The following is a 453,402-nucleotide window of genomic DNA, read 5'->3' as shown; positions in this document are numbered from 1 at the left end:
GGCAGCCCGATCCGGTCCAGCACCGCGACGTACGGGCTCTTGACCACGCTCGCGTCGTTCCAGGGCAGCAGCGTGACCACGACCGCGATGGAGCCCAGGTAGAACACCAGGATCCGCCACACCACCGAACGCACCGCGGAGCGCACCGCCTGCTCGGGGTGGGCCGACTCGCCCGCGGCGACCGTGGCGATCTCTGCGCCGAAGAAGGAGAAGACCACGACGAGCATCGCGGCGAACACGTGCCCCGGTCCGTTCGGGAAGAAGCCCTGGTGCCCGGTGAGGTTCGACAGGCCCGGCGCGGGGAAGCCGGGCAGCAGTCCCGCGATCGCCACCACGCCGACCAGCAGGAACACCGTGATCGCGGCGACCTTGATGGAGGCGAACCAGAACTCGAACTCGCCGTACGAGCGGACGGAGACCAGGTTGGTGACGGTCAGCGCGACCATGAGCAGGAGCGCCCACCCCCACTGCGGCACCCCGGGCAGCCAGCGGTGCACGATCGCCGCGCCCGCCGTGGCCTCCACGCCGAGCACGACCACCCAGAACCACCAGTACAGCCAACCGATCGAGAAACCGGCCCAAGGGCCGATCGCCCGTTCGGCGTACGCGGAGAACGAGCCGGTGTCGGGGTTGGCGGCCGCCATCTCGCCGAGCATCCGCATGACCAGCACCACGAGCAGGCCGGCGGCGGCATAGGACACCAGAACGCCGGGGCCGGCCTGGCTGATGGCGGCCCCGCTGCCCACGAACAGGCCCGCTCCGATCACGCCGGCGATCGCGATCATGCTGAGGTGGCGTTTGCCGAGGGAGCCGGCCAAGCGGGAGGCCGAACCTGGGGAACCGGTAGTGCGCCCGTCCATTCCTTCTCCTTCCCGAAGAGCTATGACGGAAGGTTCGTGCCGTGTGACGAGCGCGGCCAAGTGCCCTTTTCTGACAAGTTCCTCGACGAAGTTGGCCATTGTGGAGTAGTGCCGGCAGCAGCGGTGACGGCGCCGATCGCTCACCGAACGCACGTTCGCGCTGCCGACGGCGCCCGCACCGACGGCCTGGCCGACGTCATCGGCCCGCTCCCCCGGCGAGAAAGCCGCTTGCTCGCTCGCCGGAGCCGGGCCAGGCCGGGCCAGGCCAGGCCGGGGATCACGCGGGGGCCGGCCATAGACCGGGGCGTCAGGCGGCGGCCAGCCAGAGGTCCGGGCCGAAGACCTCGTACTTGATGTCGCGTGCTGCCACCCCGGCCTTCAGCAGCTGGCCGCGCACATCGCGCATGAACGGCAGCGGCCCGCACAGGTAGGCGATCGCGCCCTCGGGGATCTCGACATCCGACAGGTCCATCAGGCCGTCGCGGTCGGGAGCTGCGGCGCCTCGTTCGTACCAGAAGATGCGATCGTCGGCGAGGTTCGCCATGTCCTCGCGGAGCGCGTGCTCGGCCGGTGAGCGGTCGGCGTGCAGCAGCAGGACGCGGCGGTCCGAGCCGGTGGCGGCCAGGTGCTGGAGCATCGCCACGATCGGCGTGGCGCCGATGCCCGCCGAGGCCAGCACCAGGGGCGCGTCGCCGTCGTCCAGGGTGACGTCGCCGAACGGCGCGGACAGGGTCAGCTCGTCACCCGGGCGTACGGTCTCGTGCAGCAGCGTCGACACCTCGCCGGCGGGGTCGCCGGTCACCCGCTTGACGGTGATCCTGCGCAGCTCGCCCGCGCTGGACAGGGTGTACTGGCGCAGCTGGTGGACGCCGTCGGGCATGCGTACCCGGACGCTGACGTACTGGCCGGGACGCGCGGGCGGAACGGGCGCGTCGCCGAGCGGACGCAGCAGGAAGGAGGCCACGTGCGGCGTCTCCTCCCGGCGGGCGACCACCCGCCACTGCCGCCACGTGTCGCCGTTACGCGCGCCCGCCGCCGCGTAGATCCTGGCCTCCTGGGCGATCAGCGCCCCGGCCATCAGCCAGTACACCTCGTCCCACGCCGCCGCGACCTCCGGGGTGACGGCATCGCCCAATACGTGGGCGATCGCGGCGAACAGGTACTTGTGCACGATCACGTACTGGTCGTCGGTGACGCCCACGGCGGCGTGCTTGTGCGCGATGCGCGAAAGCAGCTCGTCGGGGCGCTCGTCCGGATGATCGAGCAGATGTGTCGCGAACGCGGCGATGGACCCCGCCAGGGCCCTGCGCTGCTCGCCGTTCGCCTGGTTGCCCCGGTTGAACAGGCCGTCGAGCAGCTCCGGCCGTTCGGCGAACATCGTCTCGTAGAAACGCGCGGTGATGGCGTCGAGCGAGGCACCGACGACGGGCAGCGTGGCACGGACGATCGCCGCAGATTCCGCGGACAGCATGAAACCCCCAACGCAGATGGACTACGGAGGCCCGGTGGGCCGGGGTCCAAGCTACGGACGAGGCCGGGCTCGCTCACCAGGCGAACGTCGGTCATCACAGGGTCGAAAGTCCCTAAAGCGGGATCAAGCGGGCCGGACAGCAGTCCCTATAGCGAGATCATGTGCCGGGCAGCGCGGTGGCCAGCAGAACGACGCCGACCGACCCCACCAGCGAGCCCACCGCCATGACCCGCGCCAGTGTGGGCCGCCCCGCCCCGGACGCCCACCCGTGCACCCCGGCCGCGGCCATGACGACGCAGAACAGCAGCAGCTTGGCGGCGAGAATCCGCCCGTAACCGGGCTCGGCCAGCGAAGCCCAGGTGACGCCGTGGTGCCAGGCGATCGCCACGCCCGTGGCCAGCTGAACGGGCAGGAACACGGCGGCGGTGAGCAGCCCGAAACGCCGCCCGACAGCGGTCATGACCTGTCCGCGCCGCTCACCGTCCAGCATGCGGCGCGCCAGCGGCAGCACGACCAGCGACACCGCCAGCTGCCCGCCGACCCAGAGCGCGGCTCCGAGCACGTGCAGAAAACGCACCACCGTCCACCACGTCATGACACGCTCACCTCGGTATGGTGCCCTGGCCTGCCGCCCTGGCCTTGGAGGTGCTCGCGATCGACCATCGGCAGGCCGGGCGGGTCGATGACGACCGCGCCGTACATACCGTTAGCGAAATGCTGGGTGATCGGCATGGTCCCATCATGCAAGGGCCACACTCCGCCCGGCACGGCAGGTCGCTCGTTCGTCCCGCCGTATGACGCCGGTCGGCACCGCCCGGTGCTGGGGTCAGCGGCCGGGGAGGTTCTTGAGGGATTCGGAGCGGCGGGCGAGGAGCTCGGCGTAGGTGCCGTCCCGTTCGGCCCAGCGCAGGGGCAGGGCGCGCTCGACGATGATCTCGTTCGGGGTCGGGTTCTGGGTGAGCAGGCCGACGGCCTCGTCGAGGTAGCCGTCGAGGGGGAGCGCGGCGGGGTTGAGCTTGGCCTGCTGGTCGGAGGTGGCGACGGCGGGCGGGATGAGCTCGGTGACGTGGATGCCGGTGCCGGCGAGCTGGGCGCGCAGGGACTCGGTGTACGAGTGCACGCCGGCCTTGGTGGCGCCGTACGTCGGCATCAGGGGGAACGGCATGAACGCGATGCCGGAGGTGACGGTGATGATGTCCCCTGCGCCGCGGCCGAGGAGGTGCGGGGTGAAGGCGTCGATGACCCGGATGGTGCCGAGGAGGTTGACCGCGATCGTGGTCTCGGCCTGAGCGATGTGGGCCGGGTCGCGGAGGTCCTCGGCGAGCATGACGCCCGCCATGGTGACGAGCACGTCGAGGTCGGGGTGCTTGGCGAGCACCTCGTCGCGGGCGGCGGCGATGGAGGCGGGGTCGGTCACGTCGATCCGTACGGCCTCGACGCCCTCGACCCGGTCGATGTCGCGCCCGCCGACGACGACGGTGCTGCCGGCGTCGATGAAGCGCTGCGCCAGCCCGCGCCCGATCCCGTACGTGCCTCCCGCGATGAAGACGGTACGGCCGCTGATGTCCATGGCTTGACCTCTTTCCTGGTGTCCGATCTGCTTCCCACGGTCGTCGCGGGTGCGCGAGCGCGGAAGGACCCTGGTGTTCCTGGGGTCTGGCAGGGCCCCCTCTCCGCCGGGCGCCGCTCGCTAGCCTGAACGTCATGGACGGGGAGAAGGCCAACCGGCTCGGCGAGTACCTGCGTGCCCGGCGGGCGCTCGTCACGCCGGAGCGGGCCGGCATCCCTGCCGGGCCCAACCGCCGGGTGCCCGGGCTGCGGCGCGAGGAGGTCGCGATGCTGGCCGGGATCAGCGCCGACTACTACATGCGGCTGGAGCGCGGGCGCGACAAGCATCCGTCCGTCCAGGTCCTCACGGCGCTGGCGCGCGTCCTCCATCTCGACGAGGTGGAGCAGCAGTACCTGCTCGACCTGGCCGCGCCGCCGCGGCCGGCGGCCCCGCGGCGCCGGCGGGCCGAACGGGTGCCCGCCCGGCTGCATCACCTGCTCGCCACCATCGGGGTGCCGGCGTTCATCGAGGGCCGCGCGTACGACGTCCTCGCCTCCAACGCGCTCGCCCTCGCCCTGTCACCGCGGTTGAGGCCGGGTGAGAACCGGCTGCGGTCCCTGCTGCTGGATCCCGAGGAGCGCGAGTTCCACGCCGACTGGGAAAGGGCCACCGAGGAGTTCGTGGGGGCGTTCCGCCAGTCGATCGGGGAGGACACCGACGACGCGCGCGTGGTGGAGCTCGTCGGCGAGCTCTCGCTGGCCAGCGCTCGTTTCCGTACGCTGTGGGCCCGCCACGACGTGCGACGCCTCGAAGGCGGCACCGCCGTGGTGAACCATCCGATGGTCGGCACGCTCCATCTGCATCGCGAGAAGCTGCCGGTCGATGGGGTGCTCCTCGTCCTCTACTACGCCGATGAGGGCAGTGAGAGCGCCGAGAAGCTCCACATTCTCGCTTCCCTGGCCGAGTCCAGTGCTTCTGACAGCGGGTCAGGCGGGCGGACCTCTCTCCAGAGTCGTGGGTCTCGGCGGCCGAACTGACGGTCTTTCAGCAAGCGGTCTCTTCGCGGGTGCCAAGTGGACGCCTCGAACGGGCTCCGCCCGGTGGCGGCGGACAGCACGGGGCGGCCGGTGTCATGAGGCGTTGGGGTCGGCGAATAATCGATGGGAACGTCCGGTTGCCGACACTACGATGAGCGCCATGGCAACCACTTCGGGCAGAGCGCGGCGCTGATGGCCGTCAGCATGCACGACGTGGCTCGCGCCGCGGGGGTCTCCCAGCGCACGGTCTCCAACGTGGTCAACAACTACCCCTACGTCCGCCCGGAGACGCGCCAGCGCGTCCTGGCTGCCATGGAGGCGCTCGGCTACGTGCCCAACGCGGCGGCGCGCAGCCTTCGCGCGGCCCGTACGGGGCTGATCGCGCTCGTCGTGCCCGAGTTCCGCGCGCGCTATTTCGCCGAGCTGGCCGAGCAGGTCGTGCGCGCGGCCGAGCCGCTCGGCTACACGGTGCTGATCGAGCTGACCGAGTCCGACCGCGAGCGCGAGCTGAAGGTGCTGAGCGGCGAGCTCAACCAGCTCACCGACGGCGCGATCATGTCGGCCGTGGCGCTGCGGCCGGGCGACGGCCGCCGGCGCCGCCCCGGCTACCCGATCGTGCTGGTGGGCGACGAGGTGCTGGAGGGTCCGATCCACCACGTCGGGATCCCCAACCGGGAGGCCTCGCTCGCGGTGGCCCGGCACCTGGTGGCCGGCGGGCGGCGGCGGCCGATGGTGCTCGGCTACCGGCCGCACGTGCACATCACGGCCCGGATGCGCGTCCAGGGCTTCCTCGACGGGCTCGCCGAGGCGGGCCTGGAGGTGCCGGACGAGCTGCTGGTGGGCGGCGACTGGAGCCGTAAGGTGGGCCTGGCAGGCGGTGGAGGAGCACCTGAGCGCGGGCCTGCCCATGCCGGATGCGATCTTCGCGATGAACGACTCGCTGGCGCTCGGCGCGCTCCGCGCGCTCGCCGAGCGCGGCGTGCGGGTGCCGGAGGACGTCGCGGTGGTCGGCTTCGACGACGTCGAGGAGGCCCGCTACTCGACGCCGTCGCTGACGTCCGTGGCCCCCGACGTGGAGGCGCTGGCCTCCAACGCGGTGGCCATGCTGCACGAGCAGATCACCGGCAAGCCCAGCGGGCTGGGCTCGCGCGTCACGGTCGACTTCAGCCTCCAGGTGCGCGAGTCCAGCCGGTGAGCCGGTCTACTGGCCGCCGAGGCCGGTGGTGGCGATGCCCCTGATGATCTGCCGCTGGAAGAACAGGAACACCACGATGAGCGGCAGCGCGGCCATGACCGCGCCCGCCATGTTCTGCGCGAAGACGACGCCGTAGCCGGTGGTGACGGTCTGCAGGCCGACCGGCAGGGTCATGAGGTCGGGATCGTTCGCCACGATGTACGGCCATAGGAAGTTGTTCCACGCGCCGACGAATGTGAAGATCGACACCGCCGCGATGATCGGCCGCGACAGCGGCAGCACGATGCTGAGGAAGATGCGGACCGACCCGGCCCCGTCGACCCGGGCGGCGTCCTCCAGCTCCCGCGGGATGCTGTCGAAGAAGCGCTTGAGCACGAACACCATGACCGGCGCGACCACCTGCGGCAGGATGATCCCCCAGTACGTGTCCACCATGTTGAAGGCCAGCATCTCGTCGAACAGCGGCACGATGAAGATCGTGCCCGGGATCATGATCGACGCGACGGTGACGCCGAGCAGGAGCTTCCGCCCGGTGAAGTCCAGCCGGGAGAAGGCGTAGCCGGCCATCGTGGAGATCACCAGCGTGATGAGCGTGACGCCGGTCGCCACGATGAGGCTGTTGATCATCCAGGTGGGGATCTCGCCGAGCCGGAAGATGTAGGAGTAGATCTCGAAGGTGTAGCCGTGCTCGGGCAGGATCGTCACGGGCGCGGCGCTCGCGTCGGCCTCCGACTTGAACGAGGTGTTCACCGCCCACAGGAACGGCGTCAGCATCAGGAGGCTGAACAGCGCGAGGACCACGAAGGCCACGACGCGCCCGGCGTTGCTGCTTTTCATGAGTCGGACCTCCGGGCGAACCGCAGCTGGAGCAGCGACAGGACGAGGATGATGGCGAAGAAGACGTACGAGATCGCCGAGGCGTAGCCGAGCCGGTAGCCGGTGAAGCCCGAGTCGAAGATGTACATCAGGATCGAGCGGGTCGAGTCGTCGGGCCCGCCGCCGGTCATCTGGTAGATCTGGTCGAAGACCTTGAGCGAGGCCAGCACCTGGAGCACCAGGATCAGCCCGGTGATGTTGCGCAGCAGCGGCAGCGTGATGGAGAAGAGCTGCCGCCACTTGCCCGCCCCGTCGATCGCGGCCGCCTCGTAGACGGTGGCGGGGATGTTCTGCAGCGCGGCCAGGTAGAGCAGGAAGTTGAAGCCCAGCGTCCACCAGGTCGTGGTGGCCGCGATCGCCGGCATGGCGGTGTCCGGATCCTGCAGCCACGCCTGGTTCTCGAACCCCAGCCGGCCGAGCACGGTGTTGATCAGCCCGAGCTCGGGGTTGTAGAGCCAGCCCCAGAACTTGCTGACCACGGTCGAGGCCAGCAGGTACGGCAGGAAGAACGACATCCGCCACACCCACTGCCCCGGCAGCCCCATGTTGACCAGCAGCGCGGCGGCGAGCGCCACCACCACCAGCGGGATCGTGGTGAGCACGGTGAACAGCACCGTATTGCCGAACGTCTTCCACACCATCGGGTCGGTGAGCGCCTCGGCGTAGTTGGAGAGCCCGACGATGTCCGGCTGCCCGCCCGCGGCGAGGTCCCGGTTCGTGAAGCTCATCCAGAAGCCGTAGACGGTGGGCCAGACCAGGAAGAGCACGAAGAACACGAAGAACGGAGCCACCCAGAGCAGCCCGACCTTGCTCCGCGCGACCTTCGTGGCGGTCTTGGAGGCGTCGGCGACGGCGCCCTTGGGCAAAGTGATCGACGTCATCGCTGCACCGCCTTGGACATGAGGACATTGACGCGCTCGGCGAAGTCGGCGATGGCGTCCTTGACCGAGGTCTGGCCGAGCATCACGTTCTGGAACGAGTTGCCGAACTGGTTCTGGAAGCCGGAGCCGCCTCCGGTGAACGACGACGGCGGGTCGTACTTCAGGTACGACGCGGTCTCGGCGTAGTCGCTGTTGGGCCGCATCGTCTTGAACTCGGGGCTGTTGACGACGGGCAGGTAGGCGGGCGTGTGCCCGGCGCCGCCCCACGGCAGCGATGCCTTGAGGATTCTCGCCACCGCCTCATAGGCCAGCTCGCGTTTGGCCTCGTCGGGCTGCGACTGGTGCGGAAGCACGAACGTGTGCGAGTCGCCCCAGGCCGCCTTGATCCCGGTGCCGAACAGGTTCGGGATCGGCATCGCGCCGAGCTCGAAGTCCGCCTTCTGGAACTGCGGCAGGTCCCACACCCCGGAGAAGATGAGACCGGACTCGCCGTTGATGAAGGAGGAGTTGGCGGTCCCGCCCTCGGCGCTCCTGGAGGCGACCTCGCCGTCCACGAGTTTGCGCATGGTCTCGATGGAGTCGCCGAACGCCTCGGCGTCGTACGTGAAGCGGTCGCCCTGCAGGTCGAACGTGGCGCCGTGCATCGAGTAGAAAGTCCAGAAAAGTCGCCAGAGCTGGCTACCGTCACCGAGATATCCGTACGCGATCCCGTACGGCTTGCCGGTGACCCGCTTGAACTCTTTGCCGAGCCGCTTCAGGTCGTCCAGGCTCTTGATCTCCGGCAGCTTGCCCTGCGAGTCCAGCACGCCGGCCTTCTTCGCCAGGGTGGCGTTGTAGAACGAGATGAACGCGTGCGAATCCAGCGCGATCGCGTAGACCTTGCCGTTGACGATGGAGCTCTGCCAGGCCGAGGCGGTGAACGTCTGCTCGGTGATCCCGTAGCGGGCCAGCCGGTTGAGGTCCCAAGGGTCGAGCAGGCCGCCCGGGGCGAAGCCGGCGAGCCGCGACATGTGCACGATCGCGAGGTCGGGGGCGCGCCCGCCGGCCGCGGCCATGGAGAGTTTGGTGTAGTAGGGAGGCCCCCAGGCGAGGACGACCGGTTTGATGCGGGCGGCGTCCCAGCTGTTGTCGATACCGGTCAGGATCTCGGCCATGCGTTCGCCGTCTCCGCCGCCGAGCAGGTGCCAGAAGACGATTTCCCGGGGATCCCGGCCGGCGATCCCCGTGCCACAGCCGGCCAGAAGTGCGGTAATTCCTGCGGCTTGCAGCATTCTGCGCCGGGAGAGGCGGGAATGGGTCCACTCGTTCATACGTGGTTCCTCGCAGAAATCCGGCCGCCCTCACAGCTCGGGGTGACCGGATGTTGACTCCGGTTGGAGGGAGTGTGGCACACTTTGCTACGTAGCAAAAGACCTCTTTGCTACGTAGTAAAAGGCCTGATCCGCCCGCGTGCCGGGATTGCCGAGGTTGCCAGATGCCGAGTTCCGTTGCCCCCGACGTCCCCCGCGCGGAATACCCGCGCCCGCAGATGGTCCGCCCGGACTGGCTCAATCTGAACGGCCCCTGGCAGTTCGAGATCGACGCCGGCGACACCGGGCTGGAGCGCGGATTGCGCGAGCGCGACCTCGCCGGGACGATCACCGTGCCGTTCGCGCCCGAGTCGGAGCTGTCCGGCATCGGGAACACCGACTTCATGCCCACCGTGTGGTACCGCCGGACGGTGACGATCCCCGCCGAGTGGGCAGGACGCCGCACGCTGCTGCACTTCGGCGCGGTCGACCATGACGCCACGGTGTGGGTGAACGGCGTGGAGGTGGTGCGCCACCGCGGCGGCTTCTCCCCCTTCACCGCCGACCTGTCGGGCGTGGCGCGGCCAGGCGAGGAGGCCACGATCGTCGTGCGCGCCCGCGACTCCCGTCACGGCCCGCAGGCGCGCGGCAAGCAGTCCACCCGCTACCACAACTACGAGTGCCTCTACACCCGCACGACCGGGATCTGGCAGACCGTGTGGCTGGAGCCGGTGCCCGACGTGCACCTGCGCCGCCCCCGGATCACGCCGGACGTCGCCGGCTCGGCGTTCACCGTCGTGGCCCCGCTGTCGGCCAACCGGCCGGGCAACTCCGTGCGCGTCACGGTCTCCGACCCGGACGGCGTGGTCGTCGCCAGCACCGTGCGCGCCGACATCGACCTCTCCCCCACCGTACGGCTGGAGCTGCCCGCCGGCCGGGTACGGCTGTGGGAGCCGGGCGACGGGTTCCTCTACGACGTGAAGATCGAGCTGCTCGACGCCGCCGGCGCGGTCATCGACGCCGTGGACAGCTACGCGGGCCTGCGCTCGGTGTCGATCGACGGCAAGCGGCTGCTCATCAACGGCAAGCCCGTCTTCCAGCGGCTCGTGCTCGACCAGGGCTACTACCCCGACGGCCTCATGACCGCGCCCAGCGACGAGGCCCTGCTGCGCGACATCGAGCTGAGCCTCGCGGCCGGGTTCAACGGCGCGCGACTGCACCAGAAGGTCTTCGAGGAGCGCTTCCTCTACCACGCCGACCGCCTCGGCTACCTGGTGTGGGGCGAGTTCGGCGACTGGGGCTCCCACGCCGAGGGCGAGCACAAGCACACCGCCTCGTTCGTCACCCAGTGGCTCGAAGTGCTGGAGCGCGACGTGTCGCACCCGTCGATCATCGGCTGGTGCCCGCTCAACGAGACCGGCCAGGTGATCCACGACCACCTCACCCACCTCGACGACGTCACGCGCGGCATGTTCCTCGCGACCAAGCTCGCCGACCCCACGCGCCCGGTCATCGACGCCTCCGGCTACAGCCACCGGGTGCCCGAGACCGACGTGTACGACTCCCACAACTACGAGCAGGAGCCCGAGGCGTTCGCCGAGCAGCTCAGCGGCCTGAGCAAGGACCAGCCGTACGTCAACGACATCGAGGGCCGGCCGATCTCGGTGCCGTACCGGGGGCAGCCGTACTTCGTCAGCGAGTACGGCGGCATCTGGTGGAACCCCGAGCTCGCCGGCACCGAGCAGGCCGCCGACCGCTCGACCTCCTGGGGCTACGGCCAGCGGGTGCGGACCGAGGAGGAGTTCCACGAGCGCTTCGCCGGGCTGACCGGGGTGCTGCTCGACGACCCTGACATGTTCGGCTACTGCTACACGCAGCTCACCGACGTGTTCCAGGAGGAGAACGGCATCTACCGGTTCGACCGGTCGACGAAGCTCGACGTGTCGCGCGTGCGCGCGGCGCAGACCCGCGAGGCCGCGTACGAGCGCACGGCTTCCGAAGGCTGACCGGACGCGATCAGCCCTGGGACGGACTCCGCCCCGGGCTGCCCTGGCCGAGTCCAGCGCTTCCGATGGCGTGCCAGGCGGGCGGACCTCTCTCCAGAGGTCGTGGGTCCCGGCCGTCCGAGTAAGCGGGTTTCCAAGGGCTGAGGTGGTGCACCTCAGCCCTTCTTTCTTTTATGCGCCTCTGACGCTGAGCGGTCTAATGTACTAGGACATTAGATGAATGGAGAAAGTCGGCCATCCGCACCACCGGCGTACAGGAGGACATGGCGTGACTTCCGTTCTGCGAGCCCAGGGCCTGGGCAGGAGGTACGGCAGGCGCTGGGCGCTGCGCGACTGCACACTCGACGTCCCCGCCGGACACGTCGTCGGGCTGGTGGGCCCCAACGGGGCCGGCAAGTCCACGCTGCTGAAGCTGGCCTGCGGGCAGCTCGAACCGTCGGCGGGCGCGATCTCGGTGCTCGGCGGCCGGCCGGCGAGCACGCCGGCGCAGCTGGCCAGGGTGGGGTTCGTGGCCCAGGACACCCCGGTCTACGGGGGCCTGACCGTCGAGGATCATCTGCGGCTCGGTGCCAGGCTCAATCCACGCTGGGATCAGGAGCTGGCGCGGGAGCGGGTGGCGCGGCTCGGTCTCGACCCCGCGCATCGGGCGGGCAGGCTGTCGGGCGGCCAGCGCGCGCAGCTCGCGCTCACGTTGGGCCTGGCCAAGCGGCCCGACCTGCTGATCCTGGACGAGCCCGTGGCCGCGCTCGATCCGCTGGCCCGCCGCGAGTTCCTGCAGGGCCTGATGGAGGCCGCGGCCGAGCAGCGGTTCAGCGTGGTGCTCTCCTCGCACCTGGTCTCCGATCTTGAACGCATCTGCGACTACCTGATCGTGCTGGCAGGCTCGCGGGTGCGGGTGGCCGGGGAGGTCGATGAGCTGCTGGCCACCCATTTCCGGATCACCGGGCCGCGCCGCGATCCCGGCCGGCTGCCCGCAGGCCAGGACGTGGTCTCGGCGCGGCACACCGAGCGGCAGAGCACGTACGTGATCCGCACCGAAGACCCGGTCCTCGACCCCGCGTGGACGGTCACCCGGCTCGGCCTGGAGGACCTCGTCCTCGCCTACATGGACGAGCAGGCGAGCGGCCACCGGCCCGCAGCGCTGGAGGTGCGGTGATGATCTGGCTGACCTGGCGGCAACTGCGCGGCTCGGTCGCGGTGACGGCCGCCGCGCTCGCGGTGCTCGCCGCCGTCCTGGTCGCGACCGGCCCCGGCCTGGCCGGCCGCTACGCCTCCGGGATCGCCGAGTGCACCCGTCAGGGCACCTGCGCCGACTTCTACAACGAGTTCTTCGGCTCGTACGAGCTGGAGTTCCTGGCGGTGAGCCTCGTGGTGCTGGTGCTGCCGGCGCTGATCGGGCTGTTCTGGGGTGCGCCGCTGGTGGCCCGCGAGCTGGAGGCGGGCACGCATCTGCTGGTGTGGAACCAGAGCATCACCCGCCGCCGCTGGCTGGCGGTCAAGCTCGGGCTCACCGGCCTGATCGCGGTGGCCGCCGCCGGTCTGTGCGGGCTCATGGTGACCTGGTGGTCGGGTCCTCTGGACGAGTCGGCATCGGAGAACCTGGCGCTGATGGCTCCGCTGGTGTTCGGGGCGCGCGGCATCGCGCCGATGGGGTACGCGGCGTTCGCGTTCGTCCTGGGCACGACGGCCGGCATGATGGCGCGCCGGACGCTGCCCGCCATGGCGCTCACGCTGGCCGTCTTCGCCGCGCTCCAGCTCGGCATGCCGCTGCTGGTCCGCCCGCACCTGATGCCCCCGGCCGTGGCGACCTCGGAGCTCGGCCTGGAGAACGTGGACAGCCTCGCCATCCAGCGCGGGGGCGGCGGGCCCGTGCGGGTCCTGCTGAGGTCGGCCGTGCCGGGGCAGGCGGGCGCCTGGGTGCTGTCGAACGAGCTGATCGACCCGTCGGGACGGACGATCTCCGACGGCGGCGAGGCGGCCGTCCCGGTCTCCACGACCTCGGGGCCCTGCGCGCCGGGGGGATCTCCGGTGGCCGGCACCTGCATGGCCGAGATCAACCGGCTCGGCTACCGGCAGCGGGCGACGTACCAGCCGCTTGAGCGCTTCTGGCCGTTCCAGTGGATCGAGACGGGCATCTACGCCCTGCTCACGCTCGGCCTGACCTGGTGGGCCTTCCGGTGGGTCCGCAGGCGTACGTCATGACCGCCGTCAGAACCGCAACGGCCGGGCTCGCGCTCCTGCTCGCGATGGCCTGCACGACTCCCGCGCCGCCCCGCAGCCACGCGAACGCGGCTTCCGGTACGGTCTGCGCGCCGCCCCAAGGACAGCCGGGGCCGGAGACGGCCACCACGATCGACGTGATCGAGCAGGCGTACTTCTGCATCCTCGGCAACTACTACGCCGGTGCCACCCTGGACGCGCGCACGCTGCTGACCGCCGGGTTCGCCGCGCTGACGCAGGAGATCATCCGGAACGGGCGCGACGTGCCCGACGCCACCATGCCGGCGCTGACCGGCGACAGGAAAGCCGACTGGACCGCCTTCGAGACCACCTACAGAAGGGTCACCGGCCAGGTGCCGGACGACCTCCGCGACCGGCTGGCGGTCGTCACCCTGGAGGCCATCGTGGCCGCGCTCGGGGACGATCACGCCCGCTGGACGCACGGCGTCGAACGTCCGCCCGACGCCTACGACGGCGACGGCTACGGCCTGGGCCTCGAAGCGAACGTCACCCGCCCCCAGGCGACCGGCAGCGCGGAGACCGCCGTGCCCCCGCTGTTCGTCACCGCCGTACTGGGCGGCGCGGCGCGGAAGGCGGGGCTGCGTCCCGGCGACGTCATCGAGTCGGTCAACGACTCGGCGCCCTTCATCGACGGCAAGGCCGGCCCTGCGATCGCCGGGCTGTATCCGCGGTATCCGGACGCGCGGCCGGTCCGGCTGCGGCTGCACCGGCCGAGCACCGGCCGCCGCTGGAGCGTGACGCTCAAGCCCGGCCTGTTCCCGCAGGACCCGGCCGACCTGCAGGTGGTGCGGTCGAAGCTGGTGGACGGCGTCGTCGCCTACGTGCGGATGCGCGGGTTCGCCCCCGACTCCGCCGACCGGGTGCTGCGGGCGATCGCCAGGCTGCGCGAGGGCAGAACGCTGCACGGCGTCGTGCTGGACCTGCGGGGCAACGGCGGCGGCAGCCCCGTGGAGGCGGTCCGGCTGGTGAGCGCGTTCGTGCACGGCAAGGTCACCGCCTACCAGTGCACGGTGGACGGCGCGTGCTCGGCCTCGCGTACCGACGACACCGTGGAGCCGGTCGGGCTGCCGCTTGCGGTGCTCACCGACCGCGGCTGTGCGTCGGCGTGCGAGCACTTCAGCTCAGCGATCAAGGACCTGCGCGCGGGCACGCTGGTCGGCACCAGGACCGCCGGGGCCATCTCCGGCCCTGCGCAGAGCTACCTGCTGCGCGACAACACCACGCTCGCCTTCCCCAGCAGGCATCACCTGGGCCCGAACCGCGAGGTGATCGACAAGGTCGGCGTGGCCCCCGACCACCACGTGCCCCTGACCCCGCAGGACGCGGCCGCCGGGCGCGACCCCGCCCTGGACAAGGCCCTGACCTTGCTGCACGAGTGAGAGGACCTCCCGATGAGACGTCTGCCGGCCGGACCGGCCGTGCTCGCTGTGCTCGCCGTGCTCGCCGTGTCCGCCTGCTCTGGGCCCGCGCCGCCCCGATCCGCCGCCCGGCCGACCGCTCCGAGCGCACCCGCCGAACTGCCCGCCCCCACCGGCGGGCATCCGGTCGGCAGCACGGTCCTGCATCTCAAGGACGCCTCCCGCCCCGACCCGTGGAACCTCGACGCCGAGGCCAGGGAGCTGAAGGTCACCCTGTGGTACCCGGCCGAGCGCGGTGACGGGCGGCGCGCGCCGTACATGACGCGGAAGGAGGCGGAGCTGCTGCTCAAGGGCAGGCGGATCGCGGGCGTGCCGGCGGACCTGCTGAGCGGGACCCGCACCCACGCCATCGAGAACGCCCGGCCCGCGGGCAGGCGGCTGCCGCTGGTCGTGCTCTCCCCCGGCTTCACCAACCCGGTCAGCACGCTCACCTCGCTCGCCGAGGACCTGGCCGCCCGCGGGTACGTGGTGGCCGGCATCGACCACGCGTACGAGAGCCACGCCACGACACTCGCCGACGGGCGCATCGCCGAATGCCTGGCCTGCGACAGCGACACCGACCCCGGCTTCGGCACAGGCGTGGTGGCGGGCCGGGCGGCCGACGTCTCCTTCGTGCTCGACCGGCTCCCCACGGCGTGGAAGGGCGGAGAACGGATCGACCGCTCCAGGATCGCCATGGTCGGGCAGTCGATCGGCGGCGCGAGCGCTCTGGCCGCCATGGCGAAGGACTCCCGGGTACGTGCCGGGATCGACATGGACGGCACCACCTACGCCAGGATCCCCAAGGGCTTCTCCCGGCCGTTCATGTTCCTGGGCTCGCCGCAGCACGCCTCAGGGGGCCGCGACACCTCGTGGGATCGCGACTGGAAGCTGCTGGGCGGGTGGAAGCGGTGGCTCGTGGTGACCGGGGCCGAGCACGCGTCGTTCACGGACGCGCCGCTGCTGGGCGACGCGCTCGGCGTCGAACCCGCCGCCGTCCTGCCCGCCGCCCGCGCCGCCGAGATCACCCGTACGTACGTGGCCGCGTTCCTCGACCGGCACCTGAAGGGGAGACCGCAGCCGCTCCTGGACGAGCCGTCGCCGCGCTTCCCCGAGGTGCGGTTCTGTCCCTCGGCCTGCGGGGGATCCTGAGCCGCTGGGCAATTCTCGGCCTGCGTACGGCGAAGATCCGGGCAAACGCCGGACGCGCCGCCCCTGCCCGTGGCGTGCGGCGGCCTAGCGTCCTGTCCTGACGACCGTGGCGAAGGAGGGGGACGATGTCGGGCAGTGACGTCCGCGGTCTGCTCGCTCCGTTCCTGCTGCTGCTCATCTGCGAGCGGCCGGGTCACGGGTACGACCTGATCGAACGGCTGGCCCGGCTGGGGGCGTCCGACGCCGAGCCCGGCCAGGTCTATCGCGCGCTGCGCTCGCTCGAACGCGCCGGCCACCTGGCCTCCGACTGGGTCGCATCGGAGGCGGGCCCCGCGCGCAGGCGCTACGAGCTGACCACCGGCGGCATGGCCGAGCTGCAGGCGTGGATGCGGCGGCTGACCGAGGTACGCGGGCTGCTGGAGACCTGCCTGGACAGGTGGACGCGGATCAGCGGCGAAGCGGGCGGCCCCGAGCTTTCCGAGCGTTCCCCTGCCGGACGCGAAGAGTGGGAGGAGGCGTCGTGGGCACGGCCCCTGACATGATCGCCATGACCGCCGTGTCCGCCGCGATCGAGCGGCGGACCGCACCGGCCACCGCCCTCGGCGAGGACTCCGAGCGGATCGTCCGCGCCTGCCAGGAGATGGCGGAGCGGTTCCGCGACGGCGGCACGCTGCTGGTGTTCGGCACCGGCGGGTCGGTGGCGGACGCGCAGCACGTCGCCGTCGAGTTCGCGCATCCGGTCGTCGTGGGCAAGCCGGCGCTGCCCGCCGTCTCCCTGGCCACCGACATGGCCGTGACCACGGAGATCGCCCGCACCCGGAGCCTGGACGAGATCTTCGCCGCCCAGCTCAGACTGCTGGCCGGGCCGCGCGACATCGCGCTCGGCCTCTCGGCGGATGGCGACTGCGCCGCCGTACGCGAAGGGCTGGCGGCGGCGCGCGAGCTGGGGCTGCTCACGGTGGCGCTCACCGGCGGGCAGGCGGATCCCGAGGCGGACCACGTGCTCGCCGTACACTCCGACGACCCGCTGATCGTCAAAGAGGTGCACATGACGATCTATCACGTGCTGTGGGAGCTGGTGCACGTCTTCTACGAGCTGGAGGCGGCCCGATGACGGAGCCGGCCGAGCGCACGGGACCGGCCGACCGGCCTCCCGAGCCGACGATGACGGGCCACTGCGGCGACGAGGTCTGCGTCACCTGCTCCGACGTGGCCGTGCCGGTGCGCGTGCTGCGGCTGCTCGGCGACGACCTGGCGCTGGTCGAGACAGAGGCGGGGACCGAGGAGGAGGTCAGCGTGGCGCTGGTGGACGCGCGGCCCGGCGACGTCGTGCTCGTGCACGCCAAGGAGGCCATCGCGAGGAGGCGGCCGTGAGCACGGTCGGCGAGCCCGGCGGGATCGAGGCGCTTTATCCGTTCCTCGCGCCCGCGCCCACCGATCGGGAGGCCGTCGTCGCGGACCTGTGCGCGTCCACGCGGAGAAAGGCCGCCGAGATCGTCGAGCTGCGCAGGTCGCTCATCGATCTGCACGGCGAGCGGCTGGTGGCGTGCGCGCGGGCGATGGCGGCGGCGTTCGAGGCGGGCGGGCGGCTGTTCGCGTTCGGCAACGGCGGCAGCAGCACCGACGCCCAGGCGATCGCGCAGCTCTTCACCGCACCACCGGCACGAAGGCGCGCGGTCGCCGCGATCCCGCTGGCCCAGGACGTCGCGCTGCTCACGGCGCTGTCGAACGACGTCGGGTACGAGCTGGTCTTCGCCCGGCAGCTCGCCGCGCTTGGCCGCCGCGGCGACGTGGCCATGGGGCTGTCCACCAGCGGCGGCTCGGCCAACGTGCTCAACGCGATGGCGCAGGCGTCCAGGCTCGGCATGCTCACCGTCGGCCTGGCCGGGTACGACGGCGGGCCGATGGCGCAGGACGACCGGGTGTCGTACCTGTTCGTGGTGCCGTCGGCGTCCGTGCACCGCATCCAGGAGGCGCAGATCACCCTCTGCCACGTGCTGTGGGAGCTGACCCAGCGGGTGCTGACCGGCGAGACGTGACGGCCGATGTCCGAGGCGAGGACGCGCCGCATCCGGGTGCGGGTCGAGGGGCTGGTACAGGGCGTGGGGTTCCGGCCGTTCGTGTGCGGTCTGGCCGGTACGTACGGGGTGTCGGGGTTCGTCGGCAACGACCCGGGCGGGGTGTTCATCGAGGCCGAGGGCGAGCCCGGCGTGCTGGAGGCGTTCACCGCCGGGCTGACCGGCAAGGCGCCGCCGCTCGCCCAGGTCGAGCGCGTACGAGTGGAGCCCGCCGAGCCCGTCGGAGAGCCGGGTTTCCGCATCGTGCCCAGCCGGCGTGCCCTGTCCGGCGCGGGGCCCGCTGCGGGCGTGGCGCTGGTGTCGCCGGACGCGGGGACGTGCGCCGCCTGCCTGCGCGAGCTGCGCGACCCCGGTGACCGCCGCTACCGGTACGCGTTCGCCAACTGCACCGACTGCGGGCCGCGCTTCACCATCGTCACCGGCGTGCCGTACGACCGGTGCGCGACGACGATGGCCGGCTTCGCGATGTGCGCCGCCTGCGCGCGCGAGTACGCCGACCCCGCCGACCGGCGCTTCCACGCCCAGCCGGTGTGCTGCCCCGCGTGCGGTCCCGCGCTGCGCGCCCTCGACGCGGACGGCCGACCGGTGGACGGCGACCCGATCGAGGTGGCGGCCCGGTGGCTGGAGTCGGGGCGGGTCGTGGCCGTCAAGGGGCTGGGCGGCTACCACCTCGCCGTGCTCGCCGCCGACGAGGCCGCCGTGGCCGCGCTGCGGGCACGCAAGCGCCGCGAGCGGCGGCCGTTCGCGGTGATGGCGGCGGACGTCGCGGCGGCGGGGACGCTGATCCACCTGGACCAGGCGGCCGAGCGGCTGCTCACCGGCACGAGCCGCCCGATCGTGCTGGCTCCGCGCCGCCCCGGCGCGCCGGTGGCCGACGCGGTGGCGCCGGGGGCGCGGGATCTCGGGGTGATGCTGCCGTACACGCCGCTGCACCACCTGCTCTCCGACCGCCTGTCCGCGCCGTACGTGCTGACCAGCGGCAACCTCACCGACGAGCCGATCGCCTACCGCGACGAGGAGGCGCTGCGGCGGCTGGCGGGCGTGGCCGACGGCTTCCTCGTGCACGACCGGCGCATCGAGGCCCCCGCGGACGACTCCCTGGTGCGCGCCTTCCGCGGGCGCGCGCTGACGTTGCGCCGGTCCAGAGGGTACGCGCCCGCCCCCATCGCCGTGCCCTGGCGCTTCCCCCGCCACGTGCTGGCCTGCGGCGCCCAGCTCAAGAACACCTTCTGCGTGGCCAAGGGGAACCAGGCGTTCCTGTCGCAGCACATCGGCGACCTGGAGAGCTACGAGACGCTGCGCTGCTTCACCGAGGGCGTCGAGCGCTTCTGCCGGCTCTTCGGCGTACGCCCCGCCGTGGTCGCCCACGACCTGCACCCGGAGTACCTGTCCACCGCGTACGCCCGCGAGCGCGAGGGCGTGGACCTGGTCGGCGTGCAGCACCATCACGCGCACATCGCCTCCTGCCTGGCCGAGCACGGTCACGGCGGGCCGGTCATCGGGGTGGCGTTCGACGGGCTCGGCCTGGGCACCGACGGCACGCTGTGGGGCGGCGAGCTGCTGGTCGCCGACCTCGCCTCCTTCCGGCGGGCGGGGCATCTGGAGACGGTGCCGATGCCGGGCGGCGCGGCGGCGGTGCGGCAGCCGTGGCGGATGGCGGCGGCCTGGCTCGACCGCGTGCACGGGGATGTCCCGGCGTTGACCGAGCGGCATCGGGACCTGTGGCCGGCGGTTGTCCAGATGGCGCGAACGGGGTTGAACGCGCCGCTCACCTCCAGCGCCGGGCGGCTGTTCGACGCGGTCGCGGCGGTCGCGGGCGTCTGCGACGTGATCGGGTACGAGGGGCAGGCGGCCGCCGAGCTTGAGGCCAGGGTGGACGCCGGGGAGCGGGGCGCGTACCCCGTCCGGCTGGTGGCGGGCGACCCTCTGGTCATCGCGGCGGGCGACCTGGTCGCGGCGGCGGCCGAGGACGCCGCGGCGGGGGTGGACGCGGGGCGGATCGCCGCGCGCTTCCATCGCGGGCTGGCCGATGCGGTGGTGCGCGCGGTCGAGGTGCTGGGCGAGGAGACCGGGCTGCGCACGGTGGCGCTGTCCGGCGGTGTCTTCCAGAACATGGTGCTGCTTGAGGCCATGGTGTCGGGCCTGGAACGCGCGCGCTTCCGGGTGCTGACGCACTCCCGGGTGCCGCCGGGCGACGGCGGCATCGCGCTCGGGCAGGCGGTCGTCGCCGCGGCCGACGACCGCCGTTGATCTTCCCGTACGGCCCAGCGAGTCTTCTTGTACGGCGTCAGCGAGTCTTCTCTTACAGCGTCAGCAGATGCGCGGCAGCGGGTCGCCGACCAGCATGTCCACGATCCTGGTGCCGCCGAAGGCGGTGTTGAGCAGCACCATCCCGGCCGGTCCAGGCTCGATCGAGCCCACCACCGCCGCGCCCTCGCACACCGGGTGAGCATGCAGTGCCGCCACCGCGGCCTCGGCGTGCTCGCCGTCCACCACGGCCACGAACCTGCCCTCGCACGCCACGTACAGCGGGTCAAGGCCGAGCAGCTCGCAGGCGCCGCTCACGATCGGGCGGACGGGAACGGCGCGCTCGTCCACCGTCACGGCCACGCCCGCGCCGCGCGCGACCTCGTTCAGCACGGTCGCGACCCCGCCCCTGGTGGCGTCGCGCACCATCCGCACCGGTACCGCGTCGAGCAGCGCCGCGACGGCGTCGTGCACGGGCGCGGTGTCGGAGGTCAGGTCCGCCTCGATGTCCAGGTCGCCCCTGGCGATCATGACGGTGATGCCGTGCTCGCCGATCGGCCCCGACACGATCACCGCGTCGCCCGGCCTGACCTGCGGCTCGCCCAGCGTGACCGGCCGATCGAGCACGCCGACGCCGGCCGTGGTGACGTAGCAGCCGTCGGCCTTGCCGCGCTGGACCACCTTGGTGTCGCCGGTGACCACCCGCACCCCGGCCCGCTCGGCGGCGGCGGCCATCGAGGCGGCGATCCTGCGCAGGTCGGCGATCGGGAAGCCCTCCTCCAGGACGAACGCCGCCGACAGCGCCATCGGCCTGGCCCCGCAGACCGCCAGGTCGTTGACGGTGCCGTTGACCGCGAGATCGCCGATGTCGCCGCCGGGGAAGAACAGCGGGGAGACCACGTACGCGTCGGTCGTGAACACCAGCCGGCCGGTGCCGAGGTCGAGCGTCGCGCCGTCGTCCAGCGGCCGCAGCGCCGGGTTGCTGAAGGCGTCCACGAAGACGGCCTCGATCAACGTCCTTGACGCCTTGCCGCCCGCGCCGTGCGCCAGCGTCACCCGCTCCTCGGTGATCTTCGGCTTGCGGTTGCGGGCACGTTCGATCCGTTCGAGGACTTGCTCCTCGCGGGAGGCGGGCTCGTGACGGCCGGACTCGGCCAGCGCCCGTTCGGCCCACGCCGCCGTGGTGGGGACCCTGTCGCTCATGTGCGGCTCCCCAGGGTCACCGGCACGGGCTCGCGCCTGCGGGTGAAGCGGCCGAAGTTGTAGTACGCGGCGCAGGCGCCCTCCGACGACACCATGCAGGTGCCGATGGGCGTCTCCGGCGTGCAGGCGGTGCCGAACACCTTGCACTCCCACGGCTTCAGCACGCCCTTCAGCACCTCGCCGCACTGGCACGCCTTGGGGTCGGCCACCCGTACGCCAGGCACGGAGAAACGCGTCTCGGCGTCGTAGCGCGCGTACGCCTCCCGCATCCGCAGCGCGGAGTTCGCGATGAAGCCCAGCCCGCGCCACTCGAAGTGCGGCCGCAGCTCCATCACCCGGGAGATGGCCGACAGCGCCCGCCGGTTGCCGTCCCACGGCACCACCCGCGTGTACTGGTTCTCCACCTCGGCCCGGCCGTCGGCGAGCTGTTGCAGCAGCATGTACACCGACTGCAGCACGTCGAGCGGCTCGAACCCCGCGCACACCAGCGGCCTGCCGTAGTCGCGGGCGATGAACTCGTACGGCCGGCAGCCGATGACCGTGGAGACGTGGCCCGGCCCGATGAAGCCGTCGAGGCGCAGGTCCGGCGAGTCCAGGATGGCCTTGATCGCCGGGATGATCGTCACGTGGTTGCAGAAGACCGCGAAGTTGCCGATGCCCTCGGCCTCGGCGCGCAGCACGGTCATCGCCGTGGACGGCGCGGTGGTCTCGAACCCGATGGCCATGAAGACGACCGTGCGGTCCGGGTTCTGCCGGGCGATCTTGAGCGCGTCCAGCGGCGAGTACACCATGCGGACGTCCGCGCCCGCGGCCTTGGCGTCGAAGAACGAGCCCTGCCCGCCGGGCACCCGCATCATGTCGCCGAACGACGTCATGATCACGCCGGGCTCTCGGGCGATGGCGATCGCGTCGTCCACCCGCCCCATCGGGATGACGCAGACCGGGCAGCCGGGGCCGTGCACCAGCGACACCGACTCGGGCAGGTAGTCCTCTAGCCCGTGCTTGTAGATCGTGTGCGTGTGACCGCCGCACACCTCCATGAAGGTGTAGCGCCGTCCGGGCTCGCACAGGTCCCGGATGCGCGCGGCCAGCCTCCTGGCCTCGCCGGCGTCGCGGTACTCATCGACGAACCGCACTGTCCCGCCTCTCAGGTGATGTCGGATTCCGCGAGCGCTTCGAGCTCATCGGTGTACGCCTGCCCGAGACCGCGCAGGAGCTCCAGCGTGGCCGCCGCCTCCCGCTCGTCGATCTTGGACATGGCGAAGCCGACGTGCACGAGCACCCATTCGCCGGGACGTATGCCGTCCTGGTCGACCAGCCCGACGTTGATGACCCGGCGGACGCCCGCGACCTCGACCTTGGCGAGTTCGGGCTGTCCGGGGATGAGTTCGACGATCTCGCCGGGAATGCCCAGGCACATCGGCCGCCTCGTTTCCTTTCACATCCGTCGCATGGTGATGTAGCGCTTGATGGCGGGCAGTTCCCGCCAGACCATCGTGATGATCGCGGCCCCTGCGAACAGGGCCAGCCACTTGCCTAGCTGCCGCATGTCGGCCTTTCACCTCCTCTCGCGCTAGCTGGGTGAGAGGTTCGGCATGCCCGACACGATCGGGTTCTCCTTGCGTGGGCGTACGCCCGTGGAGCGCCGTGCGTCGGCGGTGCCGTCCTTGCGGTGGCCGCGCTGGCGGCGGTAGTTGCCCGTCGCGTTGCCCTGCCGCACGCCTTTGACGTGCGAGGGCGTGTCGGGCTGCACGTCGGGCTCGCCTACGCGAATGCGTGCCATGTCGTCCTCCTCATCGGTCGGGTACGGCTTCATCGAGTTCCGCGAAGAAGGCCGCGATGCGGTCCCAGAGGCGCTGCCCGCCGGACATGCCCGTCCACTCGCGGCGGACCAGCGCGACGAGCCGGTGGCAGTCGTCGATCGGCACCAGCCAGCGCTCGTCCATGCCGCGCACCATCGCGACCAGGAACGCCTCCACCGCCGGGCGAATCGACGCCAGCTCCGCGTGGCGGCTCGCGAGCCGGTCCCAGGCGTCGGCCTCCACCTCCCAGCGGGTGGCGCCGGCCGGGCTCGGATAGTGCGCGACCACCGTGCCGCCGGAGCCGCGGACGAAGAACGCCAGGCCCACGGGCACGCCCAGCTCGGACGGCGACGGCCCGGCCAGGCGCACCCGCCGATCGGGCACCAGCAGGAACCGCCCCGGCGCGCCCTCTCCATGCTCGAACAGCAGCGCGCAGGCGCGGCAGGCGCACAGCAGCAGGTCCTTGCGCTCCTCCAGCAGGTGGGCGTGCTCGCCGGGCAGCGGCTCGCCGCACAGCTCGCACGGCTCGGCGGCCCGCCTGCGGGCGACCGGCCGCTCCATCACCCGCCCGAGCGCGGTCGCGGGACCGGACGTGCAGCCGGATTGGAGGCCGGGCGCTACGCCGGGCGTGAGGCCGGGAGCGGGACCGCTCATGGGGCCGTCCCTGAGGAGGCGGCGGGGTGGCGGGCGAGCGGGCCTGTCTCAGAGGCGGCGGGGCGGCGGGCGAGCGCGTCGAGCGGGATGAACGCCGTCTCCCGCTCCCCCGCAGAACCCTGACCCACGGTCACCCCGTGCAGCACGAACAGGTGCGCGAGCAGCACGTCATCAGCCAGCGACGCGCCCAGCTCGGGCGAGGCCGCGGTGACCCGGTCCACGACGCGGGCGAGCGCCTCCCCGTACACCCCGGCGAGCGTGGCGATCGCGTCGAGCGCCAGCTCGGCGGTGGGCCCCTGGGCCGACTCCAGCTCGTTCAGCAGCTCCTCGAGCAGCTCCAGCCGCCCGGCGACGGCCCGCTCGTCCAGCCTCTCCGGCCGCTGCTCAGTCATGCCCGCCGCCGAACATCGGCGAGTGCAGCTTGCGCACCGTACGCCCCTTGCCGAGGTACATGTGGACACCGCAGGGCAGGCACGGGTCGAAGCTGCGCACCGCCCGCATGATGTCCACGCCCTTGAAGTTCTCGGGCCCGTTCTCCTCGAAGATCGGCATGTCCTGGACGGCGTCCTCGTACGGGCCCGGCGTGCCGTAGTGGTCGCGCGGGCTGCCGTTCCACGGCGTCGGCGGGTACGGGTGATAGTTGGCGATCTTGCCCTTCTCGATCACCAGGTGGTGCGAGAGCACGCCGCGCACCGCCTCGTGGAAGCCCACGCCGATGGCCTGGTCCGGCACGTCGAAGTCCTGGAACACCTTGGTGTCGCCGCTGCGCACCCGCTGCATCGCCCGCTCGATGAAGTACACGGCCATGGCGGCGGCGTACGCGACGAAATAGACGCGGGCGCGGTTGCGCTCGATGGCGTTGGACCACTGCGGGATCCGCCACTCCAGCGTGACCTCGGGCAGCTCGGGCCCCTTCGGCAGGTTGATCTGCACGCTGGAGCCGGTCGACTTCACATACGGCGTGTCCACCAGCCCGGCCAGCGCGGTGGTGTAGAGCCGCGCGAACGGCCCGCCGCCGGTGTCCAGCGCCAGGTGGTCGCCGGTGCGCTGGTCGAACCAGCGCGGGCTCATCACCCAGCTGTACTTGCCGTCGAAGTCCCGCTTCTGCGGGGCGGGCAGCGTGGTCTGGTTCCACGGGTGGCGCATGTCCACCGGGTTGCCGAGCGGGTCGTGGGTGACGAACGGCTCCTCGTTCACCCAGTCCTCGTAGTAGGAGCTGCCGAGCAGGATGCGGATGCCGAGGTTGATGTCGACGAGGTTGGTCGTGATGAGCTCGCCGTCCACGACGATGCCGGGGGTGACGTACATCGCCTTGCCCCACTCGTTCATCGTGTCGTAGCGGTAGTCGACCACGTCGGGGTCCTGGAAGGCGCCCCAGCAGCCGAGCAGCACCCGGCGCAGGCCGACCTCCTCGTAGCCGGGCAGCGCCTGGTAGAAGAAGTCGAAGACGTCGTCGTTGAGCGCCACGGCCTTCTTGATGAAGTCGATGATGTTCATCAGCCGCGACAGGTAGTCGGTGAAGACTGACGGCGACGGCATCGTGCCGACGCCGCCCGGATAGACCGTCGACGGGTGCACGTGCCTGCCCTCCATCAGGCAGAACATCTCGCGCGTGACGCGGCTGACGGTCAGCGCCTCCTTGTACGCCTCGCCCTCGAACGGGTTGAACGCCCGCATGATGTCGGCGATCGTGCGCCTGCCGTGGATGCCGGCGTTCGGCGCGTCGGTGGTCTCGGCCCGCTGCAGCACGCTCGGGTTGGTGCCCTTGACCATCGCCTCGCAGAAGTCGACGAAGACCAGGTTGTCCTGGAAGAGCGTGTGGTCGAACATGTACTCGGCGGCCTCGCCGAGGTTGATGATCCACTCGGCGAGCTTCGGGGTCTTGATCCCGTACGCCATGTTCTGCGCGTAGACCGAGCACGTCGTGTGGTTGTCGCCGCAGATGCCGCAGATGCGGCTGGTGATGAACCCGGCGTCCCGCGGGTCCTTGCCCTTCATGAACACCGAGTAGCCGCGGAACAGCGAGGACGTGCTGTGGCACTCCACCACGCGCTGGTTCTCGAAGTCGATCTTGGTGTAGATGCCGAGGTTGCCGATGATCCTGGTGATCGGGTCCCAGGACATGTCGACGAGCGTCCCCGGCTTGTGCGCTGCTTTCTCCTGCTGCTCGATGGCCATCGGCCGTGCTTTCCTTCCTCGTGCTCGCCAGCGGCTCTACGGGCGCCAGCGCGGGTTGTATCCGCTGGTCAGCGCCTCACGGTTGTGCCGCCACCGGGGCTCTCTGTTGACGGTGTGGTTGGTGAGGCCGCGCATCCTGCGGACGAACGCCCCGTACGGCTTGATCAGGACCGACGACAGGTGGCCGCCGGGCGGCTCGTCCATGAACGGCATGAACTTGTCCGGGAAGCCCGGCATGGTGCAGGCGATGCAGATGCCGCCCACGTTCGGGCAGCCGCCGATCCCCCGCATCCACCCGCGCTTGGGCACGTTGCAGTTGACCACCGGGCCCCAGCAGCCGATCTTCACCTGGCACTTGGGCGAGTTGTAGTCGCGGGCGAAGTCGGCCTGCTCGTAGTAGGCGGCCCGGTCGCAGCCCTCGTGGACGGTCTTGCCGAACAGCCACTGGGGCCGCAGCATCTCGTCGAGCGGGGGCGGCGGCGCGCTGCCCGCGGCGTGGTAGAGCACCCAGGTCAGGGTCTCCATGAAGTTGTCCGGCTGAACCGGGCAGCCGGGGACGTTCACGATCGGCAGCCCGCCGGTCGAGCGGAAGTCCCAGCCGAGGTAGTCGGCCAGGCCCATGCAGCCCGTCGGGTTGCCGGCCATCGCGTGGATGCCGCCGTACGTGGCGCAGGTGCCGATGGCGACCACCGCCCACGCGCGCGGGGCGAGCCGGTCGATCCAGGTGTTCAGGGTGAGCGGCTGGCCGGTCTCCGGGTCGTTGCCGAACGACGTCCAGTAGCCGTCGCCGTTGATCTTCTCGTTGGGCACCGAGCCCTCGATGACGAGGATGAACGGCTCCAGCTCGCCGCGCGCGGCGGCCCTGAACGGCGCCAGGTAGTCCTCGCCGCCGAGGCTCGGCGACAGCACCTTGTTGTGCAGGTGGACCTTGGGCAGGCCGGGAATGTTGCCGTTGACCACGTCCTCGATCGCGGGCTGCGTCGCCGCGGTGATCGAGACGGTGTCACCGTCGCAGCTCATGCCCTCGGATATCCACAGGATGTGCATCTCGTCGTAGCCGGCGGTCGTGCCGCCCTGCTGCTGCGTCTGTGTCATGCGCGCACCTCGCTGGCGTCCTGCTGGTAGGTGATCGACTCGACGACGACCCCGGCGTCGGCCGCGAGCTCGACGTCCACGCCGCCGCAGCGCGGGCAGGCGACGAGCGCGAGCGCGTCGGTCGCGGGCGTACGCGCGCCGCAGCCGCCGCAGCTCACCGCGGGCGGCTCGGTGATCAGCTCGATCCGCGCGTCCTCGGCCGGCGTACCGGCCGCGGCCACGCGGAAGCCCTGCTCGACCACCTCCGGGTCGGCGCGGTGCCCGGCGAACGAGACGCGGACGCGTGCCGCGGCCACCCGCCGTCCCTCCGCCCTGCGCAGCAGCGCCTGGACGATCTCGTCGCACATTCCCGTCTCATGCATCGGCGCGCTCCCTGTCGGCTGCTGGGTCGGCTGCTGGGTCGGCTGGTGGGTCGGCTCGTCGGTGGGCTTCGTCACACGCCAGTGCCGTCACCGCCGCGACCGCGCCTTCGACGGCGGCGGCGACGGGCTCCGACAGGCCCATGACCTCGTCGATGGTCTGGGGGCGGCAGCCCACCAGCAGCACTCTGGGCACCCGGCCGCCCAGCCTGGCGAGCAGGTCGAGCACCGCCTGGGGATGCATGCCGTGCCCGTTCACGGGCGGCGACGTTTCGGGTACGGGCTCGTCGTCGATCTCCAGGACGGCCACGGTGCCGGGCGGTCCGTCGATCTCGACCGCGTCCACCATGATCAGCGTGTCGTACGCGCCGCCGAGCAGCTCGTAGGCCAGGTGGACGCCGCGGATGCCGTAGTCGGCCACCCGTACCGACGCCGGCACGGCCATGGGATCCATGCGCCGGACCACCTCGACGCCGAACCCGTCGTCGCCCAGGAAGACGTTGCCGATCCCGGCCACCAGCACCCGGTTCATGCGGGCTCACCGTCCAGCGGCTCGGTCTCGTCGGGCGAGAAGTAGCGGTAGCGGCCGTACCACTGGTTCAGCTCGGCCGCCGGGTCGTCCTCCAGCGTCACCGCGAGGTGGGGGGCGCCATCGACGTCCTGCAGCACCGCCTCCACCAGGGCGGTCCTGCCGTCGAGGAACATGTCCTGCGGATCAGAGCCGCGCAGCCTGGGCCGCAGCCGCACCCTGCTGCCCCTGCGCACGACCTTGCCCGCCACTTCGACGGTGTCGCTGTGCGCCTCCGGGTGCCACGAGGGCGCGGGGCTCTGCGGGTCCCTGATCGTGCCGTGCAGGCGGGCCAGGTCCTCCGGGGTCATCGCCTCGACCCGGTCGATGATGGCGGCGGCGCGCGGGTCGGTTGCGCGCGCCTCCCGCTTCTCGGCGTCGGTGAGCGTCAGCGTGCGCAGCGACAGGATCTCGTCGATCTCGGTCGCGTCGTGCAGGTCGCCGGGGCTCTCCGGGGCGACGCGCGGGTTGTCGTAGAGCAGGATCGGCGACGACAGCACCACCTGCTCGCCGCTCAGCACCGGGTACGTCTGCGCGTTCACGCACTTGCCGGCCGCCTCGCACGCCCAGCCGGGCGGGTCGAGCAGCGAGACGAACCGGCCGCCCGGCACGGTGAGCAGCGTGTGGCAGGCGATCAGGGCGTGCGGCAGCGCCTCGTCCCTGGGCGCGTCCCGCGGCGGGCCCAGGGTGGCGTTCTCGGTGCGTACGCGGAGCTTGAACAGGCTCTCCCCCGCGCGCAGCGGCGCGTCCGCGGTCACCTTGCACGGCGTCAGCGAGAGCGTCACCCGGGTGCTCAGCGGCCACTTGCGCCACCGCGTACGCCCTTCGCCGCCGGGCAGCGGGCTGACCGTCTCCGAGCCCGGAATCTTGAGGTTGAGCAGCTTCTCGCCGGCCAGCAGCTCCGCCACGGACGCCGCGACGTCGAGCTCGCGCGGCACCCCCTCGTCGAAGCCCAGCACGTCGCCGACCCGGTCGGCCGCCCGGTGGCCGCCGCCCGGCAGCCGCTCCTCGGGCGTGCGGCGGCGCAGCTGCAGGAACCGGAGCCGGCCCCGTACGGTGGCGCCGGCGGGCGCGACGAGCAGGCACTCCGTCTGCTGCCACCACGACTCCGCCGAACCCGCCACACCGCCGCCCTCAAGGTCGTGCGCCCTCGCCCACGGCTCCGGCAGCAGCACGCCGAACTGCCACCTGACCTGGTTCTTCGGCGATGAACGGCGATAGGGATAGAGCAGGTAGCCCTCGTACAGGACGGAGTCCGCCACCGCCAGCGCGGCCCGGAAACCGGGCACGGCGTCGATGTCGTTCGCCTCCACGGGAGTGGCCCCCTTGCTTCCCCTGGTCGTATGTGACTCTTCTCGGTATAGCCACGCCGACCTGGGACAAGTAGGTGAGCCACTCCCCTAGGTGCAGTCCTCACTTAGCGGTTCTTGGTGATCCATCCGGGCGGGAATCGGGGCTTGCGTTCCGAACGCCCGCTCCACCCCAACAGGATTTGGCCACCGCCTTGCCTCGCGGACCGCCTCACAGCCACGTGCGGAGGTCGTCGATGTCGACGAGCGGCAGGCCCCAGCGCAGCGCGGACGCCTCCAGGTCCGCCGCCCCGGCCATGACGCCGTCCGGGCGCATCACCTCGCAGCACACGCCCACCGGCGGCAGGCCCGCGGCCAGGCACAGGGCGACGGTCGACTCGGTGTGCCCGGCGCGCTCGCGCAGCAGGCCCGGCCTGGACGCGATCGGGATGACGTGGCCCGGCGTGACGAAGTCGGCGGGCGTGGCGTCGGGGCGGGCGAGCTGCCGTACGGTCGCGGCGCGCTCGGCGGCGCTGACCCCGGTGCCGGTGGAGGCGGCCAGGTCCACCGGCGCGTGGAAGGCCGTGCCGTGGCGGTCACCCGGGCCGTCCAGCGCCGGGATCTCCAGCCGTTCCAGCACCTCCGGCGCGCAGGGCACGCACGGGTAGCCGTACACCTCGGTCAGCAGGAACGTGAACGCCGCCGGGCGCAGGCCCGCCCCCGCGAAGATCACGTCGCCCTCGGCCTCGCGGGCGGGGTCCCACACCATGACCGCGCCGCCCGCGGCGATCTGGCGTACCGCCTTCTCCACCCCGACCCGGCCCGACAGGTGCCCGGCCCAGCCCAGCGCGGCGACCGCCTTGGCGACGTGCGCGCTCGCCGTGGCGGGCGCGGCCGCCAGCCTGCCCACCATGTCCGACTCCAGGTTGACCCGGTCGCCCACGGACAGCTCGGCCAGCGTCGTCCCGGCGAGCGTGGACGGGATCAGCGCCACCGAGAAGCGGTCCTTGACGACCTCGGCCACGGTCAGGCTCACGCCGTCCACCACGATCGAGCCCTTCGCCATGACCTTGGCCATGAACCGGTCCGGCGGCCGGATCCACAGCCGCCGCCCCAGCCCGGGATCCTCGTCGGCGCGTACGACCTTGCCGACGCCGTCGACGTGCCCCTGCACCAGATGCCCGTCCAGCGGGTCGCCGACGGTCAGCGGCGTCTCCAGGTTCACCCGCCGCCCGGGCTCCGGCATCTCGTCGAACGTCGTGCGGCGGCGGGTCTCGGTGCTGACCGACATCCTGATCAGCTCGCCCTCGACGTGCTCGGCGGTCAGGCGGATCCCCGCCACGCTCAGCGACCCGCCGGGCGCCAGCCGTCCCGCGCACTTGGGCGCCCTGATGACGACGTCGTTCGCGCCGACGGACTCGATCACGCCGATCTCGTGGATTCTGCCGGTGAACATGCCCTTCCCCTTTCACGCTGGTGTCCGGCCGCGCTCGCGGCCCGATGGCGTCAGGGACCCGATCATCGGAGTCCGAGAAGGGGGCGGGGTATCACCGCATGGCTCCGGAATCACACCGGATCGTTCCTCCGACGGGAGAAACCGGCGGGCTGTCACCGCCACACCTGGCTTTGCACCGCCTTCACGATAACTCCCGCCCCGAGGCCGATGAAGAGGCCACCGCTGCTGCGGAGAGATCGCCAAGGGATGCAGGATGAACCGGACCGGATCTCCCCGGCAGAAGGGCGCAGCTCGTGTCCTCGGGTTATCCGGCCCGCAGGCGGCTGTGGCCGCAAGTGCCCGACGCCATAGCTCTTGGTTATGGCTACAGGTCTTGGACGTGTGCGAGTGTGCGGTCGCATCATCGGGGCCATGATCGCCCGACCGATACCCTCTTTTCCGGCACTCAGGTGGTGGGCGGTGCTGCTGGTTTGCGTACCTCTTCTGATGGTCGCCGCCTGCGGTGCCGGCGCGGCCATCGAGCCATCCCCCACCGTCGCCACGTCCGCCTCTGGGCAGGTGGTGCCGGAGGCGCAGGCGTACGTGGACGCCGTTAACGCCAAGGACCTGGCCGCCCTCGTCGCGTCCTTCGCGCCGGACGGCGAGATCGTGGACGTCTCCCGCAGCATCAAGGGCCACGACGCCATCCGCGCATGGGCCGACCGCGAGGTGATCGGCGGGTCGCTGCGGGTCATCGAGGTCGCCGAGCAGCGGGCCGACGGTCAGAAGCTGCTCGTGTACTGGGCTCCGGCGGGCTCGGACGGCTGGCGCGCCCACTACGACTTCACCGTCGGCGGCGGGCGCATCGTCAAGGCCGACCTGCAGTACGCCTGACCCGCGTCACGCGGAGTCCAGCACCTTCTGGGCATTGGCGTACCGGGTGCGCTGGAGGGTCGCCAGGCGTTCGACCTCCTGCTTGTGCCGCGCGATGACCGCCCGCTGGGCGTCGGCGTACGCGGCGAGCCGGGCGCCGCTGTAATTCACCTGAAGGCGGCAGCGCTCGTCGGCGACGGCCGTGCTGAGCTCGTCCTTCGTCGGCGGCTCGGTGTCACGCCTGCTCGCCCAGCGCGGGTCCGCCTCCGCTTCGGCGGGCATGGCGTAGCGGTGGCCGGCCTTGCGCATGCAGGCGCTCCACGCGGCGTTCGCGGCCTTGATGCGTTCGTCCTGGTACGCGATCTCCGCTGCGTCGTCCATGTAGACGTAGAGCTGCTTGTAGATGTGCGGCTTGGCGGGCGCGACGCCGTCGGGGCCCGGGGCGTCGCCGTTGAGCCTGCGCTGCGCCTCCCCGTCGCACCCCTCGGGCGGCACGGGCTTGCCGCGGAATCTCTTCACCGTTCCGGTCTGCACCGCGTCCTGGCTCGGCGGGATCAGGTAGCCGCGGATTCCGTCCACGGCCGCCGCGACCTCCGCGAGCTGACCGCGCGGGCCGCTGTAGCCGTACGTGCCGACCTGCTTCGCGCCGAGCCAGCCGAGGTAGGAGGCGTTCTTGGGATAGGTGACCGGCCGGGTGTCGTGGGGTTTGAACGGCAGGCCGTAGCGCGACAGGCAGCGCTCGATCAGGTGGTAACGCGCGGTTTGGACGACCGAACGCTCGACCGCGTTCAGGTCGTAGGCGTCCAGCGGGAGGACGAGGTCCTTCGCGCTCGTCACCCGGCGCTCTTGAGGAGGCGCCGGCTCGGTCGAGCAAGCTGCGACGACGACCAGGAGGGCGGCTGAGAGCGTTCGCGGCGGTAAGGGAAGCTTCATGATCAAATTCTCCGGGATCGACGATGGCCGCTGCTCGTGGTCGATGTGAAGGGTCTCCAGCCGGGTGCGGGGGCCGTGGTGATGGTGCCCGCCGGGGTCGGGATACTCGGGCTCAGCGTCGGCTTCTTCTTCGTGCTGACCCCGATGATCAGCGCGGCCGCGCGGGCGCTGCCGCCCGAGCAGGCCGGAGCCGGCCTCGGGATCCTGCAGGGAGCCCAGTTCCTCGGCGCGGGCGCGGGTCCCGCCGTTCTCGGCGTGCTGGTGACGGCGCGGCAGCAGGCCGGTGCGGACGCGCTCAACCCGCTGCACGCCGGGGACGCGGCCGCCGCCTACTCCGATGCCTTCCTGGCCATGGCCGCGATCGCCGTCCTCGCGGTGATCGTCGCGCTCAGGATGCGCCCAGGTCGCGGCGGCGCAGGCCGTACAGACCGAGCACAGTGAGCAGAACGGCGAGCAGCACCAGCCTCGGCTCCCGCGTTACGGCCGGACGATGACCTTGCCCTTCGCGTGGCCCCGGGCGACGTGATCGTACGCCGACGCGGCGTCCGCCAGCGGGACGGTGCGGTCGGCGACGATCTCCGCGCCGTTCCGACCGCAAGCGGCTCGTCCACCCCCGACTGGGCGTCATCGAGCTGGACTGTCTGAGCCTCGCTGAGGGAGGACGGCTCCCAGCGCCGCCTGACGTCCCCAGCGAGCGCAGCGCCTCACCGGCCCGAGACGGCCGTCAGCTCCGCTGGGTCGAGCCGCGTTCCACCAGCGTGGGGGCGATGAGCTGCTTGAGCGGGCGGGCGATGGGCGTACCCGAGATCTCCTCGAGCAGCAGGTCCACCGCGATGGTGCCGATCTCCTCTGCGGGCAGCCGCACCGTGGTCAGCGGCGGCGACAGGAAGGCGGAGAACGGGTGGTCGCCGAACCCGATCACCATCATGTCGTCGGGCACCTTCAGCCCGTGCTCTTCCAGCGCCCGGTAGAGGCCGAGTGCGAAGTAGTCGTTGCCGGCCACGACCGCGTCGGGCAGCCGGGTCCTGCGCAGCATGCGGCGGGCCACCTGGTACGCCTGCTGCGGCTGCCAAGGCAGCGCGGCCTGCTCGTGGCGGCGGGTGGGGACCCGCATGATGCTGCCGCGCGGCACCGGCAGCCCGGCCTCGGCCATGGCGCGGCGGAAGCCGGCGATGCGGTGGTCGATCGTGGTGATCGGCAGATCTTCTTCCAGCACCACGATCGAGCGGGCGCCGCGTTCGATCGCGTGGGAGGTGGCGCGGTAGCCGCCGAGCTCGTTGTCGGTGCCGACGAAGCGGTAGCCGAGGTCGGGCAGATCACGGTTGATCAGCACGGTCGGCACGCCCACGGAGCCGAGCCGCCGCCACGCCTCGGTCCCGGACTGCACGGGCACGACGATCGAGCCGCTCACCGACGAGCGCAGCAGCGACTCGGCGGCGCGCATCTCGTGCTCTTCCGACTCCTCGGTGACCGTGAGCAGCAGCGAGTAGCCGTGGGAGCGGGCGCGGGTCTCGATGGTGGAGATGAGCTGCGCGTAGAAGGGGTTGGACGGGTTGGTGATGGCGAGGCCGAAGGTCATCGCCGAGCCCAGGACGAGCGAGCGCGCCATGGAGTTGGGGACGTAGCCGACCCGCTCGGCCTCGGCCCGTACCCGGGCCCTGGTCTCCTCACCTATGCCGTCCTTGCCGGAGAGGGCACGCGAGACGGTGTTGACGGAAAGGTTCAACGTCGCGGCGATGTCCCGCAAGGTATGACGTCGAGCCCCAGCCATTCGCATGCCCCCTCTGGTCGGTTTCCGCGGTCGCTCTCAGCTCTTGACCGTGAGATAGATGCGCAGTTTGGCGGACGGGTCGGTGCCCGTCACCGTGCCGCGCAACCGCAACCATTGTCCGAAATGATCTACCGGCCATGTCACCAAACCGGGTCCGTTGATGACATGTTCCTTGCCGTCGAGGTCGCACCAGGTCAGGCCGTCCGGCGAGATCTGGGTGACCAGCCGCACCTCGGTGTCCTGGCCGGAGGTGGCGAGCGTGTGGATGAAGAACCGCGCCTCGCCGGCCCAGGCCACTTCGTACGGCTCCGTGGCGAAGTCGGAATCGAACGTCGTGTCCCGTTCGAGGACCGCCGTCTGCACCTGCCGCATTACGTCACCACTCCGTGGAAATGAGTACCGAGTCAAGGAAGAGGAAGTTGCGGACCGTCGAGTGGGTCCGTACTGAGAAGTAGAAATTCAGCAGGTTCTCCAGGGAGTCGTAGCGCTCCTTGTACGGCGGCACCGGAACGTCCGACATGTCCATGATGCGATCGTTGACCTGCAACTCGACGTTACGTCGTGCTTCGGTGTCGATGACCCAGCGCAGGTAATGCCAGTTGACCTTCGTCGGCACCTCGTTGTAGCAGAGCTCCTGCGGTTCACCGAACGGATGCCAGTCTTCGGGGTTGGGCGCGGTGAAGTCGGCGCCGTACTCCAGCTTGATCTTTCCTTCGAGGTGCTCGCGCGGCGTCGGCTCCGGCACGATCGGATACATCCACTGGCGCTTGAGCTTGTTGTCCAGCGACGTGTTCATGTAGCGGGCCACCGTGTGATAGCGCAGGCCGCCGTCGCCGCACAGGTCGGTGGCCACGGTGAAGCAGCCGAACTGCGCCTCCGACGGGTGCAGGTTGCCGTCCCAGGTGACGTCGCCGAACTCGTCGCTCGCGCTGCCGTCGATGGTGGCCTCGGCCTTGTACGTGAAGTACGCCTCGATCTGCAGCAGGCCGCGCCCGCTCATGGTGAGCCGCCTGATGGCGGTGGCGGTGTGCCCCGTGTACGGCCGGGTGGCCAGCTTCAGCGCGTACGAGCCGGTCATCGCGCCGTGGCTGCCGATGTCGAAGAACGTGCAGTTGGACAGCTGCGGGGGCCGGAAGTCCCGCATGTGGTCGTCCACGGTGGACAGGTCGCCGTTGCCGTTGTAGTTGCCCAGCAACTCGGTCCAGCCGTGGGTCCCCGAATTGAAGTCGTCGTACGCGAGAATGCGTCGAAGCGGGGAAAACTTCGACAGTCTCGGGTCTGCCGACAAAATGGCAGTACGAAGTTCTGCGGCCAGGTCGGGCCGCTCCGTCGTGGTCATCGCCGAATGCTCCTGAAAAGGTCTTGGCACAAAAGAGTCGCGAATGCCTACGCCCGACCGATCGACCGGAGTGAGTCATGCGGTCACAGTCGGACGTTAACGTTAATGTTGCGCGGCGGTCAACCCTTGGGTGGCCACCCCACGTGGCCCGAGACCCTCACAGCGTAGCGGTGACGAACTGTTACCACCGCACGTTTGCGCAGGTAGTATGCATCGCCAGAGGCCGTACGCGAGCGCTGGAGCGGCAGAAGACGGGGGACGGACCCTTGACGGTCGGGGCCGGTCATCCTAGCATCAGCCAGCAATCGCATTAACGTTAATGTTCCCGGCAGGAAACACTCCGGCCACACCGCCGGCCGGTGCCCCGCCGCCCCCTCCCCCCGTATTCGTCCCTCTCTCAAGATCGGCCGGCCGCCCGCCGGCCGATCCCCTCAAGCCCCCGAAAATCCCGCCATGCGCCGACGGCGTCATGGCTCTATCTGGAGTTGCCTGTCGATGCTGAAACGGGAAGCCCACCGACAGCGAGCGGGCCGGCCATGACCGCGTACCTCATCCGGCGCTCGCTGTTCGCCGCGTTCGTGCTGTGGGGCGCCGTGACCATCGTGTTCCTGGTGCTGCGGTTGGTTCCCGGCGACCCGGCCCTGCTCATCCTCGGCTCCGACGCCACCCCCGACGAGATCGAGCAGCTGCGCGAGCAGATGGGGCTCAACCAGCCGCTGCTCGTGCAGTACGGGATCTACTTGGCCGACGTGGTGCGGTTCGACTTCGGCGACTCCTACCGCTACCACGCCGACGCGATGGGCCTGGTGCTCGACCGGTTCCCGCTCACCCTGCAGCTCGCCGTCGTCGCGATGGTGATCGGCCTGGTGCTGGGCATCGCGCTCGGCGTGGTCGGCGCGCTGCGGGTCAACCGCCTGGCCGACCGCATCGTCTCGGTGTTCGCGCTGCTCGCGCAGTCGATGCCGTCGTTCTGGATCGGCATCATGTTCATCCTGGTCTTCGCACGGCAGCTGCACATCTTCGCAAGCGGCGGCCACGGCGGGTTCGACCGGCTGATCATGCCGGGCGTCACGCTCGCGCTGCCGCTGATCGCGATCCAGATCCGGCTGACCCGCAGCGGCCTGCTCGACGTCGTGCACGAGAACTACATCCAGACCGCGCGGGCCAAGGGCCTGCCGGAGCGAGTGGTCATCTTCCTGCACGCCATCCGCAACGCGATCATCCCGATCGTGACCGTGGCCGGCCTGGAGTTCGGCAAGCTGCTCGGCGGCGCGGTGATCGTCGAGACGGTGTTCTCCTGGCCCGGCGTCGGGCGGCTGCTCATCGACTCCATCTCGGCCCGCGACTACAACGTCGTGCAGGCCGCGATCCTGCTGATCGCCGGCGGGTTCGTCCTGATCAACCTGATCGTGGACGTCCTGTACGGCTACCTCGACCCGCGCATCCGGCTGGGACGGTGACCATGGACAGGCCAATGGACCAGGTGCTGCCAGGCGAGGCGGTGACCGTGATGGACCCGGCCGAGGCGCAGGCGGCGAACCGAAGCAGAGCAAGACCCGGGTGAAGATCGGGCGGCTGCGCATCATCGTCTCGCTGTCGGTGATCGGCCTCTACGTGCTCGCCGCCATCTTCGGCCCGATCCTGCTGAAGTACGACGCGGTGGCCACCGACCTCGGCTCCCGGCTGAAACCGCCGGGCACCACGCTGGCGAACGGGCAGGTCGCCGTCTTCGGCACCGACCAGGTCGGCCAGGACATCCTCGCCCAGATGATGCAGGGCGCGCGGGTGTCGATCACCGTCGGCGTGGCGACGCTGGTGCTGGCCGGGCTCATCGGCGTGGCCGCCGGCATCGCCGCGGGCTATTTCGGCGGCTGGCTGGACATGGTGCTCATGCGGCTGGCCGACATCCAGCTCACGTTCCCGTCGATCCTGCTCGCCATCTTCATCGCGGCGATACTCGGGCCGAGCGTGGTGAACGTCGTGATCGTGTTGTCCATCTCCAACTGGGTGACGTTCGCCCGGGTGACAAGAAGCCAGGTGCTCGGGCTGAAGAACAGGGACTTCGTCGACGCCACCCGCACGCTCGGCGCGCGCACCTGGCACCTGCTGACGCGCAGCATCCTGCCGTCCATGATCGCGCCGATCCTGGTGGTCGCGACCGTGGAGCTCGGCCACGTGATCCTGGCCGAGGCGTCACTGAGCTTCCTCGGCCTCGGCACCCCGGCCAGCACGCCGAGCTGGGGCATGACCATCGCCAACGGCCGGGACTACCTGTCCAACGCGTGGTGGATCTCCACGATCCCCGGCATCGCCCTCGCCGCCCTGGTGATCAGCTTCGGTGTGCTCGGCGACGCCCTGCGCGACCGGTTCGACCCGCGGCTGAGGAGCATGTGATGGCCGACCCATTGCTGTCGGTGCAGGACCTGACCGTACGCTTCCGCACCCGGGCGGGCACGATCACCGCCGTCGACAAGGTCAGCTTCGACCTCGCCGAGGGCGAGACGCTGGCCATCCTGGGCGAGACCGGCAGCGGCAAGAGCGTCACCGCCCAGGCGTTGATGGGTCTCGTGCCGCGCCCCGCCGGCCAGATCGCCGGAGGCCGCATCCTGTACAAGGGCCGCGACCTGCTGGCGCTGCCGCGCTCGGAGACCCGCAAGCTCAACGGCACCGACCTGGCCATGGTGTTCCAGGACCCGCTGAGCTCGCTCAACCCGGTCTTCCGCGTCGGCGCGCAGATCGGCGAGCTGTTCCGTCGCCGCCAGGGCCTGTCCCGCGCCGAGGCGCGGCGCAAGGCGATCGAGCTGATGGACCGGGTGGGCATCCCGGCCGCCGACCGCAGGGTGGACGACTACCCGCACCAGTTCTCCGGCGGCATGCGGCAGCGCGTGATGATCGCGATGGCGATCGCGCTGAAGCCGCGCGTGCTCATCGCCGACGAGCCCACCACCGCTCTCGACGTCACCGTCCAGGCGCAGGTCATGGCGCTGCTCGCCGAGCTGAAGGCCGAGCACAGGATGGCGATGATCCTCATCAGCCACGACCTCGGCGTGGTGGCCGGCGTCGCCGACCGGGTGCAGCTCATGTACGCCGGGCGGGTGGTGGAGACCGGCGACCTGCGGGAGGTCTACGAGCGCACCGGGCATCCGTACACGCAGGGCCTGATGGCCTCGATCCCCGAGCTGAACGGCCCGCGCGAGCGCCTGACGCCCATCAAGGGGTCGCCGCCCGACCTCACCCGGCTGCCGTCGGGCTGCCCGTTCCGCCCCCGCTGCCGGTACGCCACCGACGTCTGCGCCGCCGAACGTCCCGAGCTGCTGCCGCTGCCCGAGCGTCCCGCCTCTCACCGGGCCGCCTGCCACCACGCGAAGGAGGTCGTCACCGATGTCGTCACCGGCTGAGCCTCTGCTGTCGGTCAAAGACCTGCACACCAGCTTCCCCGTACGCTCCGCGCTGCTGCGTCGCAAGATCGGCGCCGTGCACGCGGTGTCGGGCGTCTCGTTCGACCTGCCCAAGGGCCGCACGCTCGGCCTGGTCGGCGAGTCGGGCTCGGGCAAGACGACGCTGGCGCGCACGATCATCGGGCTCGCGCCCGCCGAGTCGGGCCAGGTGCTCTTCGACGGCCAGGACCTGCTGAAGCTGCCGGGCGACGAGCTGCGGCAGGTGCGCAGGCAGATCCAGATGATCTTCCAGGATCCGTACGCGTCGCTGAACCCCCGGCTCACGGTCGAGCAGATCATCAGCGAGGCGTGGCTGGTCAACCCCGGTGTGCTGCCCCGCGAGAAGTGGGCGTCCGAGGCGCGGGAGCTGCTGGCCAGGGTCGGGCTGAACCCCGACCACGCCGACCGCTACCCGCACCAGTTCTCCGGCGGCCAGCGCCAGCGGGTCGGCATCGCGCGGGCGCTCGCGCTGCGGCCCCGCCTGGTGATCTGCGACGAGGCGGTGTCGGCGCTGGACGTCTCGGTGCAGGCGCAGGTGCTCAACCTGCTCGTCGACCTGCAGGAGGAGATGGGGCTGAGCTACCTGTTCATCGCCCACGACCTGTCGGTGGTGCGGCACATCAGCGACGAGGTCGCGGTGATGTACCTCGGCAAGGTGGTGGAGCAGGGCACCACGGAGCAGATCTTCGAGGCGCCCGAGCACCCGTACACGCAGGCGCTGCTGTCGGCGGTGCCGGTGACCCGGCCGTGGGCGGGGCCACCGCGCGAGCAGATCATCCTCAAGGGCGACATCCCGTCGCCGGTGTCGCCGCCGTCCGGGTGCCGCTTCCGTACGCGGTGCTGGAAGGCGCAGGACCGCTGCGCCACGGAGGAGCCGGCGCTCACCAACCGGCTGGGCGAGCACGTCTCGGCCTGCCACTTCCCCGAGCTGCCCGCGACCCCGGCGGGTGCCCGATGAGCGGCGCGACCAGGCTGATCCTCGTCCGGCACGGCGAGTCGCTGTGGAACGTCGAGGAGCGCTACCAGGGACAGGCCGACTCGGGGCTCACCGCCACCGGGATCGAGCAGGCCGAGACGGCGGCGAAAGTGCTCAAGGCCCGCTTCGGCAGGCCCGACCTGGTCGTCTCCAGCGACCTGCCGCGCGCCTGGGACACCGCGCAGGCGTTCCTGCGCCTCGCCGGCGGCGCGGCCGAGCGGGATCCCCGGCTGCGCGAGGCCGACATCGGCGACTGGGTCGGCCGCACGTTCACGGAGATCGCCGCGGCGTACCCCGACGTGCTCGCCGAGGCCGCGCGGGGCGGCGATCCGCGGCGCGGCGGCGGCGAGACGTTCACCGACATGCGCAGGCGCGTGTGGGCCGCGCTCGTCGACATCGCAGAGCAGGCGGGTCCCGGCAAGAGCGTCATGGTGTTCTGCCACGGCGGGCCGATCCGGGTGGCCGCGGCCGCCGCGCTCGGCCTGCCCGAGCCAGGCCACCTCGCCTTCTCCCCGCCGGTGAACACCTCCGTAACGGTGATCGACTACCGGGGCGAGCGGGGCAACGCGGTGGTCGAGTACAACGCGCCGACCGCGTGGGCGGCGGACGCCACGCGTACCGACTGAATCGGAAGGACCTCTCAGCATGCTGACCGGATCGTTCACCTTCGTTGCGATGACCTACAACCTGTGGGGCGACGCGCACCTGGAGCAGCGAGAACCGGCGATCCGCGACCTGTTCGCCACCCGGCCGCCCGACCTGCTGGCCACGCAGGAGCTGCGCCCCCGCTCGCGCGCCGTGGTGGACGAGATGCTGCCGGGGCACGCGCGCGTGCACGACGACTTTCCCGGGTGGGGCACGCAGAGCAACCTGTGGTGGCGTGAGGAGCTGTTCGAGCTCGTCGAGTACGGCTTCCGCGACGTCGGCATCCTCGCCGAGCACGCCGGGCTGTTCTGGGTGCGGCTGCGGCCGAGGACCGGCGGCGCGCAGCCGCTGGTGTTCTCCACCGCGCACCTGACCTGGCCGGGCCACCCGCAGGAGCGGGCCGACCGCCGCAACCTGCGCGCCGGGCAGGCCGAGCGGGTGGTGGAGGCGCTGAACGAGATCGCCGGTGACGCGGCCTGCCTGTTCACGGTGGACATCAACGACATCGGGCAGCCGCTGTGGGCGCTCGGCAACGGCGGCTTCCTCGACTCGTTCACCGCGCTCGGGCGCACCTCGCCGGTCACCCACCCCGTGTCGCCGCTGCCGTTCACCGCCGAACGCGGAACGCGTCTCTCCCCGCTCATGTCGCCGTCGAAGGCCATCGACTGGATCTTCTCCCGCGGCCCCGTCGTCACCCGGGCCAGCGAGGTCGTCGAGTTCTTCTCGGCGGGGAACGCGCCGTCCGATCACAAGCCCGTGGCGGCGACCTTCACTTTGACACCCCCCCGCGACGGCGTGAGCAGCCGCGGCACCAGCAAGAACGAATGAAGGAGAGAGGCATGATCTCACGATCCCGGGCCATGGGCTGTCTCGTCGCAGCCGCTCTGGTGCTGGGCCTCACGGCCTGCGGCGGCTCCGGCGGATCCGGTGACTCCGGCGGCGGGGAGAAGGTGCTGCGCTACGCGCCGCAGCTCTTCCCCGTCTCGCTGGACGTACAGCAGTACCCGGCCGAGGAGGCGGTGCAGACCACCGTCCAGCAGAGCCTTGAGACGCTCACCGTCATGGTGGACGGTCAGCCGCAGCCGAAGCTGGCCACGTCGTGGGAGAGCCCCGACGACAAGACCTGGGTGTTCCACCTGCGCGAGGGCGTGACGTTCACCGACGGGACGCCGTTCACCGCCAAGGACGTCAAGGGGTCGGTGGAGCGGCTGATCGGCCTCAAGGGGTCGCTCGCCCCGCTGCTCACCGGCATCGAGGAGATCGAGGCCACCGACGACCACACAGTGACGTTCCGCACCTCGTCGCCGCTCGGCACGCTGCCGAGCACGCTGTCGCTGGTCTTCATCGGCAAGGGCGACAAGGTCAACGACGACGCGTACTGGCAGAAGCCGATCGGCACCGGGCCGTTCATGTTCGAGTCGTTCAGCCCCGACGACAAGGTGGTGCTGACCCGCAACGACCAGTACTGGGGCGACAAGGCCAAGGTGGACAAGCTGGAGATCCTCAACATGCCCGAGGTCTCCGCCCGCATCACCGCGCTCAACAACGACGAGGTGGACGTGCTGGCCTCGATCCCGCCGGACCAGGTGGCCGAGGTGAAGGACGTGCCGGGCATCGTCTACGGCACCGGCCCCAGCTACAACTACTACTTCCTGTGGTTCAACCAGAACAACAAGCCGTTCGACGACGTCAAGGTGCGCCAGGCCATGCTGCACGCCATCGACGTCAAGAGCATCGTCGGCGACCTGTTCGGCGACCTCGGCACGGTCGGCCAGGCGCCGGTCACGCAGGCGGTCTTCGGGGCGACCCAGCTTGAGCCGTACGCGTACGACCCTGAGCGGGCGAAGAAGCTGCTGGCCGAGGCCGGCTACCCGCAGGGCATCACCACCACGATCCAGTGGCCGCTGGAGGGCGGGCCGAACATCCGGCCCATGGCGCAGGCGTTCATCTCGGCGTGGGAGAAGGTCGGCATCAAGGTGCAGCCGCAGGAGAAGGAGCGGGCGACCTGGCTGAAGGACCTCAACTCCCTCAACTGGGACATGAACCTGCAGACCAACGCCACCGGCACCGGCGACGCCGACTTCACGATCAACCGCCTCTACAACTGCGACGCCAAGCGGATGGGCTACTGCAACAAGGACCTCGACAAGATCCTCGTCAAGGCCCGCGAGTCGCTGGACCAGAACGAGCGTAAGGACCTGTACGCCCAGGCCGCCAAGATCATTTGGGATGACGCGGTCGGCCTCTACCCGGTGGACCTCAAGAACAACTACGCGGTCCGCGACGACGTCAAGGGACTGGAGATGCCGGCCAGCGGACGTCCGGACTTCTCGAAGGTGTCCGTGGGCTGACCCACCGGATCTCTCCCAGACGCCCGTCGGCCGACTCCCGCCCGACTTCTCCCAGACGCCCGTCGGCCGACTCCCGCCCGACTTCTCCCAGACGTCCGTCGATTGACTACCGCCGGACTTCTCCCAGACGTCCGTCGGCTGAGTTCCGGCGGAATCCTCCCAGGTGTCCGTGGGCCGACCCCGCCTGCGCCCGTCCAGCCACCCCCCAGCATTGGAGAGACTCCATGCCTCGTAACCGTTCCCCGCACCCCGCCCTGGTCGCCGGGCTCGCCGCCGCGGTGACCCTGTCCGGGCAGTTGCTGCTCAGCCCGGCGGCGCAGGCCGCGCTGCCCGAGCCGGCCCGCAGCGCCTGCCGCAACGCCGAGACCGTGCCGGTCGAGACCGGCGCCGCCTTCAACGACCCCGTCGCGGGCACCCCCACCGCGGTCGTCGAGCGCCTCTGCTCGCTGATCAAGCAGGCTCCCTCCGGGTCGTCGATCGAGATCGCCGAGTTCGTCATCTCGGGCGACGCCGGGGCCGACTACGTGGCCGTGCTGCTCGACGCCTACCGCCGCGGCGTCGAGGTGCGCATGGTCATCGACGGCTACCAGATCGACAACCCCGCAGCCCAGCAGCTCATCGGCACGCTCGGCACCGACAAGTCGGCCACGTCGTGGGTGCACGTGTGCAGCCACCTGAGCCCGGAGGGGAACACCTCCTCCTGCCAGGGCACCAAGGGCATGCACAACAAGTTCACGCTGTTCTCGGAGACCGGCGGCAAGCGCGACGTCGTCGTCCAGGCGTCCAACAACATCACCGACGTCAACTCCACCAGCTACTGGAACAACCTGGTCGTGCTGCCCGGCAACCGCGAGCTGTTCCAGGGCTACGCGAAGTACTTCGACGACCTCGCCGCCGAGGTGCAGAACCCCGACTACGACACCACGGTCGTCGCCGGCGGGCCCGCGGGCAAGATCACCGCGCAGTTCTACCCGGTGGCCGACCGCGACCCGATCGCGCAGCGGCTCGCCGAGGTCGGCTGCAAGAGCAAGGGACGCACCCGGGTCGAGATCGGCCAGTCCGAGTGGGACGGCACCCGCCTCGCCATCGTCGACGAGCTGGCGAAGCTGAAGGCCGCGGGCTGCCAGGTGCGCGTGGTGCACGGCCTCGCCGACGACTCGGTGAAGGCCGCGCTGGACGCCGCCGGCATCGAGCGGCGGGCGCTGGACGGCTCGACGCCCGCCGGGCGGATCCACTCGAAGTACATGGTGGTCACCGACTCGACCGGGCCCGGTTCGGGCACGGGGTGGGTGATGACCGGCAGCCACAACTTCAACGCCACCTCGCTGCGACGTAACGACGAGGCGATGGTCGAGCTCTCCGAGCGGGGCGTGGTCGCGGCGTACGCGGCGAACTTCGCCCGGCTCTGGGAGGTCGGGGTCGCGCCGCAGCCCGCCTCCTGACCCGCGCCCTGGCGCTGGTCCTGGCGCCCGGCCCTGGCCCCGGCTCGTTCCGCAGCAAGCCGCATCCTCACCCCGCGTCCTTGCCCCGGCTCCTCCACCGAGCCGGGGCGAGGACGTTCAGCGGCCATAGGCTTCGAGCAGCCGCAGCCACACCTCGCTGACCGTGGGGTACGACGGGTCCCGCGCCGATGACGATGACGTCGTACGCGTCCACGTCACGCCCCCTTGGCGGCGCGGCCGAGCCGCAGGGCGGAGATGAGGAAGAAGATGCCGCCGAGCACGGCGTAGCCGGCGATGTTGGTCAGCATCGGGTTCGGGGCGGAGGCGCCCATGATGAACGAGCCGCCGGCCAGGACGGAGATGCCGCCGCTGAGGATCATGGCCCACTGGCCGCCCATCTTGCGCCGTACGACGGCCACGACGAGCTGGACGAGCCCGGCGACGATGGCCCAGGCGCCCCACACGACGAGGATGCCGGGGACGCCGTTGCCGCTCGCGACGGCCAGGCCGATGGCGGCCAGGGTGCTGATGGCGATGTTGGCGTACAGGCCGTAAGGAGTGCCCCCGGCCTTGGACGAGCGGGCGTCCACGATGGCCGCCGCGACGTCGAACAGCGGGTAGATGACGACGAGCGCGATGCCGAGCGGCCCGAGCTGCGCGGCGGTGGCGAAGATCAGGCCGGCCCAGATGAGCTGGAACGCGAACCGCACGAAGTAGAGCCTGCGCAGCGCCTGCGCGATCCCGCGGGTGGTGGGGGTGTCGACGGTGGTCACGGTGTTCCTTTCAGATGGTGTTTCAGCGCGGGAGGCGGCCGGGCCGAGGGTCCATGGACGGCCCAGCCGCCGGCTTCATGCGACGGTCGCGTCCACCGTGACCGGGATGTTGCCGCGCGTGGCGTTGGAGTAAGGGCAGATGGCGTGGGCGGCCTCGACGAGCTCGTCGGCCGCCTCCTGTGAGACGCCGGACAGCTCGGCGTGCAGGGCGGCGCTGAGCGTGAATCCGCCCTCCGGGGTGGGGTGCACCTGCACCTCGGCGATGACGGCCGAGTCGGTGACGGGCGTCTTGCGCTGGGCGGCCACGGCCTTGAGCGCCGAGTGGAAGCAGGAGGCCCAGCCGGCCGCGAAGAGCTGCTCGGGGTTGGTGGCGCCGCCGGGGCCGCCCATCTCCTTCGGGATGGCCAGGGAAACGTCGAGCAGGCCGTCGCTGGTCCTCGCCTGCCCTCCCGCCCTGCCGTCGCCGGTGGAGGTGGCGATGCCGGTGTACAGAGTCTCGCTCATGACGTTCCTTCAGAGGTAGACCGAACGTTCTATCTTTTGCATCATGCACCTAAGGGTGCTGCACCGTCAAGACCGAACGTTCTACCTAGGGCTGGGAGCAGGGGCCGGCAGGCCGCCGGATAGCGCGCGAAGACAGGTTCATCCGGCCGCCAAATAGCGCTGGAGCAGCGTGAACCCGGGCATCGTGCCGGTGGGAGTGACCCCGACGTCGAACATCTCCGGGTCGTCGAAGACGGGCTCGCCCTTGGGGCGGCGTACGTACGCGACCCTGCCGTAGTCGATGCCGTCGGCGCGGTCGAAGCTCATCCACGTGATGGCCTCATGCTCGCCCTCGCGCAGCGGGCCGCCGCCGAGCGGGCGGACGGCGATCGTGCCGGGCGGCTGGAACAGCCACACCTGCGGCACGGTCAGCACCCAGCGGTCCGCACCGAGCGCGAGCGCCCGCTCGGCCGCCATGACCTCGAACGCCTGCGCCGCACGGACGTCGCGCAGGTAGTCGTAGGCGCTCAGCAGCAGCCTGCCCCTGCCCTCGATGGCGACCATGGCCGGGCACTCCAGGGCCGCGATGTCCGCTTCCAGCCGCTCCACGGCCGCGAACAGCAGATGCGCGGTGGCCTCGTTCATGTCGCCCTCCGGCCGGTTCGTCTCGGGGTTGCCCGGCAGTTGCAGGCTTTCAGACGGCCACCCGGCGGGGTCCGGCACTCCGCGAGCCGTCTACGGTGTGCAATCAGAACGTTGCACTATGTCAACAAGCGTGTCACCAGGAAGGTGTGAAAGGGACAGCCTGCCGCAATGTTTACCGAGGCCGGGCATCACAGACGCTACTCGCGGTAAGGACACCAGCACGAGGCGACGACGCTTTTCCGGGGGGTACCAGTGCCTGACAAGCCGCCTGGACCCGCCTTCGGGAGAAAGACGCTCGAGCGGTGGTGGCGGGCGGGCCCTCCCGGGCCGTTCCGCCCCGGCTTCTGGCGCAGCCCGCTGCGCGGCCCGTGGCTCACAGCGGTCTTCGGCATGGTGCTGCTGGTCGGCCTGGCCGTCGTCGCGATCACCGGGTTGCTGTCGTACGCCGCGTACGAGCCCCGCCTGCCGGGCAACGACACCACGCCGGGCAAGGGGCTGCTGGGCTTCTACCTCTTCGAGTGGCCGGCGGACCCCGCCTGGCTCTACCGGGTCACCCAGGGCGCCCACGTCATTCTGGGGCTGACGCTGGTGCCGGTGCTGCTGGCCAAGCTCTGGTCGGTGATCCCGAAGCTGTTCGACTGGCCGCCTGCGCGGTCGGTCGCGCAGGCCGTGGAGCGGCTCAGCCTGGTGCTGCTGGTGGGCGGGGCGGTCTTCCAGTTCGTCACCGGGATCCTGAACATCCAGCTCTTCTACGTTTTCCCGTTCTCGTTCTATCCGGCGCACTTCTACGGCGCCTGGATCTTCCTGGCGGCGCTCGCCGTGCACGTCGCGCTGAAGCTGCCCAAGGCCGTGCGGGCGCTGCGGTCCAGGGACTTCCTGCGCGAGCTGCGTACCGGACTGGACGGCACGCGGCCTGAGCCGCCCGACCCCGACGGTCTGGTGGCCACACACCCGGCCGCGCCCACGATGTCGCGGCGCGGCCTGCTCGCCTTCGTCGGCGGCGGCTCGGCGCTGATGTTCGGGCTGTCGGTGGGGCAGACGCTGGACGGGCCGCTGCGCCGTACCGCGCTGCTCGCCCCGCGCGGCCGCGACTACGGTCCTGGCCCGAACGACTTCCAGATCAACAAGACGGCGGCCAGCCTCGGCGTGACCGCGGCCGACACCGGTGACGCGTGGCGGCTGACCGTCGCCGGGCCCAGGACGGTGGTGCTGACCAGGGCCGAGCTGCTGGCGATGCCGCCGCACACGTACGCGCTGCCCATCGCCTGCGTGGAGGGCTGGTCCACCGAACAGGAGTGGACGGGCGTACGGCTGGCCGACCTCGCCGCGCTGGCCGGCTACGCGCCGGGCACGGTCGGGGTCACGGCCACGTCTGTGCAGCGGGTGGGCTACTTCGGCGCGGCATCGCTCAACGCCCGGCAGGTGGCCGACCCGCGCTCGCTGCTCGCGCTGCGGGTCAACGGCGCCGACCTGTCGCTCGACCACGGCTTCCCCGCCCGGATCATGGCGCCGAACCTGCCCGGCGTGCACACCACCAAGTGGGTGCACAGGCTCGACTTCTTCCGGGAGCAGCGGTGAGCGGGCCGGGCCTGTGGCGGCGCGCGTACGGCGCGCGCCCCTGGCACCTCCTGGGGCTCGCGGCCTGCTTCGCCGTGGCGGGCTATGCCTTGACGCGGGTGGTGGATGCGGGCATCCTGCTGGGCTTCGCCGTCTGGTTCGTCGGCGCCATCGTCCTGCACGACCTCGTGATGTGGCCGCTCTACACGGCCGCCGACGGCGTGCTGCGCGGCCGCCGCTGGATCAACCACGTACGGGTGCCCGCCGCGCTGTCGCTGCTGCTTCTGCTGGTGTGGTTCCCGCTCATCCTGGGCGGGGCAGAGGCGAACTACCGCTCGGCCGCCGGGCTGAGCACCGCCCCCTACCTGATGCGGTGGCTGCTCGTCACCCTGGTGCTCTTCGCCGCCTCCGGGCTGCTCTACGTGGTGCGGCGGCGGGCCGCGGGACGGCCGGATCGTTGAGCGGTCGGCTGCTACCGGCCGCCGGGCGAGACCGCGAGACCGTGACCACGGGCGAGAACCGCGGAACTGCCGGATCACCGAGCGGCGCACCCCTACCAGCCTGGCCGGGCCGTGGAAAGGGCGTGCCGGCATGATCGGCGCCCTTTACGAGCAGGGCCTGCGCGGCGGATACGTGGAGGTCGAATACGCCGACGGCCGCGTCACGCCGCTCGCCGCCCAGCGGTGGCTGCGGCCCATCGAAGGCGACGAGTGCATCCTGGCCCGCTGCGGCGGCCCCACCCTCGACGTCGGCTCGGGGCCCGGCCGGCTGACCGTGGCGCTCACCCGGCGCGGCATCTTCGCGCTCGGTATCGACGTCACCCCGCTCGCCGTCGAGCTCACCCTGCGAGCCGGCGGCCTGGCCCTGCAACGCTGCGTCTTCGACCCGATCCCGGGTGCAGGACGCTGGGCCGAAGCCCTGCTGACCGACGGCAACATCGGCATCGGCGGCGACCCCGTCGCACTGCTGCGCCGCCTGCGGCAGCTCGTCAAGCCCGGCGGGACCGTACTGACCGAGCTGTGCCCGCCCGGCACCAAGAGCTCCATCGACCGGGTACGGCTGCGCCACGACGGCCGTACCGGTGAATGGTTCAGCTGGGCCACCGTCTCCGCCGACGACATCGAGCCTCTTGCTACGCGGTGCGGGTTTCCGCACGTGGAGCAGTGGAGCGTGGCACGCCGCTGGTTCGCGGCCCTGTCCTGACCACCTGCTGCTTCATGACCGGCTGCCGGCCGCACGCACGGCGGCCCCCGCCAACGCCACACCCGCCGCCACCGCGTACGCCGCCGTACCGTCATCGACCCCGAGGTACGCGGCCGTGCTCGCGACCGGGACGCCCAGCCACTCCCACCGCCCGTCGAGCGCGACCAGCGCCACCAGCAGCAGGGCGTACCAGGGGTAGCCCGGCGTGAACGCAAGGAACGCCGCCCCGGTCACCGTCAGCGCCCCGCGCCACGGCCGTTCGGGGTCGCCGCGGCGGAGCACGAACAGCGCCGTGACCGCGACGGCCGCGAGCGCCACCGGCCCGGCCGCCGCGTCCGGCACGGCCAGGCGCAGCAGCGCGTACCGTCCGCCGCCGGACGCGGCGTACCCCTCCTCGTCGAGGTAGCCGAACAGGTAGCCGAGCACGGAGCCAGCGCCGGTCGCGAGCGCGTACGGCAGATAGGCGATCCCGACGACCAGCGCGGCGGCCCCGAGCACCGCCGCCGCATCCCGCATAGGCGCTCGGCGAGAGAGCAGGCCGGACAGCGCGCCCGGCACCGCGAGCGCGGGCAGGAACTTGACCGCGATCGCCGCGCCGAGCAGCGCCCCGCCGCCCGCCCCGCGCCGGGCGACGACCGTCAGGCCGAGGACGGCGAGCAGCACGGCCAGGACGTCGGCGTGGGCGTTGCTGACCGCTTCCAGCGGCACCGCCGGGCACCACGCCCAGCAGGCCGCCAGGACCGGGCCACGCCTGCTGCGGCGTAGCGCCCGCAGCAGCACCAGCGACGTCGCCAGCGCCAGCAGCGCGCCACCCACCTGGAGCGGCTTGTATCGGCTCTCTTCGGGCGAGAGCAGGTGCACGACCAGGAAGTACGCCTCCGCCAGCGGCGGGTAGATCGTGTGCACGGCCGGGCGGTTGATACGCGTGCACCCCTCGGGGTCGTGGACGGGGTACCGGTACGGGTGATGGCAGGCCGCGCCGGTCGGGAACAGCCAGGGGTCGCGCAGCCCCGCCAGCGCGGGATCGCCGGGGGCGTGCTCGTACGGGGAGACCCCCGCCGCCTGCACCCGGCCGTCCCAGACGTATCGATAGGAGTCGGTGCTGGTCGTCGGGGGCGCGAGCAGCCCGGTCGCCGGCACCGCGACGGCTCCCGCGAGCAGCAGGAACACCGCCTGCCTGTACGGCACCCGCCGTAGCGCCCACACGGCGGCGCCGAACAGCACCCACGACACCGCGTACCAGCGGATCAGCGCCGAGAAGTCCCCGGTGAGCGACCCCGCCGTGACCGTCAGCACCAGCGCGCCGACCAGGCCGGCCAGCAGCACCCACGCGACGGCAGCACACCCGGACACCCGGCCCGGCCGGTGGACGGGCGGCTTCGGACGGTTTCCGTCGCGCGGCGGGGTGGGGGTGAGCATGCTGGTCAGGCCAAGGAGGCGGTGGCGAACTCCTTGATGCCTTCCGCGAAGCCGATGCGCGCCTGGAAGCCCAGCTCGGCCGCCGCACGGCGCGGGCTGGCCACGATGTGGCGGACGTCGCCCAGCCGGTACTCGCCGGTGACGACCGGGGCGGGCCCGCCGCGTTCGGCCGCGAGCGCCTCGGCCAGGTCGCCGACGGTGTGCGGGGTGCCGCTCGCGACGTTGTATGCGGCCAGCGTGCCGGGCGTCCCTGCGGCCAGCGCGAGGGCGTTGGCGTCGGCGACGTCCCGTACGTGCACGAAGTCGCGCGTCTGCCCGCCGTCCTCGAAGACGCGCGGCGCGCGACCCGCCTCCAGCGCCGACCGGAAGATCGCCGCCACCCCCGAGTACGGCGTGTCGCGCGGCATCCCCGGCCCGTACACGTTGTGGTACCGCAAGGCCACCGCCGTGCCGCCGGTCTTGCGGGCCCAGTTGGCGGCCAGGTGCTCCTGGGCGAGCTTGGTCGTCGCGTACGCGTTGCGCGGGTCCAGCGGGGCGTCCTCGCCGATCTCGGCGAGCACCACCTGATCGCCGCACTCCGGGCAGCGCGGCTCGAAGAGCCCCCGCGCCAGATCGTCGGCCGAGCGCGGGCCCGGGCGTACCCGGCCGTGCCTGGCGCAGTCGTAGGCGCCCTCCCCGTAGACCACCATCGACGAGGCCAGCACCAGCCGCTCCACGCCGTGCCTGGCCATCGCGGCGAGCAGGACCGCCGTGCCGTACACGTTGATCGAGGCGTAGTCGGGCAGGTCGGCGACGTCCACGCCGAGCCCCACCTTGGCCGCCTGGTGGACGACCGCGCCGACGCCGGGCAGCACCTGATCGAGCCTGGCGGCGTCGCGCACGTCGTCGCCCGTACGCAGGTCGAAGCCGATCACTTCGTGGCCGCGCGCCTCCAGCGCCGCCACCACGTGACCGCCGATGAACCCGGCCGAGCCGGTCACCAGGATCGCCGTCATCGTCGTGCTCCCGTTCCCGCGAGGGCGGCGGCGTAGCGGGAGCCCGGGGCCAGCCTCGCCACCTCGATCGCGTCCGCCATGGTGTCCACATCGGTCAGGCACGGCATCAGCGCGACGCTCATCCCGGCCTCCTTCAGCCTGCGCAGCTGGATCTCGCCCGTGCTGGGGTCCGACATCGGTACGCCGAGCAGCAGCGCGGTGGCGGGGATGCGCAGCCCGAGCAGCCAGAAGCCGCCGTCGGTCGCGGGGCCGAACACCGCGTCGTACCGGCCGAGCCGGGCCAGCGCGTCGGCCAGCATGCCTGGAGCGACCTGCGGGGTGTCCATGCCGATGAGCACCATGGGGCCGGGCCGCAGCCGGTGCGCGTCCTCGAACGCCGCCGCCAGCCGCTCGTCCAGCCCGTCCCCGCGCTGCGGCAGCACGGTGAACCCGGCGGGCAGCCACGGCCCCGGCGCGCCGTCGAGCGCCAGCACCCGCCCCGCGGCGGGCACCTCGGCGACGGTCCGCAACGTGTCCTCCAGCGCGGCGCCTGCCAGCGCGGCGGCCTCCTCGGGGGTGAGCGGCGGCACAAGCCGGGTCTTCACCCTGCCTGGAACGGGCTCCTTGGCGATCACGATCACCTGTCCGCCGGGTGCGGCGGGGAGCGGCGGGGCGGTCACGCGGCCCGGCCTTGGCGGGTCATGACGCGGCGCATGTCGCCGACCGCGCGCAGCGTGCCGCGTACCGTGCCGGTCACCTTGGATTTGCCCCGGCGCGGCAGGTAGTCGACGTCGATCTCGCCGATGCGCCAGCCCGCCGCCCCGGCGCGCAGCACCATCTCCAGCGGGTAGCCGAAGCGCCGGTCGATCAGTCCCAGTCCGAGCAGCGGTACGCGCCGCGCCGCCCGCATCGGCCCCAGGTCGCGCAGCGGAACCCCGGTACGGCGGCGCAGCACCCCGGCGAGCACGGCGTTGCCGAGCCGGGCGTGCAGTGGCCAGGAGGCGCCGGGCGCCAGGATGCGGCGGCCCAGCATCAGGTCGCGCTCCCCCGCCGTGACCGGATCGGACACCCGGGGTAGCTGGGCGGGGTCGAGCGAGGCGTCGGCGTCCATGAAGCACACGACGTCGGAGGCCGCCGCCTCAAGCCCGGCGTGGCAGGCGGCCCCGAACCCGCGCCTGGGCTCGGTCACCACCGTCGCACCCAGCTCGGCGGCGATCCGCGCGGACCCGTCGGTCGAGCCGTTGTCCACCACGATCGGGTGGAAGCCGTCCGGCATGCGCCCGAGCACCCACGAGAGGGCCGCCGCCTCGTTCAGGCACGGCAGCACCACGTCGATCTTCATGCCGCCGACGCTAGGCCGCCCGCCGCCCGCACCCGGTGCCGGGACAGGGCGGCCTTCCCGAGAAATTACCTGCTATGAGGGCATTCCTGGCCCCCGGGAACGGCCACCGCAGGAGGCCGACGCCCGCTGGCCGCCTGTTCCGACGCCCACGGACCACCGTGGGAGACCGGCGCCCGCGGACCGCCTGCGCCGCCGGCCGCCTGTGCGCGTGGTCTCAGCGCCTCGGCCCCGGGGCCCGTCGTACGTCCTCAGGAATCGCTCTCGGGTCTGGCCAGGGCGTGTGCGAACGCGACCGAGAAGAACAGCGACATCGCGATCGCCAGCCAGGGGTTGTCAACGGTGGCGCCGAAGGCGACGCCGATGGTCAGGCCGGTGGCCAGTCCGAGCGTCCAGTTGGGGGAGGTCTTGTCGCCCTTCGTCATGTCACCATCGTGGCCGCGCGGCCGATCAGCACGGTAGAGGCCGCAATCATGGAAGCCGGATGACAGATGTCATGTCGAGCGGCGGTCGGCACGGGCGGCGGGGCCGTTCGCGTGCTCGCCGCGCATGCCCTGGACGGCCGCCTGAACGTCGGGGCGGATGTCGAGCGCCTGGCCGACGCCGCTGATGCGCAGCACCCGCGCGGGCGCGGCCTGGACGGCGGCCAAGCGGAGCGCGCCGCCCTGGTCGCGGACGGCGGCGTCGAGCCGGAGCAGCAGGTAGAGCCCATGGCTGTCGATGAAGGTCACGCCGCCCACGTCCAGGATCAGGTCGTCGCCGGGGCGGAGGTGCTCGTGGACGTACGACTCAAGGCCGCGCTCGTTGGTGGAGTCGAGTTCGCCCCGCACGGCGATGAGAAGGCCGCCGGGCAGGTCGCGGCGGGTGTAGCTCAGGGGCGACGACATGGCGGTGCGGCATGGGGCGAGGCGGCGGGCCGGGGTCGATGGTGTCGGGGCGGGTTGCGTTCCAGCTCAAGCTCCGTGGTGGTCGGCGTGCGTGCTCGGCGCGGTGCGTCTTCGGTCCACTTTCGTCCCTAGTCAGGGGCCGGTCAGCACGTGGAGCGAAGCGGGGCGGGTCACGGAGCGAAAGCTCAGGCGTTCAGGGTCTCGCTGGGCGCGCAGCCGTACGCGGCCCGGTACGAGGAGGCGAAGCGGCCGGGGTGGAAGAAGCCCCAGCGGGCGGCGACCGCGGCGACGGTGAGGGTGGCGGGGTCGCCGGCGCGCAGCTCGTCGTGGGCCCTGGCGAGGCGCACGCGGCGCAGGTAGCCGAGCGGGGTGGTGTTCAGGTGGCGGCGGAAGGCGTACTGGAGGGCGCGCGGGCTGACGCGGGCGGCGGCGGCGATCTCCGCGATGCCGAGCGGCGCGTCGGCGTGCTCCTCGATGAACGCGACGGCGCGGCGCAGCGTCTGGGTGTGGGCGTCGCGGCGATCGGCGGCGGCCTCGTCGCCGGGCAGGGCGGCGTTGCTGGGCAGGGCGGCGAGCACGGTGGCGGCGAGTAACTGCCCGGCACCGGCGGCGACGAGCGGCTCCGCGGCCAGGTCGGGGTCCGACAGGACGTCGTCGCGTACGTACGCGATCGTGCGGCGCAGGTGCCGCGCGGCCGAGGCCGAGACGGGACGGTGCCCGAGCAGGCGGATCTGCTCGGCCCGGCGGCCGGGCAGCGTGGCCGCCACCTGCTGGAGCAGCCCGGTGTCGAACATGACGATGCTGTAGCCGGCGCGGCGGAGCCGCCCGCTGTAGGGCCGGTCAGGGGGGCTGAGCAGCACCGCGTCGCCCGGCACGAAGACGTCCTCGTCTTCGCCCGCGACCCGGTTGACGATGCTGCCCGACTCGACGAGGAGCAGGCAGACCCTGCCGAGCGGGTTCACCGCGTAGCTCATGTCGTAGTCGAACTCCAGGCGGTCGGCGATCACCGCCCCCATGACGCGGCGCGAGACGCGGGTGCGCGGGCTGGCCACGTCGGATCCGATGCGCATCTTGGCGTACGCCCTGCTGAGGAACTCCTCGGTCTGGCCGAGATCACGGCTTTCGAAGGTCAACGGCTCCATCGGACGCTCCGCTCGTCAGCCCCTCCCGCGATGGTAAGGCGCGCCCTGGTCACGGATCATGCGAGTTCCTGCCACACACCCGCGCCCTCATCCGCTGCCGCCCCTGCCGTCACCCCCCACAGCGCGGCCACACGCCGGGGACCCCAGAGCGAGGACGAGCGGGGGTCCATGGTGGCGAGGTGGCGGGCGGCGGCCCGGCCCAGCGCGCGGTAGGGGCGGGCCTCCGGGTCGTGGGGCGGCCCCGCCGTCACCTCCCGCCGGCGGCGGCGCAGCAGCACGAACGCGGTGTCCGGCGTGTACGCCGCCCGCGCGGGCGCGAGCGCCCCGATCGTCCCGGCCACGGCCACGCCGCCGAACCGCAGTAACGAACGCCTCGAAGGCCGCGACACCCCCCGATTATCACGCAGGCGGGTCAAAGGCCCGCTCTGAGCGGCACGACGTTGCCCGCCGTGCCCTCGCGCGGGATCGCGAACCAGGTGGCCTTGCCGACCAGGTCGGGCCGGGTGGCGTAACGCTGGGGGTGGCAGCCGTAGAAGCCGTCGGAGAGGCGGGCCACGATGCGCAGGCCGCGACCGTGCTCGGCGGCGAGGTCGTGCGGGGCCTGGGCGGGCAGCAGCGGGCTGCCGTCCACGACGGCGCACATGATCTCCTTGGCGTCCACGTGCAGCAGCAGCTCGTACGGGTCGTCTCCGTACATGAGGGCGTTGGTGACCAGCTCGCTCACCATGAGCACGGCGTCGTCAACCAGGTCGGGTGGGAGGGCGAGTTCCGTCAGTCGTTCTCGCATGAGAGCCCGGGCGTGGCCTGCCGTCCGTGCGTCCTCGGGCAGCGGCCAGGCGTACTGCTTACGGCTCCGGCGAGTCGATCGCAGCCTGGTCATGGCGTCTCTTTCCGGTCTTTCCGGTCTGTGCGCTTCCGGTCCTTCCGGTCCTTCCGGTGCTGAAGGGCGGCGCGTTTCGCTCAACAAGAGGACCTGCCTAGGGGTCGACGTACACGGCCGTCGAAACCTGTACGCACGAAAGGCCCGAACGGGTCAAAGATTCGGGGAGAATTCGGCAGGGTTTCGCCCGCCGCCGCGCACGGCCGTACGCGGCCGGGTACGGACACCCGCATGAGCAGTGCAGACCGCAACGCACCCAAGAACGACGCCGCCAAGCGCCGCAAGCGGCCCGAGGCCGAGCACAAGCCCGCCTGCCGGCAGGCGCTGGAGCAGGCGCTGTCGGAGTCGGGCAAGGCCCTGGAGGACCTCACCGGCGGCCCGGCCCCGGCCTGACACCTGAGCCCGGCCCGACCGGACACACGACCCCGGCCCCGGCCTGACATCCATGCTCGGCCGGACCGGACACACGACCCCGGCCGCGGTCTGTCAACCGACGCCTGACCTGGCCTGACGTCTCAAAGCCAGGCCCCGATCTGACATCCGTGCCCGGCCCCGGCTAACATTCCAGGCCGCGCCCGGGCCGGCAGCGCATCCCCCGGGCGCGCGCCCACTACTCGGACGTACCGCGAGCGTCCTGAAGCAGGGACCAGACGGTCTGCGGGGTGAGCGGCACCTGCGTGACCGACCCGGCGATCTCGGGGAGCGCGTCGGCGACCGCGTTGGCGATGGCCGCGGGCGGCCCGATCGTCCCCGCCTCTCCGGCGCCCTTCATGCCGCCCGGCGTCACCGGCGAGGGCGTCTCCAGCATCGTGATCTCGATGTCGGGCACCTCGCGCGTGGTCGGCAGCAGGTACTCGGTGATCGGCTGGCCCTCGTCGGTGTAGACGATCTCCTCGGTGAGCGCCTGCCCGATGCCCTGGGCCACGGCGCCGCGCAGCTGCCCTTCGACGACGGTGGGGTTGACCAGCACGCCGGAGTCGTTGACCACCCAGTAGCCCTCGACCTCGACGGCCCCGGTCTCCGGATCGACGGCCACGGCCGCCGCGTGCGCCCCGTACGCGAACGTGTAGCCGGGCGGGTCGTAGCTGACCCGCTCCTCCAGGCCGGGCTGCATGCCGTCGGGCAGGTCCCAGCCGCGCCACGCCGAGGTGGCCAGCTCCTTCAGCGGCACCGATGCCCGCGGGTCGCCCTTCACCCGCACCGAGCCGTCGGCGATCTCCAGGTCCTCGGCCGCCGCCTCCAGGCGGTGCGCGGCGATGGCGAGCAGCTTGCCGCGCAGCCGGTCGGCCGCCTGCGTGAGCGCGCCGCCGCCGACCGGCAGCGAGCGGCTGGCGACCGACCCGATCGACGAGTACGGGGTCGATGCCGTGTCGCCGAGCACCACGCGTACGGACTCGATGGGCACGCCCATACGGTCGGCGGCGAGCTGGGCGAGCGTCGTCTCGATGCCCTGGCCGATGGAGACGACACCGGATGAGACGACCACGGAGGCGTCCTGCTCCATGCGCAGCACGGCGCTCTCGTAGCCGCCGGCCAGCATGCCGATCGCCTTCATGTCCATCGACGGCCCCATGCCGGTGGACTCGACGTGGCAGGAGTAGCCGATGCCGCGCCTGCGCCCGTCGTCCTTGGCGACCGGGCGGACCATGTCCTTGAGCGTGCGCAGGGCGCGCGGGTAGTCGCCGGAGTCGTACGCCTGGAACACCCGGGTCGTGCAGGGCAGCTCCTCCGGCCGGTACATGTTGCGCAGCCGCAGCTCGATCCGGTCGATGCCGAGCCTGCGCGCCGCCTCGTCGATGAGCCGCTCCCTGGTCAGGGTGGCCTCGGGCTGGCCGAAGCCGCGGTAGGAGCCGGTGGGCGTGGTCGTCGTGACGACACCGCGCACCCGCACGGCGAACCGGTCGAACCGGTACGGGCCCGGCAGCAGCGTGGCGGTCACCGCGAACGTCGAGCAGCCCACGTTCGACGGGTGGGCGCCGAGGTCGCCGAGCACGTCCACGTCCATGGCGAGGAAGCGCCCGTCGCCGTCGAGCGCGAGCCGCGCCCGGTGCACGGCCTGCCGGGCGGGCAGCGTGGCCACCACCCGGTCGCCTGGCTGCTCCGTCCAGGCCACCGGGCGGCCGGTGCGCATCGCGGCCAGGCAGATCAGCGCCTCGTCGGGGTAGACGTGCTCCTTGCCGCCGAACCCGCCGCCGATGTCGCGGCTGATCACCCTGATCCGGTCGTGTGCCATGCCGAACGCGTCGGCCAGGTGCTCGCGTACGTGGTGGGGCGCCTGCGACGAGCAGTGGACGGTCAGCTCATCGCCGTCGTAGGAGGCCACCACGCCGCGCGGCTCCATCGGGTACGGCGAGACCCTGCCCATCCTGAACGTCATCTCGACCACGTGCTCGGCCCCGTCGATGACGGCCGCGCAGTCCGCGTCGCCCACGGTGAAGTCGGCGGCCACGTTCCCGCCGAGCTCCGGATAGATCGCGGGCGCGTCCTCGGCGATGGCGCGTTCGACGCCGACGACGGCGGGCAGCTCGTCGAGGTGCGGATCCAGCAGGTCGGCCGCGTCCCTCGCGGCCTCGGGCGTGCGGGCGACGACGACGGCGAGCGGCTGGCCCGCGTACCTGATCGTGTCGTCGAGCACCGGATAGGAGGTGAGCCGCTGCCCCGGCGACACGCTGACGCAGGGCAGGCGCAGGCCGGCGGCCTCTTCTGGGTGATGACGTCGATCACCCCCTCGACGGCCCTGACCGCCTTGGCGTCGCAGCCGAGGAACCGGCCGTGGGCGATGGGGCTGCGCAGCACGTACGCGTGGAGCGCGCCGGGCAGGCGCACCGTGCCGACGTATCGTCCCTTTCCTGTCAGTAGCCTGGCGTCTTCCCGTCGCGGCGTCCGAGCGCCGACATAGGCGTCTCCCATGGCCTGATTGTGAGCGCCGGGCAGCGGCCGGTCTATACGATCCGCGAGAAGGAGCACGTCAGCGGGGGACGGACCGATGCAAACATTCCTGCCTTATCCGGATTTCGCGGCATCGGCGGCGATCCTCGACCCGCTCCGTCTCGGCAAGCAGCGCGTCGAGGCGCTCCAGGTGCTGCGCGCCCTCACCGTCCCCGGGTACGGCTGGCGGCACCACCCCGTCGTCAAGATGTGGGCCGGTTACGAGGAGGCCCTCGTCCGCTACGGCCTTGAGGTGTGCGTGCGCTGGTGCTCCCTGGACCGCCCCGACACGTGCGCGGGCACGATGACCACGGAGCTGGCCGCGCATCTGGGCAGGCCGGGCGTACGCGATCAGAGCGAGCTCGCGGCGGCCGGCGAGCTGCCGCCCTGGCTCGGCGACGAGGCGCTGCACCTCAGCCACCGCTCGGCGCTGCTGCGCAAGGACCCCGGCTTCTACCGCCCGGTCTTCGGCGACCACGAGCCGGACGACCTCCCGTACGTCTGGCCGCGCTCCGACCGCCTGCCCGACCCGCCGCCATGAACGAACGGGCGAGTCGGCAGTGGCTATCGGGGTAGTTCGTGGTGAAATGGCGAGGGAGGCGACGTGGCCATCATTTCGCGCGGTTTCACCGGCAGACGCAGGAACGACAGCGATCGGCTGCCGCCGGGCCAGTACCTTGTCGAGGACTTCCCGGTGCTGTCGGCGGGCCCGACACCGCGGGTCCCGCTCGACCGGTGGGAGTTCGCCATCGACACCGAGGACGGGCGGACCCACCGCTGGACCTGGGCGGAGTTCATGGCGCTCCCCCAGGAGACGCCCACCGCGGACATCCACTGCGTCACCCGGTGGTCGAAACTGGACACCGAGTGGCAGGGCGTGTCGCTGGACGTGCTCTTCGAGGACGTCGAGTCGGCCGCCGAATACGCCCTCGTCTACTCCTACGGCGGCTACACCACGAACCTGCCGGTCGACGACCTGCTCGACGGCAAGGCGTGGATCGTGCACCGCTACGGCGGCGAGGAGCTGGCGCCCCAGCACGGCGGGCCCGCCCGGCTGCTCGTGCCGCACCTGTACTTCTGGAAGTCCGCCAAGTGGGTACGCGGCATCCGCCTGCTCAGCGAGGACTGGCCGGGCTTCTGGGAGACCGCGGGCTACCACAACTACGGCAACCCCTGGCGCGAGCAGCGCTACGAGGGCGACTGATGCGCCGCAGGCTCACCTGGCGGCCGGCCGAACTGGTCGCCGCCAGGCAGGAGACCCCCACAGCGCGCACGCTGCGCCTGCGGGTGCCCGGCTGGCCAGGGCACCTGGCGGGCCAGCACGTGGACGTGCGCCTGACGGCCGAGGACGGCTACACCGCCCAGCGCAGCTACTCGCTGGCCGCACCGGCCGACGGCGACGTCATCGAGCTGACGGTGGAGAGCGTGCCCGACGGCGAGGTGTCGCCGTACCTGGCCGAGGTCATGGAGGTCGGGGACCAGATCGAGGTGCGCGGCCCGGTGGGCGGCTGGTTCGTCTGGCGTACCGACAGCAAGCCGCCGGTGCTGCTGGTCGGCGGCGGGGCGGGCGTGGTGCCGCTGATGGCGATGATCAGGGCGCGCCGGCAGGCGGGCAGCCGCGTGCCGTTCCGCCTGGTGTACTCGCTGCGCGAGCCCGGCCGCCGCTACTACGCCGACGAGCTGCGCACCCCCGACCCCGGGCTCGACGTCACCTACCTCTACACCCGCTCGGCCCCCGACGGCTCGTCCCGGCCGCCACGCCGCATCATGCTGGACGACCTGGCCGAGGGCGGCTGGCCGGCCGCGTTCGAGCCCGACTGCTTCGTGTGCGGGCCGACCGGGTTCGTGGAGACGGCGGCCGACCTGCTGCTCGCGCTCGGCCACGCCCCCGAGCGCATCAGAACCGAACGATTCGGTCCCACCGGAGGCTGACATGACGGCGGAACACCTCGACGGCAACGCGCTGGCCGGCCCGCTCGGCGAGATCTTCGCGGTGGACGCGGTCTCCGCCACCGGCCGCTGCGCGAGCTGCGGCCTGGAAGGGCCGATCGCCTCGCTGCGCGTCTACGGCCCCGACCCGGGGCTGGTCGGCCGCTGCCCCGGCTGCGACGAAGTGATGCTCAGGCTGGTACGCGGCCCCGGCACGGCCTGGCTCGACCTGCGAGGCACCGTTTCCCTGCGCATGAGCGTGCCCGACTGAGTACACTCTGGCTCTGTTCACCGGCCGAGATCTGTACGGCGAGGCTCTTGGCCACGGGCGCCACCCTCGGCCCCGGTCGTAGGGGGAAGTCACGTGAGCAGGGCTCTTGCCGACGCGCCGCCGTCCGGCCACCGCCTCCCGCCGCGCCGCCACTGGCTGCGCTGGGTGATCATCATCTCCGTGGTCGTCGTGCTCCTCGTCGTCGGCGTCGCCGTGGGCGTGTTCGCCCGGCTGACCGGCAACGTCAAGCACACCGACATCACCGCCGACGACCTCGGCGCCACCCGCCCGCCGAAGGTCGCCACGACCGCGATGAACCTCCTGGTCGTCGGCTCCGACCAGCGCGACGGCAAGAACGCGAAGTACGGCCGCGTCGCGGGCGAGCGCACCGACACGATCATGCTGGTCCACGTGTCGTCGCGGCGCGACAACGCGATGGTGATCAGCTTCCCGCGCGACTCGCTCGTGCAGCTCCCCGACTGCCGGGCCACCGGCTCCTTCCCCGGTCAGCGGGCGCACATCGGCATGATCAACGAGTCGTTCAACTCCGGCGGCATCGGCTGCACGTGGAAGACGATCGAGTCGCTCACCCACATCCACATCGACCACTTCGTGAAGGTCGACTTCACCGGCTTCAAGGGCATCGTCGACGCCGTCGGCGGCGTGGAGGTGTGCCTGCCCGAGCCGATCGACGACAAGAAGGCGCTGCTGCGCCTGCCCGCGGGCCGCCAGACCCTCAACGGCGAGAAGGCGCTCGGCTACGTGCGCGCCCGCTACAGCCTCGGCGACGGCTCCGACATCGGGCGCATCCAGCGGCAGCAGATGTTCATCGCGTCGATGGTGAAGAAGGTGCTGAGCGGCGACACGCTCAGCAACCCCGCCAGGCTGCTCTCCGTCCTCGACGCCGGCACCAAGGCGGTCACCACCGACCGCGGCCTGACCATCGGCGTCATGAAGGATCTCGCCACCAGCCTCCAAGGCATCGACGTCGGCAAGATCCGCTTCATCACCACGCCGTGGCACTACTCATTGACCCACCCTGGCCGGGTGGAGTGGGTGCAGCCCCAGGCGCGGAAGTTGTTCCAGATCGTCGCCAAGGACGAGAGCGTCGAAGGCGTCAAGGGCGGCCAGGAGAAGGTGGCCCGCTCGAAGGTCCAGGTGGAGCTGCGCAACGGCACCTGGCGCACGGGCCTGGCCACCGAGGTGGCCGCCGCACTCGAACAGCGCGGGTATCACATCGCCAAGATCGGCGACACCGCCCGCAAGCCGCAGCAGGCGACCACCGTGCTCTACGGGCCCAACGGCGCGACACGAGTGCCGACGCTCACGAAAGACCTGCTGAAGAGCCGGCCGCGCGAGCTGGCGGCGGCGCGTACCAGCAGGCTGGTGCTGGTCATCGGTGACGACTGGCAGGGGCTCAAGCCCCTGCGGGCGAACGACGCGGAAGCGCTCAAGGGCTTCGACGCCACGCACGACACCTGCGCCACCTGACCGGTGGACGGGGCCCTCATGGGGCCCGCCGGAGCGTGGGGGCCCCGGCGCCCCGCGAGGCCGGCCCGGTCAGCGCCCGCGCTCGGGCTCCTGCTCCGACGTCGTAGGCGGGTAGATCTCCTCGCGTCGCGTGTCGGCGCCCAGCTCCTCGCGAAGCCGGTCGTAGTCGATGTTGTGGTGCGCGTACTTCAGCTGGCGAGCGACCTTCGTCTGCTTCGCCTTGGCTCTTCCTCGGCCCATGGCGCCTCCCTAGTCCCCGCTGTCATGCTATCCAACAACATAGCGACTTGAAGAATTATGCAACTGCGCTGGATTAGTCTGGCAATATGCACGTGGAGGTCTACCAGGCCAAGGCCGACTTCTTCCGGACGCTCGGCCACCCCGCTCGCATCCGAGTGTTGGAGCTACTCCAGAACGGGCCGCTACCCGTCAGGGATCTGCTGGCGCAGATCGACATCGAGGCCTCAAGCCTGTCGCAGCAGCTCGCGGTCCTGCGCAGAGCCGGCATCGTCAGCGCGATCCGCGAGGGCAGCACGGTGGTCTACACGCTGGCCACGCCCGAGCTCGCCGATCTGCTGAACGCCGCGCGGCGCATCCTCACCGACATGCTGGCCGATCAGGGCGAGCTGCTTGCGGAGCTGCGCGCCGAGGTCACCTAGCAGGCATCACTCGGCGTACGCCCGCCGCACGTGGCCGGGGTACCACGCGGTGAAGGCGGCGGGCACCACGAACGACAGCACCTTGATGGCGATGACCAGCGCCGTCGCGTGAAGGGAGGCGCGCAGCACCAGGGTCAGGGCGATGGCGGCGGCGGTGAAGGCCACCGCCCAGACCGCGGTGAGCACCGCGTTGAGCCGGTAGAAGCGCGGGTGGTCCCACACCTCTCTGGGCGCCCTCGTACGCGCGATGCCCAAAGTGAACGGCTTGCGGATGGCCAGCGAGCCCCAGGCGGTGCCGGCCAGCCAGACATTGACCAGCGCGGGCCCGTACGGCGTGAGGGGGGAGTGCGGGTCCGCAAGCGAGAGCGCGGTGAGGCAGGCGAAGAAGACCACCGCGCTGCTTTCGATCACCATCTCATCCCATGCCTTGCCCGATCGCCGGTCGATGACCACGAGGACGACGGCGATGACGAGGCCGGTGATGGCGCCCCAGCGCCACTCGTCGCCGGTCGCGACGAACGCGTAGACGATCCAGGGCAGGAAACCGAGCAGTCCGCGCATGGGTGATGCTCCCGATGACGTTCCAAGAATGACATGTCGAAAGTAGAACTTCCATGTCCGATATGTCAACATAGGAATATGAGTCTTCGACATGCCGTGCTGGGGCTGCTCTCCGAGGGTTCCGCGAGCGGATACGACCTGATGAAGCTGTTCGACCTGTCGCTCGCCAACGTCTGGCCGGCCACGCAGAGCCAGCTCTACTCCGAGCTCGGCAAGCTGGCGGAAGCGGGCCTGGTGGACGTCACGGCCGAGGGCCCGCGCGGGCGCAAGGAGTACACGATCACCGAGAAGGGTCTCGCCGAGCTGCGCCACTGGCTCACCGAGGTCCCGCCGGCGCGGGTGCTGCGCAGCGACATGCTGCTGCGCGTCTTCTTCCTCGGGCGCGTCTCACCCGAAGAGGCCAAGGCGTACCTGAGCGGCCAGGCCGAGCTCGCGCGCAAGCAGCTCGAACACATCGAGAGCATCCGCGGCCTCGTCGAGAACGGCACCGACAACCTCTCCGTGTACGGCCGCCTCGTCCTCGAATACGGCCACCGCCTCGCCCGCAGCCAGCAGGAGTGGGCCGAATGGGCGCAAAAGCAGATCGGTTAGGCTCTCGGCCATGGTCTCCGAGCTGTTCGATCCCAAGGCGTGGCAGCCGGTCGAGGGATTCGACTTCACCGACATCACCTACCACCGGGCCGTCGATCAGGGCACCGTGCGCGTCGCGTTCAACCGCCCCGAGGTCCGCAACGCCTTCAGGCCGCAGACCGTCGACGAGCTCTACCGCGCGCTCGACCACGCCCGGCAGACCACCGACGTCGGCTGCGTGCTGCTCACCGGCAACGGCCCCTCGCCCAAGGACGGCGGCTGGGCCTTCTGCTCCGGCGGCGACCAGCGCATCAGAGGCAAGGACGGCTACCAGTACGCCGACGGCACCCCCTCCACCGGCCGCCTGCACATCCTTGAAGTGCAGCGGCTCATCAGGTTCATGCCGAAGGTCGTCATCTGCGTCGTGCCCGGATGGGCCGCCGGCGGCGGGCACAGCCTGCACGTCGTCGCCGACCTCACCATCGCCAGCGCCGAACACGCCCGCTTCAAGCAGACCGACGCCGACGTGGCGAGCTTCGACGGCGGGTTCGGCTCGGCGTACCTGGCGCGGCAGGTCGGGCAGAAGTTCGCCCGCGAGATCTTCTTCCTCGGCGAGACCTACACCGCGGCCGACGCCCACCGCATGGGCATGGTCAACGCCGTCGTGCCGCACGCCGAGCTGGAGACGACCGCGCTGGAGTGGGCCCGCAAGATCAACGGCAAGTCGCCGACCGCGCAGCGCATGCTCAAGTTCGCCTTCAACGCCGTCGACGACGGGCTCGTGGGGCAGCAGGTGTTCGCCGGTGAGGCGACGCGGCTGGCGTACATGACGGAGGAGGCGGCCGAAGGCCGCGACGCGTTCCTGGAGAAGCGCCTGCCCGACTGGTCCCCCTTCCCCTGGCACTACTGACCCTGGTGCTTTGGCGCCGCCAGGGCACGGCCCAGGCGGCGTCCCGCGCTTCTTGGCAGACAGGAGCGCAGGCCGCGCAGCCGTGACGGACTTCTTGGCAGACTGGGGCCATGAGGATCACGGTGCCCCCGGCCCTGACCGCCTCTCACCTGCGCCACGCGGAGGACGCGGGGCCGGCCTGGGTCGCCGCGCTGCCCGCGCTCGCCGAGCGCTTCCTGGACGAGTGGGGGCTGCGGCCCGACGGTGAGCCGAGCCACGGCATCGTGGCGCTCGTGCTGCCCGTGGTGCGGGCCGACGGCACGCGGGCGGCGCTCAAGCTCCAGCCTGTCACCGAGGAGACCGCGCACGAAGGGCTGGCGCTGCGCACGTGGGCGGGCGACGGCTCCGTACGCCTGCTCGACGCCGACCCCGCCACCGGCACCCTGCTGCTCGAACGCCTGGAGGCGGACCGGTCGCTGGAGGCCGTCCCCGACGTCATGGCCGCCCTCGAGGTCCTGACCGCCCTCCTTCGCCGCCTCTCCGCCCACCCCGCCCCGCAGCCCGCACCCAGCCGTCCCGCGCCCGGCCCAGGCCGCCCCGCGCCCGGCCGTCCCGCACCCAGCCACCCGGCGCCCGGCCGGCCCGCGTCCGGCAGCACCATGCCCACGGACCCGCCTCCCCCGTCCGAGGGCGACGAGGCCGGTTCTGGAAGCGACGCGGGCGTGGCGAACCCCGCACCCCACGGGCTGCGGCGGCTAGAGGACATCGCGCGGCGAATGCTCGCGGAGGCGGACAGGGCCGTGGCGGAGCTGCCGCGCGAGCGCGACCGCCACTGGCTGCGTCGTTGCGCCGCCGCGGTCGCCGAGCTGACCCCCGAGCTGGCGGGCGGCCACCGTGACCGGCTCCTGCACTGGGACCTGCACTACGCGAACGTGCTGGCGGCCGAGCGGGAGCCGTGGCTCGCCATCGACCCGAAGCCGCTGGCCGGCGACCCCGGCTTCGAGCTGCTGCCCGCCCTGTGGAACCGCTGGGACGAGGCCGTGGCCACCGGCGACGCGCGCCGGGCGGTGCTGCGGCGCTTCGACCTGATGACCGACGGGCTCGGCCTCGACCGCCGCAGGGCGGCCGGCTGGACGCTCGGCCGGGTGCTGCAGAACTGCCTCTGGCTGGTCCGCGAAGGCGCGCGCGAACTGGACGACGTCCAGCTCACGATCGCCGAAGCCGTGCACACCCGTTGGTGACCGGCGAGCGACCAGAAGCAGGCACCCGGCCGAAACCGCCCCGCCGACCGCCGGTCCGAGACCCGCCTCACGGGTTCGCGAGCAGTCGCGGGAGGGCGTCAGATGGTCAGGACGACCTTGCCGGCGCCGTGGCGGCCCTCCACCTCGCGGTGCGCCTCCGCGGCCTCCTCCAGCCGGTACGTCCACCGCACCGGCCAGGCGAACTCCCCGGCCGCGTACAGGCGCGCGTACCGGCCGAGCCGCTCGGCTGAGCGTTCGCCGCGCACCAGCCGCACCCCCAGCGCGTCGGCCTTGCCGTGTTCGGCCAGCGTGACGATGCGCTGCCGGTCGGCGACCAGCTCTAGGGAGACGTCCAGAGCGTGCCCGCCGGCCCCGTCGAGTGCGGCGGACACCCCGCCAGGCGCGAGCGCGCGCACCCGGTCGGCGAGGCCGTCGCCGTACGTGACGGGGATGGCCCCCAGCGAGCGCAGGTAGTCGTGGTTGGCCTCGCGGGCGGTGCCGATGACGGTGGCGCCGCGCCGCCTGGCGATCTGCACGGCGGCGGTGCCCACGGCCCCGGCGGCGGCGTGCACCAGCAGCGTGTCTCCCGCGCCCAACCCGATGTCGTCGAGCGCCAGCTCGGCCGTCTGCACGCCCGCGGTGAGCCCGCCGGCCACCTCCCACGGCACCTCGGCGGGCTTGGCGGCGACGTTGGCGGCCGGCACCACGACGTACTCGGCGTAAGAACGCAACGCGCTGAACCCGAGCACCTCGTCACCCGCCGACAGGCCGGTCACCCCGGTCCCCACCTGATCGATCACGCCGGCGAACTCGTTGCCGGGGATGCGCGGATAAGGAACGTACTCCATGTACGCGGGCAGGAACCCCTGCCGGACGGCCGTGTCGAACGGCTGCACTCCGGCGGCCCGCACACGCACCCTGACCTCGCCCGGCCCCGCCTGCGGGGCGGGCAGCTCCATGACCTTCAGCACTTCCGGGCCGCCTGGTTCGCTGAAGGCGGCCGCCCTCATGACCTCGCTCATGCCGACCAGGCTGCAACCTCAAGAGCGCTTGAGGTCAACCCGATCTCGAGTGGGGAACTTTTCCCTTTACTCGTACTTTATGTAGATATAGTCCGACTGGACACACACGGGGGACAGGGCGATACCGAGGCTGCATGACCGACTTCATCCACATCTCGCTGGCTTTTCCGACTGTCATTTTCACTTTCCTTCTCGTGGTGGTCATCGCCTATTGGCTGGCCGTCATCACCGGTCTCTTCGAGCTTGAAGACGACGCCGCATGGCTGGGATTCGGGGGCGTTCCCGCCGGTGTCGCGCTGTCGCTCTTCGTCGCGCTCGCCTGGCTGCTGTGCTTGATCGGCGCCACGGTGACGAGCGGCGGCCTGCTCGTGGCCGTTCCCTTCGCCGCCCTGGCCGTGGCCTGGCTCGCCATACGTACGCTGCTGAAACCCTTGCGAGCGCTCTTCCCGCAAGGGGAGACGCGCTCGCGCAGCGACTTCGTGGGCCAGATGTGCGTGATCCGCACCGGCACCGCCACTCCGGACTTCGGCCAGGCCGAGGTCACCGCCGCCGACGGCTCTTCCGCGGTCGTGCAGGTGCGCACGACCGGCGCCGACCGCCTGTCCCGCGGCGAGCACGCACTGATCTTCGACTACGACAAAGACGGCGAGTTCTTCTTGGTCATGCCGTACGAAAGTGAGCACTGATGGACGTCATCTCCACCGGTTTCGGCGTTTTCCTCGCCGTCATCCTCGTCATCGTGATCGGCCTGCTGCTCGTGATCGGCCGCCTTTTCCGCAAGGTCGAGCAGGGCAAGGCACTCATCGTGTCGAAGATCAATAAGGTCGATGTGACGTTCACCGGCGCGGTGGTCCTTCCGGTCATCCATAAGGCCGAGGTCATGGACATCTCGGTCAAGACCATCGAGATCGAACGCACCGGCCGCGAGGGCCTGATCTGCCGCGACAACATCAGAGCCGACATCAAGATCACATTCTTCGTCCGCGTGAACAAGACCGCCGAAGACGTGATCAAGGTCGCGCAGGCCATCGGCACCGCCCGCGCCAGCGACGAGTCCACGCTGCAGGAGCTGTTCAACGCGAAGTTCTCCGAGGCGCTGAAGACCGCGGGCAAGCAGCTCGACTTCGTCGACCTCTACACCAAGCGCGACGAGTTCCGCGACGAAATCGTCCGGCTGATCGGCACCGACCTCAACGGCTACAGCCTTGAGGACGCCGCGATCGACTACCTGGAGCAGACCGCGCTGCACCAGCTCGACAAGAACAACATCCTCGACGCGCAGGGCATCCGCAAGATCACCGAGCTGACGGCGATCGAGCACGTGCGGACCAACGAGTACCAGCGCAACGAGGAGAAGGAGATCACCCGCCAGAACGTGGACGCCCGCGAGGCGATCCTGGAGCTGGAGCGCCGCCAGGCCGACGCGGAGATGAAGCAGCGCAGGGAGATCGAGACCGTCAAGGCCCGCGAGGAGGCGGAGATCGCCCGCGTCCAGGCCGAGGAGCGGCTGCGCGCCCAGACCGCGCACCTGAAGACCGACGAGCAGCTCGGCATCGCGAACGAGAACCGCGCCCGCGAGATCGCCGTCGCCGAGAAGAACCGCGAGCGGGTCATCGCCATCGAGTCCGAGCGCATCGAGAAGGACCGCATGCTGGAGGTCATCGCCCGCGAGCGGGAGACCGAGCTGTCGCGCATCGCCAAGGACAAGGAGATCGAGACCGAGAAGCGCTCGATCGCCGAGGTCATCCGCGAGCGCATCGCGGTGGACAAGACCGTGGCCGAGCAGGAGGAGGCCATCAAGCGGCTGCGCGTGGTCGAGGAGGCCGAGCGCACCCGCCAGCAGGTCATCATCGCCGCCGAGGCCGAGGCCCAGGAAAACCTGGTCAAGGACATCAAGGCCGCAGAAGCCGCCGAGGCCGCGTCCAAGTTCAAAGCCCGCGAGGAGCTGGTGCTCGCCGAGGCCCGGCAGCAGGCCGCCGACCTGGAGGCGCGCGCCAAGATCCGGCTGGCCGAGGGCCTGCAGGCCGAGGCCGCCGCGGCGGGCCTGGCCGAGGTGCAGGTCAAGGAGCGCGACGCCGAGGCCATCGAGAAGGTGGGCCGCGCCGAGGCGCTGGCGCTGAAGGAGCGGCTGGCCGCCGAGGCCGAGGGCGCCAGGGCGATGGCGCTGGTCGAGGGCGAGCGGCTCAAGGCCCAGGCCGAGGGCGAGCAGGCGATGGCGCATGCCGCCGCCGCTGCCGTGGGCGAGAAGCTGAAGGCCGAGGCCGAGGGTCTGACCGAGAAGGCCGCCGCGATGGCCGCGCTGGACGAGGCGAGCCGCGCCCACGAGGAGTACCGCCTGCGGCTGGAGGCCGACAAGGAGATCCGGCTCAAGCACATCGACGTCACCCGGCAGGTCGCCGAGTCGCAGGCCAGCGTGCTCGCGGCCGGGCTGTCCAAGGCCAACATCGACATCGTCGGCGGCGACACGATGTTCTTCGACAAGGTGGTCGGCTCGATCACCGCGGGCAAGGCCGTGGACGGGTTCGTGAACCACTCCAAGCTGGCCGACGCCATCACCGCGCCGTACGTCAACGGCGAGGCGAGCTTCGCGCAGGACCTGGCGAACGTGATCGGCGGCGTGAGCACGGAAGACCTCAAGAACGTCACCGTCTCGGCCCTGCTCATGCGGCTCATCCAGAACGGCGGCCCGCAGTCGTCGGCCCTGCATGAGCTGCTGGAGACCGCCCGCAGGCTGGGCGTGGCGGACTCGCCGGTCTCGGTGGCGGCCGCCTCGCCGGTGTCCGTGCCGGCCGGCGCCAAGTGAGCTCGCTCGAAACGAGCCTGGAGGCGGGCACCTACGAGGTGCTGAGGAACCGCCTCCAGGCTCAGGCCAAGGCGCTCGCCGAGGCGGCGGCCAGGCTCAACGACGAGCGGCTGAAGGTGTTCGGCGGCACGGAGCTGCGCCTGCTCGGCACCGAGCGCATCCGTACGGAGCACAACTGCGTCCCCAGGGACATCGTCTCCCTGGGCGACGTGATGCTCTTCGGCTACAACGTGTTCATCGGGCTCAAGCCGGAGACGACGGTGTCCGACGTGTTCGCCGTGCACCGCTTCTCCAGGGACGGCGACGCCTTCCGCTTCGACACCGACCGGCTGGCGGCGCTGGAGGACCCGGCGTTCAAGAAGGACTTCGCCGAGCTGTACCGGTACTACAAGGAGACCCGGCTGCAGCAGCTCAGGCGGGTCGAGGGCAAGCTGCTCGCGGTGTTCATGACCGGACCCGGCGACACGCGGGTGCTGCGCTGGGCGGTCGACGAGCACGGAGTACCGAAGTACCTGGACAACCGGGGCGAGCGGGACCACGTGTTCCCGCCGTCCCACGACTTCGAGTGGATCGCCACCACCCGCGACGACCACGTGCTCGGCCGCCACCCGCACATCTCGATCGAGGGCGAGGTGTTCGTCGAGACCGTCGGCGGCGACCTCACCATCAAGATCGAGGACAACACGGAGACCGGGGCGGGCATCTACGCCGAGCCCGTGGCCGAGCCGCTGCAGAGCCTCGGCGACGCCGACGTCGAGTACGCCCGCGTCGGGCCGCTCATCCTCATGCGGATCCGGCCGTACAAGGAGCCCGACTGGCGCTACCTGGTGTTCAACACCCGCACCAAGGCCGTCGAGCGGCTCGACGGCATCGGGCAGGCGTGCCAGCGGCTGCCCGAGGACCAGGGGCTGATCTTCCCCGGCGGCTACTACCTGGCCACCGGGGTCAGCAAGACGTTCGACACCGACGTCACGGACCTGGAGTTCGAGCGCGTGGTGCGCTCACCCAACGGCGAGGACGTCCTGTACGTCTTCCACGCCAGGGGCGACGGGCGCTCGCTGCTGCTGCCGTACAACGTGATCAGGAAGGAGGTGGCCACCCCCATCGTCTGCCACGGGTACTCGCTGTTCGACGACGGCACGATGGTGGTCTTCCGCGCCACCTCCGACGAGCCGACGCGGGTGCACCCCATGCAGGTGTGGCAGACGCCGTACGTGTCCGACACGTACGCCGCCGCCCAGCCCGCCGGCACCGGCCCGCTGGAGCGCATCGGCAACGCCGAGCTGGTGCGCGGCATCTCCGACTGCCTGTCGGTGGCGCGGATGGTCGAGGAGATGGCGCCGTCGGCCTGGCACGTTCGAGGGGCTGATCGCGGCCTGCACACGGGCGTTCGACTCCTACCACTGGCTGGGCGAGCACGGCCTGCTCGGGCCGCTCACCGACGTCCGCGCCACCGCCGAGCAGGTGCTCGACGAGTACGAGAACGTCGAGCAGCTCACCCGCGAGGCCGCGCGCACGCTGGCCGCGGCCGAGGAGGAGACCGGCCGGCTCGTCCGCCGCGCGCAGGCCGACGACCCGGCCACCGCCGACGCCTGGGTGACGCTGCTGGCCACGCTGCGCCGCGCCCAGGGCCACCTGGTGACGCTGCGCGAGACCCGTTACATCGACCTGGCCGCGCTCGACCGGCTGTCGGAGGCCGTCGCCGAGGCGGTGGACGACACCGGTCGGCGGGCCGTCGCGTTCCTGTCCGGTGAGGACGCCTTCACCGAGTACCACGCCGCCGTGGAACGCCTGGCCGCCGAGGCCGCCGCCATCGAGACCGCCGCCGAGGCCGCGCCCGTCGCCGACCGGCTCGCCGAGCAGGCCGAGGGGCTTGAGGTCGTCACCGAGGTCGTCGGGTCGCTGGACATCGCCGACGCGACCGTGCGCACCTCGATCCTGAGCCGCATCGCCGAGGTGCTCGGCGGCGTGAACCGGGCCAGGGCCGTGCTCGACGGCCGCCGTCGCGAGCTGCTCGGCGCGGAGGGCAGGGCCGCGTTCGCCGCCGAGTTCGCGCTGCTCGGGCAGGCCGTCACCGGCGCGCTCGCGATGGCCGACACGCCCGCCAAGTGCGACGAGCAGCTCGGCCGGCTGATGCTGCAGATCGAGAACCTGGAGACGCGCTTCGGCGAGTTCGACGACTTCGCCGCGCAGCTCGCCGCCAAGCGCGAGGACGTCTACGAGGCGTTCTCCGCGCGCAAGCAGACCCAGCTCGACGAGCTGGCCAGGCGCGCCGACCGGGTCTTCGCCTCCGCCGAGCGGGTGCTGTCGGGCGTCAGCAGGCGGCTCGGCTCGCTCGCTTCGCTGGACGAGGTCAACACCTACTTCGCCACCGACCCGATGGTGGCCAAGGTCCGCTCGGCCGCAGCCGAGCTGCGCGAGCTGGGCGACGCCGTACGGGCCGAGGAGCTGGAGGGCCGGGTCAAGGCCGCGCAGCAGGAGGCGGGCCGGGCCCTGCGCGACCGCCTCGACCTGTACGACGACGGCGGCGAGACGCTGCGGCTCGGCCACCACCGCTTCGCGGTCAACACCCAGCCGATCGACCTGACGCTCGTGCCGCACGACGGCTCGATGCACTTCGCGATCACCGGCACCGACTACCGGGCGCCGGTGCCCGACTCGTTCGCCGACACCCGGCCGTTCTGGGAGCAGACGCTGGTGTCGGAGACGCCGGAGGTGTACCGGGCGGAGTACCTCGCGGTCTCCCTGCTCGACGAGGTCACGCCGGGCGCGCCGCTCGCCGACGTCGTCAGGCGCGCCGCCGAGTCGCGCTACGACGAGGGATACGAGCGCGGCGTCCACGACCACGACGCCACGCTCATCCTCGACACGCTGGTCCGGCTCCGCGACGGGGCGGGGCTGCTGCGCTATCCGGCGGACGTACGGGCGGCGGCGCAGCTCTTCTGGGCCTTCGGGACGGACGAGGTTTCACGTAAAACATTGGCCACCCGGGCCGCGTCGCTGGTGCGCGCCAGGGAGCTGTTCGGCCCCTCGGCGGCGGTCGCCGAGCTGGCCGGGGAGCTGGGCGCGGCGATCGCCCGCTTCATCGAGCAGACGGCCCCCTCCTGGCCGTCCGGGCTCGCGCCGCTCGCGGGCGAGTACCTGGTGGAGGAGCTGGGCGGCACTCCCGCCGGCTTCGTCACCGGGAAGGCGGCGCGGGACCTGCTCGAAGGGTTCCGTGACGCGCTCGGCCCGGCCAAGAGCCGCGAGTTCGACGACGATCTGAAGACGCTTCCGCTGCCGGAACGCCTCCAGCTCGCCGACGCCTGGCTGAGCGCGTACCGCAAGGGGCCCGAGCTGCCCGAGGCGGTCGCGGTGCTGCTGTGCGACCTGCCCCGCCACGACTCCAGCGCCACCACGGCCGAGACCGTGCACGGCCTGCTCGGCACCCACCCGCGCATCAAGGACCGCTCGCTCGACCTGCGGCTGGACGAGATCCTGCCGCGCGTGCGGCGGTTCGCGGCCGAGCGGGTGCCGGCCTTCCGCGCCTACCAGCGGCGCAGGAGCGAGCTGGTCGAGGCCGAGCGCCGCCGCCTGCGCCTCGACGAGTACAAGCCGAAGGTGATGAGCGCCTTCGTCCGCAACCGGCTGCTCGACGAGGTCTACCTGCCGCTCATCGGCGACAACCTGGCCAAGCAGCTCGGGGCGGCCGGGGCGGGCAAACGTACGGACCAGAACGGCCTGCTGCTGCTCATCTCGCCGCCCGGCTACGGCAAGACCACGCTGATGGAGTACGTGGCCAGCCGCCTCGGCCTGGTCTTCGTCAAGGTCAACGGCCCCGCGCTGGGCCACGAGGTGACCTCGCTCGACCCGGCCGACGCGCCCGACGCCACGGCCAGGCAGGAGGTCGAGAAGATCTCGTTCGCCTTGGAGACGGGCAACAACACCCTGCTCTACCTGGACGACATCCAGCACACCTCGCCCGAGCTGCTGCAGAAGTTCATCTCGCTGTGCGACGCCCAGCGCCGCATCGAGGGCGTCTGGAACGGGCGCACGAAGACGTACGACCTGCGCGGCAAGCGGTTCGCGGTGGTCATGGCCGGCAATCCGTACACCGAGTCGGGCAAGCGCTTCCAGATCCCCGACATGCTCGCCAACCGGGCCGACGTGTGGAACCTGGGCGACGTGCTGACCGGGCGGGAGGAGCTGTTCGCGCTCAGCTACATCGACAACGCGCTGACCTCCAACCCGGTGCTCACGCCGCTCTCCGGCCGCGACCGGTCCGACGTCGAGCTGCTGGTACGCCTGGCCAAGGGCGACACCACCGTCCAGCCGGACCAGCTCAAGCACCCGTACACCAAGCCCGAGCTGGAACGGATCCTGGACGTGCTGGGCAAGCTGATCCGGGTCCAGGAGGTGGTGCTGGCCAACAACCGGGCCTACATCGCCTCGGCGGCCCAGGCGGACTCGGCGCGTACGGAGCCGCCGTATCGGCTACAGGGGTCGTACCGGAACATGAACAAGATGGCCGAGCGCATCGTGCCCGCGATGAACGATGCCGAGCTGGAAGCGCTGATCGACGATCACTATCTGGGCGAGGCGCAGACGCTGACCGCCGACGCCGAGGCCAACCTGCTCAAGCTGGCCGAGCTGCGCGGCCTGCTGACCCCCGCTCAGGCGGAGCGTTGGGCGGCGGTCAAGGCCGCGTACCTGCGGGACAAGGCGCTGGGCGGGGCCGAGGACGACCCGATGGTGCGCGCGGTCGGCGCGCTCGGCCTGCTCGCCGACCGTGTGGGCGAGGTCGGCTCGGCGATCGAGCGCTCGAACCGCTGAAGGGCCTCGCGCTTCGCGCGGCCAGGCAGGCGGAACGGCCTCACCTCTGTACGGCGTTCGGGGGCGGCGTGGCAGGACCGCCGCCCCCGAACCGGGGAAGCGCCGGATGTCCTCCCCCTGGTGGGAGGCGGCCAGAACCGGAGGGAAAGCCTGTGCCGCCCCCTGGCTGAGGTGGTCAGAGCCGGATGGAGGCGGCGCGGGTGACCGCCTCCTGGCTTGCGGGCACGAGCGGGAGGCGGACGTCCGGCGTCGGGATGAGCCCGCGGGCGTGCAGCACGCCCTTGATGACGGTCGGGTTGGGCTCGGCGAACAGCGCCGCCGACAGCCGGGCCAGCCGCCGCCCGAGGTCGCGGGCCCGTGCCACGTCCCGGGTGTGCCAGGCGGTCACCAGGTCGGCGAAGCTCCTGGTCTCCAGGTGCGCGGAGGCCAGGATGCCGCCCACCGCGCCGAGCGCCAGCATCGGCGAGATGACCGCGTCGTCGCCGCCCAGCACGGCGAAGCCCTCGGGCACGTCGCCCAGCAGATCGACGGCGTCCTGATCGACGCCGCCCGTCGCGTACTTCACCCCCGCGATGTTCGGGTGCGCGGCGAGCCGCCGCAGCGTGGCCGCGCTCACGGCCTGCCCGGTCCGGTACGGGATGTGGTAGATCACCAGCGGCACCGGCGACTCCTCGGCCAGCGCCTCGAAGTGCGCGATGACGCCGCGCTCGCCGGGCCGCAGGAAGTACGGCACGGTCACCAGCGCCGCGCTCACCCCGGAGGGCAGCGCGCGCAGGGCCGCCGCCGTGCCGCGGGTGTCGTTGCCGGTGACGCCCACCGTCAGCGGGACCTCCCGCTCGGCGCAGACCCGCGCGCACGCCTCGATCACCCGCGCCCGCTCGTCCTGGTCGAGCGCCGCGACCTCACCGGTGGTGCCGAGCGCGACCAGCCCGGACGCGCCCTCGTCGAGCACGTGGCGGCCGAGCTTCTCGATGGCGTCCACGGCCACCGCGCCGGCGGCGTCGAAGGGAGTGATCAGCGGTACGTGGATTCCGGTCAGCATGCTTCGAGCGTGCCGCCCCGCCATACGTTAGGTCCAGCACGGATTTCTTCGTTCGAGCTTAAGCTGAACTTATGCTCGATCCTCGCAAGCTGCACCTTCTCCGCGAGCTGGCCAGGCGCGGCACGATCGCCGCCGTCGCCGAGGCGGTCACGTTCACGCCGTCGGCCGTCTCCCAGCAGCTCAGCGCGCTCGAACGGGAGGCGGGGGTGCCGCTGCTCGAGCGCACCGGGCGCACGGTGACGCTGACGCCCGCGGGTCACCTGCTGGTCGAGCATGCGCAGGCCGTGCTTGAGCAGCTCGAACGCGCCTCCGCCGCGCTCGCCGCCGCCCGCGGCGGGCCCCTGGGTCCGCTGCGCATCGGCGCGTTCCCCACGGCGGCCCGTGTGCTGCTGCCGCCCGCGCTCGCCGACCTGACCGGCTCGCACCCGGGCCTTGAGCCGATGGTGTCGGAGATCGACCCCGCCGACGTCTCGGCCGCGCTGCGGGCCGGGGAGCTGGACGTGGCGCTCGTGCACGAGTACGACTTCGTCCCGCCCGTCACCGACGCGTCCATCGAGACGGAGCCGCTGTTCAGCGAGCCGATGTACCTCACCGACCGGCCGTCGATCGCCGCCGCCCGCGACGACCCCTGGATCACCGGCAAGCCCGGCACGCTCTGCCACCTGATGGCGATCAGGGCCTGCCAGGCGGCCGGGTTCGAGCCGATCGTCCGGCATCACATCGACGACTTCGACACCGTGCTCGCCTTCGCCGCCGCGGGTCAGGGGGTCGCGCTCGTGCCGCACCTCGCGGCCACCGCGCCGCCGGAGGGCGTCCGGCTCACCCCTCTGCCGCTCGGCCGCCGCACGCTCGCGGCCTTCAGACGCGGGAACGGCGAGCACCCGGCCATCAGAGCGGCCGTCACCGCCTTCCGCTCCGCCACCGCCCACCTGCCGCTCTGACCCGGCGGGTCGCGCGGAGAGCGGCGGCCGGTCTATCGGCCGAGCACGGCGTCCAGGGCGGCCACCGCGCTGGTGTGCGCGCGGTCGTACTCCCCCGCCGTCATCGCCACCACGAGCCGCTCATCGGGTACGAGGAGCAGCCGCTGACCGCCGTTGCCGACGGCCTGGGCCCGATCGCCGCCGCGTCCCTCGTGATGATCTCGACGATGAGCGCACTCGCGCCGCCGTAGTAGCGCCACCGCGTCACCCGCTCGGCCGGTCCCATGGTCATCCCTTCGCCGAGCCGGACGTCGCCGCGCGCAGCTCGGCCAGTGCCCGCTCCCACGGGTCGCCGTCGCGGTCGAGGACGAAGCGTACGCCGTCGGCCTGCAGGTCGCGGACGCTGCGCCGGTACGCGGTGCGCGACGACAGCGCCTCGTTGACGAACGGCAGCACCACCACCGGCAGGCCCAGCCCAGGCGCCTCTGCCAGCACGCCCAGCGCGTACGTGTCCGCGATGCCCTGCGCGAACTTGTTGATCGTGTTGTACGTGGCGGGCGCCACCACGAACGCGTCGGCCCTGGGCGGCTTGGGTTCGTGCGGCTTGCGGTAACGGCTGCGCACGGGCCGCCCGGTCTGGCGTTCGAGGGCCGGCACGTCGATGAAGTCGAGCGCCGACGGCGTGGCCACGACCTGCACCTCCCAGCCGTCGTCCTGCGCCATGCCGACGAACCTGCCGACCTCGGAGGCCGCGCCCGCGGCGCAGACCACGAGGTAGAGCTCCCCCTTCACGCGCTGCCCTCCCACACCCGGCGAAACCGATGTCCAGCATCCCCTATTTCGCCGGGAAACGGCCACGCGCGACGACACCCCGCTCACACGCCGCCCGCGCCACCGCGCCCGCCGTCGCACGAATCGCACCACCACACCCGCCGTCACACGAACCGCACCACCACACCCGCCGTCACACGAACCGCACCACCACACCCGCCGTGCCGACCATCCCCGCCGTCAGACGGCCTTCGTGGTCTCCGCGGCCGAGAGCGGCGCGGCGATGTCCTCCAGCCCCTTGCGTTCCGCCTTCACGCCCAGGAACAGCTCCACGAGCCCGCCCGCGATCATGATCAGCGCGCCGATGGTGAACGCCAGCGCCGTGTCCCCCGGCACCCCGCTCTCCACCAGCGAGGAGAACACCAGCGGACCGGCGATGCCGCCCGCCGCCGTACCGATGGCGAAGAAGAACGCGATGGCCATGGCCCTGGTCTCCATGGGGAAGATCTCGCTGACCGTCAGGTACGCCGAGCTCGCCCCCGCCGAGGCCACGAACAGCACCACCGACCAGCACGCAGTCAGCGTCACCGCCGTCAGCGCGCCCTCGTTGAACAGCCACGCCGTGCCCAGCAGCAGCACCCCCGACCCGATGTACGTGGCCGAGATCATCGGAATCCTGCCGATCGTGTCGAAGAGGTGGCCGAGCAGCAGCGGGCCGAAGAAGTTGCCGAGCGCGATGACCGCGAAGTAGTAACCCGTGTAGGTGTCGATGCCGAAGAACGTGGACAGGATCTGCGCGTACCCGAAGGTGATGGCGTTGTAGAGGAACGCCTGCCCGATGAAGAGCGACAGCCCCAGCACCGTGCGCTTGGGGTAGAGCGCGACCATGGTGTGCGCGATCCGGACGAACCCGATCGACTTGCGCTGGTGGATGGTCATCGCCTTGTCGGGCTCCGGCAGGTCGTCCCGGCCGATCTGGCGCTCGACGTCGTCGACGAGCTGTTCGGCCTCGCGGTCCCTGCCGTGGATGAACAGCCAGCGCGGGCTCTCCGGCACGTTGCGGCGTACCAGAAGGATGGCCAGACCCAGCACCACGCCCAGACCGAACGCGACCCGCCACCCGATGTTGACCGGCAGGTCGTTGAGCAGCGGCACGGTCAGCAGCGCGCCGCCCGCCGCACCGAGCCAGTAGCTGCCGTTGATGATGATGTCGATGCGACCTCGATGCCGGCTCGGGATCAGTTCGTCGATGGCGGAGTTGATGGCCGCGTACTCGCCGCCGATGCCGAACCCCGTGATGAACCGGAACAGGAAGAACCACCACGCGCTGAAGGAGAGCGCGGTCAGCAGCGTCGCCACCAGATAGACGACCAGCGTGATGATGAACAGCTTCTTGCGGCCGAACCTGTCGGTCAGCCAGCCGAAGAACAACGCTCCCGAGCACGCGCCCGCGACGTAGAGCGCGGCCGCCGTACCCGCCACCTGCGCCTGTGTGATGTCGAGGCCGCTGCCTGGCGTGGCGAGCCGCGCCGAGAGGTTACCGACGATCGTGACCTCGAGCCCGTCGAGGATCCACACGGTGCCGAGGCCGATGACGATCATCCAATGCCAGCGGGACCATGGCAGCCGATCAAGCCGGGCGGGCACCTTCGTGGTGATGGTGCCGGTTTCAACGTCGCTCATAAGGTCACGTCGCTACCCGGTGAGCGGAATTTCTATCCGGTCGGCTTCCTGGCCTCGACGATCGTGGTGGCGAACCAGGGACCGCCGTACCAGTAGCGCCACCCGGCATCGCGCCGCCGCACGTCGATCACGCCGAGGTCGCGCAGCGTCTGCTCGTAGTCGGGGGCGTGCTGGAAGTCGGCGAGCAGCATGAGCCCGCCGGGCCGCAGCACCCGGTACGCCTCGCGCACGGCCTGCGCGCGGCCCTCGGCCGACGGGATGTTGTGCAGCGCCAGGCCGGAGAGCACGACGTCGAAGCCGTCGTCGCGAAAGGGCAGGTCGCGCAGGTCGCCGGTGACCAGGTCCACCCGGTCGGCGACGCCTTCCGCCTCGGCGTTGGCCCTGGCCGCGGCCTCGGTGTTGCCCGTCTGGTCCTTCGAGAGCCACAGGTCGACGCCGGTCGCCCGGCCGCCGTCGGTCAGCCGTCTGGCGGCCGTCAGCAGCACCGCGCCCCGGCCGCAGCCGAGGTCGAGCACCCGTTCGTCGCCGCGCAGCCGCCGCAGCTCCTCGTCCCAGACCGCGAACTTGCCGCGCCTGGTCGTGTAGAGGTAGCTGAACGCGCTGGCCAGCGTGTAAAGCCCGCCGAAGGTGAACGCGACGCCCGCGGCGGCGACGTCGACGACGAACGAGATCACCGCGAGGGCCAGCAACAAGATCGCGCCCAGGAAGAGGCCCACCAGGGGCCACGGCGCGTCGAAACCGTAACGACCGTGTCGCTTGCGCACACTCAAGTTATATCTCAAGTTTCGCTTGACTGGTATTTGAAGCAACTCTTCCCTTTCGCGCCAAGGGCCCGGAGCGGAGCATTACTACCGTTGCTGGGATGGGCCGTCTATGGGGGTTTGACCAGGCATGACGGGAGCAAATCGACGCTTCGGACTCGGCGCGAGCCTCGCGCTGACGGTGGCCTCGACACTGCTGTGGGGCGTCGCCCACCTCGCCGTGGAGCGCCGCAGAACAGGGCTGGCGCTGATGGCCGCGTACGTGCTGATGCTGGCCGGCGTGCTGACCGTGTTCACCGCGTTCAGCACCCACCTGCTCTCGCTGGCCGTGCAGCCCTACTGGCTGTCCTGGCTCACCGCCGGGGTCGCGGTGATCGCCCTGGCCTGGACCGGCGTGATCGTGTGGTCGTGGCTCCTCGTCCGGCCCGAGCGCTCCGACACCGTCGGCCGCTTCTTCAGCACCACGCTGACGGTCGCGCTGTGCGCGCTCATCCTCGCGCCCACCGTGTACGCCACCCGCCTCGCCTACCTGTCCCGCGACGTCGTCAACACGCTCTTCACGCCCAGCAGCACCACCGCGCCCGTGCTCGCCCAGGACCCGTGGAACGGTGCGGAGCGGGTCAACTTCCTGCTGCTCGGCGGTGACGCCGCGCCGGGGCGTCCGGGGGTGCGTACCGACAGCATCACCGTGGCCAGCGTGGACGTGGAGACCGGCGCCACCGTGCTGTTCGGCCTGCCGCGCAACCTGCAGCGGGTGCCGCTGCCCGCCGGCCCGGCCAGGGACCTCTTCCCGTACGGCTTCACCGGCAGCGGCCCAGACACGCCGGGGCTGCTCAACGAGATCTACCAGTACGCCGAGGATCACCCCGAGATGGTGCCCGGCGTGGCGGCGGGCAAGCGCGGATCCACCCTTTTGAAGGCCACTGTCAGCGACATCCTCGGCATCCCGGTGAGCTACTACGCCATGGTGGACATGAAGGGCTTCGCCGAGATCATCGACGCCATGGGCGGCGTGCAGGTCACGATCAAGGCCCCCATCGTGTACGGCAAGTACCGCGAGGGCCTGCTGCCCGCCGGCACCCGCAAGCTCTCCGGCCAGGAGGCGCTCTGGTTCGGCCGCTCGCGCACCGACAGCGACGACTACGTCCGCATGGGCCGCCAGAAGTGCCTGCTCAACGCCGTCGCCAAGCAGGCCGACCCGGTGACGGTGCTGAACAGCTTCGAACGCCTCGCCGCCGCCACCAAGCGCGCCATCTCCACCGACCTCCCCCAGGACCTGCTGCCCGCCGTCATCGACCTGGCCGGCAAGGTCAAGAACGCCAAGATCCGCAGCCTGAGCTTCGTGCCGCCGCTGATCAACACCGCGTACCCGGACTGGTACCTCATCCGCCGCAAGGTCAAGGAAGCGCTCGACCCGCCCGCCTCGACCACGACCGCCCACGCCCCCACCGCCACCACCACCCCCGCCCAGGACGACCCCCTCACCCTGGACACCGCCTGCCAGTAGGCCCTCCCCGATCGCCGATGAGCCCCTGGGGCTCCGGTGAGTCCCGAGCTCCGGCGAGCCCCGGGCCCCGGCGAGCACGGGCCCCGGCGAGCCCCGGGCCGCGGTGAGCGCGCCGGCGAAAGCCCACCACCCCACCGCCACGCGCCTCGCACCAAGAGCGAGTGGGGCCACTGCGCGGCTCAGGCAGGCGAGCGCCTTGGGCCACTGCAAGCTCGGACCGGTGGGCCTCTCCGGCCGGTTGCAGGCTCGGACCGGTGAGCCACTCCGGCCGGTTGCAGGCTCGGACCGGTGAGCGCCTTCGGACGGGCGAGCGCCCCGGCCCGCAGGCGATGGCACAGCGCCGCCAGCGGGCGCCCTCACGCCCCGGCCCCCGATAAGGCGCGCTACCACCGCCGGCGTGGCGCGCCGCACCCGCCGGCGAGACGCGCCGTGCCCGCCAGTGAGACGCGCCGTGCCCGCCGGTGAGACGCGCCGTGCCCGCCGGTGAGCAGCCTGCGTCCGACGACGAGCTGCCCACGTCCGCCGGTGAGCAGCCCGCGCGCCCGCTGGCGAGCAGCACGTCCCCGCCGATAAGCCGCGTACCCCCACAACCCCCAGCGACGCACTCGGCCACTCGCCCGCCACTCGCCCGGCGCAGCCGAAAAAGGGCTCTCAACCTTCACGCGCTGTGGCATGATGATGACCACCGCAACTGGAAACGGTTTTCATCATCATTCTTGGAGCATCCCGTGAGAGTGGCGTTCGTCGGAAAGGGCGGAAGCGGCAAGACGACGATCTCTGCCCTGTTCGCCAGGCACGTGGCAGGTCAGGGCGCCCCGGTGGTCGCCATGGACGCCGACATCAACCAGCACCTCGCCCTGGTGCTCGGCCTGGACCGCCAGCCCGAGCCGCTGGGCGCCCACCTCACCGAGATCAAAGACCGGCTGCGCGGCACCAACCCCCGCATCCCGTCCGCCGACGCCATGGTCAAGACCACCCCTCCGGGCCGCGGCTCCACCCTGCTCGACTTCGAAGACCTGCTCACCGACCCCTACGGCCTGACCACCCCCGACGGCGTGCGCCTGCTCGCCACCGGCCCGTTCAGCGAGGACGACCTGGGCGTGGCCTGCTACCACTCCAAGGTCGGCGCCGTCGAGCTGCTGCTCAACCACCTGATCGATGGCCCCGGCGAGTACGTCGTCGTCGACATGACGGCGGGCGCCGACTCCTTCGCCTCGGGCCTGTTCACCCGCTTCGACCTGACGTTCCTGGTGGCCGAGCCGACCCGGCAGGGCGTCAGCGTCTACCGCCAATACCGCGACTACGCGGCCCAGTACGACGTCGCCCTGGCCGTGGTCGGCAACAAGGTGCACAACGAGTCCGACGTCGAGTTCCTGCGCGAGCACGTAGGTGACGATCTCCTTACCTGGATGGAGCACTCCGCCGCCGTCCGCGCGCTGGAGCAGGGCCGCCACTTCACTCTCGACGACCTCGAGCCGGCCAACGCCGACGCGCTCGCGCTGCTCCGCAAGACCCTCGACGAGCAGCAGAAAGACTGGGCGAAGTTCGGCCGCCAGACCATCGAGTTCCACCTGCGCAACGCCGAGGCGTGGGGCAACGCCCGCACCGGCCGCGACCTGGCCGAGCAGATCGACCCCGACTTCGTCTACGGCCCCACGACCACATGACTGTGCCGGTCAAGGCTCTGGAGCATGCCCGCTCCAGCGATCTAACGTCCGATTTGAGCCCATCCGAGAGGAGACAGCATGTCGCTGACCGTTCCGAACGATCTGCTCGACCAGGCCAAAGCCGGTGAGGTGGACGACGAGGCGTTCCTCGCCTGCGTCCGCGACTCGCTGCCGTACGCGTGGTCGCTGATCAGCGACCTGGTCAAGCAGCGTGAGCAGAGCGGGGCCGAGTTCGCCGACAACCAGGTGCCGCCGCCGTCGGAAGAGGCACGCGGCCAGCTCCTGCGCTGCATGGCGAGCGACTCGATGCGCGGCGCGCTTGAGCGCCACTACGGCGTGCGCCTGGCCTTCCAGAACTGCCACCGGGTCGCCGTCTTCGACCCGACGGCCACGAAGGCGCTGGCCGACTTCGTCACCCCGCGCGCGCAGATCCTCAACCAGAAACCGGAGCTCGTCGACTGCTGAGCTTCCTCCGGCGAGCCGGCTCCCCGGCTCGCCGGTCGGCGGCCCGCGCGCCACACCGCTCGGAAACGAAGCGGCCGGACAGCGGGCGGTGCGAGCCGCACAGAAGCGGAGCGAGCCGCACAGAGGGCGGTGCAAGCCGCGCAAAGGGCGGTGCAAGCCGCACAGAGGCGGAGCGAGCCGCGTCCGCGGTCAATGGTCGCGGAGCAGCGGCAGCACCTCGGCGCCGAACCGGCTGATGTTCTCCAGCGTCCGCCGGTGCTCGCCGAGCCCTTCCACCAGCAGCACGAAGTGCTCGATGCCGGTGCGTTCCGAGGTCCGGCGCAGGGTGTCGGCGCAGTGCTTGGGCGACCCGACCGGGTGGATCTTCGTGAGCAGTTCGACGTAGTCGTCCACGTCGCGGTGCGGCCGTGGCCGATCGTCCACCGGCTCGTATCCGGCGAGGCCGGGCCCCAGCCAGGCCGGCATCGTACGCATGAGCTCGTGCGCCGCCCCGATCGTCGAGTCGGCCACGTACGCCACCCCCGCCGCCACGTGCTCGACCGGCGGCCCGCCGAAGGCGCGGTAGCGCTCGACCATGGCGGCCTTCTCGTCGTCTCCGATGTGCAGCCCGAGCAGCATGGGCAGCCCGCGCTCGGCCGCCAGCCGCACGGTCGGCTCAGAGGTGCAGGCGACGACCGGCCGCATCCGCGCCTGCGGCACCATCGTCACCTCGCGGAAGCGGAAGAACTCGCCGTCCGCCGAGACCCGCCCATCCGACAGGGCGGCGAGCAGCAGGTCGAGCGACTCGCCGAAGCCCCGCTCGAACCGTTCGAGTCCGGTGCCGAACACCTCGAGGTCCACCCACGGCCCGCCCCTGCCGACGCCGAGCGTGAACCGCCCGCCCGACAGGTGGTGCAGCACCGCCGCCTGCTCGGCGAGCGCCACGGGATGCTGCGTGGACAGCACGCTCACGGCCGTGCCCAGCCCGATGCGGCTGGTACGTCCCGCCGCGACGGCGGCCAGCGTGGTGGGCGACGGGCACACGCCGTACGGCATGAAGTGGTGCTCGGCGATCCACGCGTCGTCGAACCCCGCCTCCTCCGCCGCGACGATCCACTCGACGGCGTCGGCCAGCACCCGCCCGGCCTCCCGCCCGGGGAACAGCCCCGCGACGACAAAGATCCCGATCCGCATGCTCGGAATGATGACCGATGCCAGGGCGCGTATGCGGGCCGACATGCGGAGCCCGCCCACACCCGCCCCGCGCAGCGACACCTGCCCACGCCGGGCGAACACCCGGCACGCATCTCACCCCAGCAGGGCGCCTCACACCCGGAGCGGACCCACGCACCGCTAAAACGCTCCGCACACCACGCGCCGCCGGCGCCCGCTCCACCTCACGCGAACGCTCGGCCCACCCCGGGCGAACACTCAGCCGGAGAGCCGGCGCGCGGACCCCTCAGCCGAAGAGGCTGACCTGGCCTTCTCCGACGAGCGGGTCGCGGTGATGCTTCAAATGCCGCCATTGGGGCAGCTCGTCAAGGTATGACCAGGAGAGCCGGTGGTGCTGGGTGGGTCCCAGCCGTGCCAGCGCCTCCTGATGCGCGGGCGAGGGGTAGCCCGCGTTCTCCGCGAAGCCGTACTCGTCGCAGCCGAGCGAGGCCATGTAGGCGTCGCGCCGCACCTTGGCGAGGACGGAGGCCGCGGCGACCGAGATGCTGGCCGCGTCCCCCTTGACCTCGAGCCGCACCGGCCACGGCGCTCCGATGTAGTCGTGCTTGCCGTCGAGGATCACCGCGTCGGGGCGTACCGGCAGGGCCTCGAGCGCCCTGCGCGCCGCCCGGCGCAGCGCCTCGGTCATGCCGAGCGTGTCGATCTCGCGGTGGCTCGCCTCGCCGTAGCCGACGCCGGCGGCCCATTCGGCCAGCTCGGCGGCCAGCGGCCCGCGCTTGGCCTCGGAGATCTGCTTGGAGTCCGTGAGCCCGGCGGGCGGCTCTGACAGGTCGGTGACGACCGCGCAGACCAGGACGGGCCCGGCCCAGGCGCCGCGGCCCACCTCGTCGACGCCCGCGACCGTGCGCGTGCTTGGCTGGGAGAGCAGGAGTCGCTCGATCTCGTACGTAGGCGCCATGGCCGCAGACGCTACCGCGATCGCGCGCCCCAGGCGGACCGAACGATCGAGGGTCACTCGCCGAACTGCCGCCCGGCCACGTGCTTGGCCGAGCTCACGCGGACGTCGAGCCCGTCGAGCGGCGGCTGGTCGGTGCGGGAGCGCTCGGCCAGGCTGACCGGCTCAAGGTCGGCGGCGATCAGGCGGGCGGCCACGTGGATGGCCCGCAGCGTCACCGACACCGACGGCCGGTGCACGCTGGAGCCGCGGGCGACGGCGTGCACGTCGCGGCCCACCGGGTTGCCGGGGAACTGCCGCACGGCCAGCCCCCGCACCCCGGCGGCCAAAGCGAGCGCGGGTACGGCGGCGATGCCGATGCCCTTGGCGACGAGCGACAGGATGGTCCCGAGACCTTCGAACTCCCACGGGCTCGGCCTGGTGCCGCCCACGTCGACGAGCAACCGGTCCACGGCCAGACGCGAGGGCTCACCGTCCGGCGTGGCCATCCACGGCTCATCGCGCAGCTCGCGCAGGTCAACGGGCACGTCGGGGTCGGCCAGGCGGTGCTTGCGCGGCACGACGAGCACGAGCGGGTCGTGCAGCAGCGGGAAGACGCGCAGGCTGTCGCTGTCGCGGACGCGGCCGTACCAGTCGTCCACGAGCGCGATGTCCACCTCGCCCGACTGCACCTCGCGCAGGCCCCGCCCCGACCTGCTCTGACCGAGCCGCAACGTCAACTCGGTGTGGCGGCGCAAGGAGCGGGCGAGCGCGGGCGCGAACGCCACCGCGGCGGTGGGGAAGGCGGTGACGACGACCCGCCCGGCCGGCTTGCCCGCGTGGGCGGACAGGTCGGACTCGGCCTCCTCGACCATCGACAGGATGCGCTCGGCGTGCATGACGAGGCGGCGGCCCGCGTCGGTCAGCTCGGCGCTGCGCGCGGTCCTGTCGATGAGGGCGGTGCCGGTCTCGCGTTCGAGCGCGGCCAGCTGCTGGGAGACGGCCGATGGACTGTAGCCCAGCGACTCCGCCGCCGCCGCGATGCTGCCCTTCCTAGCGAACTCGCAGATCAGGACCAAACGTCTCAATTCGAGCATCAGACTTCCTTATGCCTACCCACGAAAAGCCTCGCTTGTGCTGATGCCTTCATCCAATCACCCTGGGAACGTGACAAACATGACCGTGACCCTGTCCGCCACTCTGGCGGCCAACGAGGACATCGAACGAAGACGGCGCGCCGGGGAACGCGTGCTGCACCTGGCCTTCGGCGAGGCAGGTCTGCCCGTCCACCCGGCGCTGCGCGACAAGCTGGCCGCCGCATCAGAACGCAACGGCTACGGGCCGGTCGCGGGGGCGTCCGGACTGCGCGCCGCGGCGGCGGGCTACTGGACACGACGGGGGCTGACCACCGACTCCGACATGGTCGTCTGCGGCCCCGGCAGCAAGTCGCTACTGTACGGCCTGCTGCTGGCGATCGGCGGTGACATCGTTCTGCCCGTGCCCAGCTGGGTGAGCTACGCCGCGCAGGCCGACCTCGTGGGATCGCGTCCCATCCTGGTGCCCGCACCACCGGGAGAGGGCGGTGTGCCCGATCCCGACGTGGTGGCGGCCGAGGTGCGCAGCGCCAGGTCGCGCGGCAGGACCGTCAGCTCGGTGCTGGTGACGCTGCCCGACAACCCGACCGGCCGGCTGGCCACTCCCGAGACGGTGGCCCGCCTGGCCCAGGTCGCCCGCGAGCTCGACCTGACGATCATCTCCGACGAGATCTACCGCGACCTCGTGCACGAGCCCGGCCTGACCTACACCTCCCCGGCGGAGCTGGCGCCCGAGCGCACGATCATCACGACCGGACTGAGCAAGAGCCTCGCGCTGGGCGGCTGGCGGATCGGCGTGGCCCGGCTGCCGGAGAACGGCGCCCTGCGCAGGAACCTGCTCGCGGTGGCCAGCGAGATCTGGTCCGCCCCCGCTGCGCCGGTCCAGGAGGCCGCGACCTACGCCTTCAGCGACCCGCCCGAGCTGACCGAGCGCATCGCCCGCAGCCGCCGCCTGCACGGCACGCTGGCGAGGGCCGTGCACGAGCGCTTCGCGGAGATCGGCGCCGAGGCGCCCGTCCCGCAGGGCGGCTTCTACCTCTATCCCGACCTCGGCCACCTCAGGCTCGGCGGCTCCGCCGAGATCACCAAGATCCTGCTGGAGAACCACGGCATCGGCGTCCTGCCGGGTCACGCGTTCGGCGACGACCCCTCGGCCGCCCGCGTGCGCGTCGCGGTGAGCCTGCTCTACGGCGACACCGCCGAGCAGCGTGAGGCCGCTCTGCACAGCCCGGACCCGCTCCGGCTGCCGTGGATAGCCGACAATCTCGACTTCCTGTCGACGGGGCTGAAAGAGCTGGCCCTGGTCCGTCACGGCGCGGTGAGCCCGGCCGCATCCGGCGTTCGTCACCGCCCCATGTCACGGTTAGGCGAATCTTTCCCCAAGAGCGGGTTTACCCTCCCCCAAAAGGGGCCTCTGACCTGCGGAAACACCATGGCCGTCACAGCGGCGGAAAGTTCCTGCGCGAAAGCCTGGTCACAGGGGTGCCCACCAGCCTCCATCATGTGCTCATGCCCGCTCTTGTCACCCTGTCCGGGCGCTTCGTGCGCCTGGAGCCTCTCAGCCTCGCGGCGGTCGATGACCTGGTCGCCGCGGCGAGTGAAGACCGTTCCACTTACGCCTTCACTCGCGTCCCGAACGGCAGGGACGAGGTGGTCTCCTACGTGGAGGCGGCCATGGCTGAGCAGGCGGAGGGCCGCTCTTTGCCCTTCGCCATCCGGTGGCTCAACACCGACCGCGTGGTCGGTGCCACCCGTCTCATGAACCTGGAGTACTGGCAGGGCCCCATGCCCTGGCCACCGGGTACGCGAGGTGCGGTGGGCGACATCCCGTCCGTGGCGGACATCGGTTACACCTGGCTGGGCGCGAGCGCCCAGGGCACCGGGGTCAACCGGGAGAGCAAATACCTGCTGCTCTCGCACGCCTTCGACGACTGGAACGTCCACCGCATCACGCTGAAGGCCGACGTACGCAACACCAGATCCCGGGCCGCCATCGAGGCCCTCGGCGCACACTTCGACGGGGTGCGGCGAGCGGACAGCCGGGGCGCCGACAATACGGTCCGAGATACCGCCTTCTACTCGATCCTGAACTCTGAATGGCCGGCCGTGCGCGACCGGCTGCGCACGAGGCTCGGTCTGGTCGAGGCAGCCTGAAACCGTCCACCCATGGCCCCGCCCGAAATTTCCGGGCGGGGCCGGTATTTTTCCGGCCCTGCCCGCACTCTGTAAGACACACGCCCCCGCGATGCGTGCCCGCGTCACCGGTTCTCAGCATTCAGGGGCGAGTTCAACACCTGATTGACGACGGATCAACGGGCGAATGAACGGATCTGTCTGGATCTAGGTGGTCAAAGAACGATGGACTTATCATTTGGCAACAAATCATCTCGCTGGCTGGGAGACGAACGGCATGGCTGGTCAGAGCGGCGATGGCGGGCTGCGGTTCGCCGTGCTCGGTCCTGTCCGCGCCTGGCATGACGGCCAGGAACTCGACCTCGGCACTCCGCTGCAGCGTTCCATCCTCGGCATGCTGCTGCTGCGCGAGGGCCACGCCGTCACCCCTCAGGAGATGATCGACGCCGTCTGGGGCGAGGAGGCCCCGCCGCGCGCACTCGGAGCGCTGCGCACGTACGTCTCACGCCTGCGCACGGTGCTCGAACCAGGCAGGCCCGCCCGCTCCCGCCCCGAGCTGCTGACCTCCATCGGAGGGGGCTACGCGCTGCGCCTGCCGGAGGACTCGCTCGACCTGACCCGCTTCGAGCGCCTGGTCGCGCAGGCCGAGAAGGCGCGCAAGGCGGGCCGGCTCGCCGAGGCCGCCCGCGAGCTGCGCGAGGCGCTCGACCTGTTCGAGGGCGAGCCGCTGGCCGGCACCGTCGGCCCGTACGCCGAGCACCAGCGCGACCGCCTGATCGAGCGGCGCATCAGCGTCATCGAGACCCTCATGGACGTGGACCTGGAGCTGGGCGAGCACGCCAAGATCGTCTCTGAGCTGATCGCGCTGACCGCCGAGCACCCGCTGCGCGAGCGCCTGCGCGCCCAGCTCATGCTCGCCTACTACCGCTGCGGCCGGCAGGGCGACGCGCTCAACGTCTTCACCGAGACCCGCGAGGCGCTCATCGACGAGCTGGGCATCGAGCCCGGCCCTGAGCTGACCTCGCTGCACCAGCGCATACTCGCCGCCGACCCCACACTCGCCGCTCCCGTCAGGCCCGGCGCGGAGGCGGTCACCGCCGAGGAGCCGCCCGCCGCCGAGGACGATCAGCCCGCCGCGCCCGAGCTGCCCAGGCCCGCACAGCTCCCCGCCGCCGTCAACGACTTCACCGGACGCAAGGAGGTCGCGATACGCCTGCGGACGATGCTCTCGGCCCAGTCGGCGGCCGAGGGCGTGCCGGTCGCGGCCATCTCGGGCATCGGCGGCGTCGGCAAGACCACGCTCGCCGTACACGTCGCGCACCTGCTCACCGACGTCTTCCCCGACGGGCAGCTCTACGCCGACCTGCGCGGCTACAGCGACGAGCCGACCGCGCCGGAGTCGGCGCTCGGCGGGTTCCTGCGCGCGCTCGGCATCCCGCCGGACGTCATCCCCGACGGTCTTGCGGAACGTTCCGCGCTCTACCGCTCGATCCTGGCCGAGCGCCGCATCCTCGTGCTGCTCGACAACGCCCGCGACGCCGGCCAGGTCAGCCCGCTGCTGCCGGGCTCGCCGGGCTGCGCGGCCATCGTCACCAGCCGGGGCAAGCTCGCCGACCTGCCCGGCGCCCGGCTCATCGACCTCGACGTCATGGAGCCGGACGAGGCGCTGCAGCTCTTCTCCGCCGTAGCGGGCGCCGAGCGCGTCTCGGCCGAGCACGGCGCCGCCATGGACGTGGTCGCCGCCTGCGGCTTCCTGCCGCTCGCCGTCCGCATCGTGGCCGCCCGCCTGGCCGCGCGCCCCTCGTGGACGGTGGCCTCGCTGGTGCCCAGGCTGGCCGACGAGCAGCGCCGCCTCGACGAGCTGCGGGTGGGCAACCTCGCCGTGGAGGCGACGTTCGCGCTCGGCTACGGGCAGCTCACCCCCGTGCAGGCCCGCGCGTTCCGGCTGCTGTCGCTGTCGAACGGCCCCCACATCTCCGCGGGGGCGGCCGCCGCCGTGCTGGCCTCCGACGCGCTGGAGACGGAGGAGGTGCTCGAATCGCTCGTGGACGCGAGCCTGCTCGAAGCGCCCGCCCCCGGCCGCTACCGCTTCCACGACCTGCTCAAGCTCTTCGCCCGTCGGGAGCTGGAACGCACCGAGCGCCCCGAGGACCGCTCGCTGGCCCTGCGCCGCCTGCTCGGCTTCTACCTGGCCTCGGCGCAGTCGGCGCACGCGCTGGCGTACGAGGGCAGCATGATCTCGGCCAACCTCGTCGTGATCGGCACCGGCCGCACGTTCAGCACCGTGGACGAGGCGGTGGCCTGGCTCATCGCCGAGGGCGACTCGCTGTTCGCCACCATCCACCAGACCGCCGCCTGCGCGCGCACGGAAGAGGACCTGCTGCCCGCCGCCGACCTGCTGGTGGCCATGGAGCCGCTGCTGGAGTCGGGCACCCACACGCGCGAGTTCGACCAGAGCACCCGCGCCGTGCTCGCCGCCGCGCTGAAGAACGGCGACCAGGGCAGCGAGCTGCGCGCCAGGTACGTGCTCGGCCGGGTGCTGTTCGCCGCCAACCGGCTCAAGGAGGCCGAAGAGCACTTCAGGGTCGTCCACGAGCTGTCGGTCGCCCGCAAGGAGAAGATCGTCACCGGCGAGGTGCTCAACGCGCTGGCCGTCGTCGTCGGCAGGCAGCGCCGCCACACCGAGGCGCTGGCGTTCTTCGACGAGGCGATGCGCTTCTACCGCGACAACGACGTACCGGCCGGCGAGGCGCTGGTGCTCAGCTACTCCGCCCGCGATCACCTGGGTCTCGGCCGCCCCGACGACGCGATCGCCGCGGCGGAGAAGGGACTGGCCATCTTCACCGAGATGGGCTCGGGGCCGGCACCGCCCGCGCCCGCTACCACCTCGGCATCGTCCTGTCGCGGGTCGGCCGGCTCACCGAGGCCGTCCATCACCACGCCGAGTGCCTGGCCTTCTTCCGCGCCAGCAAGCAGCGCGTCTGGGAGCAGCGGGTGTGCTCCCGCCTGGCCGAGACGTTCATCGCCGCCGAGCGCTACCCCGAGGCCGTGCGCCACGCGGAGGAGGCCCTGGTGGTCTCCCGTGACATCGGCCACCCGTACGGCGAGGCGCTGTCGCTCACCGTGCTCGGCAAGGCGCTGCGCGGCCTCGGCAACATCCCGCGCAGCCGCGACTGCCTACGCCGAGCCTTCGAGATCTTCACCCGGCTCGGCGCGCCCGAGGCCGGCGACCTGAAGGCCATGCTCGACAGCTTCCCTCCCGATGTCCCCACCGATGTTCCGGACAAGCCCGGCTTCAGGAGCGGCGCCGATTCCGTCGTCGAGTCCTGAGTACAGCTCGTCGTCCAGACGTGTCATCCACACATGGTTGATCAAGGCTGTCCTTAGGGGTGCCACGAAGAAGCTCGTGATCGATGGAGTTCAGCCCGGCCGGCCATCTCCGGCCACCACGCGTCGCTAGGGGGCCCGGTCATCCGGATGCTCCGCGCGACGGCCTGCCGCCTCACTAAGACGACCGGCCGGACCTGACACGGCCCTCGAACCCCCCAGGCCCGTGCCATGCCCCAGAGCCTCCACCCCCGGGGTCAACGTCGAATCAACGCCGGATCAAAGCAGGAAGTACCCCTCGGCGATGAGCGGCCTGAGCGCGTCGGCGTTCAGGATCTCGCCGTCTCCGACCAGCTCGGCGATCACGTTGAGCAGCGGCCCCAGCGCGAGCTCGCCGTCGCACACGCCGGCCAGCGCGGCCTCCACCGTGCCGACCTCCCTGCTGCGGCGCAGCCCCTGCGTCTGGCGCAGCACGATCTTCATCGGGTCCTCCGCGCCCGGCAGGCCGATGCGCTCGTCCAGCAGGCCGTCGGCGGTGCGCAGCTTCGCCGACTCAAGGCCCTGGGCCCGGTGCGCCGACGCGATCGCGTCGATCACCCCGTCCACGTAGTCGCCGACAGGAAGCGCTACCTGGTGCGCCAGGTGCTCGACGCGTACGACGGGGTCGAGCGTGCCGGAGTTGCGCATCGTGATCCAGCCGAACCCGACGCCCTCGACCCGCTGCTCCTCGAACCAGGCGAGCCAGCGGTCGTAGTGCTCGGCGTAGGCGGGGGTGCCCTGCTCGGCCGCGTCGCGCAGCCACAGCTCGACGTACTCGGCCGGGTCCTGCACGTCGCGCTGCACCACCCAGGCGTCGCAGCCGGTCTCGCGCAGCCAGCCGCCCACCCGGTCACACCAGTCCTCGCCCGCGACGTGCAGCCAGTTGGCCAGGAAATGCGCCTGGCCGCCGGGGTTGAGGAAGGCGGGCGTGCGGCGGATGAGGTCGCGGCAGAAGTCGTCGCCGGACGCGCCCGACTCGCGGTAGGTCAGCCGTCCCGCGCGCCGCGGCGCGATCACGAACGGCGGGTTGCTCACCACCAGGTCGAACCGCTCGCCCTCGACCGGCTCGTACATCGAGCCCACCCGCGCGTCCACCTCGGAGATCCCCGACAGCTTCCAGCTCAGCCGGGCCAGCTCGATCGCGCGCGGGTTGACGTCGGTGGCGGTGATGCGCTCCGCCCGCCCGGCGAGGTGCAGCACTTGCACCCCGCAGCCGGTGCCGAGGTCGAGCGCGCTGCCCACCGGGCGGCGGGTGACGAGCTGGGCCAGGTTGGCCGACGCTCCCCCGGCGCCGACCACGTGGTCGGGCCGCAGCGCGGGGTCGCCGGGACGTACCTTCCTGTCGGAGACGAGGTAGCCGCCGGTCTCCCACGGCTGCAGGTGCACGGTCGCGGTGACCTGATCGCCGTCGGCCGCGACCAGCCCCGATTCGAGCACCTCCGGCGCGACGCTCTTGGCCGGCACGGGAACGCCCAGCCACCACAGCCTGATCAGCGTGCCGAGCGGGTCTCCGTCGGCGGTGGCGCGCAGGGCCGGTATCAGCTCCTCGCGGGCGAGTGCCGATGCGGCGGTGTCGCCCAGGCGCTCGCGAACGCCGTCGATCGTGTAACCGGTGTCGAGGAGATGATGGCGCAGTCGTTCCACCTGACCATCCTTTCACCGTGGACACATCCACATGAATCGACACCGACAGTGTTCACACTGTTACTTTGAGGTCAAGCGTTCTGCAAGCGTGGGACAAGGGACTCGCGATATCTCTGGAGAGGCAAGCACTTACCACCCCCTGGAGCAGGCCCATGCTGCTGCCCTGCCTGGCTTGTGATGCGACGTTCCGGCCCGACGAGTACTTCAGCGCCTGCTCCGACTACGACCGCGGCTTGGACCTCGTCTCATGGACCTGCCCGCGCTGCGGCAACCGTGACGACATGCGGGTGCTGCCGGGCGAGCTGGGTTTCGGCTATCCGAGCGGCGGCAGGTTCGACGTGCACGACCGCGTACGCGTGCCAGGGCTGCGCCGGAGGCGGCGCGACATGCGCCTCGACATCACTCTCGACCGCTCGATCTGGCACGTTCCAATACGGCGTCCCGCCTGCACCGCGGCCCCGCCTGCGACGGAGCCGGTACGCCGTACCTGACCCTCACCCGCATGCCGGACCCTTCGCGGCGCGACCCCGCATGGAGCAGGAACGGTTCAGGAGCGCTGGCGGAGGCTCTGCCAGGCCGCCTCGCCCAGGTCCTTGATCTCTTCCTCGGTCGGCGTGTGCGCCCCCGCGAACCACAGCCGGCACATCTCCTGCGCGGGACCGAGCCACAGCACGTAGCACATGGTGGCGTGCACGGGCCGCAGGAGCCCGTTCTTCATGTGCGGCCGCCACCAGTCGGAGACCTGCTTGAAGAACGCGCGCCGCGCCTCGGCCACCTCGGCGCCGCCCGGCTCGTGCTTGCGCGGCGGGCGCTCGCTGATGAGCAGCCGGGCCTTCTCGGGATGCTCGCCGGCCCAGCGCATGTGGAAGGCCACGATCGCCTCGATGCCGGCCTTGGCGTCGTCGTGGCGGACCAGCTCGGCGAGGAATTCCTTCTGGTAAGCGTCGAGGATCTCGCCGTACAGCACGCCGAAGACGTGCTCCTTGCTGGCGAAGTGGTGGTAGAAGCTGCCGACGCTGACGCCGCTTTCCTCGCGGAGGCTGGCCAGGGTGGTGGCGGACACGCCGTCCTGGCTGAAACGGCGGAGGGCGCCCTCGATGATCCTGGTGCGGCCGTCGCGTCCGTTCTTGACACTCTTCACACTGTCAATGGTGTGGCACCAGAACGTTGTTCCGCAAATAGGCCGGGCTGACCGATCATAGCGGTCACTTCGACCGTACCGGATTGTACCCGCATCACGGCGTCCGGCCAGAGGCGGCGGATGAGTCGCAGCACGCGCCGGTTCTCCCCCATGACGTCCATGCCCACCGTACGCGCGCCGCGCAGCGCGGCCCTGGACAGCAGCTCGTCCACGAGCCTGGTGCCGAGCCCGCGGCCCTGCCAGGCGTCGGCGACGACGACGGCGATCTCGACGTCGGCGTACCCGCCGCCGCGGAAGCTCATGGCGTGCGCGACGATCTCGCCGCGGTCGTCGGTGGCGACGAGGGCCTCGCGGTGCTCGTCCGCGGCCAGCAGCGCCCGTACGAGCGCGGCGGACGGGGCCGAGACACCGGTGAAGAAGCGCAGCGTCTGCGTGTGCAGCGAGAGCCCGGCGAGGAACCGCCTGATCCGCTCCTCATCGTCGGGACGCACCGGACGGAGCTGAGTTCGTTGCATAGACTCAGCCTGCCCGTCGAAGCTGAGTCTGTCAATTGAACTCAGGTATACTGCAAAAATGAACATGCCTTATCGCATGGATTTCCGGGTGGACAATTGCTCGATCGAGCGCACCCTGGAGATCGTCGGGGAGAAATGGACCTTCCTGGTGCTGCGCGAGGCGTTCAGCGGCGTACGGCGGTTCGCCGACATGCAGGCCATGACCGGCGCGCCCCGCCAGGTGCTCAGCGCCCGCCTGGCCCGGCTGGTCGGCGAGGGCCTGCTGCGCAAGGTGCCCTACCGCGAGCCCGGTCAGCGGCAGCGCGACGAATACCGGCTCACCGACAAGGGCCGCGACCTCTATCCCTTGCTCGTCGCCCTCATGCATTGGGGCGACAAATACCTGGCCGGCGAGGACGGCCCACCGGTAGTGCTCACCCACCGCGACTGCGGCGCCCCCATCGAGCTGCGCTTCCGCTGCGCCGAGGGCCACGAGGTGGGCGGGCCGCGCGAGGTCACCCCGATCCCGGGCAGGGGCGCCCACCTGGAAACCGCCTGAGTTCGGCACCACTGGTGCCGGTGCCTAGTCTTGAAGGCGTGTACCGGTTCCTGCTGACGCCTCGATGGCTCGTGCTCCACGTCGTGGTGCTGCTGGTCATCCCCGCTTTCGTGCTGCTCGGGCGGTGGCAGTTCGGCAGGTTCGAAGAGCGCTCCGCCAACAGCGAGCGGGTCACCGCCAACATCGAGGCCCCGCCCGTGCCGATCGACCGGCTCGCCGCGCCGGGGCAGCAGGTCAAGCAGGACGACCGGTTCAGGAAGGTGACGGTCACCGGCACGTACGACACCGCGCACGGCCTCGTCGTACGCCGCCGCCCCCAGGAGGGCCGCAACGGCTTCTACGTACTGACCCCGCTGGTCACGGGCCCCGGCACGGCCGTCATCGTCAACCGCGGCTGGGTGCCCGCGGGCGCCACCGCCGACACCGCGCCCGATGTGCCCGCACCGCCCTCCGGGCAGGTCACGGTGACCGGGCGGCTGCGGCCGAGCGAGACCGAGGAGAACAGCGGCATCCGCGACCGCGGCGGGCTGCCGCCGGGCCAGGTGCTGCTGATCAACGCCGACGCCATCGGCAAGGGGCTGCCGTACCGGCTGGTGGGCGGCTACGTCGAGCTGATCGAGCAGCAGCCGGCCCCGGCCACGGCGCCCGCGCCCGTACCGGAGCCCGACGTCGGCTCGGGAGGCGGGCTCAACCTCGCCTACGGCGTCCAGTGGTGGCTGTTCATCGGCATCGCGATCGGTGGCTGGGTGCTGCTGATCCGGCGCGAAGTGGCCGAGCGCCGCGCCAAGCAGCCGGAGGAGTCGCCGGGCGAGCCGACCGGGAAGCCGTCGAACGAGCCGACCACCGAGCCGACCGGGAAGCCGTCGAACGAGCCGACCACCGAGCCGACCGGGAAGCCGTCGAACGAGCCGACCACCGAGCCGACCGGGAAGCCGTCGAACGAGCCGTCCGGCGAGTCATCCGGGAAGCGGCCGGACGAGCCTGCCGGACAAGCGGCGGCCCCTGAGACGAAGACCGGCGCCAACTAGCGGAGCAGTCCCGAAATTTCTTGCCATAGAGAGATACGTCACGCCGGTGCTCCAGCTTTCCCGTCAAGACGGCGGCAGATTTCCGAACTCACGTCCTGACTACGCAGAAAATGCCTGGGTAGAGACGTGCGGTGCCCGCTCGCCACGCCGGACGGGCCTGGTCGGCGGGGGATCGCCCGCCATCCCCGTCCCGGCGCTCCCGGGCCGGCAATTGTGCGCAGAGACCCAACGGATACGTCGCAGCTTGTTCGACGTTATGCCGCCGTCGTACGGTTACGTGCGTGACTACGCCGCTGCTCCCCGACCCTGACCCCAGGCGGCGCGACTACGTGATCATCTCCGCAGACGATCACCTGATCGAGCCGCCCGACCTGTTCGAAGGGCGCCTGCCGGAGAAATACGCCGAAGTCGCGCCCAAGGTCGTGGAGACGGAGTCCGGTCACCAAGTGTGGCGCTACGGCGGCGCCACCTACCCGTGCGCCGGCATCGACGTGGGCGCCGGCCTGCCGCGCGAGCAGTGGACGCTCGACCCGGTGCGGTTCGAGAACATGCGCCCCGGCTGCCACGACATCGAGGCCCGCATCAAGGACATGGACACCGCCGGCATCTGGGCGGCGCTGTGTTTCCCCGGCATGCTCGCCCAGCAGGCCGGCATGCCGTTCGCCAGGACCCGTGACCAGGAGCTCGGCCTCGCCCTGGTCAGGGCGTGGAACGATTGGCACATCGAGGTCTGGGCCGGCACCTACCCCGAGCGCATCATCGGCCTGCAGCTCCCGTGGCTGCCCGACCCCGACATCGCGGCCAAGGAGATCAGGGCCAACGCGGCCAGGGGCTTCAAGGCGGTGGTGTTCCCCGAGTTCCCCACCAGGCTGCGGCTACCGTCGATCCACACCGGCCACTGGGACCCGTTTTTCGCCGCGTGCGAGGAGACCGGCACCGTCGTCTGCCTGCACGCCGGAGACTCCTCCTGGTCGCCTGTGCCGTCGCCCGACACGCCCATCGAGGCCATCACCACGCTCATGCCGACGAGCGCGATGTTCGCCTGCGCCGACTGGCTCTGGTCCGGTCTGCCGCTGCGCTTCCCCGCGCTGCGCATCCTCATCGTCGAAGGCGGCGTGGGCTGGCTGCCGATGCTGGCCGAGCGCGCCGACTACGCCCTCGACCACCCGGTGGCGGGCGAGACGTCATGGGACGGCGGGCTCAAGCCCAGCGAGGTGCTGCGCCGCAACTTCTTCTTCGGCACGCTCGACGACCACGCGCTGTCGGGTGTTCGCCTCGCGGTCGGGCTCGACCACGTGCTCCAGGAGAGCGGCTATCCCCACTCCGACTCCACGTGGCCGGACACGCAGAAGTCGGTGGCCCGCAATCTCGGAACGCTCCCACCGGCCGACATCGCCAGGGTCGCCTACGGCAACGCCGCCCGGTTGTTCGGCCACCCGCTGCCGTCGCGTGCGTGGCTGCGGATGGAGGAGATCTAAGCCTCCTCGACCCGGCCTCAGATGACGTCGTCCGCCATCCGGCCCTGGATGAGGTCCTCCTCGACCTGCCCCTGGATGACGGCGCGCTCGTGCTCGACGTAGCGTCCGCTCTCGCCGAGCAGCGAGGCCATCAGCCACAGGAACACGCCGAAGTCGTCGGCCACCCCGATCAGCATGAGGAAGTCGGGGATGACGTCGACCGGCGAGATGAGGTAGACCACGCCGAGCCCCATCAGGGCGAGCTTGCCCTTGCCCAGGCCGGCGTAGCGCCCCCGCATGACCGCGCCGAGCATCCGCGGGATCGCCCGGACCCTGGTCATCAGTGGCGGCGTGCCCGGCCTGGTCACCTCGCGGTAGGTCCGCCACGCCGCAGCCGCCCGTGCTGCCTTCGCCATCATGTGCAACCCCCTACCCCCGGCTTCTCACGACATAACGCGTCGGAACGGCCAGGGGTTCCTGACCCCCTCACGGCTCAGGGCAGGCAGGGGTGCTCGAACGGCCTGGCCTGCTCGATCTGGGCGGCCACCCGTACGAGGAGGTCCTCGCGGCCGGCGGCGGCCACGAGCTGGACGCCCACCGGCAGCCCCGACGCGGTCCTGTGCAGGGGCAGCGAGATCGCCGGCTGGCCGGTCGCGTTCATCGGCCCGGTGTAGGCGACGACGGACAGGGTGCGGCTTGACGCGGTGGTGAAGTCGTCGGGCGGGATCCAGCCCAGCCTGAACGGCGCCGTCCCCATCGACGGCATGAGCAGCAGGTCGTATCCGGAGCTCCACCAGGAGGCCATCCGGCGGCGGAAGCGGTCCATCCACTGCGCGGACAGCAGGTGATCGGCGGCGCTGCGCTCGCGGGCGGCCGCGACCATGGCGGCGTTGCGCGGTTCCAGCTCGTCCGGCTCGACCGGCCTGCCCCGCCACGCGCCGAGCCCGGCGACGAGCGCGGCCACGTTGTCGGAGACGATCGCGGCGAAGTGCCGGGGGAACTCGGGATCGGCGAGGGCGGCGGGACCGCCCTCCGTGACGTCGTGGCCGAGTGTCTCCAGCAGCGCTGCGGCCCCTGTGACCGCCGCCGTCAGCTCGGGATCCTCGGGTACGTCGCCGCGCGGGTGCGCGGTGAGGAAGCCGACGCGCAGCCGCCCGGGGTCGCGGCCCACCTCGTCGGCGAGCCTGCCGGGCAGCGGCGGGGCGTCGTACGGGTCGCCCGGCTCCATGCCGGAGACGACGTCGAGCGCCGCCGCGGTGTCGCGTACGGTCCTGGTGACGAAGCCGGGGCAGGCGAACCCGTTCCAGCTCTCGCCGAGCGCGGGCCCGTGGCTGACCCGCCCACGCGACGGCTTGAGGCCCACCAGTCCGCACATCGAGGCGGGCACCCTGATCGACCCGCCGCCGTCGCTCGCCGTGGCCAGAGCGACCATCCCGGCCGCCACCGCCGCCGCGGAACCGCCGCTCGACCCGCCCGCCGAGTACGCCGCGTCGTACGGGTTGCGCGTCGGCCCGAACGCCACCGGCTCCGTCGTGATCGTGGTGCCGAACTCGGGCGTGTTCGTCCGCCCGAGCAGCACGAACCCGGCCTCGCGCAGCCGCACCACCCCGTACGCGTCGGGGGCGTCCTCGGCCTCGTCGCGTACGTTCGAGCCCGCGCTGTACGGCTCGCCCGCCTCCCGCCAGCCCAGGTCCTTCAGCAGGATCGGCACCCCGCGGAAGGGCGCGTCCGCCGGGATGGCGTCGATCTCGGCGAGCGCGCGCTCGAAGCGGCGGTGGATGACCGCGTTCAGCTCGCCGTCGGCCTCCTCGATGCGCGCGATCGCGGCCTCGACGAGCTCCCGCGCCGACACCTGGCCGTCCCTGACCGCCTGGGCCTGGCCGACCGCGTCCAGTCGCAGTAACTCCTTCATCCGGCTACGCCTCCGGCGCCAGCTCGCGCACCGCCTGGTCGATGGGCATCGGGCCGGGCAGGGGCGCGAGTACCGGCGTGTCGAGGCCGTTCGCCACGTACTCCTTGATGCGGGCCCGGCAGGTGGCGGCGTCACCGTGCACGATGAGATCGTCCACCACCTCGTCGGGGATGGCCTTGAGCGCGGCCTGCCGGTCGCCCGCTGCCCACGCCTCGTGCATCGGCCGCAGCGCCTCGCCGCGGCCCAGCCAGTCGTGGAAGGCGGCGTACACGGGGACGGTCAGGTAACCCGCGAGCATCCGCTTGGCGGTCTGGCGGACCCGCTCGGCGTCGTCGTCCACGCAGACGAACAGGCGGGCGATCAGCTCGGTGCCCGCGCCGATCTCGGCGCGGACCTTGCGCACGTCATCGGGCGAGAGCCAGTTGGTGATGGCGCCGTCGGCCTCCTCGGCGGCCAGGTGCAGCATGCGGGGGCGCAGCGCGGCCAGCACGATCTTCGGGGGCGTCTTGGGCGCGCGTTCCAGCTTGAAGCCCTTCACCTCGAACGTCTCGTAGCTCTCCGAAACCTTCTCCCCGCCAGCGCCTTCTTCAAAAAGCGCAGCGTGTCGCGGGTGCGCCCGTACGGCTTGGTGAACGTGCCGGCGTTCCACCGCTCGACGATCGCCGGCGACGACGCCCCGATGCCCAGCACGAACCGTCCCGGCGCGAGGTCGGCCAGCGTGGCCGCGGACATGGCGAGCAGCCCTGGGCCGCGCGTCGAGACGGGCACGATGGCGCTGCCCAGCCGCACCTGCGGCGCCCACTGCGCGGCCAGCGCCAGCGGCACGAACCCGTCGGTGCCGTTGACCTCCGCCGACCACACGTCGGTGTAGCCGAGCGCGGGCAGCTCGGCGACGAGGTCCTGGGCCCTGGACAGCGAGCGGTCGTAGAAGGGGATCGTCATGCCCCAGTTCTGCGTCATGCACGGCCTCCCATTCGGCTGACAGGAGGACCATACCAACCGCTCGGTATGTAGCCCTAGGCCCGGAGTTCGTGCACCGCCGCGATGAAGTCCTTGGTGATCCCCCGCAGCCCCGGCAGGTGCGACAGCCCGACCAGCCGGTCCACCAGCGGCACCGTCACCTCGATGAGCCGGTACGTGCGCGCACATCCCGGCGAGGTGTCGTGCACCCAGAACAGCACCATGCCCATCGACAGCAGCCAGAGCAGCTCGGGCAGCTCCTCGCGCAACTCCGCGTTCATCTTGTCGCGCGAACCCTCGACGACCTCCCGGTAAATGGCGATCGACGCCTCACGCGCGGGCGACGACTGCTTGCTGAACGGGCTGAGCGGATTGGTCGGCTCGGCCGCGTGCTTGAAGAACTTCACGGCGAACTCGTGGTACGGCTCGGAAACCCGCACCCACTCCCGCAACACTCCGCTCAACCTGGCCGCGAACGACTCCTCTGTGGCCAGGAACTCCCTGCACGCGGCTTCGTGCTCGGCCTGCGCGCGGTCGTAATAAGCCTGGATCAACGCTTCCTTGCTGTCGAAGTAGTAGTAAGCGTTGCCCACGGACACACCGGCTTCGGCCGCGATGGCCCGCATGGTGGTCGCTTCGAAGCCGCGCTCCCTGAACAGTCGCAAGGCCGTCTCGACGATGACCTCTCGAGTGCTCTCCGCTCCTCTGTTTCGGGCTTCGGACACGTTCGTCACTTTACGTCGTCGTACGCGGTTAGGTCATGGAGCCGCACGGTGATCGCCGCCACAAGGCAAAGTTGCGTCCGCGGCATGAGTTATCTCCAGTGAATGGTGGGATTGTCGTTTCAGGCGGAAGGGCTATTTCCGCGAAAAGGCATCGACATGTGGATACGTGGAACAGTGCGGCTCCTGATAGTCGCGCTCCTCGGCATTCAGATCACCATAATCGCGCTGGCCTCCGCTGCCTCGGCCGCCACCCGCCCCGAATGGGTGCCGGCACCGGGCAGCCTGTACGGGTCCGGCGGATGGGAGCACGGCCCGGCGCTGCTGACGCTCGCGGACGCGTACGAGATCGGTCCGCGCATCGCCGCCAGGTGGGCGCACAAGCGGCTCATCGAGGCCCGCGCCCGGCTCAGTGAGGCCGGCGAGTGGCCGTCGTGGGACGACAGCGCGCAGGACGACTTCTGGGGGTCCTCCTCCGACGCCACCTCCGACGCCGCCCCCGACGCCGCCTCCGACGCCGTGATCCAGGGACGGCCGGCCGCGGTGGACGCGGTCACGACCCGCCCGGCACAGACCAAGGCCCAGCCGGCGCGGACCAAGGCGGAGCCGGCCGCGCCCAAGGCCAAGACGAAGGCGCGTCCCGGGGCCAGGAAAGCGAAGAAGGAGCGCGTACGCTCCCGGGTGGCCGAGATGCCCAGGACGCGCGCGCACGCCGCTCACAGGCACGCTCAGGTCGACCTGGCGCGGGTCCTGCCCAGGAGGGCGGCGGTGACCATGTCGCACACCACCGCCGCGAGCTGGCTCAGGTACGCCGGGCTGCGGACCAAGTCCACCGGCCACTGCACCAGCAAGCACCTGCGTCACTGCACGTCGCTCGACCGCATCAGGACCGGCACCATCGCCAAGATCATCGAGCTGAAGCAGAAGAGCGGCTGCCCGATCCTGGTGACCGGCGGCACCGAGCACGGCCACGCGCCCGGCGTCTACAGCCACGGCAACGGCTACAAGCTCGACATCGCACACAACTCCTGCATCGACCGGCACATTCACCGGCACTACGACAAGGCCGGCATCCGCAGCGACGGAGCGCGGCTCTACAAGGGCGACGGCGCGGTCTTCGCCGACGAGGGCGACCACTGGGACATCCTCTTCCGGTGACAGGGCCACGGCCGTCCAGGGCCGCGTACGCGAGCCCCCGGCCGGCAGAACCACGGCGGACGGAGCCGACCGGCCGACAGACGGAGCGGTTGGCAGCACCACTGACAGCGCGCCACGCCTCGGCAGGCCGCGACCGGCAGGGTCACCCGCACCCCGGCCCCGGCGACGAAGCCGGGGAACACCGCGCACAAAAAGATGTGACGCCGCACGCGAACGTACGGCGCCACACCGAGTCACGTCATCCGACGTGTCAGGTCAGCTCGGCCGCCACCAGCTCGGCGATCTCCGCCGCGTTGAGCGCCGCGCCCTTGCGCAGGTTGTCACCGCAGACGAACAGGTCGAGCGTGTTGGGGAAGTCGATCGCCTGGCGGATGCGGCCGACGTAGGTGGGGTCGGTGCCCACCACGTCGACGGGCGTCGGGAAGACGCCGTTGGCCGGATCGTCCATGACGACCACCGTCGGCGCCGCCTCCAGGACGCGACGCGCATCGGCGACCGTGATCTCGCGCTCGAAGCGCGCGTGCACGGCCAGCGAGTGCGTCGTGACCACCGGGACGCGGACGCAGGTCGCGGAGACCTTCAGGTCGGGGATGCCGAGGATCTTGCGGGACTCGTTGCGGAGCTTCAGCTCCTCGGAGGCCCAGCCGTCGCCCTTGTCGAGCCGGCCCACGGCACCACGTTGAACGCGATGGGCGCGGGGAACGGCGACTCGGCCGGCAGCTTGTTGGCCAGGGCCTTGCGCACGTCGCCCGCGGCCTGCCCGATCGTACGGTCGCCGGCCAGCGCCTCGACCTCGTCGTACAGCCGCGCGGAACCGGCCACGCCGGCCCCGGACACCGCCTGGTAGGAGGCGACGACCAGCTCCTTGAGCGTGAACTCGGCGTGCAGCGCGCCCATGGCGGCCATCATCGACAGCGTCGTGCAGTTGGGGGTCGAGATGATGTTCCGCGGACGCTGCCGCGCGTCCTGCGGGTTGACCTCGGGCACCACCAGCGGCACGTCGGGCTCCATGCGGAACGTGCCCGACTTGTCGATGGCGATCGCGCCGCGCTCGGCCGCGATCGGCACCCACACGGCCGACACCTCGTCGGGGACGTCGAAGATGGCGATGTCGATGCCGTCGAACACCTCGGGCGCGAGCGCCTGCACCACGACGTCCTCGCCGCGCACCTTCAGCACCTTGCCCGCCGAGCGGGCCGAGGCGACGAGACGGATCTCGCCCCAGATGTCCTCACGCGTCGACACGATGTCGCGCATGACGGTGCCCACGGCGCCGGTCGCGCCGATCAGTGCGAGATTGGGCCTCTTGCTCATCGTCCTGTACCTCCGTACACCACGGCTTCGACCTGGTCGGCGTCGAGGTCGAAGGCGCGGTGCGCGGCCGCCACGGCCGCGTCGACACCGTCCTGCCCGACGACCACTGAGATGCGGATCTCCGAGGTGGAGATCATCTCGATGTTGACCCCCGCGTCGGCGAGGGCGGCGAAGAACGTCGCGGTGACGCCGGGGTGCGAGCGCATGCCCGCGCCGACCAGCGACACCTTCCCGATCTGGTCGTCGAACAGCAACGACTCGAAACCGATCTGGGGCTGGATCTTCTTCAGCGCCGCGAGGGCCGTCTGGCTGTCGGCCGTGGGGAGCGTGAAGGAGATGTCGGTGCGGCCCGTGGCCGCGGCCGAGACGTTCTGCACGATCATGTCGATGTTGATCTCGGCGTCGGCCAGCGTTTTGAAGATCGTGGCAGCCTCACCGACCTTGTCGGGCACGCCGACAACAGTGATCTTGGCCTCGCTCCGGTCGTGCGCCACGCCGGAGATGATCGGCTGCTCCATCTCGGTTCCTTCGTTGTAAGGGTCGGCTACGACCCACGTGCCTTCCTTGGTGCTGAACGAGCTGCGTACGTGGATCGGCAGGTTGAAGCGGCGAGCGTACTCGACGCATCGCAGGTGCAGGATCTTCGCGCCGCAGGCCGCCATCTCCATCATCTCGTCGTACGAGATCTTGGGGATCTTGCGCGCCGCGGGGACGATGCGCGGGTCGGCGGTGAAGACACCGTCGACGTCGGTGTAGATCTCGCAGACGTCGGCTTCGAGCGCCGCCGCCAGCGCCACGGCCGTGGTGTCGGAGCCGCCTCTGCCGAGCGTGGTGATGTCCTTGGTGTCCTGCGAGACGCCCTGGAACCCGGCCACGATCGCGATGTGGCCCTGGTCGATCGCCTCCCTGATGCGGCTCGGCGTCACGTCGATGATGCGCGCCTTGCCGTGCGTGGAGTCGGTGATCACGCCTGCCTGCGAGCCGGTGAACGAGCGAGCCTCGTGGCCGAGGTTGGCGATCGCCATCGCCAGCAGCGCCATCGAGATGCGCTCGCCCGAGGTCAGCAGCATGTCGAGCTCGCGTGCCGGAGGCAGCGGCGACACCTGCTCGGCCAGGTCGAGCAGCTCGTCCGTCGTGTCGCCCATGGCGGAGACGATCACGACCACGTCGTTGCCCTTCTTCGTCGCGACGATCCGCTGCGCGACCCGCTTGATGCAGGACGCGTCGGCGACGGACGAACCACCGTACTTTTGCACAACGAGCGCCACGAGAGTCTCCCGGTTTGGACTGTGAGCTGCCAGTCTATCGGGGGCGTCTCGTGGACCGACTGGGTCGTACCAGTATGTGGATGATCAGACCGAAGTCTTCTCCTCTGCCACGTCGAGCCGGGAATGCGCGGCAAGGGCCTGCAATGCCCGCATCGCCGCGCCCGCGTGGTTGCCCCACGTGTTGAAGTAGGAGAACTGCCACCACCACAGCGCCTCGTGCTTGCGGCCGGCGTGGTAGTGGCGCAGCCCGTGAATGAGGTCGGCCGCGACGGCGGTCAGGTCGTCGGAGAGCCGGTACGGCGTGACGGTGGTGTCCTTGTACGGGTCGAACACCTCCACGTAGTCGTCGACCGCCTCAAGCCGCTCCGCCAGGGCCGTGCGCACGCCGTCGATGTCGGGGTCCTCGCTCATCGGCGGCTCATAGTTGCCCGACAGGATCACGTCGCGGTTGGCCCCCAGCTTGGCGCCCGCCAGGCTCACCTGGGCGACCTCCACCAGCAGGATCGACCAGATGGCGTCGCCGCCCTCGCCGCCCGCCACCCTGGTCAGGCCGTCCACGTAGTTCTGCGCGTGCGCGGAGATCTCGTCGGCCAGGTCACTCCACTGGTCAGACATCCAGCAGCCTCCGTCCTTCGAACGCGCGGCCCAAAGTGACCTCGTCGGCGTATTCGAGATCACCGCCCACAGGCAGACCGCTGGCCAGTCGTGTCACTTTGACGCCCATCGGCTTGACCAGACGGGCGAGGTAGGTAGCCGTCGCCTCGCCCTCCAGATTGGGGTCGGTGGCGAGGATGAGCTCGGTCACCCGGCCGTCGGCCAGGCGCGTCATGAGCTCGCGGATGCGCAGGTCGTCGGGGCCGACCCCGTCGATGGGGCTGATCGCACCGCCCAGCACGTGGTAGGTGCCCCGGAACTCGCGCGTCTTCTCGATGGCCACGACGTCCTTCGGCTCCTCGACCACGCAGATGACGTGCGTGTCGCGCCGGGCGTCGCGGCAGATGCGGCACTCCTCCTCCGAGGCCACGTTCCCGCAGACCCGGCAGAAGCGCACCTTCTCCTTGACCTCCAGCAACGCGTGCGCCAGCCGTTTGACGTCGGCTGGATCGGCCGCCAGCAGGTGGAACGCGATCCGCTGCGCGCTCTTGGGACCGACGCCGGGCAGCAGCCCCAGCTCGTCGATCAGGTTCTGGACGACCCCTTCGTACATGCCTAGAACCCTGGCAGCTGTCCGAGACCGCCGCCACCCAGACCTTGGGCCAGCGGGCCGAGCTTCTCCTGCTGCAGGTCGGCGGCCGCGCGTACGGCGTCGCGGACGGCGGCGATCACCAGGTCGGCGATCGTGTCCGCGGTGTCCTGCGGATCGCCCGCGTCGATCACGCTCGGGTCGATCTTGAGTTCCAGCAGCTCGCCCGAGCCGTTGACGACGGCTTTGACCATGCCGCCGCCTGATGAGCCCTCGATCTGCGCGTCGTTGAGCTCCTGCTGGGCGCTCACGAGCTGCTGCTGCATGAGCTGGGCCTGCTCCAGCAGCTGCTGCAGGTTGACATCCCCTGGGTTCACCGTCGTGCGCTCCTCGTGGCTCCGCGTTCGTAACTGCCACGAGCCTACGGTGTTTGAGCGGCGTCATGTACTGGGGTGTCCCCTAGTTTCGTCGCCGGTTATCCGCACGGGACGACCATCTCTTCCCCCGATGCCGCCCATGGCGGGCTTTTGCGCTGCGCGAGCACCGTTCTGACCTGGCCCTCGTACTGCCCTCGTCCCCCGTTTCCGTCGCGTTTCCGGCCGTTGGCCGGACGCCGGCGCGTTATGGCCCCCTTCTTCGGGCGCCGGCGTGTTATGGCCGCTCCTTCGTATGTCGGCGTGTTCTGGCCGGATCTCGGCCCCCCTCCAGCGTCCGAGACCCGGCCACCACGCCGACGGAGCGGCCGCACCACGCCGACGCGTTGGGCAAGGACGCTAACGAGCACAACGTTGCACACACGTTGCGCTCGTTCAATCACTCTCCGCAATCCCCCCTGAACGACTTGCGCTCGCCCGCCCCAAGGCGGATGCTCTTTCTGACTACTTGGAGTGACCGATGAGTTACCCCCATCTCGACGCGTACTCCCGCCTGCTGCGGGGGGCGCACGAGGCCGTCGCGGCGGGCGAGAGCTGTCCCCAGGCGCCCCGCCACCTCATCAAGGCCTCGTGGATGCGCTCCCTCGACGCCGGCATCGGCCTGGAGGGCACCAGCGCCCCTCTCGTCATCGACCCCTCCCGCATCAGGGACGTCCGCGACGACCATCCGCTCCAGCCCCTGCTCCCGCTGCTCGCCCAGACCCTGTCGGGCCTCGCCGAGGAGAGCGGCCACGTCATGATCGTCACCGACGGTGACGGGCGGGTCCTGTGGCGCGAGGGCAACCACACCACCATGTCCCGCGCCGACGGCATCGGGCTCGCCGACGGCCACCAGTGGAGCGAGCAGCGCGTCGGCACCAACGGCATCGGCACCGCGCTCGCCACCGGGCGGCCCGTGCACGTCTTCTCGGAAGAGCACCTCATGCGCGTGCTGCACGTCTGGTCCTGCAGCGCCGCCCCCATCACCGACCCCGACTCCGGCCGCATCATCGGCTGCGTCGACGTCAGCGGCACCGCCCGCAGCCTCCACCCCGCCACCGTCGCCCTCGTCGCCACCACCGCCAAGCTCGCCGAGACCCAGCTCGCCCTGCGCATGCACGAACGCGACGAGCGCCTGCGCCGCCGCTACGAGTCCCTGCGCGGCAAGCCCGGCGTCCTGCTCTCCGCCACCGGCCGCGTCATCTCCGGCGACCCCGCGGGCTCCCTCGGCGAACGCGTCCACCTCGACGGACGCCCCGCCCACTTCGCCAGGCGCATGATCCTGCGCGACGGCCGCGTCGCCCTACTCGAACCCTTCTCGGACGGCTACCTCCTGCGCCCGTCGCCGCCCGCCGCCCCGCCTCTCCTCAGGCTGTCCTTCCTCGGCGAACGCCCGCCCACCGCCGTCTACGGCGACCGCGAGCGCCCCCTGTCACTGCGGCACGCCGAGATCCTCACCCTCCTCGCGCTCCACCCCCACGGCCTCACCGCCGAGCAGCTCTCCTTCCACCTGTACGGCGACTACGGCAACCCCGTCACCATCCGGGCCGAGATCCACCGGCTGCGCTCCCAGCTCGGCAACGCCATCGCGGCCAAGCCGTACCGGCTGACCTGCCCCATCGACGCCGACTTCCTCGCCCTGCGCCGCCTCCTGCCCGCCGGCGACCCCGCCACCCTCGCCCGCTCCTACCCCGGCCCGCTGCTGCCCCGCTCCGAGTCGCCCGAGATCCGCCGCGAACGCGACGAACTCGAAGCGCAGGTCCGCGCCTGCCTGCTGCGTCACGGCACGCCTGATGATCTTTGGGCGTACGCGCAGACGTGCAACGGCCGCGGCGACTACGAGGTCCTCGAACGCCTCGCCGCCCTTCCGTCCACCGACCCCCGCAGCGCCGCCGCCCGCTCCCGCCTCCTCGGCTGACCCCGGTGACGGCCTCCACCGAGCCGTCCGCTCACCCGTTCCCGGCTTGCGCAGCCCCAACAGCCACAGTGCCACCGCCCGCGCGCCTCCGAAGGCGCTCCGCCCCTCGCGATCGCAGACCTCCAGCAGCCGAGTTGTATCCCCCTCGACCGCTTACCGTCGCCGGCCAGGAAGCCGCCCCGGCATGCATGACCCCCGCAGGTGTGCCCCAACAGAGAGCTGACCGCATCAGTCCCGAAGAGCCGCCCGCGTCACCGTCTGGGAGGCAGGAGCACACGCGCGCTTGACCGAAGGAAGGCGTGCCCGCCGGCGTGAGATCCGGCCGCTCGCGCCGCCCGTGCGACCGATCGCGCCACCCGTGCGAGCCGGGCGGGCCAGGTCAGGCGTGGTCGATCTCGCCGATCACCTTGGCGCCCAGCTCGCGTTCCAGCAGAGCCATGCCGGAGATGGCGGACACGTCGGCGTCGGCGTCGTTCAGCGGGTCGACGTCGTCGGAGTCGGCGGGCTTGGGGTCGCGGCCGGGGATCGTGTCGGGCCAGGCGGACGCGCCGCCCCTCGCGGACGGGACGCGGGGGCCCGCCTTGGCCGCGGCCTGGGCGGCCGAGCGGGCGGCGGCCAGCCCGCTGCCCGGGCCCGTGGAGGCGCGCTGCCCGGCCGGTACGGTCTGCGCCAGGTCAGGCCCCGGCGGCGGGCCGAAGTCCGAGTCGTCGTCGGGGGCGTCGGGCCAGGACTCGTCCGTGGTCGGACGGGCGGCACCCCCCGCCGGACGAGCTGCCGCACCCCCCGGACGGGCCGCCGCGTCCCCTGCCGGGCCGGCCGGAGGCTGGTCGGAGTCCTGTCCGCCCCGGTCCTCGTGGGCGGAGGAACCATGCGAGGCCGTACGTCCCTGGGAACCCGTGGGGCCCTGCGCCCCCTGAGCCGCGCCCGCGGACCCCGGCGAACCGGCCGCCCCTTGAACGTCCTGTACGCCGCCACGCCCCTGCGCGCCCGGCCCGTGCCCGCCGTCGGCCGGACCGCCGGACCCGTTCCCGGACGCCGGACCACCGGACCCATTGCCGGACGCCGGACCACCGGAGCCGTTTCCGGACACCGGGCCGCCGCCGGGGGAGTTCGGAGCGCCGCCAGGCGCGGGCACGCCGCCGCTCCCCTGGGGACCGCCCTGAGGACCGCCGTGCGACGGCGGACGGGCGGGGCCACGGGGCGGCTGCGGCGCCGAGGAGCCCCCGACCACCGCCTCGACCCGCCACGTGCCGCCGAGCACGTCGCCCAGCGCGGCGGCCACCACGGCGTCCTTGCCGCCGCCGGTGAAGTTCTTCATCGCGCCGACCTGGGTGAAGCCGAGCGTGACGAGGTTGCCCTCCACGCCGACCACCTGGGCGTTGGTGCTCACGTTGGCCCAGACGACGATGCTGCGCTGCTTGAGCGCGGCCAGTACGGCGGGCCACTGCGACTGAATGGCCCCGGCCCCACCGCCACCACCGGGAGCCGGGGCGGGAGCGCCGGCGGCCGGACGCGTACCGGCGGACGGCCCGGAGGCGGCGGCACTCGACGGAGCGGCCGCAGCGGGCGCCGCGCCCGATCCAGGGCGGACGGGCTCGGGCCAGTCGTCGTTGGAGGAGGCGGCAGGGGCCTGTGCGGGACCAGCGGGCGTGCCCGTCGTGCCCCCGGCCGCTGAGCCACCGGCCGCCGGGCCGCTTGACGTCATCCCCCAGTCGGCGCACCCCCACCGGTCGCCTGAGCCGGGGCACCCGCCCCGGCGGCGCCGGACGTACCGGAAACAGGCTGAGCAGCGGGAACGGCGGGAGCGGGTGGCGCGGCCGGGGCGGCGGCGCGGGCCGCCATCTGGGCGACGGCGCCGCCACGCTCAAGCCGCTCGATACGCGCGAGCAGCGCCGCCTCGCCCTGGTCGGCCCCGGGCAGCAGCACACGCGCGCACATGAGTTCGAGCAGCAGGCGCGGCGAGGTGGCACCGCGCATCTCGGTGAGCCCCGCGTTGAAGACCTCGGCGGCCCGGGTCAGCTCGGCGGGGCCCATGGAGTTGGCCTGCTGGACCAGGCGTTCGAGCTCGTCGGCGGGACGGTCGAGCAGGCCGCTGGTGGCCGCCTCCGGGACGTTCGCCAGGATCACCAGGTCGCGGAAGCGTTCGAGCAGGTCGGAGGCGAAGCGGCGGGGGTCGTGGCCGCCCTCGATGACCCGGTTGACCGTGTGGAAGACCCGGCCGCCGTCGCGGGCCGCGAACGCGTTGACGACCTCGTCGAGCAGGTCGCCGTCGGTGTAGCCGAGCAGGGAGACGGCCTTGGCGTACGTGATGCCGTCGTCGTCGGCCCCGGCGAGGAGCTGGTCGAGGATCGACAGGGAGTCACGCGCGGAGCCCGCACCCGCGCGCACGACGAGGGGCAGCGCGGCGGGCTCGAAGGGGACGTTCTCGGAGGTGAGGATCTCCTCCAGCAGCCCCCTGAGCGTCGCGGGCGGCATGAGCCTGAACGGGTAGTGGTGCGTACGCGACTTGATGGTGCCGATGACCTTTTCCGGCTCCGTCGTCGCGAAGATGAACTTCAGGTGGGGCGGGGGCTCCTCGACGAGCTTGAGCAGCGCGTTGAAACCCTCGCGGGTCACCATGTGCGCCTCGTCGATGATGTAGATCTTGTAGCGCGCGGAGACGGGGGCGAAGAAGGCCCGCTCGCGCAGGTCGCGCGCGTCGTCGACGCCACCGTGCGAGGCGGCGTCGATCTCGATGACGTCGAGGTGGCCTGGGCCGGTGGGAGCGAGCGCGACGCACGATTCGCACTCGCCGCACGGATCGGGGGTCGGGCCCTGCTCGCAGTTGAGCGAACGCGCCAGAATGCGCGCGCTGGAGGTCTTGCCGCACCCTCGGGGGCCGCTGAAGAGATAAGCGTGGTTGATGCGGCCGGTACGCAACGCCTGCCGCAGCGGGTCAGTGACGTGCTCCTGACCCTTGACCTCGGCGAAGGTCCCGGGTCGGTACTTGCGGTAAAGCGCAAGGCTCATGCGACCATCCCGCCTTCGAGGGGGCTCTCAACGAAGAGACCCCCCGCACACCCGCCAGAGCCCGCTTATCCTTGCTGCCTTCCGGCCCTGGGGAGGTTCACAGGATGACGCCGCGCGAGGGGTCCGTGAACAGTCTAGCCGGATGCCGCAGTGCTCGCTCCACCCTGCGGGAACCCGTCCCGCCGAAAAAGGTGGTCTTGGCACCCTCGGAAGTCCGGTAAGCTCGTCGGCGGAGGATTCGCCTAGTGGCCGAGGGCGCACGCTTGGAAAGCGTGTATAGGGCAACCTATCGGGGGTTCAAATCCCCCATCCTCCGCCAGCACAGAGGGGGTGCGCCGTGATCACGGCGCACCCCCTCCGGCGTTTGGGTCTTCCCGGAGGGTCCGTCTCCCCCCTCGCCCGTCGGCGAAGCGCGCCGTCGACCTTCCTGATCGCCATGTTCGGTAGGCCGGACGCCTCAGGAGGACGTGCGGGGGTGGCGCCTGGCGGTGATGTCCGCGGCGATGAGCAGCCCGGCCGGAACGACGGTGAAGAGGAAACCGCTCGGCCCGATCAGGCTGACGGCCATCGCTCCCCAGGCGAGGATCACCCAGCCGACGTACGCGGGCATGCGCTGTCCTTGCCGCCCCGCCCGCGCTACCAGGAGCCCCAGCAGCGCCAGCACCACGACGAAGCCGCCGGGCAGCGCCCAGAAGGTCGCCACCGATGCGCTGTCCGCGGCAGGGCCGCGGAGGTCTCCGGCGAGCCAGCTCGCCCAGGGGGCGAGAGGGACGAATACGGCGGTGTGCAGCAGCGCGATCAGGATCATGGTGCGGCCGGCCCAGATGGTCGAGCCGGCTGGGGGCGCGGACAGTGCTGGTACGTGGGCTTCGGATGTCGTTCTCATGATTGCCAGCTTCTCCGGCCGCGGCCCGGCCGGGTTCCCTCCGCAGGGGGAAGTCGCTCCCCCACCCCGGGGAACGGCCCGCCGGCGAGAGCGTCCCGATCGCGCCCAGCCCCTCGCTCGCTACTCCAGGGGGCGCGAGGACGTCACGATCCGGCCCACTTCCTCGCTCCCCCTACCTCGGGAGCCGCAGCCACCTCCTCGCCGAACCCGTTTCACGGACGCGAACACGAGGAGCGGCAGGCCCGCGAGCTCGCGGCGCACATCATCGACCTGGCCCCACCCGCCTGATCCCCGGAGGCACCTCCGTGCACGACCACGCACCCGCCGATTACCACTGCCCGTTCTGCCACTCACCCCGGACCGCGAGCCCGACGTGGTCTATCGCGACGAGCGGGTGTACGCGATGGTCCGTCCCCAGTGGTGGCCGCGCAACCCGGGACACCTGCTGATCATTCCGGTCGCCCACCGCGAGAACATCTACGACCTCCCCAGCGCCGACGGCCATGCGATCTTCGACGCGACCCGGCTGCTCGCCCGTGCCATGCGCACCGCGTACGAGTGCGCGGGCGTCTCCACCCGCCGGCACAACGAGCCCGCGGGCGGCCAGAGCGTCTGGCACTTCCACCAGCACCTGTTCCCCCGCTACCCGGCGACGACCTCTACCGCACGCCGCCGCAGCCCGAGTGGCTCCCCGCCGAACGCCGCCGCGCCTACGCCGACCGGCTGCGCGCCGTACTCGACGTGTGAAAGCCCTGTCCGTCCTCACCGTCAACGCCGTGGCACGCACCTCCGCGAGATCCGTGAGGAGACGCGGCTGAGGGCGAGCCCGCCATCGAGTGCCTGACCCGTCGTAGCGGTTCCGACGTGCGCTTGCGAACGTGGCCGCTCGGCATCGGCCAGGCCCCCGCCACTCGACGCCTGAGCCGGGGTCAGGGGGTCACGAGGGCCTTGGAGCGGTCGGTGGCCATGGAGACGGCGAAGACGCCGAGCACCGTGCCGGTGAGGTAGCGCTGGATGCGGAGCCAGACCGGGCGGCGGGCCAGGAAGGCGGCGAGGCTGCCGGCGGAGATGACGATCAGGCCGTTGACCAGGGTGCCGATGGCGACCTGTACCGAGCCGAGCGCGAGGCTCTGCAGCAGGACGTGGCCCATCGACGGGTCGACGAACTGCGGCAGCAGCGACATGTACAGGATGGCGATCTTGGGGTTGAGCAGGCAGGTCAGCAGGCCCATCGAGAACAGCCTGCCGGAGCTTTCGGCGGGCAGCTCGCGCGGCTCGAAGGCGGAGACGCCGCCCGGCTTGATGGCGTTCCAGGCCAGCCAGAGCAGGTACGCCGCCCCGGCGATCTTGAGCGCGGTGTACGCGGCGGGCACGTACGCGAAGATGGCCGTCAGCCCCAGGCAGGTGGCGATGAGGTACGTCGTGAACCCGAGGAACACCCCGGTCAGCGAGATCAGCCCTGATCGGCGACCTTGGGTGAGCGAACGTGACACCAGATAGATCATGTTGGGCCCCGGCGTGAGCACCATGCCCAGCGAGACCAGCGCGATGCCGATCAACCCAGCCGTCATAAAGGCAGATTACCCGGACATATCACGGAAGTCCCAGGAATTTTCGTAGCGTAGCGTAATCGTCACGCTACGGGGGAGAACTGCGGTCGGAGGCTTCGATGCAGTTCGACGACGACAAACCGCTCGACCCGTCCCAGGTCGAGGACGCACGAGCGTCGGGCAGGCGCCCCGGCAGAGGCGGCGGGCTCGGCGGGATGCCGGGCGGCTGCATGTTGCCGATCGGCGGCAAGGGCGGCGGCTGCCTGCTGCTGATCCTGGCGGTGGCCGCGATGTTCCTGTTCGGCCTCATCCCGACGCCCTTCACCGGAGACCCGGGCGAGCAGGGCGATCCGGGTGTCCAGGGCGGCGGCCGGCAGCCCAGCGCGCCCGCGACCGGCAACCTGGCCGAACGCTGCAGGACCGGCGCCGACGCCGACCAGTCGGAGGACTGCCGGGTGGTCGGAACGGTCAACAGCATCCAGGACTACTGGAAGGGGCAGATCTCGGGATACCGGCCGGCCAAGACCGTGCTGTTCACCAGAGCGGTCCGGACGGGCTGCGGCGCGGCCGACTCCGCCGTGGGGCCGTTCTACTGCCCGGCCGACCGCAGGGTCTACCTGGACCTGACCTTCTTCGACACGCTCCAGCGCGACTTCGGCGCCGAGGGCGGGCCTTTCGCCCAGGCGTACGTGATCGCCCACGAGTACGGACACCACGTACAGAACCTCCTCGGCACCATGGACAAGGTGGGCCGCGACAACCGCCCGGGCGCCGACAGCCCGTCGGTGCGCCTTGAGCTCCAGGCCGACTGCTACGCCGGCGTCTGGGCGCGCAACGCGGTCAAGACCGGCTTCTACGAGCAGCCGTTCTCCCAGAGCGACATCCAGCAGGCGCTCAGCGCGGCGGCGGCCGTCGGCGACGACAGCATTCAGCGGCGCTCCCAGGGCCGGGTGACGCCCGACGCCTTCACGCACGGCACGTCGGAGCAGCGCGAGCGCTGGTTCAGCACCGGGTACGAGACCGGCGACCCCAACCGCTGCGACACCTTCTCCGGGCGTATCTGACCCCCACTGCGATACGTCTGTCACGGTTCGGGGCAATCTGTCATGCGGGCAATACCCCGAGAAGGGATGTCAGCATGGACTTCAGAGACCAGGCGGATCTCGACGCGTCGCAGGTGGAGGACTACGGGGACGTCGGCGGTGGCGGCTTCTCCGGGTTCTCCGGTTTCCCCGGCGGCATCATCTTCGGGGGCGGCGGCATCGTCGGCCTGATCGTCCTGGTGCTGGTGTTAGTGCTGAACAACGTCGGCGACACACCCGAGCCCGGCCACGGGCGGCCTCCCGCCAACCTGACGGCGCAGTGCCAGACGGGCAGGGACGCCGACCAGTCGGAGAAGTGCCGGGTGGTGGGCGTGGTCAATAGCATCCAGGACTACTGGAAGAGGGAGATTTCGGGATATCGACCGGCGAAGACCGTGCTGTACTCGGGGCGGTTGAGAACCGCCTGCGGCTCGGCCAGCTCGTCCGTCGGCCCCTTCTACTGCCCCGGCGACCAGCGCGTCTACCTCGACCTCGGCTTCTTCGACCAGCTCCGCTCGCAGTTCGGCGCCAAAGGCGGGCCTTTCGCCCAGGCGTACGTGATCGCCCACGAGTACGGACACCACGTACAGAAACTTCTCGGCGCCCTCGACGCCGGCAGCTCCGTCGCCGTCGAGCTCCAGGCCGACTGCTACGCCGGCGTCTGGGCGCGCAACGCGATCGAAACCGGCTTCTACGAGCAGCCCTTCACCTCCGCCGAGATCGCCGAAGCGCTCGACGCCGCGGCCGCGGTCGGCGACGACAGGATCCAGCAACGCACCACCGGAAGAATCGATCCCGAATCGTTCACGCACGGCAGCTCGCGGCAGCGCGTCGCCGCGTTCACGCGCGGATACGAAAACGGATCACCGGCCGACTGCGCCCTCGGAACGCTGGGGTGATGTGGCCGGACAACGCGAGGAATCGGAATCTCTCCTAAAATCGGGGGGGTGATCTTCAAGCAAGTCGGCGACGGACGCCCTTATCCCAACCACGGTCTGACCAACCGCGATTGGGCCCAGATCCCTCCACGGCAGGTCCGGCTCGACTCGTTGATCACCACGAAGGCCATGCTGGACCTGCACTCGCTACTCGCGGCCGACTCCACGTTCTACGGGGACCTCTTCCCGCACGTGGTGCAGTGGCAGGGCGAGCTCTATCTGGAGGACGGCCTGCACCGAGCGTTGCGGGCGGCACTGCACCAACGATCGATCCTGCACGCCAGGGTCCTTGAGCTGCCCAACTGAGAAAGGATTTCAAAGAGGGGAGCCGTGAGATTCGCGCGGCCCCCTCTTTGTTTTTCCGGCCAACATCATTTTTCCGCGATGAACCGCCGGTGAATACGGTTACGGTTGTCGCCGGGCGGCGCGAGCTCCGACAAGCGAACGCAGGCGAACGAGCGAACGCAGGCGGATGGGCGAACGCCGGCGAACATGCGAAAGGGCCCCCGAGATCTCGGAGGCCCTTCGGCGATGGCGGTGGTGGTGGGATTTGAACCCACGGATGAGTTGCCCCATCACACGCTTTCGAGGCGTGCGCCCTCGGCCACTAGGCGACACCACCGCGCATAACCTTACCGGATCCTGCGAGTGGCGAAGAACCGCTTTAGCGCCGCACCGCACTCAGCTGCGAGTACTCCCATGACGACCTCGGGCCGATGGTTGAGCCGGCGGTCGCGGACGACGTCCCAGAGCGATCCCACGGCGCCGCCCTTCTCGTCCGTGGCGCCGTACACGATCCGATCCACCCGGGCCAGCACGGCGGCGCCCGCGCACATCGTGCACGGCTCCAGCGTCACCACGAGCGTGCAGCCGCCCAGCCGCCACTCACCGCGCAGCGCGGCGGCCTTGCGCAGCGCGAGCACCTCGGCGTGCGCCGTGGGGTCGGCGGTGGACTCGCGGTCGTTGCCCGCCGCGGCCAGCACCTCGCCGCGCTCGTCGAGCACGACGGCGCCGACCGGGATCTCACCCCTGGCGGCGGCCGCATCCGCCTCCGCCAGGGCCAGACGCATCGCGTCCTCGTACGTCACCGCAACCGGTCGAGCTCGTCGGCGAAGGACAGCCGCTCGGCGATCACCGACAGGATGTCGGCAGGCAGCATGCCCTCCTCCATGCTCAGCTCGAGCAGCTCGTCGGCGCTCACGCCGAGGTCGCTGAGCAGCTCGAAGTCGCCGGCAGGGCGCACGCCGAGCCCGTTGCCCTCCTTGTCGGGCGCCACCCCCGCGAACTCGGCGAACAGCTCGCCGAGGCGGTCGGAGACGATCGAGTGCACGTCGGAGAGGAACACCCGGGGCTCCTCGATGCCCTGATAGCGGGCGATGGCGAACCATTCGTCCTCGACCTCGACGCACAGCAGGGCGAGCTCGTCGCCGGTGAGACCCAGCGCCTCCGTGACGGCGTCACCGAAGTCGTCGACGATCTCGACGTCCCCGAGATCGACCTCGGCACCGCTCCAGCCGTCGGAGGTCCTGACGAAGGCCGCAGAAAAGGTGTTGGACGCCATGTCCGCGCTCCAGGGGGTCAGCCGAAGACTGATTCGATGGCACGCTCGAACGGCTCAGAGAACCCGAGCCGCGCGGCGATGCTGGACAGCACATCTTCGGGAAGCAGGTCAATGTCGCCGGAGAGGATGCCCAGCTCCATCTCGTCCAACCCGAGATCGGCGAAGATCGACAGATCTCCGGCGGGGAGCACGGTCTCCTCATCCTGCAGGATCTCGTCCAGCTCCTCCTCGTCCGGCACGGGGATGTCGAGGTAGTCGAGAACCTGACGGGCCAGGGGGAAGTCCCACGAGGCGGCGATGTCGGACAGGAACACGTCCACCCGGTCGCCCAGCACCCGCAGCGCCACGAAGAACTCGTCGCCCACGGCGACAAGCCCGATCGTGCCGCTCTCGCTCGGCTGCTGCTTCAGGGCGTGGATGAGCCCCTTCAGATCGGACGTGAGCGAGACCGGCAGGAGCTCGGCCTGCCAGCAGTCGTCCTCGCGGTAAACCACGATGGCGAAGTCGAGAGCGTCTTCGTCTGTCATCGCCATCCCCACCCGACCTCTGACACGACAGATATCACCGGGACCCAATCGTTCCAGACCCGGCCACCGGGCGTGTGGCTCTCCGACCAAATTGTGATCAAAACCAAAGATGTGATCCCCGCGCGTCCCCAATGTCCCGTTCGCACCCCGGCCTTCGGAAGGGGAGCCCCGGCCTTCGCCGGAAGGCAGCCCCGGCCTTCGGGGAGGCAGCGGCATCCGGACCCCCTGCCGCCCCGCTCGCCCCTCACCCGGGCGCGACGGTCCTGGTCCTTGAGGAAGAAGTACGAAGGCGACGCCCGTACGATCCGGCGCCCGCTCACGGCTCGCCGACCACGACCGCCCTGACCCCTGGTGACGGGGAGCGACGCCCGCGCCCCCGGCGCCGGGCTCTGACGCGCCCCACCCGTCTTCAGACCGACCCGTCTTCAATGGAAGAGGGACGGAGGGCGACGCCCGCGCAGCTCGTACACCACCCGTGACGTGATCTTCCAGGGCCGGGCGAGGGGTCGATAGCAGGGTTGTCCAGGAGATACCGTTGGGTGCCATGGAGACCCTCGTCGTCGATCATCCGCTCGTGGCCCACAAGCTCACCACGCTGCGTGATGTCCGCACCGACTCGCCCACTTTCCGCAGGCTCGCGGACGAGCTGGTGACGCTGCTCGCTTACGAGGCCACCCGCGACGTTCGGGTCAGCGAGGTCACCGTGCAGACTCCGGTGGCCCAGGCCAAGGGGGTGCGGATGGCGAAGCCGTACCCGCTGGTCGTGCCCATTCTGCGGGCCGGGCTCGGCATGCTCGACGGCATGACGAGGCTGCTGCCCACGGCCGAGGTCGGGTTCCTCGGCATGATCCGCAACGAGTCGACGCTGCAGGCGGAGACGTACGCGACGCGGCTGCCCGACGACCTGTCGGGGCGGCAGTGCTACGTCGTCGACCCGATGCTGGCCACCGGCGGCACGCTGGCGGCGGCGGTGCAGTTCCTGTTCGACAGGGGCGCGGTCGACGTCACCGCGATCTGCCTGCTGGCGGCGCCCGAGGGGCTGGCGTACATGGACAAGGTGTTCGCCAACTCCGGCAAGCCGATCCGCGTGGTCACGGCGGCGCTGGACGAACGGCTCAACGAGAACGGGTACATCGTGCCGGGGCTCGGTGACGCCGGCGACCGCCTCTACGGCGTCGTCTGACGATCGGCGCCCAAGCCCGGGCCCCACACCATGACGGCTCCCGGGCTCCGGGCTCCGGGCTCCGGGCTCCGGGCTCCGGGCTCCGGGCTCCGGGCTCCGGGCTCCGGGCTCCGACGGAGTATCCGTCGGCCTCGCGATGCCCCGTCTCCGTTCGCGCGCTTCCGGTCCGGCGGCCCGTCCCGGCCGCCCCTCGACGTGCCGGGGCGGGAAAGTTCTCCTCGGAAAAGTCCATGACCCGTCACGACACGTCATCACTTCGTTACATACTGTGGTTGTGTGGGTACGAAGAGAACCGGAAGGCAACTTCCGCATGCGCGTGGGGGCACGATGAGCGATCACACCGAGGCGGACCCGACTCCGTACGCCGACGTGGAGTCGATGTTGTGCGACGAGTTCGCCGGCATACACTCCGCGACCACCGTAACGCGCTGCGTGGAAGCGGCGCACTACGGCGCGCTGGAGGTCACCGGCTACGCACATCCGAGCCTCGTGGAGCGCATCGCACGCAAACACCTACACGTGCTGGCCCTGGTGGCCAGCGAGCGCGGCTAAGCAAGATCAAAATCAACCCGCCAAGTCACCTTTACCCGGGCACCCGGGTGGGTAATGTAGAGGGCGGGTGGAGTGGGTAAGTGGCACGGAGGCGACGGTGCAGGTCAAAAAGGTCCTCACATACGGTGGTATCGCATTTGTCGCGTACTACCTGTTCGCGCGACCAGCTGACGCCGCGGATGCGGTGAAGGGAGCGTTCGACACGGTGTTCAACGCGGCCGACTCGCTGGCCCAATTCGTGAACAGCCTCTCATGAGACTTGTGACCCACGGGGACTCTGCTCCATCGTCGGTCAACCGCTACCTCCTCCCCCAGGAACAATCGGTCATCATGGTGCGGCGGCATCCCGCCATTCTGCTGCGCCCGGTCGCCGAGGTGCTCGGCGGCCTCATCGTCGCCGGGCTCCTCAGCCGGTTCTTCGGCGGCGGCGAGGCGGGCGGCACGGCGCTGGTCGTCGTGTGGTGGCTATGGCTGTTGCTGCTGATCCGCTTCGTTTGGAAAGTCGCCGAGTGGTCGGTCGATTACTTTGTGGTGACGTCCAAACGAATGCTGCTCACCACCGGGCTGATCACGCGCAAGGTCGCGATGATGCCTTTGGGCAAGGTCACCGACATGAGCTTCCAAAGATCTCTACTGGGGCGCATGCTCGGTTACGGTGAGTTCATCCTCGAATCCGCTGGTCAGGACCAGGCTCTGTCAACGGTCGAATACATTCCGTATCCGGAGACTCTCTACCTTGAGGTCTGCCAGATGCTTTTCCCCGGCAAGGACGACGGGGACGATTAATCTCGACGTGGCAAAATTTCACGCGGGGATACCAGATTCGGCTACTTCATGCAATCATTGCGTGTTGTTGACCCTTCCCCGCCTTGAGAGATGAGATGCCGAGTCAGGGAACCATCGGTGACCGCGTCCGCGGATTGCGGCTGAACAGGCGGATGTCTCAGGCCCAGCTGGCCGGACCCGACCTGTCGGACAGTTATGTCTCGCTCATTGAGTCGGGTAAGCGTACGCCGACTCCTGTGGTTGCCCGGCTCCTGGCCGAGCGGCTGGGATGCACGACGGAGTTCCTCCTGCACGGGATCGAGCCCCGCCAGCGCATCGACACCGAGCTCGGGCTCCGTCATGCCGAGCTCGAGCTGCAGCATGGCGACCCGGCCACCGCGGCGGACCGCTTCACGGACATCGTGAAGGCCGCGGACGAGGAGAACGCCATGCTGACCGCGCAGGCGCGGTTCGGCCGGGCGCGCGCTCTCGAGGCGCAGGGCCGTCTGGGTCAGGCTGTTGAGGCGTTCGAACGGCTGCGCAGGGAGGCGGCGGCGCACCCCGAGCGGCTGGCGGACCTGCCGATCACCATCGCGCTGAGCCGCTGCTACCAGCAGGCCGGCGACCGGCTGCGGGCGCGCGACCTGGCGGCCGTGGCGCTGGGGCAGGCCGAGCGGCTGCAGATCACGCAGGGCGAGGTGGCCGTCGAGCTGGCCGCCGCGCTGATCGAGGCGCGCGGCGAGAGCGAGACCGACTCCCCCGCGCTCGCGTACGTCAAGCGGGTGCTCGACACCGCGGGTGTCCCAGAGGTTGTGGACCGTTCCGCCGAGATCAAGGCGTTGTGGCACGCCAGCGCGGCCGCGGCGGCCGGTGAGGACTCGGCGCTCGCCGTCAGCCTCGCCGACGACGCGATCATGGCGGGCAGGGAGAACCGCATCGCGCTGCTGCTGGCCCGCACGGCGATGCACTGGGCCAGGATGGGCGCGGGCCCGATCGAGGAGGCCGAGCGGCTGGCCGGCGAGGCCGTCAGGGCGTTCTCGGTGTTCCCGTCCACCGTACGCGAATACGGCGAGAGCCTGATCGTCCACGCGCGGGTGAAGCTGCGCGCCGGCGACTTCATGGGCGCGGGCGAGCTGGCCGTCAAGGCGTCCGGGCTCGAGCACGACGGCTCGGGCACCACCGCGGCCGAGGCGCACCTGGTGCTGGCCACCGTGGCGTTCGAGCAGGACGGCGACGCGACCGCGCATCTGAGCACCGCGCACGAGCTGCTCGACACGCTCAACCGGCCGGTGTTCGGCTCGGATCGCCAGGCCGCACGGTGCTGGCGTGAGCTGGGCGACCTTTATGGCAGGGGCGAGTCCAAGGCACTGCAGACGGCCGCATATCGTAAAGCCCTTGAAGCTGCCGGAGTTCGCTCCGCCATGGCAGGGGTGACGATTGACGCCACAGTTTCTCGCTGAACCTCCGGGAGCTTCCAGATTGGCCTAGTGAGTCTGGAATAATGAGGGTCTACCAGTCATTGACTCATAGGATGATTGGTTTCCCCGGAGGAGGCGGACTGTGAGTCTGCGTACGGCGCAGCGGGCTTCGCTCGTCGATCAGGTGATCGAGCAGCTGAAAGAGCAGATCACCTCAGGGTCGTGGCCGATGAACGGCAAGATCCCGACCGAGACCGCGCTCGCCGAGCAACTCGGGGTGGGCCGCAACACCGTCCGGGAGGCCGTACGCGCCCTCACACACGCCGGGCTGCTCGAGTGCCGTCAGGGCGACGGCACTTACGTGCGCGCGACGAGCGAGCTGTCCGGCGCGATGCTGCGGCGGCTGCGCCAGGCCGAGCAGCTGGAGATCCTCGAGGTACGCCGTGCGCTCGAGGTCGAGTCGGCCCGCCTGGCCGCCACCCGGCGCACGGATGAGGACATCCGGCGCATCGAGGAGGCGCTGGCCGAGCGGGAGCGGGCCTGGCAGCTCGACGACCCCGACTTCTTCGTCGAGGCCGACCTGGCCTTCCACATGGCGGTCGCGCACGCCACGCACAACCTCGTTCTCATCGACCTGTACGAGGACTTCTCGGCGGCACTGCGGGCCAGCATCACGGCCGCGGGCACGTCGCTGAACAAGAGCTACATCCCGCACGACGCCATCGCCAGGGCCATCGCGGCCGGCGACGCGACGGCGGCCGAGCGGGCCGGGCACGCCTGCATGGAGCACATCCTCATCGCGCTCACCGAGTCCGAATCCGAGTCCTGAGCCGTTCGCACGGGCGGAAGCTGCCGGGCGATGGCGCACATGGACAGAAGCCGGCGTGCGCACGAGGATCCCGATCTCGGGATGCTGGCCGGGCGCACGCTGTTCGCGCTGCAGCGCGCCCTGTTCGCCGAGCTGGCCGTGCAGGGGCATGACAAGCTGCGGCCCCGCCACGGCGCCGTGCTGGCCTATCTCGACGACTCCGGCACCCGGGCGACGGACCTCGCCGCCCGCTCGGGCCGGCACAAGCAGGTCATCGGCACGCTCGTGGACGAGCTGGTCGAGCTCGGTTACGTGGAACGGCGGCGCGACCCCGCCGACCGGCGTGCCAAGCTGATCGTGCCCACCGGCAAGGGGCGCGACCTCATCGCCCGCTCGGACGCCATCCTCGCCGCCATGGAGGCGGCACACGCGCGGGCCGTGGGCGAGGAGGCGTACGCGGAGTTCAAGCGCGTCTTCCGGCTGGTCGCCGCACGTCAGACGGCGACCATGGCCGACGCGGGGACACAGGCCGCTCTCACACCTGACGCAGGGACATGACGAGGTAGCGGAACGCCGGGTTGGCGTCGCCCGGCACGTCCTGGATCAGCGCGGGCCTGGTGGGCGATTCGAGGTTGATGCGGGCCAGCTCGGTCTCGATGCCGGTGAGCCCGTCGAGCAGGAACTGCGACTGGAACGCGATCTGGATGTCGTCGCCGCGCAGCTCGCACGGCACCACCTCGGCGCCGCGCCCGATGTCGCCGCCGCCCGCCTGGACCAGCACCTGCCCCTGGCTGAACGACAGCCGCACCGCGGTGTTGCGCTCGGCCACCAGCGCCACCCGCTTGACCGCGTTGACGAACGGCGCCACCGGGACGTCGGCCCTGATCGACCAGTCGGTGGTCAGCCGGGAGCGGTAGTCGATGAACTGCTCGTCGAGCAGCCGCACGGTGGTGCTGCGCCCGACGCTCTCGAACCCGGCCACCCCGTCGCCCATCGCCACGGAGACCTCGCCGCCGCGCAGCGACTTGGCCACCTCGACCAGCACCCGGGCGGGCACCATCGCCGACACCGCGACGCCGGGGGCTGCGGGACGCCAGGTGAAGTCGCGGGCGGCGATGCGGTAACGGTCGGTCGCCGCCATGGTCACCGACTCACCCTCGATATCGACCCTGATGCCGGTGAGCATGGGCAGCGTGTCGTCGCGGCTCGCGGCCGGAGCCACCTGGCCGACCGCGGAGGCGAACACGCCACCGCCGATCGCGCCGATGGCCGGCGGCATGGCGGGCAGCGACGGGAAGTCTTCGACCGGCATCGTGATGAGGCCGAACTCCGCGCTGCCGCAGGTCAGCACCGCCTCCGTGCCCTCGGTGACCAGCTCGACGTCGTCGGCGGGCAGGCTGCGGGTGATTTCGGCCAGCAGCTTGCCGGGGATGAGCACCCGGCCCGCCTCGGACACGTGGGCGTCGACCTCGGCGCGCGCCGAGACGTCGTAGTCGAACGCGGACAGCGTCAGGAGGTCGTCCGTCGCCTCCAGCAGCAGCCCGGACAGGACGGGCACCACGGGGCGGCTCGGAAGAATGCGGGCCGCCCATGCCACAGCATCTGCCAGAACATCGCGGTTAACCCGGATTTTCACCTCATACCACCTCTTCTTCGCCGCCACCTGCCCTATGAAAATAGCCGGTGCCACCGACAACTCCGCCCGGGTCTGAGTAGCCCCTGAGATACGCGAGCGTGGCGACGACCTGCAGGTCCCAAGGGCTGAGGACCAGAGGGGAAGTGGGGGTGGCGGCCCCCTGCAACCGACAACTCCGCCCCGGTCCGAAGCGGCCCCCGAAGCACACGAGCACAGCGAGGACGTGCAGGTCATCAACAGCTGAGGATCAAGGGGGAAGTAGAGGCGCGCCCGGCCCGAAACGACCCCCGAAGCACACGAGCACAGCGAGGACGTGCAGGTCCGTGCGGGCTGAGGTCGAAGGAGGCGGGAGGCGCGCCGGCTCGTCCCGCCGGCGACTCGGTGCGACGGGATCGGCGGCGGTGGAAGGCGTGCAGGCAGGGTGGTCAGCGGCTGTTGAGGTAGGCCAGTACGGCGAGCACGCGGCGGTTGTCGTCGTCCGACGGGGCCAGGCCGAGCTTGGCGAAGATGGAGGCCGTGTGCTTGGCCACGGCGCTCTCGCTCAGGTAGAGCCGCTGGGAGATCGCCGCATTGGAGCGTCCTTCGGCCATGGCCTCCAGCACTTCGCGCTCGCGCGGCGTGAGGTGGTCGAGCGGCTGCCGCTTGGAGTTCTTGGCCAGCAGCTTGGCGATCACCTCGGGGTCCATGGCGGTGCCGCCGGCGGCGACCCGGCGTACGGCGTCGATGAACTGCTCGGCGTTGAAGACGCGATCCTTCAGCAGATAGCCGATCCCACCGGAGCCGTCGGCGAGGAGCTCGCGGGCGTAGAGCTGCTCGACGTGCTGGGACAGCACGAGGATGGGCAGGCCGGGCACCTGCCGCCGGGCCGCGAGCGCGGCCTGCAGGCCCTCGTCGGTGTGGGTGGGCGGCAGCCGTACGTCGACGATGGAGACGTCTGGACGCAGTTCGAGCAGGCCCTTGAGCAGCTCTGGCCCGCTCTCGACAGCGGCGACGACGGTGAAGCCGTGGGCCTGGAGCAGGTGGACGAGGCCGTCCCTCAGCAGGTAGAGGTCTTCTGCGACGAGAACGCGGTTCATGGAATCCAGGGATTGAGCGGCTTGGAGTAAAGCAGGAAGCGCTGGTTGTCGTGAGCGGCGGGGATGCGAATGGCCATGACGTGCATGACGACACCTAGCACGATCATGCCGATGATCGTCGGCCATTGCCACTGCGGCGGCAGGTAAAGGGCGAGGAACCACGCCTTCTCATCGATGTCGAAGATCTTGAAGATGGCGGCCACCACGCCCTGCGGGAAGGTGGGGCACCAGGCCGTGGCCCAGAGGAGCCCGACGACGATCATCTTCCACCTGGGCATCTTGCGGGTCGCGCTCTCGGGCTCCGGCAGCACGTGGGGCAGGTCCATGGTGACCGTGGTCGGGCCGCCGGGCGGGCTGTGCACGGCGAGCACGCCGTCGAACGCCGCCAGCCGCCGCTCGATGCCGGCCAGGCCGCTGCCCTTGGACGGGTCCGCGCCGCCCATGCCGTCGTCCATGACCGTGACGCGCAGGTGGGGGCCGTGGGCGCTGATGTCCACGGTGGCCTCCTGCGCGCCGCCGTGCCGGGCGGCGTTGGACAGCAGCTCGCTGATCGCGAAGTAGACCGCCGCCTCCACCGGCGGCTCGGCCCGCTTCGGCAGGTCCACGTCGACGGTGACGTGCAGCGGGCTGTCCATGGCGAGCGCGCGTACGGCGTCGGCCAGGCCGCGCTCGGCCAGCACCGGCGGGTGGATGCCGCGGATGACCCGGCGCAGCTCGGTGAGCGTCTCCGACGACGCCTCCCTGGCCTTGGCGAGCAGCGCCTTGGCCGCGGCCGGGTCGGTGTCCACGAGCTGCTCGACCGCGCCCAGCGTCATGCCGATGGCGACCAGCCTGGCCTGCGTGCCGTCGTGCAGGTCGCGCTCGATCCTGCGCATCTCGGCCGCCTGCGAGTCGGCGGCCAGATTGCGGGTGCGCCTGAGGTGGCCGACCTGGGCCGCCAGGCGGCTGGCGGCGGTGGCGCCGAGCAGGAGCCGGCACCAGCGGGCGTACAGACGCAGGCCGCGACCGGGAACCAGCAGCAGCGCCGGCAGCAGCAGCACCTTGACCAGCGGGTCGAGCAGCAGCCAGCTCTGGTCGCGCCACGTGCCGGGGTCGCTGACCAGCCACCGCCACCGGTTGTTCCACGCGGGCACGCGAGGGGTCTTGTAGAGCGTGCGATCGGAGCGGTACATGCCGTCGGCCTGCGGCACCGGAGGCGGGGGCGGCGGCAGGTAGGGCGACTCGACGGCGATGCCGGCATGCCGAGTGACCAGCCGCCGGTGCAGCTCGGCCATCCGCCTGACCATCATCACCTGCGGCGGGAACAGGAAGACCATGCCGAGCGCGAACGACAACAGCAGCAGCACGCCGCTCGCCACGATCATGGGCACCTGCACGGCACCGAGCGCCAGCAGCGCGGCGACGTGGCCGTACCTGTTGAGCATGACATCAGTCTGCGACAGCGGGCGGGGTCGCCACACTGCACCTAGGTACACCCTTGCCGGGCATCTAGCGAGATTCCGCGCGTGAGGTCGCGTTCCTAGCGTCGATGGCATGAAAGTCATCGAGGTCAGGAACCTGCGCAAGCAGTACCCCAACCACCTCGCGGTAGCCGACGTGTCGTTCGAGGTGGCCGAGGGCGAGATCTTCGGCATCCTCGGCCCCAACGGCGCCGGCAAGACCACGACCGTCGAGTGCGTCGCCGGGCTGCGCGAGCGCGACGGCGGCACCGTACGCGTGGCCGGGCTCGACCCGGCGGCCGACCGCGACGAGCTGCGCCGCGTGCTGGGCATGCAGATCCAGAGCGCCGCGCTGCCGGAGAAGATCAAGGTGTGGGAGGCGCTCGACCTGTACGCCTCCTTCTACCCCGACCCGGCCGACTGGCGTGAGCTGCTTGAGCGGGTCGACCTCGGTCCCAAGCGCGACACCGCGTTCAAGAAGCTGTCCGGCGGTCAGCGGCAGCGGCTCTCGGTGGCGCTGGCCCTGGTGGGCCGGCCGCGCGTGGCCGTGCTGGACGAGCTGACGACCGGGCTCGACCCGCAGGCCCGCAGGGACACCTGGGAGCTGATCGAGCAGGTACGCACGTCCGGCGTGACGATCGTGCTGGTCACGCACTTCATGGAGGAGGCCGAACGGCTCTGCGACCGCATCGCGCTCATCGACGCGGGCCGGGTCGTCGCCACCGACACCCCAGCGGGGCTCATCGCGCAGGTGGGCGGCGAGCAGCGGCTGCGGTTCCGGCCGTCCGCGCCGGTCGACGACGCGCTGCTGCTGGCGCTGCCCGAGGTGCGCGAGGTGTCGAGGAGCGGCGAGCAGGTCGTCGTCACCGGCTCGGGCAACCTCGCGCCCGCCGTCACCCTCGCCCTGGCGCACCACCAGGTCGTCCCGGGAGACCTGCGGATCGAGCAGGCCACGCTGGACGACGCGTTCCTCGCGCTGACCGGAAGGAAGCTGTCATGAAGCTGCTCGTCACGGAGACCAAGCTGCACCTGCGCGAGTGGCCGCTGCTGCTGTTCACGGTCCTGCTGCCGCTCGCGCTGCTGGTCGTGCTGGGGCTCAGCATCCCCGACTTCACCCGGGCGGACGCGGGCGGCGAGCGGTTCGTGGACGCCCAGTGGCCGAGCATGATGACGCTGCTGTCGCTGCTCACGCTGTCGTGCAGCGCGCTGCCCGCGACCCTGGTCACCTACCGGGAGCAGGGCGTGCTCAGGCGGATGTCCACCACGCCGGTCGGGCCTGGGCGGCTGCTCGGCGTACAGCTGCTGATCAACCTCGGGATCGGGATCGTCACCACGACACTGCTGATCCTCACGGGGGCGCTGGTGTTCGGCTCGGCGGCGCCGCGCCAGATGGGGTGGTTCGTGCTGGTGTTCCTGCTCGGCACCGCCGCGCTGCTCGCCATGGGGCTGGTCATCGCCTCGCTCGCGCCGAACGCCAAGGTCGCGCCCGGCATCGGGTCGGCCGTGATGTTCCCGCTGATGTTCATCGCCGGGATGTGGGTGCCGCGCGACGTCATGCCGGACGTGCTGCGCATGATCAGCGACTACTCGGTTGCCGGGCCGTTCGCCCAGGCGCTCAGGGACTCCTGGGCGGGACAGGCGCCGCAGCTCCTCCACCTGGTGGTGGTGGCCGCGGGGCTGATCGTCTTCGGGGGCCTGGCCGTACGGCTGTTCCGATGGGAGTGAGCCGCGCACCCGCCGGAGCAGGGGCGCGGCGGGGCGGGTCAGCGTCCGGTGGCCCACACCGGGCGCGCTCCCGTGACGTTGGTCAGCAGCGAGTACAGCGAGGTCGCCGCCGCGATGAACAGGTGGTTGCGCTTGAGCCCGCCGAACACCAGGTTCGCGGCCGGCTCGGGCAGCTTCAACCGGCCGAGCAGGGTGCCGTCGGGGTCGTAGCAGAGCACCGCCTTGCCGGCCGCCGTCCACACGCGGCCCTTGTTGTCGAGCCGCATGCCGTCGTACGAGTCCTGCTCGCCTCCTGCGGCGAACTCCTTGCCGCCGCCGAGCGTGCCGTCGTCCCGCACCTCGAACACGCGGATGTGCCTGCGCCTGGTGTCGGCCACGTACAGCAGCCGCTCGTCCGGCGAGAACGCGAGCCCGTTGGGCCGGTCGAAGTCGTCGGCCACGATCCGCACCTCGCCCGTCACCGGGTCGGCCCGGTAGACGTGGCAGCCGTCGATCTCCGGCTCGGCGGCCACGCCCTCGTAGTCGCTGAGGATGCCGTACGGGGGGTCGGTGAACCAGATGGAGCCGTCGGAGCGTACGACGACGTCGTTGGGGCTGTTGAAGCGCTTGCCCTGCCACCGGTCGGCGATCACCGTGACGGAGCCGTCGTGCTCGGTGCGGGTGACCCTGCGCGGGCCCTGCTCGCAGGAAATCGCCGGCCCTCGCGGTCGAGCGTGTTGCCGTTGACGTAATGGGACGGCCGCCGGAACGGGCCCACCGCGCCGGTCATCTCGTCCCAGCGCAGCATGCGGTCGTTGGGGATGTCGCTCCAGACCAGGAACCGGCCGGCCGGGAAGTAGACCGGCCCCTCGCCCCAGCGGGTGCCCCTGTACAGGATCTCGATAGTCGTGTCGCCGCCGACCGCGGCCATGCGCTCGTCGAGCACCTCGAACTCAGTGGGGATCGTGTCCGTCATGGCGACCACCCTACGGGGGTCCGGCCCGCAGTCCCTGAAGTAATGTCGAGGTATGTCGAAGGTCGCCTGGAACACCAAGGAGCTGACCGTCGGGCAGCTCGCCGAACGTAGCGGCGTCGCGGTCTCCGCCCTGCACTTCTACGAGAGCAAGGGCCTCATCAGCAGCCGCCGCACCGCCGGCAACCAGCGACGTTACACGCGCGACACCCTGCGCAGGGTCGCGTTCATCAGGCTGGCGCAGCGCATCGGCATCCCGCTCAAGGTCATCAAGGACGCGCTCAGCGAGCTTCCCGACGAACGCACCCCCACCCGCGAGGACTGGGCCAGGCTGTCGGCCGCCTGGCGCAGCGAGCTGGACGACCGCATCGAGCAGCTCCAGCGGCTGCGCGACGACCTCACCGACTGCATCGGGTGCGGCTGCCTGTCGCTCGACCGGTGCCCGGTCGCCAACCCGTACGACCGGCTGGGCGACGAGGGGCCCGGCGCGCGGCGCATCGACACCCGGATCTGCCCACCGCCCCAGCGCCGGCCCTGCTGCGACACGGCGTCCTGAGCCTTGGCTTCGGCTACGCCTTCTTGGCGGGCGGAACGATGAGGGTCGGCCGGTGCGCGTGATGCAGCACGTGGTTGGAGACGCTGCCCAGCAGCACCGACCGCACACCGGCCAGACCGCGCGAGCCGGTGACGATCAGCGAGGCGTCGATCTCGTCGGCCACGTCCACGATCGTCTTCCAGATGGAGTCGTGGTCGGCCACCGCCCGGTAGGTGACGTCGGTGAGCCCGGACGCGATGGCCAGCTCGGCGCCCTCCTTGGCGTGGTGCTCCGCCTGGGCGTGCGCCTCGTCCTCGGTGCTGGTGTCGATGGAGCTCACGGCCAGCGGAAACTTCTTGAGCTGAACGAGCAGCGGCTCCCAGACGGTGACGATGACCGTGGGCTCGGCGGTGAGGTGCTTGGCGGCGAACTCGATCGCGGCGCGGGCGTCGGCCGAGCCGTCGTAGGCGACAAGGATGGTCATGGCTTGCTTCCCTTCGCTTCGGTCATCTCGTAGAGCACCGAAGCGATCATCGGCCATTCCTGAGCGGATTGTCTGTTCCGTCACAGAACGCCCGGCGTAAGAAGCGGGCCGCTCGCGTGTGCGCCCCCTTCGCCGCGCTCGAAGCGCGGGCGTCAGTGCTGGGCCATGTCCACGAATCGGCTGTAGTGGCCCTGGAAGGCGACCGTCACCGTGGCCGTGGGACCGTTACGGTGCTTGGCCACGATCAGGTCCGCCTCACCCGCCCGCGGCGACTCCGGCTCGTACGCGTCCTCCCGGTGCAACAGGATGACCATGTCGGCGTCCTGTTCGATCGATCCCGATTCGCGAAGGTCGCTCACCTGTGGGCGCTTGTCGGTGCGCTGCTCGGGGCCTCGGTTGAGCTGGGAGATCGCGATGACCGGCACCTCCAGCTCCTTGGCCAGCAGCTTGATGGCACGCGAGATCTCGGAGACCTCGTTCTGGCGGCTTTCGACCTTCTTCGGCGAGCTCATCAGCTGGAGGTAGTCGATGACCACGAACCGCAGGTCGTTGCGCTGCTTGAGGCGGCGGCACTTGGCGCGGATCTCCATCATCGACATGTTGGGCGAGTCGTCGATGAACAGCGGCGCCTCGGCCACCTCGCTCATCCTGCGGGCCAGGCGGGTCCAGTCTTCGTCGCCCATCATGCCGGAGCGCATGTGGTGGAGCGCGACGCGGGCCTCGGCGGAGAGCAGGCGCATGACGATCTCGTTGCGGGACATCTCCAGCGAGAAGATGACCGTGGTCATGCCGTGCTTGATCGCCGCGGACCTGGCGAAGTCGAGGCCGAGCGTGGAGTTGTGGGTGGGGATCAGCGTACGGCCGGCGAGATAGAGGTGGTCGGCGTTGTCGACCTCCACGCACCGCACCGGCACCGACGGCACCGGGCGGACGCCGGTGATCGTGCGGTGGAGGGTATCGGCGGCGGTGTCGATGTGGACGTTGGCGTCGCTGCGCCGGAACACCTTGTCAGGCGGCGTGAACGTGATCGTGTGGCCGGTGCCTGCCTCGTCTGCGGACACCGAGTAGCCCAGGCCGTGGATCAGCTCGCGGACGTCACCGGCCAGGTCGGCGTCGGCGAGGGTGAGCCGGATCGTGCCGGTGTCGTCGATGGTGGCGGCGGCGTCGAGCAGGCCCGCCAGGAGCGCCCTGCGCTGCTCCTCCGACGCCCGCAGGTACGCCCCGGGAATGCGCCCGCACGGCTCCGCCTGGGCCTGCGCGCCCAGCGAACCGCCGTCCGCGCCACACGCGCCAAACGTGTCACAGGCGCCGAAAACGCCCGGAGCGGTCTCCGCGCCGGAGGCATCCAGAGCGGCCTCCACGCCGGAGGCGCCCGGAGCGATCTTCGCGCCGGAGGCGCCGAAGGCCGTGGCGAGGTGGGTGCCCAGCTCGTACGGGGGCGTCGGCAGGTCGCGATCCGGCAGCTCCAGGGGGCGGGTGTTGGCGACGGAGTGGCCGGTGTGCACGGTGGCGGCGATCTCCTCCGTCGTACGGACCCAGCCGGCCCCCGTCATCGGCGGTGAGCCACTGGTGGAGCGCGTCGGCCACGATCACCGTGCCGTCGCTGAACTCCACCTCGTAACAGGGCCGCCCGTGCAGCACCTCGGTGGCCGCGACGACCGTGGTGGGCCGCCCGTCGGCGCCGATGAGCAGGTCGCCCACCTGGACCTCGCCCATCGTCGTCCAGCCCGACGGGGTGGGCAGCGGCGTGTCGAGCGCGAGGGCCTTGCCGATGGCGGGCCGCGCGGCGACGACGATCATCTGGCCGGGGTGCAGGCCGTTGGTGAGCTGGTCGAGGTCGGCGAAGCCGGTGGGGACACCGACCATCTGGCCGCCGCGGCTGCCGATGGCCTCCAGCTCGTCGAGCGCGCCGGGCATGATCTCCGACAGCGGCGCGTAGTCCTCGGAGGTGCGCCGCTCGGTGACCTTGTAGATCTCCGCCTGGGCACGGTCGACGAGGTCGTCGACCTCTTCGTTCTGGCCGCCGTAGCCGTAGGAGACGATGCGGGTGCCGGCCTCGATGAGGCGGCGCAGGACGGCCTGCTCCCGGACGATCTTGGCGTAGTAGCCGGCGTTGGCGGCCGTGGGGACGACGGCGGTCAGCGTGTGAAGGTAGGCCGCGCCGCCCACTCGGGCCATCTCGCCGCGCTTTTGCAGCTCGTCGAAGACGGTGACGGCGTCGGCGGGCTCGCCCCGGCCGTACAGCTCGGTGATGACGTCGTAGATGATCTGATGAGCCGGACGATAGAAGTCGTCGGAGCGCAGGATCTCCACGACGTCGGCGATGGCGTCCTTCGACAGCAGCATGCCGCCCAGGACCGACTGCTCCGCCTCGATGTTGTGAGGAGGTGTGCGCTCGAATCCAGGACCGCCGACGGCCTCGTCGTCAATGCTCACCGCGCCCCCTCGTGCAACTCGCAGGTGGTCGCACCACCCCCACTTGTAGTCGACCGGTGTGACAGTTTCGCGGAGTCCGGGTCGCTCGGCAACGTGGCCTGTGGACAACCCTGTGGTCAACCTGTGTACGACTGGCCTGAGGATGTGAACGGCCTGTGGACGGGGCTGGGGATAACTGTTTCAGATATCCACCGAAGCCCCTCTGAGCAGGGCGAACGGTGTCCACTGGCTGTGGAGAAAAGAAAGTTGGCCTCACACGCCGTGTAATGTCCATAATGGACAAATGCCCATTACATCCAGAGACCGGGAGATTCTCCGACTCGCCGTGCCCGCGTTCGGCGCGCTCGTCGCCGAACCGCTCTTCCTGCTCGCCGACTATGCCATCGTCGGCCACGGCCTGGGCACCACGGCGGTCGGCGCTCTGGGCGTGGCGGGCACCGTACTGACGACGCTGGTGAACCTGTGCGTCTTCCTCGCCTACGGCACGACCGCGCAGGTGGCGCGGCAGACCGGCGCGGGCGAGCACGCGCGGGCCATGCGCAGCGGTGTGGACGGCATCTGGCTGGCCATCGGCCTCGGCGTGGCGCTGATCGCGGCGTGCTGGCCGCTCGCGCCGGAGATCGTGAGCTGGTTCGGCGCGAGCGGTACGCAGGCCGCGCAGGCGGTGACGTACCTGCGGATCAGCCTGCTCGGCACGCCCGCGATGCTGGTCGTGCTGGCCGGCACCGGCGTGCTGCGCGGCCTGCAGGACACGGTGACGCCGCTGGTGGTGGCCGTGGGGTCGTTCGCCGCGAACGCCGCGCTGAACGCCTGGTTCGTGCTGGGGCTCGGCTGGGGCATCGCGGGGTCGGCGTGGGGCACGGTGATCGCGCAGAGCGGGGGCGCGGCCGTCTACCTCGTCGTCGTCGCGCGCGGCGCGCTGCGGCACCACACCCCGCTCACCCCGTCATTCCAGGGGATCAGGCAGGCGGGCACGGCGGGCGTCGCCCTGTTCATCCGTACCGTATGCCTGCGCATCGTGCTGCTCGCCGCCACCGCGATCGCCACCAGGATGGGCGAGGCCGAGCTGGCCGCGTACGCGCTGGCCACACAGGTCTGGACGCTGCTCGCGTTCGCCCTCGACGCCATCGCGATCGCCGGGCAGGCCATCACCGGACGCTCGCTGGGCGCCGGCGACGTGCCGGCCACCAGGGACGCCACCCGCCGCATGGTCCAGTGGGGCCTGTGGTCGGGCGCGCTGCTCGGCCTGCTGGTGATCGCGGCAAGACCGCTGGTGCCGGGGCTGTTCGACGCCGAGCCCGCGGTGGCCGGGCTGCTGCTCGACCTGCTGTGGCCGGTGGCGCTCTTCCAGCCGATCTGCGGGATCGTGTTCGTGCTCGACGGCGTGCTCATCGGCGCGGGCGACCAGCGCTACCTGGCGTGGGCCGGGGTGTGGACGACGCTGGCGTACCTGCCGGCCGCCCTGCTGGCCTCGGGGATCGGCGTGGTCGCACTGTGGTGTGCGCTCGGCGTGTGGATGGTGGCACGCCTGGTCACCCTCGTACGCCGCGCGGCCGGCACCGCCTGGCTGGTAACCGGCGCGTAACCGGATTGTGCTTGCTGTTACCGAAGGGGTGGAGCAGAGTAGGCGCATTCCCTGAGCGGGGTGTGCTTTGTCCACGATTCTGCGAAGACTGCCGCCTTCTGAGGCCACCGGACTGCGTACGGGCGCCCGGCACAGCCTTGCCGAGGTGTACCGGCCGGCCGACCTGGTCGTGCTCGGACTCGGCGTGATGATCGGCGCGGGCATCTTCAGCATCGCCGGTGAGCAGGCCGCGACCACGGCGGGCCCCGGCGTGATCCTGTCCTTCATGATCGCCGGCATCGCCTGCATGCTGGCCTGCCTGTGCTACGCGGAGCTGGCCTCGACGATGCCGACGTCGGGCAGCGCCTACACGTTCACGTACGTCATCTTCGGCGAGGTCTGGGCGTGGATCATCGGCTGGGCGCTGATCCTGGAGCTACAGCTCGCCGCCGCGCTGGTGGCCAGGGCGTGGGGCGCGATCGCGGTCGGCGCGATCGGCAACTTCGGCATCCGCGTCCCGAACGCCGAGCTGGTCCAGGACATCCTCGTGTTCGTCATCCTCGTGCTGCTCACCGGCATTGTGGCGCTGGGGGCGCGGGTGGGGCTGCGGGCACTGTGGATCATGGTGGCGGCGAAGCTGCTGGCCATCGGCGCGGTCATCGCCGTCGGCCTGCCGCACATCGACCCGGCCAACTTCGGCGGCTTCGTCGTACCGCCCAAGACCCTCGACACCCCGCCCGCCACCGTGCTGGAGACCCTCATCGGGGAGGGGCAGGCGTTCGGCTGGTTCGGCATCTTCGCCGCGGCCTCGGCGATCGCGTTCGCGTACGTCGGGTTCGACATCGTCGCCACCTCGGCCGAGGAGACCGTGAACCCGCGCGAGGCCGTGCCCAAAGGCATGATCCGCAGCCTGGTCATCACCACCGTCATCTACATCGCGGTCGGCCTGGTCATGGTCGGCATGGTGCCGTACACCGAGATCTCCGAGGAGGCGCCGCTGGCCAGCGCGTTCCAGGCGGCGGGGCTCGGCTGGATGGCCCACGTCATCGACGCGGGAGCGGTGCTCGGGCTCACCACCGTGATCCTCGTGCTGATCGTGGGACAGACGCGGGTGCTGTTCTCGATGGCGCGCGACGGGCTGATCCCGCGCGGGCTGGCCAAGGTCAGCCGCCGCTACCACACGCCGTCACGGGTGACGCTGGTCATCGGGCTCATCGCGATCGTGCTGGCGGAGTTCGTCCCCGTGGTGCCGCTGCGCGAGCTCGTGGTGATGGGGACGCTGTTCGCGTTCGCATTCGTGGCGGCCGGCGTGATCGTGATGCGCCGCCGCATGCCGGACCTGGAGCGCGGCTTCCGGGTGCCGCTCGCGCCGCTGCTGCCCGCGCTGTCGCTGTTCGCCACGCTCTGGCTGATGGTCAACCTGCGCCTGCTCACCTGGGCGTGGTTCGTGCTGTGGATGGTCTTCGGCCTGCTCGTCTACCTCGTGTACGGCCGCCGCAACAGCCTCCTCGCCCGCCCGCGCACCGAGCCGTTGAGGCCCGCCCACGGCGGCCGCCACCGCCGCTAGAACCGGCCCGACTCCAGCACGCTGCGCAGGAACTCGCGCGTCCGCGGATGCTCGGGCTCGCTGAAGATCTTCTCCGGCGGGCCCTTCTCCAGGAGCACGCCGCCGTCCAGGAAGCACACGGTGTCGGAGATGTCCCGGCAGAACGACATCTCGTGCGTCGTGAGGATCATCGTCATGCCCGACTCCTTGAGCTCCCTGATGATCCCCAGCACCTCGACCACGAGCTGCGGGTCGAGCGCCGAGGTGACCTCGTCGAGCAGCATCAGCCTGGGCTGCGTGGCCAGCGCCCTGATGATGGCCACACGCTGCTGCTGGCCGCCGGAGAGCTGGTCGGGGTAGGCGCGGGCCTTGTCGGCCAGCCCGAAGCGTTTCAGCAGCTCATGCGCCTGCTCCTCGGCCTGCGCCTTGGCCACGCCGTGCACCTGCCGGGGCGCGAGCGTGACGTTGTCGAGCACGGTCATGTGCGGGAACAGGTTGAACGCCTGGAACACCATGCCGAGCCGCTTGCGCACCTGGTCGGCGTCCACCCGGGGGTCGGTGATCTCGTCGCCGTCGAGGTAGATGGCGCCGTCGTCCACCGTCTCCAGCAGGTTGATGCAGCGCAGCAGCGTGGACTTGCCGGAACCGGACGCGCCGATGAGGCTCACCACCTCGTGCGGCGCCACCTCCAGGTCGATGCCACGCAGCACGCTGTTGCCGCGGAAGTGCTTCCACACGCCCTCGATCGTCAGGACGCTCATGCGCCGCGCCTCCTGCGGGTGCGTGCGGCCAGATGGTCGGTGAACCTGGCCATGGGGATCGTGAGCAGGATGAACAGCAGGGCCGCCACCAGGTAGGGCGTGTAGTTGAAGCTCTGGGCGCTGTGGATCTGCGCCTGCCTGAGCGCCTCCAGCGGCCCGATCGTGGCCACCAGCGCCGAGTCCTTCTGCAACGAGGCGAAGTCGTTGAGCAGCGGCGGGATGACCCGGCGGGTGGCCTGCGGCACGACCACGAACCTCATCGTCTTGGCGTGGCTCAGCCCCAGCGAGCGCGCCGCCGCGATCTGGCTCGGGTGCACCGACTCGATGCCCGCCCTGAACACCTCGGCCACGTACGCGCCGTACGAGAGCGTCAGCGCGATGATGCCCAGCGTCGCGAGGTCCGTCGGGATGCCCTGCAGCCGCAGCGCCGGCAGTCCGAACCCGATCAGGTAGATGACGAGGATCGTCGGCACGCCCCTGAACACGTCGGTGTAGAGCGTGGCCAGCATCCTGATCGGGAAGAACGCGGGCGCGGTGATGCCCCTGGCCAGCGCGACCAGGAGCCCGATCACCAGGACCAGCACCTCGGCGATCAGGAAGATCTTGATGTTGAGCACGAACCCGCTCAGCACGTCGGGTATCGCCGCGACGAACTGCTCACCGTCGAAGAACGTCCTGCGCACGGCCGGCCAGCCGGGCGAGCTGGTGACGCCCCAGACCACCAGCACCAGGAAGACGACCGTCGACGCCGTCGCGATCGAGGCCGAGCGGCGGCCGTGCGACCTGCGGACACGCTCCCGCTCGACCTGCCGCTCAGACTTGACCCACTCGCTCATTTCAGCTCGGGCGCGCCCGCCGCCGAGCCCAGCCACTGCTCCTCGATCTTGGCCAGGTCGCCCTTGGACTTCAGCGCGTCGATGGCCTTGTCCACGCACGGCTTGAGCGCGCTGCCCTTGGCCATGACCAGGCCGAACTCCTCAGGCGTGTCGCCCGACGAGCCGAACTGGCCGACGATCGTGGAGTTCTCCACCTGCGCGGCGGTGACGTAGAACGCCGTCGGCAGGTCCACCACGACCGCGTCCACCTGCTTGTTCTTCAGCGCGTTCACGACGTCGATCTGGTCGTTGTAGACGTTCGGGTCCGCGGACGGCTTGATGACGTTCTTGACCGCGTTGAACGAGGTCGTCCCGACCTGTACGCCGATCTTCGCGTCCTTCAGCTCGGCCAGGCTCTTCGCCTTGGCGAACTTGCCGTCCTCGGCCGCCACCACGGCCTGCTTGACCGTGTAGTAGCCCTTACTGAAGTCGACCGCCTGGGCCCGCTCCGGGGTGATCGAGACCTGGTTGATGTCGAAGTCGAAGGTCTTCTCGCCCGGCGCGTACGCGTTGTCGAACTTGACCGTCGTCCACTGCACCTCGTCGCGGTCGAAGCCCAGCTCCCCCGCCACCGCGAACGCGACCGCGCTCTCGAAGCCCTGCCCGTTGCTCGGGTCGTCGTCCTTGAACCACGGCTCATAGGCGGGCTTGTCGGTGCCGATGGTGAGCTTGCCCGGCGTCTTCAGCGCGAGCTGGTCCTTGGTGCACGCGGTGGAGGTGGTGGGGGCCGCGACGCTCGCCGTGTCGTCGACCGGGGCGCACGCGACGGTCGCCGCCGCCAGTGCTCCGAGTGCGAGCAGCATCGAGGGACGGGCCATGGCCTCTGCCTCCAGGGGGAACGTGCGAAAGATCGAGGCGATTCTACGCTGCTCGTATCGGAAATCCGCCCCCAGGGTGCCGCCCACCACCCCAATCCCGGCACCCCACCGCCTCGCAGCCGACCGGCACAAGACCGGACCCCGCGGCATCGGGGGTGACGCACGGCATCGCGAACGTGACACGCAGGATCGCGGGTGACGTGAGGTGGCGCGAGGTGGCGTGGGCCGGGCCTCAAAGCGGCCGGGCCAGCGCGCGGAGATCGAGCGGCGCGGTAAGACCGGCGCGGGGCCCGAGTGGCGCGGGGCCGAGTGGTGCGGGGGCGAGTGGCGCGGGGGCGAGTGGTGCGGGGCGGGAGCCGTTCGTACGAAGAAGGGTGGGAAGACAGAAGGGCCCCCTGAGAAGGGGGCCCGCTGCTTGCTGAAGGTCAGCCCGCGACGACCTCGACGTCGACCGACGCGGAGACCTCCGGGTGGAGCTTGACCGTCACCCGGTGGGAGCCGACGCTCTTGATCGGGTTGGGGATCTCGATGCGGCGGCGGTCGAGCTCGGGACCGCCGGCGGCCTTGACGGCCTCGACGATGTCGCCCGAGGTGACCGAGCCGAACAGCCGACCCGACTCACCGGCACGGGTGGCCAGGCGCACGCGCAGCGCGCCGAGCTGGCCGGCGACCTCCTTGGCGGTGCCGAGGTCGCGGATCTCGCGCGCGTCGCGCGCCTTGCGGATGGCCTCGATCTGCTTCTCGGCGCCGCGCGTCCAGCGCATGGCGTAGCCGCGCGGGATGAGGTAGTTACGGCCGTAGCCGTCCTTGACCTCCACGACGTCGCCGGGGGTGCCGAGGCCGGAGACCTCGTTGGTGAGGATGAGCTTCATGTCGACGAACCTCCCTTAGCGCGCCGTGCTCGTGTAAGGCAGCAGGGCCACCTCACGGGCATTCTTGATCGCCGTCGCCACGTCGCGCTGGTGCTGGGTGCAGTTGCCCGTCACCCGGCGCGCACGGATCTTGCCGCGGTCGGAGATGAACTTCCGCAGCAGGGCCGTGTCCTTGTAGTCGACGTAGGAGATCTTGTCGTGGCAGAACAGGCAAACCTTCTTCTTCGGCTTGCGCAGTGCCGGCTTAGCCATCGTGGTGCTCCTTTCAGAGCCCCGCCGTCAAAGCGGGAATGGACTCGGGCTTGTGGACAGGTTTAGAAAGGCGGTTCGTCGCTGAAGTCGTTGCCGCCGCCGAAGCCACCGCCGCCCTGCGGGCCGCCGAAGCCGCCGCCACCGCCCTGGTAGCCGCCGCCCTGAGGCGGGGCGGGCGTCGCGGAGGCCCAGGGGTCATCGACCGGACCGCCGCCGAAGCCGCCGCCGCCCTGACGGGAGGTGCGGTTGACCTTGGCGGTCGCGTTACGCAGGGACGGGCCGACCTCGTCGACCTCGACCTCGTAGACCGTGCGCTTCTCGCCTTCCTTGGTCTCGTAGGACCGTTGCTTGAGCCGCCCCTGCACGATGACCCGCATGCCGCGCTGAAGGCTCTCGGCGACGTTCTCCGCCGCCTGCCGCCAGACGTTGCAGGTCAGAAAGAGGCTTTCGCCATCCTTCCACTCGTTGGTCTGCCGATCCATGTACCGCGGAGTGGACGCGATGCGGAATCGAGCCACCGCTTGCCCCGTCGGGGTGAAGCGCAGCTCCGGGTCGTCGACGAGGTTGCCGACGATGGTGATTACGGTGTCGCCTGCTGCCATGGCTAGCGCTCGCCTTCCTGCACGCCTTCGCTTGGGTTACGGCTCAGAGTACGGGGCTTCCCCGACAAAAAACCGGAGGTTAGTGCACGTCCGGACGCAGGACCTTGGTGCGCAGGACACCCTCGTTGAGGTTGAGCTGGCGGTCGAGCTCCTTGACCGTCGCGGGGTTCGCGGACAGGTCGATGACGGCGTAAATGCCCTCGGACTTCTTGTCGATGTCGTACGCGAGCCGGCGGCGACCCCACACGTCGACCTTCTCCACGGTGCCGCCGTCGTTGCGGACCACGGAGAGGAACTGGTCGAGGGACGGAGCGACGGTGCGCTCATCGAGCGAAGGGTCCAGGATGACCATTACTTCGTAACGACGCATGCGGACTCCTACCTCCTCTGGACTTTTGCGGTCACGACGCTCTGCCGTGACAGGAGGACGCTGACGCCTGAGCCCGGCGGGCCCCTTTCGGCACCCCGGGGCGACGAGTCACCCGTCGCAGCGCAGCGTGCCCCAGGTTACCAGCCGCTGCTCGATGGGAAGGCCCTATGGAAACCAAGGGGGTGGTGGCTGTGCCACAAGTGCTTCAGCCCTCCGACAGGGAGCGCTTCAGGTTCACGCTCAACACCGACGGACGTCCGCATCGCGCCGAGAACACCTTCGCGATCATCACGCTCGTGTGCGGCGTGGTGGCATTCGTCGCGACGTTCTGGCCCTCGGCGCACGTGATCTCGTCGTGGTTCGGCACGCTCGGTTTCGGCGTGGGCCTGTACTCGCAGTACATCTCGGCGACCACGCCGCAGCGCTCGCTCAACGTGGTGGGTCTCGTCGGGTCGTTCGTGGGAGCCGCGCTCGGCATCGCTCACGGCGGCTTCCTCCCGAACCCCTGACCCCGCGCGCACGAGCGGACGGCCCCGGGCGTACGCGCTCCGGGGCCGTTCCGTATCTGCTCTGTAGAGAAACGATCTGCTCTGTAGGGAAACGGCCGAGATCAACCGATGTGCAGGTCGATGCCGAGGAGCACCAGGAACCACAGGAAGACCGCGAGCAGCGCCTCGGCGACGTCCCTCAGCAGTCCCGGCGTGATGTAGTCGTGGACCCAGGCGACGTAAAGGCCGACGACGACGTAGACGGCGACGATCAGCGCGCGTAAGCGCCAGCGGCTCATGGGGGACTCCTCGTGTCGGGGGCCTCCCGGCTGCCCTGGGGCACACCGGCCAAACCCGGCCGCCTCCCGCTCGGGCGGCGGATAGCCTTACCGCATGGTGCGAATCGGAGCTCACGTCGATCAGGACGATCCCGCCGCCAGGGGCGCCGAGGTGGGGGCCGAGGTGGTGCAGTTCTTCCTCGGCGACCCGCAGGGCTACGACAAGCCGGTGCTGCCCGCCAAGCCGGTCGAGGGCGTTGACATCTACATCCACGCCCCGTACCTGATCAACGTGGCGACGACCAACAACCGCATCAGGATCCCCAGCCGCAAGCTGCTGGAGCAGCACCTCAAGGCGGCGGCGAGCCTCGGCGCCAAGGGCCTGGTCGTGCACGGCGGCCACGTCAACAAGAACGACGACCCGCAGGCGGGCTTCGACAACTGGCGCAAGGTGTTCGAGCGCATGGAGTGCCCGATCCCCGTGCTGATCGAGAACACCGCGGGCGGCGGCAACGCGATGGCGCGCAAGCTGGAGCGCATCGCGCGGCTGTGGGACGCGCTCGACGGGTTCGACGTGGGCTTCTGCCTCGACACCTGCCACGCGCACGCGGGCGGCGAGGAGCTGGTCGACGTGGTCGAGCGGGTCAAGGCCATCACCGGCCGCATCGACCTCGTCCACTGCAACGACTCGCGCGACGACTTCGGCTCCGGCGCCGACCGCCACGCCAACATCGGCCAGGGCAAGATCGACCCCGAGCTGATCCTCGCGGTGTGCCGGGCGGCGGCCGCGCCGATCGTGGTGGAGACGCCGCGCGAGGGCCAGGCCGAGGACATCGCGTTCCTGAGGAAGAACCTCTAGCGAACGTTCCTGAGGAAAAACCTTCAGCGAATACACACAGGCTGTGGATAACTTCCCTGGATTACCCAGAGAAGAAAGTGGGTAAGAAGATCAGCCCGCCCACGCGCCGCTGAGAAATCTGGCCGTGTTGACCAGCATCAACGGCCCAGAGATCAACACGTAGAGCGCCATCAGCCAGGGGCGGCGGGCCGACACCCGGGCGAGCAGCACCCACAGCGGGAACCACAGCAGCAGCGAGCGCGGGATCGACAGGTAGTACGCCGACGTCATCAGCGCCGCCGCCTGCCCGCCCGCGTACACCGCCTCGCTCCACCTGCGCAGCACGAGCAGCCAGATGAGCGCGGCCACGACCACCACGGCTCCGGCGATCTCCATGCGGAACGCCACCGCGAAGTCGTCGGAGCCCATCGCCGAGCGCCAGGTCGTCCGCCACGCCTCCCACGGCCAGGCGAAGTCGCGCCCCCAGCCGGCCTCCTGCGCGTGCTTCCACGCCAGCCAGTCGCCGGTCCTGCGGTACTGGTAGAACGAGTACGCCGCCAGCGGCAGGAACGGCACCGCCAGCCAGGCGGCCCGGCGCACCGGCTCCCTGCGCACCACGTACTCCACGACGAGCGCCACGGCGAGGAACAACCCGGTGATGCGCACGCACGACGCGCCTGCCGCCAGCAGTGCCGCCGCCGGCCAGCGGCCCTGGCGGGCGGCCAGCCAGGCCGGGATCGCGAAGGCCAGGAAGAGCGACTCGCTGTAGCCGGCGGCCAGGAACACCGCCATGGGGAAGGCCAGCAGTCCCAGCACCGCCATCCACCCAGGGGCGCCCTCGACCTCGGCGAGCCGGGCCAGCGCCACCATGGCGACCGCGCCGGAGACCAGCGAGACCAGCAGCCCGGCCGCCGCCCAGTCGGGCACGACGAGGTGCACCAGCCGCAGCGCCATCGGCAGCCCGGGGAAGAACGCGGGCAGGCCGTCGTCGGGCGGCCTGCCGGGCTCGCCGTCGTAGCCGTACTCGGCGATGGTGACGAACAGCGTGGTGTCCCACTTGCGCCACTTGTCGGCGTATCCGGCCAGGGTGGTGCCGAGCAGGGTGGCCACCAGCAGCCCGGCACGCGAGCCGAACCAGAGCAGCAGCGCGTCCCGTGCGGCAGACCGCGTGATCATCTGACCAGGGACGCCAAGGTGAACCGGTCAGGGGCGCCGTCGAACACGCCGCCCGTCTGGTCGTCGGCTCCCGCCGCGCGCACCACGTCCTTGTCGGGCTTGAGAATGTCGCGCACGACGAACGCCATCATGATGGCGATGGTGATGATCCGCCCCCACACGGCGGTGAAGTACGTGTCGTCGCCGATGCCCAGGTCCTCACGCCCCAGCGGCGGCTGCGAGAGCAGGTAGAGCCAGATCGCCACGAAGTACCACACCTCGGCGAGCTGCCACAGCGCGAGCGGCTTCCAGTTGGGCCTGGCCAGCACCGCGAACGGCACCAGCCACAGCACGAACTGCGGCGACCAGACCTTGTTGGTCATCATGAACGCGGCCAGCGCGAGGAAGCAGATCTGAGCCAGCCGGGCCGGCGCGGCGCGGCCAGCGTCAGCACCGCGATGCCCAGGCACAGAATGGCCAGGGAGAGCATGCCGAGCGTGCTCACGTCGGTATCGCCGAGGATCGGCCAGCCCTTGGTCTGGAAGAACAGCCACGGCGAGCCCCAGTCGACCCCGCGCTCCTGGGAGAAGACGTAGAAGCGGCGCCAGCCGTCCCACGCGAAGATCATGAAGGGCAGGTTGACGAGGAGCCAGGCCGCCGCCGCCGCGCCCAGCGTCTCCAGGAACGGCCGCCATCGGCCGGAGCGCCACGCCAGCAGGAACAGCGCGCCGACGAACATCAGCGGATAGAACTTCGTCGCGATCGCGAGCCCGAGCAGCACGCCGGCGAGCACCTGCCGCTCGCGCTTCCACGCCAGCAGCATGCCCATGGACAGCACGCCGGCGACCAGGTCCCAGTTGATGTACGCGGCCAGCACCACGGCCGGGGAGATCGCGTACCAGAGGGGGTCCCAGCGCCTGAGCGGGCCGGCCACCGCCGCCATGAGCAGCACCCCGCCCACCAGGCAGAGGCCGAGCAGGATCACGGTCAGGTCGTAGAAGCGCACCGCCTGGGTGACCGTGTCGGGGGACAGCGCGCGGGCGATCCAGCTCATGACCTGCATGACCTCGCCCAGCACCACCGGGTATTCGACCTGCTTGTCGAACGGCACCGCGGCGAAGTAGGGGTTCTCCCTGTCGAGGGCGCGGTCGAAGTACAGGGGGTAGATGTCGGTGTAGCAGAAGTTCGTGTACGTGGTGACCTGGTCGTTCCAGCCGCCCGTACGGCACGGCAGGCGCACCACGTACGCGAGGCTCGCCCCCAGGGCCGCGATGAGCCCCAGGGGCAGGTACGGCACGGCACGCGCCACCCACGGGGCGCGTGCCTCGGTCGCTGGCTGCGTCACCGGCCGCGTCACTGGTCCTCGTGCCTGGCGGGTGCGGGCCGGGCGCCGCTCGGCCTGGCGTGCGGCACCGCCCCGCCCCCTGCGGTGTCCACGTCGCTGTCGGGCAGGCCGAGCTGGTCGCTGTCGTCCATCCCGGTGTCGACGTCGCCCTCGGGGAGGGTCGGGCCCTCGTCGACGTCGCAGTTGACCAGGCAGTCCTGGTTCTGGTCGCCGAACGGGTCGCCGGTGTCGAGCGGCTCGTCGTCGGCCTCGGGCGTCGGGGTCGGCGTGGGCGTCGGGCTCGGCACGATGTTCTCCGGCGTGCCGACCTCGGCCCGCTCGGGGAACTTCTCGATCGGCAGGCCCTCGTGGGCGAGCTGCATGAACTTCTGCCAGACGATCGTGGGCGGGCCCGCGCCTTCGAAGCCCAGGGAGACCTCCTTGACCCTGGTGTACGGGTTGTTCGGGCCGTACTTCTTGCTGCCCTTGCGGTAGATCGGGCAGTTGGAGTGCTCGGGCGGGACGACCTTGCCGGTCTTCGTCACGCACTGCTCGCGGTAGAAGCCAACCGCCGTGGAGATCTGCGGCGTGTAGCCGACGAACCAGGCTTCCTTCTCGTCGTTGTTGGTGCCGGTCTTGCCGGCCGCCGGGCGGGCGCCGAGGCCCTTGCCGGCGGCGGTGCCGGACTTGAGCACCTCCTGCATGGCGACCGTCGCGTCCGCGGCGACGTCCTCGTCGATGACCCGCTTGCTCGGGGCCATCTCAGGGTAGACGACCTTGCCGTCGCGGTCCTTGACCTGCTGCACCACGTGGTAGGGGGTGTACTTGCCGCCGTTGGCGAAGATGGAGTAGCCGGCCGCCTGCTCCACCGGCGTCACCAGAGCGCTGCCGATGGCGAACTGGTACTGGTGCTCCTCGACGTCCTGATCCATGCGCTTTTCGTTGAAGCCGGCTTCCTTGACGAGGTTCTTGACGTCGTCGAGCTTGTTGGGCAGCGCGTAGGCCATCGACACGTACGCCGTGTTCACCGACTGCGCCGTGGCCTTGATCACATCGACGGCGGTGCCCACGTTGTGGCTGTTCCTGAAGCCGCCCACTTGCTGGCCCGGCAGTTCCTTGGGCACCGTCTCGTTGCCCGGCACGTAGCTCTTGAGCGAGTAGCCCGCCTGCAGCCAGGCCGCCAGCACGTACGGCTTGAACGCCGACGCGGCCTGCTTGGTCGACTGGAAGGGCTCGTTCCACGGGTCGGTGACGAAGTCGTCGCCACCGTAGAAGGCCAGCACGCGTCCGTTCTTCGGGTTCACCGCGGCCAGGCCGGCGTGGAACTCCGTGGACATGTTGTAGGCCTTCATCGTCTCCTTGACCGCGGTCTTCGCATGCAGCATGAGCTTTCTGTCGAAGGTGGAGATGATCTTGAAGCCACCGCTCCTGACCTTGTCGCGGGTCAGGCCGCGGCCCTCGAGCTCCTTCAGCACCTGCTCGACCATGTAGCCCCTGAGCCCGCCCATCTCGTTGTCGGACACCTTCGCCCGGGTCTTGGGGAACTTCGCGGTCTTCGGCAGGTTCCCGTACTTCTCGGGCCACTGCTCCGCCATGTACTGGATGACGGTCTTCCAGCGCGCCTTGAGCGCGGGCGCGTCGTGGTCCCAGCTCGGCCGCTGGATGCGCGCGGCGAGGTAGGCGCCCTGCTCGGGGGTGAGGTTCTTGGCGTGGACGTTCTTGCCGGGGAAGTACGCCTTCGCGGCGGCCTCGACGCCGTAGGCGCGGCCGAAGTTGATGGTGTTGAGGTAGTTCTGGAGGATCTGTTCCTTGGTCAGCTCCTCGTCGAGCTTGACCGCGACCATGATCTCCATGACCTTACGCTTGATCGACACTTCCTGGCTGAGGCCGTCGTAGTAGTTACGGGCCATCTGCTGGGTGATCGTCGAGGCGCCCTGGAGCTGCTGGCCGCTGACCGTGCTCCACAGCGAGCGGATCATGCCGGTGATGGAGATGCCGGAGTCTTCCCAGAACGTCTTGTTCTCGATCGCGATGGCGGCGTCCTTGACGGTGTCGGCCATCTCGGTGATCGGGACGCTCTCACGCTTGAAGCCGAGCGTGGCGATCGGCCTCTTGCCGTCGCGGTAGTAGATGGTGCTCTGCTCGGCGATCGCCTGGGCCTGAGCCTCGTCGGGCACGGGCGTGTTGGCGTACGCCACCATGATCATGCCGAAGACGCCGGCCGCGAGCACCACGACGCCGGCCACGACCATCTTCCAGCTCGGCAGGAACCTGCGCCAGCCGCCGCGACCGCCGCCGCCTCTTTTGACCGGCGGCTCGGGCGGCTCCGACGGCGGGCCGGAGGAGCCGCGGCGGCGCGAGCGCCGGGGGCCGTCGCTGACGATCGTCTCCTCGTGGCTCGCCGCGCGCGTGTCGTGGCGGGCGCGGGAACGCGCCGGCGGCCGGTCGCCGCGCTCCTGCGCGAAGTCGCCGCGCGCGTGCGCGTAGTCGCCACGCCGTTCGTCACCGCGCGCGTGCGCGTAGTCGCCACGCCGTTCATATCCGCCCCGCTGGGGGCGCTCACCACGCTCACGGGCGTAATCGGCCCTCGCCCGTCTGGGTGGCGGAGGGTCGTCGTCGAACGACGGCGCGGCCATGGCGCCGGTCTGCTCATAGGCGGCTTCAGGACGACGCGGCTGCTGCGCAGCACTCCAACCCGGCTCGCCGGTTTGCGGAGGAGAACCCGGGGGCACAGAACGGGATGAGCTGGAGCGACGGCGCCTTCCCGGGCGTGCCGTCCCCTCATTCATGCTGTTACTCACACGTCCTCGCAACCTTGTTCGGAACAAAACGGCGGTCGGGCGTGAGGCTGCTCGCCGCCCTCGGGTTTCACGCTTGATCGACGAGGTCAGGCGGTCCGTTCCCGAGGACGTACGAAACCGTCAGGTGATTCCAGGAACAACCTTGGCAGACCTCGACAACGTACGCCCGGAACTCATCGTAATCATGGGCCATTGCGGCGAGTTCTGCCGCGACCTTTGCCTGACCGGCATGCCGTCCGAGCGCATCGCCATAGACGAAGGTCACCTCGGTGACGTTCCTGCTCTCGCAGACCGGGCAGGGGCGTTCGGTCGGCTCGCCGAAGTGGCGGGCGGCGCGAAGGAGGTAGGGCTGTGCGTCACAGACGTCGCGGCGCGACGACCGGCCGGCGCGAAGGGAGCGGACCACCGCCCTTTTCGCCAGGCCGTAATCCACCACCCCTCTCTGCGACCGCATGAGCGCCACACTACGGCGTTTCCGAGCTTGATCCCAACGACTTGGCGATTCGCCGATTGCCGCGATATAGCGCCGCGACGTATCCTCGTGATGTATCGGCTCGATACATCGACGCGAGAGGGGGCGGTTCCAGTGGCCAGCGGACAGGGCAGGGTGCTGGAACTGGCCGTGCTCGGGTCGCTGCACGAGACGCCGCTCCACGGCTACGAGCTGCGCAAACGGCTCAACGCCCTGCTGGGGATGTTCCGTGCGTTCTCCTACGGGTCGCTGTACCCCTGTCTGCGATCGCTTCTCGCTCAGGGCCTCATCGCCGAGGAGCAGCCGGCTCCTTCCACGATCGTCGGCGGCAGATCGAAGATCGTCTACAAGCTGACGGCCGAGGGCAAGGAACGGCTGCAGGAGCTGCTCACCCAAGCCGGGCCGTCCGCCTGGGAGGACGAGAGCTTCGGCGTGCACTTCGCGTTCTTCCGGCACACGGAGGCCGAGGTGCGCCTGCGCATTCTCGAAGGCCGTCGCAGCCGTCTTTTGGAGCGACTCGACGCGGTGCGCACCGCGCTGGCACGCACCAGGGAGCGACTCGACAGCTACACGCTCGAGCTGCAACGCCACGGACTCGAGTCCGTCGAGCGCGAGGTGCGCTGGCTGAACGAGCTGATCGCAACTGAGCGTCGGGCCTCGTCGGAAGGCGGGCCCGAGAGAGATACCACGTCAACTGATGAGTAAGGGAGCGAGTGCGATGGGTTCGGTTCGCGTGGCCATTGTCGGCGTCGGCAACTGCGCGTCGTCACTGGTCCAGGGCGTTCACTACTACAAGGACGCGGATCCGGGCACGCGAGTCCCGGGCCTGATGCACGTGAAGTTCGGCGACTACCACGTGGGTGACATCGAGTTCGTCGCCGCGTTCGACGTGGACGCCAAGAAGGTCGGCCGCGACCTGTCCGAGGCGATCGTCGCGAGCGAGAACAACACGATCAAGATCTGTGACGTGCCCCCGACCGGGGTCACCGTGCAGCGCGGTCACACCTTCGACGGCCTTGGCGAGTACTACCGCGAGATCATCGAGGAGTCCGACGAGGACCCGGTGGACGTGGTCCAGGTGTTGCGCGACAACAAGGTCGACGTGCTGGTGTCGTACCTGCCGGTGGGCTCCGAGGAGGCCGACCGCTTCTACGCGCAGTGCGCCATCGACGCCGGGGTGGCCTTCGTCAACGCGCTGCCGGTCTTCATCGCCTCCGACCCCGAGTGGGCGGAGAAGTTCACCGAGGCGGGCGTGCCGATCGTCGGCGACGACATCAAGTCGCAGGTCGGCGCCACCATCACGCACCGCGTGCTGGCCAAGCTCTTCGAGGACCGCGGGGTCGAGCTGCTGCGCACGTACCAGCTCAACTTCGGCGGCAACATGGACTTCATGAACATGCTGGAGCGCACCCGCCTCCAGTCGAAGAAGATCTCCAAGACGCAGTCGGTCACCTCGCAGATCCCGCACGAGATGGCCAAGGCCGACGTCCACATCGGCCCGTCCGACCACGTGCCGTGGCTGGACGACCGCAAGTGGGCCTACGTCCGTCTGGAGGGCCGCTCCTTCGGCGACACGCCGCTCAACCTGGAGTACAAGCTGGAGGTCTGGGACTCCCCGAACTCCGCCGGCATCATCATCGACGCCGTGCGCGCCGCCAAGATCGCCCTCGACCGGGGCATCGGCGGTCCGATCTTGTCGGCGTCCTCCTACTTCATGAAGTCGCCGCCGCAGCAGTACTCCGACGACGAGGCCCGCGAGTACGTCGAGAAGTTCATCAGGGGCGAGGTCGAGCGCTGACCCGTCGCACGCTCCCGACGGCGCCGTGACCCCTCACATCGAGGGGCGCGGCGCCGCTCCATGTACGGCTCCGGCCTGCGGCGCCACCCGGGCATTCAGGCCCGATCGGATTGACTGCCGCGTGCTCAGCCCCTGGCGGCGGGCGGCAGGCCCTCAGGGCTGGCCGGCTGCCAGGCGAGCGGGTCGGCGCCCAGCTCCACCAGCAGCGGCACCTGCTCCCTGCACCACGGCGAGATCGCCAGCAGGCCGTTCTGGGCGCCCTCGGCGAACTCCTTCCACGGCATCCAGCACGTCTCCCCCACCTCGTCGGGGTTCGGCGTGACGGGCGCGTCGACCGTGACACGGTAGACCGGGCAGAGCTCGTGCTCGACGATGCCGTTGGCCATCACCGCCCGGTAGGAGAAGGAGGGCAGCATGAGGTCTGCGCTCTCGACGACCAGGCCCAGCTCGTACGACAGCCGGCGCACCACCGCGCGGTCGAGCGGCTCGCCCGGCAGGGGATGGCCGCAGCAGCTGTTGGTCCAGACGCTGGGCCAGGTCAGCTTGTGATCGGCCCTCCTGGTGAGCAGCACCCGGCCGTCCGAGTCGAAGACGTAGCTGGAGAAGGCAAGATGCAGGGGGGTCTCGCGGCCGTGCACCGACGACTTGGGCGCGGTGCCCAGCGCGTGACCGTCGCGGTCGACCAGCACGACGTGTTCCTCGCTCGTCACGCTTTGAAGCGTACGTGATCATGAGTACCACTTGGAACCCCATAAACCCGGCCGGCAGGCGCGGGCTAGGCTGACGGCGTGTCTTTCGTCGCCGATCTCCGCACGGTTCTGCGGGGCAGGGACTTCAGGCGGCTGTTCGGCACCCGGCTGGTCTCGCAGTTCTCCGACGGCATCTTCCAGTTCGGGGTGACCGGGTTCGCCTTCTTCAGCCCCGAGAACCAGACGACCGCCATCGAGGTGGCGGCCGGGCTGGCGGTGCTGCTGCTGCCGTACAGCGTGCTCGGACCCTTCGTCGGCGTCTTCATCGACCGGTGGTCGCGGCGGCAGATCCTCATGGTGGCGCCGTTCGTGCGCGGCGCGCTGCTGCTCGTCGCCGCCGCCCTGGTGGCCTCCGACGTGCCCGACCCCGCCTTCTACGCGGCCGCGCTGGCCGTGCTCGGAGTCAACCGGTTCTTCCTGGCCGCGCTCGGCGCGTCGCTGCCGCACGTGGTGCCGCCGGAGCGGCTGATCTCGGCCAACGCGGTCGTCCCCACCTCGGGCACGGTCGTCACGTTCGTCGGCGCGGGCGTCGGTTTCCTGCTGCGCGAGATCTTCGGCGGCGATGACAAGGGCGTGGCGCTGCTGCTCGTCACCTCCGGCGTGGTGTTCGCGCTGAGCGCCCTGGTCGCGCGGACGATGGACCGCGACCTGCTCGGCCCGTGGCCCGACCCCGACCGGCCGCAGGCCCGCCAGGAGCTGCGTAACGTCGTCACCGGCCTCATCGACGGCGCCCGCCACCTGCTGCACCACCGGGTGGCCGCCGCGACGCTGGGCGCGATGGCCACACACCGCTTCCTGTTCGGCATGTGCACCGCGCTCGGCATCATCCTCTACCGCTACTACTTCACCGACGGCGACGCCGAGGCCGCGCTGCGCGGGATCAGCCTGGTGGTGGTCGCCGCCGGCGTCGGCACCGCGATCGCGGTCGTCGTCACGCCGTACACGACCGAGTGGTTCGGCATCGAGCGCTGGGTGCAGATCGCGCTGGTCTCGGCCGGGGTGCTGACCGCGGCGCTGGTGCTGCCGTTCCAGGAGTGGGGGCTGCCGATCGCCGGGTTCGTGCTGGGGCTGGCCGGGCAGAGCGTGAAGATCTGCGCCGACACCACCGTCCAGCGCGACGTGGAGGACATCTACAGGGGCCGCGCCTTCTCCATCTACGACATGCTCTTCAACGGCATGTACGTGCTCGCCGCGGCCCTGTCGGCGGCGATCCTGCCGCCGGACGGCAAGTCGTACGCCGCCGTCGCGATCATCTCGCTCGGCTACCCGCTGGCGGCGCTCGCCTACCGGATGGTCACCGCGTCAGCGCGCTCCGAGGTCGGTTGACCGCGCCCACTCCAGCAGCGCCTCGGTGGCGGCCTCCTTGCCGATCACGCCCTTGTCGAGCCTGAGGTCGAGCAGGAACTTGTAGGCCTTGCCCACCACCGGGCCCGGCCCGATGCCGAGCACCCGCTGGATCTCGTTGCCGTCGAGCTCGGGGCGGATCTTGGCCAGCTCCTCCTCCTCGGCCAGCCTGGCGATGCGCTCCTCCAGGTGGTCGTAGGTGCGCGAGAGCGCCGCCGCCTTGCGCTTGTTGCGGGTGGTGCAGTCGGCCCTGGTCAGCTTGTGCAGCCGGGTGAGCAGGTGGCCGGCGTCGCGGACGTAGCGGCGCACGGCGCTGTCGGTCCACTCCCCCGTGCCGTAGCCGTGAAAGCGCAGGTGCAGCTCCACCAGGCGGGAGACGTCGGCGACGACGTCCTTCGGAAAGCGCAGCTCGGTCAGGCGCTTCTTCGTCATCTGCGCCCCGACCACCTCGTGGTGGTGGAACGACACCCGCCCGCCCGGCTCGTGGCGGCGCGTCTTGGGCTTGCCGACGTCGTGCATGAGCGCCGCCCAGCGCAGGATGCGGTCGGGGCCGTCCTCCTCCTGCGCGATGGCCTGGTCGAGCACGGTCAGTGTGTGCTCGTAGACGTCCTTGTGCCGGTGATGCTCGTCGATCTCCAGCCGCAGCTTGGGCAGCTCGGGCAGCACGTGGGCGGCCAGCCCGGTGTCGACCAGCAGGCGCAGGCCGTCGCGCGGGCGGGCGCCGAGAATCAGCTTGTCGAGCTCGTCGCGGATGCGCTCGGCCGAGACGATCTCGATGCGGTCGGCCATCGCGGTCATCGCCGCCACCGCCGCACGATCGACGGTGAAGCCGAGCTGGGAGCTGAACCTGGCCGCGCGCAGCATGCGCAGCGGGTCGTCGCCGAACGACTGCTCCGGGGTGCCCGGCGTGCGCAGCAGGCGCGCCCGCAGGTCGTGCATGCCGCCGAAGGGGTCGACGAACTCGTGCGACGGCAGCCGCACCGCCATCGCGTTGACCGCGAAGTCGCGCCGCTCCAAGTCCCCTTCGAGGGTGTCGCCGTAGATGACGTCGGGCTTGCGCGACTTGGGGTCGTAGGACTCGCTGCGGTACGTCGTGATCTCGATCAGCCGGTTGCCCTTGCGCAGGCCTACCGTGCCGAACTCGATACCGATCGTCCACACGGCGTCGGCCCAGTCTCTGACGATCTCCAGCACCCGCTCAGGGCGCGCGTCGGTGGTCAGGTCGAGGTCGTTGCCGCTGCGCCCGAGCAAAAGGTCGCGTACGGGCCCGCCGACGAGGGCGAGCTCGTGGCCCTGGGCGGCGAACAGGCGGCCGAGCTCGTCGGCCACGGGGGCGATCTTGCGGAACAGGTCGTTCATGGCCTGCTGCTGGCTTTCGGTCAGAGTTGCGTCGGACAAACTGAGATCGGCCTTCTTGTGCGCTTCCGGAACATATCCCCCGAGCCACACCAGGTCCGGGTTACCGTCGGTCTTGGGACCGTCGGGGGCACGTGAACCAGGCAAGGAGGACTATATGAAGGACGCCCTCGCGCTCCACCGCTGGCTCCTCGCACACCAGGTCCATCATGAGATCGTACGCCTTCCGCGTCCCATGACTTGCGCCGAAGAGCTGCCGGAGACGGTCTACGCGGCGGCCGGGCGCTGCCTGATGGTCACCGTGCTCGAGGTCACGACCAGGGTCGGCAGCGAGGTCGTCATCGCCGTCACCACCCCCGTCTCCGCGCCGCCGAGGCCCGGCGTGGTCGGCGGTCTGCTCGGCGCCCGCCAGGTGCGTCCCGCGCCCGCCCACGTGGTCAACGCCGCCACCGACTACGCGCACGGGCTCGTGTGCCCGCTGCTGCTGCCCGCCTCGCTGCCGATGCTCATCGACGACCGGATCCGCGAGGATCGTGAGCTCCTTTACACGCCCACCGGTGAGCGGCATACCGCGCTCGCCATGAGGGCGCTCGACCTGCTGGCCGTCCTGCCGGGAAAGATGGTGGATCTACGGGGCGCGCGCCACCGAGGACCGCGTGCGGCGGTCGCGGGACGGCACTGAGCCCGTACCATTGCGGGCGTGTGTCGTCCTCGTCCCGCCCGGGCCTCGGCGTGATCCGTAAGGCCACGCTACTCGCCGCGCTGTCCGCCGCGTTGCTCTCCCCCACGCTGGCGGTCACGCCCGGTGAGGCTGCCGTGACGCCCGCCGTGACGGAGGTCAGGCGGCAGACCCTCGCCGTGTCCATCGCCTCGATCACGCCCGAGGTGCCCAGGAGCCTGACCGACGTCATCAAGATCACCGGCACCGTGCGCAACGACACCGGCGCGGCGATGTCCGGCTTGCAGGTGCGCCTGCGCTACAGCGCGCAGCGCTTCACCGACCGTGCCTCGCTGGCCGCCTACCAGTCCAGCCAGGACAACGCGACGCTCCCGGTCAACGTCTCCACGCGCAACTCGTTCCAGAACCTCGAGCCGCTCAACGCGGGCGCCACCGCGCGCTGGGAGATCACCGCCACGCCCGCGCAGCTCGGCCTGCGCGAGTTCGGCGTCTACCCCATCGCGGTCGACGTCGCCCAGTGGAGTGTGCCGATCAGCGCGCAGCGCACGTTCCTGACGTACGCGCCGCCCACCGAGCCGCGGCCGCCGCGCAACAAGCTGGCCATCGCGCTGCCCATCATCGACCAGCCGCGCAGAGCCACCGACGAGGATCCGGAGGCGCCCGGCAAGGGTCCGCTCTTTCTCGACGACAAGCTGAACCAGGCGCTGTCGGGCCGTGGCCGCCTGGCCGACCTGCTGCGCATCGCGCAGTCCGTGCCGAGCAGCGTCACCTGGGTGGTCGATCCCGCGCTGCTCGACGATCTCCACGCGATGACCCAGGGCTACGAGGTCAGGACGAAGGGCGGCAAGCGGTCGCAGCCGCCGAGCGCCGCCGCCTCGCAGTGGCTGACAAGCATGCGCACCTCGCTCGCCGCCTCGCCGGTGGTCGCGCTCCCGTACGCCGATCCCGACGTCGCCGCGCTCGCGCACCAGGGGCTCGACGCGCAGACCGCCAGAGCCATCCAGCTCGGCGGGCAGAAGGCACAGCAACTGCTCAGCACCAAGGCCAAGACCAACCTCAACTGGCCGGCCGGCGGCGTGCTCGACCTCGACGCGCTCGACCTGCTCGCGGTCAGCGGCGTCGACACCGTGCTGCTCGACGCCAAGAATCTCCCGCCGCAGCAGGCGGTCGCCATCACGCCCGACGCCGCCGCGACGCTCGACTCGGTCAACGGCCCGGTGAAGGCGCTGGTCGCCGACCCCGGGCTGAGCCGGCTGTTCGAGCCGGCCGCGCCCACGTCGCAGGCGCTGACCAGACAGCGGTTCATCGCCGAGACCGCGGTGATCGCCACCGAGCCGGGCCAGACCAAGCCGAGGTCGCTGGTCATCGCCCCCTCCCGGCGCTGGGACCCCAACCCGTCGCTCGTCACCTCGCTCATCAAGACCGCGGGGCGGCTGCCCTGGCTGCAGCTCACCACGCTGGAGTCGCTCAAGCCGGCCAAGACGTCCGTGCCGCGGGCCGGGCTGACCTACACCGATCAGGACCGCAAGCAGGAGCTGTCCGGCAAGTACCTCGGCTCCGTCAAGAAGTCGTGGCGCATGGCGCAGCTGCTCTCCAGCGTCACCACGGACCGCGCTCCGTCCGCCTACGACTCCGCCGTGCTGCGCCTGACCTCCTCGGCCTGGCGCGACAGGACCCGCACCGCCCGCGGCGCGGCGAAGATGGTCAGCACCGCCGTCACCAAGACCACCGACAAGGTGCAGATCTTCGGCGTGGGCGGGCCGCGCACCCTCGCGGGCAGCAACGGCGTGGTGCCCATCAGCGTCAAGAACGACATGGGCCGCCCCATCGCCCTGTACATCGACGTCAAGTCCGACAATCCCGAGCTGCTGCAGGTCAGCCTCACGCAGGAGACGCGGACGATCGGCAGCGGCCAGAGCACCACGTTCCAGGTGACGATGAACGCCACCCCCGACACCAGCGGAGACGCCACGGTGACGGTGCAGCTCAAGACCGCCGACGGCCAGCCCTACGGCAAGCCGCAGCGGCTGACGATCCGCACCACCGGCTACACCGGCATCGCCCTGGTCATCGTGGGCGCGGCACTGACCGTGATGCTCGCCGCCGTCGTGACGCGGCTGCTGCGGCGCAGGTCCGAACGGAAGCTCGCACGTGCCAAGACCCGGGAGAGTGAGACCGTATGAGCCGCATGCTGCGGGCCGGCGCCATCATGGCGGCGGGCACCATGGTGTCCAGGGTCACCGGTTTCGTACGGACCATGGTGCTGGCCTACGCCATCGGCACCAAGGCGCTGGGCGACGCCTACAACGCCGCGTACGCGATCCCGTACAGCATCCTCGACCTGCTGTTGCTCGGCGTGCTGAGCAGCGTGATCGTGCCGATGATCGTCCGGGCCCAGCAGCACGACGCCGACGGCGGACGGGCCTACGAGCAGCGGCTGCTGACGCTCGCCACCGTCGCGCTGGCCGCGGTCGCCGCGCTGGCCGTGCTGGCCGCGCCGCTGCTCATCGACCTCTACACGGTCTGGGACCCGGGCAGCAGGGAGTTCGAGGTCGCGGTCATGCTGGCCAGGTTCATCCTGCCGCAGCTCGCCTTCTTCGGCGTGGGCGCGGTGGCCGGCGCCATTCTCAACACCCGTGACCGCTTCGGCGCCCCCATGTGGGCCCCGGTCGTCAACAACCTGGTCGTCATCTGCGTGTTCGCGCTCTACGCGGCGGTCGGCTCCGGCGACGACGTCGCGGCCGTCACCAACGCCGACCTGGCGCTGCTCGGCCTCGGCACCACGGCGGGCATCGTCGCCCAGGCGTCGGTGCTGATCGTGGCGCTGCGGCGGGCGGGCTTTCAGTTCGTGCCCCGCTTCGACCTGCGCAACGCGCGGCTCGGCGAGATGGCCAAGGCCGGCGTCTGGACGATCGGCTACGTCGTCGTCACCCAGGCCGGCTTCATGCTGACCACCAACCTGGCCAGCGCCGCCGGTGACGTGGTCGAGGGGCACGGCATCAGCCCGTACACGCTGGCGTTCCAGCTCTTCCAGCTACCGTACGGCGTGATCGGCGTCTCTGTGATCACCGCCATGCTGCCCAGGATGAGCCGGGCCGTGGCCGACGGCCGCTTCGACGACGTGCGGGCCGAGTTCGGGTCGAGCGTGCGGCTGGTCTGCGCGCTGATGGTGCCGGTGTCGCTGCTGCTCATGGTGGTCGGGCCGGCGATCACCGTGCCGATCTACGGCCACGGCGCCAACTCCGTTGCCGACGCCGTCTACATCGGCAACGTGCTGCAGGTCTACGGGCTCGCGCTGATGCCGTTCGCGATCTTCCAGCTGCTTTTGCGGGTCTTCTACAGCTTCGGCGACACCCGCACCCCCGTCTTCATCGGGGCCGGCACGACCGCGACGAACGCGCTGCTCATGGTGATCGCCCACCTGGTGCTGCCGCCCCGGTACGCGGTGATGGGGCTGGCGCTGGCGTACGCGGTGGCGTACGCGCTGGGCGCGGTCCTCGCGTGGTGGCTGGCCGCCCGCCGGGTGCGGGGCCTCGACGGCTGGGCCATCGGCATGGCGATGACCAGGATGTACCTCGCGGCGCTGCCCACCGCCGTGCTGGCGCTCGCGACGGTCTGGGTGATCACGACCGCCTTCGGCGGCCTCGACTTCCTCAACTCCGTGATCGTCCTGGCGGTCGGCGGCGGCCTGGGGCTGTTGCTCTATCTCGGCGTAGCCCACAGAATGCGCATCCCAGAGGTCAACTCGATCGTTGGGATGGTCGCAAGGCGGGTAGGTCGGTAAAGAACGCGGGCGGAATCTCCTCGGCACTACCATGGAGGCCGACACGCGCGAATGGAAGCAGGAGGGGCGTGGGCGGATCCACCCGGCATAGCGTGCCTTCGTGGGACACGACCACGCAGGTGAGTCAGACCATGAGCACGCCCGATCGGCCAAGCGGAGTGAGCCAGTGAGCAGCACGTCGGCCGTCGCACCCGGCACCCGTCTCGCCGAGCGTTTTCGGCTGGAGGACCGCGTCAGCGAGTCCGACGGCGCCACCCTGTGGAAGGCCATCGACGAGATCCTCGCCCGTCCCGTCGCCGTCCACACGTTCGCGCCCGACTTCCCGCGCGTCCACGAGGTCGTCACGGCCGCCCGCGCGGCGAGCCGACTGACCGATCCGCGCCTGACCCAGGTCTTCGACGCGGCCGAGGACGACAAGCACGCCTACGTCGTCAGCGAGTGGGTCACCGGCGAGTCGCTGACCGACCTGCTCGCGGGTGGCCCGCTGGAGCCCGAGCGCGCCGCCGGGCTGGTCGCCGAGGCCGCCGAGGCGCTCGCGCACGCCCACGAGGCGCACCTCTACCACCTGTGCCTGCGCCCGTCCCACCTGGTGTGGACGACCGGCAACACGGTCAAGGTGCTCGGCGTGGCCGTCGACGCCGCCATGTACGGCCTGACCACCGACCAGCCCGCCCTCGACGACGCCGAAGGGCTCGGCCGCCTGCTGTACGCGGGCCTGACCGGCCACTGGCCGGGCGACGAGGAGGAGGGCGGCCTGCCCGCCGCCCCGATGACCGACGGCCACTTCTGCACGCCCCGCCAGGTCACCGCGGGCGTGCCCAGCTACCTCGACACGGTCACCGTGCGCGCCTGCCTGCCGGAGTCGCGCAGGGGCCAGGGCGCGCTCGCCAGCCCCGCCGAGGTGGCCGACGCGCTGGCCGACGTCGCCAGGCCGATGCCGATCCCCATCACCTACCCCTCGACCCCGGCGGTGGCCGCCGCCACCCACACCGAGGGCCTCGACATCGCGCATCGGCAGCAGGCCGCCCCGCCTCCTCCCCTGCCGCCGGTGCCGCAGTACCGCCCGGCGGGCGGTGGCGGCAGCAAGCTCAACCGCGTGCTGATGACGCTCGTGGTGCTGCTCGTGATCGCCGCCGTCGGCGTGGGCGCGTGGACGATCGGCCGCAGCCTGGGCAGCCCGGCGACGTCCCCGACGGCCAGCGCCAGCCCCTCGGCGTCGCCGTCGCAGACCGTGCAGGTGCAGGCGGTCAAGCCGGAGAAGGCGCAGGGCTTCGACCCGCTCGGCGACGGCGACGAGAAGCCCGACCTGGCCAAGCTTGCCATCGACGGCAAGCCGAGCACGTTGTGGAAGACCGAGACCTACACCAGCGCCGACCTGGGCCGCCTCAAGGACGGTGTGGGCCTGTTGCTCGACATGGGCAAGTCCCTGCAGATCAGCGACGTGGTCGCTACGCTGTCCGACGCGCCGGGCGCGACCGTCGAGCTGAAGGTGGGCGACGCGCCCGAGCTCAGTGCGCTCAAGACGGTGGCCACGAAGAAGAACGCCGCAGGTAAGACCACCCTCGCCCCGGAACAACCGGTAACCGGCCAGTACGTTTTGATCTGGTTTACGCGCGTTCCGACGGATGCGGGCACTTTTCATGGCACCATCTATGAGGTAGTGGTGCACTCTCCCGGATCGGCATAATCAGGAATCTCTCTTGTGAACTCCCCACCCGAGACACCCTCAGCAGCGGAGCGGCAGGCGCTCACAGACGCCGAGCTGCTGGCCGCACATATCAACGGGGATCCACGCGCCTTCAGCGAAATCGTCAAGAGACACCGCGACCGCATGTGGGCGGTCGCCCTGCGCACGCTCGGCGACCCCGACGAGGCCGCCGACGCCGTGCAGGACGCCTTCGTCTCTGCCTATCGCAAGGCCGCCACGTTTCGCGGCGAAGCGGCCGTCACCACCTGGCTGCACCGCATCGTGGTCAACGCCTGCCTTGACAGGATGCGCCGTAAATCCGTACGGCCCGTCGCCGACGACGAGCTGATCGAGGCGGCGGAGCGCGAGACCCCGCTGCCCGACCAGACCGTCGAGCGCGAGGTGTCGATGGAGGTTTCGGCCGCGCTGAAACTGCTGCCCGCCGACCAGCGGGCCGCGCTCGTGCTGGTGGACATGATGGGCTACTCAGTCGAAGACGCAGCTCAAGTGCTGCAAGTGCCGAGTGGCACGGTGAAGAGCCGGTGCGCCCGAGGGCGCGCGAAACTTGCCCCAATTCTTTCGCATCTGCGGAACCGAACCACCCTCAATCGCGTCTCATCCGCGAAGGGAGCAGAACTTCGTGACGGGTGATACGCACTACGATCTGGACACTCTCGCCGATTTGGCCGAGGGTCTCCTGGACGCCGACACGGCACGCCAGGTCCGCGGGCATCTCGCGGTCTGCGACCCCTGCGGGGAGCTACTGGCTGACCTGGCGGCGGTTCGCGAGGTGCTGGCCGCGACGCCCACACCGGCCATGCCGATGGGTGTCGCACTGCGCATCGACAAGGCGCTCGCCGCCGAGGCGGAGTCCCGGCGCGCCGGAGGTGTCGGCCTCGCGGAACCACCGGACTGGGATGAGCTCATGCGGGACGCCCCGTGGGAGCGCCCGGCGGAGGTCTCCGAGCCCGTGCGGCTCGTTCCCGAGCCTGCCCGGCTTGAGGAGGTCTCCGAGCCCGTACGGCTGGAGAAGGCTCCTGAGCCCGCGCGGCTCGAGGAGACCGCTGAGCCCGCGCGGGACGAACCCGCCGGTGCCCCTGAGCCGGTCCGGCTCGGCGTGGTCGCCGACGACGGCACGATCGTCCCGGCCAAGAGCCGGTCGATCCGGCGGCGCCGCTGGGCGGTGCCCGCGGTCGCGGCCGCGGCCGCAGCCGTCGTGGCCGGCACGGTGGTGGCGGGCACGAGCCTGCTCGCCGCGGGCGGGCAGACGCCCGCCGAGCCCGCGCCCGTGGCGCTGCCGCCGCAGACGTCCGCCGCGGAGCCCACGCGGAGCGCGATCCGTGCGACCCCGTCGGCTCGGGGCTACGCGCTGACCAACAGCGACCACAACTACAGCGACCCCGAGCTGCGCCTGCCTCTTGAGGGCTTCCTGGCTCCGGCTCCTGCGCTGCACGGCGACTCCAACGACGCCGACAAGGTCAGCAAGTGCGTCGCCGCGGTCTCCAACCGCTCCAAGCTCGACGTCTTCGCCGTGGACCAGGGCCAGTACAACGGCCAGGAGGCGCTGGTGGTCGCGAGCTGGAAGAACCAGGCGACCAAGAGGATCCGCATCGACGTCGTCGATCCGTTCAACTGCAAGAACCTGCGCAAGCCCGCACTGGGCCGCTGGTAGACCTGAGGTCCGGCCGGGCCCCGCTCGCGGGCCCGGCCGCGACACCCGGCGTCGTTTCATCGTCCTGGCCGCGTGACCCCATGTCAGAGCCCGCAGTTCGCGGGCTCTTTCGTTTGCACCGGCGTTGTGGGGTGGGGCGGGAATCACTGCGGCCTAGGATCTGTTGTCGCCGGTGGCATCGACAGACGAGGAAGGCGTGGAGCGTTGAGCGACGTTCGTAACGTGATCATCATTGGTTCCGGCCCTGCCGGTTACACGGCGGCCGTCTACTCCGCTCGTGCCGAGCTCAAGCCGCTTGTCTTCGAGGGCTCCGTCACCGCGGGCGGCGCGCTGATGAACACCACCGATGTGGAGAACTTCCCCGGGTTCCCCGACGGCATCATGGGCCCCGACCTGATGGACAACATGCGCAAGCAGGCCGAGCGGTTCGGTGCTGAGCTGATCGCGGACGACGTCGTCGAGGTCGATCTGCGGGCCAACCCCAAGGTGATCAAGACCCACACCGACACCTACTACGCCAAGTCGGTCATCCTGGCCATGGGCTCCCGCTACCGCGAGCTCGGCCTGGACAGCGAGAAGCGGCTCTCCGGTCACGGCGTGTCCTGGTGTGCGACCTGTGACGGGTTCTTCTTCCGCAACAAGGACATCGTGGTCGTCGGCGGTGGCGACACCGCGATGGAGGAGGCCAACTTCCTGACGAGGTTCGGTCGCATGGTGACGGTGGTGCACCGCCGCGACACGCTGCGGGCCAGCAAGATCATGCAGGACCGCGCGTTCGCCAACGACAAGATCCGCTTCGTCTGGGACTCCGAGGTCTCCGACGTGATCGGCGACGCCAAGGTCGAGGCGGTCAAGCTGCGCAACGTCAAGTCGGGCGAGGAGAGCGAGCTGGCGACCGACGCGCTGTTCATCGCGATCGGCCACGAGCCGCGCACCGAGCTGGTCAAGGGCCAGATCGACCTCGACGAGAACGGCTACATCAAGGTCGCCCACCCCTCCACTGCCACCAACATCGAGGGCGTGTTCGCCGCCGGCGACGTCGTCGACCACACCTACCGCCAGGCCATCACCGCGGCCGGCACCGGCTGTGCCGCCTCGCTCGACTCCGAGCGCTGGCTGGCCAACAACGAGAAGTAAGGAGCGCACCGTGAAGGCTGTCACCGACGCCAACTTCGAGTCCGAGGTCCTCAAGAGCGACAAGCCCGTCCTGGTCGACTTCTGGGCCGAGTGGTGCGGCCCGTGCCGTCAGGTCGCGCCCATCCTCGAGGAGATCTCCAAGGAGCACGGCGACAAGCTGGAGATCGTCAAGCTGAACATCGACGAGAACCCCGAGGTTCCGCGCCAGTTCGGTGTGCTCCAGATCCCCACGATGAACGTCTACAAGAACGGCCAGGTCGTCAAGCAGATCATCGGCGCCAAGCCGAAGGCCATGCTGCTGCGCGAGCTCGAGGGCATCATCAGCCGGCTCTCGGCGGTGGTCCGCCGCTCGGGGGACGCGTTGCGCCCTGCCGAAAGCCCCTCGTGGTCGTCGACCGCGAGGGGCTTTCCCATGCGAGGGCCCGCGTCGGACGTCACGGGGCCGCGTCAGGCGAGGCCAGGACCGAGGACGGTCAACCGCCGCCGGGGGCTTCTGCGGGGCTGTGAGGGCCGTCAGACGGGACGGAGAGCCCGTTCCGGACTCATATGGCCCAGAAGGCGTTCGAGGGCCACCTCGACGTCCTCACGCCACGAGACGGCGGTCTTCAGTTCCAGCCGCAACCGCGGGAAACGCAAATGCGGACGCACCGTCTTAAACCCCACAGAAAGCAAGTAATCCGCTGGAACTACGCAACTAGGCTCTTCCCACTTCAAGTCCCCGAAAGCTTCAATGGCTTTCACCCCGCGCCGCGTCAGGTCTTTGGCCACGCCCTGGATCAGCATGCGGCCGAGCCCGCCACCTGAGAACTCGGGAATGATGTGGGCCGTCATCAGCAGCACCGCGTCGGCGCTGACCGGCGAGGTCGGAAAGGCCACCGAACGCGGGCTGTAAAGGGGCGGGCTGTAGAGGACGAACCCGGCCGGCACCCCGTCGACGTACACGATCTTGCCGCAGCTGCCCCATTCCAGCAGCGTGCTGGACAGCCACGCCTCCTTCTCCAGCGCCGGGTCGCCGGCGTCGAGCGCCCGCTCCCCGTTGACGGGATCCAGCTCCCAGAACACGCACCGCCGGCAGCGGCGAGGCAGATCATCAAGATTGTCCAGGGTTATGTTGACCAGCCGGCGCGACAACTACCGCCCCTATCGTTGACCCGGAAAAGCGCGCGAAAACCGCGTCCACAGGTGGCATCGTAGCCCAGTACAGATGTCGTCAGCGGACACCACGACGGTCCAGCCCGGTCACGGGCGACATGTCCGTCTGGCGTAATCTGGTATTTCAGTCCGATATACGACACTTAGGAGGTGGGCCGTGACAGAAGAGCTGGATCACGGTCAGACACCCGCGACCCAAGGGTCGCGCATCGACGCCTACGTCGATCGGTACGCCGCGCGAGCTACCGGGATGGTCGCCTCCGAGATCCGAGCTCTTTTCGCCGTCGCGTCGAGGCCCGAGGTGGTCTCGCTCGCCGGCGGCATGCCGTACGTCACGGCGCTCCCCCTCGACATGGTCGGCGAGCTGGTCGCCGACCTCGTCACCCGGCGCGGCCCCGTCGCGCTGCAGTACGGCTCCGGCCAGGGTGACCCGCACCTGCGCGAGCAGATCTGCGAGGTCATGAAGCTGGAGGGGATCAACGCCGGGCCGAACGACGTCGTCGTCACCGTCGGGTCGCAGCAGGCCCTCGACCTCATTACCCGGATCTTCATCGACCCTGGCGACGTGGTGCTCGCCGAAGGGCCCTCGTACGTGGGTGCCCTCGGCACGTTCGCCGCGTACCAGGCCAAAGTCGTCCACATCGCTATGGACGATCAGGGCATCGTGCCCGAATCGCTGGCCCAGACGATCTACGCGCTGGAGACCGCGGGCGCGCCCGTCAAGTTCCTGTACACCATCCCGACCTTCCAGAACCCGGCCGGCGTCACGCTCAACATCGCCCGCCGCCAGCAGGTGCTCGACATCTGCCAGCGGGCCGGGATCCTGGTCATCGAGGACAACCCGTACGGACTGCTCGGCTTCGACGGCGAGCCGCTGCGCGCGCTGCGCGCCGACAACCCCGACGGCGTCGTCTACCTCGGCTCGTTCTCCAAGACGCTGGCCCCGGGCTTCCGCGTCGGCTGGGCGCTCGCGCCGCACGCCATACGCGACAAGCTCATCCTCGCGATGGAGTCGGCGGTGCTGTCGCACTCGTCGTTCACGCAGCTCGCGGTCGGCCAATACCTGGCCACGCAGCCGTGGCGCGAGCAGATCAAGTCCTTCCGCGAGCTCTACCGCGAACGCCGCGACGCGATGCTCGACGCGCTCGAATCGCTGATGCCGCCCGAGGTGACGTGGACGCGTCCCGGAGGCGGCTTCTTCGTGTGGGCCACCCTGCCCGAAGGACTCGACTCCAAGGCGATCCTGCCGCGGGCCGTGGCCGAGCGGGTCGCGTTCGTGCCCGGCACCGGGTTCTACTCCGACGGCAGCGGCGCCCGCCACATGCGGCTGTCCTACTGCTACCCCGAGCCCGACCGCATCCGCGAAGGCGTGCGGCGGCTGGCCGGGGTGATCGAGCAGGAGATGCAGCTGCGGGACACGTTCGGCACGGGGTCCACACGTGACCACCAGGGCGTCGACACACCCGGCCCCGACCTGGCCTAGCCCCCTCGCCCGTAGAGGCGCCCGGCTCTCAGGGGCGCCTCTACGGAACCGAGAGAGCACCTGATCCTCAACGCGCATCTCCGGAACCGGGGAAGCACCTGATCCTCAGCGCGCATCTCCGGTGCCGGAGGGCACCGCGCAGGACGCGGCGTGACGGGAGGGCGGGCGGCCCTCCCGTTCTCCTTTCGGCATTCTCATCCCAGCGCCAAGAGATCCCCTTCCGATCGGCTGAGATGGGATGGGATCGCCCCACATAGCACCTCACGTACACACCTGATCCCCAGCGCCGGTACGGTTGGACAGCGTGTCGTCAGCGGAGGAGAAGTGATGAGCGATCTGGGCCACGTGCTCGTGCTGGCCGGAGGTCTCTCCTACGAGCGGGAAGTGTCCCTGCGCTCAGGCCGCCGGGTGAGCGAGGTGCTGCGGGCCACGGGCATCTCCGTGGAGACCCGTGACACCGACGCCTCGCTCGTACCCTCGATCCTGGCCGACCCGCCGGACGCCGTGTTCGTCACCCTCCACGGCGGGGCCGGCGAGGACGGCGCGATCCGTTCCGTGCTGGAGCTGCTCGACGTGCCATACGTCGGCGCCGACCCCGACGCATGCCGGGTGGCCTTCGACAAGCCCACCGCCAAGGCCGTCGTGCGCTCCGTCGGGCTGCGCACTCCCGAGTCCGTCACCCTCCCCAAGGAGACCTTCCACGACCTCGGCGCCACCGTGGTGCTCGGCCGCATCGTGGAGCGTCTCGGACTGCCGCTGTTCGTCAAGCCCGCGCGCGGCGGCTCGGCCCTCGGCGCCTCCTTCGTCCGTACGGCCGAGGAACTGCCCGCCGCCATGGTCGGCTGCTTCGCGTACGGCGACACGGCGCTCATCGAGCGGTACGTCGAGGGCGTCGAGGTGGCGGTCTCCGTCGTCGACCTCGGCGAGGGGCCGGTGGCGCTGCCCGCCGTGGAGATCGTCCCCGACGAAGGCGTCTACGACTACGCCGCCCGCTACACCGCCGGCCACACCGAGTTCTTCGCCCCGGCCCGCCTGTCCGCCCAGGCCGCCGCGGCATGCGCCGAAACCGCGGTGACCGCGCACACGGCACTCGGGCTCCGCGACATCTCCCGTACGGACCTGATCGTGGACGCCGACGGCGTGCCGTACTTCCTTGAGGTGAACGTGGCGCCGGGCATGACGGAGACGTCCCTCCTGCCGATGTCCGCCGAGGCCGCCGGGCAAGACCTGGGCGAGCTCTGCCACACCCTCCTCCGCATCGCCGCCGCCCGCTCGGCCCGCTAGGGCGCGGCCCACCGCTGGGGGGCGGGGGCGGCCCACCGCGCTACTCTGCCGCACCGCCCCCGCTCGCACCGCCGCCTCGCCACGGCCACCTCGCCACGCCCCGTTCGCCGTAACCTGCCGTCGTACCGCCCCCGCTCGCACCGCCGCCCCGCCTCGCCCACCAACGCGCCACACCTCCGCCACCCCGTCACGTTGGCTTGCCAGATCGCCCCGCCATGCTACCCGCACGGCGCCAACGGCCCGCACCGTCGCAACGTCGCGCCCACCGCACCACCCCACCGCGTCCCCCACCACCAATCCACGGAGGAGCGAACTTGCCTGGCGACCCGGCACAGGACGGACCGCCTGACACCACCAGAAGCAGCACGACACACGCCGCCCCCTTCCAAGCGCGCTACAACGTCCAGCAGGACACACGCCCCAACCCGAGCCGCGCTACAGCGTCCAGCGCGACACACGTCCCCGAACCGAACGCGGCGCGACGTCCAGCGGGGCGCACGCCGCTCCCCGAACCGAGCACGATGCAACGTCCAGCACGATGCGCGACTCCGAGCCGACACGACGCCCAACCGGCGACACCGACGCGCCGCACCCCCGAAGCCAGCCGAGAGCAGAACGGGACAGCTCGGTGTGGGCGATACGCGCGCGAGCGTGACAGCACCCGAAACCCGGATCAGTAGCCTTACCGTGTGCTGTTCGATTCCACGTACCCCAAGAGCTTCTCCAGCGACAACCACGCGGGCGTGCATCCGACGATCCTCGAAGCCATGGCCGCCGCGAACGACGGAGACGCACCCGCCTACGGCGACGACAAGTGGACGGCGATATTCGAGGAGAAGATCAAGGAGGTGTTCGGCCCGGACGCGCAGGGCTTCGCCGTCCTCAACGGAGCGGGCGCCAACATGGTCGGCCTGGCTCCCATGCTCGGCCGCTACGACGGCATCATCTGCGCCGACAGCGCCCACATCGCCACCCACGAGACAGGTGCGACGGAACGTCTGCTCGGCGTGAAACTCCTGACGGTCCCGACCGAGGACGGCAAGCTCCGTCCGGCCGACATCGAGTCCCGCCTGGGCGGCGTCGGCAGCCACCACGAGCCGCAGCCCACCGTCGTCTCCATCTCCCAGGTGACAGAACTCGGCACCTGCTACTCCCCCGCCGAGATCGCCGCCCTCGCGGAAAAGGCTCACGAGCACGGCCTGCGCCTCCATGTCGACGGTGCCCGCCTCGCCAACGCCGCCGCGTACCTCGGCTGTGACCTCAAGGCGATCACGACCGATGTGGGCGTGGACGTGTTCAGCTTCGGCGGCACCAAGAATGGCGCGCTCGCGGCTGAGGCCGTGGTGGTGCTCGACTCGTCACTGTCTCACGCCATCCCGTTCCTGCGCCGCCAGTCCCTTCAGCTCGCCTCGAAGATGCGCTACATCTCCGCTCAACTCACGGCGCTCCTTACGGACGACCTGTGGCGCCGGAATGCCGCCCACGCGAACCAGATGGCCGACCGCCTGGCCGCTGGACTGACGGACATCCCCGGTGTCTCGCTGGCGTACCCGGTGCAGAGCAACGCCGTCTTCGCCACCCTTTCGAAGGCAGTCGCGGACACTCTCCAGCAGCGCTACCTGTTCCACTTCTGGGAAGAGACCGCCGGCACGGTCCGCTGGATGACCGCCTTCGACACCACCCCGGAACACGTGGACGACTTCCTGGACGACATCCGCAAGGCGGCCACCGCGTAACCCACGCGCTAACTCTCACACTGCCTCGCCCGCCTACTCCCCCGCAGACGCACTCCCCTGGTTTCACGTGAAACATCGCGCGCCGACCACCGGCGAGCCCGGCAAGGCGCTGGACGGCTAACGCGGCCCAGGCGCCCCTTGCCAACGACCGCTGCGGGCGCGCGGCTGCGACGGGTTTCCGAGTCGCCGAGCGACCAAACGGCCGCCTCCGTGTTTCACGTGAAACACGGAGGCGCACTTCCCTGTCCCGTCCTCTGGAGTGCTGGCCTCCAGCACCCACAGCCTCGCCAGACACTCCGCCGCCGCCAGCGTCTACTCAGCAGCAGGGCGTGGGACCGCATCGCGTCGAGCGCGTCACGTCGAGCGCCATCACGCCCTCCGAGGCGAACGCACCAGTCACCTGACCGAGGACCTCCAGCATCACGACAACGGTTTCACGTGAAACACCCTGTCTAGCGAAGCCTTACCCTCGACGAGGACGCGTACCGCCAAGCCGCCTCCGTACCTCACGCCGCGCCACAGCACCTCACCACGCCGCAGCGCCTCCCCCGCCTCACCGCGCCGCAACACCCCACCGCGCTGCAGCACCTCCCCCGCCTCACCGCGCCGCAACACCCCACCGCGCTACAGCGCCTCCCCCGCCTCACCGCGCCGCAACACCCCACCGCGCTACAGCACCTCGCCGTGTGCGGAGCCTCGCCGTGTGCGGAGCCTCGCCGTGTGCGGAGCCTCGCCGTGTGCGGAGCCTCGCCGTGTGCGGAGCCTCGCCGTGTGCGGAGCCTCGCCGTGTGCGGAGCCTCGCCGTGTGCGGAGCCTCGCCATGGTGCAGCACCTCGCCGCACCTCACCATGGCCACAGCGCCTCGCCGTGCGCTGGGCCTCGCCGTGGCGCAACGCCTCTCCGTGCCTCACCACAGTCGCAGCGCTTCAGCACCTTGTGGGCCCACTACTTGCACCTGCCACCTCGCGTGCCGCCACCTTTTAACGCCTCGTGGCCTTTCGGCACCCCCGCTTCTAATGCCTCATCGTCTTCCGGTTGCCCACCGCTTCCTACGCCTCGCCGCCCTGCTACACCCGCCGCTTCCTACGCCTCGCCGCCTTGCGACGCCCACCCTCACGTACGCATCGACGCCTTCCGGCGCCCGCCGCTTCTCGCGCGTTGCCAGTTCCTCACGCTTGAACGGACGGCCTGCCGCCCGGCATCCGACCGACGAAATCGCCACCGAGCTCCAGCACGAGCGCCACCGCCGTCCTCTGCGAGCTGAGTTGTTTCACGTGAAACATCGAACGCGTAGCCCACGCGCGCAGCGACTCCCAACGGGGACTCGTTCCGCAGGAAACCTCGCGCCGGCAACCCGCGCGTGGACGTAGGCCTACGCGGGCACACAGGGCCCGCCGCTGGCGTGACGTTTCACGTGAAACATCGAAGGCTCGCCCGCCCACTAGCCGCACGCCGATCACCAACCGCACCACCGCGCGTGCCCCCATCCTGCGACTCGAGTCGCCCCCACGCGAGACGCGCGGCCCGAGTCGCTATTACTCGGTCGAGACTTCCCTGAGCCACTTCGGACTCACGTCCCCCACCCGCAGATCCGTTCCTACGCCGCTAGTCCCTTCAGCTCGCCAGAAGATGCCCTACATCTCCGCGTAACTCGCGGCGCTCCCAAGCAAACCAGGAAAAGCGCCGAACTAACACCACGACCGGTCACCCAGTTTCCCCAGCCGATCCCGCATTGGCGCAGCCCGACTTCAATCAGGTAGCCGCCTCGGCCGGCCCGTGCAGAAGGGGCAGTCACAGCACGAGCACCGTCACGGACAGCGAAGCATGACACCACCCCCGCAGCCGGGTCGCTACCAGCCAGCCACGCGATCTCCTCCCCGTAACGCTGCATCAACACTGTCGCGAGCCACAGCGCATCAAGACCGTCACGGGGCGCGCCGCTATCAGTGCCATGAGATCGCCTGCCCCGGAGCGACGCGTCAGCGCCGTCACGGCCGAGCCGCCACCTGCGCCACGAAATCGTCTGGCTCTCGAAACGCCGAACCGCGCCCAACCGCCGCACCTCGACGCCGATCCACCGTCCGCTCCCCCAGCCCGACCGCCGCCGCGCTTGTAGCGAGCATCCGTCACCGGCAACGGTGAGCGACTGGACCAAACGACAGGCGACGGCGGGCGGCTGGACCTGCGCGGCGGACGACCGATCCGAGCGACGGACAGCCGACCCGAGCGACGGACGACCGACCCGAGCAGCGGACGACCGACCCGAGCAGCGGACGACTAGCCCGAGCAGCGGGCGACTAGCCCGAGCAGCGGGCGACTGGTCTGAGCGGCGGACACCTGGGCCTGAGCGGTGGGCGTGGTGAGTGAGCGCCGCCCGTCCACCGTGCCCGGATCCTGGTTCCAGGCTCCTGGTTCCAGGCTCCTGTGCACCACAGCGACCGGGCGGGCGGCACGCTAATCAGGGCGGGCGGCCGGCTGTTCAAGGACGGTCAGCTGCGTCCCTCGGCCGCGCCGACTTCGGCGGGTCGACACCAGCCACCAGACCGTCTGAACGCCCGACCGCGCTAAGTCGCGCCAGCCGTCGTCACCGTGGCGGAACCTCAGCTCACCCGCTGGGTTCTGTCGAAAGACCGAACTTACGGCGCGAAAGACCGGACGGCGCAGCGCGAGAAACCAGACTACGCAGCGCGAGAGACCGGAGCGCGCGGCGCGAGAAACCGAACCACGCGGCGCGAGAGGCTTGGCGGCGCGGGCGAGCGGCCGAGGTGCGGGCGAGCGGCCGAAGCTGAAGCTCAGGCGCGAGAGCTCATCAGCCACGAGAGCTGAGAAGCACGGGAGCAGGGAACCCGGGAACCCGAGAGCCCGGGAACTCGGGAACCCGAGAGCCCGGGAACCCGAGAGCCCGAGAGCTCGAGAACTCGGGAGCTCAGGAGCTCGAGAGCCCGGGAACCCGAGAGCTCGAGAACTCGGGAGTGCGGAAATCAGTCCTCGGCTTCTCGCATCGCCTGGATTGCCTCCGGCGCCATGGTGCCGATGATGCGCTCCAGGTCGTCGATCGTCGCGAACTCCACCACGATCCGTCCCTTCCGCCGCCCCAGGTCCACCTTCACCTTGGTTTCGAAGTGGTCGGAGAGGCGGTCGGCGAGGTGGGTGAGTCCGGGGGCGGTGGGCTTGGGGGCCTTCCGGTCGCGTGGCGCCTTCTTGGCCGCCTTTGAACTGCCCATGGCGACGATCTCCTCGACCGCCCGTACCGATAGCAGCTCCGCCACGATCCGCTTGGCGAGCTGGATCTGCTCCTCCGGGTCGTCGAGTCCGAGGAGCGCCCGCGCATGCCCGGCGCTGATCGTCCCGGCGGCGACCTTCAGCTGTACGTCAGGAGGCAGGTTCAGCAGACGCAAGGTGTTGGTGATGTGAGAGCGCGAGCGGCCGATCTTCTTCGCCAACTGATCGTGCGTCGCCTGAAAATCGTCAAGAAGCTGCTGGTACGCCGCCGCCTCTTCGAGCGGGTTCAGCTGCTCACGCTGAAGGTTTTCGATCAGCGCATCCCGCAACAGGTCGTTGTCCTGGGTGTTGCGTACGATCGCCGGCACCGGGTCAAGGCCGACCTTCTTACACGCACGCCAACGCCGCTCCCCCATGATCAGCTCATACTGACCACCACCGACCGAGCGCACCACAATCGGCTGGAGCAGCCCAACCTCACGGATGGAGGTCGCCAGATCCTCCAGGCGCTCCTCATCGAAGACCTCACGCGGCTGCCGAGGGTTAGGAACGATCGCCTCGAGCGCGATCTCCTTGAAGTACGCCCCCGCAATCGGCTTGGGACCCGTCTCCCCCGTCGACCCGTTGGCCGGGGCCGGCGCCGCCCCCGTGCCGTCAACGATGGGACCGGTCGGGATGAGCGCCCCGAGTCCCTTGCCCAATCCCCGCCGCTGCTGGCTCACTGCGTCTCCTCATCCACCCGGTCGATTCCGGTCACTCCAGGAGAGGTTACCGTTGTGGACCGGACCGAGTGCCCCCTCGCCACACACCGTCCGGTTGGATTTACACCGACACGGTCACAAACCTGCCCAACCCGTGACTGAGCCCCAACCCATCCGCGTTTTGCACCCTGCTTTCAACCCGCCATCCCGGCCCGCCCGGCCTCCGAGCCGCCTCGGCCCGCCCGGCCTCCGAGCCGCCTCGGCCCGCCCGGCCTCTGAGCCGTCTCGGTGCGAGAGAGCCATTCGGTGCCGGCGGTGACCACTGGGTCGGCACGCGACATGGCTACCCTGCGCCTGCTTCGTACGGGTCCTCTACCGCTCAGGGCCGAAGCTTCCAGCGTCGAAGCTCCCGGTGCCGGGTTCGCTTGCCGCGCGGTCCCATCCCTGTGCGGGGCCCATCGCCGCAAGGGCCCATTCTCGTGCGGGACCCATTCTCGTGCAGGGCCCATCCTCGTACGGGACCCATCCCCTCGCAGGACCATCGCCGCATGGGCCCATCGCCGCGCAGGCCGATGGCTACACGGGCCGATGGCTACACGGGCGGCGTGATACGAAAGCTCCGATCTCGGAGTTTGCTCTGCGCGGAGCCACGCCTAGACGGCAAAAGCCCCGCGGCCCTAGGAGGCGCGGCTCGAAGATCCCCGCGCGGAAACCCCGACCCCGCGGAACGACACAATGATTCCACGGCGGGACGCCCCCGGCGCCCGACGCTCCCCGCGCCCGACGCTTCCCGCGGTGGCGCACCCAGCAAGGGCGCCCCCAGCTCAGCCCTGAGCGCAGGCGCTCCTGCACCCCGCGCCGCACGCAAACCGTGATCCCGGGGTAAGTGGTGTCCGGAGCCGAGAAGGGCCCGGAAAAGGCAGAGGAGGTGGTCAGGAGACCGTGGCGCGGTGGGCGATCTCGCGGGCCGCATCCATGTACGCCATCGCCCCGCTCGACCCCGGGTCGTACGTCATCACCGACTGCCCATAGCTGGGCGCCTCCGACAGCCGCACGCTCCTCGGGATCACCGTGTTCAGCACCGTGTCCCCGAAGTGCGCCCGCACTTCCTCGGCCACCTGGGACGCGAGCCGCGTACGCCCGTCGTACATGGTCAGCACGATCGTCGAGAGCCGCAGCGTCGGGTTCAGGTGAGCCTTGATCAGGTCCACGTTCCGCAGCAGCTGCCCGAGGCCCTCCAGCGCGTAGTACTCGCACTGAATCGGGATCAGCACCTCGTCGGCCGCCACCAGCGCGTTGACGGTGAGGAGACCGAGGGAGGGCGGGCAGTCGATCACGATGTAGTCGAACTTGATCGCATCGTACGCCGCCAGCGCCCGCCGCAGCCGCGCCTCCCTGGCTACCAAGGACACCAGCTCGATCTCCGCACCGGCCAGGTCGATGGTGGCGGGAGCGCAATACAGGTTGGGCATGTCGGGCACCTGCTTGACGATCTCCGCCATCGGCAGGTCGTCCACGAGCACCTGGTAAACGTCCGGGACGTCACCACGATGCTCCGTCGCCAGCGCGGTGGAGGCGTTGCCTTGCGGGTCGAGGTCGACCACGAGGACCCGCTGGCCGTGCATCGACAGGGCGGCGGCGATGTTGACCGAGGTGGTCGTCTTGCCCACGCCGCCCTTCTGGTTGGCCACTGCGATCACTCGGGTCTTGGGCGGACGCGGCCAGCCGCTGTCGCCATCGCCAGATGCCTCGCCAGTCTGGGCGGCCGTCGGGGTTGCAGATGTTTCACGTGAAACCACTGAGCTGAGCGCCTCTCGTACCAACGGCGAATCACCGGGGTTCAGGGGGGTCTGGGTCACGATGGCCATCCTTTCAACCACTGGTGTGCCGGTGCCGGGAATTTGCTGTCGCGACACGCCCATTTCGGGCCAGCCAACCCCGGTTGGACTCTGAGACGGAGGGCCGTCCGGCCAGCCAAGACCACTTGACGCGACTGGCACAACCGTCACCTCCTTCGTCGCCGCCTGGCTCGCTCCGGCGGGCGACCCGCTACCACCCGAACCAATGTTGCAGGCGGCTCGACCTTACCGCGCCCGACCGTGACGAGCTCGGCCGTTCGGGCGCCGACGGCGCGCAATTGCTCCTGTGCCTCGGCCAGCTCGCCGGCGGCGCGCTCGCCCTTCATGGCGATCAGCTCGCCGCCCTCGCGGAGCAGCGGCATCGCCCACTTGAGCAGCCGATCGAGCGGCGCCACCGCACGGGCGCTGGCCACGTCGAACACGCGCTTGCCCGCCAGCTCTTCCGCCCGGCCGCGCAGCACCTCGACGTTGTCGAGCTTGAGCGCTTCGACGCACTCCTCAAGGAACACGGTACGGCGCAGCAGCGGCTCCAGCAGCGTCACCGTGATGTCCGGCCGGACGATGGCGAGCACCACACCGGGCAGGCCGGCGCCGGAGCCGATGTCCACCAGCCGCACATCCGGCGGCACCGCCTCGGCTACGACGGCGCAGTTGAGCATGTGGCGATCCCAGATCCGGGGCACCTCCCGCGGACCCAGCAGCCCGCGGACGACACCGGGACCCGCCAGCAGGTCTGCGAACGTGATGGCGCGATCCCAGGCCTCCCCCGCGAAGACGTCCCTCGCTATCTCCGGCGGCTCCGGAAGCTCATCGCTCACTGGTAGGTGGCCTTTCTGGGGCTCGTGGCCCGTGATCGGGGTGATGGTCGCCGGGCGCGCTTAGGCCGCGGCGACGGATCCGGTCTCCACCCAAGGCTACGGGGTGAGATCACAAGGGAAGCCTAGCGGGCCTTGGTGAAGGTGGCCTGTGAGCACGCCGTCAGCGCAACACCGCGCAGGCCGATAAAGGGGGAAATGTCGGTGTACCGGGGGTGGGGACGCGCCCTGAGGAAGCGTACCGGGGAAAAGGACTGCCCCGGGAAGCGGCACTCGGGAAGCGGCATATGGGACCGATGCGTCGGCGGGTCCGGTTCCGATCAAGCTCATCCGCTGGTCCGGGGACAGGTCGGTTGCCGTCGTCCGCGGTCGGCCCGTCGGTTGCCGTCGTCCGCGGTCGGCCCCTGTCGGCAGCCATGGTCCGGTCGGCTGCCGTTGGATGTCGTCGGTCAGGTGGTCAGGTGGTCAGGTAGCGGAAGGACTCGCCGTCTGGTCCTGACAGCCGAACGGGCCGGCCACACCCGCGGCCGACCCGTCAAAGCGGTCCGTCAAAACGGTCCGTGACAGCGATCCATCGAAGTCCACTCCGTCGAAGGTCGATCCGACGGAGTCCGGTTCGTCAAGGTCCGGTTCGTACGGCCGAAGCCGCCGAGGAGGCGACCGAGGTCACCGCCCGAGAGCCGAATCCGCCGCTCAGGCGGGCAGAACCACCACGTACCGGTTCGGCTCCTCGCCCTCCGACTCGCTGCGCAGCCCCGCGGCCGCCACCGCGTCGTGGACGATCTTGCGTTCGAACGGCGTCATCGGCTGCAGCGACTTGGGCTCGCCGCGGTCCTTGACCTGGTTGGCGATCTCGGTGCCCAGCTTGGTCAGCTCGGCCCGCCGCCGCTCGCGGTAGCCGGCGACGTCCAGCATGAGCTTGGAGCGCTCGCCCGTCTGCCGGTGCACGGCCAGGCGGGTCAGCTCCTGCAACGCTTCGAGCACCTCTCCCCCGGGGCCCACGAGTTCGGTGCTCTTGATCCCGACGACGGAGACGAGCGCGCGGTCGCCCTCGACGTCCATGTCGATGTCGCCGTCGATGTCGGCGATGTCGAGAAGGCCCTCGACGTAGTCGGCAGCGATCTCGCCTTCCTGCTCCAGCAGAGTGAGATCAGGAGCCTTCTCCTGCTCGGCCTCGGTCATGGCCGGCCTCTCCTTCGTGTTCACGACTTCTTGCTGCCGGTGCGCTTGCTACGGGGTTGCCTGCTCGGCTGCTGCCTGATGATCTTAGGCTGCGGAGGGGGCGGAGGGGCCTGTTCTTCCGGCGTGGTCTTGCGCAGCTTTGCGATCAGGCCGGGCTTGGGCTGGACCGGGATGGGGTTGCCCTTGGCGTCGTACTGCGGCATGGGGTGCCGGCTGTAGAACCAGTGCTGCTGACCGAGCGTCCACACGTTGGTGGTGACCCAGTAGAGGATCAGACCGAGCGGGAAGTTCAGGCTGAAGAAGGCGAACAGCGGCGAGATGTACATGAGGATCTTCTGCTGCTGCGCCATGGGGTTGTCCGGCATCTGGGCCATGGAGCGGGTGACGCTCTGCCGGACGGTGAGGAAGGTGGTCAGCGAGCTGATCGCCACGAAGCAGCCGATGACGACCTTCTCGCTGATGGCGGGAGCCTCGAAGAACGTGGCGGGCAGCGGCGCGCCGATGATGAGCGCCTGCTTGGCGCTGTCGACCAGCTCCTGCGTCATCCCGAACTTGGCCTCGTCGGCCGCGATCGCGCGGAGCACGGTGAACATGGAGATGAAGATCGGGAACTGCGCCAGGATCGGCAGACAGCCGCCCAGGGGGTTGGCCCCCGCCCCCTGGTAGAGCGCCATGACCTCCTGGTTCAGGCGCTGCTTGTCGTTCTTGTAGCGCTTGCGGAGCTCCTGAACTTTCGGCGCCAGCTCCTGCATCTTCCGCGAAGATCGCATCTGCTTGAGGAACAGCGGGAAGATCAGGATCCTCATGCAGATGGTCAGCGTGATGATGGTCAGCGCCCAGGTCAGACCGCTGTTGGGGTCGAGGAACGTGCTGTACCCGGTATGGATCCAGGTGATGACTTGGGCGACGGCTGTGTACAGCCAGTTGAGCCAGGACAGCTCCACCGAGCTATCTCCCTTGCGTTTCGTGGGACGGGACCGGGCGTGGGGGCACCGGGTCTATACCTCCGGGATGAAATGGATGGCACCGCCCGATGCGCCGGACAGTCAGCCAAATGCCGCGCAGTGCTCCATGTACGGCAATCGCTTCGAGCCCGTATGCGCTGCACGAGGGGTAGAACCGGCAGCGTGGACCGAGCAGCGGGCTGATGAACGCCCGATAGAACCGGATGGGGAGGATGAGTGCGCGAGCGGCGAGGCTCGGCACCGCGACCCCTTGCGGTTGCTCCGTCATTTCCGTCCACCCGTCGAGGACTCGCGCCGCCTGAGCAAACGATCCAGCGCGACGTCGAGTTCGGCGGCCAGTTGCTCGAATCGCGCGGACGCGGCCGGTGGATTGGCGCGTACCACAAGCAGGCTACCTCGCGGCAGCCGGTGGAGTCGGTCCCGCATCAGGTGTCGGAGCCGTCGTTTGACCTTGTTTCGGGTCACCGCGCCCCCGACGGCCTTACTCACCACGAAACCCACAAGGGGTGGCTCTTCCCCAGAAGTGGTGAAATGCACCACCAGGGTGGGGCGCCCAGCGCGCTTGCCGCGCCTGACCGCAGCCTCGAACTCCTCCCCGCGTCGCATGCGGGATTGACGGGACAGCACCGTATACGTCTAACGCCCGCCGGCGTGATGCGCCGGCGGGCTGTCGTCGCGCGGGACGGTCAGGCCGACAGCCTCTCGCGGCCCTTGCGGCGGCGAGCGGCGAGGATGGCGCGACCGGCCCGGGTGCGCATGCGCAGCCGGAAGCCGTGGGTCTTCGCGCGGCGACGGTTGTTCGGCTGGAAAGTACGCTTGCTCACGGGTGGGCTCCAGGCTTGATGGTGCGCCGCACGGGCGCCTAACACACATGGATGGCCTGCCAGGGAAGCGAGGGCACGCGAAATAGCCGTCGCGTGACAAGCCGACCGTCGTACGTTACGAGGGAAGGCGCCCGCAGGTCAAACCGGACGCGGTTATCCACTGATCCACAGGCCACTTTTCCACCGCCGCCCCCACGTCCACAGTATGTGCACTCAGGTGCCACTAGGCTGTGGACAACGTCTTGAACACAGCTGTGCACAAAGCTACTGTCAGCCCTTCCGGGCCGCTCAAAGCCTGTGGACAGCCTGTGGATCTCCTGTGGAGTGCGTGGGCGGGACGCCCGCCGGCCGCGTGTGGACGAAGGAGTCGTCGATCATCGTGATCGGCTGTGGCATGTGGATAACCGATCGCGGGGGGCCGCGACTGAGAGGAGGGGGAACCGCATCGTGAACGGTGTCGACCTCGGCACGGTATGGGCGAGGGCACTGGGCAACTTCCTCAACGAGAACGTGCCCATCCAGCAGCGCACGTGGCTGTCGATGGTGCGCCCGATCGCGCTGGCCAACGACACGATCGTGCTCGGCGTCCCCAACGACTTCCTCAAGGACCTCATCGAGGGCAAGCTGCGCCCGCTGGTGGCCCATGCGCTGTCGCAGGAGCTCGGCCGGACCATGCGGCTGGCCGTGATGATCGACACGACGGCGCCCGAGCAGCCGTCAGGCGACGCTCATCAACAGCCTGGGGGTCAGGGTTATCCCCAGGGTGTGGAGAGCCAGCCGCGTTATGCACAGCCCGCGCAGCCGCAGCACAACCAGCCTTCCGAGCCGCCACAGTACTATTCGCCGCAGCCCGAGCAGCAGCAGATATCCACCGAATATCCACAGCAGAGCTTCGGTTTTGAACAGGGCCAGTCCTACTCGCCGCCCGCGGAGAAGCCCGCGGAGCCGGCGCAGAACCTGACGCAGAACCGCTGGGAGGCGAAGAGCAGCAAACCCAGCGAAACAGCCCGGCTCAACCAGAAGTACACATTCGAGACTTTCGTCATCGGCGCCAGCAACCGTTTCGCACACGCCGCCGCCGTCGCGGTCGCCGAATCGCCGGCGAAGGCGTACAACCCGCTCTTCATCTATGGCGACTCGGGGCTGGGCAAGACGCACCTTCTGCACGCGATCGGCCACTACGCGCAGAGCCTGTACGACGGCGCCCGCGTCAGATACGTGAGCTCCGAGGAGTTCACCAACGACTTCATCAACAGCATCCGCGACCACAAGGCCGACGGGTTCCGCGGCCGCTACCGCGCGATCGACATCCTGCTTGTGGACGACATCCAGTTCCTGGAGGGCAAGGAGCAGACGCAGGAGGAGTTCTTCCACACCTTCAACACGCTCCACAACGCCAACAAGCAGATCGTCATCTCCAGCGACCGCGCGCCGAAGCAGCTCATCACGCTGGAGGACCGGCTGCGCAACCGGTTCGAGTGGGGCCTGATCACCGACGTCCAGCCGCCCGAGCTGGAGACCCGCATCGCGATCCTCAGGAAGAAGGCCATCCAGGAGGGCCTGGCCGCGCCGCCCGAGGTGCTGGAGTACATCGCCAGCCGCATCTCCACCAACATCCGCGAGCTGGAGGGCGCGCTGATCCGGGTCACCGCGTTCGCCAGCCTCAACAGGCAGGGTGTGGACCTTCAGCTCGCCGAGGTCGTGCTGAAGGATCTCATCACGTCGGAGTCCGACAACGAGATCACGATCGCCTCGATCATGAGCGAGACCGCTCAGTACTTCGGCATCAGCATCGACGACCTGTGCGGCACCTCGCGCAGCCGGGCGCTCGTCAACGCCCGGCAGATCGCCATGTACCTCGCCCGCGAGCTGACCGAGCTGTCGCTGCCGAAGATCGGCCAGCAGTTCGGCGGCCGCGACCACACCACGGTGATGCACGCCGAACGCAAGATCCGCTCGCTGATCGCCGAGCGCCGCTCGATGTACAACCAGGTCAACGAGCTCACAATGCGGATCAAGCAGACACAGCGTGGGTCGTGACGTCGTACACAGCCTGTGGAAAACGCTGTGGACCAGCGGAAACGCAAAATCGGGGCGGCCGATTGCCCGCAAATGCTGGGAAAAATCCGTCCACAACGGTTGGGGACAGTGCTGGGGACATCCTGGGGAGAACCTGGGGACTACCAGTGGACAACGTGTGGACAGGCTGTGAACAGTCGATCTGGGGCTCCAGAAGGGGCCTTATTACCCCGTGGATAACCTGTGGAAACCTCGTGGATAACCCCGCCTCAGCCGTGGATGACGGCACCAAGATCTGGGGACGGCCTGTGGGCGAAGTTTCGTCGTCCCCAGGCGCGCGAGTTCTCCCCAGGCGCTGCCCACACCCACGGTGGATAAAAACAAGGGCGCTGACCAGCAAGGACGCCGGTTGTCCCCAGTTTCCACAGCCCCTAATGTGATGACCTCTTATCTCTCTAACTAAGAAACTCAAAGACCCATAGAGGGGTTCTCCCGGAGCGCGAGGCCGGGAGGGTGGATCCTTGAGATCCTTCAATCAACGACGAACCCAGGAGGCTGATCACCGTGATGTTCCGAATCGAGCGAGACGTCCTCGCTGAGGCGGTGGCATGGACGGCACGCAGCCTCCCGGCGCGCCCGTCGGTGCCCGTTCTCGCCGGCATGCGCCTGGAGGTCACCGAGGAGCAGCGGCTGAAGCTGTCCGGCTTCGACTACGAGGTCTCGGCGGAGGTCACGCTCGAACTGCACACCGGCGAGCCGGGCGTCGTCCTGGTCTCCGGCAAGCTGCTCGCCGAGATCACCCGCGCCCTTCCCGCACAGCCTGTGGACTTCGTGGTGGACGGCGCCAAGGCGGTCGTCACCTGCGGCAGCGCCCGGTTCACACTCCTCACCATGCCTGTGGAGGACTACCCCACCCTCCCGTCGATGCCCCCGGCCGCCGGGCGGGTCGGCGCCGACGTGTTCGCCTCCGCCGTCAGCCAGGTCGCCGTCGCCGCCGGCCGCGACGACACGCTGCCGATGCTCACCGGCGTACGCATGGAGATCGAGGGCGACACGGTGACGCTCGCCGCGACCGACCGCTACCGCCTGGCCGTACGCGAGCTGAAGTGGCAGCCGGGACAGCCCGACTTCTCGGCCGTCGCGATGATCCCCGGCAAGACGCTCGCCGACACCGCCAAGGCGCTCGGCGCGACCGGCGCCGAGGTCGAGATCGCGCTCAGCTCCGCGGGCGGCACCGGCGAGGGCATGATCGGCTTCTCCAGCGCCGGCCGCCGCACCACGACCCGCCTGCTCGACCCCGAGTTCCCCAAGTACCGCTCGCTGCTGCCGACCGAGTTCTCCGCGCGCGCCGATCTGTCCACAGGCCCGTTCGTCGAGGCGGTCAAGCGTGTTGCCCTGGTCGCCGAGCGCAACACGCCGGTGCGCCTGGCGTTCAAGAGCGGCGAGGTCGTGCTGGAGGCGGGCAGCGGCGACGAGGCGCAGGCCGTCGAGGCGCTGCCTGTGGACTACGAGGGCGAGGAGATGAACATCGCCTTCAACCACCAGTTCCTGCTGGAGGGCCTCGGCGCCATCGACTCCGATGTGGCCAGGCTGCAGATGACCACGTCCACGAAGCCCGCTATCCTCACCGGGGGCAAGCCTGTGGAGGACGGCGGCGGCACTGACTACCGTTACTTGATCATGCCCATCCGGCTGTCAGGCTGAACCGGCCATCAGGGATGATGGAAGCCTGACAAGGGGGTAGACAACATGCAGATCGGCATGGTCGGACTGGGCAAGATGGGCGGCAACATGGCCGAGCGCCTGCGCCGCGGCGGTCATGAGGTCATCGGCTACGACCGCGACCCGGCCATCAGTGACGTCGGCAGCCTCAAAGAGCTGGTCGAGCGCCTGCAGGCGCCGCGAGCCGTCTGGGTGATGGTGCCGGCGGGCAGGCCCACGCAGTCGACCGTCGACGAGCTCGGCAAGCTGCTCGACGCGGGGGACCTCGTCATCGACGGCGGCAACAGCCACTACGCCGACGACCAGAAGCACGCGGGCGAGCTGGCGGCCAAGGGCATCGGCTTCGTCGACTGCGGCGTCAGCGGCGGCGTCTGGGGCCTGCAGAACGGCTACGCGCTCATGTGCGGCGGCGACAAGGCCCACATCGAGCGGCTCATGCCGATCTTTGACACGCTCAAGCCCGAGGGCGAGGACGGCTTCGTGCACGCCGGCGACGTCGGCGCGGGCCACTTCGCGAAGATGGTCCACAACGGCATCGAGTACGGCATGATGCAGGCGTTCGCCGAGGGCTGGGAGCTGCTCGAGGCGTCCGACGTCGTCAAGGACGTCAAGGGCTCCTTCCGGAGCTGGCGCACCGGCACCGTGATCCGTTCCTGGCTGCTCGACCTGCTGGTGCGGGCGCTTGAGGACGACGAGCACCTGGAGCAGCTGCGCGGTTATGCACAGGACTCCGGCGAGGGCCGGTGGACGGTGCAGGCGGCTGTGGACCACGCCGTCCCGCTGCCGGTCATCACCGCCGCCCTGTACGCCAGGTTCGCCTCCCGCCAGGACGACTCGCCGGCGATGAAGGTGGTCGCGGCGCTGCGCAACCAGTTCGGTGGCCACGCCATCACCTCGGCGGAGGGCAGCACCGGCAAGGGGGCCGACTCCCCCGGCGCCGACGTCGCGCCGCCGCGCGAGACCGATCGCTAACGGTTTTCCACAGGCCGCATGCCGGTGACCCCGGCGGCCGTCGAGGCGCACTACCCTTCGTGGGGTGCATGTCGCCCACCTCTCGCTGACCGACTTCCGGTCCTACGCGTCCGTGGAGCTCGGCCTGGAGCCGGGCGTCACGGCGTTCGTCGGACCCAACGGCCAGGGCAAGACCAACCTGGTCGAGGCGCTCGGCTACGTCGCGACGCAATCCAGCCACCGGGTCGCGAGCGACGCGCCGCTGGTGCGCCAGGGCGCGACGCGGGCGATCGTGCGCTGCGCCATCCAGCGTGACGACCGGCGGGCGCTGGTCGAGCTGGAGATCAATCCCGGGCGGGCCAATCGCGCCAGGCTCAACCGTTCGCCCGTGTCCAGGGCCCGCGACGTCGTGGGCCTGCTGCGCACGGTGCTGTTCGCGCCTGAGGACCTGGCGCTGGCCAAGGGCGACCCGTCCGAGCGCCGCCGCTTCCTCGACGAGCTGCTGGTGGCCAGGACGCCGAGGTTCGCCGGCGTGCGCGCCGACTACGACCGGGTGCTGAAGCAGCGCGGCGCGCTGCTGCGCACCGCCGCGCAGGCCCGCAGGGGCTCGCGGAGCGCCAGGCGGCGGGAGAGCGAGGCCGCGTTCGCAGCGGCCGGCGCCGGCGACGTGCTGAGCACGCTGGAGGTGTGGGACGCCCACCTCGCCAGGCACGGCGCGGAGCTTTTGCGCGGGCGGCTCGAGCTGATCGAGGAGCTGCGGCCGCGGGTGGCGCACGCGTATGCGACGCTGGCCCCGTCGAGCGCACCCGCGACGCTCGCCTACCGCAGCACGTTGTCCACAGGTGGGGATGACGCGGGGGCGTCCGGCGAGGCGGAAGGCCCCGCTGAGCGGGGATCTTTCGATACACAGACGTTATCCACAGACTTGGGGAAAACCCTTGAAGAGCGCCTGCGCGAGCGGCTATTGGAGGTCCGCCAGGCCGAGCTCGAACGCGGGGTCACGCTCGTCGGTCCCCACCGCGACGACCTGATACTCGGGCTCGGCGATCTGCCCGCGCGCGGCTACGCCAGCCATGGAGAGTCGTGGTCGTTCGCGCTCGCGCTCCGGCTCGCGGCCTACGACCTGCTGCGGGCCGACGGCGGCGACCCCGTGCTGATCCTCGACGACGTGTTCGCCGAGCTCGACAGCCAGCGCAGGCGCCGCCTGGCCGAGTTCGTGGCCCCGGCCGAGCAGGTGCTCATCACCGCGGCGGTGCCCGACGACGTGCCCGCGGAGCTTTCTGGCGGCAGATTCGACGTCGCAGAGGGGAGTGTCACACGTGTCCGCTGACCAGCGGCCCCGCGAGAACGGCGAGCGCAGTGAGCGCAGTGAGCGCGGCGAGAACGCCACCGCCAGGGGGGTGGCGCTGGCCAGGGAGAAGCTCGCCCAGGCCAAGGCCGACGCCGCCAAGCGCGGCCAGCTCCCCCGGCGCGAGCCCAGGCGCAAGGCGAAGGGCCCGCGCAGGGAGAGCGGCGACCCTCAGCTTTTCGGACGCGCGATCGCCGAGCTGCTCGCCGATCGCGGCTGGGAGCGCAACGCCGCGGTCGGCGGGGTTTTCGGCCGCTGGCCCGAGATCGTGGGCCCCGACCTGGCCGCGCACACCAAGCCCGAGTCGTTCGACGACGGCGAGGTGGTCATCGTGGCCGACTCCACGGCCTGGGCCACGCAGGTGCGGCTGCTCGCCCGCACGCTCGTACGCAGGCTCAACGAGGAGCTCGGCGACGGCACGGTCACGCGGGTCAAGGTCAAGGGCCCGCAGAACGCTCCGCGTCCTTCAGGTGGATTGCGGGTGACCGGAAGTCGAGGTCCGCGCGACACCTATGGGTGACCTCCAGGCGGGTGCGATCCGGCTGTCCGGGTTGGGCGCCCGGAGCGGCCAGAAAGCCGCAGACGCGATAAGCCCCCTTTCCGGAGGGGGGATGCTTGCCTGGGGCAAAACGAGCTAGAGAGCACCACAGGCGCGTTCATTGCCACCTTGGCCCGCCGGAAGCGGTAGAATGAAAAAGGATTCCGGACACGTCCGCTTGCGTGTCACCCCGGCAGCAAGCCGACTCCCCTGGGTGACCGCGCATCGGGGCACTCACGACGGTGACGGGCACGGCAGGGGCAGCTTCACGAGTTGATCGCCTCCCCCGCCGCGTGTCCGCGGCAGGAGGATTTCGCAGTTGTCCTACGACGCTAGCTCAATCACCGTACTCGAGGGGCTTGAGGCGGTTCGCAAGCGCCCGGGTATGTATATCGGCTCCACCGGTGAGCGCGGCCTGCATCACCTCGTCTACGAGATCGTCGACAACGCGGTGGACGAGGCACTCGCCGGCTACGCCGACAGGATCGACATCACACTGCTTCCCGACAACGGCGTACGCGTGGTCGACAACGGCCGAGGCATCCCCACGGGCATCCACCCCGTCGAGGGGATCTCCGCGGTCGAGCTCGTGCTGACCACGCTGCACGCGGGCGGCAAGTTCGACAGCCAGTCCTACGCGGTCTCCGGCGGTCTGCACGGCGTCGGCTCCGCGGTCGTCAACGCGCTGTCCACGGCCATGGACGTCGAGGTCAAGCAGAACGGCCACTACTGGCGCCAGCGCTACGAGATGGCCAAGCCCCTGGCCCCGCTGGCCAAGGGCGAGGAGACCGACGAGACCGGCACGTCGATCACGTTCTGGCCCGACCCCGACGTCTTCGAGACCACGACCTGGAACTTCGAGACGCTTTCGCGCCGCTTCCAGGAGATGGCCTTCCTCAACAAGGGCCTCAAGATCACCTTCACCGACGAGCGGCCCGACCACATCAACGGCGAGCCCAAGCGGGTGGAGTACTACTACGAGGGCGGTCTGGCCGACTTCGTCAAGCACCTCAACTCCAAGAAGGAGCCGGCGCACGCGTCGATCATCTACTTCGAGGAGGAGGGCGACGGCATCGCGGTCGAGATCGCGATGCAGTGGAACAACTCCTTCACCGAGTCGGTCTACACGTTCGCCAACACCATCAACACCGCCGAGGGCGGCACCCACGAGGAGGGCTTCCGCGCGGCACTGACCTCCATCGTCAACCGCTACGCGCGCGAGCAGAAGTTCCTCAAGGAGGGCAAGGACGACAACCTCACCGGTGAGGACGTCCGCGAGGGCCTGACCGCGATCATCTCGGTCAAGCTGTCCGACCCGCAGTTCGAGGGGCAGACCAAGACCAAGCTCGGCAACACCGAGGCGAAGTCGTTCGTACAGAAGGCGTGCAACGACCACATCCGCGACTGGTTCGAGCGCAACCCCGGTGAGGCCAAGGACATCATCAACAAGTCGCTGCAGGCCTCGCGCGCCCGTATCGCCGCGCGCCAGGCGCGCGACCTGACCAGGCGCAAGTCGCTGCTGGAGCAGGGCAGCGGGCTGCCCGGCAAGCTGGCCGACTGCCAGTGGAACGACCCCGAGAAGTGCGAGCTGTTCATCGTCGAGGGCGACTCGGCCGGCGGCTCGGCCAAGGGCGGCCGCGACTCGCGCTACCAGGCGATCCTGCCCATCCGCGGCAAGATCCTCAACGTCGAGAAGGCGCGGATCGACAAGGTCCTGAAGAACAACGAGGTCCAGGCGCTGATCACGGCGCTGGGCACCGGCGTGCACGACGAGTTCGACATCAGCAAGCTGCGGTACCACAAGGTCATCCTCATGGCCGACGCCGACGTCGACGGCCAGCACATCAACACGCTGCTGCTGACGCTGCTCTTCCGCTTCATGCGGCCGCTGATCGAGGCCGGGCACGTCTACCTGTCCTGCCCGCCGCTCTACAAGATCAAGTGGGACCGCAAGGGCGAGGAGGCCTCCTACGCCTACTCCGACGCCGAGCGGGACGCGATCATCGCCGAGGGCATCGCCAACGGCAAGCCCGACCCCAGGCCGCGGGACAACGTCCAGCGCTTCAAGGGTCTGGGTGAGATGAACGCGGGCCAGCTCTGGGAGACCACGATGAACCCGGAGACCCGGCTGCTGCGTCTCGTCACGCTGGACGACGCGGCCCAGGCCGACGACCTGTTCAGCGTGCTGATGGGCGAGGACGTCGAAGCGCGGCGTGACTTCATCATCCGCAACGCCCGCGACGTGCGCTTCCTCGATGTTTAGTCAGAAGGACCTTTACCTGTGACGGACGTGAATACCACTCCCCCGGCCGATCGCATCGAGCCGGTGGACATCCAGTCCGAGATGCAGCGCAGCTACATGGACTACGCGATGTCTGTCATCGTGTCCAGGGCGCTGCCGGACGTACGCGACGGTCTCAAGCCGGTGCATCGCCGCGTGCTCTACGCGATGTACGACGGCGGCTACCGTCCCGACCGCGGCTACTTCAAGTGCGCCCGCGTCGTCGGCGACGTGATGGGTACCTACCACCCGCACGGCGACACCTCGATCTACGACGCGCTGGTACGCCTGGCGCAGCCGTGGTCGCTGCGCTACCCGCTGGTCGACGGGCAGGGCAACTTCGGCTCGCCGGGCAACGACCCGGCGGCGGCGATGCGCTACACCGAGTGCAAGCTCGCGCCCATCGCCATGGAGATGCTGCGGGACATCGACAAGGAGACCGTCGACTTCCGCCCCAACTACGACGGCAAGTCGCAGGAGCCCGACGTCCTGCCGTCCCGCTTCCCGCAGCTGCTGGTCAACGGCTCGGGCGGCATCGCCGTCGGCATGGCCACCAACATCCCGCCGCACAACCTGCGCGAGGTCGCCGCGGCGGTCAAGTGGGCGCTCGAGCACCCCGAGGCCACCGACGAAGAGCTGCTCGAAGCCGCGATCAAGCTGGTCAAGGGGCCCGACTTCCCGACCGGCGCGCTCATCGTGGGCCGGCGGGGCATCGAAGACGCCTACCGCACCGGCCGCGGCTCCATCACCATGCGGGCCGTGGTCGAGGTCGAGGAGGACAAGGGGCGGCAGGCGCTGGTCGTCACCGAGCTGCCGTACCAGGTCAACCCCGACAACCTGGCGCTGAAGATCGCCGAGCTGGTGCGCGAGGGCAAGCTGACCGGCATCGCCGACGTCCGCGACGAGAGCTCCTCGCGGGTCGGCCAGCGGCTGGTCATCGTGCTCAAGCGCGACGCGGTCGCCAAGGTCGTGCTCAACAACCTGTACAAGCACACCCAGCTCCAGGACACCTTCGGCGCCAACATGCTGGCGCTGGTCGACGGCGTGCCCCGTACGCTGCGCCTCGACCAGTTCATCCGCCACTACGTCGCCCACCAGATCGAGGTCATCGTCCGCCGGACGCGCTACCTGCTGCGCAAGGCCGAGGAGCGGGCCCACATCCTGCGCGCCCTGCTCAAGGCGCTCAACCGGCTCGACGACGTCATCGCCCTCATCCGGGCCTCCGAGTCCGCCTCCGCCGCCCAGCAGGGCCTGATGGAGCTGCTGGAGATCGACGAGGTCCAGGCGCAGGCCATCCTCGACATGCAGCTGCGCAAGCTGGCCGCCCTGGAGCGGCAGGCCATCCAGGACGAGTACGACGCCCTGATGGCGCAGATCGCCGAGTACAACGCGATCCTGGCCAGCGAGACCCGGCAGCGCGAGATCATCAACGAGGAGCTGGCCGAGCTGGTCGGCCGCTACGGCGACGACCGCAAGACCGAGATCATCGCCTACGACGGCGACATGTCGATCGAGGACCTCATCGCCGAGGAAGAGGTCGTCGTCACCATCACCCGGGGCGGCTACGCCAAGCGCACCCGTACCGACATGTACCGCGCGCAGAAGCGCGGCGGTAAGGGCGTGCGCGGCGCTCAGCTGCGCCAGGACGACATCGTCGACCACTTCTTCGTCACCACCACCCACCACTGGCTGCTCTTCTTCACCAACAAGGGCCGGGTGTACCGGGTGAAGGCGTACGAGCTGCCCGACGCCGGCCGCGACGCGCGCGGCATGCACCTGGCGAACCTGCTCGCCATGCAGCCCGACGAGACCGTCATGGAGGTCCTCGACCTGCGTGACTACAACGTCGCGCCGTACCTCGTCCTCGGCACCCGCAGCGGGCTGGTCAAGAAGACCCGCCTGTCCGAGTACGACTCCCCCAGGTCGGGCGGTCTGATCGCGATCAACCTGCGCGAGGACGACGAGGTCATCGGAGCCCTGCTCATCGACGAGACCGACGACCTGCTGCTCGTCTCCAAGGGCGCGCAGTCCATCCGGTTCACCGCCTCCGACGAGACGCTGCGTCCCATGGGACGCGCGACCAGCGGCGTCATCGGCATGAGGTTCCTCGAAGGCGACGAACTTCTCTCCATGAATCGGATCGCCGACGGTCAAGACGTGCTTATCGCCACCGAGGGCGGGTACGCAAAACGGACGCCAGTGGAGCAGTATCCGGTCCAAGGACGTGGCGGTCGAGGCGTGCTTACTGCGAAGATCGTTGCATCTCGTGGCAAGCTGGTCGGAGCCGTCATGGTCAACCCAGAGGACGAGGTCTTCGCGATCACGTCCGCAGGCGGCGTGATCCGGACGAGCGCCGGTGAGATCAAGCAGTCCGGCCGCCAGACCATGGGAGTGCGATTGATGAATCTCGCTGAAGGCGACAGCGTGGTGGCCCTCGCCCGCAACGCGGAGTCCAGGGAGACTTCGGTCGAGAATGAGGAAGACGGGGAGGAGAGTAACCCATGAGCGCCCAGGGTGGCACCGCCAGGACCACGGCGGCTTCGGGTAACGGACAACAGCCGAAGAAGCCCACAGACAACGAGATCTCCCACAGGGCGGACGACGGTAAGGACACCTCGCCCGCGCAGGGCAGGCCCAGGCCGGGCCAGGAGCCCCAGCCGCACGCGGTGGGCTCCATGAGCCCCTCTGCGCCGCCTGCAGGCCCGCAGACGGAGAGCAACGACACCGTGCGCCTGCGCCCGTCGCTGGCCACGGAGGCCCCGCCGGCCCCCGACACGTCCAGCAGCAAGAAGAAGTCGTCCGCCTCCTCGGGCCGGCTTCCTCGTAAGGCCCACCTGGTCCTGCGCCGCATCGAGCCGTGGTCGGCCATGAAGTTCAGCTTCGTGGTCTCCCTGGTCTGCTTCGTGGTGCTCTTCGTGGCGGTCGCCGTGCTGTACGGCGTGCTGTCGGGCCTGGGTGTGTTCGACTCGATCGTCGACCTGGTCAACCAGCTCGGCAAGGGCGAGCAGGGCCAGAGCTCCATCCCGATCGACATCGCCTCCTGGTTCGAGCCCGTACGCATCCTCGGCTACACGGCCCTGATCGGGGCGGTCAACGTCGTCCTGATCACGGCACTGGCCACTCTGGGTGCGGTCATCTACAACATCGCCTCCGACCTGGTGGGCGGTGTCGAGGTGACCTTCAGCGAGGCCGAGTGATTCCGGCTGCTCGCGCCGTGCGGCCCGCCCGTACGGCGCGAGCAGCCCGCCGGACACGGTAAGCTTTACCTCGTCCCGAACGAACGGTTCGCCTCCGGGAGGCGGATGCGATAACGTTCGGGGTGCGAGCGGGGCTATAGCTCAGTCGGTTAGAGCGCTTCCCTGATAAGGAAGAGGTCCCTGGTTCAAGTCCAGGTAGCCCCACCCAGTTCGAAGGCCATTTCCGAGCATCGGAAGTGGCCTTTTCGGTTTTCTGCGTGACTGGCCGGGTGACCACGTTTCCCCGGGTCGAATCTGACGAGCATCACCTGTCGTCCGCCCACGTGCTTCCTTTGCGATCGGCGTTTCTCGATCTGGTGCGGCCGGTGACGGGCGGCGGTTGCTGGAGATCGGCGTGGGCACCGGCCAGGACAGCCTGTACTTCAAGGAGAGCGGCCTGGACGTCGTCGCCGTGGACCTGTCCCCCGCCATGGTGGCGCGGTGCCGTGAGAAGGGCCTTGAGGCGTTTGTCATGGACTTCCTGCACCTCGACTTCGCGCCCGAGTCGTTCGACGCGGTGTACGCGATGAACTGCCTGCTGCACGTGCCCGACAGCGACCTGCCGGCGGTGCTGGAGGCCGTGCGCGGGCTGCTGCGGCCCGGCGGGGTGTTCTTCTTCGGGGTTTACGGCGGGGGCGTATTGCTGGGTGAGGGGCCCTACGACGGGGACGACCATGAGCCGCCCCGGTTCTTCTCGTTCCGGGGTGATGAGGAGCTGCAGGAGTTCGGGCGGCGGTTGTTCGAGGTTGTGGATTTTCACGTGGTGGGGGCGGGTAAGCAGCGATTCCAGTCGTTGACGCTGCGTCGGCCCGCCCGCGTGGGCGCTTAGGGCGGCCGGAGACGCCGCCCCGGGTGCAGGCCCTTGCGGTGGTGGGAGCGTGCGGGTTTTCGGGGCGGTCGTACGTGGGCGGTGGTGCGGAGGCGGTTGTGCTCCGTGCGGGGGGTTGCGCGGCCCCTGGGGGCGGTTGTGCTCCGTGCGGGGGGTGGTTGCGCGGCGCCCGGGGGCGGTTGTGCTCCGTGCGGGGTGGTCGCGCGGCACCCCAGGTTAGCTAGCCGTAGCGGCCGGAGGTGGTGGGGGTGAGGGCGGTGGCCAGGGCGTCGGCCAAGGGCTCCAGGTCCTCCACGTCCAGCGTTGAGACCGTGAGGCGTAGGGCGGGCGGGGTGGCGATGCGGTTGCGGGCGCCGGGGGCGCAGGCCCAGCCGCGGGCCAGCAGCCGGGTGAGGGCGGTGGACTCGTCGGCCACCGGGATCCACACGTTCAGGCCGGTGCGGCCGTGGGCGCGGATGCCGCGCCGGGCGAGCGCGGCGACCAGGCCGTCGCGCCGTCGCCCGTACGAGGCCGCCACCGCCGCCGGGTCCACCGCGCCGGTGCGCCAGAGGTGGGCGACCGTACGCTGCAGCAGGTGGCTCACCCAGCCGGCGGCCAGGCGCTGCCGTCCACGTAGCCGGGCCAGCGTGACGGGGTCGCCGGTGACCAGGGCGAGCCGCAGGTCGGGGCCGAACGCCTTCGCGGTCGACCGGAGGAGCGCCCACCGCGACGTGGCCCCGGCCAGCGGGTGCAGCGGCACGTCCACGAAGCCCGAGCCGTGGTCGTCCTCGATCAGCAGCACCTCAGGGGACGCCCCTAGCACCGCGCGCAGCTCCGCCGCCCGTTCGGCCGTCACGGCGGCGCCCGTCGGGTTCTGTGCTCGCGCGGTGACCACCACCGCGCGTACGCCCGCACGCAACGCCCGCCGCAGCTCGTCGGGCAGCGGCCCGTCGTCGTCCACCCGCACCGGCACCGGCCGCAGCCCGAGCACGGCGACGAGGTCGAGCAGCGCCGTCCAGCCCGGGTCTTCGACGGCGATGGCGTCGCCGGGCCGGAGCTGACCGGCGAGCACGCGTTCGACGGCATCGAGGGTGCCCGAGGTGACGGCCAGCGGTCCCGGCGGCACCCCGTCGGCGCGCAGCCGCTCAGCGGCCAGCGCCATGAGCTCGTCGTCGTCGCCGGTGCCGTACATGGCGGGCCGCTCCTCGTGCGCCCGCGCGGCGGCGGCAAGAGCGTCGTGCAGCGACGGCAGCAGGCGGGCGTCGGGGTTGCCCTGGGACAGGTCGCGCACCCCCGGCGGCACCTCGACGCGGATCTCCTCCCTGAACGTGCTCGCCGGCCGCGCCCTGACCCGGGTGCCGCGCCGACCGGCGGTCTCGATGATGCCGCGCTCGCGCAGCAGGCGGTAAGCGGCCGCCGCCGTGCCGGGGCTGACACCCGCCATGGCCGCCACCTTCGCGCACCGGGGGAGCGTGGCCCCAGGCGGCAGCCGCCCTTCGGACACGGCGACCTCGACCCCGGCCGCTATCTCGCTGGCCGTCGAACCGGCGATCAGATATGTTTCTGGCACAATGCTCATTATGTACTAGTACAAAGAGGTTCGCATGCTGATCCACCCTTGGGACGCGGCCAGGACCGACGACGAGTGGCGCACGTGGCTGCGTACGCGCGATTTCGGGCAGATCGCCGCCAACGGTGTGGACGGCGCGCCCCCGGTGGTGGTGCCGACCCACTTCCTGTACGACGGGCACGATCAGGTGCTGCTCCACCTGGCCCGCCCCAACCCGATCTGGCCCGCCCTTGAGGCCAACCCGGTGGCGGTCGTCAGCGTCTACGACGACTACGCCTACATCCCCACAGGCTGGCGGTCGGACTCCCCCGAGACGGGCGTGCCGACCAGCTATTACGCCTCCGTGCAGCTCATCTGCGAGGCCGAGATCGTGGACGACAAGGAGGGCAAGGCCGACATCCTGCGCCGCCAGCTCGCCCACCACCAGCCCGACGGCGACCACGGGGAGGTGGCGGCCGACTCCGGGCCGTACCACAGGCAGCTCTCCGGCCTGCGTGGCCTGCGGCTGCGGGTGACCGACGTACGGGCCAAGTTCAAGTACGACGACCACAAGCCGGCCGAACTGCGTGATCGGGTGGCCGCCGGCCTGGCCGCCCGTGACCTTCCCGGGGACGCCGCCGTCCTCGCTCAGCAACATCGTCGCCGCACCTCCTGACGGGCATCATGGCCGTCCGCGACCGTCAGGAAGCCGGTGACTCACAAGCTGTGGATAACCAATGACTCTTGTGGATAACCCGTTTTCGCACCCCCGTGCGAGAGCCTCATCCACAGCCCGTCGCGCCCGCGTTCGCCGCCCTTGCCCGCACCCTCGTTCGGCGCCGTCCCCGCCGCCGGTCCCGCAGCCCCGCGCTCACCAGCGGTTATCCACATTTCCCCAGGTCAGGTGTGTGTTCTAGGTCACCGGTACGGCCTCGACCGGACGCCCCAGAGTGCCCAGGACCGGCCATACCACACTGAAAAAGTCGCCGGTACATAACGTTCCAAATCACCCCTTGTGCCCAGGGCGTCCGGGCGGGTTCCGCCGCCGTCCACCGCACCCCTCACCCTGTGGATGAACGTCGCTCCTGTCGCCCCCCTCAAGCCAATGGACGGCGGGCCGAGACCGAGTCCCCGCAGATCGTTCCCGGCCCGCCATCCACACCCCACCGCCCCCAGCTCAGCTCAGTGCCTCCAGCGCCGGCGTTGTGCGCGATGGTGCTCACCGCGCCATACGCTCCCAGCGCCATACGCTCTCCGCGCCATACGCTCTCTGCGGCCGCCACAGCTCGGCATCCGGTGGCCGGCATCCACAGGCAGCCGCTCCCCTGTGTGACGTTCACAGGCGGCCGTCCTTCACCGGAGTCACACCCGACCGTCCCTACGTGTCCACGGCCGGTCGTCCGCCCCCGTGTGCAACGGCCGGCCGGTCGTTCCTGCCCCGGCGTCCACGGCCGGTCGTCCTCGTCTCGATGTGCAACGGCCGGTCGCCCCGGCGTCCACGGCAGGCCGTGCCTACCCGGTGTCCACAGGCGGCCCTGTCCACCTGGTGTCCGCCCCTTGCCGTAGTCGGTGAACAGGCCGGTCAGCCGGGCGCTGGGGGTGGCGCCTCGCGACTGTGGGTGCGAAGTCCGAGCTCGCCCGCGCTGTCTGCGCGGGGTCCGACTTTGTGTGATGTGTACTGGCCGTCTCCCCCCCGGATATCCACAGCCGGCTGTCCCCCGTACAGCGTTCGCAATCGGCTGTGCCCTACCCGGCGTGCACAGGCCGCCGCTTCACGGGCGGCGTCCACAGCCCGGCACGCCGGGTCGTGCTCACGTCACCAGTTCCAGTACGACTTGGCCTCCGAGTTCCACGTCTTCGGGTAGAACTGGTGGATCTTGAACGCCATCCCCTTGCCGCGGGCGATGTACTGATCCCGGTCGAGCTTCCGCTTGATCGGCTTACCGGGGCTGCCGTTGTTGTCCCACCAGGACTCCCACTGCTTGATGCAGGTCTGCTTGCCCAGGTAGCGGTTCGAGCAGGAGGCCGGCGGATACCAGATCTGGGTGTGCCCGAAGTCCACGACCTTGCCCGAGGACTGCTCGGTGATCGTGCCCCACGCCTTCAGGCAGTAGCCGGTGGATGGAATGGTCCACTTGACGTAGTGCTGCGGCCCCGACGTGGCGAAGGTCTTCAGGTTCTTGCAGTTGACGTCGCCGATCTGCTCCTTGGTGACGCGGAGCTTGTAGTACGTTCCATTGTCCCGCCACCCGTCGAGCATCAGCCAGTCGCCCGAACGGACGAACTTCTCCGCGTACGACGGCGGCCACTTCTTCGGGTCGCCCCAGCTGATCTCGGACGTCGTCGACGACAGCGGCTTCCACGCCCACTGCCCGCCGACCTGCCCGCCCGACCAGTGCTGGCCTGCCCGGCGCTTGCCGAACATCGAGTACTGTCCGTAGTTCTCGGCCGCCTGTGCGGGCACCGTGATCCCAGCGAGCCCCGTGGCCGCCGCCGCCCCCACGACGGCGACGGCCCGTGCGCATCTCCTCATGTTCCTCACCGCCAGCACGTTAGCGATGACGGCGCGTGCCGTAGCACAGATCAAAAAACCTCGAACCATGGCAAAGCGGTCGTCTGTTCGGGGCGAGGTGACCTCCGGCTGGGGCTGAAGTAGACGCGAAGACCGGCCGCCGCCTGGACGACAGCCGCGCGTACGTCTTCACCGCCGGGCCCGCCGCGAGCCCGGCGATGCGCGCCCGCACCCCAAGTGAGCTAGCGGACCGGCTTCAGCACGCCGTCGAGGCGTACGACGCCCTCGCCGTACTTGTCGTCGAGCCGCCGCTGCAGCTCCTCGTCGGCCACCAGGACGCCGGCGACGACCTGCTCCTTCACGATGTCCACCGAGGCCGAGACGAAGTCCGAGCCGAGCTCGCCGCTCAGGGAATCCTGGATCTCGCGCAGCTCGGCCTCGCTGCGCCGGGCCTGGCTGACGCAGAGCGCGCCGCCCCAGGTCTGCCTGATCCACGCCTCCCGGCCGGCCAGGTCGCCGGTGAACTTCACGTTCAGCACCAGCTTGGTGGGGTCGTTGGCGTACTTCTGCGCCATGTCGGGATCGCTCTCGTCGTAGCCGGGGATCGCGTCGAGGTAGCTCTGGTCCAGCCACACCCCGCCCACGCCGTCCGCCTCGTTCAGCCGCTGCTGGGTCGTCTCCAGCGCGGCCTGCGTGGCCTTGGCGGGATCGACCGGCCGCCAGCCGCCCTCGGGAGCCGGGCACGGGGAGCCGAAGCGCGGCTCCTCCTTCTGCCCGAGGTCGCCGGTCCCGGCGGTTCGGTGAGCGTGAGCTTGGCGCCGTCCCAGGTGCCGACCACGCGGTACTGGCCCCACGTGGTGCCGCCGTGGCTCTCGTGCCGCACCTTGGACCAGTCCCAGCCGACGACGTCGGGCCCGCTGCACTGGGGCGGCAACGATTCGGCCACCGTGCTGCACAGTTGCGGCCCGTGCTCGGGGCTTTCCAGGACGGTGACGGAGTCGGCCGCGTACGTGACGGGCTCGGCGGTCGTCGTGTCACCCCCGCCGCAGGCGGTCAGCGCGAGCAGGGCGGGGAGGGCGAGTAAGGGAAGGCTCCGCATGACCTCCATCACGTACGCGGACCGGAAAAGGTTCCGCCTCACGTGCCGTGGAAGCCCTCGGCGCGGCACCAGCCGAGGACGTGCTCCCCCAGCGCCCGCCCGGCGCCCTTGCCCTGGTGCGCGGGATCGACGATGAAGGACGCGGTGGCCACGTGCGCTCCCCGGCCAGGCCGGTTGGGGCCCATCTTGGCCGAGCCGACGATCGTGCCGGCGTCGTCGGCCGCGACGACGGTCTTGCCCGGAGGCGGCTCCATCCACCAGGAGCGGGCCTCTTCGAGGGTCTGCCGCTCCGAGTAGGGGTACGTGCGCCCCGCCGCCATGATCTCGGCATAGAAGGGATAGATGTGCGGCCAGTCCTCGGTCGCGGCATCTCTGATGATCAGCGTACGATTCCACCCCCGCGGTACGCCGTCGAGATCGCCGATACAGGGATAAGCCGCGAGCTACCGGGTCACGCACCTGCTTTATCGCGCTGGTCGTAGACGGCGAGCACGACGGGGGCAAGATCGCGGAAGCGCCAGGACAGCCGCCGCCTCCCGCCGAGAGGAGGGCCCCTCGTGGGGGCCCTCCGGCGGGCCGGTCAGGACAGCAGGGACTCGCCGATCCAGCCGCCCTCCGCGCACCCCGGCGGAATCGCGAAGACCGCCGACCCGATCGTGGTGATCCACTCGTTGAGCAGGTCGCCTTCGGCCAGCATCCGCTGGATCGGGACGAACTGCCGGTCGATGTCCGCCTGGTACGACGCGAACAGCAGCCCGGCGTCCGGTTCGCCCTCCGGGCTCAGCCCGTCGTCGTAGTTGTACGGCCGCCGCAGCAGCCGCAGCGCCGGGTCGGCCACGTGAGCGCGCCTGATGTGGGCGTACTCGGAGATGACCGGGAACCCGAGCCGGTTCTTCGCGGCGAAGTCGGGCTCGTCGCGCTCGGCGACGCCGGTGAGCGGGGCGCCGTTGTCGAGCCTGCGGCCGATGGTGAACTCCCTGGCCGTGCGGTCGACGGCGTCCCACGTCTCCAGCGCCATGCGGATCCTGCGCAGCACCAGCGTGGTGCCGCCGGCCAGCGGGCCCTGCCCGATCCAGACGGCTCTGTCGAGGTCGGTGGCGTTGCCGGTGCCCTCGATCTGGCCCATCAGGTTGCGCCGGGTGGCGGAGCGGAAGCCGCGCTGCGTCCACCGTACGCGGGCGAACGACCGCGCGTCCTTGACGATCATCCGTACGGCGTGCGCGACCGTCACGTTGTCGTCCGCGCACACCTGCACGAGCAGGTCTCCCCCGCTCCACCGCTTGTCCAGCCGATCGGTGGCGAAGCGCGGCAGCGGCTGCACCGGAGAGTCCGCCCCGGCCGCGTCGAACAGCCCGGGCCCGAACCCGAACGTGCAGGTCAGGCGGGCCGGGTTCGCGGCCAGCTCGGGCTCGGTGTCGGCGAGCGCCGGCCGCCCCTGGGTGAGGCGGGCGGCGTCGTCGGTGAGCAGCTTGAGCAGCCGTACGAGGGCCTCCTTGCGGGTGCCAGGACGCAGGTCGAAGCCGATGAACACGGCGTGCGCCTGCGGCTCCGTGGCCACCCCCGCCTGGTGGAGGCCGTAGAAGGGCTCGGTGCGCGAGCCCGTCGCGACCTCGCGCACCAGCGAGCCGACGTCGAGAGTACGGGCGGAGGTGTCGCTCGCACAGCCCGCGAGGGCGCCGGCCGCGGTGACGGCGCCCCCGGTGAGCAGCCCGCGCCGGGTGATCACTTGTGCCCCGGCTGGTAGTCCTCCTCGCCGCCGGCGAAGTCCTTGCCGACGGCGGTGAACTCCAGCGGCTCGCCGCCCTGCACCTGCAGCGTGAACGGGATCTGCGCCCCGGGCAGCACCTCCTCGGTGACGTCCATCAGCATGATGTGGTCGCCGCCCGGCTCCAGCTTGTGCGTGCCGTGCGCGGGCACCACGAAGCCGCCCTCCTTGGGCCGCATGACCATCTTGCCGCCGCTCTCCACCACCTCGTGCAGTTCGATCTCCGAGGAGAGCGGCGAGCTGCCGGACACGATGGTGATCGGCTGGTCGGTGTTGTTGACCAGCGTGCCGAACGCGGCGGTCATCCCCTTCTCGGCGGTCTTGACCCAGGGGTCGGTGATGCTCAGCCCGCCGGTCGCCGCCACTGCGGAGTCGGACGGGGACGGGCTCGGTGCGGCGGCGGGCTCCGCCGAGGAGCCGCAGGCGGCCAGCGCCGTCGCGGCGGCCGCGAGCACGAGGGCATGACGGAAGAACATGGCAGTGCCTTTCTCCGCCCGGCATGCCGAAATAGACCCTGCCGGGCGGTGGGTCGTCTGAATGGAGAGGGGAACGTCGTGCCCGACCACGTAGGTCAGGCGGCGACGGCCCGCGGCGGACCCCTCCGGCTGACGACGTGCCGCAGGACGGCCGAGCGCAGGATGGGCGGCTCGGTCGTGCACAGCGGCGTGGAGAAAGGCGTGACCAGCAGCGGCAGCCACAGCACCAGCAGCCGTACGGCCAGGCGGCGCAGCAGCGCCCACAGCGCGGCCTCGCCGCGCGCCAGCCACAACGCGGTCAGCGCGACCGCCCAGCCGTGGGTGATGAGCATGCCGAGGTTCGGCACCAGGCCCGAGTGCAGGTGCGCGGCCATGAGCTGCGGGGCGGCCGGTCCGTCCGGTGCGAGCACCGCGTGAGAGAGCGAGAACATCAGATGCAGCAGCACCTGCAGGCCGGCGAGCAGCGGCAGGATCACGGTCAGTGAACGCTCGCGGCCCGCCAGCGGGTACGCCGCCGCGAACGACAGCCCGAACGCCCACACCCCGGCCGCGGGCGGCACCGATGCGCCGCCGAGCATGTGCGCCGCGACGCCCAGCCCCAGACACACCGCGGCGAACACCGCAGTGCGGGCAAGACGGAACGGCAGCGCCATGTCCCTAGCATTCCACGCGACCCTGGCGGTCCGGATGCCGATCCTCGGTTGTGTGTGGGGTGGGGCTGTCCCGCCGTCGTGGGTGGGGGTTCTTTTGGGTGGGGTGTGTTGGCGGTCCGGGTGTCGATCCTTGGTTGTGTGTGGGGTGGGGCTGTTCCGCCGTCGTGGGTGGGGGCCTTTGGGTGGCCCCAGGGGGCGATTGTGATTCACGTGAAACCAGCCGCCGCGGCCTGCTCGTGCGTTTTGGGGGTTTTGGGAACGGGTGCGGGGGCGTGGGGTGTCGCCGCATAATCGGGAGCGATGCCGAAATTTCAGGAGCTGTCGGAGTTCGCTGAGGCGATCGCCCCGGTCATCAACGCCGCCCACGTCAACGTGCACGCCTCCGCCGTCAGAGCCGTGGCCGGCCTCACCGCGGCATCGGGCTTCACTCCAGGGCTCCTGTCCGACCTGCGGTTCAGCCTTCCGCTGCGCCCGCTGACCCGCAGCGGGCTGGCCGTGCTGTTCCGGTACACCGACCCGGAGCCCGACATCCGGGAGCATCTCCGCCAGGGCACGCTGGCCGAGGACGGCGACGGCGTACTGCGCGTGACGGACACCGGCAGGTCCTTCATCCACCGCCTGTACGAGCTGCACGAGGCCGCCGTCGAACGCGTCTGGGCGGGCGGCGACCTCACCGAGGCCGCCGAGCTGGTGGGCCGCGTGCTGGACACCGCCGACCGGCTGCCCGGCGGGGCGTTCGAGCTGGTGTCACCGCCGTACGAGCCGGAGGGGTCCTCGCCGGGGCTGCTGCTGTTCAACCGGCTGGCCGTGCTGCGTTACCACCGCGCCGACGCGCACGCCGCGGCCTGGCAGGCGGCGGGGCTGTCGGCGGCCGAGATCGTACGCCTGGAGGACGGGCCGCTGCGCGCGGAGATCGAGGCGGACACGAACCGCCGGGCGGGACAGGCGTACCGGACGCTGCCGGAGCGTGAGCGCCACACCCTGTACGAGACCCTGCTGAAGCTCATCTGAAAGCCTTCCGCGAAGCCCTCCGGAAACGTGCACAAATAACACCTAAAGGGCTATAGAGAAAAGTTCCTCTCAAGGCAGGACAAATACCCCGCCTAAAGATCCCGCCTCCCCACCCGCCATGCCGCCGACCTGGGGTCCCATCCGCGTTCCAAAGGAAACTTCGGAGTTCCCAAACTGCCACCTCCCGGTAACCGATGGGTAGGCGCACTATGGTCGTACTTCAACAGGAGGCACCGTGGAACAGGAACTGCCCGGCGGCCCGCGGTTGATCGTTGGGGTCGACGAGTCCCCGGCCGCGCGTTGGGCTCTGGCCTGGGCCATCGGGGCGGCCAGGCTGCACCGGATGGCTCTGGTGGCCGTGCATGTCAGCCGCGCGCCCGTCCATCCTTTTCCTGAGGCGCTGCCCGTGCAGCATGCGGTGCGTCAGGGCGAGGAGGCGCGCTGCTCCGAAGTGATCACATCCGTGTTCGAGGACGTGGCGGGCGGCGTACCCGACGATCTGACGATCGCGACGGTGGGACGGGTGGGCGACCCCGGCTACCACCTTGTCGACCTGGCCCGCGAGGGCGATCTGCTGGTGCTCGGGCGAGGGCGGCGCGGCCTGCTCAGCCGCATCTTCCTCCCCTCGACCAGCATGTACTGCGCCCGGCACGCGAGGACGACAGTGGTGATCGTGCAGCAACCCGCGCCGCCCGACGACTCGGAGATGTCAGGAGAGCGCCACCGCCGCTTCTGGACCCGCCGACATCCGTGACCTGAGCAGCCGCAGGCCCGCGGCCACGGCGTCGGTGGGGATCGCGCCGTAGCCGAGCACCAGGCCGTGCTGCGCCGGTTCCTCCCCGCAGTACGACTCAAGCCGCTCGACCGCGAGCCCGTCCCCCGGCCGTACGCGCACGCCCGGAGCCAGGCGGGCGCACAGGTGCAGCCCCGCCGAGGACGGCACCGGCAGCAGCCGCTCGTCGGCGTCCAGCGCCTCGGCGATCATGGCGTGCCTGGCGGCGTACTCGCGGGTGGCCTTCCTGATGTGCCGCGAGAGCAGCCCCTCGTCGATGAAGCGGGCCAGCGCGGCCTGCGTGGGCAGCGCGCCGTGCCAGTCCGTGAGCTGCCTGGCCGCGCGCAGCGCCGGCGCGAGCGAGGCGGGCGCGACCAGGAAGCCGACCCTGAGCATGGGCAGCAGGGTCTTGGAGAACGAGCCCACATAGATGACCCGGCCGGCCCGGTCGAGGCTCTGGAGGGGTTCGAGCGGGCGGTCGCCGAAGCGGAACTCGCTGTCGTAGTCGTCCTCGATGATCACTGCGCGGCGGCGTTCGGCCCAGGCCAGCAGGGCGGCGCGGCGGGCCAGCGACATGGGGGTGCCGAGCGGGAACTGGTGCGACGGCGTGACGTAGACGATGCGGGCCTGGCGTGGCAGCGCGGTGACGTCGATGCCCTCGCCGTCCACGGGCACGCCGGCCACCTTGGCGCCGAGCGTGCGGAACAGCAGCCGGGCCGGCGGGTAGCCGGGCTCCTCGACGGCCACGACCGTGCCGGGCTCGATCAGCACGCGGCCGATGAGGTCGAGCGCCTGCTGTGCGCCGTTCGTGACGATCACGTCGTCGGGGCCGGCGTGCACGGAGCGGCTGAGCCCGATGTGCCGGGAGATGGCCGCGCGCAGCGGCTCGTGGCCCGCCGGGTCGGCGTAACCGGCGGCGCTCGCCCGCAGCTCGCGGGCCACCAGGCGGCGCCAGGTCTCCATGGGGAACAGGCGGGCGTCGGGGACGCCGACGCGGAAGTCGTAGCGGGCGGGCGGCATGCCGCTCGGGGTGAGGCGCAGGTCCCGCCAGACCGGGCGCGGCCGTACGACGCCCTTGGGCGCGGCCCGCCCCCTGACCGGCTCGGCCGACACGAACGTGCCCGCGCCCGCCCTGCCCACCAGGAACCCGTCCGCGACCAGCCGGTCGTAGGCGAGGGCGACGGTGTTCCTGGAGATCTCCAGCCGCCTGGCCAGCTCCCTGGTCGGAGGGAGGCGTTCGCCGGATCTGAGCCGGCCGTCGAGTATGGCGTCGAGAAGCTGCCGGTACACCTGTGCGGCCAGGTCACGGCGGCCTTCGAGGGTGATGTGCACGTCCATGATTGGCCCAATCAAATCGCCGGAAATCGGAGCTTATCTCGGGACAAGCCAGGCTCCAAGATGGTGGCGTCGGCACGCGAGGCAGGGGGCGTACACCTCATGAGATATCGGCGGATCCTGGCACAGGCGCAGCTTGCGAACTCCATCGGCGACGGTGTCTTCCTGGTCACCTCCGCCTTCTACTTCTCCACCGTCGTCGGGCTCACGCCCACCGAGATCGGCATCGGCCTGACCCTCGGCTGGGGCGTCGGTTCGGTGGCCGGCGTGCCGCTCGGGCACCTCGCCGACCGGCGCGGGCCGCGCGGCGTCGCCGTGCTGCTCGCGCTCGCGACCGCCATCGCGGTCGGGTCGTTCCTGCTGGTACGGACGTTCCCGCTGTTCGTGCTGGCCGCCTGCCTGTACGGCACCGCGCAGACCGGACTGTCGGCCGCCCGCCAGGCGCTGCTCGCCGCCCTGGCGCCGCCCGAGGAGCGGACCGTCGTACGGGCCGTGCTGCAGGCCACGCTCAACGGCGGCCTGGCGCTCGGCGCCGCCATCGGCGGTCTCGCGCTGCACGCGGGCACCCGGGAGGCGTATCTGGCGGTGTTCGGGCTGGACGCGGCGACCTTCCTCATCGCCGCCGTCCTGCTGCTCCGCCTGTCCCCCGTACGTCCGCAGCCCGCTCCTGCCGGGCCCCGCCTGGCCGTGCTCAGGGACCGGCCGTACGCGCTGGTCACGCTGATCTACGCGGTGATGCTCTTCTACATGCCGCTGCTCAGCGTGGTCGTGCCGCTGTGGATCGCCGCCCGTACCGACGCGCCCACCTGGGTCGTCTCGGTGCTGCTGCTGATCAACACCGGCGGCGTGCTGCTCTGCCAGGTGCGGGTGGCCCGCCGGGTCAAGGGGGTGCACGACGCCGCGGCGGCGGTACGGCGGGCGGGGCTGATCATGTTCGCCGCCTGCGCGGTGTTCGCGCTGAGCCCGTCATGGTGGGCGTTCCTGCTGGTCGCCGCGGTTTTGCAGGTGATCGCCGAGCTGTGGCTGGCGGCCGGCTGCTTCGAGATCGGCTTCGGGCTCGCCCCCGACGACCGGCAGGGCCAGTACCAGGCGTTCTTCGGCAGCGGCGTGGCCGTGGCCAGGATGCTCGGGCCCGCCGTGCTCACCACGGTCGTGCTCGGCGGCGGCACGCTCGGCTGGCTGCTGACCGGCGCCGCGTTCGTGGCGGCCGGCGCCTCGATGGCGCCGGCCGCCAGATGGTCGCTGTCACGAGAAGCGGCGCAGCCGCAGGCTGTTGCTGACCACGAAGACGCTGGAGAACGCCATCGCGGCACCCGCGATCATGGGGTTGAGCAGCCCCAGAGCGGCCAGCGGCAGGGCTGCCACGTTGTAGGCGAAGGCCCAGAACAGGTTGCCCTTGATCGTTGCTAGCGTGCGCCGGGCCAGCCGGATGGCGTCGGGCGCCACCCGCAGGTCGCCGCGTACGAGCGTCAGGTCACCGGCCTCGATCGCGGCGTCCGTGCCCGTGCCCATGGCCAGGCCCAGGTCCGCCTGGGCCAGCGCGGCGGCGTCGTTGACGCCGTCGCCCGCCATGGCCACCACCTTGCCCTCGGACTGCAGCCGCTTGACCACGTCGACCTTGCCGGCGGGCAGCACACCGGCGATCACCTCGTCGATGCCCACCTCGGCGGCGACCGTACGCGCCACGGCCTCGTTGTCGCCGGTCAGCAGCACCGGGGTCAGTCCCAGCGCCTTGAGCTCGGCGATGGCCTCCTTGCTCGTCGGCTTGATCACGTCGGCCACCACGAGCACCGCGCGGGCCTTGCCGTCCCAGCCGACCGCCACGGCGGTGCGGCCCTTGGCCTGCTCCTCCTCCATGGCGCGGACGAGGTTGTCCGGCAGGTGCTGCGACCACTCCTCCAGGAGCCGCGGCCGGCCCACGAGCACCGCGTGCCCGTCCACGACGCCCTGGACGCCCAGGCCCTCGATGTTCGTGAAGTCCTCGACGGTGGCCTTCGAGCCGGCCTCGCGGGCGATCGCCCGCGCGATCGGGTGCTCGGAGGCGTGCTCCAGCGCTCCCGCCAGCCGCAGCACCTCGTCGCGGGACTCGCCCTCGGCCAGGTGGACCTCGGTCAGCGTCATCTTGCCCTCGGTGACCGTGCCCGTCTTGTCCAGGACGATCGTGTCGATCCTGCGCGTCGACTCCAGCACCTCGGGGCCCTTGATGAGGATGCCCATCTGGGCGCCCCGGCCCGTACCGACCAGAAGAGCCGTCGGCGTGGCGAGGCCCAGCGCGCACGGGCAGGCGATGATCAGCACCGCGACCGCCGCCGTGAACGCCGCGCTCGCGCCCGCACCGCTGCCCAGCCAGTAGCCGAGCGTGCCGATCGCCAGCGCGATCACCACCGGGACGAAGACGCCCGAGATGCGGTCGGCCAGCCGCTGCACCTGCGCCTTGCCGGTCTGTGCCTCCTCCACCAGCTTCGCCATCTGCGCGAGCTGCGTGTCCGCGCCCACCCGGGTGGCCCTCACCAGCAGCCGGCCGCCCGCGTTGACCGTCGCACCGGTCACCGGGTCGCCCGGCCGCACCTCGACCGGCACCGACTCGCCCGTCAGCATCGAGGCGTCCACGGCCGAGGTGCCCTCCTCGACCACGCCGTCGGTGGCGATCTTCTCGCCCGGCCGGACCACGAACCTGTCGCCGGCCTTGAGCTGCTCGACCGGCACGCGGCGCCCGTCGGCCAGCTCGACGTCCTTGGCGCCCAGCTCCATCAGCGCCCGCAGCGCGGCGCCCGCCCGCCGCTTCGAGCGGGACTCGAAGTAGCGGCCCGCCAGGATGAACGCGGTCACCGCCGCCGCCGTCTCCAGGTAGATCGTGCCCGAGCCGTCGGTGCGCCCGATCGTGAACTCGAACGGGTGCGTCATGCCCGGCACGCCCGCCGTACCGAAGAACAGCGCCCACACCGACCAGCCGAACGCCGCCAGCGTGCCCAGCGAGACCAGCGTGTCCATCGTGGCCGTGCCGTGCCGCAGGTTCGTCCACGCGGCCTTGTGGAACGGCCAGCCCGCGTACGTCACCACCGGCGCGGCCAGCGTCAGCGACAGCCACTGCCAGTACTCGAACTGCAGCGCAGGCACCATCGCCATCGCCACCACCGGGACCGACAGCACGATCGCGGTGATCAGCCGGTCGCGGAGCGGGTCGCGTTCCTTCTTCTGCTCCTGTTGTCCGTCAGGGGCTGGAGTGGGCGGGGGTGGCAGCTCGGCCGTGTAACCCGCCTTCTCCACCTCGGCGATCAGCACCTGCGGGTCGACATCCACGGGGAAGGTGACCTTCGCCTTCTCCGTCGCGTAGTTGACCGTCGCGGTCACGCCGTCCAGCTTGTTGAGCTTGCGCTCGATCCGGTTGGCGCAGGACGCGCACGTCATGCCGCCGATCATCAGTTCGACGGACTTGCCTTCGGTGAGGGAAGACGTCATCGTCACCTCTCCTTCCTCGTGTCCGTCAGTGGGTGTGGCCGTCGCCGCCGTGTCCGGCGGGCGCGCCGCCGGCCGTCGCCGTGAAGCTCGCCGTACGGACCTCGCCCTTGTGCTTGAAGTCCAGGAACAGACGGTAGTCGCCCCGGCTCGGTGCTTCGGCGTAGAACGTGATCTCGGGGCCCGCCGTGTCGCTCTCCTCCGGGTGGACGTGCAGGTAGGCCAGGTCGCCCGCGCGCAGCGCCACGAGGTGGCCGTACGCGCCCAGGTAGGGCTCCAGGTCCTCGACCGGCTTGCCGTCCTTGCTGACCGTGAGGGTGAGCTTGGTCGAGGTGTTCGGAGCCAGGTCGCCGTCCAGGCTGACCGTGTAGCCGTCCACCTTCGCCGTGCGGCTCGCCTCCGGCAGCGGGTCGGGGTCGTAGTCGCCCGCGGCCGTCAGATCGGCGCCCAGCGTCAGCTTCTCGCCGCCCTTGGGGATGAAGTCCGCGAACGCCTTGTACGGGCCGGGCTTCGGCGCCTTCAGGCGTACCGACCAGGTGCCGTCGGGGGAGAGCTTGGGGTGGAGGTGCTGGAAGCTCGTCAGGTCGCGGGAGACGACGATGAAGTGCAGCTTCTTGTCGTGCTCCACCTCGTAGTCGGTCACGGGGGTGCCGTCGGGGCCGATGACCTTGAAGGTGAAGTCGGTGGCCTTCTTCGTCGAGATCGAGTCGATGAGGTCGAGGGTGTAGCCGTCCTGCGACACCTGGAGCCCCCCGGGGGTATGGCCGGTCTGCTGCTCGTGGCCCTTCGCGGGGGTGTTCTCGTGGGCCGCCGAGGTTGCCTCGGCCGATACCCCTTGGCGCTCGCCGGTCGTATGCCCGTGGCTCTTGGGGGCCTGCTGGGCCTGTTGGCCGGGCTCTTGGCTGCTCGGGGCCTTTTCGCTGCTCGCGGCCGCTGTGGAGGAGGGGGCCATCAGCTTGCCCACGCCCAGGGCGCCGCCGAAGACGACGGCGAGGCCCAGGACGTAGGAGCCGAGCTTGGCGGCGGCGTTCATGGGCGATCCACCAGCTCGTCGCCGGCTTCCTTCACCGCGGAGGCGATCAGGTCGCGCGCCACCGGCTCGTCACTGCTGACCGTCAACAGGCCAGTGGCGAGATCCACCTCGACGCCGGTCACACCGGGAACCTCGCTGACCTCCTCTTTGACGGAGCTCACGCAGTGGCCGCAGGTCATGCCGTTGACGGTGTAGGTGGCGGTGCTCATGGCGGGCTCTCCCTCTGCTTCTGTCCTTATATGGTGCGAGTCTAACACCGTACCCCCCTAGGGTATGCCCGAGGTATGGGTCTGGGCATTCCGGTGTGTTACCGGATGAACGTAATATACCCCCAAGGGGTATGTCAACAACGTCCGTACGCCCCCGAACCATGACATACAGCCCCTCCCTACCCACTGGCCTCCCGTGTATGCGGTCACCGCCGGACGGAGGCGAGCCACTCGCGGCCCGAGGCCGGGGAAGCAAGGGGAATGAGACCTGCGCACCTCGGCCGCATATTTGGCATGATCGAGCTGTTGCCCGTTATGGGAGAACGACAGGATGCCGGCCGCATGGGTGGACGTGAACGTAGACGACGAACGGGGAACGTACGGGTCGATGACCGACATCGTCGGCCGCCGTCTTCGCGCACGAGGTGACGGGTTATAGCGGTCTCACCAGGGATTGAACGCCCGTCCTTTGCCTAATCCACCCATCTGGTCCGCGCACAACACAGGGAGCGCAGCCATACCTTGCTAGGCTGCTTGTCAACCGTTGGGTCTCACCCCGGCAGGTGAGGCCGTCGAAGAAGTGGGGTCACACCGTGAAGAAGCTGCTCGTTCTGGCGCTGATCGCCCTTGGGGGGTTGCTGATCTGGCGTAAGGTGCAGGCCGACCGCGCAGAGCTCGATCTCTGGACCGAGGCGACCGGCAGCGAGAACTAACCGACCGGCGAGGCGATGAGTGACATCGTCCCCATCAAGCTGGTGTGCCTTGACCTGGCCGGCACCACGGTCGGTGACATCGCCATGGTCGAGCGCGCCTTCGCTGAGGCGATCGCGACTCAGGGCATAGTGCCCGGGACCGGAGCGTACGCGAGAGCCATGGTTCACGTGCACCGGTCCCGGGGCTGCCCCAAGATCGACGTGTTCCGCGGCATCTTTCCGGGGAACGAGGCGCAAGCGCAGGCGGCGAACCTGACGTTCGAACGCTCCTACGAGGGGGCGATCGAGCGGGCGGGTCTCACTCCCATGCCCGGAGTCCTGGAGGTCCTCGACAAGCTCCGGGGCAACGGCATCAAGCTCGCCCTGATCACCGGCTTCAGCCGCACCACCTTGAGCCGCATCCTCAGCGTCCTGGGCTGGCACGACAAGATCGATCTTGCCATCTCCCCCGAAGACGCCGGCGGCCGCGGCCGCCCCTGGCCCGACATGGTCCTGCACGCCGTACTCCGCCTGGGGGTCGACGACGTACGCCAGGTCGCCGTGCTCGGCGACTCGGAGAGCGACATGCTCTGCGGCAAGCGCGCCGGCGCCTCCATCGTCGCGGGCATCATGACGGGCGTCCACAGCCGCGAACGCCTCCTCAAGGGCGGCGCCACCCACATCCTCGACTCCATCCAGGACTTCCCTGGGTTGGTCCTCAGTGATGATCTCGGTACGACGCAGGTGGCTTCATCGGCCCGGTAAGCTATCTTCGTCGAAGGGGCCTTAGCTCAGTTGGCAGAGCGCCTGCTTTGCAAGCAGGAAGTCAGGAGTTCGAATCTCCTAGGCTCCACCAGGCGAAACGCCCCGCCACCGATCTCGGTGCGGGGCGTTCGTGCCATCCACGTGCCATTAGCTGTCGGCGATCTTCTGCTGTTCGGCCGCGACGCGGGCACTCAGCGCGTCGGCGATCCGCTGGTCCGCGTCGCGCGTGGCGTGCTGGTAGATCAGCGCCGCCCGGTCGCTGTCATGCCCCATCCGCGCCTTGAGGTCGGCAAGGCTCGCGCCGGACTGCGCGGCGAGGGTGTTGCCTGTGTGCCGGAGATCGTGGAAGTGCAAGCCCTGGAGTCCCATCTCCTTCAGCGCCTCCGCCCACCTGGCCTCGCGCCGGAAGTTGCTGCCCCGAAGGAACGCCCCGCGCTTGCCGAGGAAGACGAAGGCGTCGTCGGCCTCATCGACGTACGCGGCGAGGTGTTCGGCGAGGACAGGGATGATGACTGCGGGGATGCTGACCGTGCGCCTGCCGGCGCGTGACTTGGGCGGGCACAGGCGCATTTCGCCGTTGTCGAGTTCGAGAAGCTGTTCGCGGATCGTCACCGTCCGCGCGTCGAGGTCGATCGAGCTACGACGGAGGGCGATCACCTCACCCCAGCGCAGGCTCGCGAAGGTGGCCAGCAGGATGAGGGCCTTGAAGCGCTTGTCGGCCATCCGGTCGGCCAGCTCGAAGACCTGGCGCACGGTGAGGACGGGCCGTTCGGGAGTGTGCTCGTTGTCGGCGCCCTTGATCCTGCACGGGTTGCGCGCGATCAACTGGTCCTCTTCGACGGCCGTCATCAGTATGGCGCGCAGCAGGCGGTACGCCTTGGCCGCAGTCGAGACGGAGACGCCGTTCGCGAGAAGATCGGCGCGCCACGTGCGGATCGCCTGCGCGGACAGCTTGCCGACCGCCACGTCGCCCAGCGTCGGAATGATGTGGCGTTCGAGCAGCCAGGTGTACAGCTCCACCGTCTTGGGGCGCAGGCCCGGACGTTCCTTGATCCAGGCGCGGGCATAGTCGGCGAGCCGGATCTTGCCTCGATCCGGGTCCGTCCACTCGCCCGAGATCATCTGAGCTTCGATGAGCGTCAGCGCCCGGTCGGCGTCGGTCTTCGTTCGGTACGTCGTGGTCCCGGTGCGCAGCCGGCCATCAGGGCCGGGATAGCGGATCTGGAACCGACCGGAGGGCAACTTACGGATGCTGCCGAAACGTCGGCGACCTTCCCTCTTGGCCATCAGGCGGCCCTCCCCGGCGACCGGCGGGTGTCTCCCGCGTTCATGGGGGCGACGGTGCCGGCGGTGACGTAGGCGATCAGGGCCGACTCCCGGATGCGCACCAGCCGGCCGAGCTTGACGAACTCGATCCGCCGTTCAGCGATCAGCCGCCGGACGAAGCGCGGGGTGGTGCTGAGGAGTTCAGCCGCCTCGTCCACGTTCAGGAGCTTGTCCACTACGCCGCCTCCTCTCCGATTGCCGAAAGATCTTGCTCTAGCCGGTTCATGTGGGCTCGCCAGCGTTGGCGTTCGGCGACGGTGCGGAGGAGGCGTACGGCGAGGGGCGGTACGTTCGCGTCGCCGGCCGGGAGGGGCTTCCAGATGTAGCGGTGCGGGTCGGTGGGCTGGTCGGGGTGGCCGAGGGCTTCCAGGACCCAGGTGCGGCGGTCCTGCCTGTGCTCGGCGAGGGTCTTGTTGGACCACTTGCGCGAGACCAGGACGCGGCGTCCGGCGTAGCCGAGGTGTCCGGGCTTGTGGGCCTTGCCACGGCAGCGGCCGGGCTGCATGCCGGGCTTGGCGTTCTTGGGCTGGATGCCGTAGCGGAGCCAGTTGGCGCAGGTGGGTGAGCACGGCTCGAAGCGGAGGGCTTCGACGAGCCGGGCCGCGTGGTCGCGGCGGGCCTGGTCGTCGGTGGCGGCGTCGAGCGGGTCGGCGAGGCTCTTGGTCAGGTACTTGGTGAGGTAGCCGAGCCACTTGCCGGCGGCGGGTGTGCCGGCGAGCACGCTTTGGATGTTGTGCTGTTCGCCGAAGCCGACCACGTGGAGGGGTTGGGCATCATCGTCGGCGTCGAGCTGGTCGAGGGCCTGTTCCCAGGTGGGCAGGACTTCGCCGGTGTCGGGGTCGAGGTAGCCGGTCCCGTCCTGCCAGAGCGGCAGGTGGTCTCCCTCGAAGCGGATGGTGTCGGTGGGTGGCCACCAGACCTGGTGGTAGGTGGCGGCGATGATCTGCTTGAGTTCGGCGCGGGGCAGTGTGCCGCGGATGGCCATGTGCAGGTGCGGGGCGAGGCGTTGCTGTGGCTCGACGGTGGCGAAGTACTGCACGTCGTATCCGGCCACGCGGCGCAGGTTCTGCACGAAGCGGTCGATGAGCTTGGAGAAGTGCAGGGCGTCGCGGGCGGCGCGCCGGTAGTCGTAGGTGTCCGGGTCGAGGGGTACGCCGTCGCGCACCTTGCCGTAGGACGGGAGCGTCAGGGTGTTGCTGAGAGTTATCAAAAACGGGGAGTAGCGGCAGGCCAAAACCCATACCGGTGAGCACTATTGCTGGCCACAAGCGTGCTGCAAGCCGACGAACCCTCTCTGCAAGAGTAACCTCTCCTACCGCATTCCATAGCTTTTCGATACTACCATCGCTCCATAGCTTGACAATTTTCAGTATCTCGACCGAGATCTTTTCAAGATCTGTTCCGCTATAGCTAGCGGCAAGGCCGGTCTTGTGCTTTCGAATCTCATTGGCTAAGCAAACACCGATACGTCGAGTATCCCTGCGAGTTGTTATGTCCCACAACGGAACCCGTCGGACGGCGAACCGTTCCGCTTCGCGGCTCAACCGTTCTAACGTGGCAATAAGAGCCTTGATGTGTTGCGAGTGCAGCCGCTTTCTCTTCTCTTGACACCAATGCGACCAGTATGCGACCTCGAGAAGTCCGAGAATAACTCTATCTAGAGGTCCAGGAGCTGGGTGACGACCCCTTTCTTGACGATATCTAAGGCCTGTGATGATGCCCGTCATCGGGGTTGTTACTATGCACCATAGCGCAAACTGGAAAATTATGGCGGAAGTCCTGTTCATGTCCAGCATGTTGAATAGAGTCCCCGCCATCAATAGTAGAGAGATGAAAAAGAAGAGAAGTAGCATTCCCCAGAAGAAGTACATCGAGGAAGGCTTATCCAGGTCTAGGTGTGATGTGCGGACGTCAACGTAGCGGACATAGGGTGTCAGAATTGCGACGAGTAGCAGCAAAAATCCTGCAAATGCTAGGGAGGTCAATATAAGTGCCTGGACAGTGGACGTCGCGCGAAGAGACGCAATCACTGCGGCTCCTCCCGACCCGAGTAGCAGGATAGTGAAATTCAGAATTATGACAACGCTTGCCGAACCATGGAAGATGAACTGCTTGTAGACGGCACCTCGCATTGCTGCCACGAGCAAGCGACGCCGTATCACTCGGTCGATCGGCTCCGGCAGGCCATCTATGTAGTCGATAATCTTTTTCGCTTCTCTGTGAACTCTGCCACCTACTCGTATATACGTCCAATATTTGGAGTATGCTATCTGACCGTGAAACGCATTTATTATTTTCCGGGTATAGGCATGTTTGAAGATCGTCCGGACTGCTGATCCGATGCGTGACAGGTTCATAGGTTGATGATGCAACACCGGAAGGCGGATTGTATCGGAAGTATGAGAAGGCTCCGGTGAGAGTGCTTTTGGGGCACAGACGCACTATATGCCAGGAACTTACCTAGAAATGTTCTTCTCGCTATTTGCAGGGTTCCGGTCGCCCGTGACGCCTCGCTGGTGTCTACGGAGTCGCCGCGCGATCAACATCGTCGACCCTTATAGGTACCGCCTTCCTGGGGATCGGCAGCTACAGGAGGACCGGGCGGCCAGGAGGAGGGCGCGCGTGCCCCTTGCGTGGGGAGGTCGGGTCGCGCAATCGTCATGCCATTAGCGTTCCATTACGGTCGGTCAGCAGGGGGCACTCACGGTTACTGCGGGCTGCTCTCCACTCATCTCCTGGTGATCAGGCCCGATTTGCAAGCGGGATGTCAGTCACACAGTTCGGTCTCATGATCGCCTGCGAGTCTGGGTCGGCCGAGGCAGCGGCGCCCTTCAGGTCTAGGAGCCACCTTGGGGGCCACCCGGACAGACGATCATGAACTGCATCGGACGGACCTGAACAGCCGCAGCCCCGAGGGAGCAGCCACGATGGACGGCCCTGAACAACCGTGGATGTCGTTTGGGGACCTTGTAAACAGAAGGTGCCGATCGGACTCCTCGTGGGATATACGCGGGATGATCTTCACCTTTTCGGGTTTCATTGCCCACTCAGCAGCAGGTCAGCGGGCGTTTCGATGGAGATGCTGTGTCGAACTCATAATCCGATTGTCCTTTGTCCTCCTCGATGCCCCGAGTATCCCGGACGTGCCCGCCGAGTCAAGGGCGCCTGCGGCGTCGCTGCGCGATCAGCTCCGCTGACCCTTGACACGACGGTCCCCGGCCTAGGGGTCGGCAGCTACGAGGAGGACGGGGCGGACCAGGAGGCGGGGCGCGGGCCCCTTGCTTGGGCAGATCGGGTGGCGTGATCGTCGTGCCATTAGCGTGCCATTGAGAGCGGTCAACAGGGGGTACTCGCGGTCACTAGCGGACTGCTTTCTGCGCAGGTAGGAGCCGTTTTTCCTGGTGATCAGGCCGATTTGCAAGCAGGAAGTCAGGAGTTCGAATCTCCTAGGCTCCACTGCACGTAGAAGGCCACTTCCCATGATCGGGAGGTGGCCTTTTCGATCTTGTACAGCTGCAAAATACAGCTACAGCATCAACTTGCCTCGACACGCTCGCTCTGCTCCTGGGGGATCGGGAAGCCGTAGCGCTGTGAGATCTCCTTGAGAGCCTCGACGCAGGCTGACTGCACTGGCTGGTAGTCCGCGTACCGGAGCTTCACGCTCGCGTACGGCTCGTTCGGACACGGACCCCGTTCCTCAGTCATCCCGTGCCAGCCGCAGAGATCTTTGTATCCTTCTGTGTCCGGGTTGTGGTTTTCTCGCTCGTAGGGCTTCACTCAAATCACGACATGCGCCATGGCCATGACCTTATGAGCGCTTGGTGACAGCAGGATCGGGAATCGCTGCGGTGAGGGACCTAGATTGCGCGAAGGCCACCCCCAGAGGGATGGCCTCAGCAACGATCTTCGGTCTCAACGGTCTAGGTGATCCCCGAGGCGCTTGAGTGCCTTGCGCGTCTCCTCCGAAGACACCTCGCTGTAAATGTTCATGGTCACTGCGATCTGTGAGTGGCGAAGGATCTGCATGGCGACGCGAGGGTGGACGTCGAGGGCGACGAGCAAGGATGCGCAGGTCTTGCGAGTCGCGTGGACGTGAACTTTCCGGACTCCCGCCTTGGCGCAGGCGTTCGCGAAGCTGCGCCGGAAGTTGGACGGCTCGATCGGTCGGCCACTGGCGGTGGTGAAGACGAGCCCCGTGTCCTGCCAGTCGTCTCCAGCCGCTTCTCGGGCGGTGTCGCGTGCTCGTTGACGAGCGCGGAGGGCCGTCGTGACGACCTCTGGGAAGGGCAAAGTGGCGTCGGACGCGTCGGTTTTGGTCTGGCGGTGTAGCAGCTTGCCCCCAACGCGCTGGAGCTGCCAGCCGATCGTCATCTCGGCCCGGTCGAGATCGACGTCTTCCCAGCGCAGCCCCAGCGTTTCACCCAGACGCAGCCCGAGGACGAGCACCAGGACGTAAGCCGGGTACATCGGGTCGTTGTTCGTGCGTGCCGACTCCAGGAAGGCTCGTGCCTCTTCGACGGACCAGGGCTTGACCTTGCGCTTGCGCGGCACCGACATCTTGACGTTGGCGGCGACGTTGCGGGTCAACGTCTCCTCCCGTACGGCGTTGCTCAGGGCGGCCCGCAGCGTCATGTACGCGTCGTGAACCGTCCACTCCGAGGGCAGAGACCGACAGCACTTACCAATGGCGCAGCAGCGCCGACGCCGCTTCGGGTTGCTGTGATGCTCGGGGCGTGCGGCGTCTTTGCCCTGGTCGCAGCAGAGGCAGGAGCGGCGCAGCTTGTTCAGCCAGGTTTGGACGTCCCGAACGGTCAGCTTGTCGAGCCGCTTGGAGCCGAGCGAGGGCGTGGACGCGCCCGTGCTGGCGGCCAGGGTATTGCCGGTGTGCCGGAGATCGTGAACATGGATCTCTGACAGCGAGCCGTGGGTCGGGCATGTGCCGGCCTGGGGCGCAAGAGGGGCTTCACGCGCTGCATCCGACCGGCCAGTGGCGTTGACGAAGCCGTCGGAGCGCATACTTGCGCCATTTGCCCTTGTTGATGCGGCCGGCGTGGTCAGCCTCGTTTCGTTCACGAGGGACTCGTCTTCGTCGCCGGCTCGGCGGGGTCGGTGAGGCCGGCCAGGGGCAGTGCCTGGTCGGGGATACGCCTGGTCGCGGCGGCCGAGGTGGCGCCGGGCTCTTAGACTCGGCGGTCGAGCGCTGATCTGGAAAGGACAGGAGGCCGGGGGTGGAGCCGACAGGTCCGCTGGCGGAGGCCGACTGGCGGTCGCATCGGCCCGCCGTGTTCGGGGCGGCCTACCGCATCCTCGGCAGCGTGGCCGAGGCCGAGGACGTGACGCAGGAGGTCTGGCTGCGCGCCGCCGCCGCCGACTTGTCCGGGGTACGCGACCTGCGGGCCTGGCTGGTGACCCTGGCCGCCCGGGCCTCCTACAACGTGCTCAAGTCGGCGCGCGTCCGGCGGGAGTCCTACGTCGGACCCTGGCTCCCCGAACCGCTGCTGACCGGGCCCGACGCCGCCGCTCAGGTCCTCATGGACGAGTCGGTGAGCACCGCGATGCTCGTGCTCATGGAGACGCTCACCCCAGCCGAGCGCGTCGCGTTCGTGCTGCACGACGTCTTCGACTTCCCGTTCGCCCGGGTCGCCGAGGTGCTCGGCAGCACGCCCGCCGCCAGCCGCAAGCTCGCCTCACGCGCGCGAGCGCGAGTCGCCGCGGTCAAAGAGCGGCCCCGGGCGTCCAAGGCCGAGACCGAACGCCTGCTCAAGGCGTTCAAGGCGGCCGCCGACGCGGGAAACATGACTGAGCTCGTCGAGCTGCTGCACCCCGATGCCGTCTATGTCGCAGACGGCGGCGGCAAGGTCACCGCCGCGCGCAGGCCGGTCCAGGGCGCCGAGCGGATCGCCCTGCTGACGGTCAGGCAGATCGAGATGAGGCGTCCCGACGCGTTCCAGATCATCGAGGTGAACGGGCAGCCGGCCCTGGCGACCTACCACGGTGGCGAACTGATCTGGCTCGACACCGTGGAGATCGCCGACGGGCGGATCACGACGTTGCGGAGACTGGTCAATCCCGAGAAGTTCCCCCACATCGGTCACATCTGAACCCGCTGTCTTGTCTCCCTGTCGCCCCGGATCCCCAGGGGTGAGACTGAGAGAGAGACGAGATGGCACACGTTGTGATCATTGGAGGCGGTTTCGCGGGCGTGTGGAGCGCGGCGGGCGCGGCGCTGGCACGCGAGCGCGCGGACGGAGATGCGGACCTGCGCATCACGCTCATCGCGCCGAACGAGCACCTGGTGCTGCGGCCGCGCCAAGATTCTGCGGGACGCCTTTCACCGAACCGGCCGGCAGGATCAGCGTCCGGTGGCGGTGTTCGATGACGTCGGTGATGCGGGACAGCGGCTGCTCGGGTTCACGGACGGGGGGTGGCGGAAGGCTTCGTCTGCTGGGCCCCGTGCCCGTACGACAGTGCCAGGCCGAGAGACACGGCCATCGCGATGCCCAGGAGAACGTTGGACGATGCCATGCCGACCCCTGTGCCGATGGCCAGGCCGCAAGGGAGGCCGAACTTCCAGTTGGGGAGGGTCTTCATGTTCTTCATGGCTCACATCCTTCCGTGGAGGCCGCGTGCGCAGTAGAGACGGAGATCATCGGTGTCGCATGACATCTGTCAATGGGAGCTCGGACCGGCCCGGAGTACCGTGAGGCCGGTGAGCAACCGTGGGGTGCTCTCAGTAGGGTCCCGTCATGGAGATCCCCGAGCCGGCTGAACTGATCCGGCTCTTCGAGGACGAGCCGGAGAGCGAGTACGAGGACGTTCACTGGCCGGTCGGCCTGCACTCATTTCGCCTGACCCAGGGCTCGGCATCGGTCCTTTGCTCCATCGACCCCCTGGCGAGTGAGGCGTACATCAGCCTCTACGCGGACGGCGAGGAGATCGCCTACCTCGGGCGGCTGCGGCGTCTCGGGAGACTGTCGGTTGAGCGCGAGCGGTCCGGCTATGAAGGGCTGACGCTGTGGTTCCAGGAAGACTTCAGGGAGCCGGTCATGCTCCAGACCAAGCCCACGATCCGGCTGGCATGGGACGTGAAGTCTCTCGGCGAGACGTGAAGCGGCCTCGGGAAGGGTGTGATCAATCGCCGGGCGCGGCCTGGATCGGCTGACGCCGGCATGAACACGTCCGCCTCGTCCTCGGTCTCGACCGTGAACCCGTGCCGTTCGTACTGTCGCCTAACCGGACTACGCCTGCTGCGCGTTCAGCTGGGCAGGCCGTTGCGGGCTTGGGTGGCCGTGCTCGGCTGAACGCTATTCAAGGTCGTACGTCTCCGGCCCCGCGTTCACCGCGGTCCGAAGTCCTTGCAGGCCGCCTTTTGGGCGTCACTGTGGTGCGCGCCAGTGAGCGAGCTGTTTGCTCGTGCTTTTGACCATGCGCGGTTCCGACTCGTCCTGCGGCCAGATCTGGAGGAGATAACGGTCGATGACTTCGTCGGAGGTGTCGGTCTCCGCGGCCTCGTCCATGTTCTTCGCGTGGTAGCGGAGCCGGTACCAGCCCGGCCCGGCGGGCAGCGCGGGGAGTTCGTGGACGTTCTCGCCGCCCCATTCGTGCAGGGACAGCCGCAGGCCTCCGACTCGAGGCTGACTTCCACGATGTCCTCGTAACCTTCGGTGTCCGGCCCCGGGTCGTGGTCGGTCACGGTCACGGTGAAGCCGACCTTTCCGGTGTGCAGGCCCGTGATCAGGAAGGCTCCGCCCTCGTCCACCCGAAGGATCCCGACCGGGTGCTCGGGGTGGTCATCGGGTAAGTCCTCGAAGCCCATGGCGTCGTCGGTGTCGTCGAGAAGGTAGGCCTGGCCGTAGTGAACGCCCAGGTCGAACGACACGGTGTGCGTATCGGTCATGGCAGGGAAGCGTACGATCTCGCACTGACAATTCAGCGCGAGTCGCGTGGCGAGTGGCGCGATCTGCGGTGGCCGGCGGGGCCGGACACTGTGAAGGTTCCCGAGGCGGACGGTTCGAGCCGGTATCGCGCGTAGCGGTCGCCGGGCGGTGTGAACTCCAGGCCGTTCTCGTCGAGGGCGTTGCAGATCGTCGCCTGGCCGTTCGGGAAGCCGAAGCCCAGCGACACGATCGTGCCCTCGACGCCGTCCCTGTTGAGCAGCATCAGCAGTTCCACTGCCGTGCAAGGCTGTCCCACCAGCGCGGTGAGCTCGTCGATCGCGTCGTCTCGCCATTCGAGGTGGAAGTCCTGCCAGTCCAGGCCGCGTTCCGGGTCGATGGTGTTCCAGGTGATGGAGACCTCGTCGAACTTCCAGTGGTTGATCTCGACCTGTTCGCCCTCGAAGTTCAGCAGGATCGGGCAGTTCGTGAACCACTCGTCCGCATCGAGGTCCCACGCGAGGAGGGCGCGGGTCAGCCGGCGTCCTGTGAGGCGGGCCAGGCGCGCTCCATGCGTGGCCGTGATCGCCCGGCGGTCGCTCAGCCACTCCGGCCGGTATCCGGGGACTCCGAAGTCGAACATTCACCGATTGTCGCCCAGTCCATGCCTGCCGCTTGGGGTCTGCGCAGGGTTCACGAGCCTATGCGGCGGGTCGCGGAGTTCCGCGAGGCGGCATACGCGGTGGTGGCCAAGGCCACCACCGCCCCGTTCGTGAGCGCAAGGGCCCGTTCACTGTGACTTCTCGCCGCCGGCCACCGGTACGACCTTGGTCTCCGTCAGGCGGTCGAGGATGCGGCGCCGGTCGCCCCACACGGCCGGGACCCAGTCCACCCACGCGAACGGCCCCAGCAGCAGGCATAGCCTGCGGACGATGCCGGTGATCGGGTGGATGCGCAGCCCGTTCTCGGTGACGACGCGGAGCTTCATCAGGCGCTTGCCCGGCGTCATGCCGGTGCGCGCCTCGATCAGCCCGAGCCCGATGATCGACCAGGCGAGCGCGATGGGGAAGCCGAGCGTGTAGACGAGGCCGGAGTCGTCGTACGCGCCGCACCTCAGGGGTGTGAAGGCGACACAGCCTTCGCCGAACCTGAAGTACGTGGCGGGCGGAAACGACACCGTGAACCCGCTGCCGCCCTCGATGGTCCTGATCAACCCTTGTACGAACAGCGCGATCGAGATCCCGACCAGCGGCAGGTTGTCGATCAGCACGGCGATGAAGCGGATGTCGGTGCGGGCGGGCTTGGCGTTGCGCAGTTCGGCGAAGGAGGCCGCCGCCTCGGCCGGGGTGCCGAGCCGCTCTAACGCCTCGGAGAGCTCGCCGGCCTCCGCCGCCTCCGCCAGGTGATCGCCGAGCTCCGCCCTGGCCTTATCGCGTTCGGCGCCGACGAGGTGGCGGGCGACCTTGTCGGTGTAGTCGTCGATGGTCTGTCGTACGTCGCTCATTCGTGTACCTCGCCCAGGGTGTTGAGTAGCTGGCGCATCGCGTCGACGAGGCCGCTCCACTCCTCGCGCAGCATGGCGAGGTACGCGCGCCCGTCCTCGGTGATGACGTAGTACTTCCGCGGCCTGGACCGCCCCTCGGCCTCCCAGGTCGCGACGATGTGGCCGGAGTCCTCAAGACGGTGCAGCAGCGGGTAGAGCGTGCCTTCCTTGACCTCGAGGACGCCCTCGCCCGCGTCGCGCAGCACCTTCATCAGCTCGTAGCCGTATCGGCGGCGAACGTTGAGCACGGACAGCACGGCCAGCTCGGTCGTGCCCCGCGCGAGCTCCCGGCGGAGCCGTGCGATGGTGGCCGACCCCGGCATCGTCTCGGCATCCTCAGTCATACAAGCACAGTACGACCCGATACCTTGCGCGACAAGGTATCGGGTCGAACATAGCTACCTGCTCTGGCAGATGGCGCCGTCTGACCGTTCGTCCAGGCCCGGGAGGGGCCGCTCACCGCACCGGCTCGTACAGCCGCGACACACGTACGGCCGGCGCCCCTCTGCCGGGGCCGGCCGCGATCCACCTGCCGCCCGACGCGTCCGGCCCGTACGCGGTCAGCGCGGCCCCGGGCACCGCGCGCGGGACCCAGCACCCGCCCTGCCGGCTGCCAGGTGTGCGTCAGCCGTCATGCCTCGCCATCCGCCTCCTGCCGAGCACATCCGGCGGAGCGGCAGAGGCAGCACCGCTGAGGCTGCTCGCACGGGTCAGCGTCGCGGGCCGCGCCGGCTCGGGGTGCCGCGTCCCGCTCGTCGCGGCTCGCTCTCGGGGAAGAGGTTCGAGCTGCGGATGTGCTCGTACACGATGGAGGTGCGTACGTCGGCGACCTCCGGCTTCTCGGTGAGCCGGTCGATGACGAACGCGTACAGGTGATCGTTGGACGGCACCGCCACGTGCAGCAGGAAGTCCTCGTTGCCCGCGGTCACGAACACGCCGATCACCTCGGGCAGCCCGGCCGCCCACTCGCGGAAGCCCTCGATGTTGGCCCGCGTGGGCGGGCGTACACGGACCGCCACGAGCGCCTGCACGGCCCGGCCGATCTTGGCGAGATCGACCTCAAGCCGCGCGCCGGTGATGACGCCGCGGTCGCGCAGCGAGCGAGTGCGGTCGAGCGCCGTGGTCGGTGCGACGCCGACCGCCGCCGCGACGTCACGGTTCGTACGCCGCGCGTCGCGCATGAGCTCCCGCAGGATCGCCGTATCGAGTTCGTCCAGCTCAGCCATACGCCGAGTATCGCCGAACTTCATACGTCCCGTAGGCGATCTTGCGAATATCCAACTACTGCCGCGTGAGTTTCCCGAATAATCGACGTCGAGGACGACGACGGGCGTCGCCGCCCTGCAGCCGCATGAACCTCAGGCCGCCAGCTTGGTGATCAGCGCCGCGGCCTCTCGATCAGGCGGATCGAGGCGGGGTCCTCGGCGAGGTCCCACAGCGGGCCGTGCCGCCCGGGTAGAAGACGGCGTCGTAGTCCTCCACCGAGACCGAGTCCAGGCGTCTGAGCCGGCGGGGCCGGGAGGGTGCCGTCAGGCGAGGCGGAGGATGCGGGACGTCGCGGCGAGGGCGCTGTCGAGCGGCCCGGGATCCCGATGGATCTTCGCCCTGACGCTCGCCCCCACCCACATCTCGTGCAGCGTCTGGGCGACCTCACGCGTTCACGTGCCTTGCACGACGGCGATGACGGCCGTGATCGTGAGAGCCGCCAGAGCCGCGAGCATGGCGATGATGCCCAGGCTGCTCCACCGGTATTTGCGCGAGGCCACTTGGGCGTTCGCCCACACCTGTTCGGCCACGGCCGTGGTGAGCGCGTCGGGATCTCGGATGAGGCCGCCCAGGTCGCCGGCGTACGCATCGGGCCGGTCGCGGTAGCGCTTGGCGATCTGGTGGTAGTAGAGGAGGCCGGCGGTCTTCACGTTCACGCGGCGGGGCAGGAGGCTGAGCCCGGCACAACAGGCGGCACCGATCACCAGCAGCGCGCAGATCGCGACAGCGATCGAGAACAGCGCGCTCGGCCGCACAGTGGTCCTGATCAGCGTGTAAACGAGACCGCCGATGACTCCTGAAGCGGCAAGAGTGAACCCCGCCTTGTTCTCCGCGTGCTTGACCAGATCGACGACGAGCGAGAGGGCCCTCCACGCGTCCTCCACTCCCGCACGCGACCGGTCCGGTTGAGGGGCGGGCACCGGTGCCTGTCGCGCGGTGCGCATCTTGCTCAGGAACATCTCACCGGCCCTTCGAACGACACTGATCGGCTCCGACGATTACGGAGATCGCCGAGAGCCGTGGTGATACCTCTTCACTGAGACGGCGGTGTCTGAATTCCGTATCATCACGAATACCGCTTACATGCGAAGGTGATGGTCATGCCGTGGCCCAGGGGCACGTTTATGGCAGGGCTCGACCAGCAGACTCAGGCGGAGATTCTCGCGCTGGGCGAGCCGCAGCACTTCGATGCGGGTGACGTCCTCCTTCGCCAGGGTGATCCGCGCGTGGATCACGTCTATCTGCTGCGCTCGACGCGAGCGGGAATGTGCGCGTGCGCGAAAGTGACGGCGAACCGGGGAACGGGCGTCGAAACGCTCCTCGGTATCCGGGTCAGCGGCGATCTCATCGGGGAGATGGGCGTGCTGCGCGGCACGGAGCGCTCGGCCACGGTGACGTCCTGCACGCCGACTCTGGCTTTCCGCATCACCGCGAAGTCCTTCACGAATTACCTCAAGCAGCGGCCCCAGGTCGCCACGGCCATCGCCGCCATGCTCGCCAACCGGCTCGACTGGGCGAATCAGCGGCGGCTCGATTTCGCCGCCTTCGACATCCCCGTACGGCTTGCGCGCATCATCGGGGAACTCGCCCGGCGTCACGGGGTGGAGACTCCGGCGGGGATCGAGCTCGGCGTCAATCTGTCCCAGCAGGAGTTGGGGCGGCTCATCGGGGCGCGGGACGCCGCCGTGAGCAAGGCCATGCGATTCCTCAAGGAAACCGGCGTGCTGCGTACGGGTTACCGCCAGTACGTCATCACGGACCCGGCCCGGCTCCACGACCTGGAACGCGCAAGCTGACCGGGCCGGCATTGGCGGCGTTTAGAGCAGAACGTCACATACGCCCCATCTGTCGGAATCGCGGGTGTATTGTGCCGCCGGATTCTTCCTATTAATAGGTAGTCTGCGCGCGCTTAAGCGCTCATACTGATACCCGCGTCAGAGGCAGAGAGGCGGTCTATGGTCGTGGAAAGCACAACTTTCGGGCGTGCTCTCGTGGTTTCGAGCGACCTCAAAGGCTATGGGCGCGGCAATGACAAGCGTCATGAGACCATGCAGGCGGAGTTCGTCCGGATCCAGCAGGCCGCCACGCAGGCGGCAGGTCTCAACCGGGACGCATGGGAGCGCCAGCCGGGTGGTGACGGCGAACTCGCGGTGCTGCCCGCGGGTGAACCTGAGATAAGGGTCATCGACCAGTACGTCAGAGAGTTGGGCAAGCAGCTTCGTGACTATAACGCGGACCTTCCATTGGAGGAGCGGCTGCGGCTGAGGGTGGCGATGGCCTTCGGCACGGCCTATCCCGCCGCCAATGGCTATGCCGGCCAGGCGGTCGTGGAGGCCAGCCGGCTCCTGTCGTGCCGGCCGCTGAAACTCCTGCTGGACAGGAGGCCAGAGGTGGATCTGGCCCTCATACTCTCGCAGCGGGTCTTCGACGAGACGGTGCGGCAAGGGCACACCTCGTACTCGGTCTCGGAGTTTCGGGAAGTGCAGGTCCAGGAGAAGGAGTACGTTTCATCGGCCTGGATCCGCGTGGCCGGTATTGACGTCTCCGACTTGAGCTCGCTTTTCGCGGAAACGGAACCCGAACCGAGCGGGCCGTCGCCGCGCCACGTCGTCGGAGCGATGACCCAGAAAGCCGAAGTCATCACCAATCTCTACGGCGCCGTCGACGCGCGCAACGCTGTTTTCGGCGTGAGCGGGAAGTGACGATGGCGGAAGCATCACCGGCAAAGGAGCCGGCCGATCCCAAGACGCCTGAGGATGGCTCTGCATCCGAGGAGGGGAAGGCGTCGAAGGGGAAGGAGACCGCCGAGCAAAAGGGCGAGCAGAAGGCCGAGGAGAAGAGCGAAGAGAAAGACGAGAAGAAGGACGAGAAGAAGGACGACGAGAAGGGCGAGCAAAAGCCCGAGCAGCAGGACAGGAAGGAAGAAGCCGCCTTCGACGAGGGCGCACTCGGTCAGAGCGCCACCGTCATCAACAACTTCTTCGACGCGGTGGACGCCTCGCAGTCCGTCTTCGGCGTCGCCTCCCGGCGCTCCACGCGTACGATGACGGGCACACTCGGCCCCGCCGACATCGAGCGGGCACTCGACTCTTTCGTGCCTCCCCCTTGCTTCGAAGACGCTCTGGCGAAGTTACGCGAGCATCGCGTGCTCGTGCTCGTCAGCCGTGAGGACACCGGCAAATGGACCAGCGCGGTCGCGCTCCTGAACCGGGTCAAGCGGCCGGACACGAAGATCATCGTGCTGTCACCCGCTCGCGCCCTCGACGACCTGGCGAGCAAGACCGCCTATCGGAACGGCTGGGGCTACGTCATCCAGGGATGGACGCCGGACGACATCGCGCCGGCCCTGCAGCACTTCGAGTTCGAGACGCTCGCTCGCACGCTTGAAGAGGCCGACGCCCACCTGGTGCTCACCGTCCACCGTGACCCGGCGACCGCCGCGCCGGGGCCCTTCCACATGCGCTGGCAGATACCGGAGCCTCTCGCGCTGTTCGACGCCCACCTCGGCGGCATGGCCCTCACCGACGAGCTCGCCGAGGTGCGCGCCCACGCGGCGGAGCTTCGTTCACCCGGCCAGATCGCCGGTCTCGCACGTCAGATCGCCGTAGGCGGGCGATCCCCGGCCGACGTGCTCGCGGAGATCTCCGACAGCGAGGTGACCAAGTGGTTCGAGAGGCAGCCCAAGCGGTCCGAGGTCCTCGTGGTCGCCGCCCTCGCCTTCGCCTACAACCTCCCCGAGCGGATCTTCGAACGCCTGCTGGTCGACTTCGAGCGCATAGCGGAGGACGTCAAGCTGCGCGGCAGGGAACCGGGCGCGCAGAACGATGACGACACCCTGCCGCAGCATCGAGCGCAGTGGAGCGGTGACCACCCGCTGATCACCGTCGACAGCTCGTCGGACCTGCTCGCGGGAGAGCGCAGGATCGTCTTCCGCGCGGCCCGCCATCGTGAGCAGGTCATCACCGAGCTGATGCTGCTCTACAGCTACGACCTGTGGGAGCCGCTGCGGCTGTGGATCCGTGCCCTGGCCGACGACCTGCCGGAGGTACAGGCTCAGGTCGCGGAAGGGCTGTCGCTGCTGGCCGCCGTCAACCCCCAAGAGGTGCGCGAGTCGTTCCTCGAACCGTGGGCCGCGGGCCCGGCGTCGGAGCAGATCATGGCCACGCTGCTGCTGTCGATGATGTGCGCGAATGACACGCTGGCCCCGATAGCCCTCAGAACGGTCTTAGGGTGGGCCGTCGACGCCGCCAGCGCCGTGCCATGACCGCGGCGCTGGCCTTCGCCGGCGGCCTGTCCATCCGCTACCCGGCCGACAGCATCGACTGGCTGTGGTTCCTGTCCTTGCGCGCGATCGACATCCGCGTGGTGGCGATACGTGCGCTCGTCCTGCTGATCCAAGGCGCCGCCGAACGCGAGGAAGGGGCGTCACAGGCACTACGGCTCCTCACCAAGCACATCGAGCTCGAGCTGCACGGCCCCATCGACCCCGGCTACGCCCGCAAGGCCCTCGCCGTGGCTCTGGAGGTCCTCAACGCCGACCGGCTCGATACCGAGGACGATCCTCTGGCGGCCTGGCTGCTGCTGAACGAGCCCGACAGTGCCCGGCCCCTGGGCACTCTCTGGGCGTGGGCCCTGCGCAGCGGTCACTACCGGAGGGACGCGATACAGGCCCTCTACCGCACCTTGCGGGCCCTCTGCGGCAAGGACGGAGCGCGCGCCGCCGCCATGGCCTTGGGGAAGGTCGTGTGGTCGTCGCTGCCGCCCAACACGGTTCCCCTGGTCAAGCGCGCGATCGAGCGCGCGGGCAACACGTTGCGGGAAGGCCGCGAAGACGCCGGCAGGACGCGGGAACTCGTTCTGGCGGTGCTCGCGGCGAGCGCTGGAGGAGGGCTTTCGAGCAGCACACGAACAAGAGGAGTCATGCCGTGAGCACCTCATATCCGATCATCGAGGAACAGGACCTGCCCCCGTCGCAGCGACGTTTCGGGATCTTCGCCCGCCGCGATCCCGCCCAGCTGCCCCAGCCGCGTGCCGGAACGGTCCTGGTCTTCGAAGTTCACGGCGGCCATCACGCGTTCGCGGAGCGCGGGCACCCAAGAGGGACCGAGGAGGCGGTCGTCGAGGCGCGCTCCGTCGCCGTCGTGGACGTGCGGGCCCGCCACGTGTCCGCCGAGGTCGAGCTGCCTTCACGCGACCTCGGCTACAAGTTCACCGTGCGGGCGAACTTCAGATGCCGGGTGACCAACCCGGAGACGGTCGTCGCCGATCACGTGAAGGACGTCGCCGAGATCCTGGCCGGGCATCTCCGCAAAGACTCGACCTTGATGCAGCTCGGAGCGACCCGCCCGATCGAGGACGTCAACGCCCTCGCTCCCGACGTCGTCTCCAGGGTGCAGGCCTTCTTGGAGTTCCATCCGCCGGTGATCGACGGCATGGAGATCGCGCTTGAGAACGTCGAGCTGCTCATGCCGGACGACGTCGCCGTACACGGAAGAGGGCTCAAGCGGATCCAGTGGGGCGGCGAGAGCGCGGAGCTGCGCGCGGCGATCGAGAACCGGGACGTCGAGCGCATCGAGAGCATTCTCCAGCGCGGGGTCGAGGCGGCGACCGCCCTCGGCATCAGCCGGGAGCAGATCATGATGAACGATGTCGTCCAGGCCAGCCGCGCGCTTCACAAGGAACGGCTGCAGCGGCTGCAGAAGGTGCTCGACAGTCTGCCCGAAGGATCGCTGGACTTCCTCCCCATCGACTCCCAGCAGCTGCTCAGCAAGGTGATGAAGGCGATGGCCGGTTTCGAGCCCTTCGACGAGGTGCCGGGGTCAGAGGAACGGCCTGCCCTACCCGACGGGCGCGATCGGGGTGAGACCGACGGTCCACGGTCCATAGGGCTGGAGGATCTGGATGACTGAGTCCGCACAGCACACAGGGCCGTCGCACGTCGGTCGGCGGTCTTGGCTGCGCAAGGTCGATGTGGGCCGGCGCCTGCGGGTGCTCGCCGGCGTCGACGAGGCCCTGCTGGCGCGCGTGCCGCTGGAACGCACCCGCTACACGGGGGTTGGCGGCGTCATTCTGGGCACCGCGGTGATGGCCGGGCTTTCGATGTGGTTCGCGCTGAGCCAGGTGCTCGGAGGTTCCCATCTGCTGCTGGCCGTCCCGGTCCTGATCTGGGCCCTCATTGTGCTCAATCTCGACCGGTGGCTGGTCTCCACCGTCACGGGCATGTGGCAGCGCCGCCTCCTCACGCTCATCCCGCGGCTGCTCGTCGCCGTGGTCCTGGGAGTCGTCATCGCGGAACCGCTGGTGCTGAGGGTGTTCGAGACAGCGGTGGTCCAGCACGTCAAAGACCAGCGCGAGACGCTCAGGAACGTACGCAGAGCCTGGTGGGTGGAGTGCAATCCCCTGCCTCCCGCCACCCCGAAGCGGCAGGACTGCCAGGGGAGCAGCCTCATGGCTTCGACACCGGTGGCGGACCTCACCGCTCTGGCCGATCTGCAAAAAGACGCCGAGAAGCTGCGGAAACGCATCGACACGGCCAACCGCCGCCATGCCAAGCTCGTGGACCAGGCGAGTGACGAGTGCGCCGGCAGGTCGGGCCCGGGGCTGAGCGGAAGAGTGGGCGAAGGGCCCCGGTGCCGCCGCCTGAAGGAGGAGGCCCGGCGCTATCTGGCGAACAGCCGTCTCAAGGAGAACACCGCCGAACTGCGGCAACTGGAAGCGCGGATCGACAAGCTGCGCGAGCCTCTTCCGGTCAAGGGGGAGGCGTACCAGAAGGCCCTCGACGCGGAGATCCAGCGGAGACTCGCCGAGATGCCGTCGCCGGACGACCCCGTCGGTCTGCTCGAACGCCTCAAAGCACTGCACGAACTGACGCGGGACAACACCTACCTCGGGGCGGCGAGCTGGCTTCTCCGGCTGTTCCTGATCCTGATCGACTGCCTGCCCGTGCTTGTCAAGCTCATGGGCGGGACGACGACGTACGACCGCATGGTCGGCGAAGAGAATCGCCGCAGGGAAGAGGTCCACGCACACCAGGTGCGGCTCGCGGCGGAGGCCGAGATCGGCCGGCTCGAACTGAGCGCGTACATGACCGCTGAGGAACGTCGCAGGGCCCGGCAGCAGATCGATGTGGAGCGGAAGGCGACCGACCTGGCCGCACGCAGCAAGATCGAGGAGATGATCAGCAACCGGACGCGTGAGCTGCGCAGGACGATGCTGAACGACGGGCGCAACGGCGCCAACCACCAGTTCAGCTGACCCCACGGCGGGCGCGGGCGCGCTGACGTCTCTTAGTCTGCGGCCATGGCGTTCAGTGAGGAGGAGTACGTCGCGTGCCTGGAGGGTGAGCGGCGCCGGTACGCCTGGGTGATGCGGAGGTACGGCGGGCTCGGTGAGGCCGAGGCGGAGGCGGCGGCCCGGGAGTTCTACGCGTACGAGGCCAGGCGAGCCGTACCGCGGCCTGGTCTTCCACGACGAGGCGTGGCACTGGGCGATGCTCGGGATCTACGGCGAGCGCTACTGGGTCGCCCATCCCGAGCTCGCCGACCCGCCGCCCGAGTACCGTGCTCTCGGATGAGAGCCGCGGCGGCCGCATCTCGTTCGGCGGGATGCGGCCTGTTCGCCGTCGCGCTCTGCCGGGTCAGTCCCGGACGGTCCTCTGGTGCCAGGTGTAGTAGAGGAAGGTGCTGTCGGGCCCGGTCATCGTGCCGTCGATCCGCCACCAGCTGTTGGGTGGCATCGTGTAGCTGAACGCCTTGTCACCGGGCCGGTCGTCTTCGAAGACGACCTTCTCGTCGTCGGTCAGGTCCTTCACGCGGATGGTGAACGTCTCGCCGTCCGGGATGTCGAGGCAGACCTCGTACGTGGTCTTCTCCGGCCCGTTCGCATTCCAGGCCGCGTTGTTGACCCCGTACCGTTCCACGTTGGTGGGCACGTACAGCTCATGAACCTGGTCCCACGGGCCGCTCGCGGCGCAGTCGATCGACGACGTGGCCGCCGAGGCGGGGCCGCCTGCGACGAGTGCGGTGCCGAGGACGCCGGCGGCGGCCAGCCCGGAATAGATGCGCTTCATGCCACTCTCCATCAGTGTCCCCAACCGTGATGGTTGAACGCTCAACTGATTGAGCGCGATCTTCACCTTCAATGCAAGATCGGAAAAAGTCCGGAGTCAGGTGGTCCGGTGCGGAGGCGAGGTCGCCACGGACGTCCCCCGAGTGGCGACAGGCCGCATCCCTGCGGGCGGGATGCGGCCTCAGTGGCCCGGTCGCGTCAGGACAAGGTCCGCTTCTCGTACCAGGTGTAGTAGAGGTATGTGCTGGCCGGCCCGGTCAGCGTGCCGTAGACCTGCCAGAAGCTGTCGGGTGGCAGCGTGTACGTGAAGATCTTGTCGCCCGGCCGGTCGTCGGTGAACGTGCTCCAGGCGCCGTTGTTGTAGATGCGCACCTCGATGGCGAACTTCGAGGCTTCGTCGGGGATGTCGAGGCAGATCTCGTACGTGTACGTGTAGGGGCCGCCGATGTTGTAGCTGCGGCCGTCGATCGCGGGCCGCTCGACGTTGGTGGGGACGTAGCTGTTGCGGACCCACGTGTAGTCGTCACGTGCGGCGCAGTCGACGTCGGAGGTGGCCGCGGATGCGGGGGCGGTGCCTAACAGCGTGGCGCCGAGGACGCCGGCGACGAGAGCGGAGACGGTGCGCTTCATGCCTCTCCTTGTCCAGTCTCTTCAACCGGGATAGTTGAAGTCTCAAGAGATTCTGGCGCGCGTGCCCGCTCTTGTTCAAGGCTCGGCAGCGACGTACGCGTGCGCGACGTGGGGGGTTGTCACGGTTTCGCCCATCCGGCGGACGGTACAGGGGAGCACCGACACTCCCCGATATTCGGGTGAGGCGCGGACAAGGCGGTGGATAGCGTTCCGGTATGCGGCGATGCGGGGAGTGCGGGTGGTGGGAGCCGGCGGGGGCGCCGGACTGCCGGCGGTGCGGGGGCATCGTGGACGAGATCGTCGAGTCCGGGTGGCGGGCGTTCGTCGCGAGCGAGTTCGGGGCGCTGAACGGCCAGGAGGAGCGGGACGTCGCCGCGATGGTGGTCGACGAGCCCGACAAGCACCTGTGGCGGGTGGTGGACGCCGCCTACGACCGGCTCACCTGCGAGGAGTGCGGCGGCAGGCTGAGCAGGGGGCCCGCCGGGTGCGGCACGTGCGATCGGGCCAACGGGTTCCGGTACGTCGCCATCGAGATCGACCGGCCCGGCGTCCCACCGGGCAACGAGCACGCGATACGGGTCAACGTGTCGGTGGTGCGCAGGCCGTACGGGCTTTCATCGAACGAGCTGGTCGCGCGGCGGCTCCTGCTGCCCTACCTCCTCGACGGGCGGCTGCCGACGACCGCGCAGGCCCAGGCCGTCAAGGCGCTGCTCAACAGGGGCGGCACGGCCGATGACCTGGCCGAGCAGCTCGATCTGGCCTGGGGGTGACGGTCCTGCGTCTACACCGCGCGCATCAGCAGGTGGCCGCGGCGGAAGCGTTCGTCCTCCAGGGGCTCGCGCAGCATGCGTCCCACCTCGGTGAAGCCCTCCTTGCCGACCAGGCCGGCCAGCTCGTCGATCGGCCAGCGGTAGGCGGGGGCGACCTTGTGGTCGAATTCCGTCACCGGTCCGCCCTCGGACTCGAAGAACCCGAGCAGGAGGTGGCCGCCGGGGGCCAGCACGCGGCGGAACTCGGTGAGGTACGGCGGCAGCTCCGCAGGCGGGGTGTGGATGACGGAGTACCAGGACAGCACGCCGCCCAGCGCGCCGTCCGGCACGTCGAGCGCGCCCATCGAGCCCAGCTCGAAGCGCAGATCGGGGTGGTCCCTGCGGGCGATCTCGATGAACGCGGGCGAGAGGTCCACGCCGAACGCGTCCAGGCCGAGGTCACGAAGGTGCGCGGTCATGTGGCCGGGTCCGCAGCCGGCCTCGACGACGCGGCGCAGGCCCGAGGCCCGTACGAGCTCCGCGAACGCCCCCACGATCGCCCGGTCCAGCGGCAGGGCGTCGAGGGAGTCCCTGATGAGGTCGGTGTAGAGGTCGGCTACGGCGTCATAAGCGTCCGCCGTGGCGGTCAGATAAGAGGGGGACGGTCCGGCCATGGCGGACGACTGTAGCCCATCCACCCGGCCATCGGCGCAGCGGTCACTCGGCCGGGGCGGGGGCCTTACCCGCCGGTACGACGACCTCCGGCGCGTCCTTGCGCCGCGTCACCCAGACGTACACGATCGCCCCGGCGAACAGCACGAGCGACGTCCACTGGTTGATCCTGAGATCCAGGAACGTCACCGCGTGATCGACCCCGCCCACCGGGTCGATCCGTAGTCCTTCGATCCAGAAGCGGCCGAACGTGTATCCGGCGACGTAAACGGCGAACAACCTCCCGTGATGGAGCTCGAAGCGCCGCCCCGCCCACAGCAGGGCGAGGCCGAGCGCCAGGTCCCACAGCGACTCGTACAGGAAGGTCGGATGGTAGAGGACGCCGGGCTCGCCGCCGTGCGCCTGGTCGATCTCCAGCCCCCACGGGAGCGTCGTGGGGCTGCCGTACAGCTCCTGGTTGAACCAGTTGCCCCAGCGGGCGATGGCCTGGCCGACGGCGAGGCCCGGCGCGATCGTGTCGGCGACGGCGCCCAGGGACAGGCCGCGGCGGCGGCAGGCGAGCCACACCCCGACGCCACCCAGCGCGACCGCGCCCCAGATGCTCATCCCGCCCTCCCAGATGAACAGCACCTGGTAGGGCTCCTTGGTGGCGCGCGGGCCGAAGTAGAGCTGCCAGTCGGTGATGACGTGGTAGAGGCGGGCACCGATCAGGCCGAAGACGACGGCGGGGACGGCGATGTCGGTGATCGTGTCCGGCCGGCCGCCTCGGGCGCGCCAGCGGCGTTCGCTGATCCAGGCGCCCCCGACGATCCCCGCGATGAAGCAGAGCGCGTAGGCCCGGATCGGGATGAATCCGAGATGCCAGACACCCTGGGAGGGGCTGGGAATCGCGGCGAGAGGCATGGAAGCGACGCTAACGGATGCGGAGCTCACCGCCCGGATTCGTGACGCGATTGTGGAATTTGTGCTGCCTGTTCGTCGCTGTACGCCGGTGGAGAAGACCGGCGCCGCCGGCCGATGAGTTCCGTCGGTGGCGCCGGTCAGTATGTGCATGACGACGATGAGCGCTTGTGACGGCGCCGTCCCCCAGGCGAAGCCCCTGACCACCTTCTGACTGACGACCGGGATCGAGGCTCCGTGATCACTTCCCCGCAAGACCACCAGCAGGACGCGCCACCCCATACCGGGAAGGCCGAAAGGCGCACGCCGCCGGTGATCCGGCTGCTGGTGCTGGCCACATTCGTGGTCATACTCAACGAGACCATCATGATCAACGCGATCCCGCGTCTGATGACCGCGCTGAGCATCAGCGAGCAGACCGCGCAGTGGCTGTCGACCGCGTTCATGCTGACGATGGCGGCGGTCATTCCGATCACCGGGTGGTTCCTGCAGCGGGTGTCCACGCGGGCCGCCTATGCCACCGCGATGGGCCTGTTCCTGCTGGGCACCGCGCTGGCCGCCGTGGCGCCGGCCTTCGAGGTGCTGCTGGCCGCCCGCATCATCCAGGCGTCGGGCACGGCCGTGATGATGCCGCTGCTGATGACGACGTTGATGCATGTGGTGCCGGAGAGCAACAGGGGCCGGGTCATGGGCAGCGTCAGCCTGGCGATCTCGGTGGCGCCCGCCATGGGGCCGACGATCTCCGGGTTGATCCTCGGCTTCGGGTCGTGGCGGCTGCTGTTCGCGGTGGTGCTGCCGATCGCGGCGCTGGTCACCTGGCGCGGTCTCGCGCAGCTGCAGAACGTCGGGGAGCCGCGCTTCAGCACGATCGACTGGTTCAGCGTGGTGACGGCGGCGGCCGGGTTCGGCGGCCTGGTCTACGGGCTCAGCAGGTTCGAGAGCGGTGAGGTCGGGGTCGCCGCGGGCATCGTGGCGGCCGGGCTCGCCACCATCGCCGTGTTCGTGGTCCGCCAGCTCGTGCTGCAGCGGCGCGGGGTGCCGCTGGTCGATCTGCGCACGCTGCGGCACCGCACGTACACGATCGCGCTGATCATGATGTCGGTGGCCTTCATGGCGATGCTCGGCTCGATGGTGCTGCTGCCGCTCTACCTGCAGAACGTCCGGTCGTTCAGCCCGCTGGAGACCGGGCTGCTGGTCATGCCGGGCGGCCTGGCGATGGGGCTGCTGGGGCCGGCCGTGGGGCGGTTGTTCGACAAGTTCGGCGGTCGGGTGCTCGTGGTGCCGGGCGCGATCGGCATCATGCTCTCGCTCGCGGGCTTCACCCAGATCACGATGACGATGCCCTACTGGCAGCTTCTCGCGCTGCACGCGCTGCTGTCGATCAGTCTGGCGGCGACCTTCACCCCGGTCTTCACGCTCGGGCTCGGCGCGGTCCCGCCGTCGCTCTACTCCCACGGCAGCTCGATCCTCAGCACGCTGCAGCAGGTCGCGGCGGCCATCGGCACGGCGCTGGTGGTCACGGTGATGAGCGCGCGCAGCGCCGCACTGCGGGCGTCGGGCGTCACCGACCTGCTCGCCGACCTCGGCGGCATGCGCCTTGCGTTCACCATCGGCGCGGTGCTGTCGGTGGCCGTGGTCATCACCGCCGTGCTGCTTCCCTCCAGGGCGGCTCCCGTCAAGGAGTGAGCGCCTTGCGCGGTCGCGGTGGCCGGTGTACAACCTGTCACCATCGACGAGGAAAGGTCATCAGTGACCGCGTTCGGCATTCTCGGTGCGGTGCAGGCTCGTTCGGCGGACGGGCCGGTGCACGTCCCGGGGAAGCAGCGGTCGGTGCTGGGCGTGCTGCTGCTCTACCCCAACACGCCGATCTCGATCGAGCGGCTGATCGACTGCCTGTGGGAGGAGCCGCCCGCCTCGGCGGTGTCCAACATCCACAGTTACGTCACCCGCCTGCGCCGTACGGTGGCGCCCCGCCTCGTCACCCAGGATCACCACTACCTGCTCCCCCTCGACCGCACTGAACTCGACCTGCTCGTCTTCGAGGACACGCTGGCCGAGGCACGCCGCCGCGCCGACGCGGGCGACCTGGGGGCGGCGCACGAGGCGTACCGGTCGGCGCTGTCGCTCTGGCGCGGCAGGCCGGCCGAGGACGCGCAGCTCACCGGCGCCGTGCTGCCGCGCGTCGCCGACCTGGAGGAGCTGGCGCTGTCCGCCCGCTGCGACTGGACGGACCTCCGGTTACGCCTGGGCCTGCACGAGGAGCTGATCGGCGAGCTGCGGGCGCTCGCCCAGGCCAATTCGCTCAACGAGCGCGTCTGGCGGCAGCTCATCCTGGCGCTGCACAGGTCGGGCCGCCGGGCGGAGGCGCTGGAGATGTACGGCCGGGTACGCGCGGTGCTCTCGGCCGAGCTGGGCGTCGAACCCGGCCCCGAGCTGCGTGACCTGCACGCCGCGATCCTCGCGGGCGACGAGACGCTGACCCCGCCCGTACGCGCCGCCGCCCCCCGCATCGTCCCCCGCCAGCTCCCGCCCGCGCTGGGCCGCCTGGTGGGCAGGCGCGCGGAGCTGGAGCGGCTGGAAGCGGTGTCGGCCGCGAAGCTGATCCTGGTGGTCGGGGGTGCGGGCGTCGGCAAGACCACGCTGGCCGTGCACTGGGCGCACCAGGTCGCCGGCCGCTTCCCCGACGGCCAGCTCTTCCTGGACGCGCGCGGTTTCGACCAGACGCCGCCGATGAGCGCGGCCGAGGCGCTGCCACGCCTGCTCCAGACGCTCGGCTGGCCCGCCAAGGACATCCCCGTGGAGCTTGAGGCCCAGATCGGCCTGTACCGGTCGATCCTGGCCGGGCAGCGAGTCCTCGTGGTGCTGGACAACGCCGCCGATCCCGACCTGATCAGGGCGCTGATACCGCCGGGCAGCGGCTCGCGGATGCTGGTCACCAGCCGCGACCGGCTGAGCGGCCTGGTGGCGCTGGAGTCGGCGGCGCCGGTCACCCTGGACGTGCTCGACCTCGACGAGGCGGTGGCACTGCTCGCCGAGACCGCCGGGCCGGAGCGGGTTCGAAGAGAGCCGGAGGCCGCCGCCCGCCTGGCCGAGCTGTGCGCACGCCTGCCGCTGGCGCTGCGGGTGGCCGCGGCGAAGGTGGCGGCGGGCCCGCACAGGACGCTCGCCGAGTACGTGGCCGAGCTGGGCGGCCATGACCTGCTCTCGAAGCTCGAAGTGGCCGGCGACCGGCGTACGGCGGTGCGCGGCGCGGTCGGCAGGTCCCACGAGACGCTCACCCCGCGGGCTCGGCGGCTGTTCCGGCTGGTCGGGCTGGTGCCGAACACCGGCATCACGGTCCCCGCCGCCGCCGCGTTGTCCGGCTACCCGACAGGGGAGGCGGCCGGGCTGCTCGACGACCTGGCGCGGGTCCACCTCATGAACGCGGGACCCGACCGCTACACCTGCCACGACCTGGTGGTGACGTACGCGGCGGAGCGGGCGGCGGCCGAGGACCCGCCCGACGAGCGCGAGAGCGCCGTCACCCGCTATTTCGACTTCTACCTGCGCTCGATCGTGGCCGCGGGCGAGCACGTGGACGTACGCGTCGTCGGTCCCGCGCCGGGCTGCCCCGAGACGGAGGCGACACCGCTCGCCTTCGGTGACCGGGCCGAGGCGGAGAGCTGGCTTGACCGGGAGTGGGACACCATCGCCGCGCTGATCGCCCGCGCGGCCGAGCACGGCCCGTACGCCATGGCCTGGCGGCTCGCCGACGCGCTGAGAGACGTGCTGCCCTGGCGGCGGCCGGTCGCCGAGTCCTTGCGCATCGCCGAGCTGGGGCTGAAGGCCGCCCGCGCCGAGCGCGACAGCCTGGGTCAGGGCGCGACGCTGATGTCCATCGGGTACGTGCGGTGGCGCATCGGCGACCTGGAGGCCGCCATCGACGCCTACCAGGAGGCGCTGCCGTTCCTGCGCCGCGCCCGCTGGCGGGCGGGCGAGTCGGCGGCGCTGCGGGCCGCCGGGGTGGCGCTCGCGCAGGTGGGGGAGCCAGAGCAGGCCGCCGACAGGTTCCGCCGTGCGCTGGCCATCGACAGGAGGCTGGGCAACCGGGCCGGCGAGACGACCAGCCTCGCCAACCTGGCCTCGCTCTCCCTCGACCTCGGCCGGCTGCGCGAGGCCGAGCGCCGCCATCAGGAGACCATCGTCGCGGCCGCCGAGATCGGCAAACGCCATCTCGAAGCCGTCATCCTGGTGAACCTCGGCGTGGTCAGGCGGGAGCTGGGACGGCTGGACGACGCCAGGGCCACGCTCGGCCAGGCGCTGTCGGCCGGGCGGGAGACCGGGTCGCCGTACGTGGAGGCCATGGCGCTGGAGTCGCTCGCCTGCGTGCACCTGGAAGCCGGCGGGAACGAGGAGGCGCTGCCGGTCCTGTCGGACGCGGCAGAGGCGGCGCGCAGCGCCGAGAGCCCCGAGATCGAGGTGCGGGCGCTCATCGGGCTGGCGCTCGCCCACCTGCGGCTCGGGAACGTCGCCGAGTCCGGCGAGCGGCTCGATGCCGCCGCGGCGATCGCGGAGCGGACCGGCCACCGGCCGATCCAGGTGGAGCTGCTGCTCGCCCGCTCTGAGCTGGCCCGCGCCCAGGGCGCGCCCGCCGACGCGCTGGCCTTCGCCGGTCAGGCCAGGCACCTGGCGGGCCGGGGGTACGGGCTGGCGCTGGGCAAGGCGTACGCCGCCGTCGCGGACGCGCAGCTCGACCTGGGCGAGCCGGCCGCCAGCGAGGGGAGCTGCGAGGAGGCGCTGCTGGTCTTCCGCAGGACCGGGCAGCGGCTCGCCCGCGCCAGAACGCTGATCACGCTCGGCCGCGCCCTGCACGCCACGGGACGCCGGGACGCGGCACGGTCGGCCTGGCGGCGCGCGCACGCCATCGCCGCCGAAGCCGGAGCTCCCGAGCGGGGTCAGGCCGCAGCCCTGCTCGCCGGGTCCTGATCACTCCCGCCCGGCGGCCGGGCTTGGTCACGCCTGCTCGGCGGCCGGGCTTGATCACGTCACGGTGGCGCTTGATCACACCTGCTTGACGAACGGTGCGCCCTCGTACCCGGCGCGGCGGGCGGCACGCAGCGCCGTGCCCGGGGTCGGGCCGTGACCGACCACGCTGTCGTCGCCGGCGACGGCCACCCAGGTGCCCGCGGGCATGCCGGCCGCGGACCGCGCGGCGCGCAGCGAGCCGGCCAGCCGCTCGACGCGGCCGGAGGTGTCCACTTCCGACGCCGGCAGGCCGAGCCACTCGTGCGTACGCCGCTCGGCCCCGCGAAGCCGCCGCCAGATCACGTACTGGACGAGGATCGCCGGGCCGAGCACGGTCAGGAACGCCATCCCCGAGCGCAGCACGCCGGTGACGAACCCGATCTCCACCAGCACGATCAGGCCGATGCCGACGGCCGCGCCGATCCAGCCGGCCGCCTTGCCGTACGCCTTCGTCGCCACCAGCGGCCACAGCGCGAGCATCAGGCAGTCGCCGAGGCCCGCCGCCACCGGCGCCGACCCGCCCGTCACCGCCAGCAGCGGCGCGAACGGCTGCCCCACCACCTGGGCGAGAAACCGGTCGGTCAGGTCGCCGAGCCCGGTCGCGAACAGGTCGTACACCGCGAGCACGGTGGCGAACGCCGCCACGTGGCCCGCCTTCATGCCGGTCTGCGCCCACAGGCTGCTCACCCCGATGACGGCGATCACGATGAGCAGCGCGTTCAGCACCAGCACCGCGCCGCCGGACCCGGCGGCGGCCGCGGCCACGTCGGCGGCGACGAGCAGCAGCGAGAGCAGCGTCGCCCACCGCCCGCCGGCCAGCGGCGCGAGCGTCATCTGGGCGCCGGCGAGTAACAGGAGCCCGAAGATGGCGGAGACCGCGGGACCCGGCAGCGAGAGGTACGCGACGGGCATGACGACCACCAGGCAGCTCATGATGAGCACGTCCGAGGCGGTCGAATGCCCGACCGGCGGCCGGGGCAGGGTGAAGCGCCGCACGTAGCCGAGGCCGCCCAGCACGATCCCGGCGATGAGAACGTCGAGCAGGGCGATGTTCTGGAAGGTGAGCATGATGAAGGAGGTCTCCGGCGGCTGGGAAAGCGGCGGCTAGGAAAGCGACGTCTCGAAGCTGTGCTCGTACAGGTCGGCGCGGACCCGGCAGGGCTTGGGCAGGTCGTCCGCGCCGTCCACGAGCAGGATCTTGGAGACCTGGAGCGAGCGGGCGGTCGCCAGCTCCTCGATCCGGCCCAGCGCGCCGGGCGGTGCCACCACGTGCAGGTCAGGCTTGACCGGGTCGCCGGTCAGCGCGTACCTGGTCGGCAGCGGGACCTCGCGCACCCGCTGCAGCACCTCCAGGACGTCGCGGGCGGTCGGTCCTCCGCCGTAGCCGGTGGCCCGCCCGAGCACCTGGGACGTCGCCGGGAGCAGGGCGAGCTCGCAGCCGTACGGCTCGTCGGGCAGGCGGCGCACCAGGTCGCCCGTGCGGTAGCGGATCAGCAGCGTCGTCTCGCGGTACGGCGCGTACGGGGTGGCCACCAGCTCGCCGATCTCGCCAGGGGCGACCGGGGTATCCGCGTCCACGTCGAGGACCTCGAAGTGGGCCTGCTCGGCGGCCAGGTGCAGGTGCTGCTTGCTGCACACCATGCCGGTGGTGGGGACGAGCTCCGTCATGCCGTACACGTCGGACACCGGCACGTCGAACACCTCGCGTACGCGCTCGCGCATCGCGTCGGTGAGGATCTCCGCGCCGGTGAAGATCCGGCGCAGCCCGAAGTCCTTCTTCTGCCAGCCGTCCCGCTCGGCCCGCTGCACGAGCGCTCCCAGGTAGGAGGGGACGGTGTAGAGGTCGGTGACGTACGGGGCCTTGCGGGGCAGGTGCAGCGGCGTGGCCAGCCGGTCGAGCGCGATGCCGGGATCGACCAGCCCCTGCGCGATGAAGCCGGACCCCACCAGGTTCAGCGCCCGCTGCGCCGTGATCAGGCCCACGGTCGCGCGCGAGCTGATGCACGACAGGCCCACGTGGTGCTCGCGCATGTCGCCGACGATCAGGTACGAGATCGCCGACAGCACCGCCGCCAGCTCAAGCTCGTACCGCGAGAACCAGACGATGGTCGGGATGCCCGTGGTGCCGGTGGTCTGCGCCAGCAGGACCGGCTCGCTCTGCTCCGACACGAACGCGGGGCCGGCGCCCCGCAGGGCCGACTTGGGCGTGGACGCCACCTGCGTGATCTCGTCGAGTCCGACCCCGGCCGGGTCGATGCCGTGCTCCCTGAACCACAACCGGTAGTACGCGGTGTTCTCTGCGGCGCGCTTGACCGCCTGCCGCAGCCGGCGGTCCGCCATCGAACGCCGGATCTCCGGATCGTCGACACCGCCGCCCGGCGGCAACTCGCCCGCACCCTCACCCGGCTCGCCCAGCTCGGCCAGCATCAGGCGGAGGTCGGTCACCATCTTCCGTAGTGCGTCCACATCGAAGCGGCCACCGCGAAGGACGGTGGCGGCGTAACGAAGCTGTCGAGCGGCAGTGGCGAGCAATGGCACCTCGATTCATCGTGACGGCGCGATGGGCCAGGCCCGCGAGGGACCGGCAGGCTCTGTCCGATCAGGTGGCGGGGATCTGGAACAGCGCGGTCGTCAAGGTGCTGACGGCGTACCTGGCGTAACGCAGGCCCATACGGATCACAGGTTCCTCCAATCGACGCTCGCCGCGGAGTTCCGCAGCGAGGCAGGTGATCGCCTCCCGGCTACGATCGCTCGGCACTCCACAAAAGCTCCACATGATCACCACATGGGCCTGTCAACCGTGAACGCCCTGCTCAGGGGCTGGGATGCGGGTGAGGGTCAGGCGCGGCGCCTGGCGCGGTAGGCGCTGGCCTTGGCGCGGTTCTGGCAGGACAGGTCGCAGAAGCGGCGCGAGGCGTTGCGGGTGGTGTCGAAGAAGACCAGCGTGCACTTGCCGGCCTGGCACGCGCCCAGCCTGGCGGCCTGGCCGACGCCGATCACCATGGCGAGCGCGGTGCCCATGTCGGCCGCCCAGGCGTCCACGGGGTCGGCGTCGGGGCGGTGGAAGGACAGGCCGAGCGGGTTCGCGGGGGAGCCGTGCAGGTTGGGTACGGCGTGGTGGCGTACAAGGAGGTCGTTGAGCCCGGCGGCGGCGTCGGCGAGGCCGTCGCCCGCGGCGAACACCGGCCGCAGCTCGGCGGCGATCTCGGCCAGCCGGTCGGCGTCCGCGGGGGTGAGCAGGTTCGCGGCCGGATGGACCGTGAGGTGCTGCTGAGCGGCGAGCACGGCGGCCAGCCGGTCGGCTCCCGACGCGGGCGGCGTGACGGCGCGGCCGTGCTGGAACGGCGTGGCCAGGGTGTTGATCAGCCGTACGGCGAGCTCGATCCTGCTCCCGACATAACCGTCTATTTCCGCTTGACCAGTGATTCGCCATGCTTCTACCATCACTGGCATACCTTATCTAGACAGTGAGGATTATTGTGGCCTTCGAGCAACTCGCCCGGCAGATGTGGCACCAGATCGAGCCGGTGCACGCCACGCTCTACTACAGCAAGGAGGCGTACGAGGAGGCCGCGGCGCTGGGCTACGCCGTCGAGCCGCGCTGGCCGAGCTACTTCGCCTGGCGCACGGCGCCCCTGGGCGCCGCCGGTCGCGGGCTGGTCGCCGCCGCGTACTACAGCTTCAGCCCGAAGATGATCGCCGAGTACGTGCCGGCGATCTGGGCGACGGCCGCCCCCGACCAGGTGCTCGAGGCCAGGCTGCGGGCGGTCGATCGGACGGTCCGCGCCCTCACCGGCGATGTCGCGGCGCTCGCGGAGGCGGCCGAGCTGGCGGTCAGGGCGGCGGAGAGCGCCGACGTGGCGCACCGGCCGCTGGCCGCGGCCAACCTGGCGCTGCCCTGGCCCGACGAGCCGCACCTGCGGCTGTGGCAGGCGTACACGGTGCTGCGCGAGCATCGCGGCGACGGGCACCTGACGGCGCTGCAGGCGGCGGGGCTCGACGGGTGCGAGGCGCTGGTGTCGTTCGCCGCCGTCGGGGCCGCGCCCGCCGCCACCTTCGACAGCCGGGGGTGGAGCGAGCAGGAATGGGCGGCGGCCCGCGAACGGCTGGCCGCCCGTGGGCTCGTCGACGCCGACGGCGTGGCCACCGACGAGGGGCGCGCCCTGCGCAACCGGGTCGAGCGCCACACCGACCAGCTCGCCGCCGGACCCTGGCGGGCGCTCGGCGAGGAACGCGCCGCACTGCTGGCCGAGCTGAACCTGCCGCTGCTCGGCGCGGTGTTCGAGTCGGGCATGCTGCCCTCGCAGACCACGCTGGGCATCGGCAAGATCGCCGTCGCGTACTGACCGGGCCGCGTCGGAGGTACGGACCGGAGAAAGAAAAGGGCCCGCCACCGCGAAGGCGCCGGGCCCGAAGCTTCGGCCCGCCATGTCAGCGGGCCGGGAAGAAACCCCTGTGACAGGGCCGGAGGTGGCCCGCCACTCCTTCAGCAGGTGGTGGCGGGCCGGGAGGATCAGGACAGGTCGAACCGGTCGAGGTTCATGACCTTGTCCCAGGCGGCCACGAAGTCCTTGACGAACTTCTCCTGGGCGTCGTCGCAGGCGTACACCTCGGCGAGCGCCCGCAGCTCCGAGTTGGAGCCGAAGACGAGGTCGGCGCGGGTGCCGGTCCACTTGAGCTCGCCGGTGGAGGCGTCGCGGCCCTCGAAGGTGGTGGAGTCTTCGGAGGTCGGCTTCCACGTGGTGTTCAGGTCGAGCAGGTTGACGAAGAAGTCGTTCGTCAGCGTGCCGGGCCTGGTGGTGAAGACGCCGTGCTGCGACTGCTGGTAGTTGGCGCCCAGCACGCGCAGACCGCCGACCAGGACGGTCATCTCGGGGGCGCTGAGGGTCAGCAGGTTGGCGCGGTCGATGAGCAGGTACTCGGCCGGGAGCCGGTTGCCCTTGCCCAGGTAGTTGCGGAAGCCGTCGGCCTTCGGCTCGAGGGCGGCGAAGGACTCGACGTCCGTCTGCTCCTGCGTGGCGTCCACGCGGCCGGGCGTGAACGGCACCTCGATCTCGAAGCCCGCGTCCTTGGCGGCCTTCTCGACGGCCGCGCAACCGGCCAGCACGATCAGGTCGGCCAGCGAGACCTGCTTGCCGCCGGTCTGCTCGCCGTTGAACGCCTTCTGGATGCCCTCAAGGGTGCCGAGCACGTTCGCGAGCCTGTCGGGGTCGTTGACCTCCCAGCCGGCCTGCGGCTGCAGGCGGATGCGGGCACCGTTGGCGCCGCCGCGCTTGTCGCTGCCGCGGAAGGACGAGGCCGATGCCCACGCGGTGGAGACCAGCTCGGAGACCGACAGGCCGGAGGCGAGGACGCGGCTCTTGAGCGTGGCGATGTCGTCGGCGTCGATCAGCTCGTAGGTGCGCTCGGGCAGCGGGTCCTGCCAGAGCAGCACCTCGCTCGGCACCTCGGGGCCGAGGTAGCGGGCCACCGGGCCCATGTCGCGGTGGGTCAGCTTGAACCACGCCCGCGCGAACGCGTCGGCGAACTCCTCGGGGTGGTCGAGCCAGCGCCGCGTGATCTGCTCGTAGATCGGGTCGTAGCGCAGCGACAGGTCCGTGGTGAGCATCGTCGGGTGGACGCGCTTGTTCGGGTCGTGGGCGTCCGGAACGGTGCCCTCGCCCGCGCCGTCCTTCGGCCGCCACTGCCAGGCGCCCGCCGGGCTCTTGTACAGCTCCCACTCGTACTTGTAGAGGGTCTCCAGGAAGCTGTTGTCCCACTTGGTCGGGGTCGGGGTCCAGATGCCCTCAAGGCCCGAGGTGATGGTGTCGGCGCCCTTACCGGTGCCGAAGCTGTTGCGCCAGCCGAGGCCCTGCTCCTCCAGGGGCGCGGACTCGGGGTCGGGGCCGACGTTCTCGGCCGGACCGGCGCCGTGGGTCTTGCCGAACGTGTGACCACCGGCGATCAGCGCGGCCGTCTCCTCGTCGTTCATCGCCATGCGGCGGAACGTCTCGCGGATGTCGCGGGCGGCGGCCAGCGGGTCGGGGTTGCCGTTCGGGCCCTCGGGGTTGACGTAGATGAGGCCCATCTGGACGGCGGCCAGCGGCTCCTCCAGCTCGCGGTCGCCGGTGTAGCGCTCGTCGCCGAGCCACGTGGTCTCGGGGCCCCAGTAGACGTCGTCCTCCGGCTCCCACACGTCCTCGCGGCCACCGGCGAAGCCGAACGTCTTGAAGCCCATCGACTCCAGCGCGACGTTACCGGCGAGGATCAGCAGGTCGGCCCAGGAGAGCTTCCTGCCGTACTTCTTCTTGACCGGCCACAGCAGGCGGCGGGCCTTGTCGAGGTTGGCGTTGTCGGGCCAGCTGTTGAGCGGGGCGAAGCGCTGCTGGCCGGAGCCGGCGCCGCCGCGGCCGTCGCTGATGCGGTACGTGCCCGCGCTGTGCCAGGCCATCCGGATGATGAACGGCCCGTAGTGGCCGAAGTCGGCCGGCCACCAGTCCTGCGACGTGGTGAGCACCTCGGCGATGTCACGCTTGACCGCCGCGAGGTCGAGGGTCTTGAACTCCTCGGCGTAGTTGAAGTCCTCGCCCATGGGGTTGGCCACGGCGGGGTTCTTCGCCAGGATCTTCAGGTTGAGCCGGTCCGGCCACCACTGACGGTTACCGCCGCCCTGGGTGGGGTGGGGTGCGCGGTGGGCTACCGGGCAGCCACCTCCATCCTCCGGCTTCGGGTCCGTGACGATCGCGTCGTGGTTTTCAGACATGGGAATCCCTCCGGACTATCTGACGCAAGATGCTCATGAGCTGGTGGCTGTGGAACAGTCGGGGCACAGACCCCAGTAGATGACCTCGGCCTCGTCGATGGTGAAGCCGTGGTCGTCGGACGCGTGCAGGCAGGGCGCGTGTCCGACCGCGCAGTCCACGTCGGCGACGGCGCCGCAGACGCGGCACACGACGTGGTGGTGGTTGTCGCCGACCCGTCCCTCGTATCTCGCCGGGCTGCCCGCCGGTTCGATGCGGCGGACGAGTCCGGCGGCCGTGAGGGCGTTGAGCGCCTCGTAGACGGCTTGGAGCGAGATGTGGCCGACGCGCTCGCGCACCCCGGCGGCGATGGCTTCGACGTCGAGGTGGTCACCGTCGCGGACGGTCTCGAGCAGCGCGACCCGGGCGGCGGTCACCCGCAGCCCTACGCTGCGCAGCTCCTCGGCGCCGGTCGGCGTCCTGGGTGCGGTCATGGCGACTAACCTACTCACCTAAAGGCGAACGATACAAGTTTATGAACGATGCAATTTCAGTGTCGCTTCAAAGATAACTTGGGGTTCCGCTGGGTTTGCCCTGGTTCGGAGGCGGCCCCGTCGCGTGGTCACGGGGTAAGTGAGCCGAGGAGGGTGCGGGCGAACGCGACGACCGCCTGGCTCGCCGGCGAGTCCTGATCGCCCAGCGCTGAACGCCTGCCGTGTCGCCGTCGCGGCCGGCCGGACCGGGTTACGCTCGGCGGCGTGACGTGGGATCCCGACGCCCCGGGCGTGCTGCGCCTGCCTTCCGGGCGGCTGGTGCGCGGCCGTGGCCTGCGCCATCCGCTCCCGCCGGGCCCCGAGCCCGACTTCGGCCTCTACCTGCTCGGCAAGCAGCCGCCGCCCACCACGTGGGAGCAGCGGTGGGTGCGCTGGCCGGACTTCTGGCTGCCGTCCGATCGGCGTAAGGCCGCCGCCGACCTGCGGGAGGTGTGGGAGCGTGCCGCGTCGGAGCGGGTCGAGGTGGCCTGCGGCGGCGGACGCGGGCGCACCGGCACCGCACTCGCCTGCCTGGCCGTGATCGACGGCGTCCCCGCCGATCAGGCGGTCGCGTACGTGCGGGAGCACTACTCCCGCCACGCCGTCGAGACGCCCTGGCAGCGCCGCTACGTCGCCCGCTTCAGCGCCCAGCCGTCACCCGACCGCCCCTGAGCCCGCGCTCGCGGCCGACCGTCAACCCGACCCCGCAAGCCCGCGCTCGCGGCGAGCCGCCGTCACTCGACCGTCCGTAAGCTGTGCCCGATCGTGGCCGTGCCCGGTGCTCAGCCTGGCGATGATGCGCAGGCGCAGCGGGTTGGCCGGCGCCGCCGGCATCGCGGCCAGGGCGTCACCGGTGGAGCCCGGCGCTGAGGAGGTCATGGCTCGCCGTCGCCTGCCCGGCGGGCGAGGAACGGGGTCGGCGGCCCGAAGGCCAGCCCCACGGCCAGGCAGATCAGCGGGATGGCCGGGATCACGTACCGGACGTCGAAGGCGGCGAGGAACGGCGGCGAGGCGACGAGCGCGAGCGCGGCCAGCGCGGGCAGCAGCGCGTCCCAGCGCCGCCGCAGCGGCGCGGCGACCAGGGTGCCTGCCAGGACCAGCGTGAGCACAGGGAACGGCACGTACCCGAAGCGCTGGTAGGCGCGCAGCCAGCCGGCGTACGGCTCGACCACGCGGGTGGCGGCGGGCCCCATCTCGTACGACTCCGCGACGCCCCGTACCGACTCGCTGATGGGCCGCTCGGACGAGGGGAACTTGTACGGCGTCTTCTCGTCCACGGCCGTCCGCTCCCACCGGAAGAGCTGCCCGAGGTCGGTCAGCACGGCACCGAGGTATTCGCCCGGCTGGGCGAGGATGGCGGCGCGGGCGAACTCACCGGCGAGCCGGTTGCGGTTGGCCGTGCCCGGCACCTTCGGCAGCGGCGAGAAGTCCTCCCACAGCCAGTGGGGCGGGTAGGGCCGCTCCTCGACCGGCATGTCGGGGCAGAGCACCTTCAGCCGCTCGGGCGGCTTGATGACGTCGCAGTCGGCGAAGCTCATGGTGCGCGACCACAGGAAGTTCCCGTCGGCCTCGGTCAGCGCGAAGACGCCCTTCTCGGCCTTCATCCAGGTCGCGTACGCGCCCAGCGGGATCGCCCCGGCGACCAGCAGCGCCACCAGGGGGCGCCAGCCGTAGCGGCGGATGAGCAGGTAGGCGGCGGTGAGGATGAGCAGCGGCAGCCCGACGGTCCTGGTGATGCCGGCCAGGCCGAGCAGCATGCCGCCGGTGGCGGCGGTGGCCGGGGTGACCCGCCGGACGAGCAGCGCGACCGCGGCGGTGACGAGCACGATGAAGACCGCATCGGCCATGATCATGTGCTCGAGCAGGATCATGAACTCGTCGTAGAGCAGCGGGGTGACGAGCAGCGTGGCGCCCCAGCCGGGCAGGCCGCGGCGGCGCAGCAGGGCGTACAGGGCGACCGCGAGCCCCAGCACGAGCAGGTGCTGCAGGACCGTGACCAGCGTGAGGCTGTGGGCGGGGCGCAGCAGCGCGAGCAGCAGGGAGTAGCCGGAGGGCCGCGTCGTGCCGGGGGTCAGCTCCTCGCGCAGGAAGGCGAAGGAGTCGCCGTAGAAGAGGATGGCCGGAGGGAAGCCGAGCACGGCGAGCACGCGCAGCCCTATCGCCGGCAACATGGCGATGACCAGTGCGCGATGGGCCAAGACGAATCCGCTTCCTCGTGAGTCCCGGGACCACACAATAGTGGACAAGCTGGTCAGCGCATCGGGGCCGGGCTTGCCGCGACTATTTCCGAATGACATTCTGAAAATGAGGTCCGGACATGCCGTACGCCGCCGGAGGGATGCATGACCGTCGCCGACCGTCCCGCGATCGACAAGGAAGCCCTCCGCCGGAAATATCGCGAAGAGCGCGACAAGCGGCTGCGCCCCGACGGCAACGACCAGTACATCCGCCTCACCGGCCGCTTCGCCCGCTACCTCAAGGACCCGTACACCCCGGTCACGGCACGCGCCCCCAAGACCGACCACGTGACGGTCGCCTTCATCGGCGGCGGCTTCGCCGGGCTGCTCACCGGCGCGCGCCTCAAGGAGGCCGGCATCGACGACGTGCGCATCGTGGAGAAGGGCGGCGACTTCGGCGGCACCTGGTACTGGAACCGCTACCCCGGCGCGCAGTGCGACACCGCCTCGTACGTCTACATGCCGCTGCTCGAAGAGACCGGCCACATGCCGTCGGAGAAGTACGCGCACGCGCCGGAGATCCTCGAACACTGTCGCCGCATCGGCAAGCACTACGGCCTGTACGACAACGCCCTCTTCCACACCGAGGTCACCGACCTGGAGTGGGACGAGGCCCGCTCCCGCTGGATCGTCCGCACCGACCGGGGCGACGCGTTCACCGCTCGGTTCGTCGCCATGGGCATCGGCCCGCTGCACGTGCCCAAGCTGCCCGGCATCCCCGGCATCGACGACTTCGCCGGGCACTCGTTCCACACCAGCCGCTGGGACTACGCCTACACCGGCGGCGACCCCTCCGGCGCACCTATGGACCGGCTCGGCGACAAGCGGGTGGCGATCATCGGCACCGGCGCGACCGCCGTGCAGTGCGTGCCGCACCTCGCCAGGGCCTGCCGCGAGCTGTACGTCTTCCAGCGCACGCCCTCATCCGTTGACGTACGCGACAACCGGCCGACCGACCCCGAGTGGTTCGCCTCGATCGCCACGCCCGGCTGGCAGCAGCGCTGGCTGGAGAACTTCACCGCCAACCAGACCGGCGTCCTGGCCGACGAGGACCTGGTGATGGACGGCTGGACCGACATCGCCCGCCGCTTCCGCGCGAAGATCAGCGCGCTGCCGCCCGGCCAGATCACCCCGGAGAGCGTGCAGGCCGCGTTCGAGGACGCCGACTTCGAGAAGATGGAGGAGATCAGGGCCCGCGTGGACGCCGTCGTCCGCGACCCGGAGACCGCCGGGAAGCTCAAGGCGTGGTACCGCCAGCTCTGCAAGCGCCCCTGCTTCCACGACGAATACCTCCAGGCGTTCAACCTGCCCGGCGTCCACCTGGTCGACACCGACGGCAAGGGCGTCGAGCGCATCACCGAGCGCGGCGTCGTGGCGGCCGGCCACGAGTACGAGGTGGACTGCGTCATCTACGCCTCCGGCTTCGAGGTCGGCACCGACTACACCCGCCGCGCCGGCTACGAGGCCAGGGGGCGCGGCGGGGTGCGGCTGTCGGAGCGCTGGGCCGACGGGATGCGGACCCTGCACGGCATCCACGTGCACGGCTTCCCCAACGTCTTCATCGTCCAGCCGGCCCAGGGCGCGAACCTCATCTCCAACATCCCGCACAACTTCACCGAGGCCGGCAAGACCATCGCCGCGATCGTCAAGCACGCCATCGAGCACGGCCACACCCAGGTCGAGCCCACGCGGGAGGCCGAGGACGCCTGGATCGAGCTGCTGCTGTCGGGCAAGGGGCGGATCATGGGCTCGCTCGACTGCACGCCCGGCTACTACAACAACGAGGGCCGCGACCTCGGACTGAAGTCCTGGCTGAACGTCGGTCACCCGCAGGGCGCGATGGCCTACTTCGCCTACATCGACCGCTGGCGGAGCTCGGGCGACTTCGAAGGGCTGACGTTCCGCTGAGGAGCGCGTGCGAGGGGCGGGCGTTGCGCTGAGAAGCGCGTCCGAGGGCCTGAGCCTTCGGTGAAAGGGCCTGAGCGTGCGGTGAAAAGCTAGACCCGGCACTACTGACCACGCCTCGCACCAGCGGTTACGGTCGCAGAATGCTCGACAGGACCGCGCTGGAAGCCCTCACCCGACGGCCCTTGCCGTTCCTCGCCTCCGCCTGGCCGTGGCGCGGCGCCGCGTACCTGCTGGCCAGCCTGGTCCCCGGAGCGGCGGCGGGGGTCACGGTTGCGGCGACCGCCGCCGGGTTCGGCTTGACGCCGTATCTCGGCGTCGCGACCGGGCTGGCCGCGCTGGCGCTGTGCGTGCCGCTCGTCGCCGCCTTCGAACGCCTCCGCCTGCGCCTCGTCGACCGGATCGCCGTGCCGAAGCCGCCGGACCGGCGCAAGCGGGAGGCGGGACTCGCGCTCATGACCGTGCTGGCGCTGTGGTGGATCGACCTGATCATGCTCGCGTTCACGGCCGGCGGCCCTGTGCTGCTCATCCTCACGCCGGTCGTGCAGCCCGACGTCAACACCGTGGTCAGCACGGCGTGAGGGGCTGATGGTTCATGGGGGCATATGTCATGACCCGGCGCGCTCAGTATGGTTCGGTGGCATGAACGAGCAGTGGCAGGAAGTCGGCGACCGGGTCTACGTACGGCGCCACCGGTCGTACGACGTGAACACGGGCCTGATCGTGGGCGACGGGCACTGCCTGGTGCTGGACACGCGCGGCTCCCACCGTGAGGGCGCGGACCTGGTCGAGGCCGTCCGGCGGATCACCCCGGCCCCCTGGACGATCGTCAACTCCCACTCCCACTTCGACCACTTCTTCGGCAACGCGGCGTTCGGCCCCGCCGAGATCTGGGGCCACGTCAGGTGCGCCGAGGAGATCGAGCAGTACGGCGAGCAGCAGCGGGCCCACCTGATCGAGAGCCGCCCCGAGCGGCGCGACGAGTGGGAAGAGGTCACGATCGTGCCGCCGGACCACACGTTCGCCGCCGCGGCCAGCCTCGACATCGGCGGGCGCATGGTGCACCTGCGGCACTTCGGGCTCGGCCACAGCAGCAACGACATCGTGGTGCAGGTGCCGGACGCGGGTGTGCTGTTCGCCGGCGACCTGGTGGAGGAGGGCGCGCCGCCCGCGTTCAGCGACTCCTACCCGCTGGACTGGCCGGTCACCACGGCCGCGATGCTCGCCGAGATGCCCGAGCAGGTGATCGTGCCCGGCCACGGCGCGGTGGTGGACCGGGCGTACGTGCAGGGGCAGCAGGAGGAGCTGGCGCTGGTCGCCGACCTGGCCAGAAAGGCCCACGTGGAGGGGCTGCGCGACTCGATCAAGCTCTTCCCCTACCCCGAGCCGATCTCCCGCCAGGCCATCGAGCGCGCCTTCATGCAGCTCGACCAGCTCGACGCCTCGGTCAGCTGAGGTCAGCCGAGCGGTCAGCCCGGGTCAGCAGAGGTCAGCCGAGGTGAGGCCAGCAGAGGTCAGCAGAGGTCAGCCGAGGGGGAAGCGCGCGACGAAGCCGGAGTCGTCGTACACCAGCGAACCGCCGTGCAGGTGCGCGATGTCCCTGGCGATGGGCAGCCCGAGCCCCGCGCCGCCCGCGTCCCTGGCCCGCGCCTCGTCCAGCCGGGTGAACCGGCCGAACACCGCCTCGCGCTGGTCCGGCGGGATGCCGGGGCCGTCGTCGCTCACCACCAGCACCGCCGCGCTGTCCTCGGCGGCGACCCGCACCTTCACGGTCGAGGCGGCATGGCGTACGGCGTTGTCGACCAGGTTCGTCACCAGGCGGTCGAGATGCGCGCTCGACCCTGACATGACCACGTCGGGCGCGACGTCCAGCTCCACCCGCACGCCGGGCCGCCGCCTGGCCCGCAGCGCCGCCTCGGCCGCCACCTGACCCAGGTCCAGCTCGGCGGCGCGCAGCGGCTCGCCCGCGTCCAGCCTGGCCAGCATGAGCAGGTCGGCGGCCAGCGACTGGAGGCGTTCGACGTCGGCCAGCGCCTCGGCGGTCAGCTCGCTCGGCTCGGCCAGCTCCAGCCTGGCCCGCAGCGTCGCGATCGGGCTGCGCAGCTCGTGCGCGGCGTCAGCCACGAACCGCTTGTGCTGCTCGACGGCCGTCTCCAGCCGGTCGAGCGTGCCGTTCACGGTGGTCGCGAGCGCCGCGACCTCGTCCTTGGAGCGCGGTACGGGCACCCGCTGGTGCAGGTCACGGGCCGTGATGTCGGCCACCTTGGCGCGGATCGCGGCCACCGGGCGCAGCGCGCGGCCCACCGAGAGCCAGGTCATCGCCGCCACCACCGCCAGCAGCGCCGGCACGCCGGGCAGCAGCGCCCCGTAGACGGTGCGCAGCGCCTGCTCGACGCCGTCGAGCGGGACCCGCGACAGCAGCGTGGCGGGACCGTCGGCGGTGGTCACCTCGACGGCGGCGACGGCGTACCCGCTGGCCCTGACCAGCTCCGCGGCGCCGTCCTCCTTGGTCACCATCACGTCGGGGTCGGCGAAGCGCACCGCCACGCCCTCCTCCGGGACCGCCGCCCGCTGCGCCCCCTTCACCAGCTTGGGCTCTTCCGCCGGGGCCTTCGCGTCCGGCTCGGCGATGCGCTCTGTGGAGTGCTCGGGGATCTCCAGCGTCCGCGCGTACGGCACCGCCGCCGTGGCCCTCCTCGCCGCCTCCGCGTCGGCGCTGCTGACCAGCGTGCCGCGCAGCGACACCACCAGCACCAGCGCCGCCATGCCGAGCGCGAGCGCCACGACGAGCGTGGCCGCCGCCGTCGCGCGCACCCGCACCGAGGACAGGCCGGGGGAGAGCCGCCGCCAGAGCGCCTTCGGGCCGCGCGCGAGCTTCCCGGACAGGATCGTGATGCGCGGACGCCGCGTGAACCAGGGGGAGTGCCGCGTGAACCAGGGGGAGCGCCGCCCGTTCTCGGGGGAGCGCCGGGCGATCACGCCGCCTCCAGCCGATATCCGGCACCGCGTACGGTGATCAGCGTCGTCTTCCCGAACGGCACGTCGATCTTGCGGCGCAGCGCGCTGATGTAGACCTCCACGATGTTCGGGTCGCCGTCGTAGCTGAAGTCCCACGCCTGGGCCAGCAGGTCGCTCTTGGAGACCACCTCGCCGGCCCGCCGGGCGAGCGCGTGCAGCACGGCGAACTCCTTCGGCGTCAGCGCGATGTCCACCTCGCCCCGGCGGCAGCGCAGCCCCGCCGGGTCGATGACGAGGTCGCCCACGGTGATGCAGACAGGCCGCTCCCGCCCGCCGCGCCGGACCAGCGCGCGCAGCCGGGCCAGCAGCACCACGTACGAGAACGGCTTGGCCAGGTAGTCGTCGGCCCCGTTGTCCAGCGCCTCGGCCTCGTCGTAGACGCCGTCCTTGGCGGTGAGCATCATGATCGGCGTCCAGTTACCGGCTTCGCGCAGCCGGGAGCACACGGCGTAGCCGTTCATCCTGGGCAGCATGACGTCCAGGATGATCACGTCGTAGGTGTTCTCGGTGGCCAGCCACAAGCCGTCGCGCCCGTCGTGGGCGACGTCCACCGCGAAGCCCTCGCCCGCCAGCCCACCCTTGATCAGGTCGGCCAGCCGCTCCTCGTCCTCCACCAGTAAGACTCGCACGCCGTCCAGCCTGCCTCAGCGCACCTAAAGCGAACCTGAAGATCATTTGGGCTCTCTTCAGGATCACTTCAGGTCCGTGCGGCCACCCTCGGAGCCGTCCGATCGTTTCCGAGAGAGGAGAACTTCATGTTCAAGCGGCGTTTCGCGGTGCTCGGCGCGGCGGTCGCGCTGACCGTCGCAGGTCTGACCGGGTCCGCGCTGGCCGGGACCCCGTCCTCGCCGCCCGAGCCCGTCGCGGCCTCGGTGGCCTCCGTCGCCGTCCCAGGGGCCGGCACGCTGACCTGTAAGACCTCCGACGGCAAGGTGATCGAGCTGGCGAGGGTGAAGCCCGCCGACGGCGGCGCGGTCGCCGAGACCCGCCCGGCCCAGCCCGCGGACCCGTCCGGCGTGATCACGCAGCCGCAGCGCGCCGAGTCGGTGGACCCGAACGGCAAGCCGCAGGTCGTGTCCCCGGGCAGTGGTGAGGGCAAGGCCGAGGGGGTGAAGTTCCGTGCCACCAGGGCGGCCGAGAGCGGCGAGCCCACCGCCGACGCCCCGGCCAAGGTCCGCGTCGTGACCCCGTCCGAGACCGCCGAGACCCAGGCCAAGAAGCCCGCCGAGACCATCGAGCTCGTCTGCAAGACGATCGGCGGTGCGGGGCTCGACGACTAAGAGCGCCGCTCACGCCCTGCACGACCGGCCCCGGACCCCAGTGCATGCCGTGCCGCCAGTCCTGCTCCAGGCCGTAGCCGGTACCGACCATGAGGTGCACCGGCGGCAGCGGCGTACAGCACGTCGAACGGCTTGCCGGGCGGCGCGAACGTGATCACAGCCTTGACGACGTCGCGGGTGCCGGGAGCGTAGACCGGACGCCGGCGCCCGTAACGCGAAGCGCGCCCCCGTCGTGTGACGGGGGCGCGCTTCCCAGGACGAACGCGCTCACGATGTCTTGTGCGAGGTCTCGTCCGTCCTGCTGGACACCGTGGCCGCAACCTGGTCCGCGGACTCCGCAGCCCTGTCCGCCTTCTCATTGACCCAACGTGTGGCATCGGAGGCGGAGTCCTTCATGTGCTCGGTCCACTGCTGAGCGTTGCGGCGGTAGAACATGTAACCGATCGTCCCCACCGCGAGGCCGGTCAGCAGCACGAGCGTCGGCCATCGCCGCGATGGCGTCGGCTTGGGGTCGATGCGTTTGGCCGCGGCGGTCAGCATCGAGCTGACCTTGGGAGCGACCTGCTGCTCGAACCCGTGCGCCGCGGACTCCAGCCGCGGCGCCGCCCAGTGACGGGCTTCTTCGATACGCTGCGCCGCGACCACCTTGGCCTGGTCTGCCATCGGCGCGAGGCGCTGGCCGGTTTCAGCGGCCCGGGTCTTCACTTGACCCATCCACGTGGTGGGCACGTCTATGACCACGCGGCGTCTCTTCATTGTCAGGGACACGACAACCTCCCCTGTCGTTGGGGCCCCGAGCCTGACCTTCCCTGGACAAGGCGGCTCAATCATGGCCGTCCATGGGAGGATGGCTCGGTAGGCCGAACGGCCATAGTCCTCAAAACACCACAATCGAACCCTGTTCATAGAGGGGGGCAGCTGTCTCGTGGCTGAGAAGCTGATCGCGAACCTGCAGACCAATCACGGCAATATCAAGGTGGAGCTCTTCCCCACCAAGGCACCCAAGACGGTGCGCAACTTCGTGGAGCTCGCCGAGGGCACCCGTTCCTGGACGCACCCCGGCACCGGCGAGAAGAGCAACGCCCGCTACTACGACGGCACGATCTTCCACCGGGTCATCGCCGGCTTCATGATCCAGGGCGGTGACCCGCTGGGCCAGGGCATCGGCGGCCCCGGCTACGAGTTCGACGACGAGATCCACCCCGAGCTGCGCTTCGACCGCCCGTACCTGCTGGCCATGGCCAACGCGGGCAAGCGCTTCGGCAAGGGCACCAACGGCTCGCAGTTCTTCATCACGGTCGCGCCGACCCCGCACCTCAACGGCAAGCACACCATCTTCGGCGAGGTCATCGAGGGCAACGAGGTCGTGGACGCGATCTCCAAGACCCGCACCGACGGGCGGGACCGCCCGGTCGAGGACGTCATCCTGGAGTCGGTCACCATCGAGCGCCAGGCCGCCTGACATCCGGCCGCAGGGAGGCCCGCAACGCCGGCGTGCAGCGTCAGGGGGCGCGCACACCGGAGGCGGGCCTCGCGGGGCCGGATGGCCGTTCTCAGAGCCCTTCCGGCCGCGCCGGGGCCGCCGGTCCAGGAGGCTCACGCAGCACGCCTCCGTAAGCCTTAGGCTTCGGTCATGACCAGCCAGCCGCCGAGCCAGCCCCCGCAGCCCGAGCAGCCCGCTGAAGCCGTCCCCACGTGCTACCGACACCCCGAGAGGGAGACGTGGGTGCGCTGCCAGCGTTGTGAGCGCCCCATCTGCCCCGACTGCATGCGCGACGCCGCGGTCGGCTTCCAGTGCCCCGAGTGCGTCGCCGAGGGCAACAAGGCCATCCGCCAGGCCAAGACCGCCTTCGGCGGCGGCGTGGTGCGCACCCCGATCGTCACCTACGCCATCCTGGCGCTCAACGTTCTGGTCTTCCTCGCAACGCTCGCCGCCGACTTCCTCCTGGGCGGCTCCTACGTCGTCACCGCGGAGCTGGGGATGTCGCCCATCGGGGTCGCCGTCCTCGACCAGTACTACCGCCTGATCACCGCGGCGTTCCTGCACCAGGACGTCATCCACATCCTGTTCAACGGCTGGGCCATCTGGGTCATCGGCCCCTATCTCGAGCGCGCCTTCGGCCACGCCCGCTTCACCGCCCTCTACCTGATCAGCGCGCTGGGCGGCTCGGTGCTCGGCCTCTGGCTCGACCCGCTCAACACCCTCACGCTGGGCGCGTCGGGTGCGGTGTTCGGCATGTTCGGCGCGGTCTTCGTGGTCGGGCGCAAGCTCAACCTCGACGTACGCGGCATCGGCCTGATCATCGCGCTCAACCTGGCCATCACGTTCGTGCTGCCCGCGATCTCAGGTGTGCGCATCAGCTGGACCGGCCACGTGGGCGGCCTCCTCACCGGCACGCTCCTGGCCCTGGCGCTGGTCTACGCGCCGAAGGCCAACAGGGCGCGGGTGCAGTGGCTGGCGATCGCTGGAGCGCTGGCGCTCATGGTGGTGCTCGTGCTCGTACGCGTCCCAGCGATTGTCAGCATGCTCGGCGGCTGAGCTTCCCCAGGCTGTGGAAAAGACTGTGGAAAGAACTAACGCCAGCGGGTGGAAAGAACCACACCGAAGATGATGAAAACAAACCCGATCAGCAGGTTCCAGTTCTGGAGGTCCCTGAAGAACGGCGCCTGAGGAGCGACGTAATAGGTCGCGATCCACAGGATGCCGATGACCCACGCGGCCACCATCGTGGGGGCGAGCCAGCGCGGGCTGACCTTGACCTGCTGCGACCGCTGCGGCGGGGTGTAGACCGCCTTCTTGCGAGTTTTGGACTTGGGCACTGGATGACTCCTGCTGAGGGCCTGGGCATCCGGATCGTCCGCAGGCTCTTCGGTAAGGGTAGTTGAAGTGAGGCCCAGGATAGTCGCCACGCGCATCGCATGGCGATCCCAGGGGGCCGCATCGCCGCGGATTACCCTGAGCGCATGCGGGCCGCCCTGCGGGCCCTCGGGGAGCTCAGCATCACCGCGGGCCTGATCCTCATGCTGTTCTGCGCGTACCTGCTCTGGGGGACGGGCGCGTACACGCAGCGGCAGCAGCTGCTGCTCCAGCGCGAGCTGGCGGCCAAGGAGAGCGGCGCGCGGCGTCCGCCGCAGCCGGCCATCGGGCAGGCGTTCGCGCTGCTGCGCATCCCCAAGCTGGGCCGCGACTACAAGTACGCGGTGGTCGAGGGCGTCGGCGCTGAGCAGCTCAAGAAGGGGCCAGGACACTACCCCGACAGCGCGATGCCGGGCGAGGTCGGCAACTTCGTGCTGTCGGGCCACCGCACCACGTACGCGGCCCCGTTCAACGAGATCGACGAGCTCGAACGCGACGACGAGATCATCGTGGAGACCCGCGAGGCCCGCCACACCTACCGCGTCACCTCCCAGGACATCGTGCGGCCCGACGAGGTCGAGGTGCTCGCCCCCGTGCCCGGCAAGCCCGACATCCGGCCCATCCGCGCGTTCATCACGCTGTCCACCTGCCACCCCGAGTACTCCGCCGCCGAGCGGCTCATCGTCTACGGCGTGCTCAAACACAGCGAACCGCGAGAGGAGTGACCCGTGTACGCCTGGCTCTGGCGCAAGCTGCCCGGCCGCCCGCCCGTCCGGCTGCTGACGGCCGCCCTGCTGGTGCTGCTCGCGGGGGCCGTACTCTGGTACGTCGTGTTCCCGCTGATGGAGCCGGCGGTGACGCTCGACGAGGTGACGGTGAGGAAATGAGCCGGGTGCTCGTCGTGGACAACCACGACAGCTTCGTCCACACGATCGTGCAGTACCTGCGCGAGCTGGGCGCCGACTGCGACGTCCGGTCCCGCGACGACGTCCGCGTGTACGACGCCGACGGCTTCGCCGGCGTGCTCGTGAGCCCGGGACCCGGCACGCCGGAGGCGGCGGGCGTCAGCGTCCCGCTGGTCCACCACGCGGCCGAGACCGGCCTGCCCCTGCTCGGCGTCTGCCTCGGCCACCAGGCCATCGCGGTCGCCTTCGGCGCCACGGTGGCGCGGGCCCCCGAGCTGTTCCACGGCAGGACGAGCGAGATCGTCCACGACGGCAAGGGCGTGTTCGAGGGCCTGCCGTCGCCCGTGCGCATGACCCGCTACCACTCGCTGGCCGTGCTGCCCGAGACCGTGCCCCCGGAGCTCGACGTGACCGCGCGCACCGAAGACGGCGTCATCATGGGCCTGCGGCACCGTCAGAAGCCCATCGAGGGCATCCAGTTCCACCCCGAATCGGTGCTGTCCGAGCACGGCCACCGGCTGCTGGGAAATTGGTGGCGGAAAGTGGCGGAAAACCGTGTAACAAACGGCTCGCGAAGAGCGACGTACCAGTGAGCGTCCCCGCCGTTGCCCCCGAGCGGCGGGGGCGTTCTCGTGTGCGGACCTCCTGCCGCACGGGGGCTCCCGTGCGCGGGGACCAGGCCGCGCGGCGGATATGAGCAGCGAAAAGCCGCCCCTTCCCGAGCGGAAGGGGCGGCTTTCTCGTCAGTGCCTCGGGCCTCGGTTGTGCAGGCCGCCGCCGAGGCCGTCCTCGATCGGGCTGTCGCCCGGCGGCTCCTCCTCCGACGGGAAGTCGTCGCTCGGCTGCTCGTCGCTCGGGACGTCTTCCGTCGGGAAGTCGTCGGCCGGCGGCGGGGAGTCCTCCTGCTGCTGGGGACCGGTCGACACCGTGATCGTGATCGTGGTGCCGGGCAGCAGCTTGGTGCCCTCACCCGGGTTCTGCTGCACGACGGTGCCCTCGGGCTCCTGCGCGGGCTGCTGCGAGACCTTGACCTTGAAGCCCGCGGACTTCAGCTGGGCGGTCGCGTCCTCCTGGGTCAGCCCGATGACGCTCGGGACCTCGCGCATCTCCTTCGGCACGAAGAGCGTGACGGAGCCGCCCTTCTCCAGCTCGGCACCGGCCTTCGGGTCGGTCGCGATGACCGTGCCCTGCGGCTTGGTGGAGTTGCGGGTCTTGATGACGCCGCGCAGGCCGACCTCTTCGAGCGCCCGCTGCGCGTCCTCCTGGGACATGCCGACCAGGCCGTCGGGCACCTTGATCTTCTCGGGGCCCTTGGACACGACCAGCTTGACCGTGGCGCCCTTCTCGACCTGGGTGTCGGCCGGCGGGTCGGTCTCGATGACCGCGCCCTTCTCGACGTCGGAGCTCGCCTTCAGCTCCACGTCGGGCACCAGCCCGAGCTTCTTCAGCTCGGCCTCGGCGTACGAGCGCTCCTGCGACACCAGCGACGGGATCGTCACCTTGGTGTCGGACGGGGTGTCCTTGCCGCTGAAGACGGTGTAGCCGATCGTGATGAACGCGCCGATGATGAGCAGCGGAATGATGATCCACAGCGCGGTCTTGAGCGCGTTGTTGCCGCCACCTCCGCTCGACGCCCTGCGCCGGCCACCGCCGCCGCGGCCACCGCCGTCGTCGTCGTACTCGTACGGCGGGATCGCGCTGGTGCGCTGGGTGGCCGGGCCGGTGGCCGCCTGGGTCGCGGTCATCATGCGGGTGCCCTGGTGCATGGGACCGGTCATCGCCATCGTCTGGGCGTCGGTCGGCATGCCGGACATCGCCCGCTGGATGTCGGCCCGCATCTCGCCCGCGCTCTGGTAGCGCTGGCTCGGGTCCTTCGCCATGGCCTTGAGCACGATGGCGTCGGCCCACTGCGGGATCTCGGGGTCGATCTGGGACGGCGGGATGGGCTCCTCGCGCACGTGCTGGTAGGCGATCGCCACCGGGGAGTCGCCGGTGAACGGCGGCTGGCCGGTCAGCAGCTCGTACAGCACGCAGCCGGTGGAGTAGATGTCGCTGCGCGCGTCGACCCGCTCGCCGCGCGCCTGCTCGGGCGACAGGTATTGCGCGGTGCCGATCACCTGGGCGGTCTGCGTCATCGTGGCCGCCGAGTCGGCCATCGCGCGGGCGATGCCGAAGTCCATCACCTTGACGTCGCCGGAGCGGGTGATCATGACGTTGGCGGGCTTGATGTCGCGGTGCACGATGCCGCCGCGGTGGCTGTAGTCGAGCGCGCGCAGGATGCCGTCGACCAGCTCCACGGCGCGCTCGGGCAGCAGCCGGCGGTCCTGGCGCAGCAGGTCGCGCAGCGTCCTGCCGTCGACGTACTCCATCACGATGTACGGCACGGGCGTGCCGTCGGTGACGTCTTCGCCGGTGTCGTAGACCGCGACCACGGCCGGGTGGTTCAGTGAGGCCGCCGACTGCGCCTCACGGCGGAACCGGGCCTGGAAGGTATGGTCTCGCGCCAGATCAGACCGGAGGGTCTTGATCGCGACTACGCGGTCCAGCCGGATGTCTCTGGCGCGATACACCTCGGCCATGCCGCCGCGCCCGACGACACCGTCGAGCTCGTAGCGACCTCCGAGTAGCCGAGGCTGAGTCATTTCCTGCACTGTCCCTTACCGTTCATCTTGGGTACCGGCCGGCTCGCGGGGCCGCCGGTGTCCATCATCGACCCCATGGCGCGTCACGTCTCCTCATTGGGCGGGTTTGTCTCACCCGGGTCCGGCGAGGTGCTGGTCGTGGTGGGTGTCGGAGTTGTCGGAGTCCTGGTGGGCGTTGGGGTCGGGGTGGGGGTGGGTGTCCGGGTGGTCGGGGGTGGTTTCGGCGTCGGCTTCTTGGTGGGAGTAGCCGACGTGCTTACCGTAGCCGACCGCGAGGGTATCGGCCTCGGTGTCCTCACCGTAACAACCGGCGGTCGCCGCGTGGTCTTCGTCTTCGACGGCCGCGGCTTTGGCCGGGTCGGCGTCGACTTCACGGTAGGCGATTGTGTCGGTTCGGCCACCTGCGGAGTGGCCTGCGGCCGCTGCGGGTCGGCGAACGTGATGGCGGTCAGCCCCACCGCCGCCGCGCAGCCCGCCGTGGCGACCAGCGCCAGCGTCCGCGCGCCCCTGCGCCGCTTCCTCCCCGTGCCCTCCTGGAGCGTGGCCGGCTGGAGGTCGTCGGTCGCGAGCTCGTCCTCAGGGCCGGCTCGCGGACGCGGAAGCCCGCAGGGTCGGTCAGCATACTGAGCTCGGCCGGGCCCTGAACAGCCCCGGCCAGCGACTCGCGCAGCACGTACGCCCGGTCGGCGACCTCGATCGCCGACCCCGGCCGCTGCTCCGGCTCCTTGGCGAGCAGGCTCATGACCAGCTCGCGCACCGCGGCCGGCACGTCGGCGCCGAGCGGCGGCGGCTGCTCGTTGAGGTGCAGCAGCGCGATCGCCACCTGGCTGTCGGCACGGAACGGCGTGCGCCCGGCCAGGCACTCGTACGCCACCACGCCCAGCGAGTAGAGGTCCGTCGAAGGCGTCAGGGGGAGGCCCTGCGCCTGCTCGGGACTGACGTACTGGGCGGTGCCCAGCACGGTGCCGGTCTGCGTCACCGGCGCGGCCTCCAGCGCTCGCGCGATGCCGAAGTCCGTCACCTTGATCGCCCCCTCGGGGGTGACCAGCAGGTTGCCGGGCTTGATGTCGCGGTGGATGATGCCGGCCGAGTGCGCCGCGTGCAGCGCCTTGGCCGTCTGGTGCACCACGTCGAGCGTCACCTCGGGCCCGAGCGCGCCGTTGCGCCCCAGGATGGCCGACAGCGGCTCGCCGTGCACCAGCTCCATGACGAGGTAGGCCAGGTCGCTCTGCTCGCCGTAGTCGAAGACCTGGGCCACGCCCGGGTCGGCCAGCGCCGCGGTGAGCCGCGCCTCGTTCCTGAACCGCTCGCGGAACGTGGGGTCGGCGTGCATGTGGCTGCGCAGGATCTTCACCGCCACCTCGCGCCCGAGCAGCTCGTCGCGGGCACGCCAGACCTCCCCCATACCGCCCGTGGCGATGCGGGAGACCAGGAGATAGCGGTTACGGAGCCGCATGACCCAGCAGGTTACCGTCACTCACTTGTTCAGCACCGCCTCCATCACGGCTCTGGCGATGGGCGCGGCGGTGTGACCACCGGTGGCCTCGGCCCCGACCTTGGCCGCCCCGGACTCGACGATGACCGCGACGGCCACCTTCGGGTTGTCCGCGGGCGCGAAGCTGATGAACCAAGCGTGCGGGGGCCGGCCGTCGGTGGTCTCCGCGGTGCCCGTCTTCCCCCTACTTCGACGCCTGGAATCTGCGCGAGGTTGGCGGTGCCGTTGGAGACGACGCTCACCATCATCTCGCGCAGCTTGGCCGCCGTCTCGGAGCTGACCGCCTCGCTGAGCTCGTCGGGGTCGGCCTCCTCGATGGTGTCGCCCTTGGAGTCGGTGATCTTGTTGACGAGGTACGGCTTCATCACCGTCCCGTCGTTGGCGATGCCCGCCGCGACCATGGCCATCTGCAGCGGCGTCATGCGGTTGCTGCGCTGCCCGATCGAGGCCATCGCCACGGCCGCCTGGTCCTCCTTAGGCCCGAAGTCGCTCTGCGCGACCGACATCGGCACGCCGATCTGCTCGCCCATGCCGAACTTCTCGGTCTGCTCCCGCATCTTGTCGTAGCCCAGCTCCATGCCGATCGCGCCGAACGGCGTGTTGCACGACCGCTCCAGCGCGTAGGTGAGCGTGACCTGGCCGCTGCCGCACGCCGCGCCGCCGTAGTTGGGCAGGCTGATGTTCGTGTTGGGCAGCGGCAGCCGCTGCGGGGCCTGCACCGTGGTCTCGGGGCCGCGCGAGGAGTCGTCCTCCAGGTACGCCGCCGCCGTCACGACCTTGAACGTCGAGCCCGGCGGGTACGTCTGGGCGATGGCGCGGTTGAGCAGCGGCTGGCTCTTGTCCTTGGCCAGCTCGTCGTACCGCTTGAACACCGTCCCCTTGTCGGTGCCCGACAGCTCGGTCGGGTCGTACGTGGGCAGCGAGACCATCGCGAGTATGCCGCCGGTCTTCGGGTCGAGCGCCACCACGGCACCGCGCTTGCCGCTCTGGCGCAGCGCGTCGTAGGCCGCCTTCTGCGCCTTGGGGTCGATCGTGAGATCGACGTTGGCGCCCTTGGTCGGCTCGCCGGTGAACAGGTCGATGCTCCTGCGCAGCAGCAGGTCGGCGCTGGAGCCGTCGAGCAGCTTGTTCTCGGCCGCCTCGATGGCCGAGGCGCTCTCCGGCGAGAAGAAGCCGGTGACGTGCGCGTAGAGCTTCGCGTCGGGGTACTTCCTGATGAAGCGGAAGTTGTTGTCGCCGGTGTCGACGGACTCCGCCAGCACCTTCCCGCCCGCCGTGATGCGGCCGCGCTCGATCGCGTAACGGTCGAAGAAGTTGCGGCGGTTGCGCGCGTCGGAGACGTACTCGTCGGCCTTGACCGCCTGCAGCCAGTTCACGTTCACCATCAGGAGCGCGAACATGGCGAGGGCGGCCACCGCCACTCGCTTCAGGGTGCCGTTCATCGCTGGAACACCTGCGTCAGTCCCTCGTTCTGGATCGCCTGGGGTGGGGGCGTCTGGCGGCGTCTGACGTTCGTACCAGCAGCGCGATAAGGATCCAGTTAGCCAGCAGCGCCGAGCCGCCCTGCGACATGAACGGCGTGACCAGGCCCGTCAGCGGGATGAGGTTCGTCACACCCCCCACGATGATGAACACCTGCCAGGCGAGGATGAACGACAGGCCGCCCGCGAGCAGCTTCGAGAAGGGGTCGCGAGCCGCGAGCGCGGTGCGCAGGCCGCGTTCGACGATCAGCGCGTAGATCATCAGGATCGCCATCAGGCCGGTCAGGCCGAGCTCCTCGCCGACGGCGTTGAAGATGAAGTCGGAGAACGACAGCGGGATCAGGTCGGGGTGTCCCTGGCCGAGCCCGGTGCCCAGGATGCGGCCCGCGCCGAGCCCGAACAGGCCCTGCATGATCTGGTAGCTGCCGCCGAACTCACGGTCGTAGTACTCGGGGTTGCTCGGGTCGAGCCAGACGTCGAAGCGGTCGCCGACGTGGGAGAAGATCTGCCCGGCGACGAACGCGCCGCCGACGAACAGCAGCAGGCCGATCAGCACCCACGACGTGCGCTGCGTGGCGATGTAGAGCATCACCACGAACCCGCCGAACAGCAGCAGCGACGAGCCCAGGTCCTTCTGCAGCACCAGCACGCCGATGGCGACGGCCCAGGTGATCAGAACCGGGCCGAGGTCGCGGGCCCTGGGCAGGTCGATGAAGAGCAGCCGCCGGCCCGCCAGCGCCAGCACGTCGCGCTTGGCGACCAGGTAGCCGGCGAAGAAGACGACCAGCGCGATCTTGGCGAACTCGGCCGGCTGGATGGTGGCCGAGCCGAACCCGATCCAGATGCGCGCGCCGTTGCGCTCCTGGCCCAGCCCGGGGGTCAGCGGCGAGATCAGCAGGACCACGCCGACCAGCCCCGCCGTGTACGTCAGCCGCTGCAGCATGCGATGGTCGCGCAGCACCAGCAGCGTCACGGAGAACAGCACGACACCGGCGCCGGTCATGACGATCTGAGTGGTGGCGGATGCGCCGGCCATGCCGGCGTTCTCCAGCCGGTAGATCATCACCAGGCCGATGCCGTTGACCAGCGTCACCAGCGGCAGGATCAGCGGGTCGGCCCACGGGGCGAACTTCGCGAGCACGAGGTACGCGGCCAGCATCAGGCCGCCCAGGCTCAGCCCGTACGTCAGCATCCCGGCCGGGATCTGACCGTCCATGGCCAGGCCCACGTTCGCGTAGGCGCCCATGACGATGCCCACGGCGAGCGCGAGCATGAGCAGCTGCGCCACGCGCCGCTTGGCCGGCATCGGGACGGGGGTGACGGCGACTTCGCTCATCTACTGCTGTCTCGTCTTGGACTTGGTGGCGGAGGCGCTCGCGGTGGGAGTGGCGCTCGCCTCCGTCTCGGGCTGCTGATCTTCGGTTTCGGCCTTGTCGGCCTCTTCGTCGTCGGCGAACGACAGACTGTTGATCTTGGTGATGCCTTCGTCGACGGTGGTGACGGGGATGCCGTCCTTGACCAGAGCCTGATCGGCTTCGGAGAGCTGGGAGAGCTTGCGGCCAGTGGGCTTGGAGACGTGGAAGAGCTGGAAGGGACCCACTTCCTTCTTGACCCCCTGGAACACGACCACCTCGCCGCCCCTAGCGCCGACGAAGAACTGGTCCTGGGTCCACTGGTAACCGAAGTAGCCGCCGACGGCCACGCCGACGACGCCTACGCCGAGCACGGTGACCAGCACGGGCCACAACCTGCGACGCTTCCGCGAGCGCCGGGACGTGGCCTCGGCGACCGGCTCATCGAAGTCGTCGCCGGAGAGCACCGGCTGGGGTGCGGTCACCGCGCCTGCTCGCCCCGGCTGGATGTCCTTGGTCGGGTCGAGCCGGTTCATCCCCGCGGCGCCGACGATGGCGGCCTCCGCGGGCAGCTGTTCATCGTCGGCGATCTCCAGCACGTCGGCGAGAACGCACGTGATGTTGTCGGGCCCGCCGCCCCGGTTCGCCAGATCGATGAGCTGACGGACGACCTCTTCAGGATCGTCGATGTTGGTGAGCGTGGCGTGCAGCGTCTCCGCGCTGACCACGCCCGACAGGCCGTCGGAACACAGCAGATAGCGGTCGCCTACCTGCGCCTCGCGCAGCGTGAGATCGGGATCGACCTCACCGCTGCCGTCGAGCGCGCGAAGCAGGATCGACCGCTGCGGATGGGTGGCCGCCTCTTCCGGCGTGATGCGCCCGTCGTCGACGAGCTGCTGCACCAGCGTGTGGTCATGGGTGATCTGGTAGAGCTCACCACGTCTCAGGAGGTAGGCCCGCGAGTCGCCCACATGGACCAGGGCGACCTGGGTGCCGTTCCAGAGCATGGCGGTGAGCGTCGTGCCCATGCCTTTGAGGCTGGGATCCCGCCCCACCATTTCGTGCAGCCTGCGGTTGGCGTCGCGCACCGCTGCCTCGATGGCGTTGAGCAGGTCACCCCCCTGTTGGGCCTCTTCCAGAGAGGCCATGGCGGCGATGGCGACGGAACTCGCCACCTCGCCGTGTGCATGCCCGCCCATGCCGTCGGCGACGGCGAGCAGGCGGCCGCTAGCGTACGCCGAGTCCTCGTTCCCTTCGCGGAGGAGGCCGACGTCCGAGCGGGCGGCGTAGCGGAGTGCGATGGTCATTTGCGCAATTCAATGACTGTCTTGCCGACGCGGATCGGAACACCGAGCGGCACCGGGGTCGGGCGGGTGACTTTCGAACGGTCGAGATACGTGCCGTTGGTGGACCCAAGATCTTCCACGATCCATTGACCGTCCTGAGGAAAGAGCCGGGCGTGCCGGCTGGAAGCGTAGTCGTCGGTGACCACCAGCGTGGCGTCATTGGCCCGGCCAATGGTGATGGGCTGCTCCGTGAGGTTGATGGTGGTGCCCTGGAGAGGCCCACCCGTGACGATGAGCTGGCGTGGCTCGCCCTTCTTGCTCTTGGGCTTCGCCACGGGTTTGGCGGGCTTCATGGCCTTGCGGCCACCCGCCGGCGCGGTGCGTGAACCGAACAAGTCAGTCCGGATCACGCCGACTGCGGCAATGACAAAGAACCACAGCACCGCCAGAAAGGCGAGCCGGATCAGCAGCAGCGTGAGCTCGGACATGGACCGTCTGTCTACCCCTAATCGCGCCGGAACACCAGAGTCGTACGCCCCAGCGTCACTCGCGTGCCGTTTTGGAGCTCGATCCTGCGCACCGGCTGGCCATTGACGAAAGTGCCGTTCGTCGAACCCAGGTCGACGAGGACCACATTCTGGCCCTCGACCCGCAGCTCCGCATGATGCCGCGAGACACCGGGATCGACGAGACGAAGATCGCAGTCGGTGCCCCTGCCGAGCAAGGTCACCGGAGTGGTGAGCTCGTAGGAGCGGTCGCCCTGCGGATCGTCCTGAGTGGAGACGAGCAGCCGCGGCCGCCCGCCGAACGCATGGGGCCTCGACGGAGGCAGGTCGCTCGCCGGCTGGCGAATCTCGTCCTGCTCCACCGTCGCACCGCGGATGACCCCTGACCGGATGCGGAACAAGCCCACAGCCAGATCGCCGGCGGTCTCGAAGCGAACCCGGACCGGTCCCACGAAGGAGTAGCCCTGCTCCTTGGCGTACTCCCTGGCGAGGTTGGCCAGCTCGTGGCTGATGCTGTCGGCGTACACCTCAAGCCGCTCGGCATCGGTCGTGGACAGCTCCACCACGAAATCGTTGGGCACGAGCGTGCGACCTTGAGCGACGATCGCCGCACGCTCATCCATCTCCCGCTGAACCGCGCTGGCGACCTCGACCGGCTGAAGGTCAGATTTGAACGCCCGCGCAAAGGCTCCCTCAACCAGGCCTTCGAGCCTTCGCTCGAAGCGCTGAAGGACTCCCACCGGGTACCTCCCTTCCTCCGTGCATATGATCGCGGCCCCGTAGACGCATCGGCGCCCGGTCTCCGCTCGTTCCACGTGACGGTGTCACAGGCGCTCGTCGGGCGGCCGCGCCCAGCTCCTCCGCTCCCGTGTCTTATGCGATCGTATCCGGGTTCAGTACCAGTGGCTGTTCCGTGCTACTGTTCTTTCCGCACCCACAAGGGCGGGTGGCGGAACGGCAGACGCGCACGGTTCAGGTCCGTGTGTCCGAAAGGACGTGAGGGTTCAAATCCCTCCTCGCCCACTCGGTGACTGGGGGACCCTGGTCGCAAGCCTTGATCGGCTTGCTCCCTTGGGTCCCCTCGTCATGTCTGCCCGGGGGGTAACCCCCGGACCCCCAGGGGGTCGCTGGCGCTCCTGGGGGCTTTGCCCCCAGACCCCCAGCCGACGCTTCGCTTCTGGGGGCTGTCGCCACCAGACCCCCAGTTGATGCTTGCGGGCCTTTTGGGCCGGAGTTCGGGGTTCGGTGCTTGGTCTTCTCTGGTTTTGCTGTGCTCACCCTGGCTTAGGGGTGCTCTCTGCGCAAGGGGAACCGGTCTTCTTTTCTGCTTCACGGTACGACTTGGGGCTTGCAAGGTGCTTGCAAGCCCCAAGTCGTATCCTTTGCCTCTCTTGTGAGCTACGTCACACTTGTGGCCCTTGTGTCCAAGAGTTCGCCCACCAAGTCGGTGAGGCTCACCATTCCGATGATTTTCTGGTCCTGGTTCGTCACCAGGGCCAAATGGGATCGTTGTTCCTGTAGGGCCGTTACCGCCTCCGGCACCTGTGTCGTGCAGGGCAGTGAGGGGAGCTTGCGGAGGAGGTCCTTTGCCTTGCTCCCCGGGTTCAGCAGGGCGTCCCGTACGTGTAGGGCGCCCTCTATGCCGTTAGGGCCTTCCACCAGGAGTCTCAGGTGGGCGCTGCCCGCCGCCGTCTTCTTGATCTCGGCTGCCGTCGCCTCCGACTTGACCTTGACCACCTTCTCCAAGGGGACCATCAGGCGCTCGATGCCCTCGTCCCCCAGGCGCAGGGCCCTGGTCAGAAGGTCGTGTTCCTCCCTGTCCAGCAGGCCCATGCGGCCTGACTCCCCTACCAGGATCGCTAGCTGGCGAGGAGTTCTCGTCGTTGCCAGCTCGTCTCTCGGCTGGACGCCGAAGAGATGGAGAGTGACGTTCGTCAGGGCGTTGAGCGCCGACAGCAGCGGGCGCATCACCGTCGTGAACGCCCTGAACGGGAACGTCAGCAGCAGGGCCGCGCGCTCCGGGTGGGTCAGGGCCCAGCTCTTCGGCGCCATCTCGCCCACCACCATGTGCAGGAACGTCACCAGGGCCAGCGAGAACGTCAGCGCGATCGGCATGCGCATCGCCTCGGGGATGCCCACGGCCGCGAACACCGGCTCCAGGTAGTGCTCGATCGCCGGCTCCGTCACCTGGCCCAGGCCCAGCGTGCACAGGGTGATGCCGAGCTGGGCGCCCGCGAGCATGAGCGAGAGCCTGCGGCTGCCGCCCGCCGCCGAGCGCGCCGCCATCCTGACCAGGCGGTTGCCGCTCGCGCCGATCTCCTCAAGCCGGTGGCGGCGCGAGGAGACGAAGGCGAACTCGGCGGCCACGAAGAGCGCGTTGAAGGCCAGCAGGGCCACGCTGAGGATGATGAGGCTCATCGGGGCGTGGCCTCCGCGTGCTTGTTGAGCGGGGTCAGCCGCACCCACTCGGGCACCCTGCGGTTGAGCGAGATGACCGTCAGCTCTGCGAACTGCTCCTCGGTCTCGTCCGCGAACGGGTCGGTGTCCTGGCTCACCGGCACCGTCACCGTGTCGCCCGGGTCGGGCAGGCGGCCCAGCCTGGCCAGCACCAGGCCCGCCAGGGTGTCGTAGTCGTCGCTCTCAGGCAGCGCGAAGCCCGTCGCCCGCTCCACCTCGTCCAGGCGCAGCCGGCCGGGGACCTCCCAGACGCCGCCCGGGTGCTCGACGGCGCCCTGCGGCTCGGGGTCGTTCTCGTCCACCAGCTCGCCCACCAGCTCCTCGGCCAGGTCCTCGATCGTGATGACGCCGGCCAGGCCGCCGTACTCGTCGATGACGCAGGCGATGTCGTCGCGCGCCGTGCGCATGCGGTCGAGGACGGCGGGCAGCGGCAGCGAGTCGGGCACCAGCAGCGCGGGGCGCGTGATGGCGGCGATCGTGCCGTCCTCCACGCCGGTGGTCAGCAGCTCGCGCACCCCCGTCACGCCCGCCACGTCGCCGTCGTCGGTCACCACCGGATAGCGGGAATGTCCGCCGTCGCGCATGACGTCCAACAGGTCGGAGATGGGCTGTGAGGCGCGCAGCACCACCACGCGGGGGCGCGGCACCATGATCTCCTCGGCGATGCGGTCGCCGAACTCCAGGGCCCGCTCCAGGAGGTCGGAGAGCCGGGCTGGCAGCTCGCCCGCCCGGGTCGACTCCGCGATGATGCGCGACAGCTCCTCGGGGGTCGCGCCGTGCTCCACCTCCTCGACGGGCTCGATGCCGACGCGCCTCAGCAGGCCCGTGGCGGCCGAGTCGAACAGCCTGACCACCGGGCCCACGACCGCGAGGTACGCCAGCGTCGAGCGGGCCAGGAACTTGGCCACCGGCTCCGGCCTGGCGATGCCGAGGTTCTTGGGCGCCAGCTCGCCGAACACCATCTGCACGACCGTGGCCACGAACACGCCTGTGGCCACGGAGACACCGGTGATCGCGGCGTCGGGGAGGCCGAGGCCGCTCAGCCAGGGGCGTACGAGTGCGGCGATCGCCGGCTCGGCGAGGAAGCCCACCAGCAGGGCCGTCACCGTGATGCCGAGCTGGGCGCCCGAGAGCATGAAGGAGAGCCGGGAGGTGACCTGGAGGGCCTTTTCCGCGGAGGTGTCGCCGGCCGCGGCCTGCTCGCGCAGGACGCTGCGGTCGGCGGCGACGAAAGCGAATTCCTGGGCGACGAAGTAGCCGGTCGCCGCGGTCAGAAGCAGGAGGGCCAGCAGCCCGAGATAGGCGCTCACCGTGGTGAGTCCTCAGATGAACCCGTGCCCGAGCACGGGCGGGGACTACACGGGTCCGAGTCGGACACGATCTTCCTTTCGATAGGGGTCGTCCATAACCGTAACGATGGTGGGTGGCATCTATGTTTCCGCGGTGACTCTCTGCTGGTTCCGCGTACTTTTCCGTAGGAAATCCTTGGCGGAAGGTCTTGACTGCCGGGGTTGGGACGTAGCGTTGATGACAAGTGAAGGGAAGAGGCGAAGTGTCTGAGGACGACCGGACGCGGGCAATGCGCTCGCCAGGCGACGGCCGCCCGCTGCCACCACGGCCCGGTGACGGCCGTCTCCGCTCTGGGGGCGCGCCGGCGCACCGGATACCCCCCGCAGGGCCTACTCCGCCTGGTGGGCCGACTCCGCCTGGAGGGCGCATTCCGCCCGGAGGGGCGCCCACACAGAAGCTTCCCGCCCCCGTGCCTCCCGGTCCCGCCGAGGACGAGCCGCGCAGGGCGTCCTCGCGGATTTACGGGCGTGAGCGGTCGGGCAGGAGCCCGATCAGGCCGCTCAGGTCGCGTTCCGGCTCCGACGAGCGGCGGCCCTGGGGGCTGGTGCCGCGCCCGCGGTTCTCCGGCAAGACCGTTTTGGCGATCATCGCCGGTTTGCTTGTGGTGCTGTTGATCGCCGGCATCGGGATGTACTTCTGGATCGACTCGCGGTTGACGGGCATCGAGGGGGTGCTGGACGACTACGAGGGACGGCCCGCCGACACGCCGGGCACCAACTGGCTGCTCGTCGGGTCCGACAGCCGCAAGGGCCTGACCGCCGCCCAGCGCAAGAAGCTGGCGACCGGGCGGGCCGCGGGGCAGCGTACGGACTCGATGATGCTGCTGCACATCCCCGAGACCGACGACCCGCCCACGCTGGTCAGCCTGCCGCGCGACTCCGCCGTCACCATCCCCGGCAGGGGGCGCGACAAGCTCAACGCGGCCTACGCCTTCGGCGGGCCCAAGCTGCTGGTGCGCACCATCGAGAACGCCACCGGCGTGCACATCGACAACTACATGGAGATCGGTTTCGCCGGGTTCGTCGACATCGTCGACGCCGTCGGCGGGGTCGAGATCAACGTACGGGCCGCCGTCAACGACCCCAAGGCCGGGCTCAAGCTGAAGAAGGGCGTGCAGACGCTCAACGGCGCGCAGGCGCTCGGCTACGTGCGCACCCGCAAGGGCGGCGCGCTACCCGACTACGAGCGCACCAAGCGGCAGCGGCAGTTCCTCAGCGCGGTCGTGAAGAAGGCCGCGAGCCCCGGGGTGCTGCTCAACCCGTTCACCGCGATCCCGCTGGCGGCCAGCGCCACCGACGCGGTCGAGGTCGACACGGGCACGGGCGCGTTCGACATGCTCTCGCTCGGGCTGGCCATGGGCGACAGCCCGGTGACCACGGTGGTGCCGTTCGGGGGCAACGAGACCGTGCCCAGCGGCGCGGCGGTGAAGTGGGACCGGCCCAAGGCGCTGGCGTTGTTCAACGCGATCAAGGAAGACCGGCCGGTGCCGAAGGACGTCGTCGACTCCAACTGACCACCTCGCTCAGGTCCGGGACCCCGGGCACCCCCGTCCGGGCTTCGGGGCTGAGGGCGCCGCGCTCAGGTCCCGGACTCAGGGCGCCGCCCTCAACCGCCGAAGCCCGGGGTGCCGTGCTCAGGTTCCGGGGCCGGAGGGCCGTGTGGTCTCTTCGGTTTTCCGCGCGTGCCGGGGCAGCCGTACGGCGTCAAGGTCCCCACCACGTGGACCGACGGTTTTCCGCGCGTGCCGGGGACAGCCCCGGGCGGGACGTACGCTGGGGGCATGCCCGAACTTCCCGAGGTGGAGTCCCTCACTCACTTTCTGCGCGAGCGGGCGGTGGGCCGCGCGATCGCGGGGGTCGATGTGGTGGCCATCCAGGCGCTGAAGACGTTCGATCCGCCGGTCACCGCGCTCAACGGGCTGACCGTGACCGGCGTGGCCAGGCACGGCAAGTTCCTCGACCTCGACTGCGACGGGCTGCACCTGGTCATCCACCTGGCGCGCGCGGGGTGGCTGCGCTGGCGCGACGACCTGTCGGGCGCGAAGCCGGTGCGGCCCGGCAAGGGGCCGCTGGCCGTACGCGTGCGGCTGGCGCCCGACGAGGAGGGCCTGGCGCCGGGGTTCGAGCTGACGGAAGCGGGGACGCAGAAGCGCCTAGCCGTCTATGTCACGAAAAATCCGGACGATGTGCCGGGCATCGCCGCCCTCGGCCCCGACCCGCTCGCCGAGTCGTTCACCGTCGAGGCGCTCAAGCGCATCATCGGCGGCAAGCGCACCCAGATCAAGGGCCTGCTGCGCGACCAGAAGGTGATCGCCGGCATCGGCAACGCCTACTCCGACGAGGTGCTGCACGCGGCGAAGATGTCGCCGTTCAAGATCGCCGCCACGCTGACCGACGCGCAGATCGCCGACCTGCACGAGGCCATCGTGACGACGCTGCGCGACGCGGTCGAGCGGGCTCGCGGCCTTGCGGCCAAGGACCTCAAGGCGGAGAAGAAGTCGGGGCTGCGGGTGCACAACCGTACGGGGCAGTCCTGCGACGTGTGCGGCGACACGATCAGGGAGGTGTCGTTCGCCGACTCCTCGCTGCAGTACTGCCCGACCTGCCAGACCGGCGGCAAACCGCTCGCCGACCGCCGCCTGTCCCGCCTGCTCAAGTAGGCGGGCGTCCGGTGCACCGCCTCGCGCAGGCCATGATGGAGTCATGACCGTTCCTGAGATCGAGGCCAGTGCCGTACCCGCAGACGCTTACCTGCTCGACGTCCGCGAGCAGGAGGAATGGCTGGCGGGCCACGCGCCGCAGGCCGTTCACATCCCGATGACGCAGATCCAGGGGCGCGTGGACGAGGTCCCCGACGACCGCACGATCTACGTCGTGTGCCGGGTGGGCGGCCGTTCCCTGCAGGTCGCGGCCTGGCTCAACCAGCTCGGGCGCGAGGCGGTCAACGTCGGCGGCGGCATGCAGTCGTGGGAGGCGGCGCGGCGGCCGATGGTCAGCGAGACGGGACAGGAGCCTTTTGTGGCATAAGTCGCCCACTATGGCGAATTAGTCGCCATTGAGGCATCATTGGGGCGCAAACTACAGATCGTCGCGGGAGCTCGGGGTCGCCGGGCTGAGAGGGCAGCACAACCATCCGCTGCCGACCGCCTGAACCTGTCCGGGTAATGCCGGCGTAGGGAGTGTGCGATGTCGCACGGCGTCGAAGAAGTGCCGCTGACCCTTGATGGAGAGGCCCCCAAGACCCTGGGCGTGCTCGATCAGGGCGCGCTCTGGGCCAATCTCGGGGTCAGCCTGCTCGGCTTCTCCGGAGCCCTGCTGCTGCTCGATCCGCTGGGCAACGCCCCGCTGACGCTGGCGGCGGCGCTGATCGCCACCGTGGTGGGCAGCCTCATCGGCACCGCCATGGTGGGCCTGTCGGCCGTCCCCGGCACGCGGACGGGCAAGCCCGCGATGGTGCTGCTGCGCGGGCTGTTCGGCGCCCGGATCTCCTACGTGCCCACGGTGCTGAACATCATCCAGATGATCGGCTGGGGCGCCTTCGAGCTCTGGGTGATCGCCAAGGGCGCGGGCGCGATCTTCCCGGCGGTTCCGTACCAGGTGTGGGTGATCGTGGCGGGCGTGCTGACGGCGGCGCTGACCATCTGGCCGCTCGGCTCGATCCGGCTGCTGCGCCGCTACGTCACGGTCGGCGTGATCGTGGCGATGATCTGGTTCACGGTGTTCTTCCTGCGCGAGGCCCCGTCGCCCGAGGGCGGGAGCTGGACGGCCTTCCCCGCCGCCGTGGACTACGTGATCGCGCTGTCGGTGTCGTGGGTGCCGATGGCGGCCGACTTCGCCCGGCACTCGCGCTCGGGCCGGGCCGCGTTCACCGGCGTGGTCGGCGGCTACACGCTGGCCCAGGTGGCCTGCCTGGGGCTGGGCGTCTACGCGGTGGCGCTGGCGGGCGCGGACGGCGTGCTGGCCGACCAGACGACGGTGTTCAACCCGTTCGTCGCGGTGCCGCTCGGCGCGCTGTTCTTCGGCATCCTCGTGCTGCGCGAGACCGACCAGTCGTTCGCCAACGTCTACTCCACCACGATGTCGCTGCAGAACCTCATGCCGCGGGTGGACCGGCGCATCCTGTCGACCGCCATCGGCGTGGTCACGATCGTGATCGCGCTGTTCGCGGACGTGAACTCCTACGGCGTGTTCCTCGGCGTGATCGGCGCGGTGTTCGTGCCGATGTTCGCGGTGCTCGCGGTCGACTACTTCGTGCTGCGCCGCGGCGAGGGCTGGAACACCGCCGAGGACGCCCCCTCGCGGTGGTCGATGCTGGTGCCGTGGGCGCTGGGCTTCGCCGCGTACTGGCTGACCACCTCCACGCCGACCTTCCCCGCCTGGGACGGCTGGTGGGCCGGTGTGCGCGACGCGCTCGGCTTCGTACGGGAGCCGTGGATGAACGGCGCGCTGGGCGGCGCCTTGGTGGCCGCCCTGATCACGCTGCTCATCGGGCTCATCCAGCGATCGCGCGCCGCTCGACGTTGAGCAGATGCTGCTTGGCCGCCGCGCCGCCCGGGTAGTCGCCGAGCTCGCCGTCCTCGCGCAGCACCCGGTGGCAGGGCACGATCACGCAGACGGGGTTGGAGGCCAGCGCGTTGCCGATCGCCCGCAGCGCGCGCGGCCTGCCGATGCTCTCCCCGATCCGCTCGATCGTCGTGGTGGTGCCGTAGGGGACCGCCATGGTCTTCTGCAGCACCGTACGCGCGAACGGCGTGGCCAGGGTCAGGTCCACCGGCGTGGCGAACGCGCGCAGCCGCCCGGAGAAGTACGCGTCGAGCTCCCTGCGCACCGGGTCGAGCCGGCGCAAGTCGGGCCCGATGAACTGGCCCAGATGCCGCGTGACCCGCTCGAACACGTCGTTCTCCGCCTCATAGCTGCACGCCACGATGCCCTTGGCGGTCACCGCCAGCACCAGCCTGCCCACCGCGCCGTCGTAGGTGCCGAACGCGATGTCGGGTGGGGTCTCGCCCCGATAGGTGCTGGAGGTCACTCGCAACAGGGCATCGAGATCGTTGCTCGACATACCCCTCACCCTCCCACCTGCCGGGAATCACCGTGACCGCAGCGTATCGGACGGATCGCCCGACGCACCCACCGCGCCACGTGCACTATGGAGTGGTGGGGGACGAATGGGCCGGTAGTGACGATGAGATCGCTCGTGCGGCGCTCGCCAGCTCGCCCAACGCCATCGTGGCGCTCGACCGCGACCAGAGCGTCCTGGTGTGGAACGCCGCCGCCGAGCGCATGTTCGGCTGGAGCGCCGACGAGCTGCTCGGACGCCGCGCGCCGATCGTGCCTGAGGAGCTGACCGCCGAGCACAACGCGGTGCTCGAGCGCGTACGCACGGGAGAGCCCGTCTCGCTGCGCACCAAGCGCCTGCACGCCGACGGCCGGGTGCTCGACCTGCGGGTGGACATCAGCGCCCTGCGCCTGGGCAGCGCCGTGGCCGGCTACGTGTGCGCCTACCACCCCGCCAGGGCCGACGAGGTGGCCGAGCACCGCATGGCGCGCAGGGCCCGCCTGGTCGCCCGGCTCACCGACGTCGTGGGCGACATCAACTCCGAGCTTGAGCTGCCCGCCGTGCTCGACCGCATCTCGGCCAGCCTGACCGAGCTGACCGGGGCGGACGCGGGCGGGTTCGTCCTCATCGAGGGTGACAAGCTGCGGCTGGTCAGCACGTACCAGCTTCCCGAGGCGATCAGGGGCATCACCACCGACCTGCGGACGAGCCTGGTGGACAAGCTCTTACGCACCGGCAAGACCGTGCTGCTGCAGTCCGAGGGGCTCGACGACCTGGTGTGGGCGCGGCTGAAGGGGCTGCACACGATCGCTTTGGGGCTCGCGGCCGTGGGCGGGCGGCCGTACGGCGCCCTGTACGCCCTGTTCGCCCGGCGCACCCCCGGACACCTGGAGCTGGAGCTGCTGGAGCTGCTGGCCGGGCACGCCGGCATCGCGGTCGGCAACGCGGTCGCCTACCAGGAGGCGGTGCGGCAGCGGGCGCACGAGCGGGCCGTGTTCGACGCGAGCGCCGACGGCATCGCGGTGCTCGACCAGGAGGGCAACGTGGTGCGCTGGAACCCGGCCGCCGCCGAGCTGACAGCGCTGCCCGCGGAGTCCGTCATCGGGGGGCCGCCGCCGTTCCCGCTGCCCAAGGCCGGTGAGAAGGGCACCTTCCAGCTCGACAACGGCCGCTGGCTCGACGTGGTGAGCGCGCAGATCGAGGAGACCGGCGAGGTGGTCGTCGACTTCCGCGACGTGACGGCGGCCAAGGAACTGGAGGAGGCCAAGGACCTGTTCCTGGCCACGACCAGCCACGAGCTGCGCACCCCGATCACCATCGTGCGGGGCTTCGCCAGCACGCTCGACTCTCGCTGGGACGCCATGACCGACCAGGCCCGCCGCTCGGCCGTGCACACGATCGCCGAGCGCGCGAAGTCGCTGGGCGTGCTCATGGACCACCTGCTGCTCGGCGCGCGGGCGGGCGCCGACGAGCTGAAGGTCCGCATCGAGGAGTTCGACCTGCGGGAGCGCATCGTGGCGGCCACGCTGGGGCTGCCCGAGCTGTCGGACCGGCACCGGGTCGAGGTGGACGTCCCCGAAGGACTGCCCCGCGTGCTGGGCGACGCGCTGGCCACGGACATCCTGCTGGGGCAGCTGCTGGAGAACGCCTTCAAGTACTCGCCGAAGGGCGGGCTGATCAGTGTGGCGGCCTGGCCTGAGGACGACAACGTGGTCGTCGTCGTGGACGACGAGGGAGTGGGAATCGCCCCTCCTGACCGCGAACGCATATTTGAACGCTTCGTCCAGGTGGACAGCGGCGACCGGAGACGGTTTGGTGGAGTGGGGCTCGGTCTCTACATCGTCCGCAGCCTCGCTCGTGCACAGGGGGGAGATGTGAGCGCGCATCCGAGACCGGGAGGGGGCACCAGAATGCGGCTCGTTCTGCGGGCCTCTTCCTCTATCGGATCCGACACACCGATGCGGTAACGAGGTGGTCACGGTTGCGCTGATCTATCTTCCAATGTGTACAAGCTGTGATCGAGATGCGGTTTCTGGGATCGAGTAACGGGGCATTTCGGTCGTACCGGGGAGTGTTCCCGCGGGGGGCACAGGGAACGGGGAGGTGGGTGTGTCAAGCGTGGTGCTGCTGCCGTACGCGCCGTCCAGCGTTGCCGTTGCCCGCCAGCGTCTGAGCACTGATCTGCAGGACAGTGGGGTCTTCACCTCGGCCATCGACGATGCCGTGCTCGTGGTGAGCGAGCTGCTGAGCAACGCGCTGCGGCACGCGCATCCGCTGCCGTCGGGCATGGTGCGGGTGGCGTGGCTGTGCAGCGACGATCACATCGAGGTGGCGGTCAGCGACGGCGGCGCGGCCACCGAGCCCCGAGCGGGCCGGCCGACGCTGTCCTCGCTGGGGGGCGGGGGCTCGGCATCGTGGAGTACGTCGCCGAGAGCTGGGGGGTCAGGCACGACGGTGACACCACGACCGTGTGGGCGATCCTGCCCGCACCGAGCAACAAGGTGAACGGGCAGGTCGCGGCGCTCAGAGAGGCCGGCTAGCCAGCACGGCGCGCTCGCCCGTGGCCCACGCCGTGGAGACGAGCAGATAGAGCCCGGCGGCCAGCGGCAGCACGAGCGCGGCCAGCACAGAGCCGTACGGCAGCAGCGGCATGATCCTCCTCAACGGCTCCGGCTGCTCCTCTGTGATCTTGATCTGGCGGGCGGAGAGCCACGCCACCACGATGACCAGCGCGATGACCGATACGAAGACCAAAACCGGTGCGCTGACCAGACCGAAATGAGCGATGACTCCGGCCAGCTGCTCCCCGAGCGGAGCCCCGAACAGGGTGTGCCCGGCGAGCGCCGTGGGATGCGTGGCCACCCGGTACATCAGCCACAGGAACGGCAGCTGGGCGAGCGACGGCAGGATGCCGGCGAACGGCGACGAGCCCTCCTTGGCGTAGAGGGCGGTCATCTCCCTGTGCAGGCGCTCGGGGTCGCGCCGGTGACGCTCGCGCAGCTCGCGGAGCTTGGGGGCGAGGCGTTCGCGGATCTTCGCCGTACGGGCCTGGCGGACGTTGAGCGGCAGCAGCGTCAGGCGTACGGCCAGGGTGAACAGCACGATGCCGAGCGCGGCACTGCCGCCTGAGGCGTCGATGATGAGCGTGACAAGAGAGTCGATCATGAGCCCTGATTCCTTTTGAGCGAAGGGGACCCCGTTGGATGGGTTGCCTTTCGGCAGAAGGGACTCCGTTCGGCGGGTTTCCCATCAGCGAAGAGGGCCCGTTGCAGCGGGGTGATGACGACGGGCTCGCTCGTCATGCCGAGCAAGCCCCGCTCGACGGGGTCGCGGAGCGCGGAGAAGCGCGGAAGGCGCGGAAAGCGCGGAAACGCGGCGAGTAGCGCGGAGAAGCGCCGAAAAGCCGAGAGCGCGGGGAAGCCGAGAAGCGCCGAGAAGCGCTTACATGCGCCGAAAGCGTGGAGAAGCGCCGAAAGCCCCGTCCGACGTGTGCACGTCGAGAAGCGGGGCGCGCCTAAGGGGCGCGGGGACGCGGACGCCCGGCCGCGTCTGGATCGCGCAGCCGCTGGAAGGCCGTGCGGCGCGCGTAGGACAGGGGGAAGCCCAGCGGCTCCCCGTGCAGGGCGGACAGCAGCGCGGCCGCCCACGTGGCCAGCAGCAGGATCACCACCATGGTGATCCCCACCAGCCACGGGTCGAACAGCAGCTGCATCAGGTGGAGCGCGAGGTCTTGCCGACGACGGTGACAGCGACGAACACGATGAGGGCGATCACCCCGATGATCAGCGCGAGCTTGATCAGGCCCACCAGCATCGGCAGGATGAAGGTGAACAGCACGAAGAGACCGAGCAGGGTGCCCAGAACGAGCATCACGACTTTACCCATGCAGTTACGGTACGTCTTCAGGGCATGATCCGCGACCCTTACAAAGCCATGACGTACCCCACTGTTTCCGGCAGGGTGGCCTTACCGTGAAGGCGTGAACACGCGCATCCTGGTGGTGGACGACGATCCCACGGTGTCCGAGGTCGTGGCGCGCTATCTGGAGCGCGACGGCCACGAGGTGGAGTGCGTCGGCGACGGCGCCGAGGCGCTGCGCAGGGCGCTCGCCAACCCGCCCGACCTCATGGTCCTCGACCTCATGCTGCCCAAGATCGACGGTCTCCAGGTGTGCCGGCGGCTCAGGGAGCGCTGGCCGGTCCCCGTGATCATGCTGACCGCGCTCGGCGAGGAGATCGACCGGGTCGTGGGGCTGGAGACCGGCGCCGACGACTACGTCACCAAGCCGTTCAGCCCCCGCGAGCTGGCGCTGCGCGTGCAATCCGTGCTGCGGCGGGCGCGCGGCGCCTCCGTCACCGGCGGCACCGGCGTACTGCGCGACGGCGACCTGGTGGTGGACGTCGGGGCTCACGAGGTACGGCTGCGCGGCCACGAGGTGCTGCTCACCGCCCGCGAGTTCGACCTGCTCGCCTACCTCATGCGCAACCCGCGGCAGGCGTTCAGCCGCGCGGCGCTGCTCAACCAGGTGTGGGGGTGGTCGTTCGGCGACTCGTCCACCGTGACCGTCCACGTACGGCGGCTGCGGGAGAAGATCGAGCCCGACCCGACGGAACCGCGGAGGATCGTCACGGTGTGGGGTGTCGGGTACCGGTACGAGCCTTTGGAGAGTCCCTGATGTCCGGCTACGGGCCCCTGATGCCCCGGCGAGGCGCCGAGCCCGCGATGCCCGGCTGTGAGCCCCTGGAGAGCCCCTGATGCCTCGTCCTGGCGATTTGCCCATGGTCATGGCGGTCACCGCCGGGCTGGGGCTGCTCATCGCGCTGGCGGGCATCTGGCTGATGTGGCGGCTGCGCACCCGGTCGATCGGCGTGATGATGGCCGTCGTCGTGGTGGTCGCGGTGGCGGCCACGCTGGCGGGCGTGGTGGCGATCATCGACATGATGATCATCGAGGGGCCCACCAAGGACTTCGTGCTCAGCGTGGTGGCCGTCGGCGGGCTCGTGGGGCTGGGGGTGGCGTTCGTGCTGGCCCGGCGGGTGGTCCAGGAGAGCAGGCGGCTGGTGGCGGCCGTACGCGACCTGCCCTTCGCCGCGCCGAGCGGGCTGCCCGCCGAACTGCAGACGATCGCCAACACGCTGGAGGAGGCGTACGCGCGGGAGCAGGCACTGGAAGGGGCGCGGCGGGAGCTGGTGGCGTGGGTGAGCCACGACCTGCGTACGCCGCTGGCCGGCATGCGCGCCATGGCCGAGGCCCTTGAGGACGGCGTGGTCACCGACTCCGAGACGATCAGGCGCTACCACCGGCAGATCAAGGTGGAGGTGGAGCGGCTGTCGGCGATGGTGGACGACCTGTTCGAGTTGTCGCGCATCCACGCCGGGGCGCTGCGGCTGTCGCGGTCGCGCATCGGCCTCGCCGACCTGGTCGCCGACACGCTCGCCGTGGCCGAGCCGCTGGCCAGGGCCAAGGGGGTCGTGCTCACCGCCGAGGCCGCGGAGGCCGTGCCCGTGGAGGCCGACGCCGGAGCCCTGGGACGCGCCCTGCGCAACCTCGTGGTCAACGCCATCAGGCACACCCCGTCCGACCGACCCGTGGTGCTGAGGGCGGCGGTCGAGTCGGGGATGGCCTGCCTGTCGGTCAGCGACTGCTGCGGCGGGATCCCCGAGGAGGACCTGGCGCGGGTGTTCGAGGTGGCGTTCCGGGGGAGGCCGCGCGTACGCCCACCGCCGACGGCGGCGCCGGGCTGGGGCTGGCCATCGCGCAGGGGATCGTGGAGGCGCACGACGGGGAGATCGGCGTGGTCAACGACGGACCGGGCTGCCGCTTCGAAATCCGCCTCCCTCTGGTCGGCTGAGCCCTCGACAGGCCGGGACCGCACGGGCGCGTCGGATGCCGCTGCGACCCGCCTGCCGGACGCTCGCCCGGCTCAGGCGTATTCCGAGGCCCGGTCCGGGCGTTCGACCCCGGCTCGGGCATGTCGGGCACCCGGCTTCAGGCGCCGTCCAAGAGGTCGCGGCCGAACGACTCCGACATCGCCCGGAACGTCGGGCAAGGCCAGCGCCACATGCAGCTCCTGCAGCGCAGGATCGGATGCGCGGCGTCGCTCGTGATGCCCCCCGCATCACGCGGCTGATGCAGGTCGAGCAGCCTCAGCCCGAGCTCGGCGAACCTGAGCAGCTCCGTACGCGCCCCGGCCAGGAACTCCAGGTCCTCGACCGCGAGGCGGGCGCGGATGGGGACGTAGCCCTCATGGTTCACCAGGCCGCGCAGGTGCCCTGCTTCCTTCTGCCATGAGGTCGCCTTCTCTGTGGTGATGAGGATGGTCTCCAGGCGTTCGCGGAGGCCCTGACGCTGAGGATCTTCGGGTTCGTCGGCGTTCATCGATCCGGGGCTCGTCGCTGCTGCCCCAGCCCCTCCCTCTCCGTGAAGCGGTGGCGGTTCCGGTGTCACGCTGTCAAGCTTCGCGTACTCTCCGTTTTCATGGAGCCCAAACGGAGGACAAAAACCTGTGCTTGCCCTATCGGCGTGACAACGTGACCGGAAGCCTCAGCGCCGCTAGCCTGCCCATGTGGAGCTCAAGGTCTCGACTCGATCACATGCCGGGTGCGCGCTCGTCGCCGTCACCGGGGAAATCGACCTCTACACGGCGCCCCACCTGCAGTCCGAGTTCACTCGGCTGCTGCAGGAGGGGCCTAGCCGGGTGGTCATCGACATGTCCGCCGTGGATTTCTGCGACTCCACGGGGATGAACGTCCTGCTCTCGGCGCTCAAGCGGATGAAAGAGCAGGGAGGGACGCTCGAGGTCGCCGCGCCGCGTCCCGCCGTACGGAAGATTCTGCAGGTCACCGGGCTCGACTCGGTCTTCACCGTGCACGAAGAGGTGCCGCAGGAGTTCCTCATCACCGAGGGATCATGAGAGAACGCGATCGCGGCTGCGCCGCGTCCGAAGGAGGTGCGGCTCGATGAGCGGTGACACGGCGGTCATCATCCCGGCCGCCGACGAGGCGGACCGCATCGCCGCCACCGTCAAGGCCGCCGCGGCCCTGCCCGGCGTCGATCTCGTCGTGGTCGTCGACGACGGCTCGCGCGACCAGACCGGCAGGATCGCGCGCGCGGCCGGCGCGCGGGTCGTCAGGCACAGCCGCAACCGCGGCAAGGCCGCCGCCATGGAGACGGGGGCCGAGGCCGTACGCCTCCTCGATGAGGACGACTCCCCCCGCCACTTGCTGTTCCTCGACGCCGATCTGGGCGACACCGCTCAGGCCGCCGCGCCGCTCATCGAGCCCGTACGCGCGGGCGAGGCCGACATGACCATCGCCGTCTTCACCACCAGGGTGAAGCTGGGCGGTCACGGGTTAGTCGTCCGCCTGTCCAAGGAGGGCATCCGCCGGGCCACCGGGTTCGACGCCACCCAGCCGCTCAATGGCCAGCGCTGCCTGACCAGGGCGGCCTTCGAGGCGGCGCGCCCGCTGGCGCATGGGTTCGGGGTGGAGACGGCGCTGACGATCGACCTGCTGCGCAAGGGGTTCCGCGTCAAGGAGGTCGAGGTCGACATGGCCCACCGCGCCACCGGCACCGACTGGCGCTCCCAGCTCCACCGGGCACGCCAGCTCCGTGACGTCGCGCGGGCGCTCGCGGTGAGGGAGCCGGTGGTCGTTCAAAATCTGGACAAACTTCGTCCCAAGCGTTGAAATGCGGTCGGCCTGGCGTAACCCCTACACTTGCCGCCCATGACCGACACAGACGAGCACGGCCGTCCCGAACCTCCCCTTGCCGGCGACGAGCTCGGCATGCTGGTGGGCTACCTGGAGTTCCACCGCGCGACCCTCGCCTGGAAGTGCGCCGGCCTCGACTCCGCGGGCCTGAACGCCACCGTGGGGGCGTCGACGATGACGCTCGGGGGGATGCTCAAGCATCTCGCGTACGTGGAGGACCACTGGTTCGCCCGCATGCTGCACGACCGGGAGGGCCAGCCGCTGTGGAGCACGGTCGACTGGAAGGCCGACCGTGACTGGGACTGGAACTCGGCCGCCTCCGACTCCCCTGAGGAACTCCGCAGCCTGTGGGAGGACGCCGTCGAGCGTTCCAGGAAGCTCCTGGACGAGGCGCTGGCCGGTGGCGGCGGGCTCGACCAGCTCGCCCGGCGGAAGTGGCCGGACGGGCGGGCGCCCAGCCTGCGGTGGATTCTGGTGCACATGATCGAGGAGTATTCGCGGCATAACGGGCACGCGGATCTCATCCGGGAGGCTGTGGACGGTCTGACGGGCGAGTAGCCTGCCGCGGGTCCGACCGCCCGTGGTCCGCGCCGCTCGTGTTCGGCGGCACCCCGATCTTGTCGGCGAGCGGCGCACCGCCGTAGCCCTCGTGGTCTCCTGCCGGGGTGGGGGTTGTCCACAGGGTGGGTGTTATCCACAGACGGAGCCGTGCGGGCGGGAGCCGTGCTGCGGGTGTGCTGGAATTTCCCGGTGACTTCGGATGCGCGGCGCAGACAGGGACGAGGCCGGTTGGCCGGGCCGGCCATGGTGGCGATCGCCGCCTCGATCCTGCTGACCATCACCATCGGGCTCCTGGGCCCGTCGGCGATGGTCCCCGCGCTCACCGGCCCTGCCTGGCAGCCGCCCTACTCCCTGGCGGCGGCCCCTGAGCCCCACCTCGTCATCGTCCTGGCGGTGGCGGCCTTGTCGCTGGGCGGCCTGGGGCTTCTGGCGGCCCTGCCGGCGCTTTCGGAAAGCGGCGACTCCCACAGCCCTCCAGCCGCCGGGCACCCATCCACTCCCGCCCCTGGGTCACCGTCCGCTCCCAGCTCCGAGCGTCCGTCCAAGGGGGTGCTTCGATCTCTGGGGGCGTTCCCCAGCCCGAAGACCCTGGTGATCATCGGGTGCGTGGCGGCCGCCGTTCTGGCGTTCCTGCCGCCATCGGGCTCCGGTGACCACCTCAACTACGCCGCTTACGGCCGCATGGTCACCTTGGGGCTCAACCCGTACACACACGGCGCGACGGACCTCCCGGGCGATCCCATAGCGGACGCCGTCGAGGAGCCCTGGAGGGAGGAGCCGAGCGTCTACGGGCCGGTCGCCACGGCTCTCCAGGCGGTGGCGAGCTGGATAGGCGGCGACTCGGTCCGGTTGACGATGTTCGTCCTGGCGCTGTTCAACGCGGCGGCGTTCATCGCGACCGGGCTGCTCATCGACCGCTTCACCCGGCACGACCCCCGCAGGCGGCTGCGAGCGGCGCTGCTGTGGACGGCCAACCCGCTGCTGCTCTACCACCTCGTCGCCGGCATGCACGTCGACACCCTCGCCATCGCGTGCATGGTCGCGGCCCTGCTGGCCAGAGGCCGTCCCGCAAGCTCTGGGGTCCTGCTCGGGCTCGGCGTGGCGATCAAAGTGAACGCAGGTCTCGTCGCGCTCGGCCCCGCCTGGGAGCTCCGCCGCCGCCCCGGCCGCCTGGCGCTCATGGCGGGCTGCGCGGTCGCGGTGGTGGTCATCGGGTACGCCATCGTCGGCCTCGACGCCCTCGCACCGATCACCCGTACGAGCAAGGCGATCTCCCACGCGTCGTTCTGGAAGCTCGTGCAGGGCTGGCTACAGGCCATCGTGGGCACGGGGAGCGCGTATCGGGGGCCCATCCAGGTCGGTTCCCTGCTGGTGCTCGCGCTCATCGCCTGGTCGCTGCTGCGGTTGGCCGTACGTACGGGATGGACGAGCGCCCGTGGTCCGCTTCCACGGCACCTCGCTCCGTCCCCGCCGACCCCTGTTCCGGCCTCGCAAGCCCCTGCTCCGGCCTCCTCCCAAGGCGCCGTTGCCCTTCCCCCGCAGGACGGCCTTGCCGCGCCGCCCTCTCAAGGCGCCGTTGCTCTTCCCCCGCAGGACGGCCTTGCCGCGCCGCCCTCTCAAGGCGCCGTTGCTCTTCCCCCGCAGGACGGCCTTGCCGCGCCGCCCTCTCAAGGCGCCGTTGCTCTTCCCCCGCAGGACGGCCTTGCCGCGCCGCCGTCTCAAGACGCCGCTGCGCTCCCGCAACAGTCTGCTGCGCTTCCGCCGGATCCGGCCTCGTCTCCGCAGGACGGCGTGGTGCCTTCGCAGGTCCCCGCCTCACCGTCGGAGGGTTCTGCTGCGACTTCGCGGCGGCACGGGTCGTTCGCAGGCCGCCTTTCGTTCCCTCGCCTTCTCGGGTGGTCGTCTCGGGCCGCCGGGCCGGAGGTGGTCTCCGCGGGTAGAGGGCTGGAGGCGCCGGTTGTGGCCATGGCGCTGGTGGTGGCGTACCTGTTCGCGACGCCCTACATCCTGCCCTGGTACGACGGGCTGGCGCTCGGGATGCTGGTGCTCGTGGGGGCGTCCGCGCTGGACGGGCTCGTGGTGGCGCACCTGCTGGCGCTGTCGCTGGCGTACCTGCCCGCCAGGGTCGAAGGGCAGCCCGAAGACCTCGAATGGCTGCGCACGGTGGTCAGGCCGCAGATCGGCTGGGCGCTGCTGGCTCTGACGGTGGCGCTGGTGGTGTGGGCGTGGCGAGCTGCAGGGCGCGAACGCAGGCGGCCAGCGTGAGCGGCACGGCGACGGTCAGGGCCATGGCGGGGATGGCGATGCCGGAGTCGTTCATGAGGAAGCCGATCAGCGCGCACGCGAGGGCGCCGAACAGGCCCGCTCTGAGCGTCGGCGCCATCTGGTACGCGAGGCCGAGCGCCGCGACGCCCCAGCGCGAAGGACGGGCCAGCACCAGGAAGAGGAAGGCCAGCGCCACCAGCGAGAGGAGGGTCAGCGACCAGTTGCCGACGGTCACGCCGACCATCGCGGCGAACTTGCGGCCGACGACGGTCCACGCCTCACCGTCGATGATCTGCTGGACGAACGCGCCGAGGTGGGTGCGCTGGGACTCCGGACGCAGCCAGTCGATCACCGACAGCACGCCGACGAGCGCCGCCCCGGCCAGCCCCACGAGCAGGAGCCGCAGCGGCGACACCCGCTTACCGGAGAGCAGGATCAGGAAGACGGCCAGGCCGATCACGAACGCCGGCACGCCGCCGAAGTCCGCACCCCAGGAAGGCCATCCGTCCGCGAACACCGCGAATCCGCCGTACGCGGCGCACAGCGTCACGACCACGGCCCTCGGCATCCTCTTGCCGAGCAGCCAGTGGGCGATCCCGGCCAGGCCGAGGATGGTGCCGGTGGAGTAGATGGCGAAGGCGATGTTGCTGAAGCCGTAGAAGCGTCCGCCGGTCACGGGCTCGTAGCCGCTCACGGCGTTCACCTGGAGCGTCGAGCCGGTCATGACGTCGAGGAGGAGCGCGACGGAGGTGATGGCGGCGACGGTGGTCAGCGGGCCGAGCACGTGAGCGCGCCAGGGGCCGGCGAACGCCACGGCGGTGATGAGCACGGCGATGCCGAGGATCGTGACGATCACCGACAGCATGGGCACCGGCAACGTCCACCAGGGGATGAGCTGGGCCAGGAACGTCGAGACGGCGATCGCTCCGCTGACCACGGCCACGACCTGGACGGACTTCAGGAGTTTCGAGCCGCTTGCCGGGTTGCCGGTGGTGGCCGAGGTTGAGGTCCGCTCGGTCGTGCCGGTGGGTTGTGCTGGTCTTGTCGGTTCGGTCGTGCCGGTGGGTTGTGCTGGTCTTGTCGGTTCGGTCGTGCCGGTGGGTTGTGCTGGTCTTGTCGGTTCGGTCGTGCCGGTGGGTTGTGCCGGTCCTGTCGGTTCGGCCGGAGCTGGTTCGTCCCGGGTGCTGTCTGTGCGCTGGGGGCGGGGGCGCGCCTGGTCGGCCGGGATGCCGGCAGGGGATGGCTGGGCTTTCAGAGAGCCAGGCGACTCCCCAGGGGTGTCGATTTGTGATGCTTCTGCGGGTGAAGGCTGGGCTGGGGCCGGGCTCGGGGGTGTGGGTTCGGGCGCGATCGGGGATCGCTTCGGCCCCTCAAGCCCTGGGCGTGCCTTTGTGGTTCGCGTCGATGCGGGCCTCCTTCGGCGGAGGGTCAGGGCGGCCAGGGCGTAGAAGAGGAGCTGGGCGGTGACCAGGACGGTGAAGAACGGGCCGCGGACCTCGCGGAGCACTTGGCTGGCCAGGTCTTCGCCCGCCAGCTCGGTGACCACCTCGGCGGGGGTTGCGGGGGCGGGGGCGCCGGACTGCCAGGGGCGGCCGACGACCTCGCGGGGGGCGGTCAGGCCCAGGGCCTGGATGGCGGTCGCGGTGAGGTCGCTGATGGTGACGAGGGCGTCCTGGCGGGTGGAGGTGGCGGTGAGGTAGCCGTGGCGGTACGCGGAGCCGTCCGGGGAGGGGCCGGTGGCGATGGCGACGTGGAGGTGGGCGTTCGGGGTGATGTCGGAAATGCCGGCCAGCAGGATCGTGGTGCGGGGAGGGAGCAGGGCGAGCAGGTCGCCGATGCGCCGGTCGGCCTCGGCGGCGGCGGTCTTGCGGGCGGCGACGGGGAGGCCGGTGGGGATGCCGTACTCGTCGCGGGGCTGCTTCGCCCAGGCGGTGGCGAGGTCGGGGACGTCGAAGACGATCAGGCTGTACGGAGCCGGGTCGCCGAGCGCGGAAGGGGTGGGGGCGTATTTGGTGATATTTCCGGACTTGTCGGCGGCGGCCAGTGCGGCGCCCGGCCCGATGGCGGCCACCTTGCCGCCTCCGTCCGCGACGATCTGGCCCAGCGTGCCGATACGGGCGGCGTACCCGGTCTTCGGCTGGTAGGCGACCAGGGCGTTCCAGCCGGGGATCGTGGCGCCCTCGCCGTTCTGCTGCGGGGTGGGCGGGGCAGGGCAGCCCTCGTCCGGCGTACCGGCTCGCTGGCCTGCGGAGACCGTCAGCCAGCCGGCGATGGGGCAGGTGATGCCGCGGCCTGAAGGCGGCACGGTGCGGGTGGAGAGCGACGCCGATGAGCCCTCTGACATCAGGCGCCAGAGGTTGGGGGTCTGGGCCTGGTCGATGTCGCTCCACTCCAGTCCGGGGATGCCTATCAAGGCCACTCGTCCCCGGAGTGCGGTCGCATCTTTGTCGCCGCTGGTGACGGTGGTGGCGGCCAGCGTGCCGGGTGAGGTCGGCGGGGCTGACGGCCGTGCTTCGGCGGGGGTGGTCTCTGTGGTGTCGGTGGGTGCGGTTCCGCTGGTGTCGGTGGGTGCGGCTCCCGTGGTGTCGGCAGGGGCGGGGACTGGCTGTCCGGCGGCGGCCGTCGCCGGTCCTGACGGCACCGGGGCGGTGGCCGGCCTCTCCTGCGCGGCGGCTCGCCCTTCGAAACCGGGTGGGAAGGCGGTGTTCGACGGGGTTTCGGGGGCGGCGGCCGGCCCCTCCAGCGCGGGTGGGGTGGTGGTGCCGGACGCGGGGGTGGTGAGGGCCAAGGGGAATGCGAGGGCCAGGAGGGCCGTGAGGTGGCGGACACGCGCGTTCAGCCGCTTCCCGCGCCGATCCGGGCACGGCGTGGCGTTCGGCATGTACGGACCCCCAGTAGTCTGCCCCTCGATCAAACAACAGCCACGGTAACGTGCCACACCGTGACAAGTGGCGAGGTACGGGTGAGACGGCGGCAGTGGTGGGCGTGGGCGATCGCGGCCCTGCTCGTCGCGGCGGCCGCGGCGCCGCTGGTGTACGAATGGCTCACCAACCCCGACGACCAACGCCTGGTCGACCTGGACGTTTACCGTACCGGCGGGCAGATGCTGCTCGACGGCAAGCCGGTCTACGACTACTTCACCCCGGCCCCGCAACTGCTGCCGTTCACCTACCCGCCCGTCGCCGCCATGCTGGCGGTGGCGCTGGCCGGAATGTCGTGGGAGACCGCGCAGTGGGCGTGGACGGCAGGGATCTTCGTGGCGCTGGGCGTGACCGTGGGGTTCGCGTTCCGGCCGCTGCTGACCCGGGAGACGCTGCGCAAGTACGCGCCGTGGGTGTTCGCCCTGCTCATGGTGATGTGCACGTACCTGATGCCGATCAGGGACCAGGTCAGGTTCGGGCAGGTGGACATCCTGCTGGTCGCGCTGTGCGTCGCCGACTGCGTGGCACGGCGGCCCTGGTGGCCCCGCGGCTTCCTGATCGGCCTCGCGACGGCGGTGAAGCTGACACCGGGCGTCTTCCTCATCTACCTGTTGATCACCAAGCAGTGGCGTACGTTCTTCATGGCCTGCTTCACGGCCGCGCTGCTGACGCTGCTGCCGTTCGCGGTGATCCCGCAGGACGCGGTGGACTTCTGGTTCGGGGCGCTGCTCGACCCCGAGCGTCTCGGCGCGAACGCGGCCACTACCAACCAGTCGATCCGCGGCATGCTGATCCGGCTCTACTGGCCGGACGCGCTGACCTCGGTGCTGTGGGTGCTCATCGTGGCGGCGGTCGGCTGGTACGGGTTCCGCGGCGCGCGTGACGCGTACCGGGCGGGCGATCACATGACCGCGGTCGCGCTGGTCGGGCTGATGGCGGTGCTGCTGTCGCCCGTGGCCTGGATCCACCACCTGGCCTGGGTGGTCGTGGTGCTCGCCGCGATCGTGGGCGACGGGACCGACCCGGTACGACTGCGCGTGGCGGCCGGCGTGTGGCTGTACTACGTGGTGCCGGTGCCGTGGTGGGGGGTGTCGCTCAAGGCGGCGGAGATCCCGGGCGTCAGCCTCGTCCTGGGGAAGATCGTGCAGAACGGGTTCGGGCTCGGCGCGCTGGCACTGGTGTGGCTGCTCGTGCATTGGCTGCCGAAACGGCGGCTCACTTGACTTTGCCGTTACTCTTCGTGGCGTGCTCGTTACCATCTGGGTGATCGTGGGCGTCGTGGCCGGACTCAGCGGCGTGCTGGTCGGCTGCTCGGCGCTGCGGCAGGCCAGGGCCACGGTCGAGGACTGCCGGCGGATGCTCGTCAGGCAGCAGCTCGGCGAGGGCCGGGGCGATCTCAGGGCCATCAGGGACGTCGCCGTCTGCCGGTACGACGCGCTGTCGGAGATGTCGGGGCGGCTGTCGTTCTCGGTGGCGATGATCAACGGGCTGGGTGACGGGATCGTGCTGACGTCCATCAACGGGCGCAGCGAGACCCGTACGTATGTGCGGCCCGTGGTCGGCGGCAAGGGGCAGGAGCCGCTGTCGCCCGAGGAGGAAGAGGCGGTGCGCGCGGCGAGGCTCGGCCTGGGGCCCCTGGTGGCCGCTCCGATCTCCGAGACTCTCTAGCAGGGGCTCTTACCTGCGGATTCGCCTCGGGGTGAAACCGCCGCGGGCGCGTTCGCCTGGGGCTACCCTGGACGCATGCCCAAGCTCGCTTATCTCGGGCCGGAAGGCACCTTCACCGAAGAGGCCCTGCGGCTCCTCGACCCCACGGCCGAACGCCTGCCCTGCGCCAATGTGAGCGCCGCGCTCAACGCCGTCCGCTCCGGCGAGGCCGACGGCGCCGTGGTTCCGCTGGAAAACTCCATCGAAGGTGCCATCACCACGACGCTCGACGAGTTCGCATGGGGCGAGCCGCTGGTGATCAACGCCGAGCTGCTGCTGCCGGTGCAGTTCTCGCTGCTGGCGCGGCCGGGCACCGAGATCCCGCACATCAAGCGGGTCTACACCCATCCCGCGGCCATCACCCAGTGCCGCGCCTTCGTCGCCCGCGAGCTGCCCGACGCGGTCGTGGTGTCCGCCCCTTCGACGGCGGCGGCGGCGCAGGAGGTGGCGCTGCCGGGGTCGCCGTACGACGCGGCCATCGCCGCGCGCATCGCCGGTGAGCACTACGGGCTGGTCGAGCTGGCCTCCGACATCGGCGACAGGTCCGACACGGTGACCAGGTTCGTCAAGGTCGCACGGCCGGGGCCGCTGCCCGAGCCGACCGGGTCCGACCGCACCACGCTGGTGGTCTTCCTGGCCGACGACCACCCGGGCGCGCTGCTGGAGATGCTGACCGAGTTCTCCGTACGCGGGGTCAACCTCACCCGCATCGAGTCCCGGCCCACGGGCGACGGCATCGGGCGCTACTTCTTCCACTTCGACTTCGAGGGCCACATCGCCGACGCGCGGGTCGGTGAGGCCGTCGCCGGCCTGCACCGGATCTGCGGTGAGGTGCGCTTCCTCGGCAGTTATCCGCGGGCCGACGGGCTGAAGCCGCAGATCAAGCGCGGCACCGCCGACTCCGACTTCTCCGAGGCCGCCGAGTGGCTGGCGAAGGTGCGGGCGGGCAAGATCTGACGCCGGCGGTCGCGGGCTCTCCGGCTCGTCGAATGCGCCGGGGCGTGCGGCTTGTCCGGAGTGCTGAGGCGTCCGGCTGGCCGGGGCGTGCGGCTTGTCCGGAGTGCTGAGGCGTCCGGCTGGCCGGGGCATGCGACCTGGCGGGATTTCCGTGTGAACGGGCAGGTGAGCGGGCCGGGGCGAAGGTTTCCTCGGCGTCGGTGGATAAACGGGGGCGGTCAGGCGCCGTACGCCGGTAGCCTTTCCTTGTGATTGACCTGCGTACCCTTCGTGAGGACCCTGACCGGCTACGGGCGTCGCAGCGTGCCCGCGGTGAGGACGACTCGGTCGTCGACACGCTGCTCGACCTCGACGAGCGCCGCCGATCGGCGCTGACCTCGTTCGAGTCTCTGCGCGCAGAGCAGAAGAGCATGGGCAAGTCGGTCTCCAAGGCGCAGGGTGAGGAGAAGGCCGCGCTGCTCCAGCGGGCCAAAGACCTCGCGAGCCAGGTCAAGGCCGCCGAGTCCGAGGCGGAGAAGCTCGGCGCCGAGCTCGACGAGCTGCTCCGTACGATCCCCAACCTCGTCGAGGAGGGCGCGCCGCCCGGCGGCGAGGACGACTACGTCGTGCTGGAGACGCACGGCGAGCCCCGGCAGTTCGACTTCGAGCCGAAGGACCACCTGGCCCTGGGCGAGGCGCTCGACGCCATCGACACCGAGCGCGGTGCCAAGGTGTCGGGCGCGCGGTTCTACTTCCTCAAGGGCGTCGGCGCGCGGCTGCAGCTCGGCCTGCTCAACATGGCGATGCAGCAGGCGATCGAGGCCGGGTTCACGCCGATGATCACGCCGGTGCTGGTCAAGCCGGAGACCATGCAGGGCACGGGCTTCGCCGTGGCCCACGACAGCGAGATCTACCGGCTGCCCGAGGACGACCTCTACCTCGTCGGCACCTCGGAGGTGTCGCTGGCCGGCTACCACGGCCAGGAGATCCTCAGCGCCGACGCTCTGCCGCTGCGTTACGCGGGCTGGTCGTCCTGCTTCCGGCGCGAGGCCGGCTCGTACGGCAAGGACACCAGGGGCATCATCCGGGTGCACCAGTTCGACAAGGTCGAGATGTTCTCCTACGTCCGTCCCGAGGACGCCCACGAGGAGCACCTGCGGCTGCTCGACTGGGAGAAGGAGATGCTGGCCAAGATCGAGGTGCCGTACCGCATCATCGACACGGCCGCGGGCGACCTCGGCATGTCGGCGGCGAGGAAGTTCGACTGCGAGGCCTGGATTCCGACCCAGGGCCGCTACCGCGAGCTGACCTCGACGTCCAATTGCACCGAGTTCCAGGCGCGCAGGCTCGGCATCCGCTACCGCGACAAGGACGGCAAGCCCAAGCACCTGGCCACCCTCAACGGCACGCTGGCCACGACCCGGTGGATCGTGGCCATCCTGGAGAACCACCAGCAGGCCGACGGCTCGGTGGTGGTACCCAAGGCGTTGCGGCCGTACGTGGGGCTCGACGTCCTCGAGCCGCCCAAGTAAGCCTGTGGCTCGAGCCGCTCCGCTACCTGGGTGCGGCTCGCACTGTCCGAGTAACCGTCACGACCCCTGCCCTTCGGTGGGGGTCGTGTCGCGTCGTACGTGAGGGCCCGGCGTCTCGGCGTCCTGAGCGTCGTGCCACGTGAGCGGGTTCGGTTCTCCGGTGGCGGGCTGTACGAGGACGTCGGCGGGGACGGTGTCTCGGGCGGCGCGCCGTACGAGGAGGACGCTCGTGACCAGCACGGCCGAGGCCAGGAGCGCCGCGAGGGCGGTGGCGACCTCGTACGAGGCCAAAGCCCCGCTCGACCAGGCCTGGAACGGCGTCCAGATGGAGGCGAAGACCAAGGGCGCCCCGAGCAGGCCGACGGAGACGGGCAGGGCGCGCGCCCGCCCGCCGGCCGCGAGACCGAGGCAGCTCGCGCCGCCTATCAGGGTCACGTAGAGTCCGCCCATGGCCATGATCATTCCGACCACCTCGTCCGACGGGCCGGACGACGGATCGACCTTGAAGGTGACGAACGCCGCGAACCCGGCGTAGGTCACGGCGGCCACACACAAGTACGAACGGACGAGGCGGCGCAGCCCAGCCCCCACGAACCCGAGCAGCGTGCAGGCCGCCAGCAGCCACGCCCAGAGAAGCTCGGTGGTCAGCGGCACCGCCGGCAGGTCGCCGTCCAGAGGGACGTGCCGCCACGTGCCTGAGGTGTCCCGGACCAGCACCATGTCGGGCCCGCTCGCGGCGACCACGACGTGACCGCCGGGGCGCTCCTGCACGGCCAGGGTGGTGACGAGGTCGGTGCTGTCCTCGTACAGCCGGCGCAGGCGCTTGATGTCGTCCGCGGACGGCCGCCAGGACGGACGCCACGTCGTGCCGCCGTCGTCCGACTGGTCCACGCCGGTGCGATGGTCGGTGACCCGGTAGCAGCGGGTCGCCTGCTTGGGTACGCATTGGGCGCTCTGCCCCTTCTTGCCCTCCTGGGTGAAGGAGTCGAGCGACCACGTGATGCCGCCGTCCTCCGAGACGTACGAGCTGCCTGCCGAGGTCTGGACGAGGAGGCGGCCGCGGTCGTCCACCGTGACGTCGCTTGCGTACGAGTGGACCGGCATGGCGGAGGTCGCGGTCATCGCCACCATGGCCAGCGGCATCGTCACCACGACCCGCCACCGGGCGGCGGGCGGTCTGCGCAGGCTGTGGTTTCGTGCCCACCAGGAAATGACGAGCGCCGGCAGCGCCAGCAGGTCCGTAGGATCGGCCAGGACGCGCGACGGGCCCGCCAGGAAGGTCCACACCTGGGAGGCGGTCTCAGCGCCCGCCTCCGTCGTTTTCACGAGCGTGAAGAGCGTCCCGGTCAGTACGACCGCTGTCACGTCGCTCCGCAGCCACCGCAGCTCGGGCTTCGCGCCCGGCCGCTTGGACCAGAAGGCCGACCGCTTGGACCAGAAGGCCGACCGCTTGGACCAGGAGTCCGGCTGCCTGGACCGGAAAGCCCGGCTACGCCGGTCGGCCTCGGAAGGTCGCCCGGCACTGCGGGCCCGACGCTTCGCGCGGGGGAAGGCGGCTCGGAGGCGGGCGGCCAGGGCCGCCGCCGGGCGGGTGAGCAGGACGGCGACCAGCGCGGGGGCCATCACCAGCCCCGCCACGTCGCTGAGCTTGCCCGTCACGACCCCAGGAAAGGCCGGTTTGAGCAGGTGGTCGTTGATCAGGAGGAGGAGTACCCCGGCAACCGTCACGGGGTGGCACAACCACGCGTACCTCATACCCCCATCGACCGCTGCGCGGTGGGAGCGGTTCAAAGCGCATGTGAGTCGAGTCACAGCCGTGACCAACCCGACACCACCGGAAGACTGCGGACATCAGGGCTGGCGCCTCGGTGTGGGCGGTGGCGTGCTGGTGCGGGCGGCGGGGGCTCCCGGCATCGGTGGGTGCTGGGCGCGAGCGAGGGTGCTGGTCTGGGCGATGGAGTCCTGGTGCGCGCGGCGGTGGCCTCCCGGCGCCGATGGAGGATTCCCGGCGCTAACGGTCGGGTGCTGGTGTGGCCGGCGGGCTCGGCATGTGTGACGTCCCGGCGTGAGCGGAAGTCCCGGCGAGCGGAAGCCCTAGCGTGAGCGGAAGTCCCGGCGAGCGGAAGCCCTAGCGTGAGCGGAAGTCCCGGCGAGCGGAACTCCCGGCGTGAGCGGAAGTCCCGGCGAGCGGAACTCCCGGCGTGAGCGGATGCCCCTGGCATGGGGTGGTGCGATCCCGGCACGGGCGGTGGGCTCTTGGCGTGGGCGGAGGACTCGCGGTGCCGGCGGTGGCGTCCTGGTCCACCGCCGGCATGGTCACCCTGCTCGCCGGCCTCGGCGCATGGAGGCACCCTGGCGTGAGCGGAAACCACGACGGTTCTGGCGTCGGCGGAGGGTTACGGCGCGGTGGTACAGAGGCTCCTGGGCGGGCGGACGAGTGGACAAGCCTCGGAGTGAGCCAGGGAGCTCTGATGCGAGCGGAGGACCGACCTCCAGTACCTCCGACAGCGAGCAGAGAGCGCCCGGCGCACGAGGGCGGAGCCCCGGCACGAACAGGAGCGCTCGGCAGGAGCAGGGACTGGGCGCGTTTGGGCAGCTTGCCGGCCCAGGCGCCGGTCGTGTCGGGAGACGGCGGCTGGCCAGGTGATAGCCGTGCGTCTTGGCCGCGTCCGGGTCGGCGACGCCGTAGCGGCGGGAGTTGCCGGGATCGATCGCGGCGATCTGCGCCGCGCTCTCGGCGGGTGGGCCGATGGTGATGCCCTGCTTGCGCATGCACCTGACGACGAGACGGTTGTGAAGTGCCTGGGCCGAGCGGGAGTGCCTGGGCCGAGCAAGGAGTGTGCTGGGCCGAGCGGGAGTGCCTGGGCCGAGCAAGGAGTGTGCTGGGCTGGGCGGGGAGTGCCTGGGTGAGCAGGGGACGAGCGGGAAGTGCCGGGGACCGGTAGGGAGTGCTCGGGCGGGAGCGGCGTCATCCCCTGGACGAGCGAAAGATTTCCTGGGCAAGCGAAAGGCCGGGGTCCGCTGGAAGCGGACTCCGGCCTGTCTCGCTGCTACAGGTCAGATGGCACGGACCTGAGAGGCCTGCGGCCCCTTCTGGCCCTGCGTGATCTCGAACTCGACCCGCTGGCCGTCTTCAAGGCTGCGGTAGCCGTTGCCGACGATCTCGGAGAAGTGCACGAACACGTCCGGCGCACCGCCGTCCGGGGCGATGAAGCCGAAGCCCTTTTCGGCGTTGAACCACTTGACGGTTCCCTGAGCCATAAAAGCTCTCCCTCAGGATGTGAATCTATGGGACCCACACCTCGTGGGTCCCGGTGTGTCGTACAGCAAGCACCCCGGGGTGGCTCAGACAAAGTCATGCTGGTTTTCACTACGGGATCAGCTAATACAACGCCATCACATCTAACACCATTCTGGAGCGTTGGTGTTCCCGTCCCAACGAAGATTTCTGTCAGCCGGCATCACCGGGCAAACTGGAACCTGTTATGCAGAGCGATCCCTCACCGCGGCTAGTGGCCACCGACCTCGACGGTACCGCGTTGCGTACGGACGGAACCGTGTCTCCCCGCACGGTCGCCGCCTTCGGCAAAGTCGAGGAATCGGGGGCGGTCCTGGCGTTCGTGACGGGGCGTCCGCCGCGGTGGATGGGCGGGGTGGCGAGTGCGGTACGTCACCGTGGGCTGGCCATCTGTGCTAACGGGGCGCTGATCTACGACCTCCATACCGAACGGATAGTGGAATCTCACCTGATCAGCGTCGATGTACTCGAGGAAGTCGTCGCTCAGCTAAGAGCGAACGTGCCTGAACTCGTATTTTCGGTCGAGTATGAAGCCGGTTTTGCGCATGAGTCGGATTTCCTCCCAGGTGGGTTGGACCGGACACGGGACGTGACACGTGTGGATTCGGTCACTTCCCGCCCATGCGCCAAGTTGCTCGCCCTCCACCCCCGTATGGACCCCGACGAGCTGCAGGCGACGGTGCACGAGCTGGTCGGCCATCTGGTGACCGCGACGCACTCAAGTCGCAGGGGTTTGATCGAGATGAGCGCCCGGGGCGTGACCAAGGCGACCGCCCTGGCGGCGCTCGCCGAGCAGCATGAGATCAAGCCGTCGCAGGCGGTGGCGTTCGGGGACATGCCGAACGACCTGCCCATGCTGAGCTGGGCAGGCACGTCGTACGCGGTCGCCAACGCGCACCCGCTCGTGCTGGCGGCGGTCGATCACGTGACCGCCACCAACGACGACGACGGCGTTGCGCAGGTCATCGAGAAGCTTTACGCCTAGACGCCCAAAGCCCACGCCTGACATCTGACGGCCAACGCCCGCGCCTGACGGCCCAACACACGCGCCTGACATCTGACGCTCATCGCCCGCCTGACATCTGACGTCTGTGGGTGGCGCCCCGATCAAAGCGGTGCCCTGGGCAGGCTTGGCGCCTGCGGTGCCCTGGGCAGGCAGCTTCATGTCTGAGGACGGGCTCCCGGTCCCGCAGGCGCCGTGCCTGAGGGCGGCGACCCAATAACGCTTCGTGCCTGCGGGCGGCGCACCAACGAAACTCGGCGCACCAACGAAACTCTGCGCCTGAGAACTGGGCCCCTGTAGGCCCTGAAGCGGGCCTACAGGTAGGGGCCGGAGCCGCCGTGCGGACGCTGTGCCTCCTCGCCCTGGGGCACACCGGTGGGCAGCGCCCTGCGCATCTGCTCGAGCTGGGCGCGGGCGGCCATCTGCTGCGCGAACAGCGTGGTCTGGATGCCGTGGAACAACCCTTCGAGCCAGCCGACGAGCTGGGCGTGCGCGATGCGCAGCTCGGCGTCGCTCGGCGGCGTGCCGTTGTCGTCGGTGAACGGGAGCGACAGCCGCTCCAGCTCGTCGACCAGCTCCGGCGCAAGACCGTCCTCGAGCTCCTTGATGGAGGACTCGTGGATCTCCTTCAGCCGCTTGCGGCTGGCCTCGTCGAGGGGAGCCGCGCGCACCTCCTCAAGGAGCTGGCGGATCATGCTGCCGATGCGCATCACCTTGGCGGGCTGCTCGACCAGGTTGGTCACCGAGCGATCGTCTTCGCCGCCATCGCCGTGACCTTGGAAATCAGGGCCCACCACCACGACGTGGGGGGTGTTGTTGTCCTCAGCATTCATAACACTCACCGTACTAGCAGGATCTTGCCGACGTGCTCTCCCGAATCCAACATTCGGTGGGCTTCGGCGGCTTCGGACATCGGCACCTCCGCGTGCACGACGGGACGCACGGCACCCGCGCCGACCAGGGGCCACACGTTCTCGACGACGCTGCGGACGATGGCCCCCTTCTCGTCGACGGGGCGCGCGCGCAGCGTCGTGGCGTGGACCGTGGCCCGCTTGGCCAGCATCACGCCGAGGTTGATCTCGGCCTTGGTGCCGCCCTGCAGGCCGATGACCACGAGCCGGCCGCCCGTCTTCAGGGAACGGACGTTCCTGTCCAGGTATTTCGCGCCCATGATGTCGAGGATGACGTCGGCCTGGACCTTGTCGGCGAAGTCCTCCTCGCGATAGTTGATCACCTCGTCGGCGCCCAGCTCCCTGACCCGGTCGGCCTTGGCCGCCGAGCCGACGGTGGTGACGACGCGGCTGCCGAGCGCCTTGGCGAGCTGCACCGCGAACGTGCCGATGCCGCTGGCCCCGCCGTGCACGAGCAGCGTCTCGCCCCTGCGCAGCCGCCCGATCATGAAGACGTTGGACCAGACCGTGCACGCCACCTCGGGCAGCCCCGCGGCCTCGCGCAGCGACACGCGTTCGGGCACCGGCATGACCTGCTGCCAGGGCACGGCTACGCGCTCGGCGTAACCGCCGCCGGCGAGCAGCGCGCACACCTCGTCGCCCGGCTTGAACTGCTCGACGTCGGCTCCGACCTCGGCCACCACGCCGGAGACCTCAAGCCCTGGGTACGGCGACGACCCGGGCGGCGGATCGTAAAATCCCTGCCGCTGCAGCACGTCGGCACGGTTGACCGCGGACGCCGTGACGTCGATCAGCACGTCTCCCGGCCCGACGTGCGGCTCCGGCACCTCGCGCCATTCCAGCACCTCTGGCCCGCCTGGCTTGACGATCTCAATGGCTCGCATGCGAACCACGGTAGCCGGGCAAAGAACTTGTGGGTTGCCGGGCTGCATGGGAGCAGGTGGCGTTACCCTGCAATGTGTTTGCTGCCCCTTTAGACCCACCCGAGGGGGAACACGGTGGCAAGACACGATCGAGAAGAATCTCTCGAGGAACAGCTCGCCTGGCTTGACGCGATCAAAGAGACGGAGGAGACCCCTGTCTCCGTCAGCGCGTCGTCAGCTCCGGTGGACGAGCCGGTCGCGTCCCCGTACCCCGCGGACCCGTGGGCGCTGGTGCGGCAGCAGCAGGAGACGACCCCGCCGCCGGTGTTCAGGGCGGCGGTCGACTCGGCGTACCCCGCTGAGGCGTACGGCGGTTCCGCCGCGACCGAGGTGTACGGCGGTTCCGTGACGGCCGACGACATTCCGGCGAGCCGCAGCGGCTCCGGCGAGTGGCCGGCGGGCCCTGCCGTGGACGAATCCCGGGCGAGTGCCGCGCCGAGCGTGGACGATCCGTTCCTGGCGCCGCTCAAGCCGCTGCCGAGGCTCGACGACACCGACACGTACGCGCTGCCGTTCACCCCGCCGCAGCCTGCGGGGAAGACGGAGGACGCCACGTGGCCGCCCGCCTCCGACTGGCCCGGCCCCGACGACGGTCCTTCCGCCAATGACACGGTCCGCGTGGAGCCGCTGCGCGCGGAGCCCGAAGCCGCCGGTACGCGGAGCGACGGCGACCAGGAGCCGGTCAAAGACGCGGGGGCGGCCGACACCCAGCCGCGCACCGAGCCGCCGACGCCGCAGAAGCAGGCGGCGCCCGACCGGGAGAGCGGCGACGAGCCGGCGAAGGCCCGGGAGACGACGGTCGAGAAGCCGGCGAAGGAGACGTCCGAGGAGCCGGAGGAGCAGCCCGCCGCGCGCGACGAACGGCAGGAATGGTCCTCGGACGTGTCCGAAACCCTGCCGCGCACCGAGCGCCCCCGCTGGGACGCCGCCGAGCCGGAGGACGAGCCGGCCGCGCCGAACGCCGACACGCCCGCCACCGGTATCCCGCAGTGGGCGCAGGAGGGCTCCCAGTGGAGCAGGGAGCAGGCGGAGTCGCTCCCGCGCTGGGACCGCACGTCCGGCGCGTCCAGCACGTCCGGCGCGTCTAGCACGTCCGGCGCGTCTAGCACGTCCGGCGCGTCTAGCACGTCCGGCGCATCCAGCCTGTCCGGCGCGTCGGGTGAGTCCGCGAGGGCCGGGAAGGCCGCGCAGGCCGGGAAGGCCGCGCAGGCCGATGACGCCGACGCACCGGCCCGCGAGCCGGCCCGCGAGCCCCAGGAGCGGCAGGAGCAGCCGGCCGCCTGGGCCGACCAGCCGGAGCACTTCGAGTGGGGCAAGGACCCGGCGGCGAAGACCCCGCACTGGGGCAAGGACCGGCCGCAGGGGGCCGAGGAGGGCAAGGGCCCGCGCTGGGGCGCAGACGGTCCCGAAGCGGCCTCGCCGTGGGGCGACGGTTCCAGTGACGAGACCTCGCCGTCGTGGGGCGGGGCGCGCAGCGATGAGGCTTCCCCATGGGGCGGGCCTCAGCGGGACGAAACGTCCACATGGGGTGGAACTCAGCCGGACGAAACATCCCCGTGGGGCGTGAGCCAGCGGGACGAGACCCCGGGCTGGGGCCAGGAGCGGCGTGACGAGGCCGCGTCGTGGAGCCAGGAGCGGCCGGAAGAGCGCCCCCAGTGGGTACGCGACCAGCCGGAAGAGCAGTGGGCCGAGCGGCCAGAAGAACGCCCGAAGTGGGCCGAGCAGCCCGAGTGGCGCCCGGCCGACCGGGAGATCCCGCAGGTGCGGCAGAACCGCCGCCCGGCGCCCGCCCCCGTGTTCAGCGCGCCGCCCAGGCCGCCGGTGACCGGCCGTCCCACGGCCGACAGCCTCGACCCGGAGACGCTGCTGCGCGGGCGGCGCAACGCCCCGTCCAAGGGCTGGCGGCGTCTGGTGTACAAGGCGTCCGGCGGCTGGATCAAGCCGGGCGAGCCGCCGGAGGTACGGCGCCGCCGCGAGCTGATCACCCGCGCCCGCACCCCGGTCACCACCGGGCATCACCGCGTGGCGGTGCTGAGCCTGAAGGGCGGCGTGGGCAAGACCACGACGACGGTGGGGCTGGGCGCGACGCTGGCGCAGGTGCGCGGCGACCGCGTGATCGCGGTGGACGCCAACCCCGACCGCGGCACGCTCTCCGACAAGGTGGAGCTGGAGACCTCGGCCACCGTACGCGACCTGCTGAACGAGCGTGACCAGGTCAAGCGGTACGTCGACATCAGGGCGTTCACCTCGCAGGCGCCGTCGCGGCTCGAGGTGCTGGCCTCAGACCGCGACCCGGCGGTCTCCGAGGCGTTCAGCGGCGAGAACTACCAGGCCGTCGCCCAGGTGCTGGAGAACTTCTACTCGATCTGCATCACCGACTGCGGCACCGGCCTGCTGCACTCGGCGATGGGCGGCGTGCTGGGCATGGCCGACCAGATCGTGCTGGTCAGCTCCCCGTCGGTGGACGGCGCGCGAGCGGCGTCGGCGACGCTCGACTGGCTGGAGGCGCACGAGTACGGCGACCTGGTGAAGAACGCCACCGTGGTGCTGTGCAGCGTGCGGCCGCGGTCGAAGTCGGCGGTGGACATCAAGAAGCTGGAGGCTCACTTCGCCGCGCGCTGCCGCGAGGTGATCAGGGTGCCGTACGACCCGCACCTGGAGGAGGGCGCGGAGATCGACCTGGACCGGCTGCAGGAGGCGACCAGGGACGCCTACCTGCAGCTCGCCGCCAGCGTAGGCGACGGTTTCGCGGGGATCCGCGACTGAGCGGAGGGTGTGGGATTCGAACCCACGAGGCCATCGCTGACCTGGCCGCTTTCAAGGCGGCTGCACTCGTCCACTATGCGAACCCTCCTGTGCGGAAACCACGATAGCGGCTGTGATGGCGGCGGTGTACGTTCAGGTGGTGGCGGATCTCGACGTCGAGGTGCAGCGGGGTGGCCACGACGTGCGCGTGTGCCTCGCCGGCGACCTCGACAAGTCCACCGCGCCGCTGCTCAAGGACACCTTTCTCGCGTTGTTCGCTGAGGGCCGAGTGCGGGTGGTGGTCGATGCCGAGCGTCTGGAGTTCTGCGACTCCAGCGGGTTATGGGTGCTGGTCGAGCACCGGCGCCGGGTCGCGGCCCAGGCGGGGTCGCTGGGCATCGTGGGCGTGCACGGGGTCTTACGGCGGGTGCTCGACGTCACGGGCCTGAAGTCCGCCTTCGACCACGTGACCGTCGCCGAACCATGAACGTTCAGGCGGGCGGCTGCGCCTATGCGGGCAGCCGCGGCGGGACGCTCATGCGGGTAGCTGCGACAGCAGCCACTTGGGCCCGACGGTCTCCGCTCCCAGCTCCGCCACGCGTTCGCGCAACCCCCGATCGGCCGTGACGACGAGCACGCGCTCCCACGGCCTGGCCCGGCGTACGACGCCCACGATCGCGTCGTCGCCGCTTCCCATGGCGGCGACCACCTGAATCCCCGGCACCTCGGGCGCGCTCTTGGCCGCGCCCTCCACGACGGCCACCATGCGCGGATACCACTGCGCCAGCACCGGGTGGCTCAGCCGCAGCCCGGAGACGGCCCGCAGCAGCCGGGTGGCCGCGCCCAGGCGGTCGTTCCACCAGCCGTGCTCCGCCCGCGCGCCGACGATGTTGGCCACGTCGAGCACGAGCGTCTCGGGCTTGATCGCGCCCTGGATCTCGTGCCAGGTGGCGGCGAAGCCGGGATGCAGCTCGCGCCGGGTGACCTCGGGCAGGGCGAGCCAGCGCAGCTCGTCGCTTTCGTTGTTGGCCGGCGCGGCGGCCAACAGCTCGGGCGACTCGGCGATGACGGTCTCGAACGCCCACCCGCCGTGGTCGTCGAGGTAGACGCCTTGGACGCGGAGCCGGTCAAGGCCAAGGGCGGCCTCCTCGCGGGCCTCGCGCAGCGCGGTGGTGAGGGCGTCCTCGTGGCTGTCGCGCGCCCCGCCGGGCAGCCCCCAGGTGCCGCCGTGGTGGCAGCGCAGCGAGCGCTTCTGCAGCAGCACGTACGGAATGCCCCGATCGTCGTGGTGGACGACCAGGAGCCCGGAGGCGCCGTGGACGCCCCAATGCCGGTGGCCCTGGGCGCACTCGGTCCAGCCGTCGCCGTCCTTAGCCGTCATGAGGGGATCCTCTCAGCCTCCGCCCTTGGAGAAGTGCTGGTAGTCCTTGGCGCCCGACCAGTAGCCGCCCCACTCCCAGCCGACCTCGGCGAACGTCTTCACGACCCGATCACCGGGGTTGATGACACCTTTACCCTTCATCGGGCGCTTGGTGAACTTCCTGGCGTTGCGGTGCGCGGTGCTCCCGCTCGCGGTGACGTACGGGTTCTCCAGCGGGTTGACGTCGATGGCCTCCCCGTACGCGTGGTTCGACCAGTTGCTGGACCCGGTCGCCCGGCGGCAGTTGAAGGCCGAGGTGTTGTCGTCGTCGATCGAGTCGTAGTCGTCGGCCTTGTAGGCGTCCACCAGCTTCATCTTGCGGATCGGCCAGCGCCGGTCGTACAGCTTCTTGAAGACCTTCTCGATGTCGCCGGTGACAGTCTTGCGCACGACCAGCTCGCCGGTGTGCGGCTTGCCGTCGAACCCCCAGTACGACAGCGTCACCAGCCGCAGATCGCGGTAGTGGACGGGGCAGCCGGGCCGCCAGGAGTAGGGCAGACGGTCGCGGGAGACCCGTGAGACCTTCGAGGTGAACGGGGGCGGCGCCGTCGGGCTGGGCGTCGCCGTGGAACGATCCGATGCGGTCTGTTCTGCCGTGGCGGTCACGGGCGTGGACGAGCGCGGCCGGTCGGCGGGCGCGGCGGCCTGCTGCCCCGCGCTCGACTCCGCGCACGAAACGGACGCGAGCACCACGAACGCCATGGCGGCAACACGTTTCATCTCGCCACCATATGCGACGTCAGGCCAGGTCAGGGCACTACCAGCACCGTTCGCCTGGCGCGTTTCGCGAGCTTGGCCGCCACCGAGCCCCGCCACGAGGACCGGGAGCGGCCCACCACGATGGCGTCCGCCATGTACGTGTCGGCCAGCGCCTCAAGCTCGCGGGCCGCGTCGCCGCGCACGCTGACGAACTGCCAGGGCACCCCGCAGCCGCGCAGTTCGTCCCTCAGGTCCTCGGTCAGGTCGGCCGCCGAGTCGGGGACGATGGGCGCCCCGGCGAAGAACCACAGCGTGGCCGTGTTGAGCGCTTCGACGAAGGCGATGAGCAGGACCGCGTCGTCCCTGCGGGCGAGCCCGGCCGCGTACGCGAGCGCGTTGCGGCTCGGGCCCGATCCGTCGAAGCCCACGACGAGCAGACCGGCGCCGTCCTTGCCGATCTCGAACTGCCCTTCGGGGAGCCTGCGGGAGGCGGGCTCCCACCGCGGGTCCACATCACTGCCGGACACGGCATGTTCCGGCGTCAGGCGTCCGCGTGCTTGCCGCGCCGGGCCAGCTCGCGCAGGGCGTCGGCCGCGTAGATCACGAGGGACACGAACGAGATCCCGGCGATGACGCCGCCGAGCCACAGGTCGTTGACCGTGGCGTCGACGTACTCGGCGCCGCGCGGCTGGTAGCCGACCGCGAACGGGGCGGCGATGAGCCACAGGCCGCCGAGGAACAGCAGCACGAGGGCGCCCACGCCCAGCTTGGCCTTCATCGGTTCTCCTCCACTCCGACCAGGGAAGCCTTGCCGTTCTGGCGGTGCTCGCCGCCGCTGTTACGGGCGTTCAGGTCCTCGCGCAGCGCCTCCACGAGCGGGGCGAGCAGGGTGGCGAGCTCGGCGGACGACGACTGCGGCGCGGCGACCGGCACGGGCTCGGGCTCCGGCTCGACGCGGCGCGGCTTGGGCACGACCAGGCCGCGTGCCACCAGCTCCTCGTAGATGGCCGACACGAACGCGATCACGGCCACGACGCCCACGACGGCCACGCCCAGGCCGGTGAAGAACTCCGACTTGGTGGCGTTCATCCAGTCGGCGTCCTCCGGCTGGGTGCCGAGGGCGAAGGGCGCGAGCATCAGCCACAGCCCGGCCATGACGGCCAGGGCCGCGGTGACGGCACCCACGAACTTGCGAATCATTGCGTGATTCCTCCTGTGACAAGGTCTTTCTGCGGCGGCGTGGCCTGCGCGATCAGGGCCCGTGAGGTGGGCCGCAGCACGTTCTGCGCGACCGACCTGGCCCGCTCGCGTTCCGTGCGGTCGTCGGGCGGCGCCATCTTGGCGACCGCGGTGAGCAGCGCGGAGTGCTCGCCGTTGGCCCGCTCGATGCGCTGGGCGATGAGCTCGAGCAGCAGGCCCGCCAGTACCAGGTCGTCCTTGCTGAGCGGCTTGGGCTCGGGGGCGGCCGGCGCGGCGGTGCTGCGCAGCGGCAGCTCCTTGAGCAGGAGCGTGGCGAGGAAGCCGAGCAGCGCGATCGGCACGCCCACCAGGAACACCGTCTCCAGGCCCCGCGTGAACGCCTCAAGCACGATGTTCTTGATCGGCCCCGGCAGATGCTGGATGGCGTCGGGGCTGCCGAGCTTGACGTCGCCACCGCCACCGGGCAGCTTGATGCCGGCCTCCCGCACCATCTCGGCCATCTCGTCCTTGAGGCGGTTGGTCAGGATCGCGCCGAACGCGGCCACGCCGACGGCGCCGCCCAGGGAGCGGAAGAACGACACGCCGGACGTGGTCGAGGCCATGTCGCGCAGCTCGGAGCCGTTCTGCGCGGCCAGGATGAGCATCTGCATGGACAGGCCGAGTCCGATGCCGAGCACCGCGACGTCGAAGCCGATGAGCCATTCGCTGGAGTCGACGTGCAGCTTGGACAGCATGAACAGGCCGACGGCCACGATGAGCAGGCCCGCCACCGGGAAGATCTTCCACCGCCCGGTCTGCGTGACGATCTTCCCGGAGATCACGCCGGACAGGAACAGCGCCACGACCATGGGCAGCGTCATCAGGCCCGAGTTGGTCGGGCTGAGCCCCTTGACGATCTGCAGGTACTGCGGCAGGTAGATCATCGCGCCGAACATCGCCATGCCGACGAACAGCGAGGCGGCGCTGGTGAGCACGAACGTCCGGTTGCGGAACAGCCGGGGCGGCAGGATCGGGTTGCCCGCGGTCCGCTCCGACAGCACCGCGAGGGCCAGCATGAGCAGGGCGATCGCGGCGAGGGTGTACGTCCAGGGCGAGTTCCACGCGAACTCGTTGCCGCCCAGCGTCAGCAGCAGCATCAGCGCGCTCGCGCTGGCGGTGATCGTCGTGGCGCCCCAGATGTCGATCGAGGTGTTCCGCTTGACCCGCGGCAGCTTGAGCACCTTCTGGATGACGATGAACGACACCAGGGCGAACGGCACGACCACGTAGAAGCACCAGCGCCAGCCGAGCCATTCGGTGTCGACGATGAAGCCGCCCAGCAACGGCCCCGCGACCGTCGAGATGCCGAAGACGGCGCCCATGTAGCCCGAGTAGCGCCCCCGCTCGCGCGGGGAGACGATGTCACCCAGGATCACCTGCGACAGAGCCGACAACCCACCGACACCGAGGCCCTGGATGGCACGAGCGGCGATCAGCTGTCCCATGTTCTGCGACATGCCGGCCACCATCGAGGCCGCCACGAACAGCGCCAGAGCGGTCTGGAAGAGCAGCTTGCGCCCGAACAGGTCGGACAGCTTGCCCCACAACGGCGTCGAGACCGTCATCGTCAGCATGGTCGCGCTGGCGACCCATGAGTACTGATCCTGACCGCCTAGCTCCCCCACGATCGTCGGCAGCGCGGTGCCCACCACGGAAGTCGAGATCATCGAGGTCAGCATCGCCAGCATGAGCCCGGACAGGACTTCGAGGATCTCGCGGTGGGTGTAGTGCCGCTTCGCGGGGGACGCGGCCGGTGCGTGCGCTACCAAGACAACACCACATCCCCTTCGTACTTTTTATCCACCAGGAGTATACGACTGTTTACTAGCCGGGCGGTAAGTCGGGTGTCCGTTCAGTAGAGTGCGGGCATGAGTCCCCAGGTGACTGAGGCCAGGCCACGCGACCGTGAGGCCACCCGGGAGCGGATCTTGCAGGCGGCCCGTACGCTCTTCGGCGAGCAGGGCTACGAGCAGGTGACCGTACGCATGATCGCGGCGGCGGCCGACGCCAACATCGCACTGGTCGGCCGCTACTTCGGTTCCAAAGCCGGCCTGTTCGGCGCGGTGCTGCAGGGCGAGCCGACGTTCAGCGCGCTGTTCGAGGGCGACGAGAAGGACCTGCCGCGCAAGCTCGCCGAGTACACCGCCGAGCGCATGCACCGGCCGCCGGACAGCCCCATCCTGCGCACTCTCGAACGCTCGGCCGGCCACCCCGAGGTGCACGCGGTGGCCAGGGAGCGCCTGATCACCGCGGTGATCGAGCCGCTGAAAGCCAGGCTGTCCGGGCCCGACGCCCACGCCCGTGCCCGCATGGCCACCGCGGTGCTGCTCGGCGTCGGCGCCACGCGCCGCCGCCTGGGTCCCGAGGAGCCGACGCCGGCCGACGTCGATCGGCTCACCGCCGTCTTCAAAGCGTGCCTGGGCGTCTGAACGCCCCGGCTCGACGCTGAGCGCCGGACCGGCCTCAGCTCCCGACATGGCCTCAGGCCCCGGCTCGGCCTCAAGCGCCGGGCCGGCGCTTTCCGTGCGGCGGTTGAAAGTTTCACCGTCCGCAGCCGCGCCGACCTGCGATGACGGCGTGGGCAGCGATCGGAGGTCTTTGTCCTGACGGGGGCCGCTCCCTACCATCCTGAAAGCCGGTGGGAGCGCTCCCACACGACGGACGGAGATCGTTCATGTCTCGCAGAAAGCCCGCACTGGCGGCGCTCCTCACAGCGATCGCCACGGCCGCGGCGGGGGCGGTCATCGCCGCCTCGTCCTCCACCGCCCAGGCCGCAGACTCCGCTTTCTACGTGGATCCTCAGACCAACGCCGCCAAATGGGTGGCCGCCAACCCCGACGACAGCCGTACGCCGGTGATCAGGGACAGGATCGCCGCCGTGCCGCAGGGCCGCTGGTTCGCCACCTACAACCCGGACACCGTGCGCGCCCAGGTGGACGCGTACGTCGGCGCCGCGGCGGCGGCCGGGAAGATCCCCATCATGGCCGTGTACGCCATGCCCAACCGCGACTGCGGCGGCCCGAGCGCGGGCGGCGCCCCCGACCACGCCGCCTACCGCGCCTGGATCGACCAGATCGCCGCCGGGCTCGGCGGGCGACCGGCCACGATCGTCCTGGAACCCGATGCCCTGGCCATCATGACCAACTGCATGAACGCCTCGGAGCAGGCCGAGGTGAAGGCGTCGATGGCCTACGCCGGTAAGCGGCTCAAGGCCACGTCGTCGCAGGTCAAGGTGTACTTCGACATCGGGCACGACGCCTGGCTGTCGGCGTCGGAGGCGGCCTCCAGGCTGGTCGGCGCGGACATCGCCAACAGCGCCGACGGCATCGCGGTCAACACCTCCAACTACCGCTCGACACCTGGCCTGATCTCGTACGCGAAGAGCGTCATCGCCGCGACCGGCGTGTCCACGCTCAAGGCGGTCATCGACACCAGCCGCAACGGCAACGGCCCGTCCGGCAGCGAGTGGTGCGACCCGCCAGGCCGCGCCACCGGCACCTGGAGCACCACCGAGACGGGCGATTCCGCGATCGACGCCTTCCTGTGGGTCAAGCCGCCGGGCGAGGCCGACGGGTGCATCGCCCAGGCGGGGCAGTTCGTGCCGCAGCGGGCGTACGAGCTGGCCATGGCCGCGCCCGACCCCACGATCACGCCGACCACCGACCCCACCGAAACGCCCACGCCGGGCACCGAGGGCTGCACGGCGGCGTACAAGGTGGCCAGTCAGTGGAACGACGGCCTGCAGGGCGAGATCACGGTCACCAACACCGGCGACGCGCCCATCAGCGGCTGGAAGGTCTCCTGGACGCCGCCAAGCGGCCAGACGATCTCGCAGCTATGGAACGGCACCCTGTCCACAGGCGGAGGCACGGTCAGCGTCACCAACCTGAGCTGGAACGGCGCGCTGGCACCCGGCGCGACGACCTCGTTCGGCTTCATCGCGAGCGGCGGCTCGGGCGACCCGTCGGCGCTCACCTGCACCGCCTCCTAGCGCGCGCCTCCGGCCTGCGCGCGCACCCCGCCGAGCCCCCGCGCGACGCCTGCGGGGGCTCGGCCTCTCGTTACGGGCCGCTCATTGCGGTCATCCATTGCGGCCCCCATAAGCCCCTCTCACAACGGGCCCCTCACTACGGGATGAAATAACCGCGCAGGCGCGGCTGTTGACCACGACCAGGTCGATTCCGCTCTGCGAAAGGCTCGTACTCATGGCTCTGCCGCTGTCCATCCTTGATCTGGCGCACATCGGCGAGGGCGAGACGGCGGCCGACAGCTTCGCCGCCAGCGTGGCCCTCGCCCAGCGGGCCGAGGAGCTCGGTTACAAGCGCATCTGGTACGCCGAGCACCACAACATGGACAGCATCGCCTCCTCCGCCACCAGCGTGCTCATCGCCCACGTGGCCGCTCATACTCGGACGATCCGCCTCGGGGCAGGCGGCGTCATGCTGCCGAACCACTCGCCGCTGACCATCGCCGAGCAGTTCGGCACGCTGGAGACCCTCCACCCCGGCCGCATCGACCTCGGGCTCGGCCGCGCGCCGGGCAGCGACCAGCAGACCATGCGCGCCCTGCGCCGCACCCCGTCGTCGGCGGACTCGTTCCCGCAAGACGTGCTGGAGCTGCAGGGCTACCTGACCGGCGAGACCCGCATCCCCGGCGTGCACGCCACCCCTGGCAGGGGCACGAACGTGCCGCTCTACATCCTCGGGTCGTCGCTGTTCGGCGCGCAGCTCGCCGCCGCGCTCGGCCTGCCGTACGCGTTCGCCTCGCACTTCGCGCCCGCCGCGCTGGAGGAGGCCATCGCGCTCTACCGGCGCGAGTTCAAGCCGTCGGCGCAGCTCGACCGGCCGTACGTGATCGCCGCGCTCAACGTCATCGCCGCCGACACCAGCGAGGAGGCGCAGGAGCAGTTCCTGGCCTCCAAGCGGCTGCGGGTCACCAGGTTCCTCGGGCGCGGGCGCACGTTCACGCCCGAGGAAGCGGACATGATCCTCGAATCCCCGGCGGGGCAGCAGATCGTGCAGATGACCAAATACTCGGCCGTCGGCGACCCCGCAGAGGTCAAGGCGTACGTCGAGCGGTTCGCCGAGCACACCGGGGCCGACGAGCTGATCGTGGCCTTCTCCGCCGTCGACAGGAAGGTGTGGCTGCGCTCGGCCGAACTGCTCGCCGAAGCCTGGTCGCTCTAGCCGGTCCTGCCGCGCCGGTCCCTCAGTCGGCCACCAGCCGGGCGCGGCGGTGGCCGTCGTGCTCGCGCTGGCGGCGCACCACGTACGTGCCGGGCGCGCAGCCTGAGCCGCCGTGCTCGGGATGCAGCAGGTAGACGGGGGCGGAGGCGGAGAACACGCCGATGGCCAGGCCGTCGGCGTCGGTCACGTTCACCGTCCAGCGGCAGGTGCCCGGCTCGGCGACCAGCGTGTGCGGGTTGCCGCCGGCCTCGCCGCGCAGCAGCTCGATGCCTTCCGGCGGTACGGCCTGCCATCGGGGATCGTCGCGGATCTGCACCGCCGCCGACACCAGCCGCAGCGGCACCACGATGAGGTCGCCCTGGGCCTGCGGGCCGTCGAGCACGGGGATCTGGATCTCCTGCTCCAGGTGGTCGAGCACGGTCATCCCGGTCTGGCGGGCCAGCGAAGCCAGCGTCACTGTCATGGACATCACCTCAGGTTCTGCGTAGGAGTTGGGCGTACTGCTCGCCGGACAGCCCGTACGTCCAGCCGGCGGCGGCGAGCGGATCGTCGAAGGAGCCGGGCACGAGGAGGCCGTACTGCCTGCGGTGGCCGTCGCGCTCGACCGAGCCGTTGACCGCGAGCAGCACCCGCGTGGTCCGGCCCCTGTCGATGAAGGCTGTGTCGTAAAGGCGCAGCTCGGAGCCCGCGTTGCCGGGATCGGGCGCGGTGGCGACCAGCCGCAGCCCGGCCTTGGCGATGTAGGCGGGCCAGCCGATGCGTTCGATCGCGCAGCGCCTGACCTCGGCGTTGGGCTCGGCGGAGATGCGTTCTGGGGTCGGATCGTCGATCACCCAGGACGGCACCACGGTGCCGTGCCAGGCGTGCACGGCCCAGCCGTCGGCGTACTGGATGGCCGGGCCGTCGTCGCGGTGCGGGCGGCGCTCGCCGTTCTGCGCCCATGCCTCGGTGTGCAGCTCGGCGGGACGTTCGGAGACGACGCACACGTGCTCGGACGGCCACCACCAGTGGGACGCGGCGGCCACGGCGGTCCACAGGCCGAGCCGTTTCGACAGCTCTGCCGGCAGCTCGACGCCGGCGACCTGGCGCAGCGCGTCGCAGTGGGCGATCCAGGAGACGCACAGCGTGCGGTACCAGACCTCGGTAGGCGAGCCCACGTTGTGTGCGCGGCGGACGGCCGGCAGCAGGCAGCGGCTGGTGGTGCCCAGGAGCGGCTGGCAGACCTCGTCCCGCATCCGCCAGTCCACCTTGTGCTGCCCCCCGCGGATGTGGGCGTGGACCGCGCCGTACAGGCGGTCGCGCAGCTCGATGAAGCGTTTCGCGAGTGGCCATTCGTCCACCCGCTCAAGGAGGCGGCCCGGCGGCAGCCCGGCGGGCACGGTCGCGAACGCGGCGGCAGGCGAGGTGACCCAGTGGAATCGGGGCGGAGACAGACCGATGTGCCGGTAGAGGGCGGAGATGGCGGCCTCGGCGGCCGGGCGGTCCGCGGGCCGTGTCGAGAGCGAGCGGCCCATCCATCGGTCACGGAGCTTGACAGCAGCTTCCCGCTGCAGGACGTAGCTCACCGGGCGCGGGCGGAGGCGCCCTCCTTTCGCATGATCATGAGTGGAATGGTGACAGAAGCGGGCGGCCGATGTCCACCCGTTCGCTCACGTGGCGGGTGACAGAGACGGCACGGCCGGCCGTACGGGTCCTGCGCGTCAGCCCTTCTCGATGAGGGTCGTCGGCGGGAGGTTCCACGCGTCGAGCCGGATCCTGCGGTCCTGCGGCGGCACGCCGTCCCAGGTGGCGCGGAGTACGCGTTCCTCGCCGGGCAGCAGGTCGAAGGCGTTGTCGTCCCAGCGCACCCAGCCGGGCGCGTGCGCGGGCCGGTCGTCGAGCAGACGCAGGAACGGCACCACGGGCCCCGACTCGTGGCGCAGCCGCAGGGTCCACGCGTCCTCGCCGGTCTCCAGCTCGGCGGTGACGCTCGCCTCGGGCAGCGTGAGCAGGTCGGCGAAGCCGGGGCCGCCGGTCAGGACGTACCGGTTGGTGATCGTACGGCCGGTGTCTCCGCGTACGGACAGATCGAGCAGGAAGCTTCCCGCCCCCGGGGCGCACGCGATCTCGCCGATCTCGCCCGGAACGGTGGCGGTCCAGCGCCGCTCGGCGCGCACACCTCCGTCGAGGCCGAGCACCCGCGCCTCGACCTCGGCGGGACCGCCCTCCCACCACGCCCATACGGTCGCGCGCAGCTCGTCCACGCGGGGCGCGGGCAGCGCCGCGCACACGTGTTCCCGCCGGTACGCGCGGCGCACGTAGTGGTAGGCCGCCTTCGGCTCGCCGAAGTAGTCGACGGACGCCGTGCACCAGCCGTTCGGGAACGACTCGTTGAGCTGCCACGGCAGCACCCCGCAGCTCGCGGGGCGGCGGCGGTTGGCCTCGATCGCGTAGCGCAGGCCGTCGGCCTGGAGGAACTGGCTCGCCCGCGACATCGCCCGCAGGTCCTCGATCGCGCCGCCGAACGCGGCCCGCACCAGCGGCTCGTTGTTCCACCAGCGGCCGAGGTGGTCCCAGACCGGGTTGCGGTAGGTCGGCAGGCGGCGCTCCGGCGCGGGCACCACCGACTCGATCGCCCGCAGGTTGCTCATCCCCTCCACGCCGAACTCGCTGAGCAGCAGCGCCCGGCCCTCGTCGTAGAGGCGGTAGTGGTCGTCGAGCCCCTGGTGCTCCCACGGGCCGTGCACGTCGTGGTGCTCGGGGCCGCTGCGCACGCTCTGCAGCGTGTTGCCGAACACCGGCCCCGTCGGTGAGGTCGGCAGCCAGTGGCGGCCGGGGTCGAGCCTGGCCACCACCTCGTGCAGCGCCGCCAGCACCGGCGAGCCGTCGTCGGTCAGCGGCACGCCGTCGGCCCGCTGCAGCTCGTTGCCGCCGCACCAGATCGCCAGGCTCGGATGGTTGCGCCGCGCCGGGACGATGCGTTCGGCCTCGGCGACCATTCTCGCCACGAACGCCGGGTCGTCGCTGGGCAGGCTCCGCATGCCCGAGCTCGACTGGGCGAACTCCTGCCAGACGAGGATGCCGTACTCGTCGCACAGGTCGTAGAACGCCTCGGTCTCGATGAGGCCGCCGCCCCAGACGCGCAGCATGGTCACGCCCGCGTCGCGGGCCAGCGTGAGGAGGTGGCGGAGTTTCCCCTGGTCGATGGCGCCGTAGAGAGCGTCGGCGGGGACCCAGTTCCAGCCCTTGATGGTGACAGGGCGGCCGTCCACGGTGAGGCGGTAGGGCAGCGAGCCCTCGGGGGCGCCCGGGTCGCGGGTGAAGCGCACGTCGCGGAAGCCGATCCGGGTCTCGCGCCGGTCGCTGACCTCGCCCGTCGTGTCGCGCAGGACCGTGGTGAGCGTGTAGAGGTGGGGGTCGCCGTCGCCGTTCAGGTGCCAGCGGCGGGGGTGGTCGACGGTGAGCTCGGCGGTGCCGCTGGGTGGGGCGGTGGCGGTGGCGACGACCTCGCCTTCCGCCGTACGCAGGGTCAGCTCGGCGCTGCCCTGCCCGTCTCCGTCCGTTGTGAGATGGACGGCGACTTTCCCGGTGCTCCCGTGCAGTGTCGGGCGGGCCCACACGTCGGCCAGCCGCAGCGCGCCCGTCGTCCGCAGCCGGACCTCGCCCCACAGGCCCTGGTGCACGAGGCGGGGGCAGAAGTCCCAGCCGTACCCCATGCGCCCTTTGTGGACCTTCACCTTCTCCGTGTAGCCGACCTGCGGCTCGCTCACGGGCGCCGGCTCGATGACCACGGCCAGCGCGTGCTCGCCGCCCAGGCGGCCGGTGACCTCCACGACGAGCGGCACGTACGTGCCCTCGTGCCGCGCGATCCGCTCACCGTCGAGGTAGACGGCCGCCGCGTAGTCGATGCCGTCGAACTCCAGGAACGCCCGCCGCCCGGGTCCCGGCTCCGGTGTGACCAGCCGCGTCCGGTACACCCAGGTCCGCTGCGGCACCCACTCCGACAGCATGCTCTGCCGCCCGACGTACGGGCTCGGCACCTCACCGGCCGCCAGCAGGTCGGCGAGCACGCTCCCCGGCACTCTGGCGGGCACCCAGCCGCCGGTGGCGCCCTCGCGGGCGTGCAACTGCGCGCGGTGCAGCTGCCAGTCGTCCCCGAGGAAACCCCGAAGCTCCCAGCCCTTGTTGAGAACGCGTAGAGATGACGCGGAGGACACGGAGGACATGGCGCCTTTCAACGGGGTTGTGGCATCGTTCCCACAGGATGCTAGGGGCGGTGCCTTCGCGCGGTCAACGGGAACGGCCACCGCCGGACGGACAGTGCTTGTGTGTGGATATGTCACTGCGCGCCCGCATACGGGACGGGGATGCCGAGGCGTTCGAGGCGCTCTACGAGGAGACGGCCAGGCCGGTGTTCGCCCACGCCTTCCGCCTGACCGGCGACTGGTCGGCCGCCGAGGACGTGCTGTCGCTGACGTTTCTCGAAGCCTGGCGGCTGCGGCACCGCATCGACGCCGACGGCGGCAGCCTGCGGCCATGGGTGCTGGGCATCGCGACCAACGTGGCCCGCAACCTCCGCCGTGCGGCCCGCCGGTACGAGGACGCGCTCGCCAGGATGCCGCGAGGCGACCGCATCCCCGACTTCACCGACGAGATCGTCGGCCGCATCGAGGCCGCCGAACGGCTGGCCGCGGTCCGGCGGGCCTTCGGCGCGCTGCGCCGCCACGAGCAGGAGGTGTTCGCGCTGTGCGTCTGGTCGGGGCTCGACCACGCCGAGGCGGCCGAGGCGCTGGGCGTCGCCGTGGGCACCGTCAGGTCCCGGCTGTCGCGGGCGCGCAAGAAGCTGGAGAAACTCGCCGCAGAAGAACGGGAACGCCCCGCCGCGCGGCGACAGGTAACGGGTGACCACGAACACGTGGCCCGGTCCGTACGGGAGGAGAGGCGATGAACGCGGACGAGCGCGACACGCTGGCCGAGCTGCTGCCATTCGAGGCGGAACCGCGGCTTCCCGACGGCCGGCACCATCAACTCAAGGAGTTCGTCATGTCGGAGATCCGCAGGCCCGCCCCAGGCGGCTGCCCCGCCCCGCTCTCCTGGTCCCCGCGCTGGCCCTCGGTCTCGCGGCGGCCGTGGGCGTTCCCCTGGCGCTCGGCGGCGGCACGCCCGCGTACGCGGTGTCGAAGAACCCCGACGGCACCCTCACCATCACCATCCAGCAGGCCAAGGACCCCAAGCCGCTGGAGGCCACGCTCCGGTCCATGGGGGTGAACGCGGTGGTCGACTACATCCCCAGCGGCAAGCGCTGCTCGCCGCAGCCGCGCAGCACCGCCTTCCTGTCCCGCGAGGAGGCGCAGAACCCGGCCGACGGCCGGCCGTTCCTGATCTGGCCGCCCAAGACCGAAGAGCGGGCCTTCCAGATCGACCCGGGCGCGGTCAAGCCGGGACAGACGGCCGTGCTGGAGTTCAGCGTCTCCGATGACGAGCGCGTGGCCGGCATCTGGGCGAACATCTCGAACGGCCCGGTCGAGCCCTGCACGCTCGTGGACAGCGACGAGGCCCCGCTCGGCCCACCGCCGGGCTGGGACGGCTGACCCGGGATATCGTTGCGCGGTGACCGTCCGGTACGCGTGGCCCGACCACTTCTCCGCCCGCCCCCACGGCACGCCGGGCGGCCTGAATCCTCCGGCCGCCGAAGCGGAGGTCCGGGAGCTCGAAGCGCGCCTGGGGGTGGGGCTGCCGCCGGGCTACCGGCAGTTCCTGCTGTTCGCCGACGCTGGCGCGAGGACGACGACTGCTGCCTGCTGCGCGCCGCCGAGGCGGGCTGGCTGCGTGAGATCGATCCCACGCTCGCAGAGAGCTGGGCGGCGCCCAAGCCCGAGCACGGGTGGAGCGTGCCCGACGAGCTCTACTTCGTCTACGGGCCGGAGCAGGACTCCATCCACTTCCGCGGGGAGTACGTGCCCGACACCCTGCTGATCGGGTACTGGGACGACGGAGCCGCCCTGCTCAACCCGCACGTCCGCACCGCCGAGGGCGAGTGGGAGGCGTGGTACCTCGCGCCGTGGAAGCCCGGGGCCGGCCGCTACCGGTCCTTCTGGGACCTCGCCATGGACGAGCTGCGCTTCCTGCGCAACCCGGGCTGACCCGCTCACGCGGCGTCGCGGTGCCGGGCCGAGGCCGCAGAGGTCGCGCGCGCCGGGAGGGGGTCGCGCGCGGCGGGCTGAAGCGTCGGGGATGCGCGCGACGGGGTGGAGGCGTCACAACGTCGCGCGCAGCCGGGCTCAGGCGTCAGGAGGTGGGGTCCGCTTCGTGGGCCGGGCGGGCGCGGCGGGTTTCCGGTGTGGGTGGTCCAGGGGATCAAGGTGACCATCATCGAGCCCGGCGGGTTCGCCACCCGGGACGGCAACAACCCCGACCCGCTCGCCAACGGCCACATGGCGACGACCGACCCGGCGTACGACGGACTGCGGCAGCGGCTCGGGGCCATGACCGGCAAGATGCCCGCGGGCGACCCGGCCGCCGCGGCTCAGGCGCTGCTGAAGCTCGTCGACTCCGCGAACCCGCCGCTGCGGGTGCTGTTCGGCAAGGGGTTCCAGCCATGATCGAGCGGGCGTACGCCGACCGTCTCAAGACCTGGTCCGACTGGCAGGAGCTCGCGATCGAGGCACACGGCGCCCTCGAAGCAAGCTGAGCCGGCGGCCGCGCCGGACGGGCGGCGGGCTTCCCGGGAGATCAGCCGGAGGAGAAATTCGATTGCCCGACGATGCCGGGCGAGCCTAGGGTCCTGCTCTTGATGCGAAATGATCCGGAAGATCCGGCGCGGCTTCGACAGGACGGGCCACGATCGTCAGGGCGCGAGATCCCTGCCGCCCTGATCATGCTGCTCGCCGGCACCACCGTCTCCACACTCGGCGACGGCATGGCGACCCTGTCACTGGTGCTGGAGGCGGCCGACAGCGGCCCGTCGTGGTGGGTCACCGAGGTCTACCTGGCCGAGCTCGTACCGCCGCTGCTGCTCGCCCCGCTGCTCGGCGCGTTCGTGGACCGGACCGACGCGAAGCGCGCCTGGCTGGTGGCGGTGCTCGTCCAGGCGGCGCTGTTCGCCGGGGCCGCCGCCACCCCGTTCTTCCACGCGCGGGTGCTCATGGTGGCGCTGGCGAACGTGCTGGGCGTGATCTCCTCGGCCGCGGGCTTCAAGCTGCTGCCCGCCGTGGCCGGCCGGGCGGGGCTGGAGAAGGCCAACAGCTGGCTCACCGCGGCCACGTCGCTCTCCACGCTGGTGGGTCCCGGCCTGGGCGGCGCGCTGCACACCGCGTACGGGAACGCGTGGCTGCTGGGCTTCAACGCGGTGACGTTCGTGGCGGTCTCGCTCGTCGTCTGGTTCGTGGTGCCCGCGGGCAAGGACCAGCGTCTGTCCGTGGGCGGCGGCTCGATGGCGGGCGCGCTCGACGGCATGAAGGTGATGTGGCGGTCGCCGGTCATCCGCCCGCTCCTGCCGATCCTCGCGGCCGTGGTCTTCTGCACCGCCCTTGAGGGCGTCGCCGGGGTCTTCTACCTGCGCAGTATCACCAGCAGCGACACGCTCTACGGCTTCCTGCTGTCGGCGTGGGCGCTCGGCTCGCTGCCGGGCTCGCTCGTCGCGGGCTGGGGCAGGCTCGGCAGGCAGCACCTCGTCCTGGTGCTGGGCGGCGCGGCGCTCATGGGCGGCGCCTTGCTCGTCGAGGGCCTCGTCCCGGTCGCCCTGGTCATCGCCGTCGTCTTCGTCCTGGGCGGTTTCGGGAACGGCGCCCACAACGTCGGCCTGCGCAACGTCATCCACCACCACGTGCCGCCGGACATGCACGGGCGGGCCTGGGCGTACTGGCGCGTGCTGGCCAACACCTGCGTGACCGTCGGCTATCTGGTCGGCACGCCCGGCGTGATCCTGGAGGCGCGGGCGGCCATCATCAGCTCGGGCGCCCTGACCCTGCTCGCCATGCTGTACGGCGTGTGGCGGCTGAACAGCGCCGGCCTGCTCCGCAACTACCCGGCCGCGCAGCCCGCCGGGTGATCCGCGTCGTCCCACCGCCTGCGCCGCCGCAGCCGGTGAAGTCGGAAAGAGACGCGATGACCTTCCCGGTGAAGGGCTCGCCACGGAAGAAGAGGCGATCACCGGTGGCACTGAGCCCCGGATCGCCCGCCTCCACGGCCACCACGTACACGCCTCTTTTGCAAGCCGGTTCCGCTGGCCGTCGCAGGGCCGACCTCGGCGCGTACCGAGGACCTCGAAGAGATCTCGCGGCGGGTTCGCGCCCCGCACGAGCTCGCCGAGATCTCCCGCCGCTTCGACGGAAGCTTCTGCGTCTTCGGCTCGCTCGACGGCGTTCTGTTCGCCAACGGCCCCGCGATGCAGACACGGCAGGTCTTCCACGCGATGATCGACGGCGTGCGCGTCCTGTGCGACCGGGCCGACGTGCTGAGCGAACTCGGCGGGCTGCCTCTGGACGAGATCGCGCTGGGGCTTCGCCTGGCCCGCGGGCTGCCGTACCCCGCCGACAGGCTGCCCATGTGGCAGGGCGTGAGCGCCGTACCCGGGCCGCAGTACGTGCTCGTTCGGCGTGACGGGCGGGAGGCCGAGCAGCGGACCTGGTGGCGCCGGCCGGAGCCGCGCCTGACGAGAGCGGACGGCGCCGCGCTGCTGCGCGACGCGCTGGAGACCGCCGTCCGGGTTCGTACGGAAACCGAGGCCGATATCGCGTGCGACCTGTCGGGCGGGCTCGACTCGACCCCGCTGTGCTACTTCGCCGCCCGAGGCCCCAAAGGAGTCATCGCCCGGACGTTCTACACCGACGACCCGGGCGGCCGCGAGGACCTCGAATGGGCGCGCCGCGCGCTGCCCGCGATGCCGGGAGTGCACACGCACGACGTGTTCTCCGCCCAGGGCCTGCCCGGCTTCTACGAGGGCCTGTACGACCTGGCCATCCCCATGGACGAGCCCACGCAGGCCGGGGCGGCGATACCGCGGATCAGGCACATGCTCGCCGACGACGTCGAGCGCGGCGTGACGATCCACATCAACGGTCTCGGCGGGGACCACCTGTTACGCGGGGTGAAGGCATGGAACCACACCCTGATGCGCGCCAGGCCGTTCACCGCGTGGTCGCGCTCCCGCGCCGAGGACGCGCCCATGGGGATCGGCCCGCTCTCCACGCTGCGGCAGCTCATGGACCGCCGGACCTACCGGCAGTGGTACCTCGCCACGGTGCGCGACGCGGCACGCGGCGTCGAGCCCCCCGAACTGCCCAGGATCAACGACTGGTCGGTGCCGCTCTCCTTGCCGGACTGGCTCACGGCCGACGCCCGGGCGTCGATGCTCGACCGATTACGGCGGCTCGGAGCCGAGGCCACACCACTCGGCACCGGCCTGGCCGGGCACTTCGATGTCTTCACCGTGCAGCAGGCCGGCCGCCTGGCCAGGAGCATGGGACTCGTCGGCCAGTCGCTCGGCGTCTCGTACGACGCGCCGCTGCTTGACGACCACGTGGTAGAGGCCGTGTTCCAGGTCAGATACGAGGAACGCGACTCGCCGATCGAGTGGAAACCGCTCATGAAGGCCGCGATGACGGGATTACTGCCCGACGACTATCTGCGGCGGACCACGAAGATCGGCGGCGCCCCGACCCGATCGGCGGCTTCGTGACCCTGTGCTGGGTGCTGCCGCTCGGCATCGTCGCGATGCTGCCCATCGGCGTGATCCTCGGCGTCGTGGTGCGGCATCCCCGGCAGCTCAGCTTCGTCTCGTTGCTGCTGATGGGCATGACGGCGATATCCGGGATCTTTTACCCGCTGGCGCTGCAGGCGCCGTACCTGCGGCTCACCGGGCAGCTCTTCCCGCTGTACTGGCTGGGCCTCGGCATGCGGTCGGCGATGCTGCCCGCCGAGCTGGCCGCCACCGAGATCGGCGGGTCGTGGCGGCCGGTGGAGACGGCGGCCGTACTGGGGCTGTGGGCGGCGGCTGCGACCGCGCTGGCGCTGCTCGCCCTGCGCAGGATGTCGCACCGCGCCGCGGGATCGCGGCCGCGGGCGGCCGGGCACGGGAGGGCAGCCCGATCGCCGGCGTCACGGCGACCCGTGATCCGTCCGGGGTGCCGCCGTACGATGGAGGGCGGATGACTGACGCATCAGCCCGCGTGAGCACGAGCGACGATGCCCCGGGCATCGGGCGCCCGCCGGCCGGTGCTTCCGGCACGTGGTTCCAGGAGCGCCCCTGGGTCGTGGAGCTGGTCGTGGTGCTCGCCGTCTTCACCTACAACCTGCCGATTCAGGCGAGTTTCGTCCCCAGCGGGCTGTGGCCGGGCACCGGCGCGGTCGTGTCCGTGGCGCTGTGCGCGCCCTACCTGGCCAGGCGGCGTCATCCGCTCGGCGTGTTCTGCGCCATCCTGCTGACGGCCGTGGTGCAGGTGCTGCTCGGCGTGGGCCTGCTGGTCGCGGACGTGATGCTGCTGTTCGCCCTCTACAACCTCGCGACGAGGCTGCGGTGGACGGTCACCGTCCCGGCCGCCGCGTCGGTGGTGGGGTGGCTGCTGGTCGCGTCCGTGCCGGTGATGCGCCAGGGGTACACGAGCGTCGGCGACATCGGCGTGCTCGTCGTGGTGATCATCTGGGCGTGGACCTGGGGGACGCTGGTCAAGACCCGCCGGGCGTACATCGACAGCCTGCGCGAGCACGCCCGCTGGCTCGAACGCGAGCGCGCGGCCGAGGCGAAGGTCGCGGCGGCCGGGGAGCGGGCGAGGATCGCCAGGGAGATCCACGACATCGTCTCCCACAGCCTGAGCGTCGTCGTGGTCATGGCCGACGGGGCGGCCGCCAAGGCGCACAGCGAGCCGGACCGCGCCCGGCAGGCGATGCTGGCCGTACGCGACACCGGACGTACGGCGCTGGCCGAGATGCGGCGCATGCTCGGCGTGCTTCGCGACGGAGAGCCGGGTTCGCACGCCCCGCAGCCGGGCATCGCGCACCTCGACCACCTGATCGAGGAGTCCAAGGCGGTCGGGCTGCCGGTCGAGCTGGCGGTGCGGGGCCGGCGGGTGGAGGTCTCCGCGGGCCTGGACCTCGCCGTCTACCGGGTGGTTCAGGAGGCGCTGACCAACGTACGCAAACATGCCGGGCCGGAGCTCGGCAAGGTCGAGGTGGAGCTGCACTACGGTGACACGAGCCTGCGCGTCCGGGTCACCGACGACGGCCGCGGCGTTCGGGAGGGCGTCCCAGAGACGGGTCCGGGCGGTCACGGCCTGGTCGGGATGCGCGAGCGGGTCACGGCGTACGGCGGCACGCTGCGCGCGGGACCCCGGCCGGACGGCGGCTTCGAGGTGGTGGCGGAACTTCCGATCGGAGGCGACTGTGACGATCCGCGTCCTGCTGGTCGATGACCAGGAGATGATCCGGATGGGCTTCCGCATGGTGCTGGAGTCGCGTCCGGAGATCGAGGTCGTCGGTGAGGCGGACGACGGCGACACCGCGATCGAGGCGCTGAAGACCGTCGAGGCGGACGTCGTGCTCATGGACGTACGCATGCCGCGCATGAGCGGCGTCGAGGCCACCCGGCGCATCCGGGCCCGCGACGACGCCCCGCGCGTGCTCATCCTCACCACCTTCGACCTCGACGAGTACGCCTACGAGGCGCTCCAGGCCGGGGCGAGCGGCTTCCTGCTCAAGGACACCCCGGTGGAGGAGATCGCCGCCGCGATCGCCCACGTGCACGCCGGGGACGCGGTCGTGGCGCCGAGCACGACCCGCCGCCTGCTCGACCACTTCGTACGCGGCCGGCCGCCCGCCGACCTGCTACGGAAGGGCAGCCGCCTGCCCGGGCTGACGCCCCGCGAACGCGAGGTGCTACTCCTGATCGCCCGAGGGCTGTCGAACGCCGAGATCGCGCGGGAACTCGTGCTCACCGAGGGCACCGTCAAGATCCACGTCGGGCGCATCCTGGCCAAGCTCGGCCTGCGCGACCGCGTCCAGGCCGTGGTGCTGGCGTACGAGACGGGCCTGGTGACGGCCGGCGACCACTGACCGCGTCTATGCCCTGAGGCATACGCGGCACGGCGCCTATCGCCTGAGGCATACGCGAAAGATATGCCTGCGGCGAGACGATCCGCGCCCGCCCTTCCAGGCACGGTTGAGCCATGTCCTACATCGTCGCCACCGAGCAGCTCACCAAGCGGTACGGCAGCCGCACCGTGGTGGACGGCCTGAACCTGCGCATCCCCCCTGGCTGCGTCTACGGCTTCCTCGGCCCGAACGGATCGGGCAAGTCCACGACCATGAAGATGCTGCTGTCCCTCGTCCGGCCGTCCAGCGGCGAGGTGCACATCATGGGACAGCCGATGAACCCCGCCACGCGGCGCGGGCTCCTCGCCTGCATCGGCTCCCTCATCGAGTCGCCGCCCGGCTACGGCCATCTCACCGGCCGGGAGAACATGCGGCTCGTGCAGCGCCTCCTCGGCCTGCCCGACCGGTACGTCGACGAGGCCGTACGCACCGTGCGCATGCAGGACCAGCTCGACAAGAAGGTGCGCGACTACTCGCTGGGCATGAAGCAGCGCCTCGGCATCGCGATGGCCCTGGCCAGGCGGCCGCGCCTGCTGATACTCGACGAGCCCACCAACGGGCTCGACCCGGCCGGCATCGAGGAGATCCGCGACCTGCTCCGCCGCCTGTCCGGCGCGGGGGTGACGGTGATGGTCTCCAGCCACCTGCTCGGCGAGATCGACAAGACCGCCACCATGCTCGGCATCCTGAACGGCGGGCGGCTGATCTTCCAGGGCACCCGCGACGAGCTGCTCGCCGCCTCCACCCCCGACGTGCTCATCGACACCCCGGACCCGGAGTACGCCAACGCGCAGCTCAAGGGCATGGTGGTGAGCCGCCTCGACCGCGGCTCTGTGCGCGTCAGCGGCATCGGCGACCCGGTGACCGCGCGGGTGGTGGCGCACCTCGTCGGGGCCGGGGTGGACATCTACGGCGTGCGGCGGGACGAGCAGTCGCTGGAGGACGTGTTCATGGCCCTCACGAGTGGAGGCGGGCTGTGAACGGGCGCGCCGGGGCGAACGAGGCGCGGGCTGTGGGCGCGCTCGCCAGGGCGGACGGGTGGGGGACCATGGCGAACAGGTGGGCGGCCGTGGCGAACGAGTTCGCCAAGATGCGGCACCTGCGGATGGGCGTGGTCGCGTCCGTCATGGTGATCATCGTGGTCGGCCTGTCGGTCGGCAGCGCCGCCACGAGCCCGGCGTTCGCCGAGGCGGCGGGCCGCTCCTGGGAGGCGCTGCTCGCGGGCATGTCGCTGGCCGTGCCGCTCGCCTCGCCGCTGCTGCTCGCGGTCATGGCCAGCCGGCAGGTGGACATCGAGCACCAGGGCAACGGCTGGCTGCTGTCCCAGACGTCCGGGCTCACGCCGGGCGGCCTGTGCCGGATCAAGCTCCTCGCCGTCGGCATCGTGGTCGCCGCCGCGACCGTCCTGGAGAGCGTCCTGCTGCTCGGCGCCGGGCTGCTGCTGGGCGTGCCCGACCCGGTACCCGCCGGGCTGTGGGCGGGATACACGGCCTCGGTGTCGGTGGCGAACCTGGTCGTACTGGCCCTGCACATCCTGCTGTCGGCCCGCCTCGACAACCAGCTCGTCGGGCTGGGCATCGGCGTGCTCGGCACGATCGTCGCGGTGTTCGCGACCGCGCTGCCGCCCGCCGCGGCGCACGTCACCCCATGGGGCTACTACGCGCTCGCGGCCGCCGCCGGTTACGAGGGGGAACGGCTCGTGGCCATGACGCCGGCGTACGGCAGCATCGCCGCGCTCGGGGTGGTCGCCGCCGCCTTCTTCCTGTTCATCACCGGCCGTTCTGGCTGGAAGGAGGGCTGACATGGGTGCCGTACGCGCGGAGTTCATCAAGCTCAAGCGCTCCCTGAGCTGGACCGTCGTGGTGCTGCTCCCCGTGGCGATGGTGATCGCGGGCGCGGTCAACACGCTCGTCTCCGGCGAGAGCCCCGAGGACGGCTGGCCCACGATGTGGCTGCGGTCGGTCGTGTTCTACGGGCTGTTCCCGCTCGCCATCGGCATCGGCATCCTCGCCTCCCTGGTGTGGCGGGTGGAGCATCGCGGCGGCAACTGGAACGCGCTCATGAGCGGCCCGACGTCCTCGATGCGGATCGTCGCCGCGAAGGCGGTCGTGGTGGCCGTGCTCGCCGCCGCGATGCAGGCGGTCCTGTTCCTCACCGTGACCGTCATCGGCTCGTTCGTCTTCGCCATCCCCGGGCCGCCGCCCGGCCGGTACGCGGCCGTCAGCCTGCTCATCATCATCGCCTGCCTGCCCGTGGCCGTGCTGCAGTCGGGGCTGTCGATGCTCATGCGTTCCTTCGCCGCGCCGATCGCGGTGGCCTTCCTCGGCGCGGGCGCGGCCGTCGTCCTGCTGCTGGCCGGTCTCGACGCGGCGATCTTCGTCGTCCCGTACGCGCTCATCAGCCGGGCCACCCAGCTCGGCACCGGCACCTTCAGCGACACCGGCGCCATCACCGGGGGCGACGTGGTCTCGATCGTGACCGCCGCGCTCGTCCTCACCACGGCCCTGCTCACCGCCACCACGGCGATCCTGGACCGCCGCGACACCCGTACCTGACCTTCCACGAGTGCTGAAGGAGCGACGATGTCATACGAGAACATTCCGGAACCCGCTGGGGAGCTCGGGCGGCGCTCGGCCAGGTTCCATGGCGTCCTGGCGCTCTGCTTGGCGGCCGCGGCCTTCGTGTTCTCGCCGTTCTTGCTGCTGATTCCGCTGCTCGGCTTCCTGCCCGCGCTCATGGCCGCGGCCGGGGTCGCGGTGGCGTGGGCGGGGCTGCGGCGCAGCGACCACGGCACCGGCCTCGCGCTCACGGGGCTCATCGTCTCGGTCGTGGTGTTCGGGCTGACGGCGAGCGTCGCCACGCTGTGGAACTTCCTCATCGTCGACCCGGCCGTCCGCGACTATGAGGAACTGCACGAGGTGATCGACTACATCAGGAGCCTGGTGTTCGGATCCTGAATGCTCTCTCGGTTCGGTCCGCGCTGACGACATCCGTGCTCATGACAGGGGGTTGGCACAATGCTCGTACCGCTTCGCAGACCTGCAGGACCCGTCCACGGCGCGTGTGGCGCCCCGACCCCGGCGCGCTCCCGCCGGCTGGGGGTGAGGGGTGAGCCCGCTCGCGACCTACGGTTACACGCCGAAGCCGGCGGACATCGACCCGGACGCGACTCCCCAGTTCTCCCCGATCATCGCTAGGACGGAGACCTGGCACCAGCCGGTCTGCCCCAGCGCGTACGACTGCGTCCGCCTGGTCGTGCCCCGGTCGGGCTCGGCGATCCTGCTCAGCGAGTTCGGCGAGAAGCCCGTCAAGCCGGGCGACGTCGTACTCCTCGGCTCGAACGTCCTGTGCGGCAGCGACCCCGAGGGGCACTTCACGACGACCACCGTGTACCTCGACACCGACTACCTCGTCGACCAGATCTTCTGGCAGTACGCAGGAGTCCTGCAGGACCGGCTCGACGCCCAGGGCTTCGCCGAGACCGTCTACAGCGAGCCCGCCCAGATCCTGCGGGTCGGCGAGCAGCGTACCGGCATGATGATGCCCTGGCTCGACGAGCTCGTCGCGCTCACCATCGCCGGCGACTACACCTCCACGTTCCACCGGATGCAGGCGCTGTGGTTTTCGATCGTCGACGTCGTCGCGCCGTACATCCGGATCTCTCCTGTACGCCGCACGCCCACGCAGCGGGCCACCACCCGGCCCACGCTGCCGCGCGACCGCCGCTTCGCGCCCCTCAGAGCCGAGGCCGCCCAGGTCCGCGACGCGATGCGGGCCGACATCGCCGAGTCATGGACGCTGCCCAGGCTCGCCGCCATGGTCCACTTATCGCCGAAGCACCTGTGCCGCATCTTCACCGAGACCTTCGGCAAGACGCCGCTCGCGTACCTGACGATGCTGCGGGTCGAGGAGATGGCGCGGCTGCTCCGCGAGACGGACCTCACCGTGGCCGAGGCGGGGCGGCAGGTGGGCTGGCGCAGCCGCAGCCGCGCCAGCGACGCGTTCGTCCAGTGCATCGGCGTCACGCCGCGCCGCTACCGGGCGATGCGCAGCACGTACCCGCGCCACCAGGACCAGCCGACGTCCTGACGGCTCGCTTGTATCGTTGCGACACGATCCACTCCGACTGGTCGGATGTACGCGACAGGCTCGCACGGCCGGCCGAGGTCAGCGGCGCTGCGGGCCAACGGTTGGACGCCCGAGCCGCCCCTGACCCTGGCGAGCTGGCCGCGCTGGAGGCCCGGCTCCGCGTGGAGCTCCCAGGCGAGTACCGGTTCTTCCTGCTGCAAGTTGGGCGCGGCGCTGCGGGGATCTTCCCCGTGCGTCACGTGGACGGACAGTGGCGGTGGGAGGGCGACGGCGCCGGCCTTACGAACCTGGACACGCTGGAACAGCCGGTTCCGTACATCGACGCGTACGACCCGGCCGGCGGCCTGCCCCCGGAGCCCGACAAGGAGGACTACGCGTCCATCGAGGAGTACAACGCGGCCGATGAAGCGTAGGGAGCAGTACCACGCGGTCGTTTACGCCCTCCGGCATTCGACCGGCCTGCTGTATCTCGGCGACCTCGGGTGCGCCCGGTGGGAGGCGCTGGTGGTCAGCGGGCCTGCGCGGGGGCAGATGTGGGGCGACCACATCGCCGACGGCGGCGGCTTTCTTTCCGCTCGTCGACGACGATGGGAGGCGTATGGGGTTCGCGCGGTGGTACCGGCGCTGGCTGGACGAGGCCGAGGAGCAGGTGATGCGCGACGCCCGCTGAGCCGTCGGACGGCCGGCGGGGATACGGGATGCGGCCGTTGAGCCATCTGCTGACGGTTTTCAGGCTACGGACAGGGCGGCGGCTACGTCGGCGGCGTTGAGGCGGGCTGCGGACCTCGGACCTGGCCCCCACCACGCGGACGGGCACACCCATCGAGCCGCGGAACTTCAACCGCGCCTTTGAGAGCCACTGCCGGCGAGCGGGTGTCCCGCGCATCCGCGTCCACGACACCCGCCACACCTGGGCCTCGCTTCTGGCCGCCCTCGACGTTCACCCTCGCGTGGCCATGCGCATCCTGCGCCACTCGCAGATCTCGATGACCATAGACGTCTACACGCAGATTCCCAGTCCTGAAACCCGTAAGGCGCTTGACCGGCTCAACCGGAGCCTCGACCGTTCAAGCGATATGTAACTATCTCTCAGTGCTACCACATAGGCCCTCTGGGGATATCCCAGAGGGCCTATCTGTGTGCACCGGACCCCGTCTTAGCCGAAGAGATATGTCGGACTGGCTACGGTGGTCATTTCGCTATTCGCTGCTTGTGATTCAAAAGAAGAGGGCTTCCAGCGAAGCGCTCAATTCACTGCCTGTCGGATGGGGCGGAGGGCGGATGACGCACCCTGTGATCTGTGAACGGGCCAAGGGGCACAACTGCGCGTGTTCTGAGCTCAGTGGCTGCGCCGTGGCCCGAGAGACGCCCCGTCCTCAAGGTTCTCGTCGTGCGCGCACCCGTTGCCGTAATGAGGCCCCCCGTTGGGGTTGGGTGGCACGATATCCAACGTGCCGAGGCCGTCGTGGTCGGCAAGCCGCAATGGGGCCCGGCCACTGAGGCCGGGGGACAGATGCCGGTGCTGGACGTGCTGCCGCAGGCGTACTGGGTGCCGCAATGAGGCCCGGCTACTGAGGCCGGGTGACACCCGATCCCCAGCGACGCGGAGTTGGTGTGACGCGCCGCAATGAGGCCCGGCTACTGGGGCGTCGCCGGGTTAAGGACAGCTCGATGAAGACCGGGCCCCAGTTTTTTCACTCAGAGCATCCAGATTCTTTAGACGGCATTCTATTCTTCCTTATACGGGAACGTAATTGCGGGGTACCCCAACGAGCGGATGCAGTCGATTGCACATCGGCAATGTTCAATCGTGCCTATGCAAGGCCTCACTCGATTATGGGTCTCGTAAGGATTAGCTCTATCAGTTCTCTCGCAAGTTCCGCAGGCTGCCTTTCTATCCCGTTACGTATCGTCGGCCAACCCTCCTCCTGAGCTCGCCGGCGCAGTCCTATCGCTATTCTTTCGGTAAAATTGCCGAAATGGATAGGGTCACGGTGACCACCCCTTGTGGATCGTATACCGGCTCGACGCAGCCACCAGCTTCATACCATTTGACCCGAGTATCCAGATCGGTGTCAATCAGCACAGTCATTTGCTGGGCTTGAGAAAGCTTGGTTGAGGACGGCATGAGCCCTTGCTGCCAAGTGCTGAACGCCAGTTCCTGCGAAGGGTCCAAGTAACCACAGATCGAAGCTTCTATCGCCAGCCTCACCTGTGTCTTATGCCACCAACTCTCAGCAATGACCACGCCACCGGCGAGCACACTATCTTCCACCTCTGTTTGCAGGAGCGCTAGGCACTGCGTGGCTGCAGCTAGACTGAGCAAGTCCCATCGCGCGCCTATTTCATCGCTTTCAGCGAATAGTCGGCCTACTGTGCGAATCAAAGATGCGTGTGCTTCATCTCCGCGCGGCGAACCACGCAGGACGCGACGAATATCCAATCCGGCATCACGCCCTAGGGTCACCAACTCTGTAGCCACGGCGCTCTTACCTGATCCGTCGGCCCCTTCGAGCACCAGGAACAGCCCCTGATGGTTATGGCTCGTAGTCATGCTCCGCCGTCCTGGCGTGACGAGGTCTGGATACTGGGTATATGGATCAGCAAGTGGCTCCCCTAGCATAACAATCGCGGCATACAGCCTTTTGCTGCCGACCTATAGCGCGAATGAATAGGAAAATACCCATCCACTCACCTCGTCGGCCGCAGCACCTTACGCCAGTATGCCTAGCAGCGTGATTCGCCTTCTCGGCGAGCTCCCATTAAATCGCCCGGCAGAGGCCCGACATGCATGAATGGACTTAGGCCGCCGATGCAGGGCCAGCCGTGCTCGAGACGACCTTCCGTTCCAGGTACAGGTATTCTCTTTGGACGGCTGAACCTTCTATCGCTGGACTGTCTGACTTACATGGGCGCGGCCAAGTCATGGCTACGCAGAAATATCGACCAAACAGTCCTTCCGGCCCAGCGGTTGTTTCACGTCGGGTACCCGTTGCCATACATCCGTTCAATCGCACAGCAGGCTAAAGTACGACAAGTCGGGAGTCGAGAAGGTTGCTCTGCGACGACGAATCCCTTGACCTGTACTACATTCGTAGGTCTTGAGGTGGCGGGTCGCCTCGCTGCCGGTAATGGCTGATCAGAGCACGGGTTTGGTGCTCTTGCCGGAATTGGGACCAGGCCAGGACATGGTCAATCAGGTTGTTGGCGGGGACGACGAGGCGGGCGAAAACGCGGCGGATCTCGGCCAGGGACGGCCGGATCAACCCCAGCGCAGTCAGCCGGCCCTCTCCTGGGGCAGGTGGTCTTTTCCCTGGTCGGCAGGGGATATGGTGGACGTCGCCTGCTCGCTGGGGACAGGCTCCTCGAGCCGGGCGGCGGCTGACGGCCAAGAAGGCCAGGGCGAGCATGACGGTGGTGACGTGCCGGTGCCAGCCGACCCACGTGCGGACCTGGTAGTCGGTCAGACCGAGCAGGTCCTTACCGGCCTCGTTGTTCTCCTCGACCTTCCAGCGCAGCCCGGCCACCGCGATGAGCTCCGGCACCGGCGTGCCGATGCGGGCGTGGGCCAGGAAGAACTCGATGTCCGTAGGATCACTGAGGGTTTTCCAACCTGATCGCGCAGTTCAGCAGGAGCGGTGCCGGGGCCGGTTGGCATGACAAGAGGCTCCCGGTAAGACAGCAGTCGACCAAGATCCGATGCCTCTACCGGAGAGCCTCGTTGCTGTCTTATCGTGCCTCGATTCCGCTGTCCAATCACAGAGCCTTTTTCATCCTGGGTAACGGCCCTCTTCGATGAGCTGCAGCACGAGGATCGCTTGCACGAGCTTGGTCGCGCGATGCGGGCAGCAGCGCAGCTTGGTCAGGACCTTCCATGCCTTCAAGGTCGCGACGGCGCGCTCGCCGATGGCGCGGATGCGAGCATGGGAGCGGTTGACCTCTCGCTGCCCGCGTGACAGCCGGCGACGGTAGCGATGCCGCTTGAACGGCGTGCGGATGGTGCCGCCCGCACCTTGATAGCCCTTGTCAGCGAAGGTCTTGACGCCGGCGCTGGTCAGGGCGTCGATCAGACCGGCCGTACGAGCGGCGGTCACGTCGTGAACGGCACCCGGAAGCGCGGGTGAGGCCCACACCAGCCGGCCTGCCGGATCAGCTAGAACCTGCACGTTCACCCCGTGCCGCTTGTGTTTGCCGCTGTAGTAGGGCCGCTCGTCGGCGACGCGGTCGATCGGGATTAAGGTGCCGTCCAAGATGGCGTAGGCCAACCGGCGTGCTCGTGCCATGGCGGCGTGCACGTCATCGGCCAGGACGGCCACAAGGTCTGCGGCTTCGCGCACGTAGCGCCAAGCGGTGGTGGTGCCGATGGTGAAGCCGGCGGCCAGGCTTGCGTAGGTATCGCCGTTACGCAGATGGGCCAGGACCAGCAGCGCTTGCTGTGCCGGGTCTAACCTCCGCCACCAGCAGCCTCGTTCGGCCCGTTGCGCGCGGATGAGCCCGGCCAAGCGGACCAGGGTGTGATTGGACAGCGGAATCGAGGCACGATAAGACAGCAACGAGGCTCTCCGGTAGAGGCATCGGATCTTGGTCGACTGCTGTCTTACCGGGAGAGCCTCTTCTCATGCCAACCGGCCCCGGCACCGCTTCTGCTGAACTGCGCGGTCAGGTTGGAAAAGCCTCACTGTTCGCCGCTCATCTCCGAGGAGGGCCGGGTGTGCGGTGGCACCCCTTGCGGCTCTTCCGTCCGTACACCTCGGCGAATTGGACCGCGTTGCTCGTCGTCCTGGCCGCGTTGGCTGTCGACGGTCTAGTATTACAACAACACTTCGTTGTTCTTGAGCCAGCGTCTCCAGTAGTGGCTGCTGCGTGCTCGCGTCTGGGAGACGCGTCGGCGTTGGGACCAGGCCAAGGCGTGAGTGAGTGGACGGGCGGTCAGGTGGATCAGATGTGCCAGGAGACGACGGATTTCTGCTGGTGTGAGGCGGACCAGGCCGCTCGGGCTTTTGGGGCGTGAGCAGCGGTGACGACAAGATAGGCGTGGGCGAGCATGGCCAGCGTGATGTGCCGGTACCAGGCTTTGTAGCGCCGTACTTGATAGTGATCCAGGCCGGTCTCGTTCTTGGCTGAGGCGAAGCATTCCTCGATCGCCCAGCGGGCGCCGGCCACCCGGACCAGATCGTCGATGCTGGTGCCGATGGGGCCGTAGCACAGGTAAAAGGCGATGTCGTCGGGATCGGTGAGGCTGCGGCGCAGGAGAACCCAGCGGGCAAAGCCGGGCTCGGCCTCCCAGTGAAGCGTTCCGGCCGCCCAGTCGTACCAGCGCGGCCCCTTGGCTCCCTGACCGGCCGACATGCGCTTCCACGCCTGGCCGGGGATGTCGGCCAGGAGGCTGTCGGCGCGGATATTGCCTCCCAGCCCCAGCCCCACGGATTGGTTACGCGGTACCGCCACCACATAGCCGAGCCGGTGTTGCTCGATCATGCGGCGGAACTTCGAATCCTGGCCGTAGGCTTCATCGGCCGTCACCCACCGGGCCGGCACTCCGGCCGCGAACGCGCGTGCCAGCATCGCCCGGGCCAAGGCCGGCTTGGTGGCGAACTCGACCTCAGGCGGGATCCCGGCACGCGCACACCGGACCGGATCGCAGGTCCACGACTTGGGCAGATACAGCTCGCGGTCGATCAAGGCTCGTCCGCGCGCCGACGCATAGGCCAGGAATACCCCCAGCTGGCAGTTCTCCACCCGGCCGGCCGTGCCGGAGTACTGGCGCTGCACCCCCGCCGATTGGTCGCCCTTCTTGAGGAAGCCGGTCTCATCCACGATCAGCACGCCATCGGGGCCGCCCAGCTGCTCCACCACATACGCCCGCAGGTCATCGCGGACGGCATCAGCGTCCCAGGCGTAGAAGTTGAGCAAGCGCTGCATGCCTTCCGGCCCGTCATCCCCCGCCGCCTCGGCCAGCTGCCAGCCGTTCTTGCGCTCCACCGGAGCCAGCAACCCCAGAAGATAGCCCCGGGCCCGGCGGCGCGGCTCCACCCGCCCGAACCGTCCGGCCACCCGCGCGAACAGCTCATCAAAGCCCGCCAGCCAGACAGACATGCAGATCTTGCGCAGTCACCGACTCCGACATAGCCCACGATCATAATTAACGAAGTGTTGTTGTAATACTAAGCCTGACGGTGACGAACCCCAAACCCTCGATCGAGGTCGCCAGATGGCGTAACCCGTGGGCGCATTCAGCAATCGGAGATGAAGGTTCCGGAGCAGATCCGCGAGCGTCTCCCCCAGGAACTCCGCAAGCGGCTTGGCAAGCGTTCCAAGAAAAGGGCACAGAAGCAGGTCGGAAAATACGCGGTAAATCCGAGTATCCCCTCATGGCAGAGGTCAAGCAGGAGTCACGCGTCGTCCGATAGACGACAGGCAGCGGAAGGTGGCAGGATGTGCCATCACGAGGTCCTCCTTTGTCGTACCTCGCCGATAAGCTTTGCTCCGACGATCCGGCCTCCGGTGGGCGGTCGGCTAGAAACATCGACATCGGAGTAAGGCATGCTCGAAGGCCGGTGGACCACTGTCACCGAGTCTGAGTTCGACCATGAGCGTCGTGGCCTGGAAGCCATCCGGGACAGGCTGCCCGACTCCGAGCCCTGGCGAGCCTGGTCCAACTTCACCTTCACCGCGCAGGCGGGGCACGTCCGCGAGGTCGACCTGCTGGTCGTCGCCCCCGGCGGCGTTCACCTGATCGAACTGAAGGACTGGCACGGCAGCGTCACCACCGAGAACGGCGCATGGGTGCAGACCACACCCAGTGGCCGCCGGGTGCCACACGGCAACCCGTATCACCTGGCCGACAAGAAGGCCAAGGAACTCGCGTCACTCCTGGGCAAGTACGGTAAGCGCGTCTGGGTTGGCGCGGCGGTCTGCTTCACGGACTCGTCCCTGCGAGTGCGTTTGTCCCCGAACGATCAGAACGGCGTCTACACGGTCAACGAGCTCGTGCAGATGCTGAAGGAGCCTGCCCGCTACGAACAGCGAAGGATCACCCTCACCGACTCGCGCGAGATCAAGACCGCGCTGGACAAGGTCGGGATCAGACGGAGCGACGCTGAGTACAAGGTTGGTCCTTTCCTGCTCGAACGTAAGTCCTTCGACACCGGCCCTACCTGGGCGGACTACCTGGCACGCCATAGCGAGCTACCTGAGCTGGCGAGGGTTCGTATCTATCTTCGTGAACGCGGTTCGGACGCATCGATCCGCCAGTCCGTGGAGAACGCGGCGCGACGCGAGGCCGCCGTCCTACGGCGCTTCAAGCACCCAGGGGTCGTCCAGCTGAAGCAGTATGACCCGTCCGGGCACTCGGCTGGCCCGGCTTTGATCTTCGACTATCACCCGCACACGCTGCGCCTGGACGAATACCTCGTCCAGTACGGCGACAAGCTTGACATCCTGGCACGCATGGGTCTCGTGCGGCAGCTCGCGGAGACCATGCGCTCGGCGCATGCCAGTCGCCTTCATCACCGCGCTCTTGCTCCTCACTCCATCCATGTGATTCCCCGCAACCGAGGGCCCGAAGGTCAAGCCATCGGTGAGGAGGCCGCCTGGCTTGCACCTCGACTGGAGATCTCCGACTGGCAGATCGCGCATCGGAGCAGCGGGCAATCACAAGGCGGGACCAGATTCGCGCCCACCGCCCTGTCGACAATGCATGTGGCGGAGAGCTCCGATCCCTACCTAGCCCCCGAACTGACCGCGCAGAAGCCCGACCCCATCGCCCTGGACGTCTACGGGCTCGGCGTGATCACCTACTTGCTGGCCACCGGCCTGCTGCTGGCAGCCAGCCAGGCCGAGGTACTGGCCCAGCTCGAAGTAGGAGAAGGACTACGCCCCAGCGCGGTGGTCGACGGCCTGTCGCAGGACATCGACGAACTGGTGCAGGCGGCCACGGCCTACCGGCCGAGCCAGAGGCTTTCGTCGGTTGACGAGTTTCTGGAGATGCTGGAATGCGTCGAGGATTCGCTGACCGAGCCGGAGCCCGGTCCAACGGACGCCGCTCACCTTCATGCTCAGGAGAAAGACCCGCTGGAAGCTGTCTCAGGTGATGTCCTGGGCGGCCGCTGGGAAGTGCGCAGAAGGCTGGGCACCGGTTCCACTAGCCGCGCTTTTCTCGTACACGACCTCCAGGGCAAAGCTCGCGGCGGCCTAGCCGTGTTGAAAGTGTCCCTGTCGGACAGCCGCGGCGAGGTGCTGATCCGCGAGGCCGAGGTGATGAGACGGCTGCGAGCCGACTCCCGAATCATCCAACTTGTGGAGAAAGAGCCGCTGATCATCGGTGGCCGCATCACGCTCGCCCTGGAATACGTCGGCGACGAACGCGATCCCGGGACCATCTCGGAACCGGGCGGCGCCGTCAGCCGCCGCAGGGAGGAGACCGTCGCGCGGCAACTCCGTGAAGGCGGGAGGCTCCAGATCGACCAGTTGGAGGCCTACGGCGACTACCTCTTCGGCGCCGTCGACTTCCTGGAAGGCGAGGGCGTCTGGCATCGGGACATCAAGCCGGACAACATCGCGATCAGAGTGCGACCGAACCGCACCCGCGAGCTCGTGCTGATCGACTTCTCGCTGGCTGGCTACCCGGTCCAAGAAGTCGAGGCAGGCACTGACGGCTACCTCGACCCATTCATCGGCACGCTGACCCGGTCGGTCTACGACGCCCATGCCGAGCGCTATGCCGTGGCCGTAACCCTTCACGAGATGGCCTCGGGTGAGCTTCCCCAATGGGGGGACGGCAAGGTCTCACCCCGGCAGACCGACGCGCAGGAGCACCCTTACCCGACGATCGCCATCGACGCCTTCGACCCGGCTATACGTGACGGTCTGGCGGCCTTCTTCCGCAAGGCGCTTCATCGCGATGTATCCCAGCGCTTCCCTGAACTCAAGCCGATGCGGGACGCCTGGAAAAAGATCTTTTTGGACTTGGCGGAGGCTGCTCCGGTTCTGCGAGCCTCCAAGCATCCCGCTGCCGCTCGTTCGACGGCGGCGACGATCAACGAAGCCGAGCCGGTATCCGCAGCGGAGCAGCGCGATCGGTTTGCCGCCGCCGCCACTCGCGAGACCCACCTGTCAGCAGCAGGCCTCACCCCGGCAGCTGAACAGTTCCTCTACGGCCTTGGTATCACCACTGTCGGTGAGCTGCTCGACTTCAGCCAGCGAGGCCTCGTCAACGCTCCCGGATTGGGCGCCAAAACCCGCAGTGAGATCCAGCGACGCCAGCGCGAGTGGGGAGAGCGGTTGCGCGTCGCCCCAATCTCCCCCCTGAGCCCAGAAGGCCGCCGTCAGGCCGACGAGGAGCTGCAGCGGCTCAGCCAAGCGGAAGCCGCCCTCATCGACAGCCTGGCCGCAGGCGGAAACGTGGATCTGCTCCCGCAGCGGACCCTCCGCTCGGTCAGCCTCGACACCCTTGCCTCCCTCCTGGTGCCCGAACTGAAGAGGGGGGGCGTCAACGGTAACGAGGTGGAGATGGTGCGGCTGCTGCTGCGCCTCCCCAACGAGCGGGGCGAGCTGCCTTCGGCCGTCGGAGTCTGGCCGAAACAGAAGGACGTCGCCGAGGCGCTGGGACTCAGCGCCGGGCGAATCCCCCAGATGCTGAAAACTCAGCGGCTGCGCTGGAAGAAGCTTCCGGTCATTGCCGCACTCCGCGAGGAAATACTGGAGCTGCTGGCCGATCTTGGGCGTCTCGCCTCGGCCGCGGAGATCGCCGACGCTTTGGTCGTACGGCGGGGCACTCGGCTTCAGGGGCGCGAGCGGCGCCGCGCACTGGCATTGGCCGCCATCCGTGCCGTGGTCGAAGTCGAGCAGCTCGACCCCGCATCCAGCCAGTTCCGGCATCTGCCCAACCGCGCTGCCAAGGACGAGGCGTTGGGCGCCGGCCTGCTGGCACTGGAGGTAGGCGAGGAGGACGGACCCGACACTCCTTCCGCACCAGGTTTGCTCGACTATGCTCAGCGCCTCGGCAAGGCGGCCGATCGGTTGGCCAGGCTCGACACACTCCCGACCGCTGCCCTGGTGTTGAGCGAACTGGGCGCGATCACGCTGCCACCCGGCACTATCGACTGGGATGAACGCCGCATGGTAGCCGTGGCGGCTGGGGCCTCTCGCAATGCCGCCGTCACGCCGCGATTGGAGATCTACCCCCGTGACCTGTCCCTGGTGCGAGCACTACGGCTTACGCAGGCGGGCCTGGTACGTCTCATTCCCGGGGTGCCGGACGGGCGCCAGCCGGGGCTGACGGTAGCGGAGATTCACGACCGGGTCCTCGCACGCTTCCCGGAGATCACCTATCAGGGTAAGCCGGAGCTGCCCACCGGGGGCCGCCTCACAAAGGCACTCCACGACGCTGGTTTCGACCTCGTGCTCTCCACTCGCGAGGACACCAGAACCCTTCGATATCTCCCCGTCCGCACGACACCTGAGTCGAGTTACCAGACGGTCGGCGCCTGGCGGCAGATGACACGGCTGAGCGCGGCCGGCCGTTACGCTGATGACCCCCTTATGGCCAACGCGTTGCGGGCTGAGGAACGGCTGACGGCATCGGCCGGGCGCGATGGGTTCCGCGCTCTCACCGTGCGGGCCGTGTTGAGCCCTCTCGCCAGTGACGAGCTGTCGGGCAGCCGGTTCGGCGCACAGGTGGTGTCAGTAACGAGGTTGTTCCTGGAAGCGATGCACGAGTTGGTTCCGCCGGGGACCAAGCCGACGTGGGAGACGATCCTGCGGGCCGACGTCGCTGAGCCGGGCAGCAGAGCGGCTCTGAAGTTCGCCGAGTACGTCCGCACTGCGTGGGGGCGGGTCGAACCGAGAATCGCTACGATGCTCGACTCTGGCTCCGGGCCGGTGCTGCTCACGGATGCGGCGGTCCTCGCTCGATACGACGCGATGGGCATGCTCGACCGGCTGGCGGCGACGGCCAGGCTCGGCCGGCGAGGGCTGTGGCTGCTGTGCCCGCAGGGGGATCCCGCGCGGGAGCCCAGGCTCGGGTCGGTGGCTGTGCCTTACCAGGCGGGGCTGGGGGAGTGGATCGAGTTGCCCGACTCGTGGGTGCGCAACGCGCACCGGGGAGGGCTTTTGGGAGCGGGAGAGGCGAATTGATCGACAGCGAGCTGCTGCGGGATGACCTCAAGGGCCAGGTCAAGGCGATCGAGGCCGACCTCGCCAGGCAGGTCAAAGTGCTGCCTAAGGTGGGGGCTCGGCTGCGGGCCGAGTACGACCAGGCGCGCAAGCTGGGGCGGACCGCTGCGACGTGGACTTCCTGGCTGGACGAGCGAATCACGCAGGTCGCCGTCGCGTGGGTGCTGGGCACCGTATTCGTGCGCTTTTGCGAGGACAATCTGCTTATTCCCGAGCCCTATGTGACTGCCCCTGATGCTGAGCGGCGGGAGTTCGCGCAGGCGCGGTATGAGGCTTATGTCGAGGAGGACCCCGACCCGACGTATCGCGGGTGGTTGGAGAAGGCATTCGCCGAGTTGGGGGAGGGACAGGCCGGTGCGCTGCTGTTTAACCGCAGGCACAATCCGTTGTTCCAGATCCCAATCTCCCACGACGGTGCCCGGGACCTGGTCGAGTTCTGGCGGCGCAGGGACGAGATGGGCACGCTGGTTCACGACTTCGCCGATCCGCTGAACGAGGACGGCACCGAGGGGTGGAACACCCGCTTCCTCGGTGACCTGTATCAGTGGATGTCTGAGGATGCGCGGAAGAAGTATGCCCTGCTGCAGACTCCCGAGTTCGTCGAGGAGTTCATCCTCGCCCGGACGATGGAGCCCGCGATCCGGGAGTTCGGGTACGAAGAGCTGAAGATGATCGACCCTACCTGTGGGTCTGGGCACTTTGTGCAGGGCGCCTTCCGTCGACTGGTTAAGCTGTACGGCGAGCATCAGGGCGATCGGGATCCCTACGAGCGTGTACGGCTGGCGCTGGAGTCGGTTCACGGGGTGGACCTCAACCCGTTCGCGGTCGCCATCGCCCGGTTCCGGTTGCTGGTCGCGGCGATGGCGGCTGCTGGGATACGGACGATGAGAGAGGCGGCCAGGTACGACTGGCCTATCCATCTGGCAGTAGGCGACTCTCTGATCAAGGAGCGGCAGCTTGCACTCACGTCGGAGGGCGATGTGGCGATCGATTCGCTTGCTGACTTCAGCTACGTCACCGAGGACGTGCACGAGCACCCGCGCATCCTGGAGCCTGGCCGCTATCACGTGGTCGTGGGCAACCCGCCCTACATCACAGTCAAGGACAAGGGCCTCAACAAGCTCTACCGTGAGCTCTATCCGGATGTGTGTGCAGGGAAATATGCACTCTCTGTGCCGTTTGCGCAGCGCTTTTTCGAACTGGCCAAGCACGGCGACGCCGATGGGCGAGGCTACGGGATAGTCGGCCAGATTACGTCAAGCTCGTTCATGAAGCGCGAGTTCGGCACGCGGTTGATCGAGAACTTCTTCGCGCACAAGGTTGAGCTTACTGAGATTATCGACGCCTCCGGGGCATATATTCCCGGCCATGGTACGCCCCCCGTCATCCTGATCGGAACGCGTCGCGCGGGCCGTCTGCGCACGGAGACTGTTCGTACAGTGCGCAGCGTCCAGGGTGAACCTCGAGTGCCGAAAGTGCCGGAGCAGGGATTTGTATGGCGCGCTATCATAAACCAAATAGATAAGCCTGGTTCTGTCAGTCAATGGGTATCGGTCGACGACCTTGAACGTAGCCGCTACTTTGCGAAACAGCCGTGGATTCTCGCCGATGGCGGGCTGGAACTCAACGAACAGATTCAAGCGAACGCAGGTGCCGTTCTCAAGAGCAGGCTGTCGCGTGACATTGGCTTCGCGAGTTTTCCGGGTCAAGATGATGCCTTTATTTACACTCCGGAGGCGCTGCGCCGCAGAGGTGTTCATGACGCGCTGTTCAGACCACTCATCGTTGGCGAAGTAGTCCGTGACTGGGAGACACGCTGCGTCGAAAGCGCTATTGTGCCGTACGATGCCGACCTCAAACCCGTTCCGTACGACGAGACGAGTGCGTGGGGACGTCTGTTGTGGACATGCAGAAGCCACCTCAGATCGACCACGGACTTCGACGGCCAGACCCAGCAAGATCTCGGCAAGCCCTGGTGGACTTGGTATCGATGGGTGGCCGACCGTTATCGGACGCCGTTGTCGATCACATTTCCTGAGGTTGCGACCCACAACCACTTCGTCTTGGATCGAGGTGGAAAAGTGTTCAAGCAGACTGCGCCCATTATCAAGCTCCCCGAGGGAGCTAGCGAAGAGGATCACGTCCGCCTGCTGGGTGTGCTCAATAGTTCGACGGCGGCCTTCTGGCTAAAAATGAATTGTCACAAGAAGGGTGGCAGTCCTGAGTCTGGTGGTGGTGAATCGGACCAGCCGTGGTCCTGGAGCTACCAGTTCAATGGGAGCAATGTCGAAGAACTTCCGCTTCCCGTCGAGTATCCGACCGAGCTAGCCTCCAAGCAGGACGGATACGCGCAGCAACTTGCGTGTGCCTGTCCAGCAGCGGTGGCGGCTGCGGAAGTCCCCACAGGTGCACGGCTCCGAGAAGCTCGGGCCACATGGGAAGCCGTACGGAACCGCATGATTGCATTGCAAGAGGAGCTGGATTGGCAGGTCTACTCGCTCTACAACCTCTATCCCGAAGACCTGCGAGCTCCTAAGGACGCTGTGCCCGAGCTGGCGCTCGGTGAGCGAGCCTTCGAGATCGTGCTCGCTCGTAAGATCGCCAAGGGCGAAGCGTCAGGTGAGTGGTTCAAGCGCCACAACTCCACCCCCATTACCGAGATCCCCGCTCACTGGTCCGAACCGTACAAGCAGATCGTCAAGAAGCGGATCGACGCCATCGAGTCCTCACGTGCGATCGGCATGATCGAACGGCCTGAGTACAAGCGCCGCTGGGCCACCGTGGGCTGGGACGCGCTCCAGGCGAAAGCGCTGCGCTCCTGGCTGCTGGACCGGATGGAAGCTCGGGAGCTTTGGTTCGACGACAACGGCCAGCCGGCCATCATCACCCTGCCCCGCTTCGCCGACACTCTGTCCCGCGACGCGGATTTCGTTTCCGTCGCAGGAATCTACGCCCCACGCCGCGACCTCCTCGCGGTCGTCACCGACCTGATCTCTACCGAGCACGTGCCCTTCCTGGCCGCGCTTCGTTATAAGCCCAGCGGCCTGAAGAAGCGTAAGGATTGGGAGGAGGTCTGGGAGCTGCAGCGTCAGGAGGACGCCGCGCCCGAGTTCTCTGACAACCCCAAGGTCAAGACCAAGAAGCAGATTCGCGACTCCATCCCGGTGCCGCCGAAGTACACTTCCGCCGACTTCCTGCGCTCCTCCTACTGGTCGGCGCGTGGCAAGTTCGATGTGCCGAAGGAGCGTTTCATCTCCTACGGTGACACCAACACCCAGACCCCCGCCCTGTACGGCTGGGCCGGATGGGATCATCGAGAGCAGGCCCAAGCCCTGGCCACCTACTTCACCAATCACCCCATGACGGCCGAGGAGATCACGCCGTTCCTGGCTGGCCTGCTCGAACTCCAACCGTGGCTCTACCAATGGCACAACGAGTTCGACATCGCCTACAGCGGGTCGCCCGCGGAATTCTTCGCCGCCTACCGTCAGCAGGTCCAGCAGGAGCACGGCCTGACCGATGACGACCTGCGCGCATGGGGTCCGGTCGGGCCGGTCCGAGGCGGCCGGACCAGGAAGTGACGGTTGTGGCGCGCATTGTGACGTGAGTCACGGAAGCGTTGTTATCATCTTGCTTTGGAATTATTGATGCTGCGGTAAAGACTGGCTGGGGGCGTGGGAATGAGCGGTTTGGTCTCCTCTCACACTCCGATCCCGGCGTCCGTGATCATCGACAGCCGCAACCTTGCCGGCCAGGCGAAGGAAGTCCTCGGCAAGCCGCGCTACCCCAGCGTTGCCGGCGTGCGCGAAGCGCTGGCCGCGTACGGCTTCGCGGTGGAGAAGGTGATCGCCGCGGTGGCCACCCGGTCGCAGGGCAACGCGGCGCGCAGCCCCCGGGTGAGCAAAGCTCTGCAGATCAACTGTGACTTCGCGGAGCGGATCAGGGCGGACGGAGGCGTCGTCGCTGAGGGCTACCTGCGCGATGACTACGGTCCGATGGAGGAGAAGCAGGTCGACGTCCTGTGCGCCCGCGCGATCGCCGACGAGGCCTACGCGGTCCGGCACGCCGCCTCTCCTGCGCGGGCGATCGTGCTGCTCAGCAAGGACGCCGATCTCATCCCGATGTTCAGCTTCGCGCACGACCTGGGCGTCCCGGTCTACGCCGCGGCCTCCTCCACCGTGCACGACCGCAGGCTCGACCACTGGCTGCTGCTCGGTCAGGCGGCGCTGTGCACTATGACCGGCATGCGCGGGATGGTTGGTCATGGACTTCGGGATAGGGTGGCCGAGTTCGCGCTCCGCCGCTGGGATCGGCACTACTCCTGGACGGTCGTCGGTACGGTACACCGCTCCGGCGTAGAGCTGGTGAGGCTTCTGCATTCCTGCGGCGTTCAGGGCATCGCGTCGCTCGCGGAGTTTGGCGGGCGGGCTCCGGCCCATGGCAGCGTCCATGCCCTGTACCCGGCCGGGATCGACGCCGGTGAGTGGCGTCGTGAGCTGCCTGAGCTCGCGTTGGTCGCGGTTCCGCCGACTCGTCCCTCCCCGAGCTGACGACGGCGGTCGTCATCGGCCGCATCGGTCCGACCAGGGCGGAGATCCGCCTGGCCAACGGGGTGATCGAGCGGTTGGAGATCCCCGTGGACAACATGTGCATCGGGCGGGAGATCCTCGTCCACTGCACCAGACGGAGTGTGCGGCTGGTGGGCGGATTGGACGCGCCGACGCCCGGCGCGTCGCCACTTCTTACGCCCACGCTCGTCGAGGTGACCGGGATTGTCCCCGGGACGGGCGCGGCCAAGGGCCTCCTGCCGGACGGTTCGACCGTGCTGGTCCGGCTGCCCAGGAACGACCGGGGTGGGATCGGGTCACGCTACGTGGCGATGGCGGCGGGCTCCATGCCGGACGGGTTCCCGCTCGTGCAGGCCATCTCCAGCTGGCTCGTACCATGATGGGTCCGAATGCGACTGAGGACGGGCCCTTCGGGCCCGTCCTCAGCTCTGACATAACCACCGGCCCCTACGTCCGGCAAAGAAGTGTTAGCGTCCTCTCGGACGACCTCAGTATTAGTGAGACTCTAGGTCCACGTCAAGCGCAAGCTTGCCGACGACCCTGGTGAAACACCAGGTAGGGGCACTGCCCATCGCGGAAGTGCCTCATGCGGACCTGGTGAGCGGCGACCATTGAATTCGTAAACATCAGCGAGGGAGAGGTCAGCACCCCCATGGCCCAGCAGCCGTTGCTTCGTGATGTGATCGACATCAAGGAGTCGATTTCCACGTCGGACTTCGTGCTGCGATTGGCCGAGGCGGTGACGCCGGAGGGTGCCGAGCATGCGCTGAGGGACTACGTGGTCACCGAGCGCCTCCTGGAGAACTTCGAAGAGGCGCTCGATCTGATCAAATCCGCGCTGGACGGGCACACCTCGAAGGCGGCTTACCTGCACGGCTCTTTCGGCGCCGGTAAGTCCCATTTCATGGCAGTGCTGTACGCGCTGCTCAGCGGCCACCGGACCGCTCGCTCTATGAGCGTTTTTGACAAGGTGTTGACCAAGCACGAGTGGCTGGTCAACGACGACAAAAAATTTCTGCTGGTCCCGTACCACATGCTGGGCGCTAAAGCCATGGAGCAGCGGGTGCTCGGCGGCTACGTCAACCACATCAAGAAGTTGCACCCCGATGCGCCCACGCCGCAGGTTTACCGGACGGACTCCCTTTTCACCGACATCAGGGCCATGCGGGCAAGGATGGGCGACGACGCCGTAATCAACGGCCTGGGCGGTGGCGTCGACGGTGAGGAGGACGAGTGGGGTGAGTCCTTCACCTGGACCTCTGAGCTGCTGAACCAGGCGTTGGCCGCAGAGGAGTCGCACGATGGCGGCGAGCCGCTGAACCTGGTACATCCCACCAGCCCGGCGGAGCTGCGGGCCAAGCTGGTTCATGACGCGAGCACGAACCTACTGCCCGGTTTCACGCAGAACGCGGCCGAAGACGAGCATGGTTTTATCTCCCTGGATGCCGGCCTGTCCGTGATCGCCCAGCATGCCAAGTCTCTCGGCTACGACGGGTTGATTCTCTTCCTGGACGAGCTGATCCTCTGGCTGGCCACGCTCATTCATGATCAGAAGTTCGTCGCCCGCGAAGCGAGCAAGATCACTAATTTCGTCGAGGGCGGCGACGAGCGGCGGGCCATCCCCATCGTCTCCTTCATCGCGCGACAGCGTGACCTGCGGGAGCTGGTAGGCGAAGAGCTGGACGCAGGCGCGGCGGAGGCGTCGATCCAGGACACGCTGAACTTGGCATCCGGACGCTTCGACAAGATCACTCTAGAGGACCGGAACCTCCCGCAGATCGCGCACGCCCGTCTGCTCAAGCCGAACCCGGGCAAGGAGCACCTGATCGATGCGGCGTTCGCGCAGACCAAGAAGATAGGCCCGCAGGTGTGGGACACGCTGCTGGGCTCGGACAAGGGGGCAACAGGGGCGGATGAGGAGTCCTTCCGGCTCACCTATCCCTTCTCGCCTGCCTTCATGGACACCCTGGTTCACATCTCTTCGGCCCTACAGCGCTCCCGCACGGGCCTTAAGCTCATGGGGCAGCTGCTTGCCAACCATAGAGACGACCTCCGGCTGGGTCAGCTGGTTCCTGTGGGGGAGCTCTACCCGGTGATCGCCGACGGCGGTGACAAGCCGTTCGTCGATAGCCTGAAGGTGGTCTTCGAGGCCGCCGACAAGCTGTACAAGACTAAGTTGCGGCCTTACCTGCTGTCGTCCGCCGGCGTCACCGAGGATGACGTCGAGCAGTTTCTGCACCGTCCGGAGACGATCACAGACCCGCAACTTGCTCAGCGTTGCAGGGTGTTCATCGGCGACAACCAGCTCATCTGCACCCTGCTGTTGTCGGCACTGGCGCCCAGCGCGTCGGCGCTAAGCGACCTGACGATCCGCCGCCTCGGCGCGCTCAATCACGGCTCGGTGACGGCACCGATTCCTGGCAGCGAGGTCGGCATCATCGCCAACAAGGTGACGGAGTGGGCGGCCCGATTCCCAGAGATCAAGCAGTCCGGCACCGGGCCCACCGCACGCGTCCGGCTGGAGCTCACGGGCATCGACGTCGACACGGTCATCGCGAATGCGGCGGTCAACAACAACCCCGCCAACCGGATCGCGCTCGCTAAGAGATTGCTCATGGAAGAGCTCGGCATCGACCACGCCGACGGCAGGCTGGGAGCCGACGAATTGCGCTTCGTCTGGCGCGGCTCCAACCGCACGGCCGAGGTCATCTTCGGCAACATCGCCGACGAGGACGAGTTGCTCGATCATGACCTGCAGCCGCAAGTGGACGGTCAGTGGCGAATCGTCGTTGACCTGCCATTTGACGAGAACGGCTACGGGCCCAGAGAGGATGTCAATCGGCTGCGATCTCTCGGCGAGCGGCAACGCGAGCGCACCAGGACCATTGCGTGGATCCCCTCCCATCTGTCGGCCCAACGGATGGACGAGTTCAAGCGCCTGGTGATCATCGACAAAGCACTCACCGACGACAACCGGTTCGCCACGCAGTATGCCGCCCATCTCAGCCCCGACAATCGGGCCAGGGCCAAGGGCTTGCTGGAGAGCCAGCAGGAGGCGCTGCTCAAGAACCTCAGGGGCGCCTTCAGGCAGGCGTATGGCCTGGCCAGGAAGACGGAGGCAGACGTCGAGACAGAGTTTGACGAGCACCTCATGTCTCTGCGCGATGTCGATGGGCTCAAGCTCTCGCTCGGCCAGTCGATGTACGAAGCGCTGAGAGGCATCGCGGGCAAGGCGCTGGCATCGCAGTTCCCCGCTCACCCGGACTTCGACCCGGACGGCAACCGGGTCGCCGTCAAGCCGGTAGACGCCAAGACGGTCTTCACGTATGTCCGGGCCGCTGCGGAAGCCCATGACAACCAGGCCGAAGTCCCCTCCAAGGATCGCAAACTCATGGAGCGGGTGGCTGGTCCCCTGGGCCTTGGGCTGCAGAAGGAGGCGTACTTTGAGCTGTCTCAGCGTTGGGCGGACCACTTCCGGCGCATGGCGCAAACCGAGGGAGTCACGGGAGACCTCAGCCTGATCCACCTCATGGACTGGATGGACAAGCCGGTCCCCATGGGGCTGGAGCCGTTCCTGGTCAATCTGGTGGCCGCCTCCTTCGCCGAGATGGACGACCGGGTGTGGGTGCGCGGCGGCGTACCGCTCGATCTCTCGCCCGAGCTCACGCAGATCAAGCCGGGAGACGCCCTGCGGAGCCAGCCGCTTCCCGGCGAGCAGGACTGGACCACCGCGCGAGAGCGGTTTGCCGCAATCTTCGGGGAGAAGGCACCGACGCTGCGCCGTGGGCGGATGGTGCACCAGTTCGCGAGGCAGATCCTGGTGGCTGCCCGCAACTACCAGGAGGCGGCTGCCACCCTGGTCGAGCAGCTGGAACAGCATGCCACCTTCCTCGGTTTGGACGAGGCGGACGAGTCCGGGCGTCTGGTGATCGCCCGGAAGTCGCTCGACCTGCTGAAGGCCCTAGTGGCCACGGGACAGACAGGTGCGGGGGCCGCATCGGCCAAGAAGACGATCGAGACGCTGGCCCGCGTCAACCTCGGACCCGTGAGCCCGGATCGGTACGGGACTTCCGTCAAGAAGGCTCACGCGGTGGCCCAGGCGTTGGCCGGGGCCTCCTGGGACACGCTGGACCTTGCCTCGGGGCAGGGCACGGAAGGCCACGCTTTGCTCGAGTCCCTGCGCGGCGTCGCCCGTGCGGATCAGCGCACGGCCGACCTGATCGAGGCGTTGGACCGCACCCGGCGCGAGATCACCGCGTTGATCAAGCGCAACCAGATCGAGTCCTCGCCGCCCCCCAAGCCGCAGCCGCCGGTGCCCGGACCGGACAACGTTGACCTGACCGGGGGCAGCAGCCACCCGCCGGTGCCGGTCGAGGTTCCCAAGCGCAGATCCGGCGGCCGGCGCACCACGGCGGCCAGGGCGGTGGCCGACCTCCGGGAGGAACTGGCCGCACTGCCGCCGGGCACGGCCATCGAGATCACCTGGCGGGTCGTGGACTGATGAGCGTCCATGGCAGTGCGACGCCGGGAACGGTACGGCTGACCCCCTCGACCGTCGCCCAGTACTTGACCTCACAGACCTCCCTGCCCGCTGCGCTGGAGCGCGGGCGGCGAGTCGTGGTGCTGCGCTCCGCCCCGCAATGGGAGGGACCTGCCGAGGTGATCTGGGGGCTGGGGCAGCGGGCCCGAGTGGCAACCGCGGTCTCGCCGCTTGCCGTACACGAGCTGGTTTTGGACCACTTGGGCGCAGGCGAGCAGGCTCCTGAGTTGCTCGTGGTGCTGACCGATCGCGAACAGGCCGAGCTCGATCCGGCGATCCTTGCCCGCGTGCACAAGCAGCGGGTCGAGGCCGTGGATCGATGGAACGTCGTGCAGCAGGCGTTCGGCGCGGAGGGCATCGACCCCCGGCTGCGAGAGGCGAACTGGGCGGCGGAAGCGCTCCTGGATGCCGCGCCACCCGGGGGCTGGCCCCAGGTGGCCGGAGGCCTGCTCGCCCGCCGGGTCGCGCTCTCCGAACTCGCGGCACGCCGGCTCCGGTTCGGGCGTTACGGCACAGACGGTGATCAGCTGTTCGGCGACAACTTGGACATCTACGCTCTGTTGTCGTGGTCGCTCAGCCCCGGAGGCCCTGAAAGACTGCTTGCCCTGCGCGGGCCGGAACGGGACGGGCTGGCCGCCTTCCTCGGTGAGGACGATCAGGCGGGGGCACCGGGAAGAGCGCTGCTAGCCCTGGTGGTCGAGGAGCATGGTGCCGACGCCGTACCGTTCGGGTTGGTCTGCGCTGCCCTCTGGCAGCATGCGGAAGCCGACGCACACACCTACCGGGTGCGCGGGCGGGCCGAAAGATGGTTCGGCGAGCATCCACCCGCCGAGGGCGAGGCATTGGACGCGCTCGTGACGGCGTTCGGGCGCGCGTGCGAAGAATTCGTCACGGTGCTGCTCGGCATCAGCCGCACCGACCCGGACGAGGAACAGGCACGCCGCGCGCGGCGGATCTCCACCATGGTGCTGGACCAGGCCGAGGCACTGAGCCGCCGACTCGGGACGGACGCACAGGCGGCGGCCAGCCCCATCCTGGGGTCGGGGCTCAAGGCGCGCTTCGCAAAGGCAGGCCAGGCACTAGCAGAGGGGGATGCGGGAGCGCTCGCGAGATCGGTGCAGGAACTGCAGGATCACCTGCTGGCAGCGGATGCGGACGCGCGCGTACGGATCGATCGCATCCGAATGGCACAGCGACTGACGCAATGGCTGGCCACGGGCCCCGTTGTGGAGACCGAGACCGTTGCCGCCGGGGTGCAGCGACACGTCGCCGAAACCGGATGGGTGGATCAGGCGCTGGAGCACGTCGAATCCGGAGGGGACCCCGATCCTTCAGTGAAGGCCGCCTACGACACGTTGAGCGTGAGCGTGCGCAAGCGCCGGCGCGCGATCGACCGCTCATTCGCGATGGCCTTGGCGGCCTGGACCTCGGCCGGCACCGACCCCGGCACCATGCTGACCGTCGAGACCTTCCTGCACCGGGTCGTTCGGCCGTTGGTGGCCGCGAAAACCGGGCGCCGGGTTCTCCTTTTGGTGCTGGACGGCATGAGCGCGGCCATTGCCTGCGAACTGGGCGAGCAAATGCGCCGGCATTGGGCCGAGTACGACCCCCTCGCCGGTGCACAGGACAAGCCGCGACGCCGAGCCATGGCGGCGGCACTCCCCACACTGACGGCCGTGTCACGCACGTCCCTGTTCGCAGGCAAGCTCATGAGAGGGACGCAGGCGGACGAGGAGCGCCTGTTCCCCACCCATCGGTTTTGGGGCGGGGCACCGGCTGCCGTCTTCCACAAAAACGACCTGCGTGGCGGCACCGCAGGCGACCCCTTCGGACCCGAGCTAGCCGAAGCGCTCGCGGACCCGCACACCCATGTCGCCGTGGTGCTGAACACCATCGACGACCGGCTGGCCAAGGAGCAGAAGCTGGGCGACGGCGCTTGGCGGCTCGACCAGATCGGGATGCTGCGTGAACTGCTCCGTGCCGCGGCCGACCAAGGCATGGCGGTGATCATGACAAGCGATCACGGGCATGTCGTGGATCGTTACGGTGCCAGGGCTGCGGGCGAAGGCATCGCCTCAGCCCGGCATCGGGTGCCGGGTGGCGATCTGCTGGATGTGGAGGTTTTGCTGTCCGGGCCGCGGGTGGTGTGGCCGGAAACCGATGGCGAGATCGTGGCTCTATGGGACGCCGACTCCCACTACACCTCGCAGAAGGCCGGCTACCACGGCGGTGCATCGCTGGCCGAGGTCACCATTCCGGTTCTCGCCTTCCTGCCGTTCGGCGCCGAACCTCCTAAGGGGTGGCGCGAACTTGGCGACCAGCACCCAAGCTGGTGGTCGTTGCAGCCACCGGCGGCGATTGCACCGAAGGTGACCCCACCGGCGGCTCCCGAGCCGAAGAAGCAGGCCAAGCGGACGAAGGCCGCGCCGCCGAGCCATGACGCGTTGTTCGATGTGGTGTTGGAATTGGGCGAGCAGGATGCGTTGCTCACCCCCCAGCCCCGGTCGGCCGACGACATCCTGGTCGAAGCCCTGCTCGCATCAGAGATCTTCAACGAACAGGTCAATCTGTTGGCCCGTAAGCCGCCCATGGACAAGGTGGAATCGGCGATTCGCGTCCTGCTCGACTCTGGCACGTTGCCGTCCACCGCGCTCGCCCAGCGGGTCGGCTACCCGCCCGCACGCGCCGACGGCTTCGCAGCCGTGTTGCGTCAGCTACTGAACTATGAGGGCGTGCAGGTGCTGGAGACGCTGCCGGACGGGCGGACCCTGCGGCTGAACATCGGATTGCTGCGTGAGCAATTTGAGCTGGCACGATACTGAGGGGATGGGTAGGAGTCGGTTGGTACAGGTGAGCGCGGCGCGGCGGCGCGCGGTGATCGACGCGCTCCGGCGCGGTGCCGTACCCGAGAGCGGCCTGGACCTACTCGCTACCGGGCTGGCGCGATTCGAACCGGCTCTCGATGCCGAGCTCGACGCCGCCGCTTCCGGAGCCTCGGTGTTCAAAGCCGTCCGGGGCGAGTACGGCTCGGGCAAGACGTTCTTCGCGCGGTGGCTGGGAGAGCGGGCGAAACGGCGCAACTTCGCCGTCACGGAGATCCAGATCTCGGAAACCGAGACGCCCTTGCACCGGCTGGAGACCGTTTATCGCCGGCTGACTGAGCGGATTTCCACCGTCAGCTTCCCGCCCAGCGCCCTGCGATCGCTGGTGGACGCCTGGTTCTACGCACTCGAAGAGGACGCACTGGCGGCGGGTACCAGTGAGGATGCTCTGTCCGAAGAGGTAGAGAAGCTGCTCGAGGCCAGGCTGGTCGAGGTGTCGAGGCAGACGCCGTCCTTCGCGACGGCTCTGCGCGGCTACCGAATGGCGAAGGCGGCGAATGACGAAGCGACCGCGGCCGCGATCCTGGCCTGGCTGGGCGGGCAACCGCATGTCGCCGCAGCGGCCCGCCGTACGGCCGGAGTGCGGGGTGACCTTGACCATTTTGGGGCGCTCGGTTTCCTGCAGGGCCTGCTCACCGTGCTGAGAGACAGTGGGCACCCTGGGCTGCTCGTCGTGCTCGACGAAGTGGAGACTCTGCAACGGGTACGGTCCGACGCGCGCGACAAGGCGCTCAACGCGCTCCGGCAGCTCATCGACGAGGTGCACTCCGGCCGGTTCCCGGGCCTGTACCTGCTGATCACGGGCACTCCGGCGTTTTACGACGGTCAGCAGGGCGTCCAGCGGCTTGCTCCGCTCGCCCAGCGGCTGGCGACCGACTTCACCACTGATCCACGCTTCGACAACCCGCGCGCGGTCCAGCTCAGATTGCCCGGATTCACCCTGGAGTCTCTGGTCGACCTCGGCATCACCATCCGGGATCTGTACGCCGCGGGCAGCTCGGATCGGATCAAGGCCGTAGCCGACGACGCCTACATCGCCGACCTGGCGTCCGCGGTCAGCGGAGCGCTCGGAGGCAAGGTCGGGGTGGCGCCTCGCCTGTTCCTGAAAAAGCTCGTGGGGGATGTGCTCGACCGCATCGACCAGTTCGACGACTTCGACCCGCGCAAGCACTACCGACTCACGCTTTCCAAAGCCGAGCTGACGGAAACGGAACGCAACTTCGTGGCCACCGCGGACAACATCGACCTGGACGTCGAATGACAGACATGTCGGATCGGCTCCACCCGGTCGTCCTGCACCATATTGTCAACACCCTCGGCTGGTCGGACCTGCGCCCCTTGCAGCGTGCCGCGATCACGCCACTGATGGACGGCGAGGACACCGTCCTGCTCGCCCCGACAGCCGGAGGCAAGACGGAGGCCGCGTGCTTCCCTCTGCTGTCGGCGATGGAGCGGGACGGGTGGACCGGTGTGTCAATGCTCTACCTGTGTCCCCTGAAAGCGCTGCTCAACAATCTGGTCATGCGGATCGGCTCCTACGCCGAGTGGCTGGGACGTCGGGCCGCCGTCTGGCATGGAGACGTCAGGCAGGCCCATCGACAGCGCATTAGGACGGACCCGCCAGACATCCTGCTGACAACTCCGGAGTCGCTCGAAGCGATGCTGATCGGGGTGAAGACCGACCACGCGCAGTTGCTCGGCCGCGTCCGGGCCGTGGTCGTGGATGAGGTCCACGCTTTCGCCGGGGACGACCGGGGTTGGCATCTCCTGGCTGTATTGGAACGCCTGGAACGGGTGGCGGGCCACCGAATTCAGCGGATTGGTCTGTCGGCCACGGTGGGCAATCCGGAACAGCTCCTGACTTGGCTGCAGGGAGCAGGCGCCGGCAAACGTACCGGCCGGGTTGTGGCGCCCAAGGTGACGGCATCGGGCAATCCCGCAGGGGAGGTCGAACTCGACTATGTCGGCTCCTTGGAGAACGCAGCCAAGTTGATTGCGACACTGCATAGGGGCGAGAAACGACTGGTGTTCTGCGACTCGCGGCGGCAGGTGGAGCAGCTCGGGGCGGCACTCCGTGACCGAGAGGTCACGGTGTTCCTGTCTCACGCCTCCCTGTCGGCCGAGGAACGCGCGCGTTCGGAGCAGGCCTTCGCCGATGCCCGCGACTGCGTGATCGTCTCCACCTCGACCCTTGAACTCGGGATCGACGTCGGCGACCTGGACCGGGTCATCCAGATCGACGCGCCCGCCAGCGTCGCCTCCTTCTTGCAGCGCATCGGCCGCACTGGGCGGCGCGCTGGCACTGTGCGCAACTGTCTGTTCCTAGCGACCAGCAAGAACGCCTTCCTCCAAGCCGCTGGCTTGCTGCTCCTATGGGGGCGCGGCTGGGTGGAACCCGTGAGCCCGCCGCCCGAACCGCGTCACCTCGTCGCGCAGCAGCTTCTCGCCGTCGCTCTGCAGCAGCACCGGATCGGGGACCGGCTGTGGGAGGAGGAATGGAACGGGCTGGCGCCCTTCGATCAGTCGGCTGCGCCCATCCTGCGCCACATGGTGGATGCCGGTTTCCTTGACCGGGACGGTGGGATGCTCTTCGTCGGGCCTGAAGCCGAGCGGAGGTTCGGACGACGGCATTTCATCGAGCTGACCGCGTCGTTCACCGCGCCTCCTCAGTTCACCGTACTCGCTGGACGCCGGGAGATCGGCCGAACCGACGTCTCGGTACTCACTGAAGAACGGCAAGGGCCGCGGCTGCTGCTGCTCGGCGGCCAGAACTGGCGGGTGACTTTCATCGACTGGCCCAGCAAACGAGCCTTCGTCGAACCGGCCCACCGAGGTGGGGTGGCTAAATGGACCAGCAACGGCATCGCAGGGCTGTCATTTGCCCTGACCCGCGCGATGCGGGATGTGTTGCTCGGGGCCGATCCTCCTGTGTCACTCACCCGCCGAGCCCAAGCGTGCCTTGCAGACTGGCGCGAAGAGGCCCCGGCCCTCGTGAACCCCGGCGGGACTCTGGTCATCAGGAGTGGTGCGGACGTGCGCTGGTGGACCTGGGCCGGCTATCGCGCCAACGCGACCCTGGCCGCCACGCTGCCTTCGATCGCCGACCCGGTGCAACGGCCGACCGATTTCGCGGTACGACTCCGCCACGATCTCACCCTGACTGCATGGGAGACGGCGAGAAAAGGCACCGGCAATGGAGAACTCCTCGTTCTTCCTGACGTCGACCGTCGGGCAGTCACCGGACTAAAGTTCGCGACCGTACTCCCCGAACGGCTGGCGACGGCCACCGTCGCGGCCCGTCTGGCGGACTTCGAGGGCGCAAAGACAGTTTTGATGGAACCCGTCCGCCATCTGCACCTCGGTAGCCATTGATCATTGCGCCCAACGTCCGTGGACGTGACCCAAGTTCACCCACACTCCGGGCCTGATTGTCGTGTGCGCCAAGGAGGTTGTCACTTCAGGAAGTGATACCCCCGCGCCAAGAGGCCGATGTTGTCGTGAGGGGTTGGCGGGGGGTCTGTACGGTCTTCGGCTCTGCCAAGATTCCTGTGGTAACTAACCGTCGTGCTTCTGGGCGAGGAGTATCCGTTTTCGGAGCAGCGATAACCCGGCCTTGCCGTACGTCTGCCGCTTGAGGAGCTTGATCTTGTTGACGACGCCCTCGGTGGGCCCGTTGCTGTAAGGCAGGGCGAGTGCGGCGGCTACGGCGTCGTGGTCGATGAGCAGGCCTTCGGCGAAGGAGCGCAGGGCGGGGACCTGCTGATCGGCGCGTACCTTGTCGATCCAGGCGTCCAGGCGTGCGGTGTGCTCGTCGAGGTTGCCGTCGTGGTCGGCGGTGAGCAGGGCGGCGAAGGAGCGTACGTGGCCGGCGACGGCCTGCAGGTCGGGGCAGCGTTTGAGGGCGTGTTCCAGGCGGGTCTGCTGGGAGGCGCTGAGGTTGTCCGGGTTGGTGGTGATCCAGCGCGTGAGACGGCGGGGCGAAGGTGGCGGGTGCTCGCCGTCGGCACGGCCCTGCCCCAGGTAGCGGTAGAGCAGGGTGGAACCGCCCTGGTACCCCATCGCCTTGATCTCGCCGAGCAGGGTCCAGGTGGTCACGCTGGGCTCGATGGTGCGGCGTTTGCGCAGGTAGTCGCGGAACGGGTCGACCAGGGTGGTGGAGTATTTCGGCCCGTGGATCAGTTGCTCGGCGTGCTTGGCGGCGGCGTACTTCTTGACGGTGTTGCGAGACAGGTGCAGCTTGCGCATGATCTGTCCGTGCGAGGCGCCCTGGGCGAGCAGGGCGTGCACCGCCGCGTGCCGGGATCGGGTGCGCTGCGCGGAGGGGCCCTCGCTGCGGGCGGCGCCGTGATCGGGGTCGCTGTAGCAGGCACGATGCGCGATGGAGGCCTTCTCCACTGCCTCGATCAGGTTCTTCCACACGTGCCATCTGTCGGCGATTTGCACCGCCTGCGGGGCACCGTCTCGAGCGCCGGCCGCGTACGCTGTCGAGCGGTCCCGGCAGATCAGCTTCACCTCCGGGTGGGCCTTCAGCCAGGCTTCCAGCGTCACCGCGAGCCGGCCGTCCAGCACGTCGAGACGCTCATGGGTGTCCGCGTCGATGATGACGGTGGCGTAGCGGTCGTTGCGCTTGAGCGCGAAGTCGTCCACCCCGATCGCCTCCGGGGCACGGACGGTGGGGTCGGGCAATGCCATCAGCGCGGTCAGCACCGTGGTGCGGCTGAGCAGGACTCCGGCCGTGGCCAGCAAGGCTGATCCGGCGCGCCCGGCCAGGGCGACCGCTGCCGCGGCGACCAGCGTGGCCAGTGGCGGGGTGCGGCGGGCGTATCGCTCGGCCAGCCCGGGCACCTGCTCATTGAAGGTCTGGCGCGCGCAATCCAGGTTGATGCACACGAGGCGCCGCAGGACCAGCTCGAGCACCACCGGTGCCCCACCGGCCGGACTGTCGGCCAGGCGCCGCCGGTAGTAGCCGTGCACCTTACCCGTCGCCGCCCCGCACGACGGGCACGGCATCGGCTCCCCACGGGAACGAGCGATCACACGTAACGCATCACCTTCACGCTCGACACGCTCGACCAGCACCGAGTCCAGATGAGGGAAGACAACAGCCACCACGTCAGCGTCACACACGACCGACGGTGACACCCAGACGCCAGCTCTGTAGCCAATAACACACTTTCAGTTACCACAGAAATCTTGGCAGAGCCGTCTACTGGACAGCCCCCCACCTGGTCATACGTGATCAGAGTCCGCGACCCCGAGACAGGCGAGAGCAAGCCGAAGTGGGTAGGCGGCTTCGCCACCGAGGACGACGCCAAGGAGGCCCGCGATGAAGCCAGTGTGAAAGCCCGGCGTGGTGAGTACGTGGACCGCAACACCATCACCGTCGGCGAATACCTCGATGAGTGGATCGAGGCTCACGCCGTCGAGATCAAGCCCAAAACCCTCGCCGACTACCGGCACATCATCGAGCGCTACATCAAGCCCAACATCGGCGCTCTGCGGTTGCAGGCTGTTCGGGCTTCCACGATCACAAAGCTGTACCGGGATCTGAGGGTCGGCGGTGGTAAGAACGGGCGGCCGCTCTCCGCCCGGACGGTCGACTACGTCCACGCGGTGCTTCGGAAGGCGTTCCGCGACGCTGTGCACGTCGACGAGATCTTGTCGTCCAGCCCGGTCGATAAGGCCAAGCGCCCTCGACGGGAGATCAGCGAACCTGGCACGGTGTGGACCACGCAGCAGCTCAGGACCTTCCTACGCGCTGCTCGCGATCACCGGCTCTGGCCCTTCTTTCACGTCGCCGCTTATACCGGTGCCCGGCGCGGTGAGCTGCTGCACCTGCGCTGGTCGGATGTGGACCTGGAGGGCAAGCAGATGACCATCCGCGGTTCGGCCTCGTTCATCAGCGGTGAGCGGGTCGAGGGCACCACCAAGAGCGGTCGTAAGCGCGTGGTGAGCCTGGACGCGCTGACAGTCCAGGTCTTCCGCGCGCAGCGTGCACAGCAAGCCAGGGAAAAGCTCCAGCTCGGCCCGGAGTGGCGAGGCGGCGACGACTACGTGTTCACCACGGGATGGGGCGAGCCCGTTCATCCCGACACGCTCAGCTCGCTCTTCCCGATCCTGATCAAGCGGTACAACAAGGCGAACCCACGTACGCCGCTACCTCACGCTCGCCTTCATGACCTGCGCCACATCCACGCCACGACCCTGCTCCTGGCCGGCGTCCCCGTCCATGTCGTCGCGGCCCGCCTCGGTCACGCCGACCCCTCAGTCACTCTTCGGGTGTACGCCCACGTGATCCGGTTGCGTCCACGGGAGTGGTGTACGAGTTTGACCTGGTCAGCTGGCGTGGTGCCGTGAAATGGTGACGGCCATCGCGTGATCCTTCGAGTAGCTAGTCCAAGATCGAAGGAGGACACGTGATGGCCGCGGACAACAGTGTGACGCCCGAGCAGTGGCTGGCGCAGCAGATCCAGTCCGGCGACCCCGACATGTTGCGATCCATGGTGAAGACCATGGCCGAGGCGTTGATGTCGGCCGAGGCCGACACCCTGTGCGGAGCCGGCTGACGGCCGGCGCAGTACCGAGCGGACCAACCGGCGCAACGGCTACCGGGCGCGTGAGTGGGACACCCGGGCCGGCACGATCGAGCTGGCCATCCCCAAACTGCGGTCGGGCTCCTACTTTCCGGACTGGCTGCTGGAACGCAGGCGGCGGGCCGAGCAGGCGCTGATCAGCGTCGTGGCCACCAGCTACCTGCTGGGCGTCTCCACCCGCCGTGTCGACAAGCTGATCGAGCAGCTCGGCATCACGCACATCTCCAAAAGCCAGGTCTCGCAGATGGCCAAGACGCTCGATGAGCAGGTCGACGCCTTCCGCACCCGCGCACTGGATGCCGGGCCGTACACGTTCGTCTGGCTGGACGCTTTGACGCAGAAGGTGCGCGAGGGCGGGCGGATCGTCAACGTCCACGTGCTGGTCGCCACCGGGGTGAACGCCGACGGACGGCGCGAGATCCTCGGCCTGGACGTCACTTCGGCTGAAGACGGCGCGGGCTGGCCGGCCTTCCTGCGCGGCCTGGTCGCCCGCGGCCTGTCCGGAGTGCAGCTGGTCATCTCCGACTGCCACGCCGGGCTGGTGGCCGCAATCGGCGCCACGTTGGCCGGGGCGTCCTGGCAGCGCTGCCGCACCCACTACCTGCGCAACCTGCTCACCTGCGTGAACAAATCCGCGCAGCCGTTCGTGGCCACGCTGGTGCGCACCATCTTCGACCAGCCGGATGCCGCCTCGGTGCGCGCCCAGCACGCCTGGGTCGTGCAAACGCTGGAAGCCAAGCATCCGCACGCCGCCGAGCACCTGGACGCCGCCCGGGACGATCTGCTGGCCTTCGCCGCCTTCCCCCGCGAGATCTGGCCGCAGATCTGGTCGAACAACCCGCAGGAACGGCTGAACAAGGAGATCCGCCGCCGCACCGACGTGGTCGGCATCTTCCCCGACCGCACGGCGATCATCCGCCTCATCGGCGCCGTACTGGCCGAGCAGACCGACGAATGGGTCGAAGCCCGCCGCTACATGGGCCTGGACATCCTCGCCAAAGCCCGCATCCGCGTCGTTGCCGGCGACACACCCGCCCAGAACCCACTCCCACAGACACTTACCGCTTAACCTGCAGAAACAGGATCACGTGAAGATCGGTTCTTACACCACGTCCGTGGACGTGACCCGTGATCCGCGCCGCCGAAGCCTCAGCGGCCGACATCTTCGCCGAATCGGTCGGCGAGGAGGAAGAAGGAGCTTGTCAGCAGAGGTGTTAGCAAGATCACGACATTGTGCTGACAAACACTAAGGCCCGCTCCCCAGGAACCCCTGGTAGCGGGCCTTTCGTATGTGCGCGGCCGAGAGGACTCGAACCCCTAACCTTCTGATCCGTAGTCAGATGCTCTATCCATTGAGCTACGGCCGCTTGGCGCTGCCGCTTTGACCTGCCCGGCCTCAGCGACAAGAAGACTCTACCAGAGTCGCACAGTGCTTTTAGCCGTCTGAGCGCCGTCCCGGGGATCCGGCGGACGTTCGGCGTCTCTCCCACCCCCGTACGGCGCGCGTGCCCCCGGGCTTCGGGCTGTGGATACATCGAAGGGTGTATTCACAGGCGGACCTTCGCAGGAGGTCAGGGGCGGTGGGAGGTGGTGGGATGGAAGGCATGTGGCGAGTGGTGTTGGGGGCTGTGGTGGCCTTCGCGACCGGCGTGTTGCTGATCGTGGGCAATGCCTACCTGCCCCGTGGCGTGCCCTCGTGGGTGCTGGTGGTGCCGCTGGCGTTCACCTGTGCGGGGGTGCTGGTGCGGCAGCGGGCGCCGCTCGCCTCGCTGGCGCTGGGCGTGGTGGGGGTGACGATCGACGGGTTCGTGGGGCCGTCCCTGGGGACGGTGCTGGTGTTCACCGACAACCTGTACGCCGCCGCGCTCTACGGTCCCGCCCGCTTCGCCCGCGTGCTGCTGGGCATCTGTTCCGTGCTGGCGGTCGTGGCGGGGGCGCTGGCCGGGATCCTCGACTCTGACTGGCGGACGCTGGCCGTCATGGGCATCCAGGCGGGGCTCGTGCTCATCACGCCGGTCACGACGGCGCTGGTGCTGCGCGAGCACCGTGACCGGGCGGCGGCGGAACGGGCGCGGGCCGAGCAGGTCGCCCGCCTCGCCGAGCTGGACCGGCAGGCGGCCGTCACGTCGGAGCGTACGCGGATGGCCCGCGAGCTCCACGACCTGATCGCCAACCACTTCAGCGCCATCGCCATCCAGTCCACGGCCGCGCTGTCCCGCAAGGATCTCGACGCCAAGACGGTGCGATCGATCATGGAGTCCGTACGCGAGAACAGCGTCAAGGGCATGGCCGAGATGCGGGCCATGATCGGGCTGCTGCGGCAGGAGGGCGACGACGGGGAGGGCGAGGCCACGCGTCCCCGGCTGGCCGACGCCCAGACCCTCATCGACCGGGCGCGTCAGGCGGGGATGTCGGTGGACGCGCGGGTCGAGGGGGAGCCGCGGGAGCTGCCCGCCGCCGTTGACCTGGCCGGCTACCGCATCCTCCAGGAGGCACTCACCAACGCCATGAAGCATGGGGAGTCGCCGGTGCGGGTGCTGATCTCGTACGAGGGCGGCAACGGGGGCGGGCAGGTCGCCTTGCGCGTGGAGAACCGGATCGGCGGCGAAGGCCGGGCGAGAGGGGTAGAGGGCCTGCTCGGTGTCGGAGCCGGGCTGGTCGGGATGCGGGAACGGGCCTCGCTGGTGGGCGGGTCCTTCGAGGCCGGTCCTGTTACGGGGCCGGCGGCGGCCGGGTCTGCCACGGGTCCGTCGGCGGGTCCGTCGGAAGGGGCGGCTGAGGGGGCGGTTTCCGAGTCCGCTGTGGGCTCGGCGGCGAATCCTGCGGTCGGCCCGGGGGCGGGGCCGGTGACAGGCCATCTGGAGGGCCGGACGGCGGGCTCAGCAGGGTCGGTGACGGGTGCGGCCGGCTGCAGCGGAGGGTTCGGCCGCGGGCGGTGCGGCGGCGGGCGATGCGGCGGCGGCTGCTGCGAACAGCGCCGGCGGGCAGTGGTGGCGGGTGATGGCCGTGCTGCCTGCTGATCCGGACGCCGAGGTCGGGGCGGCTTCCGGTGGCGGGATTCGGTGATGGGGTTCCTTCGACTTGCGGTGGAGGTGGATGGTGGCTGTACGGGTGCTGGTCGCTGACGATCACGCGGCGGTCAGGGTCGGCATCGTGCTGATCCTGGAGGGAGCCGAGGACATCGAGGTCGTGGGCGAGGCCGCCGACGGGGTGGAGGCCGTGGCCATGGCCAAGGAGCTGCGGCCCGACGTCGTGTTGATGGACATACGGATGCCGCGTCTCGACGGCATCTCCGCCACCCGCGAGCTCGCCGGGGTCTGTGACGTGCTGATCCTCACCACGTTCGATGTGGACGAGTACGTGTTCGGGGCGTTGCGGGCGGGCGCGGCCGGGTTCCTGCTGAAGAACACGGACGCCGATTCCCTGGTGGAGGCCGTACGCGTGGTGGCGCGTGGTGACGGGCTCATCTCGCCCGGGGTGACGCGGAAGCTGATCGCCGCATTCGCCGAGCAGGCGCCGGCACCGGCGCGCAAGCCCGAGGGCGGTGCGGACCTGGCCGCGCTGACCCCGCGCGAACGCGAGGTGCTCGCCTGCATCGGCCGGGGGCTGTCCAACGCTGAGATCGCCCGGGAGCTCGACATGGCGGAGGCCACCACGAAGACGCATGTGAGCCGGGTGCTCAACAAGCTGGGGCTGAAGAGCCGCGTTCAGGCGGCGATCTATTACTCGGAGGGTGCGTAACGGGGCAAGTGGACTGTTGGGCCGTAGGGTGTGCGGGGTGAGCGTTTTGTCGTTGCTGTCCTGGTCGTCGTCGGCGCCCGGCTTCATGCGGTACGGGCTCGCCGCCGTCGTGAGCGGGCGGTGAAGGCGTTGACCGGACGTCGCTTGCGGATGCCGGGTCCGATCATGGCGATTGGTCTGATCGTGACGACTAGGGGGGTGGACCGAGCCGATGACCACGACACCGCCGCCGGGGCCTGACGAGGAGCCCGAGCAGCCGGGGCAGGGGGATGCCGAGCCGGCGCAGCGTGACATGCCGCCGCGCGACATGCAGCCGCCCGGACAGCCGGGCCAAGAGGGCATGTCGGGCGGTCAGCCGGGTGAGGGCGTGTCGGGCGGTCAGCCGGGTGAGGACGGGGTGCCTGCTGAGCAGCCGCAGTTCCTGCCTCCGCCGGACGGGTCGGTGATCAAGCCGCCTCCCAGTGCCGAGCCGCCCGGTGGGCAGCCGGTGCCGCCGGCTCCAAGCGGCCGGCCGATCATGATGCCGCCGCCCACCGGTACGCCCGCCGCCATCCCGCCTCCGTCCGGTGTCCCGAGGCCGATGCCGCTGCCGGACGAAGACACGTGGGGTGTGGGTAAGCCGCGCGCGAGTGCAGCCGAGGCTGGGGAGTCGCGCCAGGGGGCGCAGGGCGGTGAGACGCCGGGCGACGGGGACCGGCAGCCCGAGGCGTCGGGTGAAGGGGAGGCGGGTCACGAAGAGCCTGGGCAGTCGTCGGAGGCGTTCTCGGGCGCCGGGCGGTCGTCGGACGTGCCCGCGGGGGCTGGGCGGCCGACGTTCGTGCCGCCCGACAACGCCTACCCGCTGCGCCCCGAGCCGCCGCAGGGCCGCAGCGGTCCGCAGTACGAGGGCGGGTTCGCCGGGCAGCCGCCGTACGGGCCTGGAGGCGGTTATGCGCAGCCTGGGGCAACCGGCCCCGGGCAGCCGCCGTACGGGCCTGAAAGCGGTCATGCGCAGACCGGCCAGGGGCAGCCGCCCTACGGCGGCCGGCAGCCGTACGGAGCCACGCCGCCCGGCCAGTCACCGCACGAAGGCCAGCCGCAGTACGGCGGCCCCACGCCCTCAGGCCAGCCGTACAACCCGCAAGGCCAGGGCCCGTACGGAGGCCCGCCGCCGGGCGGGCAGTTCCCGCCGCCCACCTTCGGCCCCCCGCCACCCCCGCCCACGGCGAGCAACAAGGCGGGCGTCGTGGTGGCCTTCTTCTTCGCCGGCCTGGCCATCTACAGCGTCCTCAACGCGGTCATCGGCTTCTTCGTCTTCTTCGCCGCCCTGAACGCCGAGGGCAACTCCAACCCGTACGTGATCGCCGGCACCGTGATCCTGGCCGCCGTCGGCCTGGTGGCGGGCATCGGGCTGTGCTTCGTGCGCAGGCCGTGGGCGCGGGGCCTGGGCCTGGGGCTGATGGTCGGGTGGGCGCTGTGGTCGATCATGTCGGCGGGCTTCTGCACGGGCCTCAATCCGGACCTGTACACCTGACATGCCGTACCACGAGATCTTCGTCGGCCTCGGGGTGCTGGTGGCCGGGATCGTGTTCGTACGCGAGGCGCGCAGCAGGGGCGCCCTCAACGAGCAGTCCCTTGTGGCGGTGGCCGGGGCGCTGGTGGGCGGCGCGATCGGGATGCGGCTCGCGGGCTGGATGGAGACCCTGAATGTGAAGGACCTGTGGCTGTACGGCTCGCGCAGCATCCTGGGCGGTCTGACCGGCGCGTACGCCGGCGTGCTGGTGGCCAAGCGGATCATCGGCTACAAGCAGCGCACGGGTGACCTGTTCGCCCCGGCGGTGGCGCTCGGGATGGCGGTGGGCCGCATCGGTTGCCATCTGACGGAGGCGCCGGGCCGGCCGACGGACCTTCCGTGGGGCGTGCACGCGCCGCCGACGACGCCGGAATGCCCGGGATGCCTGACCGGCGAGGCGATGCACCCGTCGTTCATCTACGAGATCATCTTCCAGCTCGCCGCGTTCGTGGCGTTGCGCTGGGCGCGTCACAGGATCACGCAGCCGGGGGAGCTGTTCACGCTCTACCTGGCGGGTTACGCGGTCTTCCGCTTCTTCGTGGAGTTCACCAGGGCGAACGAGACCGTGTGGCTCGATCTCACCAGGCCCCAGTGGTTCCTCATCCCGGGCATGGTGCTGCTCGGGGTGCGGCTCGCGTACGGCTGGCGGCGCGGTTACTACGATGCCCTTTTCAGGCGGGAGGTCATGACATGAGTGCTGGTATGGGGCTTCGTGGCGATCGCATCCTGCGGTACGTGAACGCGTTCTGTCCGAGCTGTCACGGCCGCGACCTGGCGGAGGTCGAGCGGCTGAGCGGGTACCTGGCCGAGCGGGACGGCAAGGTCTGGCTCGAACGCGGCTGCCGCGAGCACGGCTTCATCCGCACCCTGTACGACGAGGACCCGGAGATCCTCGCGTACCTGGAGGAATGGACCGCCCCCACCAAGCAGCACATCCCCGACACGCCGGGGAACTTCCTGCCCATCCCCTCCGCCTACCTCCAGGGCCTGCCGGAGATGCAGACGCAGCACACCTGCATCCTCCTGGAGGACATCGCCGAGACCTGCAACCTGCGCTGCCCCACCTGCTTCGCCGACAGCTCGCCCGACCTGACCGGCGTCGTCCCCGTCGCGGACGTGCTGGCCAACGTCGACCAGCGTCTTGCGCGCGAGAACGGCAAGCTCGACGTCCTCATGCTCAGCGGCGGCGAGCCCACGCTGCACCCCGAGCTCAAGACGCTGCTCGCCGAGCTGACCGCCCGCCCGATCACCCGCATCCTCGTCAACACCAACGGCGTGCTCATCGCCAGGGACGACGCGCTGCTCGACCTGCTCACCGAGCACAGGGAGCGGGTGGAGGTCTATCTCCAGTACGACGGCACGTCGGCCGAGGCGTCCCGGCACCACCGCGGCGGCGACCTGACCAGGATCAAGGCGGACGCCGTACGCCGGCTGTCGGAGCGCGAGATTTTCACCACGCTCGTCATGACCGCCGCGCTCGGCGTGAACGACGGGGAGATCGGCGACGTCGTACGCATGGCGCTGGACACCCCGTACGTCGGGGGCGTCTCGCTGCAACCCCAGTTCGGCTCCGGCAGGTCGGGCGCCATCGACCCCAACGACCGGCTCACCCACACCGGCGTGCTCAAGCGCCTTGGCCCGCAGACCGGCGGGCTGGTGACCTGGCGCGACCTCACCGCGCTGCCCTGCTCCCACCCGCACTGCTGCTCGGTCGGCTACATGCTGCGCGACGACGCGGGTGAGTGGCGCTCGCTGACCGCGCTGATCGGACACGACCGGCTCAAGGCGAACCTCGGCCTGGTCTCCAACCGCATCGCCGACACCGAGATCCCGCGCGAGCTGCGCCTGGCCGTACAGGAGTCGCTGCTCGGGCTGCTGTCGGAGCAGTCGTCGCTGTCGCATCCGCAGATCGGCGACCTGTGGCGGACCATCTGCGAGAACTGCGACCTCGGCATCTCCACCCTGCTCACGCTGGCCTCGTCGGCGCTGCCGGGACGGCGCAAGAAGCTGCGCAGGATGCTGGGCGAGCGGGTGGTGCGGATCACGATCAAGCCGTTCATGGACCTGTCGACGATGATCGAGGAACGGCTCACGCAGTGCTGCGTGCATGTGGGGACGCGCGGCGAGCAGGACCAGTGCGCGCCGTTCTGCGCGGTGCAGGCCTGGCCGCAGCTTTCGCGTCAGCGGCTGTCGGCGGTGGCGCGGATGCCCGAGGGCCGGCGCCTGCCGGTGGTGGCGCCGGTGACCGAGCCACAGGGGACGCCGCGGTGAACGGGGCGCAGGGCCCGGCGGGGGTGCAAGGGTCGGCGGGTGCGCAGGGATCGGGGGGTGCGCGGGGGTCGGGGGCGCAGCCGTACGATCCGCTGCGCCTGTGCGTGTACGCGACCGTCGCCCTCCTGGCCTGGCTGCTCGGCCCCTGGGCGGTGCTGGGCTTCGCGGCGCTGGGGTTCGCCGGCGATTGGCGGGCCAGGCGAGCGGGGCTGTCCAGGAGCAAGTGCTTCCTCCGGGACACCCGGCTCGTGCTGGCCTACCTCGGGCTCATCGGCCTGGTCGCGCTGGCGGCCATCGTCGTGGGATTCCTATGACTCCGCGGGGACGTACAGGCTGAGGGTCTCGGCGACGCAGGCGGGCCGCTTCTCGCCCTCGATCTCGATCGTCATCTTCAAGCTGGCCAGGTAGCCGGCCGGGGTGCCCTTGACGTCGGTCAGCTCGCCGACCGCGCGCACGCGTGCGCCGACCGGCACGTGGCGGGGGAAACGTACCTTGTTGAGGCCGAAGTTGACGCCCATCTGGATGCCCTCCACCTTGACCATGGAGAACATGAACGAGGGCAGCAGCGACAGCGTCAGGTAGCCGTGGGCGATGGTGCCGCCGAACGGCCCCTCCTTGGCCCGCTCCACGTCGACGTGGATCCACTGGTGGTCGTCGGTGGCGTCGGCGAAGGTGTTGACCTGCTCCTGGGTGATGGTGCGCCACTCGGTCGGGCCGAACGTCTCGCCGACGGCCGCCTTGAGTTCCTGTACGTTCGCGAAGGTCCGCATGGCCACGAACGCTATTGCGCGGGCGGTACGGCTGCCAACTCCCCGTACGCCGCCGGGAGGGCGCGACGCGCCGGAAACGGGGCCGGATAACCCGGGGCTCCGGGTGTTCCCAAGATCTTTACTCGAAACCATCGCATCTGTGTTCGAGTCCGCGCTACAGTCTTGGGTATCGCAATCGAACAGAGGTTCGGCCTGGTGAGAGGGGATGTGTCCGATGACGGTGTGCGCGCCCGCCCCTGCTCGGACACGCCGTAGCACTTTCTTCCCAAATCTAAGACGGCCGCTATATCCGGCAATAAAGTCCGAGAGCGTGGACCCTGTGCGAAACCCCTACGCTCCCGGCGCCGGGCAGCGACCGCCGGAGCTCGCCGGGCGCGATCGCGAGCTGCAGCAGTTCGAGGTCGTGCTGGAGCGGGTGGCCCGTGGCCGTCCCGAGCGCAGCATGGTCGTGACCGGCCTGCGGGGAGTCGGCAAGACCGTCCTGCTCAACACGTTCAAGTCCATGGCCATGCAGCGGCTGTGGGGCACGGGCAAGATCGAGGCCCGGCCCGACCAGTCGATCAGGCGGCCGGTGGCCGCCGCCCTCCACATGGCCATCCGCGAGCTGGCGCCGCGTCACCGCGCGCCCGAGCGCATCGAGGAGTTCCTCGGCGTGCTCAAGGCGTTCGCGATGCGCGACCCGTCCGCGGCCAAGGGCACCTCGCACTGGTCGCCCGGCATCGAGGTGCCCGCCAGCCGCGGGCGCGCCGACTCCGGTGACCTTGAGATCGACCTCACCGAGCTCTTCGTCGACGCGGCGAGCGTGGCCACCGACCTGGGGGTGGGCATCGCGCTGTTCATCGACGAGATGCAAGACGTCCAGCCCGCCGACGTCTCCGCGCTCTGCGCCGCCTGCCACGAGCTGTCGCAGTCGGGCGGGCCGCTGATCGTGGTTGGCGCCGGGCTGCCGCACCTGCCGAGCGTGCTGTCGGCGAGCAAGAGCTACTCCGAGCGGCTCTTCCGGTACGCGCGCATCGACAAGCTCGACCGCGAGGCGGCCGATCTCGCGCTGATCCTGCCGGCCCGCGAGGAGGGAGTGGAGTTCACCCCCGAGGCGCTCGACGCTCTCTACGAGGCCGCCGACGGCTACCCCTACTTCGTGCAGGCGTACGGCAAGGTCGCCTGGGACCTCGCGCCGCGCAGCCCGATCACCCTCGAAGACGTCAAGGTCTCCGCCCCCGAGGCCGAGGAGGAGCTGGCGGTCGGCTTCTTCGGCAGCCGCTACGAGCGGGCCACCCCGGCCGAGCGCGACTACATGCACGCCATGGCGCAGATCGGCGACGAGCCGGTCGCGACCGCGGAGGTGGCAGAGGCGCTGGGGCGCAAGCCGTCCAGCCTCTCGCCCGCCCGTGACAGCCTCATCAAGAAAGGGCTCATCTACAGCGCCGAGCGCGGCCAGATCGCGTTCACGGTGCCGCACTTCGGCAAGTTCCTGCGCGCCCAGCCCATCTGAGCGCGCCCCTAGACCTCTATTGGGCTGTCTAGTGGGGAAGCTAGACAGCCCAATAGAGTCATATCGCCATGCCTGTCGAGCGGAATCTAACGCTTTCTAGCGTCAGGCCGATACCGTCGTATATTCCGTAAGAGGCTCGCTGCCCTCCGCGCTGACCACGGCCATCCGCACCGCAGGCCGCCGCCCGCTGAGATAGACCGCGAAGACCACGTCGTCGCCGTCGTGGTTGCGGAAGGCGAAGAACCGCCAGCACAGCTCCCGCCACGAGTCGTACGGCTCGGCCGACGTCAGCGTCTCCTTGTTGGCCCGCCATACGCCGCTCGACCTGAGCCGCGACAGCGTGACCGACTCGGCGGGGCCGCGGCGCTGCTCGCAGGGGGCGCGGAAGCGTACGCGGTCGATCAGCTCCTCGATCTCGGGCGACAGCAGCACGAGCAGGGCCACACCGGCGGCGGCGTACCAGGACAGCTGGAAGGCCGCCACCCAGCCCGTCACCGGCGACCATACCGACATCAACGCCATGCCGGTCAGCACCACCGTGCGGCCGATCGAGCGCAGCCCCACCGGCGCCGAGCTGACCTCGCCGAAGCAGCCGCAGCCCGCGTCCGGCCGCCTCCTGCGCAGCTCAAGGAGCACGTACGTGGACAGCGCGAAGAACGCCACCGTGCCCCACCGGAACAGCGGATGCGTGGTCACCAGCAGCCCTGCGGCCAGCACCAGCTCGCCCACCGCGCACAGCAGCAACGCCGGGACCTGCATGCGCCCCGGCACCAGCACCGCCGGCCCAGCCTCGACAGCGACCCGGGCTCGCGGCCCGAGGTCACGGTGCCCACCTTCGCCACCGTGCCCAGCAGGAGCATGACGATCAGGAGCGGAAGCTGTGATTCAAGCACCAACGTCACCCCAATCCGATCTGCGCATTGAAGCACCCTTTGACCAGGTCGCCGCCGAGCTCGACGTACGAGGTGGGTGAAAGCTCCGCGATCCGCCCGCGCGGCGAGGTGTCGCACTCGACACACCGGTCGCAGAACCGCCCCGCCACGCACCCGCACGCCACCACTGGCACGTTGGCCGAACGGTTGGTGCACACGTTACGCACCCGCAGCAGGGAGCCGAGCGACAGGTACGGCAGGCCCGCGCACGACACCCCCGCCTGCGGGCAGCCCGCGTCGGAGCGCTCCAGCATGGGGTAGGCGGCGCCGCGCTCCTCCTCGTCGAACGTGTCGGACCAGGTGGCCGTGCCCGCGATGCGCGACTGCGCGCCCGCGTACGCCGGGGGCGGAGGCGGCACCGCCCGCGCCGGGTAAGGCGGCTGCGAGGTGGCGGGCAGCAGCGCGAGGCCCGCGCCGTCCTGCCGGATGCCGATCGCGTCGAACAGGTAGCCGGGCTCGAACCTGGGATGGCGCACCTGGAGCCGGCCGGAGGCGCGGTAGGGGATGACGACCGTACGGTGTCCGCGGTGCGGGCCGCAGTCGAGCTCGACGGTGAGGTCTCTGCGGCCTTCGATGGACAGGATGGTCCCCGTGATGCGGGTGGTGTCGACCCAGATGCGCTCGACCACGCGCCCGTCGCGCATCGCCCGCATGAGCACCATGGAGCCCACGGGCACGTCGGCGGGCGCCACCTCCGCGCCGTGCCAGGCGGTGGCCCAGGGCGCGATCACCAGGCGCTCTTCGCCGCCGCCGGGGGTCTCGATGGTGATCAGGTGCGGGCTGACGTCGAGCACCTCGCCGACCACGGCCCGAAGCGGCTCGCCGGTGCCCGCCTCGGGGCCGGGAACGCCTCCCTCACGGCCGAGCGCCGCCGCGGCGAGCACCCTGCGGCGCTCAACGCTCGGATAGCCCATCCGCCCTCCCTCGCCTCGGGTACTAGGGTCACACGATTCCAAGGCTGGTCACGCCGTGGAGGCTGGATGAGAGCAAAATACGCATCCCAGGGGAAGTGCCTTCACCTACGGCGTCGTACAAACCGCCACCAACCTTGACCTACCTTTGTCTGCGGTGGGCCGAAACCTGAATTGCGGTTCGGGCACAAAAGGGCATCAGGCTGCGATTCTGGCCACGATGCAGACCACCGGCTGGGAAGACGAGTTCCGCGAGTACGTGAGGGCGCGCGGTCCCGCTCTGCTGCGCCAGGCGCACCAGCTCACCGGGCACCCGCTCGACGCGGAGGACCTGCTGCAGAACGCGCTCACCAAGACGTACTTCGCATGGGACCGCATCGAGGACAGGGGCGCGCTGGACGGCTACGTGCGGCGGGCCATGGTCAACATCAACATCTCGCAGTGGCGGCGGCGCAGGCTGGAGGAGTACCCCTCCGCCGAGCTGCCCGAGGTCGTCGTCCACCACCAGCACCACGAGCAGGGCGGTGAGCTGCACGAGGCGCTCGAACAGGCGCTGCGCGAGCTGCCCGAACGCATGCGCGCCGCGATCGTGCTGCGCTACTACGAGGACATGACCGAGCCGGAGATCGCCAAGACGCTCGGGATCAGCGTGGGGACGGTCAAGAGCACGGTGTCGCGCGCGATGGCCAAGCTGAGGAACGCGCTGACGGGCTAGGCGGGTTCGCTTCGCCTGGGGGCGGGTGCGGCGGGCTCGGGCCGAATGGCGACGGCTCAGGAGCGGCTCCGCATGGCGGAGGCTCAGGAGTGGACCGACGAGCCGGCGTCAGCGGTGCCTGCCGGGATGCCGGCGGTGGCGCACGGCCGTACGACCTGCCGGATCTTGCGCAGACTGCCCAGGAACGCCTCCAGCTCCTCCTTGCCGAGCAGCCCGGTGAAGGAGTCCTCGATGTCCTGTACGTGCTTGGGCAGCACGTTCTCCAGCCGCTCGCGTCCGGCGTCGGTGAGCGCGGCGTACGAGGCCCGGCGGTCGGTGGCGCAGGCCTCCCTGCGGACCAGGCCCTCGCGTTCGAGGCGATCGACGACCCTGGTCACCCCGCTGGTGGACAGCCCGGTCTGAGCGGCCAGGTCGGACATGCGCAGCCGTTCGCCGGAGGAGCGCGCCAGGCGGATCAGTGTCTCGAAGTCGACGTCCGACAACCCCGCGGCATTGATCACTGGCGCGAAGCGCTCCATCAAGCCCTCGTGCACTTCGTGCAGCAGTCCGATCGCCGTCACCCGAGGGTCGTCCACGTTCATCACACTCATACCTTAGCCGACGATAGTTGACGAGAGGAATATTCCTCAGGTAGACAATCGTTGCCGCAGTAATCCACGCAGCAACTTTCCATCCAAGGAGATCCGATGACCACCCGTACCTGGGAGTCCCTGACCATCCCCGCCGCCGGTACCTACACCATTGACGTAGCCCACACGACCATCGGTTTCGTGGTCAAGCACATGATGGTCAGCAAGGTCCGCGGCCACTTCGGCAAGTTCAGCGGTTCTGTCACGATCGCCGAGAACCCGCTCGAGTCCTCCGCCGAGCTGACCATTGAGGCCGCCAGCATCCACACCGGCGTCGCCGACCGCGACGGCCACCTGCGCGGTGACGACTTCCTGTCGGTTGAGAAGTACCCGAACATCACGTTCCGCAGCACCCGCGTGACCGGCCACTCGGGCGACGAGTTCACCGTCGTGGGCGACCTCACCATCCGCGACGTCACCCGCGAGGTGGAGCTCAAGGTCGAGTACGGCGGCGCGGGCACCAACCCGTGGGGCCAGGCCGTGTGGGGCTTCTCCATCACCACGGAGTTCGACCGCGAGGACTTCGGCCTGACCTGGAACCAGACGCTGGAGACCGGCGGCGTGCTGGTGGGCAAGAAGGTCAAGGTGGAGATCGAGGGCGAGGCCAACCCGGCCGCCTGACCTTCTTTGGGCGTACGGGGGCGTTGAACCCCCGGGGGATCCCTGTGGAAAACTCAGTTATCCACAGCCCTGAAGCCCGCCTCAACACTGGGCGGGCTTCATCCACAGGCAGTTACCCACAGCCTGTTGATAACTTGTGATGGAGGCCCGCGGAGCAATCGCTTTGCCGCCTCGCCGGAAGGCCGGTACGCTGTGCTGAGCCGCACTGGCTTCCAGGAGGATTCGCCTAGTCAGGTCTATGGCGCCGCACTGCTAATGCGGTTTGGGCTTACCGCCCATCGAGGGTTCAAATCCCTCATCCTCCGCACGTGAGAGGCCCTTCCCCGGGCAGCCGGGGAAGGGCCTCTTTGATCTTTGCGAGCATCAGAGGTGCCGTTGTCCTCAGGACGATCCCCAGAGCGCGGCGCCCATCCGCTCACCGGCGTCCTTCATCTGGAGGGGTCGCCACTCCGTGCGCTCGATCAGGCCGCCGAGCTTCGTTGCGAAGACCAGATCGTGATCTGTCCACTTGTCCCCAGTTCTGAGCCGTTCGGCCGCCTGGACCTTCCTGTGGGCCCGTAGGAGAGCCAGGAGCGCGGGAGGGAGCCGGCCGGGGGACGGGCATGCTCGCGAGCGTGAACCGGGTGATTCTGCGTGCGAGGGCGTGGGAGCATGCGTGCCATGGTGGCGCTACCGACGCGCGCGGAGGTCGAAGCCCGGTTCGAGGGGCTGCTCCGGGGTGACATGACCCGGGAAGAAGTGGACCGGTGGGCGGCGCGGTTCGTGGCCGCCGACATGGCCGAGGGGGACGACGAGCCGGTGTGGGAGGCGTTGATGCATCTCTGCGGCGTCGACTTGCGCTCCGGCCCCGATGGGGATTACTTGCACGACGACGAGCAGGTGGCCGGGTGGCTCGGTGAGTTCCGCCGGCGGGTCCGGACGGAACGCCGCCGCGATTGAATGCTGCGTCTGAATGCTGCGTCCGCCGACCGCGATTGAACGCTGCGTCCGCCGACACCGACCTGAGGATCTTCTCCTGAGGGCCGCTCGGCTGTGCTCCGCCGACGTACGGGCCGAGTTCGGTGCCGGTGTGGGCGATGTGCTCGATCACCTGGAGCACGACGAATGGGAGATGGCTCTTGTCCTGCTCCAAGAGCTGGTGACGTCCCATACGTGCCCGCCTGCGTTCTGGACGCTACCGGCGGATGTCGCTTGCCCGTGGCGATGGCTTTCTAGTCGCGTTGGGCGTCATCGAGCCCCCTCGTCGGAGCGGCTGAGCCCCAGTCCCAGAGGGCTTGCAGGACGGGGCCGAGGCGGCGGCCGCATGGATGTTCCCATTTCCCGCCGCGACTTCTTCGACGGGATCGCCGTCGGCTGCGTGGCCGCGAACGCCGCCCCGTCCGCCGCCGCGCCCGCGCGGGCGGCCCAGGAGCCCTCAGGGCCGTCTGCGCTCCGTACGCCGCTCGGGGTGCCGATCACGGTTCGGCCGCGCCACGTCTACGCCACGGGGGTCGACAACCCCTTCGGAGTAGCCCGTACGTCAGTGGCCTCCTGAGTCAGCGGGGTCGCCGGTACCGCAGGTCGACGATCCCGCTCTCAGACGGTGTGCTGGAGATCAGCTCCAGCTCGTACGACTTCGGGACGCCGTTGAAGAGGCGGGTGCCTTCGCCCGCGACGTACGGGAACAGGCTCACGTGCAGCTCGTCGAGCAGGTCCCGCTGCATGAGGGAGTGCCAGAGGCGGACGCCGCCCCAGACGATGATGTAGCCGTCGCCGCCCTGCCGCAGCTTGTCGATCTCTTCTGTGGTGTCGCCGGCGACGATCGTGGTGTTCGCCCAGTCGGCCGTCTGCATCGTCCTGGAGAAGACGACCTTGCGGCCGCTGGTCAGGAGGTCGGAGAAGGGGTGGTCGGGGGAGGTCATCATGGCCTTGGACGTGCCCTCGTACGTGGTGCGGCCCATGACGTGGGCGTAGGCGCCGCGCAGGAACTCGAGGTGGGCCTGACCGTCGGGCCGGAGGTTCTCCGGCAGGCCGAAGCAGAACTCCCAGAAGTCGGTGTCCTGGTCGGCGAGCAGGCCGTCGAGGGAGTAGTTGAAGACCGTCGCTATCAGTTTCCGCATGATCGGGACTCCCGGGGTCGCTGGCTGTCGAGCGACCTTCGTGTCGCTCGTGCTTATGACGGCGCTTCCGTCCGGGAATCATCGGTGAACGTGAACATGCGCCGCCCCGGCACGAGGGGAAGGGGGTCGGCTTTGAAGCGGTGGACGCCGACGCCGAAGCCGGCCTCCGGGGGCGACACCCACGCGCGTTCGAAGCCGCGTTCCTCGAACCAGCGGCAGATCAGCGGCACCCGGTCGGGGGCCTTCCGGTGCCGGGTCCAGATGACCACGCCGTCGGTGGCGCACAGCTGGGGGCAGGTGTCGATGGTGCGCTCTATGTCCTCGTCCGTGATGTTGCCGAACACGCCGCAGACGAGGACGATCTCGGCGGGCGTCAGGTCCTGGTAGCGGTCGGTGAGTGCGGCGTCGGCCGTCAGCACCTCGACCTGGCCGAGTCCGTACGATGCGATCGCCTCCGAGGCGATGGCGGTGTTGCGCGGGTCCAGTTCGACCAGGCGGGCTCGGACGTCGTCGCGGCGCGGGTGCTCGGCGAGCACCTCCAGCACGTCGCGGCCCTGGCCGGAGCAGAGGCTGATGAGCCGCAGCGGGCCGGGCGGGGAGGTGTCGAGCGCGAGGCGGATGCGCTCTTGGACGACTTGTAAGCGCCGCGCCAGGTTGGAGCCGGGGACGTCGTACTGGTCGTGCCACGTCAGCCAATCCATGATCGAAGCCTACGAGGACACCCGGTGGTGTTCCACGCTTCGATTCGATGATCTGCACGTAGTCGCCGTCCGGGTCGATGGCGGTGGCGAGGAGGCTGGGAGCGGTTCGTCATCGGACGGTCCCCGCATGTGGACACCCCTACATGTGCCGATCTCTGCGTGCTCCCGTGCGGGCCAGAAAATCCGGCTGTACGCGGCATTCGGGTCGTTATGCTCGGTGGCGTGGCCGGTCCTGTGTTGCTGATCGAGTTACCGGAACCGGTGCCGGACGCGGCGCTGGCGGACCTGCGCCGAATGCTGTTCCACATGTCCGGTCGTTTCGAGGAAAGGCGTCCCGGCGCGTACGACCTCACTGTCTGCGCCAGGCATCTCGGGATCGTCGAGGACGAGACGCCGGGGGCACATCGGCCGTTCCTGGTCACCGTCCATGGGCCGGGTATCGGCGAGGAGGAGTGGTTCGAGGCCGAGCACCTGGAGTCGCCGGATTTTCCGGCGTACATCGGCTTCGAACCGACGCAGTCCGTCAACGTGGCCGCGATGAGCAACGGTCAGATAGACCACGTCGCCAATGCCCTCCTGACCGCCGCCATCATGGACGTGGTCGGGGGCGTCGCCAACGTCGAGGTGGACGACCGGCATGTACCGGCGGTCGCCGATCTTGAGGGTCTCATCGCGCTGGTGCCGGAGCACTCGACGGCCTTCGGCACGCCGGCGTTTCTGCGCGCATGGGCCGCGCATCCCGAGTTCTGCCTGGTCAAATGACGGTGCGATCGGGAACCCGGTGATGGCCGGGCCGAGCCGGGCGGAGTTCGCAGGCAGGCCGGGGCGGACGCCGCCGGTGACGGTTCCGCGGTGCTCTGACGCATCGCCGGAGGACGCCGGACCGGAGCAGAGCAACGACAGGCGGCGCGACGGCACCTGCCTCCGCGTCGCCGATCCGTGAGCGCACCGGAGTCAGTGGGGCTGGTTGAGCTGGATGATCTGGACGTAGTTGCCGTCCGGGTCGATGGCGGTGGCGAGGAGGCTGCCGTCGCGGTCCTCCAGGCCGGCCAGCCACTGGGTGCCGGCCTGCTCCATGCGGGCGACGACCGCGCGGGCGTCGGGCACGTCGAAGTTCAGGATCACCCGGCCGGGCTCGGGGTTCGTGTCGGCGATGTCCCCGCGGCCGTCGATGAACAGGTAGAAGCCGCCGAACCTGAGCACCCGGTATCCGTTGACCTCGGTGTTCTCCGACGGGTCGAGCGCGGTGGCGTACCAGGTGCGCAGCCGTTCCGGGTCGGTGCTGGACAGAAGGATGCTGCCGAGTGCGGGGCGCTGCATCGCCAAGAGGTCCCTTCTCGCTGACGTCGGCAGTACAGACCCGCGGGCCGTGTGAAAGTCATCGCGGTGGTGCCGCAGGGGGCGAGCGGCCGTCCGGCGCGATGGGCGGGGACGGGCCCGATGAGTCGGGGTGGCTTGATGAGCGGGGACGGGCCCGATGAGCCGGGGGCGGCTTGATGGGCGGGGGCAGGCGCGAAAAGGGCGGCGCGCCCCCGTGGGGACGCGCCGCGTTTTATCCGCGTAGGCAGCGGAGGATCAACCGGTGACGAGGGTGAGCCCGTACACGCTCAGGGCCTCGTTGACCGGCTGGTGGTAGGTGGTGCCGCCGTAGGTGCAGTTGCCGGACCCGCCGGAGGTCATGCCCTGCGCCTGGTTGCCGGAGATGAACGAGCCGCCGGAGTCACCGGGCTCGGCGCACGCGCTGGTCCTGGTCAGGCCGGTGACCGTGCCCTGCGGGTAGGTGACGCTGGCGTTGTGCTGCTGGATGGTGCCGCAGCGCCAGCCCGTGGTGGAGCCGGAGCGGCAGATCGACGAGCCGACCGAGGCCTGCGTGGAGCCGCGGACGGTCACGTAGGCGCCGCCGGACCCGCGGACGTACGGGGTCACGGTGTTGCCGGGGGCGGCGACCCAGGCGTAGTCGTTGCCCGGGAAGGACGAGCCCTGGAAGGTGCCCGACGGGTTGCTCGTGGTCTGGCCGGCCCGGCCGCAGTGGCCCGCGGTGACGAAGCCGGGCGTGCTGCCACGGGTGACGGCGAAGCCGACGCTGCACCGGCTGGAGCCGATGTAGTACGGGCTGCCGCCGATGATGTTGATGAGCGGCTTCGGCTGCTCGGTCGTCGCGGAGACGTTGACGGCGCTCTTGTCGACGCCCGCGGCGTCGGCGAGGGCCTGGGCCGCCTCGACGGTGGGCGCCTGGACGGAGACGGTGTTGGTCTTCACGTCCACGTACCAGAGCGCCGCGCCCGCCCTGGCCTTCTCCGGGGCCTGGTCGAGCTTGGCCATGATGCCGTTCAGTTCGGCGAGCGAACGCTTGACGACGACGGGCTTGGCGCCGCGCGCCTCGATGGCGGAAACCTCCGCCGGGTCGGTGGTGGCGACGTTCAGCTGGGTCGCGTCGTCGTTGAGCCAGGCGCCGCCGAAGGAGTCGTTGCCCAGTTCGGAGCTGAGGCTCTTCTCGGTGGCGGCGGCGCGCTCTTCGTTCGCCAGGCGGGTCATGACTTGATCTTCGGAGAGACCGAGGTCGCGTTCGAGCGCGTCGATCATCTCCGGTGGTGCGGACGGGGAGGCGGTTTGAGGTGCCGGGTCAGCTAAGGCCGGGCTCATGGGGGTTGCCAGGCAGACGGCGAGGAACAGCCCGCCTGCCAGCGCACAGCGCTTACTCAACATGTGCACTCCTCGGGTGGGGGTGCTGTCAAGTTAACGGCTGTTGCGCCCCGATGTTCAGATACCGAAAGGGCACTATTTCGGTGTTATGGCTCCCATTGCGGACCTATCTCACAGCGCATAAATGTCGTCCGAAAAGACGTGGCCGGAGCCGGTTCTCGGCTCCGGCCACCGATGGCGCTGCTCAGGCCGCTATCGGGGAGCGCGGGCGGTGAGCAGGGCGATGATCAGGTACGGAAGGGTGAGCAGCGCGAACGTCGTCCCATTGGACCCGTAAGTTGACAGAGCCCCGTAAGCCCCGTACGTCCCCAGGGTCACGACGTTCGTGCCGAGACCGGCCACCGAGGTGACCGTGGCCCGGGCGGGCCCGCTGATGCGGTTCTGCAGCCGTACGTCGGCCAGCACCCCGGCGAGCTGGAACGCCCCGAACGCCAGCGCGATCAGCACGAACCCGGCGACGTGCCGGCTGAGTGCCCCCGCCACCAGGGCGAGCGCGGCCAGACCGAGCAGCAGCCCGTACGCGCGGGGCGGCAGCCGCTCCGCGGGCCCGGCGAGCATGCTGCCGCCCGCGACGCCCAGCGTGACGAGCAGGACCAGCAGCGGCACCGCGGCCTTGGGCACCCCGGCTTCGAGCGCGAGGTACGGGATGTACTCCTCAAGAGCGCCCCAGACCGCGACCACGAAGGCGACCAGCAGCACCGCGTGCGTGACGCGCCGATCGGCCCGCGTCTGCGCGATGCCCTCGCGCAGCACGGCCAGGTACGACGGCGCCTCTTGGCGCACCCGGTGCTCGGGCAGCGTCAGCGCCGTGGCCGCGCACAGGACGCAGGCCGCCACGCTGGCCGTCGCGACGGCGGGATGGCCCCCGACGGCGAACACCGGCACGGCCAGCGCCATGGCGGCCGCGGTGGCGATCATGCCCGCCGCGGTGGCCCGGCCGATGACCGTGGCGTAGCGGCCGGCCTCGCCGCGGTGGTCGAGCTCCTCGTACGCGAGCGCCTCGTACGAGCCGGACACGAGCGTTTCGCCCGTCCCCCAGAGCACGAAGCCGACGGCGAAGGCCCAGTACGAGGGGAACAGCACCCACAGGGCGAACCCGAGCCCGCTCAGCAGCGGGCCGAGGCAGAGCAGCAGGCGGCGGGAGACCGCGTCGGCCCAGGCGCCGGACGGGATCTCCAGCAGCAGGCCGGTGATGGACCAGATGGCGAACAGGCTGGAGACCTGGGCCAGAGAGAGACCGGTATCGGTGAACAGCAGCGCGTATACCGGGTAGAGCAGGATGAATTCGCTGAGGAACGCGTACGCGTACAACGATGCGACGAGCATGAGGCCTTCCAGGGGCGGATCGAATGGGGCTCCGAGTGCTCGTCGACTCGGAGGCCCGCGCGCCCCGCGCCGGCCTCTGGTGATGGATCCGCAGGTTATGGATCAATGTCGCCAGGTCATGCCGTCGATTCTAGGCGACGGATTCGCGCACGCCAGGCGCGTTGCGCTACCGGCGTACGCAACGCAAAAGCCGCAGAAGCGGGCGACGGCCGCGAAAGTCGCGTGAGGTGCTAAGTCCACGACGGCTGCGAAAGTCGCGTGGGGTGCGAAGTCCGCGAGGGCCGGACGGCCCGCAGGAGTCACAGGACGCGGGTCAGGCGGAGGCGGCTTCGGGCAGCGGGATCCACTTGTGCGCCCACGTGACCAGTTCGTCCACGACAGGGCGCAGCTCCTGCCCCATTTCGGTCAGGTGGTATTCGACGCGTACGGGCGAGGTGGCGAGCACCCGGCGCTCGATGATGCCGGCGGACTCCAGCTCGCGCAGGCGCCTGGCCAGCATCGTGTCGTTGATGCCGGGGATGGCGGCCTTGATGTCGGCGTATCGATGGGCGCCTTTGAAGATGATGCTGATCACCGCCCCTGACCAGCGGGCGCCGATGAGTTCCAGGGCGATGTGGAAGCGCGTGCACACGGACGGGGGGCTCATGTTTCCAGTGTAGCGTTTGCTAAGGAATATGTAGCTCCTCAATTATGTTGAGCAGTCAAATCCCGCTCACCTGGAGTAACCATGGAAGTCAAGCCTGTCCTGCAGATCATCGTCGGCAGCACCAGACCGGGCCGCGCGGGCCGTCCCGTGGCCGAGTGGTTCCGCGACAAAGCCGCCGCGTCCGGCCTGTTCGACGTGGAGCTGATCGACCTGGCCGAGGTGGCGCTGCCGCTGCTCGACGAGCCCAACCACCCCAAGCTGCGCCAGTACGTGAACGCCCACACCAAGGAGTGGAGCGCCACCGTGGAGCGGGCCGACGCGTACGTGTTCGTGACGCCCGAGTACAACCACAGCTTCCCCGCGACGATCAAGAACGCACTCGACTACCTGTGCATCGAGTGGCAGCACAAGCCGGTCGGTTTCGTCAGCTACGGCGGCGTCTCCGGCGGCACCCGCGCCGTCACCGGCCTGCGCCACGTCGTCAGCTCGATGAAGATGGTGCCGGTGCTCGAAGGCGTCATCATCCCCTTCGTCGCCCAGCGCCTGACCGAGGACAAGAAGCTGCGGCCCACCCCCGAGATGGAGCAGGGGGCCGACGCCATGCTGGCCGAGCTGGCCAAGCTCACCGAGCCGCTGCGCGCGATGCGGCTCGCCCACGCCTGAGCTACGCTGCCGGACGTGGCGCTGGCAGTCTGTGTGGTGGTCCGATATCGCAAGGCGGTGACGTACGGGGTGCACGCCCTGCTCGCCGCCCTGGAGACCGCGAAGGTCGAACACGAGCTGCGGCTCGGCACCACCCCAGAGGAGACCGCCGAACACATCAAGGCCACGACGGCCGACCGAGTGATCACGCTCTGGTCGTTCTACTCTCCCGACGCCGAGGCCATGGCCGCCGAGCTCGCCACGGTCAAGCAGCTCAGCGACGGCCGCGGCCTGCACATCGCGGGCGGCGTACACGCCACCGCCGAGCCCCAGCAGGTCATCGACGCCGGGTGGGACCTCGCCGGCATCGGTGAGGGCGAGTCCACGATCATCTCGCTCGTCCGCGCGCTGCAGGACGACGCGCCGCTCACGAGCGTGCCCGGCCTCGCCATCAGAGACTCCGACGGCGTCGCGCTGCGCACCAGGCCGGCGCCGCAGCTTCCGCTCGACGCGTTCCCGTCCTTCGTGGGCAGGCACGGGCCGATCGAGATCACCCGCGGCTGCCGCTACACGTGCCGCTTCTGCCAGACGCCGTTCATGTTCGGCGGCCAGTTCCGGCACCGGTCGGTGGCGAGCGTGCGCGAGCACGTGCGCTCGATGGTCGACAGAGGGCTGCGGGACGTACGGTTCATCACGCCCACCTCGCTCTCCTACGGCTCGCCCGGGCCCGACCCCGACCTCGACAAGGTGGAGGAGCTGCTGGCCGGGGTGAAGGAGGAGCTGCCGCCGCACGGCCGGGTGTTCTTCGGCAGCTTCCCGTCCGAGGTGCGGCCCGAGCACGTCACCCCTGAGGCGATGCGGCTGCTCAAGCGGTACGTCGCCAACGACAACATCATCATCGGCGCCCAGTCCGGCTCCGACAAGGTGCTGGCCGCCTCGGGGCGCGGCCACGGCACCTCGCCCGTACGCGATGCCGTCAGGATCGCGGTCGAGCACGGCTTCCGGCCGAACGTCGACTTCATCTTCGGCATGCCGGGGGAGTCGCCCGAGGACCAGGCGCAGTCGCTGGCCCTGGCCGGTGAGCTGGCCGACATGGGCGCCCGCATCCACACCCACACGTTCATGCCGCTGCCCGGCACGCCGTGGCGCGACGCCGAGCCCGCGTTCATCCCGCTGAGCACGATGAGCGAGCTGGACCGGCTGGCGCAGCGCGGCGACGCGTACGGGCACTGGCGCAAGCAGGCCGAGCACGCCGCCCGCCTGGCCGAGACCGCCAGGGCCTACCCGCGCAGGACCAAACGCCGCCGCACGAGCTGACGGTCACTCGCCGCGCCGGTCGGCCTCCTCGCCCTGCTCACCGCGCTCGCCCTGCTCGATCATCGCCTGGCCGACGTGTTCCTCCAGCGACGTGAGCACCCGTTCGAACGCGTCGCCGATCGGGCGCAGCGCGTGGGTGACGGCGTTGACGAGCGGTCCGAAGATATCGCTCACCTCGGTCATGAGGTCGGGGCGCTTGCTCTCGGGCGGCGCCCAGCGCATGGCGTCGGCGCTCAGCGTCTCCCACTCCTCGACGACGCCGTCGATGGCGTCGACCACATGGTCAGGATCGCTTGGCATGGCCGGTTCTCCGTATGACCAGAGGGCTTATACCTCCACGGTACGTCAGGCGGGAATCGACACCCCCACGCCGCCCCTGGTCCGCGCACCGTAGCGCCGTATGTCGGCGTCGAGGTCGAGGGGACGCACCCGCGTCCGCCCCGCCAGCGTCTCCTCGGTGAGCAGCGCGGCGGGCACCAGCCAGGACACCTCGAACTCCAGCCCGTCGGGGTCGCGCGCGTACAGCGCCTTGGTGGTGCTGTGGTCGGACGCGCCGACCAGCGCACCCAGCTCGGCCAGCTTGGCGCGGACGCGTTCCAGCTCCTCCAGCGTGTCGACCTCCCAGGCCAGGTGGTAGAGCCCGACGGAGGTGCGTCCCGCGGGCGACGGCGCGGCGTCCGGGCCGATCTGGAACAGGCCGAGGTCGTGATCGTTGGACGAGCCTGGGGCCTGGAGGAAGGCGGCGCCCGGCATGCTCATCACCACGTCGAATCCGAGGGCCTCGCGGTAGAAGGCGACGCTCGCCTCCACGTCGCGTACGTACAGGACGGCGTGGTTGAGCCGCTGGACCGGCATGGTTCGCCCCTCTCGACGGGTCCCGGGATCGAGTATATGAGCGTGCAACTAAATTGGGAGGGTGACCAGATGGCTGGATGATGATGAGCAGCGTACGTGGCGCAACTTCCTGGCCGCGACGCGGCTTGTCCACGAGGCGCTTGAGCGGCAGATGCAGCGCGACGCCGGCATGCCGCACACGTACTACGTGATCCTCGCGGTGCTGTCGGAGCAGCCCGGGCGCACGATGCGGATGTCCGATCTCGCGGTCAAGGCGGGGTGCTCGCAAAGCCGCCTGTCGCACGCCGTGCGCCGCTTGGAAGAGCACGGGTGGGTGCGCCGCGAGCAGGACAGCTCCGACCGCCGCAGCCACTTCGCCGTGCTCACCGACGAGGGGTATGCGGTGCTCGAATCCGCCGCTCCCGGCCACGTCGAGGAGGTGCGGCGCAGCCTGTTCGACGTGCTCACGCCGGAGCAGGTGCGCCGGCTGGACGAGATTTGCTCGGCCGTCAGGAACACGTTGGAGGGCTAGCGAGAAAACTGTCGGGCGGAGGCCGTAGCGTTGCCGGGTACCCGACCGAGGAGAGGCCGATGCACGACACCGAAGAGGCACTGTTCAGGGCGGTTCACGGGATCGCGGGCCGGTTCGCCGGCCAGCCCGTCCCCGTGGTGATGGACGCTTTGCTGCGCCATCTGCCCAAGGCTCCCGGCCTCGAGGTGGCGGAGATCCGGAAGATCGCCGAGGAGATCAGCGTGGGGCGCGATCCCTCCGGTCTCTGAGCCGCGGGGCGCCCGGCGGCGGGCCCTGGGATCGCGCGATCGCGTTCGGCATGGTTGTGCACGACCGGCTGCCAGGGGAGCATCGAACCATGGACGAGCCACCCCCTGACGGCTGGTTCACGTTCGGTCTGTGGACGGCCGGTTCGCGGACGGCTGGTCTGTGGATGGCCGGTCTGTGGATGGTCGGTTCGCGGACGGCTGGTCTGTGGATGGCCGGTCTGTGGATGGTCGGTTCGCGGACGGCTGGTCCGTGGACGGCCTGGCGGGCGTGCGATCCGTTCGGGGGCGCCGTACGGGCGCCCCTCGGCCCCGCCCAGAGCGTGCACCGCCCGGCCGGACCAGGGGCCTACGGCGCTTTCATCCGCGACGTGCGGCGCAGAGCCGCCCGGGGCATCGGCCCCGCGCCCGATCGCGGCGAGACGCAGACTGGTCTTGTGGGCGACGACATCGTTATCGAGGCAGCCGCCGTCCGCGGATACCATTTCACGCATCTCACCCAGCTTGCGCTGGACCACTTGTTAGGAGTTCGTGGGTGACGCTGGTCGCAGGGGTCGATTCCTCCACGCAGAGTTGCAAGGTCGTCATTCGAGACGCGGACACCGGTGAGCTGGTGCGGCAGGGCCGGGCCTCCCACCCCGCCGGCACGGAAGTACATCCGTCCCACTGGTGGACGGCGCTGTTGCAGGCCATCGACAAGGCCGGCGGGCTGGACGGCGTGTCCGCCATCAGCGTGGGCGGGCAGCAGCACGGCATGGTCTGCCTCGACGAGTCGGGGCAGGTCGTGCGCGAGGCGCTGCTGTGGAACGACACCCGCTCCGCGCAGGCCGCCACCGATCTGATCGCCGAGCTGGGCGGGCCGCAGGCGTGGGCCGATGCGGTCGGGTCCGTGCCCGTGGCCTCGTTCACCGTCACCAAGCTGCGCTGGCTGGCCCAGAACGAGCCGGACAGCGTCGCGCGCACCGCCGCCGTGTGCCTGCCGCACGACTGGCTCACCTGGCGGCTCATCGGGGCGCTGGAGAGCGGGCCGTTCTCGGTCTCGGCCTGGGCCGACGCGCCCACGCCTTCGCTCGACAGGCTCGTCACCGACCGGGGCGACGCCTCCGGCACCGGCTACTGGTCGCCCGCGACGGGGGCGTACCGTACCGACCTGCTCAAGACCGCGCTCGGCACGGTGCCCAAGCTGCCTCGCGTGCTCGGGCCGGCCGAGGCCGCCAACGAGGGCCCGATCCTGGTCGGTCCCGGCACCGGTGACAACATGGCGGCCGCGCTGGGCGTCGGCGCGCGCTCCGGCGACGTCGTGGTCTCGCTGGGCACCTCCGGCACGGTGTTCGCGGTCGCGGAGTCGCCGAGCGCCGACCCGGAGGGGCTGGTCGCCGGGTTCGCGGACGCGACCGGTCGGTTCCTGCCGCTGGTCTGCACGCTCAACGCCGCCCGCGTCCTGGACGCCGCCGCCCGCATCGCCGGCGTGGGGCTCGAGGAGCTGAGCGAGCTCGCGCTCCAGGCGCCGCCGGGTGCCGACGGGCTGACGCTGGTGCCGTACCTGGAGGGCGAGCGCACGCCCAACAGGCCCACCGCCACCGGCTCCATTCACGGGCTCACGCTCGCCACCTCCACCCCCGCGCACCTGGCACGGGCGGCCGTCGAGGGCATGCTGTGCGGGCTCGCCGACGCCCTCGACGCGCTCGCCATGCAGCCGGAGCGCGTGCTGCTCATCGGCGGCGCGGCCCGCTCCGAGGCGGTGCGCCGCATCGCCCCGACGGTCTTCGGCCTGCCGATCGCCGTGCCGCCGCCGGCCGAGTACGTCGCCAACGGCGCCGCATACCAGGCGGCCACGCTCGTCACGGAGCCGCCGGACTGGAGCACGGGGGAGGCGGAGACGTACACCGGCGACCCCGTTCCCTCGCTGCGTGCGCGCTACCACCGCGCCACCGGCCACATCCTGGACTGATCGCGATTTTCCGCGCCCCCGCCGGCACGCGACGCCGGCGGGGCGTCGTATTTTCCGGGCGCGGGACCGGGATTTTCGATGATCGGATTTTTCCACCCTCGCAAATGATCATTCAGGGGGGTTCAGGGGTGTCCTCTAGGGGTCGGGTCAGGGGTGGATAGGGGGAAAGGCCCGATGTGTACGGCCCCGCACTGGCGGAAGAGTTGGGCGCATGACCGCAGCAGTGACGAGGCTCAGCCCCTGGATCGCCTGTGCCGCGATCCTGTTCTCGGTGGTGGCCGTGGTGGCGGGGCAGCTCGTCCCCGATCCGCAGCTCGACCCCGTGAACGTCACGGTCAGCGAGTACGCCGTGGCCGACCGCGGGGGCGTCACGGAGACCGCGATGGCGGTGCTGGGCATCGGGTCGCTCGCGCTGCTGCTGGGCCTGCGGGCGTCGGGGGCGCCCGTGCGGGGATGGCCCGAGCGGTTGCTGATGGTGTGGTCGGGCGCCCTGGTGGTGGCCGCGGCCGTCCCGACCACACCCATCGGCCAGAACCTCGACCTCGCGGCGCAGATCCACCGGTACACGTCCGTGGCGGCGTTCGTGAGTCTCCCGGCCGCGGGCGCGCTGCTGGTGCCCAGACTGGCCTCAGACGCCGCCTGGAAGCCTGTGGCGCGGGCGGTGGAGTGGGTGTCGCTGGCCGGGGGGTTCGGGCTGCTGGCGATCACCTACGTGGCGCTGCCGGGCGAGCGGGTCATGATCGGTCTCGTGGAGCGGTTGCTGCTGGGTGCGGAGGTGGCGCTGCTCGCCGTACTGGCCTGGCCTGGTGGTGCTGACGTGGCAGCGGAGCACCCGCAAGGCGATAAATTTCCCGACATATCACAGATTTATCGCTAGTCGATCTTAAAACCATGTGTTTCGATGCTATTCTCTCCCGCGATCTTCTATCCGGGAGCAGGTGTCATGGCATCGGGCAGATCCATCCGATTCAAGATCTCGACGCTGCTCGTCATCCCCTTGGTCTCCCTGGTAGCGCTATGGGGCTTCGCCGCGAGCACCACGCTGGGTGAGGCGCTCAACCTGCTCAAGGTCGAGACCATCTGGACGGGTGTGATCAACCACGCGGACTGGCTGATCGCCGACCTCCAGACCGAGCGGCTGGAGACGGCCGAGCGCCTGGCCGGATCGGGCGGCGACGAGGACGCCATCGCCAAGGCCCGCGCCAAGGTGGACGAGCGCGTCAAGAACTTCCGCCAGGCCGCCACGTCCGACGACACCCAGTCGGCGCTGACGGAGGACATGAAGACCCAGCTCTCGACCGTCTTCGAGGCGATCGACCGGCTGCCTGACATCCGCCGCAAGGCCGACGATCGCCGCTTCACCCCGAGCGCCCTGGTCACCGAGTACGCCAGGATCTCCGACGAGATCCACCTGCTCTACTCCCGCCTGACCGTCAGCACCGACCTGGAGCTCGCGCTCCAGGCCCAGGGCCTGATCGCCGCCGACCAGGCCCGCGAGCTGCTGTCCAGGGAGCACGCCCTGGTCATCGCCTCCAAAGGCAAGGCGGGCATGCACGACGTGCACATGCTGGCCAGCCTCGACGGCGCCAGGAGGTACGAGTTCCCCAAGGCCCTGGCCAACCTCGACACCGAGCTGCGGGCGCCGTTCGAGAAGCTCTACTACAGCTCCCGCTACGTCACCATGGAGAACCTCCTGGAGGCGTACATCAGCGGCCAGCCCATGGACCTCGACCTGTGGCGGGGCATCTCCGACCAGGTGCGCACGGAGTACCGCCAGGCGATCTCCACCACCGGCAACAAGCTGCTGGCCCGCATGGAACCCGCGGGCACGGCGGTCGTGGTGCGGGCCGGCGTCGCGGGCGCGCTCGGCCTGATCGCGGTCATCTTCTCCGTCGTCATCTCGGTGCGGGTCGGCCGCCGGCTCACCCGCGAGCTGGGCGCGCTGCGCCGTACCGCGCTCGACCTCGCGGAGATCAGGCTCCCGGACGTCGTCGCCAAGCTCCGCAAGGGCGACAAGGTCGACATCGCGACCGAGGCCCCGCCGATCACCGTCGGCGAGAAGGCGACCAGCGAGGTCAAGGACCTCGCGGCGGCCTTCGACAGCGTGCAGAGCACCGCCGTGGACGCCGCCGTCGAGCAGGCCAGGCTGCGCGAGGGCATCGCCGAGGCGCTGCGCAACCTGGCCAGGCGCAGCCAGTCGCTGCTGCAGCGCCAGCTCAAGCTGCTGGACGAGATGCAGCGCCAGACCGAGGAGCCCGAGGCCCTTGAGCGGCTGTTCCGGCTCGACCACCTCACCACCCGCATGCGCCGCCACGCCGAGGGCCTGGTGCTGCTGTCGGGCGGCTCCGCGGGCCGCAGGTGGCGCGGCCCCATCCCGATCGAGGACGTGCTCAGCGGCGCCGCCGCCCAGGTGGAGGAGTACACCCGGGTCCGCGTCTACCCGATGCCGGAGTGCGGCGTCTCCGGCGCGGCCGTGGCCGACCTCATGCACCTGTTCGCCGAGCTGATCGAGAACGCCACCTCCTTCTCCTCCCCGAACAACGAGGTCTCGGTGCACGGCGAGATGGTCGGCAGGGGCTTCGCCGTCGAGATCGAAGACCGCGGCCTGGGCATGGACGAGGAGACCCGCAGGGCCATCAACGCCCGCCTGGCCAGCCCGCCGGAGTTCGACCCGTCGCAGACCGAGCGGCTCGGCTTCGCCGTCGTGGGCATGCTGGCGGCCAGGCACGGGGTGAAGGTCACGCTCAAGCCGTCACCGTACGGAGGCACCACCGCGATCGTGCTCGTGCCGGCCTCGCTGGTGGAGCCCATCGCGCCGCCCGCACCGCCGGAGCCCGAGCCGGTCCCGGTGTCGGTGGTCAGGTCGGAGCCCACGGGGCCGGGCGGGCTGCCGCGCCGCATCCGTACGAGCAAGCGCAACAACGCCGGGGCGGTGCTGCCGAGGCAGGCGCCGCCCCAGGACGACCCGCCACCCCAGCAGCTGCCGCGCCGTGAGCGGACCACAGGGCTGCCGCAGCGGCAGCGGCTGAGGCGGGCTCCTGAGCCCGGCAACGGTCAGACACGGGCTCAGGGACCGGCTCAGGGGCCGGCTCCGGCCGCTGAGGAGCGCTCGCCTGAGGAGGCCAGGGCGCTGCTCTCCTCGCTCCAGTCGGGCTGGCAGCGCGGCCGGCAGGAAAGCGAGCAGGATGGGGGATCTCGATCGTGAGCCGCGAGCACGAGTGGGTTGACGAGGAGGCGGGGCCCGTCGTGCGGCCGTACGCGGTCGCGCGCGGACGCACCAGGCCCGCCTCCGCCGAGGTCGACTTGCTGGCGACCGTCGTGCTGACGGGGGCGTCCGCCCCGGCCAAGGCCGAGTTGAGCGCCCAGCACCGGCGGCTGCTGAGCTGCGTGTCGGGTCACAACAAGCCGGTCGCCGAGATCGCCTCGGATCTCGGCCTGCCCGTCGGTGTCGTTCGGGTGCTGATCGGCGACCTGCTCGAACACAACCTGGTCACGGTGCGCCCGCCGCGCGACAGGGCCGCCACCCCGTCGGAGAGCCTGCTCCGCGAGGTGATCAACGGCCTGCGTGCCCTGTAGCGGGTCCGGGGCGCGCAGGCCGCTAGTTGGCCGAGGTGAGCTGCCGCAAGGAGTGCTCGACCAGCGTGATCATGACCTCCTTGGCCGACGAGCGCCGCCGCACGTCGCAGAGCATGATGGGCACGTCGTCGTCCAGGTCGAGCGCGATGCGCACGTCGTCCACGCTGTGCCGCTGGGCGCCGTCGAAGCAGTTGACGGCCACCACGAACGGCGTGCCGCGCTGCTCGAAGTAGTCGACGGACGGGAAGCAGTCGGTCAGCCGCCGGGTGTCGGCGATCACGACGGCGCCCAGCGCGCCGTAGGACAGCTCGTCCCACATGAACCAGAACCGCTCCTGCCCGGGGGTGCCGAACAGGTAGACGACCAGCCCTTCGCGGATCGTGATGCGGCCGAAGTCCATCGCGACGGTCGTGGTGTTCTTGCCTTCGACGCCGTCGAGGTCGTCGATGCCGATCCCGCGGTCGGAGAGCACCTCTTCCGTGCGCAGCGGCTTGATCTCGCTGATCGACCCCACCAGGGTGGTCTTGCCGACGCCGAACCCGCCCGCGATCAATATCTTGAGCGCGACGGGGTCCTCAGAGAGCACGGAGTCCATTGATCACTTCCTTGAGAATGCGCTCATTCGACCGCGCGCCTCCGGCGGAGGGCGACGTCACCGAGATGAGGCCGTTGTCACGCATGTCACCCAGCATGACCCGGATGACACCGACGGGCAGATCGAGCTCGACGGCGAGATCGGCCACCGAGATCGGGTTTCGCGCTGCCCGCAGGATGTGGCGCTGTTCGGGGCCGATGTCGTCGCCGGGCTCCGCCTCGGGGTCGCCGAGCGTGCGCACGGTGGCCACGAGGTCGAACATGTCGCCCGACGACCGTGTTCTGCCGCGAATCAGAGCATAGGGGCGGACGACGGGTCCCGCCTCCTCATCGAACCACTGCGGGCCGTCGCTCATGACGCTCCAGCGCGCGGATTGGTCGTGATGTGCTGGCCCACCCGCTTGACCAGCATCGCCATCTCGTACGCGATCTGGCCCACGTCCACGTTCGCCTCGGCGATCACGGCCAGGCAGGTGCCCTGGCCGGCCGCCGTGACGAACAGGAACGCCGACTCCATCTCCACGATGGTCTGGCGCACGTCACCGCCGCCGAAATGCCGTCCGGTGCCCCTGGCGAGGCTCTGGAAACCGGCGGCCACGGCGGACAAGTGCTCGGCGTCCTCACGGGTCAAACCCTTCGAGTGGCCGACGGCGAGCCCGTCGGTCGACAGGATCACCGCCTGGCGCACCGCTGCGACCCTGGTGGCAAGGTCGTCGAGCAGCCAGTTGAGCTCACCGGTGTTGGCGGTCGGCACAGTCATGCATCCCCCTTAGTCATGGCCCCTCCTCAGGAGCTTCTTCTCGGGCGCGTTGGGCTCCCCGCTGGAAGGCGGAGAACAGGTCGCGTACCTCGTCGGGAGAGCGTTCTGCCTGCCGCTCCTGCTCCGGCGGTGGTTCTTTGAGCTGCGGTGCGAGGCTGGCCTGGCGGACGCGTCGCGGCAGCCCGTTGTGGGTGCCGGAGGTCACGACGGCCAGCGCCTTCTTCCGCGTACGGCTGGGCAGCTCGGCCTTGCCGCCGCCGCCCGCCGCCTCCAGGGCGCTCTGCTCGGTGACGACCGAGCGCGGCACCAGCACGATCGCGGTCGTGCCGCCGAAGGGGGAGCGGCGCAGCAGCACGTTGATCCCGTGCCGCTGGGCCAGCGTGGCCACCACGAGCAGGCCGAGCCTGTCGCTGTCCGCCAGGTCGAACTCCGGCGGCTTGGACAGCAGCGCGTTGTAGCGCGCGTAATCGGTGGCCGACAGCCCCAGCCCCCGGTCCTCGACCTCGATGGCGTAGCCGTTGCTGACGAGGTCGCCGCGCACCTCGACGGTGGTGTCGGGCGGCGAGTAGATGGTGGCGTTCTCGATCAGCTCGGCGACGAGGTGGGTCAGGTCGGCGGCGACGGTGCCCTCGACGGCCCCGGCCGGCATGGTCTCGACCGAGACACGGGTGTAGTCCTCGACCTCGGCGATCGCGGCTCTGACGATGTCGATCACCGGCACCGGCTTGCGCCAGGCCCGTCCGGGCGCGGCGCCGGAGAGCACGATGAGGCTCTCGGCGTGCCGCCGCATGCGGGTGGTCAGGTGGTCGAGGCGGAACAGCTCTTCGAGCCTGTCGGGGTCGTGCGTACGCCGCTGCATGCCGTCGAGCAGCGCGAGCTGGCGGTGCAGCAGGCCCTGCTTGCGGCGGGCGAGGTTGAGGAAGACCTGGCCGATCCCGCGCCGCAGCGCGGCCTGGCCGACCGCCGCGTCGACGGCGGTGCGCTGCACGGAACCGAAGGCCCTGGCCACGTCGGTGATCTCAGCGGATCCGCTCACCTTGATCGGCTTGGCCTCCTTCCGTACGTCGACGTCCTCACCCTTGCGCAGCCGTGCCACGATCGCGGGCAGCCGCTGCTGCGCCAGCTCGACCGCGGCGGCACGCAGCCCGGCCAGCTCTCCTGCGAGGCGACGACCGAAGCGTACAGAGATGATGATCGACGCGAGCACGGCGATCAACCCGAGGCCGCCCGCGATGGAGATCTTGACGAGGGTGGCGATGGCGGCGCCGGAGGCGCGTTCGGCCAGGGTGGCGGTGGAGGAGGCGTTGAGGTCGTCGAGGCGGGAGGCGAGCCGGTCCATGGTCTCGTGCCAGGCGGCGATGTCATGCGGCGGCGCCCCGGTCTTGATCACGCGGTCTTCGAGCGAGACGAAGCTCAGGTAGGGCTCGGTGGCGAAGACCTGCTCGTACGGCCGCCGCAGCGCCACGTCGAGACCGGCGAGGCCACGCGAGTACAGGAACTTCCTGGAGGCGGCGTACTCGGTGAAGGCGGTCGCCTCGGCCTCGCTGAGCCGCTGCCCCGCGCGCCTGCCGACGATGAGCGCGTTCTCCCTGGCGATGTACTCCCTGGCGTGGCCCATGGCCTGCAGCGAGGACGCCTGCTGGGAGAGCGTGAGGTCGGGGAGGGTGACGATGTGGTCGTAGACGGCGAAGAGGGCGTCGAGTATGCGGTTGTAGGCGTTGAGCCCCGACAGCCGTGAGGCGGAGCCGTTGTCGATGTTGGCCCGGATGGCGGTGAGGTTGTCGAGCGCCTTGTCGAGGGCCTGGATCGGGCGGCGCAGGCTGCCGTCGACGGCGCCGCCCGCCTCGGTGACGGCCTTGCGGAAGTCGGCGACCGAGCGGTCGGTGCGGGCTCGCTGGGCGCGCACCACGTCGGAGAGTTGACGCGTTGTGACCGTCTCCGCGGAGCGCACGCGTTCGGCCTGGAGCTGAGTTCCCAGGTCCATGGAGGTGACGCCGATGGTGGAGTAAAGGGTGTTCGCACGAAGCAGTGACTGTGCGTCGCCCATGGTGAGGTTGAGGACGAAACCCCACAGCGCGCTCAGAGACAGGAGGGGTAGCAGCAGCAATAAGAAGATCTTGAACCGAATAGACCGGTTTCGCGAGCCCATGTCCCAACCTCGAGTCGGGGGCATTTCCACACCTTGTGTAAATACACCTCCGGAAGATCGCACAGGAGACTAGCACCGATTATGCTTCCGGCGCAGTGGGGGGAACACGTTCATTCTCGTGATTATTGGGACAAGATCTCCCTCTCGCGGCGTCCTCCGGACACCACACCCCACAGCCACACGAGCGCCACCAGCGAGATCACGATGAGTCCCGCCCAGTTCACCAGCGTGTACACGTGCACCTGCCACGCCGACACGTCCGGCACCCGGCCGATGCGCAGCAGCTCGAACTGCCACGGCCGCCCGGTCAGCACGAGCGTGATCGCGATGGCGATGGCGCTCATCGAGTCCCAGAGCGCGTGCAGCAGCGAGACCCCGAGGTAGGTCAGCAGGACCGGTGCGGAGAGCCGGCCGCGCGCGGCGAACAGCACGCCGCCGGTGATCGCCGTCCACAGGCCGTGGCCGACGGGGGTGAGGATGCCGCGCAGCACCTCGGTCTCCACGAGCTGGGTCAGCGACAGCCCGTCGGCGGTGAACAGGGCGTTGAAGGCGTACCCGGCGCTCTCGAACGCGGCGAAGCCGAAGCCCACGGTCGCGCCGAGCACCACGCCGTCCCTGGTGAAGCGCCTGGCCACGTGACGGGTGACGAACACCAGCGCGGCCAGCTTGACGCCCTCCTCGATGAGGCCGACCAGCACGTACATCAGCAGCGACGGGCGGATCAGCCAGTTCTCCAGCAGCGAGGCCCCGAGCACCCCGAGCACGCCGCCGATCACGAACGCCTTGAACAGCAGCTCGACGGTCACTACCGGCGAGCGGCCCCGCCCGTACGCCCACACCACGAACGTCACGGGGACCAGGAAACTGCCGAACAGCACCACGGTCGGCACGAGGTTGGGGTTCTCCGTCCAGGCGGTGACCACGACGGTCGCCAGCCACAGGACGAGACCGGTCAGGAAGATCCGCGGCCACAGTCTCTTCATCTCGTCAGCTCCTCGACGGCGAGCACGGCGGCGCCGTCGCCCGCGTCGGAGCCCGCGATCGCGATCCGGCCGAAGCGCCCGCGCGCCGCGTCCGCAGGGGACGGTCCGTCCGGATGAGACTCGTGCCACGGTCGCCGATATTCCGGGGGAATCGCGTGTCCCCAGCGGTGCACGGTGATCGCCGCGATGCCGCGCCCCGGGTCGAAGCCGGCCGGGCCGAGCAGCCTGGCGAGCTGATCGCGCACGGTGTGCTCGAAGACCTCGTAGGGCGTCCTGAACAGCTCGCGCCGCCCCGCCGCCGAGCCCGCGTCGGGACCCAGCTCCGAACGGCACGGCGTGGCCAGCAGCTGCACCCGGTCGGGCGGCGCGAACTCGGCGGCGCACCAGTACGCCCCCGTCCACCGCACCCTGCGCACGCCCAGCCGCCGCCACGCCTCGGGGTCGCTCAGGCGCACCTCGGCGCGCAGCAGCGGCACGCGTACGGCCCTGGACAGCGCCCGCCGCCGCTCCTCGGGCAGATCGGGCACGAGGTACGGGACGGCCGCGCTCGGGCAGGCCAGGATGACGGCTCCCGCCTCGACGGTGCGCACCCGGTGCCCGTCGAAGTAGCCGACGGTCGCCGTACGCGCGCCGTCCCGCACGGACACCACGGGACTCGACCATCGCACGGGTGCGTCCTGCGGGGCGGGCGTTTCCCGCGCGGCCCCGTGCCACTCGGCCCGTACGGTCGCCGAGTTGTACCGGGACGGCCTCGACCGGTCGAGCCCCAGCCCGTCGAAGCCCGGATAGCCGGTGCCCCAGGCGTCGATCGCGCCGAACGCCCGCGTGTCGTAGCCCCACTCGGGCGCGGACATGGTGCGGCAGAACCGCTCGGCGTCCGGGTGCGCGCCGCACACCTCGCGCAGGAACGCCGAGTACGTCAGCCCCGCAAGCCGCTCCTCCTTGGCCTCCCGCGACAGGCCGGGCAGCCAGTCGGGCGGGTCGTCGTACAGGGTGCGCAGGTCCTTGCGCGCCTGCCCGTCGATCGGCAGCCGGTCGATCCAGCCGGGGCCGGAGAGCGTGACGAGCGTGTCCGCGCCGAAGCTCTCCCTGTCGCACATCACGGCGTCGAACGCCACACCCCGGCGCAGCGGCTCGCGCCCTGCCCCGCCCTCGGGATGGTTGTCCAGGACCAGCACGCGGTCGCGCGGGCGGCGGCGCGACCACTCGGCCGCCGCCTCCAGCCCGCTGCGGCCCGCGCCCACGACCACCAGCCCGTAGTGCTCGCCCGTCGGCACGGGGGTGCCCGCGTGCTCCCAGAACCGCCCGTCCCGCAGCGCGTGCGGGACGCTGAGCGCCTCACCGGTGTCGCCGAGCACCGTGAACGGCGTACGGAGCGCGGACGGCCCTGAGGGCTCCTGGGCCGCCCGCGCGGGCGCGGCGGCGTACGGGGCGGCGGTCGCGGCCACGCAGCCGACGGCGATCCCGTCGAAGAAGTCGCGGCGGGAAATGGGAACATCCATGCCGAGATCGCGCGGGGTCAGGCTCATGCCGCGATCATCGGCAGCGCCCGGGAAAAGCCGCACAGGGGCGCGCAGCACATCGGCGAACATTTTGCCCGCCCCATTACAGCTGATGCCGTTTTGTGGGTGCATCCACCGAGGTGGAGCCCGTTACGCAGGGCGAACGGTAAATGGCTCCCGAAGCCGCTTAATCCCGCGGATAGCGACGTTGCGCGGCCCCTCGTGCGCTGCTTCCTCTAACGTTTCCACAATGCCGCTGGAGTGAAATGGAGAACCCATGCGTCAAGCAGTTTCCGGCATATTTCTGAGCACACTCGTACTCGCCGGATGTTCCGCCGCCGACAAGCCGTCCGCCCCGGCCGCCACCGCCCCGTCCGCGCCGTCGGCCGCCGAGGCCGACCGGCTGCGCGCCGCCCTGCTGCCGGTGCCCAAGGGCATGCAGGTCGCCTACGGCCCCGAGACCGGCGCGTTCGGCTCGCTCAAGTCCACCCAGCAGGGCCTGGAGGCCGTACGCCAGGCCAAGCTGCAGCACCCCGAGTGCGCGGGCGCGGCCCAGCTCGACGCGGCCAAGGCCGAGGTCGCCCAGTCGCCCGCCGCCGTGATCGCCTTCTCCGCCGAGCGCGGCTCGATCAGCCAGGCCGTCGTGTCGCTGCCCAAGCCCGACTTCCCCGCCGCGCTGCCCGAGAAGTGCACCTCGTACACGGCCGACGTCGGGGGCACGCCGGTCACGTACACCACGCGGACGCTCGACATGCCCACCAAGGGCGACCAGTCGCGCGCCTACCTGACGACCGCGAAGGGCGGCGACCAGAACGCGCAGATCGGCTCCGTCATGATCAGGCGCGGCACTACGGTCATGTCCATGCTCGTCGTCGGCCGCCAGGTCAAGCCCAAGGGCCTGTACGAGCTGGCCGACCTCGCCGACCAGAACCTCGCCAGGGCGAGCAGGTAGCTCACCAGCCCGCGAAGAGGTCCACCACCACCGAGGCGCGGGGAGTGCGCTCGACGTAGATCTCCCGCCCGTCGCGCCGCCGGGAGATCAGCCCGGCCGACTCCAGCCGGTTGCAGTGGTAGCTGACCGCGTTGGGCGCGTAGCCGACGCGCCTTGCCAGCGCGCCCATGGTCAGCGGGCGCTCCAGCGCGGTCAGGATGGCCGCGCGCACGTCCCCGACGAGCAGGCGCAGGCGGTCCTCGTGCCGGCGCGGCGGCAGGTCGGCGCCCGGCAGCGGGTAGCCGAGCCAGACGGCCTCGGGACCGTCGAGGCGCGAGATGAGCGCCTCGGGGCCGGCCAGCATGGGCATGAGCACCAGGCCGCGTGAGCCGATCGTGAAGTGCTCGGGCTCGAAGTCGGGGAAGCTGAGCGTGTCGTCGCGGTAGCGGCAGTTGGGGTGCAGGCTGTTGAGCAGGACGTCGAGCGAGCGGCGCGCGGCGGCCACCGCCACCCGCTCCACCTCGCGCTCCAGCAGCGGCCGCGCCCGCTCCCAGACCGGCCGCATCGCCGACCAGACCTCCTCCAGGAGGGCGGCGTAGCCGTGCAGCCAGCGGTGCGGGTGCGTGAGCGCGGGCCGCCAGTGCTCGGGCGGGCGTCCGCCGACGATCGTCTCCACCTCCTCGACCAGCGCGTCACCCGGCAGGTCGCGCAGCATGTCGAGCTGGTCGGGCACGTCGAGGTCGCGGGTGAACTCACCGGGCAGCACCAGGTCGGGCAGCACGCTGAAGCCGGGGCTGGCGAGCGAGCGCACCACCGTCGGGTCGGGCCGGCGCGCCGCCGAGCGCACCAGCCGCCGCCATGCCTCGGGCGCGCCCCGCGCGCGGCCCGCCAGGGCGTCGGTGATCAAAGCGAGCATCGACAGGCCGGGCGTCAGGGTGACCGTCACCGGCACGCGGTCGATGCGTTCGATGAGCAGGCTCGTATGCACGAACGCGCCCCTTCACCCACTTACGGCACACTTTCCGCTTCGTCATCATATGTAGACGAATGTAACGCTGCGTCACGTGACGTCTCAGATGAGCACGTGGTCGTCCGGGCGGCCGACGAAGGAGAACTGGGCGTTGCGGGTCAGCTTGATGTGGTCGGCCTGCCAGGTGTGCATCTTCGTGTCGGCGCTGCGCCAGTACACGAAGTTGAACCGGTCCGCCGAGTAGATCTTGACCCGGTCCTCCTTGAGCCGGCGTACGAGGTGCGTGTCCTCACCCCGGGTGATGTCCGCGAACTGGTACTTGCGGAACAAGTCGGCCTTGCCGAGGAAGGTGCCGCCCTGCACCAGCCACGAGTACCGGTGCTCCAGGCCGGGCAGCCGCAGCATCGTGGTGTTGATGCCCTCGAAGTACGCGTAGTGCGCGCCCTTGCCGACCAGCTCGGCGTCGGAGTAGTCGAAGGCCCTGACCAGGTCCGACAGGTAATGCTCGCCGTAGAGGTTGTCGTCGTCCATCTTGGCGATCAGTTCGCCTTCGGCGGCGGCGATGCCGAGGTTGAGGCAGGCGCCGAGGGTGAGCGAGGGGTCGGCGGGCAGGACGACGACGTCGGTGACGCCGGCCATCCTGGCCTTGTCGGCCACGACGACGGGGTCGATGTCGAGGCCGTGCAGCACCATGACGAGCTGGAGCGGCCGGTGCCGCTGTTTGGCCACCGAGGAGATCGCGTGCTCGATCTGCGAGGCGCGGTTGGTGGGCAGCACGACGCTGATGGAGCGCGAGCGCGGCGTCACCTTGTGGCCGAGGTTCTGCAGGATCTGGTCCACGCGGTGCGAGAACAGGTGCTTGTCGAAGACCTCGCGCATCGCGAGGTGCCCGAGCCGGGCCCGCAGCTCGGGGCTGTTGATCAGGTGCAGCACCTGGTTGTACGCCTCGACCGGCTCGCGCGCGATCGGGATGAGGTCGCCGAACGTCTCCTCGATGGCCCGCGACCACCCGGACACCACGGGGGTGGCGCAGGCGGACAGCTCGAAGACGCGCCGCGCGCACATGGTGGGCGAGTCGAGCACGGAGTTGACGTTGAGGAAGACCTTGTACATCCGGTACGCGGCCAGCATCTGGTCGTAGGGCAGCTCGCCCACGATGTGCGGCCGGTACTTCTCCGGCCAGGCGTACTTCTCGTCCACCTCGCCGTTGCGGGCGAAGATGTGCAGGCCGAGCTCCCTGACCGGGTCGAGCACGATCTCCATCTGCTCGCGCCGCTCGGGGTGCTTGTCGCGGAAGTACATCCCGGCGAAGACCACGTCGTGCAGGCGGCCCTTGTTCTGCTGGATGGGGTTGTGCACGCGCGGCTGGGCGGCGAACTGCAGCACGTCGACCCGGTCGTGCCCGAGGACCTCCCGGTACTTCGGGATCATGTCACCGTCGCAGGTGAACACGTAGTCGAAGAGCTTGGCCGTGTCGATGAAGAAGTCGAAGTTCGGCGGGTCCTCCTTGTTCCAGAAGACCGTGGGGATGCCCTCCTGCTTGCACCAGGCGACCAGCTCGCGCAGCGGTTCCTTGGGGGCGTTGGTGCCGGTCATCTGGTAGCGCCAGCGGCCCTGGTTGCCGTGCCAGGCCGACTCGCAGAACAGCAGGTCGGGCCGCTTCTCGGCGAAGATGTCCTTCCAGTCCTTGAGCCCGAACTCGATCTGGTCCCACTCGTAGCGGAAGGCCATGCGCGAAAAGTCGTCGAGGATCACCGCGACCTTCAGGTCGGGCCGGTTGATCGGGCCCTTCGGCCACTTGACCGGCGGCACCTCGACGAGCGGCGGCCGGTTCTCGGCCTGCTGGATGGCCTCGCTGACCGGGATCGGCGGCTTGGGCGCGCGCTCCCGCGAGCGTACGGCCTCGACGATCTTCCTGGGCTTCTTCGAACCCAGGGCCTCGCCCAGCTTGTACGTCCGCTTGGCCTGCGTGGCCTCCAGCTTCCAGGTGGCGTACGCGGCCTTGGCCTCGGCGATCTCCAGCCGCTTGCGCAGCTCCCTGACCTCCGCCTCGTAACGCTCGACGAGCTTGCGCTCCTCGGGCAGCCAGTTGACGGGCCCGAGCCGTTGGAACGTGGGCTGTTCGGGGGTTTCGGCCATGGTGGTACGCCTATCGCTCAGCGGAGGTGTTTCATACTACGGCGGGGTTTGCCGCTATTCGGGGCGTTTGGCCTGAGAGGCCGGCGCGAGGTTGTCCCCCTTCAGCCAGGCGGCGATCACCGTGGCGATCCGCGGGCCCGCCTTGCCGTCCCACAGCACCGGCAGTTCGCCCGCCGGGGTGGCGGCGCCGTCGGCCAGCGCCTTCTCCGCCGCGACCGGCAGCAGCGCGGGCGTGACCAGGCGGTTGGTGCCGTGCGTGATCGTGATCGGCCGCTCGGTGTTGGGCCGGACCGTCAGGCAGGGGACGCCCAGCATGGTCGTCTCCTCCTGTACGCCGCCGGAGTCGGTGACGACGAGCGCGGCGCCGCGTACGAGTGAGAGAAAGTCCACATACCCGAGAGGGTCGATGACCTTGACGGTCTCGCCGTCCACGAGACCGGCCTCGGCCAGCCGCGCCTTGCCGCGCGGGTGCACCGGCACCACGACCGGGACCTGACGCGAGACCTCCAGCACCGCGTCCACGAGCTCCTTGGCGGCCTCGGCGGTGTCGACGTTGGCCGGGCGGTGCAGGGTGGCCACCGCGTACCGGCCGGGCAGGCCGAGCCTGGCCTTGATCGGCGCGGGGTCGAGCTTGGGCAGCGCAGAGAAGAGGCTGTCGATCATCGGGTTGCCCACGAGGTGCACCTTGTGCGCCTGGCACGCCCTCGGATGCCAGGTACGACAGCGCCTCAGGCGAGGTCGCGAACAGCACGTCGGCCAGCGCGTCGGTGACGACCCTGTTGACCTCCTCGGGCATGCTGCGGTCGTAGGAGCGCAGCCCCGCCTCCACGTGCGCCGTGGGCACCCCCAGCTTGGCGCAGACGAGGATGGCGGCCAGCGTCGAGTTCACATCGCCGTACACCACGACCAGGTCCGGGTCCTGCTCCTGCACGACCTCTTCGAGACCGACGAGCAGCGCCGCCGTCTGCTTGGCGTGGCTGCCGGATCCGACGCCCAGATTGGCCACCGGCTCGGGCAGCCCGAGGTCGGCGAAGAAGACGTCCGACATGAGCGCGTCGTAGTGCTGACCGGTGTGGATGATGCCCTGCCGCACGTCGAGCTCGCCGAGTGCCCGCACCACCGGGGCCGCTTTCACGAAATTGGGGCGAGCGCCCAATACGTGCAGGACCAGGGGGTTCTCCCTCATTGACCTCGCCTTTCATAGCGGAAGGGAAAAAACGCTGCCTATGGTACGGTCCCACCGTGGCATCCGACGCCAGTCGTCAAGACTCCTCCCGTACGAACGACCGGGTCTCCGCGAAGTCCGCCCGTGCCGGCGTCGGTGGGCTTCTGAGGGGGTTCGTCAACCACCCCGTCATCGTCTCCCGCGTGGTGTGGACGAAGGTCAGGACCGACCCGGTCCGCGTGGCACAGGCCGCGGCCGAGACGCTTCCGCCGAAGCTGCGTCCCGTCGTGGGCAGCGTCGCCTGGCCGGCCGCCCGCAAGGCCCGCCGCATGGTACGCAAGTTCGGCATGCGCGTGGTCAAGGGCCCGTGGAACGAGGCCAAGGAGCACTGGGACGCCGGGCGGGTGAGCGAGGCCGCCGCGGTGCTCGAGGCCCACACCAAGTACCCGTTCGTCAAGCGCAGGGCCGCCTACTACCGCGGCGAGCTGGCCGCGATCAGCCCCGACCCGATCCCGCCGGGCCCGAAGGTGGCCATCCTGGAGCGGGTCCGCAACCGGGTGCTCCACGTCGTCACGAACGCGCTGCCGTACACGCAGGCCGGCTACACCGTGCGCACCCACCGCATCGTCACCGCCCAGAAGGCCGCGGGCATCGACCCGCACGTGGTCACGAGCTGGGGCTGGCCGATGCTGCAGGGCCACGCCGACGCGGCGCCGTACGACGAGATCGACGGCATCCCCTACCACCGGCTGCTGCCCGAGCCGGGCATCGAGATGCCGTTCGAGACGCAGGGCCGCATCATCAGGGGCGCCGACCGGGTCACCAAGCTCGTGACCGAGCTGCGCCCGCAGATCCTGCACGCGGCCACCGACCACCGCAACGGCTCGGTCGCCCACGCCGTGCGCGACCGCACGGGCACGCCGTTCGTGTACGAGGTCCGCGGCTTCCTGGAGGAGACCTGGGCCTCCCGCAACCCGATCAGGGTCGGCAGCCAGCGTCACGTGCTCCAGCGCGAGCGCGAGGCGTTCCTGATGCGCGAGGCCGACGCGGTCGTCACGCTGGCCGAGACCATGGCTCAGGAGATCGTCGAGCGCGGCGTCCCGAGGGAGAAGATCCACCTCGCGCCCAACGCCGTGGACGACTCGCTGCTGACGGCGCAGTACGACGGCGCCTCGTTCCGCAGGGCGTACGGCATCGCCGACAGCGAGATCGTCGTCGGCTCGGTGTCGAGCATCGTGGCCTATGAGGGATTCGCCACACTGCTGCGGGCGGCGGCGCTGCTGCGCGACGAGGGCTCTCCCGTACGCGTGCTGCTCGTCGGCGACGGCACCGAGCGCGAGAACCTGCTCCAGCTGGTCGAGGAGCTGGGGCTGAAGGACGCGATCCTGCCCGGCCGGGTCGGCCCCGACGAGGCGCTGCAGGCCCAGGACGCGATCGACATCTTCGCCTGCCCGCGCGAGGACCTCCGGGTCTGCCGACTTGTTACGCCATTGAAACCCGTCGAGGCGATGGCGCTCGGCAAGCCGGTCGTGCTGAGCGATCTGCCCGCGCTGGCCGAGCTGGTCGGCTCCGACGGTGCCGGGATGCTCGTGCCCGCAGGCGATCCGGAGGCGCTGGCCAAGGCCATCGCCGGGCTGCGCGACGACCCCGCCAAGCGCAGGGAGATGGGCGAGGCGGGCAAGGCCGAGGTCGCGGCCAAGCGCACGTGGAGCCGCGTTGCCGAGACTTATCAAGCTCTATACCGTTCACTTACCGAACGTTGACCGTACAGATGGCTGTCTCTTGTGACTGGTTCGCTCGCATTAGGCGTGAGCTAGGTGGACTTGAGATAACCTTTGCCACCATGAAGTGTTGTTTCCGGCTCCCAAAGGCACAGCTGTGACAGAAATCGACTTGGCTGTCATCGGTCTGGGCTACGTCGGCATGCCTCTCGCCAAGGAGGCGGTGAGCGCCGGCCTCCGGGTCGTCGGCCTCGACGTGGACCCGGCGAAGGTCGACTCGCTCAACGCCGGGCGGTCGTACATCGATGACCTGACCGACGCCGACCTCGAGCACATGCTGGCCAACGGGTTCAGCGCCACGCTCGATGAGACCGTGCTGGCCAGAAGCAACACGATCGTCATCTGCGTGCCCACCCCGCTGGACGAGGACCATCGACCCGACCTGTCCGCCGTGGAGGGCGCGACCAAGGCCGTCGCCCGCAACCTCACCAAGGGCACGCTCGTCGTGCTCGAGTCCACCACCTGGCCGGGCACCACCGACGAGGTCGCAAGACCGCTGCTCGAAGCGTCCGGGCTCGTCGCGGGCGAGGACTTCCACCTCGCCTTCTCGCCCGAGCGCATCGACCCGGGCAACCCCAAGTTCGGCCTGCGCAACACGCCCAAGGTGGTCGGCGGCTACACCCCGACCTGCCGTGACCGGGCCATGGCGTTCTACGGGCGGTTCGTCGAGCGGGTCGTGCCGGTCAGCGGCACCCGCGAGGCCGAGATGGCCAAGCTGCTCGAGAACACCTACCGGCACGTCAACATCGCGCTCGTCAACGAGATGGCGATCTTCTGCGACGAGCTGGACATCGACCTGTGGGAGGCCATCGAGGCCGCCTCCACCAAGCCGTTCGGCTTCCACAAGTTCCTGCCGGGGCCCGGCGTCGGCGGTCACTGCATCCCCGTCGACCCGTCGTACCTGTCGTACACGGTGCGCAAGCTCGGCTACCCGTTCCGGTTCGTCGAGCTGGCGCAGGAGATCAACGAGCGGATGCCGTCGTACGTGGTCGCCCGCGCGCAGCGCCTGCTCAACCGGCACAAGAAGGCCGTCAACGGCTCCAAGGTCGTGCTGCTCGGCGTCACGTACAAGCCGGACATCGCCGACGAACGCGAGACCCCGGCGCTGCCGGTGGCGCGGGCGCTCCTGGAGCTGGGCGCCGAGCTGTCGTTCGCGGACCCCTATGTGAAGGAGTGGTCGGTCGACGGCACCCCGGTCAAGCGTGAGGAGGATCTGGCGGAGGCCGTGACGAACGCGGACGTGACGCTGCTGCTGCAGCAGCATTCCGCGTTCGATCTCGACATGGTCGAGGCGAAGGCCAAGCTCGTGCTGGATACCCGCGGCGTGCTCGCCGAGGGTGAACGCGTCGAGCGGCTGTAGCGACGGAGGGCTGCGCGCAGTGCACGTGCTCGTCATGACGGTGGTGCATAACCCCGAGGACGCGAGGATCCTGCATCGGCAGATCCGCGCTCTCGTGGACGCCGGTCATGAGGTCACGTACGCCGCCTCCTACACCGCGCACGGCGTCGTCCCCAGGCCCTGGGTCAACGGCGTCGACCTGCCGCGGGCGGCCCAGCGCAAGCGCATCGCCGCCGTGCTCGCGGCGCGGCGGCTGTTCAAGCGCATGCGCGACAAGGTCGACCTCGTGCTCATCCACGACCCCGAGCTGCTGTTCGCCGTGTGGGGCGTGCGCAACAGGCCGCCGGTGGTGTGGGACGTCCACGAGGACACCCCCGCCACGCTCTCGCTCAAGCCGTGGCTGCCCGCGATGCTGCGCCCGCCCGTACGCTTCCTCGCCCGCCTGCTCGAGGGCACCGCCGAGCGGCACCTGCACCTGCTGCTCGCCGAGACGGCGTACGCGGGCCGGTTCAAGCACGCCCACCTCATCGTGCCCAACGAGACGTGGGTGCCCGACACGGTGACGCCGCCCGGCGACGACCGGGTGGTCTACCTCGGGTGGCTGTCGCGGGCGCGCGGCGTGTGCGAGGCGGTCGAGGTGGCCAAGCTGCTCCAGCCGTACCAGGTGGCGGTCGAGCTCATCGGGTACGCCGACCCGCAGAGCCGCCCGATACTCAACAAGGCCGTCACCGAGGGCCTGCTGGAGTGGCGCGACTTCATGCCCAACGACGAGGCGCTCAAGCGGCTCGACGGCGCGCTCGCCGGCCTGTCGCTGCTGCACGACGAGCCCAACTACCGGCACTCGATGCCGACGAAGATCGTCGAGTACATGGCGCACGGCATCCCGGTCATCACCACGCCGTCGCCGCGCGCGGTCGAGCTGGTCGAGCGCTACGACAGCGGCGTCGTGGTGCCGTGGGAGGACCCGAAGGCGGTCGCGCAGGCGGTGCTGACGCTGCGCGACGACGAGGAGGAGCGGCGGCGGCAGGGCGCACGCGGTTATGCGGCGGCCCGCGCCAACCACCACTGGCCCAACTCCGCCAAGCGGTTCGTGGCGCAGCTGGAGGCCTGGGCCGGGGTCAAGCCGTAACCAACGAGGGGCGGGTAGGTTCCTGAACGTGCGCTGGCTCTTACTGGTCGCGGGCGCAGCCATTCTCGCGGTGATCGCCGCGGTGGTGATCGTGCTGCCGTTCGGCGACTCCGAGCCGACGGCCGCGAGGTCCCCGGTGGCCAAGCCGTCGAGCACGCTCCCGACGCCGAAGGTGAGCGAGTTCACCGACCCCTGTGGAACGTTCGACACCGGCGAGATCGCCCCGTACGCGGTGACCGGCTACTGGATCACCCCCAAGTCGAACCCCTGCACCTGGCGCAAGCAGCTCCAGGAGATCCACCGCGTCGGCGGCGACACGATCATCAGAATCGGCTACGGCCTGCAGTTCCGTACGGTCACCGCCTCCGGCCAGGTGCGCACCAAGGACGGCGAAATCGACTCGCTGTACAAGGCGTGCGTCGAGGACGGCATGAGCTGCCACGACGCGGCCGAGCGCGACCTGAAGCGGGCCAACCCCAAGAACCGCATCGGCCGCGTGTACGTCTACAGGACCGACGAGGCGTTCGGCTCCGGCCTGTACCGCTGCCCGGAGATGGAGCACTCCATCGAGGCGGGCAAGCGCATCTACTACCGCCTCATCACCCAGGCCGACGGCTCCGACGACGCCACCTGCGACTTCAGCAGCAAGGCGCAGGCGTACGACATGATCCTGGTGGCCGGCTCGCCGTCCGACAGCCTGAGCGAGCTGCTCAACCTCGGAGATCAGTTCGGCATGCGGATCTTCCCCGCGCTGCCGCTGGCCCCGCGCGACCACAAGACGCCGATCAGGGCGGAGAAGCGCCACCTCGGCACGCTCACCACCCTGACCAGGCGCATCCTGCAGGACTACGGCCAGCGCTTCGCCGACCGCGAGTCGCTCGGCGGCGTCTACCAGCCGTTCGAGGTGCAGATGTCGGCGACGCTCGCCGACAACCCGACGCTTGAGGTCTACGCCGACCAGCACCGCATCGTGCAGCAGGAACTGCCGGGCAAGCCGATCCTCATCAGCCCCTACATGGACGCGCGCAAGCGGGTGGCGTTCGGGCAGACGCCGCAGCAGGTGGCCGAGGGCTTCAAGGCGCTCGCGCGCACCGGTGTCGGCATCATCGCGCCGCAGGACAGCCGCGGCACCGGCAAGGTCGGGCTGTTCTGGCCGGACGAGCGCGACACCGAGGTGGACGAGCGGCTGCGGCCGGTGGTGGGGGAGTCGACGTACGGGACCGCCTACCACGGCTCCACCCGCGACTACTACCGCGCGATGTCCGAGGCGCGCGACCAGATGATCGACGAGGGCCACCACGTGCAGCTCTGGGCCAACGTCGAGGTCTTCGAGCCGTCCGGCGACAAGCCGTGCGCGCCCACCGGCACCCGCGGCAAGACCGACAAGGAGCGCCTCGACCAGGCGGTCGCGATGGCCGGCCGGTACGTCCAGAAGATCGTCTCCTACATGTGGAGCGACTTCATGACGTGCGGCAAGCCGTCCATCGAAGAGGAGATCATCAAGGACTGGCAGCGCCCGATCGCCGTGGACGCCATCAGACGGCCCCGCGAGGCCGACGACGGCGTGGAGGTCCGCGGCTACAACCTCGACCTCGGCACCGTCACCATCCAGTGGTCCGGCGGCACCGAGGAACGGGACATCGCGAGCACCGGCTACCTCGACCGCGACCCGATCGAGGAGGAGCTGCCCGAGGGCATGGCGGCGGCATGGGTGCCGTTCGACTGGACGCAGGTGCCGCCGGGCGAATGGGTGCGCATCGGGGTCAGGCTGCCGTCGGGCCAGGCCACGACCGAGGAGCTGCACGTCCGCATCGCGGCACCGGCATGACGTAAAGGATGACGTGCGGCATGACGTACGGTTCGCTGCGTTCGTACGACTGCGTGTAACGTGCCGGGCATGGTCCCGCGCATCCCGGTCAGTGTCGACCTGGTCGTGCTCACCGTGCGCAACCAGGCATTGAGCGCTCTCGTGTGGCGCCGCGACAACCCGCCGTTCCTGCGCCGCTGGTCGCTGCCCGGCGGCTTCATTCAGCTCGACGAGGACCTGCCGGCCGCCGCCCACCGCATCCTGTCCGAGCGTGCCGGGCTGCCCGGCGCGCCCGTGCATTTGGAGCAGCTCCAGACCTACGGCTACCCCGACCGCGACCCGCGCCAGCGCGTGCTCAGCGTCGCCTACCTCGGCCTCGCCCCCGACCTGCCGGCCTCGGAGAAGGCCCACATGAGCTGGCAGCCGGTCGATTCGCTGACCGTGATGGCCTTCGACCACCGGCGCATCATGCTCGACGGCGTCGAACGCGCGCGCGGCAAGCTCGAATACACCTCGCTGGGCGCGGCGTTCTGCCCGCCCGAGTTCACCGTGGCCGACCTGCGGCGGGTCTACGAGATCGTCTGGGGCCGCACGCTCGACCCGCGCAACTTCCACCGCAAGGTCACCAAGGCCGAGGGCTTCCTCGTCGAGACCGGCGGCACCACCGCCCGCGACGGCGGGCGGCCCGCCAAGCTCTACCGCCGCGGCCCCGCCGAGCTGCTCCACCCGCCCATGCTCCGCAGCCTCAAAGAATGAGCCTCGAAGATCGAAGGGCAACCGGGTGATGTCCCACCCGGCCGTTCCTCTTAAGGTGATGCCATGCCTCGTTTCCGCCAGATTCTGGACACCATGGCCCCCTACACCCCGGGCAAGGCGGTCGTCGCGCCCGACGGGCGGTCGTACAAGCTGTCGTCCAACGAGTCCCCGTACGAGCCGCTGCCCTCCGTGGCAGAGGCCATCGCCGAGGGCGCGAGGACCATCCACCGCTACCCCGACGCCGGCGCGGTCAAGCTGACCGAGGCCATCGCGGAGCGGTTCTCCGTGCCGGCCGAGCACATCGCGCTGGGCGCCGGGTCCGTGACCGTGGCGCAGCAGCTCTTCGAGGCGGTGAGCGAGCCGGGCGCCGAGGTGGTCTACGCCTGGCGGTCGTTCGAGGCGTACCCGCTGCTCGCCGACCTGGCGGGGGCGACGTCCGTACGGGTGCCGCTGGCGGGCGAGGACCACGACCTCGACGCCATGGCGGAGGCGATCACCGACAGGACCCGCATGGTGTTCGTGTGCAACCCGAACAACCCGACCAGCACCGCCATCCGCAGGGCCGAGCTGGAGTCGTTCCTCGACCGGGTGCCGCAGGACGTGCTGGTCGTGCTCGACGAGGCCTACCGCGAGTACGTGCGCGACGAGGACGTGCCCGACGGCCTGACCCTCTACCGCGACCGGCCCAACGTGGCCGTGCTGCGCACCTTCTCCAAGGCGTACGGCCTGGCCGGGCTGCGCGTCGGCTACATGATCGCGCACGAGCCGGTGGCCACGGCCGTCCGCAAGACGATGATGCCGTTCGCGGTCAACCACCTCGCCCAGGTCGCCGCCATCGCCTCGCTGGCCGCCGAGGACGAGCTGCTCGACCGGGTCGAGCAGGTGGTCAAGGAGCGCACCCGCGTCCGCGAGGCGCTGATCGGTCAGGGCTGGACGGTGCCGCCGAGCGAGGCCAACTTCGTCTGGCTGCGGCTCGGTGATCGTACCCAGGACTTCGCCGCCGCCTGCGCCGCGGAGGGCGTGGCGGTGCGGCCGTTCCACCCCGAAGGCGTGCGGGTGTCGATCGGCTCGCCCGAGGCCAACGACGCCTTCCTCGCCGTCGCCGCGCGCTTCCCCCGCTGATCAGGCCTGCTGCGGGGCCGTATCGACCTCGCCGGCCTGGGCGGGTGCCGGTGTCCTCTTCGCGCGTCGCTCTGTCGAGACCACCAGGGCGACGCCGATGAGGATCACCACGCCGCCGAGCACGATCTGCGCCGTCACGTGCTCGTTCACGACGAGCACGCCCAGGACGACGGCGACGGCCGGGTTGACGTAGGCGTACGTGGAGACCAGCGAGATCGGCGCGTTGCCGAGCAGCCACGTGTACGCGGTGAAGCCGACCAGCGAGCCCACCAGCACCAGGTAGGCGAGCGCCGCCCACGACCGCCCGGAGACCGCGGCCAGATCGACGTGCTCGCCGATCGAGGTGCTGACGATCGCCAGCCCGGCGCCGCCGGCCAGCATCTCGACCGCGCTGGCCGTCCACACGTTGGGCGGCATCGGGATGCGGCTGGAGATGAACGAGCCGATCGACCACGACAGCGAGGCCAGCAGGATCACCACGATCCCGGTCGTACCGGCCTCCTCGCCGCCGCCGTTGAGCGACAGCGCGGCCACACCCCCGAAGCCGACGAGCACACCCGCCACCGTCAGCAGCGCGGGCCTGTCGCGCGCGATGATCCGGAACACGACCAGCCACAGCGGCACGCTGGCCACGAGCAGCGCGGCCAGCCCGCTGGAGATGTGCTGCTCGGCCACGGCCACCATGCCGTTGCCACCGGTCAGCAGCAGCAGGCCGACCAGCGCGGCGCCGCCGAACTGGCGCGGCGTCATCGTGAACGCGGCCGTGCCCTTCTTGATGAGCAGGAACCCCGCCAGCAGGAGTGAGGCGGTGACAAAGCGCGTGGCGCCGTGCAGCAGCGGCGGCAGCGTCTCGATCGCGATTCTGATGCCGAGGTACGTCGAGCCCCACACGACGTAAACGATCGCCAGCGCGCCCCAGATGAGGAGCGGGGATCGGCTGACAGGAGCGTTTGCACTCATGGCTCATGACTGTACAGCCCGGGTACGACAGATCACCTGCGAATATCAGCCCTTGAACCCCCAAGGCCGACCCATCGGGCACTCAGGTCATTTCTGACGTCCGCGCGGCCATCCGCACACGCCCGCGCACCTCCCGTTCGTGCGCCTCGCGCGGCCTGCGCAGCTCCCGTTCGTGCGCCTCGCGCGGCCTGCGCAGCTCCCGTTCGTGCGCCCCGCGCGGGCCTGCCCGCACTGGCCGCGTGCCCCACCCGCCCCGCCGCACGCGTGGGCCGTGTCCGGGCGCGCGGCGGTCACTCGACGGGACGTAACCGGGTGGGTCGGCGGGAGCGCTTACAGGGCCGGTTCTGGGCGCCGTTCAGGATGGCCGAATCCCGAGAGCCGCCCCTACGGCGGCGGGCGCTCACAGCGCCGTACAGGCCCGCACAGCCCCTATTCCGCCGCCCACCCCGGCCGTCATTTCCTCAACAAACCCGAGAAAGCCCCAGAAAAGGCGCAAAAGGGTACGAAAACGTACGTTGCGCAGGCGGAGCGTCACACCGGATCGTCGACGATGGTGAGGATTTGGTGCCCCCGTCCGAATCCCGTCGATCGGGGCGTGGGAGAACATACCCGCATCTCCACGGGTCAACCAATCCGTTCACAAAAGTGCGCCCGCAATGTTCCTGAAGCCGACACGCTCCGGTCAACGTCCGGACCAAGAAAGAGGCCGGCACGCTCCAGTCAAGGTCCGGACCAAGAAGAAAGGCCGGCCCGCGCAGAGCGGACCGGCCTCGTCGTCCCGGCTCAGCGGGGTCCGAGCTTCTCCACGATCAGCCGGTAGAGCTGCCGTGGACGCCCAGGCTGCGGCGTGCGGTTCGGCGGAAGCGGCCACGCGAGTCCCTCGTCAACCAACGTGCGCAGCAACCGCCGTGCCGTACGCGGCGTCACCCCGAGCATCTTGCCCGCCCCTTCGGCGTCGACCACCGTGTCGCCGCCTTCGAGCTTGGCCGCCAGCCGGGCCAGTACCTCCACTCCTTTCGGTTTCAATGCGGTGGCCCCGGTCGGCGGCATCCGCGGAGCCGGGATCAGCGCCCGCCCCTCGCGGTCCACCGCGAAGCCCTGTGCCTGCTTGCCCGCCTGCGTGCGCGCCAGCGCGGCGCGGGCGTGCGACTCGGCGTCGTGCGTCGTGCGGCCCATGCCCACGCCGACCTCGACCGCCAGCCCCAGCTCGTCCCTGATCCTGGCGGCGAAAGGCAACACCCTGAACCCGTCCGTGGCCGCCGCGATCGAGCCTCTGGTGGCGGTCACCAGGTAGCTGTGATCGTCGATGGGCCAGACGGTGGCGTTGATGCGGTTCGCCTCCTGGACCAGCAGCCGGTGCAGCGACAGCCGCAGCTCGTCGCGCCAGTAGCGGGGCGCCGCACGCCGCACGGGCTCGCGCAGCGTCGGCACCTCCACCAGCACGACGGTGAGCTGCGACTCCTCCAGGCGGTGGTGTGCTCCGAGCAGCGCCGCGGTGTGCAGCGCCGTACGGACCGCCGCCGAGGTCGGCTTGATCCTGATGACGGGCACGCCCGCCGTCTGCAGGCGTTCGGCCACCGCGGGCAGGCACGTGAGCGCGCCCGTGGTGGCCCCCTGCCGGGCGAGGCGTTCGTGGTAGGCCGCGATGGTGCCGGTGGCGCCCGGCTCGTCGCGGCTGTGCACGTCCGTCGCGGGGATGCCGAGGTCGGTGTACGCCTCCTCGACGTCGGCCCTGGTGACCACGTCGATGCTGACCCGTTTCGGGTCGATGCGGGTGTCGAGCGCCGCCTTGGCGAGCGCCGCCACCAGTGCCGCTCCGCCGAGCTGCACGTACGTCGCGGGCATCGTCAGCACGCCTGAACGCCGGGCCAGGTCGTAGGGGACCGGGCTGGCGAACAGGCACGCGTCGACACCGGGACCGAGCCGCGTCACCTTGTCGGGCGCCTCCTGCTCGTCGCGGTAGGCCGCGGCGACCAGGCGACACGGCAGCGGCGCCGCGGCGTGACCCATCAGCATGACTCGCTCGACCAGGTCGTGGGGTCCGACCACGCCGATGGTGAGGTCCGGTGTCATAGCGCCCGGGCGTGACACTCGGGGAGTTTCTTCGGCCCTCTCGACCAATGTTCGTCCCATCCTGCCGTCCGTTGCAGTGCTCTCTTTTGGAACGATCGCTCGCGGGGGCCGTAATGTCACGCCCGACTTTTCCGGAAAGCCGTTCTGCTGGACCGTCCGACTACGTGTTTTGGCAGCTCAACGCCACTTTTCTGGCGTTTTTAGCGCTCAGAAATCTCTCGTGTAATGTCCGCTCCGAGAGCACGCATTCGCGCCGCGAGATGTGCGTGGCCGCGGTCGATCAGGTAACCGGAGTCGATCACCGTCTCGCCCTCGGCGGCCAGCCCGGCCAGCACGAGCGCGATGCCCGATCGCAGATCGTGAGCGGTCACGTGCGTTCCGGTGAGCGGCGTACGGCCACGGACGATGGCCCTGCTGCCCTCCACCTCGACGTTGGCGCCCATCTTGTTGAGCTCGCCGGCCAGCGCGAAGCGGCCGTCGAAGATGCGCTCGTGGATGTAGCTGGTGCCGTCGGCGAGCGCCGCGACGGTCATCATCGGCGACTGCAGGTCGGTGGCGAAGCCCGGGTAGGTGTCGGTGATGATGTTGATCGGGCGCAGCGGGCCGTCGCAGCGTACGTGCAGGACGGCGCCCTGCCGGTGGAACTCGACGCCCATCTGCTCCAGCTTGTAGCGCACGACGCCGAGGTCGAGGCCGGTGCCGACGAGGCTCAGCTCGCCCTGGGTGATCGCCGCCGCCATGGCGAAGACGCCGGCGTCGAGGCGGTCGGGCATGACGGTGTGCTCGACGGCGTGCAGCTCGTCGACGCCCTCGACGGTGATGAAGCCCGTGCCGCCGCCGCTGATGCGCGCGCCCATCTTGCCGAGCATGTCGATGACGTCGAGCACCTCGGGCTCAAGGGCGGCGTTCTCGATCACCGTGGTGCCCTTGGCTAGGCAGGCGGCCATGATGAGGTTCTCGGTGCCGGTGTGGGACGGGGTGTCGAGGTAGAGGGTGGCGCCGGTCAGGCCGGCCGCCTTGACGTGGATGACGGTCTCGCCCTCGTCGACGACCGCGCCCAGGCGCTTGTAGCCGAGGTAGTGGAAGTCGAGGTTGCGGCTGCCGAGGTTGCAGCCGCCGACGCCCTCCACGACGGCTTCGCCGAGGCGGTGCAGCAGTGCGGGGGTGAACAGCACCGACCCGCGGAAGCGCCGGGCGATCTCGGCGGGCAGGACGGGGCTGCTGACCTTGGAGGCGTCGATGACCAGCGTGCGCTCGGCTTCGTGCAGTTCGACGTACGCGCCGACCGCTTCGGCCAGCTCGACCGCGCGGCGCACGTCCTCGATGATCGGCACGTTGCGCAGGACGGTGCGGCCCTTGGCGGCGAGCAGGGCCGCACCGATCATGGGAAGCACGGCGTTCTTCGCGCCCTGGATGAACGCGGTTCCACGCAGTGCGTTGCCACCGCGCACGCGGTAACGGACCATTTCGTGCGGCTCCTTGATTTCCGGTGAGGCTCGGACGGGCCAACAGTAGTCGCTCACACCACTTGGCCCAGCCGAATCATCCGCTAAAGGGAGCCCCCGTGATGCGCTCATACGCTTCTAGGTATCGCTGCCGGGTGCGCTCGACGATGTGGTCCGGAAGGCGCGGTGGGGGGTTTCCGGTGGATTTGTCCCATCCGGATTCGGGCGATAGCAGCCAATCGCGTACAAATTGCTTGTCAAAAGAAGTCTGACTGCGGCCGGGCTGCCACTCGTCGGCAGGCCAGAACCGCGACGAGTCGGGAGTGAGCACCTCGTCGCCCAGCGTGAGCACGCCGTCGGAGTCCCAGCCCAGCTCGATCTTCGTGTCGGCCACGATGATGCCGCGCTCGGCCGCGATCTCCGCGCCGCGCTCGTAGACGGCCAGCGTGATCCGGCGCAGCTCCTCGGCGGTCTCCGCGCCGACCTCCGCCACGACTCGCTCGTACGAGATCGGCTCGTCGTGCTGACCCTGCGGCGCCTTGGTCGACGGCGTGAAGATGGGCTCGGGCAGCCTGGAGCCGTCCTCCAGCCCCGGCGGCAGCGGCACTCCCGACACCGTGCCCGTGGCGCGGTATTCGCTCAGCCCGCCACCCGTCAGATAGCCCCTGGCCACGCACTCGACCGCGACCATCTTCAGCGGCCTGCACACCACGCTGCGGGCGTCGTCGCCACGCTTGACGACGTGGTTGGGCACGACGTCCTTGAGCTGGTCGAACCACCACAGCGAGAGCTGGGTGAGAATGGCCCCCTTGTCGGGGATGTCGGGCTCAAGAATGTGGTCGAAGGCCGAGATCCGGTCGGACGCGACCATCACCAGCAGGCCGTCGTCCGTCTCGTAGAGATCGCGGACCTTGCCAGAGTGCACATGCTTCACGGGTCAAGTCTGCCACCGGCCGCCCGACCCGGCGGGCGAGGGGGCACGTCCGGCGGGCCCGGCGGGCGAAGGGCCATGCGGCCCCTCGCCCGCGGCGTCACATCACTTCACGGTCGCGAAGTCCATGCGGTGGTCACTTCACGGTCGCGAAGTTCATGCGGTGGTCACTTCACGGTCGCGAAGTTCATGCGGTGGTCACTTCACGGTCGCGAAGTTCATGCGGTGGTCACTTCACGGTGGCGATGTCCGTACGGTGGTGCGAGCCGCGCATCTCGATGCGGCCGACCAGCTCGTACGCCGCCCGCCGCGCGCTCTCCTGGTCGGGCCCGTGGCCGATGACGTTGAGCACCCGGCCGCCGGCCGAGACGATCTCGCCGTCCTTCCACGCCGTACCGGCGTGCAGCACGTACGCGTTGTCGGTGGACTGCAGGCCGCGGATCACGTCGCCCTTCACCGGCGAGTCGGGGTAGCCCTCGGACGCCACCACCACGCACACCGCCGAGCCGGCCTTGAAGACCGGGTCGAGCCCCAGCTCACCGGTGGCGCAGGCCATGAGCAGCCCGCCGAGCGGCGTCTCCAGCCGGTCGAGCAGCACCTGGGTCTCGGGGTCGCCGAAGCGGGCGTTGAACTCCACCACTTTCGGGCCCTTCGAGGTCAGTGCCAGCCCGACGTACAGCACGCCCTGGTACGGCAGCCCGCGCCGGGTCAGCTCGCCGATCGTCGGATGCACGATCTCCCGCATGACCTGCTCGGTCAGCCCGTCGGGTGCCCACGGCAGCGGCGTGTACGAGCCCATGCCGCCGGTGTTGGGGCCCTGGTCGCGGTCGTAGGCGCGCTTGAAGTCCTGGGCGAGCTGCAGCGGCACCGCCGTGCTGCCGTCGCACAGCGCGAACAGCGACACCTCGGGCCCGTCGAGGTACTCCTCGATCACCACCCGCTCGCAGGCCCGCGCGTGGGCGAGCGCCTTGTCGCGGTCCTCGGTCACGACGACGCCCTTGCCCGCCGCGAGCCCGTCGTCCTTGACGACGTACGGGGCGCCGAACTCGTCGAGCGCCGCCGCCGCCTCGGCCTCGGTCGTGCAGGTGCGCGAGCGCGCGGTCGGCACGTCGGCGGCCGTCATGATCTCCTTGGCGAACGACTTGGAGCCCTCGATCATGGCCGCGTCGCGCGAGGGACCGAAGCAGGCGAAGCCCGCCTCGCGTACGGCGTCGCTCACCCCGGCCACGAGCGGCGCCTCCGGCCCGATCACCACCAGATCGACCCGCAGTCTGGTCGCCAGCCCCGCCACCTGCTCGGGGTCGAGCGGATCGACGGGATGGACGGTGGCGACCTCCTCGATGCCAGGATTGCCTGGCGCACAGTGAAGCTCGCTGACCTGCGGATCGAGCTTGAGTGAACGGCACAGGGCGTGCTCACGCCCTCCGGAACCAATGACTAGAACGCGCACGCGCCCCATTCTCGCAGGCCCACCACCACCCACGAGTCCCCCGCCCACCCGCCGAGACGCGGCTCTTCGGCGGGGCGGGGTGCGTCCTTCGGTGGGGTCGGGGCTGCTGATCTTCGCTTCGGAGGGGTGTTGCCCCGGCTTCGCCGGGTCTGTCCCGCCGGCGGTGTGTCCGGCGGACTTCGCCGTGGTCGGGTGGGGCCGTCCGGCTGACCCTGCGCTCCGGCGCTCCCGCCGTACTTCGGTGCTGTCCTTCGGGAAGAGGAGGAGGTGGCAGCCGCTGCGTCGGGCCGTCCACGGCCGGGCGCTCGCGGTGGTCGGCGAGGGCCGTTTCGCCGACCCGCCGTCGCGACGCTCCCGCCGTATTTCGGTGCTGTCCTTCGGGAGACGGGGGCGGCAGGGGGAGCCGTGCGGCTCGGTCGCTTCGGTGCTGCCCGGTGTGCCGGGTTCCGGCCTCGGAGGGGCGCCGCCCTGGCTTCCGCCGGGCCGCCGAGCCGCCGGGTCGGCTCCGTGCTCGGCGGACTTCGCCGGATGGGCCCCGAAGGACAGTACCGAAGTGCGGACAGGCCCTCGCAACGGCGGGCCCCGGGGTACGGCGGCGGGGATGGCGGAATAGGCAAGAAACTTTGTGGAGTTCTACATCGGCGGGGGCCTGGGGGCGAGTATCGTCAGATGGGTTCTTCCCGCCTGTGGTAGGTTAGGGCGGCTCTACGGCGTCTCGTGTGATTGGAGGTGGTCCGGGATGAATCCTGGTGATCCCAGCAGTACGTGCTCGCACACGTACACCGTGCATACCCCCGACCACTCCAATTCGGCAGCCTGATCGTGCCTCCACGCATGTGTGTTTGATTGAGGTGACTTCGTCGCGCGTGGAGCGTGCCTGGTCGGGCGGAAAGGGACTGCCATGCGCTCGTCCACCCTTTTCCGTCGCATCAACCGACACTCGTCCGTACCTACGCGTGCCAAGCATCAGCACGTGAAGCCCCCGGCACCGGTACGCGTGCCGCCGGGCGACTCCGTCGTCGAGTTCGGCGCCTACGTCCAGGGCAAGAAGATGCCCGCGCCCGGCATCGTCGAGGCGCTGGAGCTCGTACGCGAGCACAACGCGACCTCCGACGGCGCGAACGCCTTCGTCTGGGTCGGCCTGCACGAGCCCGCCGCTCCCGAGGTGGAGTGGCTGGCCGGCGTGTTCGGCCTGCACCCGCTGGCCGTCGAGGACGCGGTCAAGGCCCACCAGCGCCCCAAGGTCGAGCGGTACGGCGACTCGCTGTTCATGGTGCTCAAGACCGTCGCCTACCTCGACCACGAGCAGCCGGGCGACGGCAGCGAGATCATCGCCACCGGCGAGATCATGATGTTCCTCGGCGCGGACTTCGTGGTGACGGTGCGCCACGGCCGCCACTGTCCGCTCGGCGGGGTGCGCGAGCGCCTTGAGGACAAGCCGGAGCTGCTCAGCCGCGGCCCCTCCGGTGTGCTGCACGCGATCGCCGACCACGTGGTGGACCAGTACCTCCAGGTGGCCGACCTGATGCAGCTGGAGCTGGAGGAGGTCGAGGCGACCGTGTTCGCCGACGTCAGCTCCCGCGACATCAACCGCATCTACCAGCTCAAGCGCGAGATGCTGGAGATGAAGCGGGCGGTCACGCCGCTCCAGGCGCCGCTGCAGGCGCTGCCCCAGCGCCGCGTCATCCCGTCGGAGATGCGCGAGTACTTCCGCGACGTCGGCGACCACCTGTCCCGGGTGTGCGAGCAGGTGGAGTCGTCGAACGAGCTGTGCAACTCGATACTGCAGGCCGCGCTGGCGCGCTCCAACGCGCTCGCCAACGAGGACATGCGCAAGATCTCGTCGTGGGTGGCCATCCTGGCCGTGCCCACGATGATCGCCGGCATCTACGGCATGAACTTCGACTTCATGCCCGAGACCAACCAGGTGTGGGGTTATCCGGCGGTGCTGGGCGTCATGGTGACGGTCTGCGTGCTGCTGCACCGGGGCTTCCGTCGTAACGGCTGGCTCTGAAGCCTGAGCCACGCCCCGGTGCGGCTCACACGCCGACCGGCTTGAGCGGGCCGACCGGTTCGGGAAGCTCGAGCCCCCGCTCCCGCCACAGCTCCCGCATCCGGTCGGGGTAGTCGGTGACGATCCCGGCCGCGCCCAGATCCAGCATCCGCGCCGCCAGGGCGGTGTCGTTGACGGTCCACACCGCGACGTCGAGCCCGGCGGCCCGCGACTGCGCCATCAGCGTCTCGTCGACCATGATGTGCTCGGGCGAGAGCGTGGTGGCGCCCGCATCGCGCGCCGCCGCAGGCACATCGTCGCCGACGCCCTCGTTCCAGTGCAGGGTGTCGAGCTCGATCAGCGCGAAGCGCCGCGTGCCGGGCGCGAGCTTCTCGGCGTGGCTGATGATCCGCCAGTCGAAGCTGAGTATGGCCGCGTTGTCGAGCCTGCGGTGCCGTTCGAGCTCTTCGAGCACGAGCTCGGTGAACATGTGCGGGTCCGACGTCAGGTGCGGCCGCGTCGGGTCCGACTTCAGCTCGACGTGCACCCGTACGCCATCGGCCTCGTAGGCGTTGATCAGCCCCAGCACCGCGCCGAGCGTCGGCATGCGGGTCTCGGGCATGGGGACCTGAGTCATGGCGAACGGGTCGTTGGGGTGACGCGGCACGCGTACGCCCACGTCGAGCGTGCGCAGCTGTGCCAGCGTCAGGGAGTTGATGGGCTTGCCGACGTAGGGGTAGAGGGGATCGCCGGGATAGGCCGGACGCCGGTCGGCGCTGGTGACGGCCGACACCGTCAGGTCGTGCGTGAGCACGAGGCGGCGGTCGGCGGTGAGCGCGACATCGAGCTCCAGCGCGTGGACGCCCAGCTCCATCGTGCGGCTCATCCCGGGCAGGGTGTTCTCCGGCCAGAGGCCGCGAGCCCCCCGGTGACCATGTATCTCAACGCGCACACCCGGGACCCTACCTGGCCGGAGGCTCTTGAAGGCAGAGCCACGCCGTGTCCTTTTCATCCTGATACGCCCGGTCGGGTGAATCAGGCCAGACAATAGGCTGTTCGTCATGACGGAGGTTCTCAAGTCAGCCCATTTCCCGACAGTACGGGCGTGGGTTGACGGCTGGGTCATCTCCCGCAAAGCCCCCCGGCCCGTACGCGAACCGTGGGGCCTGCGCGTGGACGTCGGGCTGCCCGGCCACGTGGCCCGCCACATCGTCTCGGCGCCGACGCCCGAGATCCTCCGCCGCCTGACGGCCACCATCCGCACCCCGGGCACCTGGCTCAAGCTCTGCGCCCCGCCCGAGGCCGTGGCCCCGCTGCTGCCCGAGCCCTGGGCCGTACAGGACCCGGAGTTCATGATGACCGCCCGCCTGGTCCGCGACCCCGTGCCCGCGCCCGACGGCTACACGCTGGCCGTCACCACCCGCGCCGGCGTCACCGTCGCCAGGGTGCTGACCGCGGCGGGCGAGGTCGCGGCGCGCGGCCAGTTCGCCATCGCGGGCGAGACCGCCGTCATCGACCAGGTGGAGACCGCCGCGAACCACCGCCGCCGCGGCCTCGGCACCGTCGTGATGAAGACGATCGCGACCGCGGCCACCTCGATGGGCGCCACCAACGGCGTCCTGGTGGCCACCGCCCAGGGGCGCGCGCTCTACTCCACGCTCGGGTGGACCCTGCACACCCCCATGACGGCGGCCGTCCTCACGGGGTAGCGGCTCAGACCAGCGGGCGCACCACGATCGTCTGGTCGCGGCCGGGGCCCACGCCGATGGCCGAGATCGGCGCGCCGCTCATCTCCTCGATGGCGCGCACGTACGCCTGCGCGTTCGGCGGCAGGTCCTCGAACGACTTGGCGCTGGAGATGTCCTCCTGCCAGCCGGGCAGCTCCTCGTAGACCGGCACCGCGTGGTGGAAGTCGGTCTGCGTCATCGGGATCTCCTCGTGCCGCACGCCGTCCACGTCGTACGCCACGCACACCGGGATCCGCTCAAGCCCCGACAGCACGTCCAGCTTGGTCAGGAAGTAGTCGGTGATGCCGTTGATCCGGGTCGCGTACCGGGCGATCACCGCGTCGAACCAGCCGCAGCGGCGGTTGCGGCCGGTGGTCACGCCGTACTCGCCGCCGGTCGTGCGCAGCCACTCGCCCATCTCGTCCTCCAGCTCCGTCGGGAACGGGCCGGAGCCGACGCGCGTGGTGTACGCCTTCAGAATGCCGATGATCTTCGTCAGCCGGTTCGGCGGGATGCCCGCACCCGCGCACGCACCACCCGAGGTGGGCGAGGAGGAGGTGACGAACGGGTACGTGCCGTGGTCGATGTCCAGCAGCGTGCCCTGACCGCCCTCCAGCAGCACGAACTTGTCCTCGTCCAGCGCCTTCGACAGCACCAGCGAGGTGTCGGCGATGTGCGGCTTGAGCCGCTCGGCGTAGGCGAGGTACTCGTCCAGCACCGCCGCCGGGTCGATGCCGCGGCGGTTGTAGACCTTGGTCAGCACCTGGTTCTTCTCGGTCAGCGCGACCTCGATCTTCTTCGCCAGGATGCCCGGGTCGAGCAGGTCCTGGACGCGCACGCCCATCCGGGCGATCTTGTCGCCGTACGCGGGCCCGATGCCGCGCCCGGTGGTGCCGATCCTGGCCTTGCCCAGGTAGCGCTCGGTCACCTTGTCCAGGGCCTTGTGGTGCGGCATGATCAGGTGCGCGTTCGCCGAGATCAGCAGCCGCTCGGCGGAGATGCCCCGCTCGGCCAGCCCGTCGATCTCGCCGAGCAGCACACCCGGGTCTATCACCACGCCGTTGCCGATCACCGGTACGACGTCCGGTGACAGAATCCCCGTGGGGAGCAGGTGCAGCGCGTACTTCTGATCACCGATGACCACGGTGTGACCCGCGTTGTTGCCCCCCTGATAGCGGACGACATAGTCGACGTCGCCACCGAGCAGGTCGGTGGCCTTGCCCTTGCCCTCATCGCCCCATTGGGCACCCACGAGTACGGCAGCCGGCATGGTTCAGTCTCCCGAGCACAAAACGAAAACCCCTGGCGCAAGCGCGACAGGGGCTCTTGCGTAGAGAGACTACCCGAACGTGCCTATTCGTCCCAAGGGTCAGCCCTTGGTCAGCGCGTCGTATCCGCTCTCCGTGCTGTCCTTGAGGAACTGCAGGCAGCGTTCGGCCTCGTCCTTCTCGCCGATCGCCTGAGCGGCGCGGTGCAGCGCGTACAGGCAGCGCAGGAAGCCGCGGTTGGGCTCATGCTCCCAGGGGATCGGGCCGTGTCCCTTCCAGCCGTTACGGCGCAACTGGTCGAGCCCGCGATGGTAGCCCGTACGGGCGAAGGCGTAGGAGGTCACGGCGTGGCCCTGGGCGAAGTATTCCTCCGCCAGCGCGGCCCACGCAGCCGGGTAGGCGGGGAAACGCGCGGCCACGTCGGCCGCCTTGGCACCGGATTCCAGTGCCTGCCTGGCCTCGGGCAGGTCCGGCAGCTTGGTCGGGGGCGGCCCGGCGAGAAGGTTTTCCATAGGACAAGTCATACCCGCAGGGCCGCCCACATGACTAGGAGATCTTCGTCCCAGCGCTCTTGAGGTGCTGGCACGCCTCGACCACGCGGGCGGCCATGCCGGCCTCGGCGGCCTTGCCGTACGAGCGGGGGTCGTAGGTCTTCTTGTTGCCGACCTCGCCGTCCACCTTCAGCACGCCGTCGTAGTTGCGGAACATGTGGTCGGCGATCGGGCGGGTGAAGGCGTACTGGGTGTCGGTGTCGACGTTCATCTTCACCACGCCGTACGAGATGGCCTCGTGGATCTCCTCCAGCAGCGAGCCGGAGCCGCCGTGGAAGACCAGGTCGAACGGCTTCTCCTTGCCGTACTTGGCGCCCACCGCCTCCTGGATCTCCTTCAGCACGCTCGGCCGCAGCTTGACGTGGCCCGGCTTGTAGACGCCGTGCACGTTGCCGAACGTGGCCGCCAGCATGTAGCGGCCCTTCTCGCCCAGGCCGACGGCCTCGGCGGTGGCCAGCGCGTCCTCGGGAGTGGTGTAGAGCTTCTCGTTGATCTCGCCGACGATGCCGTCCTCCTCACCGCCGACGACGCCGATCTCCATCTCCATGATCACGCGCGCCTTGGCGCACTTGTCCAGGAGCTCCTTGGCGATCTCCAGGTTCTCCTCGAGCGGTACGGCCGAGCCGTCCCACATGTGCGACTGGAACAGCGGGTCGAGACCCTTGTTGACCCGCTCGATCGAGATGTCGAGCAGCGGCCGCATGTAGCCGTCGAGCTTGTCCTTCGGGCAGTGGTCGGTGTGCAGCGCCACCGTGACCGGGTACTTCGCGGCCACCACCCGGGCGTACTCCGCGAGCGCCGTCGCGCCCGTGACCATGTCCTTGACCGTGCTGCCCGAGAGGTACTCGGCGCCGCCCGTGGAGACCTGGATGATGCCGTCACTCTCGGCCTCGGCGAAGCCACGCAGGGCGGCGTTCAGCGTCTGGGAGGAGGTGACGTTGATCGCCGGGTAGGCGAATCCGCCGGCCTTGGCCCGGTCGAGCATCTCAGCGTAGACCTCTGGAGTCGCAATAGGCATGATTCATCTCCCTGAGAAGTTGCGGCTTCGCGCCAGGGCCCAGTATCCCGGCTCACTACCCGCTGTGGTAGAGACAACGCGCGCTTCATGGTCTGTAGTGGAGACAACACGTCTTTGACGGCAGATGACGGGGACAGCATCCTTGAAGGTCATCTGCCGCATCCCGGCTACAGGTAGGCTCTCCGCCGTGGACTGGCTCTTGAATCTCCTTGACCCGACATGGTGGCTGACCATTCTGGGCGCTTTCGCCACCATCGGCGTTCTCGCCATCATCTTCGCCGAAACGGGTCTGCTCCTAGGGTTCTTCCTGCCCGGCGACTCGCTCCTGGTGGCCGCGGGGATTTTCAGCTCGGCCTCGGTCGCGCAGGGCATGGGCATCGAACCGCTCTCCTTCCCCGTCCTGGTGATCGGCACACCGCTGTGCGCCATCGCGGGCGCTCAGCTCGGACATTTCCTCGGCATGCGTTTCGGCCGCAAGATGTTCGACAAACCCGATTCCCGGCTGTTCAAGCGCGAACACGTCGTCAGGGCCGAGGAGTTCTTCGAGAAGTTCGGTCCCGCCAGGGCGGTGATTCTGGCGAGGTTCGTGCCGATCGTCCGCACGTTCATGAATCCCGTCGCCGGCGTGCTGCAGATGAGCAGCAAGCGATTCTTCATCTGGAACGTCGTCGGCGGCGTCATCTGGGTCGAGGGCCTCATCCTGCTCGGCAACTTCCTCGGCGCCCAGGTCGATCCCAAGCAGATCGACAAGTACATCCTGCCGGGCGTCTTCCTGATCGTGTTCATCTCGCTGATCCCGATCATCGTCGAGGCCATCAAGCACCGCCGCGCCGGCAAGCGGCTCCCCGAGCCCAGCGGCAAGCACCACCGCGTGCCCTCGAGCTTCGACGGCCAATACTGACCGCTCGTGAGCCGGGCGGGGCGGATCGTCTCCAGGTACGCTGCCCCCTGTGGGACGCCACAGGTCTGAACCGATGGGCCTCGCCCGATTAGCGCTCCTCGTCGTGACCGCGCTGGCCGTCGTGGCACTCCTCTTCGTCGGCGGCCGCGCCCTGCTCGGCATGCTCGGCGACGCGGCCGGTGAGACCGCACGCGAACGCTCCTCCCCGGCGCCCGACGGGGGCACGGAGGCGGACACGCAGGCGGACACGCAGGCGGACACGGAGACGGGCGCTGAGACCCCCTCTGCCAGTGCGCGGGTGCCCACCGTACGCATCGAATGCATCGCCGAGACCTGCCCCCTCGTCACAGTCCGCGTACCGGGTGGGGACGTGCTTCTGTACCGGGACATGGCGCGGGGCGAGGAGGTCAGCTACTTCGAGCCGGAGCTGGACGTGGTGCTGAGCGACGCCGCCACGGTCCGCGTCACGGAGAACGGCGAACTCCGCCCCCAGGGCGCCCCGGGCAAACGCGAAGCCTTCACCGCCACCGCCCCCGACTGACCCGAACCGCTGCGTCGGCCGCGTCTGGCGGTCTCGGCCGTTGTGCGCTCAGGGCCCGAGATCGGGCCCAGGTCGGCCTCGGCAGCGGTGTGATCAGAGACCGAGATCGGCCCCGGCCGGGAGCGGTGTGCTTAGAGTCTGAGATCGGCCCTGGCCCGAAGTGGTGTGCTCAAAGTCCGAGATCGGCCAGCGTGTACGCCGAGCGGTATTCGAGCCCCTCGGCCGCGATCCGCTCGGTGGCGCCACGGTCGACGATCGTCGCGACCGCCACCACCTCGGCGCCCGCCTCACGCAGCGCTTCCACGGCCGTCAGCGGGGACGAGCCGGTGGTCGAGGTGTCCTCGACGACCAGCACCCGCCGTCCCTTGACCTCGGGCCCCTCGATGCGCTTCTGCAGGCCGTGCGCCTTCTGCGCCTTGCGCACCACGAACGCGTCGAGCGTACGGCCCCGCGCCGCCGCCGCGTGCAGCATCGCGACCGCCACAGGATCGGCCCCCATCGTGAGCCCGCCGACGGCGTCGTAGTCGAGGTCGGCGGTCAGGTCGAGCATCACGCGGCCGACGATCGGCGCCGCCACGCCGTCGAGCGTGATGCGCCGCAGGTCGAGGTAGAAGTCGGCCTCCTTGCCCGAGGACAGGATGACCTTGCCGTGCACGATGGCCTTCTTCGTGATCTCGGCCAGGAGGGTGTCGCGATCCGTCATGCGTCCAAGCTTAGGCTCCTGATCAAAACGGCCCTCCGCCGGTACGCCGCAGGCGCACCGCCCCCTGCTTCCGTCTGCTCGCCCCCGGTCGGTGACGCCCTCACGCCGCAGGCGCGGATCGCCCGCCCTCGCGGGTGCCCGCCGCCCGCACTCGCTGAGGTGCGCCGCCCGCGTTACGTGCCGCCCGTGCTGCGCGCCACTGCGCTTCGCGGTGGCCCGCTGCTCGCGCTTCTCGCCTTGCTCGGGCAATGGCCCTCGCACTTACCGGTGCCGCACAGCCACGCCTCACCTGCGCCTTCCGCTCACGTTGGCTGGTGTGCGCGGTGGGCGTGCGGTGGGGCGGCTTGTGTCAGCTCGTGTCGGTTCGTGGCGGCTGGCGTGCGCTGCGGGGGCGCGGCTCGCTTGTTCGCGCCGAGGCACGCGCGGCCGCCACGCTGCCTTGCTCGTCGGCGCACGTCCTCGCCACGGCGTGCGCCGGTGTTCGTGCTCGCCGGCGCATGCCCTCGCCACGGCGTGCGCCGGTGCTCGTGCTCGCCGCCCTGCCCGCGCCGCTCTCCCGTGGCCGCCGGTCCGCGGCTCGCCGATAGCAAGGCTGCGGTCGCGCGGAGTAAAGGGCCGTGCGCGGTTTAGTCAACAGGGGGAGTGCGGAATGATTGCGCGGGCAACCCCGCGTAATCGTGAGGTCACTATGGGTACCGTATCGGCACAGAGCGACGCAGAGCTCCTTCAGGCGGTCAGAGAGGGCAATGCCGCTGCTTACGGGCAGCTCTACGAGCGCCACGTGGTGGCGGCGCGTGCCATGGCCCGGCAGCTCGTCAGGAGTGCCGAGGCCGAGGACGTGGTGGCGGAGGCGTTCACGAAGATCCTCGACCTGGTGGGCAGGGGCGGCGGGCCCGACACGGCCTTCCGCACCTACCTGCTGACCGTCGTGCGCCGCACGGTCCACGACCGCTCCCGCGTGGAGAGCCGCCAGGTGAGCTCGGGCGAGGTCGAGCAGTACGACCCCGGGGTGCCGTTCATCGATCCCGCGCTGGCGGGGCTGGAGAAGTCGCTGATCGCCAGGGCGTACCTGTCGCTGCCCGAACGGTGGCGGGCCGTGCTGTGGCACACGGAGGTCGAGCGGCTCAAGCCGGCGGATGTGGCGCCGCTGCTGGGCCTGTCGGCCAACGGTGTGGCGGCGCTGGCGTACCGGGCCAGGGAAGGGCTGCGGCAGGCGTACCTGCAGCTGCACCTGGGCGCGCCGCCGCAGCGCGAGTGCCGTCCTGTGCTGAGCAAGATGGGGGCGTACGTACGCGGCGGTTTGGCCAGGCGCGAGTCCAAGGCGGTGGACGAGCACGTCAAGTCGTGCGAGGAATGCAATGGGGTGCTGCTCGAGCTGACCGACGTCAACCGCGGGCTGCGCGTCATGGTGGGCCCGCTGATCGCCGGGCCGATGTTCGGCGGCTACGCGGCGGCGCTGGCCAAGGCCACGGCGACCGGCGGCGCGGGCGGTCTGCTCGGCATGCTGCGGCGGCTGCGGCGGACGCCCAGGCAGCAGCAGGCCATGATGGCGGGCGGCACGGCCGTGCTGGTGGCCACGGCGGCCGGGCTGCTGCTGGTCTCCGACGAACGTCCGCTGCAGGCCGCGCATCCGGCGGCCACGCCGGTCGCGCAGTCGCCGGTCACGCCCGATCCGGTGCCGGTGCCGGTCGATGCGCCATCCGATGCCGAGACCCCCGTGCCGGTACGGGCGCCGAGCCCGAGCGAGGCGCCGGCCAGGGTGCCGCCGCCCGTCAAGACGGCCAAGCCCGGCCCCGCCCGGCTGCGGGTCACGATCGAGCCGCTGGGCGCGCTCGTCCGGGCCGAGACCGGCCTGATCGCGCTGCGCCTGCGCAACTACGGCGGTTCCGCGAGCGCGAGCCTGTCCGCCGACGTACGCCTGCCCTCCGGCGTGACCCTCATCCCCGCCCCGGCGGCCCGCCCCGGCTTCGCGGTCCCGGCGGCTCACCCCTTCACGGGCTCCTCCGGTCCGCGGGCGTCGGGAGTTCCGTCTGCTCAGGGGGCCGCTGTCACGGCTCGTGGCGGGGGCGGGGCGGCGGTTGCTGAGGCGGTCGAGCGGGCGGCCGGGCGGAGGTCCGATGAGGCGGCCGGGGCAAAGTCCGACGGGTCCTCCGGTCCGAAGAGCACGATGGACGGGTGGACCTGCCGGCCGTCCTCCGGCGGGGCCACGTGCACGAGGAGGCCGCTGGCGGCGGGGCAGGGGACGGCGGTGTTCCTGCGGGTCCTGGTGGCCGAGAGCGCGCCCGAGGGCGGTGGCCCCTCGGTCCGGGTCGCGGCCGGGTCGCTGCGTGTGCGGGCCAAGGCCAAGCACGGCGTACGCGCGTCCGGCGCGCCCGCCAGGTTCGCCACCGACGGCCCTGTGACGGTACGCGCGATCGGCAACACCCTGCTGACCTGCCCGCGCGAGGTCGCGAGCTGCGCCGAGGCACGCAGGCGGGCGGGCGCCCAGCGCGACAACGACCTGTGGCCGATGATGGCGCTCGATCTCGACGACCGTTCCGAGACCAAGTCATCAAGCGGCGCGAAGCTGACGCTGCCGAAGGGCGGCAAGGTGGTGTGGGCGGGCCTGTACTGGTCGGCGACCGGCGACGAGGCAGGCCCGATCAAGCTGCGGCCCCCGGGGCGGCGGCGCTACGTGACGGTCAAGCCCGCCGACGTGGCGGTGCGCGAGCTGCCGCTCGGCCCGGTCTACCAGGCGTTCGCCGACGTCACCCACCTGGTCGGCAAGAGCGGCACCTACTGGGCGGGCGACGCCCCCATGGAGGAGGGCCCCGCCCGCCACGCGGGTTGGAGCCTGGTGATGATCGTCAGCGACCCGGACGAGCCGTACGGCCAGGCCATGGTGCTCGACACCGCCACCGTGATCGGCGGCGCGTCACGGCGCGTACGCTTCCCGCTCGGCGGACTCACGCCCGCCGCCGCGCCGGCCAGGGCGGAGCTGGTCACCTGGGAGGGCGACGTGGACCTGCGGGGCGACAAGGTCTCGCTGGGCACGGGCGCGCTTACCCCGGTGGGCGGCGACCGTGACCGCTCGAACGTCTTCGACGGCTCATCGCGCGGCGTGCCGGAGCTGACGTTCGGGGTGGACGTCGACACGGTCACCGCCGAGCTGGGCGCCGATCCCGGGCTGACGATCGTCACGGACAAGGACGTGGTGCTGTTCGGAGTGGCCGCGGTGAGCGTATGGGCGAGGCAGTGACCGTGAACGGGACAAACTGGTACGGTTCGGCTGATTGCTCTGGTGAGACGGCGAGTGCTATTCGAATCGTGGTGATTAAGCCTCGCGCGATCACCTGCTTTCATTACCCTGAGAGAGGGCCGCCGAGTCCGGTCTCTGACGGTGCAGAGCCAGCAAGGTCGGACCACCAGGAAAGGGGCGGTGTCAGTGGATCGCTGCGCGCTGTTCGTGGACGCTGGCTATCTGCTGGCTGATGGCGCGATGGCCGTGCACGGCACGCGTCATCGTGAAGCGGTCGCCTGGGATTACCCAGGGCTGCTCCAGCTGATGACCAGTCTGTCGCGTGAGCGCACCGGCCTGCCGCTGCTGCGCTGCTACTGGTACGAGGCGACGGTCGAAGGCCGCCGCACTCCAGAGCACGACGCGCTGGCCGACATCCCCGGGCTCAAGCTGCGGCTGTCGCGCATCAGGCCGGGCCGTCGCGAGGGCGTGGACGCTCAGGTCCATCGCGACCTGATGACGCTCGCCCGCAACAACGCCATCTGCGACGCGGTCGTGGTGAGCGGCGATGAGGACCTGGCGCAGGTCGTGTGCGACGCCCAGGACCTCGGCATCAGGGTCACCGTCATCCACATCGCCGCCGAGGGCGGCTGGGCCGTCTCGCGCTCGCTGCGCCAGGAGTGCGACGACCTCGTGGAGCTGGGAGCGGTCCATCTGCGGCCGTACGTCACGCTCGTCTCCGGTGCCACCGAGGCGTCCAACGGCCACCAGCCGCTCAGCAACGGGCAGGCCGCCCACTCGCTGCCGCCCGCCCAACCGGCTCAGGCCCAGGCTCAGCCCCAGCCCGCTCAGCCGGCGCAGCAGCCGTCGCTGCCGGCGTCGTCCTCGCTGCCGCCCATGCCGCAGGCCCCGCAGCCCCAGCAGTCCCAGCAGGGCCAGCAGCTTCAGCAGGGCCAGCAGCAGCCTCAGCAGGCCCAGCAGCCTCAGCAGACGCCGCAGCCCACCGGCAGCCACGCCGCGGGATCGCAGTCGGGCTCCTCGTCCACCGGCAGCCACGCGGCCTCCAACGGGCCGTCGTCGGGCCAGCAGCAGTCGCAGCCCGTGCTGCCGGCGTACGCGAACTATCAGCCCGAGCAGCCGGCGCAGACGCCGCCGCCCGCGCCCGCCAACCCGACCGCCACCGCGCCGGTCCAGGCGCAGCCGCAGTCGTCGCAGAGCGGCAACGGCAGCACCGGCCAGTTCCCGGCCCAGCCGAGCACCTCCTACCAGCAACAGCAGCCGGCGCAGTCGAGCGGCTCCTACCAGCAACAGCAGCCCGCCCAGTCGAACAGCACCTACCAGCCCGCGCAGCTCGGCCCCTACACCGGGCCGCAGCCCGCCCCGATCAACCCGCCCCCCGCCGCCACGGCCGGTGCCACCACGCTGGCCGACGCCGTCAAGTCCGCGCACCGGGAGGGCCACGACTTCGGCGAGTCCGTCGCCCGCGACGCGCCCGCACTCTGGCTGGAGGCCGTGCTGGCACGCAAGCCCCGCATGCCCTCCGACCTGGAGGCCCGCCTGCTCCAGGGCTCGTCGCTGCCGATCGACTTCCTGCTGCACGACGAGGTACGCCACGCCCTGCGGCGCGGCTTCTGGGACGCTTTGGAACGCGCCCGCCACTGACCCTTTCCGGCCAGGGCCGTGGCGAGCGGTGGAGGTCAGGAGAGGGCGTCGAAGCCCGCGCGCAGCCGGGCGACGCGGTCGGCGAGATCGGCGAGCGGCACCGCCAGCGCCGGGTCCTGAGACTTGCGGGCCAGCTCGCGCACCCTGGCCAGCTCGTCCTCGACGGCCGTCAGCCGCCGCGACAGCTCGGGCAGCACCGACGCCTGGTCGCCCGCGCCGGGCGGCAGCTCGCCGCTGAGCCGGTCGCGCAGCATGCTGGCCTGCTCGGCGAGCCGCTTGTTCATGTTGTACAGCTCGGTGAACACCGACACCTTCGCCCGCAGCACCCACGGGTCGAAGGGCTTGGTGAGGTAGTCGACGGCGCCCGCCGCGTAGCCGCGGAAGGCGTAGTCGGGCGCGCTGTCGACCACGGTCAGGAAGATGATCGGGATGTTGCGGGTACGCTCGCGCCGCTTGATGTGGGCGGCCGTCTCGAAGCCATCCATGCCGGGCATGCGAACGTCCAGCAGGATCAGCGCGAACTCGGTGTTGAGCAGCGCTTTCAGCGCCTCCTCGCCCGATCTGGCGCGTACCGGCACCAGGTCGAGCGAGCTGAGGATGGCCTCAAGGGCGATCAGGTTCTCCTCGCGGTCATCGACGAGGAGGATCTTGGCACGCTCCGGCATCGATCACGACCCTTCGGATGGCGGTGCGGACGTGTCGGCCGAGCCGCCGCTTCCCCGGCTGAGCCAGCCGCGCAGGCGCTCGAGCAGGCGGTCGACATCGACGGGCTTGGGAACGTAGTCGGACGCACCCGACGCGATGGACTTCTCCCTGTCGCCGCGCATGACCTTGGCGGTCAGCGCGATGATCGGCAGGTCGGCGAACTGCGGCATGCGGCGGATGGCCGAGGTCGTGGCCCAGCCGTCCATCTCCGGCATCATGATGTCCATCAGCACGAGCGCGACGTCCTCGTTCCGTTCGAGCTGTTCGATGCCTTCCCGCCCGTTCTCAGCGTAGACCACGGTGGAGCCGTGGCGTTCGAGCACGCTGGTCAGCGCGAAGACGTTACGGATGTCGTCGTCGACGATGAGGATCTTCGCGCCGTTGAGCGGGTCGTCGCCCTGCCACTTGCTGGGCGTTTCGACGGGCGGCTCGACCAGCTCGGGCATGGGCAGGTCGAGCGGCAGCGGCGGCTCGGGCACGGTGGTGGCGGCGGTGGTCGTCGCGGCGGTGGCGGTGCCGGTCACCTCCTCCGGCGGCGGCGTCATGAGCTGGCGCCGCGAGGCGGAGCTTCCGTCGGTGGCGGCCAGCGGGCCGGTGTAGGAGGCGGGCAGGTAGAGGGTGAACGTGCTGCCCTTGCCCAGCTCGCTGTCCACGTGGATCTCGCCGCCGAGCAGCCGCGCGATGTCGCGGCAGATGGCGAGGCCGAGGCCGGTGCCGCCGTACTTGCGGCTGGTGGTGCCGTCGGCCTGGCGGAACGCCTCGAAGATGACGTCGCGCTTGTCGGGCGCGATGCCGATGCCGGTGTCGATCACCTGGAACGCCAGCAGGTCCTCGGCGTCGTGCAGCGAGTCGTCGTCGTACTGCACGCCGGGCGGCGCGGTGGAGACGCGCAGCTTGACCTCGCCGCGCGGGGTGAACTTGACCGCGTTGGACAGCAGGTTGCGCAGCACCTGCTGGAGCCGCTGCTCGTCGGCGCGCAGTTCCTGCGGCACGTCGGGCTCGATCTCCACGCTGAAGGCCAGGCCCTTGTCCTGGGCCACCGGCGCGAAGGCGGCCTCGAGCAGCTCGACCATCTTCGGCAGCGACACCTGGATGGGGTGGATGTCCATCCGGCCGGCCTCGACCTTCGACAGGTCGAGCATGTCGTTGATGAGCTGCAGCAGCGCCGAGCCCGCGCTGTGGATGGTCCGCGCGAACTCCACCTGCTGCGATGTGAGGTTGCCCTCGGCGTTCTCGGTGAGCAGCTTGGCCAGCACCAGCAGGCTGTTGAGCGGCGTGCGCAGCTCGTGCGACATGTTCGCGAGGAACTCGGACTTGTAGCGCGAGGACACCGCGAGCTGCTCGGCGCGCTCCTCCAGCGTGCGGCGGGCCTGCTCGATCTGGAAGTTCTGGATCTCGATGGCACGGTTCTGCTTGGCGAGCAGCGCCGCCTTGTCCTCCAGCTCGGCGTTGGACCTGCGCAGCTCCTCCTGCTGGCGCTGCAGCTCGTCGGAGCGCTCCTGCAGCTCGCGGGTGAGCCGCTGCGACTCCTTCAGCAGGTCCTCGGTGCGGGAGTTGGCGATGATGGTGTTCATCGTGACACCGATGGTCTCGACGAGCTGCGTCAGGAAGTCGAGATGCACCTCGCCGAACGGCGTGAACGAGGCCAGCTCCAGCACGCCGAGCACGCGGTTCTCGAACAGGATGGGCAGCACCACGATCTGGGCGGGCGTGGAGCGGCTGAGCCCGCTGTCGATGGTGATGAACTCGGGCGGCACGTCGTCGAGCACGATGTGCCGGCCCTCGGCGGCGGCCTGGCCGACGATGCCCTCGCCGATGGCGAAGCGCCGGCGCGGACCCCGGTCGGGGCGTACGCCGTAGCCGCCGATGAGGATCAGCTCGTTGTCGGCGTCGGGGTCGATGCTGTAGAAGGCGCCGTAGCGGGCCGAGACCAGCGGGGTCAGCTCGCTCATCGTGAGCTTGGCGACTTCGAGCAGGTCGCGGTGGCCCTGCATGAGCCGGGAGATGCGGGCCAGGTTGGACTTGAGCCAGTCCTGCTCCTGGTTGGCCTGCGTGGTCTCGCGCAGGCTGGCCACCATGGAGTTGATGTTGTCCTTCAGCTCGGCCAGCTCGCCCTGCGCCTCAATGGAGATGGAGCGGGTGAGGTCGCCGCGGGCGACGGCGCTGGTCACGGTGGCGATGGCGCGGATCTGCGTGGTGAGGCTGCTCGCCAGCTCGTTGACGCTCTCGGTGAGCCGCTTCCACGTGCCCTCGACGCCTTCGACGCGGGCCTGGCCGCCGAGCTGGCCTTCGGTGCCGACCTCGCGGGCGACGCGGGTGACCTCGGAGGCGAACGACGAGAGCTGGTCCACCATCCGGTTGACGGTGGTCTTGAGCGCGAGGATCTCGCCCTGGGCGTCCACGTCGATCTTGCGGGTGAGGTCGCCGTTGGCGACCGCGGTGGTCACCTCGGCGATGTTGCGCACCTGGTACGTCAGGTTGTTGGCCATCGAGTTGACGTTGTCGGTGAGGTCCTTCCAGACGCCCGACACGCCCTTCACCCGCGCCTGGCCGCCGAGCTGGCCTTCGGTGCCGACCTCGCGGGCGACGCGGGTGACCTCGTCGGCGAAGGACGACAGCTGGTCCACCATCGTGTTGAGGGTGTCCTTCAGCTGGAGCATCTCGCCCTGCGCGTCAACGGTGATCTTCTTCGACAGGTTGCCCTGCGCCACCGCGGAGGACACGGCCGCGATCTGCCGCACCTGCGAGGTGAGGTTGTTGGCCATGGAGTTGACGTTGTCGGTGAGGTCCTTCCAGACGCCCGACACGCCTCTTACCTGCGCCTGGCCGCCGAGCTGGCCTTCGGTGCCCACCTCACGGGCGACGCGGGTCACCTCGGAGGCGAACGACGACAGCTGCTCGACCATCGTGTTCATCGTGGACTTCAGCTCGAGGATCTCGCCCTGGGCGTCCACGTCGATCTTGCGGGTGAGGTCGCCGTTGGCGACCGCGGTGGTGACCTGCGCGATGTTGCGCACCTGGTACGTCAGGTTGGCCGCCATGGAGTTGACGTTGTCGGTGAGGTCCTTCCAGACGCCCGACACGCCCTTGACCTCGGCACGGCCGCCCAGCTTGCCCTCGGTGCCGACCTCGCGGGCGACGCGGGTGACCTCGTCGGCGAAGGACGACAGCTGGTCCACCATCGTGTTGAGGGTGTCCTTCAGCTGCAGGATCTCGCCCTGCGCATCGACGGTGATCTTCTTCGACAGGTCGCCCTTGGCCACGGCCGTCGCCACCGTCGCGATGCTGCGCACCTGCGAGGTGAGGTTGTTGGCCATGGAGTTGACGTTGTCGGTGAGGTCCTTCCAGACGCCGGACACGCCGGTCACCCGCGCCTGGCCGCCGAGCTGGCCTTCGGTGCCGACCTCGCGGGCGACGCGGGTGACCTCGTCGGCGAAGCCGGAGAGCTGGTCCACCATCGTGTTGACGGTGTTCTTCAGCTCGAACATCTCGCCCACGGCGTCGACCGTCACCTTGCGGCTCAGGTCGCCCTTCGCCACGGCGGTGGTCACCACGGCGATGTCGCGCACCTGCGCCGCCACGCGCGAGGACATCGTGTTGACCGCCTCTGTCAGGTCGCGCCAGCTCCCTGACATGCCGCGCAGGTTGGCGCTGCCGCCCAGCCGGCCCTCGGTGCCCGCCTCGCGGGCGACCCGCAGGACCTCGGAGTTGAACAGCGCGAGCTGGTCGACCATGCCGTTGATGGCCTTGCCGAGCCTGCGCACCTCGCCGCGCGCCGACCTGTCGAGGTCGATGCGCCGCGACAGATCGCCCTTGGCGACCGCGTCGATGACGTCGGCCGCGCCGCTCACCGGGCTGACCAGGGCGTCGATGAGCTGGTTGACGGACTCGACGCTCTCCGCCCACGCGCCGACGCCGGGCCCGGGCGTCAGACGCTCGCTGAAGCGACCTTCCTTGACCACTTCTTTACGTACGCGCGTCAGCTCTTTGGCCAGGTGCTCGCGACGGTCGGCGATGTCGTTGAGCACCATCCGCACTTCGCTGAGTATGCCGGGAGGAGCATGAGGAACCCGACGCCGGAAGTCGCCGTCACGCCAAGAGTAGAGAGTCTCCAGGATGGGTACGAGATCCGACTCCGTGTACGTCCTCTCCTTTGGACTTGGCGCAACTTTGGCCGTGGTCATGGGGCCTCCTTCACTCGCGGCTGGCTCCAGCGAGTGATTCAAGTCTGTCACGATGAGTAGCTCGTAGTCCTGTCCTTGGATTTACCCCAAGTCAGCGGGAAGTGTGGTAGGCACGTGAGGATGACTGCTTCTCCCCATGCGGTGCTCGCTGCGACGTTCGCGCCGGGCGAGTCCGCTGCGACGGCTGCGATGAGGTTCACGCGCGAGGTGATGACCGCGTGGGCCACCGGCGGCATGCTCCATACCGCCGAGCAGGTCGCCGGAGATCTCACCGCGCAGGCCGCCGATGAGCCGTTCGAGGTGATCTGGAAGCATTTCGGGGACGCAGTCCAGGTCGAGCTGCGGCAGCGAAACCTCTCCCAAGGTGATCTGAAGGCTCCTTCCGTGCACGTCGAGGAGTGGGGAGTCACCTTCTCGGGCGACTCCCGTGTCCACTGGGCCAGACTCACGCTACCCGGCTCCCCGGACACCATGGCCGCCGAATGGACGGAGGAGAGCAACAGAGGCCCCCACTGGCTGGGCTTCCTCGCCGACGCGAGCGACCTGCTCGCGGGCACGCTCGACCCCGACATGGTGCCGGCCATCATCGCCCAGGTCGTGGTGCCGCGCCTGGCGAGCTGGTGCGCCGTCTACACCTCCGACCACAGCGCGCCGCCGCGGCTGGTCTACCTCTGGCACGCCGACGAGGCGCGCATCGACGGCCTGCGCGAACAGCTCGGCGAGATGGACGTCGCCGCCGCGGCCGACACCCAGGTCACCTCCACCATTCACCTCGCCGAGTGGCAGGTGCTCGCGGTGCCGCTGATCGCCCGCGGCCGCACGCTCGGCATGATGTGCCTGGGCCGCTCCGACCGCTTCCCTGACGAGGTCATCCAGTTCGCCGACGACATCGGCAGGCGCGCGGCGCTGGCCATGGACAACGCCAGGCTCTACGCCCAGCAGGCCGCCGCCAACCGGGCGCTGCAGCGCAGCCTCCTGCCGCCCAACGAGCCCGAGGTGCCCGGCCTCGACTACGGCGTCATCTACGAGCCCGCCGGCGAGGCCAACGAGGTCGGCGGCGACTTCTACGACCTGTTCAAGGCCGGCGACGACTCCTGGCGCTTCGCGATCGGCGACGTGTGCGGCACGGGCCCTGAGGCCGCCGCCGTCACCGGCCTGGCCCGCCACACGCTGCGGCTGCTGGCCAGGGAGGGTTACGGCGTGGCCGCCGTGCTCGGCCGGCTCAACCAGGCGATCCTGGAGGAGGGCGAGCGGGCGAGGTTCCTCACCCTGCTGCACGGCGACATCACGCCGATGCCCGAAGGGGGTCTGGAGGTGCGGCTGGTCTCGGCGGGCCACCCCGAGGCGCTGCGGCTCAAGCCGAGCGGCAAGGTCGAGGCGGTCACCACCCCGCAGTCGCTGCTCGGGGTCTTCCATGAGGTGACGTTCGAGGCCGACACCGTCAGGCTCGACCCCGGCGACGTGCTGCTCGCCGTCACCGACGGGGTGACCGAGCGCCGCTCCGGCGGGCGGCTGCTCGACGACGACGGCGGGCTGGCCAAGATGCTGGCCGAGTGCGCGGGCCTGTCGGCCAGGGCGGTGGCCGAGCGCATCCGCAGGGGCGCGGCCGAGTTCGCCTCCGAGCCCAGCGCCGACGACCTGGCGATCGTGGTGCTGCGCGCCCGCTAGGGCTCGTCCGATCATGGCGGGCTCGTGTTGTCGCTGCTCACGTACGTTCTTTCCGGGTGGGTACGGGGTGCCGTGATGCTGACACGCCGGATGACCGAAGGTCAAGCCCTTGGTAAGAAAGCGCGATCAGATGGGCCCGGCGTGCTTGCGCGCGAAGTCGAGCTGGATGGCCGTCTGCGCGATGCGCTCGGAGACCACCAGCGAGCCGCGGATCGCGTCGTAGGTGTAGACCTCGTGCTCGACGCCGTGCTCGGCCAGCCGCGCCACGTACTTCTCGATCTGCCGCAGCGGGCAGCGGGTGTCGTTCTCGCCGGCCAGGATCAGCAGCGGGGCCTTGATCCGGTCGACGTACGTGATCGGGGAGCTGGCCGCATACCGCTCGGGCTGCTCGTCGGGTGAGCCGCCGAACAGCGCCCGGTGGTAGGCGCGCAGGCTCTCGGCCTCGTCCTCGTACGACGTCTGGTGGCAGGCGATCGGTACCGCGGCGATGCCGCAGGCCCACAGGTCGGGCTGGGTGCCGAGGCCGAGCAGCGTGAGGTAGCCGCCCCACGAGGTGCCGGCGAGCACCGTCCGCGAGCCGTCCACGATGCCGTGCTCGACCACCTGCTCGCGCACGGCCGCGACGTCTGCCAGCTCGATGTGGCCGACGTCGCCGTGCAGCGCGTCGCGCCAGGCCGAGCCGTAGCCGGTGGAGCCGCGGTAGTTGACCCGCACGACCGCGAACCCGGCGTCCACCCAGGCCGCGACCTCCGGCGAGAACTCGTCGCGGTCGTGGCTGGACGGCCCGCCGTGCAGCAGGAACACCGCAGGGTAGGGGGCGGTGCCGACCTCCGGCCGCGACACCAGCGCGTGGATGCGCCCGCCCGCGCCCTCGACGTCGATGTCCTCGACCGGCACACTCGGCGGCGCGGGCGGCCCGAGCGAGTTGAGCACGACCTGGCCGCTGGTCGAGCGGATGACCGGCGGGCGCGACGCGCTCGACCACAGGTATTCGACGTGGCCGCCGGGCCTGGGCGCGGCCTCCTCGATCACGCCGTGCGGGGTCTCGATGGGGGTCAGGCCGCCGCCCCTGAGGTCGTAGCGGTGCAGGTACGTGCGGGCGCGGTGGTCGCGCAGGATGAGCAGGCCGCGGCCGTCGTCGTACCACTCGGCGGCGAGGTCGCCGGAGTCGCGCAGCCAGATCTCGCGCTGCTCGCCGGTCACCGGGTCCCACACCAGCGGCTCGCTGCGCTGCCTGCGCTCGTGCAGGGCGAGCAGGCGGCGGTCGCCGGCGACGGGCGCGAAGCTCAGGCCGGTCACGCCCTTGCGCGGGCCGTCGTACAGCTCGCCGACCGTGCGGCCGTTGTGGCGGACCACGCGCAGCGCCGGGTGGCGGAAGTCGCCGTACTCGCCGTGGTTGATGGCGATGAGCGAGCCGTCGAGCGACATGGCGGCCACCCAGGCGGCCTCGGTGTGCTCGTACAGGGTCTCGGTGGGCTCGCCGGGGCGTACGAGGTGCACGCGGAACTTGTCGCCGCCGGCCAGGCTGATGGCGGCGGAGCCGGTGATGGACAGGCCGATGCCGCTGGGCTGTCCCGGCTCCAGGTCGGTCGCGATGGGCTCGCTCGCACCGCCGGTGAACGGCTGGCGCCACCATCCGCCGAGCTCGTCGCCGTCGGTGTCGGCGAACCAGTAGATCCACTGGCCGGTGGGGTCGATGGCCGCGTACCTGGTGCCCTTGGGCTGGTCGGTGACCTGACGGACGGAGCCGGTGACGCGGTCCCAGGCGTAGACCTCCCACTTGCCGGTGGCGTTGGAGCGGTAGATGGAGCGGTTGGGGGCCTGTCGCGCCCAGGACGGCAGCGTCATGCGCGACGCACGGAACCTGGCCTGCCAGCGTTCCTCCGCCTTCATCCGGTGCGCCCCCTCCCATAGATGTCCCGCGCTCCGGGGCGTGGGATGTCGTCCAGTATTGCGCCTGCGCCGGGGAAATTCTCCGAGAATGTGGGGGAATTTCGGACTAAATGCCCCATCAGTAACACCGGTCGCACCTGCCCGTCAAGAAACGGTGCTTGAACGGGGTGCCGGTTCGAAGATGGACAGATGGAATGCCGCACGGGTAACTACACCGTGTTTTCCTGCGGCGACATTTCTTGCCACAAATGCGGCAATTCGCTCATCGAGCGTGGCCGGGTCGTTATGCCATGCATTCGGTCCCATACCGACGACCTGGGTGATGTCCCCATGCCCCAGCTCCATCTCGAAATCGATCGAGCGCCGGTCGATCTCCACGAAACCGTCGAGGCTGCGTGCCACCCTGCGCTCCTTCTCCTCGTCCACCGAGAGCAGCCCCAGCTCCTCGACCAGCGGACTCAGGTGATGCGGCGCCGGAGTGACGACCACGGCAGCGCCGCCGGGACGCAGGATGCGCCGGAATTCGGGCCCGTTTCTGGGCGCGAACACGTCGATCACCACATCGGCCACCCCGCTCCTGATCGGAAGCGGGCGCCACACGTCGGCCACGAACGCCCCTGCCCTGGGATGCACCCGCGCCGCCCGGCGTACAGCGTGCTTCGACACATCGAACGCCATCCCGATGCCATCGTTCATCGCATTGAGCACGGCCGCCAGATAATGTCCGGTGCCCGTGCCCGCGTCGACGACCACCGGCGAGATCCTGCCCTTCACGCCACGGTCATCGACGGTGTCCGGTTTCCGCCCGGAATCACCAAATCCCGGGCCGTCGCCGGCCTCCACTCCCGCCCCACGGTACGCCCTCAACTCCGCGCCGTCATTCGTTTCGGTAGAGGACTCATGTTCTGCCGCATCGATCCTGGTCAGGACGGCCTCGGCGAGCGCATTCGCGAGCGGCGCGTAGTGACCCTTGTCGAGAAACGCGGCCCTCGCCGCCACCATGGCGGCGGTGTCGGCGGTGCCCGGCGGTCGCGAGCCGACCAGCAGGCTGACGTATCCCTGCCGCGCCACGTCGAAGGAGTGCCCGGCGGCGCAGCGCAGGGCGCCGGCGTCGAGCCGCAGCCCGGCCTGGCGATCGACCCCGCAGACGGGACAGATGAGATGTTCGACGATGTCGGCCAGCATGCGGCCATTCTGGTGCACGCACAGGTGGGGTGCCGGATCAGGCCGCCGCGGCGGCGTCCATGAGAAAGGCGGCGTTGGACGGCGTCGAGCGCAGCCGCTCCACCAGTACCTCCATCTTGCGCGCCGGCTCCATCGCCGACAGCGAGCGGCGCAGCCGCCAGACGATCCGCCGCTCCTGCTCGTGCAGCAGGATCTCCTCGCGGCGGGTGCCGGAGGCGTCGAGATCGACGGCGGGAAACAGCCGCCGCTCCGCCAGCTCGCGGGTCAGGTGCACCTCCATGTTGCCGGTGCCCTTGAACTCCTCGTACAGGTTGTTGTCCATCCGCGAGCCCGTGTCCACCAGCGCGGTGGCGAGGATGGTGAGCGAGCCGCCGCCCTCGACGTTGCGCGCGGCCCCGAAGAAGCGCTTCGGCGGATACAGCGCGCGGGCGTCGATGCCGCCCGTCAGCACGCGCCCGCCGCCGGGCGCCACGTTGTTGTACGCCCGCCCCAGCCGCGTCAGCGAGTCCAGCAGCACCACCACGTCGCGGCCGGACTCGACGAGCCGCTTGGCCCGCTCGATGACCAGCTCGGCGAGCGCCGTGTGGTCGCGGTCGGGGTGGTCGAAGGTGGATGCGTACACCTCGCCGCCGATGCGGGCCCGCATGTCGGTGACCTCCTCGGGCCGCTCGCCGACGAGCAGCACCATGAGGTGGACTTCGGGGTGGTTACGGCTGATGCCGGCGGCCAGCGCCTGCATGACCATGGTCTTGCCGGCCTTGGGCGGGGCCACGATGAGGCCGCGCTGCCCCTTGCCGATGGGAGCGAACAGGTCGATGACGCGGGTGCTGAGCGACTCGGTCTCGATGCGCAGCCGCTCTGTGGGGTGTACGGGGGTGAGCGCGGCGAAGGCGGGCCGCTCGCGCCAGTCGGACAGGCCGTTGACCGCGTCGACGGCGATGAGCTTGTTGCCGGTGAAGCGCGCGGTGACGTGGTCGCCGGGGCGCAGGTCGTACTGACGGATCTTCTCCGGCGGGACGCGGACGTCGCCGGGTCCCGGCAGGTGGCCCGCCCGGATGAAGGCGGACTTGTCGCGTACGTCCAGCAGGCCGCGCTTCATCGAGCGGGCCTGGGCGGACGTGCGCTGCGCGGGAATGGTGTGCGCGGACGTTTCGAGCATGGTGAGCCCCTTGAGGGAGATACGCCTGATCGTGCCAAGGCGATCGGCTGGTGATGAAGAGAACGAAAAGAGCAGGGCCGCGCGCCGTACGGAAGACAAGCAGTCCGGAAGAGAAGGGCGGAGCCCGAGGTGAGAGCCAAGCGGAGCTGAAGCTCAACGCTTAGTCGGAAGATACCACACGATCTGGCTCATACAACGCCTAGCCCTGATGGGCTATTCCCGGGCTGTTCTCATGTCTTCGCACGCGCGCGAGTGTCTTGAGGGTGACAATGTTCTTGCGACACCGGCTCGCGAAGAAAATGACCGCAGCAGGTGTTCTCAACGACACAGAACCCACATCGGGCCCGGATCGGGGCCCCATCAGCGTGCCGCCATCGTGTTCAAGCGGCATGCAGGGACCCTGCAACCCGATGAGGGTTTGTATGACATAGGAAGAAAGACTCCTCAGGAGAGCACCCATGAAGACCGTCAACCGCTGCCCGCGGTGCCACCACGAGCTCGACGAGGGCCCGATCATCTACCGTTGCGCGCACTGCCGGCGCGCCGTCTACGCCGCCGACATCGAGAACGAGTACGTTCCGCGGGAGCCCGTCGCCGCCTAGGCTGGTCGGGTGCCACACCCTCCGATCAGCACCACCTCCGGCGTCGAGGTGACACCCCTCTGCGACGCCGTGGGACCCATGGGGCCGTCCATCGCCCGCCCGCCGGCCGAGTTGTTCCCCGGCTCCGGGCTGCCAGACGAGCCCTGGGTCCTCCACTTCCACTGCTATCTGATCCGCGACGCCGCGGGCCGGCTGACCCTGGTCGACACCGGCATCGGCGCCGCGGACTCCCCGGCGTCGAGCTGGGCCCCGGTTCCCGGCACGCTGCCCCGTGAGCTGGCCGCCGCCGGCGTCACGCCCGCCGAGATCGACACGGTCATCCTCACTCACCTGCACAGCGACCACGCCTCAGGCGCGGTCGCCGACGGCAGGCCGGTGTTCGAGAACGCGCGCCACGTGCTCCAGCGGGCCGAGCTCGACGCCGCGGGCGGCCGGATGCTCGACGAGATCGTCACCCCGCTCAAGGGACAGCTCCACGTCGTCGACGGCGACGCCGAGGTCGCGCCCGGCATCCACGTGCACGCCACGCCGGGACACACCCCCGGGCACCAGATCGCCCGCGCGGGAGAGCTGGCCATGACCGGCGACCTGGTCCTCCACCCCGTGCAGCTCGCCGACCCGGCCATCCGCTACCTCTACGACCAGGACCAGGAGACCGCCGCGCGCACCCGCGCCGAGATGCTCGCCGAGCTGAGGGCCGAGCGCGCGATCCTCGCCACCGCGCACTTCAGCGAGCCGTTCCACCGGCTCTGACACCGGCTCTGTCACCGGCCTGCTCGCAGGCCGGCTTCCACGTCGACGCCGGGCCCTCTGGTCGAAGGGTCCGGCGATCAGTTGTGCCCGGCCAGGGCGGGCTGGTCGGCGAGCAGCGACGACGGCAGCGCGACCCTGGCGGTCAGCCCGCCGTACGGCGAGGACACCAGCATGACCTTGATGCCGTGCCTGGCCGCCAGCCTGGAGACCACGAACAGGCCGAGCCGGTCGCTCTGCGCCAGGTCGAACTCGGGCGTGTTGGCCAGCCGGTCGTTCAGCTCGTCCAGCTCGGTCCTGGGCAGCCCGAGCCCGCGGTCCTCCACCTCGACCACCATGCCGTGCGGGCTGAGCGCGCTGCGCACGTCCACCCGGGTCTGCGGCGGTGAGAAGAGGGTGGCGTTCTCGATCAGCTCCGCCATCAGGTGGGCGACGTCGGTCACGGCCGAGCCGACCAGGAAGACGGGTGGCGGCGAGAGCACCTCCACCCGCTCGTACTCCTCCACCTCGGCGACGGCGGCGCGCAGCACGTCGAGCACCGGCACCGGCTTGCGCCAGGCCCGGCCGGGCGCCTGATCGGACAGGATGATGAGGCTTTCCGCGTGGCGGCGCATGCGGGTGGTGAGGTGGTCGAGCTTGAACAGGTCGGCCAGCGTCTCCGGCGCCTCGGTCTCCCGCTCCATGCTGTCGAGCTGCATGAGCTGGCGGTGCAGCAGCGACTGGTTGCGCCTGGCCAGGTTCACGAAGACCTGGCTGACGCCGTGCCGCAGCCGCGCCTGGTCCACCGCCGCCTCCACGGCCGTGGCCTGCACGTCGTTGAACGCCTTGACGATGTCGCGGATCTCCGTGGTGGTCGCCTCGACCTCAAGCGGCGTGATCTCGGCGGACGTGGGCGGCTCGGTGTTCGTCCGCAGCCGCTTGACCAGCCCGGCCAGCCGTACCTCGGCCAGCTCGGTGGCGGCGTCGCGCAGCGCGGCCAGCTCGCGTACCAGCCGCTTGCGGAAGCGCAGTGAGAACAGGATCGAGGCGACGACCGCGATGAGGCCGGCGCCGGCCGCCACGCCGATCTTGACGAGCATGCCGACCGCGGTCGGCCGCACCCGCTCGGCCAGCGCCCGCGTGCTCTCGGCCTGGTTGCGCTGCACCGCGGCCCACAGGTTCTCGCCGTCGATGGGCCAGGTGGCCGCCGCCGCGGGCAGGCCGTCGTTCGGCGACTGGTCCTTGACCGCGTCCTCGGTCGTCATCCACTCCTTGTAGACCGGCGAGCCCGACAGCCGCTCGTACGGCCCGCGCAGCCCGCCGTCCAGGTACGACATCGCCTGCGCGAACAGCAGCCGCCTGGTGGCCACCATGCCGGTGAACGCCTCGCGCTCGCGCCCGTCGAGGCGGCCCCTGGCCAGCACGGCCGCGATCACCGCGCGCTCCCTGGAGAGCACCTCGGTGGCCTCGCCCATCATGATCATCGCTCGTGCCTGCTGGTAGAGCGACTGCTCCGGCACCATGATCATGGCGTCGTACAGGCGGAACGAGGCGTCGGCGATCTGGTTGTAGTCGTCGATGACGTCGATGGGCTCGACGACGTTGACGTCCACCTGGCGGCGGATCTCGGAAAGCTGGTCGAGCTTGACGTTCAGCGCCTGGAGCTGGGTGGTCATCTCCGGCGGCAGGTCGCGCACGCCGCCCGCCGACGCGCGGAAGCGCTTGATCGCCTCGTCGGTCTTGCCGCGCTCCTTCTTCACCTCGGCGGCGTCGCGGTGGCCCATCATGTACTCGACAGAGGCCAGCCGTTCGTCCTGCAGCGCGACGTTGACCTGCGTGGACGGTCCTGTCAGGTGCTCCGCCATCTCGTTGGCCTCCAGCAGGCGCAGGCCGTCGCCGCCGGTCAGGCCGGCCGCGAACGCCCACAGACCCACCAGGGACAGCAGCGGAACGAGCAGGAGGACGAGCAGCTTGACGGTGATGGGGCGGCCACGCGTGGGGGGCATGCGACCTCCGGGTGCATGATGAGACCGCCTCGCAGATTACACCCCCCTTTGAGAGGATTTCCGTGCGTCTTCCGCGTTCTTTCTCCGGCTGGACCATAGGCGTCTTCGGCGTCCTCGCCTTCGCGCTGGGTCTGCTGGGCCTGATCTCGCCGGGCACGCTGCTCGCCATGCTCGGCTTCGAGGTGCCGGACGTGCGGCCCGCCGGCGACTACACGCTGGTCTACCTCGCCGCCTCATCGATGGCGGCGGTCAACATGGGCGCCTACTACGTCTTCGCCGCCGCGCACGACTACGCGCCGTTCTTCCGGTGGACGGTGCCGTTCCGGCTGGTCACGTTCACGGTCTTCACCACGCTGGTGGTGACGGGGGCAGCGCCGGGCGAGTTCTTCGGCGTCGGGCTGTGGGAAGGGCTCGGGGCCGTGATCACCGGGGTCGCGCTGTGGCGCGAGGGCAGGCTGCTGCCCCCGCGCCACGAAGCCACCGCCTGACTACCGGCGGTCCTCGGCGCGGCCGGCCACCAGGTGGTCGCCGTCGCCCGCGCGCTCGCGTTCGAGCCGCCGTTCCAGCTCGCGCTTCTCGTCCTCCAGCCGGGCGACCCGGTCGGAGGCCTCGGCCCGCGCGCTGCGCAGCCGGCGCCGCTGCCTGGCCGTCCTGCGCGAACCCGAGCCCATCAGCCAGAGGCCCACCAGCAGGAGCGCCGCCGCGGCGGCCCCCGTGAGGAACATCTCGACGTAGCCGAGCTCGAAGGTCTGGCCGAACAGGACGTACCTGGAGCTCTGCTCGACGAGCACCAGGGCGAAGGCGGCACCGGCGAGCAGGATCATGAGCAGTCCCAGCACGATCATCCAACTCACCCCTTGTCGGAAAGAGAGGCTTCCCACTGCCCGGAGATCGGCGGGATATGCGCGAGGATGGCGCTATGAGACCAGCGCCTGGGGAGGTTCTGCACTTCTCGGAAGACCCGACGATCACGCATTTCGCGCCGCACGTGGCGCCGACCAGCCGGCACAGCGAGGCGTACGTGTGGGCGGTCGGCCCCGACCGCTGCCCCGACTTCTGGTTTCCGCGCGCCTGCCCGCGGGCGATGGCCTGGGTGGGACCGCGCACCACCGAGCACGACGCGGCCCGCGTCCTCGGCGCCGGCTGCGGCCCGCGCGTGCACGCCATCGAGTACGGCTGGCTCAAGCCGATCATGAACGTCCGCCTGTACGCCTACCGGCTGCCCGCCGGCACCTTCAAGCCCATCGGCGACCCGCCGACGGCCATGGTCTCCACGGTGCCGGTGACGCCGCTCGGCCCGCCTGAGCCGGTGGGCGACCTGCTGGCGCTGCACGAGGAGGCGGGCATCCAGCTCAGGGTGCTGGACAACCTCTGGCCGTTCTGGGACGAGGTGATCACCAGCACCCTGGAGTTCAGCGGGATCAGGCTGCGGAACGCGCGTCGATGAGCGCGCGCACCTGATCAGGGGTCATCGAGCCGGGGGCGAGCCGCTCGCGGGCGACCCTGTTGGCCTCGCGCCGCAGCGTCTCGTTGACCGGCGTCGGCACGCCGTGCTGCCGGCCGATGAGCACGATCTCGCCGTTGAGGTAGTCGGACTCGATCGAGCCGCTGCCCCTGGCCAGGCTCTGCCAGGACGATCCGCCGGCGCGCTCGACGCCCTCGATGGGCCTCGCGTCCACCTTGTGGCCGCGGACCTCGGCCTCCTCCTCGGGCGTGTTGTAGGCGATGCCGGCCCGGTCGAGCACGGTGCGCGCCTCGGCCCTGGCCAGCTCGGCGAGGTCGGACATGCCGGGCACGTGGCCGACCAGCGCCTCCACGGCGTTGGCCAGGTTGCCGAGCAGCTTGCCGTACTTCCAGCGCATCACGTCGGGCGAGGTGCGCCCGACCAGGCCGTGCTTGCCGAGGTCGGTGGCGATCTGCTCGGCGAGGTCGTCCACGCCCTGGGGATAGCGTCCGACGTGCAGCATCCCCGAGTACGGGTACCCGTGCGCCGCCACGGTGCCCGGTGCGGGGATCTGGGCCGGCAGCCACACGCACATGCCGTAGACGCGCTCGAAGCGCCGCAGCGCGATGCGCTCGTTGGCGACGCCGTTCTGGGCGCACACCACGGGCAGGTCGGGCGACCACGGGGCCAGCGCGGTGATCGTGTCCTGCGTCTTGGTGGCCACGACGAGCACGTCGTCGTCGCGGGTGGGGATCGGGCCGTCGGCGGCGGGGATGGGCAGGGTCTCGGTGGAGTCGGGGGTGATCAGGCGCAGGCCGTCACGCTTGAGAGCCTCGTAGTGTGCCCCGCGCGCGATCAGGACGACCTCGTGCCCGCCTTGGAACAGGCGGCCCCCGATCGTGCCCCCGACCGCTCCTGCTCCGATCACTATGTAGCGCATTGTTCGAGGATGTCACTCCTCATTTCGCCAGCGCCACCTGGGTCCTGCCCGTCACGGCGGCCCCGCGCGACCGCTCGCGCCAGATGGTCCGCAGCACCCGCCAGCCGTCGCGTACGGCGTGCAGGTTGCTGGCGCCGTGGATGCGGGAGCGCTCGCGGCTTGGGACCTCGCGGATGACCAGGCCGGCCTGGGCGGCGCGGACGTTCATCAGCGTCTCGATCTCGAAGCCGTCGCAGTCGAGGTCGAGCACCTCCAGGTGGCGCCGCCAGAAGGCGTTGTAGCCGTAGCAGAGGTCGGTGTAGCGGGTGCCGTAGAGCAGGTTGGTGACCGCGGTGAGGAACCTGTTGCCGAGCGAGCGGATCGGGCTGAGGTCGTCCGAGCCGCCACCAGGGGCGTACCTGGAGCCCTTGGCGAAGTCGGCGCCGTTGATGAGGGTGGCGACGAAGGAGCGGATCTCCCTGCCGTCGGTCGAGCCGTCGGCGTCGATCATGACGATGATGTCGCCGCGGGCGGCCTGGAAGCCCTCGATGAGCGCGTTGCCCTTGCCGCGCCGGCTCTGGGTGACGACCCGGAGGTCAGGGCGCAGCCTGCGCGCGACGGCGACGGTGTCGTCGGTCGAGTTGCCGTCGACGAGGATGACCTCGTCGATCCAGTCGGGCAGCGTGGCGAAGACGTGAGGAAGGTTCTCGGCCTCGTTCATCGCGGGGACGATGACACTGACGCTCGCGGCGAAAGGCGGCTTGTTCATGCCACAAAGCTTTCCCCGTGCACATGCAAGCCGCTTGATGATTTCTTGCAGCGGCGGTGGTTATTCCGGCGCGCCCGCTATTTGCGCCTCTCCGGCCCTGGAAATGATCTCGTCGATGGTCTCGTCCGGCGTTTGGCGCGAGGTGTCGAGCCACAGGCCGATGCGCGGCGTCTCCTCCCTGAGTGCGGCGTCTAGCTGGGAGATCGTCCATCCGCTGCCGTAGCCGGTCTTGGCGCGGGCGGTCTCGCGGCGCTCAACGGTGGCGGGGTCGGGAGCCAGTACGATCACATAAAGCGGCCGTGATCGTATTATTTCTGTAAATAGCTGTAAATCGCGGCCAAGAACGACATCTTGAACGATTGCCGTAAATCCGGCATCGCAATAGGTATCGGCCGTTGCGGCCGCCAGGCGATAACGCATATGAAGCTGGCGCACCGCCTCGGCATCCGCCTCCGGCGTCATCTCGGCGCGCCCGCCGACCACCATCCGGCGGAACACGTCGCCCCGCACGTGCGCCGATCGCGGCAGCCGCTCGGCCAGGCGCTGCGCCACCGTGGACTTGCCGGCCGCCGAGATGCCGGTGATGAGGATGACTCCCCTCATGCACCCACCAGCTTGCGCACCCGGTCGGCGCCCACCGCCATGAGCAGCGTGGGCAGCCTGGGGCCGGTGTCGCGGCCGACCAGCAGCTTGTACAGCAGCGCGAAGAAGGCCCGCTGCGCCGCCTTCAGCTCGGGCGTGGCCTTCGCGTCCGGCGGCAGGCCCGCCTGGATCTTGGGCACGCCGTACACGAGGTCGGTCAGGCCGTCGAGCGTCCAATTGTCGAGGCCGTCGGCCAGTAGCCGCAGCGCCTCGCGCTCCTCGTCGCCGAGCGAGCCGAGCAGCTCGTGGTCGGGCGACTCGCGCACCCGCGTGCGCTGGTCGGCGGGCAGGTGTTCGGCCACCCAGCGCTGCGCCCTGTCGAGCCGGGGGCGCGCCGCGTCGAGCGACTCAACGCCGTCGAGGTCGCGCAGGATGCGCAGGGTCTGCTCGGCGTGGCCGGTGGTGATGTCGAGCACCGAGGCGAGCGTGCGGTAGGCCACCGGATGCGGCGTCATCGGCAGCGGGCCCGCGGCGGTGGACACGGCCCTGGTATAGGCCGCCAGCTCGGCGGGCTGCGCCCGGCCGCTGTCGACCTTGCGGCCGAGCGCGTCCCACTCGTCGTACAGCCGCTGGATCTCGTGGTCGAAAGCGATCTTGAACGACTGGGCGGGCTTGCGGCGGGCGTACAGCCAGCGCAGCACCGGCGCCTCCATGATGCGCAGCGCGTCGGACGGCGTCGGCACGTCGCCCTTGGAGCTGCTCATCTTGGCCATGCCGGTGATGCCGACGAACGCGTACATCGGCCCGATGGGCTGCTCGCCGCCGAACACCTCGCGGACGATCTGCCCGCCCGCGACCCACGCCGACCCCGGCGAGTGGTGATCGACGCCCGACGGCTCGAAGATCACCCCCTCGTAGGCCCAGCGCATCGGCCAGTCGACCTTCCAGACCAGCTTGCCCTTGTCGTGCTCGGCCAGGCGCACGGTCTCGCCGAAGCCGCACTCGCAGGTGTAGGCGAGCTCGGTGGTCTCGTCGTCGTACGCGGTGACCGTGGTCAGGTCGCGCCCGCACAGCTCGCAGTACGGCTTGTACGGGAAATACTCGCCCTCCCGCGCCGGCTCGCCCTGCTGCTTGGTGCGGTAGCGGGAGAGCACGGCGTCGATCTTCGCCCGCTCGCGCACCGCCAGCAGGATCTGCTCGCGGTAGGCCCCCGACGTGTACTGCTCGGTCTGGCTGATGGCGTGGACCTCGACGCCCAGCTCGGCCAGCGCCTCCAGAAACGGTGCCTTGAAGTGCTCGGCCCAGGTGGCGTAGGGGCTGCCCGGCGGAGCCGGCACCGCGCTCAGCGGCTTGCCGATGTGCTCGGCCCACGACGGGTCGATGCCCGCGGGCACCCTGCGGAAGCGGTCGTAGTCGTCCCACGACAGCAGGTGGACGCACTCGTGGCCGCGCCGCCTGATCTCGTCGGCGACCAGGTGGGGCGTCATGATCTCGCGCAGGTTGCCCAGGTGGATCGGGCCCGACGGGCTCAGCCCTGAGGCGCAGACGATCGGCCGGCCGGGCGCGCGCCGCTCCGCCTCGGAGATCACCTCGTCTGCGAACCTGGAGACCCAGTCGGTCTCCCTACTGTCAGCCATCGCAGCATTGTCGCGGCTCCGCGAGCCGTAAGCCAACGCAATACGGCTCATGAGGAGTCATCGGGCTCGATGCGGGGGTCGGCGAAGACCTCGGCCAGCTCGTGGCTGACCCGCCGCGCGGCCTCGTCGGTGACCCTCAGGACGTGGCGTCCGGGGGCGACGGGCACGAGCCCGAAGCCGGCGTCGGCGTCGTCGTCGGACAGGCCGAGCAGGCGCAGCGCGTCGCCCAGGGTGGCGTCCGGCGGCAGGCGTACCTGGATCATCGCCATCTCAGGCAGCGCGGGTGCGGTTCTGCCTGGCGAGCGCGGCGAGCACGGCGGGCGGATCGATGACGCCGAAGCCGTAGTCGTAGTCGAAGCCGACCGTGCTGCGGTCGTCGGCGGTGCGGTGGAGCAGCGTACGGAGCTGGGCGGGCGACAGATCGGCGGCCGAGCGGCGCGTCCTGACGGCGGCCACCACGCCGGCCGCGACCGGGCAGGACGCCGAGGTGCCGGTGTCGGCAGGACCGACCGCGCCGGAGCCGGCGAAGTGCGTGTAGGCGCACAGGTCGGGCTTGCGCTCCGACAGCCTGCCGGGCCCCTGCGAGGAGTAGCCGACCCGCTCGCCCCGCGTGTCGACGCCGCCGACGGACAGCACGGCGGGGTGCGAGTTGGCGCCCACGATCGTCCTGTCGGGGTAGCCGCAGCGCCCGTCGGGGCACTCGCGGCCGCAGTTTCCCGCCGAGAACAGGATGTCGGCGCCCGTGCCCTCCAGGCTGCCCACGATCACGTTGAACGGGTGCGCCGGGTTGTCGGAGTAGTTGCCCGGGTGACCGGGCGGGAAGTCCATGTCGGGCGAGAACAGCCCCCAGCTGTTGCTCACCACCAGCGCTCTGGACTCGGCCGGCATGGCCCGCAGCACGCGGTCGAGGTGGGCGTAGGCGGCCAGCGCGTCCGACAGCAGGCCGTCGGCGAGCGAACCGCCCTCGCGCCTGCTGAGCAGCACGGGGATGTCGAGCAGGGTCGCCTTGGGCGCGGCGAGCAGCACGTCGAACGCGCACATCGTGCCGTGGTCCACCGGGTGGCGGCCGGGCCGCGCGGGCACGCCCGGCGGGCTCCAGCTCCGCTGGGCGTCGAGCGTCACCTCGTGGCCGATGCGGGCGGCGACGTGATCGGCATTGACGCCGCCGTCGACGATCGCGACCGTGACGCCCTCGCCGTCGTGGCCCGCCGACCACAGCTCCTCGGCGTGCAGCAGCCGCCTGACCTCCTGCCAGTCGCCCACGGGGCCGTCGCCGCCGCAGACGGGATGGGGCTGGATGTGGGGGTCGGCGAAGACGCCCGCGACCTCGCGTACGGAGGAGGTCAGCAGCGCCGACCTGGTGGCCAGGTCGCCGTCGGCGATCTCGCCTCTGACGAGCACCGAGGCGTCTTCCGGCGCCATTGAGAACTGCATGCGCTGATAAGGCGAGAGCGAGACCGGGCGGGGCACCGCGACGGGCTCGAACGCCTCGTCGATGGCGACTCCCGGCAGGTCGCCCGCGACGTCGCCCGCCGCGCTGGCGGCGCCGGTGTCCATCACCGACGCGACGACGTCGGGGGCCGGCCGGAGCTGGATCATGACACGCATGGGCATCCCCTTGAGCTTTCGGTTACCGCATGATTACCCATCGTAATCATCGAGGATGCCTGTGTGACCGGACCCGGCATCGGGCCCGGTCACACGCGATCTTCTTTACAGGGTGGCGGCGTACGGGTCCCAGTCCTCCGGCAGCGGCGCCGGAGCCTCGGGAGCGGAGTCGATGTCGCGGAACTCGGACCGCTCGCCCGACTCCGTGATCGCCGACATCAGTTCGAGCACGTGGTAGGTCAGCTCGCCGGACGCGCGGTGCGGCACGCCTGCGCGGATCGACCTCGCCATGTCGAGCACGCCGATGCCCCGCCCCGCCGTCGTGCCGGTGACCGGCAGCTCACGCCAGTCGGCGTCGGCCGGCCCGCGCACCAGCAGCGGCCCCTCGAACGTGTTGGGATCGGGCAGCGAGAGCGCGCCCTCGGTGCCGATCACCTCGATCATCCGCTTGCTGATCGGCGAGTCGAAGCTGAACGTGGCCGACGCCGTCGCCGTGCCGGGGAAGTCCAGCAGGGCGTTGACGTGGGTGGGCACGTCCACCGGGAAGAGCTTGCCCGCCTTCGGCCCCGAGCCGACCACCCGCTGGTCGCGGGCCTTGCGCGTGCCGGCCGCCACCCGGACGGCGGGACCGAGCAGCGCGACCAGCGCCGTCAGGTAGTAGGGACCGAGGTCGAACAGCGGGCCGCCGCCCGGCTGGTAGAAGAACTCCGGGTTGGGGTGCCACGACTCCGGCCCGAGGCTCTGCGTGGCCGCGGTGACGGCCACCGGCTTGCCGATCGTGCCGGAGGCGAGCGCCCGCAGCGCCGACTGCAGGCCCGCGCCGAGGAACGTGTCGGGCGCGCCGCCCACCCGCAGCCCGCGGTTCGCCGCCTCGGACATGACCTTGGAGGCCTCGCCGGTGGTCATCGCCATCGGCTTCTCGCCGTACACGTGCTTGCCGGCGCGCAGGCTCTCCAGCGCGACGGCCGCGTGCGCGGACGGGACGGTGAGGTTGACGACGATCTCCACCTCGGGCACGGCGAGGGCGTCGGCGAGCGTGCCGGACACCTCCACGCCGTGCTCGCGGGCCACGGACGCGGCCCTGCCGGTGTCGATGTCGGCGACGGCGAGCACGCGCACGTCGGGGAAGGAGGTGAGGTTGCTGAGGTACTGGCCGCTGATCACACCGGCGCCGACGATCGCGACGCCGACCGGGCCGTTGCTCAAGAGCCCTCCAAGGAGGTGAGATACGTGTGGCTGTCCGCCAGGGCGGCGAAGACGTCCGTCGCGCACTCGTCGAGCTCGACCACGCGCCGGGCGCCGGGGGCGGCGGCCAGGATCGCCGGCACCGGCATGGCGCCCGCGCCGACCGCCGTGTGCGGCTCGCCCTTGACCACCGGGCCGTCCTTGACGTGCAGCGCCTCCACCCGGCCCGCCAGGCGGCCGAGCAGGGCGGGCACGTCGGCGCCGCCCACGGCCGCCCAGTAGGTGTCGATCTCCAGGAACACCTCGGGCGCCAGCAGGTCGGCGAGCACCTCGATGGCGTGCCTGCCGTCCACCTGCGGCTCGATCTCCCACCAGTGGTTGTGGTAGCCGAGCCGCACGCCGTGCCGGGCCGCCTGCTCGGCCAGGCCGTTGAGCAGGTCGGCGGCCCGGCCGAGGCCGTCGCGGGTGGTGAACTCCTCCTCCGCGATCCCGGCCGGGACGATCACCTTGTCGGTGCCGATGGCGGCGGCCGCGTCGAACACCTCGGCGGGTTCGCGCTGCAGCAGCGCGATCGCGTGCGTGCCCGACACGCTCAGCCCCAGATCGTCGGCGACCGCGCGGAAGCCCTTCGGGTCGTTCAGCGGGTCGAAGGGCTCGACGGCGCGGTAGCCGGCCTCGGCGACGCGGCGCAGCGTGGCGTCGCGGTCTTCGGCCAGCGCCTCGCGGACGGTGTAGAGCTGGACGCTGAGCGGCCTGCTCATCCGCGCACCCCGAGCAGGTGCTCGAGGGCGAGCTGGTTGAGCCGGGTGAAGTGGAAGCCGCGGGCGGCCGCCTCGTCCACGTCGAAGTCGTCCTTGGCGAGGTCCTGCCAGGTCTCGCCCTCGGCGAGCGTGGGCTTGCCCAGCTCGTCCACGCGCGAGGCCTTGAGCGCCTCCTGCACCTCGGGGTCGGCGCGGAAGGCGCGCGACTTCTCCTTGAGGATCAGGTACGTGCGCATGTTCGCCGCGGCGGAGTCCCACACGTCCTGCTTGTCCTCGGTGCGCAGCGGCTTGTAGTCGAAGTGGCGCGGGCCGTCGTAGCCGCCGTTCTCCAGCAGGTCCACCAGGAAGAACGCGCTCTTCAGGTCACCGTGGCCGAAGATGAGGTCCTGGTCGTACTTCGGGCCGTGCTGGCCGTTGAGGTCGATGTGGAAGAGCTTGCCGTGCCACAGCGCCTGGGCGATGCCGTGGACGAAGTTGAGCCCGGCCATCTGCTCGTGGCCGACCTCCGGGTTGAGGCCCACCATCTCGGGGTGCTCCAGCTCGTTGATCAGCGCCAGGGCGTGGCCGATCGTGGGCAGGAGGATGTCGCCGCGCGGCTCGTTCGGCTTCGGCTCGATGGCGAAGCGGATGTCGTAGCCCTTGTCGATGACGTACTGGCACAGGAGGTCCAGGCCCTCCTTGTAGCGGTCCAGCGCGGCCTTGACGTCCTTGGCGGCGTCGGACTCGGCGCCCTCGCGGCCGCCCCAGCACACGTACGTCTTCGCGCCGAGCGAGGCGGCGAGGTCGAGGTTCCGCATGACCTTGCGCAGCGCGTAGCGGCGGACGTCGCGGTCGTTGCTGGTGAACGCACCGTCCTTGAACACCGGGTGGGTGAACAGGTTGGTGGTGGCCATCGGCACCTTCATGCCGGTCTCGTCGAGCGCCTTCTTGAAGGCGGCGATGGCCTTCTCGCGGTCGGGCTCGACGGCGAGCAGGTCGTCGTCGTGGAACGTGACGCCGTACGCGCCGAGCTCGGAGAGGCGGTGGACGGTCTCCACCGGGTCGAGCGGCGGGCGGGAGGCGTCGCCGAACGGGTCGCGGGCCTGCCAGCCCACGGTCCACAGGCCGAAGGTGAAACGGTCCTCGGGAGTCGGCGTGAAGGAAGCGGTCATTTCGGGCCCCTGTAACTTTTAGTCCATAATCTGTACTTATCCTGAGGAGGTGGGCACCGTGTCGTCAAGAGGGGTCAGGCACGATTCCATGCGTGCCCGTAACCTGGCCGTAGTGCTGGCGACCATCCACCGATCAGGACCTCACACCCGCGCGGCGCTGGCCGAGCGGACCGGGCTCACCAAGACCACCGTATCCAGCCTGGTCGCCGACCTCCTGGAGGCGGGCGCGGTGACCGAGACCGGCGCCGTGCGCGCGGGCGAGCGCGGGCGGCCCGGCGTGGCGGTCAGCCTCAGCGGGCACCGGGTGGCCGCGCTCGGGCTGGAGATCAACATCGACTACCTCGCCGCCTGCGTCGTCGATCTCACCCGTACGGTCCGGGTGCGGCACATCATCCCCGCCGACAACCGCAACTCCGACCCCGCCGTCATCCTGGAACGCCTGCGCGGCCTGGCCAAGGAGATCACCGCCGAGGCCGCCGCCGAGGGGCTGCGCGTCATCGGGGCGGCGCTGGCCGTGCCCGGCCTGGTCGAGGGCGGCATGCTGCGCAGCGCCCCGCACCTCGGCTGGCGCGACGTACGCGTGGCCGATCTAGTGGACGTGCCCCTGGAGATCGACAACGAGGCCAACCTGGCGGCGCTCGGCGAGCTGTGGTTCGGCCCGCGCGAGAGCGACTTCCTCTACGTCTCCGGCGAGATCGGCATCGGCGCGGGCCTCGTCGTGCAGGGCGGCGTGTTCAGGGGCACGTACGGGCTGGCCGGCGAGCTCGGCCACGTCGTGGTCGTGCCCGACGGGCCCGGCTGCCGCTGCGGCGGGCGCGGCTGCCTGGAGGTGTACGCGGGCCAGGACGCGCTCCTCGGCGACCTCGGCTCGGTGACCGAGCTGGTGCGCGTGCTGGAGTCGGGCGACGAAGCGGCACTTGAGGCGTGCCGGCGGGCGGGTCACGCGCTCGGCGTCGCGCTCACCTCGGCCGTGCACCTGCTCGACCCCGGCACGATCGTGCTCGGCGGCATCTTCGCGCCGCTGTTCCCCTGGCTGTCGGAGCCGGTCTCCGCCGGCCTGGAGACCAGGCTCGGGCAGATGCGCGGCGCGCCGCCCGCGCTCGCCGTCTCGTCCACCGGCTCCGACGCCGCCGTGCTGGGGGCGGCCGGGCTGGTCATCCAGCAGATCATCGCCGAGCCCGCCAAGCTGCTCGGCCTCTGACCGGCCTATGAACGCCCGGCCGCGCTTGCTTCAGCCGCGTGCGGTGAGCGCGAAGACCTTCAGGTTGGGCACCGCCGTGCTGGTGAACGAGACCGCCTCGCGGGAGGCGTCCACCGGCACCGAGACCCGCCAGATCGTCACCTTGCGGCCGTCGGCCGTGCCATTGACGTTGTAGCGGGTGTCTGCGGTCAGCGCGGGCTCCTCGCCGAAGTGCGCCGACGAGGCCGCCCAGTCCGTCACCTTCAGCGGTGCCGTGGAGGTGGTGCCGTCCGCGTACGCGATCGTCAGCTCCGTCTGCTGGTCCCCGTTGACCGCCGTGACCAGCAGGTCGAGCGCGCTGTAGCGGCCGGGCGTGAGGTAGGTGCGCTGCCCGCGCAGGCTGTGGAAGTTGCCCGCCGTCCCCTTGGTCTCGGGGATGAGGAAGCCGTCGCGCACGCCGGGCTCGGGAAGCTGCTCGGCGGGGAAGCTCCAGCCCTTGCCGTCCAGGTCGCCCTGGTCGCGCGCGTCGGTGGTGGCGACGCCGTCCACGTCGTACTGCAGCCGCTGCGCGCAGCCGTCGCCGACCGGCTCGCACGCCTCGGGCAGGTTCGGGATCGGCTCCCGCGCCGGCTCCACGTGGTCAACGGGCAGGTCGGACTCCGCGGTCGCCCACTCCTTGTTCGGCGTCGTGCCCACGTTCACCGTCACCTCGCCGCCCTTGAGCAGCAGCGACTCGGGCAGCCACGACTTGCCGTACGGCTTGCCGTTCAGCCTGACGCTCTGCACGTAGATCGCGTCGGGCCGGCCTGCGGCGCGTTCACCGTGATCGTGCGGCCGTCGCCGCGCTTGATGCGCGCCTTCGGGAACATCGGGCTGGACAGCAGCATCTCGGCCCTGCTGGGCGTCTGCGGATACATGCCGAGCGCGGCGAAGACGTACCAGGCCGACATCGTGCCGAGGTCGTCATTGCCCGGCAGGCCGCTCGGGCCGGTCTTGTAGACCAGCGACGCCATCGCGCGCACGGTCTCCTGGGTCTTCCACGGCTGCCCGAGCGCGTTGTACAGCCACGGCACGTGGATGCCGGGCTCGTTGGTCGGGTCGTAGCGGAAGCCGTCGCCGCCCGTCGCCCACGAGCCGTCGGGCTTGTGGAAGAACGCATCCAGCCGCGCGGCCGCCGCCTGCCTGCCGCCCATCGCGGCGGCCAGTCCTGACACGTCGTGCTGCACCATCCACGTGTACGTCGCGCTCGTGCCCTGCGCGAACCCGGTCTCCGAGGTCGGTGAGAACGGCCACACCCAGCTTCCGTCGGCCTTGCGCGCCTGCTGGTAGCCGCCCTCGGCCCCGGCCGACGGGTTGAACGTGCTGCGCCACCAGCTCGCCCTCGGCAGCAGCACGTCGCGCTCCTTGCGGCGGCCGAGCCGGGCGGCCCAGTCGGCGAGCGCGAAGTCGGCGGTCGCGTCCTCCAGCGTCTCCGCCGCGCCGCCCCAGCAGTGGCAGGTGTCCTGCGGGGCGTAGTGCAGGCGCAGGTACTCGGCCAGGTTCGGCCGCTGGCCCTCGCACTGTCCCGGGCAGCCCTTGTCCGACAGGCCCGACTCGTGCGGCACCGTCGCCTGCTTGTACAGCGAGTCGAACGCGCCGCGCACGTCGAAGTTGCGCACGCCGAGCGCGTAGAACCCGGCCAGCGCGGGCGCCGACGGGTCGCCGGTCATGACGTGCGTGGGGCCGTTGATGTGCACCCAGCGGTCCCAGACGCCGCCGTTCTGCCTGGCCAGGTTGTACAGCGACTGGGCGTAGTCGCCGGCCACCTGCGGTTCGAGCAGGGCGAGGAGCTGGGTGTGCGCGCGGTACTGGTCCCAGCCGGAGAAGTTGCCGTACTGGACCTTCTGGCCCTTGGCCAGGCGGTGCACCTCGCCGTCGCTGCCCAGGTAGGTGCCGCCCACGTCGCTGGTGACGTTCGGCTGCAGGTAGGCGTGGTACATCGCGGTGTAGAACGTGGTCAGCAGGTCGGGCGTGCCGCCCGTCACCTCGATCGAGCGCAGCGCGTCGTTCCAGGCGCGGCGCGCCCTGGCGGCCACCGCGTCCACGTCGTCGCGGCGCGAGATCTCCGCGTCCAGGTTGCGGTGGGCGGCGTCGAGGCTCGTGTACGAGATGCCGATCCGCATCCGCACGCCGGCGTCCGTTGAGGTGTCGAAGCTGACGTACCCGCCGGAGCCACGGCCCGCACGGTCGGCGCCCGTCGCGTAGCCCTCGCCGCCCGAGGCGGTCTTCGCGCCCTTGCGCAGCTCGCCGTTCACCCACGTGCCCTGGCCGGAGAACGCGCGGTCGAACGCGGCCACGAAATGCAGGCGGTAGTAGCTCTTGCGGTTGTTCTCGCCGCCGTTGGCGCGGCGGCCGCAGAAGGCGCCGGTGAGGACCGAGCCGGTCACCGTACGCGCCTTCGGGTCGATCGTGATCTCGGCGTCCTCGCTGCCGTTCAGCGAGTTGGACACCCGGAACAGCAGGTTCGCCGGCGAGCCCTTCGGGAAGGTGAACTCGCCGATCCCGGCCCGGGTGGTGACCGCGAGGTCGGTCTTCACACCGGAGTCGAGCGTGACCGTGTACCGGCCGGGCACGGCCTTCTCGTCGGCGTGGTCGAACGAGCTCGCGTAGACCGCGTCGGTCGTGTCGGCCGTCGGCGACGAGGTCACCTCGCCGGCGAACGGCATGATCGGCACGTCGCCCGCCGCCCCGGGGTGGCAGCCCGCGCCGTTGACGTGCGTCAGCGCGAACCCGCGTACGCGCGGCGTGTTGTAGGAGTAGCCGTTGGAGCCGGCGGCGTTCGTCTGGTCGCCCGCCGTGTTGGTCGGGCTCCACGAGATCATCCCGAACGGCACGACGGCCCCGGGATAGGTGTTGCCGCCCCCGGCCGAGCCGATCAGCGGATCGACGTACGCGACGGGGTCGGTGACCTTCGGAGGCTGGGAGGGGGTGCTTGCTGCGTCGGCCGGCACGGCGAGCCCGGTGGCCAGGACGGCACCTGCTAACGCCGTGGCGAGCCACGAACGGGGAGAGAACACCTCGTGATCACACTGCTCCACCTTAACCACACGGTGAACGCCCTTGTAAGACCGGAGAAATCTTCAACTTCGGGGCGTTATCTGGCATCTTCCGAGTCTTAGATCCGCATTAC

General features: G+C 70.1%; 414 protein-coding genes, 8 tRNA genes, 1 other RNA gene, 18 pseudogenes and 1 riboswitch (1 of these 442 only partly in view). Of the genes and pseudogenes, 217 read left to right on the top strand and 224 right to left on the bottom strand.

Annotation, left to right across the window (positions count from 1 at the left end; all coding sequences use genetic code 11):
• The 5 genes from WBK31_RS36905 to WBK31_RS36885 all read right to left on the bottom strand — a co-directional run.
• Positions 1–860 carry the 5' portion of an amino acid permease gene (locus tag WBK31_RS36905; protein ID WP_364064166.1) on the bottom strand. 580 nt of this gene lie to the left of the window's left edge, so 860 of the gene's 1,440 nt are visible here — the first part of the coding sequence; its start codon is at positions 858–860; its stop codon lies off the left edge, out of view.
• Between the two features lie 307 nt (positions 861–1,167).
• A complete protein-coding gene (locus tag WBK31_RS36900) occupies positions 1,168–2,331 on the bottom strand; it encodes a globin domain-containing protein (protein WP_378785785.1) in 1,164 nt (387 codons plus the stop codon).
• 157 nt (positions 2,332–2,488) lie between these two features.
• Positions 2,489–2,926 carry a hypothetical protein gene (locus WBK31_RS36895; protein ID WP_364064172.1) on the bottom strand — a complete coding sequence of 146 codons (438 nt, stop codon included), beginning with the start codon at positions 2,924–2,926 and terminating at the stop codon, positions 2,489–2,491.
• Positions 2,923–3,063, bottom strand: a complete 141-nt coding sequence (locus WBK31_RS36890; RefSeq protein WP_364064175.1) for a hypothetical protein — start codon at positions 3,061–3,063, stop codon at positions 2,923–2,925. Before WBK31_RS36890 ends, WBK31_RS36895 begins: the two co-directional genes overlap by 4 nt.
• A gap of 94 nt (positions 3,064–3,157) precedes the next feature.
• Positions 3,158–3,901, bottom strand: coding sequence for an SDR family NAD(P)-dependent oxidoreductase (locus WBK31_RS36885; protein ID WP_364064177.1), 744 nt, complete (start codon positions 3,899–3,901; stop codon positions 3,158–3,160).
• Positions 3,902–4,035: 134 nt separating this feature from the next.
• Here WBK31_RS36885 and WBK31_RS36880 point away from each other — a divergent pair, with 134 nt between their 5' ends.
• The 3 genes and pseudogenes from WBK31_RS36880 to WBK31_RS36870 all read left to right on the top strand — a co-directional run.
• Entirely contained in the window at positions 4,036–4,917 is an 882-nt protein-coding gene (locus WBK31_RS36880; protein WP_364064180.1) for a helix-turn-helix transcriptional regulator, read from the top strand.
• Positions 4,918–5,040: 123 nt separating this feature from the next.
• Positions 5,041–5,709: pseudogene (locus tag WBK31_RS36875) on the top strand (LacI family DNA-binding transcriptional regulator); the annotation flags it as partial.
• Between the two features lie 61 nt (positions 5,710–5,770).
• Positions 5,771–6,112: pseudogene (locus WBK31_RS36870) on the top strand (substrate-binding domain-containing protein); the annotation flags it as partial.
• Between the two features lie 6 nt (positions 6,113–6,118).
• Here WBK31_RS36870 and WBK31_RS36865 read toward each other — a convergent pair.
• From WBK31_RS36865 to WBK31_RS36855, 3 genes are read right to left on the bottom strand one after another with little or no spacing between them, the layout of a single operon-like run.
• Complete coding sequence (locus tag WBK31_RS36865; RefSeq protein ID WP_364064186.1) at positions 6,119–6,949, bottom strand: carbohydrate ABC transporter permease; 831 nt, start codon at positions 6,947–6,949, stop codon at positions 6,119–6,121.
• Positions 6,946–7,869, bottom strand: coding sequence for a carbohydrate ABC transporter permease (locus WBK31_RS36860; RefSeq protein WP_378785787.1), 924 nt, complete (start codon positions 7,867–7,869; stop codon positions 6,946–6,948). Before WBK31_RS36860 ends, WBK31_RS36865 begins: the two co-directional genes overlap by 4 nt.
• Complete coding sequence (locus WBK31_RS36855; protein ID WP_364064192.1) at positions 7,866–9,023, bottom strand: extracellular solute-binding protein; 1,158 nt, start codon at positions 9,021–9,023, stop codon at positions 7,866–7,868. The genes WBK31_RS36860 and WBK31_RS36855 overlap by 4 nt, the downstream gene beginning before the upstream one ends.
• A gap of 320 nt (positions 9,024–9,343) precedes the next feature.
• Between WBK31_RS36855 and WBK31_RS36850 the strand changes: the two genes are divergently transcribed.
• The 10 genes from WBK31_RS36850 to hypF all read left to right on the top strand — a co-directional run bounded on the left by WBK31_RS36850 (position 9,344) and on the right by hypF (position 20,282).
• Positions 9,344–11,164, top strand: a complete 1,821-nt coding sequence (locus WBK31_RS36850) for a glycoside hydrolase family 2 protein (protein WP_406673905.1) — start codon at positions 9,344–9,346, stop codon at positions 11,162–11,164.
• 268 nt (positions 11,165–11,432) lie between these two features.
• Positions 11,433–12,320 (top strand): ABC transporter ATP-binding protein, encoded by an 888-nt coding sequence (locus WBK31_RS36845; protein ID WP_378785789.1) that lies wholly within the window; start codon positions 11,433–11,435, stop codon positions 12,318–12,320.
• The gene (locus tag WBK31_RS36840) at positions 12,320–13,366 is read left to right on the top strand and encodes an ABC transporter permease (protein ID WP_364064202.1); all 1,047 of its coding nucleotides are present in this window, start codon (positions 12,320–12,322) and stop codon (positions 13,364–13,366) included. Before WBK31_RS36845 ends, WBK31_RS36840 begins: the two co-directional genes overlap by 1 nt.
• On the top strand, positions 13,363–14,784 hold the full coding sequence (locus tag WBK31_RS36835) for a S41 family peptidase (protein ID WP_364064204.1): 1,422 nt from the start codon (positions 13,363–13,365) through the stop codon (positions 14,782–14,784). Before WBK31_RS36840 ends, WBK31_RS36835 begins: the two co-directional genes overlap by 4 nt.
• A 12-nt stretch (positions 14,785–14,796) precedes the next feature.
• Complete coding sequence (locus tag WBK31_RS36830) at positions 14,797–15,954, top strand: alpha/beta hydrolase (RefSeq protein ID WP_364064206.1); 1,158 nt, start codon at positions 14,797–14,799, stop codon at positions 15,952–15,954.
• Between the two features lie 125 nt (positions 15,955–16,079).
• Complete coding sequence (locus tag WBK31_RS36825; RefSeq protein ID WP_364064209.1) at positions 16,080–16,496, top strand: helix-turn-helix transcriptional regulator; 417 nt, start codon at positions 16,080–16,082, stop codon at positions 16,494–16,496.
• Complete coding sequence (locus WBK31_RS36820) at positions 16,475–17,068, top strand: SIS domain-containing protein (RefSeq protein WP_364064211.1); 594 nt, start codon at positions 16,475–16,477, stop codon at positions 17,066–17,068. The genes WBK31_RS36825 and WBK31_RS36820 overlap by 22 nt, the downstream gene beginning before the upstream one ends.
• Complete coding sequence (locus tag WBK31_RS36815) at positions 17,065–17,328, top strand: HypC/HybG/HupF family hydrogenase formation chaperone (RefSeq protein ID WP_364064214.1); 264 nt, start codon at positions 17,065–17,067, stop codon at positions 17,326–17,328. The genes WBK31_RS36820 and WBK31_RS36815 overlap by 4 nt, the downstream gene beginning before the upstream one ends.
• A complete protein-coding gene (locus WBK31_RS36810; protein WP_378785791.1) occupies positions 17,325–17,993 on the top strand; it encodes an SIS domain-containing protein in 669 nt (222 codons plus the stop codon). The genes WBK31_RS36815 and WBK31_RS36810 overlap by 4 nt, the downstream gene beginning before the upstream one ends.
• Before the next feature lie 6 nt (positions 17,994–17,999).
• Positions 18,000–20,282, top strand: a complete 2,283-nt coding sequence (gene hypF / locus WBK31_RS36805; protein WP_406673904.1) for a carbamoyltransferase HypF — start codon at positions 18,000–18,002, stop codon at positions 20,280–20,282.
• A gap of 60 nt (positions 20,283–20,342) precedes the next feature.
• Here hypF and hypE read toward each other — a convergent pair whose 3' ends face one another.
• The 13 genes from hypE to WBK31_RS36740 all read right to left on the bottom strand — a co-directional run bounded on the left by hypE (position 20,343) and on the right by WBK31_RS36740 (position 30,883).
• On the bottom strand, positions 20,343–21,482 hold the full coding sequence (hypE, locus tag WBK31_RS36800; protein ID WP_364064223.1) for a hydrogenase expression/formation protein HypE: 1,140 nt from the start codon (positions 21,480–21,482) through the stop codon (positions 20,343–20,345).
• Positions 21,479–22,618: a hydrogenase formation protein HypD gene (gene hypD / locus WBK31_RS36795; RefSeq protein WP_364064226.1), complete on the bottom strand. Its 1,140-nt coding sequence runs from the start codon at positions 22,616–22,618 to the stop codon at positions 21,479–21,481. The genes hypE and hypD overlap by 4 nt, the downstream gene beginning before the upstream one ends.
• 11 nt (positions 22,619–22,629) lie before the next feature.
• Positions 22,630–22,902, bottom strand: coding sequence for a HypC/HybG/HupF family hydrogenase formation chaperone (locus WBK31_RS36790; protein WP_364064228.1), 273 nt, complete (start codon positions 22,900–22,902; stop codon positions 22,630–22,632).
• Positions 22,903–22,920: 18 nt separating this feature from the next.
• Positions 22,921–23,031, bottom strand: a complete 111-nt coding sequence (locus tag WBK31_RS36785) for a DUF6893 family small protein (protein WP_378785793.1) — start codon at positions 23,029–23,031, stop codon at positions 22,921–22,923.
• A gap of 24 nt (positions 23,032–23,055) precedes the next feature.
• Complete coding sequence (locus WBK31_RS36780; protein WP_364064231.1) at positions 23,056–23,265, bottom strand: hypothetical protein; 210 nt, start codon at positions 23,263–23,265, stop codon at positions 23,056–23,058.
• A 10-nt stretch (positions 23,266–23,275) separates the two neighbouring features.
• Complete coding sequence (locus WBK31_RS36775; protein ID WP_406673903.1) at positions 23,276–23,938, bottom strand: DUF5947 family protein; 663 nt, start codon at positions 23,936–23,938, stop codon at positions 23,276–23,278.
• Positions 23,935–24,330, bottom strand: coding sequence for a hypothetical protein (locus WBK31_RS36770; protein WP_364064237.1), 396 nt, complete (start codon positions 24,328–24,330; stop codon positions 23,935–23,937). Before WBK31_RS36770 ends, WBK31_RS36775 begins: the two co-directional genes overlap by 4 nt.
• Positions 24,323–26,116 (bottom strand): nickel-dependent hydrogenase large subunit, encoded by a 1,794-nt coding sequence (locus tag WBK31_RS36765; RefSeq protein WP_406673902.1) that lies wholly within the window; start codon positions 26,114–26,116, stop codon positions 24,323–24,325. The genes WBK31_RS36770 and WBK31_RS36765 overlap by 8 nt, the downstream gene beginning before the upstream one ends.
• 36 nt (positions 26,117–26,152) lie before the next feature.
• Positions 26,153–27,211, bottom strand: coding sequence for a hydrogenase expression protein HypE (locus WBK31_RS36760; RefSeq protein WP_364064243.1), 1,059 nt, complete (start codon positions 27,209–27,211; stop codon positions 26,153–26,155).
• Positions 27,208–27,573, bottom strand: coding sequence for a hydrogenase/urease maturation nickel metallochaperone HypA (locus WBK31_RS36755; protein WP_406673901.1), 366 nt, complete (start codon positions 27,571–27,573; stop codon positions 27,208–27,210). The genes WBK31_RS36760 and WBK31_RS36755 overlap by 4 nt, the downstream gene beginning before the upstream one ends.
• Positions 27,566–28,102, bottom strand: a complete 537-nt coding sequence (locus WBK31_RS36750; protein WP_406673900.1) for a hydrogenase maturation protease — start codon at positions 28,100–28,102, stop codon at positions 27,566–27,568. The genes WBK31_RS36755 and WBK31_RS36750 overlap by 8 nt, the downstream gene beginning before the upstream one ends.
• Complete coding sequence (locus WBK31_RS36745) at positions 28,099–29,451, bottom strand: hypothetical protein (RefSeq protein ID WP_406673899.1); 1,353 nt, start codon at positions 29,449–29,451, stop codon at positions 28,099–28,101. The genes WBK31_RS36750 and WBK31_RS36745 overlap by 4 nt, the downstream gene beginning before the upstream one ends.
• A 208-nt stretch (positions 29,452–29,659) precedes the next feature.
• Positions 29,660–30,883, bottom strand: coding sequence for a riboflavin synthase (locus WBK31_RS36740; RefSeq protein ID WP_406673898.1), 1,224 nt, complete (start codon positions 30,881–30,883; stop codon positions 29,660–29,662).
• A 459-nt stretch (positions 30,884–31,342) separates the two neighbouring features.
• Here WBK31_RS36740 and WBK31_RS36735 point away from each other — a divergent pair, with 459 nt between their 5' ends.
• Positions 31,343–31,756 carry a nuclear transport factor 2 family protein gene (locus tag WBK31_RS36735; protein WP_364064257.1) on the top strand — a complete coding sequence of 138 codons (414 nt, stop codon included), beginning with the start codon at positions 31,343–31,345 and terminating at the stop codon, positions 31,754–31,756.
• Between the two features lie 6 nt (positions 31,757–31,762).
• On the opposite strand, the gene WBK31_RS36730 is transcribed toward WBK31_RS36735, so the two are convergent.
• Complete coding sequence (locus WBK31_RS36730; protein ID WP_406673897.1) at positions 31,763–32,572, bottom strand: hypothetical protein; 810 nt, start codon at positions 32,570–32,572, stop codon at positions 31,763–31,765.
• Positions 32,573–32,704: 132 nt separating this feature from the next.
• On the opposite strand from WBK31_RS36730, the gene WBK31_RS36725 reads away from it, so the two are divergent.
• On the top strand, positions 32,705–33,109 hold the full coding sequence (locus WBK31_RS36725) for a hypothetical protein (protein WP_364064261.1): 405 nt from the start codon (positions 32,705–32,707) through the stop codon (positions 33,107–33,109).
• 36 nt (positions 33,110–33,145) lie between these two features.
• Here WBK31_RS36725 and WBK31_RS36720 read toward each other — a convergent pair whose 3' ends face one another.
• The 4 genes from WBK31_RS36720 to WBK31_RS36705 form a co-directional block, all read right to left on the bottom strand.
• The gene (locus WBK31_RS36720) at positions 33,146–33,244 is read right to left on the bottom strand and encodes a zinc-binding dehydrogenase (RefSeq protein WP_364064753.1); all 99 of its coding nucleotides are present in this window, start codon (positions 33,242–33,244) and stop codon (positions 33,146–33,148) included.
• A gap of 148 nt (positions 33,245–33,392) precedes the next feature.
• On the bottom strand, positions 33,393–34,439 hold the full coding sequence (locus tag WBK31_RS36715; protein ID WP_406675557.1) for a LacI family DNA-binding transcriptional regulator: 1,047 nt from the start codon (positions 34,437–34,439) through the stop codon (positions 33,393–33,395).
• Between the two features lie 36 nt (positions 34,440–34,475).
• Positions 34,476–34,811: a hypothetical protein gene (locus WBK31_RS36710; RefSeq protein WP_364064267.1), complete on the bottom strand. Its 336-nt coding sequence runs from the start codon at positions 34,809–34,811 to the stop codon at positions 34,476–34,478.
• Between the two features lie 4 nt (positions 34,812–34,815).
• Positions 34,816–35,778, bottom strand: a complete 963-nt coding sequence (locus WBK31_RS36705; protein WP_364064269.1) for a DUF6772 family protein — start codon at positions 35,776–35,778, stop codon at positions 34,816–34,818.
• 536 nt (positions 35,779–36,314) lie between these two features.
• On the opposite strand from WBK31_RS36705, the gene nikB reads away from it, so the two are divergent.
• From nikB to WBK31_RS36665, 8 genes are all read left to right on the top strand, one after another.
• Complete coding sequence (gene nikB, locus WBK31_RS36700) at positions 36,315–37,238, top strand: nickel ABC transporter permease (RefSeq protein WP_364064272.1); 924 nt, start codon at positions 36,315–36,317, stop codon at positions 37,236–37,238.
• A gap of 100 nt (positions 37,239–37,338) precedes the next feature.
• On the top strand, positions 37,339–38,172 hold the full coding sequence (locus WBK31_RS36695; RefSeq protein WP_378785800.1) for an ABC transporter permease: 834 nt from the start codon (positions 37,339–37,341) through the stop codon (positions 38,170–38,172).
• On the top strand, positions 38,172–39,176 hold the full coding sequence (locus WBK31_RS36690) for an ABC transporter ATP-binding protein (RefSeq protein ID WP_364064278.1): 1,005 nt from the start codon (positions 38,172–38,174) through the stop codon (positions 39,174–39,176). Before WBK31_RS36695 ends, WBK31_RS36690 begins: the two co-directional genes overlap by 1 nt.
• Positions 39,160–40,173, top strand: a complete 1,014-nt coding sequence (locus WBK31_RS36685; RefSeq protein ID WP_364064281.1) for a dipeptide ABC transporter ATP-binding protein — start codon at positions 39,160–39,162, stop codon at positions 40,171–40,173. Before WBK31_RS36690 ends, WBK31_RS36685 begins: the two co-directional genes overlap by 17 nt.
• Positions 40,170–40,817 carry a histidine phosphatase family protein gene (locus WBK31_RS36680; RefSeq protein WP_364064284.1) on the top strand — a complete coding sequence of 216 codons (648 nt, stop codon included), beginning with the start codon at positions 40,170–40,172 and terminating at the stop codon, positions 40,815–40,817. The genes WBK31_RS36685 and WBK31_RS36680 overlap by 4 nt, the downstream gene beginning before the upstream one ends.
• Positions 40,818–40,836: 19 nt before the next feature.
• Positions 40,837–41,664 carry an endonuclease/exonuclease/phosphatase family protein gene (locus WBK31_RS36675; protein WP_406673896.1) on the top strand — a complete coding sequence of 276 codons (828 nt, stop codon included), beginning with the start codon at positions 40,837–40,839 and terminating at the stop codon, positions 41,662–41,664.
• 11 nt (positions 41,665–41,675) lie between these two features.
• Positions 41,676–43,187, top strand: coding sequence for an ABC transporter substrate-binding protein (locus WBK31_RS36670; RefSeq protein WP_406673895.1), 1,512 nt, complete (start codon positions 41,676–41,678; stop codon positions 43,185–43,187).
• A 224-nt stretch (positions 43,188–43,411) separates the two neighbouring features.
• A complete protein-coding gene (locus WBK31_RS36665; protein WP_364064290.1) occupies positions 43,412–44,629 on the top strand; it encodes a phospholipase D-like domain-containing protein in 1,218 nt (405 codons plus the stop codon).
• Positions 44,630–44,844: 215 nt separating this feature from the next.
• Here WBK31_RS36665 and WBK31_RS36660 read toward each other — a convergent pair whose 3' ends face one another.
• The 3 genes from WBK31_RS36660 to WBK31_RS36650 all read right to left on the bottom strand — a co-directional run bounded on the left by WBK31_RS36660 (position 44,845) and on the right by WBK31_RS36650 (position 46,530).
• The gene (locus WBK31_RS36660; RefSeq protein WP_364064293.1) at positions 44,845–45,402 is read right to left on the bottom strand and encodes a hypothetical protein; all 558 of its coding nucleotides are present in this window, start codon (positions 45,400–45,402) and stop codon (positions 44,845–44,847) included.
• Positions 45,403–45,477: 75 nt separating this feature from the next.
• Positions 45,478–45,906, bottom strand: coding sequence for an organic hydroperoxide resistance protein (locus tag WBK31_RS36655; protein WP_364064296.1), 429 nt, complete (start codon positions 45,904–45,906; stop codon positions 45,478–45,480).
• A 138-nt stretch (positions 45,907–46,044) separates the two neighbouring features.
• Positions 46,045–46,530, bottom strand: coding sequence for a hypothetical protein (locus WBK31_RS36650; RefSeq protein ID WP_406673894.1), 486 nt, complete (start codon positions 46,528–46,530; stop codon positions 46,045–46,047).
• 252 nt (positions 46,531–46,782) lie between these two features.
• Between WBK31_RS36650 and WBK31_RS36645 the strand changes: the two genes are divergently transcribed.
• The 3 genes from WBK31_RS36645 (at position 46,783) to WBK31_RS36635 (ending at position 49,290) form a co-directional block, all read left to right on the top strand.
• Positions 46,783–48,108 (top strand): molybdopterin-dependent oxidoreductase, encoded by a 1,326-nt coding sequence (locus WBK31_RS36645; RefSeq protein ID WP_378785804.1) that lies wholly within the window; start codon positions 46,783–46,785, stop codon positions 48,106–48,108.
• Positions 48,105–48,548 carry a hypothetical protein gene (locus WBK31_RS36640; RefSeq protein WP_364064305.1) on the top strand — a complete coding sequence of 148 codons (444 nt, stop codon included), beginning with the start codon at positions 48,105–48,107 and terminating at the stop codon, positions 48,546–48,548. Before WBK31_RS36645 ends, WBK31_RS36640 begins: the two co-directional genes overlap by 4 nt.
• A 130-nt stretch (positions 48,549–48,678) precedes the next feature.
• Positions 48,679–49,290 carry an SAM-dependent methyltransferase gene (locus tag WBK31_RS36635; RefSeq protein ID WP_364064308.1) on the top strand — a complete coding sequence of 204 codons (612 nt, stop codon included), beginning with the start codon at positions 48,679–48,681 and terminating at the stop codon, positions 49,288–49,290.
• A gap of 12 nt (positions 49,291–49,302) precedes the next feature.
• On the opposite strand, the gene WBK31_RS36630 is transcribed toward WBK31_RS36635, so the two are convergent.
• The 9 genes from WBK31_RS36630 to WBK31_RS36590 form a co-directional block, all read right to left on the bottom strand.
• Positions 49,303–50,709 carry a glycosyltransferase 87 family protein gene (locus WBK31_RS36630; RefSeq protein ID WP_378785807.1) on the bottom strand — a complete coding sequence of 469 codons (1,407 nt, stop codon included), beginning with the start codon at positions 50,707–50,709 and terminating at the stop codon, positions 49,303–49,305.
• A gap of 5 nt (positions 50,710–50,714) precedes the next feature.
• A complete protein-coding gene (locus WBK31_RS36625) occupies positions 50,715–51,704 on the bottom strand; it encodes an NAD-dependent epimerase/dehydratase family protein (RefSeq protein WP_406673893.1) in 990 nt (329 codons plus the stop codon).
• Positions 51,701–52,363 (bottom strand): TIGR04282 family arsenosugar biosynthesis glycosyltransferase, encoded by a 663-nt coding sequence (locus WBK31_RS36620; RefSeq protein ID WP_364064317.1) that lies wholly within the window; start codon positions 52,361–52,363, stop codon positions 51,701–51,703. The genes WBK31_RS36625 and WBK31_RS36620 overlap by 4 nt, the downstream gene beginning before the upstream one ends.
• Positions 52,360–53,025, bottom strand: a complete 666-nt coding sequence (locus WBK31_RS36615) for a glycosyltransferase family 2 protein (RefSeq protein WP_364064320.1) — start codon at positions 53,023–53,025, stop codon at positions 52,360–52,362. The genes WBK31_RS36620 and WBK31_RS36615 overlap by 4 nt, the downstream gene beginning before the upstream one ends.
• Before the next feature lie 248 nt (positions 53,026–53,273).
• Complete coding sequence (locus WBK31_RS36610; protein WP_364064323.1) at positions 53,274–53,447, bottom strand: hypothetical protein; 174 nt, start codon at positions 53,445–53,447, stop codon at positions 53,274–53,276.
• A gap of 69 nt (positions 53,448–53,516) precedes the next feature.
• Complete coding sequence (locus tag WBK31_RS36605) at positions 53,517–53,909, bottom strand: STAS domain-containing protein (RefSeq protein ID WP_364064326.1); 393 nt, start codon at positions 53,907–53,909, stop codon at positions 53,517–53,519.
• Positions 53,910–54,094: 185 nt separating this feature from the next.
• Positions 54,095–55,051: a helix-turn-helix transcriptional regulator gene (locus tag WBK31_RS36600; protein ID WP_406673892.1), complete on the bottom strand. Its 957-nt coding sequence runs from the start codon at positions 55,049–55,051 to the stop codon at positions 54,095–54,097.
• A 56-nt stretch (positions 55,052–55,107) separates the two neighbouring features.
• Positions 55,108–55,440: a hypothetical protein gene (locus WBK31_RS36595; RefSeq protein WP_364064332.1), complete on the bottom strand. Its 333-nt coding sequence runs from the start codon at positions 55,438–55,440 to the stop codon at positions 55,108–55,110.
• Between the two features lie 23 nt (positions 55,441–55,463).
• Positions 55,464–55,931 carry an ATP-binding protein gene (locus tag WBK31_RS36590; RefSeq protein WP_364064335.1) on the bottom strand — a complete coding sequence of 156 codons (468 nt, stop codon included), beginning with the start codon at positions 55,929–55,931 and terminating at the stop codon, positions 55,464–55,466.
• Positions 55,932–56,162: 231 nt separating this feature from the next.
• On the opposite strand from WBK31_RS36590, the gene WBK31_RS36585 reads away from it, so the two are divergent.
• The gene (locus WBK31_RS36585) at positions 56,163–56,324 is read left to right on the top strand and encodes a hypothetical protein (protein ID WP_406673891.1); all 162 of its coding nucleotides are present in this window, start codon (positions 56,163–56,165) and stop codon (positions 56,322–56,324) included.
• 217 nt (positions 56,325–56,541) lie between these two features.
• Here the strand turns inward: WBK31_RS36585 and WBK31_RS36580 are convergent, their stop codons facing one another.
• Positions 56,542–58,599 carry a xanthine dehydrogenase family protein molybdopterin-binding subunit gene (locus tag WBK31_RS36580; protein ID WP_406673890.1) on the bottom strand — a complete coding sequence of 686 codons (2,058 nt, stop codon included), beginning with the start codon at positions 58,597–58,599 and terminating at the stop codon, positions 56,542–56,544.
• An 89-nt stretch (positions 58,600–58,688) separates the two neighbouring features.
• Positions 58,689–58,841 (bottom strand): annotated as a pseudogene (locus tag WBK31_RS36575) (hypothetical protein); the annotation flags it as partial.
• Positions 58,842–58,917: 76 nt separating this feature from the next.
• Between WBK31_RS36575 and WBK31_RS36570 the strand changes: the two are divergent.
• From WBK31_RS36570 to WBK31_RS36550, 5 genes are all read left to right on the top strand, one after another.
• A complete protein-coding gene (locus WBK31_RS36570; protein ID WP_406673889.1) occupies positions 58,918–59,400 on the top strand; it encodes an MSMEG_6728 family protein in 483 nt (160 codons plus the stop codon).
• Positions 59,401–59,463: 63 nt separating this feature from the next.
• Entirely contained in the window at positions 59,464–60,063 is a 600-nt protein-coding gene (locus tag WBK31_RS36565; protein ID WP_406673888.1) for a sulfite oxidase-like oxidoreductase, read from the top strand.
• Positions 60,063–60,791: a ferredoxin reductase gene (locus WBK31_RS36560; protein ID WP_364064349.1), complete on the top strand. Its 729-nt coding sequence runs from the start codon at positions 60,063–60,065 to the stop codon at positions 60,789–60,791. Before WBK31_RS36565 ends, WBK31_RS36560 begins: the two co-directional genes overlap by 1 nt.
• 1 nt (position 60,792) lies before the next feature.
• On the top strand, positions 60,793–61,059 hold the full coding sequence (locus WBK31_RS36555) for a DUF6510 family protein (RefSeq protein ID WP_364064352.1): 267 nt from the start codon (positions 60,793–60,795) through the stop codon (positions 61,057–61,059).
• A 93-nt stretch (positions 61,060–61,152) separates the two neighbouring features.
• Positions 61,153–62,550, top strand: coding sequence for an LCP family protein (locus WBK31_RS36550; protein WP_364064354.1), 1,398 nt, complete (start codon positions 61,153–61,155; stop codon positions 62,548–62,550).
• Positions 62,551–62,619: 69 nt separating this feature from the next.
• On the opposite strand, the gene WBK31_RS36545 is transcribed toward WBK31_RS36550, so the two are convergent.
• Positions 62,620–62,790 carry a DUF3073 domain-containing protein gene (locus WBK31_RS36545; RefSeq protein ID WP_364064357.1) on the bottom strand — a complete coding sequence of 57 codons (171 nt, stop codon included), beginning with the start codon at positions 62,788–62,790 and terminating at the stop codon, positions 62,620–62,622.
• Between the two features lie 86 nt (positions 62,791–62,876).
• Here WBK31_RS36545 and WBK31_RS36540 point away from each other — a divergent pair, with 86 nt between their 5' ends.
• Positions 62,877–63,209, top strand: coding sequence for a metalloregulator ArsR/SmtB family transcription factor (locus WBK31_RS36540; RefSeq protein WP_364064360.1), 333 nt, complete (start codon positions 62,877–62,879; stop codon positions 63,207–63,209).
• 6 nt (positions 63,210–63,215) lie between these two features.
• On the opposite strand, the gene WBK31_RS36535 is transcribed toward WBK31_RS36540, so the two are convergent.
• The gene (locus WBK31_RS36535; protein WP_364064363.1) at positions 63,216–63,770 is read right to left on the bottom strand and encodes a hypothetical protein; all 555 of its coding nucleotides are present in this window, start codon (positions 63,768–63,770) and stop codon (positions 63,216–63,218) included.
• A 78-nt stretch (positions 63,771–63,848) separates the two neighbouring features.
• Between WBK31_RS36535 and WBK31_RS36530 the strand changes: the two genes are divergently transcribed.
• The 3 genes from WBK31_RS36530 (at position 63,849) to WBK31_RS36520 (ending at position 66,470) form a co-directional block, all read left to right on the top strand.
• The gene (locus WBK31_RS36530) at positions 63,849–64,361 is read left to right on the top strand and encodes a PadR family transcriptional regulator (protein WP_378785813.1); all 513 of its coding nucleotides are present in this window, start codon (positions 63,849–63,851) and stop codon (positions 64,359–64,361) included.
• A gap of 10 nt (positions 64,362–64,371) precedes the next feature.
• Complete coding sequence (locus WBK31_RS36525; protein ID WP_406673887.1) at positions 64,372–65,250, top strand: 1,4-dihydroxy-2-naphthoyl-CoA synthase; 879 nt, start codon at positions 64,372–64,374, stop codon at positions 65,248–65,250.
• 110 nt (positions 65,251–65,360) lie between these two features.
• A complete protein-coding gene (locus tag WBK31_RS36520; RefSeq protein ID WP_406673886.1) occupies positions 65,361–66,470 on the top strand; it encodes an aminoglycoside phosphotransferase family protein in 1,110 nt (369 codons plus the stop codon).
• Positions 66,471–66,568: 98 nt separating this feature from the next.
• On the opposite strand, the gene WBK31_RS36515 is transcribed toward WBK31_RS36520, so the two are convergent.
• Positions 66,569–67,492 (bottom strand): NADP-dependent oxidoreductase, encoded by a 924-nt coding sequence (locus WBK31_RS36515; protein ID WP_378785814.1) that lies wholly within the window; start codon positions 67,490–67,492, stop codon positions 66,569–66,571.
• 134 nt (positions 67,493–67,626) lie between these two features.
• On the opposite strand from WBK31_RS36515, the gene WBK31_RS36510 reads away from it, so the two are divergent.
• The 3 genes and pseudogenes from WBK31_RS36510 to WBK31_RS36500 all read left to right on the top strand — a co-directional run bounded on the left by WBK31_RS36510 (position 67,627) and on the right by WBK31_RS36500 (position 75,107).
• On the top strand, positions 67,627–68,178 hold the full coding sequence (locus tag WBK31_RS36510) for a hypothetical protein (protein ID WP_378785815.1): 552 nt from the start codon (positions 67,627–67,629) through the stop codon (positions 68,176–68,178).
• Positions 68,178–70,295 (top strand): SPFH domain-containing protein, encoded by a 2,118-nt coding sequence (locus WBK31_RS36505; protein ID WP_406673885.1) that lies wholly within the window; start codon positions 68,178–68,180, stop codon positions 70,293–70,295. The genes WBK31_RS36510 and WBK31_RS36505 overlap by 1 nt, the downstream gene beginning before the upstream one ends.
• Positions 70,292–75,107, top strand: a pseudogene (locus WBK31_RS36500) (DNA repair ATPase). Before WBK31_RS36505 ends, WBK31_RS36500 begins: the two are co-directional and overlap by 4 nt.
• Before the next feature lie 175 nt (positions 75,108–75,282).
• On the opposite strand, the gene dapA reads toward WBK31_RS36500, so the two are convergent.
• A complete protein-coding gene (dapA, locus tag WBK31_RS36495; protein ID WP_378785818.1) occupies positions 75,283–76,149 on the bottom strand; it encodes a 4-hydroxy-tetrahydrodipicolinate synthase in 867 nt (288 codons plus the stop codon).
• A gap of 71 nt (positions 76,150–76,220) precedes the next feature.
• Here dapA and WBK31_RS36490 point away from each other — a divergent pair, with 71 nt between their 5' ends.
• Entirely contained in the window at positions 76,221–77,090 is an 870-nt protein-coding gene (locus WBK31_RS36490) for a LysR family transcriptional regulator (protein ID WP_378785819.1), read from the top strand.
• Between the two features lie 32 nt (positions 77,091–77,122).
• On the opposite strand, the gene WBK31_RS36485 is transcribed toward WBK31_RS36490, so the two are convergent.
• The 4 genes from WBK31_RS36485 to WBK31_RS36470 all read right to left on the bottom strand — a co-directional run bounded on the left by WBK31_RS36485 (position 77,123) and on the right by WBK31_RS36470 (position 80,287).
• Positions 77,123–77,329: a hypothetical protein gene (locus WBK31_RS36485; RefSeq protein ID WP_378785820.1), complete on the bottom strand. Its 207-nt coding sequence runs from the start codon at positions 77,327–77,329 to the stop codon at positions 77,123–77,125.
• A 28-nt stretch (positions 77,330–77,357) separates the two neighbouring features.
• Positions 77,358–77,861, bottom strand: a complete 504-nt coding sequence (locus tag WBK31_RS36480) for a flavoprotein (RefSeq protein ID WP_406673884.1) — start codon at positions 77,859–77,861, stop codon at positions 77,358–77,360.
• A gap of 219 nt (positions 77,862–78,080) precedes the next feature.
• Complete coding sequence (locus WBK31_RS36475) at positions 78,081–79,523, bottom strand: MFS transporter (protein ID WP_364064395.1); 1,443 nt, start codon at positions 79,521–79,523, stop codon at positions 78,081–78,083.
• A 32-nt stretch (positions 79,524–79,555) separates the two neighbouring features.
• The gene (locus WBK31_RS36470) at positions 79,556–80,287 is read right to left on the bottom strand and encodes a class I SAM-dependent methyltransferase (RefSeq protein WP_364064397.1); all 732 of its coding nucleotides are present in this window, start codon (positions 80,285–80,287) and stop codon (positions 79,556–79,558) included.
• A gap of 178 nt (positions 80,288–80,465) precedes the next feature.
• Here WBK31_RS36470 and WBK31_RS36465 point away from each other — a divergent pair, with 178 nt between their 5' ends.
• The 3 genes from WBK31_RS36465 to WBK31_RS36455 all read left to right on the top strand — a co-directional run bounded on the left by WBK31_RS36465 (position 80,466) and on the right by WBK31_RS36455 (position 83,923).
• Positions 80,466–81,791, top strand: coding sequence for an LCP family protein (locus WBK31_RS36465; protein ID WP_406673883.1), 1,326 nt, complete (start codon positions 80,466–80,468; stop codon positions 81,789–81,791).
• A 728-nt stretch (positions 81,792–82,519) separates the two neighbouring features.
• Positions 82,520–83,458 carry an ATP-binding protein gene (locus tag WBK31_RS36460; RefSeq protein ID WP_364064402.1) on the top strand — a complete coding sequence of 313 codons (939 nt, stop codon included), beginning with the start codon at positions 82,520–82,522 and terminating at the stop codon, positions 83,456–83,458.
• 78 nt (positions 83,459–83,536) lie between these two features.
• Entirely contained in the window at positions 83,537–83,923 is a 387-nt protein-coding gene (locus WBK31_RS36455; RefSeq protein WP_364064403.1) for an SCO5389 family protein, read from the top strand.
• A 189-nt stretch (positions 83,924–84,112) separates the two neighbouring features.
• Here the strand turns inward: WBK31_RS36455 and WBK31_RS36450 are convergent, their stop codons facing one another.
• From WBK31_RS36450 to WBK31_RS36440, 3 genes are all read right to left on the bottom strand, one after another.
• Positions 84,113–85,096: an LLM class flavin-dependent oxidoreductase gene (locus WBK31_RS36450; protein ID WP_364064405.1), complete on the bottom strand. Its 984-nt coding sequence runs from the start codon at positions 85,094–85,096 to the stop codon at positions 84,113–84,115.
• Between the two features lie 265 nt (positions 85,097–85,361).
• Positions 85,362–86,054, bottom strand: coding sequence for a ribonuclease HII (locus WBK31_RS36445; protein WP_364064755.1), 693 nt, complete (start codon positions 86,052–86,054; stop codon positions 85,362–85,364).
• A 32-nt stretch (positions 86,055–86,086) separates the two neighbouring features.
• Positions 86,087–87,106, bottom strand: coding sequence for a LysR family transcriptional regulator (locus WBK31_RS36440; protein ID WP_364064408.1), 1,020 nt, complete (start codon positions 87,104–87,106; stop codon positions 86,087–86,089).
• A 79-nt stretch (positions 87,107–87,185) separates the two neighbouring features.
• Between WBK31_RS36440 and WBK31_RS36435 the strand changes: the two are divergent.
• The 4 genes and pseudogenes from WBK31_RS36435 to WBK31_RS36420 all read left to right on the top strand — a co-directional run.
• Positions 87,186–88,412, top strand: a pseudogene (locus WBK31_RS36435) (pyridoxal phosphate-dependent aminotransferase); the annotation flags it as partial.
• A gap of 200 nt (positions 88,413–88,612) precedes the next feature.
• On the top strand, positions 88,613–89,257 hold the full coding sequence (locus WBK31_RS36430; protein WP_364064414.1) for a GNAT family protein: 645 nt from the start codon (positions 88,613–88,615) through the stop codon (positions 89,255–89,257).
• 256 nt (positions 89,258–89,513) lie between these two features.
• A pseudogene (locus WBK31_RS36425) lies at positions 89,514–92,021 on the top strand (BTAD domain-containing putative transcriptional regulator); the annotation flags it as partial.
• 107 nt (positions 92,022–92,128) lie between these two features.
• Complete coding sequence (locus WBK31_RS36420) at positions 92,129–92,566, top strand: tetratricopeptide repeat protein (RefSeq protein ID WP_406675556.1); 438 nt, start codon at positions 92,129–92,131, stop codon at positions 92,564–92,566.
• A 276-nt stretch (positions 92,567–92,842) separates the two neighbouring features.
• Here the strand turns inward: WBK31_RS36420 and WBK31_RS36415 are convergent, their stop codons facing one another.
• On the bottom strand, positions 92,843–94,246 hold the full coding sequence (locus WBK31_RS36415) for a methyltransferase (protein WP_406673882.1): 1,404 nt from the start codon (positions 94,244–94,246) through the stop codon (positions 92,843–92,845).
• A gap of 152 nt (positions 94,247–94,398) precedes the next feature.
• On the opposite strand from WBK31_RS36415, the gene WBK31_RS36410 reads away from it, so the two are divergent.
• Positions 94,399–94,737, top strand: a complete 339-nt coding sequence (locus WBK31_RS36410) for a hypothetical protein (RefSeq protein ID WP_364064421.1) — start codon at positions 94,399–94,401, stop codon at positions 94,735–94,737.
• A 56-nt stretch (positions 94,738–94,793) separates the two neighbouring features.
• Here WBK31_RS36410 and WBK31_RS36405 read toward each other — a convergent pair whose 3' ends face one another.
• Entirely contained in the window at positions 94,794–95,387 is a 594-nt protein-coding gene (locus WBK31_RS36405) for a TetR/AcrR family transcriptional regulator (RefSeq protein ID WP_364064423.1), read from the bottom strand.
• Positions 95,384–95,878 carry a GNAT family N-acetyltransferase gene (locus tag WBK31_RS36400; protein WP_378785822.1) on the bottom strand — a complete coding sequence of 165 codons (495 nt, stop codon included), beginning with the start codon at positions 95,876–95,878 and terminating at the stop codon, positions 95,384–95,386. The genes WBK31_RS36405 and WBK31_RS36400 overlap by 4 nt, the downstream gene beginning before the upstream one ends.
• A gap of 82 nt (positions 95,879–95,960) precedes the next feature.
• Here WBK31_RS36400 and WBK31_RS36395 point away from each other — a divergent pair, with 82 nt between their 5' ends.
• The 3 genes from WBK31_RS36395 to WBK31_RS36385 all read left to right on the top strand — a co-directional run bounded on the left by WBK31_RS36395 (position 95,961) and on the right by WBK31_RS36385 (position 98,946).
• Positions 95,961–96,440 carry a helix-turn-helix domain-containing protein gene (locus WBK31_RS36395; RefSeq protein WP_364064429.1) on the top strand — a complete coding sequence of 160 codons (480 nt, stop codon included), beginning with the start codon at positions 95,961–95,963 and terminating at the stop codon, positions 96,438–96,440.
• A 38-nt stretch (positions 96,441–96,478) separates the two neighbouring features.
• Positions 96,479–97,468: an SURF1 family cytochrome oxidase biogenesis protein gene (locus tag WBK31_RS36390; RefSeq protein WP_406673881.1), complete on the top strand. Its 990-nt coding sequence runs from the start codon at positions 96,479–96,481 to the stop codon at positions 97,466–97,468.
• A 281-nt stretch (positions 97,469–97,749) separates the two neighbouring features.
• Entirely contained in the window at positions 97,750–98,946 is a 1,197-nt protein-coding gene (locus tag WBK31_RS36385; protein ID WP_364064435.1) for an amidohydrolase family protein, read from the top strand.
• Between the two features lie 17 nt (positions 98,947–98,963).
• Here the strand turns inward: WBK31_RS36385 and WBK31_RS36380 are convergent, their stop codons facing one another.
• The 4 genes and pseudogenes from WBK31_RS36380 to WBK31_RS36365 form a co-directional block, all read right to left on the bottom strand.
• The gene (locus tag WBK31_RS36380) at positions 98,964–99,344 is read right to left on the bottom strand and encodes a YkvA family protein (protein ID WP_364064438.1); all 381 of its coding nucleotides are present in this window, start codon (positions 99,342–99,344) and stop codon (positions 98,964–98,966) included.
• 74 nt (positions 99,345–99,418) lie between these two features.
• Complete coding sequence (locus tag WBK31_RS36375) at positions 99,419–100,837, bottom strand: amidase (protein WP_364064441.1); 1,419 nt, start codon at positions 100,835–100,837, stop codon at positions 99,419–99,421.
• Between the two features lie 4 nt (positions 100,838–100,841).
• Positions 100,842–101,797, bottom strand: a pseudogene (locus WBK31_RS36370) (LLM class F420-dependent oxidoreductase).
• Between the two features lie 56 nt (positions 101,798–101,853).
• Positions 101,854–102,522 carry a TetR family transcriptional regulator gene (locus WBK31_RS36365; RefSeq protein WP_364064447.1) on the bottom strand — a complete coding sequence of 223 codons (669 nt, stop codon included), beginning with the start codon at positions 102,520–102,522 and terminating at the stop codon, positions 101,854–101,856.
• 174 nt (positions 102,523–102,696) lie between these two features.
• On the opposite strand from WBK31_RS36365, the gene WBK31_RS36360 reads away from it, so the two are divergent.
• Entirely contained in the window at positions 102,697–103,677 is a 981-nt protein-coding gene (locus WBK31_RS36360; RefSeq protein ID WP_406673880.1) for a hypothetical protein, read from the top strand.
• Positions 103,678–103,927: 250 nt separating this feature from the next.
• Here the strand turns inward: WBK31_RS36360 and WBK31_RS36355 are convergent.
• The 5 genes and pseudogenes from WBK31_RS36355 to WBK31_RS36335 all read right to left on the bottom strand — a co-directional run bounded on the left by WBK31_RS36355 (position 103,928) and on the right by WBK31_RS36335 (position 107,819).
• Positions 103,928–104,991, bottom strand: a pseudogene (locus tag WBK31_RS36355) (aspartate-semialdehyde dehydrogenase).
• Positions 104,988–106,259, bottom strand: coding sequence for an aspartate kinase (locus tag WBK31_RS36350; protein WP_378785826.1), 1,272 nt, complete (start codon positions 106,257–106,259; stop codon positions 104,988–104,990). The pseudogene WBK31_RS36355 and the gene WBK31_RS36350 overlap by 4 nt, the downstream one beginning before the upstream one ends.
• 84 nt (positions 106,260–106,343) lie before the next feature.
• Complete coding sequence (locus WBK31_RS36345) at positions 106,344–106,874, bottom strand: DUF5063 domain-containing protein (RefSeq protein WP_364064459.1); 531 nt, start codon at positions 106,872–106,874, stop codon at positions 106,344–106,346.
• Positions 106,867–107,466, bottom strand: coding sequence for a recombination mediator RecR (gene recR / locus WBK31_RS36340; protein ID WP_101787599.1), 600 nt, complete (start codon positions 107,464–107,466; stop codon positions 106,867–106,869). The genes WBK31_RS36345 and recR overlap by 8 nt, the downstream gene beginning before the upstream one ends.
• 2 nt (positions 107,467–107,468) lie before the next feature.
• Complete coding sequence (locus WBK31_RS36335) at positions 107,469–107,819, bottom strand: YbaB/EbfC family nucleoid-associated protein (protein ID WP_364064462.1); 351 nt, start codon at positions 107,817–107,819, stop codon at positions 107,469–107,471.
• A 517-nt stretch (positions 107,820–108,336) separates the two neighbouring features.
• On the opposite strand from WBK31_RS36335, the gene WBK31_RS36330 reads away from it, so the two are divergent.
• Positions 108,337–109,773 (top strand): GAF domain-containing protein, encoded by a 1,437-nt coding sequence (locus WBK31_RS36330; protein ID WP_406673879.1) that lies wholly within the window; start codon positions 108,337–108,339, stop codon positions 109,771–109,773.
• Positions 109,774–111,193: 1,420 nt separating this feature from the next.
• Here the strand turns inward: WBK31_RS36330 and WBK31_RS36325 are convergent.
• Positions 111,194–112,782, bottom strand: a pseudogene (locus WBK31_RS36325) (DNA polymerase III subunit gamma and tau); the annotation flags it as partial.
• Positions 112,783–112,813: 31 nt separating this feature from the next.
• An RNA gene (gene ffs, locus WBK31_RS36320) (signal recognition particle sRNA small type) lies at positions 112,814–112,909 on the bottom strand.
• Positions 112,910–113,013: 104 nt separating this feature from the next.
• Here ffs and WBK31_RS36315 point away from each other — a divergent pair.
• Positions 113,014–113,101, top strand: a tRNA-Ser gene (locus WBK31_RS36315).
• Between the two features lie 138 nt (positions 113,102–113,239).
• On the opposite strand, the gene WBK31_RS36310 is transcribed toward WBK31_RS36315, so the two are convergent.
• A complete protein-coding gene (locus WBK31_RS36310; RefSeq protein WP_406673878.1) occupies positions 113,240–113,668 on the bottom strand; it encodes a DUF6463 family protein in 429 nt (142 codons plus the stop codon).
• Positions 113,669–114,041: 373 nt separating this feature from the next.
• Between WBK31_RS36310 and WBK31_RS36305 the strand changes: the two genes are divergently transcribed.
• On the top strand, positions 114,042–114,512 hold the full coding sequence (locus WBK31_RS36305) for an HIT family protein (protein ID WP_378785830.1): 471 nt from the start codon (positions 114,042–114,044) through the stop codon (positions 114,510–114,512).
• A gap of 85 nt (positions 114,513–114,597) precedes the next feature.
• Here the strand turns inward: WBK31_RS36305 and WBK31_RS36300 are convergent, their stop codons facing one another.
• Positions 114,598–115,239, bottom strand: coding sequence for a LysE family translocator (locus tag WBK31_RS36300; RefSeq protein WP_364064475.1), 642 nt, complete (start codon positions 115,237–115,239; stop codon positions 114,598–114,600).
• Positions 115,240–115,337: 98 nt separating this feature from the next.
• On the opposite strand from WBK31_RS36300, the gene WBK31_RS36295 reads away from it, so the two are divergent.
• The 3 genes from WBK31_RS36295 to WBK31_RS36285 all read left to right on the top strand — a co-directional run bounded on the left by WBK31_RS36295 (position 115,338) and on the right by WBK31_RS36285 (position 117,544).
• Positions 115,338–116,282 (top strand): neutral zinc metallopeptidase, encoded by a 945-nt coding sequence (locus WBK31_RS36295; RefSeq protein WP_364064478.1) that lies wholly within the window; start codon positions 115,338–115,340, stop codon positions 116,280–116,282.
• Positions 116,283–116,356: 74 nt separating this feature from the next.
• Entirely contained in the window at positions 116,357–117,199 is an 843-nt protein-coding gene (locus tag WBK31_RS36290; protein ID WP_364064480.1) for a neutral zinc metallopeptidase, read from the top strand.
• Between the two features lie 48 nt (positions 117,200–117,247).
• Entirely contained in the window at positions 117,248–117,544 is a 297-nt protein-coding gene (locus WBK31_RS36285) for a type II toxin-antitoxin system VapB family antitoxin (protein ID WP_364064483.1), read from the top strand.
• Between the two features lie 226 nt (positions 117,545–117,770).
• Here the strand turns inward: WBK31_RS36285 and WBK31_RS36280 are convergent.
• From WBK31_RS36280 to WBK31_RS36265, 4 genes are all read right to left on the bottom strand, one after another.
• Positions 117,771–117,860 (bottom strand) — tRNA-Ser (locus tag WBK31_RS36280).
• Positions 117,861–117,870: 10 nt separating this feature from the next.
• Positions 117,871–118,308: a tRNA adenosine(34) deaminase TadA gene (gene tadA / locus WBK31_RS36275; RefSeq protein ID WP_364064486.1), complete on the bottom strand. Its 438-nt coding sequence runs from the start codon at positions 118,306–118,308 to the stop codon at positions 117,871–117,873.
• A gap of 14 nt (positions 118,309–118,322) precedes the next feature.
• Positions 118,323–118,799, bottom strand: a complete 477-nt coding sequence (locus WBK31_RS36270) for a tRNA adenosine deaminase-associated protein (RefSeq protein ID WP_364064488.1) — start codon at positions 118,797–118,799, stop codon at positions 118,323–118,325.
• A 17-nt stretch (positions 118,800–118,816) separates the two neighbouring features.
• Positions 118,817–119,332, bottom strand: a complete 516-nt coding sequence (locus WBK31_RS36265; protein WP_378785832.1) for a tRNA adenosine deaminase-associated protein — start codon at positions 119,330–119,332, stop codon at positions 118,817–118,819.
• Between the two features lie 538 nt (positions 119,333–119,870).
• On the opposite strand from WBK31_RS36265, the gene upp reads away from it, so the two are divergent.
• The 7 genes from upp to WBK31_RS36230 all read left to right on the top strand — a co-directional run bounded on the left by upp (position 119,871) and on the right by WBK31_RS36230 (position 124,610).
• On the top strand, positions 119,871–120,509 hold the full coding sequence (gene upp / locus WBK31_RS36260) for a uracil phosphoribosyltransferase (protein ID WP_364064493.1): 639 nt from the start codon (positions 119,871–119,873) through the stop codon (positions 120,507–120,509).
• Between the two features lie 327 nt (positions 120,510–120,836).
• Positions 120,837–121,061, top strand: coding sequence for a hypothetical protein (locus WBK31_RS36255; RefSeq protein WP_364064496.1), 225 nt, complete (start codon positions 120,837–120,839; stop codon positions 121,059–121,061).
• 97 nt (positions 121,062–121,158) lie between these two features.
• The gene (locus tag WBK31_RS36250; RefSeq protein WP_355417480.1) at positions 121,159–121,317 is read left to right on the top strand and encodes a hypothetical protein; all 159 of its coding nucleotides are present in this window, start codon (positions 121,159–121,161) and stop codon (positions 121,315–121,317) included.
• The gene (locus WBK31_RS36245; RefSeq protein WP_364064499.1) at positions 121,314–121,847 is read left to right on the top strand and encodes a PH domain-containing protein; all 534 of its coding nucleotides are present in this window, start codon (positions 121,314–121,316) and stop codon (positions 121,845–121,847) included. The genes WBK31_RS36250 and WBK31_RS36245 overlap by 4 nt, the downstream gene beginning before the upstream one ends.
• Before the next feature lie 95 nt (positions 121,848–121,942).
• Positions 121,943–123,286: a helix-turn-helix transcriptional regulator gene (locus WBK31_RS36240; protein ID WP_364064501.1), complete on the top strand. Its 1,344-nt coding sequence runs from the start codon at positions 121,943–121,945 to the stop codon at positions 123,284–123,286.
• A gap of 100 nt (positions 123,287–123,386) precedes the next feature.
• Entirely contained in the window at positions 123,387–124,073 is a 687-nt protein-coding gene (locus WBK31_RS36235; RefSeq protein ID WP_364064503.1) for a FadR/GntR family transcriptional regulator, read from the top strand.
• A 39-nt stretch (positions 124,074–124,112) separates the two neighbouring features.
• Positions 124,113–124,610, top strand: a complete 498-nt coding sequence (locus tag WBK31_RS36230) for a MarR family winged helix-turn-helix transcriptional regulator (protein WP_364064506.1) — start codon at positions 124,113–124,115, stop codon at positions 124,608–124,610.
• Here WBK31_RS36230 and dnaN (WBK31_RS36225) read toward each other — a convergent pair.
• From dnaN (WBK31_RS36225) to WBK31_RS36215, 3 genes are all read right to left on the bottom strand, one after another.
• Positions 124,588–125,688, bottom strand: a complete 1,101-nt coding sequence (gene dnaN / locus WBK31_RS36225; protein WP_406673877.1) for a DNA polymerase III subunit beta — start codon at positions 125,686–125,688, stop codon at positions 124,588–124,590. The genes WBK31_RS36230 and dnaN (WBK31_RS36225) overlap by 23 nt on opposite strands.
• Positions 125,689–126,113: 425 nt before the next feature.
• Entirely contained in the window at positions 126,114–126,764 is a 651-nt protein-coding gene (locus WBK31_RS36220) for a response regulator transcription factor (protein WP_364064512.1), read from the bottom strand.
• Positions 126,761–128,188 carry a histidine kinase gene (locus tag WBK31_RS36215; RefSeq protein ID WP_364064515.1) on the bottom strand — a complete coding sequence of 476 codons (1,428 nt, stop codon included), beginning with the start codon at positions 128,186–128,188 and terminating at the stop codon, positions 126,761–126,763. Before WBK31_RS36215 ends, WBK31_RS36220 begins: the two co-directional genes overlap by 4 nt.
• A gap of 109 nt (positions 128,189–128,297) precedes the next feature.
• Between WBK31_RS36215 and WBK31_RS36210 the strand changes: the two genes are divergently transcribed.
• A complete protein-coding gene (locus WBK31_RS36210) occupies positions 128,298–129,203 on the top strand; it encodes an ABC transporter ATP-binding protein (RefSeq protein ID WP_406673876.1) in 906 nt (301 codons plus the stop codon).
• Positions 129,200–129,928, top strand: a complete 729-nt coding sequence (locus WBK31_RS36205) for an ABC transporter permease (protein ID WP_364064520.1) — start codon at positions 129,200–129,202, stop codon at positions 129,926–129,928. The genes WBK31_RS36210 and WBK31_RS36205 overlap by 4 nt, the downstream gene beginning before the upstream one ends.
• A 38-nt stretch (positions 129,929–129,966) precedes the next feature.
• Here the strand turns inward: WBK31_RS36205 and WBK31_RS36200 are convergent, their stop codons facing one another.
• Both WBK31_RS36200 and WBK31_RS36195 read right to left on the bottom strand, forming a co-directional pair.
• Entirely contained in the window at positions 129,967–130,620 is a 654-nt protein-coding gene (locus WBK31_RS36200; protein ID WP_406675555.1) for an SMP-30/gluconolactonase/LRE family protein, read from the bottom strand.
• Entirely contained in the window at positions 130,557–130,883 is a 327-nt protein-coding gene (locus WBK31_RS36195; RefSeq protein ID WP_406673875.1) for an SMP-30/gluconolactonase/LRE family protein, read from the bottom strand. Before WBK31_RS36195 ends, WBK31_RS36200 begins: the two co-directional genes overlap by 64 nt.
• A gap of 52 nt (positions 130,884–130,935) precedes the next feature.
• Here WBK31_RS36195 and soxR point away from each other — a divergent pair, with 52 nt between their 5' ends.
• Complete coding sequence (soxR, locus tag WBK31_RS36190) at positions 130,936–131,436, top strand: redox-sensitive transcriptional activator SoxR (protein ID WP_364064523.1); 501 nt, start codon at positions 130,936–130,938, stop codon at positions 131,434–131,436.
• Between the two features lie 13 nt (positions 131,437–131,449).
• Here the strand turns inward: soxR and WBK31_RS36185 are convergent, their stop codons facing one another.
• Together WBK31_RS36185 and dnaB are read right to left on the bottom strand one after the other, a co-directional pair.
• Positions 131,450–131,899: a universal stress protein gene (locus WBK31_RS36185; protein WP_364064526.1), complete on the bottom strand. Its 450-nt coding sequence runs from the start codon at positions 131,897–131,899 to the stop codon at positions 131,450–131,452.
• Positions 131,900–132,051: 152 nt separating this feature from the next.
• Positions 132,052–134,245 (bottom strand): annotated as a pseudogene (gene dnaB, locus WBK31_RS36180) (replicative DNA helicase).
• A gap of 373 nt (positions 134,246–134,618) precedes the next feature.
• Between dnaB and WBK31_RS36175 the strand changes: the two are divergent.
• The gene (locus tag WBK31_RS36175) at positions 134,619–135,920 is read left to right on the top strand and encodes an MATE family efflux transporter (protein ID WP_364064532.1); all 1,302 of its coding nucleotides are present in this window, start codon (positions 134,619–134,621) and stop codon (positions 135,918–135,920) included.
• A gap of 67 nt (positions 135,921–135,987) precedes the next feature.
• Positions 135,988–137,466 carry an APC family permease gene (locus WBK31_RS36170; protein ID WP_406673874.1) on the top strand — a complete coding sequence of 493 codons (1,479 nt, stop codon included), beginning with the start codon at positions 135,988–135,990 and terminating at the stop codon, positions 137,464–137,466.
• On the opposite strand, the gene WBK31_RS36165 is transcribed toward WBK31_RS36170, so the two are convergent.
• The 7 genes from WBK31_RS36165 to rpsF all read right to left on the bottom strand — a co-directional run bounded on the left by WBK31_RS36165 (position 137,463) and on the right by rpsF (position 141,995).
• Positions 137,463–138,206, bottom strand: coding sequence for an amino acid ABC transporter ATP-binding protein (locus WBK31_RS36165; protein ID WP_364064538.1), 744 nt, complete (start codon positions 138,204–138,206; stop codon positions 137,463–137,465). The two genes, WBK31_RS36170 and WBK31_RS36165, sit on opposite strands and share 4 nt — an antisense overlap.
• Entirely contained in the window at positions 138,203–139,042 is an 840-nt protein-coding gene (locus WBK31_RS36160; RefSeq protein ID WP_364064541.1) for an amino acid ABC transporter permease, read from the bottom strand. The genes WBK31_RS36165 and WBK31_RS36160 overlap by 4 nt, the downstream gene beginning before the upstream one ends.
• A complete protein-coding gene (locus tag WBK31_RS36155) occupies positions 139,039–139,899 on the bottom strand; it encodes an ABC transporter substrate-binding protein (protein WP_364064544.1) in 861 nt (286 codons plus the stop codon). Before WBK31_RS36155 ends, WBK31_RS36160 begins: the two co-directional genes overlap by 4 nt.
• Before the next feature lie 425 nt (positions 139,900–140,324).
• Positions 140,325–140,771 (bottom strand): 50S ribosomal protein L9, encoded by a 447-nt coding sequence (gene rplI, locus WBK31_RS36150; protein WP_364064547.1) that lies wholly within the window; start codon positions 140,769–140,771, stop codon positions 140,325–140,327.
• 15 nt (positions 140,772–140,786) lie between these two features.
• Positions 140,787–141,023, bottom strand: a complete 237-nt coding sequence (gene rpsR, locus WBK31_RS36145; RefSeq protein ID WP_020543048.1) for a 30S ribosomal protein S18 — start codon at positions 141,021–141,023, stop codon at positions 140,787–140,789.
• A 62-nt stretch (positions 141,024–141,085) separates the two neighbouring features.
• A complete protein-coding gene (locus WBK31_RS36140) occupies positions 141,086–141,625 on the bottom strand; it encodes a single-stranded DNA-binding protein (protein WP_364064549.1) in 540 nt (179 codons plus the stop codon).
• A gap of 79 nt (positions 141,626–141,704) precedes the next feature.
• Complete coding sequence (gene rpsF / locus WBK31_RS36135; protein WP_364064552.1) at positions 141,705–141,995, bottom strand: 30S ribosomal protein S6; 291 nt, start codon at positions 141,993–141,995, stop codon at positions 141,705–141,707.
• Positions 141,996–142,186: 191 nt separating this feature from the next.
• Between rpsF and WBK31_RS36130 the strand changes: the two genes are divergently transcribed.
• Complete coding sequence (locus WBK31_RS36130; protein WP_364064554.1) at positions 142,187–142,504, top strand: hypothetical protein; 318 nt, start codon at positions 142,187–142,189, stop codon at positions 142,502–142,504.
• A gap of 101 nt (positions 142,505–142,605) precedes the next feature.
• Here WBK31_RS36130 and WBK31_RS36125 read toward each other — a convergent pair whose 3' ends face one another.
• Positions 142,606–142,782 carry a hypothetical protein gene (locus WBK31_RS36125; protein ID WP_364064556.1) on the bottom strand — a complete coding sequence of 59 codons (177 nt, stop codon included), beginning with the start codon at positions 142,780–142,782 and terminating at the stop codon, positions 142,606–142,608.
• 94 nt (positions 142,783–142,876) lie between these two features.
• Between WBK31_RS36125 and WBK31_RS36120 the strand changes: the two genes are divergently transcribed.
• A complete protein-coding gene (locus WBK31_RS36120; protein WP_406673873.1) occupies positions 142,877–143,620 on the top strand; it encodes a deoxyribonuclease IV in 744 nt (247 codons plus the stop codon).
• 90 nt (positions 143,621–143,710) lie between these two features.
• On the opposite strand, the gene WBK31_RS36115 is transcribed toward WBK31_RS36120, so the two are convergent.
• The 5 genes from WBK31_RS36115 to WBK31_RS36095 all read right to left on the bottom strand — a co-directional run bounded on the left by WBK31_RS36115 (position 143,711) and on the right by WBK31_RS36095 (position 149,333).
• The gene (locus WBK31_RS36115) at positions 143,711–144,775 is read right to left on the bottom strand and encodes a mannosyltransferase family protein (protein ID WP_364064561.1); all 1,065 of its coding nucleotides are present in this window, start codon (positions 144,773–144,775) and stop codon (positions 143,711–143,713) included.
• Positions 144,772–145,140, bottom strand: a complete 369-nt coding sequence (locus WBK31_RS36110; RefSeq protein WP_406673872.1) for a hypothetical protein — start codon at positions 145,138–145,140, stop codon at positions 144,772–144,774. The genes WBK31_RS36115 and WBK31_RS36110 overlap by 4 nt, the downstream gene beginning before the upstream one ends.
• Positions 145,137–146,099 (bottom strand): glycosyltransferase 87 family protein, encoded by a 963-nt coding sequence (locus WBK31_RS36105; RefSeq protein WP_406673871.1) that lies wholly within the window; start codon positions 146,097–146,099, stop codon positions 145,137–145,139. The genes WBK31_RS36110 and WBK31_RS36105 overlap by 4 nt, the downstream gene beginning before the upstream one ends.
• An 8-nt stretch (positions 146,100–146,107) precedes the next feature.
• Positions 146,108–148,714: a transglycosylase domain-containing protein gene (locus tag WBK31_RS36100; protein ID WP_406673870.1), complete on the bottom strand. Its 2,607-nt coding sequence runs from the start codon at positions 148,712–148,714 to the stop codon at positions 146,108–146,110.
• Positions 148,715–148,946: 232 nt separating this feature from the next.
• Positions 148,947–149,333 (bottom strand): DUF5318 family protein, encoded by a 387-nt coding sequence (locus tag WBK31_RS36095; RefSeq protein ID WP_364064568.1) that lies wholly within the window; start codon positions 149,331–149,333, stop codon positions 148,947–148,949.
• Between the two features lie 132 nt (positions 149,334–149,465).
• Here WBK31_RS36095 and WBK31_RS36090 point away from each other — a divergent pair, with 132 nt between their 5' ends.
• Both WBK31_RS36090 and WBK31_RS36085 read left to right on the top strand, forming a co-directional pair.
• The gene (locus tag WBK31_RS36090) at positions 149,466–150,056 is read left to right on the top strand and encodes a PadR family transcriptional regulator (RefSeq protein WP_364064570.1); all 591 of its coding nucleotides are present in this window, start codon (positions 149,466–149,468) and stop codon (positions 150,054–150,056) included.
• Positions 150,057–150,069: 13 nt separating this feature from the next.
• Entirely contained in the window at positions 150,070–151,149 is a 1,080-nt protein-coding gene (locus WBK31_RS36085) for an inositol-3-phosphate synthase (protein ID WP_378785837.1), read from the top strand.
• A gap of 125 nt (positions 151,150–151,274) precedes the next feature.
• On the opposite strand, the gene idi is transcribed toward WBK31_RS36085, so the two are convergent.
• Positions 151,275–151,859: an isopentenyl-diphosphate Delta-isomerase gene (gene idi / locus WBK31_RS36080; RefSeq protein WP_364064575.1), complete on the bottom strand. Its 585-nt coding sequence runs from the start codon at positions 151,857–151,859 to the stop codon at positions 151,275–151,277.
• A gap of 78 nt (positions 151,860–151,937) precedes the next feature.
• Between idi and WBK31_RS36075 the strand changes: the two genes are divergently transcribed.
• Positions 151,938–153,224, top strand: a complete 1,287-nt coding sequence (locus WBK31_RS36075; protein ID WP_364064577.1) for an MFS transporter — start codon at positions 151,938–151,940, stop codon at positions 153,222–153,224.
• Here WBK31_RS36075 and WBK31_RS36070 read toward each other — a convergent pair.
• Complete coding sequence (locus WBK31_RS36070) at positions 153,201–154,601, bottom strand: CCA tRNA nucleotidyltransferase (protein ID WP_364064758.1); 1,401 nt, start codon at positions 154,599–154,601, stop codon at positions 153,201–153,203. The genes WBK31_RS36075 and WBK31_RS36070 overlap by 24 nt on opposite strands.
• A gap of 154 nt (positions 154,602–154,755) precedes the next feature.
• Between WBK31_RS36070 and WBK31_RS36065 the strand changes: the two genes are divergently transcribed.
• From WBK31_RS36065 to trxA, 8 genes and pseudogenes are all read left to right on the top strand, one after another.
• Positions 154,756–155,280 (top strand): YbaK/EbsC family protein, encoded by a 525-nt coding sequence (locus WBK31_RS36065; protein ID WP_364064579.1) that lies wholly within the window; start codon positions 154,756–154,758, stop codon positions 155,278–155,280.
• Positions 155,281–155,300: 20 nt separating this feature from the next.
• Entirely contained in the window at positions 155,301–157,460 is a 2,160-nt protein-coding gene (locus tag WBK31_RS36060) for a Bbp16 family capsid cement protein (protein ID WP_406673869.1), read from the top strand.
• Positions 157,457–159,061, top strand: coding sequence for a murein biosynthesis integral membrane protein MurJ (gene murJ, locus WBK31_RS36055; protein WP_364064584.1), 1,605 nt, complete (start codon positions 157,457–157,459; stop codon positions 159,059–159,061). The genes WBK31_RS36060 and murJ overlap by 4 nt, the downstream gene beginning before the upstream one ends.
• A gap of 166 nt (positions 159,062–159,227) precedes the next feature.
• Positions 159,228–160,748: a protein kinase family protein gene (locus WBK31_RS36050; protein ID WP_364064586.1), complete on the top strand. Its 1,521-nt coding sequence runs from the start codon at positions 159,228–159,230 to the stop codon at positions 160,746–160,748.
• 15 nt (positions 160,749–160,763) lie between these two features.
• On the top strand, positions 160,764–161,399 hold the full coding sequence (gene sigM, locus WBK31_RS36045; protein ID WP_406673868.1) for an RNA polymerase sigma factor SigM: 636 nt from the start codon (positions 160,764–160,766) through the stop codon (positions 161,397–161,399).
• Entirely contained in the window at positions 161,389–162,420 is a 1,032-nt protein-coding gene (locus WBK31_RS36040; protein WP_364064591.1) for a hypothetical protein, read from the top strand. The genes sigM and WBK31_RS36040 overlap by 11 nt, the downstream gene beginning before the upstream one ends.
• 204 nt (positions 162,421–162,624) lie before the next feature.
• Entirely contained in the window at positions 162,625–163,557 is a 933-nt protein-coding gene (gene trxB, locus WBK31_RS36035; RefSeq protein WP_364064593.1) for a thioredoxin-disulfide reductase, read from the top strand.
• A 10-nt stretch (positions 163,558–163,567) separates the two neighbouring features.
• Positions 163,568–163,879 (top strand): annotated as a pseudogene (trxA, locus tag WBK31_RS36030) (thioredoxin); the annotation flags it as partial.
• Positions 163,880–164,070: 191 nt separating this feature from the next.
• Here the strand turns inward: trxA and WBK31_RS36025 are convergent.
• Positions 164,071–164,688, bottom strand: a complete 618-nt coding sequence (locus WBK31_RS36025) for a GNAT family N-acetyltransferase (RefSeq protein ID WP_364064598.1) — start codon at positions 164,686–164,688, stop codon at positions 164,071–164,073.
• 178 nt (positions 164,689–164,866) lie between these two features.
• Here WBK31_RS36025 and WBK31_RS36020 point away from each other — a divergent pair, with 178 nt between their 5' ends.
• The 3 genes from WBK31_RS36020 to WBK31_RS36010 all read left to right on the top strand — a co-directional run bounded on the left by WBK31_RS36020 (position 164,867) and on the right by WBK31_RS36010 (position 169,212).
• Positions 164,867–166,192, top strand: a complete 1,326-nt coding sequence (locus WBK31_RS36020) for a PLP-dependent aminotransferase family protein (protein WP_378785839.1) — start codon at positions 164,867–164,869, stop codon at positions 166,190–166,192.
• 327 nt (positions 166,193–166,519) lie between these two features.
• Positions 166,520–167,476, top strand: a complete 957-nt coding sequence (locus tag WBK31_RS36015) for a D-alanine--D-alanine ligase (protein ID WP_364064600.1) — start codon at positions 166,520–166,522, stop codon at positions 167,474–167,476.
• A gap of 689 nt (positions 167,477–168,165) precedes the next feature.
• Positions 168,166–169,212, top strand: coding sequence for a threonine aldolase family protein (locus WBK31_RS36010; RefSeq protein WP_406673867.1), 1,047 nt, complete (start codon positions 168,166–168,168; stop codon positions 169,210–169,212).
• A gap of 2,981 nt (positions 169,213–172,193) precedes the next feature.
• Here WBK31_RS36010 and WBK31_RS36005 read toward each other — a convergent pair.
• The 8 genes from WBK31_RS36005 to rpmH all read right to left on the bottom strand — a co-directional run bounded on the left by WBK31_RS36005 (position 172,194) and on the right by rpmH (position 178,780).
• A complete protein-coding gene (locus tag WBK31_RS36005) occupies positions 172,194–173,156 on the bottom strand; it encodes a ParB/RepB/Spo0J family partition protein (protein ID WP_406673866.1) in 963 nt (320 codons plus the stop codon).
• A gap of 911 nt (positions 173,157–174,067) precedes the next feature.
• Positions 174,068–175,003 carry a ParA family protein gene (locus tag WBK31_RS36000; protein ID WP_406673865.1) on the bottom strand — a complete coding sequence of 312 codons (936 nt, stop codon included), beginning with the start codon at positions 175,001–175,003 and terminating at the stop codon, positions 174,068–174,070.
• 137 nt (positions 175,004–175,140) lie between these two features.
• Positions 175,141–175,812 carry a 16S rRNA (guanine(527)-N(7))-methyltransferase RsmG gene (gene rsmG / locus WBK31_RS35995; protein WP_364064609.1) on the bottom strand — a complete coding sequence of 224 codons (672 nt, stop codon included), beginning with the start codon at positions 175,810–175,812 and terminating at the stop codon, positions 175,141–175,143.
• A gap of 690 nt (positions 175,813–176,502) precedes the next feature.
• On the bottom strand, positions 176,503–176,991 hold the full coding sequence (locus tag WBK31_RS35990) for a R3H domain-containing nucleic acid-binding protein (RefSeq protein WP_364064764.1): 489 nt from the start codon (positions 176,989–176,991) through the stop codon (positions 176,503–176,505).
• Positions 176,992–177,011: 20 nt separating this feature from the next.
• Positions 177,012–177,935 (bottom strand): membrane protein insertase YidC, encoded by a 924-nt coding sequence (gene yidC / locus WBK31_RS35985; RefSeq protein ID WP_364064612.1) that lies wholly within the window; start codon positions 177,933–177,935, stop codon positions 177,012–177,014.
• 4 nt (positions 177,936–177,939) lie between these two features.
• On the bottom strand, positions 177,940–178,224 hold the full coding sequence (gene yidD, locus WBK31_RS35980) for a membrane protein insertion efficiency factor YidD (RefSeq protein WP_364064614.1): 285 nt from the start codon (positions 178,222–178,224) through the stop codon (positions 177,940–177,942).
• On the bottom strand, positions 178,221–178,583 hold the full coding sequence (gene rnpA / locus WBK31_RS35975) for a ribonuclease P protein component (protein WP_364064616.1): 363 nt from the start codon (positions 178,581–178,583) through the stop codon (positions 178,221–178,223). Before rnpA ends, yidD begins: the two co-directional genes overlap by 4 nt.
• A 59-nt stretch (positions 178,584–178,642) precedes the next feature.
• Complete coding sequence (rpmH, locus tag WBK31_RS35970; RefSeq protein WP_364064619.1) at positions 178,643–178,780, bottom strand: 50S ribosomal protein L34; 138 nt, start codon at positions 178,778–178,780, stop codon at positions 178,643–178,645.
• A gap of 447 nt (positions 178,781–179,227) precedes the next feature.
• Between rpmH and dnaA the strand changes: the two genes are divergently transcribed.
• The 10 genes from dnaA to WBK31_RS35920 all read left to right on the top strand — a co-directional run bounded on the left by dnaA (position 179,228) and on the right by WBK31_RS35920 (position 191,704).
• On the top strand, positions 179,228–180,820 hold the full coding sequence (dnaA, locus tag WBK31_RS35965) for a chromosomal replication initiator protein DnaA (RefSeq protein WP_406673864.1): 1,593 nt from the start codon (positions 179,228–179,230) through the stop codon (positions 180,818–180,820).
• 543 nt (positions 180,821–181,363) lie between these two features.
• Positions 181,364–182,503, top strand: coding sequence for a DNA polymerase III subunit beta (gene dnaN / locus WBK31_RS35960; RefSeq protein ID WP_364064621.1), 1,140 nt, complete (start codon positions 181,364–181,366; stop codon positions 182,501–182,503).
• A 45-nt stretch (positions 182,504–182,548) separates the two neighbouring features.
• On the top strand, positions 182,549–183,493 hold the full coding sequence (gene gnd / locus WBK31_RS35955) for a phosphogluconate dehydrogenase (NAD(+)-dependent, decarboxylating) (RefSeq protein WP_378785843.1): 945 nt from the start codon (positions 182,549–182,551) through the stop codon (positions 183,491–183,493).
• 64 nt (positions 183,494–183,557) lie between these two features.
• Positions 183,558–184,802: a DNA replication/repair protein RecF gene (gene recF, locus WBK31_RS35950; RefSeq protein WP_364064626.1), complete on the top strand. Its 1,245-nt coding sequence runs from the start codon at positions 183,558–183,560 to the stop codon at positions 184,800–184,802.
• Positions 184,792–185,340 carry a DciA family protein gene (locus WBK31_RS35945; protein WP_406673863.1) on the top strand — a complete coding sequence of 183 codons (549 nt, stop codon included), beginning with the start codon at positions 184,792–184,794 and terminating at the stop codon, positions 185,338–185,340. Before recF ends, WBK31_RS35945 begins: the two co-directional genes overlap by 11 nt.
• A gap of 337 nt (positions 185,341–185,677) precedes the next feature.
• The gene (gene gyrB / locus WBK31_RS35940; protein ID WP_364064631.1) at positions 185,678–187,621 is read left to right on the top strand and encodes a DNA topoisomerase (ATP-hydrolyzing) subunit B; all 1,944 of its coding nucleotides are present in this window, start codon (positions 185,678–185,680) and stop codon (positions 187,619–187,621) included.
• Between the two features lie 18 nt (positions 187,622–187,639).
• Positions 187,640–190,144, top strand: a complete 2,505-nt coding sequence (gene gyrA, locus WBK31_RS35935; protein ID WP_406673862.1) for a DNA gyrase subunit A — start codon at positions 187,640–187,642, stop codon at positions 190,142–190,144.
• On the top strand, positions 190,141–190,836 hold the full coding sequence (locus WBK31_RS35930) for a DUF3566 domain-containing protein (protein WP_406673861.1): 696 nt from the start codon (positions 190,141–190,143) through the stop codon (positions 190,834–190,836). The genes gyrA and WBK31_RS35930 overlap by 4 nt, the downstream gene beginning before the upstream one ends.
• A gap of 130 nt (positions 190,837–190,966) precedes the next feature.
• Positions 190,967–191,040, top strand: a tRNA-Ile gene (locus WBK31_RS35925).
• A 175-nt stretch (positions 191,041–191,215) separates the two neighbouring features.
• Entirely contained in the window at positions 191,216–191,704 is a 489-nt protein-coding gene (locus tag WBK31_RS35920; protein WP_406673860.1) for a class I SAM-dependent methyltransferase, read from the top strand.
• A 220-nt stretch (positions 191,705–191,924) separates the two neighbouring features.
• Here the strand turns inward: WBK31_RS35920 and WBK31_RS35915 are convergent, their stop codons facing one another.
• Positions 191,925–193,262, bottom strand: a complete 1,338-nt coding sequence (locus WBK31_RS35915; RefSeq protein ID WP_406673859.1) for an aminotransferase class I/II-fold pyridoxal phosphate-dependent enzyme — start codon at positions 193,260–193,262, stop codon at positions 191,925–191,927.
• A 25-nt stretch (positions 193,263–193,287) separates the two neighbouring features.
• Between WBK31_RS35915 and WBK31_RS35910 the strand changes: the two genes are divergently transcribed.
• The gene (locus WBK31_RS35910) at positions 193,288–193,908 is read left to right on the top strand and encodes an FMN-binding negative transcriptional regulator (protein ID WP_364064643.1); all 621 of its coding nucleotides are present in this window, start codon (positions 193,288–193,290) and stop codon (positions 193,906–193,908) included.
• Positions 193,909–195,048: 1,140 nt separating this feature from the next.
• Here WBK31_RS35910 and WBK31_RS35905 read toward each other — a convergent pair.
• The 7 genes from WBK31_RS35905 to WBK31_RS35875 form a co-directional block, all read right to left on the bottom strand.
• The gene (locus tag WBK31_RS35905; protein WP_364064646.1) at positions 195,049–195,765 is read right to left on the bottom strand and encodes a hypothetical protein; all 717 of its coding nucleotides are present in this window, start codon (positions 195,763–195,765) and stop codon (positions 195,049–195,051) included.
• Positions 195,766–195,986: 221 nt separating this feature from the next.
• A complete protein-coding gene (locus WBK31_RS35900) occupies positions 195,987–196,388 on the bottom strand; it encodes a hypothetical protein (protein ID WP_406673858.1) in 402 nt (133 codons plus the stop codon).
• A gap of 14 nt (positions 196,389–196,402) precedes the next feature.
• Positions 196,403–196,843, bottom strand: a complete 441-nt coding sequence (locus tag WBK31_RS35895; RefSeq protein WP_406673857.1) for a hypothetical protein — start codon at positions 196,841–196,843, stop codon at positions 196,403–196,405.
• Positions 196,844–196,881: 38 nt separating this feature from the next.
• Positions 196,882–197,163, bottom strand: coding sequence for a GNAT family N-acetyltransferase (locus WBK31_RS35890; protein ID WP_378785849.1), 282 nt, complete (start codon positions 197,161–197,163; stop codon positions 196,882–196,884).
• 260 nt (positions 197,164–197,423) lie between these two features.
• Complete coding sequence (locus WBK31_RS35885) at positions 197,424–198,569, bottom strand: Dyp-type peroxidase (RefSeq protein WP_364064653.1); 1,146 nt, start codon at positions 198,567–198,569, stop codon at positions 197,424–197,426.
• On the bottom strand, positions 198,566–199,084 hold the full coding sequence (locus WBK31_RS35880) for a copper chaperone PCu(A)C (RefSeq protein ID WP_364064655.1): 519 nt from the start codon (positions 199,082–199,084) through the stop codon (positions 198,566–198,568). Before WBK31_RS35880 ends, WBK31_RS35885 begins: the two co-directional genes overlap by 4 nt.
• Before the next feature lie 95 nt (positions 199,085–199,179).
• A complete protein-coding gene (locus WBK31_RS35875) occupies positions 199,180–199,737 on the bottom strand; it encodes an MFS transporter (protein ID WP_364064658.1) in 558 nt (185 codons plus the stop codon).
• Positions 199,738–200,037: 300 nt separating this feature from the next.
• Between WBK31_RS35875 and WBK31_RS35870 the strand changes: the two genes are divergently transcribed.
• Together WBK31_RS35870 and WBK31_RS35865 are read left to right on the top strand one after the other, a co-directional pair.
• On the top strand, positions 200,038–200,748 hold the full coding sequence (locus WBK31_RS35870) for a hypothetical protein (protein ID WP_364064661.1): 711 nt from the start codon (positions 200,038–200,040) through the stop codon (positions 200,746–200,748).
• Between the two features lie 235 nt (positions 200,749–200,983).
• Complete coding sequence (locus WBK31_RS35865; RefSeq protein WP_364064664.1) at positions 200,984–201,502, top strand: universal stress protein; 519 nt, start codon at positions 200,984–200,986, stop codon at positions 201,500–201,502.
• Here the strand turns inward: WBK31_RS35865 and WBK31_RS35860 are convergent.
• Positions 201,458–202,858, bottom strand: a complete 1,401-nt coding sequence (locus tag WBK31_RS35860; RefSeq protein WP_378785850.1) for a PLP-dependent aminotransferase family protein — start codon at positions 202,856–202,858, stop codon at positions 201,458–201,460. The two genes, WBK31_RS35865 and WBK31_RS35860, sit on opposite strands and share 45 nt — an antisense overlap.
• Positions 202,859–202,918: 60 nt before the next feature.
• Here WBK31_RS35860 and WBK31_RS35855 point away from each other — a divergent pair.
• Positions 202,919–203,689 (top strand): annotated as a pseudogene (locus WBK31_RS35855) (MFS transporter); the annotation flags it as partial.
• A gap of 411 nt (positions 203,690–204,100) precedes the next feature.
• Here WBK31_RS35855 and WBK31_RS35850 read toward each other — a convergent pair.
• Genes WBK31_RS35850 through WBK31_RS35840 form a run of 3 tightly spaced genes read right to left on the bottom strand, consistent with a single transcriptional unit; the run spans position 204,101 to position 207,553 of the window.
• Positions 204,101–206,314, bottom strand: coding sequence for a heavy metal translocating P-type ATPase (locus WBK31_RS35850; protein WP_406673856.1), 2,214 nt, complete (start codon positions 206,312–206,314; stop codon positions 204,101–204,103).
• 25 nt (positions 206,315–206,339) lie between these two features.
• On the bottom strand, positions 206,340–207,344 hold the full coding sequence (locus WBK31_RS35845) for a hypothetical protein (RefSeq protein ID WP_406673855.1): 1,005 nt from the start codon (positions 207,342–207,344) through the stop codon (positions 206,340–206,342).
• Complete coding sequence (locus WBK31_RS35840) at positions 207,341–207,553, bottom strand: heavy-metal-associated domain-containing protein (protein WP_378785851.1); 213 nt, start codon at positions 207,551–207,553, stop codon at positions 207,341–207,343. The genes WBK31_RS35845 and WBK31_RS35840 overlap by 4 nt, the downstream gene beginning before the upstream one ends.
• 593 nt (positions 207,554–208,146) lie before the next feature.
• Here WBK31_RS35840 and WBK31_RS35835 point away from each other — a divergent pair.
• The 3 genes from WBK31_RS35835 to WBK31_RS35825 all read left to right on the top strand — a co-directional run bounded on the left by WBK31_RS35835 (position 208,147) and on the right by WBK31_RS35825 (position 209,101).
• Positions 208,147–208,266: a DLW-39 family protein gene (locus tag WBK31_RS35835; protein ID WP_020542320.1), complete on the top strand. Its 120-nt coding sequence runs from the start codon at positions 208,147–208,149 to the stop codon at positions 208,264–208,266.
• A gap of 15 nt (positions 208,267–208,281) precedes the next feature.
• Entirely contained in the window at positions 208,282–209,010 is a 729-nt protein-coding gene (locus tag WBK31_RS35830; protein WP_364064679.1) for an HAD-IA family hydrolase, read from the top strand.
• 15 nt (positions 209,011–209,025) lie between these two features.
• Positions 209,026–209,101: transfer RNA gene (locus WBK31_RS35825), tRNA-Ala, on the top strand.
• 56 nt (positions 209,102–209,157) lie between these two features.
• Here WBK31_RS35825 and WBK31_RS35820 read toward each other — a convergent pair.
• From WBK31_RS35820 to WBK31_RS35800, 5 genes are all read right to left on the bottom strand, one after another.
• Positions 209,158–210,297, bottom strand: a complete 1,140-nt coding sequence (locus WBK31_RS35820; RefSeq protein ID WP_406673854.1) for a tyrosine-type recombinase/integrase — start codon at positions 210,295–210,297, stop codon at positions 209,158–209,160.
• Positions 210,297–210,512: a helix-turn-helix domain-containing protein gene (locus WBK31_RS35815; protein ID WP_364064685.1), complete on the bottom strand. Its 216-nt coding sequence runs from the start codon at positions 210,510–210,512 to the stop codon at positions 210,297–210,299. The genes WBK31_RS35820 and WBK31_RS35815 overlap by 1 nt, the downstream gene beginning before the upstream one ends.
• Complete coding sequence (locus WBK31_RS35810) at positions 210,512–211,546, bottom strand: replication initiator (RefSeq protein ID WP_406673853.1); 1,035 nt, start codon at positions 211,544–211,546, stop codon at positions 210,512–210,514. The genes WBK31_RS35815 and WBK31_RS35810 overlap by 1 nt, the downstream gene beginning before the upstream one ends.
• Positions 211,547–213,870: 2,324 nt before the next feature.
• Entirely contained in the window at positions 213,871–214,113 is a 243-nt protein-coding gene (locus WBK31_RS35805; RefSeq protein ID WP_378785856.1) for a hypothetical protein, read from the bottom strand.
• A gap of 135 nt (positions 214,114–214,248) precedes the next feature.
• Positions 214,249–215,409: a tyrosine-type recombinase/integrase gene (locus WBK31_RS35800; protein ID WP_406673852.1), complete on the bottom strand. Its 1,161-nt coding sequence runs from the start codon at positions 215,407–215,409 to the stop codon at positions 214,249–214,251.
• 155 nt (positions 215,410–215,564) lie between these two features.
• On the opposite strand from WBK31_RS35800, the gene sigJ reads away from it, so the two are divergent.
• Complete coding sequence (gene sigJ / locus WBK31_RS35795) at positions 215,565–216,437, top strand: RNA polymerase sigma factor SigJ (protein ID WP_364064723.1); 873 nt, start codon at positions 215,565–215,567, stop codon at positions 216,435–216,437.
• 310 nt (positions 216,438–216,747) lie between these two features.
• On the opposite strand, the gene WBK31_RS35790 is transcribed toward sigJ, so the two are convergent.
• Complete coding sequence (locus WBK31_RS35790) at positions 216,748–216,936, bottom strand: hypothetical protein (protein WP_364061425.1); 189 nt, start codon at positions 216,934–216,936, stop codon at positions 216,748–216,750.
• Positions 216,937–217,082: 146 nt separating this feature from the next.
• Here WBK31_RS35790 and WBK31_RS35785 point away from each other — a divergent pair, with 146 nt between their 5' ends.
• Positions 217,083–217,445, top strand: coding sequence for a hypothetical protein (locus tag WBK31_RS35785; RefSeq protein WP_378785858.1), 363 nt, complete (start codon positions 217,083–217,085; stop codon positions 217,443–217,445).
• Positions 217,446–217,672: 227 nt separating this feature from the next.
• Here WBK31_RS35785 and WBK31_RS35780 read toward each other — a convergent pair whose 3' ends face one another.
• The 6 genes from WBK31_RS35780 to WBK31_RS35755 all read right to left on the bottom strand — a co-directional run bounded on the left by WBK31_RS35780 (position 217,673) and on the right by WBK31_RS35755 (position 221,903).
• Positions 217,673–218,233: a hypothetical protein gene (locus tag WBK31_RS35780; protein WP_406673851.1), complete on the bottom strand. Its 561-nt coding sequence runs from the start codon at positions 218,231–218,233 to the stop codon at positions 217,673–217,675.
• Between the two features lie 32 nt (positions 218,234–218,265).
• Positions 218,266–218,853, bottom strand: a complete 588-nt coding sequence (locus WBK31_RS35775; RefSeq protein WP_364061434.1) for a hypothetical protein — start codon at positions 218,851–218,853, stop codon at positions 218,266–218,268.
• Between the two features lie 147 nt (positions 218,854–219,000).
• A complete protein-coding gene (locus WBK31_RS35770) occupies positions 219,001–219,714 on the bottom strand; it encodes an RDD family protein (RefSeq protein WP_364061437.1) in 714 nt (237 codons plus the stop codon).
• A complete protein-coding gene (locus WBK31_RS35765) occupies positions 219,711–220,097 on the bottom strand; it encodes a PadR family transcriptional regulator (RefSeq protein ID WP_364061440.1) in 387 nt (128 codons plus the stop codon). Before WBK31_RS35765 ends, WBK31_RS35770 begins: the two co-directional genes overlap by 4 nt.
• A 366-nt stretch (positions 220,098–220,463) precedes the next feature.
• Positions 220,464–220,979 (bottom strand): Lrp/AsnC family transcriptional regulator, encoded by a 516-nt coding sequence (locus WBK31_RS35760; RefSeq protein WP_364061443.1) that lies wholly within the window; start codon positions 220,977–220,979, stop codon positions 220,464–220,466.
• Between the two features lie 432 nt (positions 220,980–221,411).
• A complete protein-coding gene (locus WBK31_RS35755; protein ID WP_364061446.1) occupies positions 221,412–221,903 on the bottom strand; it encodes a Pycsar system effector family protein in 492 nt (163 codons plus the stop codon).
• 240 nt (positions 221,904–222,143) lie between these two features.
• Between WBK31_RS35755 and WBK31_RS35750 the strand changes: the two genes are divergently transcribed.
• The 7 genes from WBK31_RS35750 (at position 222,144) to WBK31_RS35720 (ending at position 228,592) form a co-directional block, all read left to right on the top strand.
• Positions 222,144–222,815, top strand: coding sequence for a Crp/Fnr family transcriptional regulator (locus WBK31_RS35750; protein ID WP_364061449.1), 672 nt, complete (start codon positions 222,144–222,146; stop codon positions 222,813–222,815).
• 159 nt (positions 222,816–222,974) lie between these two features.
• Positions 222,975–223,721 (top strand): hypothetical protein, encoded by a 747-nt coding sequence (locus tag WBK31_RS35745; protein WP_364061452.1) that lies wholly within the window; start codon positions 222,975–222,977, stop codon positions 223,719–223,721.
• A gap of 2 nt (positions 223,722–223,723) precedes the next feature.
• On the top strand, positions 223,724–225,283 hold the full coding sequence (locus WBK31_RS35740; RefSeq protein ID WP_406673850.1) for a hypothetical protein: 1,560 nt from the start codon (positions 223,724–223,726) through the stop codon (positions 225,281–225,283).
• Positions 225,280–225,948: a hypothetical protein gene (locus WBK31_RS35735; RefSeq protein WP_406673849.1), complete on the top strand. Its 669-nt coding sequence runs from the start codon at positions 225,280–225,282 to the stop codon at positions 225,946–225,948. The genes WBK31_RS35740 and WBK31_RS35735 overlap by 4 nt, the downstream gene beginning before the upstream one ends.
• Positions 225,945–226,928, top strand: coding sequence for a hypothetical protein (locus tag WBK31_RS35730; RefSeq protein ID WP_406673848.1), 984 nt, complete (start codon positions 225,945–225,947; stop codon positions 226,926–226,928). Before WBK31_RS35735 ends, WBK31_RS35730 begins: the two co-directional genes overlap by 4 nt.
• A gap of 79 nt (positions 226,929–227,007) precedes the next feature.
• Positions 227,008–228,273, top strand: a complete 1,266-nt coding sequence (locus WBK31_RS35725) for a DUF4407 domain-containing protein (RefSeq protein WP_378785863.1) — start codon at positions 227,008–227,010, stop codon at positions 228,271–228,273.
• Positions 228,274–228,406: 133 nt separating this feature from the next.
• Entirely contained in the window at positions 228,407–228,592 is a 186-nt protein-coding gene (locus WBK31_RS35720) for a hypothetical protein (protein WP_406673847.1), read from the top strand.
• Positions 228,593–228,655: 63 nt separating this feature from the next.
• Here the strand turns inward: WBK31_RS35720 and WBK31_RS35715 are convergent, their stop codons facing one another.
• Both WBK31_RS35715 and WBK31_RS35710 read right to left on the bottom strand, forming a co-directional pair.
• A complete protein-coding gene (locus WBK31_RS35715; protein ID WP_364061467.1) occupies positions 228,656–229,087 on the bottom strand; it encodes a hypothetical protein in 432 nt (143 codons plus the stop codon).
• 197 nt (positions 229,088–229,284) lie between these two features.
• Positions 229,285–229,716 (bottom strand): hypothetical protein, encoded by a 432-nt coding sequence (locus tag WBK31_RS35710; RefSeq protein WP_364061470.1) that lies wholly within the window; start codon positions 229,714–229,716, stop codon positions 229,285–229,287.
• A gap of 287 nt (positions 229,717–230,003) precedes the next feature.
• On the opposite strand from WBK31_RS35710, the gene WBK31_RS35705 reads away from it, so the two are divergent.
• Positions 230,004–230,486 (top strand): hypothetical protein, encoded by a 483-nt coding sequence (locus WBK31_RS35705; RefSeq protein WP_406673846.1) that lies wholly within the window; start codon positions 230,004–230,006, stop codon positions 230,484–230,486.
• 11 nt (positions 230,487–230,497) lie between these two features.
• On the opposite strand, the gene WBK31_RS35700 is transcribed toward WBK31_RS35705, so the two are convergent.
• Positions 230,498–231,139 carry a class I SAM-dependent methyltransferase gene (locus WBK31_RS35700; protein ID WP_364061476.1) on the bottom strand — a complete coding sequence of 214 codons (642 nt, stop codon included), beginning with the start codon at positions 231,137–231,139 and terminating at the stop codon, positions 230,498–230,500.
• Between the two features lie 43 nt (positions 231,140–231,182).
• A complete protein-coding gene (gene lgt / locus WBK31_RS35695; RefSeq protein ID WP_406673845.1) occupies positions 231,183–232,040 on the bottom strand; it encodes a prolipoprotein diacylglyceryl transferase in 858 nt (285 codons plus the stop codon).
• Positions 232,041–232,274: 234 nt separating this feature from the next.
• Here lgt and WBK31_RS35690 point away from each other — a divergent pair, with 234 nt between their 5' ends.
• Together WBK31_RS35690 and WBK31_RS35685 are read left to right on the top strand one after the other, a co-directional pair.
• A complete protein-coding gene (locus WBK31_RS35690; protein ID WP_364061482.1) occupies positions 232,275–233,723 on the top strand; it encodes an MDR family MFS transporter in 1,449 nt (482 codons plus the stop codon).
• A gap of 90 nt (positions 233,724–233,813) precedes the next feature.
• On the top strand, positions 233,814–237,002 hold the full coding sequence (locus WBK31_RS35685; protein WP_406673844.1) for a BTAD domain-containing putative transcriptional regulator: 3,189 nt from the start codon (positions 233,814–233,816) through the stop codon (positions 237,000–237,002).
• 75 nt (positions 237,003–237,077) lie between these two features.
• Here WBK31_RS35685 and WBK31_RS35680 read toward each other — a convergent pair whose 3' ends face one another.
• Together WBK31_RS35680 and WBK31_RS35675 are read right to left on the bottom strand one after the other, a co-directional pair.
• Positions 237,078–238,109 carry a hypothetical protein gene (locus WBK31_RS35680; protein WP_406673843.1) on the bottom strand — a complete coding sequence of 344 codons (1,032 nt, stop codon included), beginning with the start codon at positions 238,107–238,109 and terminating at the stop codon, positions 237,078–237,080.
• A 36-nt stretch (positions 238,110–238,145) separates the two neighbouring features.
• A complete protein-coding gene (locus tag WBK31_RS35675) occupies positions 238,146–239,489 on the bottom strand; it encodes an AMP-binding protein (RefSeq protein ID WP_364061491.1) in 1,344 nt (447 codons plus the stop codon).
• A gap of 83 nt (positions 239,490–239,572) precedes the next feature.
• Between WBK31_RS35675 and WBK31_RS35670 the strand changes: the two genes are divergently transcribed.
• Positions 239,573–239,701, top strand: coding sequence for a hypothetical protein (locus WBK31_RS35670; protein WP_406673842.1), 129 nt, complete (start codon positions 239,573–239,575; stop codon positions 239,699–239,701).
• A 178-nt stretch (positions 239,702–239,879) separates the two neighbouring features.
• On the opposite strand, the gene WBK31_RS35665 is transcribed toward WBK31_RS35670, so the two are convergent.
• Positions 239,880–240,485, bottom strand: coding sequence for a CGNR zinc finger domain-containing protein (locus WBK31_RS35665; protein WP_364063213.1), 606 nt, complete (start codon positions 240,483–240,485; stop codon positions 239,880–239,882).
• 62 nt (positions 240,486–240,547) lie between these two features.
• Between WBK31_RS35665 and WBK31_RS35660 the strand changes: the two genes are divergently transcribed.
• Positions 240,548–241,387, top strand: a complete 840-nt coding sequence (locus WBK31_RS35660; protein ID WP_406675554.1) for an SCO6745 family protein — start codon at positions 240,548–240,550, stop codon at positions 241,385–241,387.
• Between the two features lie 167 nt (positions 241,388–241,554).
• Here WBK31_RS35660 and katG read toward each other — a convergent pair whose 3' ends face one another.
• Together katG and WBK31_RS35650 are read right to left on the bottom strand one after the other, a co-directional pair.
• Positions 241,555–243,783 (bottom strand): catalase/peroxidase HPI, encoded by a 2,229-nt coding sequence (katG, locus tag WBK31_RS35655; protein ID WP_364061497.1) that lies wholly within the window; start codon positions 243,781–243,783, stop codon positions 241,555–241,557.
• Positions 243,784–243,816: 33 nt separating this feature from the next.
• A complete protein-coding gene (locus WBK31_RS35650; RefSeq protein WP_364061500.1) occupies positions 243,817–244,254 on the bottom strand; it encodes a Fur family transcriptional regulator in 438 nt (145 codons plus the stop codon).
• 264 nt (positions 244,255–244,518) lie between these two features.
• Here WBK31_RS35650 and WBK31_RS35645 point away from each other — a divergent pair, with 264 nt between their 5' ends.
• Complete coding sequence (locus WBK31_RS35645; RefSeq protein WP_378785865.1) at positions 244,519–244,965, top strand: protein-tyrosine phosphatase family protein; 447 nt, start codon at positions 244,519–244,521, stop codon at positions 244,963–244,965.
• Between the two features lie 203 nt (positions 244,966–245,168).
• Here the strand turns inward: WBK31_RS35645 and WBK31_RS35640 are convergent, their stop codons facing one another.
• Positions 245,169–246,491: a hypothetical protein gene (locus WBK31_RS35640; protein ID WP_364061506.1), complete on the bottom strand. Its 1,323-nt coding sequence runs from the start codon at positions 246,489–246,491 to the stop codon at positions 245,169–245,171.
• 144 nt (positions 246,492–246,635) lie between these two features.
• Here WBK31_RS35640 and WBK31_RS35635 point away from each other — a divergent pair, with 144 nt between their 5' ends.
• From WBK31_RS35635 to WBK31_RS35625, 3 genes are all read left to right on the top strand, one after another.
• Complete coding sequence (locus WBK31_RS35635; protein WP_406673841.1) at positions 246,636–248,438, top strand: flavin-containing monooxygenase; 1,803 nt, start codon at positions 246,636–246,638, stop codon at positions 248,436–248,438.
• A gap of 140 nt (positions 248,439–248,578) precedes the next feature.
• Positions 248,579–249,016 (top strand): hypothetical protein, encoded by a 438-nt coding sequence (locus WBK31_RS35630; RefSeq protein ID WP_364061512.1) that lies wholly within the window; start codon positions 248,579–248,581, stop codon positions 249,014–249,016.
• A gap of 61 nt (positions 249,017–249,077) precedes the next feature.
• Entirely contained in the window at positions 249,078–249,890 is an 813-nt protein-coding gene (locus tag WBK31_RS35625; RefSeq protein WP_364061515.1) for an MBL fold metallo-hydrolase, read from the top strand.
• 69 nt (positions 249,891–249,959) lie between these two features.
• Here the strand turns inward: WBK31_RS35625 and WBK31_RS35620 are convergent, their stop codons facing one another.
• Entirely contained in the window at positions 249,960–251,414 is a 1,455-nt protein-coding gene (locus WBK31_RS35620) for a sensor histidine kinase (protein ID WP_406673840.1), read from the bottom strand.
• Positions 251,411–252,082, bottom strand: coding sequence for a response regulator transcription factor (locus WBK31_RS35615; RefSeq protein ID WP_364061521.1), 672 nt, complete (start codon positions 252,080–252,082; stop codon positions 251,411–251,413). The genes WBK31_RS35620 and WBK31_RS35615 overlap by 4 nt, the downstream gene beginning before the upstream one ends.
• 126 nt (positions 252,083–252,208) lie before the next feature.
• Here WBK31_RS35615 and WBK31_RS35610 point away from each other — a divergent pair, with 126 nt between their 5' ends.
• Complete coding sequence (locus tag WBK31_RS35610; RefSeq protein ID WP_406673839.1) at positions 252,209–252,733, top strand: hypothetical protein; 525 nt, start codon at positions 252,209–252,211, stop codon at positions 252,731–252,733.
• Positions 252,734–253,000: 267 nt separating this feature from the next.
• Here WBK31_RS35610 and WBK31_RS35605 read toward each other — a convergent pair whose 3' ends face one another.
• Positions 253,001–253,474: a YtxH domain-containing protein gene (locus tag WBK31_RS35605; protein WP_364061527.1), complete on the bottom strand. Its 474-nt coding sequence runs from the start codon at positions 253,472–253,474 to the stop codon at positions 253,001–253,003.
• 184 nt (positions 253,475–253,658) lie between these two features.
• Here WBK31_RS35605 and WBK31_RS35600 point away from each other — a divergent pair, with 184 nt between their 5' ends.
• Both WBK31_RS35600 and WBK31_RS35595 read left to right on the top strand, forming a co-directional pair.
• Complete coding sequence (locus WBK31_RS35600; protein ID WP_364061530.1) at positions 253,659–254,195, top strand: peptidylprolyl isomerase; 537 nt, start codon at positions 253,659–253,661, stop codon at positions 254,193–254,195.
• Between the two features lie 171 nt (positions 254,196–254,366).
• Positions 254,367–255,272: a rhomboid family intramembrane serine protease gene (locus tag WBK31_RS35595; RefSeq protein WP_364061533.1), complete on the top strand. Its 906-nt coding sequence runs from the start codon at positions 254,367–254,369 to the stop codon at positions 255,270–255,272.
• A gap of 35 nt (positions 255,273–255,307) precedes the next feature.
• On the opposite strand, the gene WBK31_RS35590 is transcribed toward WBK31_RS35595, so the two are convergent.
• Positions 255,308–255,553, bottom strand: a complete 246-nt coding sequence (locus WBK31_RS35590; protein WP_364061536.1) for a cell division protein CrgA — start codon at positions 255,551–255,553, stop codon at positions 255,308–255,310.
• Positions 255,554–255,697: 144 nt separating this feature from the next.
• On the opposite strand from WBK31_RS35590, the gene WBK31_RS35585 reads away from it, so the two are divergent.
• From WBK31_RS35585 to WBK31_RS35575, 3 genes are read left to right on the top strand one after another with little or no spacing between them, the layout of a single operon-like run.
• On the top strand, positions 255,698–256,315 hold the full coding sequence (locus tag WBK31_RS35585) for a class E sortase (protein WP_364061539.1): 618 nt from the start codon (positions 255,698–255,700) through the stop codon (positions 256,313–256,315).
• 3 nt (positions 256,316–256,318) lie between these two features.
• Positions 256,319–256,477 (top strand): hypothetical protein, encoded by a 159-nt coding sequence (locus WBK31_RS35580; protein ID WP_364061542.1) that lies wholly within the window; start codon positions 256,319–256,321, stop codon positions 256,475–256,477.
• Complete coding sequence (locus WBK31_RS35575; RefSeq protein ID WP_364061545.1) at positions 256,474–257,088, top strand: glutamine amidotransferase-related protein; 615 nt, start codon at positions 256,474–256,476, stop codon at positions 257,086–257,088. The genes WBK31_RS35580 and WBK31_RS35575 overlap by 4 nt, the downstream gene beginning before the upstream one ends.
• Before the next feature lie 150 nt (positions 257,089–257,238).
• Here the strand turns inward: WBK31_RS35575 and pknB are convergent, their stop codons facing one another.
• The 7 genes and pseudogenes from pknB to WBK31_RS35540 all read right to left on the bottom strand — a co-directional run bounded on the left by pknB (position 257,239) and on the right by WBK31_RS35540 (position 265,997).
• Positions 257,239–259,137: a Stk1 family PASTA domain-containing Ser/Thr kinase gene (pknB, locus tag WBK31_RS35570; protein WP_406673838.1), complete on the bottom strand. Its 1,899-nt coding sequence runs from the start codon at positions 259,135–259,137 to the stop codon at positions 257,239–257,241.
• A 448-nt stretch (positions 259,138–259,585) separates the two neighbouring features.
• Positions 259,586–260,593 (bottom strand): serine/threonine-protein kinase, encoded by a 1,008-nt coding sequence (locus WBK31_RS35565; protein ID WP_406673837.1) that lies wholly within the window; start codon positions 260,591–260,593, stop codon positions 259,586–259,588.
• A gap of 21 nt (positions 260,594–260,614) precedes the next feature.
• A pseudogene (locus tag WBK31_RS35560) lies at positions 260,615–262,017 on the bottom strand (peptidoglycan D,D-transpeptidase FtsI family protein).
• A gap of 53 nt (positions 262,018–262,070) precedes the next feature.
• A pseudogene (locus WBK31_RS35555) lies at positions 262,071–263,449 on the bottom strand (FtsW/RodA/SpoVE family cell cycle protein).
• The gene (locus WBK31_RS35550; protein WP_364061560.1) at positions 263,450–264,772 is read right to left on the bottom strand and encodes a Stp1/IreP family PP2C-type Ser/Thr phosphatase; all 1,323 of its coding nucleotides are present in this window, start codon (positions 264,770–264,772) and stop codon (positions 263,450–263,452) included.
• Entirely contained in the window at positions 264,769–265,239 is a 471-nt protein-coding gene (locus WBK31_RS35545) for an FHA domain-containing protein (protein ID WP_345393437.1), read from the bottom strand. The genes WBK31_RS35550 and WBK31_RS35545 overlap by 4 nt, the downstream gene beginning before the upstream one ends.
• A 17-nt stretch (positions 265,240–265,256) precedes the next feature.
• Positions 265,257–265,997 (bottom strand): DUF3662 and FHA domain-containing protein, encoded by a 741-nt coding sequence (locus WBK31_RS35540; protein ID WP_345393439.1) that lies wholly within the window; start codon positions 265,995–265,997, stop codon positions 265,257–265,259.
• A gap of 200 nt (positions 265,998–266,197) precedes the next feature.
• On the opposite strand from WBK31_RS35540, the gene WBK31_RS35535 reads away from it, so the two are divergent.
• A tRNA-Leu gene (locus WBK31_RS35535) sits at positions 266,198–266,280 on the top strand.
• A gap of 375 nt (positions 266,281–266,655) precedes the next feature.
• Here the strand turns inward: WBK31_RS35535 and WBK31_RS35530 are convergent.
• Both WBK31_RS35530 and WBK31_RS35525 read right to left on the bottom strand, forming a co-directional pair.
• Entirely contained in the window at positions 266,656–267,675 is a 1,020-nt protein-coding gene (locus WBK31_RS35530; RefSeq protein WP_364061565.1) for a hemolysin family protein, read from the bottom strand.
• Positions 267,672–269,024 (bottom strand): hemolysin family protein, encoded by a 1,353-nt coding sequence (locus WBK31_RS35525; protein ID WP_364061568.1) that lies wholly within the window; start codon positions 269,022–269,024, stop codon positions 267,672–267,674. Before WBK31_RS35525 ends, WBK31_RS35530 begins: the two co-directional genes overlap by 4 nt.
• A 449-nt stretch (positions 269,025–269,473) precedes the next feature.
• On the opposite strand from WBK31_RS35525, the gene WBK31_RS35520 reads away from it, so the two are divergent.
• The 4 genes from WBK31_RS35520 to WBK31_RS35505 all read left to right on the top strand — a co-directional run bounded on the left by WBK31_RS35520 (position 269,474) and on the right by WBK31_RS35505 (position 273,587).
• Positions 269,474–270,577 carry an LCP family protein gene (locus WBK31_RS35520; protein ID WP_364061571.1) on the top strand — a complete coding sequence of 368 codons (1,104 nt, stop codon included), beginning with the start codon at positions 269,474–269,476 and terminating at the stop codon, positions 270,575–270,577.
• A 267-nt stretch (positions 270,578–270,844) separates the two neighbouring features.
• Positions 270,845–271,723, top strand: a complete 879-nt coding sequence (locus WBK31_RS35515; RefSeq protein ID WP_364061574.1) for a DNA-formamidopyrimidine glycosylase family protein — start codon at positions 270,845–270,847, stop codon at positions 271,721–271,723.
• Between the two features lie 43 nt (positions 271,724–271,766).
• Complete coding sequence (locus WBK31_RS35510) at positions 271,767–272,090, top strand: rhodanese-like domain-containing protein (protein ID WP_364061577.1); 324 nt, start codon at positions 271,767–271,769, stop codon at positions 272,088–272,090.
• 53 nt (positions 272,091–272,143) lie between these two features.
• Positions 272,144–272,260: riboswitch (TPP riboswitch) on the top strand.
• Positions 272,250–273,587 (top strand): cytosine permease, encoded by a 1,338-nt coding sequence (locus tag WBK31_RS35505; RefSeq protein WP_364061580.1) that lies wholly within the window; start codon positions 272,250–272,252, stop codon positions 273,585–273,587. Its footprint overlaps the riboswitch before it by 11 nt.
• Here the strand turns inward: WBK31_RS35505 and WBK31_RS35500 are convergent.
• Positions 273,556–274,125: a methylated-DNA--[protein]-cysteine S-methyltransferase gene (locus WBK31_RS35500; RefSeq protein WP_406673836.1), complete on the bottom strand. Its 570-nt coding sequence runs from the start codon at positions 274,123–274,125 to the stop codon at positions 273,556–273,558. The two genes, WBK31_RS35505 and WBK31_RS35500, sit on opposite strands and share 32 nt — an antisense overlap.
• Before the next feature lie 95 nt (positions 274,126–274,220).
• Between WBK31_RS35500 and WBK31_RS35495 the strand changes: the two genes are divergently transcribed.
• Together WBK31_RS35495 and WBK31_RS35490 are read left to right on the top strand one after the other, a co-directional pair.
• Complete coding sequence (locus WBK31_RS35495) at positions 274,221–276,089, top strand: PAS domain S-box protein (RefSeq protein WP_406673835.1); 1,869 nt, start codon at positions 274,221–274,223, stop codon at positions 276,087–276,089.
• Between the two features lie 151 nt (positions 276,090–276,240).
• Positions 276,241–276,627, top strand: coding sequence for an ATP-binding protein (locus WBK31_RS35490; RefSeq protein ID WP_406673834.1), 387 nt, complete (start codon positions 276,241–276,243; stop codon positions 276,625–276,627).
• An 18-nt stretch (positions 276,628–276,645) separates the two neighbouring features.
• Here the strand turns inward: WBK31_RS35490 and WBK31_RS35485 are convergent, their stop codons facing one another.
• The 3 genes from WBK31_RS35485 to WBK31_RS35475 form a co-directional block, all read right to left on the bottom strand.
• Complete coding sequence (locus WBK31_RS35485; RefSeq protein ID WP_364061592.1) at positions 276,646–277,287, bottom strand: membrane protein insertase YidC; 642 nt, start codon at positions 277,285–277,287, stop codon at positions 276,646–276,648.
• Positions 277,288–277,636: 349 nt separating this feature from the next.
• Entirely contained in the window at positions 277,637–277,834 is a 198-nt protein-coding gene (locus WBK31_RS35480) for a DUF6412 domain-containing protein (protein WP_364061595.1), read from the bottom strand.
• A complete protein-coding gene (locus WBK31_RS35475) occupies positions 277,834–278,007 on the bottom strand; it encodes a hypothetical protein (RefSeq protein ID WP_364061598.1) in 174 nt (57 codons plus the stop codon). The genes WBK31_RS35480 and WBK31_RS35475 overlap by 1 nt, the downstream gene beginning before the upstream one ends.
• Before the next feature lie 94 nt (positions 278,008–278,101).
• Here WBK31_RS35475 and WBK31_RS35470 point away from each other — a divergent pair, with 94 nt between their 5' ends.
• From WBK31_RS35470 to WBK31_RS35460, 3 genes and pseudogenes are all read left to right on the top strand, one after another.
• Positions 278,102–278,797, top strand: a complete 696-nt coding sequence (locus WBK31_RS35470; RefSeq protein WP_364061601.1) for a response regulator transcription factor — start codon at positions 278,102–278,104, stop codon at positions 278,795–278,797.
• A gap of 79 nt (positions 278,798–278,876) precedes the next feature.
• Positions 278,877–279,764, top strand: a pseudogene (locus WBK31_RS35465) (sensor histidine kinase); the annotation flags it as partial.
• Positions 279,765–279,889: 125 nt separating this feature from the next.
• A complete protein-coding gene (locus WBK31_RS35460) occupies positions 279,890–279,973 on the top strand; it encodes a hypothetical protein (RefSeq protein WP_406675553.1) in 84 nt (27 codons plus the stop codon).
• Between the two features lie 137 nt (positions 279,974–280,110).
• On the opposite strand, the gene WBK31_RS35455 is transcribed toward WBK31_RS35460, so the two are convergent.
• Positions 280,111–280,500, bottom strand: a complete 390-nt coding sequence (locus WBK31_RS35455; protein WP_406673833.1) for a hypothetical protein — start codon at positions 280,498–280,500, stop codon at positions 280,111–280,113.
• A gap of 187 nt (positions 280,501–280,687) precedes the next feature.
• Here WBK31_RS35455 and WBK31_RS35450 point away from each other — a divergent pair, with 187 nt between their 5' ends.
• From WBK31_RS35450 to mptB, 4 genes are all read left to right on the top strand, one after another.
• Entirely contained in the window at positions 280,688–281,035 is a 348-nt protein-coding gene (locus WBK31_RS35450; RefSeq protein ID WP_345393493.1) for an STAS domain-containing protein, read from the top strand.
• A gap of 46 nt (positions 281,036–281,081) precedes the next feature.
• Positions 281,082–281,810: a glycosyltransferase gene (locus WBK31_RS35445; RefSeq protein WP_364061610.1), complete on the top strand. Its 729-nt coding sequence runs from the start codon at positions 281,082–281,084 to the stop codon at positions 281,808–281,810.
• Positions 281,811–281,849: 39 nt separating this feature from the next.
• Complete coding sequence (locus WBK31_RS35440; protein WP_364061613.1) at positions 281,850–282,392, top strand: DinB family protein; 543 nt, start codon at positions 281,850–281,852, stop codon at positions 282,390–282,392.
• Positions 282,393–282,623: 231 nt separating this feature from the next.
• Positions 282,624–284,660, top strand: coding sequence for a polyprenol phosphomannose-dependent alpha 1,6 mannosyltransferase MptB (gene mptB, locus WBK31_RS35435; RefSeq protein ID WP_406673832.1), 2,037 nt, complete (start codon positions 282,624–282,626; stop codon positions 284,658–284,660).
• On the opposite strand, the gene WBK31_RS35430 is transcribed toward mptB, so the two are convergent.
• Entirely contained in the window at positions 284,563–287,448 is a 2,886-nt protein-coding gene (locus WBK31_RS35430; protein ID WP_406673831.1) for a hypothetical protein, read from the bottom strand. The two genes, mptB and WBK31_RS35430, sit on opposite strands and share 98 nt — an antisense overlap.
• A gap of 153 nt (positions 287,449–287,601) precedes the next feature.
• On the opposite strand from WBK31_RS35430, the gene WBK31_RS35425 reads away from it, so the two are divergent.
• The 4 genes from WBK31_RS35425 (at position 287,602) to serS (ending at position 291,756) form a co-directional block, all read left to right on the top strand.
• Positions 287,602–288,804, top strand: coding sequence for a glycosyltransferase 87 family protein (locus WBK31_RS35425; RefSeq protein WP_364061622.1), 1,203 nt, complete (start codon positions 287,602–287,604; stop codon positions 288,802–288,804).
• 22 nt (positions 288,805–288,826) lie between these two features.
• Positions 288,827–289,249 (top strand): DUF4446 family protein, encoded by a 423-nt coding sequence (locus tag WBK31_RS35420; RefSeq protein ID WP_364061625.1) that lies wholly within the window; start codon positions 288,827–288,829, stop codon positions 289,247–289,249.
• Positions 289,250–289,324: 75 nt separating this feature from the next.
• The gene (pheA, locus tag WBK31_RS35415; RefSeq protein WP_364061628.1) at positions 289,325–290,245 is read left to right on the top strand and encodes a prephenate dehydratase; all 921 of its coding nucleotides are present in this window, start codon (positions 289,325–289,327) and stop codon (positions 290,243–290,245) included.
• A gap of 248 nt (positions 290,246–290,493) precedes the next feature.
• Positions 290,494–291,756 carry a serine--tRNA ligase gene (gene serS, locus WBK31_RS35410; RefSeq protein ID WP_364061631.1) on the top strand — a complete coding sequence of 421 codons (1,263 nt, stop codon included), beginning with the start codon at positions 290,494–290,496 and terminating at the stop codon, positions 291,754–291,756.
• Between the two features lie 57 nt (positions 291,757–291,813).
• On the opposite strand, the gene WBK31_RS35405 is transcribed toward serS, so the two are convergent.
• Together WBK31_RS35405 and WBK31_RS35400 are read right to left on the bottom strand one after the other, a co-directional pair.
• Positions 291,814–293,484: a hypothetical protein gene (locus WBK31_RS35405; RefSeq protein ID WP_406673830.1), complete on the bottom strand. Its 1,671-nt coding sequence runs from the start codon at positions 293,482–293,484 to the stop codon at positions 291,814–291,816.
• A gap of 1,329 nt (positions 293,485–294,813) precedes the next feature.
• Entirely contained in the window at positions 294,814–295,017 is a 204-nt protein-coding gene (locus WBK31_RS35400; RefSeq protein ID WP_043619750.1) for a cold-shock protein, read from the bottom strand.
• Positions 295,018–295,268: 251 nt separating this feature from the next.
• Between WBK31_RS35400 and WBK31_RS35395 the strand changes: the two genes are divergently transcribed.
• A complete protein-coding gene (locus tag WBK31_RS35395; RefSeq protein ID WP_406673829.1) occupies positions 295,269–296,039 on the top strand; it encodes an HAD family hydrolase in 771 nt (256 codons plus the stop codon).
• Positions 296,040–296,371: 332 nt separating this feature from the next.
• Here the strand turns inward: WBK31_RS35395 and WBK31_RS35390 are convergent, their stop codons facing one another.
• Both WBK31_RS35390 and WBK31_RS35385 read right to left on the bottom strand, forming a co-directional pair.
• Positions 296,372–296,890: a bacterial proteasome activator family protein gene (locus WBK31_RS35390; RefSeq protein ID WP_364061640.1), complete on the bottom strand. Its 519-nt coding sequence runs from the start codon at positions 296,888–296,890 to the stop codon at positions 296,372–296,374.
• A gap of 5 nt (positions 296,891–296,895) precedes the next feature.
• Positions 296,896–297,852 (bottom strand): NAD(P)H-quinone oxidoreductase, encoded by a 957-nt coding sequence (locus tag WBK31_RS35385; protein ID WP_364061643.1) that lies wholly within the window; start codon positions 297,850–297,852, stop codon positions 296,896–296,898.
• A 114-nt stretch (positions 297,853–297,966) separates the two neighbouring features.
• Here WBK31_RS35385 and WBK31_RS35380 point away from each other — a divergent pair, with 114 nt between their 5' ends.
• The gene (locus WBK31_RS35380; RefSeq protein ID WP_406673828.1) at positions 297,967–300,657 is read left to right on the top strand and encodes an AAA family ATPase; all 2,691 of its coding nucleotides are present in this window, start codon (positions 297,967–297,969) and stop codon (positions 300,655–300,657) included.
• Position 300,658: 1 nt separating this feature from the next.
• On the opposite strand, the gene WBK31_RS35375 is transcribed toward WBK31_RS35380, so the two are convergent.
• A tRNA-Ser gene (locus WBK31_RS35375) sits at positions 300,659–300,745 on the bottom strand.
• A 27-nt stretch (positions 300,746–300,772) separates the two neighbouring features.
• Here WBK31_RS35375 and WBK31_RS35370 point away from each other — a divergent pair.
• Complete coding sequence (locus WBK31_RS35370) at positions 300,773–301,123, top strand: STAS domain-containing protein (protein ID WP_378790158.1); 351 nt, start codon at positions 300,773–300,775, stop codon at positions 301,121–301,123.
• Positions 301,124–301,171: 48 nt separating this feature from the next.
• On the opposite strand, the gene WBK31_RS35365 is transcribed toward WBK31_RS35370, so the two are convergent.
• From WBK31_RS35365 to WBK31_RS35340, 6 genes are read right to left on the bottom strand one after another with little or no spacing between them, the layout of a single operon-like run.
• Positions 301,172–302,017, bottom strand: coding sequence for an NUDIX domain-containing protein (locus tag WBK31_RS35365; RefSeq protein ID WP_406673827.1), 846 nt, complete (start codon positions 302,015–302,017; stop codon positions 301,172–301,174).
• A 12-nt stretch (positions 302,018–302,029) separates the two neighbouring features.
• Entirely contained in the window at positions 302,030–302,776 is a 747-nt protein-coding gene (locus WBK31_RS35360; RefSeq protein ID WP_406673826.1) for a M15 family metallopeptidase, read from the bottom strand.
• A gap of 29 nt (positions 302,777–302,805) precedes the next feature.
• Positions 302,806–303,282 carry a universal stress protein gene (locus tag WBK31_RS35355; protein ID WP_378785881.1) on the bottom strand — a complete coding sequence of 159 codons (477 nt, stop codon included), beginning with the start codon at positions 303,280–303,282 and terminating at the stop codon, positions 302,806–302,808.
• Between the two features lie 14 nt (positions 303,283–303,296).
• Entirely contained in the window at positions 303,297–303,533 is a 237-nt protein-coding gene (locus tag WBK31_RS35350) for a hypothetical protein (protein WP_364061661.1), read from the bottom strand.
• Complete coding sequence (locus tag WBK31_RS35345; protein WP_364061664.1) at positions 303,530–303,955, bottom strand: hypothetical protein; 426 nt, start codon at positions 303,953–303,955, stop codon at positions 303,530–303,532. Before WBK31_RS35345 ends, WBK31_RS35350 begins: the two co-directional genes overlap by 4 nt.
• Positions 303,952–305,763, bottom strand: a complete 1,812-nt coding sequence (locus WBK31_RS35340; protein WP_364061667.1) for an MDR family MFS transporter — start codon at positions 305,761–305,763, stop codon at positions 303,952–303,954. The genes WBK31_RS35345 and WBK31_RS35340 overlap by 4 nt, the downstream gene beginning before the upstream one ends.
• A 99-nt stretch (positions 305,764–305,862) precedes the next feature.
• Between WBK31_RS35340 and WBK31_RS35335 the strand changes: the two genes are divergently transcribed.
• The 3 genes from WBK31_RS35335 (at position 305,863) to WBK31_RS35325 (ending at position 309,180) form a co-directional block, all read left to right on the top strand.
• A complete protein-coding gene (locus WBK31_RS35335) occupies positions 305,863–306,423 on the top strand; it encodes a TetR family transcriptional regulator (protein WP_364061670.1) in 561 nt (186 codons plus the stop codon).
• 245 nt (positions 306,424–306,668) lie between these two features.
• Positions 306,669–307,985 carry a glycoside hydrolase family 6 protein gene (locus WBK31_RS35330; protein ID WP_378785884.1) on the top strand — a complete coding sequence of 439 codons (1,317 nt, stop codon included), beginning with the start codon at positions 306,669–306,671 and terminating at the stop codon, positions 307,983–307,985.
• Positions 307,986–308,199: 214 nt separating this feature from the next.
• Positions 308,200–309,180, top strand: coding sequence for an LLM class flavin-dependent oxidoreductase (locus WBK31_RS35325; protein WP_364061676.1), 981 nt, complete (start codon positions 308,200–308,202; stop codon positions 309,178–309,180).
• Between the two features lie 22 nt (positions 309,181–309,202).
• Here the strand turns inward: WBK31_RS35325 and WBK31_RS35320 are convergent, their stop codons facing one another.
• The 3 genes from WBK31_RS35320 to WBK31_RS35310 form a co-directional block, all read right to left on the bottom strand.
• Positions 309,203–309,643 (bottom strand): hypothetical protein, encoded by a 441-nt coding sequence (locus WBK31_RS35320; RefSeq protein WP_406673825.1) that lies wholly within the window; start codon positions 309,641–309,643, stop codon positions 309,203–309,205.
• 10 nt (positions 309,644–309,653) lie between these two features.
• Entirely contained in the window at positions 309,654–310,694 is a 1,041-nt protein-coding gene (locus WBK31_RS35315; RefSeq protein WP_364061682.1) for a DUF6745 domain-containing protein, read from the bottom strand.
• Positions 310,695–310,880: 186 nt separating this feature from the next.
• A complete protein-coding gene (locus WBK31_RS35310) occupies positions 310,881–313,385 on the bottom strand; it encodes a glycosyl hydrolase 2 galactose-binding domain-containing protein (protein WP_406673824.1) in 2,505 nt (834 codons plus the stop codon).
• A gap of 110 nt (positions 313,386–313,495) precedes the next feature.
• Here WBK31_RS35310 and WBK31_RS35305 point away from each other — a divergent pair, with 110 nt between their 5' ends.
• The 16 genes from WBK31_RS35305 (at position 313,496) to WBK31_RS35230 (ending at position 326,417) form a co-directional block, all read left to right on the top strand.
• The gene (locus tag WBK31_RS35305) at positions 313,496–314,107 is read left to right on the top strand and encodes an RNA polymerase sigma factor (RefSeq protein ID WP_364063215.1); all 612 of its coding nucleotides are present in this window, start codon (positions 313,496–313,498) and stop codon (positions 314,105–314,107) included.
• Positions 314,108–314,288: 181 nt separating this feature from the next.
• Positions 314,289–314,750, top strand: coding sequence for a hypothetical protein (locus tag WBK31_RS35300; RefSeq protein WP_406673823.1), 462 nt, complete (start codon positions 314,289–314,291; stop codon positions 314,748–314,750).
• Between the two features lie 300 nt (positions 314,751–315,050).
• Positions 315,051–315,302: a hypothetical protein gene (locus tag WBK31_RS35295; protein ID WP_364061690.1), complete on the top strand. Its 252-nt coding sequence runs from the start codon at positions 315,051–315,053 to the stop codon at positions 315,300–315,302.
• 219 nt (positions 315,303–315,521) lie between these two features.
• Positions 315,522–315,761, top strand: a complete 240-nt coding sequence (locus tag WBK31_RS35290) for a hypothetical protein (RefSeq protein ID WP_406673822.1) — start codon at positions 315,522–315,524, stop codon at positions 315,759–315,761.
• Positions 315,762–316,036: 275 nt separating this feature from the next.
• Positions 316,037–317,209, top strand: a complete 1,173-nt coding sequence (locus WBK31_RS35285) for an MFS transporter (protein WP_378790159.1) — start codon at positions 316,037–316,039, stop codon at positions 317,207–317,209.
• 336 nt (positions 317,210–317,545) lie between these two features.
• Positions 317,546–318,838, top strand: coding sequence for an asparagine synthase-related protein (locus WBK31_RS35280; RefSeq protein ID WP_406673821.1), 1,293 nt, complete (start codon positions 317,546–317,548; stop codon positions 318,836–318,838).
• On the top strand, positions 318,835–319,311 hold the full coding sequence (locus WBK31_RS35275; protein WP_406673820.1) for a hypothetical protein: 477 nt from the start codon (positions 318,835–318,837) through the stop codon (positions 319,309–319,311). Before WBK31_RS35280 ends, WBK31_RS35275 begins: the two co-directional genes overlap by 4 nt.
• Positions 319,308–320,567 (top strand): sensor histidine kinase, encoded by a 1,260-nt coding sequence (locus tag WBK31_RS35270; protein ID WP_406673819.1) that lies wholly within the window; start codon positions 319,308–319,310, stop codon positions 320,565–320,567. Before WBK31_RS35275 ends, WBK31_RS35270 begins: the two co-directional genes overlap by 4 nt.
• 7 nt (positions 320,568–320,574) lie before the next feature.
• Positions 320,575–321,207, top strand: coding sequence for a response regulator transcription factor (locus WBK31_RS35265; RefSeq protein ID WP_364063221.1), 633 nt, complete (start codon positions 320,575–320,577; stop codon positions 321,205–321,207).
• 113 nt (positions 321,208–321,320) lie between these two features.
• The gene (locus WBK31_RS35260; protein ID WP_378785889.1) at positions 321,321–322,226 is read left to right on the top strand and encodes an ABC transporter ATP-binding protein; all 906 of its coding nucleotides are present in this window, start codon (positions 321,321–321,323) and stop codon (positions 322,224–322,226) included.
• A complete protein-coding gene (locus tag WBK31_RS35255) occupies positions 322,223–323,047 on the top strand; it encodes an ABC transporter permease (RefSeq protein ID WP_406673818.1) in 825 nt (274 codons plus the stop codon). The genes WBK31_RS35260 and WBK31_RS35255 overlap by 4 nt, the downstream gene beginning before the upstream one ends.
• A gap of 1 nt (position 323,048) precedes the next feature.
• On the top strand, positions 323,049–323,801 hold the full coding sequence (locus WBK31_RS35250; protein ID WP_406673817.1) for an ABC transporter permease: 753 nt from the start codon (positions 323,049–323,051) through the stop codon (positions 323,799–323,801).
• 27 nt (positions 323,802–323,828) lie between these two features.
• A complete protein-coding gene (locus WBK31_RS35245; RefSeq protein ID WP_364061729.1) occupies positions 323,829–324,203 on the top strand; it encodes a hypothetical protein in 375 nt (124 codons plus the stop codon).
• A 151-nt stretch (positions 324,204–324,354) separates the two neighbouring features.
• Complete coding sequence (locus tag WBK31_RS35240; RefSeq protein ID WP_364061732.1) at positions 324,355–325,335, top strand: AraC family transcriptional regulator; 981 nt, start codon at positions 324,355–324,357, stop codon at positions 325,333–325,335.
• Between the two features lie 101 nt (positions 325,336–325,436).
• Positions 325,437–325,748, top strand: coding sequence for a hypothetical protein (locus WBK31_RS35235; protein ID WP_406673816.1), 312 nt, complete (start codon positions 325,437–325,439; stop codon positions 325,746–325,748).
• A gap of 363 nt (positions 325,749–326,111) precedes the next feature.
• Entirely contained in the window at positions 326,112–326,417 is a 306-nt protein-coding gene (locus tag WBK31_RS35230; protein WP_406675552.1) for a tyrosine-type recombinase/integrase, read from the top strand.
• A gap of 872 nt (positions 326,418–327,289) precedes the next feature.
• Here the strand turns inward: WBK31_RS35230 and WBK31_RS35225 are convergent.
• The 4 genes and pseudogenes from WBK31_RS35225 to WBK31_RS35210 all read right to left on the bottom strand — a co-directional run bounded on the left by WBK31_RS35225 (position 327,290) and on the right by WBK31_RS35210 (position 331,431).
• Positions 327,290–327,889, bottom strand: a complete 600-nt coding sequence (locus tag WBK31_RS35225) for a hypothetical protein (protein WP_406673815.1) — start codon at positions 327,887–327,889, stop codon at positions 327,290–327,292.
• 532 nt (positions 327,890–328,421) lie between these two features.
• The gene (locus WBK31_RS35220; RefSeq protein ID WP_378785893.1) at positions 328,422–328,880 is read right to left on the bottom strand and encodes a hypothetical protein; all 459 of its coding nucleotides are present in this window, start codon (positions 328,878–328,880) and stop codon (positions 328,422–328,424) included.
• Positions 328,881–329,105: 225 nt separating this feature from the next.
• Complete coding sequence (locus tag WBK31_RS35215; RefSeq protein WP_406673814.1) at positions 329,106–329,888, bottom strand: transposase family protein; 783 nt, start codon at positions 329,886–329,888, stop codon at positions 329,106–329,108.
• A gap of 257 nt (positions 329,889–330,145) precedes the next feature.
• Positions 330,146–331,431: pseudogene (locus tag WBK31_RS35210) on the bottom strand (IS701 family transposase).
• A 447-nt stretch (positions 331,432–331,878) separates the two neighbouring features.
• Here WBK31_RS35210 and pglW point away from each other — a divergent pair.
• The 8 genes from pglW (at position 331,879) to WBK31_RS35170 (ending at position 351,872) form a co-directional block, all read left to right on the top strand.
• Positions 331,879–336,471 (top strand): BREX system serine/threonine kinase PglW, encoded by a 4,593-nt coding sequence (gene pglW / locus WBK31_RS35205; protein WP_406673813.1) that lies wholly within the window; start codon positions 331,879–331,881, stop codon positions 336,469–336,471.
• Positions 336,468–340,091: a BREX-2 system adenine-specific DNA-methyltransferase PglX gene (pglX, locus tag WBK31_RS35200; protein ID WP_378785896.1), complete on the top strand. Its 3,624-nt coding sequence runs from the start codon at positions 336,468–336,470 to the stop codon at positions 340,089–340,091. Before pglW ends, pglX begins: the two co-directional genes overlap by 4 nt.
• Positions 340,092–340,232: 141 nt before the next feature.
• Positions 340,233–341,060 carry a hypothetical protein gene (locus tag WBK31_RS35195; RefSeq protein ID WP_406673812.1) on the top strand — a complete coding sequence of 276 codons (828 nt, stop codon included), beginning with the start codon at positions 340,233–340,235 and terminating at the stop codon, positions 341,058–341,060.
• Positions 341,061–341,122: 62 nt separating this feature from the next.
• Entirely contained in the window at positions 341,123–341,458 is a 336-nt protein-coding gene (locus WBK31_RS35190; protein WP_406673811.1) for a hypothetical protein, read from the top strand.
• Between the two features lie 272 nt (positions 341,459–341,730).
• On the top strand, positions 341,731–345,579 hold the full coding sequence (locus WBK31_RS35185) for a hypothetical protein (protein WP_378785898.1): 3,849 nt from the start codon (positions 341,731–341,733) through the stop codon (positions 345,577–345,579).
• On the top strand, positions 345,579–348,440 hold the full coding sequence (pglZ, locus tag WBK31_RS35180; RefSeq protein ID WP_378785899.1) for a BREX-2 system phosphatase PglZ: 2,862 nt from the start codon (positions 345,579–345,581) through the stop codon (positions 348,438–348,440). Before WBK31_RS35185 ends, pglZ begins: the two co-directional genes overlap by 1 nt.
• Before the next feature lie 4 nt (positions 348,441–348,444).
• A complete protein-coding gene (gene brxD / locus WBK31_RS35175) occupies positions 348,445–349,761 on the top strand; it encodes a BREX system ATP-binding protein BrxD (RefSeq protein ID WP_378790160.1) in 1,317 nt (438 codons plus the stop codon).
• A 5-nt stretch (positions 349,762–349,766) separates the two neighbouring features.
• Complete coding sequence (locus WBK31_RS35170) at positions 349,767–351,872, top strand: DEAD/DEAH box helicase (RefSeq protein WP_378785900.1); 2,106 nt, start codon at positions 349,767–349,769, stop codon at positions 351,870–351,872.
• Between the two features lie 183 nt (positions 351,873–352,055).
• Here WBK31_RS35170 and WBK31_RS35165 read toward each other — a convergent pair whose 3' ends face one another.
• A complete protein-coding gene (locus tag WBK31_RS35165) occupies positions 352,056–353,537 on the bottom strand; it encodes an ISL3 family transposase (RefSeq protein WP_378785901.1) in 1,482 nt (493 codons plus the stop codon).
• A gap of 198 nt (positions 353,538–353,735) precedes the next feature.
• Between WBK31_RS35165 and WBK31_RS35160 the strand changes: the two genes are divergently transcribed.
• Both WBK31_RS35160 and WBK31_RS35155 read left to right on the top strand, forming a co-directional pair.
• Positions 353,736–354,857, top strand: a complete 1,122-nt coding sequence (locus tag WBK31_RS35160) for a tyrosine-type recombinase/integrase (RefSeq protein ID WP_378785902.1) — start codon at positions 353,736–353,738, stop codon at positions 354,855–354,857.
• 62 nt (positions 354,858–354,919) lie between these two features.
• A pseudogene (locus WBK31_RS35155) lies at positions 354,920–356,162 on the top strand (IS256 family transposase).
• Positions 356,163–356,387: 225 nt separating this feature from the next.
• Here the strand turns inward: WBK31_RS35155 and WBK31_RS35150 are convergent.
• Positions 356,388–356,460: transfer RNA gene (locus WBK31_RS35150), tRNA-Arg, on the bottom strand.
• A 228-nt stretch (positions 356,461–356,688) separates the two neighbouring features.
• Here WBK31_RS35150 and WBK31_RS35145 point away from each other — a divergent pair.
• The 6 genes from WBK31_RS35145 to WBK31_RS35120 all read left to right on the top strand — a co-directional run bounded on the left by WBK31_RS35145 (position 356,689) and on the right by WBK31_RS35120 (position 362,971).
• Positions 356,689–358,113 carry a sensor histidine kinase gene (locus WBK31_RS35145; protein WP_406673810.1) on the top strand — a complete coding sequence of 475 codons (1,425 nt, stop codon included), beginning with the start codon at positions 356,689–356,691 and terminating at the stop codon, positions 358,111–358,113.
• Positions 358,114–358,189: 76 nt separating this feature from the next.
• Positions 358,190–358,834, top strand: coding sequence for a response regulator transcription factor (locus WBK31_RS35140; RefSeq protein WP_364061744.1), 645 nt, complete (start codon positions 358,190–358,192; stop codon positions 358,832–358,834).
• Positions 358,835–359,045: 211 nt separating this feature from the next.
• A complete protein-coding gene (locus tag WBK31_RS35135) occupies positions 359,046–360,347 on the top strand; it encodes a hypothetical protein (protein WP_406673809.1) in 1,302 nt (433 codons plus the stop codon).
• A 1-nt stretch (position 360,348) separates the two neighbouring features.
• The gene (locus WBK31_RS35130; RefSeq protein ID WP_364061750.1) at positions 360,349–361,080 is read left to right on the top strand and encodes a prolipoprotein diacylglyceryl transferase family protein; all 732 of its coding nucleotides are present in this window, start codon (positions 360,349–360,351) and stop codon (positions 361,078–361,080) included.
• Between the two features lie 41 nt (positions 361,081–361,121).
• Positions 361,122–362,657 (top strand): radical SAM protein, encoded by a 1,536-nt coding sequence (locus WBK31_RS35125; protein WP_364061753.1) that lies wholly within the window; start codon positions 361,122–361,124, stop codon positions 362,655–362,657.
• Positions 362,654–362,971: a hypothetical protein gene (locus WBK31_RS35120; protein ID WP_406673808.1), complete on the top strand. Its 318-nt coding sequence runs from the start codon at positions 362,654–362,656 to the stop codon at positions 362,969–362,971. Before WBK31_RS35125 ends, WBK31_RS35120 begins: the two co-directional genes overlap by 4 nt.
• Here the strand turns inward: WBK31_RS35120 and WBK31_RS35115 are convergent.
• Positions 362,966–363,427, bottom strand: coding sequence for a MaoC family dehydratase (locus WBK31_RS35115; RefSeq protein ID WP_364061759.1), 462 nt, complete (start codon positions 363,425–363,427; stop codon positions 362,966–362,968). The two genes, WBK31_RS35120 and WBK31_RS35115, sit on opposite strands and share 6 nt — an antisense overlap.
• Before the next feature lie 310 nt (positions 363,428–363,737).
• Here WBK31_RS35115 and WBK31_RS35110 point away from each other — a divergent pair, with 310 nt between their 5' ends.
• On the top strand, positions 363,738–364,919 hold the full coding sequence (locus WBK31_RS35110) for an ATP-binding protein (RefSeq protein WP_364061762.1): 1,182 nt from the start codon (positions 363,738–363,740) through the stop codon (positions 364,917–364,919).
• A 102-nt stretch (positions 364,920–365,021) separates the two neighbouring features.
• Here the strand turns inward: WBK31_RS35110 and WBK31_RS35105 are convergent, their stop codons facing one another.
• Positions 365,022–365,696 (bottom strand): MauE/DoxX family redox-associated membrane protein, encoded by a 675-nt coding sequence (locus WBK31_RS35105; protein WP_406673807.1) that lies wholly within the window; start codon positions 365,694–365,696, stop codon positions 365,022–365,024.
• 121 nt (positions 365,697–365,817) lie between these two features.
• Positions 365,818–366,765, bottom strand: coding sequence for a hypothetical protein (locus tag WBK31_RS35100; RefSeq protein WP_406673806.1), 948 nt, complete (start codon positions 366,763–366,765; stop codon positions 365,818–365,820).
• 217 nt (positions 366,766–366,982) lie between these two features.
• Here WBK31_RS35100 and WBK31_RS35095 point away from each other — a divergent pair, with 217 nt between their 5' ends.
• Positions 366,983–367,477 (top strand): SigE family RNA polymerase sigma factor, encoded by a 495-nt coding sequence (locus tag WBK31_RS35095; protein ID WP_364061771.1) that lies wholly within the window; start codon positions 366,983–366,985, stop codon positions 367,475–367,477.
• An 83-nt stretch (positions 367,478–367,560) separates the two neighbouring features.
• Here the strand turns inward: WBK31_RS35095 and WBK31_RS35090 are convergent, their stop codons facing one another.
• Positions 367,561–368,067, bottom strand: coding sequence for a MarR family transcriptional regulator (locus WBK31_RS35090; RefSeq protein ID WP_364061774.1), 507 nt, complete (start codon positions 368,065–368,067; stop codon positions 367,561–367,563).
• 96 nt (positions 368,068–368,163) lie between these two features.
• Between WBK31_RS35090 and WBK31_RS35085 the strand changes: the two genes are divergently transcribed.
• The 4 genes from WBK31_RS35085 (at position 368,164) to WBK31_RS35070 (ending at position 370,261) form a co-directional block, all read left to right on the top strand.
• Positions 368,164–368,727: a YceI family protein gene (locus tag WBK31_RS35085; RefSeq protein ID WP_364061777.1), complete on the top strand. Its 564-nt coding sequence runs from the start codon at positions 368,164–368,166 to the stop codon at positions 368,725–368,727.
• Between the two features lie 215 nt (positions 368,728–368,942).
• A tRNA-Ser gene (locus tag WBK31_RS35080) sits at positions 368,943–369,032 on the top strand.
• 355 nt (positions 369,033–369,387) lie between these two features.
• Positions 369,388–369,666, top strand: coding sequence for a hypothetical protein (locus WBK31_RS35075; RefSeq protein WP_406673805.1), 279 nt, complete (start codon positions 369,388–369,390; stop codon positions 369,664–369,666).
• Between the two features lie 364 nt (positions 369,667–370,030).
• Positions 370,031–370,261 carry a hypothetical protein gene (locus WBK31_RS35070; RefSeq protein WP_378785907.1) on the top strand — a complete coding sequence of 77 codons (231 nt, stop codon included), beginning with the start codon at positions 370,031–370,033 and terminating at the stop codon, positions 370,259–370,261.
• Position 370,262: 1 nt separating this feature from the next.
• Here WBK31_RS35070 and WBK31_RS35065 read toward each other — a convergent pair whose 3' ends face one another.
• Positions 370,263–370,826, bottom strand: a complete 564-nt coding sequence (locus WBK31_RS35065) for a dihydrofolate reductase family protein (protein WP_406673804.1) — start codon at positions 370,824–370,826, stop codon at positions 370,263–370,265.
• Between the two features lie 53 nt (positions 370,827–370,879).
• Positions 370,880–371,527: a class I SAM-dependent methyltransferase family protein gene (locus WBK31_RS35060; protein WP_406673803.1), complete on the bottom strand. Its 648-nt coding sequence runs from the start codon at positions 371,525–371,527 to the stop codon at positions 370,880–370,882.
• A gap of 222 nt (positions 371,528–371,749) precedes the next feature.
• Between WBK31_RS35060 and WBK31_RS35055 the strand changes: the two genes are divergently transcribed.
• On the top strand, positions 371,750–372,289 hold the full coding sequence (locus WBK31_RS35055; RefSeq protein ID WP_364061792.1) for a DUF6368 family protein: 540 nt from the start codon (positions 371,750–371,752) through the stop codon (positions 372,287–372,289).
• 192 nt (positions 372,290–372,481) lie between these two features.
• Here the strand turns inward: WBK31_RS35055 and WBK31_RS35050 are convergent, their stop codons facing one another.
• From WBK31_RS35050 to WBK31_RS35035, 4 genes are all read right to left on the bottom strand, one after another.
• Positions 372,482–372,847 (bottom strand): VOC family protein, encoded by a 366-nt coding sequence (locus WBK31_RS35050; protein WP_364063227.1) that lies wholly within the window; start codon positions 372,845–372,847, stop codon positions 372,482–372,484.
• 255 nt (positions 372,848–373,102) lie between these two features.
• Positions 373,103–374,233 (bottom strand): S1 family peptidase, encoded by a 1,131-nt coding sequence (locus WBK31_RS35045; RefSeq protein ID WP_378785910.1) that lies wholly within the window; start codon positions 374,231–374,233, stop codon positions 373,103–373,105.
• A gap of 189 nt (positions 374,234–374,422) precedes the next feature.
• Positions 374,423–375,556, bottom strand: a complete 1,134-nt coding sequence (locus WBK31_RS35040; RefSeq protein WP_364061797.1) for an MFS transporter — start codon at positions 375,554–375,556, stop codon at positions 374,423–374,425.
• Positions 375,557–375,869: 313 nt separating this feature from the next.
• Complete coding sequence (locus WBK31_RS35035; RefSeq protein ID WP_364061800.1) at positions 375,870–376,202, bottom strand: helix-turn-helix domain-containing protein; 333 nt, start codon at positions 376,200–376,202, stop codon at positions 375,870–375,872.
• Positions 376,203–376,283: 81 nt separating this feature from the next.
• Between WBK31_RS35035 and WBK31_RS35030 the strand changes: the two genes are divergently transcribed.
• On the top strand, positions 376,284–376,865 hold the full coding sequence (locus tag WBK31_RS35030) for an NAD(P)H-dependent oxidoreductase (RefSeq protein ID WP_364061803.1): 582 nt from the start codon (positions 376,284–376,286) through the stop codon (positions 376,863–376,865).
• A gap of 15 nt (positions 376,866–376,880) precedes the next feature.
• Positions 376,881–378,161, top strand: a complete 1,281-nt coding sequence (locus WBK31_RS35025; RefSeq protein WP_406673802.1) for a TIGR04013 family B12-binding domain/radical SAM domain-containing protein — start codon at positions 376,881–376,883, stop codon at positions 378,159–378,161.
• A 3-nt stretch (positions 378,162–378,164) separates the two neighbouring features.
• Here WBK31_RS35025 and WBK31_RS35020 read toward each other — a convergent pair whose 3' ends face one another.
• Positions 378,165–378,461 carry a hypothetical protein gene (locus WBK31_RS35020; RefSeq protein ID WP_364061809.1) on the bottom strand — a complete coding sequence of 99 codons (297 nt, stop codon included), beginning with the start codon at positions 378,459–378,461 and terminating at the stop codon, positions 378,165–378,167.
• Between the two features lie 45 nt (positions 378,462–378,506).
• A complete protein-coding gene (locus WBK31_RS35015) occupies positions 378,507–379,016 on the bottom strand; it encodes a VOC family protein (RefSeq protein ID WP_364061812.1) in 510 nt (169 codons plus the stop codon).
• A 61-nt stretch (positions 379,017–379,077) separates the two neighbouring features.
• On the opposite strand from WBK31_RS35015, the gene WBK31_RS35010 reads away from it, so the two are divergent.
• From WBK31_RS35010 to WBK31_RS34985, 6 genes are all read left to right on the top strand, one after another.
• Positions 379,078–379,527, top strand: a complete 450-nt coding sequence (locus tag WBK31_RS35010) for a MarR family transcriptional regulator (RefSeq protein WP_364061815.1) — start codon at positions 379,078–379,080, stop codon at positions 379,525–379,527.
• Positions 379,528–379,586: 59 nt separating this feature from the next.
• Positions 379,587–379,775, top strand: a complete 189-nt coding sequence (locus tag WBK31_RS35005; RefSeq protein WP_043619667.1) for a hypothetical protein — start codon at positions 379,587–379,589, stop codon at positions 379,773–379,775.
• 532 nt (positions 379,776–380,307) lie between these two features.
• Entirely contained in the window at positions 380,308–381,723 is a 1,416-nt protein-coding gene (locus WBK31_RS35000) for a xylulokinase (protein ID WP_406673801.1), read from the top strand.
• Positions 381,724–381,934: 211 nt separating this feature from the next.
• Positions 381,935–382,600 (top strand): DUF998 domain-containing protein, encoded by a 666-nt coding sequence (locus WBK31_RS34995; RefSeq protein ID WP_406673800.1) that lies wholly within the window; start codon positions 381,935–381,937, stop codon positions 382,598–382,600.
• A 66-nt stretch (positions 382,601–382,666) separates the two neighbouring features.
• On the top strand, positions 382,667–384,928 hold the full coding sequence (locus WBK31_RS34990; RefSeq protein WP_364061825.1) for a nitrate- and nitrite sensing domain-containing protein: 2,262 nt from the start codon (positions 382,667–382,669) through the stop codon (positions 384,926–384,928).
• A complete protein-coding gene (locus WBK31_RS34985) occupies positions 384,925–385,299 on the top strand; it encodes a DUF742 domain-containing protein (RefSeq protein WP_364061828.1) in 375 nt (124 codons plus the stop codon). Before WBK31_RS34990 ends, WBK31_RS34985 begins: the two co-directional genes overlap by 4 nt.
• Positions 385,300–385,321: 22 nt before the next feature.
• Here WBK31_RS34985 and WBK31_RS34980 read toward each other — a convergent pair whose 3' ends face one another.
• From WBK31_RS34980 to WBK31_RS34955, 6 genes are all read right to left on the bottom strand, one after another.
• Positions 385,322–385,894: a GTP-binding protein gene (locus WBK31_RS34980; RefSeq protein ID WP_406673799.1), complete on the bottom strand. Its 573-nt coding sequence runs from the start codon at positions 385,892–385,894 to the stop codon at positions 385,322–385,324.
• Positions 385,875–386,249 (bottom strand): DUF742 domain-containing protein, encoded by a 375-nt coding sequence (locus WBK31_RS34975; RefSeq protein ID WP_406673798.1) that lies wholly within the window; start codon positions 386,247–386,249, stop codon positions 385,875–385,877. The genes WBK31_RS34980 and WBK31_RS34975 overlap by 20 nt, the downstream gene beginning before the upstream one ends.
• Positions 386,246–386,653: a roadblock/LC7 domain-containing protein gene (locus WBK31_RS34970; protein ID WP_364061837.1), complete on the bottom strand. Its 408-nt coding sequence runs from the start codon at positions 386,651–386,653 to the stop codon at positions 386,246–386,248. The genes WBK31_RS34975 and WBK31_RS34970 overlap by 4 nt, the downstream gene beginning before the upstream one ends.
• Positions 386,654–386,666: 13 nt before the next feature.
• Positions 386,667–388,760: a nitrate- and nitrite sensing domain-containing protein gene (locus WBK31_RS34965; protein WP_364061840.1), complete on the bottom strand. Its 2,094-nt coding sequence runs from the start codon at positions 388,758–388,760 to the stop codon at positions 386,667–386,669.
• Positions 388,761–388,924: 164 nt separating this feature from the next.
• The gene (locus WBK31_RS34960; RefSeq protein WP_364061843.1) at positions 388,925–389,785 is read right to left on the bottom strand and encodes a PrsW family glutamic-type intramembrane protease; all 861 of its coding nucleotides are present in this window, start codon (positions 389,783–389,785) and stop codon (positions 388,925–388,927) included.
• Positions 389,782–391,314: a hypothetical protein gene (locus tag WBK31_RS34955; RefSeq protein WP_406673797.1), complete on the bottom strand. Its 1,533-nt coding sequence runs from the start codon at positions 391,312–391,314 to the stop codon at positions 389,782–389,784. Before WBK31_RS34955 ends, WBK31_RS34960 begins: the two co-directional genes overlap by 4 nt.
• A 250-nt stretch (positions 391,315–391,564) precedes the next feature.
• Here WBK31_RS34955 and WBK31_RS34950 point away from each other — a divergent pair, with 250 nt between their 5' ends.
• Positions 391,565–392,239 carry a hypothetical protein gene (locus tag WBK31_RS34950; protein ID WP_364061849.1) on the top strand — a complete coding sequence of 225 codons (675 nt, stop codon included), beginning with the start codon at positions 391,565–391,567 and terminating at the stop codon, positions 392,237–392,239.
• 1 nt (position 392,240) lies between these two features.
• On the opposite strand, the gene WBK31_RS34945 is transcribed toward WBK31_RS34950, so the two are convergent.
• The 3 genes and pseudogenes from WBK31_RS34945 to wecB all read right to left on the bottom strand — a co-directional run bounded on the left by WBK31_RS34945 (position 392,241) and on the right by wecB (position 396,513).
• Positions 392,241–393,206 carry a winged helix-turn-helix domain-containing protein gene (locus tag WBK31_RS34945; RefSeq protein ID WP_364061852.1) on the bottom strand — a complete coding sequence of 322 codons (966 nt, stop codon included), beginning with the start codon at positions 393,204–393,206 and terminating at the stop codon, positions 392,241–392,243.
• A gap of 84 nt (positions 393,207–393,290) precedes the next feature.
• Positions 393,291–395,327 (bottom strand): glycosyltransferase, encoded by a 2,037-nt coding sequence (locus WBK31_RS34940; protein WP_364061855.1) that lies wholly within the window; start codon positions 395,325–395,327, stop codon positions 393,291–393,293.
• 54 nt (positions 395,328–395,381) lie between these two features.
• Positions 395,382–396,513: pseudogene (gene wecB / locus WBK31_RS34935) on the bottom strand (non-hydrolyzing UDP-N-acetylglucosamine 2-epimerase).
• 56 nt (positions 396,514–396,569) lie between these two features.
• On the opposite strand from wecB, the gene WBK31_RS34930 reads away from it, so the two are divergent.
• From WBK31_RS34930 to hisC, 6 genes are all read left to right on the top strand, one after another.
• Positions 396,570–398,255 carry a glycosyltransferase family 4 protein gene (locus WBK31_RS34930; RefSeq protein ID WP_364061861.1) on the top strand — a complete coding sequence of 562 codons (1,686 nt, stop codon included), beginning with the start codon at positions 396,570–396,572 and terminating at the stop codon, positions 398,253–398,255.
• 130 nt (positions 398,256–398,385) lie between these two features.
• Entirely contained in the window at positions 398,386–399,633 is a 1,248-nt protein-coding gene (locus WBK31_RS34925; RefSeq protein WP_406673796.1) for a nucleotide sugar dehydrogenase, read from the top strand.
• 19 nt (positions 399,634–399,652) lie between these two features.
• Positions 399,653–400,741: a glycosyltransferase gene (locus tag WBK31_RS34920; protein WP_364061866.1), complete on the top strand. Its 1,089-nt coding sequence runs from the start codon at positions 399,653–399,655 to the stop codon at positions 400,739–400,741.
• Positions 400,742–400,769: 28 nt separating this feature from the next.
• Positions 400,770–402,569, top strand: a complete 1,800-nt coding sequence (locus WBK31_RS34915) for a DUF4434 domain-containing protein (protein ID WP_364061869.1) — start codon at positions 400,770–400,772, stop codon at positions 402,567–402,569.
• 69 nt (positions 402,570–402,638) lie between these two features.
• Positions 402,639–403,304, top strand: coding sequence for an NrtR DNA-binding winged helix domain-containing protein (locus WBK31_RS34910; RefSeq protein WP_364061872.1), 666 nt, complete (start codon positions 402,639–402,641; stop codon positions 403,302–403,304).
• Positions 403,305–403,367: 63 nt separating this feature from the next.
• The gene (gene hisC, locus WBK31_RS34905; RefSeq protein ID WP_364061875.1) at positions 403,368–404,426 is read left to right on the top strand and encodes a histidinol-phosphate transaminase; all 1,059 of its coding nucleotides are present in this window, start codon (positions 403,368–403,370) and stop codon (positions 404,424–404,426) included.
• On the opposite strand, the gene WBK31_RS34900 is transcribed toward hisC, so the two are convergent.
• The 5 genes from WBK31_RS34900 to purD all read right to left on the bottom strand — a co-directional run bounded on the left by WBK31_RS34900 (position 404,427) and on the right by purD (position 411,285).
• Positions 404,427–405,386: an EamA family transporter gene (locus WBK31_RS34900; protein WP_364061878.1), complete on the bottom strand. Its 960-nt coding sequence runs from the start codon at positions 405,384–405,386 to the stop codon at positions 404,427–404,429.
• Positions 405,387–406,169: 783 nt separating this feature from the next.
• Positions 406,170–407,459: a GTP cyclohydrolase IIa gene (locus WBK31_RS34895; protein WP_364061881.1), complete on the bottom strand. Its 1,290-nt coding sequence runs from the start codon at positions 407,457–407,459 to the stop codon at positions 406,170–406,172.
• A 200-nt stretch (positions 407,460–407,659) separates the two neighbouring features.
• On the bottom strand, positions 407,660–408,925 hold the full coding sequence (murA, locus tag WBK31_RS34890; RefSeq protein WP_364061884.1) for a UDP-N-acetylglucosamine 1-carboxyvinyltransferase: 1,266 nt from the start codon (positions 408,923–408,925) through the stop codon (positions 407,660–407,662).
• A 76-nt stretch (positions 408,926–409,001) separates the two neighbouring features.
• Positions 409,002–409,838, bottom strand: a complete 837-nt coding sequence (locus WBK31_RS34885) for a phosphoribosylaminoimidazolesuccinocarboxamide synthase (protein WP_364061887.1) — start codon at positions 409,836–409,838, stop codon at positions 409,002–409,004.
• 226 nt (positions 409,839–410,064) lie between these two features.
• Positions 410,065–411,285, bottom strand: coding sequence for a phosphoribosylamine--glycine ligase (gene purD, locus WBK31_RS34880; RefSeq protein ID WP_364061890.1), 1,221 nt, complete (start codon positions 411,283–411,285; stop codon positions 410,065–410,067).
• Between the two features lie 973 nt (positions 411,286–412,258).
• On the opposite strand from purD, the gene corA reads away from it, so the two are divergent.
• Positions 412,259–413,299, top strand: a complete 1,041-nt coding sequence (corA, locus tag WBK31_RS34875) for a magnesium/cobalt transporter CorA (RefSeq protein ID WP_364061893.1) — start codon at positions 412,259–412,261, stop codon at positions 413,297–413,299.
• A gap of 25 nt (positions 413,300–413,324) precedes the next feature.
• Here corA and WBK31_RS34870 read toward each other — a convergent pair whose 3' ends face one another.
• The gene (locus WBK31_RS34870) at positions 413,325–414,290 is read right to left on the bottom strand and encodes a glycerophosphodiester phosphodiesterase family protein (RefSeq protein ID WP_406673795.1); all 966 of its coding nucleotides are present in this window, start codon (positions 414,288–414,290) and stop codon (positions 413,325–413,327) included.
• A 49-nt stretch (positions 414,291–414,339) separates the two neighbouring features.
• Here WBK31_RS34870 and WBK31_RS34865 point away from each other — a divergent pair, with 49 nt between their 5' ends.
• On the top strand, positions 414,340–414,987 hold the full coding sequence (locus tag WBK31_RS34865) for a GNAT family N-acetyltransferase (protein WP_364061899.1): 648 nt from the start codon (positions 414,340–414,342) through the stop codon (positions 414,985–414,987).
• Between the two features lie 4 nt (positions 414,988–414,991).
• Here the strand turns inward: WBK31_RS34865 and WBK31_RS34860 are convergent, their stop codons facing one another.
• From WBK31_RS34860 to fbaA, 3 genes are all read right to left on the bottom strand, one after another.
• Positions 414,992–416,275 (bottom strand): adenylosuccinate synthase, encoded by a 1,284-nt coding sequence (locus WBK31_RS34860; RefSeq protein WP_364061902.1) that lies wholly within the window; start codon positions 416,273–416,275, stop codon positions 414,992–414,994.
• A gap of 99 nt (positions 416,276–416,374) precedes the next feature.
• On the bottom strand, positions 416,375–416,785 hold the full coding sequence (locus WBK31_RS34855) for a DUF3151 domain-containing protein (protein ID WP_364061905.1): 411 nt from the start codon (positions 416,783–416,785) through the stop codon (positions 416,375–416,377).
• A gap of 34 nt (positions 416,786–416,819) precedes the next feature.
• On the bottom strand, positions 416,820–417,842 hold the full coding sequence (gene fbaA, locus WBK31_RS34850) for a class II fructose-bisphosphate aldolase (RefSeq protein WP_364061908.1): 1,023 nt from the start codon (positions 417,840–417,842) through the stop codon (positions 416,820–416,822).
• A 187-nt stretch (positions 417,843–418,029) separates the two neighbouring features.
• On the opposite strand from fbaA, the gene WBK31_RS34845 reads away from it, so the two are divergent.
• A complete protein-coding gene (locus tag WBK31_RS34845; protein WP_364061911.1) occupies positions 418,030–418,743 on the top strand; it encodes a DedA family protein in 714 nt (237 codons plus the stop codon).
• Between the two features lie 73 nt (positions 418,744–418,816).
• Entirely contained in the window at positions 418,817–419,284 is a 468-nt protein-coding gene (locus WBK31_RS34840; protein WP_406673794.1) for a hypothetical protein, read from the top strand.
• Between the two features lie 169 nt (positions 419,285–419,453).
• Here the strand turns inward: WBK31_RS34840 and pyrE are convergent, their stop codons facing one another.
• Positions 419,454–419,987, bottom strand: a complete 534-nt coding sequence (gene pyrE, locus WBK31_RS34835; RefSeq protein WP_406673793.1) for an orotate phosphoribosyltransferase — start codon at positions 419,985–419,987, stop codon at positions 419,454–419,456.
• Positions 419,988–420,675: 688 nt separating this feature from the next.
• On the opposite strand from pyrE, the gene WBK31_RS34830 reads away from it, so the two are divergent.
• Positions 420,676–423,225, top strand: a complete 2,550-nt coding sequence (locus WBK31_RS34830; RefSeq protein ID WP_406673792.1) for a sigma-70 family RNA polymerase sigma factor — start codon at positions 420,676–420,678, stop codon at positions 423,223–423,225.
• A 180-nt stretch (positions 423,226–423,405) separates the two neighbouring features.
• Complete coding sequence (locus tag WBK31_RS34825) at positions 423,406–424,866, top strand: NYN domain-containing protein (RefSeq protein WP_406673791.1); 1,461 nt, start codon at positions 423,406–423,408, stop codon at positions 424,864–424,866.
• A gap of 35 nt (positions 424,867–424,901) precedes the next feature.
• Here WBK31_RS34825 and WBK31_RS34820 read toward each other — a convergent pair whose 3' ends face one another.
• On the bottom strand, positions 424,902–425,531 hold the full coding sequence (locus WBK31_RS34820) for a response regulator (protein WP_364061926.1): 630 nt from the start codon (positions 425,529–425,531) through the stop codon (positions 424,902–424,904).
• 3 nt (positions 425,532–425,534) lie between these two features.
• On the bottom strand, positions 425,535–429,755 hold the full coding sequence (locus tag WBK31_RS34815) for a HAMP domain-containing protein (protein ID WP_364061929.1): 4,221 nt from the start codon (positions 429,753–429,755) through the stop codon (positions 425,535–425,537).
• Positions 429,756–429,944: 189 nt separating this feature from the next.
• Here WBK31_RS34815 and WBK31_RS34810 point away from each other — a divergent pair, with 189 nt between their 5' ends.
• On the top strand, positions 429,945–431,423 hold the full coding sequence (locus tag WBK31_RS34810; protein WP_364061932.1) for a SpoIIE family protein phosphatase: 1,479 nt from the start codon (positions 429,945–429,947) through the stop codon (positions 431,421–431,423).
• A 126-nt stretch (positions 431,424–431,549) separates the two neighbouring features.
• Here the strand turns inward: WBK31_RS34810 and WBK31_RS34805 are convergent, their stop codons facing one another.
• The 3 genes from WBK31_RS34805 to rho all read right to left on the bottom strand — a co-directional run bounded on the left by WBK31_RS34805 (position 431,550) and on the right by rho (position 435,660).
• Positions 431,550–433,316, bottom strand: coding sequence for a prolyl oligopeptidase family serine peptidase (locus WBK31_RS34805; RefSeq protein WP_364061935.1), 1,767 nt, complete (start codon positions 433,314–433,316; stop codon positions 431,550–431,552).
• Between the two features lie 144 nt (positions 433,317–433,460).
• Positions 433,461–434,501, bottom strand: a complete 1,041-nt coding sequence (locus WBK31_RS34800; protein ID WP_406673790.1) for a putative RNA methyltransferase — start codon at positions 434,499–434,501, stop codon at positions 433,461–433,463.
• Between the two features lie 37 nt (positions 434,502–434,538).
• Positions 434,539–435,660, bottom strand: a complete 1,122-nt coding sequence (gene rho / locus WBK31_RS34795; protein WP_364061941.1) for a transcription termination factor Rho — start codon at positions 435,658–435,660, stop codon at positions 434,539–434,541.
• A 458-nt stretch (positions 435,661–436,118) separates the two neighbouring features.
• On the opposite strand from rho, the gene WBK31_RS34790 reads away from it, so the two are divergent.
• The gene (locus WBK31_RS34790; RefSeq protein ID WP_364061944.1) at positions 436,119–436,262 is read left to right on the top strand and encodes a hypothetical protein; all 144 of its coding nucleotides are present in this window, start codon (positions 436,119–436,121) and stop codon (positions 436,260–436,262) included.
• A gap of 9 nt (positions 436,263–436,271) precedes the next feature.
• Complete coding sequence (locus WBK31_RS34785) at positions 436,272–437,015, top strand: MBL fold metallo-hydrolase (protein ID WP_364061947.1); 744 nt, start codon at positions 436,272–436,274, stop codon at positions 437,013–437,015.
• 77 nt (positions 437,016–437,092) lie between these two features.
• On the opposite strand, the gene WBK31_RS34780 is transcribed toward WBK31_RS34785, so the two are convergent.
• A complete protein-coding gene (locus WBK31_RS34780) occupies positions 437,093–438,997 on the bottom strand; it encodes a nitrate- and nitrite sensing domain-containing protein (protein ID WP_364061950.1) in 1,905 nt (634 codons plus the stop codon).
• A gap of 62 nt (positions 438,998–439,059) precedes the next feature.
• Between WBK31_RS34780 and WBK31_RS34775 the strand changes: the two genes are divergently transcribed.
• Positions 439,060–439,485, top strand: coding sequence for a hypothetical protein (locus WBK31_RS34775; RefSeq protein ID WP_364061953.1), 426 nt, complete (start codon positions 439,060–439,062; stop codon positions 439,483–439,485).
• Here WBK31_RS34775 and WBK31_RS34770 read toward each other — a convergent pair whose 3' ends face one another.
• Entirely contained in the window at positions 439,486–439,842 is a 357-nt protein-coding gene (locus WBK31_RS34770) for a hypothetical protein (protein ID WP_364061956.1), read from the bottom strand.
• A 74-nt stretch (positions 439,843–439,916) separates the two neighbouring features.
• Between WBK31_RS34770 and WBK31_RS34765 the strand changes: the two genes are divergently transcribed.
• On the top strand, positions 439,917–440,444 hold the full coding sequence (locus tag WBK31_RS34765) for a DUF6886 family protein (protein ID WP_364061959.1): 528 nt from the start codon (positions 439,917–439,919) through the stop codon (positions 440,442–440,444).
• Here WBK31_RS34765 and WBK31_RS34760 read toward each other — a convergent pair.
• The 9 genes from WBK31_RS34760 to xylA all read right to left on the bottom strand — a co-directional run bounded on the left by WBK31_RS34760 (position 440,419) and on the right by xylA (position 449,053).
• A complete protein-coding gene (locus WBK31_RS34760; RefSeq protein WP_406673789.1) occupies positions 440,419–441,381 on the bottom strand; it encodes a ketopantoate reductase family protein in 963 nt (320 codons plus the stop codon). The two genes, WBK31_RS34765 and WBK31_RS34760, sit on opposite strands and share 26 nt — an antisense overlap.
• A gap of 19 nt (positions 441,382–441,400) precedes the next feature.
• A complete protein-coding gene (locus tag WBK31_RS34755) occupies positions 441,401–442,129 on the bottom strand; it encodes a glycosyltransferase family 2 protein (protein ID WP_378785924.1) in 729 nt (242 codons plus the stop codon).
• Between the two features lie 60 nt (positions 442,130–442,189).
• Complete coding sequence (locus WBK31_RS34750) at positions 442,190–442,732, bottom strand: AAA family ATPase (protein ID WP_406673788.1); 543 nt, start codon at positions 442,730–442,732, stop codon at positions 442,190–442,192.
• Complete coding sequence (lysS, locus tag WBK31_RS34745; RefSeq protein ID WP_378785925.1) at positions 442,729–444,348, bottom strand: lysine--tRNA ligase; 1,620 nt, start codon at positions 444,346–444,348, stop codon at positions 442,729–442,731. The genes WBK31_RS34750 and lysS overlap by 4 nt, the downstream gene beginning before the upstream one ends.
• 47 nt (positions 444,349–444,395) lie before the next feature.
• Positions 444,396–444,617, bottom strand: a complete 222-nt coding sequence (locus tag WBK31_RS34740) for a hypothetical protein (protein ID WP_364061973.1) — start codon at positions 444,615–444,617, stop codon at positions 444,396–444,398.
• 1 nt (position 444,618) lies between these two features.
• Positions 444,619–445,956: a S8 family serine peptidase gene (locus tag WBK31_RS34735; RefSeq protein ID WP_364061976.1), complete on the bottom strand. Its 1,338-nt coding sequence runs from the start codon at positions 445,954–445,956 to the stop codon at positions 444,619–444,621.
• 105 nt (positions 445,957–446,061) lie between these two features.
• Positions 446,062–447,162, bottom strand: coding sequence for a Gfo/Idh/MocA family oxidoreductase (locus tag WBK31_RS34730; protein ID WP_364061979.1), 1,101 nt, complete (start codon positions 447,160–447,162; stop codon positions 446,062–446,064).
• On the bottom strand, positions 447,159–447,902 hold the full coding sequence (locus WBK31_RS34725; RefSeq protein WP_406673787.1) for a sugar phosphate isomerase/epimerase family protein: 744 nt from the start codon (positions 447,900–447,902) through the stop codon (positions 447,159–447,161). The genes WBK31_RS34730 and WBK31_RS34725 overlap by 4 nt, the downstream gene beginning before the upstream one ends.
• Complete coding sequence (xylA, locus tag WBK31_RS34720) at positions 447,899–449,053, bottom strand: xylose isomerase (RefSeq protein ID WP_364061985.1); 1,155 nt, start codon at positions 449,051–449,053, stop codon at positions 447,899–447,901. The genes WBK31_RS34725 and xylA overlap by 4 nt, the downstream gene beginning before the upstream one ends.
• Positions 449,054–449,165: 112 nt before the next feature.
• Between xylA and WBK31_RS34715 the strand changes: the two genes are divergently transcribed.
• Entirely contained in the window at positions 449,166–450,254 is a 1,089-nt protein-coding gene (locus tag WBK31_RS34715; RefSeq protein WP_406673786.1) for an ROK family protein, read from the top strand.
• Between the two features lie 30 nt (positions 450,255–450,284).
• Here the strand turns inward: WBK31_RS34715 and WBK31_RS34710 are convergent, their stop codons facing one another.
• Entirely contained in the window at positions 450,285–451,019 is a 735-nt protein-coding gene (locus WBK31_RS34710) for a hypothetical protein (protein WP_406673785.1), read from the bottom strand.
• Positions 451,001–453,289 (bottom strand): GH92 family glycosyl hydrolase, encoded by a 2,289-nt coding sequence (locus WBK31_RS34705; RefSeq protein WP_406673784.1) that lies wholly within the window; start codon positions 453,287–453,289, stop codon positions 451,001–451,003. Before WBK31_RS34705 ends, WBK31_RS34710 begins: the two co-directional genes overlap by 19 nt.
• Positions 453,290–453,402: the final 113 nt, after the last annotated feature.

This window comes from Nonomuraea sp. N2-4H, from assembly GCF_045291505.1.
In the GTDB taxonomy this organism is placed as follows: Bacteria; Actinomycetota; Actinomycetes; order Streptosporangiales; family Streptosporangiaceae; genus Nonomuraea; species Nonomuraea fastidiosa.
The sequence above is the reverse complement of the archived record's forward strand: the minus strand, read 5'-3'. Positions and strand labels throughout refer to the sequence as shown.

Coding starts and splice junctions, on each gene's coding strand:
- WBK31_RS36900 (WP_378785785.1), bottom strand. CDS start 2,331: ATGCTGTCCGCGGAATCTGCGGCGATCGTCCGTGCCACGCTGCCCGTC.
- WBK31_RS36895 (WP_364064172.1), bottom strand. CDS start 2,926: ATGACGTGGTGGACGGTGGTGCGTTTTCTGCACGTGCTCGGAGCCGCG.
- WBK31_RS36890 (WP_364064175.1), bottom strand. CDS start 3,063: ATGCCGATCACCCAGCATTTCGCTAACGGTATGTACGGCGCGGTCGTC.
- WBK31_RS36885 (WP_364064177.1), bottom strand. CDS start 3,901: ATGGACATCAGCGGCCGTACCGTCTTCATCGCGGGAGGCACGTACGGG.
- WBK31_RS36880 (WP_364064180.1), top strand. CDS start 4,036: ATGGACGGGGAGAAGGCCAACCGGCTCGGCGAGTACCTGCGTGCCCGG.
- WBK31_RS36865 (WP_364064186.1), bottom strand. CDS start 6,949: ATGAAAAGCAGCAACGCCGGGCGCGTCGTGGCCTTCGTGGTCCTCGCG.
- WBK31_RS36860 (WP_378785787.1), bottom strand. CDS start 7,869: ATGACGTCGATCACTTTGCCCAAGGGCGCCGTCGCCGACGCCTCCAAG.
- WBK31_RS36855 (WP_364064192.1), bottom strand. CDS start 9,023: ATGGCCGAGATCCTGACCGGTATCGACAACAGCTGGGACGCCGCCCGC.
- WBK31_RS36850 (WP_406673905.1), top strand. CDS start 9,344: ATGCCGAGTTCCGTTGCCCCCGACGTCCCCCGCGCGGAATACCCGCGC.
- WBK31_RS36840 (WP_364064202.1), top strand. CDS start 12,320: ATGATCTGGCTGACCTGGCGGCAACTGCGCGGCTCGGTCGCGGTGACG.
- WBK31_RS36835 (WP_364064204.1), top strand. CDS start 13,363: ATGACCGCCGTCAGAACCGCAACGGCCGGGCTCGCGCTCCTGCTCGCG.
- WBK31_RS36830 (WP_364064206.1), top strand. CDS start 14,797: ATGAGACGTCTGCCGGCCGGACCGGCCGTGCTCGCTGTGCTCGCCGTG.
- WBK31_RS36825 (WP_364064209.1), top strand. CDS start 16,080: ATGTCGGGCAGTGACGTCCGCGGTCTGCTCGCTCCGTTCCTGCTGCTG.
- WBK31_RS36815 (WP_364064214.1), top strand. CDS start 17,065: ATGACGGAGCCGGCCGAGCGCACGGGACCGGCCGACCGGCCTCCCGAG.
- hypF (WP_406673904.1), top strand. CDS start 18,000: ATGTCCGAGGCGAGGACGCGCCGCATCCGGGTGCGGGTCGAGGGGCTG.
- hypE (WP_364064223.1), bottom strand. CDS start 21,482: ATGAGCGACAGGGTCCCCACCACGGCGGCGTGGGCCGAACGGGCGCTG.
- WBK31_RS36790 (WP_364064228.1), bottom strand. CDS start 22,902: ATGTGCCTGGGCATTCCCGGCGAGATCGTCGAACTCATCCCCGGACAG.
- WBK31_RS36785 (WP_378785793.1), bottom strand. CDS start 23,031: ATGCGGCAGCTAGGCAAGTGGCTGGCCCTGTTCGCAGGGGCCGCGATC.
- WBK31_RS36780 (WP_364064231.1), bottom strand. CDS start 23,265: ATGGCACGCATTCGCGTAGGCGAGCCCGACGTGCAGCCCGACACGCCC.
- WBK31_RS36775 (WP_406673903.1), bottom strand. CDS start 23,938: ATGAGCGGTCCCGCTCCCGGCCTCACGCCCGGCGTAGCGCCCGGCCTC.
- WBK31_RS36770 (WP_364064237.1), bottom strand. CDS start 24,330: ATGACTGAGCAGCGGCCGGAGAGGCTGGACGAGCGGGCCGTCGCCGGG.
- WBK31_RS36765 (WP_406673902.1), bottom strand. CDS start 26,116: ATGGCCATCGAGCAGCAGGAGAAAGCAGCGCACAAGCCGGGGACGCTC.
- WBK31_RS36760 (WP_364064243.1), bottom strand. CDS start 27,211: ATGACACAGACGCAGCAGCAGGGCGGCACGACCGCCGGCTACGACGAG.
- WBK31_RS36755 (WP_406673901.1), bottom strand. CDS start 27,573: ATGCATGAGACGGGAATGTGCGACGAGATCGTCCAGGCGCTGCTGCGC.
- WBK31_RS36750 (WP_406673900.1), bottom strand. CDS start 28,102: ATGAACCGGGTGCTGGTGGCCGGGATCGGCAACGTCTTCCTGGGCGAC.
- WBK31_RS36740 (WP_406673898.1), bottom strand. CDS start 30,883: ATGTTCACCGGCAGAATCCACGAGATCGGCGTGATCGAGTCCGTCGGC.
- WBK31_RS36715 (WP_406675557.1), bottom strand. CDS start 34,439: ATGGCTGGGGCTCGACGTCATACCTTGCGGGACATCGCCGCGACGTTG.
- WBK31_RS36710 (WP_364064267.1), bottom strand. CDS start 34,811: ATGCGGCAGGTGCAGACGGCGGTCCTCGAACGGGACACGACGTTCGAT.
- WBK31_RS36705 (WP_364064269.1), bottom strand. CDS start 35,778: ATGACCACGACGGAGCGGCCCGACCTGGCCGCAGAACTTCGTACTGCC.
- nikB (WP_364064272.1), top strand. CDS start 36,315: ATGACCGCGTACCTCATCCGGCGCTCGCTGTTCGCCGCGTTCGTGCTG.
- WBK31_RS36690 (WP_364064278.1), top strand. CDS start 38,172: ATGGCCGACCCATTGCTGTCGGTGCAGGACCTGACCGTACGCTTCCGC.
- WBK31_RS36685 (WP_364064281.1), top strand. CDS start 39,160: ATGTCGTCACCGGCTGAGCCTCTGCTGTCGGTCAAAGACCTGCACACC.
- WBK31_RS36680 (WP_364064284.1), top strand. CDS start 40,170: ATGAGCGGCGCGACCAGGCTGATCCTCGTCCGGCACGGCGAGTCGCTG.
- WBK31_RS36675 (WP_406673896.1), top strand. CDS start 40,837: ATGCTGACCGGATCGTTCACCTTCGTTGCGATGACCTACAACCTGTGG.
- WBK31_RS36670 (WP_406673895.1), top strand. CDS start 41,676: ATGATCTCACGATCCCGGGCCATGGGCTGTCTCGTCGCAGCCGCTCTG.
- WBK31_RS36665 (WP_364064290.1), top strand. CDS start 43,412: ATGCCTCGTAACCGTTCCCCGCACCCCGCCCTGGTCGCCGGGCTCGCC.
- WBK31_RS36655 (WP_364064296.1), bottom strand. CDS start 45,906: ATGAGCGAGACTCTGTACACCGGCATCGCCACCTCCACCGGCGACGGC.
- WBK31_RS36650 (WP_406673894.1), bottom strand. CDS start 46,530: ATGAACGAGGCCACCGCGCATCTGCTGTTCGCGGCCGTGGAGCGGCTG.
- WBK31_RS36635 (WP_364064308.1), top strand. CDS start 48,679: ATGATCGGCGCCCTTTACGAGCAGGGCCTGCGCGGCGGATACGTGGAG.
- WBK31_RS36630 (WP_378785807.1), bottom strand. CDS start 50,709: ATGCTCACCCCCACCCCGCCGCGCGACGGAAACCGTCCGAAGCCGCCC.
- WBK31_RS36625 (WP_406673893.1), bottom strand. CDS start 51,704: ATGACGGCGATCCTGGTGACCGGCTCGGCCGGGTTCATCGGCGGTCAC.
- WBK31_RS36615 (WP_364064320.1), bottom strand. CDS start 53,025: ATGAAGATCGACGTGGTGCTGCCGTGCCTGAACGAGGCGGCGGCCCTC.
- WBK31_RS36610 (WP_364064323.1), bottom strand. CDS start 53,447: ATGACGAAGGGCGACAAGACCTCCCCCAACTGGACGCTCGGACTGGCC.
- WBK31_RS36605 (WP_364064326.1), bottom strand. CDS start 53,909: ATGTCGTCGCCCCTGAGCTACACCCGCCGCGACCTGCCCGGCGGCCTT.
- WBK31_RS36600 (WP_406673892.1), bottom strand. CDS start 55,051: ATGGAGCCGTTGACCTTCGAAAGCCGTGATCTCGGCCAGACCGAGGAG.
- WBK31_RS36590 (WP_364064335.1), bottom strand. CDS start 55,931: ATGACCAGGCTGCGATCGACTCGCCGGAGCCGTAAGCAGTACGCCTGG.
- WBK31_RS36585 (WP_406673891.1), top strand. CDS start 56,163: ATGAGCAGTGCAGACCGCAACGCACCCAAGAACGACGCCGCCAAGCGC.
- WBK31_RS36570 (WP_406673889.1), top strand. CDS start 58,918: ATGCAAACATTCCTGCCTTATCCGGATTTCGCGGCATCGGCGGCGATC.
- WBK31_RS36560 (WP_364064349.1), top strand. CDS start 60,063: ATGCGCCGCAGGCTCACCTGGCGGCCGGCCGAACTGGTCGCCGCCAGG.
- WBK31_RS36555 (WP_364064352.1), top strand. CDS start 60,793: ATGACGGCGGAACACCTCGACGGCAACGCGCTGGCCGGCCCGCTCGGC.
- WBK31_RS36545 (WP_364064357.1), bottom strand. CDS start 62,790: ATGGGCCGAGGAAGAGCCAAGGCGAAGCAGACGAAGGTCGCTCGCCAG.
- WBK31_RS36540 (WP_364064360.1), top strand. CDS start 62,877: ATGCACGTGGAGGTCTACCAGGCCAAGGCCGACTTCTTCCGGACGCTC.
- WBK31_RS36535 (WP_364064363.1), bottom strand. CDS start 63,770: ATGCGCGGACTGCTCGGTTTCCTGCCCTGGATCGTCTACGCGTTCGTC.
- WBK31_RS36530 (WP_378785813.1), top strand. CDS start 63,849: ATGAGTCTTCGACATGCCGTGCTGGGGCTGCTCTCCGAGGGTTCCGCG.
- WBK31_RS36525 (WP_406673887.1), top strand. CDS start 64,372: ATGGTCTCCGAGCTGTTCGATCCCAAGGCGTGGCAGCCGGTCGAGGGA.
- WBK31_RS36520 (WP_406673886.1), top strand. CDS start 65,361: ATGAGGATCACGGTGCCCCCGGCCCTGACCGCCTCTCACCTGCGCCAC.
- WBK31_RS36515 (WP_378785814.1), bottom strand. CDS start 67,492: ATGAGCGAGGTCATGAGGGCGGCCGCCTTCAGCGAACCAGGCGGCCCG.
- WBK31_RS36510 (WP_378785815.1), top strand. CDS start 67,627: ATGACCGACTTCATCCACATCTCGCTGGCTTTTCCGACTGTCATTTTC.
- WBK31_RS36505 (WP_406673885.1), top strand. CDS start 68,178: ATGGACGTCATCTCCACCGGTTTCGGCGTTTTCCTCGCCGTCATCCTC.
- dapA (WP_378785818.1), bottom strand. CDS start 76,149: ATGCTGACCGGAATCCACGTACCGCTGATCACTCCCTTCGACGCCGCC.
- WBK31_RS36490 (WP_378785819.1), top strand. CDS start 76,221: ATGCTCGATCCTCGCAAGCTGCACCTTCTCCGCGAGCTGGCCAGGCGC.
- WBK31_RS36475 (WP_364064395.1), bottom strand. CDS start 79,523: ATGAGCGACGTTGAAACCGGCACCATCACCACGAAGGTGCCCGCCCGG.
- WBK31_RS36455 (WP_364064403.1), top strand. CDS start 83,537: ATGTCGCTGACCGTTCCGAACGATCTGCTCGACCAGGCCAAAGCCGGT.
- WBK31_RS36450 (WP_364064405.1), bottom strand. CDS start 85,096: ATGCGGATCGGGATCTTTGTCGTCGCGGGGCTGTTCCCCGGGCGGGAG.
- WBK31_RS36440 (WP_364064408.1), bottom strand. CDS start 87,106: ATGCTCGAATTGAGACGTTTGGTCCTGATCTGCGAGTTCGCTAGGAAG.
- WBK31_RS36430 (WP_364064414.1), top strand. CDS start 88,613: ATGCCCGCTCTTGTCACCCTGTCCGGGCGCTTCGTGCGCCTGGAGCCT.
- WBK31_RS36410 (WP_364064421.1), top strand. CDS start 94,399: ATGCTGCTGCCCTGCCTGGCTTGTGATGCGACGTTCCGGCCCGACGAG.
- WBK31_RS36395 (WP_364064429.1), top strand. CDS start 95,961: ATGAACATGCCTTATCGCATGGATTTCCGGGTGGACAATTGCTCGATC.
- WBK31_RS36380 (WP_364064438.1), bottom strand. CDS start 99,344: ATGATGGCGAAGGCAGCACGGGCGGCTGCGGCGTGGCGGACCTACCGC.
- WBK31_RS36375 (WP_364064441.1), bottom strand. CDS start 100,837: ATGAAGGAGTTACTGCGACTGGACGCGGTCGGCCAGGCCCAGGCGGTC.
- WBK31_RS36345 (WP_364064459.1), bottom strand. CDS start 106,874: ATGTCTGACCAGTGGAGTGACCTGGCCGACGAGATCTCCGCGCACGCG.
- recR (WP_101787599.1), bottom strand. CDS start 107,466: ATGTACGAAGGGGTCGTCCAGAACCTGATCGACGAGCTGGGGCTGCTG.
- WBK31_RS36330 (WP_406673879.1), top strand. CDS start 108,337: ATGAGTTACCCCCATCTCGACGCGTACTCCCGCCTGCTGCGGGGGGCG.
- WBK31_RS36310 (WP_406673878.1), bottom strand. CDS start 113,668: ATGAGAACGACATCCGAAGCCCACGTACCAGCACTGTCCGCGCCCCCA.
- WBK31_RS36300 (WP_364064475.1), bottom strand. CDS start 115,239: ATGACGGCTGGGTTGATCGGCATCGCGCTGGTCTCGCTGGGCATGGTG.
- WBK31_RS36295 (WP_364064478.1), top strand. CDS start 115,338: ATGCAGTTCGACGACGACAAACCGCTCGACCCGTCCCAGGTCGAGGAC.
- WBK31_RS36290 (WP_364064480.1), top strand. CDS start 116,357: ATGGACTTCAGAGACCAGGCGGATCTCGACGCGTCGCAGGTGGAGGAC.
- tadA (WP_364064486.1), bottom strand. CDS start 118,308: ATGCGTCTGGCCCTGGCGGAGGCGGATGCGGCCGCCGCCAGGGGTGAG.
- WBK31_RS36270 (WP_364064488.1), bottom strand. CDS start 118,799: ATGGCGTCCAACACCTTTTCTGCGGCCTTCGTCAGGACCTCCGACGGC.
- WBK31_RS36265 (WP_378785832.1), bottom strand. CDS start 119,332: ATGGCGATGACAGACGAAGACGCTCTCGACTTCGCCATCGTGGTTTAC.
- upp (WP_364064493.1), top strand. CDS start 119,871: ATGGAGACCCTCGTCGTCGATCATCCGCTCGTGGCCCACAAGCTCACC.
- WBK31_RS36255 (WP_364064496.1), top strand. CDS start 120,837: ATGAGCGATCACACCGAGGCGGACCCGACTCCGTACGCCGACGTGGAG.
- WBK31_RS36245 (WP_364064499.1), top strand. CDS start 121,314: ATGAGACTTGTGACCCACGGGGACTCTGCTCCATCGTCGGTCAACCGC.
- WBK31_RS36240 (WP_364064501.1), top strand. CDS start 121,943: ATGCCGAGTCAGGGAACCATCGGTGACCGCGTCCGCGGATTGCGGCTG.
- WBK31_RS36230 (WP_364064506.1), top strand. CDS start 124,113: ATGGACAGAAGCCGGCGTGCGCACGAGGATCCCGATCTCGGGATGCTG.
- WBK31_RS36220 (WP_364064512.1), bottom strand. CDS start 126,764: ATGAACCGCGTTCTCGTCGCAGAAGACCTCTACCTGCTGAGGGACGGC.
- WBK31_RS36215 (WP_364064515.1), bottom strand. CDS start 128,188: ATGCTCAACAGGTACGGCCACGTCGCCGCGCTGCTGGCGCTCGGTGCC.
- WBK31_RS36210 (WP_406673876.1), top strand. CDS start 128,298: ATGAAAGTCATCGAGGTCAGGAACCTGCGCAAGCAGTACCCCAACCAC.
- WBK31_RS36205 (WP_364064520.1), top strand. CDS start 129,200: ATGAAGCTGCTCGTCACGGAGACCAAGCTGCACCTGCGCGAGTGGCCG.
- WBK31_RS36195 (WP_406673875.1), bottom strand. CDS start 130,883: ATGACGGACACGATCCCCACTGAGTTCGAGGTGCTCGACGAGCGCATG.
- soxR (WP_364064523.1), top strand. CDS start 130,936: ATGTCGAAGGTCGCCTGGAACACCAAGGAGCTGACCGTCGGGCAGCTC.
- WBK31_RS36185 (WP_364064526.1), bottom strand. CDS start 131,899: ATGACCATCCTTGTCGCCTACGACGGCTCGGCCGACGCCCGCGCCGCG.
- WBK31_RS36175 (WP_364064532.1), top strand. CDS start 134,619: ATGCCCATTACATCCAGAGACCGGGAGATTCTCCGACTCGCCGTGCCC.
- WBK31_RS36165 (WP_364064538.1), bottom strand. CDS start 138,206: ATGAGCGTCCTGACGATCGAGGGCGTGTGGAAGCACTTCCGCGGCAAC.
- WBK31_RS36160 (WP_364064541.1), bottom strand. CDS start 139,042: ATGAGCGAGTGGGTCAAGTCTGAGCGGCAGGTCGAGCGGGAGCGTGTC.
- WBK31_RS36155 (WP_364064544.1), bottom strand. CDS start 139,899: ATGGCCCGTCCCTCGATGCTGCTCGCACTCGGAGCACTGGCGGCGGCG.
- rplI (WP_364064547.1), bottom strand. CDS start 140,771: ATGAAGCTCATCCTCACCAACGAGGTCTCCGGCCTCGGCACCCCCGGC.
- rpsR (WP_020543048.1), bottom strand. CDS start 141,023: ATGGCTAAGCCGGCACTGCGCAAGCCGAAGAAGAAGGTTTGCCTGTTC.
- WBK31_RS36140 (WP_364064549.1), bottom strand. CDS start 141,625: ATGGCAGCAGGCGACACCGTAATCACCATCGTCGGCAACCTCGTCGAC.
- rpsF (WP_364064552.1), bottom strand. CDS start 141,995: ATGCGTCGTTACGAAGTAATGGTCATCCTGGACCCTTCGCTCGATGAG.
- WBK31_RS36125 (WP_364064556.1), bottom strand. CDS start 142,782: ATGAGCCGCTGGCGCTTACGCGCGCTGATCGTCGCCGTCTACGTCGTC.
- WBK31_RS36120 (WP_406673873.1), top strand. CDS start 142,877: ATGGTGCGAATCGGAGCTCACGTCGATCAGGACGATCCCGCCGCCAGG.
- WBK31_RS36115 (WP_364064561.1), bottom strand. CDS start 144,775: ATGATCACGCGGTCTGCCGCACGGGACGCGCTGCTGCTCTGGTTCGGC.
- WBK31_RS36110 (WP_406673872.1), bottom strand. CDS start 145,140: ATGATGACCAACAAGGTCTGGTCGCCGCAGTTCGTGCTGTGGCTGGTG.
- WBK31_RS36100 (WP_406673870.1), bottom strand. CDS start 148,714: ATGGCCGCGCCGTCGTTCGACGACGACCCTCCGCCACCCAGACGGGCG.
- WBK31_RS36095 (WP_364064568.1), bottom strand. CDS start 149,333: ATGCGGTCGCAGAGAGGGGTGGTGGATTACGGCCTGGCGAAAAGGGCG.
- WBK31_RS36085 (WP_378785837.1), top strand. CDS start 150,070: ATGGGTTCGGTTCGCGTGGCCATTGTCGGCGTCGGCAACTGCGCGTCG.
- WBK31_RS36070 (WP_364064758.1), bottom strand. CDS start 154,601: ATGAACGACCTGTTCCGCAAGATCGCCCCCGTGGCCGACGAGCTCGGC.
- WBK31_RS36065 (WP_364064579.1), top strand. CDS start 154,756: ATGAAGGACGCCCTCGCGCTCCACCGCTGGCTCCTCGCACACCAGGTC.
- murJ (WP_364064584.1), top strand. CDS start 157,457: ATGAGCCGCATGCTGCGGGCCGGCGCCATCATGGCGGCGGGCACCATG.
- WBK31_RS36015 (WP_364064600.1), top strand. CDS start 166,520: ATGAGCGATCTGGGCCACGTGCTCGTGCTGGCCGGAGGTCTCTCCTAC.
- WBK31_RS36000 (WP_406673865.1), bottom strand. CDS start 175,003: ATGGCCATCGTGACCCAGACCCCCCTGAACCCCGGTGATTCGCCGTTG.
- WBK31_RS35990 (WP_364064764.1), bottom strand. CDS start 176,991: ATGACCGAGGCCGAGCAGGAGAAGGCTCCTGATCTCACTCTGCTGGAG.
- yidD (WP_364064614.1), bottom strand. CDS start 178,224: ATGACGGAGCAACCGCAAGGGGTCGCGGTGCCGAGCCTCGCCGCTCGC.
- gnd (WP_378785843.1), top strand. CDS start 182,549: ATGCAGATCGGCATGGTCGGACTGGGCAAGATGGGCGGCAACATGGCC.
- WBK31_RS35930 (WP_406673861.1), top strand. CDS start 190,141: ATGAGCGCCCAGGGTGGCACCGCCAGGACCACGGCGGCTTCGGGTAAC.
- WBK31_RS35915 (WP_406673859.1), bottom strand. CDS start 193,262: ATGAGCATTGTGCCAGAAACATATCTGATCGCCGGTTCGACGGCCAGC.
- WBK31_RS35910 (WP_364064643.1), top strand. CDS start 193,288: ATGCTGATCCACCCTTGGGACGCGGCCAGGACCGACGACGAGTGGCGC.
- WBK31_RS35905 (WP_364064646.1), bottom strand. CDS start 195,765: ATGAGGAGATGCGCACGGGCCGTCGCCGTCGTGGGGGCGGCGGCGGCC.
- WBK31_RS35895 (WP_406673857.1), bottom strand. CDS start 196,843: ATGCGGAGCCTTCCCTTACTCGCCCTCCCCGCCCTGCTCGCGCTGACC.
- WBK31_RS35890 (WP_378785849.1), bottom strand. CDS start 197,163: ATGGCGGCGGGGCGCACGTACCCCTACTCGGAGCGGCAGACCCTCGAA.
- WBK31_RS35880 (WP_364064655.1), bottom strand. CDS start 199,084: ATGTTCTTCCGTCATGCCCTCGTGCTCGCGGCCGCCGCGACGGCGCTG.
- WBK31_RS35875 (WP_364064658.1), bottom strand. CDS start 199,737: ATGGCGCTGCCGTTCCGTCTTGCCCGCACTGCGGTGTTCGCCGCGGTG.
- WBK31_RS35870 (WP_364064661.1), top strand. CDS start 200,038: ATGCCGAAATTTCAGGAGCTGTCGGAGTTCGCTGAGGCGATCGCCCCG.
- WBK31_RS35860 (WP_378785850.1), bottom strand. CDS start 202,858: ATGGACGTGCACATCACCCTCGAAGGCCGCCGTGACCTGGCCGCACAG.
- WBK31_RS35850 (WP_406673856.1), bottom strand. CDS start 206,314: ATGACGTCTTCCCTCACCGAAGGCAAGTCCGTCGAACTGATGATCGGC.
- WBK31_RS35845 (WP_406673855.1), bottom strand. CDS start 207,344: ATGAACGCCGCCGCCAAGCTCGGCTCCTACGTCCTGGGCCTCGCCGTC.
- WBK31_RS35840 (WP_378785851.1), bottom strand. CDS start 207,553: ATGAGCACCGCCACCTACACCGTCAACGGCATGACCTGCGGCCACTGC.
- WBK31_RS35830 (WP_364064679.1), top strand. CDS start 208,282: ATGAGTGACATCGTCCCCATCAAGCTGGTGTGCCTTGACCTGGCCGGC.
- WBK31_RS35820 (WP_406673854.1), bottom strand. CDS start 210,297: ATGGCCAAGAGGGAAGGTCGCCGACGTTTCGGCAGCATCCGTAAGTTG.
- WBK31_RS35790 (WP_364061425.1), bottom strand. CDS start 216,936: ATGAAGAACATGAAGACCCTCCCCAACTGGAAGTTCGGCCTCCCTTGC.
- WBK31_RS35785 (WP_378785858.1), top strand. CDS start 217,083: ATGGAGATCCCCGAGCCGGCTGAACTGATCCGGCTCTTCGAGGACGAG.
- WBK31_RS35780 (WP_406673851.1), bottom strand. CDS start 218,233: ATGACCGATACGCACACCGTGTCGTTCGACCTGGGCGTTCACTACGGC.
- WBK31_RS35775 (WP_364061434.1), bottom strand. CDS start 218,853: ATGTTCGACTTCGGAGTCCCCGGATACCGGCCGGAGTGGCTGAGCGAC.
- WBK31_RS35770 (WP_364061437.1), bottom strand. CDS start 219,714: ATGAGCGACGTACGACAGACCATCGACGACTACACCGACAAGGTCGCC.
- WBK31_RS35765 (WP_364061440.1), bottom strand. CDS start 220,097: ATGACTGAGGATGCCGAGACGATGCCGGGGTCGGCCACCATCGCACGG.
- WBK31_RS35760 (WP_364061443.1), bottom strand. CDS start 220,979: ATGGCTGAGCTGGACGAACTCGATACGGCGATCCTGCGGGAGCTCATG.
- WBK31_RS35750 (WP_364061449.1), top strand. CDS start 222,144: ATGGCAGGGCTCGACCAGCAGACTCAGGCGGAGATTCTCGCGCTGGGC.
- WBK31_RS35745 (WP_364061452.1), top strand. CDS start 222,975: ATGGTCGTGGAAAGCACAACTTTCGGGCGTGCTCTCGTGGTTTCGAGC.
- WBK31_RS35740 (WP_406673850.1), top strand. CDS start 223,724: ATGGCGGAAGCATCACCGGCAAAGGAGCCGGCCGATCCCAAGACGCCT.
- WBK31_RS35735 (WP_406673849.1), top strand. CDS start 225,280: ATGACCGCGGCGCTGGCCTTCGCCGGCGGCCTGTCCATCCGCTACCCG.
- WBK31_RS35715 (WP_364061467.1), bottom strand. CDS start 229,087: ATGAAGCGCATCTATTCCGGGCTGGCCGCCGCCGGCGTCCTCGGCACC.
- WBK31_RS35710 (WP_364061470.1), bottom strand. CDS start 229,716: ATGAAGCGCACCGTCTCCGCTCTCGTCGCCGGCGTCCTCGGCGCCACG.
- WBK31_RS35700 (WP_364061476.1), bottom strand. CDS start 231,139: ATGGCCGGACCGTCCCCCTCTTATCTGACCGCCACGGCGGACGCTTAT.
- lgt (WP_406673845.1), bottom strand. CDS start 232,040: ATGCCTCTCGCCGCGATTCCCAGCCCCTCCCAGGGTGTCTGGCATCTC.
- WBK31_RS35680 (WP_406673843.1), bottom strand. CDS start 238,109: ATGCTCACCTTCCAGAACATCGCCCTGCTCGACGTTCTCATCGCCGGG.
- WBK31_RS35675 (WP_364061491.1), bottom strand. CDS start 239,489: ATGGTGACCGACCTCCGCCTGATGCTGGCCGAGCTGGGCGAGCCGGGT.
- WBK31_RS35670 (WP_406673842.1), top strand. CDS start 239,573: ATGGCACCTCGATTCATCGTGACGGCGCGATGGGCCAGGCCCGCGAGG.
- WBK31_RS35665 (WP_364063213.1), bottom strand. CDS start 240,485: ATGGTAGAAGCATGGCGAATCACTGGTCAAGCGGAAATAGACGGTTAT.
- WBK31_RS35660 (WP_406675554.1), top strand. CDS start 240,548: ATGTGGCACCAGATCGAGCCGGTGCACGCCACGCTCTACTACAGCAAG.
- katG (WP_364061497.1), bottom strand. CDS start 243,783: ATGTCTGAAAACCACGACGCGATCGTCACGGACCCGAAGCCGGAGGAT.
- WBK31_RS35650 (WP_364061500.1), bottom strand. CDS start 244,254: ATGACCGCACCCAGGACGCCGACCGGCGCCGAGGAGCTGCGCAGCGTA.
- WBK31_RS35635 (WP_406673841.1), top strand. CDS start 246,636: ATGACCGTCGCCGACCGTCCCGCGATCGACAAGGAAGCCCTCCGCCGG.
- WBK31_RS35630 (WP_364061512.1), top strand. CDS start 248,579: ATGCTCGACAGGACCGCGCTGGAAGCCCTCACCCGACGGCCCTTGCCG.
- WBK31_RS35625 (WP_364061515.1), top strand. CDS start 249,078: ATGAACGAGCAGTGGCAGGAAGTCGGCGACCGGGTCTACGTACGGCGC.
- WBK31_RS35610 (WP_406673839.1), top strand. CDS start 252,209: ATGTTCAAGCGGCGTTTCGCGGTGCTCGGCGCGGCGGTCGCGCTGACC.
- WBK31_RS35595 (WP_364061533.1), top strand. CDS start 254,367: ATGACCAGCCAGCCGCCGAGCCAGCCCCCGCAGCCCGAGCAGCCCGCT.
- WBK31_RS35585 (WP_364061539.1), top strand. CDS start 255,698: ATGCGGGCCGCCCTGCGGGCCCTCGGGGAGCTCAGCATCACCGCGGGC.
- WBK31_RS35575 (WP_364061545.1), top strand. CDS start 256,474: ATGAGCCGGGTGCTCGTCGTGGACAACCACGACAGCTTCGTCCACACG.
- pknB (WP_406673838.1), bottom strand. CDS start 259,137: ATGACTCAGCCTCGGCTACTCGGAGGTCGCTACGAGCTCGACGGTGTC.
- WBK31_RS35565 (WP_406673837.1), bottom strand. CDS start 260,593: ATGCGGCTCCGTAACCGCTATCTCCTGGTCTCCCGCATCGCCACGGGC.
- WBK31_RS35550 (WP_364061560.1), bottom strand. CDS start 264,772: ATGACCATCGCACTCCGCTACGCCGCCCGCTCGGACGTCGGCCTCCTC.
- WBK31_RS35545 (WP_345393437.1), bottom strand. CDS start 265,239: ATGTCCGAGCTCACGCTGCTGCTGATCCGGCTCGCCTTTCTGGCGGTG.
- WBK31_RS35530 (WP_364061565.1), bottom strand. CDS start 267,675: ATGAGCCTCATCATCCTCAGCGTGGCCCTGCTGGCCTTCAACGCGCTC.
- WBK31_RS35515 (WP_364061574.1), top strand. CDS start 270,845: ATGCCCGAACTTCCCGAGGTGGAGTCCCTCACTCACTTTCTGCGCGAG.
- WBK31_RS35510 (WP_364061577.1), top strand. CDS start 271,767: ATGACCGTTCCTGAGATCGAGGCCAGTGCCGTACCCGCAGACGCTTAC.
- WBK31_RS35505 (WP_364061580.1), top strand. CDS start 272,250: ATGTCGCACGGCGTCGAAGAAGTGCCGCTGACCCTTGATGGAGAGGCC.
- WBK31_RS35500 (WP_406673836.1), bottom strand. CDS start 274,125: ATGTCGAGCAACGATCTCGATGCCCTGTTGCGAGTGACCTCCAGCACC.
- WBK31_RS35485 (WP_364061592.1), bottom strand. CDS start 277,287: ATGATCGACTCTCTTGTCACGCTCATCATCGACGCCTCAGGCGGCAGT.
- WBK31_RS35480 (WP_364061595.1), bottom strand. CDS start 277,834: ATGCAGCTGCTGTTCGACCCGTGGCTGGTGGGGATCACCATGGTGGTG.
- WBK31_RS35475 (WP_364061598.1), bottom strand. CDS start 278,007: ATGGGTAAAGTCGTGATGCTCGTTCTGGGCACCCTGCTCGGTCTCTTC.
- WBK31_RS35455 (WP_406673833.1), bottom strand. CDS start 280,500: ATGAACGCCGACGAACCCGAAGATCCTCAGCGTCAGGGCCTCCGCGAA.
- WBK31_RS35445 (WP_364061610.1), top strand. CDS start 281,082: ATGAGCGGTGACACGGCGGTCATCATCCCGGCCGCCGACGAGGCGGAC.
- WBK31_RS35440 (WP_364061613.1), top strand. CDS start 281,850: ATGACCGACACAGACGAGCACGGCCGTCCCGAACCTCCCCTTGCCGGC.
- pheA (WP_364061628.1), top strand. CDS start 289,325: ATGCCCAAGCTCGCTTATCTCGGGCCGGAAGGCACCTTCACCGAAGAG.
- WBK31_RS35400 (WP_043619750.1), bottom strand. CDS start 295,017: ATGGCTCAGGGAACCGTCAAGTGGTTCAACGCCGAAAAGGGCTTCGGC.
- WBK31_RS35390 (WP_364061640.1), bottom strand. CDS start 296,890: ATGAATGCTGAGGACAACAACACCCCCCACGTCGTGGTGGTGGGCCCT.
- WBK31_RS35385 (WP_364061643.1), bottom strand. CDS start 297,852: ATGCGAGCCATTGAGATCGTCAAGCCAGGCGGGCCAGAGGTGCTGGAA.
- WBK31_RS35370 (WP_378790158.1), top strand. CDS start 300,773: ATGGCGGCGGTGTACGTTCAGGTGGTGGCGGATCTCGACGTCGAGGTG.
- WBK31_RS35365 (WP_406673827.1), bottom strand. CDS start 302,017: ATGACGGCTAAGGACGGCGACGGCTGGACCGAGTGCGCCCAGGGCCAC.
- WBK31_RS35360 (WP_406673826.1), bottom strand. CDS start 302,776: ATGAAACGTGTTGCCGCCATGGCGTTCGTGGTGCTCGCGTCCGTTTCG.
- WBK31_RS35350 (WP_364061661.1), bottom strand. CDS start 303,533: ATGAAGGCCAAGCTGGGCGTGGGCGCCCTCGTGCTGCTGTTCCTCGGC.
- WBK31_RS35345 (WP_364061664.1), bottom strand. CDS start 303,955: ATGATTCGCAAGTTCGTGGGTGCCGTCACCGCGGCCCTGGCCGTCATG.
- WBK31_RS35335 (WP_364061670.1), top strand. CDS start 305,863: ATGAGTCCCCAGGTGACTGAGGCCAGGCCACGCGACCGTGAGGCCACC.
- WBK31_RS35330 (WP_378785884.1), top strand. CDS start 306,669: ATGTCTCGCAGAAAGCCCGCACTGGCGGCGCTCCTCACAGCGATCGCC.
- WBK31_RS35325 (WP_364061676.1), top strand. CDS start 308,200: ATGGCTCTGCCGCTGTCCATCCTTGATCTGGCGCACATCGGCGAGGGC.
- WBK31_RS35320 (WP_406673825.1), bottom strand. CDS start 309,643: ATGACAGTGACGCTGGCTTCGCTGGCCCGCCAGACCGGGATGACCGTG.
- WBK31_RS35315 (WP_364061682.1), bottom strand. CDS start 310,694: ATGGGCCGCTCGCTCTCGACACGGCCCGCGGACCGCCCGGCCGCCGAG.
- WBK31_RS35310 (WP_406673824.1), bottom strand. CDS start 313,385: ATGTCCTCCGTGTCCTCCGCGTCATCTCTACGCGTTCTCAACAAGGGC.
- WBK31_RS35305 (WP_364063215.1), top strand. CDS start 313,496: ATGTCACTGCGCGCCCGCATACGGGACGGGGATGCCGAGGCGTTCGAG.
- WBK31_RS35285 (WP_378790159.1), top strand. CDS start 316,037: ATGCTGCTCGCCGGCACCACCGTCTCCACACTCGGCGACGGCATGGCG.
- WBK31_RS35280 (WP_406673821.1), top strand. CDS start 317,546: ATGCAGACACGGCAGGTCTTCCACGCGATGATCGACGGCGTGCGCGTC.
- WBK31_RS35270 (WP_406673819.1), top strand. CDS start 319,308: ATGACTGACGCATCAGCCCGCGTGAGCACGAGCGACGATGCCCCGGGC.
- WBK31_RS35265 (WP_364063221.1), top strand. CDS start 320,575: ATGATCCGGATGGGCTTCCGCATGGTGCTGGAGTCGCGTCCGGAGATC.
- WBK31_RS35260 (WP_378785889.1), top strand. CDS start 321,321: ATGTCCTACATCGTCGCCACCGAGCAGCTCACCAAGCGGTACGGCAGC.
- WBK31_RS35250 (WP_406673817.1), top strand. CDS start 323,049: ATGGGTGCCGTACGCGCGGAGTTCATCAAGCTCAAGCGCTCCCTGAGC.
- WBK31_RS35245 (WP_364061729.1), top strand. CDS start 323,829: ATGTCATACGAGAACATTCCGGAACCCGCTGGGGAGCTCGGGCGGCGC.
- WBK31_RS35225 (WP_406673815.1), bottom strand. CDS start 327,889: ATGACTACGAGCCATAACCATCAGGGGCTGTTCCTGGTGCTCGAAGGG.
- pglW (WP_406673813.1), top strand. CDS start 331,879: ATGCTCGAAGGCCGGTGGACCACTGTCACCGAGTCTGAGTTCGACCAT.
- WBK31_RS35185 (WP_378785898.1), top strand. CDS start 341,731: ATGGCCCAGCAGCCGTTGCTTCGTGATGTGATCGACATCAAGGAGTCG.
- pglZ (WP_378785899.1), top strand. CDS start 345,579: ATGAGCGTCCATGGCAGTGCGACGCCGGGAACGGTACGGCTGACCCCC.
- brxD (WP_378790160.1), top strand. CDS start 348,445: ATGGGTAGGAGTCGGTTGGTACAGGTGAGCGCGGCGCGGCGGCGCGCG.
- WBK31_RS35170 (WP_378785900.1), top strand. CDS start 349,767: ATGTCGGATCGGCTCCACCCGGTCGTCCTGCACCATATTGTCAACACC.
- WBK31_RS35145 (WP_406673810.1), top strand. CDS start 356,689: ATGGAAGGCATGTGGCGAGTGGTGTTGGGGGCTGTGGTGGCCTTCGCG.
- WBK31_RS35140 (WP_364061744.1), top strand. CDS start 358,190: ATGGTGGCTGTACGGGTGCTGGTCGCTGACGATCACGCGGCGGTCAGG.
- WBK31_RS35135 (WP_406673809.1), top strand. CDS start 359,046: ATGACCACGACACCGCCGCCGGGGCCTGACGAGGAGCCCGAGCAGCCG.
- WBK31_RS35130 (WP_364061750.1), top strand. CDS start 360,349: ATGCCGTACCACGAGATCTTCGTCGGCCTCGGGGTGCTGGTGGCCGGG.
- WBK31_RS35115 (WP_364061759.1), bottom strand. CDS start 363,427: ATGCGGACCTTCGCGAACGTACAGGAACTCAAGGCGGCCGTCGGCGAG.
- WBK31_RS35100 (WP_406673806.1), bottom strand. CDS start 366,765: ATGGGCTATCCGAGCGTTGAGCGCCGCAGGGTGCTCGCCGCGGCGGCG.
- WBK31_RS35095 (WP_364061771.1), top strand. CDS start 366,983: ATGCAGACCACCGGCTGGGAAGACGAGTTCCGCGAGTACGTGAGGGCG.
- WBK31_RS35090 (WP_364061774.1), bottom strand. CDS start 368,067: ATGAGTGTGATGAACGTGGACGACCCTCGGGTGACGGCGATCGGACTG.
- WBK31_RS35085 (WP_364061777.1), top strand. CDS start 368,164: ATGACCACCCGTACCTGGGAGTCCCTGACCATCCCCGCCGCCGGTACC.
- WBK31_RS35075 (WP_406673805.1), top strand. CDS start 369,388: ATGGTGGCGCTACCGACGCGCGCGGAGGTCGAAGCCCGGTTCGAGGGG.
- WBK31_RS35070 (WP_378785907.1), top strand. CDS start 370,031: ATGGATGTTCCCATTTCCCGCCGCGACTTCTTCGACGGGATCGCCGTC.
- WBK31_RS35065 (WP_406673804.1), bottom strand. CDS start 370,826: ATGCGGAAACTGATAGCGACGGTCTTCAACTACTCCCTCGACGGCCTG.
- WBK31_RS35060 (WP_406673803.1), bottom strand. CDS start 371,527: ATGGATTGGCTGACGTGGCACGACCAGTACGACGTCCCCGGCTCCAAC.
- WBK31_RS35050 (WP_364063227.1), bottom strand. CDS start 372,847: ATGCAGCGCCCCGCACTCGGCAGCATCCTTCTGTCCAGCACCGACCCG.
- WBK31_RS35045 (WP_378785910.1), bottom strand. CDS start 374,233: ATGTTGAGTAAGCGCTGTGCGCTGGCAGGCGGGCTGTTCCTCGCCGTC.
- WBK31_RS35040 (WP_364061797.1), bottom strand. CDS start 375,556: ATGCTCGTCGCATCGTTGTACGCGTACGCGTTCCTCAGCGAATTCATC.
- WBK31_RS35035 (WP_364061800.1), bottom strand. CDS start 376,202: ATGAGCCCCCCGTCCGTGTGCACGCGCTTCCACATCGCCCTGGAACTC.
- WBK31_RS35030 (WP_364061803.1), top strand. CDS start 376,284: ATGGAAGTCAAGCCTGTCCTGCAGATCATCGTCGGCAGCACCAGACCG.
- WBK31_RS35020 (WP_364061809.1), bottom strand. CDS start 378,461: ATGCCAAGCGATCCTGACCATGTGGTCGACGCCATCGACGGCGTCGTC.
- WBK31_RS35015 (WP_364061812.1), bottom strand. CDS start 379,016: ATGCCGGTCCAGCGGCTCAACCACGCCGTCCTGTACGTACGCGACGTG.
- WBK31_RS35005 (WP_043619667.1), top strand. CDS start 379,587: ATGCACGACACCGAAGAGGCACTGTTCAGGGCGGTTCACGGGATCGCG.
- WBK31_RS34995 (WP_406673800.1), top strand. CDS start 381,935: ATGACCGCAGCAGTGACGAGGCTCAGCCCCTGGATCGCCTGTGCCGCG.
- WBK31_RS34990 (WP_364061825.1), top strand. CDS start 382,667: ATGGCATCGGGCAGATCCATCCGATTCAAGATCTCGACGCTGCTCGTC.
- WBK31_RS34980 (WP_406673799.1), bottom strand. CDS start 385,894: ATGGACTCCGTGCTCTCTGAGGACCCCGTCGCGCTCAAGATATTGATC.
- WBK31_RS34975 (WP_406673798.1), bottom strand. CDS start 386,249: ATGAGCGACGGCCCGCAGTGGTTCGATGAGGAGGCGGGACCCGTCGTC.
- WBK31_RS34970 (WP_364061837.1), bottom strand. CDS start 386,653: ATGACTGTGCCGACCGCCAACACCGGTGAGCTCAACTGGCTGCTCGAC.
- WBK31_RS34960 (WP_364061843.1), bottom strand. CDS start 389,785: ATGAAGAGACTGTGGCCGCGGATCTTCCTGACCGGTCTCGTCCTGTGG.
- WBK31_RS34955 (WP_406673797.1), bottom strand. CDS start 391,314: ATGAGCCTGACCCCGCGCGATCTCGGCATGGATGTTCCCATTTCCCGC.
- WBK31_RS34950 (WP_364061849.1), top strand. CDS start 391,565: ATGCGTCAAGCAGTTTCCGGCATATTTCTGAGCACACTCGTACTCGCC.
- WBK31_RS34940 (WP_364061855.1), bottom strand. CDS start 395,327: ATGGCCGAAACCCCCGAACAGCCCACGTTCCAACGGCTCGGGCCCGTC.
- WBK31_RS34910 (WP_364061872.1), top strand. CDS start 402,639: ATGGTCCCGCGCATCCCGGTCAGTGTCGACCTGGTCGTGCTCACCGTG.
- hisC (WP_364061875.1), top strand. CDS start 403,368: ATGCCTCGTTTCCGCCAGATTCTGGACACCATGGCCCCCTACACCCCG.
- WBK31_RS34900 (WP_364061878.1), bottom strand. CDS start 405,386: ATGAGTGCAAACGCTCCTGTCAGCCGATCCCCGCTCCTCATCTGGGGC.
- WBK31_RS34895 (WP_364061881.1), bottom strand. CDS start 407,459: ATGACACCGGACCTCACCATCGGCGTGGTCGGACCCCACGACCTGGTC.
- murA (WP_364061884.1), bottom strand. CDS start 408,925: ATGGTCCGTTACCGCGTGCGCGGTGGCAACGCACTGCGTGGAACCGCG.
- WBK31_RS34870 (WP_406673795.1), bottom strand. CDS start 414,290: ATGAAAAGGACACGGCGTGGCTCTGCCTTCAAGAGCCTCCGGCCAGGT.
- WBK31_RS34865 (WP_364061899.1), top strand. CDS start 414,340: ATGACGGAGGTTCTCAAGTCAGCCCATTTCCCGACAGTACGGGCGTGG.
- WBK31_RS34860 (WP_364061902.1), bottom strand. CDS start 416,275: ATGCCGGCTGCCGTACTCGTGGGTGCCCAATGGGGCGATGAGGGCAAG.
- WBK31_RS34855 (WP_364061905.1), bottom strand. CDS start 416,785: ATGGAAAACCTTCTCGCCGGGCCGCCCCCGACCAAGCTGCCGGACCTG.
- fbaA (WP_364061908.1), bottom strand. CDS start 417,842: ATGCCTATTGCGACTCCAGAGGTCTACGCTGAGATGCTCGACCGGGCC.
- WBK31_RS34840 (WP_406673794.1), top strand. CDS start 418,817: ATGGGCCTCGCCCGATTAGCGCTCCTCGTCGTGACCGCGCTGGCCGTC.
- pyrE (WP_406673793.1), bottom strand. CDS start 419,987: ATGACGGATCGCGACACCCTCCTGGCCGAGATCACGAAGAAGGCCATC.
- WBK31_RS34830 (WP_406673792.1), top strand. CDS start 420,676: ATGGGTACCGTATCGGCACAGAGCGACGCAGAGCTCCTTCAGGCGGTC.
- WBK31_RS34820 (WP_364061926.1), bottom strand. CDS start 425,531: ATGCCGGAGCGTGCCAAGATCCTCCTCGTCGATGACCGCGAGGAGAAC.
- WBK31_RS34815 (WP_364061929.1), bottom strand. CDS start 429,755: ATGACCACGGCCAAAGTTGCGCCAAGTCCAAAGGAGAGGACGTACACG.
- WBK31_RS34810 (WP_364061932.1), top strand. CDS start 429,945: ATGAGGTTCACGCGCGAGGTGATGACCGCGTGGGCCACCGGCGGCATG.
- WBK31_RS34805 (WP_364061935.1), bottom strand. CDS start 433,316: ATGAAGGCGGAGGAACGCTGGCAGGCCAGGTTCCGTGCGTCGCGCATG.
- WBK31_RS34800 (WP_406673790.1), bottom strand. CDS start 434,501: ATGCTGGCCGACATCGTCGAACATCTCATCTGTCCCGTCTGCGGGGTC.
- rho (WP_364061941.1), bottom strand. CDS start 435,660: ATGCTCGAAACGTCCGCGCACACCATTCCCGCGCAGCGCACGTCCGCC.
- WBK31_RS34790 (WP_364061944.1), top strand. CDS start 436,119: ATGAAGACCGTCAACCGCTGCCCGCGGTGCCACCACGAGCTCGACGAG.
- WBK31_RS34780 (WP_364061950.1), bottom strand. CDS start 438,997: ATGCCCCCCACGCGTGGCCGCCCCATCACCGTCAAGCTGCTCGTCCTC.
- WBK31_RS34770 (WP_364061956.1), bottom strand. CDS start 439,842: ATGATCGTGCTGGGACTGCTCATGATCCTGCTCGCCGGTGCCGCCTTC.
- WBK31_RS34765 (WP_364061959.1), top strand. CDS start 439,917: ATGAGACCAGCGCCTGGGGAGGTTCTGCACTTCTCGGAAGACCCGACG.
- WBK31_RS34760 (WP_406673789.1), bottom strand. CDS start 441,381: ATGCGCTACATAGTGATCGGAGCAGGAGCGGTCGGGGGCACGATCGGG.
- WBK31_RS34755 (WP_378785924.1), bottom strand. CDS start 442,129: ATGAACAAGCCGCCTTTCGCCGCGAGCGTCAGTGTCATCGTCCCCGCG.
- WBK31_RS34750 (WP_406673788.1), bottom strand. CDS start 442,732: ATGAGGGGAGTCATCCTCATCACCGGCATCTCGGCGGCCGGCAAGTCC.
- lysS (WP_378785925.1), bottom strand. CDS start 444,348: ATGGCTGACAGTAGGGAGACCGACTGGGTCTCCAGGTTCGCAGACGAG.
- WBK31_RS34740 (WP_364061973.1), bottom strand. CDS start 444,617: ATGGCGATGATCCAGGTACGCCTGCCGCCGGACGCCACCCTGGGCGAC.
- WBK31_RS34735 (WP_364061976.1), bottom strand. CDS start 445,956: ATGCGTGTCATGATCCAGCTCCGGCCGGCCCCCGACGTCGTCGCGTCG.
- WBK31_RS34725 (WP_406673787.1), bottom strand. CDS start 447,902: ATGAGCAGGCCGCTCAGCGTCCAGCTCTACACCGTCCGCGAGGCGCTG.
- xylA (WP_364061985.1), bottom strand. CDS start 449,053: ATGACCGCTTCCTTCACGCCGACTCCCGAGGACCGTTTCACCTTCGGC.